This is a genomic window from Shinella sp. (assembly GCF_035998705.1).
Lineage (GTDB): Bacteria > Pseudomonadota > Alphaproteobacteria > Rhizobiales > Rhizobiaceae > Shinella.
On sequence record NZ_DASYHH010000027.1, the window covers coordinates 114,771 to 571,831 of the forward strand.

Sequence of the window (457,061 nt, forward strand, 5' to 3'; positions counted from 1 at the left end):
GGCAGTCTTTGCGTTCCACCATCACCGGGAAAGGACCCGATGTTGATTTCCGGGGTTGCGAATTTTGCCGTGTCGGCGGCGAAGATGATGTCGCAGAGCAGCGCCAGTTCGAGACCGCCGCCCAGCGCAAAACCATTCACGGCGGCGATGATGGGCTTCGGGAAATCCTGGATCTCCGCCCACCGCGCCAGACGCGCGGGATCGGCATAGGAGGCGACACCGCGCTCCAGCATGTCCGAAATGTCCGCCCCCGCGGAGAACGCGCGCCCGGCCCCCGTCAGGATGACGCAGCCCACGCTGGCATCATCCCGCGCATCGCGGAGCAGGCCGGTGAGTTCGCCGAGCAAATCCTTGGAAAGGGCGTTCAGCTTGTCCGGCCTGTTCAGCGTCAGGCGCAGCACGCCGGGTGCCAGCCGTTCGCCGAGCACGAGTGAAGTCATGGATCAGGCAACCTTCTTGTAGAGCGTTTCGGCGGTCAGGCCCGCGCTCACGATGCACTGCCGGATCTTTTCGACCTCGGCCTGTGTCGGCTTCATCAGCGGCGGGCGAACATGAGCCTCGTCCCAGCGGCCGAGAATGACAAGGGCTTCCTTCATGCGGTTGTGCATGTCGAGCAGCGGATGGTCGTAGAAGGCGCGCACCGTCGGATAGATCCGGTCGTTGATCGCCTTGGCGGCACGGAGATCGCCGGCCTGAACCGCGCGGAAGAGCGCCACCTGCAGGTTTGCGATCACCGAGCCGGCACCGGACAAGAGCCCATCGCAGCCAAGCGCCAAGGAGCCGAGTAGCCAGGAACTGTGCGTCGTCAGCGTGTTGACCGGACGGTCCAGCGCCTTGAGTTCCCGGATCTGCCGCTCGTGCAGATTGCCGTCGCCGCAATTGTCCTTGATCGCCTTGATCGAGGGGAACCGGTTGCACAGGTCCAAGAGCACCGGCAGGGCATAGGAAAGGTTGGAATTCAGCGGGAACTGGTAGTGGATGATCGGCAGGTCCGATGCATCGGTGATGCGCTTGAAATGTTCATGCGCCATTTCCGGCCGCAGATGGCCGCCGAGCACCATCACCTCCGGCGGGAAGACCAGCAGGCCGTTCGCGCCCTCGTCCTGCGCCTTGCGGGCGATGCGCGCCGCTTCCAGCGTGGAGTTCGTGGAGATGGCGACGATCGTCGGCACCCGCTCCTCCAGAACCTCTTTGGTGACGGCGATGGCGCGATACTGCTCCTCGATCGTCAGCGAGGCAACCTCGGCGGCGTGACCGTTGATGGTGATCGCGCTGATGCCCTCGACGCTGGCGACATCGGCGAGGTGCTTGCGGTATGCCTCCTCATCCACCGCAAGATCCGCGGTGAACGGCATGAGCACGGCGGGGATCACGCCCTTGGGATTATCGTAGTGACGAACGGATACCATCTGTCTTCCTTCCATTGGACGGCACGGGCCGCGCCTTGCGACGCGGCCCGGCGCTTGTTTCTTTAGATGCCCTTGCCGAGGAACTGGTCGACATTGGCGCTGGTGACTTCGACGGTCGGCAGGATGATCTCCTTGTCGACGGCCTCGCCCTTGGCGATCTTGTGCGCGGTCTGGATGCCTTCCGGCGCGCAGAACGGGTAGATGAAGCAGGCCGACATCTTGCCGTCCTTGATCGCCTGGAAGGCCGTGTTCTGGCCGTCCATGCCGATGACCTTGACGCCCTCGAGGCGGCCGGCCGCTTCCAGCACCTGCACCGCGCCGAGCGCCATCTCGTCATTGTGCGCATAGATTGCCTGGATCTCACCCGGCTTGAAGCGCTGGACCATGTCTTCCATGAACTTCACGGCCTTGTCGCGCGTGTAGTCGCAATTCTGCTCGGCGATCACCTTGAAGGCGGCATTGCCCTCGATGATGCTCTGGAAACCCTTGTGGCGGTCGTTCGTCGCCGAGGCGCCGGCCGTGCCCTGCAACTCGATGATGCCGCCGCCATTCGGCAGCGCGTTGACCAGGAATTTGCCGGCGCCCTCGCCGAGCGGCAGGTTGAGGCCGCCGAGATGGCAAGTGACATCCGTGTTGACCTTGCGGTCGAGCGTCAGCACCGGAATGCCGGCCGCCATCGCATCGCGCACCACGGGCGTCAGCGCCTGTTCGGTGAGCGGCGAGATGACGAGGACCTGGATGCCCTGCGCGATCAGGCTTTCGACGTCTGCCACCTGCTTTGCGGCATCGTTGTTGCCGTCGGTGACGATCAGTTCGAGATCGGCAAAATTCTCCTTGGCATATTGCCGGTTCACCTCGACCATGGCGATGCGCCACGGATGGTTCATCGTGCCCTGGCTGAAACCGACCTTGATCGTGCCCTCGGCAAAGGCGCTGCGGAACGGCAGCCCCACGGTGCCGGCGGCGGCGGCGAATGCGGCCGAAAGTGTCAAAAACTGTCTGCGATTGGCGTTCATTGTGTTTACTCCTCCCGTTGATGAACAGTGCTCATGTATCCCGGCGCGCCCGGCGCCCGCGGAATGTCAGGCCTTCTGGCGATGGCGATAGACCTCGAACATCACGGCGGCGATGATGATCGCGCCTTTGACGATCTGCTGGGTGAAGGGCGAAATTCCCAGAAGATTGAGGATATTGGCGATGACCGCGATGATCGCGGCACCGATGACCGTGCCGACCACGCCGCCCTCGCCGCCAAACAGGCTGGTGCCGCCGATGACGACGATGGCGATGGCTTCAAGTTCGAGATTGCTGCCGGCAGTGGGCTCGCCGACGGTGAGGCGCGACACGGTGATCAGCGCGGTGACGGCGGCCAGCATGCCGGAGATGACATAGACCGACATCAGCACCGCCCCGACGCGGATGCCGGCAAGGCGCGCGGCCTCCGCATTCGAACCGACCGCATAGACCTGGCGGCCGAAGGCGGTGGAGCGCAGCACGACGAAGGCGACGAGTGCCACGAAGGCGAAGATCCAGATCGGCACCGGAATGCCGAGCAGGAAGCCGCCGCCGAGGAAATAGAAGGCATCGGTCGCGTCACCCAGCATCTGCGGCTCGCCATTCGCAATGGTCATCGCGATGCCGCGACCCATGACGAGCGTGCCGAGCGTCATGATGAAGGGCGGCATGCCGCAAAGCACGATGCCCGCGCCATTGAAGGCACCGAACAGCATGCCGAGCACCAGCGCGATTGCCATGACGACCGGAATGGAAAAGCCGGCCGACAGCAGCATGGCCGTGGAGACCGCGACGACACCGACGATGGAGCCGACCGAAAGGTCGATGCCGCGCGTCAGGATGACGAAGGTCATGCCGATGCTGACGATGCCGAAGAGGGCGACCTGCCGCCCGACATTCATCATGTTGCCGAACTGGAAGAAGCTCGGCGAAAGATAGACGGCCACGGCGCAGAGCGCCACGAGCACCCAGAACAACCCGAGGCTTTGCAGCACCGTCACGATGCGCGAGAACCCGCCGGGCGCAAGGCCCGTTTCCTGCCGCGTTGCCATGTCAGCCATTCCTTCTTCCTCCCTGCGGGGTGCTTGTCGGCTCTTTGGGCATCCGCTCGCGCATCAGCCAGTCCACGGCGACGGCGAGCCCGCCCGCGTCACAGGACGGGGCGACGAAATCCGCGATGCGCTTCAGGTCTTCGATGCCGTTTTCGACCGTCAGTCGCGTGCCGGCCCAGTGCAGCATGTCGAGATCGTTTTCCGCGTCGCCGGCCGCAGCCGTGGACGCCTGATCGGCGCCGAGATACTGCGCGACCCATTCGACGGCGGCGCGTTTCGACACACCCTGCGGCCCGATTTCGAGCAGGCGCGGATGCGAACCGGCCACGGCGAGGCGCGCTGAAAAGCGCAGCCGCATCGCGGCGAACCCGGTGTCGTCGTCGGGGTCGGCACGAACACACATGATCTTGCCCGGCTCTCCGGGCAGGTCCGCCAGGGCATCGACAACGCGCAGGCTTTCGCCGGTAATCTTCGCCTCGCGCACTGCGAGGGGATGCTCGCCGATCGTGCTGACGCCGCCTGCGCCGTACCAGAGCGCGACCACGCCGATTTCCCGCGCAGCCGCCATCACGGCGAGCGCATCGTCACGCGGAACCGGCGTGCTGACATGCGCTTCGCCTGTGTCGAGGTCGCCGATCCATCCGCCGTTGAAGCAGATGGCAAGACCCGTCGCGCCGAGACGTTCGGCATAGGGCCTGACCGCCTCCGGCGACCGCGCGGTGGCAAGCACCACTTGCACGCCCGCCGCCCGCAGCCGCGCGAGCGCGCTGGCGACGTCGTCCCGCAGGACGTAGTCGTGCGTCAGCAGCGTTCGGTCGACATCGGAGACGAGGAGAGTGATCGGTGCCATGCTCAGCTCCCGAAAACCGGCTGGCGCGGGCCGGTGTGCAGGAAGAGCGTCTTGAGCTGCGTGAATTCCTCGAAGCCGGCCTGGCCCATCTCGTAGCCGAAGCCGGAGCCCTTGACGCCGGTCAGCGGCAGTTGCGGCGCGCCGTCGATGATGGTGTTGGCCTGCACCCAGCCGCTCTTCAACCGCCTGGAGACGGTCATGACGGTGTCGATGTTCTTCGACCAGACATAGTTCGACAGGCCGTACTGGCTGTCATTGGCAAGCCCGATCACCTCGTCCAGCGTATCGAAGCGGGTGACGCTCAGCACGGGGCCGAAGATCTCCTCCTGGAAGATCGTCATCGACGGCGTCACATGGTCGAACACGGTCGGCTGCACGTAGTGGCCGGCGCCAAGCTTGGCCGCCTCGCCGCCCGTCAGCAGTTTCGCGCCTTCGGCGACACCGGATTTCACGAAATCCAGCACCTTGCCAAAATGGTTCTCGTCGATCATCGCACCGATATCGGTCTTGTCGTCGAAGGGGTCGCCGACCTTGAGTTCCGCGGCCCGGCGGGCGACGCGGGCGATGAACGCATCCGCGATCGTGGACTGCACGAAGAGCCGCGAGCCCGAGACGCAGCATTCGCCATTGTTGAAGAACACGCCCATCAGCGCGCCGTCGACGGCGGCATCGAGGTCCGCATCGGCAAAGACGATGTTGGCCGACTTGCCGCCGAGCTCCATCGAGGTTTTCACGATGTTCTTCGCCGAACTCTCGATGACGTTGCGCCCGACCCGCGTGGAGCCGGTGAACGAGATGAAATCCACGCCGGGATGATCGGTCAGCCGCTGGCCGACGACGGACCCCTTGCCGCTCACCACGTTGAACACGCCGTCCGGCAGGCCCGCCTTCGAGGCGAGGGCCGCGATTTCCAGCGCGCTGCCGGAAGTGAATTCCGATGGCTTCACCACAACCGTGCAACCGGCGGCAAGCGCAAACGGCACCTTCTGCATGAGAATCAGCGCCGGGAAATTCCACGGCGTGACGAGGCCGACGACGCCGACCGGCTCGCGCATGATGAGGGCCGTGCGGTCGCGGCCGAGATTGGTATAGGTCGTGCCCGCCATCTGCATGCCGAGCGAGGCGGCGTAACGCGTGAGCCCGACCGCGCCATTGATATCGCCTCGCGCAAATCGGATCGGCTTGCCGGTCTCCTCGACCTCGATGCGCACCAGCCGCTCGAAATTCTCCTGGATCAGGTCGGCGAGCCGGTTCAGCACCTCGGCGCGTTCCATGCCGTTCAGCTCCGACCAGACGCCGCTCTCGAAAGCGTTGCGTGCCGCCTCGACGGCGCGGTCGATGTCGGCCGGCGTGCCGCTCGCATAGCGGGCGACAGGCTCGCCGCTCGCGGGCGAACGGCGTTCAACCGTTTCGCCGCTCCAGGCTTCGTATGCGCCGGCGATGTAGTGGCTGTACTCACGAACCGTCATGTCATTTTCCTCAATTCCAGACCGCATGGGCCATCAGCGTTTCCTCGCTGGCGCTTTTGCCGTCGACGATCGCCGAGACCTCGCCCTGCCGCATCACCATGATGCGATCGCAGAGCCCGAGGACTTCCGGCAGTTCGGACGACACCATCACCACGGCGGCGCCCATATCCTTGGTGAGCCGCACGAGCAGGTCATAGATTTCGCGCTTGGCGGCGACATCGACGCCACGGGTCGGCTCGTCGACGAGCAGGATCTGCGTGCCGGCGCTGAGTTGGCGGGCGATGCCGCATTTCTGCTGGTTGCCGCCGGAAAGGGTGCGTACGCGCGTCGCGCCCGACGGCGTCTTGATACGCATCTGCCGGATATATTCGGCGACCTTGGTGCGCTCCTCGCCGGCCTTCAGGAACCCGCCGGAGGCAAGCGCACCGAGCGACGAAATGGTGACGTTGAAGGCCACCGACTGGTCGAGGAACAGCCCCTCCGTCTTGCGGTCTTCCGGCAGCAGGCCGATGCCATTGGCAAGCGCCGTGCGCGGGCTGTTCACCGACAGCGCCTTGCCATCGACGCGGATTTCGCCGCTGTCGATGCGATCCGCGCCCGCGACAGCGCGCAGCACCTCGGTACGCCCCGAACCCGCCAGCCCGCAGATGCCGAAAATCTCGCCCTGTCGCACGTCAAAGCTGATGTCCTTCAACACGCCCTTGCGATTGAGGCCGGAGACAGCAAGCCGGATCACGGCGCGCGGGGCGCCGCGTTCGGGAAAAATGTCGTTCATCTCGCGACCGACCATCTGGCGGATCAGGCTTTCCGTCGTGGTGCCGGCGATGGGGGTGCTGGAGATCACCTGCCCGTCGCGCAGCACCGTCACGTCGTCGCAGATCTCGTAAAGCTCCTTCAGCCGGTGCGAGATGTAGATGAAGGAGACGCCCTGCTCGCGGCTGAGCCGCCGGATCATGGCGAAGAGATTGACCAGTTCGCTGTCGCCCAGCACCGCGGACGGCTCGTCCAGCACGACGATGCGGGCATGGCGCGAGATCGCCTTGGCGATCTCCACCATCTGGCGCTGCGCAACGCTGAGCCTGTCGATGCGCGCCGCCGGATTGACGTTGAAATTGAGGTCCTGCAGCACGGCCCGCGCATCCGCCCGCGCCTTGCGCCAATTGACGAGGCCGAGCGCGTTTTTCGGCAGCCGGCCGAGGAAGATGTTTTCCGCCACCGTCAGGTGCGGCGTCTGGGCGAGTTCCTGGTAGATCACGGCGACGCCGAGTGCCAGCATGCGCTCTGGCGTCGGATTGTCGATCTCGGCGCCGTCGATGGCGACCGAACCTTCGCTCGCCCGGTGCGCGCCGGAGAGGATGCGCATCAGCGTGGACTTGCCCGCACCATTCTCGCCGATCAGCCCGTGCACGCTGCCGCGGCGAACGGAAAAGCTGACATCCTTCAGGGCATAGACGCCGGGGAAGCGTTTGTGGATCCCCTTCATCTCCAGGACCGGAGCCGTCATGTCCTCTCTCCCATCATCCGTGAAATCGTTTTCTCAACCAGCCGAAAGCTAAAGCCGCGGGATCTGCATGCCGCCGCCTATATTGTAGACATCGCCCGTGCTGAACGGCATGCCGCCGGTCACCAGCGTCGCGATGCCGCGCGCAATATCCTCCGGCTGGCCCCAGCGGCGGATCGCCGAGAGCGTGCCGTTTTCGATGCCGTCGCTGTAGCGCTCCACCACGTCGGCGGTCATGTCGGTGCGGATCAGCCCGGGGCGGATCTCGTAGACGCCGATACCGTGTTCTGCGAGGCGCAGCGCGAACTGCTGCGAGGCCATCGACAGGCCGGCCTTCGAAATGCAGTACGGCCCCTTTTCCGGTGAGACGAGATGCGCATTCGCCGAGGTGATGAAGACGATCGACCGGTGTTCCGGCGGTTCGGCCCGCTCGACCATGCGCCGCGCGATCGCCTGGGTGAAAAAGAAGGTGCCGCGCAGATTGACGTTCAGCAGCCGGTCAAAACTTTCCTCCGACACATCCAAGAGATCGCCGCGCTCGGAAACCTGCACGCCGGCATTGTTCACCAGGCAATCGACCGGCCCGAGATCGGCCTCGATCGCCGCCATCACCTTGGTGAAATCCTGCGTGCGCGAGATATCCATCTCGTAGAACCCGGCCTTGCCGCCGAGCCCCGTCACGCCATCGACCGTTTCATCCGCACCGTCGCGGGAAACATCGATGACCGCGATGTCGTAACCGGCCTCCGCCAGCGCCGCGCAGATCGCCCGGCCGATGCCACGGCGCGCGCCGGTGACGACGGCGACGCCGCGTTTGGCCGTCGCGGGACGTTCCGGCAACGGCAACCCCGTCTTGTCGAGCCTCAAGCCAGCCATCACGCCGCTCCCTTCTTTGCCGCATCCGCAGCGACCACGGCGCGGTTTGCGATCAGCCCTTCGATCTCGGCCTTGCTGTAATCGTGCTCGGCGAGGATTTCCCGCGTGTGCTCGCCGATATCGAGCGCCAGCACGCGCAGCTCCGGCACCTTGCCGTCGTAACGGTTCGGGTGGTTGACCAGGTGGATTTTCCGCCCGCGCACATCGACCTCGCGGAAGACCTCGGCATGTTTCAACTGCGGATCGTCGAGCAACTGGTCGTAGTAATTGACCGGCGCCCACCAGACATTGAACCGGTCGAAACGCTCGCCGAGTTCTTCCATTGAAAAGTTCGGCGTGGCTTCCGCCAGAAGCCGCGCGAAGGCATCACGCTCTGCATAGCGGTCCTTGCCGGCCAGCGCACGCAGCCCGTCGCTGTCGACCGCATCCGCCAGGTTTTCGGTTTCGCAGAGCGACACGACGACATGGCCATCGGACGCCGGATAGACGCCGTAGGGCGCCTGATGGAACCAGGTCGCGAGATTGCTTTCCCGCTTCAAGGCCTTGCGCTCGATATCACCGGCCAGCCAGTTGACCAGCGGTTCACCCTGAAGATCGATACCGGCATTCAAGAGGCTGCCCTCGACACGTGTTCCCTTGCCGTCGCGCAGGCGCCGGACCAGCGCACCGAGAATACCCATGGCCAGCAGCGCCCCGCCATGCTGATCGACCACCGCCGCGCCGACCGGGGTCGGCCCGCCTTGCGGCGTGCCGGTAACGCCGATGAGGCCGGCGCGCGCCTGGACCAGGAGGTCCTGCCCCGGCTTCTGCGCTAAGGGCCCAGTGGAGCCGAAGCCGCTTGCAGAGGCGAAGATCAGCGCCGGATTGAGTTCCTTCAGCCGCGCATCATCGAAGCCGAGACGAGCGAAAACGCCGGGGCGGAAATTCTCCAGCACCACGTCGGCGCCGGCGATCAGCTTTGCGGCGACAGCCTTGCCCTCTTCGCTCTTCAGGTCGATGGCGATGGAGCGCTTGTTGCGGTTGGCGCAGAGATAGAAGCCGCTGACGCCTTCCACATAGACATCGGCGCCGGACCATTGCCGCTCATAGGCGCCGGTCAGCGGCTCGACCTTGATGACGTCGGCGCCCATGTCGGCGAGATATTGGTCTGCGGCCGGCCCCTGCAGGAAATGGCAGAAGCTGACGACCTTGATACCGTCAAGAAGCATGGTTCCTCCCAAACTTTCATGAAATCGATTTCACATTTTTCTATTTCTCTGTCAACTGGCTTTGCAAAATATTCTTAAAAGCTTGCATATTCAAGGAGGATACTTGATAAATCGATTTCACGAATTCGGAGACCCAATCGGTGAACACAGAAACAGATCGCGCGGATACAAAGCTGGTCGATGTGGCGAAACGGGCCGGCTGCTCTCCCGCGACGGTTTCGCGCGTCCTCAACAACAATCCGAAGGTGGGGCTTGGCGTGCGCGAGCGCGTGTTGAAGGCGGCCACCGACCTCGGCTACGTGCCGAACGGCTCGGCGCGCGCACTGCGCTCTACACGCACCCGTCTCGTCGGCGCGATCATCCCGACGCTCGACCACGCGATCTACGCCACCATGGTCAACAGCCTGCAGAAACGGCTGGCCGAACGCGACGTGTCGATCATCATCAGCACGTCCTTCTACGACATCGACATGGAGCTGGAGCAGGCGCGGCTGCTCGTCGAGCGCGGCGCCGAGGCGATCGTGCTGGTCGGCTCGACGCATCGGCCGGAAACGCTCGCCATGCTGGAGCAGCGCAACATTCCATATGTCTATACCTACACGTCCGATGCGACGGCGGTCGGCGCTGCCGTCGGTTTCGACAATGTGAAGGCGGGCCGCATGGCGGCGCGCTACCTGCTCGATCTCGGCCATACGCGCCTTGCGATGATCGCCGGCATCACCCATGACAATGACCGCGCCGCATCACGCCGCGACGGGTTCATCGAAGAACTCGTGCGCACGGGGCTAACGAAGACGGATATCCCAGTCGTCGAATCCGCCTACAAGATCGAGGGCGGCCGTGCCGGCATGCAGGCGCTCATGGCGGCGGAAAGAACACCGACCGCGATTTTCTGCGGCAGCGACATCATCGCCGCCGGCGCCATCAAATATTGTCACGAGAAGGGCTTGAGTGTGCCGCGCGACGTCTCGATCCTCGGTTTCGACAATCTCGAAATCGCCGAACTGACGACGCCGGACCTCACCACCGTCGAGGTGCCGGCGCGCGAGATGGGCACCATCGCCGGCGACTACCTTCTCGCCACCCCCGCCCAGCGCGTGCACATGCGCCAGCGCGACCTGCCGCTGCGGCTGGTGGTGCGGACCAGCACCGCGCCAGTCGCCCGCTGACATCAGGAATCGGACATGCAGTTTCTCGTGATCTCCCGCCGCCTGACAGACCAATTTTCCGATGCCGATTTCGCGCCCGTCGTGCCGCTCGAAGGGGCACGTGCCCGCGAACTCTATGCCGCCGGCTTCACCCGCCAGATCTGGCATCGCGGCGACCAGCCCGGCGCCTGCCAGATCGTCGAGGCGGAAACGCTGGAGGCCGTGCACGAAACGCTCGCCACCCTGCCACTCGCCGCCGCCGGCATGATCGCCTTCGACGTCATCCCCTTGAAACCCTATGCGGGCTTCACGCCGTAACGGGGTGCGGCCAGCGGCTATGCCCGTATTGGTTCCGCGCGGCCGGTAGCGGCTGAGCGGTAGGCGGCGTCGATCATCGCGAAGGCCCTGCGGCCGTCCTCGATGGTGACCGGCATCGGGCCACCGCGCTTCAGCGCATCGACGAAAGCCCAGGCGACATGCTCGTGGAAAATGCCCGTCTTGAAGGACGGCACGACCTCCGACGCGGACCAGCCCTCCCCCTTCCCGCGCCGGAACACGCGCAAAAAATCCGTCTCGCGTGTCGGGCGCGAGGCGATGTCGACGCCGGAAAGCAGGATAGAGCCCTCCGTTCCGTAGATTTCGATCGATGTGTCGGCGGCCGCAAAACACCAGCTTGTCGTGACCTCGGCAATCAGGCCCTGTGCATAGCGGAAGGTGGCGACGGCCGTGTCTTCGACGGGCAGGTCAAGTGCCGCCGACGACAGCGTGGCGAAGACCGATTCCGGCTCGTCGAACATCCAGCGCAGGAAATCGGCGGCGTGCACGCCCTCGTCGAGCAGCGTGCCGCCGCCGGAGCGCGCCGGATCGACGAACCAGGCGGAGCGAAAGGCCTCCGCCAGGCCGTGGCTGTGGCCGTGCCGGACCCGACAGAGCGTCAACTGGCCAAGCGCCTTCTCCTTCAAGAGCCGGGCGATCTCGTGATTGGCGGGGTCGAAACGTTTTGGAAAACTCTGCATGAAGCGAATGCCCGTGCGATCAACCACCTCCGCGATGGCGTCGCATTGGGTGCGGTCGATCCCGAGCGGCTTTTCACAAAGCACCGGACGGCCCAGCGCCGCAGCGGCTTCGACCAGCATCAGATGATCGTTCGTCGCCGAGCAGATCGCAACCGCGTGGCTTCTCCGAATGAGGCTGCGCAGATCCCCCTGCGCCTCGATATCATGCCGGGCCGCAAACTCGGCCGCCTTGTCCGCGACCGGGTCCCAGACGCCGACGATCTCGACCTCCGGCCTTTGCAGAAAGGCGCTGGCCCAGAAATTCGCGTGGTAATGTTCGACGCCGAGCATCGCGACCTTCAGGCGCATCCCACCGTCTCCTCTTTCCCAGCGACAGGCGTTCTCGTGCCGGACCGTGCCGCTGCATAAATGGCTTCGGCCACCCGCACCGAGCGCAGGCCAGCCGTGGGCGTATCGTCCGGTGGCGCCTCGCCCCTGATCATCGACAGCCAATGCCGGTGATGGGCCTCGCCAAGCGCTTCCTCCGGCAGGGCCGGTGTCGCCCAGCCCGGCTCTCCGGTCACCGCGGGGGCATGGATCGCCGCCGCGCCGCGCTCCGTGCGCAGCCAGACCGTGCCGCGCTCCGCGTAGAGCTCCAGCCGGAACCGATCGCAGCCGGCACGCTCGGTATAGCTCATCTCGTGGCTCACCCGCACGCCGCTCTCCAGCCGATAGGCGGCCAGCACGTTGTCCTCCAGTTCGGTTCGAACCATGCGGCCATCGGCAAGCCGCCGCTCCGGCCGCGCCGTCATCATGTCGGCGGCAACGTCTGTGACCGCGCCGAACAGGTGCTGCACGAGATCGATGCCATGCACGCCGAGTTGCATGACGACGCCGCCCGAGACATTGCCGGGCGTGAAGAACCAGTCGCTCCAATCCGCCCCCGGCGTGGCATTTCGAATGCGCACCGAATGGATGGCGCCGAGCGCGCCGGATCGGAGTTGCTCGCGAAGCCAGCGCACTTCCGGGAAATAACGGTGCATGAAACTGACGGTGAGACGCCGTCCAGCCCGTTCATCGGCCTGAAGAATGGTCCGGCACTGAGCGCTGTCCAGCGCCATGGGCTTTTGCAGCAGCACGTGTTTGCCGGCGTCCAGCGCATCGATTGCGATGCGTTCGTGGGTATCGTCCGGGGTCGCGACCACCACGGCGTCGATCGCATCGTCGTCCAGAACGCGGCGGTAATCGGTTTCCGCCCTGGCGATACCAAGCGCCTGCGCCCTTGCGAGCGTAACTTCCGGCCGCCGGCCGACAAGGGCCGCGACCTCCGCGCCGCCCGCCGCGCGAAGGCCATTGATATGGTAGTCGGCGATGAAGCCCGCGCCGATGACGGCGACGGCAATCCTATCGACAGCCGAACGAGACATGGTGATCAATCCGCTTGGGTGGCTTCTTGACCAAAGCGTATACGTGAAATTCAAATTGTAAAGTTCAATTTGTATCGCCTATAATACAATCCGATTTAGCCACCCCTTGCCGCACGGCATCGGGCGCGGGATTGCCGGGGCGGGATTCAAAATGTATCGGGATAGAAGCGATAAAAAACAGACACGATTCGAAGGTCGAGGCAGATCCTTGCGCGCTGCGTCCTCAAACACGGTTCTCGCCTCCCTGAGGGACCAGATCTCCAGGCTCGAGGATGGCGCGCGCCTGCCGACGGTGCGCGACCTGATGCGCAGCCACCAGGTCAGCCAGGCGACCGTGCAGGAGGCGCTGACCCGCCTGCGCGACGAAGGCGTGCTGACCTCGCAGGTCGGGCGCGGCACCTATGTCATCAAGGGCGGCGAGGCCTCGGCGCAGGACGCTGCCGGCGCGCATCTGGAGAGCCTGCTGATCCTGTCGAATGCCAGCCTGAACGAGCGCTGCGTGCTGGTGCAGAACCATATCGTCGAGCAATTGTCGCGCTCGGGCAGCAAGGTCGTCCAGATTTCCTATCACAATACGGGACATCTGCTGGAGATCCTGACCTCGGTGCCGGATTTCGATGCGGCCATCCTCCAGTCGCATTATGAAAACATCCCGATCCGCCTGCTCAACCTGCTGCAAAGCAAGACGCGCGCTCTGGTCGTCGACGGCCATTCCGTCGCCGGCGTCGATATCGACCGGGTCGGGACCGACTGGGAAGCCGCACTCGATCTGGCGCTGGAATATCTCTCGGAGCTCGGCCATCGCTCCGTTGCGCTTGTTTCGCTGGACTCCATGGCCCAGCCGATTCTCGCCGCACGGCGCGCCTTCGACCGCATAAGCCAGCGCCACGAGATCGTCTGGAAGCACACGCAAAGCATGGCGCTTCGCGGCGTGCTGCATCCGACGCAGCGGGTCGGCGATGCCCTGGGGCAAGCGCTGTCGGCCCTCATCGACGAGCACGGCAAGCTGCCGTTCACCGCGATGATCACGCTCGGCATTTCCGATTCGCTCGGCATCCGGCAGTGCCTGGAGGAAATGGGCATTGCCTGCCCGAAGGATCTGAGCCTCTTCGTGCTGGGGCATCACGACGTGCCGACCGAACATTTCGGCTTCATGACCATGGCCGGCAGCTCCTATCTCAATGCGGCGAAAAGCCTGATCGAGACGATCCGCAAGCGCATCGCGGCGCCGCAGGAGCCGCCCCAGATCGTCTACCTCGACTGCCTCTCGAACATTCGCGGCAGCACGGGCGTGCCGTCCGCCTGATCCCTTGCGGGCGCTCGTCGCCGCCGCGCAAATTTCCTCCCGCAATCGAAAACCCGCTTGCATCCGCCCATACATCTGCTAGCGTACAATACATATTGTATCGAACGGTGATTGAACCTTCACGGGTTTCGCATCGTTCAGGGAGGAGAGGTGCGGTATGTTGGGTGAGCGTCTGCCGGAGCGGCTGGCGCCGTTGGCTTCGCGTTTCGGCGTACGGGCTTTTTACGGCGACATCCACAATCACTGCGACATTTCCTATGGCCACGGCAGCCTCGAGCAGGCCCTTCGTCGCGCCCGCCGCCAGCTCGATTTCGTCTCCGTGACGGGGCACGCCTATTGGCCGGACATGCCGGTCGACGATCCGCGCGTCGCCCATATCGTCGATTTCCACGTCAAGGGCTTTGCCAAGCTGGACAGGCTTTGGGGCGCCCATTTCGATACGCTGGCCGCCGCGGACGAGCCAGGCGTCTTCACCGTTTTCCCGGGCTATGAAATCCACTCCTTCGCGCATGGCGACTACACGATCGTCTACCGCGATATCGCGGGCCAGGCGCTGATCAAGGCCGATACGCCGGCGGAACTGCATGCAAGGCTGCGCGCCGCCTATGGTGACGGGGTCTTCGCCTTCCCGCATCATATCGGCTACCGCCTCGGCGCGCGCGGCGTGAACTGGGACACGGTCATCCAGGACCTGTCGCCGGTTATGGAGATCATCTCCATGCACGGCTGTTCGGAAACCTCGGTGATGGACCGGCCCTTCCTGCATTCCATGGGGCCGAGCGACGGCCAGTCCACCGCCCGCCACGGCCTCAACCGCGGCATCCGCTTCGGCTTCCTCGGCAATACGGATCATCACAGCGGTTACCCCGGCTCCTACGGCCACGGACGCTCGGCGGTCTACGCGCCGGAAAATTCGCGCAGCGCGCTGTGGGACGGCATTCACCGGCGCCGCACCAATGCACTCACCGGAGACGCCAGCCACCTGTTCTTCTCGATCGGCGATGTCATGCAGGGCGGCAGCGTTTCGGCCGGCGGCCAGGCGCTGGACCTCGAAGCGGTCGGCGGTGGCGCCATCGACTATATCGACCTCATCCGGAACGGCGACGTCGTCGGCCGCGTCACGCCGGACCTGCAACGAAGCCCGATCGACACCGCGAACGCCGCGATGGAAACATTGCTCGTGCTGGAACTCGGCTGGGGTGCACGCGGAAAATTCCACGACTGGCAGGGCTCGCTCGAGCTCATCGGCGGCGACATCCTGTCCGTAGAGCCACGCCTGCGCGGGTCCGAAGTGGTCTCGCCGCTGGAGGGTGGCGGCGATGCGGCGGATGACAACGACGTCCGGCTTGACGGCAATCGCATCCACTTCACGATCCGCTCGATCGGCAATCCCAACAACACCACCGCGTCGATGCAGGCGATTGCCGCGCGCATCCGCATCCGGCCCGATGCCAGCGTCCGGCTGGTGGTCGATGGTCAGACCTTCGAGGTGAGCGCCGAACGCCTGCTGCAGGGCGCGCTTTCGGGCAATCTCGGGCCGATCGACAGCCCGGCCTTCCGGCTGCATCCGCTGCCGCGCCCGCATCAGTGGCAGTGGCGCGGGCAGATGGCGATCGAGCCGCTCAGCAAGGGCGACTGGATCTATGCCCGCATGCGCCAGGCCAATGGCCAGTGGAACTGGGCCAGCCCGATTTTCTGCGAATAGGAGGACGGGGCACCCGTTTTCTTGGAAGCCGGCAGCAAAGTGTTGAACATGGGTGAGACAATGGGAGATTCATCAATGACTTTCAGGACAAGCATTCAAAGACGAACGATCCTCAAGGGCGTGGGCATGGCGGCGGCGGCGAGCCTCGCGCCCGGCGCATTCCGCCCGCTCTACGCGGCAAGCGTCGCGCCGATCACCATCGTGATCAACCAGTCGCCCTGGTTCGAAAGCTTCAGCAAGACGGTGGAGGCCTATGAGGCCGAAACCGGCAACAAGGTGGAGCTCGACGTCAACCCCTTCGCCGGCTCGCTGGAAAAACAGCGCAACTCGGTGCGCGCCAGCGAAGGCCAGTACGACATCCTGATCATGAATTCGGGCTGGTTTGCGGAAATGTATGCCGGCGGCTTCGTCGAAGCGATTACCGATATCGACCCCGGCTTCAAGCTCGATCCGGACGTCTACACACTCGGCGACACGGTCTATTACAACGCCGAGAAGAAGACCATGACCAGCGACGGCAAGCTGATGTCGATGCCGGTCTCACCGCTGATCCCGATGCTCTATTATCGCGGCGATCTCTACAAGGAAGCAGGTCTCTCGGCGCCGAAAACCTTCGCCGAACTCGAAGCCAACGCGAAAAAATTCCACAACCCGCCGGACATGTACGGCATCGTCCAGCGCGGCGCGCGTGGGCCGCACACCGTCGCCTACGATTTCTATCCTTATCTCTATGGCTTCGGCGGCGGCATCTTCAAGGATCAGTCGGCGGGCGACTATTCCGTCACGCTGAACTCCGAGCAGGGCCGCGAGGCGCTCGACTACTATATCCGGCTCGCCAAGGAAGCCGGCCACCCGAAGACGGCGGCCTCGGACCAGGCCGAGGTCATCCAGTCCATGGTGACCGGCCATTCCGCGCATATCATGATGGTGATCGCGGCCTGGTCGCAGATGGACGATCCGAACAAGTCGGCAGTTGTCGACAAGATCGAGTGGGCGCCGCCGCCGTCGCTGGAAGGCTTCCCGACCTCGCCCGGCCTCGGCCATTGGCTCGCCGGCATTTCGAAGAACGTCCCCGATGATCGCAAGCGCGCGGCCGTCGAGTTCCTGCGCTGGTTCCAGACGAAGGCTGCCCAGCTCGAAACCGCCAAGGCCGGCGGCATCCCCATCCACGCCGCCGTCTACAAGGAGCCGATTGCCGACGAGCGACGCTATCGCTGGATGAAACCGCTCGCCGAGGCCCTGCCGCATGCGGTGAACATCTACCAGTTCCCCGAGGCGAGCGAAGTGATCGCGGTGCTGGAACTCGGCCTCAACCGGGCCGTCGCCGGCGAAATCACCTCGGTCGATGCGCTGAACGGCATGTCCGACGAGATCGAGAAGATCATGGCCGGCCACGCCTACAAGACCGACAAGCTGACCCCGCTGAAATAAGGGCCGCCCATGACCGTCGCAAACGCGCAAATCGAACGCCCGACGCGGCGGTCAACCAACCCAGCCGAGGATGGCGGCCAGCGTCTCTGGCGCTGGCTGACCTTCGGGCCGGCGCTGGTCATGATGGTGGCGCTCAGCGCGCTGCCCATCGCGAACCTGTTTCTCACGAGCTTCCAGACCGTCACCTGGGCGGATGGTCAGCAGACGCGCAGCTGGGTGGGGCTCACCCATTACCAGGCGTTGTTTTCCGACACGCTCTTCGGCGCCGGCATCTCCAACACGTTGATCTTCGCCTTCGGCGCCGTCGCCGGCCAGATGGTCATCGGCTTCGCCATGGCGCTGCTCTGCACCAAGATCACCCGCGGGCGCGTGCTCTACCGGGCGATCTTCATCCTGCCCATCCTGATCCCCGGCATCGTCATCGGCGCCATCTGGAAGCTGATGCTCAATTTTGATTTCGGCCTCGCCAACAAGGCGCTCGGCCTCTTCGGCATCCTGCCGCATGACTGGCTCGGCAGCCCCGAGACGGCGTTGCTCTCGGTGATCGCCGTCGACATCTGGCACTGGACGCCGTTCTGCTTCCTCCTGTTCCTGGCGGGGCTGGAATCCCTGCCGCAGGATGTCTTCGAGGCCGCGGAAATGGACGGCGCCGGCCCATGGCAGGAGCTGATCTATGTCACGCTGCCGCTGATGATCCCGACGATCATCGTCACCTTCGCTTTCCGCCTCGTGCTCGCCTTCAAGGTTTTCGACGAGGTCTATCTCTTGACCAGCGGCGGGCCCGGCACGGCGACCGAGGTGATCAGCTTCACGCTCTACCAGCGCTTCTTCACGGAGGATAAAGCCGGCTACGGCTCGGCCATGTCGGTGGCTGTCATCTTCCTCGTGTCGCTGCTCCTGGTGATCGCGCTTTCGGCACGCCGCCGCACGGGAGCAACGTCATGAGCCGTCGCACCCGTTCCGCCCTCCCCGTCCATATCACGCTTGCGTTTGCCGCCGCCCTGGTGCTGGCGCCGATCATCTGGACCATTGCTGCCGGTTTTCGCACGCAGATTTCGCTTCTGATGGGCGATGTGTTCTTCACGCCGATCTGGAACAATTTTTCCGAAGTCCTCTGGTCGAAGACCTCGGACTTCCTGCTCAACTACCGCAACTCGATCGTCGTCGGCCTTGCAAGCACGATCCTGTGCGTCGTCGTCGCGACGCTCGCCGCCTTCTCGCTGAACCGGATGCGCTGGCCCGGATGGGTCGTGCACCTGTTCCTCGCCTGGACGATGATCTTCCATATGATCCCGCCGGTGGCACTCGCCAGCGCCTGGTTCTCCATGGCGCGCGCGGTGGGGCTGGAAAACACTTTCACGGGGCTGATCCTCGCCCATGCGACGCTCAACCTGCCGATGGCAATCTGGCTGATGGCGGTCTTCGTTCGCGACGTACCGAAGGAGCTGGAGGAGGCCGCGATCATGGACGGCGCGGACACGCCGCACATCCTGTGGCATGTGATCCTGCCGCTGATCACGCCCGGCCTTGCCGCAACCTCGATCCTCACCTTCATCTTCTCCTGGAACGAATTCGCCGTCGCGCTGACGCTGACGATGAAGCAGACGGCGACGGTGCCCGTCGCCATCGCCAAGTTCGCCCAGGATTTCGAGATTCAATACACCCAGATGGCGGCAAGTGCTGCACTGGCGATGGTGCCAGCCATTCTCGTGCTGCTCGTCGCCCAGCGCTACATCGTCAAAGGCCTCACGCAAGGAGCGGTGAAATAGCATGAAGGCGGTTTTTGTTCTCTTCGATTCCCTGAACAGGCATCTTCTCGGCCCCTATGGCGGCACGCGCATCCCGACGCCGAATTTCGATCGCCTCGCCGCCCGCAGCGTGACCTTCGACAACCACTATGTCGGCAGCCTGCCCTGCATGCCGGCGCGCCGCGACATGCTGACCGGACGCCTCACCTTCCTGCATCGCAGCTGGGGTCCGCTGGAACCGTTCGACAACGCCTTCCCGGAAATCCTGCACCAGCAGCGCGGCACCTACAGCCATCTCGTGACAGACCATTTCCACTATTGGGAAGACGGTGGGGCGACCTATCACAACCGCTACGATTCCTACGAATTCGTGCGCGGCCAGGAAGGCGACCGCTGGAAGGCGATGGTGCAGCCGCACTGGGAGCGGCTGCGCGAAAAATACCACGCCCGGCAGTTCAGCGACCAGAAGCGCTCCTATTTCGGCCAGAACATCGTCAACCGCGAGTTCATCAAGGAAGAGAAGGATTTTCCCTCGGTCCGCTGCTTTGCCGAGGGCTTCGACTTCCTCGACCGCAACCGCGACGCCGACAACTGGCTCCTGCAGATCGAGACTTTCGACCCGCACGAACCCTTCACGGCGCCCGAACGTTTCAAGGCACCGTTCGACACCGGCTGGAAAGGCCCGATCCGCGACTGGCCGCGTTATGGCCGCGTCGACGAACTGCCCGAGGAATGCGAGGAACTGCGCGCCAACTACTATGCCGTGGTCGCCATGTGCGATCACCTGCTCGGTGAACTGCTCGATTATTTCGACCTTCACGACCTGTGGAAGGATACGGCCCTCGTCGTCACCACCGACCACGGCTTCCTGCTGGGCGAGCACGATTTCTGGGCGAAGAACCGCATGAACCTCTACGAGGAAGTGGCGCATATCCCGCTCTTCCTGCACGATCCGCGGCAGGTCCGAGCGGGCGGCCGGTCAGCGGCCCTCACCCAGTCGATCGATCTCGCGGCGACCTTCCTCGACCTGTTCGGCGCCACGCCGCCGGCCGAGAACGAAGGTTTTTCGCTGTGCGCCATGGCCGATGGCACGTCGCTCCGTGACGGCGCGCTGTTCGGCTATTTCGGCGGCGCGGTGAACGTTGCAGATGGACGTTATACCTATCACCGCTTCCCGGAGGACCTGTCGCAGCAGGAGCTCTATCAGTACACGCTGATGCCGACGCATATCTTCTCGCCGTTCTCGCCGGCGGAACTCGCCTCGGCCTCGCTGTCGCCGCCACTCGACTTCACCAAGGGTGCGGCACTGCTCAAGGTGCCGGTGACCGACCGCTCGCCGATGTACAACAATTACGGCCCTGGCGCGCTGCTGGAGTCCGAAACGCGCCTCTATGATCTCGTCACCGATCCGGGACAGGAAACGCCGCTTGCGAGCCCTGAAGAGGAACAGCGCCTCCTCGACCTGATGACCCGGCTGATGCAGGCAAACAGCGCGCCACCCGAAGCGTTTTCGCGTTTGGCGTTCGATACGGTCGCAGAAGGAGCGGAATAAGCATGGCACAGGTCCTGATCCGCGATGTCCGCAAATCCTACGGCCCCGTGGAGGTCCTGCGGGGCATCGACGTCGAGGTCGAAAACGGTGAATTCGTAGCACTCGTCGGGCCATCCGGCTGCGGCAAGTCCACGCTTTTGCGCATGATCGCCGGCCTTGAAGGCATTTCCGGCGGAGAGGTCCGCATCGGCGGGCGCGTCGTCAACGACATCCCGCCAAAACAGCGCGACGTCGCCATGGTCTTCCAGAATTACGCGCTCTACCCGCACATGACCGTGGCGAAGAACATGGGTTTCTCGCTGAAACTCGCCGGCAAGCCGCGCGACGAGATCGACCGGCGCGTGGCCGCCGCCGCCGAAATCCTCGACCTGTCTTCCCTGCTCGACCGCTTGCCGCGCCAGCTCTCGGGCGGCCAACGCCAGCGCGTCGCCATGGGCCGCGCCATCGTTCGCGATCCGGTCGTCTTCCTGTTCGACGAACCCCTGTCGAACCTCGATGCCAAGCTGCGCGTGCAGATGCGCGCCGAAATCAAGGCCCTGCACCAGCGCCTCGGCACCACCACGGTCTATGTCACCCACGACCAGGTCGAGGCCATGACCATGGCGGACAAGATCGTGGTGATGAAGGGCGGCGTGGTGGAGCAGGTGGGATCGCCGCTGGAACTCTACGACCGTCCGGACAACATGTTCGTGGCCGGCTTCATCGGCTCGCCGGCGATGAATTTCATCAAGGGTCGCGTTGCGAACGGGCAATTCACCGGGGAATGCGGTCTCACGGCGCCGGAAACGATGGAGAATAGGGCCGATGTCGTGCTCGGCATCCGGCCCGAACACCTGCATCTCGATCCGTCCGGCACCGAGGCAACCGTTGTGGTCGTCGAGCAGACCGGCGCGGAAACCCTGCTGCTGCTGGACATGAACGGCCAGAAACTCACCCATCTCGGCCGCGACCGCCTGCATATCCGCCCCGGCGAGATCGTTCGCGTGATGCCGGACACCGCGCGCCTGCATCTCTTCGACGAGCAGACCGGCCGCCGCATCGGCGGCGCGGCCAGCGCCTGACGCCAACCGCAGAACCGGACGCAACGGCCCGGTTCTGCCCCTTGCAGCGTCAGGCGGCGTTTTCTCCCCGCGCATAGCGCGCGATGTCCTCGCGGTCCGGCAGGCCGGAAGCATCGATGATCACCTGCCCGCCATCCTTCGGCGGTCGCCGCAGCGCGTCCTTTCGATCCGGGTCGAGCCGCAGCTTCCCAGCACCGTGAAGCGCGTGCAGGCGCGTGCGGGAAAGGCCCAGTTCCGACGCCAGCAACCTGTCGAGCCGAATGGAGGCTGCTGTCGGCACCGAAAAGCTGATCTCCAGCAGGCTCCAGGCCGGGCTCACCGATATTGTCGCCTTGTCGACATCGTTTTCGGCAAAGGTATCGATGCGTTTCGCCTTGTGGCGCAGGGCCGCGATATCGAAGGCGTGCCGGCGAATCCAGTGCCGGTCGTTGCTCTGCAACGCATCGAGCGTCACCGGGTCGATATCCCGGATAGTCTGCCGTTCGAACAGCGGCCTGTTCCAGGTCTTGTCGCAGGAAAGGCATTTGTAGATCAGCCAGGCATCGAGCCTTTTTCCGTTGGCGTTCAGCCGCAGCCTGTCGCTTGCCCGGAAGGGTTTTGGCCCGCCGCAATTGCCGCAAACGATCCAGGGCTGCGGGGGTATTTGGGGAACGATGGTCCATCGGACCTTGAGAAGATTGCACATACCGTCTTGGTCTTCCGAAAAGGAAGTTCACCAAGATGAGGTCGGGAGAAGCCCGTCAGGGCACGGCGTGGCGGTGTTTCGAGCGGCGGAAGAGCTGGAGCAGCCGGGGGCTGCGCATGGCACATTTTCGACAATGCCAAACCGGTCTCAGACCACCACCCGATGAACATGCCACAGGGCGGCACGGCGCAAACGCTCCGCGTGCCCTGTGAGGGTGAAACTGGATGAGACCGGTGTTTACGACGGCAAAACGGAACCTCTATGCGCCAACGCTCTTCGCCGTCAGCCATAACAAAGGCAAAAGCACTTTAAAAGCGTGCCCGGTTCAAAATCCGTCTGGCCGTCTCGCGATCTTCGATGGTCTGTCGCCATAGCGCTCGATTGCCGCGGTGCCCACCACATAGAGGAGAAGCGCCGGCCACACCACGCAGAGCATCAAGCCGAAAACCCGGTACGGGCTCCAAGGCAAGCCCTTTCGCTGCCCTTCAAGGAAGGTCATCACAAGGAACAGGACGGCTATGATGGCATAGACTGTGCTCAGCATCCTCAGCACTATAGCTGCGAGGACTGTCTTCCCGAAAACTTAACTGCCGAAACAGTTAACGCATGCCTCAGCGCTTGGGGTAGCCGGTCGATATTTTGGGCGAGCCTGTATAGACGATGCGCCGCCGGGGAACGGGCTGCACCGTCTCCGTGACCTGAACGGCTTCCACCGGCGCGGCTTCCACCACCACGGTTTCGACCGGCTCGACCTTGCTTTCGCTCAAAACAGATGCGGGCGAATAGCGGGCGCGAAGCTGGCGCCAGACTTCCAGCACCACCACCAGGAAGATACCAAGCGCCACGCCCACCACCCCAGCAAGCGCCACCAGCACCTTCTTGCGGGGCCAGGACGGGTCTTCCGGCGGCAGTGCCGGGCTGATGATACGGGCGACGGGCATGGTGATCTGTTCGAGGTTGGCCACTTCCTTGGCCCGGCCCAGCACGTTCTCATAGACCGCGCGGGTCGACTTCGCCTCGGTCTCCAGCTCGCGCAGCATGATCAAGTCCTCCTCGCCGACATTGGAAGACGACCGCACGGTCTCCATCTGGCGTTCCAGGTTCGCCACGCGCTGCTGGGCGACGTCGAGCTCGACCTTCTTGCCCTCGCCGATCGATTGGATTTCGGCCCTCACCAGCGAGGAAATGCGCGCAACCTCGGCCTTCGCCCGCAGAAGGGAGGGATGCTGCGGCAGGAGTCCGGCAGCAAGGGAAGCTTCGTTGCGCACGGCACGCGAATATTCCTGAAGCAATTGCGTAACACGGGGGGAATTGACGACTTCACCAAGGGCGGTGGGCTCGATCTCGCGCTTGAAATAACGCTGGATCTCCTCGCTCGCCGCCGTCGCGGTCGCCAGCGCGCTGCGCGCTTCCACGAGCTGCGCATTCAGGCCGCCCAGTTCCTGGCCGACAAGCAGGCTTCCGTCCACCCCGCTTTGCAGCCGCTTTTCGGCGCGAAACTTCTGTACCTTCTCCTCCGTCTCGCGGACGCGCTCGCGCAGGCCGACCAGGCGGGTGTCGATCTGTTCGGCGAGCTGCTGGGAGGAGTTGAGCTGGAACTGCTGCTGTTCGCGCAGGTAGGATTTTGCGATGGCCTGCGAAAGGTCGGCGGATTTCTGGGCGCTTTGCGACTTGACGCCGATCGAGATGATATAGGTGGCCCCCTCGCGGGAAACCGTGACGGCCTTTGCGAGCGCCGCCATCACCTTGGCGGCACGCCGCTCGGGCGCGTCGCCCGCCGCCCCCTTTACGAATTCCGGGTCTTCCGTCAGCTTGAGTTCGGCGACCACGGGTTCCAGCACGGCGGCGGACGAAACGATCAGGAGCTGGGTATCGAGGCCGAGCGCTTCGCTGCCGAGCAGTGACGGCGCGTTCTTGTCCTCGAAGGGTTTGCGGCTCGCCGGATCGACGACGATGCGCGTCCAGGCGGTGTAGACCGGCGCGGCGGTGAAGACATAGGCGGCGGTGAGACCCACGGCCACGATCGCGATGAGCGCGATGAGCGGCAAGCGTTGATACAGCTTGCGCGCAATCGCCCAGGGGTCGATCAACCCATCGCCATCTCTGTTTTCCATGGAGGCGTTCGTCATAGACCCGCTCGGCTGAAATGAAATCACATCATGCAAATACGGGGCGGCGCGCGCGAATCCCCTCCCATTGTGTAAATCGATATGGTTAACGGAGTTTCAATTTCTCTGCCGCGCGCCGCGGTTTCCCCTCGCCTGGCGCCGGCCCGCCTGGGCCCAGGCGCCCACCAGCAGAAAGAGCATCCACACCACGGAATAGCCGCGGAACCAGCTACTCTCCAGCATGTTATGGCAGAGCGTCACGATGACGACGGACATGAAGAGCCAGGCTTCCGCCATGCCGGTGCGTCCATCGTTCGGCGCGCGGCCGACACTCAGCAGAACACAGGCGAGGAACGCCAACAGCACGGCCAACCCCGCCAGACCGAGTTCCACCGTGACGTCGACATAACCACTGTGCCCCTGCAACAGGGTGGCGACGAAGCCCGGGGCTTCGGTGAGCACGATGGATCCGGGGCCTATATCCCAGAAAGAGCCGTATCCCTGACCGAGGATCGGCCTGCGGCTGATCACATCACCGAGAAAATCCCAGATGATCGTGCGCCCCGTAAAGGTCGTGTCGTCGAAGAGCAGCATGGAGAAGTCGGCGAAGCTGAAATCCACCAGATTGGCGACGAAGAGCCCGCCGAAAAGGCAGGCGAGCAGGCCGAAGAACAGCGGATACAGCGCATTGATGCGCAGAAACCGGCTGGCCGCCACCACTGCCAGCGCGATCAGCGGGATGAGCAGAGCAAGGCCGAGTGACGTCTTCGACTTGCTGACGACGAGTTCCAGCTGGGCCGCGGCGGCAAGGGCGAGCGCGATCAGTCGGCCGAGGCCGCTCAGCCGCCAGACGCCGTAGAGGCAGAAGACGAAGCCGTAGGCGACGACGAGGCCGAGTTCGTTCTTGTGGGTATAGATGCCCTGATGGCCAAGCCGGCCCGCCGGCAGCAGCAGCACCGCGACGAGATTGATGGCTATCGTCACGAAAAAGACCGCCATGACGCGGTCGATCTGGGCCCTGGGGTCGTCCACGAGGAAGGCCGGCAGCACGACCGTGGCGATCACGATGAATTGCAACGTCGCGCGGCGGAAGGCGATGGACGGCGCTGGCGACCAGACGATGCTGGCGAAGGCGAGCAGCATATAGAGCCCGACGAGCACGACGACCGGCTGCTTCAGCGCCTCCTCGAACCGCGCAAGCCGGTGGCGGAAGGCGAAGGCGGTCGAGACGAGCAGGAAGAGCCAGAAGACCTGGTTGAGGAGATTGGAGCCCGACGCAGCCGCGGCAATCGCCGGGTCCTCGACCGCGGGCGTCGTGCGAAACACGAGGAGCGGCGTGAGGATCGTCGCATAACCGATCGCGATCGCCGGAACCCAGCCGAGCAGGCCGTCAGAAGCACGGACCTGCCGCTGCTCCTGCCTGACGGCCAAACCGTTGTTCACCGTATCGCTCAACCTGATCCTCGCGCCGTGCGGGAGATGCTCTCCAGACGCAAAGCCGCTGGATTTGCCCTAGTCGCGCAGCGCGCTCCGGTCCAGACCGAGCGCCGCTATCGCGTCGGCGTCGATCTTGCGTGATTCATTGTCAAAAACCAACCCGAAACCGGGATAGCCGTCGCCGGCATTGTAATCCCACAGCGCCCAGCCGAAGCCGTTGTCTTCCGCCGCCTTGCGCACGTCGCTCAGCCAGCGATAGCGGCCCGGGATTTCGGGAAAGTCCTCCGGCTGGCGGGCAACGCCGAATTCGCCGATGATCAGCCGCGACGGCGCGATCTTTTCAGCCTCGACCCATTTCCGCATGGCGGCGAAATGGCCCGCGACATAGCCGTCGTCCACGATCGGCGGATCATCGTAGTAATTCGCCATCGTCGCCTTCGCCTGCTCGAGGGCGTCGTCGGGCACATTGTCCCCGGCGCGCCGGCGCTCCGCGATCAGCTGCATGGTACGGGCAAGCGTCAGGATCCTGTCGGCGCCGGGGCCGGGATAGGCGATGCCGGACATGTAGCGCAGCGGCTCGTTGGCAAAGGGAAGGCCCTGATGCGTGAAGGGATAGGGCCGGTAATAGTGCACGTCGACGAGCGTATTGGCGTCGAAGGGTGCCATGTCCAGCTGGGGCAGCGCTTCGGGGGAGGAATAACATCCCGTCGTCAGGACCAGGGCGAGGTCCGGCGCGGTCTCGCGAACGGCCGCATAGAGCCGTGGCTGCATGTTGATCCAGTCGTTCGCCGTCTTCAGCTGGCATTCCTGTTGCGGCTCGTTCATCAGGCCGAGTGCCGTCTTCTCCGCCGGCAGGTCGCGCAGAAAGCCGGCAAGCTGCTTCAGCCATTCGGCATAATCGCGGAACGGGGCACCCTTGGCGTCGGCCAGGATTCTGGGTGCCGACCAGTTCGGGTCGGAATGGTTGGTATGCGCATCGACGAGCACGCCGAAGCCCGCCTTCTGCAAGCGCCGCACCGTCTCAAGGAGCGCGTCGGTGAGCACGCGCCGCTTGGCTTGCGTCACCGAGAGGAAGGGCGCCGGGGCCACCGGAAGACGGACGAAATCGAAGCCCACGGCGCGCAGGCGCCGAAGCTCGGCATTCTTGATGCGGGCGAGCGGGCCTTGGAACGGCGGCCAGAGGAAGGCCCCGGCGGTCGTGGGATCTTCCGTCGGCAGGCTGTGCAGCCGGGCGAGATTGATACCGCGCCGGAAGCTCGGCAGGTCGGCCGCCAGCGTCGTGTTTGCCGCACCAAGAAGCATGATGACGAGCAGAACGAGCGGGCGAAAGGCTCTCACAGCAGCCTCAAATCCGTGTGCATGGTCATACCAGGCGCCGCCGATCCGCGGAACACCAGCTGGTCGGACGGCGTCTTCACGCCGAAGCAGGGCGAACGCCAGCCGAGCCGCTCCGCCTCCTGTCCGCTTACGACCGATCCCACCCAGCCTTCCGGCCCGGTGAGCCGCAGCAGCGCCGTGCCCTCGGCCACGAAATCGAAGGTGCTGGCCCGGTCCGTGGTGCGGATTTCGATGCCTTCACCGGACAGGAAGGCAATCGCGACGTCGCCGATCGGCGCGACCGCGCCCTCCAACCTGTCCTCGATGCGGAACGTATCCGACGAGACGCGGCGGAGCGCGCGGACGTGCTCCACGCCGAAGCGCGCCTTGTAACCGTCATGCGCGGCTTCGCAGGAGAAGGTGTCGAGGCGGTCGTTCACTGCAAGTCGGCTGGCCTCCGCCTTGGCCTTCCAGTTGAAGGCGCCGGAGACGAGGCTGGAGCTTTCGCCGCCGATCGACAGCGTGTTGTGCAGCGGCGTGCCTCGGAAGGCATCCCGCCAGGCACCGCCGGCATGGTAGAGATAGGTCCCGGCATCCGCCAGCAGCGCCCTTCCCCCATAGGTGAGCCAGACGGCGAGCGTGTCGGCATGGCCGTGCGCGGCGATCGACAGGAAGCCGAGCGGTCCGTGGTCCATCGCCAGGACGAGTTGGCGGTCGTGCACCCGGTCTCGCAGGACCGTGTAGCCGCCCTCGGTGAAGGTGCGCACGCCCTCCCCCTTGGTCGGTGCAAGGTGGCGGCCGAAGACGAGGTCGCGTAGGTGTGGGGGTGCTGCCGGCGGGGCGATGTCCTGCCGGCCGCAGACTGCTGCCGTCGCCGAGAGCACGGAGGCGACATAGAACCGGTCGGCCTCCGGATCGCTGACGATCACGCGGCCTTCGTCATCGTCGCCGATGCGCGGCACGGCGCCCGTTTCGTCCATGAACCAGCGAAGCGCCTCGCCGACGGTGGCAAGCTTGTCCACCACCGCCTGCGGCAACGGATCGCCCGCGGCCTGTGCCACGCACACCGCTGTCACGTAGAGCTCGAGCGTGAAGGCGGTGTAGGTCGGCGACTGCTCGGCACCGATGCCGTCAGCGTGGAACTGGCGGTCGACCTCTTCCGCCAGCACCCTGCGCGCATAGGCGCGCCAGCGCGACGCCGCCGGCAGCTCCGGGCAGGCCGTAGCGATCACGTAGAGGCCGACGGCTTCCGCGATCAGGTGGTTGTTGGCGGAAGAAAAGCGCGACGGATAGCGGCTGAGCCAATCGCCGGTCGCAGCCAGGAAGGCGCGGATGGCGCGGGTTTCAGCCGCCGAAAAGGCGTCGGCGCCGAGCAGCCGCGTCACGACCAGCACGCTGATGGCGCGCACCGAGAGTTCGATGCCGGACGGCCAGTTGATGCCGTGGAAGGGCGGGTTGTCGGCGATCCAGCTGGCGATCTCGGCCGTCACGAAGGCGCGCAGATCCGCCCGACCCGTCCGTGCAGCCAGTGCCGCAATCGGCTGAAGATATTGCAGCCGGTTGATTTCCCAGACATATTTCACATCGCCATAGACGTCGATATGCCGGTAGTTGATGTCGAAACAGTAGCGGTCCTTCGGCCATTCACGCTGCGAGACCGGGTCGAAATGCCAGAGCGAAGCATTCCCCGCCGCCGGCCAATCCACGCCGAGGAAACGATGCCGCCGGGCCATCGCGGCCTCCGCGACACGCTCCCAGCGCGCCACGAGATCGGCATCCGCAGAAGTGACATCGATGGCGGCCGGAAAGACCGGAAGCGGCCCGTCGCCCTGATCGAAACGCGCCCAGCCCGGCTGCGCAAGGCGGGCCGAACGCTTCTTCGCCAGTTCGCCGACCCGGTGCACGACCTCGGCCGTCGACATGGCGGAGAGGCGCCGGGCATACCATGCGAGCCTATTCGAAAGGCCGCCACCGCTCATCGGCCAGCCTTCGCGCCGACTTTCTCGAAGAGGCGTTCATAGGCAGCAAGCAGCACGGGCGCGGAGTGTTCCCACGAGAACGACGCGAGGATGCGCTTGCGTCCGAGCTCGCCCATCGTCTGCCGCCGTTCCGGATCGTCGATCAGGGCCACGATCTTTTCGCCGAAATCCTTCACGTCGTTGCGCTTGGCATAGAGCGAGGATTCGCCCGCCGACACCTTGCCCTCGCGCGTCTCGAATTGCACGATCGGCTTTTTCAGCGTCATGTATTCGAGGATCTTGTTCATGGTGGACAGGTCGTTCATCGGCGTGACGCGATCGGGATTGATGCAGACATCCGCCGTGTTCAGCATGTCGAGCATCACGTCGTCGGGCGCACGTCCCGTGAAGGTGAAGTAGCGCGAGAGGCCGCGCTTCTCCACGTCCTCGACGATAGCAGCAAGCTCCGGCCCGCCGCCGACGATGCCGAAATGGATGTCGGTGCGGTGAAGCGTGTTGACGATGTGGTCGACCGCCTCGACGAGCAGGTCCATGCCCTCCTGCTGGCCGATGACGCCGACATAGCCGACGAGATGGGCAAAGCCCTTCTTCAGCTCTTCTTTCGGCGGGCGGATCTGCAACTTCTCGATCTTCGGCCCCGAACGCACCACGAACACGTCGTCCGGCGCCATGCCGCCGCGCGTGATGGCGATGTCGCGGTAGGATTCGTTGGTCGCGATGGAGACGGTGGCCGAGCGGAAGGTCAGCCGCTCGAAGAAACGCGTCACATGATAGAGCATGCCGCGCTTGCCGAACTTCGCCTCGAACAGTTCCGGGCAGATGTCGTGATGATCGAACAGGAATTTTATGCCGAACGGCCGGAACAGCCAGGCGACGAGGAAGATCAGGTCCGGCGGGTTGCAGCCATGGATGACGTGGAACCCGTGCCGGCGGCGGATCTTGAAGGCGAGCCGCGCCTCGTGGAAGAGCGCGGCGGAATATTCCCTGACATAACCAAGCGCACCGCGCGCATCGATCGGCAGCGGGTGACGATAGATGTGGATGCCTTCGCGCTCCTCGTAGAGTGCCTCGAAACCCTTGCCCGTCGGGCAGATGACCGAGACCGTATAGCCGGCGGCGCGAAGCGTCGTCGCCTCCGACCACACGCGGCGGTCGAAGGGCACGGGCAGGTTTTCCACGATGATGAGCACACGCCGGTCGAACGGCCGGTCGACGGCCGCCTCGACCTCCTTACCAGTTAACACCTTCATAGCGTTCCTCCAGCTCATCCACATTCTTCAGGCGTACGAGATCGTAAAGCCTCTGGTCCTGCCGCATCTGCCCGGGAAGTCTTTCGAATTCCGGATCGGAATTGCCGACGATCAGCACATCGCCATGCGCCGCCACCCGGTCGAAATCGTCGACGAGGATCGACGAGATATGCGGGATGACGTTGAGGATGTGATCGCGGTTGGCACCGTAGAGCCGGGCGAAATTGACGAAACGGTCATAGATCAGGATATCCATGCCCTTGCCGAGCAGGCGCTCCACCAGCGTCACCAGCGGGCTTTCGCGCAGGTCGTCCGTGCCCGATTTGAAGCTGATGCCGAAGATGGAAATCTTGCGCTTGCCATAGGCCATGATCTCGTCGAAGGCGCGCGCGACCTGTTCCTCGTTCGAGCGCAGCAGGCTGTTGAGCAGCGGCAGCTCCAGGTCGAGCTCGCGGCCCTTGTAGGAGAGCGCGCGCACATCCTTCGGCAGGCACGAACCGCCGAAGGCGAAGCCCGGCATCAGATAGCGCGGCGAAATGTTGAGCTTCTCGTCCTTGCAGAAGATCTTCATGACCTCGTGGCTGTCGACGCCGACGGCCTTGCCGATATTGCCGATCTCGTTGCCGAAGGCGACCTTCACGGCATGCCAGGCATTGTCGGCATATTTGACGAGTTCGGCAACATCGACGGAGGTGAGGAACCGCGGCGCCTCGATGCCCTCGTAGATTGAGGCGATCTGCGCCGCCACGGCTTCGTTTTCGCCACCCGCGACGATCTTCGGCGGGTTGTCGTAGTCATAGACCGCGCTTGCCTCGCGCAGGAATTCCGGATTGTTGCCGATGGAGATCTGGGCTTCCGCACCGGCATGTTCGCGCAGCGTCGGGATGATGAGGTTGCGCATCGTGCCCGGCAGCACGGTGGAGCGGATGACGACCGTGTGCGGGCGCTTCTTGCGCGCGACGGCAGCACCGATTTCCTGGCAGACACGCAGCACGATGTCGGTGTCGAGCGAGCCGTTCTTGCGGCTCGGCGTGCCGACGCAGATCAGCGACATGTCCGTAGCGCCCACCGCCTCGTCGACATTGGTTGTCGCGCGCAGCCGGCCGTTCTCGATGCCGGCGCGGATCAGTTCGCCGACGCCCTCTTCGACGACGGGCGAGTTGCCGCTGTTGATGATATCGACCTTGAGCTGTTGATTGTCGACGCCGATCACCTCATGCCCGTCGCGCGACAGGCAGGCGGCGGTCACGGCTCCGACATAGCCCAGGCCAAAAAGCGAAATCTTCATGCGAACCTCTGCGATATTGCCGATCCCGGCGTGATGACGAAAGCCGCTGCCGAAAGCGCGTCAGTAGCGGCAAAACCTTTCGGATACCCTTATCCCGATGCACAAAGGCCGGATTCCCGCACGACGAGCGGCATTTTCCCGCTCTTTTCCCGCGCGATCGCCTCGCAGAAGCGGATCTCGACCCGCATCGTCTGCGGCAGGCGCTGCGCGACCTTCGCCGCGATCGCCGCCTTCAGCGTCTCGTCCGTGGGTCGCTCGGCGACGGCGAGGACCAGCACGCGGTCAGGGTCCGTCTGCCGAAGCTGCATCTGCAAAAGGCCATCGATGGAACGGGGGATGTGGTTCATGCCGATCAACCGGCTGCCGTCCGGCGCGATCAGGTAGTCGCTTTCGCGCCCCTCGATGCGGGCGAAGGGTTTTGTGCCAAGTGCCACTTCGGCTGCATCCTGTGCATCGAGCGCAATCGCGATGTCGCCCGTGTCGTAGCGCACGAGCGGCTGCGCGGCGTTGCGCAGGTTCGTCGAGATGATGCGGAAACGCCCGTCGCCATCAACGGAGTGCAACTCCACCTGCCCGTAAGCCGGCATGAAGCGGTAGGCCGCCGCCTTCAGCGCATAGGCGAAGGAGACCCGCTCGGCCTGGCCATAATAGTCCGCCACGCAGGCGCCAAAAAGCTGTTCGGCGCGCGCGCGCAACTCGTCCGTCAACACCTCGGAGGAGGTCAGCACGACCGGCACGTCGAGCCGCCAGCCCTGGCGCTCCATGCAGGCCGCGAGCATGTCGAGTGCGGAGGGATAGGCCCATATGACGCCCGGCGCAAAGTCCTTGAGTGCCTTGAAGAAGGTTTCCGCGGTCTCGGCATTCAGGTGCGCGACGGAGAAATTCATGATCCGCCCGCCGCGCTCGACGCGCCAGTAGGGCGGCGTGCGGTCGGACGGGGCCTTGATCGCCTCGCCGCGCAGCACGGCGATGCGATCATTCCGGAAGTCGCCGCCGGCAAGCGCTACGACATGGTCGATCGCCGCCTGCTCGAAAACGACCGAGGCGAAGCTGCGCTTGATGGCAAGCGGAATGCCGGACGAGCCGCTGGTCGCCGCTGCCGCCGTCAGCAGGCCGGAGGGCGAGCGATAGTCGTCGGGTGCCGCGCGCAGCATTTCCTTCGTCAGGATCGGATAGGCATCGAGCGGCTTGCCCTTGCAGGCGCTGTAGCCGGGCAGGCCGGAGGCGGCCGCAAGGACCCGGTCCACAAGCCGCTGCTGACGCACCTGGCGGCCGGCCGTATCGAGCGCATCGAAGGCGGCGAGGTCCCGCCGATAGGCGAGATAGAGCGGGGGGAAGCGGCGAACGAGCGCGTCCCCGAGCGAAGCCATGCGGAGGCGGGCGATCGCGTTCATCGGGCGTCCGCCTTGGCCACGACGCGGCTTATGAAATCGTCATAGGCCCTGACCATGTAGTCCATCCTCAAGGTCTCGCGCCGGTCGGTGGCATTGGCCGCGAGGCGCGCCTGTTCCTGGGGCGCTGCGAGAAAGGCCTTCAGCCCTTCGTGAAAATCCGCCTCGTCGCCGGGGATCAGCAGGCTGTCCTCGCCTTCCGTCAGGTATTCGATTTCGGGGCTGTGGAAGTCGTGCTTGCGGGTGACGATCGGCCGGCCATGCGCGAAGGCGTGGTTGATGGCAAGGCCCAGATAACCGGGAATGACCACCGCGCGGGAAAGCTTCATCGCCCTGGCAAGGCGCATGTCGGAAGGGTCGATCGCGCCGGCGAAACGGATGTTGGGTGCGTCACCGGCAAGCGCTTCGAGCTTCGCGCGCTCCTCGCCGTCGCCGATCACCAGCACGTCCACCGGCCGTCCGTCCACGTGCGGATTGGCGACGGCGAAACGCACCAGGCTGTCCACCTCCTTGCGCGGCACCAGGCGGCCGACATAGAGCAGCACGTCGGCATTTGGCCTGAGGCCGAACTCGGCGCGGGTATCGGCGTCGTCGCTGCCCGCAACGGCTTCGGCGAGCGCGATCTGCTCCTCGACGTCGATGGTGTTGCGCACCACCTGGATGCGGTCGGCCGGCACGCCGATCGACAGGAGATGGTCGCGGCCCTTTTCCGTATAGGCGAGATAACCGTCACCCCAGCGGGCGAGCTTGTCGGCGGCCCACAGCGCAACGCGATCCTTCAGCGGCGGCTTGCCGCCGTCATCCCAGGAGCCATAGGCCTTGCGATAGCCGAAACCCCACCAGAAGACCGGACGCCGGCGCAGCTTGGCGAGCGCAAGGATGGCGAAGCTCGACAGGAACTTGAATTCATGGCCGATCACGACGCCATCGAACCGGCCCGCGGCAAACCGCGACACCGCCCGCTGCCAGATCAGCAGCGCCTTCTTCAGCCGCAGCTCGACCGTGCCGACCTCGACATTGGCGAAGGGAAACGGCGGTTGCGCCACTTGCAACGATGTGTTGGACGGCGGCTTGCCGTGGAAGACGACATAGTCGTTCTTCGACGTCTCGGCGAGGCGCACGTAGAAACCACGGCGATAGACGGGGACGCAGCCCTGGTGGAAGATCGCGACCTTGTAGGGTTTTGCGGGCTTTTGCAGCATCACGTCTGCCCCCCGCTGCGGCCGTAGTAACCGGCGCGCTGCCAGAAGGTCAGCTTGCCGAGCGCCGACATGACCTGCATGGCGCAGCGCGCGTAGAACTGCCGGCTGAACGGATAGCTCACCGCCGCAAGCGGCGAGAAGATGACGAGCTGGGCAAGCGCCTTGGGCACGATCGCCAGGAACGCCGGCATCGGCCGCGGATCGCGCGTGATGCGCACATGGGTCGTGTTGCGCGCGGTGACGAGCTTGCGGCGCAGGAAGGCCGGCAGCGAGGCCTTCGCCTGCGGCCAGAATTCGTGCACGGCGGCATCCGCCACCCAGATGATCTTGCGCCCCTTGCGGTAGAGGCCGTGCGTGAAATCCGTATCCTCGCCGCCCGAGCGGCCGAGCCGCGGATCGAAAGGCGGCGTGCCGTCAAAGCAGGTGGCAACCCGGAACATGATGTTGCCGGTGCGCGCGGCCTGCAATTGCCCGCCGGTCGCCATCGCCTCGCGCTTGCCGAAGAAGAAGGGCGTCGGATCCCAGCCGAGCGCCGGCTTGTCCTCGAAGACCGGCAGGACGGGGCCGGTGCCCATGTCGGCACTATGGATCAGCAGCGCGCGGTGGAGGTTTTCCAGCCAGTCCGGCTCGGCAGTCTCGTCGTCGTCGATGAAGGCAAGGAACTCGCCGCTTGCGGCGGCAACGCCGGCGTTTCTGGCATGGGAAATGCCGGCGCGGGTTTCATGGACGTAGCGCGGGCGCGATTCGAGACCCGAAAGGCCTTCGATCCAGCCGCGTGCATTGCCGTCCGGCGTGTTGTCGACGACGATCAATTCCAGGGAAAGGCCTGCGGGCAGACGCTGGGCATAGACCGACGCGATCGTCCGCCTTGCCATCACCTCCCTGTCGAAGGTGCACATGACTACCGAAATCAAGGTCAAGCGCCCAGTCCTCTTCTCGGCCTACCGGTTGCGGCCGCCGTTCCCGGCTCCGTCGCAACCGATGATCGCGCTCGCCGTGTGCCCAACTTGTTGGCGCGTCGTGTCTAACATGGCGTTAATTTCCGCCCTCCGGTCCTGTTTCGGCGCAGGATTCGTCGCGGCCTGGTTAATGCCCGTGAAACGGAAAGGATCGAATGCGAAGGAAATGGACTACCAGCGATAGCGCAACCGGCGCGCGATGCGATAGGCAAGGCCGCGGGCCTTCTGATCGGCGCTCGCGAGCGGCAGAAGTCCGGTCGCGGGGTCGAAGGTGTCGGTGAGCGACCGGCGCGGGCAGAACCACGTGTCGCGATAGGTGAGGCCCGTAGAGCTGGTGAAGACGCGCTCGTAGCGCTCGGCCTTCAGTTGCCGCAGCACCGCCTGGTCGAAACCGCCGAAGGGGATGGAGGCATAGGCGACCGGCATGCCGAGCACGTCCTCGATCTTCTTGCGCGCATCCACCAGCTCAAGCCGGCGCCCCGCCGCGTCAATGCGCCGCCAGTCGACATGGTCGTGGCCGTGGCTGCCGATCGTCATGCCGGCGGCTGCGATCTCGCGGATCTGCGCGGTGGAGAGATAACCCTGCTGCCCGATGCGACCCGCGAGCACGAAGAAGATGCCGCGCCGGCCGTGTTCCACCAGCGTCGGCAGCGCGACGTCGTAGTCCGAAATATTGCCGTCGTCGAAGGTGACATGCGCCTCGACCCCGGTCTTCGCCTCCAGTTCGCCAAGGCCGGCGATCGTGCGGCGGAAGACGTCGGCGGTGACGAAATAGCGCAGTTCCCCCTCGGCCGGCGGCACGATGGGCGCGCCGATGCCGTGGAAGGTGAGGTACATTGTATTGGCGAGCATGGTGTCTCCGGCGGCGATGGGGCGACCGTCCCTCCTCTACGCCGCAAAGCTCAAGAAACGGTTTACCCCCTTCGCGCTGCCGCCATTGCGCGCGATCCGCCATTGTTCTAGACGTAGCGCCGTGATCGGGCGGCGCAGCCGTCTCGGGCACCGCGGGGGCTGAGCGCAGGGTGATTGCATGAAACGGATCGTGGCGCTTGCCGATAAAGTTCGCGGTTCGCTCTTAGCCCGGAATACCATCGTCTACACCTTCAATTTCGGCATGCAGCTGGTCATCCAGTTCGGCTATTTCATGCTGCTCTCCCGCTATCTCGGGCCGTCCGACTACGGGATCTTCGTCACGCTTTCGGCCATCAACGGCATCGGCGTGCTGCTGATCGGGCTCGGCAGCGACCATGTGATGATCCAGCGCGTCGCCGTCGATCCGGAAAATTTTCCGCGCTTTCTCGGCCACAGCGTCGCGATGTCGGCGCTGACGATGCCCGTCGTCGCGACCTTCGCCATCGCGATCAGCCATTATCTCGTGGGCGGGCACATAGCGCTTTCCTCGCTGCTTGCCTTCGTCGCAGCCCACCTCGTCTTCGGGCGCATCGTCGCCGTCTGCGCCAGCGCCTTCATGGCCTTCGACCGGGCAAAGCTGCAGATGCTCGTCAATGTGGGTATGGCGGTGCTGCGCGCGCTCTTCCTGGTCGCGGCGGTCGTGCTGCAAAAGGACCTGACGCTCGATCATTGGGCCTGGTGGTATCTCGCCGCTTCGGCGCTCGGCGCGGTGATCTCCGTCGTGCTGGTCGCGGTGGTCTGCGGCGTGCCCTCGCCTGCCGTGATCCGGGAAGACATCTCGCTCGGCCTGCAATATTGCCTGGAATTCGTGGCGATCGGCAGCGTCGCCGATGTCGACAAGCCGGCCGTCGCCCAGACGCTCGGCCCCGATATCGCCGGCCAATATGCCGCCGGCTTCAAGATCGTCGATGCAGCCTCCGCGCCGATCCGCGCCCTGCTCTACGCGACCTACACGCGCCACTTCCGCAACGCGTCCGCCAGCGCCGCCGAAAGCGTGCGCTTCGGCCTGAAGCTCGTGCCCTTCTCCCTGCTGATCTCGGTTCCGATCGCGATCTTCCTCTATTTCGTCGCCGACTATATTCCCTATCTCATCGGCCACGATTTCGACGGCACGCCGGAGATCATCCAGCTCCTGGCGCTCTATCCGCTGCTCATGGGCCTTTCGGGCATCGGCGCCGATATCCTGCGCGCGGTCGGCAAGCAGAAGCTGCGCATCACGCTGCTCATCATCACCGCGCTCGTCATGGTGCCGGCGATCTGGGCGGGCGCGGTGCTCGGCGGCCTGCTCGGTGCCGGCCTCGCCCGCCTCATCGTGCAGATCTCGCTCGTCGGCGCGACCTGGCTGTTCCTGGCGCGCGACAGGGCCGTCTAGGGCGCATTACACGCGATCTTAAACTTTGCCGGGCAGAACGGAACGGCTGCGCACCCGCAAAATATGACAGCGCCTTTTGCGCGGCACTGGGGCGGACTGGGGACGGAATACGACATGTCGGGAGACGCCAAGAACGGCGCGGTCATTGCTGCGGAAAGCGGGTCAGAAGCCCATGAGGCCGCCTATCCCGTGGCCTTTTCCGGTATCATGGGCCTCTTCAAGCCAGCTTCCGGCACCATGCCTGCACGCGACCTCGCGGTCCTCTTCCTCGCCCCCTGGGGCATCGACGAACTCTGCACCCGCAAGTTCTTCCGCATCATTGCGGAAACGCTTGCCGAGGACGGCATCGCCAGCCTTCGTTTCGACTATCCCGGCACCGCCAATGCGCTCGATGCGCCCGAAGCCGTCATCGACGTCGCGAGCTGGACGGATGCCGCGATCGCAGGCGCCGAGGCGCTGCGCAACCTTTCCGGCGCGGCCAACGTGGTGGTGCTCGGCTTCGGCCTCGGCGCGGCGATCGCGCTCAGGGCGAGCGAGCGTGCCGACCTGGCTGGTCTCGCCCTCCTCGCCCCGGTTGTCGCCGGACGGCGTTATCTGCGCGAACTCTCCGTCTGGTCGGCCGTCGTCGATGAAGGTGTGGGCGTGGCACCCCATATGCGCGACACCGCGCCCGGCACGATCGCGGGCCTGTCGATGCCGCAGAGCATCGTTGCGACGCTCTCGACGCTCACCGCGGACGCCTTTGCCGACAGCCGCGCCGAACACGTCTTCTTCGCCGCGCGGCCGGACAATACCTCGGACCGCCAGTTGCGCGACCGCCTGGCGGAAGGCGCGGCGACGATGCGCGATTTCGTCTTTCGCGGCTACGACAAGCTGGTTTCCAACCCGCTCGGCCAGGAAATCCCCGCCGACTTCCTCGACGCTTTCCCGGACTGGCTGAAGAGCCTTGCCGCCTATCAGGCGCCGATCAAAAATCCGCCCGCGCCCCCGTCCGGTCCGGCCGTCCTCACCGCCGGCACAATACGCGAAACCGCGCTGCGCTTCGGCCCCGGCGGCCGCCTCATCGGCACGCTTTCCGAACTCGCGACAGGCGGCGGCGATGCCACGGTCGTGCTGCTCACCACCGGTTACGACCACCAGGGCGGCTGGGCGCGCTCCGGCGTCGACCTCGCCCGCCGCCTCGCGGCAAACGGCATTACCGCGTTCCGTTTCGACAGCGCCGGCGTCGGCGACAGCCCGCCGGTGCCCGGCCGCCGCGAAGAGGTCCTCTACGACGAGACGCAGATCGACGACATGGCCGCGGTCGGAGAGTTCCTCGACGATAACGGCAGGACCGGACCGGCGCTGCTCTTCGGGCGGTGCAGCGGCGCCTATGTCGCCTTCCGCGCCGCCGCCGCGGACGCGCGCTGGGCGGGTTGCATCGTCGTCAATCCTTACGCCTTCCGCTGGCTGAAGCCGCCGAGCGCGGAGATCGTCAACAGCGCGCCGCGCGCGCTTGGCGACTATTCCCAGAAGGCGCTCAAGCTCGACACGATCCGCCGGCTCTTTTCCGGCGACATCGACATGCGCGCCGCCGCACGCAATATCGGCCAGCGCGTCGCCCAGCGTCTCTCGAAACGCCTCGCGCCGCTGCTCGGACCGCTGCTTGCGACGGAGCGTCTCGAACGGGCCGTGCATGCCGATTTCCGCGCGCTTTCGCAAAGGGCGGGCCGGACATGCCTCGTCTACAGCGTCGACGATCCGGGGCTCGACAACCTCTATGTGCACTTCGGCAACGCGGTCGAAGGGCTTGCCGCCTATCCGAACATCACGCTGCATATCCTGCCGGATACCGACCACAACGTGACACCGCGGGTGAGCCGCGAGCAGCTCTTCGACATCGTCGAGCAGGCCGCAACCTCGCTTTCGCGCACACGCTGAGCGGGCGCGGCTAAGGCATGCGAACTGTTTACCTTGTTTGGCATCAGACGCCCTCCATGCCCGGTGTGCAGGCCCCTGTTTAGGCTTTCTGAAGGAGTCCGGCCTAGAGACTTGGCCCAAAGAACGGGATTGCAACGCAGGATATGCTCAAGCTTCGCGCCATAGGCCAGGATGGACTGGACGCCGCCTCGGAACTCCTCACGAAGGGGTTTCCGTCGCGCTCGCTCGCCTTCTGGCAGCATGGGTTGAAGCGCCTTTTCGACCACGGCAGCGAGACCGGCGCGGGCTCGATCGGCAACCTGCTCATGGCGGACGAAACGCCCATCGGCATCCTCCTGACAATCGCCCGGCGCGACGGCGAGACCGGTCAGAAGATCGTCAACCTCTCGAGCTGGTATGTCGAGGAAAGCCACCGCTGGTTTGCGCCACGCATGCTGCTCGCCGCCATGGCGGATAACAGCGCCGTCTACACCGACCTCACCCCTTCCAAGGCCGCGGTGGAACTGAACAACCGTCTCGGTTTCCGCACCTTCGACTACGATCTCCTGCTGTTTCCGCTTCCCTGGCTGGCGATTGCCGGCCGCAGGCAAGGCAGGCTCATGGCGCTGGATGCGATGCCGCCGGGTGCCATCGCCGGAAGCCTGTTGCGGGACCTCCAGAACCACCAGGCGCTGGGCTGCATCGTGACGGTGATCGAGGCCGGCGGGCGTTACCATCCCGTCGTCTTCGACGTCATTCGCAAGAAGCACATTCCGATCGCGCGCGTTGTCTATGCGGAAAGCGCCGATCTCGTTGCCGATAACCTGGCGATCCTGGCGCGCCTGCTCATCCGGCACGGCGTACCCTTGCTCTGCCTGCAAATGCCGACAGGTCGGCGCGTTCCCTTTGCCTACCGCTGGCAGAGCGGGCTTCGCTACCAGGTGAAGGGCGAATGGGACGACGGGAGCATCAACGAACTCTACTCCGAACGCGTGCTCCTGAAAGTCTAGCCGCGACCGGTCTTCACGAAGAGGAAAAGCCATGCTGCACAATGCGACTGCCGCCTCCACCCCGGATATCGAGGCCGAAATCTACGGCTATCTCGATAAGCGGTTCCCGGCGCTCGCCCCGGTGGCGCCGGACACGGCGCTGCTCGACGGCGCGATCGACTCGCTCGGCTTCCTCGAACTGATCATGTTCCTGGGCGAGCGTTTCAACCTCTCCATGGAAGACGACAATTTCGATTTCCAGGAACTGGCGACGCCCGCCAGCCTCGTCAACTTCGTTTCGCGGGCCCGGATGTGAGCAAAACAGCCGTCCTTCTCCATCACCTGCTCGCACAGCATGCGGGAAGCGACAGGCCGGCGCTGGTCGACGGCGACCGGCAGCTCGACTACCGCGGCATGCATGACAGCGTCGAGCGCTTCGCCGCCGCACTCGCCAAAGCGGGCTTGGAGCGCGGCGACCGCGCCGCGATCTTCCTGCCGCGCGGCATCGAGGAATGCGTCGCGATTTTCGCCGTCAGCCGGGCGATGGGCGTCTTCGTGCCGATCAACGCGCTGCTACGCGGCCAGCAGATCAGCCATATCGTCGCCGACTGCGCCGCCCGGATCGTGATAACGAACCGCACGCTTGCGCCCATGGTCGCAGAATGCCTGCAAGGCGTCGCGGAAGCCCGCATCCTCCTCGTCGAGGACATGGCGGAGGCGGACGCCGCCGGCAGCCCGCGGGACATCAATATAGGCGAAGACCTCGCGGCGATCCTCTACACGTCCGGCTCCACCGGCCGCCCGAAGGGCGTGATGCTTTCGCACCGCAACCTTCTTGCCGGTGCCCGCATCGTGCGCACCTATCTCGGCATCACGCCGGACGAGCGTATCCTCTCCGTCCTGCCGCTCAGCTTCGACTACGGCCTGAACCAGCTCCTGACATCGGTCGAGCAGGGCGCGCTGACGGTCATCCTGAGCTTCCGTTTCGGCGACGACATCGTGCGCGCGCTGCGCGACCACCGCATCACAGCGCTTGCCGGCGTGCCGACGATCTGGGCGATCCTGACCAAGGCATCGCCGCTGCTCGCCAAGACCGAGCTGACGCAGCTGCGCTACATCACCAATTCCGGCGGCGCCGTGCCCTCGCAGACGGTGGCGAACCTGCGCCGGATGCTGCCGCACACCAACGTCTTCCTGATGTACGGCCTGACGGAGGCCTTCCGCTCCACCTACCTCCCCCCGGAGGAACTCGACCGGCGGCCGACTTCCATCGGCAAAGCCATTCCGGAATGCGAGATCTTCATCGTGAAGGAGGACGGAACGCGGGCCAAACCCGGCGAGCCCGGCATCCTCGTGCATCGCGGCCCGACCGTGTCGCTCGGCTACTGGAACCGCCCGGAAGACACCGCCCGCGTGCTCAAGCAGAACCCCTTCCGCACCAAGGACCAGGGCGGCGACATCGTCTGCTATTCCGGCGATCTCGCCGTCGAGGACGAGGACGGCTTCTTCTCGTTCATCGGCCGCAACGACGCGATGATCAAGTCCTCCGGCTACCGCATCAGCCCCTCGGAAGTCGAAGAGGTCATCATGGCCACCGGCCGGTTCCGCCAGGTCGCCGTCATCGGTCTGCCGGACGATTTCGCCGGGCAGAAGGTCCATGCCGTGGCCGTTGCGCTCGAGCCCGATACCGCGGTCGCGCCGGTGTTGCAGGCGGTCGCCGGCGCGCTGGCTGCCTATATGGTGCCGCGCGATCTCGAACTCGTCGAAAACCTGCCGATCACGCCGAACGGCAAGGTCGATTACCGACAGCTCGTCAGGGAGCGGACAGACAATGGCTGACAACGTCCAGAAGCCGGCAAACCACGGCTACGCGCTCGCGAAAAACCTCTTCGAAATCGAGGGCGACGACCTCGTTCTCGGCGGCCTGCCCGTCCGCACGATCATCGCGGAGGTCGGCTCGCCGGCCTATCTCTATGATGGGCAGTCGATGCGCCGCGCCTATCGCCGGCTTGCCGACGCGCTCAAGGGCTTCGCCTCCATCTATTATTCAGCGAAGGCAAACCCGGCCGTGGCCGTCATCCGGCTCTTCCTCGAAGAAGGCGCCGGCATCGAGATCGCCTCGCTCGGCGAATATCGCGCGGCGATTGCCGCCGGTGCAGCACCCGAGCATATCCTCTTCGCCGGCCCCGGAAAGCGCCGCGCGGAGCTGGAAGCGGTGATCGAAGGCGGTATCGGCGAGATTCATATCGAGGGCGTCGACGAAATCGAGCGGCTGCGCTCGATCGGCAAGCCGGTGCAGGCCTCCATTCGCATCAATCCCGTCCCCACCGTCCAGGCCGGCGCCATGCGCATGGGCGGCAAGGCGACGGCTTTCGGCTTTGACGAAGAAGATCTCGACGCGGCGATCGCCGCCGTCGCTTCCGCCGACAATATCGAGCTTGTCGGCATCCACGTCTATGGCGGCACGCAGATCCTCGATGCGGAAGCCCTGCTCGGCCAGTGGCGCCACGCGATTGCGCTCGCCACCCGGGTGGCGCGCACGACCGGCAAGCCGCTGAAGACGATCGATCTCGGCGGCGGCCTCGGCATTCCCTATTATGCCGGCGACAAGCCGCTCGACCTCGACGCCGTGGCCGCTGCCGTGCCGGAACTGACGGCGCTCCTCAAGTCGGAGCCGCTGATCGCGGGGGCACGCGCCATCGTCGAGCCGGGCCGTTTCCTGGTCGGCGAGGCCGGCCTCTATGTCAGCGAGATCAATGCGGTCAAGCAGTCCCGCGGCGTGCGTTTCCTCGTCATGGAGGGCGGCATGAACCACCATCTGGCCGCCTCCGGCAATCTCGGCCAGGTCATCAAGCGCAACTATCCGGTGGTCGCGCCAGCCCGCATGACGGCGCCGTCCGACGCGCCGGCAACGCTCGTCGGCCCGCTCTGCACGCCGCTCGACACGCTTGCCCGCGATGCGGGACTGCCCGACCTCAAGGCCGGCGACCTCGTGGCCGTGCTGCAATCGGGTGCCTACGGGCTGACGGCGAGCCCGATCAATTTCCTCTCCCATCCGCATCCGGCAGAAGCCCTTGTGGAAAATGGGCGCATCGAAGCAATCGGCCGGTAACACCCGCGAGGAGGGCGTCACGCGGAACCGTCAGGAGAAGCAACGTGATAGTGAAGAATTATCGGCGGTTCAAAAGGATGCTCACGGAAGATTTCCGGGTGTATCTGGGGGCTCGTGACAAGAAGCCCCTGCCGCGGCAGGTCTTTGAGATCTATCGCCTGCACAAGCTCTACGGCTACCTCCCGTACCAGTACCTGAAGCACAGCCTCTATCTGAAGAAATATGGCAAGGAGATTTACCGCTATCTTCCGACGGAACTTTTGCATGTCACGCGCGACCGCGTGAATTCGACGGCCGATCTCGCGCTTGTCGATGACAAACTACTGTTCGAGGAGCGGATCCGCGCGGCGGGCCTCAAAACCACCAACACCCTGTTCCAGCTGCAACGCCAAGCCATCAGCGACATGGCTGGCAAGCGGGTCGCCTACGCAGATTTCGTCGCAACGATCGAAGCGCTGGAGCTACCTGACGGCATCATCATCAAGCCGCTCTCGGGCGGCTCCGGCAGCGCCGTCTTCAAGCTCCGCGCGACGGATGGCGTGCTCTACTACAAGGGACAGGCGCTCGATGAGGCGGACTTCGACACGTTGATATTCACCACGAACAACGGCTTCTACTGGACGGATTTTATCGTTCAAGAGACCATCTCACAGCATCCGGACGTCGCGCGGTTCAACCCGACCTCTGTCAATACGGTCCGCATCGACACCTTCATCGATGAAGCAGGCGCAGTGCATTTCAACGCCGCCGCCCTAAAAGTTGGCTCCCCCGGTAGCATCACAGACAATTCCAGCACGGGCGGTTACATGATCGCCATCGACCTGGAGACCGGCTACTTCTTGACTGGCGCCAAGACCGAGGCGCGTTTCGGCGGCAAATACCATGATCTCCGCACGGTGTTTGGCATCGAGCCATCGACCTTCACAATGCCGTTCTGGCAGGCGCTACGCGAGACAGCAAGCCGCGCCGCCGAGACGGTCGCGCCCTTCCGCTCCCTCGGCTGGGACATCGCCATAACGCCAGCAGGTCCCCTCGTCGTTGAAGCCAATTCCGACTACGGCATCGATGTCCTGCAGGAACTTGCTGGGGGATATGTCGACAAGGCGCTCGGCCGGTCCTATCTCGACCGGCATCCGGCCAGGAAGGAACGCATTCTCGAAGCCTTGCAGTAATTCGCTTACGCACGGAAAATCTATAGCACGGGATTCAGATATTCTTTAAATGCTTGCGGGAGAATTTGGGGACGTTTGAACAGCATGCCGGGGGGCGAGACATGGTATTGAAATTGATATTGGCCACGATGGTCGGTTCGGCCGTGCGTTCGCGTTTTGCCGAACCGGCAGTCCCGAAGGCTATCGTCGCGACCGCGACCGACGATCTCGAAATGGAGCCCTGCCCGATCGAGCCCTCGTGGATCATCGCGGGCAAGCCGGAAGCGCGCCGCTCCCTGCATTCGCGCTCGGCCGACGACCAGGCGACGACGGCGATATGGGATTGCACGGCCGGCACGTTCCATTGGCATTTCGGCTGGGACGAAACGGTCGTCATCCTGGAAGGCGAGGTTCGGGTCACGGGCGAGGACGGCGCGGAGCGCCTCTTGAAGGTGGGCGACATCGCCTATTTCCCGGCGGGTTCGTCGGCGATCTGGCATATCGACGAGTATGTGCGCAAGATCGCCTTCGGCCGCCGCGAGTTCCCCGGCGCCGTCAACATGGCGTTGAAGCTGCGCGATAAATTCAGGCGATAGGGCGTTCACCGAACGCCCCCATCAGAGGTTTGCATGGTCAATATTACGGTCGCCGGCATCGGTTATGTCGGCCTTTCCAACGCCGTGCTTCTCGCGCAGCATAACGACGTCATCGCCTACGATATCAGCGAACAGCGGGTCGCCCGGGTGAATGCGCGCCAATCGCCGATCGTCGATACGGAAATCGAGCACTATCTCGGCAGCAAGCCGTTGCGGCTGAAGGCGACGGTGGACAAGGCCGAGGCTTTCACCGACGCCGAATTCGTCGTGGTGGCGACCCCCACCAACTATGATCCGGAAAGCAACTATTTCGACACGCGCAGCATCGAAGCCGTGATCGACGACGTGCGGCGCGTCAACCGGAATGCCACCATCATCATCAAGTCGACCGTGCCGGTCGGTTATACCCAGTCGCTGCGCGACGCGCGCGGCGACGACCGCATCGTCTTCTCCCCGGAATTCCTGCGCGAAGGCAAGGCGCTTTACGACAACCTGCATCCCTCGCGCATCATCATCGGGGCGGATACGCCGGAGGCCCATCGCTTCGCGGACCTGCTTCGGCAAGGGGCGGTGAAGACCGATATTGCGGTGCTCGCCACCGGCTCGGGCGAGGCGGAGGCCATCAAGCTCTTCGCCAATACCTATCTCGCCATGCGCGTCGCCTATTTCAACGAACTCGATTCCTACGCCATCACCCATGGCATCGATACGCGCCAGATCATCGAGGGCGTCGGGCTCGATCCGCGCATCGGCAAACATTACAACAATCCCTCCTTCGGCTATGGCGGCTATTGCCTGCCGAAGGATACCAAGCAGCTTCTCGCCAATTTCAGCGAAGTGCCGCAAAACCTCATTCGGGCGATCGTCGATGCCAACACGACGCGCAAGGATTTCCTGGCCAGCGATATCGCCGCGCGCAATCCGGATGTGGTGGGGGTCTACCGCCTCGCCATGAAGAAGGATTCGGACAATTTCCGGGAATCCTCCATCCAGGGCATCATGAAGCGCATAAAGGCGAAGGGCATTCCGGTCATCATCTATGAGCCGGATTACGAAGGAGAGACGTTCTTCCGCTCGGAAATCGTGCGCGATCTCGCGGAGTTCAAGCGCCGCGCCGATCTCATCATCGCCAATCGCGTCTCGGATGATCTCGACGACGTGCGCGGCAAGATCTACACGCGCGATATTTTCGGGGCTGACTGACCGGCAGCGTCTCCGCCGGCCAAGGTGTGCCGAAGGGCTTTATCGCTTGGTTGCGATGAAGATCGTCTCACCGGGCAACAGGCCATACTGGCCGACATAGGGCTCCTCGGCGACGAATTCCTCGAGGTCGAAGCCGGCCGCGATCACGCGGTCCCGGAAGTCGCGGCCGTAGTAGCGCACGTGATCCGACTGCCCGAAGTGGAGGAGCCGTTCCGCAGGCTCGGTGATCTCCGGGTTTTCATAGGTGGTCGGCCAGCCCTCGACGAGCGGGACCGTCAGCAGCGCCACGCCGCCCGTCACCAGGACCCGATGGAGTTCGGCGAGCGCCTTGACGTCGTCGACATGCTCCATGACATGGTTGCAGATCACGAGCTCGATGCTGTCAGCGGGCAGGTCGATGGCTTCGATATTCATTTCCCGGTCGCCGCGATTCGGGTCGAGGTCGGCACCGATATAGGACGCAGCCACCGCCTCGATACCCTTTCGGAGCGTCGGCTCGGGCGCGAAATGCAGGATCGCCTTGCCCTTCGTCAGATGAGGCCGATCGTTCAGGAGAAGCGTGAACTGACGGTGGCGCTCAAGCGAGCCGCAGGTCGGGCACATCGCATTGAGGCGCGGTGGATAACCCGCCAGGCGGAATTTCTGGCTGTTTCCGCAGCAGGCGCAGGTAAAAACGCGGGAATCACTTTGCAGAAGCAATTCCTTGACGGCCTTTGCATCCTGCAACCAGGGAAACGCAGCCCTTATCTTACGGCTGAAATAGGACACAACGATACACCTTTTAAATGCAAGTTAGAACATGTCCTTGGACATCTACACTATTCTCCGAATAATGAAAACTCTCCAAAGATTACACTTCCGTAATCCGAAAATAGAACCAATATGTATCTTTTCCGGATTCACCCTGTACCAGATCAGAAAAGAAAAGCATAGAATTTTCCGCTTTCTAATCGTTCGTTAATCTTTATCGGAAGCGCGGGAGCGATGCCATAGTTAACACCATCCGTTACAATCTATGGTTAAAATTCGTGGATGTCGCGTAATGGGCGGCAGAGAGCCGGACAGCTGGCGAGCCCGGTTGATGTGTGCGGCCCTAACCCAGGGCCACGCGGATTTCCCCGTCGACCACCTCGACGGGATAGATCTTCAGGTTTTCGCAGGCGGGGAGCCTGAGCGCCTCGCCGGTGCGGTAGTCGAAGGCGCCGGAATGCTTGGGACATTCCACCTGGAAATCCATCACCAGCCCGTCCGCCAGATGGATCGCCTCGTGGGTGCAGAGACCGGCGGTGCAGTAGACGCTGTCGTCCGGCCCGCGGTAGAGCGCGTAGGTGCGGCCGCCATGGTCGAAGCGAATGGCACCTTCCTGTTCGATATCGTCGAGCTTGCAGGCGGAAACCCAGGTCATTCGGCTGCTCCCTGAACGTCCGCGCGGGCCTTGCGGGCGGCGAGCTTTTCCTTGCGCCGGCGGTAGCGTTCCTGCATGCGCGCCTCACCGTCCGGAGAGCCGTCGTGCCAGGTGCCGAACCACTTATCGAGCGGGATCAGGGCGTCGCCGTAGTTCACCTCGAAATATTTGTGGTGCAGGTAATGCGCATAGGCGTGGCTATCGACCAGCTTGTGCTCGCCGACCTCCACCTTGTCGAAGCCGACATGGCCGGGGATCGCGCCGAAGCCGGCATAGTGCAGCTGGTAGAGCATGAGGATCGGGTTGGACGGCAGGATCAGATGGTAGAAGGCCGTGCCGAGATAGAGAAAATGCTCGACAGGATGCATCGACAACGAGGACCAGGGCGACGGGTTGACCGAATTGTGGTGGACCGAATGCACCCATTTGTAGAGGAACGGCGTGTGGATGAGCCGGTGGATGCAGAAGAAATGGAACTCGTGGATGATCGGTACCACGAGGGCGACGAGGGCAAGCGTCCACGGATTTTCGGTGAAGCTCAGCCAGGGCGCATAACCATTGGCATAGGTCCAGAGCATGGCGACCTCGATGGCGGTCCAGATGGTGACGCCGGACAGGAAGGTGCGCAGGATATTGTCGAGGTTCTGGCTTTCGAACCAGAAGGCCTTGTTCTTCTGGCCCGCGGGGAATTTGCCGTTGTACTTGAAGCGGTTCTCCTGCCGCTTCAGCACATAGAGGTGAACCTCGAAGGCGCCGTAGAAGAGTGCCACGCAGATTGCGTTGACGGCGTAGAGCCAGGCGATCCAGCCGGCGCCCAGCGTCGCCATCGTCTCCACCGGCGGGATGACCCAGGCCCGGTAGGCGACGGCGGAGGCCGCGAAGATCGCATTCCACGGGAAGAAATAGTGCGGCAGCCATTTCAGCACCGCCAGCAGCCGCGGCGGAGAGGCAAAGAGCGGCGCGGTCTCGACCGGCTCATGCGGCGCCCAGTCGCCCCGCTTGTTGCGCATGCCGTATTTTAAATCGTCCATAACGCCCTCCTCCGGCAGACCTTTCCGATGGAAGAAGCGTGGCATCTCCTCCCGACCGCAAAATAACAGGAGGCAGGTCAAACGCCGAAGACTTCGTTGATCAAAATAGATCAAAGGCTCTCGGCGGTGATGGTGATGAAGCGGATGGGGTTGCGGTCCGGCTCGACCCCGGTGAGGCCGATGCGACGCAGGATGAGGTCGAGCGCGCGCTGGGCCTGCGCCTCCGGCGCCTGGTCGAGCACCACATCCATGATGCCGTCGCGCAGGGCCGACCGGGTGTAGTCGGTCAGCTCATGGCCGACGAACAGGATGTCCCGGCCGCGGCCGTGGCGCCGCAGCACGTCGATCAAGGCCGCGTTGGCGCCACCGGCATTGTAGAGGCCGACGAGGTTGGGAAACATGCCGAGCGCGATCGACAAAGTCTCCGCGCTAAAATGTTCCTCGTCGCGGGTGAAGCCGAGCCAGTCGAAACTGATCGCGCCGGGATGGTCGCGGAAATAATCGGAAAAGCCGCGGATGCGGTCGTCGTGGACCTGGTAGATCGGATGGCACAGCGCGACGACCGGGCCTTCCGCCCGCGCCATGCGACAGATGAAATGCGCCGCCGTGCGCCCGGCCGCATAATTGTCGATGCCGACGAAGTCGACCTTGTCTTCGGAGGCGCGGGTCACGACATGGACGACCGGCACGCTCTGCCGGACCACCGTTTCCACCGCCGCCCGGATCAACGGGCTGTTTGGAACCGCAAGGATGAGGCCCGCGCGCGGCACGTCCGTGGACAGGATGTGCCGGGCGATCTCCTGCGGGTTCATCTCCTCCGCAAATCGCCGATGCACCACCACGAGCGGATCGAGCGTCGCCGCGATCCGCTCGAACGCCTTGGAAAGGCGGCGATAGAAGCTCGTCTCGGGACGCACCATCAGCACGTCGATGCGCAGGAGGCCGCGGTGCGCATCGGGAAGCGTGCGCGGATAGTTGAGGCTGCGCGCGGCGGCGACCACCTTCTCGACCAGTTCCGGCCGCACGCCCCCTCGCCCGTTGAGCACCCGCTCCACCGTCGCGGTCCCCACCCCGGCCTGGCGGGCGATATCCCGGTAGCGCGGTTTGCTCACGCTAAAACCTCCCGCTAGCTGCCGGCATGAACCGGCGCCCGCAGCGCGCGCCACCTCAAGGTCGCGGACGACGCGCACCAGATTTGCATCGTCGCGTCATGGCTGCAACATTCGGAGAGGTTCATGGAAAATCCTGACGGTCATGACGAGCAAGCGTCACACAAACCAGCAGCGCCGCTTTTGTCAACCGGCCCGCTGCCGTCAGAATTTTCCGGACAGGACGTAGTGCGTGCGCATCGTGCGGGCGTCGCGCTTCGCTATGGAGAGCCGGCCGCCGCGTTCGGCGAGCGCATTCAATTCCCGCAGCACCAGCGCATGGGCGAGGCCGAGATGGCGGGCGAAGGTGCGGCTGTCATGCGCGATGCCGAGCGAGGCGGCGGCGAGAAGTCCCGCCTGGATCGCGCTCAGTTGCGGGTCCTCCGCTTGCAGCCGGGCGACGAGCGCCAGGAAGCGCTCGACATCCGACACCGTGCCGGTCACGCCGCCTCGCGTTTGCGGAAGGTCACCATGATCGACTTGGAGGTCGGCGTGTCGCTTTCCTCACCGGCGCTGCCGAGCGGCACCAGCACGTTGAGCTCCGGATAATAGCCGGCGATGCTGCCGCGCGGAATATCGTAGGGCACGAAGCGGAAATCGGGCGCGATGCGCGCGATCCCGTCGTCATAGGCGCCGACGACGTCGATGCGGTCGCCCGCCTGCGCGCCCATGGCCTTCAGGTCTTCCGGGTGGATGAAGATGACCTGGCGTTCACCATAGACGCCGCGATAACGATCATCGAGGCCGTAGACCGTCGTGTTGTACTGGTCGTGCGAGCGAAAGGTCTGCAACGCAAAGCGCCCGCCGCCCTTGCGCGCCTTCTGGTGCACGGTCTCTTCCGGCAGCGGACCGGAGAAGAAGGTCGCCTTTGCCGCCGGCGTATCCCATTCGCGGTGGGCGGCCGTGTTGCGCAGGTGGAAGCCGCGCGGCTTGCGCAGGCGCTTGTTGAAATCCTCGAAGCCCGGAATGGTCGCCTCGATATCGTCGCGAATGCGGTCGTAGTCCTCGGCGCGGGCCGTCCAGTCGATCGTGCTCTCGCCCACCGTCGCGCGCGCAATGCCCGCGATGATGGCGACTTCGGACTTCAGATGCGGTGAGGCGGGGCGGTTGATGCCGGCCGAGCCATGCACCATGCTCATCGAATCCTCGACGCTGATGAGCTGCGAGTTGCCCGCCGCATTGAGGTCCATCTCGGTGCGGCCGAGGCAGGGCAGGATGAAGGAGACCTCGCCCGGCATCAGATGCGAATGGTTCGGCTTGGTCGCGACATGCACCGTCAGCTTGAGGCTTCCAAGCGCCTTTTCGACGAGCGCGCTATCCGGCGTCGCGCGGGCGAAATTGCCGCCGAGGCCGATGAAGGCCTCGGCCGAGCCGTCCAGCATGGCACCGATCGCGGAGAGCACGTTGTGCCCGTTTTTGCGCGGCATGGCGAAGCCGAAATGTTTTTCCAGCGCGTCGAGGAAGGCTTGCGAGGGCTTCTCGTTGATGCCCACGGTGCGGTCGCCCTGCACGTTGGAATGGCCGCGCACCGGGCAGAGGCCGGCGCCCGGCCTTCCGATATTGCCGCGCAGGAGCATGAAATTGGTGATCTCGCGGATCGTCGCGACGGAATGCAGGTGCTGCGTGACGCCCATCGCCCAGGTGCAGATGACGCGCTCGGCCTTGATATAGACCTCGGCCGCCCGCTCGATCTCGGCGCGCGTCAGGCCGGACTGGTCCTCGATCTCGGCCCAGCCCGTCGCCTCGACGGCGGCGCGATAGTCGGCGAGACCGGTGCAATGTTCGGCGAGGAAGGCGTGGTCGAGCACGCTCGGAAGGCCTGTGGCCACCGCCGCGTCTTCCGCCGCAAATACCGCCTTCGCCATGCCGCGCACGGCCGCCATGTCGCCGCCGAGCTGCGGCTGGAAATAGTGGCTGGCAATGTCCGTCGCGCCGCCGCGCAGCATCTCGATCTTGTCCTGCGGATCGGAGAAACGCTCCAGGCCGCGCTCGCGGACGGGATTGAAGACGACGATGCGGGCGCCGCGCATGGCCGCGCGACGCAGGTCGCCCAGCATGCGCGGATGGTTGGTGCCGGGGTTTTGGCCGATCACGAAGACCGCATCCGCCGCCTCGAAATCCTCCAGCAACACCGTGCCCTTGCCGACGCCGATCGCCTGGCGCAGCCCGACGCCGCTCGCCTCGTGGCACATGTTCGAGCAGTCCGGGAAATTGTTGGTGCCGTAGGCGCGCACGAAGAGCTGGTAGAGATAGGCCGCCTCGTTGCTGGCGCGGCCGGATGTGTAGAATTCCGCGCGGTCGGGATTGTCGAGGCCCTTCAGGATGCCACCGATTTCGGCAAAGGCATCTTCCCAGGCAATCGGCAGATAGCGATCGCTCGCTGCGTCATAGCGCATCGGATGCGTCAGGCGGCCGTTGAGCTCCAGTTCGTAATCCGTCAGCCGGCGCAGCTCCGAGACGGTATGGGTGGCGAAGAAGGCGGGCGTAACGCGCTTTTCCGTCGCCTCCCAGGCGACGGCCTTAACGCCGTTTTCGCAGAATTCGAAGGACGAGCCGTGTTCGGGATCGCCCCAGGCGCAGCCCGGGCAATCAAAACCGTCCGGCTGGTTGGCCTTCAGCAGGGTGCGCGCGCCGGAGATCGGCATGCCGCTCTCAAGCAGCCTTTTGCCGCAACTCTTCAACGCTCCCCAGCCGCCGGCTGCGGAGGATTTCTTGCCGATAAAAGTCGTTGTCATAGTCATGTTTTATCGGCCCCGTACCCGGGATCAAGACGACTGTCGCGATGGCTTGATAGCCAATTCCTATCAAAACAGCAGGCGTGCATTTTCCTTGACCTCCTTCATGACGAAGAAGGTGCGCGTCTGGCGCACGCCGGGCAGCGCGATCAGCTTCTGGCCGTGCAGCTTGTTGAAATCCGCCATGTCGCGCACGCGGATTTTCAGGAGATAATCGAAGTCGCCGGCAACCAGATTGCAGTCGAGCACTTCCTTCATCGCCATCACGGCGCCCTCGAAGGCGGCAAAACTCTCCGGCGTCGAGCGATCGAGCACCACGCCGACCATGACGAGCGCACCGAGGCCGACGGCGGCCGGCGCGACTTCGGCTCGAACACCGGTGATGTAACCCTCCTCGAACAGCCTCTGCGTGCGCCTGTGGCAGGTGGCGGGGCTCGCGTTCACGCGCTCGGCCAGATCGGCATTGGAAAGCCGGCCCTCGGATTGCAGGGCGCGCAGGATCTTCAGGTCGATCCTGTCAAATCCATCTGTGGAAGAATCTTTCATTTTTTGTCACAAAATCCGAAGAATTCAATCGCTAATCCGAGAATCTACCGGTTCCAAGAAAAAATTGCCACAAAAATAGAGAGCACCTTTCAAGCTGTTTCTGCCATCTTTCCTCTCGCAAAATCGGTCGAAGGAGACAATCGATGTCACTGCTCGAAAAATTCGAACGCTACCCGCTCACCTTCGGCCCGACGCCGATCGAGCATCTGCCGCGGCTGTCGGCGGCAATCGGCGGCAAGGTCGAGATCTATGCCAAGCGGGACGACTGCAATTCAGGCCTCGCCATGGGCGGCAACAAGCTGAGGAAGCTCGAATATATCGTGCCCGACGCCATCGCCTCGGGGGCCGATACGCTGGTCTCGATCGGCGGCGTGCAATCGAACCACACGCGCGTGGTGGCCGCCACCGCCGCGAAGATCGGCATGAAATGCGTGGTGATCCAGGAAAAATGGGTGCCGCATTACGATGCGGTCTACGACCGCGTCGGCAATATCCTGATGACGCGGCTGATGGGGGCGGATAGCCGGCTGGTCGACGACGGTTTCGACATCGGCATCCGCAAGAGCTGGGAGGACGCGATCCAGTCGGTGAAGGATGCCGGTGGCAAGCCCTACCCGATCCCCGCTGGCGCCTCCGTGCACAAATATGGCGCGCTCGGCTATGTCGGTTTCGCCGAAGAAGTCGCGGCGCAAGAGAAGGAACTCGGCTTCACCTTCGACTACATCGTCGTCTGCGTCGTCACCGGCTCGACCCAGGGCGGCATGATCGTCGGCTTCGCCGCGCAGGATCGCGCTGAGCGGGTGATCGGCATCGATGCCTCCGGCACGCTCGACCAGACCCGCGCGCAGGTGCGCGGCATCGTCGATGCCACGGCTGAACTGGTCGGCCTCGGCCGGGCGATCCGCGAGGACGAGATCGTCATCAATCCCGACTATGCCTACCCCGCCTATGGCGTGCCCTCGGAAGAAACCAATGCCGCGATCCGGCTTGCCGCCCGCACCGAGGCGATGATCACCGACCCGGTCTACGAGGGCAAATCCATGCAGGGCATGATCGACCTCGCGCAGAAAGGCTTCTTCCCCGAGGGCTCCCGCGTGCTCTACGCCCATCTCGGCGGCGCCCCGGCGCTGAACGGCTACAGCTACTACTACAAGGACGGCTGATCGCCGGCCGATCTACAAACCCCATTGAAGACGAACGCTTGACACTGCCGCCAACGATCCCATCAACCCAAGGAAAGGACTTTTTGAAATGCGCAAGACATCCATCTTGCTTGCCGCTCTGGCAAGCATTGCGCTCGGCCCTGTGGGGCAGGCGTTCGCGGAACCCGTCAGGAACGTCGTGATCGTGCATGGCGCGCTGGCCGATGGCTCGGGCTGGCGCAAGGTTTTCGACCAGCTGACGGCCAAGGGCTTCAAGGTCACCGTCGTGCAACCGCCGATGACCTCGCTGGAAGACGACGTCGCCGCGACGAAGCGTATCCTCGACCAGCAGGACGGCCCGTCTGTCCTCGTCGGCCACAGCTATGGCGGCATGATCGTCACCGAGGCGGGCACCGCCGACAATGTCGCGGGCCTCGTCTATGTCGCGGCGTTCCAGCCGGATGCGGGCGAAACCCTGCTCGACCTCGCCGCAAAAACACCGGCCGCGACCAAGGGCATCATGGCGACGAAGGACGACTATCTCTACCTCGACCCGGCCGCCTTCGCCGCCGATTTCGCGGCTGACATCCCTGCGGACGAGGCCCGCTTCATGGCCCATTCCCAGGTCTACCCCGCCAAGGCGGCATTCGAGACCAAGATCACCACCCCGGCCTGGAAGAGCCGCAAGAGCTGGGCGCTGATCGCCACCGATGACCGCGCCATCAACCCCGACCTGATGCGCGACATGGCAAAACGTGCCGGCAGCGTGCCGGTCGAGGTGAAGGCGAGCCATGCCGTCTTCATGTCCCAGCCGGCAGCGGTCGCCGACCTGATCGAGAAGGCTGCGACTACGCTTTCGGATTGATGCACCCAGACATTCGGTGCCATGCCATTGGCGACACGGGATTTTCCGCCGGAGGGCAATTGCCTTTCGGCGGAATGCGCTTTGTAATGAAGCCGACGGTAATAAAGCCGTTCGGGATAGAAGCGTATGGATCCAACACATTTGTTCGAACTGATCATCGGGATGTTCCTGGCGATCATCGTGCTGCACTATGCGGCCCACCGGCTCGGGCTGCCGCCCTCCGTGGCGCTGCTTGCCGGCGGCGCGCTGCTGGCCTTCGTGCCGGGGCTGCCGACCATCGAGGTCGATCCCGAGCTGGTCCTCATCATCTTCCTGCCGCCGCTGCTGATGGACGGCGCCTGGTTCATCGCGCTCGGCCGCCTGCGCCGTCACATGATCGGCATCGCCTCGCTTGCCGTCGGCACCGTGGTCTTCACCTGCGTCGTGGTGGCCGTGGTCACCCATTTGCTGTTTCCGTCACTGCCTTGGGCGGCCTGCGCCGCACTCGGCGCGATCGTCTCGCCGCCCGACGCTGTTTCCGCGCGTGCCGTGCTGCAACAGGTAAAACTGCCCCGGCGCCTGCAAATCCTGCTCGAAGGCGAAAGCCTGTTCAACGATGCGAGCGGCCTGGTGCTCTTCCGTTTCGCCATCGCCGCCGGCGTCACCGGCGCCTTCAGCGCGGCCGATGCGGTCGGAAGCTTTTTCGTGCTGGCGATCGGCGGCGCGCTCATCGGCGCCGCCATCGGCACGGTCTGGGTGCTGCTCGTGCGGCGCCTCGGCGACGACTACCTGATCATCGCCGCCACGGCGCTGCTCTCGTGGACATCCTACCTGCTCGGCGAATTCTTCCACGTCTCGGGCGTCATCGCGACGGTCACCACCGGCCTCATTGCGGGCTGGCACCAGCACACGGTTTTTTCCGCCGCGACCCGCATGCGCGGCACGTCCTTCTGGACCGTGCTCGTCTTCCTGATGGAGGCCTCGGTCTTCATCCTGATCGGCCTGTCGCTGCGCGGCGTCGTGGAACGCGGCGGCGGCTTCGGCGTGGTGGCCTCCACCATGGCATGGCCGATCCTTGTTCTGCTGGTGGCGCTCACGCTCGCGCGTTTCGCCTGGGTGTTCGGCTCCGACCTGGTGATCAGGCTTTTCAACACGCTTGGGGTCCGCCGCTACAAACCGCTCGGCGCCGCCGCCTCGATGGTTCTGAGTTGGGCGGGCGTTCGCGGCGTGGTCACGCTGGCGCTCGCACTCAGCGTGCCGGCCGGGTTTCCCGGGCGCGACTTCATCCTGGTGGCGTCCTTTGCCGTCATCCTGGGAACCGTGCTGATCCAGGGCACGACGCTCGGACGGCTGATCGCCTGGGCGAAGCTCCGCGAACCGGCATCGGAAAAGCCGCCGCTCACCATGAGCCAGGCCGAGGTCGCCATGGCGCAGGCGCAATTCGTCACCGTCGAGAGCCAGGCCTACGATGGCGAGGGCAAGCTCGTTCATCCGCAGCTGCTCGAGCAATATCAGCGCAGGGCGACCGCGATCGTCGACTATGCCGCGCGCACGGAACACTACACGCCGATGCTCCACGCGCATTTCGACCTGGTTCTCGAAGCGGTCGCGACCGGGCGCCGCGAACTCATCCGGCTTCACCGGGCCGGCGAGATCGACGACGAGACGCTGCATGAGCTGGAACGGGACCTCGACCTCGAGGAACTGAGCGCCATTTCCGCCAAGGCGTGATGCTCGCCACCCTTACCCTCCGCGACCGGCCTTCAGATGGCCGGTCGGCAGCGCGGTCGTATATTTGATCTGGCCGAGCGCAAAACTGGAGCGGATATTGGCGACGCCGGGAATGCGGGTGAGGAAATCGACCACCAGCGCCTGGAATTTCATCAGGTCCTCCACCACCACTCGCAGCATATAGTCCGATTCCCCGGTCATCAGATAACACTCGACGATCTCCGGCTTGGTGCGGATGGCGGCGTTGAACACGTCGAGCGATTCCCGGTCCTGTTGCTTCAGCGACACCTGCACGAAGACATTGACCGCGAGCCCCAGCGCCTGCGCGTCCACCAGCGCCACCGAGCCCTTGATAAGGCCGCTTTCCTTGAGGTCGTTGACGCGCCGCCAGCAGGGCGACGCCGAAAGCCCCGTCGCCTCCGCCAGCTCCGAAATGCTCATTTCGGCATTCTGCTGGAGCAGGTCGAGGATACGGATGGAGGCAGCGTCGAGCGTCGGCTTGGAAGCAGGCATGATTGACCGGAAATCGAGAAACTATCGGTACAACGTTTCGCAATTTCTCACAGTAGGGTCAACTGAGATCACTTTCTCCCCCATTTCAGGTGTAGCATTCCGTTTCATCATGACGATTTTGGGAGAGAGATGACGATGATTGCGCCGGCCCTGACGCCAGCTCGGCTGGCCTGCCTGAAGGATCTGGAACGACAGGTCCTGTGGCATGCCTGCTGGATGATCCACAATGCCAACCACCTGCGCGAAAAGGGCGAGGTGAAGGTCGGCGGGCACCAGGCTTCCTCGGCCTCACTCGCCGCGATCATGACGGCGCTCTACTTCCATGTGCTTCGGCCGGAAGACCGCGTGGCGGTCAAGCCGCATGCCTCGCCCGTCTTCCATGCCATCCAGTATCTGATGGGCAACCAGACCCGGGAAAAGCTCGAGAATTTCCGGGGTTTCGGCGGCGCGCAATCCTATCCGAGTCGCACCAAGGATATCGACGACGTGGATTTCTCCACGGGCTCCGTCGGCCTCGGCGTGGCGATCACCGCCTTCGCCTCGATCGTGCAGGACTATATCGCCGCTAAACAATGGTCGGAGCGCCCGGCGGGCCGCATGATCGCGCTGGTCGGCGATGCCGAACTCGACGAGGGCAATATCTACGAATGCCTGCAGGAAGGCTGGAAACACGACCTGCGCAACACCTGGTGGGTGATCGACTACAACCGCCAGAGCCTCGACGGCGTGGTTCGCGAAGGGCTTTGGCAGCGCATCGAGGGCATCTTCACCGCCTTCGGCTGGGACGTGAAGGTGCTGAAATACGGTGCCCTTCAGGAGGCGGCGTTCAAGGAACCGGGTGGCGCGGCGTTGCGCGGCTGGATCGATCAATGTCCGAACCAGCTCTATTCGGCGCTGACCTTCCAGGGTGGTGCCGCCTGGCGCAAGCGGCTGACGGACGAGATCGGCACGCAGCCGGGTATCGCCGACCTGCTGGGTGCACGCAGCGACGAACAGCTTTCCGACCTCATGAACAATCTCGGCGGCCATTGCCTGGAAACGCTGATCCGCACCTTCGAAAGCATCGATCACGACCGCCCGACGGTCTTCCTCGCCTATACGATCAAGGGCTGGGGCACGCCGCTCGCCGGCCACAAGGACAACCATGCCGGCCTGATGACGAAGGCGCAGATGGAAATGTTCCAGAATCGCATCGGCGTGAAGGCTGGGGCGGAATGGCAGCCGTTCGGCGCGATCCCCTCGCCCGAGCCGGTGCGCGACCTCCTGAAGACCGTGCCCTTCTTCGCGGAAGGTACACGGCGCTTCTCGTCGCCGGCACTGCCCTCCGCCGGCCCCGTCTTCCTCGACGACCGGGAACTGTCGACGCAGGCCGGCTTCGGCAAGATCCTCGACGCGCTCGCCCAGCGCAATGATGCCCTGTCGGCGCGCATCGTCACCACGGCGCCGGATGTCACCGTCTCGACCAATCTCGGCCCGTGGGTCAACCGCCGCGGCCTTTTCGCCCGCGAGAAGCTGGCGGATACGTTTCGCGACGAGCGCGTACCCTCGGCGCAGAAATGGGAATTCGGCCCCGCCGGCCAGCATATCGAACTCGGCATCGCCGAAATGAACCTGTTCCTGCTGCTGGGGGCCGCCGGCCTGTCGCATTCTTTGTTCGGTGAACGCCTGCTGCCGATCGGCACGGTCTACGATCCCTTCGTGGCGCGCGGCCTCGATGCGCTGAACTACGCCTGCTACCAGGATGCGCGCTTCATGATCATCGGCACGCCGTCGGGCGTGACGCTTGCGCCGGAGGGCGGTGCGCACCAGTCGATCGGCTCGCAGCTGATCGGCATCAGCCAGGATGGGCTGGCGAGTTTCGAACCCGCCTATCTCGACGAATTGTCGATCATCATGGACTGGTCCTTCGATTATATGCAGCGCGACGGTGATGGCGGGCACGACACGCGCACGTGGCTGCGCGACGAGACCGGCGGCTCGGTCTACCTGCGCCTGACGACGAGACCGCTGGAGCAGGTCGCGCTCCGGCGCGAGGACCCGGCCTTCCGCCAGGGCGTGATCGATGGAGCCTATTGGCTGCGAGCGCCCTCGCCCCGCACCCGCATCGTGCTTGCCTATCAGGGCTGCATCGCGCCGGAAGTGCTGATGGCCGCCGGGCGGCTTGCCGAGGCGCATGGCGACATCGCCGTGCTGGCGGTCACCTCCGCCGATCGGCTGAATGCCGGCTGGACCGCCGCGCAGCGCGCCCGGCGCCACGGCGATTTTGGCGCCCGCAGCCATATCGAGACGCTGCTTTCCGCCGTCCCTCGCCCCGCAAGCCTCATCACCGCCACGGACGGCCATCCGGCGACGCTCGGCTGGCTGGGCTCGGTGGAGGGCCACCGCACGATCTCGCTCGGCGTCGAACATTTCGGCCAGACCGGCACGATCGCCGATCTCTATGCCCATTTCGGCATCGATACGCAGGCCATCATCGAGGCAGCCGAATCCGTCGTGCGCACGGACGCCGTCCTGCCGCTACGGGCAGGCACGGCCTGAGACAAAAGAGAAAGGGCGGTGCGCTCGGCACCGCCCCTCAATCTAGAAATCCGCTCAGACTGCCCTTGCGGCCTTCACGAAGGCGGCGATCTTGTCGATGTCCTTGCGAAACCCGCCTTCCGGCAGCGGCTTGTTGGTGTGCGTCAGCGAATCCACTGCCCAGGGTTTGACGGCGGCGATGGCCGCCGCGACATTGTCCGGGCCGAGACCGCCCGCCAGGATGACCGGCAGCTTGCTGCGCTCGACGATCGCGCGGCTCAGCGACCAGTCATGCGTGACGCCGGCCGCACCGATGCCATCGATATGCGCGGCAACGGAATCGAGGATGAAGCTGTCCGCATAGGGTTCGAAGGCGGCGGCATGGTCGAGCGCTTCCGGGCCCGTCATCGGGATGGCTTGCAGAATGGCGAGGCCGGGATAGAGCGGCAGCAGCGTCTCGCGCAATTGTCGCACGTGATCCGGCGTCACCAGCTTGATGTTGCCGCACAGATGCAGCACGTCCGGGCGCACCGCGGCGACCATGTCGGCGATCGCGCCGAGATCGCTTTCCACCGACAGCGCCACGCGCTCCGCCTTGCCCTTCAGCGCATCGGCGATCTCGCGCGCCGTCGCGAAGCTGATTTCGCCCGGCAGGCCGCGATTGGACGGCGTCAGGCCGAGATAGTCGACGCCGGCCTCCGCCGCGGCGAGCGCTTCGGAAACGGTCTGCATGGTATAGATCTGAACTTTCACGGCGATACCTGTCTTGATGGCTGGGCTTAGAGTAAGTCTGGTTTCTTTTGTTTTCGTTTGTCTTTTCGGGAAAACCGGTTCCCACTTTTCCCTGACAAACTCTAGATCGATTTCGGAAGGATGGCGTTGACCATGCGTTCCTCGGTGAGCTGGGCTTTCTCGGCATTGCGCGCGACGAGGGCCGAATAGAGGGCGTCGATGAGGGTCATCTGGGCAATCTGCGCCGCCATCGGCTCGCTGCCCTGCTCGTGCGAGACGCTGACCAGCACGACATCGGCAAGCCGCGCCAAGGGCGAGGCGCTGTTGCCGGTGATGCAGAGCGTCGCCGCACCACGGGATTTCGCCTCTTGCAGCAAAAGCACGGGATCGCTGGTAATGCCGGAATAGGAGATGACCACGACGAGGTCCTCCGGCCCGGTCAGCGCCGAATGCATGATCTGCAACTGGGAATCGACCGGCGCGTCGCAGCGCAGACCAAGCCTTATGCAGCGCTGGTAAAAGGCCTGCGCGACGATGCCGGACCCGCCGACGCCGCCAACGAGGATATGCCGCGCGCCGGCAATCAGGTCGAGCGCGCGCACGAAGGTCGCCTCATGCAACACGCCCTGCGTATCGCTGATCGCCTGGGCCACCGCGCGAAACAGCCGGCCGGCGGCCTGGAGGTCGCTGGCATGCGGCTCGCTGGACGCCGCCTCGCGGCTGTGGCGCGGCTCCTGCGCCAGCGCCAGCTTCAGATCGGTGAACCCTTCGAACCCGGCGGTGCGGCACATGCGCAGCACGGTCGTATCGCTGACATCCGTTGCCTGGGCGATCGCCGACATGGAATTGCGGATGGCGGCATCGACGTTTTCCAGCACCCACAGCGCCACGCGGCGCTCCGAGTCCGACAATTTCGGCAGCACGCTTCGAAGCCGGCTGCTCGCTGGGCTGGTGGGACCACGCGGGTCGACGTTCATGGCGGCTCTCTCGCTGTCTGACGCTGATCGAAGGCTAACACGGCAATGTTGTGGTGTCACTGTAGACAGCAGAATTTTGTTGTGGCATCACTTCATAAGGCGGCGGAGGATGCCGCAGAACCATTTCCGGGAGGATATCGTGAAGCTGAAACGTCTTCTCATCGCTGGTGCCGCGCTCGCATTGGCGGCGCTGCCCGCCACGGCCGGCGAGCTTTCCTTCTGGCATGCCTATGCCGGCCAGCAGGACAAGGTCGACTTCATCACCTTCGCGCTCGGTGAATTCGCCAAGAAGCACCCCGATATCACGCTGGACGTGGTGGCCGCCGAACAGTCCGCCTACAAGACCAAGCTGAACACCGCGATGGCGTCGGGCAATCCCCCGGACGTGTTCTACACGCTGCCCGGCGGCTTCCTGAACGCCTTCGTCAAGGGCGGCCAGATGTATGCGCTGGACCAGGATCTCGCCAAGGACGGCTGGCGCGAAAGCTTCCTTGAAAGCGCCATCGCCCAGACCAGCAAGGACGGCAAAACCTATGCCGTGCCGGTCGACGTGGACTCTGTCGTCTTCTGGTACGACAAGGCGCTGTTTGCCGAAAAGGGCTGGACGGTTCCGAAAACCTATGACGAACTCCTGGCGCTCGCCGAAACGATCAAGGCGGACGGCATCGTGCCCTTCTCGCTCGGCAACAAGGATTCCTGGCCCGCGACCTTCTGGTTCCAGTACATGGAAATGCGCCTGAAGGGCTCCGGCGTCGTCGCTTCCCTCGTCAATGGCGATGCCGACGCCACCTTCGGCCCGGAAGGCGAAAAGGCGTTCGAAAACGTCGCCGACATCGCAAAGAAGGATTATTTCCCGATCGGCTTCAACGGCATGAGCGACCAGGAAGCCAACATGCTGTTCCTGAACGGCCAGGCCGCCATGCTTTTGAACGGCACGTGGCAGATCGGCGCGTCCTCTGACGCCCCTGAGGGTTTCGACCTCGGCTTCTTCGCCTTCCCGAGCGTTGCCGGTGGCGCCGGCGACCAGTCGGACGTGCTGGCCGGCGTCGCCGCCTCCTTCGGTATTTCGGAGAAGGCCGAGAACAAGGCGGATGCGGTGACGCTTTTGAAGTTCCTCTCCTCGTCCGAGGTAATGACCAAATATGTCGAGCTGCGCAAGACGATGGTGACCGTCAAGGGTGCCACCACGGAAGCGGCCGCCGGCCCCGTGCTCTACGGCATCAGCACCGACCTGATGAACGCCGCCGGCCATCTCGATTCCTTCTACGACACCGCCATGCCGCCGGCTGCGACCAACACCTATTACACCTCGCTGCAGGGCGTTCTCGATGGCTCCGTCGCACCCGCGGATGCCGCCAAGCGTCTCGAAGACGCGCTGAAGGCCAACAAGTAAGCCTGTCGCCGGGGTCGCCGTCCGATGCCGGCGGCTCCGGACAGACCCAGGAAGACCGGCGGGATCATGAGCGCTGATATCGGCTTTGCGAAGAGACACAACCGGGCGGCGCTCCTGTTCCTGGCGCCGGCCCTGGTCTTCGTCTTCGCCTTCGTCGCCTATCCGGTGGTCTATGCCGGCTGGTTGTCGATGTTCCAGTGGGACGGTGCCTCTGCGCCGGTCTTCGTCGGTGTCGGCAATGTGGTGCGGCTTGCCGGCGATCCGGTCTTCTGGGCGTCGCTCGGGCGGAACCTGCTGGTCGCCCTTTCGGCCATCGTCTTCCAGGTGTTCCTGGCGCTCGTCATCGCCTATTGCCTGGTGCGCATCGTGCCGGCCTTCAGCCGCATCTTCCTGTTCTTCTATCTCGTGCCGGTCATGGTCAGCGAGATCTGCATCGGCCTGCTCTGGCGCTTCATGTACAATCCCTATTTCGGGCTGGTGAACGCCGCCCTGAAGGCCGCGGGACTCGATAGCCTGAAGCGCGGCTGGCTCGGCGAATCCGACACCGCCTTCCTCGCCGTCGTCGTGGTGATGAGCTTTACCTATCTCGGCCTCTACGTGCTGCTCTTCACCTCGGCGGTGCGCAGCGTGCCGGAAAGCGTCTACGAGGCGGCCGAGATCGACGGTGCCGGCCACTGGCGAAAATTCTTCTCGATCACGATTCCCATGGTCTGGGATGCCGTGCGCGCGAATTCGCTGCTGGCGATCATCGGCTCGCTCAAAACCTTCTCGCTGGTCTTCGTGCTGACCAACGGCGGCCCCAGCCATTCCAGCGAAGTGGTCTCCACCTATCTCTACAAGATGGGCTTCGGCAGCTTCGAGATGGGGTACGCCGCGACCATCGGCTTCGTGCAGATGGTACTGACGGCACTCGCCGCCTGGATCATCTTCCGGTATCTTAAGCGGAAGGGTGACGCATGAGCACGTCCACCGTTCACCGCTGGAACCGTACGAGCAGCGTGGTGCTCGCCCTGCTGACGCTGCATGTGCTGATGGTGATCTTCCCGTTCATCTGGATGATCTACAGCACCTTCAAGACCAACAAGGCGTTCATGCGCTCCGTCTGGTCCTTCCCGACGAGCCTGAATTTCGATGCCTATATCGGCGCCTGGAGCGGCGGGGCGCTCGGCGGTTACGCGGTCAATTCGCTGATCGTCATGGCCGGCGCGACACTGATCACCGTCTTCGTCTCGACGCTCGCCGGCTACGCACTCGCCATCTACCGGCCGCGCTGGATGCCGGCTGTGGAACTCGGGCTGACGGCGGCGATGGCGATCCCCGCCTATGTGGCGCTGGTGCCGCTGGTCGTCATGCTGCGCGGCGCCGGGCTTCTCGATACCCATCTCGGCGTCATCCTGCCGACGGCGGCCTTCAACGTGCCGGTGTCGATCTTCATCATGCAGGCCTTCTTCAACACGCTGCCGCGCGAACTTTTCGATGCCGGCCGCGTCGACGGCGCTTCCGAATGGCGGATCTTCCTGAGCGTCGCGCTGCCGATCGCCCGGCCCGCCATGTTCACGGTCGGCATCGTCAACATGATCTGGGTGTGGAACGACTTCCTCTTCCCGGTCGTCTTCATCAACAACCCGGCGCGCAAGACGCTGCCGGTCGGGCTTACCGATTTCGTCGGCGAGCACATCACCAACTATCCGGTGATGCTGGCGGCGATCCTCATCGCGGCCATCGCGCCGCTCGTGCTTTTCATCGTCTTCGAACGCCAGATCACGGCCGCCCTCGTCGGCGGCGCCGTGAAGGAATGACCTTTTCCAGGAGTAGAACCATGTCCGCCAAAGACCTCGAATTCGCCAGCCGCGCCGTCTTCTACGAGCCGGAAGAACATTCCCAGTCGATCAGCTACCCGATCTACATGTCGGCCAATTTCCAGTATGCGGGCGATATCTACGACCAGATCGTCGGCGGAGCGCGCAAGGAAGTGAACATCTATTCGCGCTGCGGCAACCCGACGGAATACAAGCTGGAAGAACATATTGCCGGCCTCACCGGCGGCACCGGCTGCCTTGCCACCGCGTCCGGCATGGCGGCGATCTCGCATGCGCTCTTCGGCATCATGAAGGCCGGCGACCATATCGTGGCCGATCTCACCACCTATTCCTCGACGCACGAATTCTTCGACCACCGCGCGCAGGATTTCGGCCTGAAGGTCAGCCTCGTCGATTGCACGGATGTGCGCGCCGTCGAAAGCGCCTTTACCGACGAAACCAAAGTCCTCTACGTGGAGGCCATTGCCAATCCGACGATGAAGGTGCCGCCGCTGAAAAAGCTGGTCGAGATCGCGCATGCCCGCGGCATCGTCGTCATCTGCGACAACACCTTCGCCTCGCCGGCCGTCTGCCGGCCGCATGAATTCGGCGTCGACGTCGTCGTGGAAAGCGCTACCAAGTTCATCGGCGGCCACAACGATGCCGTCGGCGGCGTCATCACGCTGAAGTCGGACATCCTGCCGGCGGACTGGCTGGAGGACGTGCGCTGGAACACGCTGAACAAGCTCGGCGCCCCGCTCTCACCCTTCAATGCCTGGCTTTTGCTGCGCGGCGCGCAGACCCTGGCGCTGCGCCTCGAAAAGCAGTGCGCCAACGCGCTGGCGCTCGCCAAACATCTCGAACGCCATCCACGCGTCAAGCGCGTCTACTATCCGGGCCTGCCCTCGCACCCGAACTACGAAGCCGCAAGCGAGCAGCTGCGCGGCGGCGGCGCGATGCTGTCCTTCCAGGTTTCCGACGAAGCCTCCGGCGCGCGCCTGCTCAAGCGGCTGAAACTGTGCTGCTTCGCGGCCAGCCTCGGCGGCCTGCGCACCACCACGCAGGTTCCCGCCACCATGGCCTTCCTCGACATTCCGAGCCAGGAACGCGAGGCGATGGGCGTGGTCGACGGGCTGGTGCGCTTCTCGGTCGGCATCGAGCATATCGACGACATCATTGCCGACGTCGACCAGGCCATCGAACAGATGCACATCGACCTCTGAGGCGAACGCACATGGCCGTTGTCGTCCTGCTCGGCGATATCAATATCGATCTCGTGCTCGACATCCCCGCCTATCCGGACGAGGGCGGGGAAGCGATCGCCACCCGCCAGACGGTGGCGATCGGCGGCTCGGCGACCAACACGGCCATCGCGCTCGCCCGTTCAGGCCACGAGGCCCGGATGATCGGCCGTATCGGCGACGATGCCTGGGGCCGAGAGGCCTTTTCGGACCTCTCTGCCGCCGGCGTCGTCACCGACTGGATCGGAACGGACCCGTCCGAGCCGACGCAGGTCAACGTGGTCACGGTCGGCACGAGCGGCGAGCGCACCATGTTCGCCTATCGCGGCGCCAATGCGCGGCTTGCGCCGGAGACTGTCGCTGACGACGCCTTCGAAGCCGCGTCGCTGTTCCATCTTTCCGGCTATGCGCTGTTGCAGGCCCCGCAATCGGCGGCCGCGCGGCGCGCCATCGATCTCGCCGCGGCGCAAAACATCCCGGTCAGCCTCGATATTCCGGGCGGTGTCGTTGCGACGATCGCGACGGACGTTTTTACCCTGCTGCCGAAGCTCGATACGATCATGCTCGACAGCGCCGATCTTCCTCGCCTCCTGCATCGGCCGCAGGGGAGCGACCTCGAGCCGATGGTCGCGGCGCTGCTGGCGGGTGGCGTCCGGCGCATCGCGCTCAAGGGGAACGGCGCGCTCTCGCTGCTTAGCCATCAGGGCGGCACCGACAGCGCGCCATGGTTCACCGTCGACGTGACGGATACGACCGGCGCCGGCGACGCCTTTGCCGCCGGCCACATCCACGGCCGCCTCGCCGGCCTCGGCGGCCACGATTGCTGCCGGCTTGCGAATGCCTTCGGCGCCGTGGCCGTCACCCGGAAGGGCGCGGGGCTCGCCATGCCGAGCCTTGAGGAGGCATTGCGCCTGATGGATGCCCGAACACCGCGATAAGTTCAGCCTGCGGCCTCGTTTGCGGCGGTCTGCGCCTGCTGGCGTTGGCGGTAGTGGGCTTCGGCAGCAGCCGCATCGGCCTGGGCGTCGCCGCTGCCGCCGCCGACATGCACGGTCGGAGAGGCGAACTGGATGCCGTTCGCTTTGAAATCGAGCTTGATGCGGTTCATGATCTCGCGCCGGATCATGAACTGTTCGCCCGGCTTGGTGGTGAAGCCGACGCGCACGACGATGGCATATTCGCCGAAATCGGACACACCCTTCATCTTCAGCGGCTCAAGCAGGATGTCCTTGTATTCGGGCTTTTCCGCCGTCTCCGTCCCGATGCGCTTGATGACCTTGCGCAGCTTTTCGAGGTCCGTATCGTAGGTCACGGACAGGTTGAACTTGATGACCGACCAGTCGCGGCTCATGTTCTGCACCGCGCCGAGTTCGCCGAAGGGCACCGTTGTGAGCGGACCGCGGTGGTGGCGCAGCTTGACCGAGCGCAGCGAAAAGCTCTCGACCACCCCCTTGTATTTACCGGTCTCGATATATTCGCCGATGCGGAAGGCGTCATCCCACAGGTAGAAGATGCCGGATATCAGGTCCTTGACGATGGTCTGCGCGCCAAAGCCGATGGCGACGCCGGCAACGCCTGCGCCGGCGATCAGCGGGCCGATATCCACGCCGAGGCTCGTCAACACCATCATGACAGCGACGATGCCGAGCGTGATGGCGAGGATGTTGCGCAGGATCGGCAGCAGCGTGCGGATACGCGCATTGCGGCCACGCTCCTCGTCGGTGAGGCGGCGATCGGCCGGATTGTCGGCCATGCGCACGGCGATCTCGGCCTTCAGGAACTGCCAGGCGATGTCGGCGACCAGCAGCACGGCGAGCGCCTGGGTGGCGGCATGCACGACGCGGCTGATCAGCGTGTCGTCCGTGCCCATCATGCCGACGGCGTCGATGCCCGCGACGGCCGCGATCCACCAGGCGCACAGGATGATGACGAGGGCGCGCATGCCGCGTTCGCCGATGACGAAACGCATGCTGGTGGGCCGCATGATCTCGGTGCCGCCATGGAGCCGGGCGACGACCGCCGTCGTCAGCCGCAGGAGCGGCGGCAGGAGGAGTGCTACCACGCCGGCCGCAAAGAGCAGGCGCAGCCCCGCGAGCCATACGACCAGAAGCAGGATCACCGCCACGGTTGCCAGCCAGGACCATATCTTGCGGGCGGTATCGACGTGGTCAGGGCGGCGCGGACGCGACCAGATCGCTTCGATAGCGATGGCGAAGAGGCCGAAATTGAACGCGAACATGACGAGCAACATCGAGCCTCTGGAAAAGCCGAACACCCGCATCAGTTCCAGTACGATCCAGCCGATGACGAAGAAGCGCAGGGCACGCAAGAAACGCGAGAGCCAGTAGCGCACCCGCTCGGGCGTGATGCCTGGCGAGGGTACAGCCGCAGGCTCGGCGACCGGTTCGGACACGCCGTTGGACACGATGGTGGGCTCGGCCGGTTGCGTTTCGGCGACGGCCCCTTCGGATATGGACTCCGCCTCGGCAGGAGGCGTGCGGTCGGTCGGCTGCTCCATCAGCCAGACGACATAGGCGCCGAGGAGGCCGCCGAAGCGGACGATGATGGCGGCGATCGCCAGGATGAGGGCGGTGCGCTGCAACAGCGGCGGCCAGGCAACGATGGCGAGCGGCAGCAGCGCGCCGACGGCAAAGCTGATGGCCTGGCCGCAGGCATGCAGGCCGATCGGCACGACGCCCACGGGATCAGCCTGCGGCTCCGCCGCGTGGCGGCGCCAGTGCCGGGCGGACAGGCGGTTGAACAACCGCTCGAAGCCGATGGCGAGGATGGGGATGAGAAGCAGCTGGACGAGCAGGCGCAGCGGACCGCGGCTGGTGACCTCGGCCTGTAGCCGCGTCATGGCGGTGTGGGCGCCGGGACCAAGCTCCATGCTGCCCTGCATGGCCGTGTCGATCCGGTTCTGGATCATGCCGAGCTTTTCGGCGACGTAGCCCGTCTCCATCATCATGGGTGCGGTGCCGGCGGGGGAGGTGTCCTCGGCCTTGCCCGGGCCGCTCTCGGCGGTGTTGAGCCAGTTGGTAACGGCGGGATCGGCAAGCAGGCGCGAAATCTCGCGCAGTTTATCGACGGGTGGCGTCGCGGTCTCCTGCGCCAACGCAGGACCGGCAAACAGCAAAGCCATCGCGACAAGGATCGCCTTGCACCGCAGGAGCGGACGGAATGCGGCCACCATGCTTTTCAATCCCCCTCGCCCGCGCTTATTGAGCAATCTCTACTGTTCGATCATGCAAGCCCAAGGAAAGTCAAGCGATGCCGGCGGCGGGCCGGAGACTCAACAACCCGCCTCACCCTTCGACGGTCTGTAACTCGTCGATCTCGACCCGGTCGGCGTCGCACGGATCGGCTCGATGAAAATCGGGTGATCCGGACCCCGTATTTTGACAATTCCTTCCGTCATTTGCTTCACCTTTCCGACAAAATGGATCAGCCGCTGCGGCTGTCCTCGGCGTCTGCCTGCGTGATCAGGCGGGCGCTGCGCTGGCCGGTCGAATAGATCCACAGCCAGCTGAGCGCGACGGTCAGCCGGTTGCGCAGGCCGATCAGGAAGTAGACATGGGCGATGCCCCAGGTCCACCAGGCAAGCCGGCCCTTCAGTTTGATCCAGCCGAGATCGACAATGGCGGCCCGCTTGCCGATCGTCGCGAGATTGCCGTCATTGCGATAGGCGAAGGGTTTCGGCACGGGTTTTCCGTCCAGGCGGGCCTTGATGACGCCGGCCACATAGCGCCCCTCCTGCTTTGCCGCAGGCGCAATCCCGGGAACGATCTTGCCCTCGCCCATCGCAACATGGGCGGTGTCGCCGACCGCGAAAATATCCGGGAAGCCGGGCACGGTGAGATCGGGGGCGACGAGCACGCGCCCGGCCCGGTCGGCGGAGACCTTCAGCCATTCGGCGGCCGGCGACGCGGCGACACCCGCCGCCCAGAGGATGGTCGCAGCCGGCAGAACCTCTTCGCCGAGCGTGATGCCGGCGGCATCGCATTGCGACACGGCATGGCCCGTGCGCACCTCGACGCCGAGGCGGGTCAGCGCCCGTTCCGCATAGGCCGAAAGATCCTCGGTAAAGCCTGCGAGAATGCGCGGCCCCGCTTCGACCAGCACCACGCGGGCCTCGCGCGTATCGATATTGCGGAAATCGCGGCGTAGCGTCTCGTGCGCCAGTTCGGCGATGGTGCCGGCGAGTTCCACGCCGGTCGGGCCGGCACCGATGATGGCGAAGGTCAGCAGCCGGCGGCGCTCGGCCGCATCGTCCTGCCATTCCGCCCGCTCGAAGGCGGAGAGGATGCGGCGGCGGATCGTCGTCGCGTCCTCCAGCGTCTTCAGGCCGGGCGCATGCGGCTCCCATTCGTCATGGCCGAAATAGGCGTGGCGCGCGCCGGTGGCGAGGATCAGCGTGTCGTAGGGGATCGCGCGCCCGTCCTCCAGCAGTACCGCCTTGCCCGCCGCATCCACGCCGGTAACGCTGCCGAGCAGCGTCGTCACGTTGCCGTAGCCCCGCAGCAGCGAGCGGATCGGCCAGGCGATCTCCGACAGCGCGAGCGACGCCGTCGCCGCCTGGTAGAGCAAGGGCTGGAACAGGTGATGGTTGCGCCGGTCGATGACGGTGATGCGCACCGGCCCCTTGGCCAGACTGCGTGCCGCCTCCAGCCCGCCAAAACCCGCGCCGATGATGACGATGTGGTGGTCGCCGCTTGCCGCCATGCGATGTCCTCTCGTGATCCGGGTGCCGGTTACTCCGGCGAAAGCGCCACGGCCGCCTCGGTCGTCAGCGTGCGGAAGGTGAAACTTTCCTGCACGTAGAGATCGACGGTGGTGGCGGAATGGCTGAGATAGCCGATGGAAAAATCCTGCCCGACGGTCAGCTCGAAATCGCCGCCGCGCAGCGACAGCACGAGGCCGCCCTCGATCGCCGGCGCCCAGATGATGCCGCCGTCCACGATGCGCTCGAGATGGTGGAAGACCGGATAGCCGTCGTCGCTGCCACCGCTTGCCGCCATATAGGCATCCGCACCCAGCACCAGCGCATAAGGCCCTTCGACACCGGCAAGCCGAAGCTGGCCGACAGCCCGCGCCACCGCGTCGGAATAGCGCTTCGCGCCGGCCGGCAGCGGAATGGCGGGGTTGCTCGCGGCCTGGCGGATGCCTTCGATATCACCGGCGGCATAACCGTCGAACACGGCGCGATCCTCGGCGAAGGCTATTTTTCGCATGGCCTCCTTCACCGGCTCCCAGTCGGAATCGCGCGAACCACGCTCGACGTCGTCGATGGCGCTGCGCGACAGCGTGAACGGAACCCGAAGCTCGACCAGCGCCTTCACCTCGCGCCGCAGCGATTGCACGCCCTCGGCCGGCGGCGCGATCGGCACGACATGGCCGGTGCCGACGGCGGAGAGCCCGAGCCCCGACGGGCCGGCCAGCTCGACAACGCGGCGCGCGGCCAGATTCCGCTTCAGCGTGCGCTTGGCCTCCTCCTCGATCTCGGCCCAGGCGGCCTCGGAAATCGGGGCCAGGTCGCGGTGCAGGTTATTCATGGGAAGCCTCTTTCCTGAGAGAGCCTATGCCGAGCGAGCCGTCGTGGTGCTTCGGCTGCGGTTGCTCCGCCGGGGCGGTCGTATCGGGTGCATCGGGAGAAACCGCGTCGAGGAAGGATGCGGCGGGGACGAAGAACAGCGTGCCGGTAACGGCGCGGCTGAAATCGAGCAGCCGGTCGTAATTGCCGGGCGGGCGGCCGATGAACATGTTTTCCAGCATCATCTCGATGCGGCGCGGCGAGCGCGCATAGCCGATGAAATAAGTGCCGAACTCGCCCTTGCCGACATCGCCGAAGGGCATGTTGTCACGCAGGATTTCCAGCGGCTCGCCGTCCTCCTCGATGCTCGTCAGCGCATTGTGGGCGTAGCTCGGCTTGACGGCATCGTCGAGCTCGATATCGGAGAGTTTTTCGCGACCGATGATCTTCTCCTGGTCGGAGACGGGCAGGCGGTTCCAGGCGGGAAGGTCATGCAGGTATTTCTGCACGATGACATAGCTGCCGCCGGCAAAATCCGGATCCTCGTCGCCGATGATCGTTGCGTCGACCGCGGCCTGGTCGACCGGGTTTTCCGTGCCGTCGACGAAGCCGATCAGGTCACGGTCGTCGAAATAGCTGAAGCCGTGCACCTCGTCGGTCGTGGATACCAGACCCGCCAGCCGTGTCATGATCTGGGTCGCGAGTTCGAAGCAGAGATCCATGCGCGTGGCGCGGATATGGAACAGGAGGTCGCCGGGCGTGGAGACGGCGTGGTGGCGGCCGCGGATTTCGCGGAAGGGATGCAGGTCCTTCGGGCGGGGTGCGGCGAAGAGCCGGTCCCAGGCCGCCGAGCCGATGCCGAGCACGCAGGAAAGCCCACCCTCGAGATCGCGAAAGCCGACCGCCCGCAGCAGGCCGGAAAGATCGGCGCAGAGCGCGCGCACCGCCGTTTCCGCCGGGCGGCCGGGCGTCAGCGTCACGACAAGGAAGATGGCCGCGCGCGACAGCCGCGCCGCGACCGGCTGGGGAACCACGGAAGGCAAGACTGCATCCATACTAGATCCGTTCGGCAGAACCTGTCTGAAGACGAAGACGCGCTTTGGTGTCGTCACGATGCCGGAACGTAGCGGGTCTCGCTGCGCCGTGCCACCGAAATTCCAAGGCTTCTCGGCGCAATTGCGCAGGGCAGCAAAGGGCCGGCGAGCCGGCACTTATCGCCTAGAGATCGACCGGACGGCCGGATTCTTCCTCTTCCAGCGTCACCGCCACATCTGCATTGGCCGAAAGGCGCACCTTGTCGCCCTCGACATCGGCGACGAAGCCCAGTTCGATATAGTGGTGGTGGCCCTCGTGTTTTCCGAAACTGTCGGCCTTCTTCAGCTTGATGCGGTTGGTCTCGACGCGGTCGACCGTGCCCACATGCACGCCGTCGGCGCCGATGACTTCCATGTTTTCCGCGATGTTGCCGCTCATGCCGTGTTCTCCTCGAGGGGTTGAGATGACGGGTTGTGTCGCGTTCGCCTCGTCGGTGAACGGGCCTGCCGTTGAAGGTCGGATCGCCGCCGCTAGAACGCTTGCGCCAGCCTCTCCGTAGATAACGCCGGATGGGCGGTTTCCAAGATCGGGAACAGTTCCGGGGGTCCCCTCGTCTTTCCTCCATGCATTGAACACCACGGAGGAAGAAGATCATGGATACGCTCGTGCGCCACCGGCGCATAACAATCGAAAACGTCGATGCCTTCTATCGCGAGGCCGGACCGGAAAATGCGCCCGTGGTGCTGCTTCCGCATGGCTATCCCTGCTCCTCTTACGAGTTCCGCAATCTCATGCCGCGGCTGGCGGATCGCTGGCGGCTGATCGCACCGGATTATCCCGGCGCCGGCTATAGCTCCACGCCGGAGGATTTCGGTTATAGTTTCGGTGGATACGCCGCTTTCCTCGACCAGTTCGTGCAGGCGCTCCGCGTCGATCGCTTCGCCCTCTACCTTCACGATTTCGGGTCTCCGGTCGGCGCAAGGCTGGCGATCAGACAACCGGACCGCATCGTCGCCCTGATCATCCAGAACGGCGACATACCCTACGAGGATGCGCTCGGCCCGAAATACGCGGATATCGAGAAGACTTGGGCACTCTCCGACGCGGACATGCGGACGAAGCTCTCGGAGGCCATAAACGAGGAAACGTTCAAGGAAGAATTCCTGAACGCGCTGGGGCCGGAGCTTGCCGACAGCATTCCGCCCGATCTCTGGAGGCTGCACTGGTCGCTGATGACCCCGAAGCGCAAGGAGGTCGCCATCGACCTGATCGCCGGGCTGAAAGAGAACCGCGCCTGGTTTCCCCAGCACCGAAAATACCTCCGCGACCACCAGCCGCCGACGCTGATCGTCTGGGGGCCGAATGACCACTACATGCCGGAAAAATCGGCGCGCGCCTATCTGCGCGACCTGCCCGAAGCCGAGCTTCACCTGCTCGACGGCGGTCACTGGCTGCTCGAAACGCATCTCGACGAGGTCGTTCCGCTCCTGCGCGATTTCCTTGGCCGGGTTCACGCCGCCTGAGCGGTTACGGGAAGAACAACGGTCGAAGCGCCACATCCAGGCCGAGACCGAGCAGGCAGACGAGGAAGCCGCGCCGGAATGCCGGCGGGCTGATGCGCGTGCGCAAGGCCTGGCCGGCGAACATGCCGGCGAGCGCGGGCGCGATGGCAAGCATCGAGGCCTTCAGGTCCGCCACCGGCAGCGTTCCATGCAGGAAAAGTGCGAGGCCGAGCGCGATGGTCGAAACCGTGAACGACAGGCCGAGCGCCTGCACCAATTCGTCCCGCTCCAGCCCCAGCGCCTGTAGATAGGGAACAGCGGGAATGACGAAGACACCCGTTGCACCGGTGAAAAGGCCCGTCGCCAGGCCGACGACAGGCGACGCCCAGGTCTGCCAGCGGGGCGGCACCCGATGTTGGCGGGCCAGCAGCGTATAGGCCGAATAGACGGCAAGCGTCAGCCCGAGCGCGATCGTCGTACGGCCGGCCTCGCCGCTCGCCAGCAGGAAGGAGCCCGCCAGCGCGCCAAGGGAGACCGCGGCCAGCATGGGCCAGAGCCGCAGCAGCAGTGCCTTGAGATGCTGGCCCGCCAGAAGCTGCCACACATTGGTGACCAGCGAGGGGATGAGCAGCAGCGCAGCCGCCGTCAGCGGCGAGAGCAGCCCGCCCAGAATGCCCATCGCCACCGTCGGCAGGCCCATGCCCGTGACACCCTTGACGAGCCCGGCGACGAAGAAGGCGGCGGCGATGATCAGAAATGTGGTTTCGCTCTGTTCCATGCCGCGATTAAGAGCGCCCGGCGGGACCGACGGCAATCGGGAATATCCGCCACCAGCCTTCGGCTTTTCCGAAAGCTGGTGGGGTGTTATCCTCCAAAACATGCGCTTCGATCTTGCCGACCTCCGCCTGTTCCTCGCCGTCTTCAATGCCGGCAGCGTCACGCATGGCGCGCAATCGGCCAACCTCTCCATAGCCGCCGCAAGCGAGCGGCTGCGCGACATGGAGGCCTCGGGCGGCCTTTCGCTCTTCGTGCGCACGCGGCGCGGCGTGACGCCGACCCGTGCCGGGGAGGCACTCGCGCATCACGCCCGCCTGATCCTGCGCAATGTCGGCGCCATGCAGGCCGAGCTGTCCGACCATGCGCGCAGCATCCGGTCCACGGTGCGGCTGCTCGCCAATACGGCGGCAATCACCGAATTCCTGCCCGACCGCCTCGGATCCTGGCTGGCGGACCATCCCAAGGTGGACATCGAGCTTGCGGAGCGGCCGAGCAGCGAGATCGTCAAGGCCCTGGAGCACGGGCTGGTGGATATCGGCATCGTTTCCGATGCGGTCGAGACGGCCCCGCTCACCGCCCTGCCCTTTGCAACGGACCAGCTCGTCGCGGTGCTTCCGCGCAACCATCCTCTCTCAGGAGAAAAGCGGGTCGCCTTCAACCAGATCCTCGGCGAGGACTACATCGCCTTTGCAGGCGCGCTTCAGGACCATGTCGATGGGCACGCGGCGCAAGCCGGGCACCGGCTGCGCCCGCGCGTGCGCCTGCGTACCTTCGAAGGCGTCTGCCGCATGGTGGCGGAGGGCGCCGGCATCTCGATCCTGCCCGAAACCGCCGCGCGCCGCTGTCGCCGAACCCTGCCGATCACCTTCGTGCGGCTCTCCGACGCCTGGGCGAGACGCCGGCTGCTGCTTTGCTTTCGGGTGGAGGAGGAGCTTGACCCGACGGCGCGCGCGCTGATGGAGCATCTTCTAGCCCCGCCGGGTAAACAGTCTTCCTAAACCCGCGACACCAGCAGCCGCAGGCCGGCAAGGCCGAAGAACACAGCCAGGGTACCCTCGATCCCGCGCCGTGCCCGGCGATAGAGGCGCACCATGGGCGCCGTCGAGAAGACGATGGCATAGCCGCAGAAGATGGTGACGCTCAGCACCGCGCAGCCGCCGAGGATGGCTACCAACGTGTGCGTCGATGCGCCCGGGCCAAGGCCGAGCGTCATCAGCGCGATCCAGGCGAGGATCGATTTCGGATTGGTGAGATGCATCAGCAGCCCGCGCCGGTAGAGCGAGGCGCCGGAGAGAGCGGCATCCTTCGACATCGCCTCCTTCGCCCGATCGTCGGAGGTGAGCGCCGCGCGGCCGGCCTTGTAGGCGAGATAGAGAAGATAGAGGCCGCCAAAGATCTTGAGCACGAACAGGGCTTCGGCATAGCGGGTCAGGATGGCGGAAATGCCCGTCGCGGCCATCATGCCCCAGAAGATCGAGCCGCTGACGACACCGGCGGCGAGCACAAGGGCCGCCCGTCTGCCCCTGTGCATGGCCACGCCCATGATGCGCATATTGCTCGGGCCGGGACTGCCGGCGGCAATCACATAGGCGGTGTAGACGATCAGGAGATGATGAAGATCGGCAGGCATTCCCGGCGGCCCCAATTGCAGATGGCGTATCATAATCCATGCGGCGGCGCGAAGGCGACCGGCCAGATTGTACCCGCGACAAGTCCGTCCCGGCTCATCCGGCCGCCGCGTCGGCCGAAAGCCGGGCCAGACCGCCGAGGGCGAAACTTGCGAGCCGTTCCGCCAGCGTCTCGTCGCTGACCGCGGTTCGGGCAAGGTCGGGAATGACCTCCGAAAGGCGTTGCTCGGCCACCAGCAGCATCAGGCAGGGCGCCATCGTCGACAGCATGGCCTGCGCAACAAGCGGATCGTCCGGCGAACGGCCCATGATCTCGGAAATGAGGCCGAAGATCAGGGCCTTCTTCGGATCGAGCTCCTCCCGGCGCAGCTTTTCGATATGCGGCGTCGGCGAGATGATTTCGCGCACGATCGCCTTGGCGGGCCAGGACATGTTGCTCTCCGCGCGCACCACGCGCACGAGCAGCCCGATGACGCGCCGCAGCTTGTCCTTCGGATCGCCCTCGGCGCCAATCGTCTGGATGAGCAGTTCATAGCTCATGAGACGGCGGTGCGCCTCGGCCAGCACCGCTTCGTAGAGCGGCTCGATACCGCCGAAATGGTAGTTGACCGCGGCGGCATTCGTGCCCGCCCGCCGTGCGATCTCCTTGGCCGTCGCCCGGTCGAAGCCGACCTCGGCAAAAACCGCCCCGGCCGCCTCCAGAAGGCCCGCCCGCGTCGCGGCGCCGTCCTGCCGTGCGGCCGATCGTCTGGGACCTCTCGCCATCTGCGCTCCTTCGTCAACCTACTTCAAATCTTAATTTCAAATTTGGATTTGACAATCCCCTCTATTCGTCCTTAGCTGAGTCCTGCCTTGTTGGTAGCATTCGGAGTCCGGACAGAATGAAACGCATCGTCATCATCGTCCTTGTCCTGGCGTTCGCCGCAGGCGGCGGCTGGTGGTGGCATAAGCAGGCCGGAGAAGGTCCGGCCGCGCTCGCGCTCTACGGCAATGTCGATTTCCGGCAGGTCACCCTCGCCTTCAACGGCAATGGACCGGTCGCCGAAGTGTTTGTCGAAGAGGGCGCAGAGGTAAAGCAGGGTCAGGTCATCGGCCAGCTGGACACCAGCCGCATCGTCCCGCAGATCGACCAGGCAGAGGCGCAGGTGGCGGCCCGGCAGGCGACCCTGACGCGCCTGAAGAACGGCAACCGGCCCGAGGAAATCGCCCAGGCGCGCGCCAATCTTGCGGCCGCCGACGCCGAGGCCGCCAACGCCCGCCTGCAACTGGAACGGCAGATCGCGCTCGTCCCGCGCGCCGCCGTCAGCCAGCAGGCGCTCGACAATGCCCGGTCGAATTCCGCCGTCGCGGAGGCGAAGGTCATGGCGAGCCAGAAAGCGCTCGACCTCCTCGTCGCGGGCACGCGCATCGAGGAGGTCCAGGGCGCGGCCGCAGAGTTGCGCGCGGCGGAAGCGCAGGTCGCGCTGCTTCGGGCGCAGCTTGCCGATACCGAACTGAAGGCGCCGGTCGATGCGGTCGTGCGCTCCCGGCTGATCGAGCCCGGCGAAATGGCATCGCCGACACGCGCCGCCTTTTCGCTTGCGACGATCAGCCCGAAATGGGTGCGCGCCTATGTTTCGGAAGCCCAGCTCGGGCTTATCCGGATGGGGATGAAGGCTGACGTGCGTGTCGATTCTTTCCCGGGGCGGCCCTTTGCCGGCTGGATCGGCTTCGTCTCCTCGGTCGCCGAATTCACGCCAAAGACGGTGCAGACGGAAGATCTGCGCACCAGCCTCGTCTTCGAGGTCCGCGTCTTCGTCGAAGATCCCGACAACGGGCTTCGCCTCGGCATGCCGGCGACAGTGACGCCGCTCGTCGATGGCGGGCAGCAGGCGGGCGGGTGAGCACGCCATGCAGGACCGCCCGCTTTCCTTCCTCGCCCGGGACGTGTGCAAGACCTTCCGCCGGGATACGGGCGAGACTGTCGAAGCGCTCGCCGGCGTATCGCTCGATGTGCGCAAAGGTTCCCTGACGGCCATCGTCGGTCCCGATGGCGCCGGCAAGACGACGCTGCTGCGACTGGCGAGCGGGCTCATCGCGCCGGATGCCGGCAGCCTCGACGTGGTCGGCATCGATGTCGTGGCCTCGCCGCAGGCCGTGCAGGACCGGATCGGCTACATGCCGCAGCGCTTCGGCCTTTACGAGGACCTGAGCGTGCAGGAAAATCTCGACCTCTATGCCGACCTGCATGGCGTGGGCCACGCGGAGCGCGAAAAGGTCTATCCGCGGCTCTTCGAGATGACGCAGCTCGGGCGGTTCAAGGGACGGCCGGCGGGGAAACTTTCCGGCGGCATGAAGCAGAAGCTCGGCCTCGCCTGCACCTTGGTGCGCGCGCCGGAACTGCTGCTGCTCGACGAGCCGACGGTCGGCGTCGATCCGCTGTCGCGCCGCGAACTCTGGGAGATCGTGTTCAAGCTGATCCGCGAGGACGGGCTGTCCGTCATCGTCGCCACTTCCTATCTCGACGAGGCGGAGCGTTGCGAACATGCGGTCCTGATGCATGCCGGAAAAATCCTCGCCGAGGGGCCGCCGGCGGAGATCACGGCGAAGGCTGAAGGCTGCTGCTTCCTCGTCACGGGACCGCAGGACGTGCCGGCGCGTTCCCTGCAAGCCCGGCTCTTCGCGCTGCCCGGCATCGTCGATGCCGTGCCGGAGGCCGGCCGGGTCCGGGTGGTGCGGAAGCCCGATCATCTGGATGCGCCCCTGGACCTGGACGGCATCTCGCTCGAAACGGAGGCGGTGGCGCCGCGGTTCGAGGACGCCTTCATGATGCTGTTCGACGCCGTCGCCGGGGACAGGGAGCGGACCGGCCATGCCGGCAGCGTTTCCGATGGCCCGGACCGGCGCGACGAGACGATCGTCGAGGTGCGCGATCTCGTGCGCAGGTTCGGCGATTTCACCGCCGTCGACCGTGTCAGCTTCAGCGTGCGCCGCGGCGAGGTCTATGGGCTGCTCGGGCCGAACGGTGCCGGCAAGAGCACGACGTTCCGCATGCTCTGCGGCCTCCTGCCGGCGACCGGCGGCACCCTGCAGGTCGCCGGCGCCGACCTGTTGAAGGCAGGCGCCAAGGCCCGCGCGCGCCTCGGCTACGTCGCCCAGAAATTCTCGCTCTACGGCCAGCTCACGGTCGACGAGAACCTCGATTTCTTCGCCAGCGCCTATGGGCTGCGCGGCGGCCGGAAGCGGGACAGGATCGAGACGCTGAAGGACGAATTCGAACTCGACCGCTTTTCCGACCTGCCGAGCGGGCAGTTGCCCAGCGGCTTCAAGCAACGCCTGGCCCTCGCCGCCGCCCTGCTGCATGAGCCGGATATCCTCTTCCTCGACGAGGCGACGAGCGGCGCCGATCCGCTCGCGCGGCGCCAGTTCTGGGGGCGCATCACCGCGCTCTCCGAGCAGGGCGTCACGATCATCGTGACGACGCATTTCATGGAGGAGGCCGAATATTGCGACCGCATCATCATTCTCGATGCCGGCCGCAACCTCGCGGAAGGAACCCCCGTCGAAATCCGCCGGCAGGCCGCAGGCGCCGACGCGGCCGCGCCCTCCATGGAGGAGGCCTTCATCGCCATCGTCGAACAGGAACGGCAGAAGCGCACGGAGAAGGCCGCATGACGGAGCGTCCCCGGCCGGCCGGCGGTCTCCCGGCGAGCTTGCGCCGCACCCGCGCGCTGATCCGCAAGGAAACGCGCCAGCTCCTGCGCGATATCAGCAGCATCGCGATCGGCATCGTCATGCCCGTGGCGCTGCTCGTCCTCTTCGGCTACGGCATCAATCTCGACGTCAGGAACGTACCCGTCGCAATCGTCATGGAGGACGATTCCGCCGAGGCGCGCGGGGTGGCCGCGGCCTTCGAACTGTCGCGCTATTTCTCACCCACGCCCGCACGCACGATGCACGAGGCCGAACGCATGCTGATGGCGGCCGAGGTGCGCGCCATCGTCCGCATACCCTCCGATTTCGCCCGCAGCATCGACCTGGGATCGGCCGAGGTCCAGCTGATCATCAACGGCGCCGACGCCAATACCGCGCGCATCTCGCTCGGTTATGCCCAGGGCGCCGTCGGCATCTGGGCGGCGAAGGAGCTCGCGCGGAATGGCAGCGCTTCCGGCGGCGGCATCGCCATCGAGCCGCGGCTCTGGTTCAACGAGGCGAATGACAGCAGCTACTTCCTGGTGCCGGGCCTGATCGTGCTCGTCATGACCCTGATCGGCGCGCTCCTGACCGCCCTCGTGATGGCGCGGGAATGGGAGCGCGGCACGTTCGAGGCGCTGTTCGTGACGCCGGTGCGCCCGGCCGAAATCCTTCTCGGCAAGACCGTGCCATATTTCCTTCTCGGCCTGGCCGGTCTGGCGCTCTGCGTCGTCGGCAGCAAGCTGCTGTTCGGCGTGCCGCTCAGGGGCTCGCTCGTCATCCTCACCGTCGTGTCGATGCTCTACCTGCTCGTCGCCCTCGGCCTTGGGCTGGTCATATCGTCCGCGACCAAGAGCCAGTTCGTCGCAAGCCAGGTGACGGTGCTCGTCACCTTCCTGCCGGCGATGATGCTCTCCGGCTTCATGTACGATCCGCGCAGCATGACCTGGGCCGTCCAGCTGATCACCTATGTCTTTCCGGCCCGCTATTTCGTGACGCTGCTGCAAACCCTGTTTCTCTCCGGCAACAACTGGAGCGTCATCCTGCCCAATGCCGCGGTCCTCGCCGGCATGGCGGCAGCGCTTCTGACGCTCGCCGCCCGGCTGACCCGCAAGAGGATCACCTAGATGTTCTCCTCGCTGCTTCGCATCCTGACGCTCATCCGCAAGGAACTGCTGGTCATCCTGAAGGACCCGAAGAGCCGGGCGAGCATCATCGTGCCGCCGATCCTGCAATGCCTGATCTTCGGCTATGCCGCCACCTACGACCTGAACAACGTGCCCTATGCGCTGGTCGACCAGGACCGCAGCGCCGCATCGATCGCGCTCGTGGCGAAGCTGGAGGGGTCCGGCATCTTCCAGCGGCAGGGCGCGTTCCTGCAGACCGCCGAGGCGGTTCCGCTGCTCGATGCGCGGCGCGTGCTTTTGATCGTCGTCGTCGGCCCCGGCTTCGAGCGGGGGCTTGAAACGGGGGCGGCGGCGGCCGTCCAGGTGATCGCGGATGGCCGGAATTCCAATACGAGCGGCATCGCGCAAGGGTATGCGAACACGATCATCGGCGATTTCGCCGCGGCCTGGGCGGCGGAAAAAGGCATGGCCGCACCGGGTGTGCGGGTTTCGACGCGTGCCTGGTTCAACCCGCAGCTCGAAACCCGATGGAGCATGATCCCCTCGCTCATCGGCACGATCACGATGATGATGACCATGATGCTGACCGCCATGTCGGTGGCGCGCGAGCGGGAGGAAGGCACGTTCGACCAGCTGCTCGTCGCGCCCTTCACCCCGACCGAGATCATGATCGGCAAGGCGATCCCGTCGATGATCGTCGGTATCACCCAGGCCACGGCGATCCTGCTCGTGGCGCTGTTCTGGTTCCGGATCCCCTTTGCCGGCTCGTTCCTCACGCTCTATGCCGGGCTGGCCCTGTTTCTGGCCGCGGCCATCGGCTTCGGCCTGTTTCTCTCCTCGATCGCCGGAAACATGCAGCAGGCGATGATCCTGTGTTTCGTCTTCCTGATGCCCTTCATGCTGCTCTCCGGCCTGATGTCGCCGACGGACAACATGCCGGCCGCGCTGCAATATCTGACGATGATCAACCCGCTGACCTACGCGATCCGCATCACCCGCACGGTCTATCTCGAAGGCGGCCATTTCGCCGAACTGCTGCCCGACATGGCCGCCCTCGCCGTCATCGCAGCGGTCAGCATGCCGATTTCCGCCTGGATGTTCCGGCACAGGCTCTAGCGTGGGCCTCGGTCGAAGGTAGCCTCGCTGAGGCCACGTTGGCGCAGGACGCTGCGGGCGACCTTTTCGGTCGGCGTTCGCGGCAGCGGCGCATCGGTGATCTCGATGTAGCGCGGCACCATGTGGCGTGGCGCCTTCTGCCGGAAATGGTCCAGCAGGTCGGCGGGCGCGAGCGTCGAGCCGGCGCGGCGCAGCGCCACCACCATGATGTCCTCCTCGGTGAATTCCGAGGGGATGCCGAAGGCGGCGCTTTCGACGATGTCGGGGTGCTGCTCGGCCAGCGTCTCCACCTCATAGGCGGAAATGTTTTCGCCGCGCCGCCGGATCGCCTCGTTCAGACGGTGCTTGAAGTACAGCCAGCCGTCCTCGTCCATCACGCCGGCGTCACCCGAATGATACCAAAGGTTTCGAAGCGTCTGCACGGTCTTCGCTTCGGCGCGGTAATATCCGGAAAACATGCTCCAGCTCTTCTTCGGGCGCGAGACGATCTCGCCGATCGCGCCGGGCGGCAGCGGGCGGTCCTTGTCGTCGACGACGGCGACCTCCCAATCGGGATGCGGCTTGCCGCAGGAGCCGGGCCGGGTATCCTCAACGGTGTCGAGGGTCACGAAGCTGGTTTCCGTCTGGCCGTAGCCGGTGACGAGCCGCATGCCGAAGCGGCGCTCGAAGGCCTGCTGGTCCGGCACCATGGGAATGCACTGGCAGACCCGCACGGGGTTGTCGCTATCGCTGTCGGACAGTGGTGCGCGCATCAGGATGACGGCCATGGCGCCGAGCAGGTTGGTCGCCGTGGCACCGCTCTCGCGAACCTGGCCCCAGAAGCGCGAGGCGCTGAAACTGTCGGCGAGCGTCGCCTTCGTGCCGTAGATCAGCGGCAGGTAGACGCCGAACATCTGCGCATCCGTATGGAAGAGCGGCAAGGCGGAGAAATAGCTGTCGTTTGTGGTGTATCCGAGGTTCGCCGCCATGGCCGCCGCCCAGGAATAACAATGGTGGTGCGACATCAGCGCGCCCTTGGCCGGGCCCGTCGTGCCCGACGTGTAGAGGATCGCCATCGGATCGGAATAGTGGACAGGTGCGAAATCCAGGGTCGCCGGCGATGCCAGGCAGTCCTCGAAGCGCACGATGCGATCGATCTTCACCCCCGCCGCACGCGCCATCTCCGGATCGGCGCCGACCAGCACGAGCGTGCGCACGTCCGGCAGCCTGTCCTGGACGATCGCCAGTTCGGGCAGCACGTCGGCATCGATGACCAGCACCTCCGCACCGCAATTGTTGAGGTTATGGCAGAGGAAATCACCCTTCAGGCCCGGATTGTTCGGCACCTCGATTGCGCCGAGATGCGCGGCGGCAAACCAGGTCACGACGAGTTCGAGGCAACTGGGGAGCAGCATCGCCACCCGGTCGCCACGCCCGACGCCGAGCTTGCGCAACCCGTTTGCAAGCCGGCTGGAAAGATCCAGCATCTCTTCGAAACTGGCGGACCGGCCGCCGAGGTCGAGGAAGGGCCGGGAGCCGAAGCGTTCGGCCTGTTTCAGCAGGATCTTCGGCAGGACGCGATCTTCGATCTCGGCGTCATCGCGGCCCGGAACGGGCGAAAGGGAATGGGGCGTCATGGACACGGATCAGAACTCTTTTGCCTTTGCCTGCGCCTCCGGAGAGAGGAAGCCACGAACCGTGGCTGCCGTCTCCTGCGCCATTGCATCTTCGAGGGATGAGTGAAAACCGTCATTGATGGCGCGCTTGACGTCGGCAACGGCGGCGGCCGGGCGCGAGGCGATCGTCAGCGCCAGTTGCCGGGCCTCGTCGAGCAGCCGGTCCTCGGCGACGATCTTCCAGGCGATGCCCACCTCCAGCGCCTTCTTCGCATCGTGCCGCTCGCCGAGAATGAGAAGCTCCTTGGTGACCTGCGGGCCGATCTGCTTCGTCAGGAGCGCCGTCACGCCACCCGTCACGAACAGGCCATAGGTTACTTCGGGGAAGAACCAGCGAGTGTTTTCGGCAAACAGCCGGAAGTCGCAGTTGATGACCCATTCCAGCGCGCCGCCGACGCACCAGCCGTGCACCGCGGCGATGACGATCTTGCGCGACTGCATGATCTGGAGCGTGACGGCCTGGATGGCCTCCACCCAGTCCTGCGTTTCGGCTTCCGAAGCGGTCTGCGCGTCGAGGTCCTTGAGGTCGTCGCCGGAACAGAAGGCCCGGCCCTCGCCATGCAGGATGATGGCGCGCACGCCCTCGTCGGCTTCCGCGGCCGCAAGCGCCTCGGAAAGCCCATCGACGAGCTGCCGGTTCATGGCGTTCAGCCGCTCCGGCCGGTTCAGCCTGACCCAGGCGACCGGGCCTTCGATCGTCGAAATCACTGCTTCGTTCATCGTCCGCCTCCTCACACGATCATCGGTTCGTCATAGGAACCCCAGACCTCGCGCAGCGCGCTGCAGATTTCGCCCAGCGTCGCCTTGGCCTTCACCAGTTCGATGGTCGTTGGCAGCAGGTTGATGTCGTCCGAGCGGGCCTGCTCGACGAGTTCCGCCATCAGTGACTGTATGCGCGCATCGTCCCGGTTCGCCCGGATGATCTTCAGGCGGTCGATCTGCAACTGGGTGCAATGGTCGTCATAGGGGTGAATGTGCACATCCGCCGCGCTGCTCGCCTCGTCGGCGAACTTGTTGACGCCGACGGAAATCTTCTCGCCGGAATCGATCTTCTTGAAGGTCGCATAGGCGGAATCGGCGAGCTTCTGCTGGAACCACCCCTCCTCCACCAGTTGGATCGCGCCGCCGCGCTCCTGCACCTCGTCGAGCATCTTCCACATTTCGGTCTCCATGTCCTTCGTCAGGCGCTCGATGAAATAGGAGCCGCCGAGGGGATCGATGACGGACGTCACGTTGATCTCCTCGCGGATGATCTGCTGGGTGCGGATGGCGAGCTTCATCGCCTGCTCGGTCGGGATGGCGAAGGCTTCGTCGAGGCCGTTGGTGTGCATGCTCTGGCAGCCACCGAGCACGGCGCCCAGCGCCTGGATGGCCGTGCGCATGAGGTTGTTGTGGTGCTCGACCTTGGTGAGGCTCATGGCCGCCGTCTGCACATGCACGCGCAGGCGCATGGATTCCGGCTTCTTCGCGTTGAAGCGCTCGGCCATGATCTTGGCATAGACGCGGCGGGCCGCGCGGAACTTGCAGATCTGCTCGAAGAAATCCTGATGGCTGATGAAGAAGAACGAAAGGCGCGGCGCGAAATCGTCGATATCCATGCCGGCCTTCGTCACTTCCTCACAATAGGAGATGGTGAAGGCCATGGTGAAGGCGATTTCCTGCAGCGCATTGCCGCCGACATCGGAGAGATGATAGCCACTGAGGCTGACGGGATTGATCTTCGGCGTCGCCTTGGCGCTGTACATGATCAGGTCGCGCAGCAGGCGCACGGCCGGGCGGACCGGATAGATCCACTCCTTCTGCGCGACATATTCCTTCAGTGGATCGGCCTGCAAGGTGCCGGTCAGCTTGTGGAGATCCAGGCCGCGCTGCTCCGCCACCGCGACGAACATGGCGTAGACCACCCAGGCAGAAGGATTGATCGTCAGCGAGACCGAGATCTTCTCGAGGTCGATCCCGTCGAACAGCCGGTCGACATCCTCCATCGTGTCGATGGCGACGCCGACGCGCCCGACCTCGCCGAAGGCCATCGGATCGTCGGAATCGAGCCCCAGCAGGGTGGGCAGGTCGAAATCCGTCGAAAGGCCGGTCTGGCCGGTCTGGATCATGTATTTGTAGCGCTGGTTGGTCGCCTCCGGATTGCCGAAGCCGGCGACCTGGCGGATGGTCCATGGCCGGCCGCGATACATCGTCGGATAGACGCCGCGCGTGAACGGATAGGCGCCGGGAAAGCCGAGTTCGTCGGCCGGAATGTCGGCCACGTCGGCGGCGGTATAGATCCGCTTCAGTGGAATGCCGCTTTCCGTCTCGTAGACGGCTTTTTCCTCCGGCCGGGTTTTCAGGAAGGCGGCAAGCGCGCCCTCCTCCCATTCCGCCTGGCTTTCGCGGATATTTTCGATCGCCGTCGGCGAAAACAGGGTGGTGTCGGTCATCGGGCTTCCTCCCAACCCAGCAGGGCGCGCGCGGCGACCGACGGGTCCATCCGCCGTTCCGTCACGGCCCGGATATGCGTCTCGAGCGTTGAGGATTCCTGCTGGAATTTCTGCTGAAAAAGATGTCTTGCGGTGCCGAGGATGCGCGTCTTGCAGATGGCGCGCTGGCGCGCGGCGAGTTCGCCGCTGTCGTGCAGATGCGCCCAATGCGCGCCGATGGCGTGCTTCAGCTCGGCGATGCGTTCGCCGGAAACGGCGCTGACGGGCAGCACCGGCGACGTCCAGTGCGAGCCGGACCCGCCGCCGAGCGACAGCATGCCCTGAAGCGCCGAAACCGTCGCCGAGGCCTCCGGCTTGTCGCATTTGCTGACGGCGTGAATGTCGGCGATTTCCAGGATGCCGGCCTTGATCGCCTGGATATCGTCGCCGAGGCCGGGCGCAGAGAGAACCACGACGGTGTGGGCGGCGGTGACCACTTCCACCTCGTCCTGGCCCACCCCGACCGTCTCGATGATGATGGGCGAATAACCGGCCGCATCGAGCACGTCGACCGCCTGGAGCGTCGCGCGCGTCAACCCGCCGAGATGGCCGCGGGTCGCCATGCTGCGCACGAAGGCACCGCCGGCGGCGGCCGTCTCGCTCATGCGCACGCGGTCGCCGAGGATCGCGCCGCCGGAATAGGGGCTGCTCGGATCGACCGCGATGACGCCGACCTTGCGGCCTTCCGCGGCATAGGCCTTGATGAGCGCCGAGACGAGCGTCGACTTGCCGGCCCCCGGCACGCCGGTGATGCCGACGATATGGGCATTGCCGCCATGCCTGTAGAGTTCGGCGAGCGCTTCGGCGGCCTCGGGATAACCTTCTTCGGCGCGCGAAATCATCCGGGCGATGGCGATCGACCGCCCCGCAAGCACGTCCTTCACCAGCGCGGCGGAGGGCGTGTAGGTGCCGCGCTTTGCCGTTCGGGAATGCGTGACGATCGTCATATGCGACCACGGGCGGCGATGAGGCCTTCGATCGTCGTGACGATCAGGTCGGCGCGCGCCTCCTGCGGCACGATCGCATCGACACCGCTTTCCAGGAGCGCGGCGTAGTCCTGCTCCGGAATGACGCCGCCGGCGACGACGAGCACATGCTCGGCGCCCTCCTCGCGCAGGCAGCGACACAGTTCGCGAAACAGCGGCACATGGGAGCCGGAGAGAAGGCTGACGCCGATGACGTCGACGTCTTCCTGGATCGCGGCGTGGACGACGTCATTCGGTGTCTTGTAGAGGCCGGTATAGATGACCTCCATGCCCGCGTCGCGCAGGATGCGGGCCACCACCTTTGCGCCCCGGTCATGGCCGTCGAGCCCGAGCTTGGCGACAAGCACGCGGATGGTTTCGGGGGCTTCGGCCGTTGCGGCATCGCCAAGGTTCGTTTCGGTCATCGGTTGTCTTTCCTCACTCTGCCGCAATGCCGGCAGGGCTTGCGCCGGCCGCCGATGCCGCCTCGATGGACTGGGCGATGATGCGCAGGCCGAGGTCGATCTCGTCTTCGGAAATCGTCAGCGGCGGCGCGATGCGGAACACGCCGCCCATGCCGGGCAGCTTGACGATGTTCATGCTGAGCCCGCGGCGGAAGGCTTCCGCGGCGATCCGGCTGCCAAGCTCATGGTCGGAACCGCCGCTGCCATCAGGCTTGACGATCTCGACGCCGAGCATCAGGCCGCGGCCGCGCACGTCGCCGACGCATTCGAAGCGCGACTTCAGCTGCGACAGCCCTTCGAAAAGCCGGCCGCCGATATGGCGCGCGCGCTCGACGAGCCCCTCTTCCTCGACGACGTCGAGCACGGCCAGCCCGATTGCCGCCGGCAGCGGATCGGAGACATGCGTGGTGTAGAAGAGGTAGCCCCGCTCATGCGCCGTGTCCTCGATCTCCGCGGTCGTCATCACCGCCGAAAGCGGCAGGCCGGCGCCGATCGTCTTGGAGAGCGTCAGGATATCCGGCGTCACGCCGTCGCGCTGGAAGGCGAACATGGTGCCCGTCCGGCCGACACCGGTCTGCGCCTCGTCGAGGATGAGCAGCATGCCGCGCTCGCGGCATTTTTCCTTCAGCGCAGCGAGATAGCCGAGCGGCAGTTCGAGCAGGCCGCCGCTCGACAGGATCGGTTCGGCGATGAAGGCAGCGAGGCTGCCGACGGACTGGCTGTCGATCAGCCCGAACGCGTCGTCGAGCTCCGTTTTCCAGTCGAGGCTACCATCCGCATGGCGAAAGCGCGGGCGAAAGGTGTTCGGCGCGGGAATGGTCAGCGAACCGACCATGGCCGGGCCGTAGCCCTTGCGGCCGGCGCTGTAGGTCGCCGAACTCGCCGCGCCCGTCATGCCGTGCCAGCTCTTGGAGAAGGCGACGATCTCGTGCCGGCCGGTGACGAGCTTGGCCATGCGGATGGCGGCTTCGTTGGATTCTGCCCCGGTCGATAGCAGCATGACCCGGTCGAGACCCGGCGCCAGCGCCGCCAGGCGCTCGGCGAGTTCCACCACGGGACGCGACAGCATGCCGGAGAAGAGATGCGCGACCTTCGCCATCTGGCGCTGCACGGCGGTGACGATCTTCGGATGGGAATGGCCGAGCAGCGCGCTCATCTGGCCGGAGGTGAAGTCGAGGATCGGCCGGTTGTCCGCGTCATAGACGAAGGAGCCCTCGGCGCGCTCGATGATGGCGGGGTCGAAACTGCCGCCGTAGCGGATGAGATGCTTTCGAGCGGCTGCCCAGAAGGCGGGATCCTGATTGTTTGACATGTGAGCCTCCAATGTCTGTGAAAAAACGGTAGCCGCTGGCGTCATCTGTGTAAAATTGATAGTTCTTTAATTCGGATATAAGGAAAACTGATATGCATGGTCCGCTCGATCTCCGCCTGCTCATCACCTTCGTGCACGCCGCCCATTCCGGCTCGCTCAGCGCCACCGCAGTGCAGGTCGGGCGCACGCAATCGGCGGTGACGATGCAGATGCAGCGGCTGGAGGAGATGCTCGGCCAGAACCTGCTGCACCGCAGCGGCAGCGGGGTCCGGCTGACGGGCAGCGGCGAGCGTTTCCTCGCCTATGCCGAGCGCATCCTGAAAATGCACGACGAAGCGGTCTCCGCCTTTTCCGACAAGGGCCTGCACGGCTCCATCGTCTTCGGCAGCCCGGAAGACTACCTGCTGTCCTTCTTCCCGATGCTCCTCAAGAGTTTCGGCACCCGCTATCCGGATGTCGAGATCAAGGTCGTATCGGCACCGACGGTCGAACTGCGCGGGCTGCTGCAATCGCGCAAGGTCGATCTGGCTCTGGTTTCGACCCCCAACCTGAACGACGTCGACAATGTCGTGCGCACCGAACCCCTCGTCTGGGTCGGCAGCAAGCCGACGCTCGAACTGCACGATTTCGGCGATACGGTGCCGCTGGCACTGCCGGCATCGAACGCCATGGATCACCGCGCGGCCTGCGAAGCGATGGCGCGGGCGGGCCTGCGCTACAAGATCTCCTATGCCAGCAACAGTCTCGCCGGGCTGATCGGCCTTGCCCGCTCCGGCCTTGCCATCTGCGTCATGACGCAGGAGGCGGTGCCGCCGGATCTGCACATCCTCAATGCGCCACTGCCGCACCTGCCGCATCTCGGCATGCTGATCGTCTTTGCGGAAGGCGACCGCTCGCCCGCCGTCACCACCTTCGCCGATCACATCCGCGCGACGCTGCCCACGCTTTAGCCGGCTGCGACGAGACTTCTCCCGCCGCAGCCGTCGGAGCAGAACCTATTTCTCGAAATAGGTCGGCTTGCCGTCCTCGCCTTTTTTCCATTCGTAGATGACGTAGTCCGGGCGGGTGATGTCGCCCTTGGCGTCATAGCCGATCTCGCCCAGCGCCGTGGCCCAGGGTCCGCCCGCCTTGATGGTTTCGGCGACCTTCTGCGCGTCCTCGGCCGAGCCGGTCTTCTCGATGGCAGCGGCGACGATCTGCACGGCGATGTAGGAGTAGAGCGTATAGGCCTCCGGCTCGAAGCCCGCGGCACGGAAGGTGTCGACCACCTCTTTCGCCGTCGGGTTGCGGCGCGGATCGGGAGCGAAGGTGTTCAGCGTGCCGATGACCGCATCGCCGGCGATCTGCGCCAGTTCGCTCGACACCATGCCGTCACCGGAAAACAGCGTGGCCTTCAGCCCCTGGTCGGCGGATTGGCGCATGATCAGGCCGGCTTCGGTGTGCAGGCCGCCGAAATAGATCAGCGTCACGCCGGCATCCTTCATCTTGGCGATGAGCGCGGAAAAATCCTTCTCGCCGCTGGTAATGCCTTCATAGAGCACGTCGCCGATGCCGTGTTCCTTCAGCGTCTGGCGCGCCACGTCGACGAGTCCCTGACCATAGGGTGTCTTGTCGTGCACGATGGCGATCTTGGCATCCTTGAAGTTCGCGGCGATATATTCGCCCGCCACCTTGCCCTGCTGGTCGTCGCGCCCACAGGTGCGGAAGGTGTTCCACAACCCGCGCTCGGTGAATTGCGGGTTCGTCGAGGCGGGCGTGATCTGCAGCACGCCGTTTTCCGCATAGACCTCGGAAGCCGGGATCGAGACGCCGGAATTGAAGTGACCGACGACATAGTGGATGCCGTCGGCGACGAACTTGTTGGCGACGGAAATGCCCTGCTTGGGGTCGGACACGTCATCGCCGATGACGACCTTCAACTGTTCGCCAAGCACGCCGCCGGCGGCGTTGATATTGGCGACGGCCTGTTCCGCGCCCTTGACGAACTGCGCGCCGAAGGCCGCGTTCGGGCCGGTGATGGGACCGGCGACGCCGATCAGGATATCGGCTTTGGCATTGGCCGCAAAAATCGTAAGCGACGTAAGGACGACCGAGGACAAGAGTAGTTTCTTCATTTGATGCGCTCCCAGTATGGCTGCGGGCGTTGATGACACTTTGCTGCGGCGCCCACGGATTGACGCAGAAAGCCATCCGGCGCGCGCGAAGCGCGCCGGGTTTCCGTCCCGATGATGCTGGACGGTGTGTGGTCGCCGGGTGTGTTCCCTTGTTCTTATGCCGCCGACCGTTCTCTAGGTTTCGTCAGGTCAGGCGGGGATCTCCACCGCTATCGCCGTCGCCTCGCCGCCGCCGATGCAGACGGAGGCGATACCGCGTTTCAGCCCCCGCAGTCGCAGCGCATTGACCAGCGTGACGATCACCCGGGCGCCGGAAGCGCCGATCGGATGGCCGAGCGCGCAGGCGCCGCCGTTCACATTCACCCGGTCCGGCGCGAGCCCCAGTTCCCGGATCGCCGCCATCGGCACGACGGCGAAGGCCTCGTTGATCTCGAAGAGGTCGACATCGCCAATCTCCCAGCCGACGCGCCGGCAGAGCGCCCGGATCGCACCGATCGGCGCGGTCGGAAAGAGGTTCGGCGCGTCCGCATAGGTGGCGTGGCCGCGGATCACCGCCAGCGGCGGAGTGCCCTTTTCATCCGCCGCCGACCGGCGCATCAAGACGAGCGCCGCCGCGCCATCCGAAATCGACGAGGCATTGGCCGCCGTCACCGTGCCGCCCTCGCGAAAGGCCGGCTTCAGCAGGGGGATATTGTCGGGCCGCGCCTTCTGCGGCTGCTCGTCCTGGCTGACGGTCCGCTGCTTGGCGCCCGAGCCGATGGTCAACGGCGCGATCTCGTCGGCAAAGCCACCCTCGGCGTCCGCCTTCTGCGCCTTCTCCAGCGAGGCGATGGCGTAGTCGTCCTGTGCGGTGCGGCTGAACTGGTAGGCCTCGGCGCAATCCTCCGCAAAGGTGCCCATCAGCCGCCCCTTGTCATAGGCGTCCTCCAGGCCATCGAGGAACATATGATCGAGCGTCCGCTGGTGCCCCATGCGATAACCCTGCCGCGCCCGGTCGAGCAGATAGGGGGCGTTGCTCATGCTCTCCATGCCGCCCGCAACCACTATGGCAGCGGAACCCGCCTGGATCAGGTCATGCGCCAGCATGGCGGCCTTCATGCCCGAGCCGCACATCTTGTTGACGGTCGTCGCACCCACGCCAAACGGGATGCCGGCGCCGATGGCCGCCTGGCGGGCCGGCGCCTGGCCTAGGCCTGCCGTGAGCACGCAGCCGAACACGACCTCGTCGACATCAGCCGAGGCGATGCCGCCGCGCGCAAGGGCAGCACCGATGGCGGCGGCACCCAGCTCGGGCGCGGAAAGATCCTTCAAATCGCCCTGGAAACCGCCGAGCGGGGTTCGGGCCTGGCCGACGATGACCACCGGGTCCTGATTGTTCATGCGATCCTCCTTCCCATGGCCGGCCTCACCGCGGCGCCATGCGCAAAGCTCCATCGAGGCGGATGACCTCGCCGTTGAGCATCGTATTCTCACAGATATGTTTTACCAGCGCGGCATATTCCGACGGCCGGCCGAGGCGCGGCGGAAAGGGCACGCTTGCGGCCAGCGTGTCCTGCACATCCTGCGACATGCCGGCCATCATCGGCGTCTCGAAAATGCCGGGTGCGATGGTCACCACGCGAATGCCGAAGCGCGCCAGCTCGCGCGCCACCGGCAGCGTCATCGCGGCCACCCCGCCCTTCGACGCTGCATAGGCCGCCTGGCCGATCTGCCCGTCGAAAGCGGCAATCGAGGCCGTGTTGACGATCACCCCGCGCTCGCCAAAACCGTCCGGCTCCTCCTCGGCCATGACCGCTGCCGCAAGCCGCACCATGTTGAACGTGCCCACCAGGTTGATGGTGACGGCGCGGGCAAAACTGTCCAGCCCGTGCAGACCGTTCTTGCCGAGGATCTTTTCACCGGGCGCGATGCCGGCGCAATTGACCAGGCCGTGCACATGGCCAAAGACCTCCTTGGCATAGGCGAGAGCGGCGGTGGCATCAGCCGCGTTCGTCACGTCCGTCTGGCGGAACCGCACGTTTTCGCCGAGCTCGATAGCCAGCGTCTCGCCGGCCTCACCGTTGACATCGAGCCCCAGCACGCTTGCGCCTTCCTCGGCCAACATGCGCGCGACGGCGGCACCGAGCCCGGAACTCGCGCCCGTGACGACGAAGACGCGGCTCTTCAGTTCCATGCGTTCCTGCTCCCAACCGTTTCAGGCAGGATGATGCGGCGGCAAAATATGGTATGCAATGACCGAAGATCGCAGTTTTCGTGATCGCTTTTGCCATAGTTCTAGGACGGGACAGTCACCATGGAACGCCGCATGATCGCCCCGTGTTTCATGGACGACACGCTGGAATGCCTGCAACGCCATGGCGTGGCGGCCGCGCCGCTACTGGCCCAGGTCGGCCTGGCGCCCGTCATCACCGGCCCCATCCCGGCCGAACAATATGGCGCGCTCTGGCATGCCGTGGCCCGGACGATGGACGACGAGTTCTTCGGCGAGGGCGCGCGCCCGATGCGCGCCGGCAGCTTCGCCCTGCTGTGCCACGCCATCCTGTCGACCGTGACGCTCGAACATGCCCTTCGACGCGCCCTGCGTTTTCTCCGGGTGGTGCTCGACGATCCGCATGGCGAACTGGTGGTCGAAAAGGGGCTGGCGCAGATCGTGCTGAAGGATAGCGGCGCCATGCGCTCTGCCTTTGCCTACCGCACCTTCTGGATCATCGTGCATGGCGTCAATTGCTGGCTGGTCGGGCGGCGCGTGCCGATCCGCTGGGTCGATTTCCGTTGCAGCGCGCCGCCCGCCGGCACCGATTACCGCCTGTTCTTCGGCGCGCCCGTGCGGTTCGACCAGCCCGAGACGCGGCTCGTCTTCGATGCCGAATTCCTGAAGCTGCCGCCGATCCGCGACGAGCGGGCGCTGAAGGATTTTCTGCGCCATGCGCCGGCAAACATCCTCGTGCGCTATCGCCACGACCTGGGCCTCTCCGCCGCCATTCGCGCGCGGCTGCACGCCACGCCGCCGGCCGCCTGGCCGAGTTTCGAAGTGCTGGCCGGCCGCATGCGCATTGCCGCGCCGAGCCTTCGGCGGCGCCTGCGGCTGGAGGGCGAGACCTATCGCTCGATCAAGGACGACCTGCGCCGGGCGCTCGCCATGGAGGCGCTCGCCGATGGCCGCACGAATGTCGCCGAGCTTGCCGCCGACCTCGGTTTTTCCGAACCGAGCGCCTTTTATCGCGCCTTCCGCAAATGGACGGGCAAATCCCCGGCCCTCTTCCGGCGCGGCTTTCAGAGAAGTTCGGCCGGGTAAGCCATTTGGCGGGTTGACTTGCCAAAGCATTTACGTTGATATCAACGTCATCTTACATAGGCTATTTTCCATGTGAACAAAACATCGACAACGAGGAGCCGATCATGAAAATCGTGACCAGCCTGAGCTTCCAGGGACAGTGCCGCGAAGCCTTCGAATTCTACGCCAAGGTTCTCGGCGGCAAGATCACCGCGGCCATGGAATATGGCGACGCGCCGCCGGACATGCCGATCAGCGATCCCAAATACAAGACCTGGCTGATGCACTGTTGGCTTGAGGTCGGCGACCAGGCGCTGATGGGCGCCGACATGGACGTCGCCTGGGCGCCCAATGTCGACAAGCCCAAGAACGGCTTCGACGTCACCCTGCACACCACGGACAAGGCCGAGGCCAAGCGCTGGTTCGATGCGCTTGCCGAAGGGGGCAAGGCGATCATGCCGTTTTCCGAGACCTTCTGGTCGCCCGGCTTCGGCTCGCTCGTCGACAAGTTCGGCGTCCCGTGGATGATCAACAGCATCCCCTCGGGCGACTGGCGGCCGGGCCAGGCCTGACCCTTCCAAGCATGCGGCAACGGGGATTGCGGCGGTGGCCAAGCCACCGTCGCATGAAGCGCCGTCAGGGCGAGAGATACGGCATCACTTCGACAGCGCCGCGATAGATCATGTCGAGCGAGACGTAGAGGATGATCGCGAGACCGACATAGGCTATCCAGCGGTGCTTGTTGAGCAGGCGGGCGATGAAGTTCGCCGCGATGCCCATCAGCGCGATGGAGAGCGCGAGGCCGACGATCAGCACGCTCGGATGTTCGCGGGCAGCACCGGCGACGGCAAGCACGTTGTCGAGCGACATGGACACGTCGGCGACGACGATCTGCGTGGCAGCCTGGAAGAAGGTTTTTCGCGGGGCGCCTTCGACATGCACGCCTTCCTCGCCATTGTGGCCGGCATGCAGTTCGCGCCACATCTTCCAGCAGACCCAGAGCAGCAGCAGGCCGCCGGCGAGCAGAAGCCCGATGATCGCCAGCAGGTGCACGGCCACCGTGGCGAAGGCGATGCGCAGCAGCGTTGCCGCGATGATGCCGACGAGGATCGCCTTCTTGCGCTGCGCCGGCTCCAGTCCCGCCGCCGCAAGGCCGATGACCACGGCGTTGTCGCCAGCGAGAACCAGGTCGATTGCGATGACCTGCAAAAGCGCCGTCAGACCGGCCGATGTAAATATATCCATGCGTCCCCCCTCAGATATGCGTCGACTGCGGGGTGTGCCGTTCGGGGTGTCTTTCCGCCCGCGCGACTCCTCAGCTGTTTTCGATCAGTACAGCGTCAGCTTTGTGTTTTGCAAGGTCCAGCAGCGCGAGCGGCGCCGGGCTTCCGGCTGAACCGCCGAACGCGTCGAGCGACCGGTTTGCCGTCGCCTCAATAGGCGACGACGCGGTTGTCGTTCGGATCGGCCCATTTGGTGTTCGGGACGACGGAGAACCAGCCGGGACGGGAGGGATCGCGATCATAGGGATAGCCACCGAGCGTCTTGTGGAGGTCGGCATATTTCCCGAGCTTGTCGCGGTCGAGCTCGACGCCGAGCCCCGGCGCCGTCGGCACCTTGATGGCGCCGTTCTCGTAACGCATCGGCCCGCCGACGATGATGTCGTCGGTGAGCTGGTGATAATGGGCGTCCGCGTGGAAGACGAGGTTCGGCAACACCGCGCCGAGATGCAGCATGGTGGCGAGTTGGATGCCGAGTTCGCCGGACGAATGCACGGCGATGCCGAGCTGGAAGGTCTCACACACACCCGCCGCTTTCACACAGGGCCGGATGCCGCCCCAGAAGGTCGTGTCGAGCAGGATGACGTCGACCGCGGGGTTGAGGATGTTGGCGGCGAGCTGCTCGAAGTTGATCACCACCGTGTTGGTGGCAAGCGGCATGGACGTGTTCTCGCGCACCCGGCGCATGCCGTTCAGGCCCCAGGTCGGGTCCTCGTAATAGTCGTTGTTGAGATCCTCGATGCCCTTGGCGAAGCGGATCGCCTCCTCGACGCTGAAGCCCGCATTGGGATCGTAGCGCACGCTGTCGGACCCGAGCGCCTTCGCCCAGGCGCGAAAGACCTCCAGCTCGTAATCGGGCGGGAAGACGCCGCTCTTCAGCTTGTGCGTGGTGAAGCCGCATTTTTCCTTGAGTGTCAGGGTCTGCTCGATGAGCTGGTCGGCGGTGCGCGTCTCACCCTCGCCGGTATCCTTGTTGGGCAGGCGGAAGAACATGTAGCTGGCGAAGGGAACGACATCGCGCATCTTGCCGCCGAGAATGTCGCAGACCGGCACGCCGAGGAACTTGCCCATAATGTCCAGACACGCGAACTCGATCGCCGCATGCATCTGCGTGCGGTTGTTGTAGAGACTGGCGGTCGGGTTGCAGATCATGAAGCGGAGGTTTTCCAGCTCGAAGGGGTCATGCCCGACGAGATAGGGTTTCAGCGCCCGGAACGCCGCCTCGGCGCTTTCCCCGCCGCCGCCCATCTCGCCGAGGCCGATGATGCCGACATCCGTCTCCACCTCGACGATGGTGCGCACGAACCGCCCCCAATGCGCGCCGTTGGAATGGCGCAGCGGCGCCTCGAGCGGCACGGTGACGGTGGTGGCGCGGATATCGGTGATTTTCGGTCGCTTCATGGGAGGCTCCAATGCAGTCTTCTGTTGGGAACGGCCGGGCATGACGCCGGCTAGCTGATCATCCGGGTCATCTCGTCGACGCTGATCTCGCTGGCGGGCAGATCGGCGATCTTCTCGCCCCGCGCCATCGCGACGATGCGGTCGGAAATCGGGTGGATGTGGTGCAGGTTATGGCTGATGAAGATGGAGGTGACGCCGAGCCCCTTCAGCTCCACGACATGGTCCAGCACCTTGTTGGTCTCCTTGACCGAGAGGTGGTTGGTCGGCTCGTCGAGGATCAGCACCTTCGAGCGGAAATGCATGGCCCGCGCGATCGCCACACCCTGGCGCTGGCCGCCGGACAAGGCCTTCACCGGTGTATCGGCTCCGCGCAGATGCAGGCCGACGCCGCGCAGGCCCTCCATGGCCTCGCGCGCCATCTTCTCCCGGTCGACGATGCCGAAGCCGGGCCGGCCGAACTTCAGTGGCTCGCGGCCGATGAAGAAGTTCTGCGCGATCGACATTTCCGGCACCATGGCCGTGTACTGGTAGATCGTCTCGATGCCGAGCCCCATCGCCACCTCGGGGCCGGTGATGGAGACGCTTTCGCCCTCGATGAAGATCTCGCCCTTGTCCTGCGTGTGCACGCCCGACAGGATCTTGATCAGCGTCGACTTGCCGGCGCCGTTGTCGCCGACGAGGCCGATCACCTCGCCGCGCGCGGCATGGAAATCGACATTCTTGAGGGCATGCACGGCGCCGTACCATTTTTGCAGGCCGACGCATTTGATGATCGGCTCTTCGGCCGGATTGACGGCAGCGTTCATGGTCTTACCCCTTCATGCCTTCGGCTTTCAGCCGGGTCTGCGTGTTGAGGACGACCGCCACCACGATCATGGCGCCGACGGCGAACATGAACCAGTTGGCATTGACGCCGCTGAGGATGAGGATGTTCTCGATCATCGCGATCAGCAGCGTGCCGACGACCGCGCCGAGGATGGAGCCGACCCCGCCGGTGAGCGCCACGCCGCCGATGACGGCTGCGGCGATCGCCTGCATTTCCAGGCCCGTACCGAGGTTCGGCACGATCACCTTGACGCGAAAGCTCTGGATGATGCCGGCAAATCCGGCGAGCGTGGCGCACAGCATGAAGCAGGCCATCTTCACCCGCTCGGTCTTGATGCCCATGTCGCGCGCGGCCTGTGGATGGCCGCCGGTGGCAAAGATCCAGTGGCCGAAATCCATGCGGCGCAGCACGAAGCCGAGCGCGAGCGCAATCGCGATCATGTAGAGCAGCGAGACGCGCGGCGTGACGAGCCCGAGATCGAGCCGTCCGACCAGCCAGGACACGTCGAGTTCCCGCGGAAAGATCGGCGGGAAACCGCCGGCCAGCACGACCGCAAGGCTGCGCGCCATGAACAGCATGCCGAGTGTGGCGATGAAGGACGGGATCTTGAGCTTCAGCGTGATCAGGCCGTTGCCGAAGCCGATCAACGCGGCGATCAGGAGACCGACCAGGATCGCGGCCGCCGTCGGCCAGCCGTTCTGCATCAAGAGCACCGTGACCATCGGCGACAGGCCGAAGACGGAGCCGACGGAGAGGTCGAACTCGCCGGCGATGATCAGGATGGTGATGCCCATCGCGACGATCGCGATTTCCGGGATCGGTTGCAGATAGACGGTCATGTTGCCGGTCGTGAAGAACCGGTCGTTCAACACGCTGAACACGACGAGCAGCGCGAGGAAGATCAGCAGCGCTGCCATTTCCGGCCGTGCCATCAGGTTGCGGACACTGGGTTTCATACTCTCTGGCCTCGAAAAGAGCCTCCCGCCCAAAGGACGGGAGGGCATGAAAAGGACTGGCTCAGCGCACGCCCATCGACATGAATTTTTCCACTTGCTCCAGGTCCTTCGGCTCCACCACGGCCTTGCCGGTATTGACGTCGAAGGCGCTGAGGCCGAACTTCTTCATCATCGCGAGCTGGAGGATCGGCAGGTAACCCTGGTAATAGGGCTGCTGGTCGATGGTGATGTCGACGTAACCCTTCTTCATCTCGTCGAGCACGACGGGCACCAGGTCGAAGGTCGCCATGTGCAGCTGGCCGGGCTTGATGCCGAGGTCACGCAGGCATTCGCCGGCGCCCGCACCCCAGAAACCGGCATCGACATAGGCATTGGTCTCGGGCTTGCCCTGGACATATTGGCAGATGCGCGAAGCGGTGACGGAAATGTCGTTGGAACTGTCGATCACCTCGTAGCTGATCTGACGGTTCGGCTCGGCGGCCTTCACCTCGTCGAGGAATTTCCTGGCGCCGCCGATGCGCGCTTCCGCCCAGCTTTCGCCCGGCCGCGACAGGCCCAGCAGCGCATGCACCGGCTGCTCCGCCGGGATTTTTGCATAGAGCCCCTTCATCAGCACGTAGCCGGCCTCGAAAAGGTCCTGCCCGACGAAGGCGTTGCGCGCATTGCCGGCCGCACCCTGGCTGTCGTCGACATTGGCGGTGATGACCGGAATGCCCTTGTCGACCGCCTTCTTGATCGTCTCGTCATAGAGGTCGTCATTGACGATGACGGTGACGATGCCGTCCACGCCCTGCTCCACGACCGTATCGAGGTTCTGCAGGTGCTTTTGCAGGTCGCCGTTCGGCGTGGTGAAGATGAGCTGGCACTCTGCCTCGAACTGGGCGCAGGCATCGTCCATGCCCTTCTTGATCGACTGCCAGAAGCTGTTGTCGATGCCCGTCTGGGTGAGATACACGAATTTCGGATTCTCCTGCGCCACGGCCGCACTCGCCGCCAAACACGCCACGCCAAGGGCCAGTGCGGCCAGCGATCTCTTCATCATTTCAATTCCCTCCCAGGTTTTTTTCACAAGGCGCTCTCGGTGTGGTGCCTGCTGCGGAGCGCGTGGCGCGGCAGGCCGTTGCGCAGGCTGGTCGCGCGCTAGCGCGCCTCCCCCAGCACGCGGAGGATTTCGTAGCAGGCGCCGAAGGGGTGGTAGTCGGTCTTGCCCGGCGGGCTCTTGATGTCGCTCTGCTTGACGCCGTCAGGCGAGAGGATGCGGAACCAGCAGCCGTAATCATGATCGACCAGATGCCGCCAGCTGTAGCGCCAGAGCCGATCGTAATCCTGCCAGTAGCGCTCCTGCCCCGTCCGTTCGGCAAGGCCGGCCGCAGCCGCCACCGTCTCGCAATGGACCCAGTGATATTTGTCGAGATCGTACAGCTTGCCGTCCGGGCCATAACTGTAATGCATGCCGCCGAACTCGAGATCGGCACTTTTTGCCAGCGCGGTTTCATAGAGCAGGATCGCCTGCGGCAGGATCCAGTCGCGCGCGCGGTAGCGTTCCAGAATTAGCAGCAGCTTCGTCCATTCCGTCATGTGGCCCGGCAGGTAGCCGTAGGGGCGGAAGAGGTGTTTGGGATCGTCCTTGTTGTAGTCCCAGTCGACCGACCAGTCCTCGCCGTAATGTTCCCAGACGACGCCTTGCGCGGTGGCGGCAAGCTCGACGCAGATGCGCCGGCCCAGCGTTTCGGCGCGGTCGAGATAACGCGCCTCGCCGGTCGCCTCGTAAGCCGCCAGCATCGCCTCGGTCATGTGCATGTTGGCGTTCTGGCCGCGATAGCGCGAGACCGTCTGCCAGTCGCGGCTGATCTCGTCCTTGTAGAGTTCGCGCTCCGGCTCCCAGAAGCGGCTTTCGAGCAGGTCCCAGGTCTGCGCAACCCTTTCCGCCATGCCGGGAATGCCGGCCTTCATGGCGGAGGCATAGGCGAGCAGGACGAAGGCGTGGCCGTAACAATGCTTCGTGGTGTCCACCACCTCGTGGCCGTGCATCAGCCAGAAATAACCACCGTGATCCGGGTCGCGGTGAACCTCGTCGAGATATCTGACACCGTGCGCGGCGGCCTCCGCGAAGTCCTGTCGCTTGAAGAGGATTGCGGCGGTCGCATAGTTGAAGATGAAGCGCGTGGTGGAGACGAGGTGCTGCGTCTTGCGATCGGTGATGAAGCCGTCGTCGCGATATTCGTTGTAATAGCCGCCGTCTTCCGTGTTCAGGCAGGACGGATGGTAGAAATCCATGATCTCGCGCATATGGCCGAGCAGGAACGTCTTCGAGCGGAAATCGGGAAACGGTTTCATGACGGGCCTCCGGTCAATCTGGAATGATGATGCCGAGCTTGGAGAGAACGCCGCCGTCGATCTTGACGTCGGCGCCCGTGATGAAGCGGGCCTTGTCGCTGGCGAGGAAGGCGACCAGCTCGGCGACTTCGGAGGCCTTGCCGACGCGGCCGAGCGGATGGCCCCGGCCCCAGGCGTCGAGCGTCGCCTCGGCCGTGCCCTCGCCCTTCCAGACATCGGCGGCCCAGCGCAGCATCGGCGTGTCGATCGAGGCGGGGCAGACGGCGTTGACGGTGATGTTGTCGTCCGCGTGGTCGAGCGCCATGGCGCGCACCAGCGCGTTGATCGCGCCCTTGCTCGCCGTATAGGCGGCGACGCCGGTCTGCGAGGCATAGGCCTGCACGGAGGAGATCGCGACGATCGCCCCGCCGCCGCGCTTCTTCATTTCGGGGATGGCGAATTTGGCGGCGAGGAATATGCCCTTCAGGTTGATGTCGAGCACATCGTCCCAGACGTCCACCGGCGTATCGACCACGGTGCCGTAGCGCTGGATGCCGGCGCAGCAGGCGAGCACGTCCATGCCGCCATGCCGCGAGACAGCCGCAGCGACCGCCGCCTGCATGTCGGCCTCGTTGCGCACATCGCCGACGAAGCCCGCCGCATTGGCGCCGATCGCCGCGACGGCCTCGTCGACCGAGGCCTTGTCGTTCGCCACGATCATCACCTTGCCGCCGCCTGCCGCAAAACGCTCGGCACAGGCACGGCCCATGCCGAGGCTGCCGCCGGTCACGACGATGCTCTTGCCGTTGAAATCCGTCATCCTGTTGTCTCCCGAAATATATCTGCGACCGCGCCGAACCGCGGCTCGGCCACGCCCGGCCCCACGCCCTCGACTGCAAAGAGCCCACCCTCCAGCGGATGGGCCGCGAGATGCGCCTCCGTCATGGTGAAGCGGGCGGAGGTGACGTAGAGGGTGGAAAGGTTCTCGCCGCCGAAGGTGCAGCTCGTCGGCCAGCTTGCCGGGAGTTCGATCAGGTCGATGAGGCGGCCCCCGCCGTCGAAGCCTGCGACAGCCGCGCCACCGGCGACGCGGCAGTTCCAGAGGGTGTCGTTCGCATCGAGGCAGGAGCCGTCCGGCAGGCCGCGCGCGAACCCGGCGACGATGGTCCGACGGTTGCCGATCCGCTGCCTGGCCTGCTCATGGTCGAAGAGGTAGATTTCATTCGCCAGCGTATCGGCGAAGAAGAAGCGGTTGTCCCGCGTCCAGCCCATCGTGTTGGTGATGCCGTATTCGTTCGGCGTCAGCTGCGAGACCTGCCCGTCCGGAGCAATGCGGTAGACGGCGCCGGATTTGCGGTCCATGTCCTTCGGCGTGCCGTCCGCATGGAGATTGCTCTGCATGGTCGCGACCCAGAAAGAGCCGTCCGGCGCGACACGGCCCTCGTTCAGACGATTGTCCGGCAGGTCCGGCTCCGGCACGGCGAACTCTTCGAAGGCGCCGCCGGGGCTCCAGAGGCAGACGGTGCGGCGCAGGCCGACGATGAAACCGCCATTGGCGCGCAGGCCGATCGACGTCACGAAATCGGGTGTCGGCCAGGTGTCGTGGCGCCCGTTTGCCGGCTCCAGCCGATGGATGCGCTTTCCGACGATATCGACCCAGTAAAGCGCCTTCTCGCCTTTCGACCAGAGGATGCTCTCGCCGACAATGTCCTTCGCATCGAGAATGAGGGAAACCCTATAACTCATGGCAGCACCACGGATTTTATCGACGACATGTCGTCGCTGGCATTCGTCAGCGCCGCCGCCGTTTCGTCGAGGCTAAAGCGGTGCGTGATGACGGATTTCAGATCCACCAGGCCGCTTGCCGCCAGTTCGATCGCCCGCGGATAGACGCCGGCGTAGCGGAAGACGCCGTGGATCGACAGTTCCCGCTCCATGGCCGGCCAGAAATCGACCGAGGAGGCACCCGTCGGGTTGATGCCGACAAGCGCGAGACCGCCGCGGCGGCGGATGCGCGGCAAGGCGCGGGTGACCGCATTCGGCGCGCCGCTGCATTCGATGACATTGTCCACCTCGGCGATCGTTTCGTAGAGCGGATCGGCCGCGGCATCATGCGCCTCGAAACGCGGGAACCGACCGACGAGCCCGATCCGCGCCGGGTTGATGTCGGAGAGGATGATGCGCGTCGCGCCCCGTGCCGCCGCCGCCTGTCCGGCCAGCAGGCCGATGGGGCCGGCGCCGATGATCAGCACCGAACTGCCAGGCTTCATGGCGAGACGCTCCGTCGCCCAGAGGCCGACGGCGAGCGGCTCGATCAGCGCCGCCTCTTCGAAGGACAGGCTATCGGGGATGGCGAAGGTGAAATCGGCCGGGTTGACCACGCGGCGCGCGAAGGCGCCGTGATAGGGCGGCGTCGCCATGAAGACGACGTCGGGGCAGAGATTGTAGGCACCGGACCAGCATTGTGCGCAGTGGCCGCACGGCCGCTGCGGCTCGAGCGTCACGCGGTCGCCGGGCTTCAGGTGCCGCACCTCGGGCCCGGTCGCGACCACGGTGCCGGCCGCTTCGTGGCCGAGCACGATCGGCCGATCGCAGACGAGGTGGCCGATGCGGCCATGGCGGAAATAGTGCACGTCCGAACCACAGACGCCCACCGCGGCGATTTCCACCAGCACGTCATTCGGGCCTGCGACCGGCTCCGGCCAGTCCTGCATCTCGACGACGTTGGGCGCCATGAGCACGGCCGCCCGGTTGGGTTTTGAGAAGAGCGCGTTCACATCCGCCCCCGCATGCGCTTGATGCTGATGATGTTGACCATGACGGCAACGAGGATGACGACGCCGCGCACGATGCCCTGTGCAAAGGGATCGACGCCGAGCAGCACGAGGCCGTTGACGAGGGCCGCGATGAAGATCACGCCGAAGAGCGTGCCGAGCATCGTGCCGCGGCCGCCGAACAGGCTGGTGCCGCCGACGACGACGGCGGCGATGATGTCGAATTCCAGGCCCGAGGCAGCACCGCTGTTGCCCGAGCCGAGACGGCTTGCCATCAGGATGCCCGTGAGGGCCGCCAGCGCTCCGGTGATGGCGAAGACGAGGATGCGGATGCGCGCCACCGGGATGGCCGAGAGGCGCGCTGCCTCCGCATTGCCGCCGACGGCATAGACGCTGCGGCCGAATACGGTGCGCGTGGCGACGAAGCTGAAGACGGCGAACAGCACCAGCATGATGATCGCTGGCGTCGGAATGCCGAGCAGGGACCCCGCGCCAAAACGCTGGAAGCTGAAGTCCATGATGACGATCGGCACGGCATCCGACATGACCTGCGCGGTGCCGCGCAGGCCGAGCCACAGCGCCAGCGTGACGATGAAGCTCGGCACGTCGAAGAAGGCACGCAGGAAGCCGGTGAAGCAGCCGATCAGAGCGCCAAGGACGATGACCACCAATGCGGCAACGGGAAGCGGCACGCCGGATTGCGCCAGCGACGCCAACAGCACGCCGGCAAAGGCGACATGCGGGCCGACGGAAATGTCGATCTCGCCGCTGATCAAAACCAGCGTCATGCCCCAGGCGATGATGCCGACGAAGGCGGCGTCGCGCAGGATGTTGAGCTGGTTCGGCAGCGTCATGAAGTTGGACGCGAAGACCGCGAGGAAGGCATAGAGCAGAAGGATTGCGGCCAGCAGTCCGATTTCGTTGGCGCGGCCGCTCAGGAAGTGGCGCAGGTCGAACGTCTGGTAGAGTTCGGATCGGGTCTCGGCCATTCTCAATGCACTCCCTGTTCGCCGGTGGTCAGCTCGCTCAGCGTCTCCGTGCGGATCGCCTCGCCTTCGACCTCGGCCGTGATGCCGCCGCCGCGCAGGATGAGCACGCGGTCGCAGACCTCGCAGAATTCCTCGATCTCGCCGGAGACGAAGACCACGGCGAGCCCCTCCTCCGCGGCCTTGCGCATCAGTTGATAGATCTGCCGCTTGGCGCCGATATCGACGCCGCGCGTCGGCTCGTCGAGCAGCAGGATGCGCGGCGCGGCATTCAGCGCCTTGCCGATGACGACCTTCTGCTGATTGCCGCCCGAGAGATTGCCGAGCGGCTCGCTTGGATGGGCGAGCTTGATGCCGAGCGCGCGGATCGAGGCCGTCACCTTGTCGCGCATCGCAGCCCGGTCGATCACCCCGCCGCGCGACACCGAACCCCAGCTCGCCATGACGAGGTTTTCGTCGATGCCGAGCATCATCACGGCCCCTTCGCCGCGACGATCCTCCGGCGTCATGAAGATGCCGTTCGCCCGCGCCTCGCGCAGGCTCGCCGGCCTGAAATCGCTGCCGGAAAGCGTCATCGAACCGCTGTCGATGGTCCGAAGTCCTGCAATCGCCTGCAAAAGCTCCGTTCGCCCCGAGCCCAGCACGCCGGCAATGCCGAGCACTTCGCCCGCACGGATCTCGAAGCTCGCATCCTGGATGCGCGGCGCGACCTCAAGGCCGCGGATCGAGAGCAGCGGGCTGCGTTTGGCGGGCGCGGAACGCGGGGCATCGCCCTCGGCCTGCGTTGCACCCAGCAACATGTCGACGATCTGGCGGTTCGTCACATCGCCGACGGCTGTCGTCGTGATGTGACGGCCGTCGCGCATGATGGTGAGGGAATGGGCCACCCGCCGGATCTCGTCCATACGGTGCGAAATGTAGATGACGCTGGTGCCCTGCTCCGCGAGCCGGCGCACGACCCGGATCAACGTTTCCGCCTCCTGGGCGACCAGCGAACTCGTCGGCTCGTCGAGGATCAGCAGCCGTGCGCCCTGGCGCAGGGCCCGCGCGATCTCGACCAGCTGGCGCTGCGCCACGGAAATGCGCTGAACGGGCTGGCGCGGATCGAGATCGAGGCCGAGCACTTCGAGCGCCGCATGCGCCTCGCGCTCCATCGCCCGCCAATCGACACTGCCGCCGCGCTTCGGCCAACGCCCCAGAAAGACGTTTTCCGCAATCGAGAGTTCGGGAACGACGCTCAGCTCCTGGTGCACGGTGGCGATGCCAGCCTTGATGCCGTCCATCGGCGTGCGCAGCGCCACGGGCTTGCCGTCCATCAGGATGGAACCCTCGTCCGGCCGCTCGACGCCGGCGAGGATCTTCACCAGCGTCGACTTGCCGGCGCCGTTCTTGCCGAGCAGCGCGCGGACCTCGCCGCGACCGATGGCGAAATCCACGTCGCTGAGCGCGACGACGCCGGGATACGCCTTGGATATGCCGTGCATATGGACGAGCGGTTCAGTCATGGAAGCCATGCCGTTCAGATTGGAAAAGGAGGGCCGCAATCGGGCGGCGGCCCTCAGTCCATGGCGCCTGAGCGCCTCAGGGGATGCCGTCGGGCCGGGCTTCCAGCCAGGCCTTCACCTTGTCGAGATCGGATGACAGGAACATCTCGGTCGGCACGATGGTGAGATAGGTGTCGATCGCCTCGCCCTTGATGGCCTTCAGCGCCATCGCGACGGAATCCTTGCCCATCTGCTGCGGCTGCTGGCCGTTCGTGGCGATCAGCGTTTCCGGCGCATTGATCAGGTATTGCGCGAGTTGCACGCTGATATCGTTGCCGAAGACGACGGCCTGGCCCTGGCGGCCCGAGGCCATGATGCCCTGGATGGCGCCGATCGTGCCGTTGTCGGTGGTGGCGAACATGGCATTGATCGCCGTGTCGCCGGTCAGCATGGTCGTTGCGGTCTCCGTCGACTTGCCCGGCTCGAAGCCGGCCTGGTCGGCCGCCCATTCGACGCCCGGCACCGTCTCCTCGACCGCCTTCTTGAAGCCGGCCTTGCGCTCAACGCAGGCCTCGTAGACGTCGCAGTTCAGGATGCCGAAGCGCGGCTTGTCGATGCCCTTGCCCTTGAAATAGTCGCCGGCGACGAGACCGACCTCATAGCCAAGCTTGAACTGGTCGGTGGTGACCAGCGCCTTGACGTATTTCTTGGCGTCCTCGTCGTTGATGCAGGTGTTGTAGCAGATGACCGGAATGCCGGCCTCGGCCGCCTGCTTCACCACCGGCACCGAGGCCGTCGCGGAAACCGGCGACATGATGATCGCGCTGACCTTCGAGGCGATCAGCGTGGAGGCGAACTGCGCCTCCTTGGCGGCGTCGCCCTGGCTGTTCTGCCCGAGCAGGCGAACGCTCGAATCGCCCGCACCCGCCTCGATGCCCTTCTTGATGCCGCCATAAAAACCCTGCGCGTCGAGATAAAGCGCGCCGATCGTCAGTTCCTGCGCGCCGGCCGCGCCGACCACAAGAACCGCGAGTGCGGCAGAAGCGAAAATCCGCAAAGCGGCGGACCGTAGCCTGATGCGACTGGTCATCGATATCCTCCCAGATGTCTTTGCATTCTTGTATGCAAGATTTTTGAGGCGGTCAAGCATCGGCCCATGTATGAGTAGAAAATCGAGATTTTTCAGGCTATCCTGCGCTTCAGGAAGATTTGCATGCAAGAAAACAAAAGACGGGGACGGAATGGCGCGTGACACGAAAATCTCGGCGGCGGAGCATTGCTACCGCACGCTCTCGCGAAAGATCATCGGGCTGGAGCTGAAGCCGAACGAACCGATCGGCGAGCATGCGCTGGCCGATCTCCTGGGCGTCAGCCGCACACCGGTGCGCGAGGCGCTGTCGCGGCTGAGCGCGGAAGGGCTTGTCGACCTGCGCTCGCGGGCAGGCGTCGTCGTCGCGCCCATCCGCATGGACGCGGTGCGCACGGCGCAGTTCGTGCGCGAGCAGCTGGAGTTGGCGATCGTCGCGGAAGCCGCCCGGCAATCGAACCGGCGCATCCTGCTCGGCATCCGCCAGGCCATCGAGGAACAGGAACTGGCCATCGCCGAGGACAATCCCGACCTCTTCTTCGAATGCGACGAACGCATGCACGCGCTTTATTGCAGCCTCGCCGGGCGCGAAGGCGTCTGGAGCTTCATCTCCGACGCCAAGAAACACATGGACCGCGTCCGCCGCCTGTCCGTGCAGGCCGGCCAGCTCGACCAGCTGGTGCAGGACCATCAGGGCGTGCTGGAGGCGGTCATCGCCCGCGACCCGGAGAAGGCCCGGGAGATCATGCAGCTGCACCTGCGACGCGTCATGCTCGACCTGAGCGAGCTCGGCCGGCGGTTCGCGCCGTATTTCGAACTGAATGCGGCACGAACCGAGGAGTAGGCCGGCTTCTGTTTCTCGACCTAGGACAGTATTACCCGGCGCCGGCCTGCACCACGGTGACGGCGATCATGTGAAAGACGTCGTCGGCATTGCAGCCGCGTGACAGATCGTTGGCAGGCTTGGCGAGGCCTTGCAGGATGGGGCCGATGGCGGTGGCGCCGCCGATGCGCTGGGCGATCTTGTAGCCGATATTGGCGGCGTCGAGGTTCGGGAAGACGAAGACATTGGCCTCGCCATGCAGCGCCGAATGGGGGGCTTTGGCCGCGCTGACGGCCTCGACGAAGGCCGTGTCGAATTGAAGCTCGCCATCGATGACGAGGCCGGGGGCTGCGGCATGCGCCAGCCGTGTCGCCTCCACCACCTTGGAGACGCGCTCGTGGGCGGCGCTGCCGGCGGTCGAGAAGGACAACATCGCCACCTTCGCGGGCTTGCCGGCCAGCGCCTCGTAGGAGCGCGCCGACATGACGGCGATGTCGGCGAGACCCGCGGCATCGGGATCGACCACCAGGCCGCAATCGGCGAAGACGAAGGCGCCCTTCTTCACGTGATGCGCTTCGCACAGCATCATCAGGAAGAAGCTCGACACCAGGCCGACGTCGGGCGCGCGGCCGATCGTCTGGAGTGCTGCGCGCACCGTGTCGGCGGTGGTCGCGACCGCCCCGCCGACCGTGCCGTCAGCCTCGCCTTCGCGCACCATCATGGCGGCGAAGACGAGCGGGGAGCGCATCGCCTCGGCCGCCGCGGCCTCATCGACGCCCTTGTTCCTGCGAAGCGCGTGATAGGCGGCGGCGAGGCGCGGCGTGAGCGGAGACGTTGCCGGATCCTCGATGCGGATTTCAGCGGGGGTGGCACCGGCAGTGGCAAGGCGCCCTTCGACGGTTGTTCGACCGCCGACCAGCGTGATCGTCGCGATACCCGCACGCACGGCCCGCACCGCCGCCTCGACGACGCGCGCATCCTCCCCCTCGGCGAGCACGATATGCCGCGGTGCCGCCTTCGCGGCTTCGAGAATGCGATCGAGCGGTTTCATCAGGCGTGTCCCAGATAGTGAATGCCGACGAGGATGAAGAGGGCGATGAAGACGGTCTCGGCGACGATGAGGGCGACGGCATCGCCGCCGACATCCAGAACGCGGCGCAGCGAGGTGCGCATGCCGACGGCGACGATGCCGGCGAGCAGCGCCCAGCGCGAGGTCTCCATGCCGGCCGTCGCCACCAGTTGGGGCACGAGGCCGAAGGAGTTGAGCGCTGCGAAAATCAGGAAGGCGATGACGAAGCCCGGCATGAGCGGCGGGCGTTTTCCCGCCTCGCCTTCCGGCTGCGGCACGTTGCGCAGCGAGAGCGAATAGATCAGCACCACCGGCGCCAGCATGGTGACGCGGATCAGTTTGACGAGCGTCGCCGTCTCGCCCGCTTCCGGCGACACGGAAAAGCCGGCGCCGACGACCTGCGCCACATCATGGATGGTGCCGCCGAAGAAGATACCGGTCGCACGCGCGTCGAGCCCGATGGTCTGCGCGATGATCGGATAGCCGATCATGGCAAGCGTGGACAGCACGGTGACCGAGAGCACCGTGAAGATCAGGTTGCGCTCGGAAAATTCGTTCCTCGGCAGCACGGCGGCGATCGCCATCGCGGCCGACGCGCCGCAGATGGCGACAGCGCCGCTGGTGAGCAGCGCCATCCGCCAGCCGCGGCCGAGCAGTTTTGCCGCAAGCAGGCCGAAGCCGATCGTCGCGGCGATGGCCGAGACGAGCAGCAGGATGGTGCCGGCACCGAGCCCTATTAGCAGATCGACGCTGATGCGCATGCCGAGCAGCGCGACACCGATCCTCAGCACATGCTTGGCGCAGAATTCGATGCCGGCGACGCAGCGCCCCTCTTCCGACAGGAAGTGGAAGGCGATGCCGAGCAGCAGGGCCATCAGCATGGCCGGTGCGCCGTAATGGTCGGAAAGGAACTGGGCGGCCACGGCCACGGCGGCGGTGACGGCGAAGCCCGGCCAATAGGCGGCAAAACCGGCGGGCATGCCCCTGAAACGGTCTTGGACGGAGGCGGCGAAGGTCATGATGTCGTTCCGGTCGCTTGCGGAAAACTTCCCCGCCCGGGCTTGCCGGGCGGGACGTTCGGGCGGGATCAGGCTCGTGGCTGCGGACGCATGTCGGCGGCGGAGATGCCGGCGACGGGCACCGGCTTCTTCATGGCGTCGCGGCGGAAGGGTTCGCCGAGCTCCTGGTTGAGAATGACCTCCACGAAGGTCGTCACGCCGCGCTTCTGGTCGACGATGGCGGTCGCCAGTGCCTCGGTGAGGGCTGCCGGCGTATCGACGGCGACGCCCTTCAGCCCGCAACCCTCGGCGACCTTCGCATAGCTGAGATTTGGGTTCAGCTCCGTGCCGACGAAATTGTTGTCGTACCACAGCGTCGTGTTGCGCTTTTCCGCACCCCACTGGTAGTTGCGGAAGATCACCATGGTGATCGCCGGCCAGCCCTCGCGGCCGATCGAACCCATCTCGTTCATCGAGATGCCGAAGGCGCCATCGCCGGCAAAACCGACGACCGGCACGTCCGGGCAGCCGATCTTGGCGCCGACGATCGACGGGAAACCATAGCCGCAGGGGCCGAACATGCCGGGCGCCAGATATTTCCGGCCCTGTTCGAAGGTCGGGTAGGCATTGCCGATGGCGCAATTGTTGCCGATATCGGTGGAGACGATCGCCTCTTTCGGCAACGCGGCCTGGATCGCCCGCCAGGCCTGGCGCGGCGACATGCGGTTCGGCTCGCGGTTGCGGGCGCTCTCGTTCCACTCGGTGCCGACATCGTCGTCCTCGTGGTCCATCGAGGAGAGCTGCTGCTGCCAGGCCGAGCGGGTCTGGTGGATCGCCGCCTTGCGCTCCTCGCGGCCGGCATCACCAGCGGAGGACGACAACTGTTCGAGGATCTGGCCGGCCACCTGTTTTGCGTCGCCGCAGATGCCGACCGTCACCTTCTTGGTGAGGCCGATGCGGTCGGCATTGATATCGACCTGGATGATCGCGGCGCTCTTCGGCCAATAGTCGATGCCGTAGCCCGGCAGGGTCGAGAAGGGATTGAGCCTTGTGCCGAGCGCCAGCACGACGTCGGCCCTGGAGATCAGCTCCATCGCCGCCTTCGAGCCGTTATAGCCGAGCGGGCCGACGGCCAGGCGGTGGCTGCCGGGAAAGGCGTCATTGTGCTGGTAGCCGCAGCAGACCGGCGCATCGAGCCGCTCGGCGAGCTTCATGGAGGCGCCGATCGCCCCGCCGATGACGACGCCGGCACCGTTGAGGATGACCGGGAACTTTGCCTCCGACAGCAGCCGTGCCGCCTCGGATATCGCCTGCGGGCCGCCGGCCGGACGCTCGAAGCGCACGATGGAGGGCAGGTCGACGTCGATCACCTGGGTCCAGTAGTCGCGCGGGATGTTGATCTGCGCCGGGGCGCAGCCGCGGATCGCCTTCTCGATGACCCGGTTCAGCACCTCGGGAATGCGCGTGGGGTCGCGTACCTCTTCCTGGTAACAGACCATCTCCTCGAACATCGCCATCTGGTCGACTTCCTGGAAACCGCCCTGGCCGATGGTCTTGTTGGCTGCCTGGGGCGTCACCATCAGGAGCGGCGTGTGGTTCCAGTAGGCGGTCTTGATCGCGGTGATGAAGCCGGTGACGCCGGGGCCGTTCTGGCCGATGGCGACCGACATGGTGCCCGTCGCGCGGCTGAAGCCGTCGGCCATCATGCCGGCATTGGTTTCGTGCGCGCAGTCCCAGAAGCGGATGCCGGCCTTGGGAAACAGGTCCGACACCGGCATCATGGCCGAGCCGATGATGCCGAAGGCATGTTCGAGGCCGTGCATCTGGAGAACTTTGACGAAGGCTTCCTCGGTGGTCATTTTCATGGCTGGCTTCCTTTCTGATTTCAATGGATTAGAGGATTTCGTCGCGCAGGTAGTACCAGCGGTACATGCCCCACTGCCCGAGCCGGCGGAACGGCGTCAGCAGCCCGTGGCTCGGCAGCGGCGAGGTGAAGATCGGCAGGTCGAGGCCGGCACCCTTGCCGGCGACCATCTGGGCCATGCGACGGCCGGCCTGGGCGGAATACATGACGCCATTGCCGCCATAACCCATGGCGTAGAACAGGTTCTGCGTCGGATCGGGCTGGAAGATGCGCGGCATCATGTCGTGGCTGACATCCACCCAGCCCCACCAGGAATAGTCGATCTCGATGCCGCGCAGGATCGGGAACTTGCGATAAAGGCCCTCCAGCAGCAGGGCGAGATGCTTCGGGTTGCCGGCGTCGCGTCCGGTGATGGCGCTGCGGCTGCCGATCTGCACCCGGCCGTCCGGCAGCATCCGGTAGTAGTGACGCAGCGTGCGCGTATCGGTCAGCGGAATGCGCGCCTTGAAGTTCAGCGCCTCCTGCTCGCCCGATGTCAGCGGCCGCGTCACCACGGAATTCGACAGGATCGGCATCAGCCGGTGTTTCGTCAGCGCGTTCATGCCCGGCGAGGTGTAGCCCGCCGTCGCGATGCAGACGGCGCGGGCGCGCACCGTGCCGCCTGGCGTGCGGAGATAATGCACGCCGCCCTTGGCCGTGCAGTCGAGCACGGGGCTGGACGTGTGCACCGTCGCACCCAGCCGCCGCGCCAGCCGGAGATAACCGAAGGCGAGCTTGGCAGCGTGGATGCCCATGCCATCCGGCTCGAACAGGGCGCCGCGGGCCTCTGCGTCGCGGACGTAGTCGCTGTGGATTTCCTCGCGCGAGACCATGCGGGCGCGATAACCGAAGGTGTCGTTGAGGATGCGGGCCTCGCTTTCGAGCGCCGGCAGCATCTTGTCGCGGTGCGCGATGTAGAGATGGCCGCCGTCCTGCGGATCGCAGTCGATCTCCGGTTCGCGTACCAGCGAGCGGAACAGGTCGAAACCCTCGGTGATCTCGGCATGCATCTTGCGGGCGACATCGACGCCCCAGCGGGCGATCCATTGCGATCGCTTCAGGCGGCCGGCGGAAATCTGCGCCTGCCCGCCGTTGCGCGTGCTGCAGCCCCAGGCGACGCCATTGGCCTCCAGCACCGTCGCCTTGATGCCGTGTTCGCGCGCCAGGTGGATGGCGCAGGAAAGGCCGGTATAGCCGGAGCCGATGATGGCGACGTCGATATCGATGTCGCGTGTCAGCGGGCCGTCGTCCTCCGGCTCGGGGCCGGCGGTGCCGATCCAGTAGGTCGGCGCGTAGTCCTTGCCGGTGCCGGGGTTTTTGGCATGTTCGGGGTCGTAGGCCGGGTCGAACGGCGCCCTGCCGGCTCTTTGGGGAATGGTATGCTGCTGCATGGCCGTGCCTCAATAGCGGGGTTGCAGAACCGGCCGGTTCTTGCGAAAGGCCTGCTTGCGCACGATCTTGCCGTTGTCGAAGGTGAAGAGGTCGCAGCCTTCCGCCTCGATGCGGCTGCCATCGGCGGCCGTCCCGGAAAAGGTCCATTCGGAGACGCCCCGATCACCCGCAACGAAATGGCTGTGATTGCCCCATTCGGCATCCGGCATCGCCTTCCAGACGCCGCTGAAGGCCTCGGCGATCGCAGCGGCGCCTTCGATGCGGGTGCCGTAAACCTCCGGGCCGCCGACGGCGTTGAACACGCAATCCTCGGCGAAGAAGCGCATGACCCCATCGATGTCATGCCGGTTGAAGGCGTCGAACACGGTTTTGAGATCGGTTGCGGTGAGTGTCATCGTCCTGTCCTTTGTCGAAGGGCATGGCTTCGCCGGAGACGGAAAGCGCCGTCTTCAAGGGCCGCCAAGGCCGGATAGTTGAGTGTCGGGCTTGTCCGCCGGTTAGACGCGGCCCTTCCAGGGGATCAGCGTCTTTTCGAGGTAGCGGATCAAGAGATCGAAGGCGAAGGCGAAGAGGCCGATGATGAAGATGCCCATGATCACCGTGTCGCTTTCGAGGTTTTCGGCGGCATTCAGCACCATGAAGCCGAGGCCTCGGTTTGCCGCGACCATTTCGGCCGCCACCAGCGTCGTCCAGCCGACGCCGATGCCGATGCGCATGCCGGTGAAGATTTCCGGCAGGGCCGCCTTCATGATGACCTGGCCGATGACCTGGCCCCGGGTGGCGCCCATCGCATAGGCCGCATGGATCTGCTCCGTCGAGACCGAGCGCACGCCTGCTCTCGCGGCGATCGCCATCGGCGCGAAGATCGCCAGATAGATCAGGAACACCTTCGGGAATTCGCCGATGCCGAGCCAGATGATGACCAGCGGCAGGTAGGCGAGCGGCGGCAGCGGGCGGTAGAATTCGATGATCGGATCGAACAGGCCGCGCACGAAGCGGTTGACGCCCATCAGGATGCCGATCGGCACCGCCGTCACCAGCGCCAGCAGGAAGGCGCCGAAGACTCGGCCGATACTGGCAAGCGTATGCTGCGCCAGCGTCGAGTTCGAAACGCCCTCCGTCAGCGCCAGCCAGAACTTGTCCCAGACCGAGAGCGGCGAGGGCAGGAAGAGCGGCTTGACCCAGCCGGATTCGGTTACCAGGAACCACAGCGCGATCAGCATGGTCGCGGTCGTGAAGCTGATGAGGGCGCTGTTTCCATCCCCCGGCGCGCCAAAGATCTTGCCGGCCTTGACGGGCTTGGCGCGTGTCACTCGGTCAAGCATGGGCCACCTCCCCGGATGCGCGTTCGTCGCCATAGATGATGCCGAGCACTTCCTCGCGCATGCGGATGAATTCCGGGCTGGACTTGATCGCCCGGGCATTGCCCTCGGCGAGGAAACGGCGGTTGAAATCGAGTTCGTAGGTATGGGTGATGCGGCCGGGGCGCGGCGACATGACGATCAGCCGCGAGCCGAGGAACAGCGCCTCCTCGACGCTGTGCGTGATGAAGAAGAACATCTTGTTGGTGAGCTGCCAGACCTCCAGCAGCAGTTCCTGGATGGTTTCGCGCGTCAGCGCATCCAGCGCCGCCATCGGCTCGTCCATCAGGAGCATGGCGGGATCGCAGGTCAGCGCCCTGGCAATGCCGACGCGTTGCTGCATGCCGCCGGAGAGATGATAGATCATGTGGCGGTGAAAATCCTGCAAGCCGACGAGGGCGAGGTTTTTCGTGGCGATCTCGCGGCGCGTCGCCTTGTCGATGCCGCGCAGTTTCAGGCCGAATTCGGTGTTCTCGATGACGTTGAGCCAGGGCAGGAGCGCGTGTTTCTGGAAGACCACGCCGCGATCGGCGCCCGGTCCGTTGACCCGGTGGCTGCCCAGAGAGATGTCCCCCTCGGACGGAGCCATGAAGCCCGCCATCAGGTTGAGCAGCGTGGTCTTGCCGCAGCCCGAAGCGCCGAGTGCGACGACGAAATCGCCGCTGCGAATGGTAAGGTTGACGCCCTTCAGGGCAATCACTGCCTGATCCGAGTACAAGCCCGGATAGGTCAGGCTGATGTTCCTGACGCTGAGTGTTTCCATGAGAAATGCCTCTCTGCACCTCGGCCGCGGTTGTGTGTGGTGTTCGCACCGGCCGCTCCCGGCGGCCGGTGCGATCGACGATATGCTATTTCGCAGCCGCTGCGGCGAAGCTCGAATTCACGTAAGGCGCATAGTCGTCGAGCGACTTGCCGATCTGCTTCTGCTCGACGAGGAACTTGGCGCTTTCACTGAGCGCACGGGTCGCCCCGCCGCCGAGCCAAGTGTCCGATGCCTGTTCGTCCGCATTCGGGAAGGAGAGCAGGTCGAGCGCTTCCACCGTGCTCGGCCCGTCGCCGCCGATGAGCTTGACGATGCCCTGCACTTGCGGGGAATCCACCGTCCAGGCGGCCTTGTCGGCATTGTAGTCGGCATAGGATTGGGCGAGAACCTTGGTGAAGGCCTCCATCAGCTTGGGGTTCTCCTCCGCCCAGGCCTTGTCGACCACCAGCCCGTCGAAGGTCGGCACGCTGGCCGCGCCGATCACCTCGGAATCCGAAATGGTCTTGCCGGTCTTCAGGATTTCGGACAGTGCCGGCGGCCAGACATAGGCGGCATCGATATCACCGCGCTGCCAGGCGGCGACGATCTGCGGCGGCTTCAGATTGAGGATTTCCACCTCGCGCGGATCGACGTTCCACACCTTGCTCATGCCGACCAGAAGGTGGAAATGCGAGGTCGAGACGAAGGGCACGGCGACCTTCTTGCCCTTGAGGTTCGCAGGCGTTTCGATGCCGGAGCCGTCGCGGGCGACCAGCGCCTCGGACTTGCCGATATTGTCGAGGATCCAGAACAGCTGGAGTTCCACGCCGCGCGTCGCGGCCGAGGCCGTGCCGGTCGAGCCGAGCACGCCGATCGGCACGTCACCCGAGGCGAGCGCCGTCGTGATATCGCCGGCCGATGAGAACTGGCGCCAGTCGATCGTGTAACCGACCTCCTTCGCCGCCGCGTCGAAACTGCCATCGGCGATGGCCGCGACGAACGGGCCGACGATCTGCTGATAACCGACGACGAGCGTGGTTTCCGCATAGGCGGTACCCGACGCAACAAGGCCTGCGAGCAAGCTCGCCGTGGCCGCCAGGCGATTGAAATTTCTAAAAAGCATCATTGTCGTTCTCCTCTTTGATTATTGGTTTGGCCGGCTTGTCGCGGTCTTCTTGATATAAGAGATAAAGGCGGCGCCCGGCTTGCGTTATATCCAGTTTGGAAGTTGAATAGATCCAGATGAGCCTTCACGCAGGATCGGCGTCGTGCGCACCCATGTTTCCGAGACGATCTTCTTCGTCGACCACGAGAGCGGGCTGGGCTTGCAGGCCCAGTTGCGCGAGACGGTGGTGTCGGCCGTGCTCGGCGGCCGCGTCCAGCCGGGCGCGCACCTGCCCTCGACCCGCAAGCTCTCCGATTATCTCAACATTTCCCGCATCACCGTGACGCTCGCCTATCAGGAACTGGTCTCGCAGGGTTATGTCGAGGCGGCCAACCGCAGCGCCTATCGCATCGCCGGAAACCCGCCGGGCAGAGGCGTGGAGAACGACCGGCCGCTGTCCGGCTCCGACCCGGTCGACTGGACCAGCAAGGTGAAGATGGATTTCGCGGTCGTGCGCCAGGTGCAGAAGCCGCTGGACTGGCGGCGATACCCCTACCCGTTCCTCTACGGCCAGATGGACCCCACCCTGTTCGACCTCAATGCCTGGCGGGACTGCGCCCGCCGCGCGCTCGCCCGCGAGGATTTCATCCTGATGGCGAGCGATTTCGCGGCGGCAGACGATGTCCGGCTCGTCAACTACATCTGCTCGCGCACCCTGCCGCGCCGCGGCATCCACGCCACGCCGGACGAGATCCTCGTCACCGTGGGGGCGCAGAACGCACTATGGATCGTCACCAAGCTGATCCTCGAAAACGGGTCCAGCGCGGTGTGCGAAAACCCCTGCCATCCCGATATCAGCGCCTCGCTTCTCTTGAGCGGCGCAAACGTCACGACCCTCGACGTCGACGAGGAGGGCCTGCCGCCGGATGCGCTGCCGGGGAATGTCGATGCGGTGTTCGTGACGCCGAGCCACCACTCGCCGACAGGTGCCACCATGCCGATCGACCGTCGCGTCCGACTTCTGCAAGCCGCCGCGGAAAAGGATTTCGTCATCGTCGAGGACGACTACGAATTCGAGATCAGCTTTCTGGCGCCACCCTCCCCGGCACTCAAGGCCTTCGATACGACCGGGCGCGTGCTCTATATCGGCAGTTTCTCCAAGTCGCTCTTTCCGGGCCTGCGCCTGGGTTATCTCGTGGCGCCCGCCCCCTTCATCCGCCAGGCGCGCGCGCTGCGCTCCCTGATGCTGCGCCACCCGCCTGGGCATTTGCAACGGACGGCCGCCTATTTCCTGGCGCTCGGCCACTATGATGCCGTGCTGCACCGCATGCGCACGGAATATCACAAGCGGCACGTCGTCATGGCCGAGGCGCTTCGGCGCGAAGGGCTGACGATCGCCGGCGCTTCCGCCTTCGGCGGCACGTCGTTCTGGATGGAGGGGCCGGGGGGGCTCGATGCCGACCGGCTGGTGGAGGAATTGCGCGGCGACGGGGTGCTCGTCGAATCCGGCTCGCCCTTCTTCCCGAGGAGCGATGCGCCCTGCCGCTACTTCCGCATGGGATATTCCTCGATCGCACGCACCAACATCGCCGAGGGCGTCGCCCGCGTCAGGGCCTGTATCGATCGCCTCTCCTAAGGGGCAGGATCAAGGGATTTGAGATAGGCGATGACATCGGCCGCATCCCCGGCCTTCAGGCCGGTGAAGGCCATCCGCGTCTTGGGGATCATCTTCCTGGGGCCGGCGAGATAGGCGGCGAGCGTCGCCTCGTCCCACGTGAGGCCGCCTGCCGCCGCCGCCTTCATCGCATCGGAATAGTTGCCGTAATCGGCAAGCGAGGCGGCCGGGCGATCGACGATGCCGACGAGATGCGGGCCGACCTTGTTCATCGGCTTGTCGGCGCTGTGGCAGGCGGTGCATTTCCTGAAGACCACGGCGCCCGCTTCCGCTGATCCTTCCGCGGCATGTGCGGCGAAGGGCAACGCGAGGCTCGTGAGGACGGCGATAATTCTCATGCAGCGATTAGGCTCCGCGTGGAAGATGGCAAAAGGCGGCCGGCCGAAGCCGGCCAGAGGTGGCACGGCTCGGTGGAGCCGCACGCGATCACCGGTCGCCGGAGGCGACCGGGGAGGATCGCGGTAAACCTCAGATCGAGCCGGCGCCCATCTGCTCGGCGATGTAGTCGGCCTGGCGGATGGCGAGCGTGACGATGGTCAGCGTCGGGTTTTCCGCCGCCCCCGTGGTGAACTGGCTGCCGTCCGACACGAACAGGTTCTGGATGTCGTGCGTCTGGCCCCATTTGTTGACGACACCATCCTGCGCCTTCTCGCTCATGCGGTTGGTGCCGAGATTGTGCGTCGAGGGATAGGGCGGCGTCGGGAAGCTGCGCGTCGCGCCGACCGCCGCATAGAGCGCCTCGCCCTGCTTGTAGGCGTGGTTGCGCATGGCGACGTCGTTCGGATGGTCTGTAAACCAGACATCCGGGATCGGCATGCCGTATTTGTCCTTCAGCTCGCCATGCAGCTTCACGGCGTTCTGTTCCTGCGGCATGTCCTCGCCGACGATCCAGAGGCCGGCCATGTTGGCATAGCTGTCCATGGCGGAGGCGAAGGGACGACCCCAGCCGCCGGGATCGAGGAAGGCCGCCATGAAGGGCACGCCGAGCGCCAGCGTCTCCAGCTCGTAGCCGCCGACGAAGCCGCGCGACGGATCATGCTTGGCCTCGTCGCGGATGATGCCGGCCATGGTCGTGCCGCGGTAGAAATGCACCGGCTTTTCGAACACGGCATAGACCGAGCCCGTCGTGTGGCGCATGTAGTTCTTGCCGACCTGGCCGGACGAATTGGCAAGCCCGTCCGGATATTTGCTCGATGCGGAATTGAGCAGCAGGCGCGGGCTTTCGATGGAGTTGCCGGCGACGCAGATGATGCGGGCCTTCTGGCTTTGCAGCTTGCCGTCCTTGTCGGCATAGACCACGGCGGTCACCTTGCCGCTGTCGTCATGCTCGATCTTGACGACATGGGAATTCGGCCGAACTTCCAGCTTTCCGGTCGCCTCGCCCTTGGGGATTTCCGTATAGAGCGTCGACCACTTGGCGCCCCATTTGCACCCCTGGAAACAGAAGCCGGTCTGCTGACAGCTCATGCGGTCGTCGCGGTCGGCCGAGTTGATCGCCATGTTGCCGGTGTGGCATTCCTTGTAGCCGAGCTTGTCGGCGCCGGCCTTCAGGATCTTGAAGTTGTTGTTGCCGGGCAGGCCCTCGATGCCGTTGGTGCGGGTCACGCCCATCTTGTCTTCGGCCTTGGCGTAGTAGGGCTCCAGATCGGCGAGCGTCACCGGCCAATCGAGCAGGTTTGCGCCCTCGACCTTGCCGTAGTTGGTGAGCGTCTTGAACTCGTGCTCCTGGAAGCGCAGCGACGCGCCGGCCCAGTGCGTCGTGGTGCCGCCGACGGCCTTGACGATCCAGGCCGGAAGGTTCGGAAAATCCTTCGAGACGCGCCAGCCGCCGCCTGTCGTGCGGTTGTCGAGCCAGGCGAGCTGGGAAAAGCTGTCCCACTCGTCGTTGATGAAGTCGTCGTGTTCGATGCGCGCACCGGCTTCGAGCATGACGACGTCGATGCCCTTCTGCGCCAGTTCGTTGCCCAGCGTGCCGCCGCCGGCGCCTGAGCCGATGATGACGACCACGCTGTCGTCGTTGAGATCATAAGGAGCTGCCATGGTTTCCTCCCGAAACATGTGCGGTCGGCGTCAAAGCCGCGGTCGCGCCTCCTCCGGCGCGTGCCGTCAGACCGCCGTCAAAGCCATTCGATGTCGTCGAAGCCGCGGGCGATGTAACCGCCCTTGGAGTAGGATTCGCCCTCGTAGCCGAAATGCGGCCACAGCTCCTTCTGGTTATAGAAGGAGACGACGAGGTCGCCGCGCACCGCTTGGAAGAAGGGTGTGCTCTCGATGTCGTGCAGGATTTTCACGCGATCGTCTTCCCAGCCGAGGCCGCGATAGCCGCCCTCGCCCGCCCGCTTGTCGAGATCGGCAATGCCCGCCTCGATCAGTTCCTTGTGCGCGGCGTCCGTGCCGGCCTTGGTGTCATGGCCCTTGACCGCGATGGCGTAGAAGCGGTCGGCGACCGTGTCGTGCGGATAGATATCGCGGGCGAGCTTGATCAGCGTCGCCATCGTCTCCGGCTTCAGCGCCGTCGGCTCCATGCCCCAGGCCTTGTCGGGGCTGATCACCGCTTTGCCGGTGATGATGAGCGCCGCACCGATCGTGCCGCGCTTCAGAAGCTCGCGGCGGGAAAGTCCCGGGCGCTGCTCGTAGATCGTCGTCATGTCAGGTTCCTCCCATTGCGTTTGAGACCGGCGGCCCTCCTCCGGCCGCCAGCCCGTTCATTTGTAGCGGCCGTGTCGCTGCAAGACCTCGATCTTGTAGCCGTCCGGATCCGTCACGAAGAAGAAGCGGGCGAGCAGGCCGCCGTCGCGGTTGAACTCGACGATCTTGCCGGTGGTGAAACCCAGCCCGGAGATGCGCGCATGCTCGCCGTCGAGGTCGGAAACCGACTCGGCAAGATGGCCGTAGCCGTCGCCGAGATTGTAGGCTTCGGTGCGGCCCTTGTTGATCGTCAGTTCGAGTTCGAATTCGCTTTCGGCATTGCTCATATAGACGAGCGTGAAGGTCTCGAAGTCGAGCCTTTGGGCGACCGCGAGCCCGAAGGCCCGGCTATAGAAATCCACGGACCGGTCTTCGTCCAGAACGCGGATCATCGAATGAATGCACTTTGCCACGCTGCCCTTCCCCTGCTTGCAGTTCGACTTGTGAGAGGAAGAGTGCGCCCGGAATCACGCCCGCGGGTAGCAGCCCATTACCGCACGCCGATTTTCATTTCTGGAGTTTTAATCGAAGGATTTTTCTTGTTTCACGGCGACACAGGATGATTTGACCAAATTCAAGGGCCGCCGCATAATCAGGCCCATAAAAACAAGACCGGAGGATAAACCATGTGTGAGGTCTTTGCGGGCCAGGACCCGCAACGCTATCGGCCCGTCAACCGCTCGGTGCGGATCGGCGGCCATTCGACGAGCATTCAGATCGAAGCGGCCTTCTGGGACCTGATCGACGAGATGGCCACGAGCCAGGGCCAGTCGACATCCCGCTTCCTCTCGACGCTCTATGACGAGGCGCTGGAAATCAACGGCTCGGTGTCGAATTTCGCCTCGCTGCTGCGCACGAGCTGTCTCATCCACATCATGGGCGGCGCGAAGAAATGTGACAGCGCGCGGGAATTCCACATCGTCGCCGCCGAATAGAGGGGACGATCAGAACCGCAGGCTGATGCCGGCGCGGCGCAGCAGCCAGTAGAACAGCGCAGTGGCGCCGATGCCGAGCGCCATCGCCCAGCCGAATCCGGATTCACCCACGCTGAACGGCAATCCGGCCGTGTTCATGCCGAACACGCCGACGACCAGTGTGCCGGGCAAAAGCAACGCGCTCATTACCGCCATCGCCCGTAGGCTGCGGTTCGATTCGTCGGCCAGTTCCGCCGCCATTTCTTCTTGCAGCAGGCGGGCGCGGTCGTTGACCATGACGATTTCCCGGTCGAGCCGTTCCAGCCGCAGCGAAAGCCGGTGCAGCACGGCATGGGTCGCTTCGGAGAGCGCCCAGTCCTCGCGGTCCTCCTCCTCGAACAGCGCCACCATGCCCGCGACCGGGCGATGCAGCGACACCGCCAGCCGGCGGACCTCCTTGAGGCTGCGGCGCTCGTCACTCAGCCGCTCGGTGACGATGCGGTCTTCCACCGCGTCGAGCAGCCGGGTCGCCTCGTTTAGTCGGAGATTGGTGTTCTTGCAGAAGGCCGCGACGATGCCCTCGAAAAGCTCGCACGCCGTCGCCGGCGAAAAGCCTTCGGCAAAGGATCGCCGCACCCGGTCCACCGCCTCCAGCGGATGCCGGCGGCCCGTGACGAGAAGCCGGTCGGTCAGCGCGAAATGCATGCGGCCGATCGTGGTCGACATGCGGTCCATATCCATCTGCATATCGGCGACGACGCCATGCAGCGTGCCGGCCTCATGGCCGAGCACCAGGCTCTCGTCATGCCCGTCGAGGATGGCGCGCGCGGTGGCGGGCAACGGACAATGGCCGGCGAGCCAGCCCTGCATGCGCTGGTCGACGAGATCGACATGCAGCCAGACCCAGCCGTCGTCCGCGTCGAGCGCCGGGCCGATCTCCCGGGGCGCAAGCGGGACCACCCGTTCGCCGGGCCGCCCCCGCCAAGCGCCGATGAGGCCCGGCGGGTGCTCCCTGTCCATCTCGGCGAGGAGGTTCAAGAACGCTGTTCCATGAGAGCCCCGCCTATGTCAGTAGACCTCCGGCACATACATGTCGTCCGGCGGCGGGCGGCGGATGTAGTCGTCGTTCCGCACGCGCTCCGGCAGTTCGATCGGGGCCTTCGGCACGTCCTGGTAGGGAACCTGCGACAGGAGGTGGGCGATGCAGTTGAGCCGCGCCTTCTTCTTGTCGACCGCCTCGACGATCCACCAGGGCGCCTCGGGAATGTGGGTGCGCTCCAGCATCTCTTCCTTGGCCTTGGTGTAATCCTCCCAGTGGACGCGGCTTTCCAGGTCCATCGGCGAAAGCTTCCACTGCTTCAGCGGATCGTGGATGCGCATGCGGAAGCGGAATTCCTGCTCGTCGTCGGTGATCGAGAACCAGTATTTGATGAGGATGATGCCCGAACGCACCAGCATGCGTTCGAATTCCGGCACCGAGCGGAAGAACTCCTCAAGCTCTTCCGCGTTGCAGAAGCCCATGACGCGCTCGACGCCGGCGCGATTGTACCAGGAGCGGTCGAACAGCACCATTTCGCCGGCGCTCGGCAGATGGGCCGCGTAACGCTGAAAATACCACTGATTGCGCTCTCGCTCGGTGGGCGCCGGCAGGGCCACGACGCGGCAGACGCGCGGGTTGAGGCGCTGCGTCACGCGCTTGATGGCGCCGCCCTTGCCGGCGGAATCGCGGCCCTCGAACAGCACGACGACCTTCAATTTGCTGTGCTGCACCCAGTCCTGCAACTTGACCAGCTCGTGCTGGAGCCGGAACAGTTCGCGAAAATAGATGCGCCGCTCGATCGTCTGCGGCGCGGGTTCGGACATGCCCTCGGAGACGAGCGCGTCCAGCTGCTCCTCTTCCAACTGCATTTCCAGCTCCTCGTCGAAGCTGTCGGCGATTTCGGCTTTGATGCGGCTCAGATGATCGTTTTCGAACATGATCGGAATCCATTTGCCCGGACGCGCGGCAGGTCACCAAGCCAGTCGATCGACCGGTCTTATCCCGCCACCAGAACGTATTAGGAAGCCCGCATGATGTTTTTGTGACAGCGCGCCGCAAAACCCCCGCTCGGGGCGCAGCACAAGTCAGCCGGCCCCTTCCTCCCAATAGGGTGGATCGCCGAAGGCGGCCTTGAGATGGTTCGCCAGCGCGCGAAGCTTGATGGAGGAGCGGCGTCCTTCCGGATGCGCGAGGTAGATGAATTCCGGGCTGGGCCGCACGCCGACATCGATGAGCTTCAGGGTGCCGGCGCGAATATCGGGCCCGGCAATGAACAGCGGCAGCAGCGCGATGCCAAGGCCGGCGACTGCCGCGTCGCGCAGCATGTCGCCATTGTTGACCCGCAAGCCCACCCGCGCGCGGATAATCTCGACGCCGTCAGCCGTGGCGAAGCGCCAGTCCGCCACGCCGCGGTTCGTGTAAAAGACGCCCTTGTGCCCGTCGAGCTCGGCCGTCGTCGCCGGTGTGCCATGGCTGGCGAGATAATCGCCGGAGGCGACGAGTACGCGGCGGCTCGGCGCCAAGCGCCACACCATCAGGCGGGAATCGTCGATCGTCCCGTGGCGCAGCACGCCGTCATAGGCGCCCGAGGCGATATCGACCCGCCGGTCGTCGAGATCGAGCGACATTTCTATCTTCGGATTGGCCGCCAGAAACGGATAGAGCGCCGGCCCGAGATGCAGTCGGCCGAAGGTGACCGGCGCGGAAATCCGCATCGGCCCGGCAAGCGTGCCGCGCCGTTCCGCGAGATCGCTCGCCGCTTCCGAGACTTCCCCGAGGATGCGCGTGGCGCGTTCGAGGAAGGCGGCACCATCTTCCGTCACCGACATCCGCCGCGTGGTGCGGTGGATGAGCGTTGCCCCGAGGCTGCGCTCCAGCTCCGCCAGCCTCTCGCTCACCACCGATTTCGAAAGTCGCAGCGTGCGCGCCGCCTCGCTGATCGAGCCCGCTTCGGCGACCGCCACGAAACTTGTTATGCCGTCGAGCTTCATCGTTCGGTTTTCCCGGAAGATAGGTCCGCGTTCCACATCATAGTGCGAACGCACGGCCTGCGCCATATTCGCGTTCAGCAAACAGCAATTTAACCCGAAGGAACACGATCATGGACAGGCTCAACGGCAAACGCGCCCTCATCACCGGCGGCACCAGCGGCATCGGACTGGAAACGGCGCGGCAATTCCTGGCGGAAGGCGCGCGCGTCGCCGTCACCGGCACCAATCCGGAAACGCTGGAGGCCGCGCGCAAGGAACTTGGCGACGGCGCCCTCGTCATCAAGGCGGACGCCGCCGACGTCGCAGGCCAGCGCCAAGTGGCGGCGACCATCAAGGAGGCCTTCGGCGGCCTCGACATCCTCTTCGTCAATGCCGGCGTCGCGCTGCTGAAGCCCGTCGACGCCTGGGACGAGGCCGCCTTCGACCGCGTCTTCGACATCAATGTCAAAGGGCCGTATTTCCTGGTGCAGGCGCTGCTGCCGATCCTCGCCAACCCGGCCTCGATCGTGCTCAACACCTCGGTCAACGCCCATATCGGCATGCCCAATTCCAGCGTCTACGCCGCCTCGAAGGCCGCGCTGCAATCGCTGATCCGCACGCTGTCCGGTGAGTTGATTGGCCGCGGCATCCGCGTCAATGCCGTCAGCCCCGGCCCCATCTCGACGCCGCTCTACGGCAAGCTCGGCTTCAACGAGGCCGACCTCAAGAATGTCGCCGAGAGCATCAAGGGCCTGGTCCCCGCCGGCCGCTTCGGCACGCCCTCGGAGATCGCCAAGGCCGTGGTCTTCCTCGCCTCCGACGAAGCCGCCTACACCATCGGGAGCGAGATCATGATCGACGGCGGCATGGGAACGCTGTGAGTCACGATACCTTCGAGGAGCACTCGTAGACGACCCGGTCGGTCGCATCATCGACGCCGGCGAGGCTGACGTCATAGCCCCAAAGCCTGCGGATATGGGTCAGCGTCGCGTCGCGCCTGCCTTCGTCGAGCAGGATACCGTTCTTGATGCGGTGGCGCAGGCGAAGCTGCCGGTCGCCGAGCAGGTCGACATCGACGACCTGGATATCCGGGCGGTTCGCGCCCGGATCATAGTTGCGCGCAAGCCCGGCGCGCACGGCGGAATAACCCCGTTCGTCATGAATGGAGGCGACTTCGCAAAACGTATCGGCCGAACGGTCGGAGAGCTGGAACAGGCGGAATTTCCGGATCAGCGCCGGGCTCAGATATTGCAGGATGAAGGATTCGTCGCGATGGTTCTCCCACGCATCCTTCAGCGTGCCCATGCAGTCGCCATTGCCGGCAATGGTGGGAAACCAGTCGCGATCCTCCGCCGTCGGCTCCGTGCAGATGCGCTCGATATCCTGCATCATCGCAAAACCGAGCGCGTAAGGGTTGATGCCGGAAAAGCGGGGATCGTCGAATCCCGGCTGGAAGACGACATTGGCGTGGCTTGCGAGCAGTTCCAGCATGGCGCCCTCGCTCATCCGGCCCTGATCGAACAGCCGGTTGATGATCGTATAGTGCACATAGGTCGCGCACCCTTCGTTCATCACCTTGGTCTGGCCCTGCGGATAGAAATACTGGGCGATGACGCGAACGATCCGGAGGATTTCGCGTTGCCAGGGTTCCAGGATGATGCTGTGTTTCTCCAGGAAATAGAGCAGGTTTTCCTCGGGAAGGTTCAGCACCTTCTTGCGCTCCCCGGCTTCGCGCTCGGCTTCCTCCACGCCGACGCTGCCGGTCGCCGTCGGCAGGGTGCGCCACAGGTCGCTATAGGTCTGCTCCTCGTATTCCAGCCGTTCGCGCGCCCGCTCCCTGACCTTTTCCGATGAAAGCCGCGGGGGGCGGCGATAGTGGAAGACGCCCTGGTCCATCAGGGCATGCGCCGAATCGAGGATTTCCTCCACGGCGGCAAGACCGTGGCGCTCCTCGCATTTGGCGATGTATTTCTTGGCGAAGTCCATATAGCCGAGGATCGCGCCGGCATCCGTCCACTGACGGAACAGGTAGTTGTTCTTGAAGAAATGGTTGTGGCCGAAGGAGGCATGCGCCGTCACCAGCGCCTGCATCGGCATGGTGTTTTCATCCATCAGATAGGTGATGCAGGGATTGGAATTGATCACCAGTTCATAGGCGAGCCCGCGGCGACCCTTGCGGTAGAGCTCGTTTTCGAAGACGAAGCGCTTGCCGAACGACCAGTGCTGGTACATCAGCGGCATGCCGATGGACGAATAGGCATCGAGCATCTGCTCGGAGGAAATCACCTCGATCTGGTTCGGATAGACGTCCAGCCCCATCTCGCCGATGGCGATTTCCTTGATCGCTTCATAAGTGCTGGAAAGCGTGGCGAAGCTCCACTCGGAACCGTCGAACAGCAGGTCGGAAGCCGGCTCTTTTGCCATCGGTTCCTCCCCTCTATCGACGCAGCTGGTCGGGCTGGTGCCGGGCGAAGAGCTTGCGGAAGACCGGGTAGATATCCGAGGGCCGCGCGATGCGCGTCATCTGGAAATTCCGCACCGCGCCATCGACCGTCCGGTAGGCGCGCCACAGCGAGGTGCCGTTGTCCGTCGTGCCGAAAATCTCGCTTTCCCGCTCATCGATGATTTCGACATAGGCGTAATATTGGCAGAGCTTCATCAGCGTATCGCGCAGCAGCGTGGCGCAGCGCTCGGAATCACCGCTGGCATTGTCGCCGTCGGACGCCTGGGCCGCGTAGATGTTCCAGATATTCGAAGGATAGCGGTCCGTGATGACGCGCACCATCTCCTCCAGCGCGGTTGAAACGACCGTGCCGCCGCTCTGCTTGCTGAAGAAGAACGTGTCCTCGTCGACTTCACGCGCCTCATCGGTGTGGCGAATGAACACGATTTCAATACGTTCGTAGCGGCGCTTGAGAAACAGGTGCAGCAGGACGAAGAAACGTTTGGCAAGATCCTTCTCGCGCTCGCCCATCGAGGCCGACACGTCCATCAGGCAGAACATCACCGCGCTCGCATTCGGCAGCGGCTGGCGTTCGAAGCGGTTGAACCGCACGTCGACGGGATCGACATAGGCGATGCGCCTGCGCCGCCGTTCCAGCAGATCCAGATCCTCGCGCAATTGCTTAAGTCGCTGGCGCTGCTGGCGGGAAGGCTCCGCTTCCGCTTCGAGCGCAGCGATCTCCTCGCTGATCGCCGTGAAGTCCTTTTCGCCCGGCCGCCCCAGCGCAATGCGCCTGCCGTAGCTGTTGCGCATCGTGCGCGCGACATTGATGTTGCTCGGCGTGCCCGACGTCGTGAAACCGACGCGGCGGGATTTGTAGGTCACGGTCTCCTTGAGGTTCAGCTTCACCATGTCGGGAAGCTCCAGATCCTCGAAGAAGAGGTCGAGCACTTCCTCGCGCGACAGCACGAAGAGGAAGTCGTCGGCATCCCCGTCCCGGCCCCGGCCGCGTCCACCACCGCCTCCGGCACCCGCCTCCGGCTTGCGTATGCGGTCCCCCGGAGAAAAGACGTCGTTTCCCGGCAGCACATAGGTGCGCTCGCCGCTGGCACCGGATTGCTGGAAGCTCGGCTCGTCCGCGCCGCGTTTGGGAATGGGAACACCATGCGCGGCGTCGATATCGGCGATCTTCTCCGACTTCACCTTGTCGCGGATCGTTCGTTTCAGCTCGTCATGCACCCGTTTCAGGAAGCGCCGCCTGTTGCCGAGGCTCCGGTCCTTCGGGTTAAGCCGGCGATCGATGAAATTCGGCATGCGCCATCCCCTACTCCAGCCCCAAATCCGGTACTCTTAGCCGGCCTTGTTGACGCGCATGTACCAATCGACGAGCCGCCGGACCTGGCGCACGGTATAGCCCCGCTCGGTCATGCGCTGGACGAATTCGGCGTGCTGCTTTTCGGTCGCACCGTCCTTCTTCGAGCCGAAGCTGATGACCGGCAGGAGGTCTTCGACCTGGCCGAACATGCGCTTCTCGATCACCTCGCGAAGCTTCTCGTAGCTGGTCCAGGCGGGGTTGCGCCCGCCGTTGCGGGCGCGGGCGCGGAGCGTGAATTTCACGACCTCGTTGCGGAAATCCTTGGGGTTGGCGATGCCGGCGGGTTTTTCGATCTGCGAGAGCTCGCTGTCGAGGATCTCGCGGTTGAGGATCTGGCCCGTATCGGCATCCTTGAAATCCTGGTCCTCGAGCCAGGCATCCGCGTAGGAAATGTACCGGTCGAACAGGTTCTGGCCGTATTCGCTGTAGGATTCGAGATAGGCCTTCTGGATCTCGTGGCCGATGAACTCGGCGTAGCGGCTGGCGATTTCGGAGCGGATGAAATCGAGATAGTTCGCCTCGACCTCCTTGGGATATTGCTCGCGCCGGATCGCCTGTTCGAGGATGTACATCAGATGAACCGAATCCGCCGCGACCTCCTTGGTGTCATAGTTGAAGGTCTCCGAGAGTACCTTGAACGCGAACCGCGTGCTGACGCCCGTCATGCCCTCGTCGACGCCGGCGGCATCGCGATATTCCTGCAGGGATTTTGCCTTCGGGTCGGTGTCCTTCAGGTTTTCCCCGTCATAGACGCGCATCTTGGTATAGGTCGGGGAATTCTCGTGCGGCGTCAGGCGCGTGGCGACCGTGAAGCGGCTGAGGTTTTCCAGCACCTCGGGCGCGCAGGGGCTGGCGGAAAGTTCGCTCTCGCGCAGCAGCTTTTCATAGATCAGCCGCTCCTCGGTGACACGCAGGCAATAGGGCACCTTGACGACCAGGATGCGGTCTAGAAATGCCTCGTTGTTCTTGTTGTGCTTGAATTGCAGCCATTCGGACTCGTTGGAATGGGCGAGCACGATGCCCTGGAACGGGAAGGCGCCAAAGTTCTCGGTGCCGTTGTAGCTGCCTTCCTGGGTGGCGGTGAGCAACGGATGCAGCACCTTGATCGGCGCCTTGAACATTTCGACGAATTCGAGAAGCCCCTGCGTCGTGCGGTTGAGGCCGCCGCTATAGGAGTAGGCGTCGGGATCGGCCTGGCTGTAATTTTCCAGCTGCCGGATATCGACCTTGCCGACCAGCGTGGAAATATCCTGGTTGTTCTCGTCGCCGGGCTCCGTCTTGGCGATGCCGATCTGGCGCAGCCGCGACGGCATCAGCTTGACGACGCTGAATTTCGAGATGTCGCCGTTGATCTCGTCCAGCCGCTTCGTCGCCCAGGGCGAAATCAGCCCGGTGAGGCGGCGCTGGGCGATGCCGTATTTGTCTTCGAGCAGTCCGCCCATACGTTCGCGGCTGAAGAGCCCAAGCGGCGATTCGAAAACCGGGCTGATCTTGCCGTCGATGGCGAGCGTGTAGATCGGCTGCTCCTCCATCAGTTTCTTCAGCCGCTCGGCAAGCGAAGACTTGCCGCCGCCGACCGGGCCGAGGAGATAGAGGATCTGCTTTCGTTCCTCGAGCCCCTGCGCGGCATAGCGGAAATAGCCGACGATCCGCTCGATCGTATCCTCCATGCCGTAGAAGTCGGCGAAGGACGGATAGATCTTGATGGTGCGGTTGGCAAAGACCCGGCCGAGCCGCTCGTCGGCGCTCGTGTCGACCAACTTCGGCGTGCCGATCGCCGCGACCATGCGCTCCGGCGCCGTGGCATACATGCTCTTGTCGTCGCGGCAGGCGAGTAGGTATTCCTGCAGGCTTAGCGACTCTTGCGCTTCGCTTGCGTAAGTTTCTGAAAAAAGGTCGAAAATGTCGCTACCACTGGTTCGCATAGAACTCTCCTGCGGTCGCCAGGCGATATCGCCATCTGTGCTGGCCGCCTTATCAGTTAGTAAACGGATCAGGAGCGGGTTTTGTTCCCCGACTCCGGCTGCAACTCATGCCGAATCTTAAGCGCAAACAAAGGCGAAACGACGTTCGAACAGGCCACGTTCAATCAACTATAGGAGCGCGCCGCCCCCAAAAGATTCGGGAAGGGCGCCGACTCAGTATGATATAGTGTTACGGCCGGAACGACAGTCACAGTGATTTGAATTGAACACCTTTTTGGCACGACGGAGTGAGTCGCAGACCGGACCGTCGATGACGCCGCCGTGCGGCGGCTAAGGAACCGTTAAGACGGCAAACGCGACTTTAAATGTATATTAATGCAAATTTAATCGAACACCGTCGTTCACCAACTCTTTTCTTGGTTTCCCACCGCCGCGCAGGCAGGGTCCGGCCATTCGAATGTCGTGGCGCAAGGTGGTGTTGGAGTGATTTCGTTCGTCATCCGGCTCAAGAGCCGCGCCCATTTCGTCGTCAAACAGGGCCGTAATGCCGAGCGCGAGGCGTTCATCGGCACCAATGTGCGCCGCCGGAAGCAAGCGCGGCAGCGCGTGGCGATCGTGATTGCCATCTTCTGCGCGATCTACCTGGCGGTCGGTGCACGCCTCTTCCAATACGGCCTCTCCGAGTCGGTCGTGGCCGCCTCGGTCGGCGGCAATGTCCATGCCGTCGCCTCCCGCCCCAATATCGTCGACCGCAATGGGGAACTGCTGGCGACCGATCTCAACATGGTGTCGCTCTACGCCGATCCCCGCCGCATCGTCGATGCCGATGAGGCGGTGGAAAAACTCGCGCTGGTCGTTCCGAACATCGACTGGAGCGACACGCATCGCAAGCTGCGTTCTGCCACCGCGTTCCAGTGGCTGCGCCGGCAACTGACGCCCAAGCAGCAGGCGGATATCCTGGCACTCGGGCTTCCCGGCATCGGCTTCAGGCCGGAAAAGCGGCGGTTCTATCCGGGTGGCGCCACGGCGTCGCATATCGTCGGCCACGTCAATGTCGACAACCAGGGCCTTGCCGGCATGGAACGCTATCTGGACCAGCAGGGCCTTGCGGACCTGCGCGCATCCGGCCTCACCGATGATACGCGGCTCGCACCGGTGACCTTGTCGATCGACCTTCGCGTGCAGAACATCGTGCGCGACGTCGTCGCAAGGGCGATGACCGACTATGAGGCCGAGGCGGCCGGCGCGGTGATCCTCGACGTGGAGACCGGCGAAGTGCTGGCGATGACCTCCGTTCCCGATTACGACCCGAACGAGCCCTCGCGTGTGCTGCCGGACGGCAGCATCGACAAGGCCTATGAAAAGGGCTGGTTCAACCGCATCAGCAACGCGACCTTCGAGATGGGCTCGACCTTCAAGAGCTTCACGCTGGCGATGGGGCTGGACGAGGGCAAGATCTCGCTGAATTCCGTCGTCGATGCCTCCCGCCCGATCCGCATGGGCGGCTTCACCATCCGCGACTTCAAGGGCAAGAACCGCCCGCTCTCCATCCCCGAAGTGTTCCAGTATTCTTCCAACATCGGAACGGCCGCGGTCGCCGACATGGTCGGCATCGATGGGCACCGGGATTTCCTCACGCGGCTTGGCCTGCTCTCCAGGCTGGAGACGGAAATGCCCGGCGTCGCGACGCCGACGCAGCCGCAGACCTGGAAGAAGATCAACTCCGTCACGATCTCCTTCGGCCACGGCGTTGCCACCACGCCCTTGCAGACGGCGGTTGCGGCCGCAGCCCTGATGAACGGCGGCTACCTTCTCCAGCCGACCTTCCTGCCCCGCTCGAAGGAAGAAGCACGATCGCTCGCCCGCCGCGTCATCAAGGAGAAGACGAGCGCGGACATGCGCTTCCTCTATGACTGGAACGGGCAGAAAGGGTCCGGCCGGGGGGCGCAGGTCGAAGGGTTTCACGTCGGCGGCAAGACCGGCACGGCCGACAAGGTGATCAACGGCCGATATGCCAAGAACATCAATTTCAACGCCTTCGTCGCCGCCTTCCCGATGGACAAGCCGCGCTACATCGTGCTCTCCATCATCGATGCGCCACGCACGGGCGAGCGCGGCGGGCGAACGGCAGCCTCCACGGCCGCCCCGATGATCCAGGCCATCATCCGCCGTGTCGCGCCGCTGCTCGGCGTCAAGCCGCACTTCGGCGAGCCTGAAGCGGAAATGCTGCTGGTCGATTACTGAGTTGGCGCGGGGCGAAACATCATTCGACGGTGAAACCGAATTCTGATTTCAGATGCCGCCCAATTATAAGAGCGATCCGGAGGCTGTATCTGAATGTCGAAAGGAACCGGCCATGCAGATCGACCACGTCACCATCAGAACCCGCGACATCGCCGGCGCCCGGGAGTTCATGCGCACGGTCTTCGATCTGGAGGAAGGCGAGCGGCCGGGGGCGATCCGGCACATTCCGGGCTGCTGGCTCTATAGCGAAGGCAAGCCCATCGTTCACATCATCGGATCCTACAGGTCCGGCGAGGACCGTGCGGCGGAGGCGATCGATCATGTCGGCCTGCGCATGACCGATTATACCGGTTTTCGCGCCAGGCTCGATCGCCTGGGCATGCGCTATTCGCCGATGGATCTCGCCGATATCGGCGAGCGCCGCCTCTTCCTGCACATGCCGGGCGGCCCGCTGCTGGAAGCCGTCTTTTCCGAACCCGTGCCCGCCTAGCGCAAAAGGCCTTCCACCGTGGACGCGGCCGCGAGCACGCGCCCGTCGCTATTCCTCGGCCCCGACAGAAGCAGCCCGACGGGCATGCCGGCAGCACCGGTGCCGCAGGGCAGCGACACGCCGCACCAGTCGAGGAAATTGCCGATCAGCGTGTTGCGCAGCGTTTTTCCATTTACCTGGAAGAACAGGTCCTCGTCGTCCAGCAGCGGCTGGATTGCCGGCGCGACATGGGGCAGCGTCGGGCTGATGAGGATGCTGTCCGGTCCGAGCCGTTCCTCGAAGGAGGCGATCAGCCTGTCGCGTGTCGCCAGCGTTTCGAGATAATCGGCGAGCGTGATCTTCTCGCCGAGCAGCGTGCGCTTGACGACGCGGGGATCCATCTCGGCGGCGGCCGGTCCCTGGATGCGGGCACGGTGCAGCACGAAGGCCTCGGCCGTCACCAGCGCGCCATGCTTGGCCATCAGGTCGAAGATGGCGACGAATTCGGGAAAAGCCTCGCGGCGGATGCGGGCGCCTGCCTTCGTCAACCGTGCGACGGCCGCCTCGAAGGCCGCGACGACCTCGGGCTCGGCCCCGTCGAAGAACACGGTCTCGGGGATGACGAAGGACAGGTCTGCAACGCCGGGGCGTGGCAGCGCGTCGGTCGACGGCAGCCCGCGCATGGCCGCATCGACCCAGATCGCATCCTGCACGGTGCGGCAGAGCGGTCCCAGCGCATCGAGGCTCTGCGCCAGCGGGAACACGCCCTTCATGGAATAGCGCCCGCGCGTCGCCTTGTAGCCGACGATGCCGTTGAAGGCGGCGGGGATGCGCACCGAACCGCCGGTATCCGTACCGATGGAAACGGGAACGAGACCGGCGGCGACCGCGACGCCGGAGCCCGACGAGGAGCCGCCCGGGATGCGATGTTCGCCCGCCGGCGAGGCCGGGTTGCGCGGCGTGCCGTAATGCGGGTTGATACCGAGGCCGGAAAAGGCGAATTCGCTCATGTTCACGCGCCCGATGCTGACCATACCGGCGCCCGCCAGCGCCTGCACCACGGCCGCATCCTCGCCTGCCGGGTCGCGGCTCTTCAGCACGCGGGAGCCGGCGGTCGTCGGCAGGCCCTGAATGTCGAAAAGGTCCTTCCAGGCGATGGGCACGCCATCTAGCACGCCGAGCGAGCGCCCCTCACGAAGCCGGCGGCGCGAGGCTTCGGCTTCCGCCTTCGCCCGGTCTTTCAGCAGAACCGTGAAGAGTGCGGCATCCGGATAGGCCTCGATGGCGGCCAGCGTCTCTTCTGCGAGCGTGACGGGATCGAGCGCGCCCGCTTGCAGGAGTACGGAAAGCTGAGCGATCGACCGCGGCTCCATCGGCATGTCCTTTTCTGCTTTTGATGGACCGTTTCAACAGGTTCGCGGCAAGAGCGTCAACCATAAAGCACGCGGACCGCGCCCCTGAGAGGCGCGGCCCTGCATTATCAGCCGGCCACCAGGAACCAAGAGCGGCGTGCCTGCGTCAAGCCTGCGGCGTAGATGCCGAAGGCGATGACCGCGGTGGCTGGGGCCGAAAGCTCGGCGTAGCTGCCGCCCCAGACATGCAGGCAGATGCCGATGGCGGCGGCGATGAACCAGGCACCGATGCCGAGCGGATTGAAGGCCGGCACGTGGGTGGAGCGGTATTCGATCGCCTGCCCGACCAGCGCGCTGTAGCGGTCGATCAGAATATGCGCCATGGCGACCGCCACCCAGGCAACGACGAAGATGCCCTGATAGGCGAGCGCCTGAAGCAGATAGGAGAAGACGTCGGCGAGCATCAGGACATAGACGACGACGCCGACCGCGATGGCCCAGCCGACGCGACCGAAGGGCAGCCGTCCGAAGAGCTGGACGAGCGCCTCCATGTTGACGGCGGCCAGATAATAGTTCGCCGTGTTGATGCGGGTCTGCGTGACCCAGACGAACAGCAGGCCCCAGATGCCCATCAGCTTCAGCAATGCGAGCAGCACGCTGACTTCGGAAAGGGCGCCGAGATCCGGCACCGTGCCGATCATGAACATGCCGAAGAGACCGCTCACCAGGAACGCCATGGCATAGAACGGCATGCCGAAGTTGAACCAGGCGTGATAACCGGCGTCCTCCGCGCGCCCGAAGCGGGCGTAATCGAAGGTGAACATCATCAGCACCCAGACGCCCATGTAATAGACGAAGCAGGACCACCAGCCGCCGGCCGGCGCCCCCGTTTCGGGGCCGAGGTTCAGCCATTTGTCGCTGTAGCCGTATTCGCCGATGGCGAGCGCGACGGCGACGACGAGGCCGAGGATGTAGAACGGCAGCAGCACGCCGTTGAACTTGTCGAGCCAGCTCTGCATGCTGCCGAAGATCAGCGGCACGCTGTAGAGCACCACGATCAGCGCCGCGACCGGATAGGAGATCGACGGCAGGATGGTGTTGATGCCGACCGCGATGACCGAACCTTCGAACACGGCATAGTAGATCGCCGTGGCGCAGAAGATGAGGGTCGCAAGCCCCGATCCGACATTGCCGAACAGCACCCGCGAAAACAGCGCGACGGAAAGCCCGGTGCGGATGGCGAAGCGGCTGAGCACCGCGTTGATGACGCCATAGACGACGACGGACAGCACGATGCCGATGATCGCGTTGCGCGTGCCGAAGTTGAGCGCCATCGCCGCGCCCACCACGATGTAGAAGACGGCGCTGCACACCGCCCACCAGGCCATGGTCAGCCCGCCTTTCTGCATGCGGGCGTTCGGTGGCACCGCCACGCCGGAAAAGTCCGAATTGTCGGCTTCGGTCGCCGATACATTGCCTGCCATTGCAATCCCCTCTTTGGTTTCAGGTAGATCCGTCAATTTGCTCGTGTCAGCAGGTAGCTGCCGCTTTCGTGCAGCACGCTCGTCCAGCCGGGCTCGATGACGATGGTCGTCGTCACCTCCTCGATAATGGCGGGGCCGTGGATGCGGGCGCCCGCGCCAAGTTTTCCGCCCTCATAGATCGGCGTGGAGGTCGCCTTGCCGGACTGGTCGAAGATCGCGTCGCGAAAACCCTTCAGCGCCTGTTCCGCGCCGCCGCCTTCGGCGAGTTTTGGCGGACGGACCTTTTCGATGCGGCCGTAAATGGTGGATTCGAGGTTGACCACTTCGACCGCGCTGTGGCGTTCGGCATAGGTGTAGAGTTCCTCGTGCCGGGCGTGGAAAGCGTCCTTCACCTGGTCGATCGTGCTTTCGTCGATGGTGAAGGCGCCGATATCCACCGTGCATTCGTGCACCTGGCCGACATAGCGCATGTCGATCGAGCGCTTGATATCGATCGCCTCCGGCGCAAAGCCGTCCGCTTCGAGGTGGGCGACGCCCTTGGCCTCGATCTCGCGGAACAGGCTGTCGACGCGTTCATAGGCGGCGGCATTGTCGAGGCGCACCGGCGCGGGTGCCATGTAGTTGTACTTAACGTCGGAGATGATCTGGCCGAAGGCGCAGAGCCCGGACGCGAGCTTCGGCAGGATGATCGTGTCGATGCCCATCTCCCGCGCCAGCGCGGTGATATGCGCGGCCGTGGCACCGCCTGCCCCCACCAGCACGAAATCCCGCGGATCGTAGCCACGCTCGACCGAGACGCGGCGGATGCCGTTGACCATGCTGTTGTTGACGATCGCGAACATGCCATAGGCCGCCTGCTCGACGGAAATGCCGAGCGGCTCGGCCACCCTTGCCACCGCCGTGCGTGCATTCTCGATATCGAGCGGCAGCTTGCCGCCGAGCAAGCCATCGGGATTGAGGTAGCCGAGCACGAGGTTCGCATCCGACGTGGTGGGCTCCACGCCACCCTGGCCGTAGCAGGCGGGGCCGGGTTCGGAGCCCGCCGATTGCGGGCCGACCTGGAGCAGGCCGAGCGGATCGATCCAGCCGATCGAGCCACCGCCCGCCCCCAGCGTCTCGACCTGGATCATAGGCACGCCAATGCGATAGCGCAGGAAGTCGATGTTCTTGTTGAGGTTGGTCTGGCCGTTGCGGGTCAACGTGATGTCGAAGGAGGTGCCGCCCATGTCGACGGTGATGACATTCTTCTGGTCGAAGGGCGCACCGACATAGAGCCCCGCCTGCGGTGCCGAGGCCGGGCCGGAATTGATGGCGTAGACCGAGCGATCGGTCATCACCTGGCCGACCGCCAACCCGCCATTCGACTGGAAATAACGCACCGGCTGCTTGGCGCCGAGCTTGCGGAAATAGGCGTCCACGGCGGCGACGTAGCGGCGCATGACCGGCGCCAGATAGGCATTGGTCACGGCGGTCGAGGTGCGCGTATATTCGCGGACCTGCGGGTAGAGTTCGCTGCCGACGGTGAGGATCGCATCCGGCATCATCTCGCGCACGATCTCTGCCGCCCTCGCCTCATGCCGCGGGTCGAGCACCGACCAGACGAAGGAAATGGCGACGGTCTCGATGCCCTCCTTCAGGAAGACCCGGCAGGCGTCGCGCACGTCCTCTTCGTGCAGCGGCGTGCGCACCGAGCCATCGGAAAGGATGCGCTCGCGCACGCCGCGCCGGAGATACCGCGGCACGAGCATGGTCGCCGCCGGATATTCCGGATCGTAGCGAAAGCCGTCCTCCTTGTGCCCGTTGCGGATCTCGATGGAATCCTCGTGACCCGCCGTGCAGATCAGCCCGGTCTTGCCGCCACGGTGCGTGATGAGCGCGTTGAGGCCGACGGTGGTGCCGTTGATGCAGAGGTCGCAGTTGGCGATGATCTCCTCGATCGGCCGGGCGAGATCGGCGGCGATCAGGCCGAGGCCGTTCTCGATCGCCCGTGTGGGATCGGACGGCGTCGAGAGTGCCTTGAACAGCTTGACCTCTCCGCTGGCGCGGTCGGCGATGACGAAATCGGTGAAGGTGCCGCCGGCGTCGATGCCGAGGCGGTAGGAATGCAGGGTCATGTTTGGACTTCCTTACGCAGTGGCTCTGAGCCGTTCGGTTTCGGCCTTGTCGACCGCGAGGGTCTCCCGGTCCGCGATCGCCACGCCGTAGTCGGCGCGCGCACCGGCAATCGAGACGAGGCCGTTCAGCACGTCGGAGACCACCTTTTCCACGGGGCGCTCGAAGGGGTTGCCGTAGCCACCGCCGCCCGGATTGAGGTTGGTGATGGTCTGGCCGGGCTTGATGGTTTCGATGATGTTCTTGCGTTCCACCTGCACCGCGCCGTCGCGGCGCAGCTCGACGCGGCCGACCTTGGTGTCGACCACCGCGGATTTCGCACCGGCAGCCCCCATCGCCGGAATGCGGCGTCCCTCGCCAAAACCGATGCACAGCATGTCGCCGTTGAGCGGCTCCACTTCCCAGGCCGTGCCCGAGCCACCACGGAATTTGCCGGCACCCCCGGAATCGGTCATCAGCGAATAGCGGTGGATGATGATCGGATAGGAATATTCGAGGAGTTCCACATCACCCGACGTTAGCGCCCCGAAGCAGCATTCCGGCCCGACCGCATGCCAGCCGTCCTGCTTGGGCGTCGCACCGCCGCCGGAGATGATGGTGGCGAGCACCATGGTCACGAACTCTTCATTGGTGCGAGCGTCGCGGCCGGCAATGTTGAGGCCGTTGGCATGGCCCCAGGAGGCGGAGACCTTGGAGGGCATGGCCTTTTCGAAGGCGAGGCGCACGGCGTCCGTCAGCGTCTCCATCGGCGTCGTCGTGCAGTTCATGTGCGGCGCCGGTTCCTGCGCGTTGCACAGCGTGCCCTTCGGCCCGAAATCGACGCTGACACAGCGATAGAGCCCTTCATTGTAGGGCGGCGGCAGTGCGGCAAACATCATCAGGCCGAGATAGACGCCGGAGTGCGAATTGCCCTCGTAGGAGTTGATGAAATAGGGGATCTGCGGCGGGCTATCGATGGCGATATGGCAGCTGTCTCCCGTGATGGTGACCGTCGCCTTGATCTCGAAATCGCCAAAACCGTGGCCGGCGTCCTCCAGGATGGCAGCTCCCTCGTAGGTGCCGTCCGGCACGGTGGCGATCAGCGTGCGCATGTGCCGGTCGGCCATATCGAGCAGCGTGTCGACGCAGGTGTCCACCTGCTCCTTGCCGTATTTGTCGAGCATGGCGATGAGGTTGCGCTCGCCGACCTGGCAGGCACCGATGAGGGCGCGGAAATCGCCCTCCTGGTCGCGGCGCGCCCGCATGTTGGTGAAGATCATGTTGAGCACGTCGTTGCGCGGCTTGCCGCGGTCCCAGATCTTGACCGGCGGAATGCGCAGGCACTCGGCGTAGATCTCGGTCGCATTGGGGTTGTAGCCGGCCGGCACCGGGCCGCCGATATCGGTGAGATGCCCCTTGCAGACCGTCCAGTAGACCAGCTCGCCCTTGTAGAAGACCGGCTTGTACATGCAGGTATCGATGGCGTGGCTGCCGCCGAAGGCCGGATCGTTGTGGAGGATCAGGTCGCCCTCGTGGATATCGTCGCCGAAGAAGCCGGCAACCGCCTTCATGGCGGGAATGAGCGAGCCGAGGTGGATCGGGATGTCCTGGCCCTGCAGGATCATCTCGGGCCGCGCATTGAACAGCGCCGTCGAATAATCGTGCGCCAGGTTGAAGACCGACGAGCGCGCGGTCTTTTCGAGCGCGAGCGTCATTTCGCGCTGGGTCGTCTCGAGCATGCCGCGCACGACCGAGAGCGTGATCGGGTCTACTTTCGAAGTCTGGGTATGAAGCATCGTGTTCACGCTGGTTGAGGGCGAGAACCGACGGTCTGGAAACCGCGTGGATAGGTCGAAATGTCTGTTCCCGGAGCCGCCGGCATCTGTCGCACCGTTGAAGCTGGTGCAATCTAGGCAGAGTTTTCCGCAGCGGTCTTTGCAGCGCGGGAACAACAAATTGCGTCAGAACGCACAGTCTGCCATTTTCATTGCCGGGCAGCGGCCATGTGCATACCTTTGTTGCAAGAGGGAAAGCCGCATGAAGACGAGCATCACCACAAGCGCGACACGCGCACCGGACCGCAGCCGCCACTGGCACGAGGCCATCGCCTCTGCCTATTTTCCGCTCGACCTTCGCTTTCGCGATGCCGACGGGTTTTCCGGCGACCTGACGACCTGGGACTTCGGCGACGTGTCGATTTCGCGCCTGACCTGCGACGCGCTGCAATATCTGCGCCTGCCGCATCATTTCCGCGCCGCCCGCGAGGAGGAATTCCTCGTCACCGTGCCGGCGAAGGCGGAAGTGTTCTTTTCCCAGGGCGGCCGCGACGTCAAATGCCGGCCGGGCGGGTTCTTCCTGGAGCGCAGCAGCGAGCCCTACCAGTTCAGCCATGCGGAAGCCGCCGACATGTGGGTGCTGAAGGTCGAGGCCGATGCGCTTGGCGGGCGGATGCGCGCACCCGACCGCTTCTGCACCTTACAGTTCGAGGCGAACAACGGCGCCGGCGGCCTCTTCACCGACATGCTGCATCTCCTGCCCGCCCGTTTCGACGGCATGACCCAGGAGGCACGGGCGACGGTCGGCCGCCAGCTGGTGGACCTGCTGGTGCTGGCGATCAAGGCCGACGACCGGGTGCTCGCTTCGGGCAATTCGACCGTGCGCACCGCCCACCTCGCCCGCATCGAGGCCTATATCCGCGCCAATCTTCAGGATTTCCGCCTCGACCCCGACCGCATCGCGCGCGCCTGCGGCATCTCCACCCGCTACCTTCACGAACTGTTCCGCGACACCAACGAAACGGTGAGAAGCTGGATCCGCGACCAACGGCTCGCCGCCTGCCGTGAGGCGCTCGGAGATCCGGACAACGTCCAGACCGCCGCCGAGATCGCCTATCGCTGGGGTTTCGGCGACCAGACCCAGTTCTCCCGCGTCTTCAAGGCGCAGTTCGGCGTGCCGCCCGGAGAGTTCCGGGCCGAACACCAGAAACGACGCTGAAAAGAGCGGATCTCTCCGCCCCTCTCCTTATTTGCGGCGCTTGTTGCGCCAGGGTGTGTTCTGCTGCCAGTCGCCGGCCATGATGCTGCCGTAGGGGATGACCTCGTCGACCACTTCCCTGGGATTTTTCCGAGGTCTATACGAACCTGCGCGATTTCGCCCGCGGCTATGCCTTCGATCCGGATGTGGAAGATTACCTCGTCAACATCACCACGGGCACGCATGTGGCGCAGATCTGCTGGTTCCTGCTGACCGAGGCGCGCATCATCTCCGGCCGGCTGCTGCAGCTCTCGCCACCCCGCGACCGGGAGGCGGAGGTCGATTATGCCGGCACGCACCGCATCATCGACCTCGACCTCTCGCGCTACGACGAGATCGCCAAACGCTTCGCTTCCGAGCGCGAGGACGCGACATCCTTCCTCAAATCCGGCATCTCGACCCGCAATGCCGCGTTCAACCGGATGATCGAGGAGATCGAGCGGGTGGCGATCCGCTCGACGGCCCCCGTGCTGCTGACCGGCCCGACGGGAGCCGGCCCCGCGAGCGCTACCTCGCCTTCGCGACCGGCCCGCAGGCCATCTGGAGCGCCAATTTCCGCGACCTGTCGGCATCCGTCACGCGCATGGCCACGCTCGCCCCGCATGGCCGCATCACATCCGATGTCGTCGACAACGAAATCCGCCGGCTGAACGCCTTTTGGCGCCTGTCTTCCGGGGGAGACGCAAACGACACCCTCATCGAAGATGATATTGGGCAGCGAAGCCGCCCGGCGCCTTGACCTGTTCGATAGCGCCCAACTCGCCACCGTCATCCGCACCTGCCGGGACCAAACGACCGCAAGTGCGGCCGGCGGCGCCCTCTTTGCCCATTCCCGACTGGAAAAGAAAAGCAGCAACGACGCCGATCGCCTGAGCAAATATCTCGCCCGCTTCGACCTCAAATTCGAAGACGTGCGGAAACGGGACTAGGACCGGCAAAAGCGCCGCGCGGTTTTCACCACGCGGCGCTCAAGTTTTAGAGCAGGCCGGCGGCCGTCATCAATTCCACGACCTTCTTGCTGTCGAGCGTGGACGCTTCGACCTTCGGTGCGTCCAGGTCCTTCAGCGGCACGAGCTTGGGATTGGCGTCGCCAGCGATCGCATATTCGAAGGAATCGCCGTCCCGCAGGATCGACTGGCCGCCCTTGCCGGTGACCCATTTCAGGAAGACCTGCGCTTCCTTCTGGTGCTTGCTGGTCTTCAGGATGCCGCCGCCGGAAATGCTGACGAAGGCGCCCGGATCCCGGTTCTTGAAATAGTGCAGGGCGACGTTGTTGCTGTTTTCGCCGGTCTTCGCCTGGTCGCCGAACCAGTAGTAGTGGTAGATCACCGCGCCTTCGATTTCACCGGCATTGACAGCCTTCATGGCGGTGCTGTTGCCCTTGAAGGGGGTGGCGTTTTCCTTCATGGCCGTCAGCCAGGACGCCGTCGCCTCTTCGCCCTTCAATTGCAGCAGCGCGCCGACGACCGCCTGGAAATCCGCGCCGGCAGGGGAAGCGCCCCAGCGGCCCTTCCAGACCGGGTCGGCGAGATCGAGCATGGATTTCGGCAGCTTGTCCTCGGTGAGCTTCGTCTTGTCATAGGCGAAGACCGTCGAGCGGGCGGCAATGCCCGTCCACATGCCGTCAGCCGGGCGGTATTCCGCGGGAACCTGGTCGAGCGTCTCCTTGTCGACCGGCGCGAAACGCCCTTCCTGGTCGAGCAGCGCCATGGCCGGGGAGTTCTCCGTGAGAAACACATCGGCCGGCGTCAGGTCGCCCTCCTGGAGGATCAGGTTGGCGAACTCCATGTCGCTGCCCTTGCGCACGACGACCTTGATGCCCGTCTCCTTCGTGAAGGCCTCGATCCAGGCCTTTCCAAGCCCTTCATGCTGGGCATTGTAGACGACGAGTTCCTGAAACTCCTCGGCGCGGGCACCCGAACCCGGCGCGGTGGCCGCTAGAAGCGACAGTGCCGCGAATGTTATCCGGATCGACTTCGTCATGTTGTTCTCCTTCGATGTGAAATTTGTCGCCACGCCCGCCGAGACCGGGCTTGCTATGGCATGGCGCGCCGCATTGCTCGACCTTTCCTGAATGCGAGCACCCAATTGCAAACCATTGCCTTTTTCTCAAGAAATCCTTACGGCAGGGTCCGGTGGCCGTTCAAGCGGCCGCCCGACCTTTTTCATGGCATGAAGGCATGGGCCTTGTTGCAGGATAGTACAGCAGAAGCATTCAACGGGGCGTGGCCGGCACAAAAGCGGGCGATCGCCTTGCTTCCGCGTGTCCCGGTCGTCGTCCTCGCCACGCTCGTCGCGCTGTTCAGCCTGGTGCCGCTCGGCTTCATCGCCTGGGTGACCTACGATGTCGGCTGGGAAACGGTGAAGACGCTGGTTTTTCGCCCGCGCATCGGCGAACTCATTCTCAGCACCGTCTATCTCGAAATCATCACCATTCCGCTGTCGATCGCGCTGGCGGTCGGGCTTGCCTGGCTGACGGAGCGCACCGACATTCCCGGTGCGCGTCTCTGGGCCTGGCTGGCGATCACGCCGCTCGCCGTGCCCGCCTTCGTGCACAGCTATGCCTGGGTCAGCCTCGTGCCGAGCATGCGCGGGCTTTCGGGCGGCGTCTTCGTCGCCGTGCTCGCCTATTATCCCTTTCTCTACCTGCCGGTGGCGGCAGCGCTCAGGCGGCTTGATCCGGCGGTCGAGGATGCCGCAGCCTCGCTCGGCCTTGCGCCCGTCGCGGTGTTCTTCCGCGTGGTGCTGCCGCAGCTTCGCCTCGCCATCTGTGGCGGCTCGCTTTTGATCGGCCTGCACCTGCTGTCGGAATACGGCCTGTTCGCGATGATCCGCTTCGACACGCTCGCCACCGCCATCGTCGACCAGTTCCAGTCGTCCTACAACAGCCCCGCCGCCAACATGATCGGCGGCGTGCTGGTCACCTGCTGCCTGTTCCTGCTGGCGCTGGAAGTGCTGGTGCGCGGCAACGAGCGTTATGCGCGTGTCGGCGCGGGCGCAGCACGGCCGGGCGACCGGCGCAGGCTCGGGCGCCTCGCGCTGCCCGCTCTTCTTGTACCGGCGGGGCTTGCCCTTCTCACCCTCGGCGTGCCGCTCCTCACACTCGGCCGCTGGCTGTGGATCGGCGGCCTCGATATCTGGAACAACGAGGTGACCGGCTCGGTCGCACAGACCATCGTGCTGGCTCTTGCCGGCGGGATTCTGGCGACCATCGCCGCCGTGCCGATGGCCTGGCTGTCGGTGCGCGCACCCGGTCGGCTGCAACGGCTTCTGGAAGCCTGCCACTATTATGTCGGCTCGCTGCCGGGCGTGGTGGTGGCGCTGGCGCTGGTGTCGATCACCGTGCGCTTCCTGCTGCCGCTCTACCAGACTTTTGCCATGCTGCTCGCCGGCTACGTGCTGATGTTCCTGCCGCGCGCCATGGTGGGGCTTCGTGCCAGCATCGCGCAGGCGCCGGTGGAACTGGAGCGCGCGGCGATGGCGCTCGGACGCACGCCCGGCCAGGCGCTGCGCCAGATCACCCTGCGGCTGGCCGCCCCCGGTGCCGCCGCCGGCGTCGCGCTCGTGGCACTCGGCATCACCAACGAACTGACCGCCACCCTGATGCTCGCGCCAAATGGTGTCGAAACGCTCGCCACCCGCTTCTGGTCGCTGACGAGCGAGATCGACTATGTCGCCGCAGCACCCTATGCGGTGATGATGGTGGTCCTGTCGCTGCCGCTCACCCTTCTCCTCCATGCCCAATCGAAACGGACGGCCGGCCAATGACGCTGCTCGACCTCGAAACCGTCAGCAAGCGCTATGGTCCCGTGCGTGCGCTCGATGCGGTCAGCCTTTCCGTCGCACCCGGCAGCCGCACGGCGGTGGTCGGCCCGTCCGGTTCGGGCAAGACGACGCTCTTGCGCATCATCGCCGGCTTCGAGTTTCCCGATACGGGCCGGCTCGGCTTTGACGGCGCGCTGCTGGCCGACGGACCGGCGGGCGTGCCGGCGCACAAGCGCGGCATCGGCATCGTCTCCCAGGACGGCGCGCTGTTTCCGCATCTGAGCGTCGCCGACAACATCGCCTTCGGCTTCGAGCGCGGTGCCCCGGACCGGGCAAGCCGCATCGCCGAACTGATGGAGATGGTGGAACTTGACGGCGCCATGGCGACCCGCCGGCCGCACCAGCTTTCCGGCGGCCAGCAGCAGCGCGTGGCGCTGGCCCGCGCGCTCGGACGCCGGCCGCGGCTGATGCTGCTCGACGAACCCTTTTCCGCCCTCGATACGGGCCTGCGTGAAAACATGCGCAAGGCGGTCGCGCGCGTCCTCCAGGTGGCCGGCATCACCGCAATCCTCGTCACGCACGACCAGGCGGAGGCACTCTCCTTCGCCGATCAGGTGGCGGTGCTGCGCGAGGGGAGGCTGGTGCAGGCGGGCTCGCCGCAGGCGCTCTACCAGCATCCGCGCGACAGGGAGACGGCGCTGTTTCTCGGCGATGCCGTGCTGCTGCCGGCGATCGTGCGCAACGGTTTCGCGGACTGCGCGCTCGGGCGCGTGGCGGTCGAAAGCGCCCATGTGGGCAAGGCGGAAATCATGCTGCGGCCGGAGCAGATCCGCGTCGTCGTCGATGCCGCCGCACCGCAGAACGGCGGGCGTGTGGTGGATGTACAATTCGGCGGAGCGATCTGCACAGTGGCCGTGGCGCTGGCAGACGTCGCCTTGCCGCCGATCCTGATCAAGACCTCCAGCGTCGCGCTTCCCGCAGCCGGCAATCTCGTGCGCCTCGACGTCACCGGCAAGGCCCACGTCTTCGGCTAGGCGCCCTCGGCCAACCCTTCCAGCCAGTGCCAGGTGTCCCGCACGTCGGCGTCCCTGAGCCGCCCTTCGCTGGAAAGGGCATACCAGGCGCGTGGCGAACCGATGGCGGCCGCGAAGGGCTGAACCAGCGTGCCGGCCGCAATGCACGCTTCGGCCAGCAACGCGCTTGCAAGCGCCACGCCCTGCCCAAGCTCCGCCGCCGCCAAGGCGATATCGCTGTCGCTGAAATTGGCGCCTTTCCAGACCGTTGCCGTCTCGATGCCCATGTGCCCCAGCCAGTCGGCCCAGCCGACGGGGCCTTCGTCATGGATCAGCGGCGCCCGCAGCAGGTCGGCGGGCTGGTGCAACGTGGCCGCGAGCGCGGGCGCTGCGACCGGCGAAACACGATCGCGAGCGATCAGCAGGCTTTCGCAGCCGGCCGGCGGCTCGTGGGCATGGATGATGGCGATGTCCACTTCCATCGTCTCGAAATCGACCGGCACGCCGCTGGTGTCGAGCCAGGGCTCGCAGGCGGGTGCCGCGGCCTTCAGCGCCGGCAGGCGCGGCAGGAGCCAGCGTCGCGAAAAATCCCGCGGCGCATAGATCACCACGCTGCCGGGCTTGCGATAGGGCTCGAGGCGCCGATAGCCCTCCTCCATCAATTCCAGACAACGACGCACGGTGCGGTGATAGTCGCGCCCGGCATCCGTGAGGCGCACTTCCCGGCCGATGCGCAGGAACAGCGGCTGCCCGATCTGGCCTTCGAGGAGGCGCATCTGATGGCTGATGGCCGATTGCGTGAGGCCGACCTCTTCGGCCGCACGGCTGAAACTTTCCAGCCGCGCCGCCGCCTCGAAACCCTTCAGAAACTGGGTCGGAGGAATGTGCCGGAATTTCAGCATTCATGAATTCCATTCATCATCAGCAGGAATGCTTCTCGTTTGTATCAGGTCTCTGTCGCCACGATAATGAGCGCCATAGATGAATAGGAGTCAATCATGGATACGAAAGCATGGCCGGACACGGCGGTGAAACTGCGCCGGCCGGGTGAGTTCGAGCCCCATGCCAAGACCTGGATGGCCTGGCCGCACCGTCAGGATCTCTATGGCGACCGTCTGCCGGCAATGCAGCAGGCCTATGCCGATGTCGCACGCGCCATTGCAGGTTTCGAGCCCGTCAGCATGGTGGCGCATCCCGATCATGCCGACGGTGCCCGCACCCATCTCGGCAATGGCATCGAGGTCGTCGCCCTGCCGATCGACGATTGCTGGATCCGCGATTCCGGCCCGACCTTTCTCCAGCGCAGCGATGGCGGCCTCGCCGGCGTGTCCTGGCGTTTCAATGCCTGGGGTTGCAAACACGAGCCGTTCGACGCCGACGATGCGCTGGCCGGCCATGTGCTGGCGCATGAAGGTGCGGACATCCTGCGCTCCTTCCTGTTCTGCGAGGGCGGCTCGCTTGCCTGCGACGGCGAAGGCACGCTGATTGCGACCGAGACGAGCCTGCTCCACCCCAACCGCAATCCCGGCCTTTCGAAGGCCTGGGTGGAGCAGGAACTGCTGCGCATGCTCGGCCTGGAAAAGGTCGTCTGGTTGCCGGGCGATCCGCTCGATCTCGAGACCGATGGCCATGTCGACGGCATGTGCTGCTTCGTCAAACCCGGCGTCGTGATGTTCGAATACAATCCCGACCCGGCCGACCTGCACGGCCGCATCCTTGCCGACAACTTGGCAGCCCTCAACAGCCAGACGGACGCGCGCGGCCGCCGCTTCGAGGTGATCCCCATTCCGGAGGCCTATGACGTCGAGGCGACCAGCGAGGTCTTTGCCCGCTCCTACATCAACTTCGCGCTGACCAATGGCGGCGTCGTGATGCCGACCTTCGGCCGTCCCTCCGGTGAGGACGCCAAGGCGGCCGTCGCCCGCGCGTTTCCGGAGCGGCGTATCGTGACCGTCGACGTCGGGGCCGTCGTGCCTGCCGGCGGGGCGATCCATTGCATCACGCAGGAGCAGCCGTTGTGAGTCCTCACGTCATGTCATGCTCCACGTCGATCGCATCTACGAAAACGGCGGTGGCATCCACTGCGTCACGCAACAACAACCCGAATGAGGTGAGGCCATGCGTTCCATGATTGCGGCTGCGGTGCAGATTGCGTGCACCGACAATATCGAAGCCAACCTCGAAAAGCTCGAAACCCATGTGCGCGAGGCGGCCCGGCGCGGCGCCCAGCTCGTCGTGCTTCAGGAGCTGTTCGAGGGCGTCTATTTCTGCGTCGACGAGGATAAAATCCACAATGCGCGCGCCCGGCCGCTGCAAGGCCATCCGACCGTCGCCCGCATGGCAGCACTTGCCCGCGAGACGGGCGTCGTGCTGCCCGTGTCCGTCTTCGAGCGCGACGGCGCCCGCCTGTTCAACACGCTCGTGATGATCGATGCCGATGGCAAGGTGCTCGGCCACTACCGCAAGAGCCACATTCCCGACAGCCCCGGCTATTCGGAAAAATTCTACTTCGCCGATGGCGATACGGGTTTTCGCGTGTTCGAGACGGCGGCCGGCAAGGTGGGTGCCGGTGTGTGCTGGGACCAGTGGTTTCCGGAGGCGGCGCGCGCCATGGTGCTGATGGGCGCCGAAGTGCTGGTCTATCCGACGGCGATCGGCTCGGAACCCTCCTATCCGGGCTGGGATTCGCGCGACCACTGGCAGCGCGTCATGCAGGGCCATGCCGGCGCCAACCTCACGCCCGTCATCGCGGCCAACCGGATCGGCGTCGAAACGGGCAAGACATCGGCGGTCACCTTCTACGGCTCCTCCTTCATCGCCGACCACACCGGCGCAAAACTTGCCGAGGCCGACCGGGTCACGGAGGGCGTCATCACCGCCGCCCTCGACCTCGATGCCATCGCCGAGGCGCGCCGCAGCTGGGGCGTCTTCCGCGACCGGCGCACCGATCTCTACGGCCCCCTGCTCCAGCCGACGCCGGGGCGGCTGCTGGCGGACAAAGCGGCCTGACAGACCGGCACCAATCGAACCAACAGCACGGAGAAAGACGATGAAACGCTGGCTCACGCTTGCAGCGGCATGCCTCGCGGCAACCTCGGTTTCGGCCGAGGAGAAGGTTCTCTACCTCTATTCCTGGGAGTCCTATTTCAGCGCGGCCTCGATCGCGGCCTTCGAGAAGGAGACGGGCATAAAGGTCTCCTACGACCTGTTCGATTCCAACGACATGGTCGAGACGAAGATGCTGACGGGCAAGTCGGGTTACGACCTCGTCACCGTCAACCTCTCGCCGCACTTCCTGCGCCAGCTGCCGGTCGGCGTCTGGGGCGCGCTCGACCGCAGCAAGCTTGCCAACTTCGGCAATATCGACCCGGTCGTGCTGGAGCGCGCCACCGCCGTCGACCCCGGCAATGCCCACAACGTGCCCTGGATGTGGGGCACGACCGGCGTCGGCTACAATGTCGAAAAGGTGCAGGCGATCATGCCGGACGCACCGGTCGATTCGCTGCGTATGGTCTTCGATCCCGCGGTCGTCGAAAAATTCGCCTCGTGCGGCGTCGGCATGCTCGACGATGCGGAGCAGGTGCTCGGCCTCGCCTTGATTTATCTCGGCTTGAACCCCGATACGACCGACAAGGACGAGCTGGAAAAGGCGGTGGAGGTCGTCTCGAAGGTTCGCCCCTATGTGCGCAAGTTCCACAGCTCCAGCTATGTCAACGACCTCGCCGATGGCGGCCTGTGCCTGGCGATCGGCTTTTCCGGCGACATGCTGATCGCCAGCAGCCGGGCGAAGGAGGCGGGCAAACCCTTCACGATTACCTATAAACTGTCGAAGGAAGGCAATCTCGTCTGGGCCGACGTGCTCGCCATACCCGCCGACGCGTCCCATCCGGAAGCCGCCCACGCCTTCATCGACTTCGTGATGCGCCCCGAGATCGCCGCAACCGCAGCCACGGAAACCGGCTTCTCCACCGCCAACAAGGCGGCCCTCCCCCTGCTCGACGAAAAGCTGCGCTCGAACCCCGACCTCTACCCCTCCGAAGAGGCGCAAAAGCGTTTCCACCTGCCGAAGGCGTTGAGCCAGAAGGCACTCAAAATGTGGACGCAGGCCTGGGATCGCGCGAAGGGGGTGCGCTAGCCATCCCAGCCCTCGAAATGCGACGGACGACCGGCCAGCGCACCTGGCCGGTTTGTTCGTTTGATGCGTCGAAAAATTCTTTCCAACCGATACGCGCCTTCCAGAAGGCGGCATAAGGGCGCTATAGAACGGTCAGGACATGCTGTTTCGACGACAAGGATCTATTTCATGACCGAGAAATCCCCCGCCGACAATTTCCCCGCCGGCTATGAAGTTCCGAAGGTCTGGATCTGGGACAAGGGCAATGGCGGCGCCTTCGCCAGCATCAACCGGCCGATCGCCGGCCCGACCCAGGACAAGGACCTGCCGGTCGGCAAACACCCGCTGCAACTCTATTCGCTGGCGACGCCCAATGGCGTGAAGGTGACGATCCTGCTGGAGGAGCTTCTGGCCGCCGGCCATACCGAGGCCGAATACGACGCCTGGCCGATCCGCATCGGGGACGGCGACCAGTTCGGCTCCGGCTTCGTCGCTGTCAATCCGAATTCCAAGATCCCGGCGCTGATGGACCATGCGCCGAAGGGCGGCGGCGCGCCGGTGCGCGTCTTCGAATCCGCCTCCATCCTGCTTTATCTCGCCGAAAAATTCGGCGCCTTCCTGCCAACCGAGCTTCGCGCCCGCGCGGAAACCTTCAACTGGCTGTTCTGGCAGATGGGCTCCGCGCCCTTCCTCGGCGGCGGTTTCGGCCATTTTTATGCCTATGCGCCGATGCATATCAAATACGCCATCGACCGCTACGCCATGGAGGTGAAGCGCCAGCTCGACGTGCTCGACCGCCATCTCGCGGACAACCAGTTCATGGCCGGCGCCGACTACACGATCGCCGACATGGCCATCTGGCCCTGGTATGGCGGTCTCGCCCAGGGCAAACAATATGGCGATGCCGGCACCTTCCTCGACGTGCAGAGCTACGCGAACGTGCAGCGCTGGACGGCCGAAATCGCTGCCCGCCCGGCGGTCAAGCGCGGCCGCATGGTGAACCGGCTGACCGGCGATCCGTCCGAGCAGCTGCATGAGCGGCACGACGCCTCGGACTTCGACACGAAGACCCAGGACAAGATCGGCCAGGCGTAAGGAGGACCGGATGCCCACCCTTCCCGACATGACGAAACACCGCGGCTTTCCGTCCGGCATGCCGGGTACCGGCGTGCAGTTCACCATCCGGCGCGCCAATCCGAAGGGGGTGACGCCGATCAAGGCCTTGCCCCGTCGCGCCCGCCCCGGCACGGCCGAGCACCGCATCGACGCCGCCTTCCTGCACGCGCTCTGGCACCATTTCGGCGCAGAGCCCTTCGAGCGCGGCAATCTCGACGCCGCCCGCCTCAACCTGCTCTTCGGCCGGGAGGTGGTGGCGGCCGACAAGGATTTCGATCCGCTGTCCTACGAGGCCATGTTCATCATCGACGAACGGGTGGCGCGCCAAAGCTTTCCGGAAGCCTTCGAGGATGTCTTCGAGGTGTAAGCGAGCCGACGAAGGCTCGTTCACACGCTGCTGAGGAGCAGGCTCGTCTCGCTGTTGGAGACGCCGTCGACCATTCGCACCTCGCGCAGCACGCGGTCGAAATCCGAGAGGCTCGCGGCGCGGATATTGGCGACCAGGTCCCAGTTGCCGTTCGTCGTGTGCAGCGCCTGCATCTCCGGGAAACCGCGCAGCTTGCGGATGACCTGGGTGGTCGACTTGCCCGACACCTCGATCATCATGACGGCGTGCACGCTGTGCGCGTCGTAATCATCCCTGACACGAACCGTGAAGCCAAGCAGCGTGCCCGTCTCCATCAGTCGGTCCAGCCGGCTCTGCACCGTGCCGCGCGCGACGCCGAGCGCATCGGCGAGCTTGGCGAGCGATGCCCGGCCGTCGGCGCGCAGGTGGCCGATGATCCGGCGGTCGAGGTCGTCGGGCATGTATTTCGCGATCGTCATCTGTCTTTTTTCACACTTCCACTGAGCATATCGATCAATCAACTGCCAGAAATGACACAATATTGCTCTTTCGGTCAACGTTTCCGGTCGTTAGCCTTCCGGAATCCCGCCAGCAGAGGAAACCGCCATGTCCGCACCGCTCCCATCGGAGAAAGCCCTCGTTCCCTTCGTCAGCGTCGAGAACATGATGCGGCTTGTCCATCATATCGGCGTCGAGACCATGCTGGTCGAGCTCACGGATGTCATCGAAGCCGATTTCCGGCGCTGGGAGCTGTTCGACAAGACGCCGCGCGTCGCCTCGCATTCGCGCGAAGGCGTGATCGAGTTGATGCCGACCTCGGACGGCGAGATCTACAGCTTCAAATATGTCAACGGCCATCCGAAGAACATGGGACAGGGCCTGCAGACGGTGACCGCCTTCGGGCTGCTCGCGGAAGTCTCCACCGGCTATCCGGTGCTCTTGACCGAGATGACGCTGCTGACGGCGCTGCGCACTGCCGCGACCTCGGCCATGGCCGCCCGCCACCTCGCGCCGAAGGGTGCGCGCACTATGGCGATTATCGGCAACGGCGCCCAGGCGGAATTCCAGGCGCTGGCCATGAAGGCCGTGCTCGGCACGGATCACGTCCGCCTCTACGATATCGACCCGCTGGCGACCGAGAAGGCTGCCCGCAACCTCGCCGGTTTCGGTCTGACGGTGACCGTCTGCACCACGCCCGAGGCGGCCATCGAAGGCGCGCAGATCATCACCACCTGCACCGCCGACAAACAATATGCCACCATCCTCACCGACAACATGGTCGGCGGCGGTATCCACATCAACGCGATCGGCGGCGATTGCCCGGGCAAGACCGAGCTGCACCGCGACATCCTGCTGCGTGCCGATACCTTCGTGGAATATCCGCCGCAGACGCGCATCGAAGGCGAAATCCAGCAGATGGATGCTGATTATCCGGTGACGGAGCTCTGGAAGGTGATTTCCGGCGACGCCCAGGGACGGCGGGATGCGGGCCAGATCACGCTCTTCGACAGCGTCGGCTTCGCCACCGAAGACTTTTCCGCGCTGCGCTACGTCCGCGAGAAGCTGAAACACAACCGCTTCTACCAGGAACTCGACATCATCGCGGACCCCGACGATCCGCGCGACCTCTTCGGCATGCTGCAACGCGCACGATAGGAGTGACGCCGCGGGCTTAAAACCCCTCAGCCGCGTCGTGCCGCCTCGATTGCGGCGACGTCGATCTTCTTCATGTCCATCATGGCATCGAAGGCCCGCTTCGCTTCGGGGCCGCCGGTGGTGATCGCCTCCATCAGGACGCGCGGCGTGATCTGCCAGGAGACGCCCCATTTGTCCTTGCACCAGCCGCAGGCGCTTTCCTCGCCGCCATTGTCGACGATGGCGTTCCAGTAGCGGTCGGTCTCTTCCTGGTCTTCGGTCGAGATCTGGAACGAGAAGGCTTCGTTGTGCTTGATCTGCGGCCCGCCGTTGAGGCCGATGCAGGGTATGCCGGCGACGGTGAACTCGACGACCAGCACCGCACCTTGCTTGCCGTCAGGGTAGTCCCCCGGTGCACGGTGCACCCCGTGTACGGCACTGTTCGGGAAGGTCTCGGCGTAAAAACGGGCGGCGGCCTCGGCATCCGTGTCGTACCACACGCAAATCGTATTCTTGTCCATTGCATCCTCCTCTTGGTCGAAAACCTCGTTTCCCATTCGCTGTTTGCAAAATAGGTCGCCGGCCGGCTTTCTCCACCCCGCGGACGTCGGGTGTCACCAGTTTGCGGCGGGAACGGGCTTTCGCGTGGGCCAAGTCATGGCGATGACGCCGGCGAGCACGCAGACCAGACCCAGCCATGCCGTCGGCATCAGCGTCTCGCCCAGGAACAGCACCCCCAGCCCGACGCCGATCGGCACGCGGATATAGGCCTGCGCCGTGGTTCCGACGGAGCCGAGCGTCTGGATGAGCCGGAAATAGATGACGAAGGCCAGCGCCGTCGAGAAGACGGAGAGCCCCAGGAGGGCCATCACGGATTCGCTGCTTGGGGCGAGCGTCCACGGGCGGTCGACGATCAGGCTGGCGGGAATGAGGAGGATCGCGCCGCAGATCATCGATCCCGCGGCCGGGATCATCGGGTCGAGCCCACGGAAATTCTTGCCGAAGATCGCGGCCCCGGCATAGCTCACCGTCGCGACGACGATGGCGAGTTGCGCCCACGCCTCCTGCCCGAGGCCACCCAGCGCCTCGAAGCCGACGATGAGGCCGACGCCCACCAGGCCCGCCGAAACGCCGAACAGCTTGCGGCCCGTCACGACCTCATGGCGGGTGACCAGGACGGTGAGCAGGAAGGTGAAGATCGGCGAGGTCGAATTGAGGATCGTCGCGAGGCCGGCGTCGGTCGTCTGCTCCGCCCAGGCAATCAGGGTGAAGGGGATGACGCTGTTCAGGCAGGCCTGGAAGAGAAAGCGGCCCCAGCTTTTCCGGTCGCGGGGCAGCGACAGGCCGCGTGCCCAAACGATCGCAAGGAGAAGGCTGCCCGCGACAAGCGTTCTGGCGGCGATCAGGGTTATCGGCGGAATCGTCTCGACGCCGAGCTTGATGAAGGTATAGGACGCGCCCCAGAGGGTCGAAAGCAAAAGCAGCAATGCGAGGTCGGTGGTCAGGTTCTTGTTTTCGGCCGTCATTCCAATCCCTTTTTCGGCTTCGCGGTGATGCGACCCTATCCGACCGGCACCGAAAATGGTTCGATGGCGAGCGAAGCGTGGGCGTCAGCCCTTTACACGATCCAGCGCCGCTTCGACCCGCGCGACATCGGCCGGGCCTAAGGGCAGGATCGGTCGCGGCGGAGCGGCGGCGCTGAGGCCGAGAAGCCCCGCAATGGCATACATCACGCGAAAACTGCCGAATTCCTTGAACAGGTCCCACAGCGGCTGGAAGGCCTGGTCGAGCCGCTCGGCCTCGGCCCGGTTGCCGGCCATGGCGGCACGCGTCAGCGCCAGCGCTTCGGCCGGCAGCAGGCCGGCGACGACGCTGTACCAGGCATTTCCGCCCGAAAGCAGGGATTTCGCAGCACCCCAGTCGCCGCTATAGCCGATGGGGAAATGCGCAGGCGTGCGGGCGCGCAGACGGGCGATTTCGCGGCGAAAATCGCCATCGGCCGGCAGCGGCATCTTTATGGCGGCGATGTTCGGCAGGTCCGCCAGCCGGGCGATCAGGTCGTCGCTGAAGATGAAGCGCGTGGTGCCGGGATTGTTGTAGATGCAGAGCGGCAGGTCGCCGGCCTTGGCGACCGCGGCCATGTGCTGAAAAACCTCCTCCTCCGTCAGTGGCGTATAGGACATCGGCGCCAGCAGCAGCCCGTCGGCGCCGGCGGTCTTCGCGTCACGCGCCAGCGCCTCGGCCTCGTCCGTGCGCAGCGCCCCGACGCCGACGATGACGGGTATCCGCCCGTCGACACTGGCAATCGCGGTCTCGACGGCGTGCCGCCGCTCCTCGCGCGACAGGAAGGCATAACCACCGGTGCTGCCGAGCAGGCCGATCGAATCCGCGCCCGCGCTGCGGATGCGCTCGAGCAGGCCGGAGAGCGCCTCCCGGTCGACGCGGCCGGCCGCGTCCGTGGGCGTGATGGAAAAGGCCGAAAGGCCGGAAAATAGGGTCATGCGCTCCTCCTGTCGGCCGATCATAGACCGCCGTGCGGTTTGAAGGCGACAACCGACTTTGTCACCGCGACAATCGTTGATGGTATGCTGCGAAAACGGTGCCCTCCGGGGATGAAGTTCGCGGCGAGCGTACCTATCTCCAGGACTGCGACGATGAAAATCCGGGCTCGCAGCGGGCCGATGCAGGAGGTGGTGAATTCCTATGACGCCGAAGCGCAGATCGCCTCTTCCGCTGCTCGACGAATCCGGTGCGACAATCCAGTCCCGCCCCGTGCGCAAGCGGGATCCGCAACAACCCGGCCTGCCCTTCGATCCGATGCCCGATCGCATCGAACCCTGTCTTGCCTCGCGCAGGCCTGCCCCGCCGAAAGGTCCCGACTGGTTCTACGAGGTGAAATGGAATGGCTATCGGCTCGCCGTCCATATCGATTCGAAAGGTATCTGCCTCCTCACACGCGACGGCCAGGACTGGACCCATCGTTTTCCGGGGATCGCAGCGGCGGCCCGCAATCTTGGCGTCAACGCGGCCATCTTCGACGGCGAGGCGGTGATTCTCGATGATGAAGGCCGGTCGGATTTCGCGGCGCTGCAAAACGCGCTCGGCGGCTCCGGCGTTTCGCAGGAGGCCATCCTCTATGCCTTCGATCTGCTCTATCTCGATGGCCAGGACCTGACGGGCACGGAGCTTTCCGTGCGGCGCCATCTGCTGGAGGACCTCGTCCCGGCTGGTGGGAATGGCGCGATTCGGCTGTCGGAAGAACTCGACGTCGATGCCGATGAACTCCTCGCCGAAGCGCGCCGGCTCGGACTGGAGGGCATCGTGGCCAAACATCGCGACCGCCCCTATCGATCCGGCCGCAGCGATGACTGGCTCCAGATCGACTGCACAGAGAGCGCCAGTTTCATGATCGTCGGCTATGCACTGTCGGATTCGGCCCCAGGCGGCATTGGCGGCCTGCTTCTCGCCGCTCGCCGCGGACATGATTGGGTCCATATCGGTTCCGTCGAAACCGGGTTCAGTGCCAAGGATGCGGACTATCTGCGCAAGACGCTCGACATGCTGAAGACGCGCAAGCCCGTCGTGCCCTTGAAGGGCAAGGACTATGTCTTCGCGCTCCCCACCCTCATCGCGGAGATCGAATTCCGCGGCTGGACCGAGGACGGCAATCTCCGCCAAACGCTCTACAAGGGCTTGCGAAAAGTGCAGGACAACGCCGCCGTCTATGACATGAAACGGCACGATGCTCGATAAAGAAACAGGGCGCTCGACCCTTTCGGGGAGCGCCCTGTTTGACCCGGACAACGCGCGCAGCAGTATGGTGCTGTTGCGGCAGGCATCATCGATACGGGTGGTAAGCCCTAGATATGGACGGCCCCGACGCAATTCAAGGGGCCTCAATCCGGCCTCGAAGCCCACGAAGTATTAAAAAATGACAATGTATCGTGGAGATTAAGCCTTACCAACCAGCAAGCGCATTGCAGACTGCCTCCAACCGCGATAGGTTTTGCCGCGCGGCAATCCGCTGTTCGAGCTTCGAGGATTAGAAATGGCCACTGGCACTGTTAAGTTTTTCAATGGGGAAAAGGGTTTTGGCTTCATCACGCCCGAGAATGGGGGCAGTGATGTCTTCGTACACGTTTCCGCTCTGCAGGGCGGCTCGCTGAGCGAAGGCCAGCGCGTCAGCTATGACGTTGGCCAGGACCGCAAGACAGGCAAATCCAAGGCAGAAAACGTTCGCGTTCTCTGATCGGTTTCGTTCGAGGATCGGCTGAGAAGCCTCGCCGATCCTCGTTCGGCATATTCGAGCCAAGGCGTCGAGACACGCCGCATGCCGGGCTTGGCTTCCAAGCAAAACGGCAAGGGCTCAGGCGTAAGCCACCCATCCCCTGAAAGTCAGGCCTGCATAAATCAGGCTCACATCCGAAAATCCCGCTTCACGCAGCATCGCTTCGTCCTCTTCCGGCGAGAGAATCGATAGTTTCGTGGCGATGGCCTGCCGCGCGCTTTCCGCGTCCCCGGAGGCCTGCCCTCCGAACGCGACATGGCGGGCGATCCATATCGACCGCTCGGGTTCGCCCTGCGGAAAGCTGATATGGGCGACGACGAACGGCGCGCCCGGCACCAGCCGGCGACGCACCCGCTGCACCGTATCGAGGCGTTGATCGCGCGCCACGAAGTGCAGCGTGAGAAAACAAACGGCCGCATCGAACGGCCCCGCCTCCGCGGTGTCTATATATCCCTGGTGCAATTGCACGCGCGGGCGATGAGGCCCCACGGTCTCCTCCGCCAGCAGAAGCATGTCGGCCGAGGGATCGATTCCGTAAAAATCCCAGTCGGGATTCGCGTCGGCCAGAGCCTTGAGTTCCAGCCCGCCGCCCGCGCCGAGCACCAGAACCCGGCCAGAACCCGGCACGCGCTCCGCAATCAGCATCGAAGCCATGCGATGGAGCGCGGCGAGGCCCGGTACCCTTTTCAGCGTGCCTTCCACATAGGAACTGGCGTGCGCCGCGGTGAAAGCCGGCTTGCCGACACCGGGAGGACCAGATTTTTCATCGTTCAAAGTCATGTAACAATAATAGTTACAAACCCTAACTTTGGTCAAGCGGCCGCGGCGATAGGCGTCGTCAGAATTTCTCCGGGCTGGAAAAACGCCTGACGACATTCTCGGTCAACCTTGCCACGACGTTGTCATAGCCATTCCAGGCCATCGATGCCGCCCAGGCGATCGAGCCGGTCGAGAACACCGCGCCGCCGGACGCGGTTTCGAAGAAGGTCATGTCGGAACGGATGAGGTCGCTTTGCGTGCCCGTCCAGGTCGGCGTCGGGTCGAGCAGATCCTCCGGCGTCATCAGGTAGATATCCGTGTGAAGGCGCGACGATGCGACGACGAGGGCGTTCGGCGGTGTGCCCAGCGCAAAATCGGCCCTGTCGATCTCGTTGCCCGCAGCGCCGTTGCCGTTCAGGCCGAAATCGCCGATGACGTCCTCGTCAATGCCTTCGAAGATAAAGGCTGCCCGAGGGTCGCTGGCCGCCTCGGTTTTCACATAGGGCGAGGACAGGTCGAAACCCTGGGCCGTCATGCCGACGCCGAACAGTTGCTGCGGCGCGCGGCCGATCCGCCGCCACAATCCGCCGAGTTCGCCGGTGAACTGGTGATGGTAATTGCCGGTGCCGGGTTCCCATCCGCGGATCCCGCTCTCGGATCGCCGGCATTCGATCACGCCGGGCAGTTTATCACTATAGGCGATGCGCCAGTAGAAACCGTTGCCGCCGAGATACATGATCCGGCCGCCGCCCTCGGAATAATCCCGATAGGCATCGAGCATGCGCGTGCTGGTATATTCGGGATGACTGCCGGTGACGACGACCGGGTAGCCGGAGAGGGCCTCGGCTCCGTCCCTTTCAAGATCCTCATCCGTCACGACGTCATAGTCCAGGCCACGATTTTCGAAGAAGCCGAGGATGTGGGTGTCGGCGTTGAACTGCCAGACATTCGAGCCGAGGCCGCCGATAAAACCCTGCACCTTGGGCTGGAGATCGACGACCGGGCGCAGGCGGGAGGAATAGAACACCCCCGAACCATCGGAATGCACCTCATAAAGCGAGAGCCCGTATTGCGGATTCTCTTGGAGAAAGGCGTGGTGCCTGTCCACCTGGATGAGCTGGCCGGCGCCGATCTCCGTCTCGGAGACGTCGATGCCGAGGCGATGGTTGGCATAAGCCATGTAGCTTGCCGTCGGCATGACGAACAGGACGGGTGCCCTGCGGGCGTGCCTGGCGGCCCTGACGGCGAAGACGACGTAATATTCGCTGTCGCCATCGTCCGATGTCAGGTGCGCGGCATAGACGCCGCTCTTAAGATCGTCCGGCAAGCGGAAGGTGAAGTCGGTCTCCCACCCCGCGTCGTAGAGGTCGTCATCGTGGAAGTGCACGGCGGCGTAATGCGCGGGCTTCTCCTGCCATTTATAGGTGGATCCGTCCCAGGCAAGGCCGGAAACGGCCCGGTGCGGCAGATTGAAGAACCTGCCGTGGAGCCCATGCGGGCCGTTGTCGGCAAAGGCATCGTTGGCGATGTCGTGCCCGAAATCCCAATCGGCGATCAGGGGTTCGAGCTTCCGCCGGCCTTTCAAATGGACGATGACGCTTTCGGCTCCCGGCCGGCCGGCGCAGACGAAGGGTGCTTCGATCTTTCCATTGTAGAACGAGGAAATGGCGCCGCCGGGTATGCGTTCGGCGGCAAACAGGACCTCGCTCCAGTCGATATCGATCGACGTTTCGGCGGTCGCTTGTGCGGCACTGCTATCCGAAATCCCCGGAAAGTGCTGGATCGCGACCTGTTCGACATTGAGCCAGCAGGTTTCCGGATCGAATGTCCCGATGATCGCATACCATGCCTTCGCCCGGCACGGCACTGCGGTGGTGGCGCGGCCGATCCGGCGGCCACCACTGATGGCTTCGAAGGAGGCGCGGCCCTCTTCGTCCAGACCGAGGCGAAGCCCGGTTTCTGCGCCGATGGAGACGACCGCCTGCCTCGCGGCCCCGGGAAGGGTCGGCCAGATCAAGGCCGCGACCGTGATGCTGCCCGCAACCGCCAGTCCGGTCGACCGCGCGATGCCGTAGGAGCCGGTTCGGATTTTCTGTTCGCGCGCCCGAAAAGGGCCGCCGATGGCGGTGGGGACGAGGTCCTCGCGATAACCGGGGCCCACCGGGTTGATGTCGCCCTGGATGATGCGTTTCAGCGCGGCGTCGAAGGTTCTCATGCCCGCCGCACTGACCTTGACGTCCACCTCGTCGCCGGGGCGATAGCTGATCCTGCTCGAATAGGCCGTTATCCTAAGCATGGGTCGATCCCTCTCCGTTCAACGCACTGCCGATGTCCTCGCCGGTCAGATCCTTCCATCGGCGCGCGAACACGTCGCGCTCGGCTTGCAGCTGGCAGGAATATTCCACCCCATCCACCAGGGATATCGGCGCGCCCCGGCGGGCGGGAAGCCGCCCGAGCGCCCATTTCCGATAGGGCTCGATGATGACAAGCACATATTTTCCTTCGAGTTCGCCGCCGCGCATGACGTTCAGCACACGCTGCAATCCCGGGCTGTGATGGCCGATGGGGGTTTTCATGAATTCTTCGATGAACTGCCCGTCTTCCGGCTGAAGCGCATATCTCGACATGCCCGTCCCTTCCCTGATCAGCAGCGCTCGAAAAGCCGAAGCTTTTCCCAATCCGTGACGGCGCCCTCGAAAGCGCCGAGTTCCCAGCGGCCGCAATGCAGATAGTGTTCGACCACGTCCCTGCCGAAGGCGTTTTCAAACGCCGAAGAGGCTTCGAGCTGATCGAGTGCGCGATAGAGCGCGCCCGGTATGCGCGCCACGCCGTCGGCAGCGTAGGCATCCCCGGAGAAGGCCTCCTCGAGTTCAAGCCCGTCCTCGATGCCCTGCAACCCGCTGGCGATGAGGGCGGCGAAGGCGAGGTAGGGGTTTGCATCGGCGCCGGGAACGCGGCATTCGACACGCAGGGATTTGCCCTGGCCGAGCACGCGAAAGGCCGTCGTGCGGTTATCGACCGACCAGGCCAGCCGCGTCGGCGCGAAGGTGCCGGCGGTGAAGCGCTTGTAGGAATTGATGTTCGGCGCATAAAAATAGGTCGCGGCGGGCGCGTGTTTGATGGCGCCGGCCAGGAACCGCCTGAAGAGATCGGACATGCCGCCCCGGCGCGATGGATCGTAGAAGCCCGCCGCACCGGTCTCGATATCGCGCAGCGACAGATGGATGTGGCAAGAATTGCCGGAAAGATTTTCGCCAAGCTTCGCCATGAAGCTCACCGATTTGCCCATCTGGTGCGCGATTTCCTTGCAGCCGTTCTTGTAGAGCGCGAGCCGGTCGCAGGTCTCCAGGGCGTCGGAATATTGCAGGTTGATCTCCTGCTGACCCGGGCTGCACTCGGCCTTCGATCCCTCGACGGGAATATCCGCAAGCTCCATCAGGTTGCGGATCGCGCGAATATAGGGCTCGTCCTTGGACGTCTGGAAGATGTGGCCGTCCTCCGGATACCAGCTGGAAAATTTCAGGTTTTCATATTTCGCCGACCGCGCATCCTCGAATGTCTGGTTGAACAGGTAGAATTCCAGCTCCGCCGCCATGTCCGCCGAAAAGCCGAGCGCGGCCAGCCGGTCGAGCTGCCGGCGAAGCATCTGGCGCGGCGAATGATCGAGACAAACGCCGCCCGACGTCGTCACATCCGACAGCACGAGCGCGGTCTTCGGCAGCCACGGGATTGCCCGCAATGTCGAGATGTCCGGCACCAGCGCGAAGTCGCCATAGCCCTTTTCCCAGGAGGCCGAGGCGTAGCCGGGGACGAGCGTCATCTCCATGTCGGTGGCGAGAAAATAATCGCAGAAGAGCTGCGGCGAGACATTCGTCTCAAGAAAGAACCGTGCGGTGAGGCGCTTGCCGATCAAGCGGCCCTGCATGTCCGTCATCGCCACGATGACCGTATCGATCTCGCCGCGGGAAACCGCCTGCCTCAACGCGTCGAGCGTCAGCCGCCCCTGGACGGGGCTGCCCTGCGCCCCGAGGGGGCCATCGATTTCGACCGGATAGACCGCCTCGCGGCGCGCCAGAAACTCGTGGTTCACTCTCTTCTCCTCCGTAGCAAGCCAACCCGTCAAAACGCAAATAATTGCATATTTCACACTATAAACGCGATCAACACTCCATGCATTCAGAACCTCTCGCGGTCGGATCGCGCTGTACCGACCAGCCGCGAAAAGCAATCAATTCAGCGCAGATCAGCCTGATATCCAGCACAATCCAGCGGGGATAAGCTTGCAATTCGCGCCAACCTCACAAATGCACTTTGAACACGAATTGACAGATTGCGCAAGATGATGTTTCTTCGCATTTAGTGTTTTGAAAATGCAAAACGCAATTTACCTGGCGACACCATCGTCGCCCGGGTCGGAGGAGACAACATGACGATTGCAGCCCAATCCTGGGAACGCCGTGAAGCGACGAGCTTCTTCCACACATTCACCGATCTTCCGTCGCTGAAGGCGGACGGGCCGGTGATCATCGACCACGGCGACGGCCCCTACATCGTGGACACCGCCGGGCGCCGCTATTTCGAGGGCAATTCCGGGCTTTGGAACATGACGCTCGGCTTTTCCGAGCAACGCCTGAGCGACGCGGCTCTCCGGCAGTACCGGGAGTTTCCGGGCTACCACACGTTTTTCGGCCGCAACACCAAGCCGACGGTGGAGCTTGCCGAGCGCATGCTAGCGCTGGCGCCCGTCGCGATGAGCCGGGTGTTCTTCACCAATTCCGGTTCGGAAGCCAACGAATCGATCGTCAAGCTGCTCTGGATGATGTGGGCCGCGGAGGGCAAGCCGCAGCGCCGCAAGCTCCTTACCCGCAAGAACGCCTATCACGGCGCGACGGTCATGGCGTCGGCACTCACCGGCAAGGATTACGTCAAGGCCTTCGGCCTGCCGGGGCCGGAAGTCGTCACCGTCGATTGCCCGCACGCCTGGCGTTTTGGGCTGCCTGGAGAGAGCGACGAGGAATTCGCCGCGCGGCTCGCCGCCAACCTGGAGAGCCGCATCCTGCAGGAAGGTCCCGAAACGATCGCCGGCATGTTCGCCGAGCCGGTCATGGGGGCGGGCGGCGTCATCGTTCCGCCGGCCACCTATTTCGCCCGCATCCAGCCCATCCTGAAGAAATACGGCATTCCGCTGATCGCCGACGAGGTGATCTGCGGTTTCGGCCGCACCGGCAGCCTCTGGGGCGCTGAAGCCGTCGGGCAGGAGCCTGACATCATCGTCGCCTCGAAGAGCATGTCGGCCGGCTATTTTCCGATGGGCGCCGTCATGCTGTCCACCGATATCGACAGGCGGGCGACGGCGGCAAGCGAGGCCTTCGAAGAGTTCCCGCATGGCTTCACCACCGGCGGGCATCCTGTGGGGTGCGCGATCTCGCTCGAGGCGATCCGGATCATCACGCAGGAAGGCGTCTTCGAGAACGTGAAATCCGTGAGCGAGACCTTTCAAGCGGGCCTGCGGGCGCTGGCGGACCACCCGATGATCGGCGAAGCGCGGGGACTGGGCCTGATGGGCGCGCTCGAAACGGTCGCGGACAAGAAGACGAAGGAACCCTTCGCCGGCAGCCTGCGCATCGGCGAACGCATCGCCAAGGAAGCCCGCGATCGCGGCTTCATCATCCGGCCGCTGGGCTCCTCCGTCGTGCTCGCGCCGCCGTTCATCTCCACGCACAGCCAGATCGAAGCGCTTCTCGCCGTGCTCAAGGACGTGCTCGACGTGGTCCATGGGGCGGTGAACACGCGCTGAAAGGAGACCAACACATAAAATCAGTGACTTGAGCCCTCCAGACAGGCGTCCGGCGGGCCTCGACGAACCCCAGAGGAGAACAAGACAGTGTCAAATGAACACGTAAAACTCGACAGAAGGCTCAGCACGATATCGGCCGCGATGTTCGGGCTTTCCTATATGTCGCCGCTGGTCGTCATCGCCACATTCGGTGCGATCGCGGTCAGGACCGGCGGTGCCGTCGCCACGGCCTATGTCGTCGCGACGCTTGCCATGCTCGCAACGGCGGCGAGCTACGGCTTCATGGCGTCGCGCAACCCGGTCGCCGGCTCCGCCTATACCTATACGTCCAAAGTGTTCGGCCCCCTCTCCGGCTTTGTCGTCGGCTGGGTCCTGTTGCTCGATTATTTCTTCATTCCGATGGTCATCTGCCTGCTGACCGCCACGAGCCTCTCGACGCTTGCCCCGGAAATTCCCTTCCCCGTCTGGGTCGCCGCCGTGGCCCTTCTGTCGACGATCATCAACATCCTCGGCATCAAGCTGACGGACCGGGTGAACCTCGTCATCATGGCGATCCAGCTCGTCATGGTGGCGATGCTGGCCTATCTCTGCGTCGCGGCCATCCAGCACATCCCGGACGGCGCGCTGTTTTCCGCAAAGCCGTTTACGAACGATGAGACGAACTGGTCGATGATCATGGCCGGTGCTGCGATCGCCTGTTATTCGTTCCTCGGCTTCGACGCGATTTCGACCCTGTCGGAAGAGACGGTCGATCCGCGCCGGTCGATACCGCGGGCGATCATGATCGCAACGCTTCTCGGCGGCGGGATCTTCATGATCGCCACCTACCTCATGATGGTGGTCCATCCGTCGCTGACCTTCGACAGCATCGATACCGCCGCTTACGAGATCGTCGGCCAGGTGGGCGGAGAAACGTTCAAGACGGTCTTTACCGTCGTGGTGGCGATTGCCTTCTTTGCCGCCGGGCTCTGCGCCCATGCCAGCGCCTCGCGGCTTCTCCTGGTGATGGGCCGCGACAACGTGATCCCGGCGATGCCCTTCGCCTATATCAATCCCCGCTTCAAGACGCCCGTGGTGAACACCGCACTGGTCGGGGTGGTGATGCTGGGGGCGATGAAGTTCGATATTTCCACCTCCACCGCCTTCATCAACTTCGGCGCGTTCACCGCCTTCTTCGCCGTGAATCTGTGTGTCATCGCCTTCCTGATGAAGCGACCGGACGAGCGCAAGGGCCGCACAGCGCTGATGGCTGTCGCCGTGATCGGCGCCCTGTTCTGCGCCAGCCTGTTCATGAGCCTCGATCGGCTGGCGATCGAACTCGGCCTGTCCTGGCTGGCACTCGGAATAGTCTATCTCCTGGCGAAGACGCGCATCCTGACGCGCCCGCTACCGACGATGACGAGTGACGTTTAAGCCAAGCGCGAGGGGCGGCTGCCTGGCCGCCCTTCTGCGACCTGAAACACGATCAAGGTCGCGAGAGGTTGTCCTCGGGGGCAGGATAACGGAGACTGCTTCCTCCATTCCTGCACCGGATTTTCATGCCCTTCGTCCCTCTCTCCTTCGTCGTCGCCATCCTGTTGCTCGTTCTCTTCGCCGCCGCCCTGCGCCACGGCGATGAAAGGCCGGCAAACCGGCCGTTCCTGGCGCTCATCCTCATCAGCGCGTTCCTGTCGCTGCTCTCCGGCCTGCGCTGGGGCTATGGCGTGCATGGCACCATCATGATTCTGGCACCACTCTGCGCCGCCGCCGTGCCGCCGCTCGCCTATGCCGGCGTGACGGAACTGGTGCGCCGGAGCCGCGCGCCCTTGCTGCACCGCCTTGCTCTCCATGCCGTCCCCATGTTCATCGTCCTCGTGCTTCTCGTGACATGGCGCGATGCCATCGACATGGCGCTCGTGCTGAGCTTCGTCACCTATGCGGTCGCGATCCTGCTCCTGATGCGATCGGGGACGGACGCCTTGCGCCTCGCGCCCTTCGAGGAGGCAGCACCCGCCTACCGCGCCATCCTCTTTGCAGCCCTCGCCCTGCTCCTCTCCGCGGCGATCGACACGTTCGTCTTCTTCGATCTGACATGGATGGGCGGAGAATATGCGCCGCCGCTGATTGCGGGCGGCAATCTTGCCTCGCTGGTCATCCTGTCGATTGCGGCAGCGACCGCCAGCCGAAGCCACGCGGCGCGGGAGACAGGCGAAGCGACCGTACGGTCCGAGACCGGCAGCGACAAGGAAACGCTCTCCGCAATCGAGGCTTTGATGGCGACGAAGCGCGTCTATCGCGACGTCGATCTCAACCTCGACCGGCTGGCGCGCAAGCTCGGCATACCGGCCCGGCAGATTTCTATGGCGATCAACCGGGCGACGGGCAAGAATGTCTCGCAATATGTCAACGAGCACCGGATCGCCGAGGCCTGCGAGCTGCTGACCGACACGGACAAACCCGTGACCGAGATCATGTTCGAGGTGGGTTTCCAGACCAAGTCCAACTTCAACCGCGAATTTCGCCGCGTCACCGAAATGTCGCCGCTCGAATGGCGCGAGCGCAAGGCCGCAACGTCCCCGATCGCGATCGAGCACGACCCATAACGCGTTCCAGGTCGCGGTTCCGCCCTCGCCGGCCATGATGTCCGGCATGAACACACATTTCGACATCGCCACAGAACAGGGCCGAAAACTGGCCGAGACGCTCAAGTCGCTCTCGCTTGAGCCCGTCCCCCACGACATAGAGCCGCCGAAGCCGATGCTCCGGCGTCTCGTTCTTCCGATCTGCCTTTCCGCGCTGGTGGTCGGCACCGTCTTTTACCGGTCGGATGTGGTTCGCCAGATCGAGGTCGCCCTGTCGGAGCCGGAGCGCGCAGCGGCCGACCCCGTCGCCGTGACGCAGGCCGAGGGCGAACGGTCCACCGCCCGCAATCCCATCCCCGTCCGCCGCGAAATCACCGGCTCCGGCTTTGTCGTGGCACCGGGCATGACGGCGGTTTTTGCCAAATATGAAGGCAGGATCACGCAGATCGCCGTGGCGCTGGGCGACCCTGTCAAGGCGGGCCAGATTCTCGTGACGCTGGAGGATGCCGGCGCGCGGTTCGCGCTGGAACAGGCGCGCGCCGCGAAGGTGCAGGCCGGCCTGATCCTCGCCGCCCGGGACATCGATCTTGTGCAGGCCCGCACCCTGCTGGACCGCACCGAAATCCTCGCCGCCCGCAATGCGACCTCCAGGCAGGCGCTTGAAGACGCGCGCGCGGCGGCCGAGCGCGCATCGAACGCCGTGGCGCAGGCCCGGCAAGTCGCCGACAGCGCCGACCTCGCCATTCGCATCGCCGGGGAACGGGTGGCGGAACTGACCGTTCGCGCGCCCTTCTCCGGCACGGTCACCCGGCTCGACGCCCGCGTCGGCGATACGGTGCTGGCGCGCGTCGACAGCGTTCGCGAAAGCCAGAGCCTCCTGACGATCACCGATACAAACAACCTCGTGATCGACGCCGACGTGGCGGAAACCACCATCGGCGCGCTGAAGCCCGGCCTTGCCGGCCAGGCGGTGCTCGATGGTTTTCCCGACCAGCCCTTCGCCGTCAGCGTCCTGCGGCTGGCGCCCGTCGCCTCCGCGGAAAAGGGCACCGTCACGCTGCGACTGTCCCTCGAAGATCCGCCCCAGGGCATCCGGCCGAACATGGCCGCCCGCATCCGCATCGCCCTCGATGAAACAGGAGAAAACACGAAATGACCCGTGACCCCGTCCCCTATATCGCGCTCAGCGGCGTCCGGAAGGCGTACCGCATCGGCGGTGAGATGATCCCCATCTTCACCGGGCTCGACCTTGCCATCCCGCGCGGCGATTTCGTCGCCGTCATGGGCCCGTCCGGATCGGGCAAATCGACACTGCTCAACATGCTCGCCGGCATCGACCGTCCGGATGCCGGGACCTTGAGCATCGGCACCAGCCGTCTCGACCAGATGGGCGAGGCCGCGCGCTCCGCCTGGCGGGCGCACAACATGGGCATCGTCTTCCAGTTCTACAATCTGCTGCCCATGCTCAACGCCGCGGAAAACGTCGAGCTGCCGCTGCTGCTGAAACCGCTGTCGCGCAAGGAGCGGCGGCAGCGCGTCGACAAGGTCCTCGACCTCGTCGGGCTTTCCGGCCGCGGAAAACAATATCCCGCCATGATGTCCGGCGGCCAGCAGCAGCGCATCGGCATCGCGCGTGCCATCGTCTCCGATCCGGGCCTGCTGCTCTGCGACGAGCCGACCGGCGACCTCGACCGCAAGTCCGCCGACGAGGTTCTGGACATGCTGCGCTTCCTCAACCGCGAGCTGGAAAAGACTATTCTCATGGTGACGCACGACCCGCAGGCAGCGCTTTACGCGCGCCGCACGCTGCATCTCGACAAGGGCGATTTCGTCGAAGAGAAGAGGGCCGCCTGATGACCTTTTTCGATCTCGCACGAAAGAATGCCTGGCGAAAACCGCTGCGCACCATGCTCCTCATGGTCTCGATCGCGGTTGCCTTCCTGATCTACGGCCTCACCGCAAGCTTTCTCAACGGTGCACAGGGAACCGCTGCCGCCAGCGACGACCTTCTCGGCGTCATGAGCGCCGGCGGGCGCACGCAGCCGCTGCCGATGGCGGCACTGTCGCGGATCGCCGCCGATCCCGGCGTCGCGGCAGTCGGCTATGTCGCGCGGCTGCGCGGCTTCGTCGATGTCGAAAAGAACGTCGTCGCCATCAGCGCCGCCGATCCTGAGCTGCTAATGGCCGTCAACGGCAAGGGGCTCGGCCTGACGTCCGCCCTGATCGGCGCGATCGGCCAGGCCCGTGACAAGGTGCTGGTCGGCCGCGCCCTGGCAGAGGCGCAGGGCTGGACTGTCGGCCAGCGCGTGACGGTCACCGCCTTCGACACGCCGAGAGAGGACGGCGGTCGCGACTGGCGCTTCGAGATATCCGGCATCTTCGAGGGCGAAAATGCCGCCACCGACACCTATTTCATGATCGCCCGCTATGACTATGTGAACGCCGCGCGTGCGCGGGCCAAGGATACCGTGGACGCCTTCGTCGTCCGGCCCCGTGCGGGCGTCTCGCCAGGGGAACTCTCCACCGGGATCGATACGCTTTTCGCCAACTCGGCCACGCCGACGCGCACGCAATCGGAAAAGCAGTTCCTGGAAGCGTTTCTGCGCCAATATGCCGATATCGGGCTGATCGTGAACCTCGTCGTCGGCGCGGCCTTCGTCACCCTCCTGATGATCGTCGTCAACACCATGGTCTTTGCCGTGCGTGAACGCACCTTCGAGATCGGCGTGCTGAAGACGCTCGGCTTTTCCCGCCTCGGCATCGTGACGCTCATCCTCGGCGAAACCCTCTTCGTCTTCGTCTTGGGCGGCGGCATCGGCCTCGCTTTGGCAAAACTCGCAACCGTACTTGCCGGCCCGGCGCTCGGGCTGGTCTTCTCCGCGCCCGTCTTCGCCAAAGCGTTGGCGATCATCATCACCCTCGGCCTCGCGACCGGCGCGCTGCCGGCCTTCAACGCGATGCGGACCCCCATCATCAAAGCTTTCAGAACAAGGTAACCCACATGTCCACTCACGCAAGACAAGCGCTCGTGATGATCCGCACCAACCTGTCCAGCCTGCCGCGCCGCTTCGCGATTTCCGCCTCGATGGCGCTCTCGGTCGCTCTCGTCGTCTGTGTGCTCGCAGGCTTCCTCTCCATGGCGAAAGGGTTCGAGACGGCGCTGACCGGTGCAGGCTCCCCCGCCGTCGCCGTCATCCTCGGCGGCGGCACCAATCAGGAGACGGGCTCGGATATTCCCGCTTCCGTCATCCGCACGCTCGACGCCATGACCGGCGACCTGGGCGTCGCCCGCGATGCCGGCGGCAAGCTCGTCTCGTCGCGCGAGATCGTCGTGGCCGTCGATATGAAGCAGCGCACGCTGGCGCTGCGTGGCATGGATGCGGCCGGCCCGTCGATCCGTGACGGCATCACGCTTTCGGCCGGCCGCCTCTTCACGCCCGGTGCCCGCGAGATCGTCGTCGGGGATCGGCTTGCCGAGGAATTCGGCCTTGGCGTGGGGGACATCGTCCGGCTCGGCGCGGTCGACTGGACGGTCGCCGGCCACTTCTCCGCCCATGGCAGCGCCTTCGAATCCGAACTCTGGGCGGATCTCGATGCCGTGCGCGCCGCCTTCGACCGGCAGGGCCAGGTGCAAAGCCTAAAACTCCGCCTTACCGATCCCGTCGCGCTCGAACGCTTGCAGGACACGCTCGCCACGATCACCGGGACCCCGCTCGTCGCCCTTACCGAGGCCGATCTCTACGCCGCGCAATCCGGACGCACCGCGAGCCTCATCCGCCTGTTCGGCTGGCCGGTCGCGCTGCTGATGGCCGTGGGGGCGACGGCGGGCGCGCTCAACACAATGATGAGCTCCGTAGCCGATCGCACCGTCGAGATCGCCACCGTGCGCGCACTCGGCTTCAGCCGCCTCTCGGCCTTTCTCGGCACATGGGTGGAAGCCGTGGTGCTCGCGGGCGCCGGCGTCCTCCTCGGCCTCCTCGCCTCGTGGCTGATCTTCAACGGCTGGCAGGCCAGCACGATCGGCGCGAACAACGCCCGCATGGCCTTCCAGCTCGCCGTGACACCCGACGTCCTGTTGACGGCGGGCCTGCTCGGCCTTGCCATCGGCATCCTCGGCGGCGCCCTTCCTGCGCTTGCCGCGACACGATTGCCGCTGACCGCCGCCCTTCGGGCGCGCGGTTAAGCGGATGTTTGCATTGGCGGACTATGCTGCCGGCTTCTAACGTCAGGCAGTGGAGGATGACATGGCGACGGAAACCGGGAGTACCGATCGCTACGAATGCCTCCTCGATCCGCTGGATCACTACGTGGTCTGGGACAATGCGACCGACTTGCCCGGCATGATGGGCGACGAGATTCTCGCCTTTTCCACCCGGCGGGAGGCCCTCGCCGCGATCGACCTGCTCAACCAGGAATCGCGGTCGTCCCAGTCCGTCATCCGCGCTGCCGGGCGTCGGCAATAATCCATCCCGCCGCCTTTTCGGCGATCATCAGCGTCGGCGCGTTCGTGTTGCCGCTGGTGATCTTCGGCATGATGCCGGCGTCGACGACGCGCAGGCCGGCAATGCAGCGCACCCGCAGGCGACTGTCGACCACGGCCATCGGGTCGTCGGCGCGCCCCATCTTCGTCGTCCCGACGGGGTGGAAGATGGTGTTGGCGATGTCGCCGGCGAGCTTGGCGAGGTCCTCGTCGCTCTGGAACTGAAGGCCGGGCTTCCACTCCTCCGGCTGGTATTTTGCGAGCGCCGGCTGCGACACGATCCTGCGAACCTGCCGGATGCTGTCGGCGGCGATCCGGCGATCCTCCTCCGTGCTCAGGTAATTCGGCGCAATGGCCGGCGCATCGGCGGCCTTGCCGGAGCGAATGCGCACCGTTCCGGCGCTGGTCGGGTTCAGGTTGCAGACGCTCGCGGTGAAGGCGGGGATGCTGTGCAACGGTTCGCCGAAGGCATCGAGGCTCAGCGGCTGGACGTGATATTCCAGGTTGGCGTGGGCCTGCGTCTCGTCGGAGCGGGTGAAGGCGCCGAGCTGCGAGGGCGACATGCTCATCGGCCCGCTGCGTTTCAGCACATATTCCAGGCCGATCTTCGCCTTTCCGACGAGGCTATTGGCGAGCGTGTTCAGCGTCTTGGCATTGCCGACCTTGAAAACGGCGCGGATCTGCAAATGGTCCTGCAGGTTTTCGCCGACGCCCGGCAGGTCGTGCACGACGTCGATCCCGTGACTTTTCAGGAGACCCGCCGGCCCTATGCCCGACAGTTGCAGGATCTGCGGCGAACCGATCGCGCCGGCCGAAAGGATCACCTCCTTCCCGGAGCGAACCGTCATCCGGCGCCCCTGCCGCTGGAGCACGACGCCGGTGCAGCGCCGGCCTTCAAGCGTCAGCTTCTCGACATGGCATTCCGTCCAGACCGTGAGGTTGGACCGGCTCTTCGCGGGGCGCAGGAAGGCCTTGGAGGTATTCCACCGCCAGCCCGAACGCTGGTTGACCTCGAAATAGCCGACGCCCTCGTTGTCGCCGCTGTTGAAATCGGTTGACCGCGGGACGCCGGCCTCGACGGCGGCCTCGGCGAAGGATTCTAGGATATCCCATTTCAGCCGCTGCTTTTCGATCCGCCACTCGCCGCCATGCCCGTGCATGTCGGAGAAACGGCTGTTGCCGCCCGTCTCGGGATCCGCGCCATTGTCCAACCGGTAATGATCCTCGTGGGCCTTGAAATCGGCAAGCGAATTGTCCCAGGACCACGCCGCGTCCCCGGTCGCCGCCGCCCAGCCGTCATAGTCGCGGGCCTGGCCGCGCATATAGATCATGCCGTTGATGGAGGAGCAGCCGCCGAGCGTCTTGCCGCGCGGATAACGCAGCGATCGGCCGTTCAGCCCGGCATCCGGCTCGGTCTTGAACAGCCAGTCGGTGCGCGGGTTGCCGATGCAGTAGAGATAACCGACCGGGATATGGATCCACGGATAATTGTCCTTCCTGCCGGCCTCCAGCAGAAGCACGCGCCTGGAAGGGTCGCGGCTCAAGCGGTTGGCCATCAGGCAACCGGCGGAGCCTCCCCCGACGACGATATAGTCGAAGCGATCGTGGGAAGATCGAATGTCCGGGCGCGTCATTTTTTCATGTCCCTCCTCGTATTTTTGCAGGAATAGCCGGTGACGGGCCGGAAAATCCAATGACAAATGAAGCAGAGGATTATAAGCAGAATTAATATGACAAACCCGACCGACCTCAGGACATTGAAGGCCTTCGTGGCCGTTGCGCGCGAGGGCAATGTCACGCGCGCCGCCGAGCGACTGCATCTCACGCAGCCGGCCGTGACCCTGCAACTCAAGCGCCTTGCCGCCGATACCGGCATCACCCTGTTCCGCCGCACGTCGGCGGGCCTGGAACTGACGCTGGAAGGCGCCTTGCTGGCGGCGAAGGCGGAGCAGGTGTTGGCGGCGCTGGTGGATTTCGGCCAGACGGCCGGGCACCTCGCAACGCGCCTGCGCGGAAAATTGCGCATCGGCACGATCATCGATCCGGAATTCACGCGGCTGGGGGCATTTCTGAAGGCGCTCGTGGAGAGCGGTCCCGGCATCGAAACGGAACTGCGCCACGGCATGAGCGGCGACGTGCCGGAAGGTCTCCGGCGAAACGAGCTGGATGTCGGCTATTTTCTCGGCGACATCCGGGATTTCGACCCCGTGGCCGGGCTGTCGCCCGATGAAAACCTCTTCCACGCCAAGGAGCTCGCGCGACTGACCTATCTGGTCGTCGCGCCACCGTCGCTCGCCGGCTTCGTTCGCGGCCAGGACTGGCCGGATCTCGCGGCCCTCCCCTGGATCGGCACGCCGCCGGCCTCGGTGCACAATCGGCTGCTGGGACGCGTGTTCGGCGACCTCGGCGTGCGGCAGAACGTCGTCGCCTCGGTCGACCAGGAGCCTTCCATGCTGGCGATGGTGCGAACCGGGCTGGGGCTCAGTCTCTGCCGCGAGTCGCTGGCGCTGCATGAACATCAGTCGAACGGATTGGTGATCGCCGATCGCGTCCAGATCGAGACCGCGTTGAGCTTCGTCTGCCTGAACGCGCGGGCGAAAGACCCGACCATCCAGTTCGCCTACGATGCCATTACCCGCATTTGGGGGTGATCACTCCGATCGCCAGTCGAGCACGACGAAGGGCTCGGTGATCTCCCGGGCCAGCAAGGCGGTGTAGAGGGCGGCCGGGGCCGTTGGCGATGCCTTGCGCAGAAGGCCGTCGAGCGGGATCCGGCCTTCGGAGAGCCATTTCAGGGCCTTGGCGAAGCCGCCGAAAACGCTTTGGCTGGTGTTGTTGTAGCCATCCAGCAGCTCCACCCATTTGAAGCCTTTTGCCAGCAACGGGAACTCCCATTCCCAGCCGCTTCTGAGCAGCACGAAATTGTTGAACACGGCGTGCAGGATGTCGTGGGCGTAGAGTTCGGTATGGCGCTTCCACGGCACGCCGATCAGCACGACCTCGCCATGCTGGCGCACGATGCGGCAGCCACCGAGAACGGCGGCCTCGTGGCCGGAGCAATCGACGACGAGCGCGACCTTGCCGGCGAAGTCCGGGTCGGTCACCGGCATCTCGGCGAAGACCGAGGCGATGCCGGAGGCGGCGATCTGGCTGCGGCGAACGGGATCGGGCTCGACGACGGACACCTCATAGCCCGAGAGCTTGAAGATATGCGCGGCGAGATAGCCGACCGGGCCGGCACCGCCGATGACCACGCGGTCGCCGGGCCTCGCCTTGGTGGTCATGAGCGTCGTCATCGACACGCCGATCAACCGGGCGATGACGGCTTCTTCGGATGAAAGGCCCTCCGGCACCGGCAGCGTGAAGCGCTGCTCGACCTGCTGGAAGCTGCGATGCGGCCCCATGCAGAACAGCCGCGTGCCGACCGCAACGCCTGTGACGGCCTCGCCGCATTCCTCCACCTCGAACACCGCGGCATAACCGGGCCGGATGGGAAAATCCTCGCCCGTCGCCCAGGCGAGTTCGGTGCCAGGGCTGACGAGGGTCGCGAGCGTGCGGCCGCGCACCTCATTTGCTCCGAGCTGCGGCGTCTCGCATTCCGCCAGCACAAAACTGTTCTTCTGCGGGAAGATGATTTCCTTGCCGGACATGATGGTCTCCTTGCGGTTCAGAGCGCCTGGCCGCTTTCGCTGTCGAATAGATGCAGGCCGGCGGGGTTGAAGACGACCTTCACCGCCTGATCGAGCGCGGGCCGATCGCTTGCCGGGATCTGCGCGATGAATTCCTGGGTGCCTATCCTCAGATCGACGAGGGCTTCCACGCCGAGATATTCCACCACTTCGACGCGGGCCTCGATGGCATCCGCGTCGCCGGCCTGCGCCAGGCGCACGTCGCTCGGGCGGACACCCAGCGTTACCGCTTGCCCCGGCTTCAATTTCGCGCCCAGTTCTGCCGGCGGGCGGAGGGAGAAGGCTGGCGACGACAGCACCGTTCCGGTGTCGCCGCGCTCCGCGGTCATGCGGAAGAGGTTCATCGAAGGGCTGCCGATGAAGGTGGCGACGAAGAGGTTTTTCGGATGGGCAAAGACTTCTTCGGGCGCGCCGATCTGCTCGATATGGCCGTCCTTCATGATGACGATCTTGTCGGCGAGCGTCATCGCCTCGACCTGGTCGTGAGTGACGTAGATCACGGTGGTTCCGAGCTGCTTGTGCAGCTTGGCGATTTCCATGCGGACCTGCGTGCGCAGCTTGGCGTCGAGGTTCGACAGCGGCTCGTCGAACAGGAACACCTCCGGCGTTCGCACCATCGCGCGGCCCATCGCCACGCGCTGGCGCTGGCCGCCGGAAAGCTGGGCGGGCTTGCGCTGAAGCAGCACGTCGAGGCCCAGCATGGCGGCGACACCGGCGATCTTCGCATCGACCTCGGCCTTGGAGAGGCGCTGCGGCTTCAGCGCAAACTCCATGTTCTGGCGCACGGTCATATGCGGGTAGAGCGCATAGTTCTGGAACACCATCGCGATCTTGCGATCCTTCGGCGCCCGGTCGTTGATAACCTCGCCGGCGATGCGGATCTCGCCGCCGGTCACGTCCTCAAGGCCGGCGACCATGCGCAGCGTGGTGGTCTTGCCGCAGCCCGACGGCCCAAGCAGCACGACGAACTCGCCGTCGGCGATATCGAGATCGACGCCATGCACCACCTTGAAGGCGCCGAAGGCTTTCACGACGTTGGTAAGGGAAACAGATGCCAAGATTTTTCCTCCGCAGTGCTTATGCTGCCGGCCTATTTGACGGATCCGAGCGTCAGCCCCTTGACCAGCCATTTCTGGCAGGTGAGCACGAAGATGACGCCGGGGATGAGAATGATGAACGAGCCCGCCATGATGCGGCCCCACTGCACCGCGTCGCTGCTCCAGAACGACATGACGGCGACGGTGGCGGTCTGCGCGCTGGAGCCGGTCAGCATCAATGCGAACAGGAACTCGTTCCACGAGAAGATGAAGCAGAACACCGCGCAGACGGCGAGGCCGGGGGCCGCCAGCGGCAGCGTGATGCGGTAGAAGATCTCGACGATGCCGTAGCCATCGACCTGTGCGGCCTCTTCCAGCGCCTCCGGTACCTCGTCGAAGAAGCCCTTCATCAGCCAGACGGTGAGCGGAATGTTCGCCGTCGAATAGACGATGATCAGCGCCAAGGGCGTATCGAGCAGGCCGACCGACTTGAAGATGATGTAATAGGGCACGACGACGGCGATGGGCGGGAACATGCGCATCGACAGGATCCAGAACGCCGCGTCGTTGATGCGCGGGTGGCGGATGCGCGACAGGGCGAAGGCGCCGAGTGCGCCGATGGTGACGGAAAACACCGTCGAGCCGAGGGTGACGATCAGGCTGTTGATGATGTTCCAGTGGAACGGCCGCAGCGTGAAGAGATCGACATAGTGTTGCAGCGTCGGCGTGAAAAAGACCGTCGGCGGACGGGAGAACATATCCGCCGACGGTTTCAGGGAGGACGCCAGGATGAGGTAGATCGGGATCATGAAGATGATCAGGATGATGCCGGTCACAATGTAGACGAGGGTCGCCTGTCTGGTGCTGAGCCTGTTCATGGTGGTCTCCTCAACGCGCGGCGGCGCTCTTCTGCATGGATTTGAAGAACAGCGTGATCAGCACGGAAATGATGATCAGCGACACGAAGGAGGCGGCAGCACCGACCCCCATGCGCCAGAAGGTGAAACTCTGGCGGTAGATGTAGAGGGCGATCGTCTCGGTGGCATCGCCCGGCCCGCCCTTGGTGAGCACGAAGATGATGTCGTAGATCTTGAAGGCATCGATGGCGCGCAGGAACAAGAGGCTGATCAGCACCGGCTTCAGCTGCGGCAGCGTGACGTGCAGGAAAACGTCGATGTTGGAATTGCCGTCGATGCGCGCTGCCTCATAGGGTTCCGGGGACAGGCTTTGCAGGGCGGCGGCCGTGCCCATCATCACGAAGGGCGTCCATTGCCAGATGTCGGCAATGGCGATCGCCGTCAGCGCCCATTGCGTGCTGGTGATCCACGGGATCGGGTTGATGCCGATCAGGCCGATGAAATAGTTGAAATAGCCGAGTTCCGGAAAATAGATGAAGAGCCAGACGAGGCCGACGATGACCGGCGAGATCATCATGGGAATGAGCAGCAATGTGCGGATCGCCGCCATGCCGGGCAGGCGCTGCGTCACCAGCAGGGCGAGGCCGACGCCGATGACGAACTGGAAAAACAGCGTCACCCCCATCAGCTTGAAGGTGATCAGCATGCTGTGCAGGAACGGCCCGGAGGTCAGCACTTCCTGGAAGTTGGCAAGGCCGACGAAGATGCGCGGGATGAACGGTTTCGCCAGATCGTAGTTGCGAAAGCTCAGATAGAGCGCATAGAGCATCGGATAGATGGTCGTGAGGAAAAGCACGGTCGCCGTCGGCAGCAGGAATACGCCCGCGATCGTCCTGTTGCGTCTGTTGACATAGCCCATGGCACCCTCCCGCATGTCATTTCATTCCGCGCTCCGGCCAAGGCGGCCGGAGCGCGGGGTTGGCGCTTATTTCTGCAGCACGGTGACCGGTGCGTCGTTGATCCAGCGAAGCCGCTGTTCGACCGGGAACATCGACAGGCGCGAATTGACCGCGGTGCAGGCGTTGTTCAGCGCCTCCTGTGCGGTTGCCGTCTCGCCGGCCATGTACTTGGAGAGTTCGACGCCAAAATTTTCCTCCACGTCCGCGTAGAACGGATGGAAGATGCGGCGGCGCGCGTTCGTCTGGGTGTCGAGCAGCACCTTGTAGTAGGGGTACTTCTCCTGAAGGGCGGGATCGGCGAGGATCGACTTGCGGAACTGGCTGATGCCCCAGCCTTCATCGGCAAGGCGGCGCATGATCTTCTCGCCGGTGCCCCACTTGATGAAGGCCCAGGCGGCTTCCTTCTCCTGGTCGGAAACCTTGGCGTTGATGGCGAAGGACAGCGAGCCGGTATAGGTCGGCTGCGGCTTGCCGTCTTCTGTCGGGCTGCCGGAGAAGCCGGCCTTGCCGAGCGTCGGCAGCTTGGCTTCCTCCGGGTTCGTCAGGCGCACGGTGCGCACGCTCCAGTAACCGGAAAGCGCCGTCTCGCCGCGTTCCATGTAGCCGGACTGGATGTCCCACATCAGGCCGAGATAATCCGGCGGATTGAAGGGAACGAGCGACTTCATGAACTCCGCCGCCTTGACATGCGGCTCGCCGGTCATGGCGCAAAGGCCGGTCGCCGGATCCCAATAGTCGCCGCCGAAGCCGCGCATGATCGGGAAATAGTCATGCGTGATTGCACCCTGCACTCGGCTGTAGGACTCGGCATTGCCGTAAAAATCCTGTTCCAGCACCTTGCCGGCGAGCGTGTCGCCCTTCTTGCGGGTGAAGAATTCGGCAATGTCGTGGAACTGCTGCCAGGTGGCGGGCGGCGCGAGATCGTAGTTGTACTTGGCCTTGAAGGCCTCCTTCTCGCCGGCATCGTCGAACAGGTCCTGGCGATAGTTGACGTGCCAGATCATGCCGGAGGCCGGGAAGGCGAGCAGTTGGCCCTGCCAGCTATTTTCCTGCAACTGCACGGGAATGATGTCGTCGAGGCCGATTTCGGCGGCGTCGCGCTTGGCGTATTCGGTGAGATCCTGCAACGCGCCGGCCTCGCCGAGCATGCCGACCCAGGGGCTATCGACCCAAAGCAGCTGGTAGGTCGGGTTGTCGGAACTCGCTTCGATGATGATCTTGTCGATCAGCCCCGGATAGGGGAGCATGTCGATCTGCACCTTGGCGCCGGTCTGTTCCTCGAACTCGCCGGTGATTTTTGCCAGACGCGTCACCGACGTGTCGCCGATGCCGAGCATCTTCAGCTGCACGCCTTCGAACGGCTTGTCCTGCGACAGCGCGCTGCCGCACATCAGCGCCACGAAACCGGCGGCAAGAACGGATTTCTTCCAAATTCCCATCGAAATGCTCCTCCTCATTCAATGAAACGATTGCAGGACCGCGCCCGGTTTTCCGGACACGGTGGTTCAGTCCCGCTTGCCGGAACCGGCAGGCGGATTGCGCATCCCTCAAAGGGATGGAATGGGGTTTAGGCGTTCGTCACGGGTGACCAGAGTTTCGGCCCGCCATCGGCCTCGTAGCCGAGCGGTCCCGTCATGCTGACGATTTCGAGGAACTGGCCCCAGGGCGCGCGCAGATAGAGCCAGGTCAGCCCCTTCATCGCGCCGGCATCGACATAGGTCGGCCCCTCCAGCACGTCGACGCCCTTCTCCCGCAGCCGTTCGGCCGCGGCCACCGCATCATCGACCTGGAAGGCGACATGGAAACCGCCCGGCTGGCTGTTGCGCTTCAATGCCTCTTGCGTGGTCTCGCCGGAATACTGGAACAGTTCGAGATTGCTGCCATTGCCACAACGCAGCACCTTGATGTTCTCGATGCGGCAATGCTCCGGCACGCCGAGCCGGCGGCGCATGAAGTCGCCGTCCACGTCGACCTTGCCCGTGGTCATCACCGTCACCGCGCCAAAAACCGTCTCGAAGAACGAAACCGCCTCCTCCAGGTCCGGCACCGTGAAGCCGACATGCTCAACGCCGAAAACTTTCAAATTCCCCTCCTCCGCGATCCCATCCCTGAACCGCGAGCCCTCCGCTCGCCGGGGCGACCAGGTCGCCATCAAGTATGTATCTAGTTAGTTATTTATTTAATGCACTATCCGGTTACCATGTCAACTGGGTGATCACGCACGCCTTCGCATGCATGGATAATGCTACGCCCTGCACATGGCGCGCACGCTCTCTTAGGTGAGTATAGTGGGGTTTTCGTCCGGCTTTGGGGAAGCTGGCGGATGAAATCCGAAGGGCCTGCATCACGCAGCGTCGAGCGATGCTTCGGCTCGAATTTGAAACAGAGGCTGTGCTTGGCGGGCTGTCAGAAGATGCGTGACAGGAGCTTCAGCCAGAACCCGAGACGGTCAGACGGTCCTTCAAACTCGCTCCGCTCGCAGAACTGAGCGGGGCAGACCCAGGCTAGCGCAATCATCTGTCGAGACATGTGGTTCTCTCCGGTTTTTGAGCTAATCGCCAAACATCGATCCGTCCGAGCGCAGCGACAATTTCGCAAACAGCGAAAATCCGAAGCGCTCTGACGCAATATCAGGCCAAATCCCGGCGCTCCGTTCCCCTGGAGCGCCGAGCCGCATTTAACCACGAGCACCGGTGATGTACGAAATGATTTCGTCGGTCGTCGTCTGGGGGGTGTGCAGTTCCGCAGCGATCCGGCCGCGGCGGAAGACGTAGACGCGATTGCTCAGCTCCATCACCTGCTTCATATTGTGGCTGACCAGCAGCACCGCCACGCCGCGCGACTGGAGGCCGCGGATGATATCGTGCACATGCGCGGTTTCCTGCACGCCGAGCGCGGCCGTCGGCTCATCCATGATGATGAGCTGCGACCCCCAGCCGGCCGCCCGCGCGATCGCCACACCCTGGCGCTGGCCGCCGGAAAGCCCGCCGACGATATCGCGCACGCCCGGCACGTTGACTCCGATCTCGCTCAGGAGCTGTTCGGCCCGCGCCGTCATCTTGCGCCGGTTCAGGATGCTGAGGCCGCCGAACTTGAAATAGAACTCCTCCCGGCCGAGGAAGAGGTTGGTCAGCACGTCGAGGTGCTCGGCGAGCGACAGATCCTGGTAGACGGTCTCGATGCCGGCCTCGCGCGCATCGCTCGGCCGGTGGAAGGACATTTCCCGGCCGGAGACCATGATCTTGCCTTCGCTCGACGATTGCGCGCCCGACAGGATCTTCACGAAGGTGCTCTTGCCGGCGCCGTTGTCGCCGACGATTGCGACCACCTCTCCGGGCATCACCTTCAGGTTGGCGCCGGAAAGCGCGATGACGCCGCCATAGTGCTTGGCGATGCCGACGGCCTCGACGATCGGCACGGTTGCGTCCGGCTGGACGGGGGCATCTTTGTGCTGAAAGACAGACAGGTGCATGGCACTCTCCCATTCATGCGGTAAAAGGAAGGCCCGCGCCGCCTTCACGGCGCGGGCCGGGCCGGGCCGGATCAATAATCGGCCGGCATTTCTTCGACATTGTCCTTGGTGACGAGCGGCGTCTTGATGATGATCTTCTGATCGACCGTTTCGCCGCGCAGCGCCTTGTCGGCCGCATCCACCGCCAGTTCGGAAAGCAGTGCGGGGCTCTGCGAGACGGTCGCCGTCAGCGTGCCCTCCTGGATGGCGCGGCGCGCGTCCTCCGGATAATCGACCGCGAAGAAGAGGATTTCGTCCCGGCCCTGCGACTTCGCATATTCGGCCGCGGCGACGAGCTCCGGCCCATGCGCGAAGACGGCGTTCAGCTCGCCCTTCGGATATTTCGACAGCCAGTCCTGGATCAGCGCGACGGTCTTGTCGTGCGCCCAGTCGTTCGCCTGCTCTTCGACGATCTTGATGCCGGGCGCTTCCTTGAGGCCGTCATGCTGGCCCTTCGAGCGGCCGATCTGCGGCGATGTGCCGAGGATGCCGGTCATCAGCGCGACATTGCCCTTGCCGCCAAGCAGCTTGATCGCCAGTTCGGCCTGTTCGCGGCCGATCAGCTCCTCGTTGGAGCCGACGAATGCGGTGGCGTTGGCATCCGGCGCAAGGCCCATCGAATAGGAAATGACCGGGATCTTCGCCTCGATCGCCTTCGACACGCTGCCGACCAGGCTGTCCGGATCGGAGGGTGCGACGATGATCGCGTTGAAACCCTGGATGACGAACTGGTCGATCGCGGCATTCATCTGCGCCACGTCATTGCGGCCGTCCGTCACCGTAATTTCGTAGCCGAGCTTCTTGGCATCCGCTTCCAGCGACTTGGCGGCGACGTTCATCCAGGGGTCGACGCCGATATTGTAGATCAGCACGCCGATCTTCTTGGTTTCGGCCATGGCGGGTGCCGCAAGTGCCGCGCCGAGCACGATGCCGAGCGATGCGATGGTGAACAGTCGTCTCGTGATGGTCATTGTAGTCCTCCTGGTTTTACGGCGATTTTTCCGCCGGGTTGGTTCCACTCTTTTCGTGTCTGCTTAGTTCCTGCGGCCGCGGCGCAGGGCTTCGTAACCGACCGCCAGCAGGACGCCCGTCCCCATGAAGGCCGGTTGCCAGAAGGCGGAGATGCTGTAGAGGGTCATCGCGTTGTTGAGGATCGTCAGCGCGAAGATACCGATGACGGCGGATGCGATGCCGCCAACGCCGCCGGAGAGCGGCGTGCCGCCAATGACCACGGCCGCGATCGACAGCAGCGCCCAGGTCGTGCCGGCCTGCGGGCTGCCGATGCCGGCAATCGAGGTGAGCAGCAGCCCGGCGATCGCCGCGGTAACCCCGCCGATGGCGTAGGTGGCGATCAGCACCCGGTCGACGTTGACGCCGGCGCGGCTCGTGCCGACCTTGTTGCTGCCGACCGCGTAGACATGCTGCCCGTAGCGCGTGAAATGCAGCACCAGCGCCAGGACCACGACCACTACGATAAAAACCATGCTCGGGAAGGTGAGCCCGCCGATGTTGAAGAAGCCGAGCTCGCGCCATTCCCGCGGCAGGGGCGCGATCGGGCGCGCCTCGGTCAAGGCATACATGGTGCCGAGGATGATCGCCTGCGTGCCGAAGGTGGAGACGAAGGGGTTCATGCCGACCTTGGCGATGAGACACCCGTTGGCCATGCCGATGAACAGGCCGGTGACAAGGGCCGCGACGATGCCGGCGGGCACGCCGAATGTCAGCGAAACCGCCGCGGCGACACAGCCCGCGGCCGCGGCCGTCGCGCCCACCGACAGGTCGAAACCGCCGGAAATGATCATCAGTTGCATGCCGCAGGCGACAATGCCCACCATCGATGCCTGCTGGATGATGTTCAGGAGGTTTGCCGGGTTGCGGAAATTCGGATTGGCAACGGAGAGCGCGATGATGCTGACCACGAGGACCAGCAGCATCACACGCTGCACCATGCCAGCCGGATGCTGAGGCGCGAAATACCGGCGGAGCGGCCCTGGTTTGCCGGCTACCAGCCGGCCGGTGGCGATATCGGTCATCGCTTTTCCCCTTGAGAATTTTATCGGCGGCGTCACCGGGCGGGACGGCCTGCCGTGCTTGTTATAGAAGACTAGCGGGGTCGGCTGATGTGACAATTTCGCAAAGGGCCAGTTGATGACGCAAGTTGAAGCAGGCTTCGCTTCGTTCATCCGTGCGACAGACTGCTTCACATATTCGCGGCCTGCGCAGTTGCCTCCGCGCTGCCGGCGACGACACTCGACCCATCAAAACAACAGGGACGCCCCGAATGCCGAACTTGATCTCCGATATCCCCGCCAGAAAGCGTATCCGTGCCGGCATGATCGGCGGCGGGCGCGGATCCTTCTTCGCGGGCATCCATCGGGCCGCCATGCGGCTGACGGGCCGGTTCGATGTGGTGGCGGGGGTCTTTTCGTCCGATGCGGCGGTTTCCCGCGAAGCCGGGCAGGCGCTCCGGGTGGCGCCGGACCGCACCTACCGGACCTTTGCCGAGATGGCCGGCGCGGAGGCGGCACGCGAGGACGGCATCGACGTCGCCGTGATCGTCACGCCCAACCACCTGCATTTCGAGCCGTGCCGGCTTTTCCTCGAAGCGGGCATTCCGGTGATCTGCGACAAGCCGCTGGTCAACGCGTCCACTGAAGCGGAAGCGCTCATCCGATTGGCGGCCAGGAACGATACGTTCGCCGCGGTCACCTATACCTATACCGGCTACCCGATGGTGCGCGATGCGCGGGCGCGGGTGCTGAATGGCGAGATCGGCGAGGTCAAATTCCTCTATGTCGAATACCTGCTCGAATGGCTGGCGGGCGACCCGGCCAAGCTCGGCAAGGGCGGTGTGTGGCGGGGCGATCCCGGCAAGGCGGGGCCGACAGGCGCGCTCGGCGACGTCGGCACCCATGCTTTCAACATCCTGGAATTCGTCTCCGGCCGGCGTTGCATGGCGGTGAATGCAAAACTCTCGACCACGGTCGATGGTTTCGGCCTCGACGATACGGCCGTGGTACAGATGGAGTTCGAGGGCGGCGCGGATGGCCTGCTCTGGTGCAGCCTGGCGGCACCCGGCCATCGCAACGGCCTGCGCTTCAAGATCGTCGGCACCAAGGGCACGCTGGAATGGCGGCAGGAGCAGCCGGAGACGCTACAGCTTTCCCGCCTGGGCAAAGCCGACCTCACCTACCGGCGCGGCGCGGATGACATGACCGAGGAGGCGGCCGCCTGCGTCAGCCTGCCCGCCGGCAATCCGGAAGCCTATCTCGAGGCGCTCGCCGTGCTCTATTCGGACTATGCGGATGCTCTCGAAGCCGGTCCCGGCTGGCGCGCCGCGCAAAGGACGCCGCTTGCCGACCTGACGGAAGGTCTTCGCGGCGTGCGCCTGTCGGAAGTCTGCCTGCGCTCATCCGAAACGAAGACTTGGCAGGCGTTCCCGCAAAGCTGATGTGCGCCGCACCCGGGCGATATCTGGCGCAATGTGACGCAAACGGCCGGAATTCCGCTTCTCCGCTATTTTGGCCGATGGTAGAACCGTCAGGGTCGAAAGCGCGCGCCATGCCATACAGTTGCGGACGACCAAACACTCCATCATCATCGTGGGAACGACATGCAGGACTATGACGTCATCATCATCGGAAGCGGCGTCGGCGGCAGCGTCACGGCGCGCCGGCTTGCGGAAAACGGCGCGCGCGTCCTGATCCTGGAGCGCGGCGAGGTCGTGCCCCGCGAGCCGGAAAACTGGAGCGTCGACACGGTCTTCTTCCAAAAAAAATACAAGGCGAAGGACAGCTGGCTCGACCGCAACGACAAGCCGTTCGATCCCGGCATGTATTACAATGTGGGCGGTTCGACCAAGTTCTATGGAGCAGCGCTCTTCCGGCTCAGGGAACGGGATTTCGAGGCGCTCGAACATCACGGCGGCGTCTCCCCGGCCTGGCCGATGCGCTATGCCGACCTCGCACCCTATTACGACCAGGCAGAAGCGATGTTCCGCGTCCATGGCGACGACGCCGGCGACAGGACCGCGCCGCAGCGCAGCCGGCCGTTTCCGTTCAGTGCGGTACCCTCGGAGCCGGTCGTGGCACGGATGGCGGAGCGGTTTCGCAGCCAGGGCATCTCGCCTTCCGCCCTGCCGAACGGCGTCAATGCCGGAGCCGCCGGCACCTGCATCCTCTGTCGGACCTGCGACGGCTTTCCCTGCAAGATCGGGCAGAAGAACGATGCGGAGACCTGCGCGCTCGAACCCGCCCTGCTGACCGGCCGGGTCGACCTGAAGACGAAGACCTTGGCAAGGCGCCTGATCCTCTCCCCGGATGGCAAGCGGATTGAGGCGGTCGAGGTGGATGAAGGCGGCGAGATCAAACGTTACGCCGCGCCGCTCTTCATCGTCGCGTGCAATGCCGTCAACAGCGCGGCCCTGCTGCTGCGCTCGGCAGACAGCGCCGCGCCGAAGGGCGTCGCGAACAGTTCCGATGTCGTCGGCCGCCACTACATGGTTCACAACCAGACGGCGCTGATGGGACTGTCCCACCGGGTGAATTCCACGAGATTCCAGAAGACCTTGGCCATCAACGACTGGTATTTCGGCGACGACGCCTTTCCCTGGCCGATGGGCCATATGCAGATGCTCGGAAAGCTGCAAGGCGGCATGCTGACGGCCAACGTGCCCTGTCTGCCGAAATTCCTCGGCAACGAAATGGCGCGCCACGGCATGGACTGGATCGCACTGTCGGAGGACCTGCCCGACCCGAACAACCGCGTCACGCTCGCGGGCAAGTCCATCAAGCTTTCGGTCACGCTCAACAACATGCAGGGCCATCTCGAACTGGTGAAGCGCATGAAACGCGCGCTAAGGCGGGCCGGCTATCCGATCGTCGTCACCAAGTCCCTCGTGGCGCATGCCACGGCACACCAGTGCGGCACCGTGCGGATGGGAGACGACCCCGCCACATCCGCCCTCGATCCCTACTGTCGCACCTGGGACCACCACAACCTTTTCGTCATCGACGCCTCGTTCTTCCCGGCCTCGGCGGCGGTGAACCCGGCATTGACGATCGCCGCGCAGGCGCTTCGGGCGGCCGACCACATCCTCGCCAACGATCTTGCAGTGTCGCCTTAATCGACGCTGCTCAGATATTGCTGAACCTCGGTCGGGATCGACCGGTCGCCCTTTTCCAGGGTCGTAACGCGCTCCAGGTGTTCGCGATTCAAGAGGCCCGGCCCGCGAAAATGCATCGCCACCTTGGTCGAATAGGGTGGGCGCAGCATCGTCGCGGCGATGCCGCTGGTGATGCCCATCAGGAAACTCTTCGAGCTCCTCTGCACCGGCGCATAGATGCCGAACGTCATCTCGTTCTTCTGGACGGCCTCGAAATCGAGCGAAAAGATCCGGCCGTCCAGCGGAATGGTGAAGCCGTGATACTTGAAAACGAAATCGATCTTGTCCGGGCTTTCGAGGTTCGGAAAACGCTCGATGTAATAGTGCTGCAAAAAGTCCCGGTTGCGGTAGATGCAATAGGCCGAGCGCAGAACCTTGCCCTTGTAGATGCTCGAATACTGATAGCGGTCGTAGACGCCGATATATTCGTCGCCTGACGATTTTTCGTCGACCAGCAGCGTGTCGAGGAACGGCGCCATGCGCTTCGAATTGCGCAGGGTATCGATGGCGTGGAAGTAGTTCCCCTCCATCAGCGTGCGAAATTCTTCCGGATCGGCGAAAAGAACCGACCGGCTCAGCCCGAAGAAATTGGCGATGAGGCGCTGGTTCTGCACCGACGGCAGGTGCAGGCCCGACAGGTACTTGTTGAACTGCTGCCGGTTGATCTTGATCTTGCGACAGATGTTGGAGACCGTTCCCTGCCGCTCGCAGAGAAATCTCAGGTTGGCGCCCAAATTCCGGGCCTGGGCGGTCTCGTTGACGTCCGTGTTCACGCTTCGATCCTGACAGGTGATTGATCACCGAAAATGCGTCAGTTTGCGCCAAGTATCAAGGCCCTGCGAAATTGTCGCTTCAGGTCCGTTGTCACACTCTCCTGCCACGAGAACACGCGGTGCCGCCCTGCCCTCCGAGGCAGGCAACCGCGGACCAGAAGCAGGACAAGGCCATGATAAGACAGATCAAACGCCCGCTCGCAGAGGCGTCGCCCTTCCATGACGAGACCATGACCCGCACTGTCCAGGCCCTGATCGCCGAGGTCGAGACGGGTGGCGACGCGGCCGTGCGCCAGATGGCCATCCGTTTCGATGGCCTCGATCGTACGGATTATCGCCTGAGCAGGGTGGAGATCGACGCCTGCGTCAACGCCATCAGCCGCCAGGAGCGCGACGACATCGAATTCGCGCAGGAACAAGTGCGGAATTTCGCCCGGGCGCAGCGCGACACCATGTCCGCGCTCGAAATCGAGACCTTGCCGGGTGTCGTGCTCGGCCACAAGCATGTGCCCGTCGACAGCGTCGGCTGTTATGTGCCCGGCGGCAAATATCCGCTGCTCGCCTCCGCGCACATGACCGTCCTGACCGCGAAAGTGGCCGGTTGCGAGCGGGTGATCACCTGTGCGCCGCCGTTCAAAGGCGCGCCCTCCGCCCTCATCGTCGCGGCGCAGCATCTTGCAGGCGCAGACGAGATCTACGCGCTCGGCGGCGTGCAGGCGATCGCCGCCATGGCGATTGGCACCGAGACGATCAAGCCGGTCAGCGTTCTCGCCGGCCCCGGCAACGCCTATGTCGCCGAGGCAAAACGCCTGCTGTTCGGCCGGGTCGGCATCGATCTCTTCGCCGGACCCACCGAAGTCCTCATCATCGCCGACGACACGGTGGACGGCGAGATCGTCGCAACGGACTTGCTCGGCCAGGCCGAACACGGCACCAACTCGCCCGCGATCCTCATCACCACGTCGGAAACACTCGCCGCCGATACGCTCGCCGAGATCGACCGCCTTCTCGCCATCCTGCCGACCGGCAGGATCGCCGGCGAGGCCTGGCGCAACCATGGCGAGATCATCCTGTGTGACAGCCGGGAGGAGATGCTGGCGGAAGCCGACCGCATCGCTTCCGAGCACGTCCAGGTCATGACCCGCGACGACCAATGGTTCCTCGACAATCTCAGGAACTACGGCGCGCTGTTCCTCGGCGTGCGCACCACGGTCGCCTATGGCGACAAGGTCATCGGAACCAACCACACGCTGCCGACCATGCGGGCGGCCCGCTACACCGGCGGGCTCTGGGTCGGCAAATTCCTGAAGACCTGCACCTATCAGAAAATCCTGACGGACCAAGCTTCCGCCCTCGTGGGGGAATATGCTTCGCGCCTCTGCATCATGGAGGGCTTTGCAGGACATGCGGAACAGGCGAACGTGCGCGTTCGCCGCTACGGACAACGAAATGTCGACTATGCAACCGCGGTCGAACCGGGTGCAGCAAAGAAACTGGAGGTAACGAAATGAAAATCGACAAGACCGTCGAGGGGACCGAAGTTCCGCGCGAGATGACGGGTGGCCAGATCATCGTCGATCATCTCATTCGCGAAGGCGTCACGCATGTCTTCGGCATTCCCGGCCACGGCGACACGGCGCTGATGGACGCCTTCGTCGACCGCAAGGCGGAGATCAACCTGCTTCCCGCCATGCACGAGCAGAACGCTTCCCACATGGCGGACGGCTTTTACCGATCCTCGGGCAAGGTGGCAGCGGTCGTCACATCCATCGGCCCCGGCGCGACCAACACGCTGACCGGCATCGCGACGGCCTTCGCCGATTCCCTGCCGCAACTCGTCATCACCGGCGGCGTGCACACCTACATGATGGGCCGCGGCGTGCTTCAGGAAATCGACCGCCCCCATTCCGACAATTTCCCGCGCATGGCCGAACCCGTCGTCAAGCGCTGGTTCAACCCGAGCCATGTCGAACAGATCCCCAACATGATGGAGCAGGCCTTCAACGCCATGCTCGAGGGGCGCCGGGGACCCGTGCTGCTGAACGTTCCCCAGGATGTCCAGGCCGAAACCGGCAAGGTGATCACCAAGGACGGCAGGAAACGCCGCACGGCCGCCCGCACCTTTGGCGACCCGGCCTACATCGCCGAGGCCGTGGACCTTCTTCTTTCCGCCAACCGCCCGGTCCTTCTCGCCGGCGGCGGCGTGATCACGGCGGAGGCGACCGACGTGCTGCGCGAGATCGCCGAATTCCTGGGCGCTCCCGTCACGACGTCCTTCATGGGCAAGGGCGCGTTTCCGGAAGATCACGAGTTGTTCGCCTGCGCCTGCGGCGACCTCGGCTCCATTCCCGGCAATGCCATGACCCGCTCGGCGGACGTCCTGCTGGCGATTGGCTGCCGGTTCTCCGACCGCATCACCTCCTCCTACCAGCCGGGCGTGACCTTCGACATTCCTAAGACGAAATTGATCCAGATCGATCTCGACGGTTTCGAGATCGGCAAGAACTACCCGGTCGAAGTCGGCATCGTCGGCGATGCGAAGGCCGTCCTGACGGCGATCCTCGCCGGGCTGAAGGAGAAGGGCAAGCCGCGGGCCTACAAGGAGAGCGAACAGTTCCAGGAGCTGCTCCAGCGCAAGGTGGAGTGGGAGGATTTCCTGCGGCCGCTGCGCACCGCGAACGTGCAGCCGATGACCGCCTCCCAGGTGCTCGTCGAGGCCCGCAAGGCCCTGCCGCGCGACACGATCGTGGTAACGGACAGTTCCAACCCGCAGAACCAGGTCTTCAACGAATTCCCGGTCTATGGCCCGCGCCAGCACATCACGCCGGGCGGCATGTCGGGCATCGGCTTTGCGCTTCCCGCGGCCATCGGCGCCAAGCTCGGCAAGCCGGAAGTGCCGGTCTGCGCGATCTTCGGCGACGGCGCGTTCCTGCAGACGGGCACGGAACTCGCGACCGCCGCGATGCTCGGCACGCCGGCCATCTTCCTGGTGATCAACAATGGCGGCTGGGGCGCGATCCGCAACCTCCAGCTCAACATGTTCGGCGAGGACCGCGAGATCATCACGCAGTTCAAGACGCCGGATGGCGAGCCCTGGATGGCCGATGCGGCAGGTGTCGCGAAATCGCTCGGCTGCGAAGCCGAGCGGGTCACCGACCCGGCGGAGATCGGCCCGGCGATCAAGCGGGCGCTTGCATCCGGCAAGCCCTACCTCATCGATGCCATCTGCGCCATCGAACGTCCCTATTCCAACATGCATGTCACGGGATGGTGGGACATCACGGTGCCGGCCTATCTCGGCGATCTGCGCGCCAAATATGTCAAGGGCCGCGGTTTCTGATACCACGGGCCGGCCGGGAAGGCCGGCCCACCACCGGATCGAGGACATATGACCGAGAACAACCGCACACGCCCCCTCGCCTTCGACGGCACCTTCGTGAAGGCGCATATGGTGGAAGACGCCCGCGACTATCGCACGACGGGCGTCGTCACGAACCTTTCCGGCAAGCCGATGTATATTGCCGGCGACCCGATCGGCGTCATCCCCGCCTGGCGATCGACGATCCTGCGGGACGGCGTCATCATCAGCGGCGATCGCGCCTCGATCGTCGACGTTCCCGGCGACATCAATCTCGGCGGCATCGCGCTCGACGACTGGGAATGGCTCGGCGTGTCGAAGCCCGATTTCCCGCGCCGCACGCCGCTCTACATTTCGGCGAAGGATATTATCGGCCAGGTCGAGCTCAACCCGTGGGCGCTGTCGAACCATCCGGAGCCGAAGGACGAGCTCCAGCGGTTCGACATCCAGCTCAATCTCTGGTGGGCGCCAGCCCGCACCGATGCCGGCATCCACAACACGCACAGCTTCATCGAGCTGCACACGCAGATCTTCGGCCAGGGGCGCATCCAGCTGTTCCGGGACAAGGCAGGCACCGACCTCTATCGCGAGATCAGCGCAGCGCCCGGCGACACCCACGACCCGATCGTCTGGGTCGAGGACAAGCGAACCTTCACCTATCCCTGGCACCGCGGCTGGACCGATACGGACGCGATCTGGATGGCGATCGAGTTCCACCCGACCGACTAACGGCCGGGTGGTCGTCTCGAACGCCGGGCATCATCCCTTGCGCGTGACCAGGCGCGTGTCGAGATAGGCCTGAAGCGCCTCGGCGCCGCCTTCGGTGCCGTGGCCGGAATCCTTGATGCCGCCGAAATGCACCTCGGGCAGTGCCAGGCCCAGATGGTTGATCGAAAGCATGCCCGCTTCGACCTCGTTGCCGAGGCGGGTTGCCGTGGCGCTGCTTCGGGTAAAGGCGAAGGCTGCGAGGCCGTAGGGCAGACGGTTGGCTTCGGTGATCGCCTCGCCGAGATCGCCGAACCGGTTGATCACGGCCACGGGGCCGAAGGGCTCTTCGTTCATGATGCGGGCGGACAGCGGCACGTCGGCCAGCACGGTCGGTTCGAAGAACCAGCCTTCGTTGCCGATGCGGCGCCCGCCCGTCTTCAGCTGCGCGCCATGCTCGACGGCGTCGTTGATCAGGCTCTCCAGCATCGGGATGCGGCGCTCGTTTGCGAGCGGCCCCATCTCGACATCGGCATCGAGGCCGTTGCCGACGCGGATCGCCTTGGCGCCGGCCGCAAAACGCTCGGTGAAGGCGTCGGCGATCTTCTCCTGTACGAGGAACCGCGTGGGCGAAACGCAGACCTGTCCGGCATTGCGGAACTTGTTGGTGACCATCAGGTCGACGGCAAGGTCGAGATCCGCGTCCTCGGCGACGATGACCGGCGCGTGGCCGCCCAACTCCATGGTCGCACGCTTCATATGCGCGCCGGCCAATGCGGCGAGTTGCTTGCCGACCGGCGTCGAGCCGGTGAAGGAGATCTTGCGGATGACGGGATGCGGGATGAGATATTCCGAGATTTCGGCCGGAACGCCATAGACGAGGTTGATGACGCCGGCCGGAATGCCCGCGTCTGCGAAGGCGCGAATGAGGGCGGCTGGCGATGCCGGCGTTTCCTCCGGCGCCTTGACGATGATCGTGCAGCCCGCGGCAAGTGCCGCGGAGAGTTTGCGCACGACCTGGTTGATCGGGAAATTCCACGGCGTGAAGGCCGCGACCGGCCCGACGGGCTTCTTCAGGGTGATCTGGAGAATATCCGGTGCGCGGGAGGGAATGACCTGGCCGTAGGTGCGCTGCGCCTCGCCGGCGAACCACTCGATGATGTCGGCGCCGGCGAGCGTTTCAATGCGCGATTGCGCGACCGGCTTGCCCTGCTCCATCGTCATCATCACGGCGATCTCGTCCGCCCGCTCGCGCAGGATATCGGCCGCGCGGCGCATCAGCCGGGAACGTTCGTAGGCCGAGGTCGCGCTCCATTGCGGGAAGGTGCGCTCGGCCGCGGCCAGCGCCTCATCCAGATCCGCGCGATCCGCCCAGGCAACGCTGCCGATCGGCTGCGCCGTCGCCGGGTTGAGGACTGGGATGGTCTTGCCGCCGGCGGCCGGGCGCCAGACGCCGTCTATGAAAAGCACTGTATCGGGATAGGTCGTCATCGTATGGTCCTTACATCCAGTTCGTATCGGTTCGGCCGGCCTGGCACAGCGGCCCGCCACGTCGTCGCGGAAAGCCATAGCCGTGAACCTCCACTAGGTCGATATCGGCAGCGCCGGTTGCAATGCCTTCGGCGAGAATTGCATGGCCTTCACGCCACCGCCCCTTCGACGGAGCGCGAGACCGGCGGAGTGCCGATATCGCGGCAGGCGACGATGCCCGCAAGCGCCAGGTTTTCGATCCGCGTATCGTCGAAACCCAGAACGTCGCGCAGCACGTCTCTGGTGTCTTCGCCCAAGAGCGGCGGCGCCTTGGGATTGCTGTGTGCCTGGGCGGCAAGGCCGTGGGCGGGCCGGATGAGCGCGACGATGCCGAGCTCGGGATGTTCCAGATGCTGCACCACGCCGCGTGCCGTGACACTCTGGCTTCTGAGGGCCTCGGAGACGGATTTGACCTGACCGGCCGGCACGCTCGCTTCGAGGCAGGCCGTCAGCCAGTGTTCGCAACTCTCCCGACTTATGATGTCGGCGAGCATCGGAAGCAACTCGTCGCGATGCAGGGCACGCTGGTGGGAGGTGAGAAAGCGGGGATCGCGTCCGAGCTCCGGCCGGCCGATCACCTTCTCGCAGAAATCCACGAACATCCGGTCATTGCCGACCGCGAGTGCGAAGGTGCCGTCGGCCGCCTCGAAGATCTGGTAGGGCACGACGGTCGGATGCGCGTTGCCGTAGCGCGTCGGCTCGACGCCGGCGTTGAGATATCCCGTCCCGACATTGATGAGCAGGTTCAGCGTGGCATCGAGCAGCGCCACGTCGATATACTGTCCCCGCCCCGTATCCCGGCGCTGGTAGAGTGCGGCGAGGATGGACTGGGTGGCGATCATGCCGGCCACGACGTCGGTGAAGGCAACGCCTAGCCGGTTCGGCGGGCCGTCCACCTGGCCGGTGATCGACATGAGGCCGCTTTCCGCCTGCATGATGAAATCGTAACCCGGCCGGTCACGCTCGGGGCCGGTCTGGCCGTATCCGGAGATCGCGCAATAGACGATGCCCGGATTGATCGCCTTGATATGCTCGTAGCCGATGCCGAGCCGTTCGACCGTGCCGGCGCGAAAGTTTTCGACGACGACGTCGGCCTTGGCGGCGAGATCGAGCACGATCTGCCGGCCTTCCGGCGTCTTCAAATCGAGCGCGATGCTCTGCTTGCCGCGGTTGGCGCAGAGATAGTAGGTGCTGACCCCCTTGAAGTTCGGGACGGACCAGGCGCGCGTGTCGTCGCCGCCTTTGATGTTCTCGATCTTCCAGACCTCGGCGCCGAGGTCCCCGAGGCTCATGGTCGTCCATGGCCCGGCGAGGACGCGCGTCAAATCGAGGACACGAATGCCCTCAAGCGGCAGTCTCATTTCCGTCATTACGCTCCTCCAGGCCCGCCTTTTTCGCGGGCCGACAAACCTGTCTCCATGGCATTCGGAAAGTGGCAGGCGACCGAATGGCCTTCCTCTCGTTCGCTCAGCGGCGGCTCCACCTCGGCGCAAAGCGGTTGGGCAATGGGGCATCGCGTCCGGAAGCGGCAGCCGGACGGCGGGTTGAGCGGGCTCGGCAGGTCGCCTTTCAGCACGATGCGCGAGCGGCTGCGCTCCAGCGCCGGGTTGGCCAGCGGCACGGCGGACATCAGGGCCTGGGTATAGGGATGCATCGGCGCCCGATAGAGCCGGCGCTTTTCCGCGATCTCGACGATCTTGCCGAGATACATGACAGCCACGCGGTCGGAAATGTGCTGCACGACGGACAGGTCATGCGCGATGAAGAGATAGGCGGTGCCGAAATCCCGCTGGATATCCTTCAGGAGATTGAGCACGCCCGCCTGCACGGAGACGTCGAGCGCCGAGACCGGCTCGTCGAGAACGAGCAGTTCCGGCTTCAGCGCAAGCGCACGGGCAATCACTACGCGCTGGCGCTGGCCGCCGGAGAGTTCGTGCGGATAGCGCTGGCCATGCTCCGGATTGAGCCGGACGAGATCCAGCATCTCCCTGACCCGCTCCTTGCGCTGCATTGGCGAGAGATCACTGATGCGCAGCGGCTCCGCGATGTTTTCAGCCACCCGCATGCGCGGATGAAGCGACGCATAAGGATCCTGGAAGACGAGCTGGATCTTGCGGCGCAGCGCGCGCATTTCGGCCGGGTTCGCCTCGTTGATGTTCTGCCCGCGAAACAGGGTCTGCCCGCTGGAGGGCTCGATCAGCCGCAGGATGCAGCGGCCCAAAGTGGACTTGCCGCAGCCGGACTCGCCGACCAGCCCCAGCGTTTCGCCGGGTTTGACGTCGAAGGAGACGCTGGTCACGGCGTTGACCTGGGCAATCTCCCGCTCGAAGATCACGCCGCCGGTGACGGAAAAGCGCTTCGAGAGATCGCGCACGGAGAGAATGGGTTCCGGTCCGGTCATGCGGCGCTCCCGATCGGCAGGGTGGCGAAATGGCAGGCTGCCGTGTGAGCGCCGTCTGCGCGAACCGGCGGCGCTGTGTGCCGGCAAATCTCCTGCGCCTGCGGACAGCGCGGATGGAAGGCGCATCCGCCCGGCAACTTTCCGAGCGGCGGCGGCGCGCCGTCGATCGAGAAGAGGCGCTCCTTTTCCTCCGCCATGTTGGGGATCGAGGCGATGAGCCCACGCGTATAGGGATGGGCCGGCCGCGCGAAGAGATCGTCCACGCCGGCCTGTTCCACGATCTCGCCGGAATAGACCACCGCGACCCGGTCGGCATGGCCTGCGAGCACGCCAAGATCGTGGGTGATGAGGATCAGCCCGAGGTTCAGCCGCTTCCGGAGATCCGTCAGCACATCCATGATCTGCGCCTGGACGGTGACGTCGAGCGCCGTCGTCGGCTCGTCGGCAATCAGCAGGTCCGGATCGTTGGCGACCGCCATCGCGATCATCACCCGCTGGCGCATGCCGCCGGAGAACTCGTGCGGGAACTGGTGGATGCGCCGGTCGGGTTGGGGAATAGCTACGAGGGAAAGCAGCTCGGCGGCGCGGTCCATCGCCGCCTTCTTCGACACGCCGGCATTGTGCAGCCGGATCGTTTCGGCGATCTGGGCGCCGACCGTCATGACGGGATTGAGCGAGGAGAGAGGGTCCTGGAAGATCATCGCGATGCGCGACCCGCGCAGCGTGCGCAGCTGGCTCCTCGGCATGCCGACGAGCTCGCGCCCCTTGAACCGCGCCGATCCGGTGACGGTGGCGGTCTTCGGCTGGAGACCGAGGGCCGACAGCATGCCGACCGACTTGCCCGAGCCGGATTCGCCGACGATGCCGAGCACCTCGCCATGATCGACATGCAGGCTGATGCCGCGCACGGCCTCGAAGGACCGGCCGTCGCGGGTGAAGGAGACACGAAGATCCCGAACAGAAAAGAGGGGTTCCTGCTGCATCATGCCTCTCATTTCGACTTCGGATCGAAGTAGTCGTGCAGACCGTCTCCGATGAAATTGAAGCCCAGCACGATGGTGAGGATGGCAAGGCCCGGACCGAGCGCCACCCACCAGGAATAGAACTGCGCGGCACCGTCGGAGATCATCGAGCCCCATTCCGGCGTCGGCGGCGTGGCGCCGAGACCGATGAAGCTGAGCGATGCGGCGAGCAGGATGACCTGCCCCAGATCCATCGTCGCGCTGATCAGGACCGGCGTCCAACAGAGCGGCAGGATGTGCTTGAAGAGGATGCGCGTCTTTCCGGCCCCGGCGGCGATCGCCGCCTCGACATGTTCCCGCTCGCGGATTTCCAGAACCTGCGCCCGCATCAGCCGGGCATAGACGGGCCACCAGACGATCACCATGGCAACCGTCGCATTTTCAAGGCCCGGCCCGAGCGAGGCCGCCACCGCCATGGCAAGCAGCATGGGCGGAAACGACAGGGTAACATCGACAAGCCGCATGATCGAAGAGCCGAGCAGGCCGCCGGCGTAACCGGAAATCGCGCCCAGCATGGCGCCGATCGCCACGGACAGGGCAACGACGACGATGGCGATGGGGATCGAATGCTGCGCACCGTACAGGGTCCGGCTCAGGACATCGCGGCCGAGCGCATCGGTGCCGAGCCAATGGCTCCAGCTTGGCGCCTGCAGCCGGCGGCCGACCATGTCGAGCGGTGCATAGGGGCTCATCAGCGGTGCCAGCACCGTGACGGCGAGCCAGAAGACCACGATGGCGACGCCAATGGCGAGCGGGACGGATAGCCATGCCGGGCGGCGGAAGGTGCTGAGGGTCGCTGTGTTCATGGTCTCATCCCAGACGCACGCGCGGATTGGCGATGACATAGGCAATGTCGGTGAGGAGGTTCGTCAGGAGGAAAACGACGCCGCCGACGATGGTGACCCCGATGATGGCGGGAAAATCGAGGCCGCGCGCCGCCTCCACCGCATAGGAGCCCATGCCCGGCCAGGAGAAGATCGTTTCCGTCAGGACCGCGCCGGTGAGCAGGTAGGCGAAGGAATAGCCGATGACGGTCAGCGTCGGAACGAGCGTGTTGCGCAGCGCATGGCGGACCACCACGCGGAACTCGCCCGCACCCTTGGCACGTGCGGTCAGGATGAACTCGCGGTCGAGCACCTCCAGCATGTTGGCGCGCACCAGCCGGGAAATGGTGCCGGCGACCGCCCAACCGAGCACGAAGGCAGGCAGGATCAGGTGCCAGAGCGCATCGAGGAAGAGTTTTACGTTCCCGGCCAGCAGGGAATCCACGGTCATGAAGCCCGTGATGGAGGCCGGCGGCGCGGCACGCGGATCGAGCCGGCCGGGACCGGGCAACACGCCCCATTTGACCGAAAAGACATAGAGAAGCGCCAGACCCAGCCAGAAGACCGGTATGGATGAGCCGAAGAGCGCGAAGAACCGCGCGGCGTGGTCGATCACCGTGTTGCGGAAATAGGCGGCCAGCACGCCGAGTGAAATGCCGATCGTCGAGCCGATGACCATTGCTGCAAGCACGAGTTCCATCGTCGCCGGCAGGCGGTAGAACACGTCCTGCGCCACGGGCCGGCGGGTGATGAAGGATGTGCCCATGTCGCCTTTGAGCAGATTGCCGACATAGATCACATAGCGCTCCGGCAGGCTGCGATCGAGCCCCCAGCGCGCCTTTGCCGCCGCCACCGCAACCGGGTCGTTCATCTGCCGGTCCGAGACGATCGCCGTCAGCGGATCGCCCTTCGTCACAGTCGTGAGCAGGAAGGCGAGCGTGACGATGCCGAGCACCAGGAAGGGCATCGCGATCAGGCGTCGCAGAATGTATCGTGTCACAAAGGCCTTCCTCTACCCGGATCCATGCCTGGCATTATTGACAACAGGCGAAGCCGGCGTCAACATAAATGAAATTATATTCCATTTACGAGAGATCGACAGATCTCCGGAATCCGGTAATGGCTCCTGCACACGCTTGAACGGAAGGCAACAGATGCGAAAGAGGACCAAACCGACGGATGGCAGCGAGGGGGCGGAGGCCGGCAATTCGGCGGCATCGCTGACGCGCGGTCTCGAAATCCTGCGCGCCTTCACGGCCGATGATGCCACACTCGGCAACCAGGACCTGATCGAACGGACGGGGCTGCCCAAGGCAACGGTGTCCCGGCTCACCTCCACGCTGGTCGGGCTCGGCTACCTGCACTATGACGACATGCTCGGCCGCTACAGCATCGGCCCCGCCACCGTCTCCCTCGGCTATTCCGCGCTCAGTTCCAGCGCCGTCATCCACATGGTCCGGCCCCTGATGCAGGCGCTGGCGGACGAGACCGGCGCCGCCGTGGCGCTTGGTACGCGCGACGGGCTGGAAATGGTCTACCTCGCCAATTGCCGCTCGATGAGCCCGGTTTCGCTGCGGCTGAACGTCGGCTCGCGCCTGCCGATCTACCGCACCGCCATGGGTCTCGCCTATCTGGCGGAAATGAAGCTGGAAATCCGCCAGTCCGTGGTGGAGCAACTCGTCGCGGCCGAGCCGGACAAGGAGCAGGAACTCACGCGCCTGGTCGAAAACGCGATCGAGGACTACAGGCGCGACGGCTTCATCAGCGCGTTCGGCAGTTGGCACAGCTATATCAATGCCGTGGGCGTCGCCTTCCGGCCGACGGACGGTTCTCCCCTCGTTGCCCTTACCTGCGGCGGGATCGTCGATCTGCTCTCGCGCAACCATTGCCGCGAGGTGGTCGGTCCGGAACTGGTCCGGCTGACGCGGCGGCTGCGCGCGCGCCTCGCCGGCCAGCCCGATCCGCTCCCCGCGCCAAACTGGAAAACATCGGCCGAATAGGCTCAGCCACAAGGACCTGCCATGCCCATCCATGTCGTCTATCCAAAGGTCAGCCTCGAATTGTCGAGCGGCCGCATTGCCCGCTGGATGGTTGCCGAGGGCGAAACCGTGCGGCAGGGGCAGGTGCTTTTCGAGATCGACAACGACAAGGCCGCCGTCGAGGTCGAGGCACCGGCAAGCGGCGTCATCCGCGACCTGGTCGGCAGCGAAATCGAGGTGGAGGTCGGGGCGGACGTGGCCCGCATCTATGCGGAGGGGGAAGCCGCCGGCGATGCGAAGGCCCCTGCTGCCGCGCTGGACATGCCGGTCGTCGAAGCCAAAGCCACGACCCCTGCCGCGGTGAAACACAACGGGCATGGGCGGCACCCCAATCCGACGCCGCTTGCCCGCCGCATCGCCCGGGAAAACGGCATCTCGCTGGAAGGCATTCACGGCACGGGACCAGGGGGCCGCATCCAGAAGACGGATGTCGTCACGAGGATCGGCGATGCACGCCGCCCCGTGGCGGCCGAAAGCGCGGAGACCCTGAATGCGGTCTGGCTGCGAAAGGGCGAAGGCCTGCCCGTCGTCCTGCTCCACGGCTTCAGCGCGGACCTCAACAACTGGCGCGGCATGTTCGCCGGCGCCCGCGTCGACTGGCCCGCTTTGGCGATCGACCTTCCGGCGCATGGGCGCTCGTCCAGCGCCGTTCCCGAAAATCTGGATCGCATGGCGGAATGCGTCGAGGCGACCCTTGCGGCCGCGCAGGTCGGCCCGCTCGTGCTTGCGGGCCATTCCTTCGGCGGCGCGCTCGCCGCGCGCCTCGCAAGCCGCGGGCAGCTGGATATTCGCGGGCTCTGCCTCATCTCGCCCGCGGGCCTGGGCCCGGCGATCAATGGCGCCTTCGTCGAGGGCGTGCTGCGCGCGCGGCGAAGCGAAAGCCTGAAGCCGTGGCTCGAGTTGCTGGCCCATGATCCGTCCGTCATTTCGCCTGCCTTCGTTCAAGCCACCGTGTTGCAGCGGGAAGACGACGGCCTGACGGAGGCAATGCGGGCTTTTGCCGACCGGTTTTCCCCGGACGGCACGCAGGCGGTGTCGATCCGCAACGATCTCGCCCGCCTGCTATGTCCGGTGCGTGTCCTCTTCGGCCGACAGGATCGCATCCTGCCCTTTGCCGCCACGGCCGGCCTGCCCGGCAATGTCGGGCTGCATGCGCTCGACAATTGCGGGCACGTGCCGCATCTCGAATATCCGGAACTGGTGATGAAAATCCTCGGTGAGATCAGGCGCAGCGCCTGACGCTCAGTGCTTCGCCTGCTGGCCGTAGGTGCCGTACCGGGCGCGCACGTCTGCCAGTTCCGCCGGCGTCAGCAGCACCGGTTCGCCGATCGAGCGGGCGAGCAGGTACTGACGGGCCAGCGTTTCCAGTTTTTCCATCCGCGCCAGCGCCGTCGCGATATCGGGGCCGATCGCGATCGCGCCGTGATTGGCCATAAGGCAGGCGGTGTAGGTCGTGCCCATGGCCGCGATCACCGTGTCCGACAGCGGCGGACTGCCGAAGCAGGCATAGTCCGCGCAGGGTATCTCGCTGCCGCCGAAGCCGGCGACCATGTAGTGAAACAGCGGGATGGGCAGGCGCAGCGCCGCGAGCGCCACGCAATGATCGGGATGGGCGTGCACCACGGCGCCTGCATTCGTCGTCTCGTAGAGCCGTGCATGGATCGCCCATTCCGAGGATGGCCGCCAGTCGCCGGACCACGTGCCGTCCAGCGCCATCGCGACGATCTGCTCGGGTACGAGGTCATCGGGAACGATGCCCGTCGGCGTGATCAGCATGCCCTCCCCGTGCCGCACACTGAAATTGCCGACCGTTCCGCTGTTGAGCCCGGTCGCCACCGACCGCCGGCTTGCCTCGACCAGCGCCATTCTTGCCCGAGCGTCGTCCATCGTCATCGTCTCCTATAGATCCATTGCCTCGACGGCCCGCAGCAGGATGTCGTCGGCGCCGAGCTTGCCCGGCTTGAGGTAAAGCGAAAGCGGTATCGGCCCGGATGAAACACAGAAGCCCGTTCCAAGCGGCCCTTCCGGCAAGGCGCGAACGGCCGGGATATCCAGTGCATGGACGACCGCGCCGGAGGTTTCGCCGCCCGCGACGACGAACCGGCGCACGCCACGGTCACGCAGCCCCTTTGCGACGGCGCCGAGAATACGTTCCGCACGCCGCGCCGCGCCGATAGCGCCGAAGGCGGCTTGCGCGGCGGCGACCTCTCCCGGCCCGGCGGCCGTCGAAATGGCGAAGGGTTCGGCACCGATCCGGCCGGAGGCCCAGTCGAGCGCGCTGGACACCAGCCCTTCCTCCCCCGCCGGGTCGAGCAGATCCAGCGTCAGCACCGGATAGTGCGCCGAAAAGGCGGCAAGCTGCGCCAGGATGACCGGCCCGACGCTGCCGGCGAGCACGGCGGCGGGACCATCGATGTGTTGCGGCCAGGGGGCCGGCTCCATCGGTTCGGCGCGGCCGAGGCGCATTGCATAGGCGATGACCAGGGGATCGCTCGCGACCACGACGCGGGTCATCGCCGCCGCGACATCCGCGGCGACCTCGACGTCGCCGTCATCCGTCGTATCGAAGAAGACGTGCCCAGCCCCTTCGGCGGCAAAGGCCTCGATCGCGTTAATCGTGGCCTCCGCGCCGGTGCGCAGCGTCGCGTGGTTCAGCAGCGCGATCGCGTGCGGCGTCTGACGTCCCAGGAAGCGCACGAGATCGGGGTCGGACATGGGCGTCAGCGGATCGAAGCGCTTGATCGATTCGGAGACGAGGCGGCCGCGATAGAACATGTAGCCCTGGTGCACCGTCGTGCTGAAGCGCGGAAAACCGGCGCTCATCAGGACAGGGCGAATGCCCGCGCGGTCGGCGAGATAGTCGGCGGCGGGGCCGATATTGCCGTCTTCCGTCGAATCGAACGTGGCGCAGGCCTTGTAGGCTAGGCGCGTGCAGCCGGCGCGGCCAAAGGCTTCGGCAAACCGGCTGAGCTCGGCAAGCGCCTCCGCCACCGGCATCGTGCGGGCGCGCGTACCGGCGATCACCACCGCCGAGGGCGGTATTTCGGCGTCGGGACTGAAGAGCACGGGACATTGAATGCCCGCGCCCTCCAGATAGCCGGCGACCATGAGGGCGCCGGTAAAGTCATCCGCGACGATTCCAAGGGCTCGCTGCATGGGTCAGGCCTCGGCGTTCAGCATTTCGCGGGCGATGATGATCTGCTGGATCTGCGAGGTTCCCTCGTAGAGCCGGAACAGCCGGACGTCGCGGTAGAAATGCTCCACCGGATAATCCTGCATGTAGCCGGCGCCGCCGTGGATCTGCACCGCGCGATCGGCAACGCGCCCCACCATTTCCGAACAGAACAGTTTTGCGCTTGCCGCCTGCTGGATGACCCGTTCGCCCCTGTCGAACTGGCGGGCCGCCTCCAGCACCATGGCACGCCCGGCAAAGGCTTCCGTCGAACTGTCGGCCAGCATGGCCTGGATGAGCTGATGCTCCGCAATCGGCTTGCCGAACTGCACACGCTCGCGCGCAAAGCGCACGGACTCGTCGCAGAGCCGCTCCGCGGCACCCACGCAGACGGCCGAGATATGCAGGCGCCCGCGATTGAGCACCTTCATCGCCGTCTTGAAGCCCACGCTCTCGACGCCGCCGATGACGCTGTCGGCCGATATCCGGCAATTGTCGAAAATGACGTCGCAGGTGCGGGTGCCGCGCTGCCCCATCTTCCTGTCGACCGGGCCGAGGCTGAGGCCGGGACTGTCCTTCGGCACGAGAAAGGCGGTCACACCCGCCGGCCCCGGCCCGCCGGTGCGCGCCATGACGGTGAAAACGTCGGCCACCGGAGCATTGGTGATGTAGCGCTTCGTGCCGTTTAGGACGTAGTGGTCGCCGTCCCGTCTCGCCGTGGTTTTCACGGAGCCGGCGTCGGAGCCGACATCGGGTTCGGTGAGCGCAAAGGAGCCGATGACCTCGCCGGTCGCCATGCGCGGCAGCCAATAGTGCTTCTGCGCCTCGGTGCCGTCGACGATGATGCCCTGCGAGCCGATGCCGTTGTTGGTGCCGATGACCGAGCGGAAGGCGGGGGATGCGTAACCGAGCTCGAAGGCGACCAGCACCTCCTCCTCCATCGTCAGCCCAAGCCCGCCATGGTCTTCCGGAATGGACATGCCGAAGAGGCCGAGCGTGCGCATTTCCGCGACGATTTCCGGCGGAATGGCGTTTTCCTCCTCCACGCGCGCCTCCGCCGGCAACAGGCGTTCGCGCACGAACCGGCGCACCACCTCAACCAGCGCGTTCAGCACTTCGGCGTCCCGGACCATCGCTTTTCTTCCTCTTTGGCAGCTCACGAAAATTTCTGTTGCATCCAAAGGCTGGCACAGCTTAGTGTGCCATTCAACAGAAATCGGAATTTATTTCCATAAACGAAAAACGAAGCCGAGGACACGAATGGCACGCCAGATACCCCTCGCCCCGTCCGCGCCCTGGTTCCGGCTGGAACTGGATGAAGCGGACTGGAACGGGGAACGGGCTCAGGACCTGATCCACTGGTACGGCCAGATGCTCCTGATCCGCCGGTTCGAGGAAAAGCTGCTCGATCTGGAAAAGGCCGGCCTGATCCACGGCCCCGCGCATGCCAGCATCGGCCAGGAAGCGGGTGCGGTCGGCGCCATGTCCGCACTCGACACCGACGACAAGATCAACGGCACGCACCGCGCCCACCACCAGGTGTTGTTGAAACTGCTCAATCCCTCGGTACCAAACGGCTTCGACATCCGTACGGATGACTTCGCGCCCGGCATGGACGAGGCGATCTATCGCTTTATGGCGGAAATCATGGGTCTGACCCCCGGCTATTGCGGCGGTCGCGGCGGCTCCATGCATATGCGGTTTGCCGGTGCCGGCGTCGTCGGCACATCGGCCATCGTCGGCGGCAATCCGCCCCATGCGGCGGGTTATGCGCTCGCCGACAAGATGCTCGGCCGCGACCATATCTCAGTCGCCTTCTTCGGCGATGGCGCCGCCCAGAACGGCGCCAGCTACGAAGCGATGAACATCGCAGCCGCGCAGAACTTGCCGGTGATCTTCTTCATCGAGAACAACCTCTACGGCGTCGCCACGCATATTTCCGACGTGACGCGCGAGACGCGCCTGTCGTCGCGCGGCGCCATGCTCGGCATTGCCTCGATCGAATGCGACGGCATGGACGTCGTCGCCGTGCACCGGGCGATGGTCGAGGCGCGGCGCATCATCCGCGAGACGGGCGGCCCCGTCGTGGTGGAAGCCCTGTGTTATCGCCATTTCCACCAGTCCGGCTCCCGCAGCGGCAGCGACTTCGGCTACCGCACGAAGGAAGAGGAAGCCGCGTGGCGCGAGCGCGACCCGATCGCCCTCGCGGAAGCCCGTCTCACCGCCCTCGGCCTGCTCTCCCCCGACGAATTCGCGCGCATCGACGCGCTTGTGACCGACCGCGTCGCCGCCGCGGCCGCACGGCTGACGGAGCCGGTCCCCGGCGGAAACACGTTGCGAATCCCCGAAGGCCTCTGGCCGGACCCGGCGACACGCGACCACGGCATTCTCGGCGACCTCTCCGAACTCGCCGGCAAGCGCATGCTCGACCACGACGACATGCGGCCCGACGCCATCGAGAAGGTGAAATTCGTCACCGCCGCCTCCGAGACGCTGGCCGCCGCCATGGCACGCGACCCGCGCATCGTCGTCATGGGCGAGGATGCGCACCAGATGCGCGGCGGCGTCAGCGGCTTCACCAAGGGCGCGCTGGAGCGCTGGCCCGAGCGCGTGCTGCCCATGTCGATCGCCGAAAATGGCTTTACGGGCGTCGCACTTGGCGCGGCGCTCAACGGGCTGCGGCCGGTGGTCGAGATCATGTTCGGCGATTTCTGTTTCACTGCGGCCGACCAGATCGCCAATGGCGTCGGCAAGGTGCGCCACATGTTCGGCGACGGCTTTCCCGTGCCGATCGTCCTGCGCGTGCGCATCTCGCCGCACACCGGTTACGGCTCGCAGCATTCGGGCGATCCGTCCGCGCTGTTCGGCATGTTTCCCGGCTGGCGCATCGTCACGCCGTCGAATGCCTTCGACTATATCGGCCTGATGAATTCCGCCCTCGCCTGCGACGATCCCGTCGTCGTCTTCGAGCATACGGAACTCTACCAGAAGGAATTCGACGTGCCGGCCGGCGACCGGGAATTCTGCATTCCCTTCGGCTCGGCACGCATCGTTCGTCCCGGCAGCGCCTGCACGGTGCTCGCCACCTCGGTCATGGTTCAGAACGCGGTCAAGGCCGCGGAAGAGACGGGGATCGACGCCGAGGTCATCGACCTGCGCAACATCGACCATCATGGCATCGACTGGGCGCTGATCGGCCAATCCATCGACAAGACGGGACGCGTCGTCATCGCCGAGCAGACCGCCCGCAGCCTCTCGATGGGCGGCACCTGGGCAGCAGAAATCCAGGAACGCTTCTTCGACTGTCTCGATCACGAAATCCTGCGCGTCACCGGCGGGCTTGCCGCCCCCACGGTTTCGGCAGCCCTCAACCGCGCGGCGCTCGCAACGGTCGCCGACGTCAAAAACGCACTGCTTCGAATTGCGGAAAAATAGTGGAACAGGGCATCCGCGGCCCATCAAACTGGAGGTATCCAACCGATGAAACGACTTCTTCTGTCGAAATCCAGACTGGCCTTTCTCTCCCTTGCCCTCTCCGCCACCATGCTGGGCGGGCCGGTCCAGCAGGCGTCAGCGCAAGAGCGCGCGCTCGTCATCGCGCGTGACATGGACGTCAACTCGCTCGATCCGGCGCGCGCCTGGTGCGACACCTGCCAGATCTACAACACCTCCGTCTACGAGCAGCTCGTCACGCTCGACAAGGACAACAAGGTGCAGCCGCTGATCGCCTCGAGCTGGGAGGTCAACAAGGAGCAGACCGAGCTGACCTTCAAGCTCGATCCGGCGGCAAAGTTCTCCGATGGTTCGCCGGTCGAGGCGAAGGATGTGAAATGGTCGTTCGAGCGGCTGAAGAACATCAAGGGCAACGGCGCCTTCATTGCCGACCCGATCAGCTCGATCGAGATCCCCGATGCGCAGACGGTCATCGTCAAGCTTGCCGCGCCGAATTCGGAATTCCTGAACCAGGCGGCCGCCGGCTTCCTCGGCATCATCAACAGCGATGTCGCGAGCGCGAACGGCGCGCTTTCCGATGCGACGGCCGTCGACAAGGACACGTCGGAAAACTGGTTCCTCAGCAATTCCGCCGGCAGCGGTCCGTTCGTGCTCGCCTCCTACGAGCCGAATTCCGAGCTGCGCCTGAAGCGTAACGAGAATTACTGGCGCAAGGCCCCGGTCCTGCCGGAGGTCATCTTCCGTCAGGTCAAGGACGCCGTCGCGCAGGCACAGATGCTGCAATCGGGTTCCGCCGACATCGCCATGCAGATCGACCCAGAAACCGCCAAGACGCTCGAAGGCAGCGACGTGGTGGTGGAGAAGGTGCCGTCCTACAACTTCGTCTACATCGCCCTTTCGCCGGGCGCGAAGGCCAACACCGTCAAGATGACGCCGGAAGTGCGCGAGGCCATCTCGATCGCCATCGACCGCACCTCGCTGATCGACTTCACCGTCGGCGGCGCCGGCCGGGCGATTGCCTCGCCGATCCCGCTCGGTTTCCCCGGCGGCGACGGCCACGAGATCCCCGCCTACAATCCGGATCGCGCCAAGGAACTGCTTGCGGCAGCCGGCGCGGGCGACGGCTTCACGCTGAAGTCGATCTACCCGGACATGAACGTCTACGGCGTCGATTTCTCGCTGATGATGCAGAAGATCCAACAGGACCTCGCCAAGGTCGGCATCACGGTCGAGCTTTCGCCAGTTCCCTTCGCCAACTGGCGTGAGGCGGCGAACGGCGACCATATCCCGCTGACGGCCGTCTTCTTCGCGCCCGACTTCTTCGGCACCTCGCAATATGTCGACGTCTTCGGCCTGTCGGAAGGCTCCGTCTGGGCAAAGCGCGCCGGCGGCGAGGTCGATCCGTCGTTCATCAACCCGGAAACGGCCAAGCTGCGCGAACAGGCGCTTGCCGCCCCCTCCGTCGAGGAAGCGGAAAAGCTGTGGTTCGAGGCCGGCGAGCAGATGGCGAAGGCCCGGATCATCATCCCGATGGTCAGCCCGGATCTCATCCTGGCGCACAGCCCGAGCGTCAAGGGTGTTCGCTACAGCGCCTGCTGCAACCTGCCGCTCGCCGAAATCTCGAACTGATCGCCGAAATGGGAGAGGCGGAAACGCCTCTCCCGATCACTATTGGAGAGCAAGATGACAGCGAGACTGCTGAACAGCCGCGATACCGAACTCCTGGAACGCGCTCGCCGCGTCGTGCCGAACGGCGTGTGGGGTCATATGGCGACCCGGGCGATTGGGCCGGATTACCCGCAGTTCTTTTCGAAATCGGAAGGCTGCCGCGTCTGGGATGCCGACGGCAACGAATATATCGACTTCATGTGCGCCTGGGGACCGAACGTGCTCGGCTACCGCCATGCCGAGGTGGATGCCGCCGCCCTGGCACAGATGGACAAGGGCGACATCGGCAACGGCCCCACGGATACGATGGTGGAGCTTGCCGAACTGCTGGTCGATACGCTGGACCACGCCGACTGGACGCTCTTCCAGAAGAACGGCACCGACGCCACGACCGTCTGCGTCACCATCGCCCGCGCCGCCACCGGTCGGCGAAAAATCCTCGTCGCGCGTGGCGCCTATCATGGCGCGGTTCCGTGGTGCTCGCCGTCGCTGGTCGGCGTGACGTCGGAGGATCGTGCCCATCTCATCCTCTTCGACTACAACGACATTACGAGCCTCGATGCCGCAATCGCTGAGGCTGGTGAAGACCTCGCCGGTATCCTGCTCACCGCCTTCAAGCACGATGTCGGCAAGGACCAGCATCTGCCGGAGAAGGCGTTCCTGGCGCACGCCCGCGCCGCTTGCGACCGGACGGGCGCCGCCCTCATCCTCGACGACGTGCGCGCCGGTTTCCGGCTCGATGTACGCGGAAGCTGGGCGCGCTACGGCGTGAAGCCGGACCTTGCGGCCTATTCGAAGGCGATCGCCAACGGCTGGCCGCTCGCCGCCGTCGCCGGTTCGGAGCGTTTCCGGGAGGGTGCTGGAAAAATCTTCACCACGGGCTCCTTCTGGTACGGTTCCGCCGCCATGGCGGCCGCGGTCAAGACCGTGCAGATCCTGCGCGACAGCGATGCGCTGGCCCATACCGAAGCGATGGGCGAACGTTTTCGCGCCGGCCTTTCGAGCATCTCGGCCCGTCATGGCTTCACGCTACGGCAGACGGGACCAGCGCAGATGCCGATGGTGCTGTTCGACGGCGACCAGGATCTGAGGATCGCCAACGCGTTCTGCGCGGCGGCCCTGCGACACGGCATTTATCTCCATCCCAAGCACAACATGTTCCTGTGCGCCGCCCATACGCCCGACGATATCGACCGGGCGCTGGAAGCCGCGGACAGAGCCTTCGCCGATATCGTTTCCGCGGGCATCCTCGCGGCCTGAACCACGCAGCCTTCCAAGCCTCACGCGCCGTCCTTGCGGACAGCGCGTAAGAGCGTACGACCATTTCCGTTTTGAGGAGCGCTAGCATGTCCTACACGGACCACATCTTCACGGACTATCGCCAGCGGGTGGAAGTGCTCGCGGCGAGCGACAACCCATTCGCCAAGGGCATCGCCTATATTTCCGGCGAATACGTGCCTTTGAACGAGGCGCGCATTCCGATCCTCGACCAGGGCTTCCTTCACTCGGACCTGACCTATGACGTTCCCGCCGTCTGGAACGGGCGATTCTTCCGGCTCGACGATCATCTCGACCGCTTCGAGAAGAGCTGTGTCCAGCTGCGGCTGAAGAGCCCGCTCGGACGGCAGGAAATCCGCGACCGATTGGTCGAGATGACGGCGAAGAGCGGCATCCGCGACGCCTATGTCATGATGATCGTGACGCGCGGCCTGCGCTTCGTGCGCCAATATGCCCCCGAGGAATGCGACAATTTCTGCTACCTCATGGTCATGCCCTATCTCTGGGTGATGGACGAGGCGACGCAGAAGACCGGCGGCACCGCCGTCATCACCCGCACCGTGCGCCGCGTGCCGCCGGGCGCGATCGACCCCACCGTCAAGAACCTGCAATGGGGCGATTTCACACGCGGCCTTATGGAAGCGCGCGATCGTGGTGCGATGTACCCGATCCTGACGGATGGCGACGCGAACCTCACCGAAGGCTCCGGCTTCAATGTCATCCTCATCAAGGACGGCAAGCTCTACACGCCGAAGAAGGGCGTTCTGGAGGGCGTGACACGCAAGTCGGTGCTCGCCGTCGCCGAAAAGCTGGGCTACCCCTCCACGATCGACGACGTGCCTGTCGAACTCGCCTACCAGTGCGACGAAATCCTCTTCGTCACCACGGCCGGCGGCGTCATGCCGATCACCACGCTGGACGGCCGGCCGGTCGGCAGCGGCGAGGTCGGCCCGGTCAGCAAGGCGCTCTGGAAAGGCTATTGGGATGCCCATGCCGATCCGGACCTGAGCTTCGCAATCGACTACGCGTAACGCTTCACTCCCGGTCGAGCGGCAGGGCCCGGACGAGATCGATCAGGACGCGTAGCTTTGCCGGGACGTGGCTACGGCCGGCTTACCACACGGCGAGCCCTTGCTTTGTGCTGGCTTCACGCCGGCCTGATGTCGATCAGGGCGAAGTTGAGCTTGAGGCCAAGACCGTCCCAGGCGTAGAAGCTGACATCGTCGAGATGGCAGTCGAACTTGATGCGGCAGCCGATCAGGATGTCCATCGGCTTGCCTTCCACCGCCCAGGCGCCGATCTCTCCGCCGATATGGCGAACGGAGCCAATGGTGCTTGTGCCCGGAATCTCGGGCCAGTCCGCGCCCGCGCCGTCGCCATTTCCGTAATAATGGGTGAGCGACCGGCTCGCGTTGGAAATATCGACATAGTTGCGGCCGACCGGCGTATCGCCGTCAAAGGAGCCGACGACGAACTCGCGCACCTGCTCCAGCCGGCACCAGCTGTCGCCATATTCGTTGTCGAGGGCGCGGTATCGGCTGTCATAGAAGGTCGTGGCCTCGACCAGGAGGCTGAGCCGGCCGGTCCTCGTCGGCGTGTAGGTGAACCAGATGCCGCTTTCGACCGATGCGCGCAGATAGTCCGAATTGTCCGGGCTCCGGTTCTCCAGCCACACCAAACCGCCGGTGCGCGCCTCGCCGTCACGTGCAAATGCCTTGGCCTCGCGAATGCGTCCATCGCCATCGTCGCGCTGCCCACCCCAATAGGCAAAGGTCCCGAAGCCGCCTTCGTCGAAGAAGCGCACATCGTAACCCGATTGCCAGTCCCGCGTGTCGATCGTCCGCCCCGGGCCGGAGGACGGCGGTGTTTCGCCGAGCGATCCGGCAAGTTGTCCCGAATAACGGCCGAGGGGGACATCGAGCGCCTTGCTCGCGGTCAACCGCTTGATCCGCGTGGCAGCGCGCTTCTCATGGTCCTCGTTCCAATAGGATCCGGCCGCGGCCCGCAGATAGTTGAGTTTCAGCTTGCCGAGCGCGGTAGCATCGGCCTTGGCGCCGCGCGACGCGGCATCGGACAGCGCGTCTGCCGCTTTCGTCTCCGCCAGGAGCGCCGTTTCCAGCGCCTTGCCGAGTTTCGACGGTTTCTGGCCATCGGGTGCGGTGATCACAAGCTTGCTGTTGAAAGATGAGGTGGGTTTGCCGGCCATTGCGTAATCTCCTAATCGAACGAAACGTAAAAGGAATTGACGTAACGGGAGGATTGAACGCTGCAATGAGCGCGCGGGCAAGCGAAATGGGAGAGCAGGAGTAGTAAATTTCTCCCTGAAACTCAACTTAAAGACACATCACGAAGTATAGGACGGGTGTCGGTTGCTTCTTTTCGGCGGAATTATTTCGCCAGATACCCGCCATCGGCCTCGAAACAGGCACCGGTAACGAAGGATGCGGCATCCGACAACAGGAAGAGAATGACGTTGGTGATCTCGTCTGCCTGGCCCACCCGCTGCATCGGGTGCAGTGCGGCTGCGGCCCGCCGCTTCTCGTCGCTCAAATGCCCGAGCAGCGGCGTATCGATGAAACCCGGGGCGACGGCATTGATGCGGATACGCTCGGCCGCGTGGTCGAGCGCGGCGGCCTTGGTGAAGCCGATGACGCCATGTTTGGCCGCGGTATAGGCCGGCTGGCCGGCAAAGCCGCGAAATCCCATGATGGACGCGACATTGACGATGGAGCCGCCGCCCCGCGCCCGCATCGCCGGAATCTGATGCCGGACCGCGTTGAACACGCCGGTGAGGTTGACCGCGATGATCCTGTCCCATTGTTCCGCCGGATAAGACGCGGTCTCGCAGCGCGGCAGGTCGATGCCGGCCGAATTGACGGCGAGATCGAGGCCGCCGAACTGTTCGACGCCACGCGCGACCGCCCTCTCGACGCTGGCAATCGACGTGACATCGACCTCAAGCGCAAGCGCGTCGCCGGAGCCCAACGTCGCGGCAAAGGCGGCGAGCCGCTCACCGTCCCGATCGGCGAGGACGAGTTTTGCGCCGAGATCGGCAAGGCGTCTGGCCGTCGCCGCGCCGATGCCCGATGCGGCGCCCGAGACGAAGGCCACCTTGCCCGCAAAGGCGGCGGGGTCGAGGAGAGACGCTGTCATGGCTTCGATTACTTGTAGACGCCGACCCAGATGATGATGGCCGGCTCGGTTTTCGATGGGTTGCGCGAGCGGTAGGTCGAGGAACGGTTGAAGCGGTAGCTGTCGCCTTCGAAGAGTTCGAACTTCTCCTCGTCCACCCAGAGCTCCAGCCGTCCTTTCTGGATGTAGCCATATTCCGCGCCGGCCGTCGGTACGTTCTTGGGTTCCGTCTCCAGGCCGGGCTCGAAGGTCGACATCATGAATTCGACGTCGGAATCGAGCTGTGGCGTCAGGAGTTCGGTGCGCGCGCCCCGGTGCAGCATGAAGCGGCGCTGGCCGCCGCGCACGACGATTTCCTTTTCCCGCTCCGCCTCCGGCTGCTTTTCCTCCAGATCGACGAACCAGCTCATCGGCACGCCGAAGATCGTACAGGCGGCGTACAGATCCTTCAGGGTCGGCTGCGACAGGCCGCGTTCGAGCTGGCTGATATAGCCCGTCGAGCGGTTCAGCCCTTCGGCAAGCTGCTGGATGGTGATGCGCCGCGACCGCCGCAGTTCACGCAGCGTCTTGCCGACGTGATCGGGGGCCTGGGGCGCGGCAACGGGATTGCTCATTGAAAAACCCTGACAAGTTCACTGGAATGATGGAACTGGGCAAATACTTCATCGAAGTCAACATGGACCGGCGATTGCGGCCGCGCCAAAACAATTTGTCCCCATCTACAGGCGTTTCAGCCGAAGGTTCCAGCCGTGGTGCCGCCGTCCAGCACATAAACCATGCCGTTGGCATAACTCGCCTGAGGCGACAGGAGATGGCCGATGGCATCCGCCACTTCATCCGGCCGCGCGAAGCGGCCGAGCGGCACGCGGCGCTCGTAGAAGGCGCGGTCATAGACGCCGCCGCTCTCCTTCAAGAGCCCGTCGGCCATCGGGGTATCGACGAAGCTCGGGCAGACGACATTGCTGCGCAACCCCTCGGGACCATGGTCGAGCGCCATGCAGCGGATCAGGCCGACCACGCCATGTTTGGAAGCGCTGTAGGCGGCATAACCACGCGAGCCGCGCATGCCGGAATCCGAGCTGACCGCGACGAAGGCGGAGGCCGGGTTCTTCAAGAGATGCGGAACCGCATGCCGGGCCAGCAGGAAAGGACCGGTGAGGTTGACCGCAAGCGTGATTGCCCAGGTCTCGTCGGTCAGCGTCGTGACATCGCCTTTCCGCGCGACACCGGCGGCCGCAACCACGCCCGAGAGAGACCCGTGCGCCTCGACCGCCCGACCGACCGCGGTGGCGACGTCCGCATCCGAAGACGCGTCACCCGCCACCTCAAGCACCGCGGCGCCCTTGTTCCGGCATGCGCTGGCAACTTCCGCCAATGCCGATGCGTTGAGATCGAAGAGCGTCAACGCAGCACCGCTTTTCGCAAGACCGAGCGCCGTCGCCCGCCCGATCCCGGAGGCGGCGCCAGAGATCAGGATTGAGGTCTCGAATGTCGACATTAAATCTCCCCCTGCCCGGTCTCAGGCGCCGAGATAGGCGGCCTTGAGGTCGGGGTCGTTGAGCACGTTGTTCGCGCCGCCCTCCACCGAGCAACGACCGGCATCGATGACATAGGCATAGTCGGCGATTTCGAGCGCCACGGCGGCGTTCTGCTCGACGACGATGAGGCTGATGCCGGACTTCGAGAGCGTGATGATGATCTCGAAAATCTGGTTGATGATTTTGGGCGCAAGGCCGAGCGAGGGCTCGTCCAGCATCAACAGTTCCGGTGTTGCCATCAGCGAGCGGCCGATCGCCAGCATCTGCTGCTGGCCGCCGCTCATGCGGCTCGCCAGCGAATGACGCCGCTCCTTGAGCACCGGGAACATATCATAGACCTGGGTGCGGATTTCGTCGAAGCTGCGCCCGCGGTTTGCAATGTAACCGGCGAGCAGGTTCTCCTCGACTGTCAGGCGCTGGAGGATCTGCCTTCCCTCCGGGCAATGGGCGAGGCCGAGGCGGGTGATCTCCTCCGGCGGCAGGCCCTTGATCGGCAGGCCCTTGAATTCGATCTCGCCGGAATAAATCTGCGTCAGGCCCGAAATGGAGCGCAGGGTCGAGGTCTTGCCGGCACCGTTCGCGCCGATGATCGTGACGATCTCGCCGGCATTGACCTCCAGATCAATGCCGAACAATACCTGCGTTCGCCCGTAGCCCGCCTTGAGCCCGGCGACTTTGAGCAAGCTTGCGGATGTCGTCGAGTTCTTCCGTGGTTCCAAGATAGGCCTCCTGCACTTTTTCGTTCGTGCGCACCAGCTCCGGCGTGCCGGAGCAAAGCAGCTCGCCATAGTTCAAGACGTCGATGCGGTCCGAGATGGACATGACCAGGTCCATGTCGTGCTCGACGAGAATGATCGCCCGGTCTGCGCGTTTCAGGCTGGCGATCATCGTCGCCATGTCCTTCGTTTCGGTATGGTTGAGGCCTGCCGCCGGCTCGTCGAGCAGCACGATCGGCGCCTCTGTGACGAAGGCACGCGCCAGTTCGAGGATCTTCTGGCGGCCATAGGGCAGATCGCCGGCCAGCACGTCCGCCACGTCCGACAGATGGAACTGCGCGAGGCAGGCGTGGCAGATTTCGAGCCGCTCCGCCTTGCTCAGCCGTTTCGCGCCGGTGAGGAAGGTCAGCCAAGACTGCGGGAAGAAGCAGACTTCAAGGTTCTCCAGAACCGTCATGCCATCGAACAGGCGAAGGTTCTGGTAGGTGCGCGACACGCCGAGCTGGGCGATGCGGTGCTTCGGCAACGTGCTCAGAACCGAGGCCCCCAGCCGGATCGCGCCCGACGTCACGCTGTAGGAACCGGCCACCATGTTGACGACGGTCGATTTGCCGGCACCGTTCGGTCCGATGATCGAATAGATCGAGCCGACATCGAAGGACAGCGACAGGTTCTTGATCGCCACGAGCGATCCGAAATGCTTGCTTACGTTTTCGAGGGCGAGAGCCATAGCGTCCGGACCTTTCGAATGATGAAGCCGAGGTTGAAACGGGGCGAGACGAGGCCGCCCGGGCGAAGCACGATGACCGTCACGAGTACGACGCCGTAGATCAGCAGGCGGTATTGCGCGGCGAAATGCAGGACTTCCGGCAGCACGATGAGCACCACGGCGCCCGCAATGACACCGACGATATTGCCGACGCCGCCGATGATGATGATCAGCACGACGAGCAGCGATTCCTGGAAGGTGAAACTCTCCGGGCTGACGAAGCGCTGGAACGAGCCGAAGATCACCCCTCCGGCGCCGCCGATTGCCGCACTCAGCGCAAAGGCCAGCAGCTTCAGCGTCGTCGTGTTGATGCCGAGGCCGCGCACCACGTCCTGGTCTTCCCGCAGCGCCCGCCAGGCTTTGCCGAGGATCGAGCGCTCCATATAGTAGACGCCGGCGCAGACGAGAACGGCCAGCACGAGCAGCAGCCAGTAGAAATGCACCGGGCTCGTCAGCGGCAGGCCGAAGAGGCTCGCCCGGTCGAGGCCGGCAATGCCCTGTGGGCCGTTGGTGAAATCATCGGCATTGTTGATGGCGATGCGGATGATTTCGCCGAACGAGAGCGTGACGATCGCAAGATAGTCGCCGCGCAGCTTCAGCACCGGGAAGCCCAGCAGCACTCCCGCAATCGCGCCTGCCGCGGCGCCGATGAACAGCACCACGATGAACGGCAGGTGGATATCGAACTGCCCGCTCGCCAGCAGCGCATAGGCGTAGGCGCCCACGGCATAGAAGGCGATGAATCCGAGATCGAGCAGGCCGGCATAACCGACGACGAGGTTGAGGCCAACGGCGAGGATGATGTAGATCAGAATGCTGTCCACGACGCGGACGTAATAGGACGGAAGGTACGGCACCAGCGCCAGCAGGACCACGCAAAGCGCGAGGACTGCGAGAAGGCCGAGCCGCCGGACGATCACCGAGTTCCCCATGGGTCAGTAATCCTTCTTTGCGACGGTCGTTTCTTCCGAGACGGTCTCGCCGAGCAGGCCGGCGGGCTTGAACAGAAGAACGAGGATGAGGACGGCGAAGGCGAAGACGTCACGATATTCCGTGCCGATGTAGCCGAAGGAGAGGATGGGCAGGAAGGCCGTGCCGAACACTTCGATCGCGCCGAGCAGGAAGCCGCCGAGCATGGCGCCGGGAATGGAGCCGATGCCGCCGAGAATGGCCGCGGTAAAGGCTTTCAGGCCGATGACCGAGCCCATGGCGGGCTGCATGATGCCGTAATAGGAGGCGTACATGATGCCGGCCATGGCGCCGAGGCCGGGGCCGATGAAGAAGACGAGGCTGACGGCACGGTTGACGCGGATGCCGAGCAGGCTCGACGTCGTCCAGCTTTCCGACGCCGCGCGGATCCAGATGCCGAAGCGCGTGCCGTTGACGAAGAGCGTGAGGCCGACCATCAGCAGGATCGCGGCGGCGAGAATGCCCACCTGCACGGTCGTGACCATGCCGCCCAGGGATTCGATCGGCGCGCTCGGAACGATGGCCGGAAAATGCACGGGCTGCGGGCCGACGGTGACGCGCACCGCGCTCTGCAGCACGATCGACATGCCAAGCGCGCTCAGCATCGGTGCGAGACGGCCATAGGCACGCAGAGGACGATAGGCGAAGCGTTCGATCGCGACCCCAAGCAGACCGACGATGACGAAGCTCGCAACGATCGCAATGACGGAATCGAGCACCGGCGCCAGGCCGCCAAGGCCGATGAGCCCGCTGAAAATGAACGTGTAGATATACGGGCCGAGCATGAAGAACTCCCCGTGGGCGAAGTTGATCAGCCGCATCACGCCGTAGACCATCGTGTAGCCAAGCGCGATCAATCCGTAGATCGCACCGATGGCGAGCGCGAAGATCAGCTGTTGAAGAAAATAGTCGAACAAGGGGGTCGCCTTTATGACAACGGGCCGGCACGGGCTGCGCCGGCCCCATTGAACAAACGTCCGGCTGATTACTGCTTGATCAGCTCGAACTTGCCGTCCTTGACGACGTAGAGGTACATCGGCGCGGTGGTGTTTTCACCGTTCTCGTCGAAGGCGACCGGGCCGAGCAGCGTGTCGACCGTTACGCCGTGCAGCTTGGCAAGCACGCCTTCGCGATCCAGCGTATCGGCCTTCTCGACGGCGGCCGCCATCACCTGCGCATTGGCAAAGCCAAGCGAGGCATAGGGACCGGGTGCGCGGCCGAAGCGGGCCTGGTGACGATCGGAGAAGTCCTTCAGTTCCGGCGAGGAGTCATAGGGCGGAAGCTGGAAGGTCATCAGCGCGCCTTCGGCAGAAGCCGCACCCACCTGCGTGATGAAATCGACGGTGAAGCCGATATCGGGGCCGATGAACTGGGCGGTCATGCCCTGCTCGCGCATCTGCTTGAGGAACAAGGCAAGCTGCGGCATGCCGGCACCCATATAGACGACATCGGGGTTTTCCAGCTTGATCGAGGCGATCAGGGCGGAGAAGTCGACGTCTTCCGGGCTTGCACCATAGGTGTTGGCAACCTTGCCGCCACCCTTCTCGAAATTATCCTTGAAGACGCCGGCAATGCCCTGGCCGAACACGGTCTTGTCGTGCACCAGCACGGCATTCTTCAGGCCGAGCTTTTCGGTGGCGTATTTCGCCGGAAGCGCGCCCTGGATGAAATCGTTGGCGACGGGGCGCACGATGGTCTTGAAGCCCTTGCGCATCAGTTCCGGATTGGTCGCAGGCACGACCTGCGGCATGCCGCAGTCGGAATAGATGTCGAGTGCGGGCATGGTGACGCCGCTGTTCATGTGGCCGATGACGCCGATGACGGCGCTGTCGTCGCAGAACTGCTGGGCGACGAGCGTGCCCTGGCGCGGGTCGGCGCGGTCGTCGAGCGGGCGGAACACCACCTTGTTGCCCTTGATGCCGCCCTTCTCGTTGAGCTGGTCGAAATAGAGCTGGGCGCCGTCGATCTGCGACTGGCCGAACTCGGCCTGCGCGCCGGACATCGGCGCGCTGCCGCCGAGCACGATGTCGTCCGCCATCGCCGGCAGGACGCTGGAAGCAAACAGCAGCGCTGCGGCAGAAAGAAGTACACGGGTTCTGGTCATAAGGTTCCCCTTTTGCTTGTTGAGATTCGTTGCACGGAACTCCCATCCCGGCAACGCCTGCGTGAAATTATTTGTAATGTTCTTCACCAGAGTGACTGGGCATGCGACTGCCTGACGTTTCCCTCAACCTCCTCATTTCGCGAGATACCCGCCGTCCACCGCCAGCACGTGGCCGGTGGTCATTGCCGAGGCCGATCCGGCCAGGAAGATCATGGCGGACGCCACTTCGTCAGGCTCCGCAAGACGCTTCAGCGGCGTCAGGCTGCGGATCTTGTCCATCTGCTCCCGGTCGGCCATCAGATGATCGATCAGCGGTGTCCTGACCCAGGTCGGCGCCACCGCATTGACGCGAATGTCGTTGTCCGCCCATTCAACGGCGAGTGTGCGCGTGAGGTTCACCACGCCCGCCTTGGTCGACTGGTAGGAGACGTTCGGATGAAGGCCGCCGCCGGAAAAGCTCATGATCGACGCGGTGTTGATCACCACGCCCGGCACGCCGCGGCCGATCCAGGACCGCGCCGCCGTGCGCGAGCAGAGAAACATGCCCGTCAGGTTGACCGAGACAACGCTGTTCCACTCGTCCAGTGAGAGCTCGGTCGATGGGCGGCGAATGGAAATGCCCGCATTGTTGACGAGGATGTCGAGGCCGCCGACCTGCCGCTCCATGGCGGCGAAAACGGCAAGGATGTCGGTCTCGTGCGTGACGTCGAGGGCGGAGGCTGTCGCAACACCGCCAGCCTCCGCCACCTCCCGGCGCACGGCTTCCGCCGCCGAAAGGTCCCGGTCGAGAACCACGACATGTGCGCCGAAAGCGGCAAACATCAGCGCCGCCGCGCGGCCGATGCCCCCGCCGCCACCGGTGATGAAGACCCGCTTTTCATCGAGTCTGAACATCTTTTCGGGCGCTTTTGCACACATCATGTGTACGGTTCCCTATAATCCAAGTCTCAGCCGACGATCTTGCCGAAGGCGAGGACGAAGTTGGCGACGATCATTTCCGCACCGACGATCTCGCGGATCTGGAAGTCCGAGAACGGATCGCTGGCATTGCCGCCGATCTTGATCTCGGCGGTGCCGAGCGCGTGGCGGAGCGTTTCGGACTGGCCGAGCGAATTCTCGATGATCTGCGTTTCGACGGCCGCACTTTCCGGCGACGGAATGATGCGCGTCTGGAACCGCGGATGCAGCGCGGGCTTTTCGAAAGCCGGGCCATCGGCCTTGAAATCGATCTCGATCAGCGAGGTGCCGCGGCGGGACAGCTTCGCCGTGATCGCGATATCGCTCGCCTTCCACTCCACGTCGCCCATCTTCTTGGGATAGCCCCAGACCTCGCGGCCGACTGCCATGGAGTCGTCGTTGGTTACGATCTCGTAGAGCACATGGCCGCCGGGGCGGCCCTGGTAGCTCATCGGCACGACGATGCCGCCCTCGGCGTAAGAGCCGAGCGAACCACCGGCCGGCACGTCCATGATGAAGAATTCGATCACGTCGCCGCGCACGTCGAACTGCGCCGGAAGCGCCGCACGGATCGCCGCCTCGTCAACGCGGCAGAACACGCTGACCTTGCTGAAGGCTTTGTAATCAAACGGCGGCGCTTGATAGAGGGGCGAGCGTTGCGGGATGGAATAGGCCTGCTGAGACATGGGGATTGGAGTCTTTCCTGTATGTTCGCTTCAAGCCAAGTTTCACACTAATGAAAAAATGATGTCAAGATTTCATTTTGGTGATCGTCATAAATTCGTCTGCGAAACGAACTTGATCGTCTGGAAGGTCTCCAGGGCCTCTGGTCCGCCTTCGGAGCCGTAGCCGGAATCCTTGACGCCGTTGAACGGAACCTCTGCATAGGCGAGGCCGTAATCGTTGATCGACAGCATGCCCGTCTCGATATCCTCAGCGAAGCGCTGGGCATTTCGCTGGGAGCGTGTGAAGGCATAGGCGGCAAGGCCAAAGGGCAGCCGGTTGGCTTCGCCGATCGCCTCGTCGACCGTCTTGAAGCGATTGACGACCGCGACCGGGCCGAACGGCTCCTCGTTCATGATGGCCGCATCCAGCGGCACGTCGGCCAGCACTGTCGGCTCGAAGAAGAAGCCGGCATTGCCGATGCGGTTGCCGCCGGTCAGCAGGCGTCCGCCCTTGGCGACGGCATCGCCGATCAGGCGGTCCATCGCGTCGAGCCGGCGGGCGTTTGCCATCGGACCCATGGCGACGCCATCGGCCGAACCGTCGCCGACCTTCACCGCCTTTGCCGCGGTGAGGAAATCCGCGAGGAAATTGTCATAGGCCGGCTCTTCCACCAGCACGCGGGTCGGCGCGATGCAGACCTGGCCGGCATTGTGATACTTGTGCCCGGCCAGCATCGAAACGGCAGACGGCATGTCCGCGTCGGCGCAGACAATGTAGGGCGCGTGCCCGCCGAGCTCCATCGTCACCCGCTTCATATGCGCGCCGGCGAGCGCCGTCAGATGCTTGCCGACCGGTGTCGAGCCGGTGAAGGAAACCTTGCGGATGACCGGATGTGGAATGAGGTATTCCGAGATTTCCGACGGCACGCCGTAAAGGAGATTGATCGCCCCATCCGGGAAGCCGGCATCGGCAAAGGCCCGCACCATTGCGGCGCAGGAGGCCGGCGCTTCTTCGGCGGCCTTCAGGATGACGGTGCAGCCGGCGGCAAGGGCGGCGCAAATCTTGCGGATCGCCTGGGCGACCGGATAGTTCCACGGCGTGAAGGCCGCGACGACGCCGATCGGCTCCTTCACCACCATCTGCTGCACACCGGCCTTGCGGGCCGGGATGATGCGGCCATAGGAGCGGATCGCCTCTTCCGCAAACCAGCGGATGACGTCATCGGCATTGCGCAGTTCGGAGCGTGCTTCGGCAAGCGGCTTGCCCTGCTCCATGGTGAGGATCGGCGCGATGTCGTCGATGCGGGCGCGCAGGTTGTCGGCCGCCGCGTGCAGCAGTTTCGCGCGGTCGCGCGCCGTCGTCTTGCGCCACGTTTCAAAGGCTGCGGCAGCCGAAGCAAGCGCGCGATCCATGTCGGCTGTGGTTGCCTTCGCGACGCGACCGATTTCGCTGCCGGTCGCCGGGTTGAGGACGGGCAGCGTCTCGCCGCCCGTGCCATTGGTCCATTCGCCGGCGATGAAGAGTTGGGTATCAGGATACACTGTCTGTCTCGTTCAATATCGGATGGTCAACGGTCGAAGCATACGAGCGTGCGGGCAAGCACGCCTTGCTCGAGCCAGCGGAAGGCCTCATTGATCTGTTCGATCGGCACGCGCGCGCCGACCTGGCGGTCGAGATCGTAGCGGCCGGCGCGGTAGAGGCCGAGGATGCGCTCGAAATCACGTTCCGGAACGCCGCCGCCATAGTTGCTGCCGATGATGCGCTTCTGGGTGTTGGGCAGCGTCGAGGCCGGCAGGGAAACCATTTCGCCCTTCGCCGCGATGCCGACGGAAATGACCGAGCCGCCGAGCCGGACGCTGTCATAGGCGAGCGCGATTGCCGCCGGTCGCCCGGTGCAGTCGATGATGCTGTCCGGGCCGCGGCCGCGGCTCAGCGTTTTCAGTTCGGCGGTCACGTCCTGTATCGCGGAGTTCAGGAAGTGGGTGGCACCGAACGAACGCGCGACCCCTTCCTTTTCCGGGTTGATGTCGATCGCGACGACAGCCTCCGCGCCGGCCACCGACGCCGCGTGGATGGCATTGATGCCAACACCGCCGACGCCGATCACGCCGACCACATCGCCAGCCTCGACGCGCGCATCATTGACGACGGCGCCGAAGCCCGTCGTCACCGCACAGCCGACGAGGGCCGCGACCTCGAAGGGAATATCCTTCTCGATCTTCGAGCAGCCGGATTCCGGCACGACTGCGAGTTCGGCAAAGCTCGACACGCAGGTGAAGTGATTGACCGGTTTCTGCGCGCTGCCAAGCCGGCGTGCGCCATTCCACAACGTGCCGCCGCCAGCGGCCTCGCCATAGGTATCGCACATGGTGGGCAGGCGCTTGTAGCAATAGAAGCACTCGCCGCAATTCGGCGCCCAGGAGAGAATGACGTGATCACCCTTCTGCACCTTGGAAACGGCCGAGCCGGTGCGCTCGACGATGCCGGCAGCCTCATGGCCGAGAATGACCGGAAGCTTCGGCCGCGACTTGCCCTTCGCAGCGCTGAGATCGCTGTGGCAGACGCCGGTCGCGATGATGCGTACGAGCACCTCGCGGTCGCCCGGATCGGCGATCGGCACGTCTTCGATCACGAGGTCTTCGTTGAATGTATAGAGAACGGCGGCCTTCATTCTGACTGTCTCCCCTCGGGATCTGCAATTGTGTTGGTTTTACAGGACGTCATCGGCCCGTGCCGTGCAGCCTGTCCCAACTGCCTTCGACGGATATGGGCAGCCGGTGTTTCATGATGCGCTGGCTTGGCGTGCGTTCAAAATCCTCGACCACGGCGAGGTAGCGCGGGTTCTGGAACGGCGCCAGCCGTTGCGCGAGCCAATCGGAGAAGGCGGGATAGTCGATATCGGCACCTTCCTTCGGCTTGATGAAGAGCTTGATCTCCTGTTCGCCGATCTCCGCCTTGACGCCGATCAGTGCGCAGTCCTCCACCATCGGATGGCTGCCGGCGACATGTTCCACCTCAAAGGCGGAAACGTTCTCGCCCTTGACGCGAACGCTGTCCGTGAGGCGGCCGAGGAAATAGAGATTTCCGTCGGCATCGATCATACCGAGATCGCCGGTGTGGAACCCATCGGGCCGAAGCGCCTTGGCGGTCGCCTCCTCATTGCGGAAATAGCCGGCGAAGACCGCGCCCGCCTGACGCGGATGGACGACGATCTCGCCGTGTACGCCCGCCGCCACGGGCGAACCCTGTTCATCGAGGATTTCCACCGAAAGCCACGGCACGGGCGTGCCGACCGATCCGAGCACGCCGTTTGCATTGAAAGTGGTGATGCTGGAGGATTCCGTCATGCCGTAGCATTCGCGAAGCGGCATGCCGAAGCGTTCCTCGAAGGCGCGCCAGATATCGCGCGGGCACCCGCCGCCCCAGGCAACGCGTACCTTATGGTCCCGGTCGCGCTCGCTCTCCGGCTGTTTCAGGAGGATCTGCAAGACACCGCCGAGATAGTGGATCTGCGTCGCGCCGCAATCACGCACCTGATCCCAGAACCGGCTGGCGCTGAAGCGCTGCACCATGGACAGCGTGACATCGCGCAGAAGCGGGATCGGGATGAGCTGCGCGCCGCCGATATGGTAAAGCGGCTCCCAGACGAAGAAGACGTCGCCATCGCGCGCATCCGAGCAGAGCATGGCGCCTTCCGCCGCATAGCGCAGCATGCGATGCGTGACGCGAACACCCTTCGGGCGGCCGGTCGTGCCGGACGTATAGTTCAGCGCGAAGAGATCGTCCGCCGACGGTGGCGTCTCGGAAAAGACGTGTTCGCTGCCGGCGAGCCTGTCCAGCGCGCCCGGGTCCCCCGTCTCGGCGACAAGCCGGAACGCGTTCGTGTCCGCGCCGCAGTCCAGAATATTCGGGAGGAGATCGCGATTGGCGAAGACCACGCGCGGATCGCAATGTTCCAGGATGTACTTCAGCCCGTCGCCGCGCAATTGCACATTCACCGGCACCCAGACGGCGCCGCATTTGGCGATGGCGAACAGCACGGCGAGGCTGTCGGGGCTGTTGCGCAGCATGAGCGCGACGCGGTCGCCCTTCGCCACACCGAGATGGCGAAGCGCGACCGCCACACTGTCCGACTTGCGGTGCAGGTCGGCAAAGGTGATCGGCTCGCCATCGAAAGTGGCGTAGATGGCGTCGGGCGAAATGGCGGCCCGGGCCGGCAGGCGAGAAATGAAACCTTGGTCTTCCACGCTACGGTCCTGAAAATCATTGAATTTGAAAGCGGATCCAGCGTCCGGCTCAGCCGGACTCGGCCTTGCCTTTCGAGGCGAGGAACTGCTCCATCATGCGATTGGGCTCGCCGTCTTCATAGGCGATGCGCTGGTTGCGCACGCCAGCGGCAAGCGCATCGCGGAAGCGGGCTTCGGTGACTTCGCGAAAACGCTGCTTGTTGAGCTTCATGGCGAGCCGCGGCTTGGCGGCAAGCTCTTCGCCGAGCGCCAGCGACGCTTCGAGCACCTGTTCGCGCGGCACGATACGGTTGATGAGGCCGATCGCCACGCATTCGGCCGCTTCCATCATGCGACCGCTGAGCGTCAGGTCGGTTGTGCGGGCCAGGCCGATCATTTCCATCATGATCCAGGGACCGGTCGTGCTGGCGATGCCGGAATTGATTTCCGGCTGTCCCATCTTCACGCCATCATGGCCGATGCGGAAATCACCCAGCAGCGTCACCTGGAAGGCGGAGCCGGCGGCAAGGCCGTTCAGCGCCATGATCAGCGGCTTGGAAAGGCCGCGGATACGATCGTAGAGGCGCTCCCATTCGCCGATCCACAGTTCCGCGCGATCCGGATCGAAAGTCTTGGTCTCGTTCAGGTCCTGCCCGGCGCCGAAGGCGCGCTCGCCGGCCCCGGTGATGATGATCGCGCCGACGGACGCGTCGTGCTCGGCCGCCTCCAGCGCGTTCATCAGCGCCGATCGCATCGGCGAATGCCAGGCGTTCAGAACCTCGGGGCGGTTAAGCGTGATCACGCGGCAGGCGCCGCGCTGTTCCGTCAGGATGAAGTTTGTCATGGTTCCCATCGTATCGTAGTTTGATACTTTGTATCGTATTACAATACATGAAACTGTCAATAGAATTTTTCACGGCGCACGAAATCGGCCGCAGGTCGCCCGTCGGATTGTGGAAAACATGGGGACTGGAAATGCTCTAGAAGGTGGAGGACGCCTGCGAGATCGAGCGGGTGGCAGCGACCACCAGCGGGGCGAAAATCTCTTCCGCCTTTTCCGGCGTATAGCGCGCATTGGAGACGCCGATATTGACGGCGGCAACCGGACGTCCGGTCTGGTCGAGCACGGCGGCGGCGACCGAGAGATCGCCGGGGAAGAACTCGCCCCATGTGGTGGCGTAGCCGGCGTTGCGTGCAGTCTCCAGCCGTTCGGCGAGTGCTTCGACGGTATGAACCGTCTGCGGCGTGAAGGCCTGCAACGGCGAACGTTGAAGCAGCGACAGGGCTTCGTCCGTCGGCAACCGGGAGAGAATAGCCCGGCCGGGTGCCGTGCAGAAAGCGGGCATGCGGGTGCCGACCACCACGTCGGTGTTCAGCATGTGCCGGCTCATGAAGCGGGCGGCGAAGACGATCTCCGTGCCGTCGGGCAGGGTCAGGTTCACCGCCTCCTCCGTCTCGCGGCTGAGATGAAGCAGATAGGGCATGGCCTGGTTGACCAGCGGATTGGCGGTGATGAAATGGCGCGCCATTTCGAGGCTGCGCAGACTGAGCTCGAAACGCTTGGTCACCGGGTCCTTCTGGAGGTAGCCGAGCCTGTTCAGCGTATGGGTGAAACGTTGCGCCGCACTCTTGTCGAGGCCGACATTGGCGCCGATCTGCGCAAGGCTGAGGCTGCGATTCGTACCGTCGAAGGCTTCGAGAACCCGAAACGCCTTTTCCACCGACCGGACCATCAGCGGATCGGCGTCGACAGCACCCTTCGTGTCATCAGAGGACAAGCTCGTCACCTCGGCTATCGCATCGACGCGCCGAGGCGGGCGGCGTTGCGGTGTTTTCCCCGTGTAACCCGCCCTCCGATGATCGGCAAGATCACGCCGGGCGTTTGAACAGCCGGCCGGAATCCTGCCCCGCTCGCCAGCGGAAAGGGCCTATGTGGAAAACACGCCCTTCACGCTCGCCAGCGTCGCCATACCGGTGCGTTTAGGCCGGTTCATGCACGAAATGCCCGGCAGAAACCTCGCGGAACCGGCGTTTCGAGGGTATGTAGCCCACGGGCCGGATCGGGCTCTTGATTTCGCCGCCGGAAAGATCGAGCTTCGCCCTGCGCCGTGAGGGATCGGGCAACGGCACGGCCGCCATCAATTTGCGCGTATAGGGATGCTGCGGGCTTTCGAAGACGGCGCGACGCGAGCCGATCTCGACGATTTCGCCGAGATACATCACCGCGACCCGGTGGCTGACCCGCTCCACCACCGCCATGTCATGGCTGATGAAGAGATAGGCGAGGTTCAGGCTCTGCTGGAGGTCGAGGAGCAGGTTGCAGACCTGGGCCTTGATCGAAACGTCGAGCGCGGACACCGCCTCGTCGGCGACGATCACCTTAGGATCCAGCATCAGCGAGCGGGCAATCGCGATGCGCTGGCGCTGGCCGCCTGAAAATTCGTGCGGATAGCGTTTCATGATGTCGGCCTTGAGCCAGACACGCTCCAGGAGATCGACCGCCTTATCCCGAGCCTGCGGACCGGAGCCGAGCCGATGGGCGATGTAGGGCTCCATGACCGCAGCGCCGACGCTCATGCGCGGATCGAGGCTGGCGAACGGGTCCTGGAATACCATCTGGATGTTGCGCCGCATTTCCCTGAGCTTGGCCCGGCCGAGGCCCATGACGTCCTGGCCGTCGAGGGAGATGCGGCCCGACAGGGGCTCGACGAGGCGGATGATGGAGCGCCCGGTTGTCGACTTGCCGCAGCCGGATTCGCCGACGAGGGACAAAGTCTCGCCGGGCCTGAGATCGAAGGACACATCCTCGACGGCATGCACCGCGCCCGTCTTTCGCCCGAGAATTCCCGAGCGGATGGCAAAACGCGTCGTCAGGTTCCGCACCTCCAGCACGGGCCGCACGGACGCTTCGGGGACGCCGCCGTCGCTCGCTTCCCGGCTGGTCTCGCCGCTCTTGATGTCGATGACCGGGAACCGCATGGGCCGTTCCCGTCCCGCCATCGAGCCGAGACGCGGCACGGCCGAGAGGAGGGCCCGCGTATAGGGGTGCCGTCCTCCGGCAAAAAGCTCCCTGGTCGTGCCGGCATCGACGGCATCGCCGCGAAGCATGACGATCGTGCGGTCGGAAACCTCCGCCACCACGCCCATGTCGTGCGTGATGAACAGGACCGCCATGTCCTCCTCTTCCTGCAACGTCTTGATCAGGTTCAGGATCTGCCCCTGGATCGTCACGTCGAGCGCCGTCGTCGGTTCGTCGGCGATCAGCAGTTTCGGCTTCGAGGCCAGCGCCATGGCGATCATCACGCGCTGGCGCATGCCGCCGGAGAACTGGTGCGGATAGTCATCGAACCGGCCCTTGGCATTGGGTATCCGCACCTTGTCCAGCAACCGCAGCACCTCGGCCCGGGCGTCCGCGCCGGAAATGCTGCGATGGCAGGTGATGGCTTCGGCGATCTGCCTGCCGATCGGGAAGATCGGATTGAGCGAGGTCATCGGCTCCTGGAAGATCATCGCGATCTCGTTGCCGCGAACCTTGCGCATCTCCTCTTCGCCGTAGGCCGTAATCTCCCGGCCACCCAGGAAGACCTGTCCCTCGATGCGGCTGACATGTTTCGGCAGGAGCCGCATGATGGAGAGCGAGGTGACGCTCTTGCCCGAACCGGACTCCCCGACGATCGCCACGGTCTCCCTCGGCGCGACCGAAAAGCTCAGGTTCCGCACGACCGATTTCCACTGGTCGCCCGAGCGGAACGACGTGGTGAGATCGCGAACCGAGAGCACCGGTGGCGGGGTGGCAAGTGTGTCCATCTCGCTGTTTCCTCCTCAGGCCGCGGTCTGGAGGGGATCGACGGGATGCCTGGCGAGCGGCAGAACGTCGATGTCGTACATCCACGGATTGGCCGGCAGGCTGGTGATGATCTCGTGCAACTGCGTGGCATCGGCCGCGCGCCACAGGCCCCAGTTCTCGAAACGGCAGGGCACGCGCCACATGCGGATCAGATGCCCTTCCTTGATCAGTTCCGCGGCATGCGCCCGTTCGTCTCGGATGACCTTTTCCTTCAGGACGGGGTCCATGTCGTCGGCCCAACGAAGCTTGATATTGACCAGAAATTCCATTGGGTTTTCCCTCATTGCTTGGAGTTCAAATCGTTGATGATTGTGTTGGCGGCGTTGTAGCCAGGGATGCCGGTGACGTAGCCGCCCGGCCAGGTCCCGCCGCCCGACAGGTAGAGCCCTGAAAGCGGCGTGCGGTAATCGTGAGCCTTGCGATGCGGCCGCGCGCCGAAAAGCGCGTTCGGCAGCATGTCGCCATGCGTGATGTTCGACTGGACCAGGCCGAGTTCGCCCTCGATCTCGATCGGGTTGAGATATCGAAGCCCGACCAGACGCTGACGCAAATCGGGCATGTAATTCGAAAGCTCGTCGATGCAGATGTTGGCAAAGCGCTCGCCCGCCTCCGGCCAGCGTCCCTCGGTGAGCGTATAGGGCGCATGCCAGGCGTTGACGCTGAGAAGCTGGTGTCCGGCCGGCGCCAGGCCCGGCGACGTCGCCGAGAGCATCAGCCCCCACATGATCGGCCGCTCGGCGAGCCGGCCGGCCAGGCCATCCGCGATCGCCCGCTCGATATAGTCCAGCGAGGGCGCGATGCGGAACTGGACCTGCGCCGCCTGCGCCTGCTGCACGTCCGTCGGAAGGCCGGCATAGCGGGGGAAACCATCGAGCGCCAGAACCAGCTTGAAGGCGGAGCCGCGCATCGGCACGGCGGAAATCTCGCGCCGCACATCCGCACCGACCGCCGCGTCGTCGAGCATTTTGCCGAACAGCGTCTTGGGATTGATCGCCGAGAGCACGACCGGGGCGCGGAATTCGTCCCCTGCGAGAGTAACGACGCCGCAGGCGCGGCCCGAGGCATGCAGGATGCGCTCGCCAGGCGCGCCCTTGAGAATGGTGGCGCCATGCGCAAGGCAGCAGGCTTCGAGCGCGTCGATGATCGCCCCCATGCCGCCGACCGGCAGGCCGGTGGAGCCTCGGAGCGCGGCGCGGCGCGGGTCGTCCTCGTCCAGCGCCGCATAGGAGGCCAGCGAGATCGGGCGCATCATCAGCCCCACCGCCGATCCGGGCGCCGAGGGCGGGGTGAGCGTGGCATTGAGCGCCAGCATGCCGAGAAGCGCCTTGGCCTCCTCGGATCGCAGCCGCTCGTCGAGCAGCTGCCGCAGGCTTCCGCACATGACGCGATCGAAAAGCCCCGTCAGGTGGTCCGGCACGCCGCGCGCCGCATGGATCAGGTCGGGAGAGGGTTCGAACATCGAGGCACCCAGGTGCCGTCCCAATTCCTCCAGGTCGGACAGAAGGTCGAAATAGCGCTCCGCCTCACCGGGCGCATAGGCGTCGAACTGCGCGGCCAGCCGATCCCTGTCGCGCCAGCCGATGAAGGCGCCCCGCGGAAAGGGATGCACGACGGTCGGATCGACCCGGACGAATTTCAGGCCGAACTGCTCGAGCTGGAGCTCGGCGATGAAGCGCGGCTCGAAACTGCCGGGCGAATTGGTGAAGGCGCAGCGATAGCCCGGCAGGAACTCGAAGGTTCCGCATGGTCCACCGAGCGTGGGCCGCGCCTCGACCAGCAGCGGGCGCAGCCCCGCCTTGGCGAGATAGGCCGTGGCAACGAGGCCGTTGTGCCCTCCCCCCACGACGATGGCGTCATAGGCGCCCGTCGATATATCGGCGATGTTCGACATTCGGTTTTTCACTCGGCCAGAAAATCATTGGAGAAATAGGCCGACGCGTCCTTCTTGCCGAGCATCGAGCCGAACTGCGCGAGCGTTTCGTTCATCGATTCCCAATCGCTCTCGGCCATCCAGCCGAGCGGCTTGCCCGCGCTGGCCTTGGTGTGGAGCGAGGCTTCGTAGGCGTCGAGGACGCTGCGGTGGAATTCGGCCGGCTGGGTGTTGCCGGAAACCTTGAGGAAGATTTCGACCGCCTCGTCCTTGTGGGCGAAGGTGTATTCCATGCCCTTGCGGGTCGCCGCGAGGAAGCGCTTCACGATATCCGGGTTCTTCGCGAGGTAGTCGTCGTTGACGACGATGCCGAAGCCGAGATTGGTGACGCCCCAATCGGCATATTTCAGGATCTGGACGTCCTTGCCCTGCGCCTTCAACTGCGGGCCGTAGAAATAGTCGTCGCCGCTGATGCAATCGAGCCGGCCGGAAACGATGCCAGCGAATTTTGCGTCGCCCGGCATGTTGACGAGGCTGATATCCGCCGTTTCCAGGCCGTTGGCCTTCAGGAAGGCCGGCAGGATCTGACCGTCGGAACCGGTCGGCGTCGAGCCGATGCGCTTGCCCTTCACGTCGGCCGGCGACTTGATGGCGGGGTCGGCGCAGACCAGCGAGATCGGCCCCTGCTGCCACCAGCCGGCGACCGCCGTGATCGGCACGCCGGCCGAGACGGACTGGGCGACCGTCGACAGATTGGCGTGGCCGATCGGATCGGCATTCTCGCCGACCACCATGGTGGTGGTCTTCGATCCCTGGCCTTGGGCGATCTCCACGTCGAGATCGACCTCGTCGTAAAAACCCTTCTCCTTGGCGAGGATCATCGGCGTCTGTCCCGCCCACCAGCTCCAGTCCAGGCGAAGGCGGATGCTGTCGGCCGCATAGGCCGTGGAGCTCATCAGAGACAGGGCAAGAAGTGCTGCGCCTGCATGTTTGAAACGTGTCATGTCCGGGTCCTTTCCAGGGAGATCAGGCGGCGTCTTCGGCATCGTCGCGGATGACGCCCATGCGTTCGAAGTGGATGAGGATCTGGTCGACGATCCCGGTGAATTCCGGCGTGCTGCGGATCGAAAGCCGGCGACGGCGCGGCAGCGGCACATCGAGAACCGCCTCGACGCGGCCGGGGCGCGGCGCCATCACCACGATACGGTCCGACAGGAAGACCGCCTCCTGGATGCTGTGCGTGACGAAGACGACGGTCGGCCGCGAGCGAAGCCAGAGCGACTGCAGATCGACCATCATCTGGTCGCGCGTCAGCGCATCGAGGGCACCGAACGGTTCGTCCATGAGAAGCAGCGACGGGTCGTGGACCAAAGCCCGGCAGACGCTGACCCGCTGGCTCATGCCGCCGGAAAGCTGGTGCGGATAGGCATTCTCGAAGCCGGCGAGGCCGGCGGCGGCGAGCAGGTCGCGGGCCTTGGCACGATACTCCGCCTCCGGCAGGCCGCGCGCTTCGGCTTGCAGCATGACATTGCCGATGACGCTGCGCCAATCGAGCAGCACGGGCGACTGGAAGACGAAACCGAGATCGGTCTCCGCCCGGGTGACCGGCCTGCCGCCGACCGAAAGTTCACCGGACGTGGGAAAATCAAGCCCGGCGACAAGCCGCAGCAACGTGCTCTTGCCACAGCCGCTCGGTCCCACGATGGAGAGGAATTCACCCGGCTGGATATCGATGGAGGTCGGCACCAGGGCTTCCAGCCCGGCATAGGACTTGGAGACGCGGTCGATGGTGATGGACTTGCCCATGTCGTTCTCCTCAACGTCCGTCGCTGCGCAGCGAGCGATGCCAGGGCATCAGCCGGGCCTCGATCATCTGCACGATGGTGAAGCTGATGACGCCGATCAGCGCCAGAAGGATGAGTGCCGCAAACATCAGCGCGGTCTGCAACTGCCCGCTGGCAAGCAGGATCAGGTAGCCGAGGCCCCGGTCCGAGCCGACGAATTCGCCGACGACCGCACCCACCACGGCAAGCGTCACGCAGACCTTCAGGCCGCCGAACAGGCTTGGCAGGGCATGCGGCAGATGGATCTTGCGGAACATCTGCGCGGGCGAGAGGCCCATGGTCTTGCCGAGGAAAACCATGTCCTCCGGCACGCTCTTCAGGCCGACCACTCCGCTGATGACGACCGGGAAGAAGGCCATCAGCACGCCGACCACGATATTGGTATGCAGCCCGAAGCCGAGCCAGACGAGAATGAGCGGCGCCAGCGCCACCTTCGGCACCGCCTGGCTGGTGACGAGAAGCGGGTAGACCGCGTCCTCGAACCATTGGAACCGGGCGATCATCAGCGCCAGCGGCAGCGCGATGACGATGCTGAGCAGGAAGGCGATCAGCGTTTCGAATGCCGTGATGCCGGAGTGATACATCAGGACCGGGAACTGCGAGACGAGCGTCGTGGCGACGGCGCCCGGCGACGGCAGCAGATAGGGCGCCGGCTGGAAGGCCGACACGACGAACTGCCAGAGCGCGACGATCACCACCAGCGACAGGATCGGCGATACGACGCGGGAGAGCCGTATCGGCACCCCTCCGCCACCCGTCCATCGCATTTTCACATCGGCTTGATTCATCGTACTCTCCGGTTTTCTCTGGTGGCGGCGGACACTTTCCGCCGCGCCGCCACCGGTTTTCATGCGGCGTTGGCCGTCTTTGCCAGGGCTGCCGGCGCAAAACCGTCGCGGAACAGCTTCAGCCAGTTGCCGCCGGCGATCTTGGCGATTTCCTCGGCCGAGAAGCCGCGCTTTTCCAGCCCCTCGAGGATGTTAGGGAAATCGACCGGCGACTGGAACCAGGACGGCCATTTCGAGAAGCCCTTGATCGGAATGGCGCTTTCGCGGGCCCAGCGGCCGGCGCGCCACCACTTGATCTGGCTTTCCGGCCAGCCGTCATAAAAATCCGTGCCGAAGCCGACATAGTCGGCGCCAACGAGATCGACCGTCCAGGACACCATGTCAAGGAAGGTGTCGAGCGTGCAGTCCGATCCGTTCTTCATGATCTTGGGATAGTTGCTGAGACCGATGACGCCGCCGGTTTCGGCGAGCCGCTTGATCAACGCCGTCGACTTGTTGCGGCGGTTGAGTTCGATGTCGGTGCCGACGAATTCCTGCGGATTGGCATGGGTGACCGCAATCGGCCGCGACGAATATTCGATCGCGTCGAAGCAGGTGCGCTCGGTGCAATGGGAGACGTCCACGACCATGCCGACGCGGTTCATCTCGGCGATGACATTGCGGCCGAAGAACCGGGAGACGCCCGCCTCGTCGGGCTCCCAGCAACCGGAAGCGACGCGGTTCTGCACATTGTAGGTGAGCTGCGCGATGCGGACGCCGAGCTGGTAGAAGATCTCGACCAGTTCGATATCGTCCTCGAAGGGCGAGGTATCCTGAAAGCCGTAGACGACCGCGGTGCGGCCGGAGGCGGCGATGCGCTCGATGTCGTCGCCGGTCGTCGCCAGCGCGATCAGGTCGGCATTGGCCTCCAGAAGGCGATTCCATTCGCCGATCACGCTGAGGGTTTCGCGCGCATTTTCCCAGATCGACAGCGTCACATGCACACAATCCACACCGCCGCGCCTCCACTCCTCGAAGCGGGCCCGTTCCGGCCTGTTATATTGCAACGCATCGATCAACAGGGGCCTTTTAGCCGAAATTGTCATCGGATTTCCTTTCCATTCATGGTCAATGTGCGAAGGGGTCGGCCGCCGGCCCGTATTCGGTGACGATCGATTTGATCTGGGAGAATTCCTCCATGGCCTCGACGCCGTTCTCTCGGCCGATGCCGGATTGTTTGTAGCCGCCGAAGGGAACGCGCAGATTGATCGCCCGGTAGGTGTTCACCCACACGGTTCCGGCCTGCAACTGCCGCGAGACGCGCCGCACGCGCCCGACGTCCCGCGTCCAGAAACCGGCGGCGAGGCCGTATTCGACGCCATTGGCCATGGAGATCGCTTCCTCTTCGGTCGCAAACCGCTGGATCGTCACCACCGGTCCGAAAATCTCCTCGCGGCAGATCCGCATGTCGCTTGAAACGTCCAGCACGACGGTCGGTTCGACCCAGTAACCGTCGGCGAATTCCGGCCCGATGTCCGGTTTGCGGCCGCCCGAGACGACGCGCGCCCCCGCCTCGACGGCTTCGGCGACGAAACCGTTGATGCGGTCATATTGCCGCCGGTTTGCCACCGGCCCGATATGTGCCTTCGGCGACGACGGCGGGCCAAGGCGGATGCGGGCGACCGAGGCGACATAGCGCTCGACGAAGGTGTCGTAGATCCCGGATTGCACGAGGATGCGTGAGCCGGCGACGCAGGTCTGGCCGCTGCCGGAAAAGGCGCCTTGCGTGGCGGCGATCACGGCACCGTCGATGTCGCCATCGGCAAAGACGATGTGCGCCGACTTGCCGCCCGCCTCGCAAACGAACCGCTTCATGCCGGCGGCAACTTTTGCGCCGAGGACCTTCGCCGTGGCTGTGCTGCCCGTGAAACTCACCATCTGCACGTCGGGATGGGTGGCGAGCGCCTCGCTGGCAATCGCATCGCCGATCACGACATTGACGCTGCCGGGCGGAAAACCTGCCTCCATCGCCAGTTCGGCAAGCGCAATGCTGGAGCCCGGCGCTTCCGCCGGCGGCTTCAGGATCACCGTATTGCCCATGGCCAGCGCCGGCGCCAGCTTCCACGAGCCGAGCGACAGCGCGCCGTTGAAGGGCGTAATAGCGACGACGACGCCGAGCGGCTCGCGCACGATGCGGGCATCGGCACTGCGCGATACCGTGCGGAAAATGTCGTCATGGGTATCAAGGGCGCTGGCGTAATAGTCGTACCACGACGCCGTCGCCTTCATCTCGGCGGTCGTTGCAGCATGGCTCTTCCCATTGGCGAGGCTTTCGAGCGCACCGAGGCGCTCCGCATTGGCCACGATCAACGCGGCCAACTTGCGCAGCAGCGCCGCCCGGTCGTAACCCGTCATGGAGGCCCAGGGTTCGCTGCGGAAGGTTGCCGCCGCATGCGCGACCGCGCTTTCGACGGCCTCGTCGGACACGTAGCTCTTCGCCCAGACGGCGCCCGTCGCGGGGTCGTAGAGGGGAATTTCACGACCACCCGGTGCGACGGCGGAGCCCCCGACATAGGAAGTGAAAATGTCCTGGTTGGCGGATGTAGGCATGCTCAAGACCGGTTCCTCTTGTGGTATGCGCGCAGTCGACCTGCTCACAGTTTGATCTTCGGGTTGAAGTGCGCGTAAAGAACGTCGACGGCGAAGTTGATCAGCACGAAGGCCAGCGCCAGGATCAGGATGCCGCCCTGGATCAGCGGAATGTCGCGGGTCGAAATCGCCTGGTACATGGCAAGACCGATGCCCGGCCAGGAGAAGATGGTCTCCGTGAGCACGGCGCCGCTGAGCAGGAAGCCCATCTGCATGCCGATCACGGTGATGATCTGCGGCATGGCGTTTGGCAGCGCATGGCGCAGCACGACGCGGCCTTCGCGTATGCCCTTCGCGCGGGCGGTGCGGATGTAATCGCTGTTGATCACCTCGAGCAGCGACGAGCGGGTCATGCGGGCAATCGTCGCCAGCGACCATGCGGCAAGGGTGATCGACGGCAGGACCATATGGGCCGCCAGGCCGAGCACGCCGCCATCGCCGCCGACACTCTGCATCCCGCTGACCGGCAGGAGGCGCAGCTTGAGGCCGAAGATCATGATCAGCACGAGGCCGAGCCAGAACGACGGCATCGAGTTGAAGAACAGCACGACGACCGACAGCGACTGGTCCCGGGCCGAGCCGGGCTTCAGCGCCGCCCAGGTGCCGGCGGCAACACCGACGACAGCGGCCAGGATGATGGCGGCGACGGCCAGAAGGGCCGTATTGCCCAGCCGCTCGGCAATGACGGTGGCGACGGGCTGGGCAAAGGTGAAGGACTGGCCGAGATCGCCTTGCAGCAGATTGCCGACATAGATCAGGTATTGCACATAGAGCGGCTCATGCAGGCCCATGCTGAGCCGCAAGGCTTCCTTGGCCTCCTCGGAGGCGGTGCCGCCGAGCATCATGTCGGCCGGGTCGCCCGGGATGATCTTGGCGAGCAGGAAGGTCGCGACCGTGACGCCGATGATGACGGGAACGATCTGAACCATGCGCCGGATGGTAAAGACGAGCATCTCTCTAGGTCCGCTGCTTGTTGAAACGAGGGTCGAGGTAATCCCGGGCGCTATCGCCCACGAGATTGAACGCGACGGCGAGGAGCACGATGGCGAGGCCCGGAATGGTCGCCACATGGGCGGCGGTGGCGAGCGCCGCGCGGCCGCTCGACAGCATCAGCCCCCATTCGGGCGACGGCGCCTGCGGCCCGAGGCCGAGAAAGCTGAGGCTCGACGAGAGGATGACATTGCGGCCGGTCTGGAGCGTGCCGTAGACGATCGCCGGCCCGAGGATATTGGGCAGGATATGCCGGAGCGCGATCCGGCTGTCGCGGAAACCGAGCGCATGCGCCGCCTCGACGAACACCTCTTCCTTCACCCCGAGCACCGTGCCCCGGATGATGCGCCCGAAGGCGGGAACCGTCACCACCACCATGGCGATGATCATCGAGGAGAGGCCCGGCCCGAGCGCCGCGCTGATGCCGAGCGCCAGCAGGATGCCCGGAAAGGCGAACATGATGTCGAAGAACCGCATGATCACGGTATCGAGGAACCCGCCGACATAACCCGAGATCAGCCCCAGAAGCCCGCCGATGAAGAGCGCGATCACGGTCGGCACGATCGCCACCAGGAGCGCATAGCGCGTCCCATGGATCAGGCGGCTCAGGATGTCGCGGCCCAGCTCATCGGTGCCGAGAATGTTCCAGCCGGAAAACACGCCCCTGTAGCGCTCCAGCGGGTTCGCCCGCAACGGATCGAACGGCGACAGCCAATCGGCAAAAATCGCGGCGAAGACGATGACGGCCATGATGCCGAGACCGATGGCGAGCGAGGGATTGGCAAGCACGCCACGCAGCGCCCTTCTCCCTTTGCCCGCCGGGCCGGCTTGGTGTTCGATCAGGCTCGTCATCGTCTTACTCCGTCGCGGTTTCGGCGATCAGGCGGCGTGCCAAAGCTTGCCGAGGTTCGGGATCTGGTCCTTGAGACCGACGGCCCGGAGCGCCCGCCAGAGCGTCGCCTGGTTGCTCGATACGACCGACACGCCGGTATCCATTTCCAGGTAGGGAAGGATCGGGAACGTCCGGTAGGTGCCGCAGGAGATTAGGATCGCATCGCACTTTCCGGCCGCCTTGAAGGCCTGCTTGCCGAGCTTGTAGGCGCTGTCGGCATCGTGAACGCTTGCATCGAAGGGATCGGTGATCTGCAAGCCGAGCATCGAGGCGATCTTGAAGCCTTTCGCCTCCATGAAGGCGCCCATCTTCTCGTTGACCTCGTCGGAATAGATCGTCGCGACCGCAATCGACGTCGCGCCAAGGGCCTTCAGCGCATCCATCTGGGCCGCCATCATGGTGATGGCCGGAATGCCGGTCTCGGCCTCGATCTGCGCGCAGACCTCCTCGTCATGACCGACGCCGCGCAAAAAGGTTCCCGGCGCGCCGCACTGGACGATGAGGTCCACCTTGGCGGTCGCGAGCTGGCGCGAGGCCTCCAGCACCTGGGACATCATGACCTTCAGGCCGTCTTCATCGACCCGCGGCACGATGGTGCGCGCATCGGCGAAGGCGACGCCGACGGGGGCGACGGAACGCCATTCCTCGGCGCCCTCGATGGCCGTCGCCGGCCTCATCTGCCCGATACGGGCGCGCCAACCTAACATCATGGTGATCTCTCCTTTTTCATTTTTCGATTGGAAACAGCGGGTTACTTGACCTGGATACGGGGGTAGTCGATGAAGACGGACCTTGCCGGGACGATGCCGCCGATCCGGGCGCTCAAGACCCTGGGCAGGCGATCCTGGTAGAGGAATATCCACGGGCTATCGTCGGTGATGCGTTCGGCCGCCTGGCGGTAGAGGTCGAGACGCCTGGTCGCGTCGCTCTCGCCGCGCGCCTCGAGGAACAGCCGGTCGGCCTCGGCATTGGCGAACCATCCGCGGTTCACGCCGCGCGGCGGCTGCTGATCGCCGGCAAACATGCGCTCCAGCCAGTAGGCGCTGTCCGCGCCCGTGGTCCAGCCGTTGAACGAGCCGTGCACGTCGCCCCTGTAGCCAGGCCCCTCGGTCGAGACGAGCGTCGCGAATTCAAGGAACTGCGGCTCCAGCGTGATGCCGACCTCGCCAAGATCCTGTTGCAGGAGCGCGACGACGTCCGCTGCCTGGCCAAAGCCCGGCCCGCTGTTCGGCGCCAGGATTTTCAGCGTGACCGGCGTGGTGACACCGGCCTCGGCCAGCAGCTCCTTGGCCTTCGCCGGATCGTAGGTGTAGGTGATGCCGATATTGCTCGGCAGTTCGTTGCCGCTCGGGACGGCCCCGCCCAGCGGCGTGACCTGCCCGTTGAGCAGGGCGGCGAAGTTGTCCCGGTTGACGGCATAGTTCAGCGCCTGCCGGAACAGCTTGTTGTCGGTGTATTGCGCCTTGGTGTTCAGCCGGACGAAATACTGGTTCGCCGGCTCCGGATACTGGATCTGCAAACTCGGATCGACGGCAAGCTGGGCGATCTGCTGCGAGCTGGCACTCGGAATGATGTCGACCTGGCCCGTCTGCAAGGCGATCGCCATGGCCGTCGGATCCGTCACCGGCCGGAAAACCAGCTCTTCGACGCCGGCCGCCCCGCCCCAATAGGTGTCGTTTCTCTTCAAATCGAGCTGCTTGCCCTGCTGGAAGGAGGCGAGCGTGAACGGCCCCGTGCCCACCGGGGTGAGACCCATGGCATCGCCCTTGTGGGCCACGATCGCCGCCGGGCTGACGATGCTGGCGCGCCGGTCGCTCAGAAGGCGCAGCAGGCCGGAGAACGGCTCCTTCACCGTGATTTCGAAGGTCCGCGCATCGACCGCCGCGGTGCTGGCGATCCAGCGGGTCAGGAAGGTCATGTTGCCCGCGGCGCGATCGTCGTAATTCGCGGAGGCCTTGTCCATGATGCGGGCGAAATTCGCCTGAACGGCCTCCGCGTCGAATTCGGTGCCGTCATGGAACGTGACGCCGGTGCGAAGCGTGAAGCGGTAGGTGAGGCCGTCCTCGCTCGTCGTCCAGCTCTCCGCCAGGCCGCCCTTCAACGCCGGGGCGGTATCGGTCGCGGCCGACAGATCCTCGCGCACCAGCGGATCGAAGATCGCGTCGATCACCCGCAGGCCCGGCGTTCCGGTCATGCGATGCGGATCGAGCGGCGGCACGGCGCCTTCGGAGCCGATGACGACGGTCTGCGCCTGCGCCACCTGGGGCGCGATGAGGACAGAACTGGCAATAAGGTATGCGAATGCGGTCGCCGAACGGCGTTTCATCAACATATTCAACATCCTGCTCCCCTTTTTGATGGATTTCACTTGCGACGAGGATGAGTGGCCGCAATCCATGTGCGTCATTAAATGCGCCGGGGCTCGATAAATCAAATTGAAAAACTTTGGATATTAATCAGTATAGACTATGAATATTCAGCGGAGATTCCCATGACCACACCATCCGCCCAGGCATTGCCGGCGCCGTCCTACAGCGCGACCATCCGCCACTTGCGGGCCTTTCTGAGCGTCGCGAAACATCGCAGTTTTACGCGCGCGGCCACGGAATTGCGGCTGTCGCAACCATCGCTGACGATGACCATCCAGCAGCTCGAGGACATTGTCGGCGGCGTCTTGTTCGACAGGACGACCCGCAACGTCATCCTGACCCAGGAGGGAACCGACCTCTTCCCGGTCGCCGAACGCGTCGTCGACGACTTCGATCTGGCGATCCGCAACATCCGGCTGACCGCATGGAGCCGCAACAGCTGCGTGCGCGTCGCCGTCGTCAGCTCGATCGCGACCAAGATCCTGCCGCGCATTCTGGATGGCTTCCTCGCCTCGCGACCGGGCGTGCGCGTCCAGCTGCGGGAGGGCAATTCGAACGACGTGCGCCGCCTCGTCCGGCGCAACGAGGTGGACGTCGGCTTCGCCAGCATGGATGGCGACGATGCGGAGCTCGTGTTCAAGCCGCTGCTCCGCGACCAGCTCGGCCTTTTCCTGCGCAACGACCATGCCCTGCATGCGGTCGCGAAAGATGGCGTCCTGCGCTGGGCGGACCTCGCCAACCACAATTTCGTCGGCCTGACGCCGGACACGGCGACCGGCCCCATCCTCTCGCAGATGGAGCACCTGCCGGAATCCCTGCGCGTGCCGAAGCTCGAGGTCTCGACCTACCCGACCCTCTGGGCGCTGATCGAAAACGGCCTCGGCATCACCACCGCGCCGGCACTCGCCGCCGAGTTCCTCCCCGACAACGGCATCGCCTTCCTCGGCCTCGCCGAACCCGTCGCCTGGCGAAGCGTCTATATTGTCAGCCGGCTCGGACGCGCGCCCTCCCCGATCGTGACGGCATTGGTGGCGGCGATCGAGCAGGACCTTGCGACAATTGCAAAAGGACATTCACGGATCACGACGTCGTAAGGCCAGCTCCTATACGCGTCCGGGATCCTCAATCATCGCCTCGTCGCCAATAGGGGACGCAGAGGGAGGGGATGCCTCGGAGCGGTGGGCGGAAGGGCATGACGGCGGTGTGTTCGCCGGCGATCCAGATGAAGCGATCCTGCAAGGTCTTGAATGCGGCGACTTCCGTGGAGAGCTTGCGCAGGAACTCGGGGGCTTGTGGCGCAGCGTGGCGGTAGAACCAGTGCACGTCGACATCTTGCGGCGTGTCGAGGGAAATGCGGTCCTCGGGGGCCTGGATTTCGAGGAGAATGCGGCCGCGGGCGTGTCTTGGCATGATTTCCGCGATGCGGGCGATGGCTGGAAGGGCCGTTTCGTCTCCGGCGAGCAGGTAGTGGCGGGCCGGCTTGATGCCGAGGCCGCAAGGGCCGGAGACGCCGCAGACCGTGCCGGGTGCGGCCCGTCGCGCGAAGTTGGAGCCCGGGCCGTCCTCGTGGAGCACGAAATCGACGTCGAACCAGCCGGCCTCGGCGTCGATGCGGCGGATGGTGTAGTAGCGGGTCTGGACCTCGGGATCGGAATCCGTCGTGAGCGGCAGATGCAGGCGGACATGCAGGTTTTCGTCCGTTGCGAAGTGGTGCAGGTCCCGACCGGTAAAGCGCAGGCGCTGCATGGAGGGCGTCAGGCGATTTGAAGCCTGGACCGTGACGAGGCGGAACCCGCGCGGCTTTCGTTCCGTCATAGGCGTCTCCCGATCAGAAGCAGCAGGAAGGGCCCTCCGACCACGGTCGCCAGCAGGCCGGCCGGGATCTGGTAGGGGAAGATGACGTTGCGGCCGAGCCATTCTGCGCCGAGCAGGATGGCGCCACCGACCAGCGCCGAAGCGAGCAGATGAGGCGCCGGCCGCTGGAATCCGGCGAGGCGCGCGAGATGTGGCCCCATCAGTCCGGCGAAGCTCAGCGGCCCGACCAGGATGGTCGCCGCCGCGGTCAAAACCGCCGACAGGAGCAGAAGGATGGCGGTAGCGTTACGGAGCGACACGCCTTGGGAGAGTGCCACAGTTTCGCCGAGCGGCAGGATCTCCAGCCAGCGGCGCAGCAGCGCCCCGACGGCCAGTCCCGCGGCGAGGATGGCGACGGCGGCGATCGCCTCCTGCCCGCGCACCGCATAGGTCGAGCCCGACATCCAGGCGAGGAGCTGGTCGAGCCTCGGGTCCTGCGCGGCCATCAGGACGGCCATGACGAAGCCCGAGATGGAACTCAGCGTCACGCCGATCAAAAGCAGGCGGTCGCCCTGGAAATCGCCCTTGCGGGCGAGCGCCATGATGAAGGCGAGCGTGACGCCGGCGCCGACGGCACCCGCCGAGATCTGCAATCCGCGTGATACAGCCGTTGCCGACAGCGTTGCGGCGATGATGCCGAGCATGGCGCCGGAGGAGACGCCCAGCACCTCGGGCGAGCCGAGCGGGTTGCCGGTCATGCGTTGCAGGATCGCGCCGGCAAGAGCCAGCATCGCGCCGCCAGCGACCGCCGCGACGGAACGGATCGTGCGCATCGAATACAATCCCTCGGGCGCCGCCATGACATGCCAGCCGGACGGGCCGCGGCCGGAAAACACGGAGAGGAAAACGGCGATGGCGAGCGCCATGGCAGCCACGGCGATGACCGTCCAGGGCCGCACCAGCCGTCGAGCCTGCGTCATCCCGGTCATCGCGGGCGGGGAGAGCGATTTCAGCCGGCGCACCAGCACGAGCAGCAACGGCGCACCCATCAGGGCGGTGACGGCGCCGGTCGGGAAGATGCGGTAGGTCACCGGCAGGGCCTGGACACATTGATCGGTGGCCACCAGCACCAGCGCGCCGAAGACGGCCGACCAGACCATTTCGCGGCCGGGGCTGCGGGCTCCGGTGGCCCTTGCCAGGGCCGGCACGGCAAGGCCGATGAAGCTGATGACGCCGACAGCCGCCGTGACGACCGCGATGATCACCGCGGCGATGAGAAGCGAGAGGAGGCGGAAGGCCTCGATGTTCAGGCCGAGGCTTCTGGCATTGCTGTCGTCGAGGGCCAGAAGTGCAAGCGGTCGCTGGATCAGCGCGGCCACCGCGATTGCCGCGAGAAGGCGCGGCGCGAGGAACACAACGCCGGACCAATCCTGCTGGTCGAGATACCCCGCGCCCCAGAGATAGATGCCCGTCAGGAAATCGTGGTTGAACAGCATGAGCACCGCGCTGGCGGCGCCGCAATAGAGGCTGACGATCATGCCCGAAAGCGCGACCGTAGCGGGCGACAGGCCCTTTCGCCAGGAAAGCCCCAGGATGGCCGTAAGTGACAGCGCCGCACCGGCGAGCGCCACCCATTCCGCGGCGGCGCTGGCGGCGAACGGAAACCACAGGGTTGCGATCGTCAGCGTAAGATAGGAGCCCGCGGAGACGCCAAGCGTCGCGGGCTCGGCAAGCGGATTGCGCAACACCCTTTGCAGGATCGAGCCGGCGACGCCGAGCGCCGCCCCCGCCATCAGCGCCACCACGATGCGCGGCAGCAGGGTGTAGTGCAAAAGGATTTCCTCGGTCGCCCCGGCCTGTGGCGACAACACGGCCCAGATCGACACGTCCGCGGGAAGGACGGCGAGGATGTTGCCGCCGATCATCACAAGGCTGAACAGCGAGAGGCCGCATAACATGACCGGCAGCATGGGATTTCGCGTCGCGCCCATGCGTCAGCCTTCCGCAGCGAGCGCCATGGAGGCGAGGCGCGCGAAACGGGTGGCGGAGGGTAGCCCGCCGTAGAAGAGCACGTCGGGGACACGCGCGACGCGACCGCTCCGGATGAAGGGCAGGCTTGCGACGACCGGGGATGCCAGCAGTTTTGCGAGCGCAAGCGTGCTTGAATCGCCGACGCAGAGCAGGCGCGCGTCCTTCTGCTGCGCCAGCCGGTCGGCCGTCACCGTCGTGTGCCCGTAGGACGAAGTGAAGCCTGTCCATGCATTGACGATGCCGAACCGGTCGAGCACGCTCTGGAACAGGCTGTTCCTGCCGAAAAGCAGCAGGCGGCGGCCGTCGACGACGGTGGCGATGAACACCGGCCGGCCGTCATAGGAGCGCAGGCGTTTTCGCGCCTTATCCAGTTCCCGATCGAAGCCCTGCCGAAACGCGCGGTACGCCTCTTCGCGTCCGAGCCGCCGCGCCAGTCCCTGCAAGGCGGCGTCGCCCTTCAATATCGGGTCGCTCCCGTCGAAACCATCGGCGGAAAACATCGCGACGGGTGCCGCAGCCTCGATGCGCTCCCGCAGGCTCATGAGTTCGTCCCCCATCAGCACGAGATCGGGGGCGAGTTGCAACACGAGTTCCAGGTTCGGTTCGGAGCGCAGGCCGAGGTCGAGTGTCGTCGGCGACAGGGCCGGCTCGACGACGAGTTCGGCGTAGAGCGCCCGCTCCGGCAGGGCCATCGGGTCCACGCCGAGTGCCAGAAGGTTCTGCGCGCTCGGCCAGTCGAGCGCCACGATCCGCTCCGGCGAGGTCGCGCGGGACGGCGCACCGAGCCCAGCGAAAGCGAGCGCGCCGAGCAGCGCCCGGCGCGATAGCACCGCCACGATCAGAACTGCTTCTGGATGGAAAACGCCACCGTGCGCGGCGCACCGAGATAGTTGCTGGTCTGCCAGTACCCCTTGTTCGCCACATTCGTGACCGCGAGGCGCACGGTCAGCGGATCGCCGAATTCGGTGGTCGTGTAACGCAGGCCGAGATCGAAGGTCGTGAAGGCCGGCAGGCGGTCGGTATTGGCATCATCGGCCCATTGTTTGCCGGTATGTTGCAGGCCGCCCGTGAGGAACAGCCCTTCGACCGAGGGCAATTCGTATTCCGCATAGACCTTGGCAAGAACCGCCGCGACATTCGTCGGGTCATTGCCTGCAAACTCGCCGCCTTTCACCTCGGTGTCCAGCAGCGTGAGGCCTCCGAGCACCGTCAGGTTGTCCGTGATATTGCCGGTCGCGGTGAACTCGATGCCGCGATGGTTCTGGCGGCCGTCCTGCGTGTAGACATTGTCGCCGTTGGTGAATTCGTAGGCCTTCTCGATGTCGAACAGCGCCGCCGTCAGCAGCACGTCGCCGACCTCCGCCTTGATGCCGAATTCCTTCTGGGTGCTCACCATCGGCGCCATGATCGCGCCGGAATTCGTCGTGCCGTCCGGCGCCACCCCGCCCTGCTCCAGGCCCTCGATATAGCTGCCATAGATCGAGATGGAGGGCGTGGCCTTGAAGATCAGCGACACGGAGGGCGACAGGCGTCCCTCGTCATAGACAGGCGATGAAAGCGCGCCCTCGCTGTCATAGCCGGAGGCGTAGATCTTGCTGTAGCTCGCACCCACCAGCGCGCTCCAGCGCTCGTTGAAGTCGATCTGGTCGCCGAGCACGAAGCTCTCGTTCTTCACGCGGCCGGCATAGTAGAGGTCGGTGTCGTCCCTCGGGAAAAGCGGCCGCGGCAGGTGGGTCGGCGTCGTCAGCGGAAACGGCCCGATCCAGCCCGTATTGGGATTGTACGACGTGCTCCAGGACCTGTCGGAAAACATCTGGTAGCCGACCGTCACCTTGTGGCTGATCGATCCGGTATCGAACACGACGTCGCCGAAGAGCTGCGCGGCGTCGAACTCGTTTTTCGTGCGGCCGGAGTGGATGCCGATCTGGGTATATTCCCCCGGCACCTCGACCGAATTCATGATGTGGTCCTGCACGGGACGATCGACGAATTCCTTCGAATAGGCGCCGCGGATGGTGATCGCGTCGTTGACCTCATAGGTCGCCTTGAGCTGGACCTTCTTCTTCTCGAATTCGTCGCGGATCCATTTCTGCCCCCAGTTCTTCTCCGGATCGGGAACCACGTCGTGGGGGATGGCGAAGTACCAGAAGGTCGACGGGTTTTCGGTCTTGTACCTGCCGTAGGAGGCGTTCAGCTCCAGCTTGAGCTGGTCCGTCACCTGCCAGTCGAAGGCGCCGCTGATCAGGCCGCGGTTGATGTTCTGGTCGTCGATGGCGGTATCACCCGCCTGCTTGACCACGTTGATGCGGTAACCGAACAGGCCCTCCGCATCGATCGGGCCGCCGAAGTCGCCGTGCACATAGCCCTGCGCGCCGCCATAGCTGCCGAGCGTGACGCTGTTGTAGCGCTCGTCCGTCGGCCGTTTGCTGACATAGTTGATCATGCCGCCCGGTGCGGAGGCGCCATAGAGAAACCCGGACAGCCCGTTGAGGATCTCGATCCGCTCCACGTCCTCGAGCGAGGTCGCGTGGCTGTAGGAGCGCCGCAGCCCGTCCTGGGCGGAATCATAGGTCGTGAAGCCGCGGATATTGACCATGGGCGACCAGCCGCTGATCTGCGGCGTGGAGGTGCGCGTCGAGGGGTTGAGCCGGAAGACATCGTCCGGCGACTGCGCCTGGATATTCTGCAAGAGTTCGCGCGGCATGACGCTCACGGCAAAGGGCGTGTCCTTCAGGGAAAGCCCGTCGAGCAGGCCGAGGCCGGAGATCATCTCGGCCTTGTAGCCGGCGGAGGCCAGGCCGTCGTTCTGCAGGATCGCGGTGGCGTCGCCATCGACCACGACACGCTCCAGCGTCGTTGCCGTATTCGTCACGGCGCCGACCTCGGTCGTGTCCATCTGCGGATCGGAGATCGCGATCGTCGAGCCGTAGGGATAGGCGTAGACCAGTCCCGAGCCCTGGAGGATCTTGTCGAGGGCGACTTTGCGGGTCATCGCACCGGAGGCGCCCTGCGTTTGCTTGCGGGCGGCGACCGCGGGAATATAGGTCACCTGTACGCCCGCCTGCCGGCTGAACGTTGCGAGAGCGCTGCTGAGCGGGCCTGCCTCCACCGAGTAGGATTTCACGGGATCGTCCTCTGCGCGAAGCCCGGGAGCAAAGATGGCGAGGCACGCGCCTGCCAAAAGCGTTGCCAGAAGGCCCTTCCCCGTTGAATTTCCAATGCTCTTGCGAACGTCCCGTCTCATGCGTCTACCCCAGGCATATGTCCAACCACGCCGCGTCAAAACCCGGCCTCATCGTTGAAACGAAGTTGGTGCGCGGGTTTTCGGTGATTTTTCGAAAATTCTTCAGACCGAGGAAATGATCGTCAGATAGGGGGAAATCTGGCGGACCTTGCCGCCATAGGGATGCACCACGGCGCGCAGTGCCGCGATCGGATTGCTGAGGTCGAACGCCCCGCTGATGCTCGCCCGGCCGAGCGCCGGATTGGCGAGGATGGTGCGCCCCGGCTGCCAGCGGGCGATCTTGGCGACGACGGCGCCGATCGGTTCGTTGTCGGCAAACATCAGGCCCTGGCGCCAGGCGGCGATCTGCGCCTTGTCGCGCGCGCCCCGGACGATCGCGCGTCCCTCGCCGCCGAGCCTCGCCCATTCTCCATCGAGAAGCTGGACGACCTCGCCGTTCTCGACGACCGCGAAACGCACGTCCATGCGGCCCCGGTCCACGCCGACATTGACGAAATCGTCGTCGATGCTGACATCGAAGGACGGCCCCGCGCCTGCGGAAAGCACAGGCCCCGATCCGACCTCGAAGGACCGCGCCGCATCGTCGGCGATCTCGAAATACCCCATGCCGCGCAGCAGGTCCGCACGGCGCACCCTTTCGGAGACATGGAAGGCCATCGCACTTTCCGGGCCGAGCGTCACGGCGCTGCCATCCGAAAGCACGACGCGGCGGATTTCCGCCGTGCTCGTCAGGTAGTCGGCCCTCGCCTGGACGATAAGCTCCGGGCCGGCGGTCGCCGCCGCCGTCGCGACGACCAGCCCGCCGACGATGAGTTTTCGGCGCGACAGCCGTGCCGGCCCCTGTTCCGCCTTGCGCTGGCCATCGAGCACCTTGCCGGTCATGCCAAAGATCTCGCCGGCCTCCTGCCAGGCCCGCTCATGCTCGGCGCTGCGCAGCCGCCAGCCCTGGGCCAGTTCGATGGCCACGGGGTTGCCCGGTTCGTTCTGCAGCCGGATCATGTGATCGACGGCTTCGTCGAACAATCTGTCCCTGTCTGTCGCTGGTCCGGTCATGGTGATCCGATGGATATGGCGTCGCGGTAGCGCTACCCTGAATGGTGTAACGCAGCAACCGCTGTCAATTTCGCTGGAAACGCTCAGATTTCTTTCAGCCGGTCGCGCACATGCCGGTAGGCATTGCGGATCAGGGACCAGGTCTGCGTGGTGGAAAGGCCGATCAGCGGGCCGATTTCGGCAATCGACAGCCCATCGAGCCTGTGCAGCTCGAAAGCCTTTCGCGTGCGCTCCGGGAGTTCGGCGAGTGCGCTTGCGGAGGCCAGCAGCCGCTGCTTGTCGTAGAGCGCCCTTTCGGCAGACGGCCGCGGATCGGCCACCGCCTCGGCAATGTCCTCCCCGATCGACAGGAACGGCGCCGAACGCGCCCGCCGCTCGAAATCGGTGGCGAGATTGCGCGACACCTGGAACAGATAGGCCCGCGGATTGTCATCGACGCCGCGCGGAGAGGCCGTCATCGCCCGCAGGAACGTATCCTGCGTCAGGTCGGCCGCATTGTCTTCCGACAATCCCCGCCGGCGCAGCGACCGTTTCAATTCCTGCGCATGGCGCTTGAAAAGATTATGAATATCCCACGCCATTCAAGGCCGGCCCCCAGCGGCAAGCGTCTTAACTTGCATTCGATACTCATGTTTAAAGCGACAAGCGCCGTCTTTCAACCTCCATATCGCGCAGAGCCGTTGGAACGCCGGCCCCTCACGTCCATTCGTAGGATTTTTCCGCGTGCCACGGGCGCTCGATCACGAAAGCGGAGGGGTCGTCGGCCTGCGAGACATATTGCAACGCATCCGCTTCATCGTTGAACGCGACGAACACCATCAGCATGGCGCGGGTGACCGGTTGTCCCTTCTTGCGGTAGGAGAAATTGACGGCGCAGTGGGGGTATTGCGTATCCACTGGGGTGCCTGGCTCGCCGGTCAAGGCAACGAATTCGCCGAGCGCGAAAAACCGGTCGATCGCGGCAAAGGCCGTGGCCTGTGAAATCTGCTGGTTGGCGCCGGTTGCGCCGGAACGGCCATAGTAGAGGCTGTCCGTCTGGCCTTTGCGCCGTCTCGTCTCGTAGACGACAAGATTGCCCGCCGCGGCCAGCTCGAAACGGGCAGTATAGGTCTGGAATCGTTCAGGATATCGATCCAGCTCCGCAAAGAGGCTCTTCAGCTCGGCAATGTAGTCTGCGTATAATGCGACGTTCACGGCGTCTCACCCTGGTATCTCGGTCAAAAGTGCGGCCTGCCCTAGCATGCCATGGTCGAGGGCGACACTGCTTTCCATGCCGAAGCGGCCGACGATCGATGCCCCGCATAACCACAATCCTTCGATGAAGCGAAACATTCGAAGAACGAATGGTTGACGCGACGGCACAGGCAGGATAGAAGGGCGCATCGAATTTGCTTGCTGAGCTTTGGTTATCGCGCGCCTAACGCCGCGCCCTGAACGAACTTCCTTTCAAAATCGCTATCATCATCCGCAGCGCCTCGGCACGGCGGTCTCTCAATGTTGCTATGAAAGGGTTCATCATGACCACTGGCACAGTTAAATGGTTCAACTCCACCAAGGGCTTCGGCTTCATTCAGCCTGACAATGGCGATGCGGACGCATTCGTTCACATCTCCGCCGTCGAGCGTGCAGGCATGCGCGAACTCGTCGAAGGCCAGAAGGTCAGCTTCGACCTGGAGCGCGACAAGAAGTCGGGCAAGATGTCGGCCTGCAATCTCCAGGCTGCCTAAGCGGTTTTGTGCTTCCCTTTGACCACGGATGTACTGGCATTGCCGGAAGCACGTTAGCCATACGAGGCCAGGCGATTTGCCTGGCCTTTTTAATTTTCGCTCGTTTACGAGCCAAGGATCGGACACCTTATGACCGAAAAATTCAGCCCGTCGCGCCAGAAGGCGGAGGCTGCCTTCAGCAATCTCCAGACGCCGTTCTTCGCCAAAGCCGAGGCAGCGGAAGAGCTTGCCTCCATCACCCAATCGCGCGAGGCCAAGACCTTGCGGCTTCGCGAAGCCCGCCTTGCCAAGGAACTGAAGGACCGCGAGTCAGTGACATCCGCCCTTCTCGCCAAGCGCGCGGCCGCGAAATAACCACCGCCACCCCCTTACCGTCAGGACCAGAAATTTGAAAAACGCCAGAGACAACCAGCTTACCGACCGCCGCAGCGCGGCCGCAGAGGCGAAGGCCGCTCAACTGGAGGCTTTCCGGGCTGCCCGCGCTGCCGCCGAACCCGGCCAGGCCGCGCGCCAGGCGGAACGCGCCGCCATCTCCGCGGCACGCGAAGAGCGCCGCCTTGAGCGCGACCGCATCAAGCAGGAAGAACAGGCGCGTATCGCGAGCGAAGCCGCCGAGCGCGAAGCCACCGCCCAGGCCGAAGCACGCGCCGAGGCGGAAGCGCGCGAAATAGCCGAAAAGGCCCGGGTCGCACGCGTCATCGAAGACGAAGCGGCGCGCAAGGCCGAACGCGACCTGCGTTACGCCAACCGCAAAGCCAGACGCGGATAAAATCCTGGAGCAGGTTTCAACGCTCCAAGAAGGCCTCCATGGCCGCGCCAAATCGCCTTGCCGAACGAGGATAGACGAGCACCGCTCGACATCCTCCCGGCAAGAATGGCACAACCCAATCGGCCAGGAAAAGGAATCGATCATGGCAACGACGCCGCGCAGACACGTGAATCCGAAAGACGCCGCCGAGGCGTTGTTCAAGCCGATCAAGAAGGTCGCGGCACCGGCGGTCGAAAGACCTGCGGTCCCCAATACCAAGGAACTCGTTTCGTTGAAGATCGACGCCGATGTGCTGGCGCATTTTCAGACGGATGGGCCTGGCTGGCAGGATCGCATGAACGATACGCTGCGCGCCGCCATGAAGCAGGCGACCGGCAGCTAAATCCCGCCGCTCAATACCCGGCCTCTTTCTGGTGCCGGAAGGCCAGCACATAGACTGCGTCGTCGACCGGTTCGTAGCGATAGAGCGCGATATAGCCGGATTCCCCGAAGGCGATCACCAGTTCGCGCAGTTCCGGCAGATCGGGGAATGGGCGGCCGATATCCGGTTTTGCTTCCAACAGCAGGAATTGCCGTTCGATCGCCTGGCCGGCGCGCCTCGCCGCTTCCGGCGCCTTGGCGGCCAGGAACCGCCGGCAGCGCTCCAGGCCCTGCGCGGCCCCTTCCGTAACGATCAGTCGTGGCACTCGGGCACGGCCTTTTCGTCCTCAGTACCCCAGCTGTTCAGCCAGGTGCGGGCTTCCGCACCGGTCAGGTGCCGCCCGGTTTCCCGATAGGCCGCCCAAGAGGCCAAAGCCTCCTGCTTGAAGTCTTCGCGCGCTTCCTCACGCTCGACATATTGCTGGATCGCCTCCAGCATGATCCAGTGCGGCGAACGACGGCGCTGGCTGGCAAGCTGCTGCACGCGGCTTTTCAACCCATCGTCGATCTTGAGGGATGTCGCCATAGCTGCACCTCTTATCACGGAGTAATACCTCGTGATACTATAGCGCCGCTCTCCGCCGCTGTCCACTCGTTGTGGTCCTAGCGGGGCCGGAAGGCGGCTCTCACGCAGATGCCACAGGCTTCATGTGGCAAACCGCTCCAACAGGAAATCGGGACGAACGCCATATTCGGCGGAAATCGAAGCGAGGTCGTCTTCGGGGCGTTCGGCAAGGATTCCGGTTCTGACGAGGCAGGCGGCAAGGCCTGCGCCGGCAGCACCGGCAATGTCATGCTCGATGCTGTCGCCGACGCAGACGATGCGGTCGGCCGCGACATCCTTCAGCAGCGCTTGCGCATGTTGGTAGATGGCGGGATGCGGCTTGCCGAACCAGCGGACCGGGCCGCCGAGATCCTGATATTCGAGCGCGATGCTGCCGGCGCCCGGCGCCGTGCCGCCGCCCTTCGCCAGCTTGTGGCGATCGGGATTCGTACAGTAGCAGGGCACGCCGCGGCGCGCAGCCGGTTGCAGCCGCGCACGATAGGCAGAGAGCGGGATCGTTTCCGCCTCGCTGCCGGAAATGATCACGATATCCGCAAGGGCGGCGTCCACGACGCTTTCGAAGCCGAGCCGGTCGGAGAGATTGCGATCGCCGCCGCTGGAAATCGTCAGGCAACGTGTGCCGCCCGCCTTGCCGGCGGTCTCGCGCGCAAGGATGTCATGGGCGACATCGCCGGAGGTGAGGAAACGGTCGAAACCGGCACGATCGAAGCCGAGCCCGACGAGCCGTTCCGCGTTGTAATCGCCGCTGCGGCCGGAATTGGAGAGGATGACGATCGTCTTGCCGAGCGCCTTCAGATGGAGCAGCGCGGCGTTGGCGCCCGGATAGGCGCGCTCGTCATCGCGCAGCACGCCGAACTGGTCGACGAAAAAGGCGTCGTAACGGGCTGCGAGACCGGCAAGGGTCGTCAACGGTGCGATGCTCATGGCCAGCGGGCCTTTCCGGCAAGAACTAGGGATGCGGTGCCCACGGCGGCTTCTGCCGAGCGCGACGGGAGAAAGGCAACGCCGAGCGCGTTTTCCCGCATCCGCGTCCAGGCCGGATTGGCCGCGCCGCCGCCGACCGTGCGCACGGATCGCACCGGCGGGCCGCCGAGATCGGCCAGCCGATCGTAACCCGATTTCTCGATGGCGGTGATGCCTTCGAGCATGGCCTGGAAGAAGGCGACATCGTCTGCCGGGCGCGGCTCCAGCCGCGGCGGATAGGCGGGATCGTTGACAGGGAAACGCTCGCCCGGCTTGAGAAGTGGATAATAGGCAAGGCCGGTCGGCGCGTCCGGGCGCAGGCGCGGCGTCAGGGCCTTCAAGGCCTCGCCATCGAAGAAGCTGCGGATGACCGCGCCGCCGGAATTGGAGGCGCCGCCGGCAAGCCAGAAATCGAGGATACGGTGCGAATAGATGCCGTAGTCCGCCGCATCGATCGGCACGGCGCAGGCGAGTTTCAGGACCAGCGTCGAGCCGAGCGCGGTGACGCCGTCGCCGATCGCGGCGGCGCCCGTCGCGAGAAAGGACGCGCAGCCATCCGTCGTGCCCGCGTGGTAGCGGCAGGCGGCGGACAAGCCGAGCGTTCGGCCGGCGTCACGCACGGTCGCAAGCGGCGTGCCGGCCCGCCGCACCGCCGGCAGAAGGTCGATATCCATGCCGCAGGCTTCCAGCCAACCGGGCCAGCGTTCGGCAGCGAGATCATAGCCGGTCTTGAGGGCGTTGTTCTCGTCGCTCGTCGGCTCGGCAAGGCCGAGTTTCATCAAAATCCAGTCCGCCTGATGCACGACCCTGCGCACGCCGGGCCGGCGCGAAAGATGGATGGCCCGGGCGAGCGCCGACGTTGCACCGCGCGCCGGGCTGTTGGCCGGCGCTGCCTCGCCGATGCGCGTGACGATCGCCGGATCGGGACAGGCATCATTGTACATCAGCACGTCGCCGACCGGCGCGCCGTCGGCATCGATCGCGAGCACCGTGCCGGACGTGCCATCGACCGCCACGCCCTCGACGGTGGCCAGGGAGACGCGGGCGGCGAGTTCGGAAAGGCAGGATTGCACGCCGGCCCACCACAGGTCGGGCGATCGTCCGGCAGCCGCGTCGGGAAAGGGATAGGCGGTGATGTCCAGGAGCGTTCCGTCCTCGCCAAGCGCTGCGGCCCGCACCCCGGACGTGCCGAGGTCGACGCCAAGCGATACGGCGGGCTTTTTGGCCCCACTCATGCGCGCTCGCTCGCCTTGCGGTCGAGCGCCTGGCGGTATTGCTCGGCCTCCCAATGGGTCAGTTCGTATTCCTGGTCGGGACCGAGATAGGCGACGGACGCGCCCTCCGGAATGCGGGACACGACTTCCGCCAGGCAGCGCGCCATGACGCGGCCGCCGGCGGTGAGTTCATTGGCAAGCAGCACGCCATGCCCCGGCGCCAGCAGCATCTTCGCAACGGGAAGGCCGCGCGAACGGCGTTCGTCCGCATAGGCTCTCACCGTCTCTCCGTCGGCGAGAACGCCGATCTCCGTGCCGAGGAAGATGACGTGGTCCGGATAGAGCGAACCGCGCGTGGCGGCGGTCACGCTGGCCGGGCTCAGCGCCGTCTTGTGGCTCTGCGGGTCTTCCGCCGCATGGAAATCCGCGCCCTCGACAAAGGCTTCGAGCCTAATCGGATCGGCGGCGGCCGCCACGCGCTCTTCGACCGAAAGCGCTTCGGTGACGCGGGCGATGCGCTGGCGCACCGCCTCCACCGTCTCACCGGTGACGATGATGCCATGATTGTAGAGGATCAGCACGTCCGGCCGGGTACCGGCGACGCGGTCGATCTCGTGGGCCAGCGGCGTGCCTGGGCGACGATAGGGAATGGCCGCCCATGTCAGATCCGGAAGTTTCGCCATGCGCGCCGCGATCACGGCGTCCCGGTCGGCCAGCACCGACAGCGCGATGGCGTTGACGCAGTGATAGTGCGCGACGACCGCCTGCGGCAGCACGGCGTGGAAACTGGTCTCGATCGACGGGCGAAGGCCCGAGGCATTCAGCGCCGTGACGATGAAGTCGGTGGCCTTCTCGGCGCTCGGCTCCCCCGCCCGCAACGCCGCCACCAGCGGCGCCACGGTCACGGGCACCATGATATCGCGCTCGCCGGCATGGGAGAGCCAGGTGCCCGATGCCTTCACCCACATCACGCCGTCGCGCTTGAAGGAGGTGTTGCCGCCGGCCCCTTGCGTTTTCAGCACGTCGCTGCCGATCTCTCGCGAAAGGTCGAGAAATGCGTCGAAGGCCGGAATGCTTTCCGCCTGATTGCCCGAAGCCATGCTGGCCTCCTCCTCTAGACAGCCTTGTCGCCACCCGGTCCGATTTACGACAGCGGGTGAGCAAACTTTTTTCACGATGGTATTTATATGATTGCATATCGTCAACAGTGAAGAATTTTCATCATCATGCTTGATAGGCTGAAATTAATATGATTATCTTCATTCATCGGCGAGGGAGACGCCGGGAGGAAAATCCGTGAACGACACCGAGCGCCACAAGGCCATCATCGATCTTCTGCGCGAGACGCCCTTCGCCTCCGTGCGCGATCTCCAGGAGCGTCTCGGCGCGTCTCCCGCCACGATCCGCCGCGATATCGACAAGCTTCACGAGCTCGGCCGGGCGCGCAAAGTCTATGGCGGCATTTCCGCAAGTGAAGCCGTCGACAGCGCCCGCCTCTCCGCCAGGCCCTATGACGAGAACCGGGATATCGCCGTCGAGGCGAAGCGCGCGATCGCCGCCACAGCGGCGGGTCTCGTGCGCGACGGGGATTCCATCATCGTGCATGCGGGCTCCACCTGTTATCAGCTCGGCACCCTGCTTGCCCGGCGCAATCTGCGCATCTGGACCAATTCCATGCCGCTGGCCGCCCATCTCGGCGAACACGGCACCTGCCAGCTGTCGCTTGCCGGCGGCGAATTGTACCGCGAGCCCGGCATCATTCATGACCCGGCGGCAGGCTCGCCGGGTTTTTTCGCCTCGCGCTTCTTCGTCGGCACGCAGGGCGTCAGCAGCAAGGGGCTGCTCGAATCCCACCCTTTGCTCGTCAAGGTGATCGGCGAGCTTGCCGCCTGCGCCGACGAGATCGTGGTCCTGGCCGACAGCCGGAAATTCTCCATCCAGCCGCGCAATGTCGCACTGCCGCTGTCGCGCATCGGCACGATCATCACCGATGACGGCCTCACCGATGCCGCCGCCAGGATGCTGGAAGACGCGGGCGTCACCATCATGATCGCGACCACGGGAGGGGCAAGTTGAGCCAGTCTCCCATCGCCGTCTTCGATCTCGGCAAGACCAATTCGAAACTCTTCGTCGTCTCCCCGGATGGCCAGGTCATCGACGCGGCGCGCACCCGCCCGGTCTGGCGCGAGGAAGGTGATCTGCGCGTGCTGGACGATGCGGCCCTCTTCGGCTGGATGAAGGGTGAACTCGCCCGCGTCGTGGCCGTGCACGGCGTGGACCGCATCATGTTCTCCGGCCATGGCTGCACCTTCGCGCTCGCTGCCGGCGATGCGCTCGTTCATGCGATCCTTGACTATGAACAGGAGCCGCCCGCCGATATCGCGGCACGCATCGATGCGATGGCGCCGGATTTCCGCGAGACCTTTTCGCCGCCGCTGCCGCTCGGCTTCAACTATGGACGCCACCTGCTCTGGCTGGACGAGCGCGATCCCGACCTCATCGCCAAGGCCGACGCGATCCTCGCCTATCCGCAGTTCTGGAGCTGGAAATTCTCCGGCCGGAAAGTCAATGAAGTCTCCTATCTCGGCTGCCATTCCAATCTCTGGGCGCCGCTCGAGGATGATTTCAGCAGCCTCGTCGACCGCATGGGCTGGCGTGACAAGATGCCGGAATTTGCCAAGGCCGGCAGCGTGATCGGCACCCATGCGGTCACGCTTGATGACGGCCGGAGCGTCGAGGTCGCCGTCCATAACGGCGTGCACGACAGCAATGCGGCGCTCTATTTCTACCGCTCGCTCGGCTTTTCCGATTTCACGCTGATATCGACCGGGACGTGGGTGATCATCTTCAATCCGGCAAGCCCGCTGGAAAGGCTCGATTCCGCACGCGACATGCTGGCCAACGTGACTGTCGATCACCAGCCGGTCGCGACCATCCGCTTCATGGGTGGACGCGAATACGACGTCGCGAGCGGTGGCTGGACGAACCCGATTTCGCCGGATGCCGTCGCCTCGGTGATCGCCAGGCGGGCTTTCGCCCTGCCGTCCTTTGCGCCCGGCGGCCCGATGCCCGGCCATGAGGGCCGCTTCGTCGGCCCGGCGGTCGAAGGTGAGGAGCGGGCCGCGGTCGCCATGCTCTATGTCGCGCTGATGACCGATCTTTCGCTCGATCTCATCGGCTCGGAAAATGCGATCGTCATCGATGGCGGGCTGGTGAAGACGGGGCTTTATGCCGCCGTGCTGGCGGCGCTACGCACGGGCCAGACCGTGCATACCAGTGCCAATCCGGAAGGCAGCGCCTTCGGTGCCGCCGCCCTCGTCTTCGACGCCATCGGCCGCAATCCTTTCGTCAACGATTGCGCAGTGGCAAAGCCGGCGACCATTTCCGGCCTGGAGGATTACCGACAGGAGTGGCGGCAGCACGTCGATGCGATGACCGCGGGCAACCGACAGGAGAAGCGCGCATGACGGCCACGGCGGAAAAGCACGCGCTCCTCGAGATGCGCGACATAAGCAAGACGTTCGGCGCGTCGAAGGCACTGTCGAATGTGAGCTTCACGGTGCATGCAGGCGAAGTACATGCACTGATGGGCGAGAACGGTGCCGGCAAGTCGACACTGATGAAGATCCTCTCCGGCGCCTATACGGCCGATCCGGGCGGCTCGGTGCTGATCGACGGCGAACCCGTCGTGCTTGGCGATCCCTTGAAGGCGAAGGCCCGTGGCATCGCGGTCATTTACCAGGAACTGTCGCTCGCACCGAACCTCACGGTGGCGCAGAACATGTTCCTCGGCAACGAACCCTCGCGCTTCGGCCTGGCGGACCGCGCGGAAATGCGCCGGCGCGCCGAGCCCATTCTCAAGCAGCTCGGCATCGGCTTCGATTCGTCGCGCCGCGTGGCGGAACTGTCGCTCGGCGAGCGGCAGATGGTGGAGATCGCCCGCGCGCTGACCACCAATGCCCGCATCATCGTCATGGACGAACCGACGACCTCGCTGACCAGCCGCGAAACCGACAAGCTGTTCGACGTCATCGCCCGCCTCAAGGCCGACGGCATCGCCATCATCTATATCAGTCACCGCATGGAGGAGGTCTACCAGCTTTCCGACCGCGTCAGCGTGCTGCGCGACGGCGCCTATGTCGGCACGCTGGAGCGCGCAGAGCTTTCCGCCGCCAAGCTGGTGTCGATGATGGTCGGCCGCGACCTCTCGTCCTTCTACAAGAAGGAACACCGGCAGGGGACGGGCGAACGCGCGGCGGTGCTTTCGGTCAAGAATATCGGCGACGGCATCAAAGTGCACGGTTGTTCGTTCGAGGTGCGCGCCGGCGAAGTGCTGGGCATTGCGGGTCTCGTCGGCTCTGGGCGCACGGAACTGGCACGCCTCGTCTACGGCGCCGACCGCAAGACGACGGGCGAGGTCATACTGAACGGCAAGCCGCTTGCCATCACCACGCCACGCGACGCGCTGGACGCGGGCATCGCCTATCTCACCGAGGACCGCAAGGCGCTCGGCCTGTTCCTCGACATGTCGATCAGCGACAATATCAATATCGGCGTCATCGGCGACGATGCGAAGGCCGGCGGGGTTCGCGACTTCGCCAGGGCAAAGGAGCGGGCGGCGCATGCGGTGAAGTCGCTGTCGATCCGCACGGCCGGCACGCAGATCAATGTCGGCGCGCTGTCAGGCGGCAACCAGCAGAAGGCGCTGCTCGCCCGCCTGCTGGAGACCAAGCCCAAGGCCATCATCCTCGATGAGCCGACGCGCGGCGTCGACGTCGGTGCCAAGTCGGAAATCTACCGCATCATCGATGCGCTCGCCGAAAACGGCATCGCCATCGTCGTCATCTCGAGCGACCTGCCGGAAATCCTCGGCATCGCCGACCGCGTGCTGGTCATGCGCGAGGGACGGATTGCCGGCGAGGTCGCGGGCTCGGCGGAAACGCCGATTCAGCAGGAAGCGATCATGGCGCTTGCGACCGGCTCTGCCGGCCGTGCGGCCTGATCGCGAGCATAGAAACAAAGAAGACGGGACGGAACCATGAGCACAAGCGAAACCGAACAGGCCCGGATGGACAAGCTGAAACTGCGCTCGACGCTGACGGCGCTCGGCATGCTGCCGGTCCTCGTGCTTCTGGCGATCGGCTTCCACCTGTTGAGCGGCCGGTTCCTCTCCGTCAACAACCTGTCGATCGTCATGCAGCAGGCCTCTATCAACACGGTGCTGGCGGCCGGCATGACCTTCGTCATCCTGACGGGCGGCATCGACCTTTCCGTCGGCTCGATCCTCGCGGCTTCCGCCATGATCGCCGTCATCGTCTCACTGGTGCCGGACCTCGGCATGCTGGGCGTTCCGGCGGCGATCGCCGCAGGCCTCGCCTTCGGTTTCCTCAACGGCGCGATCATCGCCTGGCTGAAGCTGCCACCCTTCATCGTGACGCTCGGCTCGCTGACCGCCATTCGCGGCGTGGCGCGCCTGCTCGGCGGCGACACGACGGTCTTCAACGCGGACCTGCCCTTCGACTTCATCGGAAACGGGACGCTGTTCGGCATTCCGTGGCTCGCCGTCATCGCGATCGCGACGATCATCGTCTCGTGGTTCATCCTGAAGCGCACCGTGCTCGGCACCTGGATCTATGCGGTCGGCGGCAATTCCGAAGCCGCGCGGCTGACCGGCATCAAGGTGCCGCTGGTGCTGCTCTTCGTCTATTCGATGTCCGGCCTGCTCTCCGGCCTCGGCGGCGCCATGTCGGCTGCGCGCCTCTATGCGGCGAACGGCCTGCAACTCGGCCAGGCCTACGAACTCGACGCGATCGCCGCCGTCATCCTCGGCGGCACCAGCTTCGTCGGCGGCGTCGGCTCGATCTGGGGCACCCTCATCGGCGCGCTCATCATCGCCGTGCTCTCCAACGGCCTCATCCTCGTCGGGGTCTCGGACATCTGGCAGTACATCATCAAGGGCCTCGTCATCATCGTCGCCGTCGGCCTCGACCGCTACAGGCTCAAGGGAATGAGCCGGACATGACGTCCGGCTGAACGCACCGGTCGCAACCGGAAACGACGGCGCGCAAAGCGCCACCAAAGGAGGAAAACATGCGTCTTATATCCACATTGCTCGTCGGCACCGCCATGGCCGCCGCACTCGCCATGCCCGCAGCCGCCAAGGACCTCAACAAGATCGGCATTTCGGTCGGCCTGCTCGGCAACCCGTTCTTCGTCGCCACGATCAAGGGCATCGAGGACCGCGCCAAGGAGATCAACCCGAATGTCGAGGTGATCTCGGTTTCGGCCGACTATGACCTCAACAAGCAGGTCTCCCAGGTCGACAATTTCATTGCCGCCGGCGTCGACATCATCATGCTGAACGCCGTCGATGCGAAGGCCATCACGCCCGCCGTGAAGAAGGCGCAGGCCGCCGGCATCGTGGTCGCCGCCTTCGACGTCTCCGCCCCCGGCGCCGACGTCACCGTCATGACCAACAACGTCAAGGCCGGCGAGGAAGCCTGCAACTACATCGCCGAAAAGCTTGGCGGCAAGGGCGACGTCGTCATCATCAACGGCCCGGCCTCCTCCTCGATCCTGGAACGCGTCCAGGGCTGCAAGGATGCGCTCGGCAAACATGCCGACATCAAGATCCTCTCCGACGACCAGAACGGCCAGGGATCGCGCGACGGCGGCCTCGCCGTGATGCAGGGCCTGCTCACCCGCTTCGACAAGATCGATGCCGTCTTCGCGATCAACGACCCGACCGCGATCGGCGCCGAGCTTGCCGCCAAGCAGCTGAACCGCAGCGAGTTCTTCTTCACCGCCGTCGATGGCGCGCCGGATATCGAGACATCGCTCGCCAGCGGCAACTCCATGATCAAGGCATCGGCGTCGCAGGATCCCTATGTCATGGCCGGCCAGGCGCTGAAACTCGGCGTCGAGGTGCTGAACGGCACCAAGCCCGCCGAGCCGGTCGTGCTGCTCGATCCGCAGCTCATCACCGCCGACAACATCAAGGACTACAAGGGCTGGACCGCAGCCCGCTAAACGCTCCTCCCAGACGGCCGGGCATGTTCGCTTAGGCGGCGTGCCCGGCCGACCCTCACTCCATTTTTCTCAGAAAGCGGCCGGGATCATGTCGAAAATCGGTGTCCATTCCTTCGTCTGGAGCGCGGGCTCCTCGCGCGGCGAGCTCGAAAAGGCGCTCGAGAACACGCACAAGCTCGGCTACAAGCTCATCGAGTTCTCCTATCTGGACCCGAAGCAGGTCGACGTGGCGTGGCTCGCCGGCCGCATCCGCGAGCTCGGCCTCGATGTGGCGATCAGCATGGGCCTGCCGCCGGAAGGCGATATTTCCAGCGATGACGCCTCCGTCGTCGCCAACGGCGTGGACATTCTCGACCGGGCGGTGGCGCTGGTGCGCGATCTCGGCGGCACGAAGCTTGCCGGAATCCTGAGCTCCGCGCATGGCAAGCAGGAGCATGTGCTGACCCGCAGGAGCTGGGATGCCAGCGTTTCCACCCTCTCCAAGGTCGCCGACCGCGCCAAGGCCGCAGGCGTCACGCTCAACCTCGAAATCGTCAACCGCTTCGAGAGCAACATGCTGAACACCGCGGCACAGGGCATGGCCTATATCCGCGATACGGGCGCCTCGAACGTGCTGCTGCACCTCGATACGTTCCATATGAACATCGAGGAAGCCGATGTCGGCCTCGCGATCCGCCATGCCGCCGACAAGATCGGCTATCTCCATATCGGCGAGAGCCACCGCGGCTATCTGGGCACGGGCACGATCGACTTTGCCGCGATTTTCGATGCGCTGGTGGCGATCGGCTGGGACGACTACGTGACCTTCGAATCCTTCTCCACGACGATCGTCGACAAGGACCTGTCGCTGAAGACCGCCATCTGGCGCAATCTCTGGGACGACAATGTCGCGCTCGCCCACCACGCGCACCGCTTCATCGAGCTTGGCCTGGAAACGGCGCGGCTCAAGGCCGCGCTCGTCCAGACAGGCCACCTGCCCGCCTGAGCCGGCGGCCTATGGTGAAATAGGGGTTGTTGAGGATATCCGGAACGATGATGCCGATGACAAGCGTCGGCCCGAAGCGTCCATCGGCGTCTCCGCCATGCAACAGAAGCATGCCTACACTGCAAGCATATGCATTTTATCCGGGCACGAGATTGCCTATGTAATGGCCAACCACAGGAGTTGATCATGAACGTCTTCGCAAAGCTCAAGAAATACAATGCTGAACGCCGCGCCGTGCGCGAACTCGGCGCCCTCGACGACCGCGCCCTCCAGGACCTCGGCATCTCGCGTTCGAACATCCGTTCCGCCGTTGCCGGCCTTCTGGTCCTCGGCTGATACGACGCCCGGCAAGCCGGGCCGCCTCGGGCAAGATTTCGATGAAAGGGCGACTGTTTCCGACAGTCGCCCTTTTCGTATTTCAGGAACCCGCCGCGACCGCGAGGAAACCGGCCAGCGGCGGCGGTTCCGGCGAGAAGACGTCATAGGCGCAGGGCGCTGCGAAAATGACGTCCGCCAGCATCAAGACGAGGATGCACTTCATCGAAACCTCCACCGGCCAATCAGACGAGAGATCCTGTTTAAGCGGTTGATGTTTTCCACGTGGATACCGTCCGCTGGCAACGAGTTAATCGACATGCACCGAGATCTCGGTCACTCCGGAAGGCCGGCCTTGCGGTAACCATCGACGAAATGCGCAAGCGTCGCGGCGTCGCGGAACGGCTCGGTCGTCGCCCAGTGGCGGGTCGTGAAATCAGGGTTGCCGACGAGGAACAGTTCGGCCTCCGCGCGCGCTTCATCGAGCCGGCCGAGCTGGGCAAGGCTTGCCGCCAGGAAGCGGCGGGAGCTTGTGCGGTAGGTCTCGTCCCGGCGCAGTGTCTCGACGGCGGCTTCGTAATCGCGGGCGGCATATAGTGCCTGGCCGAGCGTCAGGTAGTACCAGCTTGCCGGAAACGGGTTCAATCTGAATGCCTTGCGGATGTGCTCGAGGCCTTCCTCGATGCGCCCTGCCAGGACCGCTATATCGGACAAAGCGGCAAAGGTGTCGGCCTCGTTCGGATCGAGCGCGATCGCCTTGGCGAATTCCGCCTCCGCCTCGGCAAAGCTGCGCTCATAGGCAAGCAGGTAGGCCAGGACCCAGCGGCAGCCGGCATCGTTGGGGTCCATCGCGACGGCCTTGCGCGCCAGTTCCAGGGCTACGTCCCGGTTCGGTGCCGTCGGCCCTCCGCTATGCACCAATCCCATCCAATGGTTCATGGCGAGCCACCGATAGGCCTCGGCATATCCGGGATCGAGGGAGACCGCTCGCGTGAGCATCAGATGCGCTTCGCGCGCCGATTGCGGCGTGTCGTCCATCAGCTTGCGCGCCCGCACGCAGAGATCGTAGGCCTCGATATTCCTGGGCCGATTGCGCGGCGGCAAGGCCTGCAGCCGGCCGAGCAGCGCCTCGACGATCTTGCCCGTCACCTCGTCCTGAACGGCAAAGATATCGTCCAGGCCACGATCGAAACGTTCCGCCCAGAGATGATCGCCGCTTGCCGCATCGACCAGCTGGGCGTTGATGCGCACGCGCCCCGCGGCGCGTCTTGCGCTGCCCTCCAGCAGATAGCGCACGCCAAGCTCCTCGGCGATGGCACGCACGTCCATCGCCTTGCCCTTGTAGGCGAAGGCCGAGTTGCGGGCGATGACGAACAGGCCGGCGGTTCTCGACAGGTCGGTGATCAGGTCCTCGGTCAACCCGTCCGCAAAGGATTCCTGCTCGGGATCGTTGCCGAGATTGACGAAAGGCAGCACGGCAATCGAGGGCTTGTCGGGCAGCGGCAGGGGTTTTCGCTTCGCGCCACCGAGGTGTTCGACGACCCCCGTGAAGCGATAGCCGATGCGTGGAACCGTGGCGATCCACTCGCCGCCACCGGCCGCCGGGCCAAGCAGCTTGCGCAGCTGCGAAATCTGGACGGTGAGATTGCCTTCCTCGACGGCCATGCCCGGCCACGCCGCATCCATCAGCGCGGCCTTGTCGAGGATTTCGCCCGGCCGGGCGACCAGCGCCGCAAGCAGCATTACCCCGCGATGGCCGATGGCAACGGGTTCATCGTCCCGAAGGAGCGTTCCCGCCGCCGGATCAAGTACGAACAGACCAAAGGCAAACCGCGATCCCTGCATGCGGCGCATCTATAGTCGGTTTGCATGTTTTTGAGAACTTTTTGGGAGGGCTTAATTACGGCGCGGGTCGCATCCGGCAGAATTCACCCTCTTTCGGACCAAAGGAGGTTGTTATGAGCCATAGTCTTCCTGCGGGATCGGCGGACGTGTCGAACCGGCCCTCCAGCCTCACGGTCTTGCGAAACACGATCACGATCTGGGACGAGCGGCAACGCTTTCGCTGGGACCTCGCGCAAAAATCGAAGGCCAATCCCCATTTGATCGACGATATCGGCCTGACGACGCGACAGGTCGAGGCGGAGATCGCCAAGCCCTTCTGGCAAGTATGAGGCGAATGCCGCAATGACATCGAACCGCCAAGCCTGTACGACGGCATCGCGCCATGATCGGATCCCCTGGGCCGCGATGGCCGGCATCATCGCGACCGTCACGGTGTTCGCGGTGGCGCAGGGGCTGACCTATCCGCTGCTCAGCTTCATCCTCGAGCGGCAGGGCACGACGTCCGGCCTCATAGGCCTGTCGGCGGCTATGACGCCGCTGGGTTTCATCGTTTCCGCGCCCTTCATTCCGATGCTGGTGCTGCGCGTGGGCGGCGCGGGGCTTGCGATCCTGTGTTCGGTGCTTGCCGCACTCACCCTGATCGCGATTGCCCTCACGCAGGACGTCTGGGCGTGGATGCCGCTGCGCTTCCTGCTCGGCTTCTTCGCCAATCCGCTTTCCGTGATCAGCGAGACCTGGCTGCTTTCGATCACGCCTGCGTCCCGCCGGGGCCGCATCATGGGTCTCTATTCATCGATCGTTTCGGCCGGCTTCGCCATCGGTCCGCTCTCGCTCGGCCTGGTCGGCGCCGAGGGGTGGCCACCCTTCCTGATCGGCATCGTGGCTTTCCTTGTCTGCGGCGCCATCATGCTCGCTGTCGTGCCGCGTCTGCCGGAAATGCCGCATGAAGGCGAGGCGACATCGGTCGGTGGCTTCTTCGCGCTGGCGCCGCTGCTCCTGTTCGCCGTTTTCACCGCAGCCGCCTTCGAGCAGGTCCTCTTGTCCCTGTTTGCGGTCTATGGTGCGGCATTCGCCAGCGCGGAGGAGCGCACCGCGTCGCTCATCACCTGTTTCGTCGCCGGCAATGCCGTGCTGCAGATCGTTCTCGGGCGTGTCGCCGAACGGGTCGGCTCGACGCGGACCATGCTCTTCTGTGTCCTGGCGTCGCTGGCCGGCTGCCTGTTGCTGCCGTTGCTCTTCAACGCGCCGCTCATCTGGCCGGTCTTCTTCGTCTGGGGCGGCGTCTCCTTCGGGATCTACACCATGGCGCTGATCCGGCTCGGCGAGCGTTTCACTGGCCAGGCCCTGATCGCCGGCAACGCGGCCTTCGCTTTCGCCTGGGGCATGGGGGGCATCATCGGCTCACCGGCCACGGGACTGGCGATGCAACTGGTCGGCCATCAGGGGCTGCCCTTGTCCCTCGGGCTGCTGTGCTGCGTCCTGGCGGTATTTTTGATGGCGCCGAGACGGCTGCTCTGACCGCGGTCCCAATGCGCCCGCAAATTTCGCGTCGGCCTACGATGATGGCTCGTTCTTCATGCGCCGTTCAAAGCCAGCCGTTCTTGCGGAACCGCCAGTAGAGGAACATACAGGTGGCGACGATTGCGCTGAGCACGATCGGATAGCCGTATTCCATCCGCAATTCGGGCATGTCGTTGAAATTCATGCCGTAGATGCCGGCAAGCGCGGTCGGCACGGCGAGGATCGCCGCCCAGGAGGCGAGTTTCTTGGAAATCGCCGTCTCCTGGCTCTGGCCGACCAGCAGGCTCGCCTCGAAGGCGAAGGCCAGCACCTCGCGCAGGCTGTCGATCTTTTCCTGCACCGTGCGGATGTGATCGGTCACATCGCGAAACAGCGGATGCATGGCCGCCTGGATTTGCGGCAGGTCGGCGCTCGTCAGCCGCCGGCAGACTTCGACCAGCGGAAGGGCGGCATTGCGCAGCCGCAGCAGGTCGCGGCGCATCATGTAGAGCCTCTCGATATCGGTGGCCGTCATCGGCCTGACCAGGACCTTGTCCTCGATCTCCTCGACCTCGTATTCGAGCTGCTCCAGCACGGGCATGTAGTTGTCGACGATGAAATCGAGAATGGCATAGAGAACGAAATCCTCGCCCTTGGCCAGCGAATGCGGGCAGCTTTCCCAGTGCTGGCGAACCGTCGCATATGAGGTCGAGGGGCCGTGCCGGACGCTGACGATATAGCCCTTGCCGACGAAAACATGCGTTTCGCCGAAGATGACGCGCCGGTCGATCAATTGCGCGGTGCGCGCGACGATGAACAGCGCATCGCCATATTGCTCCAGCTTGGGGCGCTGATGCGGGTGCTCGGCGTCCTCGATCGCCAGGTCATGCAGGTTGAACTGCGCCTGGACGCGCAGGAGAAGCTCGCGGCTCGGTTCCAGCAGCCCGATCCACACGACATGGCCTTCCTTGGCCGCCCATTCGCCGGCCTCCTCGATGGCTATATCGGCGACACGCCGGCCGGCCGCATAGGCGCTCGAGGCAACGATCCCCTCTTCCCCGGAGACTGGCGCGAACTTATCGGCGTAATCCATCACCACCTCCCGACCGCGATGTCTCCCCTGCGCAACGAATGCGCAGGACCGCTAATCTAACGCAGTTTTGCCGCGGATTCGAGGAGGGGGTTGGATCTAGAGATTGTCTAGACGATAAGCCCCGGGGACGCGGATCATTCTCCGTCCCCGGCCGGTTGCCCGGCCGATGCCGCGCGCTCTGCAAACAGATCCGACAACACCTGCGAGGCTGAGATGGCACGCGGAAAACCGGCCGGCACCGTTATCATGTAGACGACTTCCTTGAGTTCGTCCTCGGAGACGCCGATGTTGAGGGCGTATTGCGCATGGATCTTCATGAAGGCCGTCTCGCCCATGGCGGCGAACGCGGCGACGGCGGCGATCTGGCGTGTCCGGTTGTCGAGCCCCGGCCGGGACCAGACATCGCCGAGCGCATAGGCCTGCGTCGCTTCTGCCAGAAAGGGAAATTCCTGCCGCATGCGCTCCAGCGTGGGCTGCGGGGCACCGAGGTTCAGGTCCCGGATCACGGCCTCGCCGCGCTGCAGGCGGCGTTCCGTCGTTTCGGCGACGGCGACCGCCGCCGGCCCGCCAAGGGATAGCGCGATCGTCGCGCCGGCGAGTGAAATGCTGGAAAGAAATGTCATTGTCGTCTTTCTCCGATCGTTGGTTGCCATGGGCAGGAGGATAGACGCGCGCCATTGTTGTGATAAGTTTGCCATTCCTTTCTTCCGTGGAAAGAACTGCTAACCAATGGACGCCGACTTCAATGCGCTCGCCATCTTCGCCCTGGTCGCCGAAGAGAAGAATTTTCGCGCCGCGGCAGATCGTCTGGGCGTCTCCCGCTCCGCGGTCAGCCAGACGATCGCGCGCCTGGAGGGCACGCTCGGAATAGCACTCGTCCAGCGCACCACGCGCAGCGTCAACCTGACCGAAGCAGGCGAACGCCTTTACAATGAAGTGGCACCGGCCATCGCCGACATGCGCGCGGCGGTCGAGGTGACCGTGAACCTGCTCGGCCCGCCGCGGGGACAATTGCGGCTGGCCGTTTCGTCGATCGCCGACCGGTTTCTCTCGGGCGACATGCTGGCGGCCTTTGCCGAGGAAAACCCGGAAATCCAGATCGACATCACCGTGACGGACGAGGAATTCGATATTGTCGCGGCCGGATACGACGCGGGCGTGCGGCTCGGCGAGGTCATCGAGCAGGACATGATCGCCGTGCCCATCGCCGGCGAGGAGCGGCAGATCGCCGTCTGCGCGCCGGCGTTTCGCGAGCGGTTCGGCCTGCCCGCGCACCCGCGCGACCTTCCGGACTTTCGTTGCATCGGCTGGCGGCCAGGACCCAAGACCGCGCCCTATCGCTGGGAGTTCACGGAAGACGGCAAGGAGTTCAGCGTCGCCGTGTCACCCGAGATCACCACCAACGACATGGCCCTGATGATCAAACTCGCCATCGCCGGAGCCGGGATCACCTTCGGCATGCAGGAAACTTTTCGCCCCGCAATCGAGCGCGGCGAACTTGTTCCCATTCTGGAGGATTTCTGCGCCGGTTTCCCAGGTTTCTTTCTCTATTATCCAAGCCGCCGCAATGTCGCCCCGAAGCTGCGCGCCCTCATCACGCACGTCCAGAGCCTTCGTTAGCCTGCCGGCTGACACGTCGATTGTCCAAGAATGCTAACCACACTGCTCACGATCCGCCATCTACTGAAGCGGGGATCGCGTTCGTACATCCAGTCGCACTTAACAGGAGTAGCGACATGGACAAGCACAAGCACGCCCGCCTTCCCTACAGAAAGAGGACGTTCGAAGGCGATCCCCTGGTACACCTGGCCATAGGCCTCTTGCTCAGCGCCGGCATGCTGCTCATCATGGCAGCCTTCCTTTCGTGAATGCCAAGTTCGACGTAATTGGTTAGAAATTCTTCCCAACATGGAAACCAGTGGACGACTTATCGCGACAATGGATGATCGTTAAATTTCCCTCCAACGCTCGAGAGCCTTTCGAGCGTCACCGGAAAGGAAATCAAAATGTCCAAAGTCGTTCTCATCACCGGCGCTTCCAGCGGCATTGGCGCCGGCATAGCGCGTGAACTGGGCGCGGCCGGCATGAAGCTCATGCTGGGCGCGCGACGAACCGATCGCCTGTCGGAACTCGCCGACGAGATCAGGGCCAAGGGCGGGACCGTCGAAACCCGCCGGCTCGATGTGACGGACCGCGCAGATGTCGTCGCCTTCGTCGAGGCTGCAAGGGCTGCCTACGGCCACGTCGACGTGATCGTCAACAATGCCGGCGTCATGCCGCTGTCTCTGATGGCCTCCCTGAAAGTCGACGAGTGGGACCAGATGGTCGACGTCAACATCAAGGGCGTGCTTTACGGCATCGCGGCCGTGCTGCCCGAAATGACCGCGCGCGGTGCCGGCCATGTCATCAACATTGCCTCGATCGGCGCCTTGGCGGTTTCGCCCACCGCAGCGGTCTACTGCGCCACCAAATATGCCGTGCGCGCCATCTCGGACGGTCTGCGCCAGGAGCGGGACGACATCCGCGTCACCTGCATCCATCCCGGCGTCGTCGAGAGCGAGCTTGCCGGCACCATCACCGATCCGGTGGCGGCCGACGCCATGAAGACCTACCGCGCCATTGCGCTCCAGCCGGACGCCATCGGCCGCGCCGTGCGCTTCGCCATCGAGCAGCCGGAGGATGTCGACGTCAACGAGATCGTCGTCCGGCCGACGAAGGCGGCGCCATGATGCGCCGCCGCTCCCTCCTCCATCTCGCTGGAGCGGCGCTCGTTCCAGCGCTCTTCCATCGCACCCGCGCAGAGGCGAACATGAACAGTCAATCGCATCCCTATCTCGGCATGTGGGTCACCGAAGACGGCCACATCCGCCACGAACTGCTGCCGAACGGCCGGTATGACGAAGCGCGCGGCGCGCGCAAGAGCGCCTATCAGGGTCGTTACGCGGTCACCGGCAACCACATCGACTATTGGGACGATACGGGCTTTACCGCAGACGGCGACTTCATCGACGGCGTGCTGCACCACGGCGGCATGATCCTGTATCGGGCGCCGTGACCGCGTTTGCCGGCCAGCCGAAGGCGGCCGGCAAACACCAAATCGCCGTTGATCCGCGCGAAGCCTCTCATGTAACGAGCCCACTCACCATGGACCCGGACGACTACGATTTTATGGACCCGGCACTCATCCAGTTGCTGAAGGCAAAGGTTCCCGCAGCTTCTGCGCGGGCCGAATGCCATCCGCCAGCCTCCGACCTCGCCTGTCACCGGCTGCTGCATGAGGATGACGGCTCGCAATGGCGGCGCTGGCAGGCCGAAGCCGGCATTGCCTATACCGGCGAGGCGGATGTGTATTTCGACGATTTCGGCATCGTCCTGCAAGCTGCACGAGACGGTTTTGGCGTCGCGCTCAGCGATGAAGTCGTGTCCGCGCGCGATCTCGACGAAGGTCGCCTATTTCATCAACTGGCTGACCGAGGAAGCGGCGACGCCGTGACGCGCCTCGCTGGGCGTGAGGCCGAAGCGGGCGCGATAGTGGCGGCTGAACTGGGCCTGGTCGGAAAACCCCCACCGGTAGGCGATCGCGGTGATCGTGTCGCCGCCGCGGCGCAGGTCCTCGTCTGAGCGCACGAGCCGGCATTCCCGGATATAGCCGCTGGCGGTGAAGCCCGTGCCTTCGAAAAGCTGTTGCAGATAGCGCAGCGAAATACCGCACGCCTCCGCCACCATTCCCGCCGAAAGGCCGGGATTCTTGAGGCTCTTGCGGATGAAGGTTTCCGCGCGGTGGAGATGCGCCCGGCGGACGGCGGATTCCGAACTGTCGAGCGCCCGCTCGCCCGCAAGCAGCGCCAGACAGAGAACCTCGATCAGGTGTTCGCCCGCAACGGCACGCGCACTCTCGTCCATCGCGTCCGCATGGGTGACGGCCGAGGACAGGCTCGACAGGAAATAGGAGGCAATGCCCGAGCGGGCATCCATGCTCAGGCCGAGGAACTTTTCGAAGGAACCGATGCGCGCCCGCACGCTGTCGCGCGGGATTTTCGCCACCCACTGCACGTCGGGTGTCTCATGCCAATATTCGTAGGGTGCGTCGCTGCGCTCGATGACGAAACCGCCCGGCCGACACTGCGCCTGGCGCGCGCTCTGGTGGAACGTCACCTCGGCCGATCCCGGAATGGAGATCAGGAAGGCGCTTTCGCGCTCCTCGCGCAGGTGACGGGATGTCCGGCGATAGAGCACCGCGTCGCAATCGATGCGCGTGGCGCTGACGAGGCCAAGCTGCCAGATATCCATGCGCCCGCGGAAATTCTTCCCCCGGCGCCCCTCGGTGACGAGCGGAAAATAGGCCGCAGAAACCCTCTGCTGCCAATCGGCAAGACCGTCATCAGCCGATCGACCCGCGCCCGGTGCCATCTATCCGTCATCCTCCATTGGGAGCCAGGATCGAAGCCTAACAAAGGATGCCGGGGCACGCAAATATCCTCGCGGCAATGGCATCGCGCTTTCCTCCACGAAATCGTGCGCTTTCCTGCATGCGGCACACCATGACCCGGCTACCTTTTTCCGAACCGAAACGGGTGAGCCTGCCATGCTGACGCAACCATCACGACCACGGATGACCTTTCCCCGATCGGTCGACGAAGCGCTGAACGATCTCGCCACCGCCGGGCCCGGGACCATCCCCGTCGCCGGCGCCACCTGGGTGATGAGAAGCCCGCTGCGGCATGAAGCAACGCCGCCGACCTACGTCGCCCTCTCCGGCATCGAGGGTTTTCAGCGCGTCGACGTCACGGACGACACCATATCGATCGGCCCGCTCGCGACCCATGATGCACTGGCGCCGAAACTCCCCTCGACGTCGGATCTCCAGGTCCTCAAGCGGGCAAGTGCTCGCTCCGCCAATCCCGGTGTGCGGCGCATCGCGACGATCGGCGGCAATATCTGCACCACCGCCTTCGCCGCCTCCGACTTCGCGCCGGCACTGCTGAGCCTTGATGCCCGGATCGAGCTTCGCGACCCGGCAGGGCTGGAGACGCTGCCGGTGCAGGCGTTTCTGGAATGCCGGAAAAGCCGTGAACGGCCCTGGCTCGTGACCGGCATCATCGTGCCGCGAACCACTCGGTTGAGCGCGCACGCGCGTCTGCCGATGCGCAAGGCGGGCGACTATCCCTGCGCCCTCGTCAGCATCTCCGCAGGGATCGATGATAGGGGCAGGATTCGCGATGCGCGCATTGGCGTCGGCGCGGTGGAGGCGAACCCTCGCCGCTGGCAAAACCTGGAGCAGGCGCTGGAAGGCCAGCCGACGGACCCCGCGATCGCGGAAACGGCGGCGCGAGACCTCATTGCCGATTTCACCGGCCGCGATGCCGTCGATGCGCCCGGCTGGTATCGCACCAGCATCCTGCCCGTGCTCGTGCGCCGCGCCTTCGAAACCATCCGGACAGATTACGAAACGAGGGCATCATGAGCATCGAACTGACCATCAACGGAGACGTCCGCACCGTCGCGGCCGATCCCCGGACAGCGCTGCTGGATGTGCTGCGCGACAGCTGTCGCCTGACGGGCGCCAAGGCGGTCTGCCGCGAAGGTTTTTGCGGCGCCTGCACCGTCCTGGTCGACGGCGAGGCCGTTCCGTCCTGCCTCAGGCCCGTCGGCATGCTCGACGGCCGCAGCATCGTCACCATCGAGGGCCTTGCGCATTTCGAGGCGCCCAATCCGGTGCAGCAGGCTTTCATCGACCATGACGTGGTTCAATGCGGCATGTGTTTTCCCGGCATGGTGATGACGCTGACGGCGTTTCTGGAAACCAATCCCGCGCCCAGCCGGAGCGAGGTGAAGGCGGCGCTTTCGGGCAATATCTGTCGATGCACCGGCTATGAGCGCATCGTCGATGCCGTCCTGTCGATCCAGGACATGCGAAAGGTATCCGGCCGATGAACGCTGTGACCGATCTCGCCTCCGTGGTGATGGACCTGCCCCGGCGCGACGCGCAGGACAAACTCACCGGCCGCACCCGCTACACGATCGACAATATCGGGCAGGACATGCTGCATGCCGTGCAGGTGCGCTCGGATGTGGCATCCGCCCGCATTCTGGAAATCGACTGCTCGAAAGCGCTGGCGATGAAGGGCGTGCGGGCGATCGTCACCCATGCGGATGCGCCGGGCCTGCACGGCATCGGCGTGGCGGACCATCCGCTGTTTGCAAGCGACCTCATCCGCTATCACGGCGAGCCGATCGCGGCGATCGCGGCCGACACGCTGGAAATCGCACAGGCCGCCGCGAGAGCCGTCGTGGTGAGAACCGAGCCGCTTCCCGCAGTTTTGACCATGGCCGAAGCCGTGGGCGAGCATGCGCGCCTCATCCACCCGGATTGGCAGAACTATGAGCTCCTCAAGGAGGGCGCGTCCCGCGGTGGCAACGTCGCCTGGGAGGCCCATGTCATGCGCGGGGATACGGAAGCGGCCTTCGCCCGCCCGGACGTCACCATCGTCGACGACTGTTTCCGCGTCGGCCGCCAGAGCCATGTGCCCTTCGAGCCGCGCTGCGCCATCGCCAGTTACGAAGACGGCCGGTTTCACATTCAGTGTTCGACGCAGGTGCCCTGGACGGTGCGCAACGTGACCGCCAAGGTGCTGGGCGTCGCCGCATCGCGCGTCCGCGTCACGGTGCCCGCCGTCGGCGGCGGTTTCGGCTTGAAATTCGACTGCACCATCGAACCGGTCGCAGCCCTTCTCGCGCGGAAAACCGGGAAAACCGTCTCGCTCTGCAATTCGCGGGAGGAGGAATTCCTCTCCTGCCTCTGTCGGGAAAATGCCGAGGTCCGCATCCGCTCCGCCGTGACGCCCGATGGAGAAATCGTCGGCCGCGAGGCGACCGTGCTGATGGATTGCGGCGCCTACGGCGGCGAGCAGATCTTCCTCTCCACCATGACCGCCCATACGCTCGGCGGCAACTACCGGCTCGGGACGATAAAACTCAACAGCCGCGCGGTCTATACAAACACACCGCCGAACGGCGCCTTCCGCGCCTGCAACGGCGTCTACAACACCTTCTTCCTCGAGCGGCACACCGACAATATCTGCGCGGCGATCGGCATGGACCCCATGGATTTCCGCAAGCAAAACGTGCTCGGCGATGGCGATATCGGCGCCACGGGGCAGGTGTTTCAGGGCGACGTGCTGCGGCCCATGCTGGAGCGGATGGAGACGATCAGCGCCGGCGCGGACAGGCGCGATGCGGCCGATGGCCGGCTGTACGGACGCGCCACCACGGTCGGCACCTGGTTCGTCTTCGTCGGCCCGTCGGCAGCAACCATCAACCTCAACGCGGACGGCTCCGCGACGCTCGTCACCTCCGGCGTCGAGATCGGATCCGGTACGATGGTCCAGTCGCTGCCGCAGATCGTGGCGGGAATTCTCGGGCTTCATCCCGCCGACGTGATCGTCAAGACGGCCGATACGGACGCCTCCGGCCGCGATCTCGGCGTCGGAGGCGGCCGCGCCACGGTCTCCATCGGCTCCGCCAGCAAGATGGCCGCGGAGAAGATCCGCGAGCAGATCCTGGAGATCGCTTCCGAAATGCTGCAAACGCCGCCATCAGGCCTGGCGCTCAAGGGCGGACGCGTCGAGATCGCCGGCCGTCCCGGCAGCGGCATGACGATCGCCGCGGTCGTCCAGCGCGCGGAAGAACTCTTCGGCCCCATGTCCGGCACCGGCAACTTCACGGCGCCCGGCGTGCCAGCCCTGCCGGGCTGCGCCGCAGGCCACTTCATCGACGCCATCGATATCCCGATCTTCACCGTGCACGACTGCGAGGTCGCCGTCGATCCGGATACGGGCCATGTCGACGTCTTGAGCTACAGGGTGGTTCAGGATGTCGGCGTCGCCATCAATCCGCGCGCGATCAGGAGCCAGATTCAGGGCGGCGTCACCCAGGGCCTGGGCTATGCGCTGCACGAAAACATCACCATCGACGGCCACGGCTGCATGGAGCAATCCGGCTTCGAGCACTATCTCCTGCCGCTCGCGCAAGACGTGCTGCCGGTCGAGATCGTGCTGCACGAAGGCGCCCCGTCGATCGGCCCCCTGGGTGCGAAGGGTGCTGGCGAAATACCGATCTTGAATGTCGGCGCCACCATCGCCTGCGCCGTTGCGCGGGCGACGGGAAGGCCGGTGGCGGAGCTCCCCCTGACGCCGCCGCGGGTGCTGGAACTGATGCAAGGCGATGCAAAGGCGTTGGATTTCGACCATATCAGCCCGGTTTGGCAGGCCAATCTGTCGCGGCGGTGAAGGAGCCGGCGTCGCGGCCGCTCACATGCTTGAATAGTTCGTTACCCGACAAGCCTGTCTCCGCTCCCTTGATCAGGGCTTCGTAAATCCTGTTTATTTTGCCACTCACCAATTCAGGCTCCGTTAAATATTACAATTCTTGCAAATTCCCTGTCATAATCAACGAAGCGACGGCCTAACGTCTCAGGAACAAATATCCATTCCTGAGCGTTTGCCCGCGTCGGGTCGCGGCCTCCATGGATTTCGGCCCCTGCCCCCGCGTCACACGCATTTGATTTGATCGGCCGATACTATGCCGATTGACTGGTTTGATTGCCTCTTTCGTCAGTCCCTTTCCATCATCGACTGACGCCATACCTCTTTTAAATATGAGCCCCGCCCCGCGGCTCCTTGCTGAAAGGATGCATGGACATGGTGACCTTCACCCTCAATGGAAAACAACGCTCGTTCACCGGAGATCCCGACACGCCGCTGCTCTGGGTGATCCGCGATTTCGAGAAACTGACCGGCACGAAATATGGCTGCGGCGTCGCGCAGTGTGGCGCCTGCACGGTGCATCTGGACGGCATGACGCGCCGTTCCTGCATCACCCCGATCGCGACGATCGAAGGCTCCGACGTCGTGACGATCGAAGGCATTTCCGGCAAGGAGGCCGAGGCCATCCAGACCGCCTGGGCCGGGCTCGACGTACCGCAATGCGGCTACTGTCAATCCGGGCAGATCATGTCGGCGGTCGCGCTTCTCCAGATGGTGCCGAAGCCGAGCGACGACGAGATCGACGGCGCCATGACCGGAAACATCTGTCGATGTGCCACCTATCATCGCATTCGAGCGGCGATCCACAACGCTGCCGACGCGATGGAGGGTTGAGCCATGACCATCCATGACATCCCATCCACCCGCCGCGGTTTCCTCGCCGGCGTCGGCCTCGTCATCGGCGTGGCGATTGCGCCGAAGGTCCTGCGGGCATCGCCCACCGGCACACCCGCCGGCGGAAGCCCGGAGCTCCAGCCGCTCAACGCCTTCGTAAAGATCGGCACGGATGATACGGTGACCATCCTGTCGAAGCACATCGAGTTCGGACAGGGGCCGTTCACGGGGCTCGCCACGCTGGTGGCCGAGGAGCTCGACGCCGACTGGAGCCAGATGCGCGCGGTCCATTCGCCGACCGACAACAAGATCTATGCAAACCTCGCCTTCGGGCTGCAGGGCACCGGCGGGTCGAGTTCCATCGCCAATGCCTATGAGCAGATGCGCAAGGCCGGCGCCACGGCGCGGGCGATGCTGGTGGCCGCGGCCGCGCAGGAATGGAACGTGCCGGCGGCCGAGATCACGGTCGAGAAGGGCCGCATGCGGCATGTGGCATCCGGCAAGGAAAGCGGCTTTGGCGCCTTCGCGGAAAAGGCCAAGGAACAGGTCGTGCCACAGGAGCCGAAGCTCAAGGATCCCAAGGACTTCGCGCTGATCGGAACGGACCTGCCGAAGCTCGACACCCGCGAGAAGATCAATGGTACCGCGATCTTCACGCTGGACATCACGCCGGACAACCTGCTGGTCGCCGTTGTCGCTCACCCCAAGCATTTCGGTGCGACGGTGAAATCCTTCGATGACAGCGAGGCGCGCAAGATCAAGGGCGTGGTCGACGTCAAGCAGATCCCGCAGGGGATCGCGGTCTACGCCGACAACACGTTCACTGCCCTGAAGGGCCGCGACGCGCTCAGGATCGAATGGGATCTCGGCAAGGCGGAAACCCGTTCCTCGAGCGAACTCGCCGCCGAATATGCCCGCCATTTTGCACAACCCGGCATCGAGGCGACGAATACGGGCAATGTCGCGACGGCGTTCCAGCAGGAAGGGCTCCAGACGATCGAGGCGGACATCGTCTTTCCCTTCCTCGCGCATGCCCCCATGGAGCCGCTGGACGCGGTGTTCATCAAGGCGGCGGACGGCTCGGTCGACATCTATAACGGCGCGCAGTTTCCCGGCTTCGACCAGCAGGTGGCGGCCGAGATCCTCAAGCTCGACGAGACGAAGGTCCGCGTGAACACCCAGCTTGCTGGCGGCAGTTTCGGCCGCAAGGCGCAGTTCGGCTCGCCCTATATGCAGGAGGCGGCGATGGTCTATGCCGCGATCGGCGGCGACCGGCCGTTCAAGCATATGTGGACCCGCGAAGACGATATCCAGGGCGGCTTCTACCGCCCGATGTATGCCCACAGGATGCGCGGCGCGATCGACGCGGAGGGGCGGATCACCGCCTGGGAGCAGATCATCGTCGGCCAGTCGATCATGGCCAAGGCGGATCTCGACTCGACGTCGGTGGAAGGGGCGTCCAACCTCCCCTACCAGATCCCCAACCTCAAGGTCACCTCGCACAACATCACGCTGCCGATACCGCCGCTCTGGTGGCGCTCGGTCGGCCATACCCATACCGGCTTTGCGGTGGAAACCTTCGTCGACGAGTTGCTGACCCGCGTGGGCCGCGATCCGGTGGAAGGGCGGCTGGCGCTGCTCGACAAGGCTTCGCGCCATGCCGGCGTGCTGCGCAAGGCGGCGGAGATGGCGGATTGGGGGGCAGCGCCGCCGGAGGGACGGGCGCGCGGCGTCGCGGTCGTCGAAAGCTTCGGTTCGTTCGTCGCCCAGGTGGCGGAAGTGTCGGTCGGCTCCGATGGGGCGCCGCGCGTGCACAAGGTCTGGTGTGCGGTCGATTGCGGCGTCGCGGTAAATCCCAACATCATCAAGGCGCAGATGGAAGGCGGCATCGGCTACGGATTAGGCGCCGTGCTCTTCGATGCGGTCATGCTCGGCAAGGGCGGAAAGATCATGCAGTCGAATTTCCACGACTATCGGTCGATCCGCATCAACGAGATGCCCGATGTCGCGGTGGAGATCATCAAGTCGGCGGAAAGCCCGACCGGCGTCGGCGAACCCGGCGTGCCGCCCATAGGACCGGCGGTCGCCGATGCCTGGCGAAAGCTGACGAACGCCCCCGTTCGCCAGCTCCCCATCGTCAGCCTTATTTCCTCGTGAGGGATACCGTCAGATGAAAATCAAGCTCCTGTTTTCGGGCGTTCTTGCGCACTGTCTCATCGTGGGCGCGGGCCTGGCGCTCGCCCCCGCCTCCGTTGCCCAGAACCCCAACGCCTTGCAGCCGGCGGAGACGTTCCAGTCGATTTCGGACGAGCGCACCCGCTCGATCGCGCTCTTCGAAGAGGCCGGCAAGGTCATCCAGCATCCGCGATGCGTCAACTGTCATCCGGCAACGGACCGTCCCTTGCAGGATATGACGATGCATCCGCATCAGCCGCCGGTCTTCCGCGGCGACGGCGGCATGGGTCTGGTGGGCATGCAGTGCAACACCTGCCACAGTGCGGAGAACACGCCGGTCGTCGGCCAGGCGGATACGCTGAAATGCATCCCCGGCAATCCCGCCTGGCATCTCGCACCGATCGAAATGGCCTGGGAGGGCAAGACGCTCCGCCAGATCTGCGAACAGCTGAAGGACCCCAAACGCAACGGCGACAAGACCATGGCCGAGATGGTCGAACACATGGCCCATGACGACCTCGTCGGCTGGGGATGGGATCCGGGCGAAGGCCGCGAACCCGTGCCGGGCACGCAGGAAGAATTCGGCAAGATCATCCAGGCCTGGGTGGACACCGGCGCGGTCTGTCCGGCGTCCTGACGGGCCATCAACACTGCGCATCGCATGGATCGAAAGTTCCGTGCGATGCCCATTTCAGAGGAGAGCAATTCACGACCGCTCACGTTAATGTCACCGGCACAACGGATTCGCGAGGGCATGAGCGAGAATAGAGCCGGCATATCGGACGTCTTGATCTAGCAGGCTTGCCCTGCTTAGTCTTTGCATCGCAGGCCGAACAATCCACCTTTGCTTGGGGTCGTTATGTCCGTTGTTCAGTTTTCCACGCGCGATACGGCCGAGACCCTGCGCCGGGAGCTTGTCGAGGCGGTCTATAACGGGCATGTGCGCACCGGGATCGACTTCCTGGGCGAGGGGCCGGTCGAGATCGACGTGGCGTTGCGCGGCGTCGGCGATGTGCATATCGCCTTTGCCAACACGACGCCCGTAACGCTCGTCACCCCGTCCGACGAGGAAGACCTGCTCTATCTGAGCGTCGCCGGCGGCAATGGCGTGCATGATGCGCGGGGCGAGGACCTCTTCATCCGGCCGGGCGACGTCAACGTGATGCGGCGCGACCGCAAGACGGTGACCACCGTCGCCGAACGCAGCACCTGCCTCAGCATCGCCATTCCACGCCGCCTCGTCGTCGATCGCATCGCCTCCAGCGACAATCTTCTCAAGACCCGCTCGCTGCGCGATCCCGCCGCCCATCTTCTCAACAGCTACGCCGTTTCGCTGCTGCACAACCACGTCGATATTCCGGACGCGGACCAGGCGGTCTTTGCCGCCCATCTCGTCGATCTTGCGGTGCTGATGCTGGGCGCAAAGCGCGACAGCGGCCAGCAGGCGCGCAAGAACGGCGTGCGCGCCGCGCGCCGGCAGGCGATCAAGGCCGATATCGCCGCACATCTCTGCGATCCGCGCCTCTCCCTCGAATGGCTCTCCCGCCGCCATGGCATCAGCGTGCCCTATGTCCGGGCGCTATTCTACGAGGAAGGCACCAGCTTTACCGACCATGTCACAGCCGAGCGGCTCGACCATGTGCATGGGCTGCTGGGCGATCCAAGCTTCCGCCACCACACAATCGCCGCCATCGCCCTGATGGTCGGCTTCGGCGATATTTCCTGGTTCAACCAGGTCTTTCGCCGGCGCTTCCAGGCAACGCCGTCGGACATTCGCCAAAGCATCGTCTCGAACTGAGACAGCCGCGAGTATCCCAAAACCCTGAGACCCTCCCCAAGCCAGTGTGACGCAAGGGCATGTAAGTTCGTGCCCATCGCTCCTGGCGAGAAAAACGAGGGACATCATGGCACGCGATCCAAACGGCAATATCAACGGTACTGGCGGCAACGACATCCTGTGGGGCACCGCGCTGGTGCTCAGCGACGGCACCTATGACAATTACAGCGACAACGCGCTGCGCGGTCTTGGCGGTGACGACCTGATCTTCGGCGACATCTACAACAATGGCGACGACCATACCGAGGGCGACACCGCCTATGGCGGCGATGGCAACGATATCATCTACGGCGATTGCGGCGAGGACGAGCCGAACTGGGAGACGAGCCAGAACGGCGCCGCCGACGTGCTCTATGGTGACGCCGGCGACGACCGCATTTACGGCCAGGCCGGCGGCGACCGGCTGGAAGGCGGCACGGGCAACGACCTGCTGGTCGGCGGCAGCGGCACGGATGCCCTGCGCGGCGGGGATGGCAACGACGTGCTCTGGGCCGGCCTTCAGAACGACATGACCTTCGAAACCGTCCGCAACACGCTGTTCGGCGACGCCGGCAACGACCGACTCTATGGCAGCGCCGGCAGTGACGAGATGGAAGGCGGCGACGATAACGACCAGCTCAACGGCGCCGGCGGCAACGACGATCTCGCCGGCGGCAACGGCGCGGACATCATCTATGGCGGCGACGGCGACGACTATATCGAGGGCGGCGGCTACTACGCCACGGCGAGCGGCGACGGAGCGGACCAACTCTATGGCGGCAACGGCAACGACCAATTGTTCGGCTTCTCCGGCAACGACCGGCTCTACGGCGGCGCCGGCAATGACGTGCTGAACGGAGGTGCGGGCAACGACGTCTACGACGGCGGCGCGGGCGCCGACATCTATCGCTGCGCCAGCGGCGGCAACGACACCTACATATTCGGCGCGGGCGACACGTTCGAATGGGACTATTACGACGACGGCATCGATCTCGTCATGTCTTCCATCTCCCACACGCTCGGGCGCTACCACGAGAAGCTGACGCTGCTCGGCACGGCCGCCATCGGCGTCGGCAATGCCTCGGCCAATACGATCCTCGGGAACGCCGCCGCCAACACGCTGCGCGGCCTCGGCGGCAACGATGTCATTCACGGGCTCGGCGGCAACGACCTCCTCTTTGGCGGCGCGGGGGCGGACAGGCTGTCGGGCGGCGCCGGCAACGACAAGCTCTATGGCGGCGCCGGCAAGGACATCCTGACCGGCGGTATCGGAAACGACACCTTCATCTTCATGAACAAGCCGACGGCGGCCAACCGCGACACGATCACCGACTTCAACCGCGTGGCCGACACGATCGGCCTGGAGAAGGACTTTTTCGCCGGCCTCGGCTCGCTCGGAAAGCTGGGCTCGGCGCTGTTCAAGACGATCGGCGTCGGCAATGCCAAGGTCGATGCCAACGACCGGGTGATCTACGACAACAAGACCGGCGCCCTCTACTACGACGCCGACGGCTCCGGCGATGCCGCGCGCCAGCACATCGCGACCCTGGACGATGGCCTGCGCCTGACCTCGGCGGATATCCTGGTGCTTTAGCATCTCGGGCAGCATGGCGGCTGATGGAGCCGCCATGCTGCCGGCAAAGCGAGATGCTACCGCTTGACCGTCAGCCGTACGCTGCCGCGGTTGTTGTCGTAGGTCTGCCAGGCGTCATTGGCGAAGGCATAGAGATAGCCGCTCTTCTTCGGCGTGAAATCCTTGCCGGCGCCGATTTCGAACTCTTCGTGCGGCGCGAAGCTCAGCCGGTCCTCCGGCTTCTTTTCCGGCAGCACGCCATTGGCGACCATGCCGATCAGCGAGAACCAGGGCGCGTCCTCCGCGCGCTTGGTGTACCAGAAATCCACCTGGTGGTTGCCGGTCAGCTTGGTGAAGAGCTGCTCGCCCTTGCCGAAGATCGACGAGGCGATCTGGACGGCTTCGCCGAGATGGAATTTTCCGTCATTGGTGCCGGAGGGCGGGCAGGTGATCTCGCCGTCCATCCACTCGCCCTTGGCGGAAAAGCGGTAGGTGACGCCGGCCTCCAGAAAGAGCCCGGTAAAATTCCAGCGCTCGCGCGCGAAAACGTCGACCGTCGCCTCCTGTCCCTTGTCGAGGCGCCTGGTCTTCCAGTAGTCGCCCTGGGTGAGCGGCGGGTTGTCGTGACGATCGCGGGCGGAGCGGTGCAGCTCCGTGCTGCTTGCGGAGAAAAGCGGCACGCTGCGCGGCCGGGTCCGCAGGGTCTTGAACACGCCGGTCACCGAATCGTGCAGCAGGCCGAGCGGATCGGCGACGAGCTGCTGCTGGATGTTCTCGCGGAAATTCAGGCCCAGCCCCCGCACTTCCTCGATCATCCAGTCGAGCGCGCCGTCGGAGAGACCGCTGCGGCCATAACCGCCCCCGACATCGGCATGCACGCCCGGAAACCAGATCTGCTGGACCGTCGGACGATCCTCGACATTCGTCCAGAGCGTCGGCGTAAAGCTCTGGCGGCGCTCGTCGATGGCGATGGCGTGGCGGGCGTTCTTGACGACCGGGCTCAGCTCCGTGTCGTGAAAGCTTTGTTTGGCCGGATCGTCCAGCAGGTTGAGCAGCGCCAGGTCGTCCGGCACGCCGAGCGCGCCGACCGTATCCCACACGCCGATGCAATGGATCGGCATCGAATGTTTGCATTTCTGGCCGCTCGCGACGCCATGGAACGGCAGGCGCTTCGTCGCGGTCACCGGCTTTGCGGTCTTTTCCGGTGCGCGATAGGTCTCGAAAAGCGTCTCGATGGCGGCCCAGATCGCCTTTTCCTCCAGCCCCGCGGCCTTCAACAGGCCGCAGCGGGAGATCATGCCGCCGAGGCTGCGCACGGTATAGGCGCCGCGGCTGAAGCCGAAGAGCCAGATCTGCGCGCCCTCCTCGTAGTTGCGCGCCAGCCAGTTGTAGGCGCTCATGATGTTGCGATCGAGCCCCTCGCCCATGCCGCCGCCGGCAAGGCGATCCCACACACCGCCGTCGGTGCCGACGCCGGGATGGTAATAGGCCCGCTGCTCCCGTCCGGCCGCATCCAGAGGCGCCAGCGCGTGGTGCAGTTTCACGACATTGGTCGGCGCCGGCAGCCCGTCTTCCAGTTGATCGGGCGTGTTCCAGGTTCCGTCGCAGAATATGATGAGATGCATCTTCCCTTCTCCCGAGCGTTGCCGCCGGAAAGTATGCCGCCAAATCGGCGGAAAGAAAGAAGCTTTTACAATTTAAAGGCGATCCCTTTTTAGATCTTGATGCCGTAGATCACCCACGCCGTCTTGCTCGCCATCCGGTCGTAAACCCTGCGGCTGCCTGCGACTGGAAAGATTCCTATGAGGATTGAAATTGTCCTGCATTTGGAGGACAAGAATGCATGACAAAGTGGCAACCCGATGCCGGCCAGTTGCGGCGGCCGGTTTACATTTCCCTTGCAGACCAGTTCACGGCGGCCATCAAGAGCGGCCGGCTTGTGCATGAGGAAAAGCTGCCCGGGCACCGCGACCTTGCCTATGATCTAAAGGTCTCCATCCAGACGGTCAGCAAGGCCTATGACGTCCTGGCGCGACGTGGGTTGGTCTCGGGCGAGGTCGGCCGCGGCACCTATGTGACCTCGACCGGCCCTTCCCTGCAATCTCCCTACATCGCCGAGCGCCTGGCGAATGTCATCGATCTTTCCATCGTCACGCCCGTCTGCACATCCTTTCATCTGGACCGGATGAAGGATGCGCTGCACCGGCTGGCGGACACCCTGCCGCCTGCCGCCGTGCTGTCCTTTCGGCCGAACACGATTTTCCCACGGCACAACGAGGCGGCGGTCGCCTGGCTTTCCACGCTCGGCGTGAGCACGTCGCCGCAAAACCTTTTCGTCACGAACGGCGCCTCCTCCGCCTTCACCATCGCGCTGATGTCCGCCGCCGGCCCCGGAACGGTGCTGGCGGCCGAAGAAATCTGCTATCATGTGATCCGCCCCCTGTCGGATTATCTGGGCATGCGCGTGCGCGCGATTGCAGCCGATGGGGACGGCATGCTGCCCGAGGCGCTCGAAGAGGCCTGCCTGCGGGACAAGGTGCGTGTCCTGGTTCTCCAGCCGAACCTTGCCAATCCGACCGCCACGCTGATGCCGGACGCCCGGCGCCTGGCGCTTGCCGAGATGGCGCGCAAACACGACCTGACCATTATCGAGAACGATGTGTTCGGCCCGCTGATATCCAACCGCCCGAGGCCGATCGCGGCACTCGCTCCCGAACGCACGATCTATTTTACCGGCTTCACGAAGGTCGCCGTGCCGGGACTGAGGATCGGCTACATCGCAGCGCCGGATCATTTTGCGGCGACCATCGCCAACCGGCAATTGATGGCCAACTGGATGGCGACACCGATGATCGCCGAACTGGCCACGCTCTGGCTCGGCGACGGCACGATCGGCAAACTCGTCGATTGGCAGCGCGATGCCCTGCGGGCGCGGCACCGGATCGTCACGGACGCCTTGCACGGTGCCCACTATCGCGCGCATCCGGAAGCGCTGCATGTCTGGCTGACGCTGCCGCCGGATCACGACGAACTGGCCTTCGTGTCGCAGGCCCGGGTTCGCGGCGTCGCGGTCGCCCCCAGCACGCCCTTCTCCCTTTCGGGATCGCCGGTGGGGGCCGTCCGGGTGTCGGTCGGCGCGACGGAGGCGGACGAGCTCCGCACCGGGCTCGATATCCTCGCGTCGCTGCTGCGCGCCGCGCCCGACCGGAGCGTGCTGACGATCTAGAAATTGACACGTGTCTTTTTCACCGATTGACGCGCATCTCTTTCCATTGCTCAATGTCCGCAGAACCCATCGGAGCTGGCATGATCGAAGAGAGGCAGCATCAGTCGACTTTGGATGACCGCCCGGCAGGAAAGCGGATCGGCCTCATCGCGCTTGCCACGGACCACACGGTGGAGGCGGATTTCCGGCGGCTCGTGGCGCGCGACGACATCGCCGTCCATGTGACGCGCGTCAGCTACGCCAACCCGACGACGCCGGAAAACCTGCGGGCCATGCAGCCGCACCTGACGGCCGCGGCCTCGCTCATCCTGCCGGACGAGACGCTGGATGCGATCGTCTATGGCTGCACCTCGGCCTCGGTCATCATCGGCGAGCCGGAGATTGCCACAGCGATCGGAGCCGGCAAACCGGGCGTGCCCGTCATAACACCGGCGGGTGCCGCCGTTGCCGCGTTGCGCGCATTGCAGGCCGACCGCATCGCCATCCTCACGCCCTATGTGCGCAGAACGGCCGAGCCCATGCATGCCTTCTTCACGGCACAGGGATTTCAGGTCGATCGCCTCGCCTGCCTCGGCATGGAAGACGACCGCGACATGGCGCGCCTGCCGCATGCCGAAATCGTCAGGCTCGCCATCGAGACGGTGCAGCCGGAGACGCAGGCGCTCTTCATCGCCTGTACGGCCCTGCGCGCCGCGGAATGCGTGCCGGAGATCGAGAAACAGACCGGCCTGCCGGTCGTCACCAGCAATCTCGCCGCCGCCTGGGCGAGCCTCCGGCTGTGCGGCGTCGCCGCTGATCGGCATTCCACCGCACGCCTGCTGGCGCTTCCCGGCACCCTCGAAATACCCCTTCCCGCCTAAGAACAGGACGAATTCTTATGATCCAACTGCCCTTCGCGCTCAGCGAATACAGGACCAGGCTCCAGGCCATCCGCGCAGAAATGGCGCGGCGCAATCTCGATCTGCTGATCGTGAACGACGTCGCCAACCAGCATTACATCACCGGCTATGACGGCTGGTCGTTCTATACGCCGCAGGTGGTGCTGGTCCCGCTCGTCGACGAAGAGCCGGTCTGGATCGGCCGCGCCATGGACGCCGCGGGCGGCCTGCTCACCGCCTGGATGAAGCCCGAAAACGTCGTCGGCTTCCCTGAAGACCATGTCCAGCGCGCCGACCGGCACCCGATGGACTGGATTGCCGAATGGATCAGCCGGAAAGGCTGGGGCCGCGGCACGATCGGCATCGAGTTCGAAGCCTATTATTATTCGCCCAAGGCCCATGCCCGCCTCACCGCGGGCCTACCGAACGCGACATTCCAGGATGCGGACCTGCTGGTGAACTGGATCCGCAGCGTCAAGTCGGCGGCCGAGATCGATTACCTGCGCAAGGCATCGCGCCTGGCCGAAGCGGCCGTTACCGCCGCCTATGAGGTGATTGCGCCAGGCGTGCGCGAATGCGACGCGATTGCCAGAATCCAGGCGGCGCAGGTGGCGGGCTCTCCAGACTTCGCCGGCGACATCACCGCCCTGCCGCCGACCATCCTCGGCGGCGAGAACGCCTCGGCGCCGCATGTCATGTGGAGCGACCGCCGGTTCGGCGCGAACGAAACCGTCGCCCTCGAACTTGCGGGCGTCGTGCGCCGCTATACCGCCGGCCTCGCGCGCACCATGCAGCTCGGCACCATGCCGACCAAGGTCGGCGACACCAGCAAGGCCGTGCTCGAAGGCATGGAGGCCGTGCTCGCGACCATCCGGCCGGGCATCACCGCGGAAGCGGTCGAGGCAAGCTGGCGCCAGGTCATCCAGCGCTATGGCCTGAAGAAGGAATCGCGCATCGGCTATTCGATCGGCGTCGCCTATCCGCCGGACTGGGGCGAGCACACGATCAGCCTGCGCCCCGGCGACAAGACCGTCTTGCAGCCCGGCAACGTGCTGCACTCCATTCTCGGCATGTGGATGGACGGCTGGGGCATCGAGGTCAGCGAAACGATCCTCGTGACGGAAAGCGGCAATGAGACGCTGACCCGTTTCTCGCGAGACATCCATGTCAAATCCTGACATCGGCACGGGCGCAATAGAGGCGGCACTTGAGCGCCGGATGATCGACATCCGGCGCCACCTGCATCGCAATCCGGAACTCTCGAACGAAGAGCGCGAGACGCAGGCCTACCTGAAGCAGGTCCTGGAAGATGCCGGGCTCCGCAACGTCCGGCCCGTCGCCGGCTTCGGCCTCGCCGTCGATATCGTCGGCACCGCCGGTCCGTCCAACCGCAAGGTCGTCATCCGCGCCGATATCGACGCACTGCCGATCACCGAGACCTCCGGCGTGCCGTTCAGTTCCGAGCGTCCCGGCGTCATGCATGCCTGCGGGCATGACGCCCATGCCGCGATGGGTTATGCCGCCGCGGTGCTGCTCGACCAGCAGAAACAAGCGTTCAGCGGCACCGTGCGCATCATCTTCCAGCCGGCCGAAGAGGCAGAGCCGCTCGGCGGCCGGCGGGTGGTGGAGGAAGGGCTGCTCGACGATGTCGATGCGGCGATCGGCATTCATGTCGACCCCTATACCGCGACCGGCAGGATCGCGGTCGGCGCCGGACCCTACACGCTTGCCTGCGATATTTTCGACGTCGTCGTCATGGGCAATTCCGCCCATGCCGCAAAACCCTCCGAGGGGATCGATGCCATCGCCGTCGCCTGCTCGATGGTCACGGAATTGCAGAAGATCGTGGCGCGCGAGATCGATCCCTACGATCCGCTCGTCATCTCCGTCACGGGCATCGAAGGCGGCGGGGCCTATAATGTCATCGCCGCCGAGGCCCGGCTGAAGGGCACGATCCGCAGCGGACATGAGGAAACGCGCCAGAAAGCCTGGACTCGGCTGCGCCAGATCCTCGAAGGCGTGGCGGCGACCCATGGCGCCACGGTCGAAATCAACCTGCAACGCGGCGAACCGCCGGTCGTCAATGCGCCGGAAATGGTCGAGGTGGTCCGGCGTGCCGGGAGCGAGATCATCGGGCAGGAAAATGTGCTCGCCTTGCCCGGCTGGACCGCTGCCGACGACTTCGCCTTCTACAGTGAAAAATGCCCCTCGGTCTATTTCCGCCTCGGTATTCGCAACGAGGAGGTCGATGCGATCCATCCGCTGCATCACCCGAAATTCCGGGTGGATGAAGCCGCCCTACCACAGGGCGCGCTGGTGCTCTGCGCCGCCGCCCGCACCTTCCTCCAGCCGCCGGAATAAGGCCTATCCCTTGAGATAGGTGATAACCGCGTCGGCGATTAGGCCCTTGTGGCGCGTCATCGTTTCGGGCTCCGACAGGTCCCGGCGAAAAATCGTTCCGAACGTGTAGCGGTTGGAGACGCGGAAGAAGCAGAAGGCGCTGATCAGCATGTGCACGTCGATCGGGTCGGCCTGCCGCTTGAAGACCCCGTCCGCAAGACCGCGCTCCAAAATGCCGGCGATGGTTGCGATAACCGAGACATTGAGGTCGCGGATCGCTTCCGAGCGCAGCATGTGCGCGGCGTGGTGGATGTTCTCGATGCTGACCAGGCGCACGAAATCGGGATTGGCCTCGTCGTGTTCGAAGGTGCTGGAGATCAGCGTGCGCAGCGCCTCTTCCGGGGCAAGGCTCGCGAGCTTCAGATCCTCTTCCAGGGTTCTGATCTTGCGGTAGGCGCGTTCGAGCACGGAAAGATAGAGCCCCTCCTTGCCGCCGAAATAATAATAGATCATGCGCTTGGACGTGCGCGTGCGCTCGGCGATGGCATCGACTCGCCCGCCGGCGAGACCGTGAGTGGCGAACTCCTCGGTGGCGACGGCGAGGATGTCCTCCTTCGTCCGCTCCGGATCGTTCTTTCGGTTCGTTTCAGCCCGCGCCACCATTCCTCCGTCGCTCCTCCCGGCGATCACCCTGATTTTCATCAGGAAACCGAAACGAAGCGGATGCGCCAAAGGCCTCCGCTTCCTGCCCCTGCTCAAAGTCATATTGAGGTTGGAGAGGTCTTTCAAGAGATGCCACTTGACATACGTACTAGTTAGTACATTTTGTAGTGGACTTTGACGGCGAGGAGGAAGCTGTCAGGGCGCCGTGCCCCCAACGCGTCCCGCCGGACCTGCGCCAGGGAGGAACGGGGCCGCGCAAGCGGCAATTCGCTTTGGGAGGAGCACCATGGTCCGCATCATCGATTTCTGCTTCCTGGTCCTGAAGGCCGCGATCGCCGCCTTGCTTGCCGGCATGGTCGTTCTGGTCTTCGGCAATGTCGTGCTGCGCTATGCCTTCAACACCGGCATCACCTATTCGGAAGAACTGTCGCGCATCTTCTTCATCTGGCTGACCTTTCTGGGCGCCGTCGTGGCGATGCGCGAGCACGGGCATCTCGGCGTCGATTCTCTGCTGCGCCGCCTGTCACCTCGCACCGCCAAGAGCGCCGTTCTCTGCGGCCAGGCGCTGATGCTGTGGGCGACCTGGCTGATGATCAGCGGCAGCTGGACCCAGACGGTGATCAACCTCCACGTCTCCGCCCCGGCAACCGGCATTTCGATGGGGTTCTTCTACGGCGCCGGTCTCGCCTTCGGCGTCCCTGCCTTGCTGCTCATCCTCTCCGACATGATCGGCGTTCTCACCGGCCGCATCGACGTGACCACGGCCGAATTCGTCAAGGACAGCGAGGACGAGCTTTCGCTCGAGCACCAGCCCGCCCCGTCCCTCGTCACCCCTTCCGTCAAGCGATGAGGCCGCGCCGATGACCGTCACGATTTTCCTCGGTGCCCTTCTCGTTCCCATGGCGCTCGGCGTACCGATCGCCTTTGCCCTGATCCTCAGCGGCGTTGCCCTGATGATGTATCTCGGCCTGTTCGACGCGCAGATCGTTGCGCAGAATGTGCTCAACGGCGCCGACAGCTTTCCGCTGATGGCCGTGCCGTTCTTCCTGCTGGCCGGCGAAGTGATGAATACCGGCGGCCTGTCGCGCCGCATCGTCAACCTCGCCATGGCCCTGGTCGGCCACATTCGCGGCGGGCTCGGCTTCGTCGCGATCTTCGCGGCCTGCATCCTGTCGAGCCTTTCCGGCTCGGCGGTCGCCGATGCGGCGGCACTTGGCGCCCTGCTCTACCCGATGATGGTGAAATCCGGCCATGACCCGGCCCGCACCGGCGGCCTGCTGGCGTCGGCCTCGGTCATCGGACCGATCATCCCGCCCTCCATCGGCTTCATCCTTTATGGCGTCATCGGCGGCGTCTCGATCACCAAACTCTTCCTTGCCGGCATCGTGCCGGGGCTGATGATCGCCGTGGCCCTGTGCATCACCTGGCTGATCGTCGCGCGCAAGGAGCAGTTCGCGCTGCCGCCCCGCCAGAGCGGCGCCGTGCGCCTCAAGGCCTTCGTCGATAGCATCTGGGCGCTGATGCTGCCGGTGATCATCATCGTCGGCCTCAAGTTCGGCGTGTTCACGCCGACGGAAGCGGGCGTCGTCGCCGCGGTCTATTCGCTGTTCGTGTCGATGGTGATCTACCGCGAACTGCCGCCGGCAAAACTCTTCGGCGTCTTCGTCTCGGCGGCCAAGATCACCGCGGTCGTCATGTTCCTCGTCGCCTGCGCGGCCGTTTCCGCCTGGCTCGTCACCGTCGCCGACGTTCCCGGCGAACTCGTGTCGCTGCTCGAACCGCTGATGGACAACCAGACGCTGCTCCTGCTTGCCATCATGGCGATGGTGGTGCTGGTCGGCACCGCCATGGACATGACCCCGACCATCCTGATCATGACGCCGGTGCTGATACCGGTCATCAGGGAGGCCGGCATCGATCCGGTCTATTTCGGCGTGCTGTTCATCATCAACAACTCGATCGGCCTGATCACGCCGCCCGTCGGCACCGTGCTCAATGTCATCTGCGGCGTCTCCAAGCTTAGCATGGAGCAGTTGATGAAGGGCGTCATGCCGTTCCTCATCGCCGAGCTGATCGTGCTTCTTCTGCTCATCCTGTTTCCGCAGATCGTGACGGTTCCCGTCGCGCTGATGGGGCATTGAACCCGCATTCATTCAACCGGCCGATCACAAAAGCGGCCAAACCTGGGAGGGAAAACATGCTGAACCAATTGAAGACACTGGCTTTCGGAGTGGCGGTGCTGATGGCGCTGCCAGCTTCGGCGGAAATCCGCGAACATCAGCTCAAATTCGCGGCGGCCAACAACAAGGGTCACCCGCAGGTGACCGGCATGGAGAAATTCGCCGAGCTGGTGAAGGAGAAGAGCGGCGGCAAGATCGACGTCAAGCTGTTCCCGGGCGGCGTTCTCGGCGGCGACGTGCAGACCGTCTCGGCGCTGCAGGGCGGCGTCATCGAAATGACGGTGCTGAATGCCGGCATCCTCGCCGGCAACGTCAAGCAGTTCGGCGCGGTCGACCTGCCCTTCCTGTTCAACAGCGGCGAGGAAGCCGACAAGATCATGGACGGCGCCTTCGGCACCAGCCTGATGGAGCTTCTGCCGGCCACGGGCCTCGTCGGCCTTGGCTACTGGGAACTGGGCTTTCGCAACCTCACCAACAATCGTCATCCGGTGACCAAGCTGGAAGATATCAACGGGTTGAAGATCCGCACGATCCAGTCGCCGATCCCGATCGAGCTGTTCAACAGCCTCGGCGCCAACGCCGTGCCGCTGCCCTATACCGAACTCTACACCGCGCTCGAAACCGGCACGGTCGACGGCCAGGAAAACCCGGCCGCCAACATCCTCAACGCGAAATTCTTCGAGGTGCAGAAGTACATGACGGTGACCCGTCACCAGTACAATCCGCAGATCGTGCTGATGAGCAAGAAGACCTGGGACGGGCTGAACGACGAGGAGAAGGCCCTCTTCCAGTCGGCCGCCGACGAGGCCCGCGACTACCAGCGCAAGGTCTCGCGCGAGGTGGATGCCAAGGCGATCGAGGGCATCAAGGCGACCGGCATGGAAGTCAACGAGCTGAGCCCGGAGGAAACCCAGAAGCTGCGCGACGCCGTGAAGCCGCTGATCGAAAAGTTCAGCGCCGAGATCGGCCCGGAGACGGTGTCGGCCCTCTTCAAGGAACTCGAGACCATCCGCGGCAACTGAGCCGCCGAACCGGCCCATCGATCCCGGTGGGCCGGCCCTGACCTCTCAACGGACCGCTGCGAGATGATCGAAACGCTGCTCAAACCGATGAAAGCCGGCCTGATCGGCGCCGGCATCCAGGCATCGCTGACGCCCGCCATGCATATGCGCGAGGGCGAAGCGCAGGGTTTTTCCTACGCATACGAGCTGATCGACCTCAGCCAGATCGGCGCGACGCCGAAGGACCTGCCGCGCCTGCTCGAGGAGGCGGAGGCCCGCGGGCTCGCCGGGCTCAACATCACGCATCCCTGCAAGCAGAGCGTGATCCCCTTTCTCGACGACCTCTCGCCGCAGGCCCGCGACCTCGGCGCGGTCAACACGATCGTGATGCGTGACGGCAAGCGCCTTGGACACAACACCGACTGGTGGGGCTTTGCCGAAAGCTTCCGCAAAGGCCTGCCGCAGGCCGACCTCTCCTCGGCGCTGCAACTCGGCGCCGGTGGTGCCGGTGCGGCCACGGCCTATGCGCTGCTCTCGCTCGGCCTGAAAAAGCTCCTGGTCTTCGACCGCGAGACCGAGCGAGCGAAGGCGCTCGTGCACGCCCTGGCGCCGCTCTTTCCGAGCGCCGAGGTCGCCGTCGCCGATACGCTCGCCCATGCCATGCGGGAGGCCGCGGGTCTCGTGCATGCGACGCCGACCGGCATGGCGAAATATCCCGGCCTGCCCTTGCCGGCCGATCTCCTCGACCCCCGGCACTGGGTGGCCGAGGTGGTCTATTTTCCGCTCGAAACAGAACTGCTGCGCGAAGCGCGGCGACGTGGCTGCCGGACGCTGGATGGCGGCGGCATGGCGGTCTTCCAGGCTGTCGGCGCCTTCCGGCTGTTCACCGGCATAGAGCCCGATGCCGAGCGCATGCTTGCCCATTTCAACACCCTTGCACGCTGAAGGGCATCGCCATGAAGACCTCGATTGCAACCGTATCGCTCAGCGGTGACCTGCGTGAAAAGCTCTCGGCCATCGCCAAGGCCGGCTTCGACGGCGTCGAGATTTTCGAAAACGACTTTCTCGTCTTCGACGAAAGCCCGCGCCAGCTTGGCCGCATGGTGCGTGATTTCGGACTGGAGATCACGCTGTTCCAGCCCTTCCGCGATTTCGAAGGCATGCCGGAACCGCTGCGCAGCCGCACCTTCGACCGCGCCGAGCGCAAGTTCGACCTGATGCAGGAGATGGGCACCGACCTCGTGCTCGTCTGTTCGAACGTCTCCACCGCCGCCCTTGGCGGGCTCGATCGCGCCGCCGCCGATTTCCACGAACTGGGCGAGCGCGCCGCCAGACGCGGCCTCAGGGTCGGCTACGAGGCGCTCGCCTGGGGCCGGCACATCAACGACCACCGGGACGCCTGGGAAATCGTGCGGCGCGCCGACCATGCGAATATCGGCCTGATCCTCGACAGCTTCCACACGCTGGCGCGCAAGATCGACGTCAACTCGATCCGTTCGATCCCGAAGGAAAAGATTTTTATCATCCAGCTCGCCGATGCGCCGAAGATCGACATGGACCTGCTCTACTGGAGCCGCCATTTCCGCAACATGCCGGGCGAAGGCGAGCTGCCGGTGCAGGACTTCATGGCCGCCGTGGCAGAGACGGGCTACGACGGTTATCTCTCGCTGGAAATCTTCAACGACCAGTTTCGCGGCGGCTCACCGGCCGCAATCGCCGCGGACGGGCACCGGTCCCTGCTCTATCTCGGTGACCGGATTCGCCGCGCCAATGCCAATCTGTCGCTGAACGTGCCGGACATGCCGGCGCGCAGCCGGGTGGACGGCGTGGCCTTCGTGGAGTTCACGGTGGACGCGGCCGAAGCGCCCGAGCTTGAGACGGCGATCGCCATGCTCGGCTTTCGCCGGGATGCGCGCCACAGGACGAAGAACGTCACGGTGTTCCGGCAAGGGGACATCCGGCTTGTCGTCAATGCGGACGATCGAGGCTTTGCCGGCTCCTCCTACCTCGTGCACGGCACGTCTGCCTATGCGATGGGCCTTCTCGTCGAGGATGCAAGAGCGGCGCGGGAACGGGCGATCGCGCTCGGCGCGGAAGAGTTCGAGCAGCCGCTCGATCCCGGCGAGATCGAAATGCCCGCCGTGCGCGGCGTCGGCGGCGGCGTCCTCTATTTTCTCGACCGGACGAGCGACCTCTCGCGCATCTGGGACAGTGAATTCGTTCCCCTGGAAAATGCGCCGGAAACGCAGGACGCCGGGCTGAAAACCATCGACCATGTCGCCCAGACCATGCCCTATGACGAACTCCTGACCTGGCTGCTGTTCTACACCGCGATTTTCCAGGCCGAGAAGACGCCCATGGTCGACATCGTCGATCCGTCCGGCCTGGTGCGCAGCCAGGTGGTGGAGAACGAGCAAGGCTCGCTTCGCATCACCATGAACGGCGCGGAAAACCGCAACACCGTCGCCGGTCGCTTCATCAGCGAAACCTTCGGCTCCGGCATCCAGCACCTCGCCTTCACCACGCACGACATCTTCGCCACGGCGGACGCGCTGGCGGCAAACGGCTTCGTCGCGCTGGAAATTTCCCAGAACTACTACGACGATCTCGAAGCGCGCTTCGGCCTCGACCCCGCCCTCACCGAACGCCTTCAGGCGCACAACATCCTCTACGACCGCGACGAACACGGCGAATATTTCCAGCTCTACAGCCCCACCTACCACGAGGGTTTCTTCTTCGAGATCGTGGAACGCCGGGGCTATCGCGGCTATGGCGCGGCAAACGCCATCTTCCGCATCGCGGCGCTGCGCCGCCACCTGCGCCCGACCGGCATGCCGCGGACCTGATCATAGGGCGGACGCTTCACAGGAAATCGTCGCGCCGGGGGGTGAACGTGTCGATCAGCAGGCCGGGTTCCAGCGCGACCACGCCGTGCACGAGGTTCGGGGCGACGATGAAGCTGCTTCCCTGCGCAAGCCGGGTGGTGACGCCGTCCACCGTGACGTCGAAGGCGCCTTCGGCAACGTAGCTCACCTGCGTGTGCGGGTGAGAATGCAGCGCGCCGATGGCGCCTTCGTCGAAGCGGAAAGCGACGAGCATCAGTTCCGGGCGGTGGCTCAGCACCGCGCGGCGGTTGCCGGGCGCGACTTCGGTCCAGACGGTGTCTTCGGGCAGGGTATAATGTTGCATATGTCCTCTCAGCGGGCGAGCCATCCGCCGTCCACCGGCAGGATGGTGCCATGTATGTAGTCGGATGCCGGCGCCGCGAGGAAAACCGCGGCACCCGCCATGTCTTCGGGCCTTGCCCAGCGGCCGGCCGGAATACGCTTCAATATATCGGCGCTGCGCTCCGCATCCGCCCGCAAGGCCACCGTGTTGTTGGTCTCGACATAGCCCGGCGCGATGGCGTTGACGTTGATGCCGCGCGCCGCCCATTCGTTTGCCATCAGTTTCGTCAGCCCCGCAAGGCCGCTCTTTGCAGCGGTGTAGGAGGGCACGCGAATGCCGCCCTGGAAGGAGAGCAGCGAGGCGATGTTGATGATCTTCGCCTTGCGTTGGCCCGCGATCGCCGCTTTCGCAAAGGCCTGGCAAAGGAAGAAGACGGATTTCAGGTTGGTGTCCAGCACCGCGTCCCAGTCGTCTTCCGTGAACTCCAGCGCGTCGGCGCGGCGGATGATGCCGGCATTGTTGACGAGGATGTCCGGTGTTGCACCCGCCGCCAGCGCCTGTTCGATGACGCTGGCCCCGGCACCCGCTTGCGAAAGATCGGCGGTGATCGACAGGAAGGTTCGGCCGGCGGATGTGACCTCCGCCGCCGTCTCCGTCATGGCCGAGCGCCCGACGCCGATGATGTCGGCGCCCGCCTTCGCCAGCCCAACGGCGATGGCCTGCCCGATGCCGGTATTGGCGCCGGTGACGATTGCCGTGCGCCCGGTCAGGTCGAAGTGGGTCATCGCAGCGCGTCCATCGGCACCTTGTCCATGTCGGTGAAACTCATGTTGTCGCCGGCCATGGCCCAGATGAAGGCATAGCGCCCGGTGCCCGCACCCGAATGGATCGACCAGCCGGGCGACAACACCGCCTCATGGTTCTTCAGCACGACATGCCGCGTCTCGCCCGGTTCGCCGAGGAAGTGGAAGATGCGCGTCGCCTCCTGCATGCCGAAATAGAGATAGACCTCCATGCGCCGGTCGTGCACATGCGCCGGCATGGTGTTCCAGACGGAACCCGGCTCGAACATGGTCAGCCCGACGAGCAGTTGGCAACTCTCGCAGACATCCGGGTGCACATATTGGTTGATGGTGCGGGCGTTGGATTCTTCCGCCGAGCCGAGCACGACCTTTTTCGCCATCTCGCGCGTGATGTGCACCGTCGGGCATACGCGGTGCGCCGGTGCGCTCAACAGGTAGAACAAAGCCGGAGCGGCAGGGTCGCTGCTGGCAAAGCCGAGCGCGCCCTCGCCCATGCCAACATAGAGCGCTTCCTGAAAGCCGAGCGCATAGTCCTTGCCGCCGACGCTGACGGTGCCTGCGCCGCCGATATTGACGATCGCCACCTCGCGGCGCTCCAGGAACCGCTCCGTGCCGGTCTCTGGAACACAGTCGATCACCAGCGTTTCGGAAAGCGGCACCACGCCGCCGACGATCATGCGGTCGAGATGGCTGTAGGTGAGGCTCGCCTTGCCCGGCTGGAACAGCGCCTCGATCACGAAGCCATCGCGCAGGCCCTGGGTGTTGCGCCTTGCGGCATCTTCAGGCCCGACGACCTGGCGTACTGATACGGAAATAGTCACGGCATTGCCTCTTTCAGGATTGTGTCAGGTGAGAACGACATATTCGGTCAGCTGGCTGATCGTCGTGTCGGCCTTGGCGACGTCGAACACCTTCGTGCCGTGGCTCATGATCACGAAACGGTCGCAGACCTGGTAGGCGTGGTAGATATTGTGCGTCACCAGCACGCTGGAGACGTTCTCCGACTTCAGCTTCAGCACCTGGTTCAGCAGCGCTTCCGTCTCGCGCACGGAGAGTGCGGAGGTCGGCTCGTCGAGCAGCAGCACGCGCTTCTTGAAGTAGACCGCGCGCGCAATGGCGACGGCCTGTTTCTGGCCGCCGGAAAGATTGCCGACGAGTGTATCCGGGCTGTCGATGCCGGAGATGTGCACGGCGTTCTGCAGCACGTCCATGGCGATGTCGCGCATCTCGTTTTGCCGGAGGAAGCCGAAGCGGTCCGTCCGTTCCCGCCCCATGAAGATGTTGCGGGTGATCGAGAGGCTATCGACGAGGGCCGTGTGCTGGTAGATCGTCTCGATGCCGGCATCGGCGGAATCCGAGCGGCAGGTGAAGGCGGTTTTCTTGCCATCGACGCTGAGGTAACCGTCGGTCGGCTTGTGGATGCCGGAGATCAGGTTGACCGTTGTCGACTTGCCGGCGCCATTGTCGCCGAGCAGGCCGACCACCTCCCCCTCGCCGATGTGGAAGCTGAGGTTTCTGAGCGCCGTGAGGGCACCGAAGCTTTTCGAGATATTGTGCAGTTCGAGAAGGTTCGCCATCACGCAAGACCCCGCCGCTCGATGAGATGGTTGAAGATGGCGGCCACCACGATCAGCGTCGCGATGAACATGTCGAGATAGAAGCCCGGGGCGCGGAGCAGCAGCAGCACATCCGTCATGGTGTGGATGAGCAGCACGCCGAGGAAGACGCCGACGATCGAGCCACGACCGCCGCGCAGCGACAAGCCGCCGATAACGCAGGCGGCAATCGCCTGGAGTTCGAGGCCGGCGCCCTGTCCCGGCTGTACGCTGCCGACGCGCGCCGTGGCCAGAATGCCCGCTACCGCCGCCATGCCGCCGGCAATGCCGAAGGCGATGAGCTTGACGCGGTTCGTATTGATGCCGATGGCCGTGGCCGCCCCTGGATTGCCGCCCGTGGCGAAGACATGGTTGCCGAAGCGGTGGCGGTGCAGCAGGAAATGGAAGCCGACGACGAAGAGCACGATCCAGATGAAGGCGGCGTTGATGCCGAGAAGTGTGCCGGAGAACAGGCTGGAAAAGGCGGGCTCCGGATCGAAGCGCACCTGCACCGCACCGTTATAGAGCAGCACGGCGCCGCGCCAGAACAGGAGGCCGCCGAGCGTGACGATGAAGGACGGCAGGCCGAAGCGCAGCGTGATGTATCCATTCGATAGCCCGATCAGCACGCCGGCCAGAATGCCGAGCGGTGCGGCAAGGAAGGCGCTCAACCCCGCTTCGACGAGCGTTGCGATCAGGACCGCCGTAAACGTGTAGACGGAGCCGATGGAAAGGTCGAACTCGCCGGCGATCATCAGCACACCGGCGCCGAGCGCCAGGCACCCGAGCACCGGGATCGCCTTCATCAGGATCGTCAGGTTCTGCGGCGAGAGATAGCGGAACTCGTTTGGATAGAGCAGCGCACCGGCGATGCAGACGACCTGCAACGCCATGAAGACGAGGAAGATGCCGCCCGCGGGCATGGCCATGATCTGCTTGAGGATGGATTGTCTCTGGGTCCGCGACCGGGGCGCGGCACTGTCTGCTAGGATAGGGGTCACGGTCTGGCACTCGATCGTTTGGGAACGGGGAAACCCGCCGGGCACGCCGGCAGGCTCCCTCTTGATGCTGTTAGCGGTAGCTGCCGATCAGCGGCTTGACCGAACTGATGCGCGACTTGTCGAGGAAGGCGCCCTGCCCCGTGTCGATGTCGGTCGGGGTCAGCCCGTACTTCTTGGCAAGCGCGATCTGGGCGATCGGGTGGTAGCCCTGGAGATACGGCTGCTGGTCCATGGTCGCAAACATCGCGCCGGTTTCCACCGCGTTGACGATCTCGACCGCAAGGTCGAAGCCGCCGAACGGGATGTCGATACCCGCATCCTTGATGGCCCCAGCGCCCACCGTCGAGGTCACCGAGCCCGTGCCGAACAGCGCCTTCACCGTCGGATTGGCGATCAGGAACTGCGCCATGATGTTCTGCGCTTCCGCCGGATCGAGGCCGGCGCGAACCGTCTCGACCTTGATGCCGGCTTCCGTCATCGCCTTCTCGATGCCGCCGCCACGCGCGACCGCGAAGCTCGCTTCCGGAATTTCGCGCGGGTTGAAGACGACGTCGCCGGATTTCAGGCCGAATTCCTTGATCATCCGGTTGCCGAGTTCGTAACCGGAGGCGAATTCGTCCATGCCGACATAGGCCTGGCGGCAATTGCCCTTGGCCCCGTCGAGGTCGTCATTGTTGAAGCCGATGACGACGATACCGGCCTTGACCGCCGCGCAGATGCTCTCGTCGAAGGCATCCGACGAGGAGATCGCGACGGCGATGCCGTCGACGCCGCTGGCGGTTGCGCTCTCGATCAGGTCGTTCTGGCGCACCGGATCGTTGTTGGCATATTGCACGTCGAGATCGACGCCGAACGCCGCGGCCGCGTCTTGCGCGCCCTTCACCACGGGGTTAAAGAACTGGACACTCGGATCGAGGTAGATGATCATCGTGGCCTTGACGTCCGCGGCAAGCGCCGTGGATGCCAGCATGGTGGTAACGCCCGCGGCCAAAACCGCAGCTTTCAACCTGGTCAATTTCATTTGCGTATCCTCCCTATGGATGTGCAATGCGGGTCCAAAAGACCCAAGTCTCGGCTGGCGGGCTCCGACCAAAGATCACGCCAGCCGAGATTTTCCTCCCGAGCCTTTCCGCCTTTCTACGAAAAGCGAAAACGCTCTATCTCTTTGTTTTTTCGCAATTCCGGACGCAAAACCGCTTCACACTTTTGCTGGAATTGCTCCTGCCGCCTGAGCGGCCGGTTACCCGAACCAGGGCGCCGGGCGCCCGAACGTGACGTGCACGCCCTTGAACTGGGAATATTCGTCGAAACCGTAGCGGCCGAGTTCGCGGCCGAGACCGCTTTTCTTGTAGCCGCCGATCGGCAGTTCCGGCGTGCCGTCGATGACGCTGTTGATCCAGCAGCGGCCGGCGCGAATGCGGCGGATGCTCTGCAAAGCGTTTTCGAGATTGGTCGACCAGACCGAGGCCGACAGACCGAAATCGCTGGCGTTCGCCATCGCCACGGCCTCGTCCGCCGTCCTGAAGGTCAGCGTCGATAGCACCGGCCCGAAGATTTCTTCGCGGGCGATCGACATGTCCGGGGTCACGCCGGCGAAAACCGTCGGCGCGTAATAGAGCCCGGCCTCCCTGCCGACCCGTTCGCCGCCGAGCAGCAGTTCCGCGCCCGACGCGATGCCAGCTTCCACATAGGAATGCACCTTGTCCGCATGCGCCTCAGAGATCATCGCGCCGATCCTGGTGCGCTCGTTCAAGGGATCGCCGAAGGTCACCTTGCGCGAAATGTCGAGCAGGCGCTCCATCAGCGCATCGCGGATGCCCTCCTGCACCAGCAGCCGGCTGCCGGAAATGCAGCACTGGCCGGCATTGTGGTAGACGCCATAGGCGATGCCATCGGCGGCCGCGTCGATATCCGCATCGGCGAAGACGATCTGCGGCCCCTTGCCGCCGAGCTCCAGCCCGACGCGCTTGACGCTGCGGGCCGCGATCTCGCCGAGCTTGGTACCGACGCGCACGGAGCCGGTGAAGGCGACCATGTCGACGCCGGGGTCTTCGGCCAGCACCTGGCCGGCCGGATCGCCATAGCCGGTGACGACGTTGAAGACGCCATCCGGAATGCCGGCCTCACGCGCCAGTTCCGCCATGCGGATCGAGGTGCCGGAGGTGAATTCGGAGGGCTTCAGCACCACCGTGCAGCCGGCGCCGATCGCCCACGGCACGCGCTCGGAGGCGATGATGAAGGGGAAATTCCACGGCGTGATGATGCCGACGACGCCGACCGCTTCGCGCAGCACGAGGCCGAGGCGGTCGTCACCGATATTGTTGTGGCTCTGGCCTTCGAGCGCCCGGGCCTGTCCCGCCGCATAGGACCAGAGATCGGCACAGAAGCCGATCTCGCCGCGCGCCTGGTTGATCGGCTTGCCGACCTCCAGGCTCTCGGCGAGCGCCAGCTCTTCCTGATGCACAAGGATAAGGTCCGCCACCTTGAACATCAGGCGCGAGCGCTCGGCGCCCGACATGCGCGGCCAGGGGCCGGTATCGAAGGCACTGCGCGCGGCGGCGACAGCGAGCCGCACATCATCCGCCGAAGCCTCCGGCCAGGTGCCGACTACGACGCCCGCATGGCCGGGGCTCACCCGGTCGATCGTCCGGCCCGAAGCGGCATCCACCGACTTGCCATCGACAAGCATCCGGTAGCGGGATTTAATGTTCAGCCGCGCGTCACTGGAATCGGGTGCAATGAAATTGGACAGCAATATCTTCCCACGGCCGGACACATGGTGCCGGCCCCTCCCTGTTCACCCGGTTTTCAGGCTACCGGATTTATGTTGCGTTTAAGATGTATGGTACTGTATGGTGGTTTAAATTGGATGTCAACGCATGACGGCGGCGAAAGAGATGAACCTTGAATCCCTGAAGATCGACACCGGCGAAACCGCGGCGGCGCAGGTCGAGCGCGACCTGCGGGAGCAGATCATCCGCCTCGAACTGGCCCCCGGCATGCGGCTTTCCGAGCAGGAGATCGCCACGCGCATGGGCGTGTCGCGCCAGCCGGTGCGCGAGGCGCTGATCGCGCTCGGCAAGTCGAAGCTGGTCGATATCCGTCCGAACCGGGGCACCGTGGTCGTCAGGATTTCAGCGCGGCAGATGATGGAAGCGCGCTTCGTGCGCGAGGCGATCGAGACTGCCGTGGCCCGGCGGGCCAGCGAGACCTTCGATGCCTGGACCCGGCGCAAGATCGATACGATCCTTTCCCGCCAGAAAGCCGCGATGGAAGCACACGACCACAATGCCTTCCGCCGCGAGGACGAGCAGTTTCACATCGCGATTGCCGAGGGCGCCGGCTGTGGCCTCGCCTGGAACGCCATTTCGGACATCAAGGCGCATATGGACCGGGTCTGCAACCTGCAACTCCGCCATCCCGATTCCATGACGCGGCTGATTTCCGAACACGAGGCGATCATCGCCGCCATCGACACCAAGGATGCCGAGGCCGCCGCGGCCGCCATGCGCAGCCACCTCAACGGCATCCTTTCCGACCTGCCGCAGATCGAGGCCGATCATCCCGGCCTGTTCGAATGACGCAAGCGGGCGTCTCGCAGGGCATCCTCACCTAGCGGCGCGCCGGCTCAACACGGTGAGCGCGTCGGGGGCTTGAGAACGCCGTCGCCGATCAACTCTTCCTGTGGACCGTGCTTGCGGCAACCGCCCGATCGCGGCCTTCCGCCTTGGCTTGCAGCAGCGCGGCATCGGCCCGTGTGACAAGGGTTTCGACCGCGCCGTCGCCCGGCGACGCCGCCACCCCGACGGAGATGGTGACCGTGCCGAGAATCCGGCCGGCATGGGAGAGCGCGACGCTGCTGATCTTGTCGCGCAGCGTATTTGCGAGTTCGATGCCTTCCTGTTCACCGGGGAAAGGCAGCAGCGCCGTAAACTCCTCGCCACCGAACCGGAACGCATAGCCATCGGGGACACAGACTTCACGAATCGTCTGCCCGACGAATTGCATGACCAGATCGCCGGCATCGTGGCCGAACTGATCGTTGAAGCGCTTAAAATGGTCGATATCGATCATCAGGCAGACGAGCGGTTCGCCGGCATGGTCCCTGGTGTGCCGCTGCAAGGTTTCCTCCAGGAAGCGGCGGTTGAAGAGGCCGGTCAGCGGATCGCGCACGGCAAGCGTCGTCAGCTTCTCCCGCAATTGCAGGTTCGCGATCGCCAGGCCGACATTCTCGGCGATCAGTTCGAGATAGAGCCTTGCACCCATCGGCCCGAGTGCGTCCTCGTCCCGCTCTTCCAGGGACAGAAGCCCGATCATGTCGCCCTGGGCCGTCAGGGGAACGCAGAGCGCCGTCACATCGGGAGGATCGAGGTGCTGGCAGGGCACGTCCGATCCATTGGCGCTGCTCTGGTGCGCGCGACCGCGTCGCAGGCTCCAGCAAGCGGTGGCGGGAAAGACCGCAGCCGAATGTTTCGGCTCGAGCCATGCCCCGGCGCGCACCAGCGACGTATTGCCTTCATTGAGAACATAGAGGCCGCCGGCGAGACCGGGAAAGATCTGCGGTGCAAACCGGACGATGACATCGGTCAGTTCCGCCTGGTTCTCGCACGCCTGTACGCGGTGCATCATCTGGAGAATGAGGTCCTTGGTACGCTGATCGGCCCTTCGCTCGGAATCGAGCCGCTCGCGCTCGATCAGGTTTGTCCGGAAGACGTCGATGGCCTCGTTCATCTCGCCGATTTCGTCACCCCGCCGGTCGACCGGCAGCTCGACGGTATAATCCTGCTTCGCGAGCCTACTGACGATCCCGGTCATGCGCATCAGCGGCATCGCCACCCGCCGCCTCAGAACGAAATAAAGCACGCCGACGAACAGCGCGCCCGTCACCGCAAGCATGATTTCGGCGGCAAGGCTCCACCAGTCGCTGCGCGCGCGGGCGGCTTCAAGCTCAGACGTTGCGCGCGTCGCCGTCAGATCGCGGAAATGGGCGACCGTCTGGAGAAGGGCTTTCTGAACCCGTTCATGCTCCGCGCCGAAGAGAACATCCTGCGCCGCGACCTTGTCGCCACGCTGAAATGCCTCGACCGCGGCCACCTCGATCTTGTCCAGTTCCTCCGCGTCCCTCACGACATCCGCCAGCGCCGCCACCTCGGCCGGCGTCAATTTTTCGGCCGCGAGCTTGCCTGCGGCCGCTTCGCGGCGCCGCTCCGTCTGCTCTTCCGCGTGAAACGCCTGCAAGTGGCGCTCCTCGCCGCGCATCACGTAGAGCCTCGCTTCGTCGCTGCGGACCTCGGCGCCGAGTGCGAGTTCTTCGGCGAGCGTGTCGAGCGTCAGGTGCTGCTCGACCGCGACACGTTCCTGAAGGGCGCTGCGCGACGACATGATGAAGGACGCCCCGGACAGCGCCGTCAAAACGACGGTGATGCCGTAGGCCCAGTTGGTGATCGTGGTGATTCTCATCCGCGCACAGTGCCAGCGGCTGCTTGCAAGATGATTAAGGAAACACTGCTGATTGTGCCGGGGACAAGCCCAGCCGTCAGGCAGAATCCCCCTGATAACGGTCGAGTCCGATATCCATCCGGGTGGCGCGACGATGAATTTCCGCCATGACCGGTTCGAAAACTCTGTTGCGGCGCTCGAGTTCGGCATGTTCGGCGAGATAGGCCGGCACGAGTTCGGCAATCTCGTCGAAGACGGCCCGCTCGTCCACCGTGGTCAGACGCCCCTCCTGCATCACGATCCGGCCGGCGACCATCACCGTCTCGATCGATGAGCCGTTTTCCGAATAGACCAGATGTTTGGCGACACCATTGAGCGGCATGAACGGATAGGTGCGCAGATCGAGGATCAGAAGATCGGCCGCCTTGCCGATTTCGATCGAGCCGGTCACCTGCTCCAGCATCGCGGTCTTCGCGCCGCCGATCGTCGCCATGGTGAGGATCTCGTCCGCCGTCACCCATTTTTCATAGTCCGGCCCGGCAACGCCGTGCACGAGGCCGGCAACCCGGATGACGTCGAAGATCCGCGACGTGTCGTTCGAAGAGACGCCGTCCGTGCCGAGCCCGATCGTCACGCCGGCATCGAGCAGCCGGCGGATCGGTGCGATGCCGGCGCCGAGCTTGAGGTTCGACACGGCATTGTGGGCGACGGAGACGCCCGCCTCCCCCATCAGCCGCATGTCCTCGTCGCTGACCCAGACCGAATGGGCGATCGTCGTGTTGCGCTTCAGGAGGCCGAGATCGTGCATGTAGGCGATCAGGGACTTGCCGTGCAGCATGTGCCCGGTCACGGCCTGGGTCTTGGTTTCGAGAATATGCGTGTGGAACGGCACGTGTTTTTCGATCGCGAGATCCATGCAGGCGGCCATGAGATCCGGCGTGCAGCGCTGCGGCGCCGAGGGCGCGATCATGAAATTCAGACGGCCCGATTTGCCATGCAGGCTGGAGAAGGCCGATCTGCAATAGTCCATATAGGCGCCCGCCGTCATCGGCGGGCCGAAATCGAGAAGGGCCTGCAACGCGGCCGGCATGACCTCGCGCGCGAAGGGCAGCGCGTCGAGCGTATGGACGTTCATCACGGCGCTCGAAACATTGGCACGGATGCCCGCATCGTCATAGGCACGAAAGACCGTCGCGAGGCGGTCGAGATCATGGCGCGGCGGATCGAAGAAATCGTCGCAGAAGGTGGTGACGCCGTTGCGCAGCGATTCCATCGCCAGAAGCAGGCTGCGCAGGTAGAGCAGGCGCTCGCCGATCGGGTCGTTCATCAGCAGCGGATAAGCATAGAGCAGCCAGATTTCGAGCGGCATGCGCTCGTAGCGGCCCCGAAGGAAGGTCTCGCTGGAATGGGTATGGGCGTTGACGAGCCCGGGCATAACCAGCTTGCCGCGCCCGTCGATGATGCGCGCCTCCGGCCCGGCGGCGAGCGCCTCGCCGACGGCCTTGATGATCCCGTCTTCGATGAGGATATCGCCGGCAAAGGGCGTTGCGCCATGGACGCCGTCCATCGCCACGATGGTGGCGTTGCGGATCAGGATTTCACTCATGGCAGGTTCCCCAGGGACCGGATGAGAAGGTCGTAATAGAGGGCGGGATCGCCGTCCCTGACATAGAAGACGTTCTTCGGCCGGTCGGTGATCTGCCACCAGTCGGCAACCGTCATGCCGGCGGTCAGCGTCCCGTGGAGTTCGACGGAGACGTTGATCTGCCGGCCCGAAAACATGTCCGGCGCCAGCATGAAGGCGGGCACGCAGGGCCCATGCAGCGGCGCGCCCTCCCAACCGTATTTCCTGAGGTCGAAGGCCTCGGAAAATTCCAGCATTTCGGCGGTCGCCACGCCGCAGCGGTTCTTGAGCGCCCGCATGGCATTCAGCCGCTCCGGCGTCGAGCGCATCCGGTGGGTCACGTCGAGCGGCAGGAGCGTGGTCCTGATGCCGGCCTTCAGCACGATGTCGGCGGCTTCGGGGTCGACATAGCAGTTGAATTCCGCCGTCGGCGTGATGTTGCCGACCTCGAAATAGGCCCCGAGCATCGCGACGACCTCGTGGATTTTGCCGGCGATGTCGGGCGCCTTGCGCAACGCCATGGCAAGGTTGGTCACCGGCGACAGCGAGCAGATGGTCACCTCGCCGGGATGGGCGCGGACGGTGTCGATGATGAAATCGACGCCATGTTTGTCTTGCTGCCGGATCGACGGCGCCGGCAGGTCCGGCCCGTCGAGGCCCGTCGGGCCATGCACGTGCTCGGCCATCACCAGCGGGCGGAGGATCGGATGGGGGCAACCGGCGAAAACGGGTATGTCCGGCCGCCCGGCCAGTTCCATCAGCTTGAGGCAATTAGCGATCGTGTGGTCGAGGCTGATGTTGCCGGCCGTGGCGACCAGCCCCAGCACGTCGAACGCCTGTGGCCGGCCGAGGATCATCAGGATGGCGGCGGCCTGGTCCTGGCCGGGATCGGTGAGGATGACGAGCTTGCGCGTCATGCCGCCACCTTGCCCGGAGCGCCGCCGTCGAGCCAGGCGTAAAGCTCCCAGGTCTCGCCGTCAGGTCCGTAGAAATACAGGCAGCGCGCATTCCACGGATAATCGGCCGGCGGATTGACGAAGGCGACGCCATCCTTCCGGAGATCGGCATAGAGCGCGTCGATGTCGGCGCAACTGTCCAGCCTCACGGCCACAAGCACGGCGGATGCGGAACCCTGCGGCACGCGCACATTGGCGTGGGTCTCGATATGCGCGCGCTCCCACAGCGCGAGCGTCAGGCCGGCGCCGGTGAAATCGGCAAAGCCTGGCGCGCGGTGCTTGAGTTCGAAGCCCAGCTTCTCCGTATAGAAACGGATCGACGCTTCGAGGTCGGTGACCAGGATGCAGACGTCCTGAATGGGATGGCGTTGCGCGAATTTCATCGTGCCTCCTATTGGTCCTTGAGTTCGGCAAAGGAGCTCGCGGCCTTCGCGCCGCCGCGCAGCTTGCCGGAGAGCCAGACGCCGAAGACGGTGGCGAGATAGGGCAGCGCCTGCAGCAGGTCGTGCGGGATCCTGTCGCCGAACATCAGCTGGGCCCGGATGCCGATCGCCCCCACCACGGCGAAGAACAGTGCGGCGAAGGTGGCGCCCACCGGATGGGCCGCGCCGAAGATGACGGCGGCAAACGCCATGAAACCGCGGCCCGATGTCATGCCCTGGGCGAAGAACTGGAGGCTGCCGGCGGCGAGTTCCGCGCCGCCGATGGCGCACAGCGCCCCGCCGATCGCCAGCGCCACGAGCCGCATGCGGGAGGGATTGGCGCCGACGCTGCGGGCGGCGAAGGGATGCTCGCCGCAGGCGGCAAGCCGGAGCCCGAAGCGCGTGCGCCTGAGCAGCACCCACATGCCGAAGACGACGAACGGCATGGCGGCCACCGAGATCGACAGCACGCCATAGGCGCCGAAGGCCGGTCCGAGCTTCGGAAGGCCGAAGGGCGCGGTCACGCTTCCCTGGCTGCCGAAGATCGACTGCACGGCAAGCGCCGTGCCGCCGATGCCGAGGCCGGTCAACCCAAGGCCGGCGATGATGGGATTGGCCTTCAGCCTGTCGATGACGAACCAGAGGAGGATCGAGGCGAGTACACAGGCGAGAATGGCGATGAGGAGGGCCGCGACGATGGAATTGGTGACCATGATGCCGAGGATCGTGGCGCAGGCGCCGATGATCATCAGGCCCTCCAGGCCGAGGTTCCAGACCCCCGCTCGCTGCGCGATGACGCCGGCGAGCGTGACGTAGATCAGCGGCGTTCCGGAACGCAGGATGGCGATGATGATGTCGTTCATGACGGCCTCCCCCCGAGACGCAGCACCCTGTCGATGAGTTTCGACCGTGCGGTGATGAACAGCGCGATCGCCGCGTTGATGATGTCGATCGCGGCGGCCGGCAGCCCGGCCATGATCGGCAGGTAGAGCGCTGCCGAGGCAAGGCCGCCGAAGAACACGGCCGCCACCGCGGTTCCGACCACCGAGAGATTGGCAACAAGCGCGATCAGGATGGCGGTGAAGCCGTGCGCCGGCAGGAAGCCGGAGGCGATGCGGCCGTTCGGGCCCATGAATTCGATGGTGCCGGCGAGGCCCGCAAGCGCCCCCGAAATGAGGAAGCTCGACAGGCCGAGCTTCCAGAGCCGCGCGCCCTGCCACTCGACCATCGTGCCGTTGCGGCCGGCAAGGCTCGCCAGCACGCCGAAGGCCGTGCGGTTGACAAGCAGCCACATCAGGATGCCGACGGCCACCGCGATCGCAATGATCGTCGGGGACAGGCCGAGCGAATCCGAGATGCGGTAGGCGGCATCGAGCGGGCGGCTGGAGGCCTGCTGGCCGGAGCCCGAGGGGTCCTTGAGCGGCCCGGAGGTGACATAGACCAGCAGCAGGCCGGCCATGAAATTGCCCATCAGCGTGGTGATCACCTCGTCGGTGCCGGAGCGCAGCCGGAGAAGCCCCGGCCACAGCGCCCAGAGCGCGCCGCCGAGCATGCCGGATATCAGCAGGGCCGGAATGACGAGGAATGCAGGCCCGCCCTTGAACGCCTCGGCGGCAAAGGCGGCGCAGATCGCGCCGACATAGAACTGGCCCTGGGCGCCGATGTTGAAGAAGCCCGCCCGGAAGGAAATGCCGACGCCGACGGCGGTGATGAACAGCGGCAGCGCCCACCGGAGGCTCTGCTCGATCGCGCCGCTGCGCAGGAAGGCGCCATCGGCCACCGCCCAGAGCATGGTCGGCGCATTGTAGCCGGCGAGCTGGAACACCAGCGCGCAGAGGATGAGCGCCAAGGCGACGAAGACCAGGCTGCGGATGACCGTGAGAAGACTGTCTTTCATGCGCTTGCCCTCGCTCCCGCACCCGTCATTGCGGCACCCACCGAGCCGATATCGAAGGGCGCGCGGAATTCGCCGTTCACCCGCCCCGACAGCATCACCACGACGCGATCGGAAATGTCGAAGAGTTCGTCGAGGTCCGACGAGATGAGCAGCACGGCAGCGCCGCGATCACGCGCCTGCCGGAGCGCCTGCCACACGAAGGCGGTGGCACCGATATCGAGGCCGCGCGTCGGCTGGGCGGCGATGATCAGCTTCGCATCGCCGTCGACCTCGCGTGCGAGAATGACCTTCTGCGCGTTGCCGCCCGAGAGAGACCCCGCCTTCTGCCCGGAATTGTGATAGTGCACGCTCCATTCCCGGAGTGACTGGTCGCAGGCTTCGCGCACTGCGGAGGGCCTGATCATCCTGAGCAGGCTGCCCTGCAGCAGCTCCCGCGCGCTCCAGTTCTGCCAGAGCGAGCTGGTAAGGCTAAGCCCCTCGACATTCCGCTCGAAGGGAATGATCCGGAGACCGATCGCCCGGCGGGCGGCGAGCGGCTTGCCGGTCACGTCCTGGCCCGAGAGCGTGATCGATCCGCCGGCAAGATCCGCAAGCGCGGAAATCGCCCGCACAAGCGTCTTCTGCCCGTTGCCTTCCACGCCGGCGATGCCGACGATCTCGCCCGGACGAATGTCGAGGTGGATGTTATCGAGCGTGATGCCCTCGCTGTCGGGCCGCGTCGAGACGGCCTTCATGGAGAGCACGGTGGGGCCGTTCGCATGCCCCGATTTCCGGGTGTCTTCGCCCGTCTGTGGCTCCGTTCCCACCAACGCGTCGCGATCGTGCTGATCGAGTGTCTTGGCAACGGCATCGCCCACGATCAGGTTGGCGAGCCTCTCGGCCGACACTTCGGTGATGGGAAGCGGCCCCTCGACCTTCCGCCCGCCGCGCAGCACCGTCACCATATCGGCAATGCCGAGAACTTCGCGAATCTTGTGCAGGATGAGAATGACGGTGACGCCGCGCTCCTTGAGCCGCCGGACGCGGTTAAACAGCATGTCGATGCCGGACGGCGAGAGCGCCGCGGTAGGCTCATCGAGGATCAGCACCCGCGCATCGGTGACGAGCGCCCGTGCGATCTCGATACCCTGCTGGGTTTCGATCGGCAGGTCGCGGATCCGCTTGTTGAGATCGACCTGGACATCGAGCCCGGCAAGATGCGCCCGCCACTTTTCCGCAAGGCCCTTGCGGCTGTAGATGCCTCCCTTGCCGGGAGCACCGAATTCCATGGCCTCGGCGACGGTGAAGGAGGGCGGCAGGGCGAAACTCTGATGGACGAGTTCCACACCCGCAGCCCGGCTTTCACTCACCTGGCCGGTCCGGATTTCCTGACCCATCACGTCGACAGCACCCGAGGTCGGCTGAACGAGCCCCGCGGCGACGCGCGCGAAGGTCGTCTTGCCCGCACCGTTCTGGCCCAGCACTGCGTGGATCTGCCCGGCAGCGAACGAAACTGCGACGTCAGACAGCGCTGTCACGTCTCCGAATTTCACAGTGACGTTGCGACACTCCAGGGCAGGCTTCGAAAGATTCGACATGATGCGGTTCCTATCGAGAGCAAAGGTTCGCGGACATCAACAGGGCTGCAGACGATCCGCGAACCTCCGGCGACGCTCCCCGAGAAAAGGGAGGCCGATGCCAGTAATCCGTCAAGGCTCCACGCCGACCCTTGCGGGCCGGCGCCGGAGGCTTAGAGCGTGGTGTTGAACGGAACCTTGATGGAACCGTCCAGAATGCCGGCGCGCGCCTTGTCGACTTCGACCAGTGCTTCCTTCGCCTTGGCGTTCAGCTCCGCCGAACCCTGTTCAGCGAAGATCGGCGAGGGGATGAAGTCGATGACGCCGGTGCCGAGGCCTGTATGCTCGTGTGTGCCGCCCTTCCATTCGGTGCCGACCGCCTTGGTGGCCTCGTTGTAGAGCGAGACGCCGAAGTCGAGGCTGACGATGGAGATGAGCGACTTCGGGCCGAGCGCATATTGCCCTGGTGCCAGGCAGCTCACCATGCGGCCCTCCTTTTCATTGGCGGCAGCAATGATGCCGCCATCGGTGGCTGCCGCGTCCGTCTGGATGTAGTCGATGCCGTCATTGTACATCTGGGTGGCGATTTCCTGGCCCTTTGCGGGGTCCTGGAACGAGCCTGCAAAGGCGGCGATGACGCTGGCGTCCGGGTTGATCGAGTGCACGCCGGCCTTGAACGCATTGAAATCCGCGTTGAGCGGCGGGATCGAAACGCCGCCGATGAAGCCGGTCTTGCCGGTCGCCGTCATCTTGGCCGCAAAGACGCCCGAGAGGTAGCAGCCGAGGTAATAGTCGTAGGAAACGGTCACGACATTGGGGATCGCCGGCTCGAAGGCATCGCCGAATAGCTGGATCCACTTGGTGTCGGGATAGGACGGTGCCAGCGCCTTGAAAGGCTCGGCCACTTCGTTGAAGGTCGAGATGATGACCGCCGCGCCCGCGTCGGCGAGCGTGCGATAGATCGTCTCGTACGTCGCAGGGTCCTGCGCGTAGATCGCGCGATACTCGAAGCCCTTTTCTTCCGAAAGCTGCTTGAGCTTGGAGATCATCTGGTCCACGGGGCCGTTGTCACCGGCAGCCTGTGTGTGGACCAGCGCAACCAGTCCGCCGGCAGCCATGGCAAATTCCGGCACGATGCTTGCGGCAAAGCCGAGTGCGGCAGCACCCACAGTTGCCTGCAGGAATGTGCGGCGGTGCATCATGTATTGTGAAAGCTTGTCAGTCATGGTCGTTCCCTCTTTTGTTGGTTGTCGTCTCTCAGTGCGTATTCGAACACGCGCGGGCAACGCCGCGCGTGGCCCCATCACCTCAAAGCGGAGGCGAATAGGATGCCGGGTTCATGATCATCACCTCCTGCTTCTGGATCGCATCGAGCGCCCAGACTTCCGAGATGAATTTCTGCCAGTCCGGGTCGGCATACATGGCCGACCGGCGCGCCTCACGGTCCGCAAGGTTGTCGTAGGCCCACATCAGGACGGTGGTGTGCAGTGTGCCGAGCTCCGAGACATAAAGGCCGACGAATTTATTGAGGTGGCGCTTCTGCACCGGGAGACCATCGGCCTCGTATTTCTTCATCCACTTGTCGACCGTGCCGGGTTTGAAGGTATAGGTGCGGTGTTCCAGGATCATCGGATCACTCCCTTAGGCGTTCAGAATCAGGTCGGCGCATTTTTCGCCGATCATGATCGCGGGTGCGTTGGTGTTGCCGCTCGAGATGATCGGCATGATCGAGGCATCGGCGACGCGCAGCCCCTCGATGCCATGGACCTTCAGCTGGGCGTCAACAACGGCCATCGGATCGTTGCCCATCTTGGCCGTGCCGACCGGGTGGAACGTCGTCATGGCGGTGGCGCGCAGCCAGCGGGTCAACCCGGCATCGTCAAGCGCTTCCGGCCCGGGCGCCAGTTCCTTGCCGCGATAGCGTTCGAAAGCCTTCTGGCCAACGATGTCGCGGGTCAGCCGGATACCATCGATCATCGTGCGAATGTCGAAATCGGCCTGAAGATAGTTCGCCTGGATCTTCGGCTTGTCCGTCGGGTTTGACGACCGCAGCGTGATCTCGCCGCGGCTTGCCGGATTGACAGGCCCGACGCGGATCGTGAACCCGTGATTGGCCTCCACCGCCTGCTTCTTCCGGAACGGGTTGGGAAAGTGCAGGTTGGCGGTTTTTTCCAGCGCCGGCATGAAATGAAGCTGGATGTCAGGAGCAACGAGGCTGTCGTTCGAGCGCACGAATGCCCCCGCCTCGTAGGGGAAGGTCGTCGTGATGCCTTCGCCGAACAGCATGCCCTGGGCGACGGCCGGAATGAGCTTGTCGGCGCGCAGGTCATCGAACAGCGTGATCGGCTCTCGGCATTCCCAGCTCATGACGCAATCGACATGATCCTGGAGGTTCTTGCCGACGCCCGGAAGATCGAGCATCGGCTTGATGCCGAGCGCCCGCAACTCGTCCGCCGGCCCGATACCGGACAAAAGCAGCGCCTTCGGCGAATTGACCACGCCCGCCGAGAGGATGACCTCGCGTCCCGCACGGGCAACACCCGGCCTGCCATCCTTCAGATACTCGACGCCGCAGGTGCGACCGCCGTCGATGATGAGACGCGTCGTTTCCGCGCCGGTCAGCACGGTGAGGTTCTCGCGGTCGAGCGCCGGGCGCAGGAATGCCCAGGACGTGGACCAGCGCTTTCCCTTGCGGATGGTGAAATCGTAGCGGCCGAAGCCTTCCTGGCTGGCGCCGTTGAAGTCGTCGTTCAGCGGATAGCCGGCCTCAAGGCCCGCCTCGCAGAACACGTCCATCAGCGGATTGTTGCCGCGCGCCCGGCAGACGGTGAGTTCGCCGTCTGCACTGTGGAACTCGCCGTTGCGCTGGACATGCGTCTCCGAGCGGCGGAACGCCGGCAGGACCTCGTCATAGGACCAGCCGGACAGGCCGAGCTGCGACCAGCGGTCATAGTCGTGACGGTTGCCGCGCACATAGATCATGCCGTTGATCGTGGAGGTGCCACCCAGCACCTTGCCGCGCGGCCAGTAGAGCGAGCGGCCGTTGAGATAGGGCTCGGGCTCGGTGTGGTAGTGCCAGTTGTAGATGCCCGAATGGAAGAGCTTGCCCATCAGCATCGGCAGCCGGAACAGCGGATTGCGGTCCTTGCCGCCGGCCTCGACCAGCAGCACGCGGTTTGCGGGATTTTTCGACAGGCGGTTTGCGAGGACGCAGCCCGCAGAGCCGGCGCCGACGATGATGAAATCATATTCCGGGGTAGACGCCATGGTTCACCATGCGATGGGCCGGCCGCCCATCGCCTCCAGATAGGAATTGCAGAGAAGGAAGGGATTTTCTCGGCCGAGCACCTTGTCGGCGAAGGCAGGATGCTCGCGCTGGACATGGGCGACATGGCCGGCCTGTCCTTCGCGAATGCCGGCCTCGGCAAGAATATCGGCCGCGGCGGCACCGAAACCCAGAAAGACGATCGGCTCGCCGCGCGCCAAGAGCATTTCGACAACGCGCGACATCAGAGGCCGCCAGAAAGGCAGGTGCCCGCGCGACTGGTGCGGATCGATATCGACGCGAAAGCGCGAAAGCGTCAGCGACGCGTTGAGCAGCAGCACGCACTCGCCCACCCAGCGGTCAGCAATCGCGCCGGGGGCTTCGAAGGGGCCGGCGGGGTCGCATAAAAGGCGCCGCACGTCCGGCCAGCGGCCGAAATCCTGCGCGAGGCCCTCGTCGCCCAGGCGCGCGGCTGCGATAAGCTGCATATAGGCGCGGATGCTCTTCGAGAACATCTTGTCCAGCTCGGTCCACTCGGCGAGGTTGCCGGCCTCGAAGGCGCGGCCCGTCGCGAAGCCCGGCTCCGGATAGGGATCCTGGCCGAGGATCATGCAGCGCACACCGTCCGGCGCAATACCATCGAACGCCGCCAGAGCATGCGCGCCCTTCGGCTGGCCGGGAAAGGTTTTGCCGCGACGCGCCGGGAAGATCGGCTCCCAGGCCTCGAATTCGAGGTCGGCATCGACACGGTCGAAATGATCGCCGACGGGTCCGAGCGCATCCCGCCAGGCATGCGGAAGATCGCTCTCCCAGCCGGCCAGCGTTTGCGCCATCGCCTCTCTCAGTCGTGCCGGCATGACGCCGCTCCCCTTTCGTTCGTTGAGGAGAGACTAGACAAAAGCTGACCAAAGTGTCAACTTTCGAAAACATAAAAAATGACTATAACGTCAGTTTTTCTTGACCAGGTCGTCAGCTTTTTGCAAGAGGGCGACGTGCTTGCATTTCGCCGGAAAACGCGGCAATTGCACAGGCGGGACCGCCGCCACGCATGATTGCCTGGCAAGAAGCGACGGCGAGATGGAGACGAGATCGCATGGCAAGGGCAGCACGAGATCCGGAGGAGCGCATCCGCGAACGCAACATGCGCCTCATCATCAAGGCCGGTATCGAGATATTCGCGCGCAAGGGCTTTGACGGCACGCGCATTGCCGAGATCGCCGAGGCCTCCGGCCTGCCCAAGGCCAATGTCTACTACTACTTCTCCTCCAAGGAGGAGATCTACACGGCCATCGTCGCGCATCTCATCGCCAGCTGGGACGACGCGCTGAAATATATCTCGCCCGAGCGCGAGCCGGCGGAGGCGCTCCGTCTCTATATCAAGGCGAAGCTCGATTACACGCGCAAGAACATTGCCGAATCCCGGCTCTTCGCCAGCGAGATCATCCAGGGTGCGCGGTTCCTGAAGAAGAAGGATCGCGAACATATGCGCCAGGTCACGGACGCGCATGTCGTGGTCGTGGAGGGCTGGATCGCGGCGGGCAAGATGCTGCCGGTCGATCCGCGCCACCTGTTCATCATGCTCTGGGCATCGACGCAGTTCTACGCCGATTTCGAACCCGTCGCCGCCGACGGCCTCAGGAAATCGCGCCTGAAGGCCGAGGATTATGAAAAAGCGGCAACGACGATCACCGAGACGATCCTGAAGGGCGTGCTGCCGAATCAAGGGCGCGGCTAGCATCGGAACCGGCCCGCATCGTACCGCTAATATACTCTATTCGATGGACTTTGCGGCAGAGAAGGTGCTTTACCGGGATCCATGCACCAACACAGGCGGCCGACTCGCCAGAGCCGACGGGCCAAAATCCAGCTGTCGACATCGGAATTGCAGGAATGAATGAAGCACGTCACCCGGGCGGAACGGTAACGGCGGCACCCGCTTTGTCCGAGCCGGAAAAGAACGTCATCATTGCAGGCGTTCTCCTCTCCATGCTGCTCGCCGCCCTCGACCAGACGATCGTGGCGCCCGCCATGCCGACGATCGGCAGGGCGCTCGGGCACAGCGACTACCTGCCCTGGATCGTCACGGGCTACCTCTTGACCGCGACCGCGATGGCGCCGCTTTACGGCAAGATTGCCGATGTGCATGGCCGGCGTCCGACGATCTTCGCCGCCATCATCCTCTTCCTCGTCGGATCGCTGATCAGCGCGCTGGCGCCCAACATGCTGACCCTGATCATCGGCCGCGCCATGCAGGGGCTCGGCGGCGGCGGTCTGTTCGCGTTGTCGCAAACGGTGATCGGCGACCTCGTTCCGCCCCGCGAACGCGCGCGGTACGCCGCCTGGATATCCGGAACCTGGGCGGTCGCCTGCATCGCCGGACCGCTGCTGGGCGGCACCTTCGCCGAGCATCTCCACTGGTCCCTGATCTTCTGGATCAACATTCCGCTCGGGCTGGCGGCAATGATGATCATCAACAACCCGCTGAAGAAGCTGCCCGCCATCACGCGCAAACACCGCATCGACGGCGCCGGCGCCGTCCTGCTCATCGTCGCGACGACGCTCCTGCTGCTCGCCCTCAACTGGGGCGGCAGCCGCTATTCCTGGGTCTCGCCCGTCATCGTCGGGCTGCTGGGCACTTCGATGGTCGTCTGGGCCATTTTCGCCCTGCGGCTGCGGCAGGCGACCGAACCGCTGATCTCGCTCGAGGTTCTCGGCAATCCGATCGTGCGCTACGGAACCCTGGCGATGTTCCTGGTGCAGGCCGCCAATGTCGGCCTTTCGGTCTATATTCCGGTCTATGTGCAGTCGTTCCACGGGCTTTCCGCCAGCGGCTCGGGCATCGCCCTGCTGGGCCTGCTGCTCGGCACCGTGCTCGGCGCGACGACCAGCGGGCGGACGATACCCCGTTTCACCCATTACAAGAGGATCGCGCTCGTCGGCGGCGTGATCAGCTTCCTCTGCCTGATCGTGCTGGCGTTTCTCGCCGGGCGCACGTCGCTGCTCGTGCTGGAAATCCTGACGGCGGGCGTGGGCTTCGGCACCGGCATGACATTCCCGGTCGCCACCGTCTCCGTCCAGAACGCGGTCGACCAGGCGCATCTCGGCGTCGCGACGGGCGTGCTGACGTTCCTGCGCTCGCTCGGCAGTGCGCTCGGCGTCGCGATCCTCGGCGCGATCGCCCTCGGCAACGGCCTGCCGCTCGGCGGCGAAGGCATCCAGACGGTGAGCGCCGGCGTCACATCGGCGTTGCCCTTCACCTATATTTTCCTCGCCTGCGCCCTCACCATGGCGCTGTCGCTCGTCATCTTCCACCTCATGCCGGAAAAGCGCCTGCGCGGTCGCGCCGAAGGCGAGATGCCGCCTGCCATCGAGTAAGGCGCCAGAGGAAGCCGGCGTTCACCAGCAGCAGAAACCGCCATCGACGAGCAGGTCGATACCCGTCACGTAGCTCGCCGCGTCGGACAGCAGGAAGACGGCGGGTCCGACCATCTCGTCGACGCTGGCCATGCGCTGCATCGGCGTCTGCTCCTCGAACAGTTTCGTCTGGTGCACCATTTCCGGCCGCGTGTTCATCGGCGTCGCGGTGTAGCCGGGGCTGATCGTGTTGACGCGGATGCCGCGGCCGACCCATTCCATCGCCATCGACTTGGTCATGTGGATGACGCCGGCCTTGGAGGCATTGTAGTGGCACTGGCTGAGGCCGCGGTTGACGATGACGCCGGACATGGAGGCGATGTTGACGATCGAGCCGCGGCCGGTCTTCAACATGGCGCGCGCTTCCGCCTGGCAGGAGAGGAAAACGCCCTTCAGGTTGATGTCCATCATCGTCTGGAACTGGTCTTCCGCCATCTCCTCCGCCGGATTGGCGTTGGCGATGCCGGCCGCATTGACCGCGAGCGTGAGCGGACCGAGTTCCGCCTCCGTGCGCGCGACCGCGTCGTTCAGCGCCGCACCACTGGTAACGTCGGCCGCAATCTGGATGCTGCGGCGCCCGACCTTCGCGATGAAATCGGCCGTGGAGGCAAGCCCATCATCGGTACGGCGGTCAAGCAGCGCGACATTCGCGCCGCACTGGGCAAGGCCCATGGCAATGCGCTGGCCTATGCCGCTGCCGGCACCCGTCACGAAGGCGACGTTTCCGGAGAGATCGAACAATTTCGGCGCGTTGAGGGTGATGTCAGACATGATGCTTTTCCTGTTCAAATCGTCGCCAGTTCCATGACCGAGACGTCGTTGGCGTCCTCGCGGTCCAGAATGCCGGCCTGCTTGCCCTGCGCCATGACCATGATGCGGCTGGACACGCCGAGCACTTCTTCGAGGTCGGAACTGACCACGATGACCGCGACGCCCGCGCGGGCGAGGTCCATGATGAGATCGTAGATCGACGAACGGGCACCGACATCGATGCCGCGCGTCGGCTCGTCGAGCACCACCACCTGCGGCTTGCGCGCCAGCCATTTGGCGAGCACCACCTTCTGCTGGTTGCCACCGGAGAGTTCACCCGCATTCTGCCCGCCGCGGCCCTTCACGCCGAAGCGCTTGATATAATCCTCGGCGAACTCGCGGATGCGGCGCGACGAGAGCCAGCCGTTGCGGGAAATCTCGCCGAGATTGGCATAGCCGATATTTTCCGCAATCGAATGTTCGAGCACAACACCCTGGAGCTTGCGGTCCTCCGGCACCAGCACGATACCGTTGCGGATCGCGTCGATCGGCGAGCGCGGCGTGACGGCCTTGCCGCGCAGCAGAACTTCGCCGCCGGAAATCGGATCGGCGCCGGTAATGGCGCGCACGAGTTCGGTGCGGCCGGCGCCCATGAGGCCGGCAATACCGAAGACCTCGCCCTTGCGGACGGAAAAACTGATGTTGCGAAACGTATTGGATGGCGATGTCAGGTTGCGCACCTCCAGCGTCACCTCCTCCGTCGGAGCGGGCAGCGTCGGGAACATGCGCTCCAGCGAGCGCCCGACCATGGCCTCGACGATGGTGCGCACCGGCACGTCGCCGCTGTCGAATTCCTGCACCTTGGCGCCATCGCGCATGACGACGATGCGGTCGGCGATTTGGCGGATCTCTTCGAGGCGATGCGAAATGTAGACGATGCCGACACCCTCAGCCTTCAGCCGTTCGATCTGCTGGAAGAGGAGCTGCGTCTCTTCCCCGCCGAGTGCCGCGGTCGGCTCGTCGAGAATGAGCAGGCGCGCGTTGAGCGTCAGTGCCTTGGCGATCTCGATGAGCTGCTGTTTCCCCGTCGAAAGCCCCTCGACGAGACGATCGGGCGAAATGTCGAGGCCGAGCCGCTTGAGGCCGCTCCTCGCCCGCTCTTCCATCGCCTTGCGGTCGATGCGGCCGGCCTTCATGGGATAGCGGCCGACGAAGACGTTTTCCGCGATGGAAAGTTTCGGCAGCAGCTTCAGTTCCTGGTGGATCATGCCCACGCCCTCGTCCATCGCGGCGCGCGGATTGGCGGGGGCATAGGGCTTGTCGAGCCAGGTCATCTCGCCCGCAGAAGGCTGCACGGTGCCGGAAATGATGTTCGACAGGGTCGATTTTCCGGCACCGTTTTCACCGAGCAGCGCCACGACCTCTCCCGGATGGATGTCGAGATCGACACCATGGAGAACCTTGACCGGACCGTAGGATTTCTGGATCCCACGGAGCGACAGGATGGGAGAGCGGGTCGTCATGGCGCTGCTGCCTTTCGTGTCCGGATTACGGATGGCTCTTGACGAATTCCGGCGCGTTGTCGCAGGTCGTCAGGACGGCATTCGGCGTCTGGCGCTCTTCGACCTTCTGGCCGGCGGCAACGGCCAGCGCGGATTCGACAGCGAGGACACCCATCTTCTGCGTGCTCTGCGTCGCGGTGGCGATGAACGGGCCGTTGCACTTGGCGAGGTATTCCAGCGCCGAGACGTCGCCGTCATAACCGCCGATGATCACCTTGTCCGAGAGGTTTGCGACGTCGACCGCCTTGGCCGCCCCCATGGCGAGACCATCGGCCTGGCCGAAGATGATCGTGATGTCCGGGTTCGCCTGCAGCATGTTCTGCGCGATCGTGAAGCCCTCGTCGGCCGACCACATGTTGCTCCACTGCTGGTCGACCAGCTCGATGCCCTTGTTCTCGTCGATGGCGCGCTTGCAGCCGGTGAAGCGATCGACTTCCGGCGTCGTGCCCTTCTGGCCGTGGATGATCGCCATCTTGCCCGATCCGCCGGCCTTCTCGATGATGTGCTTGCAGACCGCATAGGCGGATTCGACGCTCTCGCCGGCGATGAACGTGTCGCCCGGCGCGCCATCCGGAACGCGGTCGACATTGATCACCGGAATGCCGGCTTCGCGGGCAAGGCGCGTCGGCACGGCGGCGGCGGCGGCACCGGCGGGGATGTAGATGAAGGCGTCGATGCCCTGGGTCATCAGGTCCTGCACCTGGCTGACCTGCGTGGCCGTGTCGTTCTTCGCGTCGACGACGATGACCGTGAGGCCCTTTTCCTTGGCGTATTTTTCGACGCCGAGCTTGATCTGGTTGAAGAAGTCGGCCTGGAGGTTCGGGACGGCGAGGCCGATCGTCTTGACCTCCGCGGCGGCCGCGGGAGAGGCGAGGACCGCAGCCGCGGTTGCCGCCATCAGCAGTTTGGACAGTTTCATGGTTTCTCCTCCGAGTTTTCCCGGTGGGTTCCGTTTGCCGGAAACCACCTTCCCTTTTGCCGGTCCGCACCATTGCCGACCGTTTTCCGCACCCCGCCGCGTCGCCGCGGGGTGAAAATCGTTATTTCCGTTTGCGATAGGTTTCCGCCGTGACGGCGAGCACGATGACGGCGCCGATGATGACCTGCTGCATGAAGGGCGAGACGCTGAGCAGGTTGAGGCCGCTGCGCAGCACGCCGATGATGAGAACGCCGATGATGGTGCCGCCGATGCCACCGGTGCCGCCCGAAAGCGACGTGCCGCCGATGACGACCGCCGCGATGGCGTCGAGTTCATAGGAGACGCCCGAAGACGGCTGGACCGAGTCGAGGCGCGCGGCGAGCACCATGCCGGCAAGACCGGCGAGGAAGCTGCACACGACATAGACGAGCACCGTCGCGCGCTGGACATTGATGCCGGCAAGCCGGGCCACTTCCGCATTGCCGCCGATGGCGTAGAGCACGCGCCCGCCGTGGCGGTAGCGCTGGTAGATGAGGCCGAGGATGAAGACCACGATCATCACGGCGACGGTCAGCGTCAGGAAGCCGCCGAAACGCACGATCGCCATCATGTTGAACCAGGCCGGAAAGCCGATGATCTGCTGGCCGTCGGTGATCATGTTCGCAAGTCCACGCGCAATCGACATCATGGCAAGCGTCGCGATGAAGGCTGGCACGTTGAAACGCGTGATCAACAGACCCGCGACGAGCCCGTTCAGCGAGGCAGCGAGCAAAGCGAGCGGAATGGCGATCCCCATCGGCACGCCGGCCACGACATGGAGATAGCCGAGCACCATCATCGCCAGCGCCATGACGGAGCCCACCGCAAGGTCGATGCCGCCGATCAGGATGACCAGCGTCATGCCGACCGCCATGACGCCCAGCACCGTGATCTGGTCTAGCACGTTGAGGAAGTTGCGGATCGACAGGAACTTGTCCGTCGCAAACGTGAGGAAGAGGCACAGCACGATCAGGCCGATCAGCGGCCCGGTGGCCCCGCGCAGGGATGGCAGCAGCCCGCTCACGATGCCCTGTTTTTCCTTCGCTGCAACCAGCATGAACGCTCCTCCCGGTCAGCCGGCCACCCTGGATTGGCGGCGCGCATAAATATTCACTACGGTGTGTAAATTCGTATATGATCGATCCGGGTCCTGTCAATACGATCCCGCCAGCTAATTTTTGCGCCACCATCCGCGATTTCCGCTTGACTTGGCCGGTCTCCGTGCAAGTATATAGGCAACTGTATATTTATTCACAATGAGGGTTTCATGCAGCCGAACGATCTCGACCGCATCGCTCGCCAGATCCGCCTGCGCGATCTGCAAGCGGTTTTCGAAGCCGGCGCCGGCCATATCGGCGGAGAGATGTCCGCCATCGACATCCTGACCGCGCTCTATTTCCGCGTGCTGCGTATCTGGCCGGACCAGCCGAAGCATCCGGACCGCGACCGTTTCGTGCTGTCGAAGGGCCATGTGGCGCTGGCGCTCTACGTGACGCTCGCCAAGCGCGGCTTCATTCCGGAGGAAGAGATCGCGACGTTCCTGAAGCCGCATTCGCGCCTGAACGGCCATCCGAACTGCACCAAGGTTCCGGGCGTCGAGACCAATACCGGCCCGCTCGGCCATGGCCTGCCGGTCGCCGTCGGCATGGCCAAGGCTGCCAAGCTGACCGGTGCGACCTACCATACCTATGTGCTGACCGGTGACGGCGAGATGCAGGAGGGCTCGAACTGGGAGGCCATTTCGTCCGCCGCGCAGTTCGGCCTCGACAACCTGACGCTGATCATCGACCACAATCGCTTCCAGCAGGGCGCCACGCTGAAGGACACCAACAACATGGCGCCCTTCCCGGCCAAGCTCGAGGCCTTCGGCTGGGATGTCACCGAGATCAACGGCAATATCATGGACGAGATCGTGCCGGCGCTGGAAAAGCGCGGCAGCCGCCCGCACTGCATCGTCGCCCATACCAACAAGGGCCACGGCATTTCCTTCATGCAGGACACCGTCGACTGGCACCATAAGGTGCCGAATGCCGAGCAATACAAGATTGCCGTGGCTGAGCTTTCGGAGGCCCTGTGATGAATGCCGTGACACCTTCTGCCAAGCTGCACGATTGCCGCGACGCCTTCGTTTCCACGCTGGAGCGCCTCGGCGCGGACAATTCCAGGATCGTCGCCGTCTGCAACGATTCCGTGGGCTCGTCGAAGCTCGGCGGGTTCAAGGCGAAATGGCCGGAACGGCTGGTCAATGTCGGCATTGCCGAACAGAACATGGTGGGCGTGGGCGCCGGCCTTGCCAATGGCGGGCTGCTGCCCTTCGTCTGCGGCGCCGCCTGCTTCCTCACCGGCCGCTCGCTGGAGCAGATCAAGGCCGACATCGCCTATTCCAACGCCAATGTGAAGCTGATCGGCATTTCCTCCGGCATGGCGTACGGCGAGCTCGGCCCGACGCATCATTCCATCGAGGATTTTGCCTGGACCCGCGTGCTGCCGAACCTGCCCATCGTCGCGCCCTGCGATTCGATCGAGACGGCCGCCGCCGTGGAATGGGCCGCGCATTATGACGGGCCGGTGTTCCTGCGCCTCTCACGCGTCGGCGTGCCGGACCTGCTGCCGGCGGGCCACAAGTTCGAACTGGGCAAGGCCAACCTGCTGCGCGATGGCGATGCCATCACCCTCATCGCCAACGGCACCGTGACCCACCGCATCCTGAAGGCGGCCGAACTTCTGGCCGGGCAAGGCATCGAGGCCCGCGTGCTGAACATGGCGACGGTCCGCCCGATCGACGTCGAGGCCGTAGTGGCCGCCGCGCTCGAAACCGGCGCCATCCTGACGGCGGAGGAACATTCCACCATCGGCGGCCTGGGTTCGGCGATCGCCGAATATGTGGTGGCCGAAGCACCCGTGCCGATGAAGATCCTCGGGGTGCCCGGCATCTTCGCTCCCACTGGTTCGGCCGAGTTCCTGCTCGACGAATTCGGCATGTCGCCCGCGGCAATCGCCGAGGCGGCCATCGCTTTGATTGCACGCAAGTCTTCCCGCGCGTGATCGCGCCGGATTAGATGACGTGCCGGGCGCGGCAAGGCCTCCCTTTCGCCGCGCCCCCCATTTCTGCCTGCCGGAGCCGCCATGACGACCGCCATCCTCGCCATCGACCAGGGCACCACGAATTCCAAGGCCGTGCTCGTCTCCACGGCCGGCGAAATTCTGTCGCGCGGCGCTTCACCGGTCGGTATCGAGCACCCGCAGCCCGGCTGGGTCGAACAGAGCCCGCTGCGCATCTGGCAATCGGTCCAGGAAGCGATCGCCGCCTGCCTGCAAGCCGGCCCCACGGTCGACATCCTCGGCATCGCGATCTCCAACCAGCGCGAATCCGTCACCGTCTGGGATGCCGCGACCGGCGAACCGCTCGGCCCGGTGGTGAGCTGGCAATGCCGCCGCAGCGCGCCGGCCTGCGCCGAGCTGATCGCGGCCGGCCATGCGCCGCGCGTGCAGGCGCTCACCGGCCTTCCCATCGACCCGATGTTCCCCGGCCCCAAGATGAGGTGGCTGCTGGATCGCGTTCCCGCCGGAAAAACGGTCCGGCTCGGCACCATCGACGCCTGGCTCATCCATTGTTTCACGGATGGCGCAGTGCATGCCTGCGACGCCGCCAATGCCGCCCGCAGCCAGCTTTACGACCTCAACCGGCGGGCCTGGAGCGACGAACTCTGCGCCCTCTTCGGCGTGTCGAAATCCACCCTGCCCGAGGTGCGCGACAGCGCCTCCCGCTTCGGGGTGACGAAGAACGTGCCCGGCCTGAAAGACGGCATCCCGATCGCCTCCGCCATCGGCGACAGCCATGCCGCACTCTTCGGCCACGGCGCCTTCAATCCCGGCGACGGCAAGGTGACCTTCGGCACCGGCTCGTCGATCATGACGACGCTGCCCCGCTTCATCGCGCCCGAGCAGGGCATCACCACGACCATCGCCTGGTCGATCGGCGGCAAGCCGACCTATGCCTTCGAGGGCAATATCCTCGTCTCCGCGGCCGCCCTGCCCTGGATGGCCGAGATGCTCGGCCTGCCGGACGTGCAGGCCCTCACCGATCTTGCCGCGACCGCCCAGCCCCACGGTCCCGGCTTCGTGCCAGCCTTCGTCGGCCTCGGCGCGCCCTATTGGCAGGCCGATGCGCGGGCGCTGTTTTCCGGCATCACCTTCACCACCACCCGCGCCCAGATGGCGCGCGCGGTGACGGATTCCATGGCGTTCCAGGTGCATGACGTGTTCAAGGCCATGTCCGCGCAATCGCCGATGCCGCTCGGCCGCCTCTATGCCGATGGCGGGCCGAGCCGGAACACGTTCTTGATGCAATGCGTCGCTGACACGCTGAACCACGTCATCACGCAATGCGATGCGCCGGAAGCTTCAGCCCTTGGCGCCGCCTATCTCGCCGGCCTTTCGCTGGGTGTGTGGCCCGATCTTGCCGCCATCGCCGCCCTGCCGCGCGCCGGCAATGCCATCGTGCCGCGCAACACCGACACCGCGGATCGCCTTGCGGTCTGGCAGGACGCAATCTACCGCTCGACCGTTCCGGGTCCTTCAACTATGAGTGAATAAAAATTCACCACTGGAGGCTCCCATGGGACGGCTCAACGAGCTGCGACTGATCGCCCGCATCGCCCAGATGTACCATATCGAGGGCAAGCGGCAGGCGGAGATCGCCGAGACCATGCACATGTCGCAGGCCACCGTTTCGCGCATGCTGAAGCGGGCCGAGCAGGAAGACATCGTGCGCACCACGGTCATCCCCCCCGCCGGCACGTTCGCGGACCTCGAAAACGCGCTGCGCGAGCGCTACGGCCTGACGGAAGCCATCGTCATCGACTGTTCGGAAGACCGCGACGGCGCGATCATGGCCCGCATCGGCGAAGCCGCCGCCCACTTCCTCGAAGTCACGCTCCAGCAGGACGAGATCATCGGTGTCTCCAGCTGGAGCCAGACGATCCTGCGCATGGTGGACAACATCCACCCGCTGAAGAACGCCAAGGCCAAATATATCGCGCAGATCCTCGGCGGCATGGGTGACGCCTCGGTGCAGACCCATGCCACGCAGCTCACGGCGCGCCTTGCAAGGCTCACCGGCGGCGAGCCGCGGCTGCTCCTCGTGCAGGGCATCACTTCGTCGCGCGAGGCAAAACTCGTCATGCTGGCCGACCCGGTCGTGCGCGAGACGATGGACCTGTTCGGCCGCCTCAGCCTCGCCATCATCGGCATCGGCGCCGTCGAGCCGTCCGAACTGCTCGCCCGTTCCGGCAACACCTTCTCCCGCCAGGAAATGGCGATGCTGCACGAGGCGGGCGCGGTCGGCGAAATTTCCTACCGGTTCTACGACAGCCAGGGCAAGCCGGTCGAAACGCCGCTCAACGAGCGCGTGATCGGCATCTCGCTGGAAGACCTGCGCCGGACGAACCGCGTCATGGCGCTCGCGGGCGGCGAATCGAAAACCCAGGCCATCGCCGGCGCCCTGAAACTGGGCGTCATCGATGTGCTTGTCACCGACAAGTTCACAGCAGCGCGGCTGACGGCCTGATTTCAGCCGAAGGCCTGCTGCGCATTATGGAGAAGAGACCATGAGACGTTTTGCAGGCCAGACGGTTTTCGTCACCGGGGGCAACAAGGGCATCGGGCGCGGCATCGCCAAGCGCTTTGCGGAAGAAGGCGCGAAGGTCGCCATCGCCGCAATCGAGAAGGATACGGTCGAGGCGGTCGCGACGCTGGCAGAGGAAACCGGCGCCGAGGTGCTGGGTCTCGCGCTGGACGTGACCGACGCCAAGGCCGTGCAGGAAGCTTACGGCGAGGCTGAGGCGAAGCTCGGCGCCCTGTCCGTCTCCGTGCAGAATGCCGGCGTCATCACCATCGCCAAGGTCGAGAACCTCACCGAGCGCGAATGGGACCTCAACCTCGACGTCAACACCAAGGGCGTCTTCCTGTGCTGCCAGGAGGCGATCCGCCGCTTCCGCGCCAGCGGCACCAGGGGCCGCCTCGTCAACACCGCCTCCGGCCAGGCCCGCCAGGGCTTCATCTACACCCCCCACTATGCCGCCTCGAAATTCGGCGTGGTCGGCCTGACGCAGAGCCTCGCCAAGGAACTCGCCCGCGAAGGCATCACCGCCAATGCCATCTGCCCCGGCATCATCCACACCGAGATGTGGGACTATAACGACCGCGTCTGGGGCCAGATGCTCGGCGAATACGGTCCGGGCGAACTCTTGGCCGAATGGGTGGAAGGCATCCCCATGGGCCGCGCCGGCACGCCCGCCGAAGTCGCCGCCCTCGTCGCCTTCCTCGCATCGCCCGACGCCGCCTACATCACCGGGCAGACGATCAATGTGGACGGCGGGCTGATCATGTCCTGAGGCGCGATCACGGCGCCGGAACAAGCCGGAATTCGACGGGTTTGCCGCGGCGCTGGCAGCGAACCGCGTTGCGGTCCCTGTTGCTCTCTTCCAGCGCATAATGCATCGCGGCGTCCTCGCTGGCGAAAATGCCGCCGACGCGGCCGAGGCTGTCGTCGACGACCCACCAGCCGTGGCAATCGCGGCCGACGGTGAAGCGGGGTGGTTCTGTCCGGCTCGTTTCGCGAGGAGGACGCGGCTGTCTGGCATGGGGATGCATGGTTCTTCCTTTCGTCGATAGGGAGAGGTGGCTCAGGGATGCGGCAGGAAATGCTGGGCGAGCGCGGCAGCGGCGAGGATCAGGACCACGCGTAACACGAGCGCCGGCATCGGGAGTTCAGGCCGTGGCGACGGCATAGTGGTCGCGACAGCCTTAGGGTTCTTCCTCTTGCGTTTCATGGTGGCCTCCGGATCAACTTGCCTTGGCGAGCTGCGCCGCGCATTCGGGCAGGCCCGCCAGCGCATGGCGCACAGCCGCACCGGCAAGCGCTGAGACTGATACCAGCGGCAGCCGCACCGCTTCGTCCACGCCCAGCAAGGGCGCGAGACCGTGCTTGAGCATGACGGGGTCGGGCATATCGCCAAGGGCGGCGAAGAGCGGGGCGAGCCGGTCCTTCAGGTCGAGCGCGAGATCGACATTGCGGGTGCGCAGCGCCTGGTGGAGCGCGCTCGTCATGCGCGGGGCAAGGTTTGCGGCAGACGACAGCGTTCCGCAGCCGCCGAGCACGTTGAAGGCGAAGGCGGTCGCATCATGAGCGGAATAGAGCGCCAGCCGCTCGCGCAACGGCCGGTCGATCACGGCGAGCCGCGCAATGTCGCCGGAGGCGTCGATGAAGCCATGGATGCCGGGGATCTCGCCGAGTTCGCGAAGCGTTTCCGCCGTGACATCCGACCGGGTCGCGGCAGGATCGGCAAGAACCAGAACCGGAAGCGTGGTGGCCTCCGCAACGGCGCGCAGATGGGCGATGATGCCTTTCTGCGTCGGCTTGCTGTAATAGGGCGTCGTGACGACCAATCCGTCCGCGCCTTCCGCTTCCGCATCCAGCGCGAGGCCGATGGTGGTCTCCGTCGCATAGGTGCCGACAGCGGCCAGAACCGGAACGGCGAGGCCCGTCGCCCGGATCACCGTGGCAAGCACGGCACGGCGCTCCGCGCGACTGAGCGCGCCGCCCTCGCCGACCCTGCCGCAGACGGAGAGCCCCGAGACGCCGCTGGCGATCTGCCAGTGCACGAGCGCGGCAAGGCCGCCATGGTCCACGGTGTCTCCGCGGAAGGGCGTGACGAGGTCGCAGACCAATCCCTGCACGGGAAGACGACGCCGATAATCTGGCATGATGCAAATCCTTTCAGTGTTTTGCGGGACCTTCAGCCCGCCGGTCCGCCGCAACCAGGGCCGCCATGATGGCGGCCACAGGGTCGACATGAACGGCGACGGAGCGGGACGGCGCGGCCTCGCGGGAGAGAATGCGGGCGATCCAGTTGCCGTCGATGGATTGCAGGCGATCCAGATGGCGCCTCGGGCGGGCCGCATCGACCAGCGCGCGGCTCGCACCCTCCAGGTCGTCGCGCTCCATCAACGCCCGGAACTGCTGCCGGAAGGCGACATCGTCGCGTGCCTCGGCAAGCGAGGGCAAGGAGCGCAGGATTTCCCACAGGTGATGTTCACGCAGGCGCCGCGCGGCGCTGATCCGTCCCGCGAGTTCATCCGCGGCCGTCGATTGCCCCTCACCGCCCTGGGAGCGATGCGTGTCGGATGTGGAGGCCCTAGGCATGGAAGACACCGATCAAAACCACGATGGCGACGGCAAGCGCCAGGAGCGAAAGACGCATAGCGAGCGACGGGCTCTGCGGTCCCGCGCTGCCGTGATGAAAACGATGATGCATCCGCACGCGATGATGGAGAAAGATCATCCGCGTCGACAGCGGTGGAAGCGGGTGTTTCGGAAAATCGTTCCGCATGGCGGCACCTCACAAGAGATCGCAGTCATCGATTTCAGACTGCGATCTCAAGCTAGGCGCGCCGGCATAACTTCTCGATTGGGAAACGGGGCGGAACGAATAGGGATTTCATAAAGACGGCCGTAGCGCATCACACCCGCATGGCGTCGATGACGGCTCTCAGGCCCGCGGACATGTGCCGGCGCGTCGGGTAGTACAGATAGAGCCAATCTTCCGGCGGACACCATGCCTGCAGGCATTCGACCAGCCTGCCGCTTTCGACATAGGGCTTGGCGCGCGCCTCCCAGATATAGGCGAGCCCGATGCCGGCAAGGGCCGCTTCCACCATCAATTCGTGGTCATGCAATGCCAGCGGGCCGCGCGGTTCGACATCGATCGCCTCGCCGTCCCGCGCGAAAGACCACGGATAAAAAGCGCCGCTCGGATACATGTTGCGGATGCAGACATGGGCCGTCAGGTCAGCCGGCGTCTGGGGGATGGCCCTCGTTTCAAAGTAGCCGGGAGATCCCACCACGGCAAAGCGCAGCCGCGGCCGGATCTTGACGGCCACCATGCCTTCCCGAAGGCTCTCGCCCAGCCGAATGCCCGCATCGAACCCGTCCTCGACAATATCGACGAGCCGGTCGGTCGCGACGATTTCCAGCTCAAGTTTGGGATTGTTCCGGATCAGCTCGCCCATGACAGGTCCCAGCACGAAGGGTGCGATCGAATTGGGCGCATTGATGCGGACCTTGCCGAAGGGCGTGTCGCGGAACTGGTTGAGCGCATCGAGCGCCGAACCGATATCGCGCAGGGCCGGCGACAATTGCGCAAGAAGCATCGCGCCCGCATCGGTGGCGGAGACATTTCGCGTCGTGCGGTTCAGCAGGCGGATGCCGACGCGGGCCTCCAGATTGCTCACCGCATGGCTGATCGCCGAGGCGGTCACGCCGCGCTCCTCGCTTGCCTTTCGGAAGCTGCGATGGCGGGCGACGGCCTCGAAGGCTGCAAGTTCGGAAAGGTCGGTCGCGCGCATTGCTGAGCCACATTCATGATAATCGACAATATTATCTCGCTAATCGACGGAATGGCAAAGGCCTAAATTCATCTTGCCGGCCAACGGTGGCCGCTCAAATTCAAACCTGAGGTCATTCCCATGAAAACCTGGTTCATCACTGGCGCCTCGCGCGGCTTCGGCGCCCTCATCACGGAACGCGCGCTTGCCAAGGGCGACAACGTCGTCGCCACGGCGCGCAACCCCAAAGCCATCCTCGACCGCTTCGGCGACCATGCCAACCTGCTCGCGGTGGCGCTCGACGTCACCAACGAGAACCAGGCGATCGCCGCCGCCCATTCGGCCATCCAGCGCTTCGGCCGCATCGACGTCCTCTTGAACAATGCCGGCTTCGGCCTGCTCGGCGCCATCGAGGAGGCAACCGCGGCCGAAGTCGAGGCGATCTACCGCACCAACGTGTTCGGCCTCCTCAATGTCACACGCGCCGTCCTGCCGCACATGCGCAAGGCCCGTTCGGGCCGCATCCTTAACATCTCGTCGATCGGCGGGTATCGGGCAGGCGCCGGCTTCGGCGTCTATTCGTCGGCAAAGTTCGCCGTCGAGGGCCTCAGCGAATCGCTGCATGCCGAGCTCACCCCGCTCGGCATCCACGTCACTGCCGTGGAACCCGGATATTTCCGCACGGACTTCCTGGACGCCTCCTCGCTCTCCGTCAGCTCGCCCGTCATCGAAGATTATGATGGCACCGCGGGCGCCGTCCGGCGGCTGGCCGCCGAAGTGAGCCACAACCAGCCGGGCGATCCAGCGAAACTGGCGGATGTGCTGATCGACTTCGTCGACGCTCCCAATCCGCCGGTCCGCCTGCCGCTCGGCAGCGACACCGTCGCGGCGATCGAGAACAAACACACGTCCGACGCCGAGATCCTGGCAGCCTGGCGAAGCGTCTCCGTTTCAACCGACTTCGCAAAATAACGCCTGCCTTGACGGCATCGAAAAACGATCCCGCCGACACGCTTTCCATGGTCGGCGGGGCTGTAAGAGGCATTCCGGAGTGAGGGGATGCGGGCTGGACCTACAGCCTACCCTACGAAAACCTCGAGGCATTGAAGTCCAACCCGGACCTCAACGTGGTGGTCAACCCGTCCTTCGAAACGCTGTTCGGCCTCTATAACGTCAAGCGCGCGCCGCTCGACAAGATCAAGGTGCGCCAGGCCCTTTCGCTCGCCTTCCCCTATGACGATGTGATTTCGGCCGGAACCAGCGGCTTCGGCACGCGCGCCAAGGGCGTGGTGCCCGCCGGCATCTGGGGCCATGACGCAGCAGCACCCATCCCGAAGACCGATCTCGAAGCGGCCAGGGTACTGCTTGCCGAGGAGGGCATCGAGCCGGGTCTCGAACTGGTGATGACCTATTCGACGTCGCAGGCGATCGAGGCCTTCGGCGATGCGGTCAAACACCTGATCCTGCCGGCGCTGACGCTCGCCTCCTATCCTGCCGGCGTCGCCATGCGGCTGACGCGCTCGGCGATGATCGAGATCCTCGATTGCCGCCATATCGTCGCCGCGCGCGCGCTCGGCCTTTCCGAGCCGCGCATCCTGTTCGGCCACGCGCTGCCGAACGCCATGGGCCCGGCGCGGTGCTGGTCGAGATCATCTTCGCCTGGCCCGGCCTCGGCCGCTATGTCTCCGAAGCCATCCTCGTCAAGGATTTTCCGGTCATCGCCGCCGTCGTCTGCTGCCGGCGGAAAGCGGCGCCGTGCGGCTCGACGGCCAGGAGTGGCTCGCGCTGAAGGGCGATGCCTTGCGGCGGACCCGGCAAAGAATCGGGGTCGTTTCACAAAACCCCTTCCTGTCGCTGAGCCCGCGCCTCACGATCGCCGAGATCCTCGCCGAGCCCATGCTGGCCGCAGGCGAGCGGCACGGGCCCGCAATGCGGGCGAAGATCACCAGCCTCCTCTCCGATTGCGGCCTTCCGGCCGATTTCCTCGACCGGCGCGCCCGGGAACTCTCCGGCGGCCAGGCACAACGCGTGGCGATCGCCCGGGCGCTGGCGCTGGAACCCGGGCTCCTCATCCTCGACGAACCGACCTCCGCACTGGACGTCTCCGTACAGGCCCAGATCCTCAACCTGCTCGCCGACCTGAAGCAGAGCCGCGGCCTCTCGATGCTCTTCGTCACCCACAACCTGAAGGTCGTCGCCCACATTTCCGACACGCTGCTCGTCATGCGCCGCGGCGACGTCATCGAATTCGGCCGCACGCGAGACATCGTGCGCGCGCCGGCCGAGGCCTACACGCGCGAACTGCTGTCCTTCGGCCGCAATGCCGCGATCACCTAGTTGAGGCGTCAGTGCCTGGAGGCAATGGCTTTATGGTCATGCGGCCATAGGCGACGAGGCCGAAGCCGACGGCGTACATCAGCAATCCGAACAGCGCGGGCGGCACGGCGATTTCCGGCGAATTCATCACGGTGATCGCGAGCAGCATGCCGATAGCGGCGTTTCGGATGTTGATCGACAGGGCGACCGTCACCGTCTCGGGGCCGGACAGGCCGAGAATGCGCGAGCCGATAAAGCCGATTGCTATCGCACAGAAAACCAGGGCGATGACGGCGGGTCCGGCGCTGGCGAGGATTTCCGCCCAGCGGCCATAGACCGAAACACCGATGCCCACGATCAAGACCACCAGCACCACCCCGCCAAATGCGCCGACCAGCCTTTCGGCGCGCGCGGCATAGGCCGGGGCCTTGTGCCGGATGAACATGCCGACGATGACCGGCAGCAGGATGAGGCCGACCATGATGCCGATCGTGCGCAGCACGGGCAGATAGATGCGGGCGTCGCCATCGCTGAAGCGCTCGATCGCGAAATTCGCAAACAGCGGCAGCGTTGCAATCGTCACCAGGCTGCCAACGGCGCTCAACGCGATCGACAGCGCGACGTTTCCCCGCGCAAAATAGGAAAACAGGCTGGATGTGGTGCCGATCGGGCAGGCGGCGACGATAACGAGGCCGACCGCGATCTTCGGCGGCAGGCCCATCGATATGGCAACCAGCATGCTCGCCATCGGCACGAGCACGAGTGCGGCCACGACGCCCCAGACCAGCGCTTTCGGCCGCGTCACCACCCGCTGGAAATCGGTGGGCACGAGCGTCATGCCGATGCCGGTCATGATGATGAACACGGCGATCGGCAAACCGATATCGATCAGAGCGGACTGCTCCATCTTTTTTCCTTTTCACTGAGGCCGTTGATTGCGTCGAGCAGGATCGTAGCATTGTTCCATCGTCCCGCCAGAGGCAATCGATCCGGTTGCGCTGCGCACGCTCGTGACGGGACACCACAGTTCACAAACGCGTTGGGAACATGAAAAACAGTATCTATCGCTTGCCCAGGAGACGTCGGCAGGATACGCCCGTCGGCGCCGAGCAGCATGCACCGCAGAACCGAAAGTCACCCCATACCTATGACTGCCATAAAAACGACCGCCCATGATGGCGGCGACCCGGGAAAAGCCTGGCTCAAGATCCTCGCCGCCTACCGCAAGCCGAGTACGGGCCGCAGCGTGTTCGAACTGGCGGTGACGCTCATCCCGTTCGCGCTCCTCTGGGCCGGCGCATGGGCTTCGATGCATTTCGGCTTCTGGTTCGGATTGATCCTCATCGTCCCGGCCGCCGGCTTTCTCCTGCGCCTCTTCATGCTGCAACATGATTGCGGACACGGCTCACTGTTCGGCCGGCGCGGCCTGGATGACTGGACGGGCCGGGCGATCGGCGTTCTCACCCTGACGCCCTACGACTACTGGCGCCGCGCCCATTCGCAGCACCATGCCTCGGCAGGCAATCTCGATGAACGGGGCGTCGGTGATATTACCACCCTCACCGTCGAGGAATACAGGGCTCTGACGCCCCGGGGGCGGCTCGGCTACCGCCTCTATCGGCATCCCCTCGTCATGTTCGGGATAGGCCCTGCCTGGCTCTTTCTCTTCCAGCAGAGATTGCCGTTCGGCATGATGCGATCGGGCACATTGCCGTGGATTTCGACGATGGCGACGAATGCCGCTATCCTCGCGCTCGCGGCCCTCATTATCTGGTGCGTCGGAATCGTTCCGTTTCTGCTGATCCATCTGCCGATCGTGCTCATTGCCGGATCGGCCGGTGTCTGGCTGTTCTATGTCCAGCACCAGTTCGAGGACACCCACTGGTCGAAGCCGCCGGAATGGACGTTCCAGCACGCGGCCCTGCACGGCGCCTCGCACTACGATCTGCCACGCCCCTTGCGCTGGATGACCGGCAATATCGGGCTGCACCATATCCATCACCTCTCCAGCCGCGTCCCGTTCTACCGGCTGCCGGAGGTCATGCGCGATCACCCGGAACTGGGTGATCTGGGGCGCATCACGCTCAAGGACAGCTTGAAGTGTGTGAAGCTCATCCTTTGGGACGAAGCGTCCAAGAGGCTGGTGACGCTGCGCGAGGTGGAACCCGGGCTTCGGGCAACGGCATAGGCCCAAGCGTGCCGCGGGACGGAGAAATCCTCCCAAGGAGTGACGGGGGCCATCCCCTTCCGGGTGGATGGCGAGCGCGGTTGTCTTGCTTTAGGCCTGTTGCACGCCGGCGAGCGGCAAGGAGAGCGCCCCCATGAAATATGTCCGCATGCCCATCGAACTCGAATCGCCCGAGCAGCTCGGCTACGGCACGATCCGCTACAACCTCTCGGAAAGTTCTGTCGCCGACCGGCGTCTCGGCGACCTCAAGCTCGATCTCGACGATATCCTGTTGTGCTATGGAGACCATCGCGGCGCGCCGGACCTGCGCGGCCTGATCGCCGGCACGGGTGAAGGGCTTGTCGCGGACGACGTGCTGGTGACCGCGGGGGCTGCGGGCGCGCTGTTCATCATCTCGACCTCGATGCTCGAGGCCGGCGAACATATCGTCGTGGTACGGCCGAACTATGCCACCAACCTCGAAACGCCGCGCGCCATCGGCTGTGAACTCAGCCTCATCGACCTGACCTTCGAAGAGGGCTACCGGCTGGATCTCGGAAAAATCGAAGCGGCGATCCGGCCGGAGACGAAATACCTGTCGGTCACCTATCCGCACAATCCGACGGGCGTGATGCTGTCGCCCGCCGAACTTCGGGCCCTCGTCGGCCTGGTGGAGCGCAAGGGCATCTACCTGCTGTTCGACGAGACCTATCGCGAGATGACCTTCGGCCCGATGCTGCCGGTTGCCGCAAGCCTGTCGGATCGTGTGATCAGCGTCTCCTCGCTGTCGAAGACCTACGGGATTCCCGGCATCCGCATCGGCTGGCTGATCACCCGCGACGCCACGTTGATGGACACCTTCCTCGCCGCGCGCGAGCAGATCGGCATTTCCGGCAGCATGGTGGACGAATACATCGCCTACGTCGCCCTCAGCCAGCGCGACGAATGGCTGCGCTTCAACAATGCCCGCATCGCCAGCGCGTTTTCCATCGTCAAGGACTGGATCGAAACCGAGCCGCTGGTCGAGTGGGTCGAGCCGTCCGGCGGCTGCGTCTGCTTCCCGCGCATCGTGCCTTCCGCGAATGTCGACCTCGCGGCCTTCCACGACCGGCTCTATCGCGCGCACCACGCCTATGTCGGCCGCGGCCGCTGGTTCGAGCAGGACGACCGGCATTTCCGCATCGGCTATGCTTGGCCGACCGAGGACGAACTGCGCCTGGGCCTCGCCGCGATCTCCGCCGCGATCCGGGAGAGCCTCACAGATTGAGGCTGCGCAGAAAAGTGGAAAACAGCTCCTGCTGGGTCGAGAGATTGAGCTTTGCATAGAGCTTCTGCCGGTGGGTCTTCACCGTCGCGATCGCAATGCCGAGATGATAGCCGATCGACTCGGAGGAATGGCCCTTGAGGATGAGCAGGGCCACCTCACGCTCGCGCGGGCTCAGCAGGCCGCGGCCGAAATCGGTGAACAGGTGGTCGATGGGCCGCGACTGCGGAGCGGCGTCGCCGCGCGACAGATGGGCCCAAAGACGGCGGAAGATCGCGGCGATCAGGGCATGCGCCTCACGGAGCCGCGCGACGGACGCTTCGTCGAAACCACCTTCGCTGCGAATGCGCGACAGGCTGATTTCCGCCATCTCGCCACCGGGCAGGTCGATGGCAATGAGCAGTTCCTCCATGCCCTCCGGCCATCCATGCGTGCGGTATCCAAGCTCCTCGTCCTCATGGCGGCGGATATCGAGGCCGCGGTAGAGATCGGAAGCGAGGTAATTGTCGGGCGCGAGGTCCCGCATCAGATAGACGCCCGATGACAGGCCGCCGAGAAAAGCATTGTGGAACGGGTTCAGCACATAGGTACCGGCGATGAACAACGCGACGGCCCGCTTGGCGCGCGGACCGGAGAACGTGTCGAAGACATAGCTCGGCCCGCCATTGCGCCGGTGGACCACCGATAGCGCCAGATGAAACCGCGCGACCGAGCCGATCGCCGCCAGAAGCGCCGCGGCGGCGTCCGGCTGGTCATACCGGTCGAGAGCGTGCGCGAAGGGCGCTATCCAGCTGGCGGCAAGGGGTTCCGACATGGGGCCATCTGTCAAATTCCTGAGGGAAACCGGCTATTTGCCCGCATGGTTAGGGCATGGCGGCTTACGAGACAAGCCGCTCGATCACCGCCAGGGTCCGCTCGATCTCGTCCTCGCGATTGTAGTGGGTGATGCCGATGCGCACGATGCCCTCCTCCTCGGAAAGGCCGAGATGGCGGGCGGGCTCCAGCGCGTAATTGTGGCCCGACCAGACATTGATGTCCTCCGCCGCCAGCGCCTCGGCGAAGCGATGGGTCGAGACACCCTCATGGGTGAAGGAGATGGTCGGCACGCGATGGGCAAAGAGGTTCGGGTTGGCAATCCCCATCAGCCTGACACCGGGCAGCGCCGTCAGGCCGCCGATCAGCCGGCGGGTCAGGCCGGCCTCGTAAGCGTCGAAGGCCAGGTAGGCGCCCGCCATCCGTTCGCGCCGCGTGCCGGCATGGCCCGTCGCCTCGCCGGCCCAGGCCAGATAGTCGATCGTCGCGGTAAGGCCGGCGAGAAGCTCGGTCTGCGGCGTGCCGGTGCAGAAGCGGTCGGGAATATCGTCGCTTGCGCAGCGCACGCGGTGCGGCGGCAGCGACGGATTGCCTCGATCGGATAGGCGGTCATGGGCTACACTCTCTGCAAAACAGGTCTGTTTGCCCGTTTATCCCGCGCCGGGAGACCCCCCGCAATCCTCCTGAAAGAGGATGGGGCGGTCCACCGATCAGGACGAGGAGCCCCGCACGATCAGCTGCGGGGGCGCGATGACGTGTTGCGTGGGCTCTTTTCCGTCCATGGCCGAAATCAGCATGTCGATCGCCGCATCCGCCACCTGATCCAGATGCAGGTCGACGGCGGTCAATTGCGGCGTCGCCAGCTTCGCCCGCATCCCGTCGTATCGCGTCGCGAGGCGCAGCATCTGTGGAACGGGACGGCCGAGCGACCGCGCCGCATCGAGCACACCGGTCGCGAACGCGTCGACCGGCACGCAGAGCGCGTCGATATCCGGATTGCGCCGCAGCAGGGTCTCGGCCGCTGCGGCAGAAGCCCCTTCCCCGCCGCGCTCGTCGAGGCGCAAGGCGGCCGGCGAAAATCCCCTCTCCGCCGCGAAAGCCGCATACGCTGCCTCGGTCTCGATATAGGAATTGCGCCGCTGCTCGCCGGTGATCAGCCCGACGCGGCGGCCCGTTTCACCGAGATGGTCCAGCAGCAAACGCGCCGTGGCCGTGCTCTGGATATCCACCCATGGAATATCCGTCCTTCCCGGCGCCCGGCCGATCGAGACGACGGGCACGTTGCGGGCTGAAAAGAAATCCAGCAGCCGGTCTTCCCCCGCCGGTTCGACGATGATCGCGCCGTCCACCTCCAGTGCATCCAGATTGGAATCAGGCTCCAGCGGCGGCACCAGGCAGAGGGCGAGGTTGCGCGAGAGTGCCGTGACGGCGGCAGCGGCGGCAATCTCCATCAGGAACCCAAGCCGCGCCGGGCCTGCCGCAACTGCAAAGGGCATGGACGATGCGAGCGCGATGGAGCCCGCCCCGCCTGTGCGCAGCCTGCGCGCCCGGGGATTTGCCCGATAGCCGATCTCGTCGGCGAGAGCGAGGATCTTCGCCCGCGTCTCGGGATCGACATAGCGCCGTCCGCTGAAGGCATGGGACACCGTGGTCGGCGACACGCCGGCCGCCCGCGCCAGTTCCACGATCGTCGATTTTGCCATCCCTACACCCAGCCTTTGAACCGAGCGGGATGGTGGCACGCGGTGGACACGTTTGCAAATCGATTTGCAAAACGCAAAAAACCTGCTATTCCTCCTCATGCAAAACGATTTGCACGCCAGCACGGAGGCTGGCGGGGAGGAGATCAAATGACCGGGACCAAAAGTGATTCCATCGACCCGACCGACCAGATGCTGCCGCCGCGCAGCCTCGTCCTGTTCGGACTTCAACATGTGCTGGTGATGGCCGCCTCGCCCATTACCGCCGTGTTTCTCGTCAGCAAGGCGCTCGGTTTTTCCGAGCCCGTCACGGTATCGCTGATCAGCGCGACGTTCTTGATCTGCGGACTGGGCACCATCCTGCAAAGCTTCGGCCCGTGGGGTTTTGGCGCGCGGTTGCCGTTTATAATGGTGCCGGGTGGCGCGCCGATCGCGATCTTTCTCGCCATCGCGCAGCAGACCGACGTGCAGACCGCCGTCGGATCGGTCATCCTGACCGCGGCCTTCTATTTCGTCGCGCTGCCGGTCTTCCGGCGCCTTTTGCGCTATTTCCCGCCCATCGTCGTCGGCACGATGCTGCTGCTCGTGTCCGTGAACCTCGTGCGCATCTACGGCAGCACCATCACCGGCAAACCGGGAAGCGAAGGGTTTGCCGATCCCTTGAATGTCGGGCTGGCGCTCGCGACCATCGCCCTGACCGTGATCTTTGCGCGCGTCTTCACCGGCACGCTTCAGCGCATTTCCGTCATGCTCGGCCTCATCGCCGGTTCGCTCCTGGCACTTGCGGCCGGGCACATGGACCTCTCGGGCGTGCTCAGCGGGCCGGCCATCGCCGTGCCGCAGCTGTTTCCCTTCGGCATGCCGAAGTTCGACCTTTTCGCCGCCCTGCCGCTCATCGTGTTCTCGATCATCTCGATGGCCGAAGCGACGGGCCAGACCATCGCGACCGCCGAAATCGTCGGACGCCGCGGCGATGCGCACGCCATCGTGCCCGCAACGATCCGCGGCGATGCCGTCGCCTCGCTCATCGGCGGCCTGTTCGGCACCTCGCTGATCATCACCAGCGGCGAGAATGTCGGCATCGTGCGGGCGACCAACGTCAAGTCGCGTTACGTCACCGCAACGGCCGGCGTCATCCTCGTCCTGATCGCCCTGTTCGCCCCGGTCGGCCGTCTGGCAAACGCCCTGCCCGGCTCGGTCATCGGCGGAACCGCGGTGATCGTGTTCTCGATCATCGGCGTCATCGGCATCGACCTCTTGCGCCGCGTCGATCTGCGCGAGCATGGCCCGATGTTTACGCTGGCGGCAGCCCTTTCCATGGGCCTGCTGCCGATCCTGGTGCCGGGCGTCTACAGCCAGTTCCCGCAATGGAGCCAGATGATCCTCGGCAACGGGCTTGCGGCCGGCACGATCACCGCCGTGCTTGTGAACGCCCTTTTCCAACACCTCCCGCTCGGCACGGCAAAGAAGCCCGCAGCCGGCGTCGAAGCTGAAATATAAGGAAATCGAGACGTGACCGAATTGCGCGACACGCTTGCGAGGAGCGGCGAGCTCCTTCTTCACCCCGGCAAGGTTCTCTTGCCGGAAGGGCCTCGCTCCGGCATGGCAATTGTCGTCCGCGACGGGCGCTTCGCCGAGGTCGATACCGCAGAGCGTGTCGGCGAGCGGAACCCCCACCTGACGCCGATCGCTTTGCCGCAATACCTCCTGATGCCCGGCTTCATCGATGCCCATACGCATCTGACACAATCGCTCGGCAAATCGCTCGTCTTCGGCGAGCCGTCCGAGATCTTTCGTCGGATATGGGTGCCGCTGGAGGGCAGCCTTGATGAGCGCATGGTCTACCTTTCCGCAAAACTCGCCGCGCTGGAGTGCCTGCGCGGCGGCTTCACCACGGCGGTCGATGCCGGCACGCGCTCGGCGGGCCATATCGGCGCACTGGTGCGGGCGGCGCGAGAGACCGGTTTGCGTAGCGTCGTCGGCCTGATCTGCAACGACCTCGGCGGCGCGGCGGTCGTGCCCGATCGCGAAACGATCCTGAAGAACGCAGCCGACCATCTGGCCGCCTTCCGGGACGACGGCCTCGTTCACCCCTCGCTCGCCATCTCCATACCGGAGGTCGCAAGCGACCGCATGCTGGCCGATATCTCCGCGATGGCGGGGGACGCCGGCGCGATCTTCCAGACCCATGTCAACGAACATCTCGTGGCCGTCGAACGCTCGCTTGTCGCAAACGGCCGTCGTCCGCTGGAACACCTCGCGCATGTCGGCGCGCTCGGCCGGCATGTGCTGATCGCCCATTCCACGCTCGTGACGCCGCATGAGTTGAACCTGTTGCGCGACACCGGCACCGCCGTCGCCTACAACCCGGTCGCAAGCCTGTGGAAGGGCAACGCCATCGCGCCCGCGCTCCAGATGGCCGCGCTCGGCATCCGCTTCGGGCTGGGAACCGACGGCACGCGCGCCGACGGCTTTCGCCTCATGGACGCCGCCGAAGGTTTGCAGCGTGCCGGCTTCGGCCTTGCAACCGGCGACTCGTCCTGCGGCGGCGGCTGGCTCTGGCTCGACCACGCAACGACACAGGCGGCCGATAGCGTCGGTCTCGCCGACATCACCGGCGCCATCCGCGCGGGACTGGCCGCCGACTTCCTGCTGATCGATCTCGACCGCCCGGAATTCACCCCGTCCCATGACCTGCCCTGGGAGTTGGTGCGCTATGGCAACCGCGACCAGATCGACGCGGTCTTCACGGCCGGAAAGCTTCGCCTCTGGCAGGGCTGGCCGGTGGACTGGGATGCACGCGCCCTCCTCGCCGAGGTTCGCGACGCGACCGCCGACGCCATCGCAAGAGCGCCCATCCAGCGCGTGCACAAGCCATCGATCGAACACCGGGCGCTGGGGCACTTTGCATGACCCTCGGCCTTTTTGCTATTCTGAGCGCCGTCACCCTCGTCTCGGCCTTCATCCAGGGCGCGCTCGGCATCGGCTTCGCGCTTATCGTGGCCCCCGTGGTCGGCATCCTGAAGCCCGAGCTTCTGCCGGTGACGCTGCTTCTGCTGATGCTGCCGCTCAATTTCCACGTCGCATGGCGTGAACGGGCTGCCGTCGACTGGTCCGGCGCCAAATGGATCACGCTCGGTCGCTTCGCCGGCACCTTCGCCGGCGTCTGGCTGCTGGCGGCACTCTCGGCCCAGCAGCTGGACCTCGCCGTCGGCTGGTTCACGGTCATCGCCGCCGCCGCCGCCCTTCTCGCGCCGCCGTTCCAGCCGGGGCGCCCGAGTTCGCTCGGCGTCGGCCTGTTCACCGGCATCACCGAGACGGCGACCGGGATCGGCGGCCCGCCGCTCGCTCTGCTCTACCAGCACGCCAAGGGCCCGGTGCTGCGGGCAACCGTGGCCGTGTGTTTCTTCGTCGGCGAAGTCATGTCGCTGGCGCTGCTCGCCGTCACGGGCCGTCTGGGAACAGACCAGATGCTTGCCGCGCTCTACCTTGCGCCGGCCGTTCTCCTCGGAAGCGCCCTTTCCCGCCTGACGCACAATCATATCCGCGGCCGAGGGCTCCGCCTGGGCGTACTTTTCTTCGCGTTGGCCAGCGGTGCGTTTCTGATCATGCGATAGGGCAAGACGCCCTTTCCCGGCTAGGCCCGGATTTCGATCGCCTTGCGCCGGCTATAGGACGCGATGCCCGCCATGCCGCTTTCGACGCCGAAGCCCGATTGCTTCCACGGCGCGGAGCCGAGCGCGAAGCCGGAGCCCTCGCCGGCCGCGTCGTCGCCCATCACGACCACCTTGCCGGCCTGGATCGTGCGGGCCGCGTCCATGGCGATAGTCAGGTCGCGGGTGTAGACGGTGGCGGCAAGCCCGTAGACCGTATCGTTCGCCAGGGCGAAGGCCTCGTCGGCGGTGGCGAACGACTGGATCGTCAGCACCGGCCCGAAGACTTCTTCCTGGACGATCCGCATGCCCTGCGAAACACCATCGAAGACCGTGGGGGCCATATAGCTGCCTTCCAATGAAGGCGGTGCCTGCCCGGCCGTCACCCGGCGCGCGCCATCCTCAAGCGCGGACTGGATATATGCATCGACGCGCCGTTTCTGCGATGCGCTGGCAAGCGGCCCGAGCCCGGCCGCGCCGGAAAACGGCGCGACCAGACGCATCGCATCGACCTTCGCGGCGAGCGCCTCGGTGAACGGCTTGACGATCGCATCCGCGACGAGGATGCGGGTGCGGGCGACGCAGAGCTGGCCGGCGTTCAAGAGGCCCGCTTGTGCGACGGTTGCGGCGATCCGTTCGATATCGCCGGCCATGTCCTCGAACACCAGCGCCGGCGACTTGCCGCCGCATTCGAGCAGCAGCGGCTTGCCGTTCGATTGGGCGGCAAGCGTCATCAGCGCCCTTCCCGTCGCCGTCGAGCCGGTAAAGCTCATCAGGTCGACATCCGCATGCCCGCCGAGCGCCGCGCCGGCTTCAGTGCCGAACCCGGTCACCACGTTCAGCACGCCCTCCGGCACGCCGGCCTCCATGGCGATCTCCGCGAGCTTCAGCGTCGAATAGGATGCGATCTCTGACGGTTTCAGCACGATCGAATTGCCCGCCGCCAGTGCCGGCGCGATCTTCAGGGCGGCGTTGACCACCGGGAAATTCCAGGGGGTGATCGCGCCGACGACGCCATGCGGCTCGTCGCGCCAGAAGGCGAGCGTGCGCGGATCGGCGCTCATGACCGCGCCCTCCGTCTTGTCCACCGCGCCGGCGAAGAAGCGGATCAGGCCTTCGGCGATCGACACGTCGAACCGGGCGTCGGCGAGCGGCTTGCCCATTTCCAGCGTATCGAAAAGCGCCAGCGTCTCCGCATTTTCCCGCACGAGATCGGCAAACCGGCCGAGGATCGCCTGGCGCCGCAACGGGCCGAGCGACCGCCAGCGGCCATCCGCAAAGGCCCGTCGCGCGGCCTGGACCGCGCTGTCCACATCCTGCGCGCCGCAGGTCGCCACGGCCGGCAACCGACGGCCGTCAGCGGGGTGGACGGGCTCGAAGGTCTTACGCGCGCTTGACGGACGATAGGCGCCGTCGATGAATGGCTGGACGGGGAACGCGAGCGCGTTCAAAGCAGCGTCGAAATCAGGAGAAAGGGAAGGCAGCATGAGGTCGGTGTCCTTGAAAAATCCCGTGCCGTTTAAGCACGCGTGTCCATCCACAGGGAGACGACCTGTGGTGATCACTCGATGCATTTGGATGTCTTATGCGCAGGGTGCCGTTGGCCTAGCGTCGCTGCCAGCATATCCGAGCCGGGCACCATCGATGAACGCAGACCTGCATTTTTCGCATCCCCAGTCCGATGAGGGGTCGATCGAGGAAATCGGTGGCCGCCGTTCGGGCCTCGTGCTGATCTGCGAACATGCCGGATGCGAGGTGCCGGAAGCATGGAACCGGCTCGGCCTCGGCGAGGCCTATTTCAACACGCATTTCTCGCACGATATCGGCGCCGCCGAGCTTACCCGCGCGCTCAGCGCCCAGCTCTCTGCACCTGCGATCCTCGCCCGCTATTCGCGGCTGTTCTACGACATCAACCGCGGTTCGCGCTCGTGGGATTGCATTCGCCCGGACATGGGCGGCATTCCAGTGCCAGGCAATCAGAACCTGACGGACGCGGAACGGGATCGTCGCGATGCGCTGGTGCGCGAGCCCTTCGACCGCGCCGTCATCCGCCGCCTGCGGCCGGGCGACGTGCTGGTCGGCATCCACAGCTTTTCCGGCATCTATGACGGCAAGGCACGCCGGACGGAGATCGGCGTGCTGCGCGCCGACGGCTGCCGGACCGGCCAGGCGATGCTCGACTGGCTGAAGCAGGACGGCCGCTTCGTCATCGGCGACAACGATCCCTACGACCTGCGCAAGGTCGCGCCGGGCACGACGACCCGCATCCAGGCCGCGGTCGACGTCGAGGCCATCATCATCGAGGTGCGCAACGACATCATCGATACGGCCGAGGGCGTCGAGCAGGTGGCGGCCTGCCTTGCCGACGCGCTTGCGGCCCTCGCCTCCTCGAAAGAGGAGGTGCAACCATGAAATTCCACCAGATCAGCGCCTTCGAGGCCGTGACGCGCGCCGGCGGCATCCGGGCAGCCGCGCGCACGCTCGGCCTCACGCAAAGTGCCATCACCAAGGCGATCCGCGAGCTGGAGGCCGAAGCCGGCGTGTCGCTGCTGTTGCGCAGCGCCCGCGGCGTCGTGCTCACCGAGAGCGGTCGGCAGCTTGCCGCGCGCGCCCATCTCCTCGTCGAGCAGATGCGCGCCGCGCAGGACGATATCCGCCAGCTCAATGCCGGCACCGGCGGCAGGCTGGTCGTCGGCCTGACACCGACCATCATCGAGACGGTGCTGTCCGAGATCATCCGGCATTTTCGCACCCGCATGCCGGGCGTGCGGCTGGTCATTCACGAGGCGTCGCTGCCGGGCTCCCTGCCCGACATCCGCGACGGCACCTTCGACCTTGCCGTCGTGGGCGCCGGCCGGGAGCCGGCAACCGCCAGCGACCTTGCCTGCGAATTCCTGCTCAGCGTCAACAAGCGGATCGCGCTGCGCCTCGGCCATCCACTGGCCGGGATCCGCAACCCGGCGGAGCTTGCCGATGCGGTCTGGGTGCTGCCGCAGGAGCCGAGCGATCCGTCGGACCCGATGCACGCCTTCATGCAGGAAGCGGGCCTTGCCATGCCGCCGAAGCTGGTCGAATGCGTGAGCCTGCCGGCCACCGTTTCGATCATCGCCAACAGCGACATGGTATCCGCCCTGCCGGAGCCCCTGATCGACCAGCCGCATGTGGCAAGCCGCATCGTCAGCCTCGCCTTCGAGCAAAAGCTCCAGCCGAGCCGCTACTGGCTGCTCAGGCGCTCCGCCGTGCCGCTGTCGCCGGCCGCGCTCTTCATGTGCGACCTGCTGCGCACCTATTCGAAAGACATCAAGGACAAACGATGACGACCAGGACCACGGACATTGTCGTCATCGGCGCGGGCTCGGCCGGATCGGTCGTCGCCAACCGCCTTTCGGCGGACGGCACGCGGCGCGTGCTGCTGCTGGAGGCCGGCGGCTGGGACTGGTCGCCGGTGTTCAGCGTGCCGGCCGGTGAGGAGAAGGCGATCGGCAATCCCGATTATGCCTGGGCCTACCGGACGGAATCGGACCCTACCCGCGATGGACGACAGGAGAACTGGCCGGCCGGGCGTGTGCTCGGCGGCAGTTCCTCGATCAACGGCATGATTTTTCTGCGGGGCAACCGTGGCGATTTCGACGCCTGGGCTGAGGCGGGTGCAGCGGGCTGGGACTATGAAAGCGTGCTGCCCTATTTCAAGCGGCTGGAGCACAATTCCCGCGGCGGCGATGCCTTTCGCGGCGCCAACGGTCCTTTAAGCGTCTCGGACGTGCGCACGCCGCACGCGCTGGTCGAGACCTTCATCGCGGCCGCGCAACAGGCGGGCCACGCCTACAATCCCAACGTCAACGGCGAGACGCAGCTCGGCGTCGGCCCCTTGCAGGCCTCCCAGAAACGCGGCTGGCGGCACAGCGCGGCGCGCGCTTACCTCTGGCCGGCCCTCTTCCGGCGTAACCTGACGATCCGCACACGGGCGCAGGTCACCCGCATCCTGACCGAGCGCGGCCGGGTAACCGGCCTCGACTATGTGCAGGGCGGCAAGACGCATCGTGTCCATGCCGGCGCCGTCGTGCTCAGCGCCGGCGCGCTCGCCTCCCCGCGTCTCCTCATGCTGTCGGGCATCGGCCCCGCCGAACATCTCCGCGCCCACGGCATCGACGTTGTTGCGGACCTGCCGGGTGTCGGCGAGAACCTGCAGGAGCATCCGGGCGTGCTCATCACCGCGGCCGTTCGCACGCGCACCTACAATGTCGAGACGGACCCGCTCAGCGTCGTCAAACACGGGCTGAACTGGATGCTGCGCGGCCGCGGGCCGGGCGCGACGCCGATCGGCCATGCCGTCGCCTTTGCCCGCACGCGCGAAGGGCTTGCCGAGGGCGATGTCCAGATCACCTTCACGCCGATCGGCTACAACACCGATGGCGACGGGCCGATGCTGCTACCTTTTCCGGCGATCGTGCTGGCTGTGAATGTCTGCCGCCCGCTGTCGCGCGGCACGCTTCGCCTGCGCTCTGCCGATCCGCGCGCGCTTCCCGTCATCGACCACCCGATGTTCGGCGACCCGCAAGACCTCGACACGCTGCGGCGCGGCGCGCTGATGGCCCGCGACATCCTTGCGGCACCCGCGTTTGCCGCGACCTATGAGCGGGAGGTCAAGCCAGGGCCTGAGACACGCACCGACGAGGACTGGAACGTCTTCCTGCGCCAGAAATCCATGCGCTTCAGCCATCCCGCCGGCACATGCCGCATGGGGCGCGACGGCGGCGCCGTCGTCGACGCGACGCTGCGCGTGCACGGCCTGTCCGGCCTCTTCGTCGCCGATGCCTCGATCATGCCGACGCTGCCCAGCGCCAACACCAATGCAGCCTCGATCATGATCGGAGAAAAGGCCTCCGATCACATCAAGGCACATCTATAAGCCAAAAGGGGAACCCGCGTGTCCAACGATTACGAAACCGCCCGCGCCGAAAGGGCGCCCGCCCTCGACGACTTCCAGGCGTCGCTTGCGAAAAACGGCGCCCAGTTCATCCAGGTCCACCTGCCCGATATCAACGGCAACTTCCGCACCAAGATCGCGCCCTTCAAGATCTCCTCGCAGGGCGAGGCGGTGAACTGCAACTTCTTCTGCACCGCGCCCGGCGAAGGCGCGCCGCTGCTGGAGCCGCTCTTTCCGGCTGAGGTCTCCAGCGAGACGAACGGTTTTCCCAACATGCGCGGCCTTATCGACCCCGCGACGGTGCGCCAGCACGAATGGGCGCCGGAATGGGCCTCGGCGATCGTCGATTCCTTCGAGATCGGCGGCCGGCGCAATCCGCTCGACCTGCGCGGCGTCATCGCGCGCCATGAAAAGCGGGCGGTCGATCTCGGCTACGAGGTGAAGTTCGCGCTCGAATACGAGTTCGGCATCTTCGAGATCGACGAGGAGAAGATGCGGGCCGGGCGCTACCGCGACCTGAAACCCTGGGGCCATGGCGACATCAACTATTCGCTGATGCGCTCCAAGGGCTTCCAGGCCTTCTTCGCCGAACTCATCCGCCGGCTGAAGGGCGTCGGCATCACACTGGCCGCCGTGACGACGGAATACGGCTACGGCATGTACGAGTATGCGCTCGGCCCGAAATCGCCGCTGGAAGCGGCCGACGATGCCGTGCGCGCAAAAATCGTCCTTCAGGAACTCTGCCTGGAGCACGGCCTCACCGCCACCTTCATGGCCCGTTTCCAGCCGCTCGGCACGCACAGCGCCTCCGGCGCGCACCACCACCAGAGCCTCTGGAAGGACGGCCGCAATGTCACCGCGACCGGCGAAAACCAGCTGAGCGCGGTCGGCCGGCACTATCTCGGTGGCCTGCTGCAACACCTGCCGGCCTCGCATCTCGCCTTCCGGCCGAACATCAACTCCTACCGCCGCTTCGACCGCGGCGCCTGGTCGCCGACGACGATCGGCTGGGGTCATGAAGACCGCACGAAATCGATCCGCGCCATCACCATCCCGTCGGAGCCCGCTGCGCGCTTCGAGCACCGCGTTCCGGGTTCGGACATCAACCCGTATCTCAGCGTCGCGATGATGCTGGCCGCCGGCCTCGACGGCATCGAGAAACGCCTCGATCCGGATGCCGTCGCCGACCGGGAACTGCCCGATACGCTGGAAGGCTCGATCGCGCTCTTCGAAAAGGACGCCTTCGTGACCGAGGCGCTCGGCGCTGGGTTCCAGGCGCACTATGCGGCGAGCCGCCATTTCGAGGTCGCAGCCTTCAAGGGCTGGCTCGACCGGCACATCACCGATTTCGAATTCCAGCGTTATTTCGCCGGCCTCTAGGCCGGTCTTTTGCTTGACGACAAAAAAGGGGAACCAGATGTCAAAGCAAGCCTCCGCAGATACACAAGCCAACCGGCTAAGGCCGGATTCTCTCGGCGTCGGCGCCATTACCTTTCTCGTAGTGTCGGCGGCGGCGCCGCTCACCGCCACCGCGGGCGGCGTGCCCATGTCGATGCTGCTCGGCAACGGCGCCGGCATTCCGGCCGCCTTCCTCGTCGTGGTCGCGGTACTGCTGCTCTTCTCCGTCGGCTACGTGACCATGACGCGCTACGTGCGCAATGCCGGCGCCTTCTATGCCTATGCCTCGCAGGGCATCGGCGGCATTGCCGGCGGGGCGGCCTCGCTCGTCGCCATCCTCGCCTATAACTCCATGCAGATCGGCGTCTATGGGCTGTTCGGCGCGGCGACAGCCGGCTTCCTCGCCACACTCGGCATCACCCTGCCCTGGTGGGCCTGCGCTTTCGCGGGCATCGCGATCGTCGCCGTCTGCGGCTACCGCCATGTCGACCTCTCGGCCAAGATCCTGGCGGTGCTCGTGCTGTTTGAATTCCTCGTCGTCATCATCGTCGATGTCGCGATTCTCGTGAGCGGCGGCGATTCCGGCTTCACCTTCACCCCATTCACGCCCGCTGCCTTCTTCTCCGGCTCGCCGGCCATCGGCCTGCTCTTCTGCTTCGCATCCTTCGTCGGCTTCGAGGCGACGGCGATCTACAGCGAGGAGGCGCGCGATCCGCTGAAGACCGTGCCGCGGGCGACCTACGTCTCCGTGCTCACCATCGGCATCTTCTACATGCTCACCTCATGGCTGATGGTCATCGGCGTCGGCGAGGCGAAGCTGTTGCCGGAACTGCAGAGCCTCGCCGATCCGACCACCTTTCTCTTTGCGCTCGCCGAACGTTATGTCGGCAGCTGGATCGTGCCGATCATGAGCCTGCTCTTCATCAGCAGCCTCTTCGCCGCCGTGCTGGCGCTGCACAACGCCGTTGCCCGCTATGTCTATGTCGGCGGCCGCGAGGGCTTGTTTCCGAAAATCTGCGGCACCACGCACGGTCTCTTCCAGAGCCCGCATGTCGGCTCCGTGGTCCAGACGGTCATCGCCATCGTGATCATCGCCTATTTCGCGATCGCCGGGCTTGATCCGGTGCTGGCGCTCTTCGCCTGGCTCACCATGCTGGCGACGCTCGCCGTCATGGTGCTGATGGCGCTGACCGCCGTGGCGATCTTCTGCTACTTCCGCAAGAATCCGCAACTGGAGCACGGCGTCTTCGTCACGACGATCGCACCGCTCGCGGTGGCGGTCACGCTTGCGGCGATGATCTATTTCGTGACGGTGAATTTCGGCGTGCTGACCGGAGCGAGTTCGGTGCTTGCCGTGGCGCTTCCCGCCCTGATCCCGGCGGCGGCGATCATCGGCATCCTGCTCGCCACCCGCCTCAGGGGCGCAAGCCCCGATCGCTTCGCGCAGCTCGGCTTCGGCATCTGAGTGAGAACCGGCACGCCCCGGCGTGCCGGTTCGGCCTACCAGGCGATCGTCTCGTTGCGATAATCGACGAAATGTACCCCGCCGCTGCCGGCGCGGGCGATCAGCGTGCCGACGATGCCGGCAGCGCTCGTCTCGACATCCAGCGGTGCGCCATCGCCGCCCATGTCGGTGCGCACCCAGCCGGGTGAAACGGCAAGGTAGGTTTTGCCGTCCGCATGCCGGGCGGCAAAACTCTTCATCAACTGGTTGAGCGCAGCCTTGCTGGCGCGGTAGACGTCCCATCCGCCACCGGCATTGCCGCTGATGCTGCCCATGTTCGAGGACATGGCGGCAACGACGCCGTCACGCGCCATCAGACCGTGCAGCGCGCCGATGACGCGCAAGGGCGCCAGCGCATTGGTCGCCATGACATCCAGGAAATCCTGCTCCGGCACGCGCTCGATGGGCGCGGCCGGATCATTGGCAATGCCGGCATTGACGAACAACACGTCCAGCCTGCGCCCGGACAGGGTTTTCCGCACACGCTCGATATCCTCGGCGATCGTGATGTCCATCGTCACGATCGAGAGCGTGCCCTTCTCCGCCAACGCTTCGAGGGCTGCGCGGCCACGCTCGTTGCGGACGGTCGCGATTACCTCCCATCCGCGCGCCAGAAAGACTTCGGCGAGGCCCAGGCCAAGGCCTCGCGATGCTCCAACGATCAACGCCACCTTTTGCGACATGCTGCCCCTTACGCTCTCTTCAGCCCGCCGAAGCAGGCATATTTCAACTCGACATATTCCTCGATACCATATTTGGAGCCCTCGCGACCGAAACCGCTTTCCTTGATGCCGCCGAAGGGCGCAAGTTCGGTGGAGATCAGGCCTTCATTGATGCCGACCATGCCGAATTGCAGCTCTTCGAGCACGTGCCAGATGCGATTGACATCGCGCGCGTAGAAATAGGCCATCAGGCCGTAGCGCGTATCGTTGGCAAGGCGGATGACCTCGGCTTCGTCCTTGAAGCGGAAGACCGGGGCGACCGGGCCGAACGCCTCTTCCTGCGCCAGCCGCATTGACGCCCGCATGCCGCTCAGCACCGTCGGCTCAAACCAGGTGCCGCCGAGCGCATGCGGCTTGCCGCCGGTCTCGACGCGAGCGCCATGGCCCACGGCGTCGCCGATCAGCTCCGCCACTTTCGCGACGGCCTTGGCGTTGATGAGCGGTCCCTGCACCACCTCCGGCGCAGCACCGTCTCCGACCTTCAGCTTCGCAACCTCTTCCGTCAGCTTCGCCACGAAGGCATCGTGGATGCCGTCCTGCACATAGATGCGGTTGGTGCAGACGCAGGTCTGGCCGGAATTGCGGAATTTCGAGGCGATGGCGCCGGCGACGGCGAGATCGAGGTTCGCGTCGTCGAAGACGATGAACGGCGCGTTGCCGCCGAGTTCCAGCGACAGTTTTTTCAGTGTGTCCGCGCATTGCCGCATCAACAGCTTGCCGACGGCCGTCGAGCCGGTGAAGGAAAGTTTTCGGATGACCGGATGCTCGCAGAGCAGGCGGCCGATGTCGGCGGAATCCTTCGACGGCACGATGTTGAGCACGCCGGCCGGGATGCCGGCCTGCCGGGCAAGCTCTGCCATGGCGAGCGCCGTCAGCGGTGTTTCCTCGGAGGGTTTGACGACCATGGTGCAGCCGGCCGCAAGCGCTGCCGCCGCCTTGCGGGTGATCATCGCCAAGGGAAAATTCCAGGGCGTGATGGCGGCGCAGACGCCGATCGGCTGTTTCAGCACGATAAAGCGCCGGTCACGGCCAGCTGACGGGATGACGTCGCCATAGACGCGCTTGGCCTCTTCCGAAAACCAGTCGACGAAAGAGGCGCCGAACGCCACCTCGCCGCGCGCCTCGTACAGCGGCTTGCCCTGCTCGGCAGTGATCAGCCGCGCAAGATCTTCCGTGTGGGCGGTGATCAGGTCGAACCAGGCGCGCAGCAGCTTTGCCCGTTCCTTGGCCGGGCGCTCCCGCCAGTCCACCTGCGCGCGCTCGGCGGCAAGGATGGCGCGTTCGACATCGGCGGCGGCAAGATCGGCGACGCGGGCAAGAACCTCGGCCGTCGCCGGATTGCGCACCTCGAAGGTCGCGCCCGTCTCCGCCCCGGCCCAGGTGCCGTCGATGAAGGCCTGGTCATGAAGCAGCGCGAGCGTCATTGCCCGGCCTCCACCTTTTCCAGCGCCGCCCGCAGGCTGTCCTTCAGAATGGCGACGCCTTCGTCGAGATGGTCGAAGGGAATGGTCAGCGGCGTCAGCACACGCACGACATTGCCGTGCACGCCGCAGGACAGCAGCAGCAGGCCCTTTTCGGCGGCGGTGTGGGTGATAGCCTTCACCAGTTCCGGCCAGGGCTCGCGCGTCTCGCGGTCGCGCACGAATTCGATCGCCACCATGGCGCCAAGACCGCGCACCTCGCCGATGCAGGCGAATTCGTTGCCCTCCTGCCAGTCCTCGAAGACCGCCTTCAACCGGCTGCCGACCTCGTTGGCGCGGTCGATCAGCTTTTCCTCCTCGATGATCTCCATCACGGCGAGCGATGCCGCGCAGGACAGCGGATTGCCGGCGAAGGTCGAGCCGACGCCGCCCATCGGGATCTTGTCCATGATATCGGCACGGCCCGTGACGGCAGCGATCGGGAAGCCACCACCGAGGCCCTTGGCCATGGTGACGATGTCTGCAGCGACGCCGGCATGTTCCATCGCAAACATTTTTCCCGTGCGGGCAAAACCCGTCTGGATCTCGTCGGCGATCAGCAGGATGCCGTGTTTGTCGCAGATCTCGCGCAAGGTGCGCAGGAAGGTGACAGGTGCGGGATAGAAACCGCCCTCGCCCTGCACCGGCTCGACGAAGATGCCGGCGACGCGCGTCGGGTCGACCTCGGAGCGGAAGAAGCGGTCGAGCGCGGTCAGCGATTCCTGTTCGGAAATGCCGTGATAGGGGATCGGGAACGGCAGGTGGAAGACATCGGGCACCAGCGGGCCGAAGCCGGCCTTGTAGGGCGTGGTCTTGCCGGTCAGCGTCATCGCCATCAGCGTGCGGCCGTGGAAGGCGCCGGAAAAGGCGACGAAAGCCGAGCGGCCGGTCGCGGCGCGGGCGATCTTGGCGGCGTTCTCGATGGCTTCCGCGCCGGTGGAGACGAGGAAGGTCTTCTTCGGGAAATCGCCCGGCACCAGGTCGTTCAGCTTTTCGCAAACTGAGACGTAGTCGATGTAGGGCGTGGTCTGGAACGAGGTGTGCGTGACCTTGTCGAGCTGGCTGCGCACGCGCTCGACCACCTTCGGATGGCGGTGGCCCGTATTGTTGACGGCGATGCCGGCGGCAAAATCGATATAGCGCTTGCCTTCGACGTCCCACAGTTCGGCGTTCTCCGCCTTCTCGATATAGACGTCGAGATGTTTCGACAGGCCGGCCGGAATGGCGGCAGCGCGCCGCGCCGTGAAGGCAGCGTTCGTGGACATGGGTGTCTCCCTTGGTATGTTGTTTTGGCGCGGCAAAATGCTGCGTGTCAGTGGCCGGCCCCACCCTCTCGGACGGGGCCGGCGCATCAGTACTCAGACGGCCGCCTTGGCGCGGCGAGCGTCGCGGGCGAGCTTCCAGTCAACGCATTCCTGCGAGCAATAGATGCTGCCGTCATGGGTCTTCTTGCGGCTGGAATCCTCGGCCGAGGCGTCGTAGATCAGCACGCCGCAATTGGCGCATTTCGTGTAGCTTTCGATGTAAAGCCCGTTCAGCGAAAACTTCATGGTCTCAGGCCTCCTGGTAGCCGTAATGTTTCTGGGCGGCCGCCTTCGAGACGTAGCCCTCGCGGACATCCTCTGCGACCGCTGCCGGATCGCGCTTCGCCGGTTCGCCGTAACCGCCGCCGCCGGGGGTGACGAGCCGCACGCGGTCGCCGCGGCGGATCGAGACGTTGGAGTAGCGGCTGGTCGAAGCCTTGCCGTAGGCCTCGCGCATCGTCTGCCAGTCCTCGCGGCCGTTCTTCATGACCAGCGTCGCGCCGACGCCGCCTTCCGTACCGCCGTTGAGACCCCAGGGGGCGAGCAGGTGGCGGTCGGTCATCTGCGAGCAGATGATCTCGTCGTTGAGGCACAGCATCTGCTTGGAATAGCCGACCCCGCCGCGGTATTCGCCGGCACCGCCGGCATCGACGTTGAAGGCAAGGCTTTCGATGCGCCAGGGGAAGCGCGTCTCGTAGACTTCGACCGGCGTGATGCGGCAATTGCCGTTGATCGAGTCGACGCCGTCATTGCCATCGGCAAAGGCGCGGCCGCCCCAGCCGACCGCTTCGAGGTCGTAGCAGGCGAAATATTCGCCCGTATCGGCATCGACGCCGCCGAAGACGAAGTTGCAGTGCGTCGCCCCTTCCGCCGCCATGACGCGGTTGGGAATGGCCGGTGCCATGGCGCCAAGGATGGTGCCGACGATGCGCGGATGGGTTTCGGTATTGCCGCCGACCTCCGGTGCCGGGAAATCCACATTGACGATGGTGCCGGGGGGCGCCATCACGCGGATCGGCCGGAAGCAGCCGGAATTGCGCGGGATCGTCGGGTCGGTCATGTGCAGCACGGCATTGTAGGCCGCCGAGGTGGCCACACCGAGCGTCGCGTTGATCGGGCCGGAGGCCTGCGGCGAGGAGCCGTGATAGTCGACGATGATCTCGCCGCCGCGCTTGTGCACTTCTACGGCGACCGTATAGGTGCGCTCGGCATCGATGCCGTCGCTCTCGATCGTGTCGGAGAAGGCGTAGATACCATCGGGGATCGCTTCCAGTTCGGCGCGCATGCGGCGTTCCGAATAGAGCAGCAGGTCGTTGACGGTCTCCTTGATCTTCTCCTTGCCGTATTTCTTGTAGATCTGCGTCATCTGCTTTTCGCCGAGATCCACGGCGGCGATGAGGGCGCGTAGGTCGCCATAGTTGACGCGCGGCGTGCGCACATTGGCCAGAAGCAGCTTCCAGACCTCGATATTGTCCTTTCCACGCTTCTTGATCTTCACCGGCGGGATGCGAAGGCCTTCCTGGAAGATTTCCGTCGCCTCGCCGCAGAAGCCACCCGGCGCCATGCCGCCGACTTCGGCGATATGGCCGATCGCCACCGCAAAGCCCATGATCTCGCCATCGACGAAGATCGGCTTGAAGAAGGTGTGCTCCGGCGTGTGCAGGCCACCACGATAGGGGTCGTTGTGGAGGATCACGTCGCCCTCCTCGATCTCGTCGATCGGGATTTCCTTTAGGCACGACTTGACGAGCAGCGGCATGCCGCCGATCTGCGCCGGGCAATAGTCGGCAACCGCGATCATGTCGCCATTCATGTCCGCGAGGCCGCAGGTGAAGTCGAGCGCCTCGTTGAAGATCGTCGAATAGGACGTCTTCATCAGCACGATCCCCATCTCCTTGCAGAGAGAAACCATGCTGGATTCCAGGATGTTCATCGTAACGAAGTCCATGACGGTACTCCTCAGGCCGAAATGATCAGATTGCCGAGACGGTCGACGCGGAGCGTCTGTTTCGGCTGTAGGATGGTGACGGAGGCGTTTTCCTCGACAATGGCGGGACCGGTGACGGTCTGGCCTTGTTTGAAGGTGCCGCGGTCGTAGGTCTTCACCTCGTGCCAACCGTCCTCGAAGCGCACCTTGCGGCTGCCCGAAGAGGCAGGCGTGCCCTCGCCCTTTTCGAGCTCGCGCATCTGCGGCTTTTCGGAAACGGCAACGGCCACGACCTTGAGATTGACGGTCTCGATGGTCTCGCCGGGAATGGAGAAGCCGAAGCGGTTCTGGTGCTCCTCGTGGAAGCGCTCCCAAAGGTTTGCGATCGTCTCCTCGGTGAACTGGTTGGCTGGGAAGCTCAGTTCCAGCTCGTGGTTCTGGCCGAAGTAACGCGCCTCGATGGAGCGGTAGATCTCCACCTTCTGCTGATAGCCCTGCGAGACCAGCTCGGCGATGGCGCCATCCACCAGCTCCGTCATCGCCGCGGTGGCGCGGGCACCGTCGAAATATTTCGAGATCTGCTGCACCGTGCGGTGCCGGTCGACGCGGGCGTCGGTCATGATGAAACCGAAGGCCGAGAACTGGCCGGGATAGTTCGGCACGATGCCCTGCGGGATGCCGGAAATATCCATCAGGTCGCAGATATGCACCGGGCCCGCCCCCCCCGAGGCGACGAGCGAGAAGTCACGCGGATCGAGACCGCGCTGGAGGAGAACCGCACGCAACGCGCCCAGCATGTTGTTGTTGGCGATCTGCACCATGGCGAAGGCCGCCGCATCGACCTCGAGGCCGAGCTGGTCGGCAATCTTCTTCACCGCGCGATGCGCCGCCTCCGCGTCGAGCTTCATCTTGCCGCCGAGGAAATAGTCGGGGTTGATGCGGCCGAGGACGACATTGGCGTCGGTGACCGTGGCATTCTCCCCTCCGCGGCCGTAGCTGGCCGGTCCGGGTGCGGCACCGGCCGATTGCGGGCCCATGCGCAGCATGCCGCCCTTGTCGATCCAGGCGATGGAACCGCCACCGGCGCCGATCGTGTGGATGTCGATCATCGGGATCTGGATCGGCAGGCCCCATTCGATCTCGAAATTGGTCGTCACATGCTCCATGCCATCGACGACGGTCGAGCAATCGGTCGAGGTGCCACCCATGTCGAAGGTGACGAGGTTCTTGATGCCGGTCAGTTCCGAGAGGACGCGGGTCGCGACAACGGCGCCGGTCGGGCCGGACAGCGTCATCTGAACGGGGGCTTCGGCGGCACCCTTCAGCGTCGATTCACCGCCGTTCGACTTGATCACGCCAATGCGGTCGCCGATGCCGATGGCGTCGAGGCGCTTCTGCATGCGGTGGAAATTGTCGGAGACGATGGGCTTCAGATAGGCGTCGGCAATCGTCGTCGAGGCGCGGTCGTATTCCTTCCACTTCGGCAGAACGTCATAGGAAATCGAGATCGGCATGCCGGGCAGCTCTTCGGCAAGAATGTCGCGGATGCGCTGCTCGTGGCTCGGGTCGATATAGGAGAACAGCGTGCACACCGCGATCGCCTCGATCGTGCCGTCGGCCTTGATCGTTGCGGCGAGCTCGCGCACGGCCGCCTCGTCGAGCGCCGTGACAAGCTCGCCCTTGGCGCTGAAACGCCCGCCGATCTCATAGGTATCGGCGCGCTTCATCAGCGGCTTGGTCTTGATCCAGGTAATGTCATAGTGGCTGCGGCGGTCGCCGCGCTGGATGAAGGGAACATCGCGAAAACCGGTGGTCGTGACATAGGCGACCTTGGCGCCGCGGCGCGTCAGCAGCGCGTTGGTGGCAATCGTCGTGCCGAGGCGGATCTTGTCGACGCCGGCGACATCCTCCACCTGGCCAAGCCCCTGGAGCACGCCTTCGATCGGTTCGGAGGGCGTCGTCAGGTTCTTCCAGTTCTCGATGGTGCCGGTCGCCGCATCGTAGGATACGAAATCGGTGAACGTTCCCCCGATATCGATGCCGATGATTTTGTTGTCAGGCATTGTTCCCTCTTTTCTCATGGATAGGGTCAGGACGAGCGGGGTTTGTCCCGTTCGTAAGCTACAAGCAGGTGGCGCCAGGAATCGCGGATATGATCGCGGATGGCGTCCATCGCCTTTTCGGAATTGCGGGTGCGCAGCGCCTCGACGACCGGCCAGTGATCGACGGCAGCCGCCATCTGGCTTTCGAACTGGCGCTCGGCCATGGTGATCAGCATCTGCACTTCCGCCTGGATGTTGGTGAAGGCGTGCAGCGTCTGGCGGTTCTTCGAAAGCCGGCAGATTTCGAGGTGGAAGGCGAGGTCGTTTTCGACCAGCGCGATCTCGTCATTGGCATTGGCGGCCGTCACCATCGCATCGACGAAGCCGGCAATGCGCTCGATGTCGGCGTCGGTCATCTGCGGCAGCGCCTGCTCGACGGCAAAGCGCTCGACGACGACGCGGAAGGAGAAGATCTCGTCGATATCGCTGTGCAGGAAGGTGCGCACGAAGGTGCCCTTGCGGGGAACCGCGACGAGCAGGCCGCGCTCCTCCAGCCGGCGGATGGCCTCGCGGATGGGATTGCGGCTGATGCCGAGCTGGCGGGCGAGCTCCGCCTCGTTGATGCGCTGGCCGGGCTGGAGCCTGCCGAAGATCAGTTCGCGCACGAGAAAGGTCGAAACCTGATCGGACAGCATCCGGTGGTCGATGATGCCGACCGGTTCGTCTGTATTGAAAAGTAGATTGTTAGCCATTGATGAGCCCCTCCTCGCGCTGTGCCTGCTGCGGCAGGCCTATTTCTCGCCCTGCCATGATTCCGTCTTTGCGGAAGACCAGTATCAACAGCATAAAGGCCGCGATGATAAGCTCCTGCGTGCCCGCAAGCAGCGACCATTGCTCGCCGCCGATCGAAATCCCGCCCTCGAGGCGACGGAAGATATCGACCATCGCCGTGATGACGACGACGCCGACAACCGCGCCGGCAAGGCTGCCCATGCCGCCGACGATGAGCATGGCGAGCGCCAGGAAGGTGAAGCTCAGGAAGAAACTGTTGATCGACACCGTGCCGAGGTAGTGCGCCTGCAGCACCCCGCCGAGGCCGACCATGAAGCCCGAAAGCGTGAAGGCGATCAGCCGCGACCAGTAGAGCGAGATGCCCGACGCTGCGGCCGCGACCTCGTCTTCGCGCGTCGCCCGGATCGCCAGGCCGAAAGCGGACGTCTGATAGAGATAGGCGATGACGATGGCGAACACCGCGCAGCCGAGCGCCAGCCAGGCCGTAACATAGGTCGGCAGGCCGACGATCGAGGCCGAGCCCATCGTGACGCTGTCCCAGTTGGAATAGACGACGTTCAGGATGAAGAGCACGGCAAGCGTGGAGATCGACGCCGCCAGACCGGTGAGCCGCATGATGACGAGGCCGGTGAGGAAGGCGGCACCGCCGGCGAGCAGCACCGAGACCACGGCCGACGGCAGCAGCGGAATGCTCTGGTCGCGCAGGAAGGGCGGCAGGCCCGACATGGTAATCGGCTTCAGCATCTCGCAGCAGGTCTGCCAGGCGGACGCATAGGCGGCGATCGCCATGAAGGTGGCATGGCCGAAGGAGATGATGCCGGAATTGCCGACAAAGACATAGAGCCCGACGACGATGACGATGCTGATCAGCATCTCGATGACGGTGCGCTGGATGGACAGGCCACCGAACTGGCCCGTCAAGACAACGATCAGCGCAAGCGGCACGACGAGGGCCAGCACCGGAAACCAGAACCGGCCGATCGTTGCGAAGGACATGGTATCGCTCTTCATTATACGCGCTCCTTGGCGGCGCTGGTGACGATCAGGCCCTGCGGACGGACGAGGAGGATCAGGATGACGAGGCCGAACACGCCGGCATCGCGGAAGGGGCGCAGATCCGCCGGCAGATAGGTCTGCAAGAGCACGCTGGCGACACCGACCACGAAGCCGCCGAGCGCTGCACCCGGCAGCGAACCCATGCCGCCGATGACGGTGGCGAAGAAGGCGTAGACGACGGGCATAAGCCCCATGCGCAGGTCGAGCGTGCCCGTCTGGATCGTCAAGAGCAGCGAGACCGCGCCGCCGAGCAGGCCGGAGATGGCGAAGGCAAGCGCGATCACCCGGTTTGCCGGCATGCCGAGCAGGCGGGCCATCTGGAAATTCTCCGCCGCAGCCCGCATCTGGATGCCGAGCGGCGTCTTCTTGAGGAAGAGCACCAGCGCGACGAGCAGGCCGGCCGTGACGGCCATGGTCAGGAGCTGGATGCCCGGAACGCGCACGCCGCAGATCTCCACCGCATTGGCAAGGCCCTGCCCGATGCCGACCGATTTCGGCCGGCCGGTATGGATGAGCATGAGGAGGTTCTGCAGGAAATAGCTGACGGCGAAGGAGGAGATGAGCAGCGTCGACGGATTGGAATTGCGCAGCGGCCGGAAGGCGACGCGTTCCGTCAGGAGGGCCAGCACGACCACGACGACCAGCACGCCGCCGATCATGAGCGCGGAGGGCAATGCGCCCAGAAGCAACGGCGGTGCGACGCTCGCCGTCGGCACCACCAGCGCATAGGCGCCGATGGTTATGTAGTCGGCCTGCGCGAAGTTAATAAGCCGCATGACGCCGAAGACGAGGCCGATCGCCAGTGCGACGAGAGCATAGAGGCTGCCCAGCGCGATGGCATCGACGAGAACTTGAACGATGTTGGCCATGCGTGCGGTCCTAGATCGCGAGGGTGCTGTCGGTCGCCTTTTCGCCCAGATAGGCGCGGCGGACGGCGGGGTTTTTCTGGATGTCCTGCGGCGTGCCCTCGGCGAGGCTCTGGCCGCCATCGAGCACATGGATGCGCTGGCAGACGCCCATGATCACCTTCATATTGTGTTCGATCAGCAGCACGCCGCAGCCGAAACGCGCCGGCAGTTCGGCGATGACCTCCATCAGCGCCTCGCATTCCGCGTCGTTCATGCCGGAAGCCGGCTCGTCGAGCAGCGCGAAGGACGGCTGCAAGGCGAGTGCCCGGGCAATGCTGACACGCCGCTCGTCACCATAGGAAAGGCTGTCGCAGCGATGATCGGCCTTTTTGGCGAGACCCATCCAGTCGAGGATTTCCAGCGCCTGCTCCCGGGCCGCCTTGCGTGAAAGACCGCTGCCGATCGCGGCGACCGAAAGGTTCTGCTCCACCGTCATCGCCCGGAAAAGCCGAGCCGCCTGGAAGCTGCGGCCGACACCGGCCTGGGCGATCTTGCGGGCCGTGAGCTTCGAAACATCGATGCCGTCAAGCTGGATGCTGCCGCTGGTCGGCCGCTGGAAGCCGCTCAGCACATTGACCATGGTCGTCTTGCCGGCGCCGTTCGGGCCGATGAGGCCGAGCACTTCGCCGCGCCGGAGTTCGAGGTCGACCCCGCTCAAGGCCCGGATGCCGCCAAAGGCAACGGCAACGCCGCGGGCTTCCAGCCTTTCTTTCAATGGACGTGACATATCGGGCGAGACCTATCCGTAAGCTCGGCTACAAATTTTTCAGGAGATTTGGTTCCGCCAGCCGCACCGCCATGCGGCCGGCGGATCGCTGTCGGTTACTGACCGACGCGGAACAGGAGCTTCATGTCGGGCTTGAACGAATTCCGGTACACCTCGACGGCGCGGAAGGAGTCGTTCTCGACCTTCATGATCAGCCAGGGCCGGTCGACCTGGATATGCAGCTGGTCGGTGAAAGAGGTGGGGCCTGCCGTGAACGGCTGGTCCTTGAAGGTGTTCATGACACCGACCACGGCTTCGGATTCGGTCGTCTTCGCCTGCTCGACCGCATAGGCCCACTGCTCGATGAGGCTATAGCCGAGAACCGAATAGGAGGAGACCGGCGGCTCGCCGTAACGCGCCTTGTGGCTTTCGAGGAATTTGTTCATTTCCGGGCGCGGATCATCGCCGTAAAGCGACATGAAGGCGGGCAGGTAGAAATCCTTGAGGCCCGGCACGGCGTTCAGCCAGTAATTGTCGACCATGGCCGTGTTGGCGAGGATCGGCAGATCGATGCCGGCGGCGCGCAGCTGGCGCACGGCCGAAGCGCCGCCCGGCGTGAAGGAGCAGACGAAGACGGCATCCGGCTGCGTCGCCAGACCCTTGAGGCGGGTGATCTGCGAGGCGATCGACGGGTCGTCATTCTTGAACGTGTCGTTGCCGAGGATCGTCTCCGCGCCGGCGCTTGCAGTCCAGGCCGCGCGGAAACCGGCGCAGGCCGACTTGTTGTATTCGATCGTCAGGTCTTCCAGCACATAGACCGACTTCAGGTTCATTTTCTTGTTGCCGTATTCGGCAATGGCGATGCCTTCCGACTGGGCCGCGCTGTTGGCGGTGAAGGCGAGCGGGCCGACGCCCTGCACGCCCATCTTCGGATCGGCCGCGCAGAGGCTGAAGGCGATCTTGCCGGCCTGCTTGGCGGCGAGCGCCGAGGGTGCGCCGAAATCGTAGTCGCAGGAGACGACCAGCATGTCGACGCCGCCGTCAACGAGCTGTGCGCCGACAGTCGCGGCGCGGGCCTGCTCCGTCTTGGTGTCCATGACGGAATATTCGATCTGGCGACCCAGGAGGCCGCCGGCCTTGTTGATCTCCTCGATCTTCATGACGGCCGCCTTGAAGGGCGCGCTGTCGTAGTTGGAAAGCCAGCCGGATTCCGCGATGGCGAAGCCGATCTTGATCGGCTCTTCCGCTCGCACGCTGGTCAAAGGCAACAGAAAGGCGATTGCGGCCGAGGCGGCCACAGCAACAGGTTTCATCGTCGTTCCCCTTGGCGATGAACGATGCACCGCCATAATTTTTGCACATAGTCCTCTGTGGACAGAAGACAGAATGCGGGTTAGATTTTTTTTGTCAACGGCAAAAAACGGCGAGCCCTTCCGATTTCGATCCACGGCCTCGACCGCGCTAAAGGGGAACGACATGCTTGAAATCCGCGGCCTCTCCGCCGGCTACGGCCGGCTTACGGCCCTGAAATCGATCGATCTCGAGGTCAAGAAAGGCGAGATCGTCTTCGTCGTCGGCCCCAACGGCGCCGGCAAATCCACGCTTTTGAAGACGATCTCCGGGCTCATGGCGCCCACGGGAGGCACGCTCACCTTCAATGGCGAGGCCATCGCCGGCCAGGTTCCGGAAAAATTGTGCCGCAAGGGCCTGGCACTGGTGCCGGAAGGCCGCAGCATTTTTCGCACGCTGACGGTTCAGGAAAACCTGCTGCTCGGCGGCATGATCCGCAAGGACAAGGCGGAGGCCGCCGCCGATCTGGAGCGTGTGTTGGCTATCTTCCCGATCCTGAAGGCCCGCTATCGCGGCGTTGCCGGCCACCTCTCCGGCGGCGAACAACAGCAACTCGCCATCGCCCGCGCCATCCTGCAACGCCCGTCGCTAATGATGATCGACGAACCCTCGCTCGGCCTTGCACCGCTCGTCATCGACCAGGTCTATGCCAGCCTCCGCCAGCTCAATGCCGACGGGTTGACGCTGCTCGTCGTCGAACAATCCACCGCCCGCATTCTCGACCTTGCCTCCCGCATCTACGTGCTGCGCAACGGCCATGTGGCGCTGGAGGGTCCGGCAAACGAGCTTGCCGACGGCCACGCGCTGGAAGAGGCCTATTTCGGCTATGGCGAACGCCAGGCTGCGGGCGCATAATCGGGCAGGCAGGGGCAGGACAGATGATTTTCGATTATTGCGTTATCGGCGGCGGCATCGTCGGGCTGGCGACGGCCATGCGGCTTCTGGAAGGTCGGCCCGGCAGCAGCCTGATCCTCATCGAAAAGGAGGACGCGCTCGGCAAGCACCAGACCGGCCACAACAGCGGCGTCATCCATGCCGGCATCTACTATCCGCCGGGCAGCCTGAAGGCCGAGCTCTGCCGCAAGGGCGCCGAAGCCACCAAGGCCTTCTGCCTGGAGAACGACATCCGCTTCGAGGTCTGCGGCAAGCTGCTCGTCGCCACCTCCGCGCTCGAAGTGGAGCGCATGGAAGCGCTCTACGAACGCTCGAAACAGAACACGATCGAGGTCCAGCGCATCAGCGAGGGCGAGTTGAAGGAGCGGGAGCCGAACATCCGCGGCCGCGGCGCGCTGTTCGTGCCCTCGACCGGCATCGTGAGCTATGCCGAAGTCTGCCAGGCCATGGGACAGCGCATCAAGGCGCTCGGCGGCGACATTCGCCTTTCGACGCGCATCACCGGAATCCGCGAATCCATCGATTCCGTCGATATCGCATCGGCCCGAGAAAGCTGGCAGGCGAAAAAGCTGGTGGTCTGCGGCGGTCTCCAGTCGGACCGGCTGGCCGTGCTCGCCGGGCTTTCGATCGAGCATCGCATCGTCCCCTTCCGCGGCGAATATTATCGCCTGCCGGCGTTGAAGAACGACATCGTCCGCCATCTGATCTATCCCGTCCCGGATCCTGCCCTGCCCTTCCTCGGCGTACACCTGACCCGGATGATCGACGGTAGCGTGACGGTCGGGCCGAATGCCGTGATCGGCTTTGCCCGCGAGGGCTACCCACGCCTTTCCGTCAATGTCGCCGACATGGCCGACTACGCACTGTTTCCCGGTTTCTGGAAAACCGTGTTCGCCAACCGAAAATCGGCAGTCACCGAGCTGCGCAACTCGCTCTGGAAACCAGGCTACCTGGAAGAATGCCGGAAATATTGCCCGAGCCTCGAGCTTGCCGACCTGCTGCCACACGAAGCCGGCATCCGCGCCCAGGCCGTGCGCAAGGACGGCGCCCTGATCCACGATTTCCTCTTCGCGCAGACCGATCGCATGCTGCACGTCTGCAACGCCCCCTCGCCCGCCGCCACCTCGGCGATCCCGATCGCAGACATGATCGTCGAACGCATGGCAAACAAGGGACCGTAGGTCAGCCTGCACCCGGTAGGAGCTTTTCGATCTTGCCGATCAGCCTCGGCAGGTCGATCGGCTTGGTGTCGAAATCGTTGCAGCCGGCTTCGCGGGCGCGGGCTTCGTCAACATTCATGGCGTGGGCCGTGAGGGCAATGATGGGGAGGCCCGTGCCGGCGGGGCCGCTGCGGATGCGGCGCGTCGCCTCGCAGCCGTCGATGCCGGGCAGGCCGATGTCCATCAGGACGAGATCGGGCGCGTCGGCTTCCACCCGCGCGACGGCCTCTTCGCCGTCATGGGCGAAGATGACCTCGTAGCCCCGGCGTTCCAGCCGCCGCGAGAGCATGTCGCGGTTCATTTCATTGTCTTCGACAAGCAGGATCTTCACCATCTCTATGGATTCCCGGTCCCTTTCGGCGCGCCCGAGATGATGACGTCGCGAAGCGCCTGCGTGAGTTCGATATGCGCGCCCTTGCCCTTGCCGATGATCTGCGTCGTACGGGCGCTGAGCAGATCGCGTTCCGCATTGGAGAGATGTTTCGCGGTAACGACGAGCACCGGCACTGCGTTCCATTCCTCCCGGTCGCGCAGGGCCGCGAGGAACTCGAAGCCGTTCATTTCCGGCATCTGCAGGTCGAGCAGAATGGCGATCGGCGGCTCGTTGGCGGCAAGCCAGGCCATGCCCTGGCGGCCGTTCTCCGCGAGCGCGACGGCGCGCCCGAGCCGCTCGACGGTGCGCTGGATGAGGAGCCGCGTCGCCTGGTCGTCCTCGACGACGAGCACCGTTCCGCCCTGGCTGCCGCCGGTGATGCGGGCGATGAAATCGCTGAGTTCGCCGCGATCGACCGGCTTGGTGAGCATGGCGGCGGCGCCGAGCGTGAAGCCGAGCGCCTTCTCGTTGCTGATGCTGACGATTACGACGGGGATAGCGGCGAGATCCGGATCGGACTTCAGCGCGACGAGCACCGACCAGCCGTCCATCTGCGGCATCAGGATATCGAGCGTGATGGCGGCCGGGCGGTGTTTGCGCGCCATCTCCAGCGCCTGTTCCCCGGCACCGGCATACAGCACGCGATACCCCTCGCGCTTCAGGTGCGAGCCGATGATGTTGAGCGACGCCTCGTCGTCATCGACGACAAGCACGGCGCGCCGCTCGCTCTGCTCCGGCTTTGACGCCGACAGGTCGTCGCCCTCGGCCATCTCCGCGCCTGCTGCCGCCTCCTCCGGATCGGGCAGGACGAAGATGAAGCGGGAGCCCTCGCCCGGCTGGCTTTCGACTGTCAGGTCGCCGCCGAGCATCTGCGCGAAGCTGCGGCTGATCGCGAGACCCAGCCCGGTGCCGCCGAATTTGCGGGACGTCGAGCTGTCCGCCTGGGAAAACGCCTGGAAGAGCCGGCCGAGCTGTTCCTCGTTCATGCCGATGCCGGTATCCGTGACGGTCATCACCAGCAGGCGGTCCGCGCCGTTGCCCTGCCGCGTGACGGCGAGCGAAACCGTGCCCTTTTCGGTGAACTTGCAGGCATTGCTCAAAAGGTTGAGCAGCGCCTGCTTGACCTTGGTGACGTCGGTCTCGATCGTGCCGATATCGTCCGGGCAATCGACCACGAAATTGTTGTCGTTCTTGGCCGCAAGCGGGCGGATCAGCGAGGCCACGTCGTTCATCAGCGCGCCGACATCGAAGCGCTCGCGGTAGACCTCCATGCGACCCGCCTCGATCTTCGACAGGTCGAGAATGCCGTTGATGAGGCCGAGCAGGTGGTTGCCGGCGCTCTCGATCTTCTTGAGGTCGGGCAGCGATTCGGTCTGGCCGGTATCCTCGGCATCCTCCTGGAGGATCTGCGCATAGCCGATGATGGCATTGAGCGGCGTGCGCAGCTCATGGCTCATATTGGCGAGGAATTCGGATTTCACCTGCGTCGCCCGCTGCGCCTCGTCGCGCGCGAGTTCCAGCTCGTGCTGGCGCTGGCGCAGCTCGGTGATGTCGACATAGACGACGGTGAAGCCGCCTTCATGGGTGCGCCGCTCGCTGACCTGCATCCAGCGGCCGTCCTTGAAGGGCGTAACGCGGGTGGCGCTGTGATCGTGCAGGGAGAGCCGGGAGGCGAGCCATTCGTCGAAGGGCCGGTCGAGTTCGACGACGTGGCGCCCGGCGGCTTCGATGACGTCGCGGAACGTCGACGTGCCCGCCACCATTTCGGTGTGCACGGGGTGCATGTCGCGAAAGCGCTGGTTCATGATCAGCAGGCGTCCTTCGGGGCCGTAGAGCGTGAACCCTTCGTCGATACTCTCTATGGCGTCGACAAGGGTTTTACGCTGGTGCTCGGCCGCGCGGGTCAGGCGGTCGCGCTCGCCCTGGTTCTCCTTGAGGAGTTGCAGGGCCTCGCTGACCTTGCCGAGTTCGTCGCCGCCGGCCTGCGGCACGACGACCTCGGCATCGCCGGCGGTCAGCCCCCGCACGGCCGAAACGATCTCGCCGAGCGGCTTCAGGATCGATCCGAGGATGACGACGGTGAGCGCGGTGCCGATGATGGCGGCGATGGCGGAAAGCAGCGAGGCCACATTGGAGGCCCGCTCGAACTGCCGCAGGATGTTGGCGCGCGCGGTGCCGGACTGGCGGGCGAGATCGGCCTGCAGGGCGGCGAGGTTTTCTTCGACGCTGATGCCGTAGCGCCGCGCCTCGGCGAAGCGGGTGTTGCCGATCACCCGCTGGTCGTCCGTATAGGCCTCAACCGCCTGGTTGGCGAGCGCGTCGAACCGGTCGACCCCCTCACGTATCGCCGCCGCCTCGGTCGGCCGGTGCTCGGCCAGCTTGTCGAGCCGCTCGCGAAGGCGGGTGCGGGCTTCCTCGGCGCGGGTTTCGGCCAGCGTGAGGAGGCTGACGGCAAGGTCGGTCTGCCAGTAGCGCAGGCTGTTGAACGCTTCGCGCACGTCATCGGACAGCGTGCTGATCTGCGCGATGCGATTGGCCTCGTCGCCGGATTCCAGCGCGCGGAACAGTTCGCCGCGGGTGAACAGGCTGCTGCCGAGCATGGCGAGAAGCAGCACCGCCGCGAGGATGATCAGCCGCAGCCGGATCGACAGTCGCCGCGGCGAGAAGAAGGCGGCGCTGCTCATTGCGGGATGAGCCCGATGCTGATCACGCCACCCAGATCGCCCTCATGCGCGCCTTCCTTCGGGTAGCCGGTGATGTCGAGTTCGCCGGCCGGGTCGCCGTGACAGGTGAGACAGGACGGCACGTAATATTCGGGCACCATGATGCGCGCCCGCTCGCCGCCGCTCTCGGAAACCAGCGCCGAATAGATCTGGCCCTTCGGCCAGTCGGCGGCGTCCAGATAATCGCGGATCGCCGCCGCCTCGAAGGTGTCCGGCCGGGCCTTGCGGTTGCGGATCAGCACGGGCGGCGCGGTGAACTTGATGCTCGCCTCCTCGCCGACGCGGGCCTGGAAGGCTTCGGTGACCAGCCGCGTGAAGGTGGCGGGGATGAAGCCTTTGAAGCCTTCGCCCTTTGCGTTGATCGTCGCCTGGTTGGCGTCCATCACCTCGACCACCGCGTCCATCTGCGCCCGGATGAGCCGTCCCTCATAGGAGGCCGGATCGATGGTGTTCGGGTCACGGCCGGTGGCCTGCGTGTAGTTGGCGATGGCCTTTTCCAAGACGGCCGCGCCCGTCAGCCCCTTGTCGCCGAGTGCCGGATCGTTGATCCGCTCCTGGTTGACGGAAATCACCGCGCGGGCGGATTGCAGCATGGTCGCGAGGCTGCGCGCGATCGCGAGGTCAGCCGGCGCCGCTTCGGCCGCCGCAGCGCTACCGGACAGCAGCTGGAGAACCAAGAGCGCGGCCAGGCCGCATTTCATGAACGAGACCATGAGCAATCCTCCTCCAGCATGCTGCAAAGATAGCGGAATTCAGCTCTCCGGCAACCGGCAATTGATCCGATCAGAACCGGATTTCGAGCAGCGAGAAGTCGTCCGGCAGCGGGCCCTCCGCGTTGAACGAGCGCACCCAGGCAAGAACGTCCCTGGGGCCACAGCCTTCCTTCTCCGCATGGTCGGCCAGCGCCTCGACGCTCAGCATCTCGTCGCCGGGACCATTCACCTCAAATGTTCCATCACTAATAACGAGCAGTCGATCACCCGGGAAAACATGCGTGACGTCGCTGTCGTAGTCCATCTCCGAAAGCGCGCCGATCGCGACGCCGCCGACGGTGATCAGCAGTTCGCGCGACGGCGTACCTTCCGGCCGGTTCGCGCCGCGCAGCAGGATCGACGGCGGATGTCCGCCCGTCGCATAGCGCAACTCCCCGGTGCTCGCCTTGTAGACGCCGTACCAGATGGTGAAGAACATGTTGTTCTGCTTTTCCATCGGGAACGTGTCGTTGAGCGCCTTCAGGACCGTGGAGGGATCACGGAAATCCGCATTCGAAAGAGCGGACGCCCTCAACACATTGATAACGGTAACGGAAAGCAGGGCTGCGCCAACGCCGTGGCCGCAGACATCCAGCAGGTAGATGGCGAAATGGTCGTTGTCGATCTGGTGGTAGCCGAAGGAATCGCCGCCGAGTTCGGTGGAGGGCACCAGCAGCCAGTCGGTCGCGGGCGCTGCAACGCGCTTGTCGGGCAGGATGGAGAACACGTACCGGCCGGCGTCGTTCAACTCCTCGTCGAGCCGCGCCCGCGTGCGTTCCAGCAGCAGATTCTGTTCGGCCAGCTGGTCTTCCACAGCCTCGCCATGTTCGATCATCGCCTCGTAGAGCAGCTTCAGGTCGTCATATTCCTCCTGGAGCTGTGCGAAATCGTGGCGTACCCGGGCAAGTTCCGCGGCGTCATCGCCCGCAGGGGTTGCTGAAGAAGCAACGGTTGAGTTTGACAAATCGTTCATGATTCTATGGAAAGCTTCCTTCTTGAGTTCGGAGGGGACGGCGCAACCCGCGATATCATATCGCTTACGTCGACCTCCGCTGGCGGCCATGCGTATCGCCCGCACTTCGGACATTACATAGTTTAGGTTTTTCCGGAAAGATATGTAAGCGCGCGGCCGCAATCCCGCTTACGAAATCATAAGGCAGGGGCGAATGGATCTGGGGGCAGGGCAGAAAGAGGCAGGCGATCACGCGCTGCTTCTGGAATTCGACATGGACATGGGAGGATTCACCTCCAATTGGGCCTATTGCGACCGGCTGTCGACCTATTTCGCGCGCATGATCAGCCATAACCGCAGCGATTCGCTACTCTATTCCAACCTGTTTTCTTCGGCGCTGAACGAGCTTCTGGAAACCGTCTACCGCCTGCATGCGCCGACCGGCAGCTTCGTCTGCTCGGTGTCGCGTAGCGGCGCCAGCGACCGGATCGCCCTCACCATCCCGGTCGATGCGGAAACGGAACAGTTTTACCGGGACGCGGTCGTCATCCTCAACGGAGGCGACGTCTCGCCGCGTTATCACAAGGCGCTGTTTTCCGAAGGGCCGTTGCAGCCGAATATCGGCCTGCTCGAGCTTGCCGTCGACTATGCCGCCCGTTTCTCCATCGAACCAGCGGACGGAAACGCCATCCGTCTCATCGCCGAACTCACGCTCGAGGCCAGTGCTCCATGATCTCCGAACAGCTTGTCCGGACCTACAAGGTCTCCTTCGACCAGAACAACCAGGAACTCGCGCTTGCCGGCTCGATGCGCCCGCAGCGCGCCGCCGAGATGGCGGATTGCGTCAAGCTCCTGGAAACGTCCATCGCCTCGATCCGGGGCACGTTCTACGTCAATGTGAAGCGTCTCGTGCGCCTCAACAACGTGGCGTTCCACACGCTCGCCGGCGCGCTTCTGAAGGCGGCGGATGAGCGGCCGGACATCAAGATCACCATCGTGACGTCGAGCGTGATCGGCTGGTCGACGAAGAAATTCGGCACGCTGGCCGCGATGCACCCGAAAATCGTCGTCGAGGAATATGACAGCGAGTTCTATCCCGGCCAGGCCTTCCTCGAAGAAGGCGGTTTCGTGCCGGTGCTGCGCACCCAGACGAAGCTCACCTGGAAACACGAACGCGCCATCCTGCCGCGCCATGGGCTGGAACCCGGCATGACCATGGCCGACATTTGCTGCGGCATCGGCGATTTCGCTATGCTGGTCGCCAAGGAATTCGCGCCGTCGCGCATCGTGGCGCTCGACCATTCCAAGTCGAGCCTCGCCTATGCCCGCCAGGTGGCCAGCGACTTCGACATCGGCGGCATCGAATATATCTATGGCGACGCCGCCGAAATGCTGCTCGAAGACGGCCAGTTCGATTTCGTCTCCTGCCGCCATGCGCTGCAGATCTTCAACAAGCCGGAAATGATCGTCAGCGAACTCGTGCGCATCTGCAAGCCGGGTGGACGCATCTACGTCACCAACGAGAAGATCTCCCAGTGCCTCGGCGAGCCGCGCGGGCCGTCCATCCAGTGGACCTACGAGCAGCTCTCGAAGCTCTTCGCGGATTTCGACATGGACCTGGAATTCGGCCCGAAGAGCTACCAGGCCCTGCAACGCGCCGGCCTTGAAGATCTTCGAATCGAGAGCTTCATGGTGACCAATCGCGACGGCGACGCACAGGCCTTCGCCGACATGATCATGGCTTGGGAGGAAATGTTCGCAGGCGGCATGTCGGAAAAACGTGGTGATGACGCCGCCTTCGTCGAAAAGTTTCGCCGCGGCTTCGAAGATCACATTGCCGCCGCCCTCCATCCCGGTGGTTATGCCGGCTGGCCGGTCTGGGTGGCGTCGGGGCGCAAGCCCCGATGAGCGACGTTACAGCAACCTCCCGGTCGCTCCGAGGCTTTTCGCTGACCTCGTTCCGGGCGAAATTCGTGCTCGTCGTGGGCGGCGCCGTGCTGGTGGACCTGCTGCTTGCCGGCGGCATCGCTCTATGGAACGTCAACCGTCTTTCCACCAATGCGATGCAGGAAGTCGGCCTCGGCCTCGAAAAGGCGAACATAGAATATCTGCAGAACTATATCGGGACGACGGTCGAGCGCACCGACCTGCTGCTCGACCGCTACCACGCCGAAGTCAGCGGCCTTGCCGGTTCCATGCAGACCGTCATGGACAATCCCGCACTCGCCGAAAAGCTCGGCCAGGAGCTGCAAGCCGACGGCAAGGTGACCACCGCGCTCGCCTATAACCAAGCCGGCAACTGGTGGCAGAACCTGCCCGGCGAAGCCTCCGCCGTCACCGTCTGGGGCTACCTGCTCGACGAGAACAAGCAGCCGACACCCGAGGCGCTGAAGACCGTGCGCGAAAGCGCCGTCTTCGACCTCTTCGGCCCGAGCTTCCTTTCGGCCGGCCCGCCGAAATTGCAGATGTATTACATCGGTCCGCGCCAGAACCCGATCCTGCGATCGGCACCCTATAACGACCAGGGCTCGGTGTTCGACAAGGTCTATCCCGGCCACAACGAGACGAACTGGTGGGACTTCTATTTCCCCGGCCTCTACGAGACCTGGCAATCTTGGCTCGCGACGCCGGCGGAGCGTCCGGTCGACAGCAAGATCACCATGCTCTCGCCCTATCTCGACGGCATCACAGGCAAGATCATCGTCAGCTTCTTCCAGCCGCTGATGACGCCGGACCGAAAAGACTTGAACGGCATCGTCGGCGTCGACCTGACGCTCGACCAGCTTGCCGACATCGTCAAGAGCGTCAAGATCGCCGAAACGGGCTTCGCCTTCCTCACCATGTCGAACGGCAACGTGCTCGCCGTGACCGAACAGGGCGAGAAGACGCTCGGCGTCAAGATCAACAATGAAAGCGGCTTCGACCGACGGCTCGCACACAGCGATCAGGCGGCCATCGCCTCGCTCGCCATGCCGTCAAGCGCGGAGACCGTCATCACCAGGCTGTCGCTGAAGGAGAACGGCGTCGACGTGCCCTATGTCGTGCTGCTCAAGCAGCTCGAGGCGGAAAACCTCTATACCGGACAGGTGCCCGTCACCCGCGAGGTCATGTCGCTCGGCTTCATGGTTCCCGAGCACGAGATCTACGCCTCGCTGATTGCAGCCAAGCAGGGCATTTCCGACGAGACGCGCCAGGTCGTGACCTGGCAGATCGGCACGGTCATCCTGTCGCTGCTGGTCGTGCTCAGCGCCGTCTTCGCGATTTCCGGCCGCATCACCGCCGGGCTTCGGGCGCTGGCGGACGCTGCCCAGCGCCTCCAGAACAAGGACTATTCCGTGCGCGTGGCCATTCCCGCCCGCGACGAGGTGGCCGCGGTGGGCGTTGCGTTCAACCGCATGGCGGAAGAGATCAGCTACCACACGGAAAACCTCGAAAACCTGGTGAACGAGCGCACAAAGGCGCTCGAAACCGCCAATGGCGAAATCAGCGCGCTGAACCGCAAGCTGAAGAGCGAGAACCTGCGGCTCGGCGCCGAACTCGACGTGGCGCGGCAAATCCAGATGATGGTGCTGCCGCGGCGCGACGAACTCGACGAGATCAAGGGCATCGACGTTTCCGGCTACATGGAGCCGGCCGACGAAGTGGGTGGCGACTATTTCGACGTGCTGCACGACGAGCGGCGCATGAAGGTCGGCATCGGCGACGTGACGGGACACGGGCTTGAAAGCGGCGTGCTGATGCTGATGGTGCAATCGGTAGCGCGCGCGCTTCAGGAACAGGGCGACGAGAACCCGCGCGAATTCCTGGAAGTGCTCAACCGCGCCGTCTTCAAAAATATCCAGCGCACCAAGACCGACAAACATCTCTCGCTCGCCTTCCTCGACTACTCGGATCGCAAGATGACGCTGTCGGGCCAGCACGAGGAAGTGCTCGTGCTGCGCGACAATGACGAGGTCGAGCGCATCGACACCGTCGACCTCGGCTTCCCGATCGGCCTTGAAAGCGACATCGGCCCGTTCATCGCAACGCATGAATTCCCGTTCGACACCGGCGATGTCATCGTGCTGCATACGGACGGTGTTACCGAGGCGGAAAGCCCCGGGGGCGAACTCTTCGGGTTCGATCGGCTGTGCGAGAGCGCCAAGAAACGCCGCCGGGAGACAGCCGACGAGATCAAGGACGGCATCATCGCCGATCTCATGGCGCATATCGGCACGCAGAAGATCCACGACGACATCACGCTCGTCGTCATGAAACACAGGTAGGTCATGGAAGCCACATTCGGACAGGTGGAATTCACCAACGGCGCCGGCGCGCTGAAGAACCGCATCCGTCTTGCCGACGGTCCGCTCGACCTCGCCTGGCAGCATTGCGGCGTCACCTCCGAGTTTCTGGGCGATTTCTTCGCCCTGCAAAGGGTGGTGAAGGGCGGCGACTATAACGAGGCACGCCACTCAATCGGCTATCTGACGAACGAGCTTCTGGAAAACGCGCTGAAATTCCGCCACGGCAACGGCATCACGCTGGAAGCCTCGCTCGACGGCGCCTCCTTCGAGATCCGCATCAGCAACCTGATCACCCAGGAGACGGCCGGAAAGTTCCAGGCACTGCTCGCCGAACTGACGACGCGCGATCCGGGCGAGCTTCTCATCGAACGCATCGAAGAAAATGCGGAGAACATACATTCGAGCGGCTCGGGCCTTGGCCTGCTCACCTTAATGAGCGACTATGGCGCGCGTCTCGGCTGGCGTTTTCAACCGGCGGCAGAGCCGGACGCCATGCGCCTCGACACCTATGCCGCCCTCGACATCGTTTGAGCAGACAATACCGGGAGTTTATTGCAAAAAATGGAAATCAAAACGAACGAATATAGGGTCTGGAGCGAGGGGTCCGCGATCCATTACGAAGGCACCATGCGCCTTTCCGGCACGGAGGCCTATGCGCCCATCCTCGAACTCATGCAGCAGGTGCTGAACGAGAAGCCGGAGACGATCACGCTCGACCTTTCCGGGCTCGAATTCCTGAACTCCTCGGGTATCAACCTGCTCGCAAAATTCACCATCGACGTGCGCAAGCAGCCGGGCACCGGCCTGATGGTCAAGGGCAGCACGCAGATTCCGTGGCAGTCGAAATCCCTGCCCAACCTCAAGAAGCTGCACCCCGCCGTCAACCTGGTGATCGCCTGATCGCCAGCAGCCGCACGAAATCGGCGGCGGACGGACGTTTCGTCGCTTCTCCCAACCCGGCCCGCAGCAGACGCAGCAGGTCGGGTTCGTCCTGTTCCAACGCCTCAGGAACCGCGAATGCCGGCTGCTCTCCGGCGATGCGCCGGCGCAGCACCGTCTCCGCATCGCCGGAATAGGGTTTTCCCCCTGTCAGCAGGAACAGGCCGAGGACAGCGAGCGACCATAGGTCGGCTTCCGGCCCGACAGGACCGCCCGCAAGCTGCTCCGGCGCCATCCAGGCCGGCGTGCCGGAAAGTTCTTCATGCTGGAGATCGTCGCCGGGCGTTCCGGCAATACCGAAATCGATAAGCACCGGCGTTTCGCCGCGAAACAGCACATGGGCGGGCTTCACGTCGCGGTGCACCACGCCGCGCGCGTGGATGTAGGCGAGTGCGTCGGCGAGGCGGCAAAGCAGCGCGCCGACCGCGCTGGCCGCGATCGGCGGCGTGGGAAGCGCATCTTCCAGGGCTTCGAAGGCGATCCAGTCGTCGCCCTCGGCAAGAAGCCGCGGCAGCGCGGGATGCGGCAGGAGAGGCGCGAACCGGCGTTCCCGCTCGAACCGGCGGCGGGCCACAGCGTCCTGCGCCTCCACCATCCGCTTGACGATGACGGGCGTGCCCTCGCCGATCCGGGAACGATAGACGAGGACGGGGCCGCGTCCGCGCAGCACCTCGCCGACCGGTGGCGCGCCCTCGCCCATGACGCTAGATCGCGCCGACCCGTCGCCACATCGGCAGGGCGATGGCGAGGACCAGTTCGACATTCTCCCGGATGACGCGCAGCGCCTGTGCCTCGTCCTCGATCGGCACGCCGCCATCGCGCAGCCGGTCGCCGCGCTCTTGCAGCAGGGCGTGGATCGCCGCCGTCACCGCGCCGACCTCCGGCTCGGCACCATCGACCAGCACCTCGTAGGCCAGCATCTCGAACAGGCGCACCGTGATGCCCGATCCAAGGCCGGCGGCGGCCAACGCGCAGACGGCGCGGCCCTCGTCGGCGCAGATGCGCAGGTGCGCGCGGTTGTAGCGCCGCACCGAGGCGACGCCCTCCTCGCTCACCGCGTTCGGTAGCGCCATCGCCTGGCGCGCGCCGATCAGCATGCCCAGAACCTCGCGTTCCGTCGCACTCGACCCGTCCGCCTCCGGCAGGCTCCTGAGCTCGCCGATCGTCATCGGGCGTTCGACGAGGGCGTCGAGGGCGGGACGGTAGAAACTCTCGTTGAGCGTCGCCTCGCCGACCGGCACCTTCACCGCAAGCTTGATCTCCGAAGGCGGCACGACGAGGCAGAGCCTGCGGGCCGCAAGCCGCCGTTCCAGCCGCCGCGGCGCAATCGGCCGGGCGCCGCGCATATAAACGTCGCGACGGAAACTGCGGACGAGGAAAAAGTCCCTGGCAGTTTCCGCATAGGCCGCGGGAAAACCCTCGACGAGGCTGCGCTGTTCGGCCGTCATGGAAAGGTCCGGATAGTTCTCGAAGAGATTGGCCGTCGCCACGAAGGACAGTTTCGCCTCGGCGAGATCCCCCGCCACGTCGATCTGGTAGCAGGGCGACCAATGGGCGTTCAGATATTCGTGGCTGAGATAGGCGGTGCTTTCCGCCCGCTCCTTGTCGAGCCGGTCGAGCATGTCGATCGAGATCATATCGGCGCCGGCGGCGGAAAAGGCACGCGCCATATCCAGCCCGCGCAGCACGCGCCGATCGCTGCGATCGTTGTCGAGCGAGGCGGCAAGGCTGACCAGCCGCTGCATCGGCGTCGATGGCGTCCAGCGCGGCAGGGCGTTGTAGGTGACGTAGAGCAGCCCGCCGGGCTTCAGATACCGCGCGGCGAAGCGGACGATATGGCCGCGGTTTTCCGGGCTGACCCAGCTCCAGACGCCATGCAGCGCGATATAATCGAACATCGGCAGGCCGGCATAGCCGCCATCGGCGAGGTCTTCGAAGGAGGCCTCCTCCAGGCGGATATTGCCCACGCCGCCCGCCTCGGCAAGCGCGCGGCCTCTCGCGATGTGGGCCGGGTTGAAATCAAAACCCCAGACGCTGCTTTGCGGATTGGCCGCCGCGATCGTCAGCGCCGTCTCGCCCACCCCGCAGCCGAGTTCGCAATAGGCGAAGGGCGCGCCCTCCTCGACCGGCGGCTCCACACCGCGCAGCAGGCAGGCCACATCCAGATGCGCCGGCGTCTGCTCGGCATAGAACCCGGGCAGATATTCGATGTCGGAGACGTAACCGTGGGTCCAGTCGTTCATGAAAAATCCTAGCGCAAATGCGGCGGTGGGCGGAATTGGATGGAAGCGGGCTTCTGGCGCGGGCGGGCAGGCTGGAGCCAGGTGTTCCAGCCGAGCCGGCTCGCCTTCGGCTCCTCGCGATGCCCGCCGAGTTGAAGCGCGGGCACCTGGTCGGGCTTCAGCTCCAGGCGGATGTTGAACATCTTGTCGGCGCCGAGCGCCCCTGCCGCAAGGTCCGTCAGCAGGCGCGCGCGTTTTCCATCCGGCAGCAGCGAGCGGAAGGCGGGATAATCCAGCGCCTCCAGGCAGATCGTCACGGCGGACTGAATGTCGAAGGTCTTCGTGCCGATCACCGCGTCGTCGCCCAGGCGCGCAAAGGCACCCTTCGGCTGGGCGCGATCGGGCAGGCGCGTGCGATCGGAAGGCGCGATCGGATACCACTCGCCGGAGAACTGCTCGACGCGCAGCCGATGACCGAGCGCCCCGGAAAGCGCCCGCTCGATCGCCGTCGCGGACCGGCCCTGCCGGGCGAGCAGGCCGCCGAAGAAGACGAAGGCGTTGTCGCCGATATGCGTCCGGTTGGCCGTCGCCGGAAGCCCGAGCCCGACAAGAGATTTCAGCGCATGGTCGATGGTGGCGGGGGTTCCGAGTTGCGCCGCCCGCTCGCGCTCGATGATGGGGCGGTATTTTGTCCAGGCGTTGTAAAGCAGCCCGGAAAGCCGATTGTTGAAGACGTCGAAGAATTCACGCAGCGCAAAATTACGCTCGCGCACGCTCACCTGCACGAGTTCGCTCATCGCATGCGGCAGCACGCCCGAAGGGCCGGTGAGGCCCACCAGCGTCTGCGTCATCTCGACCGGCCCGCCACCGCGCGGCCGGCGCACGGAAAGCACTTCGGCCGAAGCGAAGCCGAGCGGCACCGACGAGCGGATTTTCAGCGCCGCGTGCTCAGGATCGACGCCCTGCCCGACCGGATCGACCGGCCGGTGCGAAACCTCGCGCCCCTCCTCGGCGCCAAGCGCCTCCAGCAGGCGGACCATCTGGAAGAACTCGAAAGCCTGCGGCGCCTCGAAGACGCTCGCGACCAGAGAATTTCCGCCTTTCCTGGAAATGCGCAAATCCCCTATCCTTTTGTTTTCCGCAATTCCGGACGCAAAACCGCTGCGTACTTTTGCTGGAATTGCTCTAGAGAAGAATTCGATCGCCTGCCCGTGCCGGCCATGTCTTCAGCTTTCCGCTTCGCCCCCTCACCAGGGCGGTGAGCCGTGAGAATGAATTGACGCTTGCATAGAGACCCAGGAAGCGCTCGATGATACTGGCCATCAGGAAGACGCCGTTGCCGGAGAAGTTGCTTTCCTCAAAGGTCATCGTCACATCGACGCCCCGGCAGAAGGCGCTCTGGCCGAAACTCCTCACCCGCGCCGTACCGCTTTGCGATGACAGCGCCGTGATGCCGTCGATCAGCGCGCGGGTTTCGGCGGAATTGCGGAAATCGTAGAGCAGCAGGATTTCCTTCAACGCCTCCACGCCGCCATCCGAGACCAGCGAGAGATGGTTGAGCGCCAGATGCGAGATCAGCCGCCAGCGCCCGCCCTGGCCGTAATGCGGCCGGATCGTCGGGGTCGGCACGGTGAGGAGACGCATGGTCTTCACCATCGGCACCGGCTCGACCATGCGCAGCTGCGGCTGGCCGCCGCCGAAGGGCAGCCGCTCCGGCCGGTTGCGGTTGAGGCAGAGCGTCTCCACCGAAAGCACATCGTCGGCAATGGCCTTTGGGTTGAAATCCGGGTCGGACAGCGACAGGAACACCTCGCTGCCGGGGTTCTCCTCCTCCGCCGGCCGGCGATGGGAGAGCCACCAGGCGGCCGACCGCTCCTCGCCGCGCAGCGCCTCGCCATCGGCGCCATGGCGGATGCCGTAGAACGGCAGCAGTGCGCGCGCCTCACCCTCCGCGGTCACCGTGGAGACGGCTTCGATGCTGTAGACTTCAAGCGCATGCAGCCGCCGGCTATCGGGCACGACGCGATATTCTGTGACGGTCCGGTCGAGCTTGATCGGTTCCGCCGCTTGCGGAAACAGGTTAACGATCGGCGTGCAGCCGAGCGCGAAGGCGGCGGCCGTCAGCGAGCGTTCGAGGCTCGGCACGGAGCGGTTGAGATAGATGAAGACGTCGAGCGTGCGGCCCTTGCCGGCAAGGCGGGCCGCGTCCGGGAAGGCAAGGTCGACGAACAGGAACTTTTCCGGGAACGCGAAATATTCCGTGAGCAGCCGGTAGGCCGGATGCGAGGCCTGCGGATAGGGCAGCATGCTCTCGTCCTGGCCGAAGCCGCCGGGCGACAGGGCCGACGCATCGAGCATCGCCGGATTGCGGTCGTTGGCGCCCTCGGCAAAGGCGACGGCCACCGCGTCGTTCAGGAGAAGCTCGTAGAGAGGATAGACCAGCTGTGGCTGGCCGCGCAGGAAGAAGCGAAGGCGGCCGGGATTGTAGCTCGAAAAATCGAGGCCCTCGCCGGCCATTTCCAGCGTGAGGCGCAGGCAGCCCGCCGCATTGTGCGCCTGCGGCGTCTCCGGCGCCGTGATGGGGCGGCCGGTCAGCGTCGCCGAACGCACCACGACCGGGTGCAGCGTGACGTCGAAACAGGTGGAGAAGCGGCAGCGCTCGCCATCGACCGGCTCGGTATCCAGCAGGGTGCCGACGGGTACGTGATGGGGCTCCTGAAGCTCGATCTTCGGATCGAGCTGGAGGATGGACATGGAGGGGATCGGCCGGTCGAAATGCGGATAGAGGATGCCGAGCATGGCATTGGTCAGCTCGGGAAAATCGTCGTCCATCTTCTGTCGCACGCGGGCGGTGAGATAGGCGAAGGCCTCGATCAGGCGGCCGACATGCGGATCCTCGATGGCATCTTCCGACAGCCGCAACCGGCCGGCGATGCGCGGATTTTCCGCGGCAAAGGCGGCAGCGGCCCTGCGGATGCTCAGAAGTTCGCGGTTATAATGGACGAGCAGATCATCCGACATGGGCTGGCCGAACCTCTCTCCAACGCCTTGTCGATTCGAAACTGTGTACCGGCGGTTGCACGGACATTGGCGTACTCCTTCTCACCCTGTCAAGGAACCGTCGGGGCCTCGTCATAGGGTTGGGCACGTGAAATCGGACAGCGTGTCCCGGGCGAACGGATTGCGGGTCGCGGGCGCGGTCAGCCGCATGAGAACGGCCCGGTTGCCGACGCGGAACTGGTAGGTCACGACGTCCGTCGGGTTCTTGTCGACCTTGCGGCCCTGGTCGAAAAGCCGGAAGAGCGCCCAGGCGCCCTGCTCCGTCAGGATGTTGCGCTGGCCGGCGACCTCGGGCGTCATCGACATGGAGGCGCCTGCCACGAGGTTTTCCGGCGGCCAGAGATATTGCGTGCCCGCCGGCGGGCCGTGGCTGTAGCTCGCCACCTTGCCGCCGACATCCAGCAGGAAGGCCCGCGCGGTCGCGTCGAGCTTGCCGACCTCGACGGTGAAATCGACATTCGGCTTCTCCTGCCCGGCGAAGAAGACCGTCTCGATATCGTCCGCCTTCTCGAAGGCCGCAAGCACAGCATCGGGAAAACCGAGGCCGAATTGCTGGCCGGCCTTCCAGCGCCAGGGTTTCGTCGTCCGGTCGATATAGGGCTTCAGATAGTCGTTGCGGAAACCTGCAATGGCGCCCTGCGGCCCGAAGAGCCGGGCGAAATCGTCGAGCGAGGCATCGTTGATGCTCTCCGTGTCGAAGGGATAGCGGCCGATCGTCGTCGCGGTGCAGAGCGGCAGCACCGTGGAGGTCCAGATTTCCGCCAGCCGCTCGCGCGAACTTCCCCCCGTCACCGCTCCGACCTGGCTGAGGATGCGGGCGAAGAAGGGCTGGACGCTCGGCGGCAGCTTGCCGTTGCGGTCGGTCAGCTGGCTGAGCAACGTCTGCGGCTCGGTTCCGAGTTCCAGCACGTCGCCTCCAGCTGCGACATGATTGAGCTGGCGGTAGAGCGGCTCCAGCGCCGCCAGCATGTCGTCGACGGGCGTCTGTTGTCCTTCGGCTTTCGCGACGACCGCATCGCGAAAGACCTTGAAATGATCGGTCACCGACTGCGGCACGTTGACGACGCGGCGGGGTGCCCGGACGGTCTTCGTCACCTGCGTCAGTTGCTCGGCGACCATGGCTTCGATCGCGCCCGCCGCACTCGACGTGAGGTCCGTTAGGTCCACCTCGGCGGCGATAGCGACGAAGAGTTCCTTGGCAGGCGACGGGTTGCCGGCGACGATCGCCACTGCATCTGCGAGGCGCCGCGGATCGGTCTCGCCGGCAATGCCGAGATCGGCGAGCAGGCTGTCCCAGCGGCTCATGTAATTGACGCGGTAGAGATCGGCGAGGCCATCGCGGATGCGGCCGGCCTCACGCTCGCGGTCGAGCGCGGTATCGGGCTTGCCCATCACCCAGAGATCGGCGGCGAGCGCGAGCGCCGCATCGCCCGAGGCGCGCATCATCACGCCGAAACCGTTCTTCGTGTAAATCCCCTCGATGCCGTCGAAGAAGCTCGCGCCGCTTACACGCGCCAGCGCCTCGGGGCCGGCCAGCCCCATATGGTCGACCGGCCGCCACATCGCCATCCCCTTCACCGCCGGGTAGGTCTCGGCCATGTCGTAGGCGAGCCGCGCGACGCTGTAGTCGGTGATGCGCGCGCGCGCGTTTTCGATAAGCGCGCCGTCTGCCGAGGGCGTTGGGATGGCGACCGACGCGAGTTCGGAGAAATGATCCGCGATGCGCTGGTCCACCGCGTCGCTGCGGTCGTAGAGCATCCAGTTCGCCGCGAAGTCGGGGCCGAGAAGTGCGGCCGTCTCGCGGCCGGGCGGTCGCTCGCCGGTCAACATCAGGTAGAATTTTAGCTGGGTGAAGCGGAGCGCCGCAGGTGTCTGCTGGTTCGCCAGGCCCTGGCGCAGATATTGCCAGACGAAGGGGAAGAACAGGTTGGCGAGCGCCTTGTCATAGGCCTTACGCGCCTCGCCCTGCACGGAGGACGGACTATAGAGGCCGAAGGTCGCGCCGCGCGGCTCCTCCTTGGCGAGGGTCGCCAGCCGGTCGAGCACCGCAAGCACCGGCTCGAAGCGTGTCGAGAGGTTGCCGGCCGGCACCGCCTCGGCGATGCGCCCGCGCGCCGCCGTCGTCTGGTCGGTGACACTGGCCACATAGGCGCGCCCGTCGCTGAAGCCGAGCCACCAGAAGGCGAGCACGGTGAAGGCGGCGATGCAGAGCAATGCGTTGATCGCCAGATCCTTGAACCGGGCGGCCACCAGCGCCGGCCGCGTCAGGCCGCCGAGATCGGCCTCCGGCAGGATGACCTTGCGCAGCAGGCCGAAGAGGAAGAACGGCCGGACACGCCGCGCGCCCGGATCCGGCGCGAGTGCGAGCGTGGCGGGGCTGCGGCCGAACAGAGGGGCGAGCGAGCCGGCCAGCGCATCGACATTGTCGCCGGTCTGGCGGCAGGAGATGAAGAAGACACCGCGCATGTTCGTCGCCGCGCCAAAACGGTGCAGCGTGGCGAGCTGCTGCACGAAGGGCTGGATGCGCTCGCGCAGCAGGGCGAATTGCGCGGGGAATTCGAAGGTGCGGCGGCGGCGCAGCTCGTCCGGCTCCTCCTGCAGGCAGACGAACTGGCGCTGCGCGATGCGTTCGACGAGACCGGCAAAACCCCGGTCGAGCGCTTCGGCGGGGCCGCGCGCATCGCCGCCGAGATCCGGCGCGATCGGGATGCCGAAGGCGGCCGCACGCTCCTCCGTCGTCAGGTCCTCGAAAATCTCCTCGAAGCCGACGACCCGGTCGAGCTTGGTGACGACGATATAGACCGGCGCATTGGCGCGCAGATGCTGGACCGCCTCGTCAAGCCGCTGGCGGATGGCCGTGGCATAGGCGACTGCCTGTTCCGGCAGCATGGCCAGCAATTCATCGACGCTGACCGCCACGACGATGCCGTTGACGGGCTGGCGCGAGCGCAGGTGTCGGATGTGTTGCAGCGCCTGCTGCCAGAGCTGACGCGCCTCGGGCGCCTCGCTGCCGGTGAGCCGGCCGGAAAACTCCACCAGCACGGCCTGGTCGCTGATGTGGAAACGGGCGGAGGGGGCCTCCACCGCGCCGTCGCTCTCAAAGGGCAGCGTCAGGCCGCTGGCGCGCACCAGCGACGTCTTGCCGGCACCGTCCGCGCCGAGCAGCATGTACCAGGGCAGCGCATACCGCGCGCTGACGAAGAGATCGCCGTGGCCGCGCCGGAGAAGGCTCATCGCCCGGCCTGCGGCGTCGCGGAAGGCGGAAATCTCGGCGTCGACCGCCGCCCGGTTGCGGTCCGTCCGGTCCGCGGCCTCTTCCTCCTGCTTGCGCAAAGCCGCGATCAGCGCCGCCTCCTCGCTGCTGCGCCTAGTGCGCATCAGGAAGCCGAGGCCGCCCCAGGCGAGCGCCAGCAGCAGGAGCAGCGTGAGACGGGCGGCAGCAGATCCGAGCGGGCGCACCTCGCCGAAGGCGATCAGCGGGCCGATGAACCAGATGAGAAGCGCCAGAAGCAGGACGACGACCGTCAGGATGACGCTGGGGCGGCGCAAGGTGCGCCCGAATTTCCGCAATCTCGCCCGCACGCTCACGTCAGGCTTTCCCGATAGGCGATGCGCCTGCGCGCCGCATCGACATAGGCACGATCAAGGACCAGCCCGCCGGCCTCGTCGATCGCCTCCAGCGCGCGGGCGACGAATTCGCCGTCACGGTCGCCGGCAATCGTCGGCGCACGCTTTTCGAGCCAGGTCTTGAGCTGCGGCGATGCCGGGTTTTCGGCAACGGCGATCAGATCGTTGAGGGCGGCCGTGTCGTTGCCATCGTCGACGAGATCGGCCTGAAGCCAGGCGGCGATCTCCGGCAGCAGCGCATTGGCCCGCACGGCGCGTTTCGCGTCCGCAATGCCGTCGCTGAGCATCGCCCGCTTGTCGAGCCAGACGGCATAGGCGGGAACCGGGCGCTGGCCGTCGAGCATCACGCCGACGGCATCGAGCCGTTGCAGGGCGGAAAGCAGCACCGGCACGTCGGCCCGGCGCAGCGGCCCCTTCAGCGGTGCGGCGTCGCCGATCGCCTCCTGCACCTGCCGGCGCAGGCGGATCTCGTTGTCGAAGGTCGAGAACAGCACATAGCCGCCGGCCGCGCAGGCGATGACGGTCGCGGCGATCGGCAGCCAGTAGAGGGCCGAACGTGAGGCGCCCTGCCGGTCCTTCAGCACCAGGCCTGCTTCCGGCAGGATCGCCTTCTTCACCGCGCCACTGATGAAATAGCTGTGGTTCAGTTCGTCGTCGACGCCAAGATCGGGCGGCAGCATGCCGCTGCGCGGCATGGCGAAACGGCGCGACAGTTCCGGCAGCAGGGCGTCGATCGACAGCGTTTCCTGGCGCGCGCTCGTCATGAAGACGCCGCGCAGCAGCACGCCCCGCCAGGTGCCGTTGCCCATCGGCGTCATCGCGTCGATGAGCGGCATGACGATGCGCTGGATGGCGGCGATCTGCGCGGAAAAGCCGTGGATATGGCTGCTGCGGATCGCGTCGGACTCCTTCGACAACAGTTCGATATGGCGCTTGCGCATGGTCTCGACCATGTCGCCGAAACCGGCGTCGATTTCCGCATGCAGCGCGTCGACGGTCTTCGGCTCCCTGGCGTCGTGCGGCAGGGCGAAACCCCAGGGCTGTGCCCGGTCGGCCGGCTCGATGCGCTCGAAGATTTCCTGGAAGCCGGGCACGAGATCGGTGCGCGACAGGAGCACATAGGCGGGCAGCGTCTGGTCGAGCATCTCGTCGGCCTGGCGGAACCAGGCGGCGATCGTCTCGGCGGTCATGCGCTGTTCGAGCTGGTCGGCCAGCACGAGATCGGCCGGGCTGACGACCAGCATGATGCCGTTGACGGGGAGTTTCGGCCGCACGGCGCGCAAGAGCCGGAAGAGTTCGCCGGCGTCGTCCGACACCTGCGCCTCGACGAAGACGGCATCCGGCCCGACCCACCAGTTGGCCGGACCGATGGTCTTCGGCATGCCGAGGCGCATTTCGGCACTTTCGAGTAGGCAGGTCTTGCCGCTGCCCGCCGGGCCGACGATCAGGAAGAACGGCACCGAATAACGCCCGCGCCGGCCTTTCAGGCCGCGATCGGCGAGAAAGGCCCCGACCTGGCGGCGCAGATCGCGCAATGCCGGCGTTTCCGGCGTCGAGCGCCGGAAGAACAGGCGCGAAAAGAGGACCGGCAGCAGCGCCCAGACGACCACCGGCAGAAGCGACAGCAGCAGCCCGAGATCGGGATCGGCGACGAGAGGCTGCTTCGCCAGGAACCAGCTCGCGGCCGCCGCGGCCGCAAGTCCGAGAAGCCAGAGGAAGAGCAGCCACGGCCTCATGGGGTCTTTTCCGCGGGGATCTGGAATTCGACGCGGCGGTTGCGCGCCCGGTTCTCACGGCTGTTGTTGGCGATCAGCGGGTCGTTCGCGCCACGGCCCTCGAAGCTCACCCGCGCGGGGTCGTCGACATGGCGTTGCAGCATCTGCGCGGCGGAGCGGGCACGGGCGAGCGAGATCGCCATGTTGTCGCCGAGCGGGCTTCCGGCACCGACAGGTGTGTTGTCCGTATGGCCGACAACGGCGATCTTGCCGCTTTCAGGGTTCAGCGCATCGCCGATGCGGGTGATCAACGGCTCCTCGCCGAGCGACAGGTCGGTGCCGCCCGAGGGGAAGGACGCCTTCAGCATGCGGATGACGACCAGCTCGCCGACGCTTGCGACCTCGACGCGGCCGTCGGCGATTTCCGGCGCCAGCGCTTCCGAAAGCCGCTCGACCTGCGTCTTGCGCACCGGCGGCACGGGGTCCGGAATGGTCGGGATGCCGGCCTGTTCCACCAGAAGCGGGATGGCCGGGACGAGCGCGGCGATCTCGGCGGCGGTCTGCTCCATGCTGGAGCGCAGGCTGATCGAGGAGAACGCCCAAACGACGGCAAGCAGCGCCAGCAGCACCAGCGCCGCGAGCCACGGGGCCGCCATGCTGCGCGGCGCGCGGTGGGGTGCCGCAGCACTCTGCCAGACCTGTGAAAGGTTGCGCTCATAGGGGCCGCGCACCCGGCGGATCACGCGGTAGAGATCCTGCCGCAGCCGGGCGAACTGCCCCTGCCCGCCGTCCATCACGCGATATTTTCCGCTGAAGCCGATCGACAGGCAGATCGCCATCAGTTCCAGCACGTCGATATTCTGTTCCGGCTGCTGCAAGAGCTGCTGGAGCAGATCATAGAAGCGCTCGCCGCCCCAGGTCTCGTTATAGAGAATGGAAACGAGGCTCTGGCTCGCCCATCCGGTCGTCGCACCCCAGCGGGTGTTGAGGATGATGTCGTCGATGACGGCGCAGAGCGCATAACGCGACACGCGCACCAGCCGGTCCGGCGTGTCCCGCGCCATCGCCGCGGTCTCGAAATTGCGGATCTCTTCGAGCACCCGGCGGCGGAATTCGGCGATATCGTCGGGTGCCGCGCTCTCGTTCAGCCGGCCGGCAAGCCACAGCAACGGCGAGGCCGCGCCGACCAGCGGGTTGACCGCCGCAAGCTCGAAGGCCTTTTCGATTGCCGGATCGCCGCGATGGCGCGCGCGCTCGACGGGCAAGGCATCCAGGCCGAAATCGAGATCGTCCTTCTCGCCGGCGGCGGGACGGCCGCCGAAAAACCCGCCATCGCCGCCGAAGCCGCCGCGCGGCAGGCTTTCCTGTCCGAAGGTCGTCGACTGGCGCGACGGCTGCCCGCCCAGCGGCCTGCGGATCGTATCGTCGGCACTCGGAAAATCGGCAAATGGATCGTTCACGCCCGCCTCCTCAGTCCTTCACGGCCCAAAGGTCGAGCTCAAGCGCCGGGAAGTCGCCTGCGACATGGATGGCGAGGCCGTTGCCGGCCGCGACCTGCTTCCAGATCGGGCTGGAACGGTCGAGTTCGAAATAGGCCTTGCCCGTATGATAGGGGATCTGGCGCGGCGCCACCGGCAGCGCGCGCAGCATGATGCCCGGCAGCGCGGCATTGACCAGCTCGGTGATCTGCTCGGCCGCGCCGATCTTGAACTGCCCGACCAGCCGTCGCACCAGCGCTTCGGCCGGCATATCGGCCTTGGCGGCGAGGATGAAGGAATATTTCGAATAGATCGAGCGGTCGGAAACGTCGGCGACGCGGATGCCGTAGCGATGCTCGACGAGCGGAATGGTGATGGCGCTGCGCTCCAGCACCGCGCTCAGTGCCTGGCGCACAGCCGCGGCGACGGGGGCGAAGGACAGTTGCAGGCGCTCGTGGTCGTAGACCGGGAAAGGGCGCGGCCGGTGGCCGGCGGCGGTGAAGGTGGCAAGCTCGCCGGCAAGCCCGATCATCGACGTGAAGAGCCGTTCGGGATGGACGAAGGTGGCCGACGCCATATGGGTGAAGAGCGGCTGCCAGCGGTTGATGGTCTGGAGCATCATCATGTCGGTGATTTCGGCGGCCGTGCCGACATTGGTGCCGGCAAGGCGCGCGGCGATCGCCTCGCCGCGATGGTTGAGCAGGCCGACGATCTCGGTGAGCAGGCCGGACAGGATCGGCGAGACGGCGCAATCCATCGCCGGCGGCACGTAGCTTTCGTCGAGCACGACCGAATTGTCGCTGCGCACCTCGACGATGCGCGCGAGCCCGATGCCGACGAGGCCGCTGCGGTCGCTGGTATCGAGCGCATAGCGCAGGCGCAGCTTGCCGACATTGATGGGGGCTGCCGACACGTCGCCGCTGTTGGCGTCCGACACGTCGATCTCGGCGAGCGTATAGCGGGTCGTCAGTTCGGCCTCCGAGTCGGCCGCCTCGCGCCCGCCCGGCTCCGTCAGCGGCAGGGTGAGGTAGAGCACGGCATTGCGGACGTTTTCGCCGAGCAACAGCGGCGGCAGGCGCACGCTGTCGTCGGGCAACGAAAACGGTGTGCCATCGGCAAAGACGCCGGCTGCGCGCTCGACGGCGAACTGCCCGATCGACAGGAGCTCGCGGTTCAGACGCAGCTCCGTCAGGCCCCAGCCATGCGGCACGAGCGCTTTCGTCCGGGCCCTCAGCTGACGCTCGAAATGGCGAGCCTCCTGCTGGAAATGCTGGGCACGGATAAACATCCCCTCCGACCAGATCACCTTGTCATCGAACGACATGCATACCCTTCCCTCTGCCGGCGGCGCAGGTCCATCCCCGCGTCGCGACCGACCTTGCCCCTCTCTGCGAACAGTCTCAGTCCTGCGGCCCCATCTCCACGGACAGCGTCTTCAGGTCCACCTTGAGCTTGAATTTCTTGTCGCCCGGAAGCCCGACCATGGCCCGCCACTTTGCCTCTTCGAAATTGCGGAACCCGACGACCACCGCGATGATCGTCGTGCCCTCGATCATATTGGCCTTTATCCGCTGCACCTCCGCCGGCGCCAGATAGAGTTCCGTCTTGCCCAGCATGGTCGGCCCGAGCGTCTCCGCGTCCGCCTCCCAGAGCTGGCGAAAGCTCGCATTGACGAAGGCCGTCTCGGCGTTCAACTGGTAGAGCCGCATGACGACGGGCTGCGGCAGGCCGTCCGGCCCCGGATTGACCAGCGGCGAAGCGACCGCGATGACGTCGATGCTGGCTTCCGCCGGCGCCGGCTTGATCTCGATCTCCTTCGGCGGCGGCTTCTTCGGCATGAGGCCGCAGCCGGGCAGCGCGAACGCAAACAGGCACAGGCACAACAGGACGAAGAGACGCGAGACAACCGCGCGCATCCCGATCGACCACCGCCCCGCCGGAGAGTGTTCGATCGTCAACCTGACTTCTCCTTGCGAAGAAGTTCAACCAAACGCCCCTCGAACCTACGCTTTTCCTCTACGGACAAAACCAACATCGCCGTTTCAACAGCCTTAGCAAACACCGCCGCATCCAGCCCCAAGGCCTCCGCAGCGAAATTCGTCCCAGTATCGGCTGTCGAGGCTACCGCCTCGCCCGCCGCATTGGTACGCGCAATCGAGGCATTCCCCATGCCCCCGGAGATATCCACAGGTTTCGGCTCGCCATGCCGGCCGTCAGCCGTGGGTATCCACCAGTCCTGTAGGACCGCAACCTTGTCCCGGGCATTCTCTGCCGCCGTATCCGGCAGGATCGCTGCCTTCACGGCCTCGGCGGCCTGCTCGTCGAAGCCGAACGGGCCCTCGGCGAAGGGATCGTCCGCGACGGGCAGCGGTGCGACATCCGGCGCTGCCGTCTCAATCGCGATCGCGATGATCGCATCGCCGAGCGTCAGCACATCCTTGTCGACGAGCGTGCGGGAGGCTTCACGGCCGAGCGGCACGCCGTTGACCAGAACGCCATTGGTGGACATGTCGGTGAGCAGGAAGCCGCCGGCCTGCCGCTCGATCCGGCAATGCCGCTTGGAAACGATGCGCTCAGGGTCGGCCAGCACCCAGTCGGCATCGTCCGACCGGCCGATGACGAGGGCTCCCGTCTCGACGGTTTTTTCCCGCAGGCCGGCCGTCAGGCGCTCCGGGCCTTTGAGTACGAGTCGCAATAACATGGCCTACCCCCGCTGGCGATCCGCTTTCCCGCCTCGCAGGGAATCACGGAATCGCTGGCTCGGCCGGATGTTACCCCACCGTCTTGCGAGCGACTACCAGATATGCGGAATAATACATGCAGGATCGGTCGTGCAACCGGACATGCCAGGGTGCTTCTCCGACCGAACCGGTGCGGCGCAAGCTGCCGGCGGCGAGCGGCCCTTCGGAGAGCAGGAGGTCGAGGATGGCCTCCGGGCTGCCGGCATGGCCGGAGCGCTGCGAATGGCCGCCAAGCCAGGCCTCCACCGGCGTCACCTGCCCCGCCCAGTCGAAGGGCACGGAAAGCACCGCGCTGCCCTCGTCGGCTAGCACCCGGCTGATCTCGACGAGGCCTGCGCGCGGATCGCGCATGCAATCGACGACATTCATGCCGATGGCGAGCGCGAAGGTGCCGGCGGAAAACGGCAGCGCCAGCGCATCGCAGAGCCAGACGTCGCCGCGCCCCTCGGCCCGATGGCTGAGCGGATAGGTGCGCCGGTCATAGACGAGGCCGATCCGGCGCAGGCCGTAATTGACTTCGCCACCCACCACGGCCTGCCGGCCGGTGCGCGCCAGCGGCACGGAAAGGTCGATGCCGAGCACGTCGCGGCCGAGCCGTTCGGCGGCATCCACGACGGTACGCCCAGCAGCACAGCCGATATCGAGCACCGGACCGTCCGGCAATCCGTCGCCCAGCATGTCGAGCGCCTGCGCGAGGTTGCGCGACACCGCCCCCGGCTCCCCGCCACCCGGCACCGGAGGAAAAGCCACGGGATCCTGGTCGCCCCAATGGTCCCACGCATAGGAGGAGACGTGCTGGCGGATCGATTCGAGGCCGCTGCCCGGCCCCGCCGCATCCCCCAGCAGGCTCTCGACCGCGGGTGTGAGATCGTTGCGTGCCAGAAGGTAGAAGATGTTGTCCTGCACGAAGCGGCGCACTTCCGGTACGATGATCGGCATGCCGTCGACGATCGGGAATTCGGAGCCGCAGGCCTGGCAGCCGAGGATGCCGCTGGCGACATCGCCCTGCGCCTCCGCCTCGACGACGCTGAGCGCCAACGGCGCATCCCGGCCGTTCAGGCGGCAGACGGGGCAGACCGGCCGCAGTTTCTCGAAATGGGACAGGCGCATGTCAGCCGCCGATCATCACGGTCGGGCATCCGGGCGGCAGGATTTTCCCCACAGGGCTCGGGATGGGCGCGACGCAGGCCGCGTGCAGCGTCAGGTCGTTGATGCGCGCCGCCGGCAGGTTGCCGATCAGGACCGTCGCGGACCCCTTGCTGATCATGCCCGGCCCGCCCGGAACGCAGCCCGGCAGGGAGCACAGAATGGTCATGTCCGTGACCCTTGCGGCGGGCATGTTGCCGATCATCACGGTCGGCAGGCCGCCGATGATCGCCAACGGCAAAGCCGGATGCGGCGCGGGCGTCGGCACGAGGGCGGCCGGATGGATCGGCGCATGGCAATGCGGCGCGTCCTGCTTGACCAAATCCCCCATGCGCGCGGCGTTCATGATGCCCTATCCGTCCTGCCGGCCAACTGTTTTTCCAGGCTCAGCACGTTCCAGCCATTACGACGGCTGTAGGATACCCTGTCAAGCAGCGTGCGGACGAAATGCATGCCGAGCCCGCCGATCTGCCGGCTTTCGAGGTCCGCGTCGAGATCGGGCTCGGGGATGCCGAGCGGATCGAAGGGGCGCCCGTCGTCCTGCACCTCGATCGCCAGGCGATCCGCGGCGATCGACAGCGACAGCAGGATCTCGTGCGCCTCGCCGTCCTCGAAACCGTAGTTGACGGCGTTTGTGAGGATTTCGTCGAGCGCGACATCGATGCGCGTGACGTCCTCCTCGACGACGCCGTGCATTTCCAGGAAGCGCCGCACCTTTTCGGCCGCGACCTGGATGTCGCCATGGCTGTTGCCGATGGAAAAAATCGTCTCCTGCGCGAGGCGCCCCGGCGTCTTGAACAGCAGCGCGCAGGCAGCGCCCGAGCGGCTGCGGTCGATGCCGTCGCGGATGAGCCCGGCGATGCCTTCCGATGACGCGGCGGCTTTTCCGGGCGAATCGATATCGCCGGCGGCAAGCCAGGCGATGTCGCCGGACACCATTGCGCGCTCATTCGTCCGGCCCGAGATCGTCACCGCCGCCTTGCCGCGCGCCGCATAGGACACCTTGCCGGACACAACGTCGAGAACGAGCAGGCCGATATCGAGGCCGGCGGTATCGACGCGCGCCGCCAGCGCCTCCAGCGCTTGCCCGGCGCTCAGCGTCGTCGCCACGACCGCGCGCAACAATTGGCGCAGGCCGGTCGCGCGAAGCGCCGCATCGACATCGCCTCCCGCGACGCGGGCGGTGCTGATGGCGAGCACCGAGCGGGCCGGCCAATAGTGATCGTAAAAGGAGATCGCGTCGCGCCCATCACCGGCGCCGCCCTCCACCTCGGCCTCGCGCCGGACGGGGAAACGCTGCGGCGAGAGCGCCGCACGCAAATGCGCGACAAGACCGTCATCCGACACCGCCATCACGTCGCCACCCCAAAGCGTTTCAAAAAACCTTCTGGCAAGTCGTATAACTTTCTGAAATCATCACACCACAAAGTGATCAACAGGAAGCCCGAGGTCAATATCATCATGAACATCGCCGAGACGCGGCAGGCAAACAGCCTCGTCGTCGCGCCCACCGGGCGGATAGACAGCCAGACCTCCCCGGTTTTCGACAGGCACCTCTCCGCCATCATCGAACGGGGAGACGTCAACCTGATCATCGACTTGGCCGGACTGGAATATATCAGCAGCACCGGGCTTTCCGCCTTTCTTTCCGCCGCAAAGAAAGTGCGCGCCGCGGGGGGGCGCATGGCGCTGACAGGACTGAACAGCCGTATCCGTCTGGTCTTCGAAATGAGTGGTTTCTTAAGGTTGTTCCCAATCTATGCCAACGTGGATGCCGCACTCTCCGGCTGAAGCACGACAGAGTGGTAGACTTTTACGGGAACTCCGAATTAGAGTTGTCCGTCATCTTGCCTATATGAATTGATTCTAGTCATCTTTTTGCGTTGGTGCGGATCGTCGCGTCGGCGCGGCAAAAGCTGGGGGGCCGCTTTGCTGAACGTGGATCTGCAATCACTTGTGGGGCGTCTGAACGCGCTCTGCCGTTCGACGCTCGAAGGCGCGGTCGGGCTGACGCTTTCCCGGACGCATTACAATGTCGAGATCGAACATTGGCTGACGAAGCTGGTGGAGACGCCCGACAGCGACGTCGCCGCCATCCTGCGGCATTTCGAGATCGATTCGAGCCGGCTCCTGGCGGACCTGACGAAGGTGCTGGACCGGTTGAAGACCGGCAACAGCCGCTCGCCGGCGCTGACGCCGAACGTCGTCAAATGGATCCGCGAGGCCTGGATCTACGGGTCGCTGCAATCCGGCGACACGTCCATTCGCAGCGGCTATCTGCTCGTCAGCCTGCTCGGCGACGATGCACTGTCCGCTCTGGCGCGCGATGCATCCTCTCAATTTGCCCGAATCAATGCCGAAGTGCTGAAGACCGGCCTGATGAAGATCGTGTCGGGCAGCAGCGAGGCCGGCCAGTCCGCCTCGGGCGGCAAGACGGCCTCCGCTTCCGGTGACGCGCCCGCATCGTCCGGCTCCGGTGTCGTGAGCGGTTCCGCGCTTGACCAATACACGATCAACCTGACGGCGCGTGCGCGTGAAGGCAAGATCGACCCGGTGCTCGGCCGCGATTCCGAAACGCGCCAGATCGTCGACATTCTTACCCGCCGCCGGCAGAACAACCCGATCCTCACCGGCGAGGCCGGCGTGGGCAAGACGGCGGTCGTCGAGGGCTTTGCACTGAAGATCGCAGCCGGCGAAGTGCCTCCGGCGCTGGCCGACGTCGAACTGCTCTCGCTCGACCTCGGCCTGCTCCAGGCCGGCGCCGGCATGAAGGGCGAATTCGAGAACCGGCTGAAGAAGGTGATCGAGGAGGTCAAGGCCTCCGCAAAGCCGATCATCATGTTCATCGACGAAGCGCATACGCTGATCGGCGCCGGTGGTGCAGCCGGCCAGAACGACGCAGCAAACCTCCTGAAGCCGGCCCTTGCCCGCGGCGAGATGCGCACGATCGCCGCCACGACCTGGGCGGAATACAAGAAATATTTCGAGCGCGACCCGGCGCTGACGCGGCGCTTCCAGGTGGTCAAGGTGGAGGAGCCCGGCGACGAGGCCGCCATCGCCATGATGCGTGGCCTTATCCCGACGCTCGAACGGCATCACGGCGTGCGCGTGCTGGCCGAGGCCGTGGAGGACGCGGTCCGGCTGTCCCGCCGCTACATTCCGAGCCGCCAGCTGCCCGACAAGGCTGTGAGCCTGCTCGACACGGCCTGCGGGCGCGTCGCCATCGCGAGCAACGCGGTTCCGGCCGCCGTCGAGGATCGCCGCCGCCGGGTGGATATGATCGACACTGATCTCGGCGTGCTGACGCGCGAAACCAAGATCGGCACCGACCATGCCAGGCGCATTGCGGACCTCAACGACGAGCGGGTGCGCGTCTCCGAGGAGCTCGAAAAGCTCGAAGAGCAGTGGAACCGTGAAAAGGACCTTGTCGGACAAATTCGCGCGCTGCACGACGCGCTGACCGGCCCGGACGACGCGCCGGCCGGCGAAAAGACCCCGGAGGAGATGAAGGCGGAACTGGCGGCGCTGACGGCCGAGCTGGAAGCGTTGCAGGGCGAGACGCCGCTGATGCGCGTGACGGTCGATGGACAGGCGATCGCCGAGGTCGTCGGCAACTGGACCGGCATTCCGGTCGGCCGCATGGTTTCCAACGAGATCAAAACGATCCTCGCCCTCAACGACAAGCTGCGCGAGCGCGTCATCGGCCAGTCGCACGCCCTGGAAGCGATCGCCGAGACGATCCGCACCTCGCGCGCCAAACTGCTCGATCCGCGCAAGCCCATCGGCGTCTTCCTGATGGTCGGCACGTCCGGCGTCGGCAAGACCGAGACGGCGCTGGCGCTCGCCGACCTGCTCTATGGCGGCGAACAGAACCTCACCGTCATCAACATGTCGGAGTTCAAGGAAGAGCATAAGGTCTCGATGCTGGTCGGCTCGCCGCCCGGTTACGTCGGCTACGGCGAAGGCGGCGTGCTGACGGAAGCCGTGCGCCGGCGGCCCTATTCGGTGATCCTGTTCGACGAGATGGAAAAGGCCCATCCGGGCGTGCAGGACGTGTTCTACCAAGTGTTCGACAAGGGCATGCTGCGCGACGGCGAAGGCCGCGACATCGACTTCAAGAACACGGTCATCATCATGACCTCGAATGCCGGCACCGACCTCATCCACCGCCTCTACGCCGATCCGGCCAAGCGGCCGGATGTCACGGAACTGACGGAGGCGATCCGGCCGGAATTGCTCAAGAGCTTCAAGCCGGCCTTCCTCGGACGCTGCTCGGTGGTGCCCTATTTCCCGCTCGCAGACGACGTGATCCGCAAGATCGTCACGCTGCAGCTCAACCGCATCCGCAAGCGGTTCGCGGAGAATTACAATGCGACGCTGACCTGGGACGAGACGCTCGTCGAAGCGATCGCCAGCCGCTGCACCGAGGTGGAAAGCGGCGCACGAAACATCGAGTACATTCTGTCGCGTGGGCTTCTGCCGCGGCTTTCGTCGCATGTTCTCGCCGTCATGGCGGAAGGCGGCCAGATCGGCGGACTGAAAGCCGTGCTCGATGAAAACGGCCAGTTCGAATTCCACGCGCAGCCGGATGAGCCGGTAGAGCGCGCGGCGGCACAATGAACGGGATGCCGGGCGGTCTTTGACGGTCCCGGCACATCGGTTATACCTCACAACCAGGACACGAAGGGAGCTGACTATGGCAATTTACCTGAAATATGAAGGCATCGACGGGGAAGCGACACACGACAGCCACAAGAAGTGGATCGAAGTGGGTTCGCTGCAGTTCGGCACCGGCCGCGGCATTTCCACGCCCGCTGGCGCGACTGCCAACCGCGAGGCGAGCGAGCCGAACATCAGCGAAGTCGTCGTCACGAAGACGCTCGATGGTGCCTCGCCCAAGTTGTTCACCGAATCGGTGACCGGTACGGCCGGCAAGAAGGTGGAAATCCACCTCGTCTCCACCGGCAATCCCGGCAACACCTACGTCGAATACGTGCTCACGAACTCCCTCATCTCCGGCTACAGCGTAAGCTCCGGCGGTGATCGTCCGTCCGAATCGATCTCGATCAACTTCACGAAGGTCGAGTTCAAGTTCATCCCGTACGACGACAAGAACAAGGGCGGCACGCCGGTGACCGTCAACTACGACCTCAGCACGGCAAAGAGCGGCTGATCGGCCGGCGCCGCAAGGCGCATCGGGGGCCGGTCGTCGCGACATGCGGCGGCCGGCATCCCTCTTCGACGCGCATCGACCAGACAAGTGAAACGCAATGGCGACGACCCTAGTTCAAGAGGACCGCTGGATCACCCTCGAGACCCCTCTCGGGCAAGACGTCTTCGTTGCAACGGAAGCGCGCGGGACGGAAGGCATATCCCGTCTCTTTACATTCACGGTCAGCGCACTCTCCACCCGCAAGTCCATCGATCCGAAGGACCTGCTCGGCAAGAGCGTGACGCTTTCGCTCGCTAGGCCCGGCGGCAGCCGGCGCTATGTCAACGGCATCGTGACGTCGTTTTCGGCCGGCGCTTTCACGCGCAATGACTACCGCCTCTATACGCTGGTCATCTCGCCCAGCCTCTGGCTGTTGCAGCGCACCTCCGACCACAAGGTCTTCCAGGAAAAGACCGCCGTGGCGATCGCCGAACAATTGCTGGGCGATAGCGAGGTCGCCTTCGAGAAGAAGCTCAACGGCACCTACGAGACCTCCGAATACCGCGTGCAGTTCGGGGAGACGGATTTCGATTTCCTGCAACGCATCCTCGCCGAAGAGGGCATCTTCTACTTTTTCAAGCACCAGGACGGCGATCACAAGCTGGTCCTCGCCGATAATGCCTCGGCCTATGCCGATTGCGCGCAGGACGACGTGCAATATCGCCAGGCCCAGGAAGAGGCCGTGGACAGCGTCCATAGCTTCGATACGGGCGCGAGCCTCACCGACGCGAGCTGGCATATCGAGGATTATGATTTCGAAAAACCCTCGACCAATATCGAGGGCGAGCGCAAGACGAACCAGCAGCCGGCTTCGGGCAAAAGCTGGGAGCATTTCCGCTTTCCGGGCAAGTCCCTCAAGGCAGATAACCTGAAACAGTTCGCAACGGCGGCGATCGACGCCGCGGAGGCCGGTTTCGAAACCGCGACCGGCGGGGGAACCTGTGCAAGCTTTACCGGCGGCCACGCCTTCACGCTGAAGGAGCACCCGGTCGACGCGGAAAACCGCCGGCTGGTGCTGACCGAAGTGCAGCATGAGGCGATCGACCGTGCGCATTTCACCACGCGGCCGGGTACCGACGGACGACCCTATTACCGCAACACATTCACCTGCATGCCGGCGACCCGGATCGCCCGCAATCCGTTGCCGGCGCCAAAGCCGGTCGTGCAGGGGCCGCAGACCGCCCTCGTCGTCGGCCCTTCCGGCGAGGAGATCCACACGGACAAATACGGGCGCATCCGCATCCAGTTCTACTGGGACCGCTACGGCAAGAAGAACGAGACGAGTTCCTGCTTCGTGCGCGTGGCGCAGTCGCTAGCCGGCAGCAACTGGGGCTCCGTCTTCGTGCCGCGCATCGGCATGGAGGTCGTCGTGCAGTTCCTCGACGGCGATCCGGACCGGCCGCTGGTGACGGGCGCCGTCTACAATGCGGACAACATGCCGCCCTGGGCGCTGCCGACAAACATGACGAAGAGCGGCCTGCTGACGCGCAGCAGCAAATCCGGCCAGACGGCGAATGCCAACGAGCTCTCCTTCGAGGACAAGAAGGGCGAGGAGAAGATCACCTTCCACGCCGAGAAGGACTTTTTGCGCGAGGTCGAGAATGACGACACGCTCACCGTCGACCACGACCAGAAACGCACGATCAAGAACGACCGCACCACCGAGATCACCGAGGGCAACGAGACCTTCACGATCAAGAAGGGCAACCGGACGGAGAAGATCGAGACCGGCAACGAGACGCTCGACATCGACAAGGGCAACCGCACGGTGACGCTTTCCACCGGCGGCGACACGCTGACGCTCAAGCAGGGCGACCGGGCGGTGACGCTGACGGCCGGCAGCGACAGCCTGACCCTCAACCAGGGCAACCAGACGACGAAGGCCAGCGCCGGCAAGATCACGCTCGAAGCGATGCAGGGCATCACGCTGAAATGCGGCAGCAGCACCGTGGAGATCACCCAGACCGGCATCACCATAAAGGGTGTCACGGTGTCGATCGAGGGGGCCGCCAAGAGCGAGATCAAGGGTCCGATCGTCAATGTCGCAGGCGATGGCATGGCCATCGTCAAGGGCGGCATGGTCAAGATCAATTAGGGGTAGATGGTGAAAATCCAGACGGAAGCCTTCCGCAAGGTGACGGCCCAGACGGCACAGGAAATCTGCAGCCGGGCGGAGCTTTCTGCCGAGGCGCTGCCCTTCCTGGTGCCCGGCCTGTCGCCGCAGGGTTTCCTGTCCCTCCTCGTCGAGGCGGAAAACATTGGGGACGCTATCCGCTTCCTCGCCTTCGCACTGCCGATCCGCGAGGCGATCTGGTGGTGCCATGTGGTCGCGAAAACCAGCATTCCGGCACCGACGGAGCTGGAATTGCTCTGCCTGGAGCGCACGGCCGCCTGGGTCTACGAGCCGGACGATTCCCGCCGGCGCTCTTGCATGGAGTGCGCCGAATCGGCCAAGTTCACGGGGGCCGCAGCCTATGCGGCGCTCGCGGTCTTCTGGTCGGGCGGCAGCCTGGCGCCGGAAGGCATGCCGGATGCCGACGCCGACCCCCGGCTGGGGCCGATCGGTGCCGGGGCTTCGGTCCTGCTGTCGATCACCGCAGGCGACGCGAAGAACCTCGTCGAGCGTTTCGAGACGGCAGTGATACGAGCGGTGAGTATCGCCAATGGCGGCAACGGCTGGTTGCCGGGCGAACGGCCGACGGGAGGAAATTGATCCCGGGTGAATCGAGAGATTCGCTTCAAGATCGATTAAGTATTTGGGGCTAAGCATTCTTCTGCCAGCTCCGCGTGTAGCGGTATCCGAGTAAGAATTTCCATGCGACCAGGCCCGCAAGGGCAGGAGGATATCTATCCATGGCTCTGCCGCAGGTTATCGATATCGACGCTCTGCTCCAGGCGATCTCCGAAGAGGCGCCTGCCGGGACAGATCCGCGCGCAGATAGCTCGCCGGCCTCGCTCTATTACCGCACGAAGGACGCCCGCAACGCCGCCCGCTCCGCCGAACGGGCCGCCGTCGAGACCGGCGGTGCATCGCCCGAGGAATGGGACACCGTCGCCGATACCGCGATGACGATCCTCACCTCGCACGGCAAGGATCTCGAAATCGCCGCCTGGCTGGTCGAGGCGCTGTTGCGCACCGAAGGCTTTGCCGGCCTGCGCGACGGCATGAAGGTGCTCGCCGGCATCGTCAACGGTTTTTGGGAAACCTGCTTCCCCGAGCTCGACGAAGACGGCGTGGAAGGCAAGGTTTCCGCGGTCGCCGGCCTCAACGGCTCGGGCGCGGTCGGAACGCTCATCCAGCCGATCCGGCTGGTGCCGATCACCCACGGCTCGCAATGGAGCTTTTCGCTCTGGAACTACGAGCAGGCGACGGACCTCGCCAAGGTCACCGATTCCAGCCGCCGCCAGGAGCGCATCGACAACGGCGCCGTGACCATGGAGCAATTCCTGGAAAGCGTGGCGGATACGTCCCCCGCCTTCTTCGCCGACACCCAGGCCGTTATCGTGGAGGCGCTCGCAGCCCTTGCCGAGATGTCCGCGGCTTTCGATGCCGTGGCGGGTGTCGATGCACCACCCATCTCGGCGCTTCGCGAATTGCTCGAGGAAATCTCCCGCTCGATTGCCCATTTCGCCGCTGACAAGCTGGCAGTCGCGAACTATTCTGCCGCAGGCGACGAAGTAGTCGCCGATGATGCCGGCCAACCGGGCGAAGCCGGCCAGCAGGCGGCAGGCACCGTGGTCGTCCGCAAGATCGAAGGTTACCAGTCCCGTGAAGAGGCTTTGGCGGAGCTGACGCGCATTTCCGCCTATTTTCGCAAGACCGAACCGCATTCGCCCATGTCGTATACGCTCGAAGACGCCGTCCGGCGTGCGCGCATGAGCCTGCCCGATCTGCTGGTGGAACTGGTCGAAGACCCGGCCCATTTGCAGCGCATCCTGTTGGCGGCGGGCATCAAGCCGCCGTCGGCAGAACAAGGTTATTGATCCCTATTCCATATCCGCAACAATTCACCGCTTGAAGAGGGGGCCGTCATGGCAGAAAGCGTTCAACAGAAGCTCAAGAGGGTGCGCGCACCGCGCGTCCACATCACTTACGACGTGGAGACGGAAGGCGCACAGGTCCGCAAGGAACTGCCCTTCGTCGTGGGCGTCATCGGCGATTTCTCTGGCAAGCCTTACGAGCCGCTGAAGCCGTTGCGCGACCGCAAGTTCATCCAGATCGACCGCGACAATTTCGACGACGTCATGCAGCGCATGACGCCCGGCGCGGAATTCAAGGTCGAGAACACGCTGGCCGGCGACGAGACGCTGATGCCGGTCTCGCTGAAGTTCAAGTCGATCGACGATTTCGAACCCGGCGCCGTCGTGGAACAGGTCGAGCCGCTGCGCAAGCTTCTGGCCGTACGCAACAAGCTGCGCGACCTGATGTCGAAGGTTGACCGGTCGGAAGAACTCGAAAGCCTCCTGGAGGAGGTCCTGCAGAACACCGACAAGCTTGCATCCCTTGCCAACGAGCTTGGCGCCGAGAAAGCGAAGGAGTAGTCGAATGAGCGCCGAGACGCAAACAGCCGGCAGCGCAGCCGCCACTGAGGAAACCGGCTCCCTGAGCCTTCTCGATCAGGCCATCCAGGTCACCAAGACCGCCGAGCCCGACGAGATCCAGGACCTCTTGCGCACGCTGACGTCGGAAGCCCTTTCCGGCACCGTCACGTTCAGCAAGAACCTGACCCAGACCTTCAACAAGGCGATTGCCGCGATCGACGAGAAGATGTCGAAGCAGCTGACCGCCATCATGCACAACGAAGAGTTCCAGAAACTGGAAGGCAGCTGGCGGGGCCTCAACTACCTCGTCAAGAATTCGGAAACCAGCTCGACGCTGAAGATCCGCGTTCTCAACCTGTCGAAGAAGGAACTGCACAAGGACCTGACCAAGGCGGTCGAGTTCGACCAGAGCCAGACCTTCAAGAAGCTCTACGAAACCGAGTTCGGCACCCCCGGCGGCGAGCCCTACGGCGCGCTCATCGGCGACTTCGAGTTCGGCTCCGGCACGGAAGACCTCGAAGTGCTGCAGGGCATGTCCAATGTCGCTGCGGCTTCCTTCGCGCCCTTCATCTCGGCCGCAAGCCCGAAGATGTTCGGCCTGGAAAGCTTCACCGAACTCTCGAAGCCCCGCGACCTCGAAAAGATCTTCGACAGCTCGGAATACATCAAGTGGCGCGGTTTCCGTGACAGCGAAGACAGCCGCTTCGTCACGCTGACCATGCCGCGCGTGCTCGCCCGCGTTCCCTACGGCTCGCAGGGCAAGCAGATCGAGGAGTTCTCCTTCGAGGAAGCCCCGATCGGCGCCAATGGCGTCGTCACCAAGATGAAGTCGGACGAGTTCACCTGGATGAACGCCTCCTATGCGCTCGGCGAGCGCCTCACGTCGGCCTTCTCGAAATACGGCTGGTGCGTGGCGATCCGCGGTGCGGAAGGCGGCGGCAAGGTCGAAAACCTGCCGACCTTCACCTTCACCAGCGACGACGGCGACGCCGACCAGCAGTGCCCGACGGAAATCGGCATCACCGATCGCCGCGAGGCGGAGCTTTCCAAGCTCGGCTTCCTGCCGCTCTGCCACTACAAGAGCACGGACTACGCGGTGTTCTTCGGCGCGCAGACCACGCAGCGCGCAAAGAAGTACGACAAGCCCGATGCCACGGCCAACGCGGCGATCTCCGCCCGCCTGCCCTACATCATGGCGACCTCGCGCTTCTCGCACTACCTCAAGGTCATGGGCCGCGACAAGATCGGCTCCTTCCTCGAAGTCCGCGATTGCGAGACCTGGCTCAACAACTGGATCCGCAATTTCGTCAACGGCAATCCGGATGCGAGCGCCGAGATGAAGGCACAGTATCCGCTGGCCGACGCCTCGATCACCGTGAAGGAAATCCCCGGTTCGCCGGGCGCCTACAACGCGGTCGCCTATCTCCGCCCGTGGTTGCAGATGGAAGAACTCACCGCATCCATGCGCCTCGTCGCGCGCATCCCGCAGATGGGCTGACGCAGGCATGGAACAAGACGCAGCCATCGCCACGGAAGACGCTTTCAGCAGCGATGGCGCAAAGAGCGAAGCCGGCATCCGGCTTCGCATCATCGATGCGGTTCTCGAGCGTGGCGGAGAGGAAATCTCCGCCACGCTCGACCGTTTCATCGAGAGCGACGACCCGGCGGAATGCCTCCGCCTGTGGTTCGGCACGCGCGGCGGCGGCGATGGCTGGCGGGCGATCCTGACCCGTGACATCGCGGCGATCGACCCGCTGCTTGGCGACCAGGTCGACGCGATCATCCACACGGCGGAGTTCAAGGCGCTCGAAGCCTCCTGGCGCGGCGTCGATCTGCTGCTGTCGGAAACCGGCAACGACGACAAGGTCCGCGTCAAACTGTTCAACGCCACCTGGGCGGAGCTGTCGCGCGATTTCGACCGCGCCATCGAGTTCGACCAGAGCACGTTGTTCGCCAAGGTCTACAGCGAGGAATACGGCATGCCCGGCGGCGTGCCCTACGGGCTACTGCTCTGCGATCATGCGGTGCGCCATCGCGCGCCCTCGGGTGCTGCGGGCGTGCAGGACGATGTCGGCACGCTTTCCGGACTCGCCCAGGTCGCGGCGGCGGCGTTTTCCCCCTGCATTCTCGGCGCGGCACCGGAACTTTTCGGGGTCACCACCTTCGCCGACCTTTCTTACGCGCAACGGCTCGATGCCGGCTTCCAGCTCGGCGAATACCACCGCTGGCGCCGGCTGCGCGACCTGGAGGACAGCCGCTTCCTCGGTATCGCCATGCCGCGCGTCCTGTTGCGCGACCGATATCGCGACAGCGCCTCGCGGCAGGACGGCTTCCGCTACAGCGAAGGCGGCGAGGGTGTCGATTCCTGGCTCTGGGGCAATGCCGCCTTCGCCTTCGGCCTCATCGCCATCCGGGCGTTTCGCGACTGGGGCTGGTTTGCCGACATGTGCGGCACGCGCGGGCCCCAGGGCGATCTCGGCGGCATCGTCGGGCACCTGCCTGTGGCGCAATTCTCGACGGGCGAGAAGGTCGCCTACCGGCGGCCGCTCGAGGTCGAACTGACCGACAAGAAGCAGAAAATCCTCGAGGCGCTCGGCTTCATCGCGCTCACGCCGTGCAATTTCGATCGCTCCGTGATCTTCCTCGGCGCGCAGTCCCTCTATGCGGCGCCGAGCGACAACGACCTTCCGGCCCAGGTGAACGGCCGGCTGTCCTCCATGCTGCACTACGTCATGTGCATGAGCCGGTTTGCCCATTACGTGAAGATCATGGCCCGCGACCGGGTCGGCGCCTATACGACGCCGCAGGATCTCGAACGTTACCTCGAAGACTGGCTGCGCAACTATACGATCGGCAACACCGATGCCGGCCCGGAGCTGAAGGCGCGTTATCCGCTCGCCGGCGCCCGGTTGGAGATGAGCGAAGTCAGTGGCCGCCCCGGCGTAATGAACTGCGTGCTCCACCTCCAGCCGCATTTCCAGTTCGACCAGGTCGTCTCGGGGTTCCGGATGCGGACAGAAGTGCAGGCCGTGCGGTCGCGGTGAAAAACGAAGGATAGAGCATGGCCCGGCTTCCCAACAAGGCGCCCCCGCGGCTTCCCCTCTTCGATCGGCTGTTGCAGGGCGACAGCATCGAGACGGACCGCAATGTCGACCGCGCCATGCAGGAAATGCACGAATCCGTGCGGCGCGACCTCGAAATCCTCTTCAACACCCGCCCCGGCCGCCTGCCGGAGGACGCAAAACTCCAGGAACTGCGCCAGTCGATCCTGACCTACGGCCTGCCGGAGGTGCAGAGCCAGCACCTCGCCTCGCCTACCCAGCAGGAGCATTTCCGCAAGCGCCTGGAAGATATCATCCGCCGCTTCGAACCGCGCTTCCGCGAGCTTTCCGTGGTGCTGGTCGCGCCGGAAAACCAGGTGGAGCGGGTGCTGCGCTTCCAGATCAATGCGCTTCTGGAAACGGATTCCTCCAGCGAGGCCGTCATCTTCAACACGGCCGTCGACCCGGTCACCGGCATGCTCTCGATCAACGGGCGCTGACCCCTCACAGCGCCTTTGAAACCATCGGCGATTGGCGTAACGTAGGGCGGCGGCGGTCCGCGGGTTTTCCCGCACAGCATTCATGAGGTCTCTTTGGATTTCTCCCAGGCGCGTATCCTCATCGTCGATGATATCGAGGACAACCGGGATGTGCTGGCACGCCGTCTCCGCCGGCTCGGCCTCGTCAATACGGTGCAAGCCGGTGACGGGCTCGAAGCCTTGGAGAAGGTGCGTGCCGAGCCTTTCGACCTGGTCCTGCTCGACGTGATGATGCCGCGCATGAACGGCATCGACGCCCTCCAGGCGCTGAACGACGAGGGCTGGCTCAAGACGCTGTCGGTCGTCATGATCTCCGCGGCGTCCGAAATCGAGACGGTGGTGCGCTGCATCGAACTCGGCGCCGAGGATTACCTGCCGAAACCCTTCAACCCGGCGCTGCTTGCCGCACGCGTCGGCGCGGTGCTCGAGAAGAAATTCCTGCGCGATATCAACCAGCGCCAGCTCGAACGGCTCGAACGGGAGCTGGCGGAAGCCTGGCTCTGCCAGCAATCCATGCTGCCGACCACGTTCCCCGTCGATCCCGCGCAGCTCGATATCTTCGCCAGCATCGACCCCGCGCTGGAAATCGGCGGCGATCTCTACGACGTCTTCGAGGTGACGCCCGGCCTGATCGCGCTGGCGATCGGCGATGTCGCGGGCAAGGGTGCCTCGGCAGCACTCTTCATGGCGCGGACGCGCAGCCTGCTCCGGGCCGGCACCCTGCAATTCCACGCCATTTCGGGACGCGTGCCGCGCCCCTCGGAAATCGTCGCCCTCATCAACGACGAACTCGGCAAGAACAATCCGAACTCGCGGTTCGTCACCCTGTTCTATGCCCTGCTGGAGGTCGCGACCGGCCGCCTCACCTATTGCAATGCCGGCCACGTCTACCCGATCTGGACGAGCGGAACCACCGTCGCCGAAGTGGCCACCACGCCCGATCCCGCACTCGGCGTGATCGACGCGCTCGACTTCCACGACCATGAGCTCGTGCTCGCCGTGGGCGACCGCCTTTTCCTCACCTCGGACGGCCTCTCCGACATGCAGAATGCCGAACAGGAGCAGTTCGGCACGGAAAACATCCTTGCTGAAATCGCCGCCCGTCCGGACGCGCCTGCAACTGATCTCGCCCGCAGCGTGCTGGCAACGGCCTACGCCTTTGCAGGCGGCGCGCCGCAGTTCGACGACATCACGGTGCTCGTCGTCAAAAGGCTTAGTTAAAGTGCCGCAAAGGCCTGAGAAAGCAACAATCGCACTGTCAATCAAGCAGGCTTTGAAGTAGCTTTGCGCGCGAAGATCCAGATCCAGGGGGACATCGTGCCGGGCAGTTTCAATTTTAGTGCAATCGACAAGAACGACGCGGAAGACGTGTGCTGGTGCGTCGTCGAATCTGTCGCGAGTATCGACGACACGGCCTCGAATCTCATTTCCGTCATCCATTTCCTGCGGGAAGCCTACGGCGCCGAGGAGGCCGACGAAAAGGTCATCCCGAACCCGGCCTTCCTGGCCAACGGCCATGACGGATTGTCGCCGAAGACCCGGAAATATTTCACCGGGCGCACGTTCAAGGGACTGGGCGGGAGTGCTGTCAGCCTTGCGGGCGGCCTGGCATCCGGCGTGACGGCCGTCGACGTCGGCAGCATCCTGCGCGAGGGCAGCGCGGTCGGCACGACTGCCGCGCATCTGGTCGGCATCAAGGCGGCCGGCAAGGGGTTCAAGAAGAGCGAAACGGTCACGCGCTGGGTCGACGCGATGCTCAAGGCGAAAGTCGCCAAGATCGGCATTCGCGGCGTGGGCCTGGCGGGTGCCGCCATTCCGATCCCCGCGGTCGGACTTGCGGCCAACATCGCGACCACCGTCGCCAAGCTCGGCATCAAGGTGACGCTGAGCAAGCTCGTCGCCCGCACCGCGATGGAAGTGCACTGGCGCGCCTACCAGGAAACCGTGATTGCCGGCGCCTTCGGCGCCCGCGGCGGCCCGGTCGGCCCTGCCTCGGCGATGTTCTATGAGATCTTCACCAAGCGCAGCTTCACGCGCATCTTCGGCAAACACGACACCGCCGCCCTGATCAAGGAGCCCGGCGGCTGGATGGCGCTGAACGACAAGCTCATGCTGATGTGATGCATCACGACCCTGCCCGTTTTCGGGCAGGGTCGGATTTCCGCATTGTTCGAAACGGCGCCGCGCGGGCCGTGGTGCGTCAGGCCAGCGGGCTGATCATCGTCAGCCGCCGGATGGCTATCGGTTTGGCGAGGAGCCGGTCGATCTGGCTGAGCAGCGGCTTCAGATGCGGCATTTGCATGTGCGCGTCGAGATCCGCCTGGCTCTTCCAGTTCTCGTAGAAGACGAAGACGCAAGGATCGGCGGCATCGACGTGAAAGTCGTAATTGATGCAGCCGGGCTCCGCGCGTGCCGGTGCCACCTGATCGGCCAGCAGGCGACGCAGGTCTTCCCGGGTTTGCGGGCGGGCCGTGACGGTGCCTATGACGGTAACGATCATCGATCAGCTCCTCTTCTGGCTGAGCGCGACGGCGAGGATGATGATTCCGCCGCGGGCGATCAGCTGTTGGCTGAATTCGAGGCCCATCAGGATGAGGCCGTTGTTGATGAGGCCGATCATCAGCGCGCCGACGATGGTGCCGATGACGGTTCCCTTGCCGCCGAAGAGGCTGGTGCCGCCGAGCACCGCGGCTGCGATAACCGAGAGTTCATCGCCCTCGCCGAGCTGGAAACGGCCGGATTGCAGGCGCCCGGCATAAAGCATGCCGGCAAGTGCTGCCGCCAGGGACGAGATGACCAGCACCTTGAACTTGATGGCCTTGGTATCGATGCCGGAATAGCGCGCCGCCGTCTCGCCGCCGCCGGTCGCCAGCACGCGACGGCCGAAGCTGGAACGGCGCAGCACGATATGGCCGATGCCGCCGATGACGGCCATCCACAGAAGCAGCACCGGCACCGGTCCCAGATTGCCGCCGCCGAACAGCCAGGCATAACCGGGCGACAGGATCGGCACGGCCGAGGTCGCCGATATCCACATGGCGACCCCCTTGGCGATGCCCATCATGGCGAGCGTGGTGAGGAAGGACGGGATGCCGATGCGGGTGGTCAGCCAACCGTTGAACATGCCGACCGCAAGCCCCGTGGCGATGCCGGCGCCGACGCCGACGACCGGTCCGCCCGCGGCGATCGCCATCGCCACGGTGACGGTTGAAAGGCCCGCCACCGCGCCGACCGAAAGGTCGATCTCGCCGGCCGAGAGCACGAAGGTCATGGCAATCGCCATGACGGCGATCATCGCCGTCTGCCGCACGATGTTGAGCAGGTTGTTGGGATTGAGGAACCCCTTGTCGGCCAGCGTCACCGCGAAGACGAGGAAGATGACGACGAAGCCGATGTAGATGATGTTCTGGCGCCAGTTGGCGAAGAAGGCGTTAGCCATGGGATACCTCTTGAACCGCGAGGGCCTTCTGGATTTCGATCTGCAGCCGCTGTTCGGCGGCCTGGAGACGGTGGGCGAGGTCGTCGGCGGGCACCGATGGATCTTCCAGCGCCTCGCGCGGCAGGTCCTGGTGCAGGCGTCCTTCGGACATGACGAGAATGCGGTCGCAGGCGGTCAGCAATTCGGAAAGCTCCGACGAGATCATGACGATGCCCTTGCCGGCGGCGGCGAGTTCACGCACCAGGCGGATGATCTCGGATTTCGAGCCGATGTCGATGCCCGCCGTCGGCTCGTCGAGGATGAGGATGTCCGGATTGGTGGCGAGCCACTTGCCGATGACCACCTTCTGCTGGTTGCCGCCCGAAAGCGTCGAGACGGCATGGTCGCGGCTCGCCGTCTTCACGCGCAGGCGCTCGATTTGTTTGTCGCTCAGCTCGTTTGCCGCCTTCGTATCGACAAGGCCGCCCTTGGACAGCTGGCCGATGACGGCGAGGATCATGTTGGCGGCGACCGAATGGGCGGGAATGATGCCCTGCGTCGCGCGCGCTTCCGGCACCAGCGCGACACCCGCGGCAATCGCATCGCCGGGCTTGCGGATCGCGACGGCGCGGCCCTTGATGCGGATCTCGCCCTTGACCGCAGGCTCGATGCCGGCGATCACCCGCGCCAGAGACGAGCGGCCCGAGCCGAGCAGGCCGGCAAGTCCCACCACTTCGCCACGATGCAGCGTCAGGGAAATATCTTCCGGCTTGTGAGCACCGCTGACATGGTCGAGCTCCAGCAGCACCTCGCCCTTAATGGCTTGCCCGCGCTCGACATCGGAGAGCCCTTTCGAGCGCCGGCCGACGATGTGCTCGATCATCGTATCGATCGGCAGGTCGCCAAGAGGCGCGGTAATGACGTGCCGGCCGTCGCGCAGGATCGTCGCGCGGTCGGCGATGCGGGCGATCTCGTCCATGCGGTGGCTGACATAGATGATCGCCACGCCCCTGGCCTTCAGCTTGCGCAGGAAGACGAAGAGCCGCTCGACATCGGAAACGGCCAGCGCCGTGGATGGTTCGTCCAGAACCAGAACCCTGGCATCCTGCGAGATCGCCTTGGCGATTTCGGTGAGCTGCTTCTGGCCGGCCCCCAGATCCCCGACCACGGCCTTCGGATCGACGAAAACTTCAAGCAGCGCGAAAATGTCCGCCGTGCGTCGCTCGGCCTCCCGGTCGTCGATAAGCCCCATGCCGTCACGGCATTCCCGCGTCAGGAAGATGTTCTGGGCGACCGTCAGGGTCGGAACCAGGCTCATTTCCTGGTAGTTCATCGCGATGCCGGCCGCGCGCGACGCCTCCGGCGTATGCACCGTCAGGGGCACGCCGCCGACCTCGATTGCGCCCTGGTCGGGGCGATGCACCCCGTTCAGGACCTTGAGGATCGTCGATTTGCCGGCGCCGTTGCCGCCGAGCAGCGCGTGAACCTCGCCCGGCAAGACCTCGAAGGAGACGTCGTCCAGCGCGCGCACCCCGCCGAAGGCCTTGCTTATGCCGGTCATGCGGACGGCAGCGGCGCTCGCAGTCATCCCACCTTCTCCCATTGTCCGGTTTCACCGGAGCGGATAAGGGCGTCCGCGACGAGTTCCGTCAACAGGCCGTCCTCGAAGTTCGGGCTCGGGAGCCGGTTCTTGGCGATTGCCGAGAAGAAATCGTAGCATTCGACGATCTTCGTTTCCGAATAGCCGATGCCGAGACCGGGGATCGGCCAGAGGCCGTTGCCATAGGGATGGGCCGGCCCCGTATAGACGGTGCGGAAGCCGCGGGCATCGGCCGGGTCGTCGGCGAACATCACCTGCAACTCGTCGCGGCGCTCGTAGTTGAAGTGGATCGAGCCCTTGGTGCCGTGGATTTCCAGCGTGATGAAGTTGTTGCGGCCATAGGCGTTGCGGGTGGCTTCGAGGCTGCCGATGGCGCCGCCCTCGAACTTCAGCATCGAGACGACCTCGTCGTCGACATCCACCTCGCCGCGCTCCGCATCCTTGGCTTTTTCCGCCGCGCCCAGCTTGTCGACGCCGCCCTGCTGGAGGGGGCGCGTCTTGTTGTAGGTTGTGGTAAGCGCGCTCACCTCGGCGATCGGGCCGACGAGATAGTGGGCGAGATCGACCACATGGGTGGCAATGTCTCCGACCGAGCCGGAGCCGGCGATCTTCTTCTGGAAGCGCCAGGAGAGCGGTGAATCCGGGTCGGCCGACCAGTCCTGCAGATAGGTGCCGCGGAAATTCAGGATCCGGCCGATGCGGCCCTCCTCGATATATTTCTTCGCGAGCGCCACGGCCGGCGTACGGCGATAATTGAAGGCGACCATGTGGATGACGCCGGCGGCCTTCACCGCCTCGTACATCGCCCTCGCCTCCTCGACGGTGCGGGCAAGCGGCTTCTCGCAGATGATGTGCTTGCCGGCCTTCGCCGCCGCGATGGCGATTTCGGCATGCACGTTGTTCGGCGTGCAGATATCCACGACGTCGATATCCGGCCGGTTGACAACGGCGCGCCAGTCCGAGGATGCCTCTTCGAAACCATAGCGGCGGCGCGCTTCCTCCGCCATGCCGTCGGTCACGTCGACGACGACCTTGCGGTGGGGAATGGCCGGCGCGGGCCAGAAGAACATCGGCATGGAGGCATAGGCCATGGCATGCGCCTTGCCCATGAAGCCGCCGCCGATCATGGCGACGTTCATCACTTTGGTCATCGGGTTTCTCCTGAAAGAAGTCGGCTAGGCCGGGTCAATCCTTGCGGCACGGGGCACCGCGGCGCCCCGTGCCGGACACATCACTGGCCAAGGCTGGCCTTGATGTTGTCGGTCGCTTCGCTGGAATAGACAGCTTTCCAGCCGTCGAGCAGCGTCTCCCGCGTCACCGGAAGGGCGGGCAGTGCCACGAAGGCGGGGGCTTCCTTGCCGAGCAGTGCATAGCCGGCAAGCTTGGCTTCCACGACACCGGCATCATAGGGCCGCTGCGCGCCAAGTCCCTTGATGAAACCGCCCTGGGCCATCGAGATCGCCACGTTCTCGCCGAGGTCGATCGTCGTGATGACGAGATCGTCGCGACCGGCAACGCGCGCGGCAGAGATCACACCTTCGGCCGGCACGTCCCAGACCGCCCAGATGCCCTTGATATTCGGGTTGGAGGTGAGGATCGCAGACGCAGCCTTGTCGGCATCGCCTGAGAAATCCGGTCCGCCGATGCCCTGCTCGGCGACGATCTTGATGTTGGGGTAATCGGCGGCGATCGTCGCCTTGAAGGCTTCGTACCGCTGCTTGGTGACGAAGAAGTCGGCGGCGTGGAACACCAGACCGATATCGCCCTCGCCATTCAGCGCCTTCGCCATCAGATGCGCCGAAGCAACGCCATTGCCGTAATTGTCTGCCGAGACGATCGACACGTAGTCCTTTCCGGCCACGAAGCCGGTCGGCACATTGTCCATGAAGACGAGCTTGGTGCCGACCTCCGCCGCCGCCTTGTAGGCTGCGGCCGTTGCCGTCGGGTCGGTCGGGATCGACACGATGACGCTCGGCTTCTGCGCCATGATCGTCTCGATGTCGGCGACCTGCTTTTCCGGCTTGAAGCCGGCATCGGTCACCGCAAGGACCTTGATGCCCATGGCGGCGAACTGGGTTTGCAGTCCGTTGACCTGGGCGCGCGACCAGTCGTTGCCGCCATAATGCATGACGATCGCCGCGGTGGCGTTCATGCCCTTGATCTTGGCGAGTTCCTCGTCGCTCAGCGTGACATCGGATGCCGGGGCCGGATCTTCACCGGAAGGCCCCTTGGAGAGAACCGTCTTCTGAAGTTCCGCCAGCGCCGTGTCCGGATCGGCCGCGGCCGGTGCAGAATAGGCAAGAGCAAGCGCCATCGCGGCGGCGGTGCCCAACAGGAATCGTCTTGTCATCATCACTTTCTCCTCCCGAAAGTGGGGCTTGCGCCCCGGTCGCGGCCGTCAGGCCGATTTAAGATAGGCCATGCTCGCTTTCGCTCCCTCCAGCGGATCAGGCCAGGAATCGAGTTCCGTGCAAACCCAGCCGGCAAAGCCGGTCTCCCGAAGGGCCGCGATGATCCCGTCCGTCGGGATGTCGCCACGGTCGATCGGCGTGAAGGCGAAGGGCTCCTTCTGGAAACCCTTGAGATGCACATAGGAAATGCGCGCCGCATGTTCGCGAATGAGGGCGGCGGGATCGCCGCCGGCAGCCGCAAGATGGGCGGTGTCCGGGCAGAAATGGATGCCGGTGAGCCCGAAGATCTTGCGCACCTGCGCCGGCCCCTCGACGATCGTCGAAAGATGCGGGTGGTAATGGGCGGTGAGGCCGCGCGCCTCGGCGATCTCCTTCACCCGGTCGAGCGCGGCTGCGAGCTTGTGATAGTCCGCCTCGCGGATGCCGTCGAAGCGCTTGGCACCGCCACCGACCACCAGATGCGGCGCGCCGAGTTCGGCGGCACGATCCGCAGCGCGCACCACGCGGGCGAGTTCCTCTGGCAGGATATCGTCGAAGATGAAATTGCCGCCGGCATAGGTCGCCACGAGCGCGAGCCCGTTGTCGGCCAGCAGGGCGCGCATGTCCCCGGTGCTGAAATCGAGAAGGTTGCCGTCGAAGAGTTCGACGCCCTCGTAGCCTGCCGCAGCGATATCGGCGAAGGCGCGGCGCATGTCGCCGAAGGTTCGGTAGGCGAGATTGGTGATCGACGTGACGCCGACCGCATCCCCGCCGAGATTGCCCCAGCAGTTCGCATGATAGGCGAGCTTGAAGTTCGACATCGGCGCCTCCTCCCAGTGACTGTCGTGACTTGCAGACCGTCTTACGGCGTGAAAAATCTGATGTCAATTATTTATGCGCATATCTTAGGTATCTTTTGCTGATTTAATGCAAAAGTCCGATATTGCCAGTCGAAACAAGCGGCCTTATCAAGGGAAAGAAGGCGAAGTCGCCAGAGAGGAAGACCCATGCCGACGACGGCGAGCGCGCAAACTGATGGCCATCCCCGCCGCAAAGGCCGTCCGCGCGTCTCCGAAACCGCGGCACCCAGTCTGGTCGACATCCTCAACCTCGTGCGCACCGAGCAGGCCACCACCCGCCAGGAAATCGAGCGGCACAGCGAGCTTGGGCGCGCGGTCGTCGCCGATCGGCTCGGAACGCTCGGCGAACTGGGCCTCATCGATGAAAGCGAACTCGGCACCGCCACCGGCGGCCGCGCGCCGCGCCTCGTGCGGTTTGCGGCCGATCGCGGCCGTATTCTCGTCGCGACGCTCGACCAGACCGCCATCGGCGTCGGTGTTGCCGATCTCGCCGGTTCCCTGCTCATGGAACATCACGAGGCAGCAGAGCTGACCCAGCCGGTTTCTGCCCTGGCAGAGCGACTGATCACGCTCTTCCGCTGGATCCTCGAGCGGCAGGCAGATCCGCAGCTCTATGGCATTTCCATTTCTGTTCCCGGTGCGGTGCCGGATGGCGGCGAAGCGCTTTTCCAGCGCAGCACCCCCGGCGTCCTTCCCGGCTGGGAAAGCTTCCCGCTCGTCGAGACGCTCATCGCCGCCTTCGATGCCCCGGTCTGGCTGCGCTCCAGTGTCGAAACGATGACGATGGGCGAACTCCATGCCGGCGCCGGCGACGGCCGCAACACCATGCTGTTCGTCAAGGTCGGCAAACGCATCGGCGCCGGTCTTGCCAGCGACGGCGTGCTGTTTCGCGGCGCGCAGGGCGCCGTCGGCCTTATCGGCTCCGTTCCGGTGACGCTGGGCGACAGGACAGGCACGCTGGAAGCCATGGCAGGCTCCGACCATATCGCCCAGGACGGTAAGGTCGCAGCCGAAAACGGCGCAAGCCCCGTCCTCGCCGAACATGTGCGGCGCGGCGGCGACATCACGGCCCTCGAAGTCGCGCAGGCCGCGCAAATGGGCGATGCCGCGGCGATCGACATCCTCGCCCAGAGCGGCCGGCTGATCGGCCAGGTGGTCGCGACGCTGGCCAACATGCTCAACCCGGCGCTCATCGTGCTGTCGGGCTCGATTGCCCAGACGAACGACATCCTTCTCGCAGCGGCGCGTGAAGCGATCTACGGCGCCTGCCACCCGCTGGTGAGCCGGGACCTGCAGATCATCCGCTCGCAGATGGGCAGCTCGTCCGGGCTTGTCGGGGCCGCCATCGTCGCGACGGAGGGCCTGTTCGCCCCTGCCATGCTGAGGGACTGGATCATGGCGGGCCGGCCGCAGGCCCATCCGCTCTTCCAGCAGGTGAAGCACGAGATTGCCCAGAGGAAGTCCATAGAGGGAAACACCGTCCGGCCGCCGGATGTTTGAGGAGGATTGAATGGCGATTACGGGTCTCGGCCCTCACGGAGAGCGCGCATCGGCGCCCGAACGGGTGCTGCTGCTGCCGGAAGACATGGCGCGCGCACGGGCAAGCGGCTTCCGCGTCGCGATCGTGCTGCACACGCTTGCCAGCGACTGGGCCAAGCAGCAGCTCTCCGGCATCGTCGGCATGCTTGGCAATTGCGGGGTCGCGGTCATCGATGTGGTCGACTGCGCCTTCACGCCGGAGGTGCAGATCGAGGCGCTGGAGCGGCTGATCGGCGAGGCGCCGGACGCCATCATATCCCTGCCCGTCGCCAATTCCAAAGTGGCGGCGGCGCATGCGCGCGTCTCTGCGGCCGGCATAAAACTCATCCTGCTCGACAACGCGCCGACCGGGCTTCTCCCGGGCAAGGACTATATCTCGCTCGTCTCGGCGGACAATTTCGGGCTCGGCAAGATCGCCGCGGAAGGCTTGTCGCCGCATCTGCCTGATGGCGCGGAGGTCGGCGTGCTGGGTTACGACGCCGATTTCTTTGCAACGAACGAACGCGAAATCGCCTTCGTGAAGTGGATGCAGATCAACCGCCCGGATGTGACGCTCCGCGTGCAGCGCTTCCCTTCCCTGTCGGAGGTCGCGAAAACCACGCGAAATCTTGCCGAAGCCCATCCCGGGCTTGCCGGCCTGTTCGTCGTCTGGGACACGCCGGCCACGACCGCCGCCCAGGTTCTCGAAACGATGGGCCGCAGGATTTCGATGGCGACGGTGGACCTTGGCCAGGAGGCTGCCATCGGCCTTGCTGCCAGCGAACCGCTCGTTGCCATCGCCGCCCAGCAACCCTTCCGCCAGGGCGAGACCGCCGCCTCCATCGTCGTGACCGCCCTGCTTGGCCGGCTGGCCCCCGCCTGGGTGGCGCTCCCCGGCCTTGCCGTCACGGCACGCAACGTCGTGGAATGTTTCCAGACCGTCTGGCGCATGCCGGCGCCGCGCGAAGTGCTGCGCAAGCTCAGCCTTGTGGGCCCGGCAAAATAGCGGCTCGCTTGTCGCGGTCGAAGACGCTGGACAGGAAGGAGACCTCGACGAAGGTCGAGGCGCTTCTGCGGCGTCGTCTCGGCCTATGACGCAGGGCTCTGTCAGCTCGCCAGATGCTCGAAGAGCCGTGCGACGGCTTCGGCGCCCGGGTCGACATGGCCTTCGAGCTGCTTGGCATTGATATAGGCGGCGCGGCCGGCTTTGGCGCGGGTGAGCGTCGCGGTGAAGTTCGCGCCCTTCCTTGCGGCAGCCGCGGCGGCGACGATGTTTTCCCCAAGCGCGTCGAGGGCGGGGGAAAGGGCGTCCACCATCGTCCGGTCGCCGATGCTCGCGCCGCCGATCTCCTGCATGCGGGCAAGGCCTGCGCGCAGCGCCTCGCGCATCGGCAGACCGCTCGATGCACCGTCGCCGGCGGCGGCGAAGAAAATGGCGAGCAGCACGCCGGAGGAGCCGCCCATGGTCTGGCTGAGCTCCTGGCCGATGGCGCGCAGCAGCTGGGTGTGATCGGACAACGGCAAGCGGTCGATCGCGTTGATCAGCGCGCGGGCGGCACCCGCCAGCGTCGAGCCCGTGTCGCCGTCGCCGGACTTCGCGTCCAGCGCATTGAGGTCCTGTTCGGCGGCGATCAGCACGTTGCAGCAATTGATCAGGAATTCGCGCGTCGCCCGATGTTCCGAACGCATGGGCGTGATCGGCGTCAGGCCGTCCGGCAGCGCCGCGACGGCAATCGGGCGCACCTCGGAAACCCCCGGCCAGGCGGCAATCGAGACCGGCGCTTTCAGGAGCTCCAGTTCGGCCGCATCGGCGGCGAAGACGGAGATCGAAAAACCCTGCATGTCGAGCGAGGTCATCAGCGGCGCCGGGCCGATCGCATGGGCGATCTTTCCTCCGATGGAGGAGCCGAGCAGGTCATGGGCGAGCACGGACATTTCCAGCTCGGAGGTGCCGCCGAGATTGTTGATCAGCGCGACATGCGGCCCCTCGCCCATCACGGCGGCGAGCCGCTCCGCCATGGTCGCGACGGAAGGACGCGCGCCGGCGAAATCGATCTGTTCGACGCCGGCTTCGCCATGGATGCCGAGGCCGAGTTCGGCCTTGCCTTCCGGAATGCGGTCTTCCTTCGGCGAGCCTGGAACGCGGCAGGTATCGAGCGACATGCCGATGGAGTGCGTGCCGGCGATGACGCGCTTTGCCGCCGCCGTGACCGTTTCGAGGTCGGCGCCCTGTTCGGCGAGCGCGCCGGCGATCTTGTGCACGAACAGCGTTCCGGCAACGCCGCGCGCCTGCGGCAGGTCGGGAAGGGCGATGTCGTCGCCGACGATCACCATCGAGACATTGAGCCCGAAGGCGCGGGCGCGCTCGGCGGCGAGGCCGAAATTCAGCCGGTCGCCGGTATAGTTCTTGACGACGAGCAGGCAGCCGGCCGGCCCCGTCACCGCCAGGATGCCCGCAAGCACGGCGTCCACACTCGGCGAGGCGAAGACATCGCCGCACACCGCGGCCGTCAGCATGCCCTTGCCGACGAAGCCGACATGGGCGGGCTCATGGCCGGAGCCGCCGCCGGAAACGATCGCCACGCGCGACTTGTCCCAATCGCTGCGCTTGACGACACGGATATGCGGATAACCGTCGAGACGGGTGAGCGCGCCGCCGGACAAGGCCAGCAGGCCATCGATCGCCTCGGTGACGACGTCTTCGCGCTTGTTGATGAATTGCGCCATGATTTTTGTTCTCCTTAAGCTAAACGCATGCCTGCCGCGTCGAAGTAGAGCGGCCGCGACGGCTGGATTTTTATGGTTTCGCCGCCCTTGAGCGGCGTGTGCGCATCCGTGACGGTGATGAGGTCGTGTTTGCGGAAGGTGAGATGCAGGCGCGTCTGGTCGCCGAGATGTTCGACGCGCTTGACCAGCGCCTCCTCGCCTTCACCCTGTGCGATATGCTCCGGCCTCAGCCCGATGCTTTTCGCACCGGACGGCGCGCCTGCGAAAATATCGGCCGGCAGCACGTTGATGCGCGGCTGGCCGAGGCGGGTCGCGGCGTAGACGCTGACCGGCTGTTCATAGACCTCGCGCGGCGAGCCGAACTGCACGAGCCGGCCCTCGTTCAGCACGCCGACATGGGTCGCCATGGTCATCGCCTCGATCTGGTCATGCGTGACATAGAGCAGGGTCGCGCCGGTTTTCGCCTGGATACGTTTCAACTCGATGCGCAGGTCCGCCCGCAGTTTCGCGTCGAGCGAGCTCAAGGGCTCGTCCATCAGGAAGATCTGCGGGTTGCGGACAAGGGCGCGGCCGATGGAGACGCGCTGCATCTCGCCGCCGGAGAGCGCCGTCGCCTTGTTGTCCAGCTTGTGGGCGATCTGGAGCGTTTCGGCGACCTCGCGCACCTTGCGTTCGATCGCCTCTTTCGGTGTCTTGAGGAGCGGGGATTTCAGCGGGAACTCCAGGTTCTGGCGAACGGTCAGGTGCGGATAGAGCGAATATTGCTGAAAAACCATGGCGACGTTGCGTTCGGCCGGCGACAGGCCCTTCATCGGCCTTCCGCCGATATAGACCTCGCCGCTGTCCGGCGTGTCGAGGCCGGAGACCATTCTGAGCGTCGTCGTCTTGCCCACGCCCGTCGGGCCGAGCAGCACGACGAAGGCGCCGTCAGGCACCGTCAGCGAGACATTGTCGAGCGCCAGCGTGTTGCCGAAGGCCTTGCTCACGTTTTCAAGGATGACTTCAGCCATGTGCCAGCACTCCTTCATTGGCCTCGGAAATGAGCGCCTTGCCGGTCTCCGCATCGAAGACCGACAGCGTGCGCGCATCGAAATCGAGGCCGATCAACTCGTCCTCGTGCACGACATGGCCGGAGGGGATGCGTGCCTTCAGGTCGCCGTGGCCGGTGGACAGCGTCACGATCTGGGTGGTGCCGAGATATTCGACCGCGATCACGCGCCCCCGGTAGGCAGCATCGCTGGCGAACCGCACATGTTCCGGGCGCACGCCGAGCGTCAGCCGCCCGGCTCGGCCTTCCCGTGTGGCCGGCACTTTCACCTTCACGCCGCCGAGATCGATACTGTCGCCGCCGATGCCGATCATGCCGTCGAACTCCAGAAAGTTCATCGGCGGCGAGCCGATGAACTGCGCCACGAACTTCGTCGCCGGCCAGTCGTAGATCTGCTGCGGCCGGCCGAACTGCTCGACGACGCCATGGTTCATGACGACGATCTTGTCGCCCATCTGCATGGCTTCGAGCTGGTCGTGCGTGACATAGACGGTGGTGGCGCCCATGCGGTCGTGCAGGGCGCGCAGCTCCTCGGCCATGTGCTCGCGGAACTCGGCATCGAGCGCGCCGAGCGGCTCGTCCATGAAGAAGGCCTTCGGCCGCCGCACGATGGCGCGGCCGAGCGCCACGCGCTGGCGGTCGCCGCCGGAAAGGCCGCCGACGGGTTTTTCGAGGATATGCTCGATCCGCAGGATGCGGGCGACCTCGGCGACGCGCGTCCTCAACTCCTCGCCGCGTAGGCCCTGGCTCACCAGCGGATAGGAGATGTTCTTGCGCACGTTCATATGCGGATAGAGCGCGAACATCTGGAAGACGAAGGCGATGTCGCGCTGGCTCGCCGGCTTCATGCCGACCTCCTCGCCGTCGATGAAGATCTCGCCGGACGTCGGCAGTTCGAGGCCCGCCATCATGCGCAGCGTCGTCGTCTTGCCGCAGCCGGAGGGGCCGAGCAGCATGAAGAACTCGCCGTCCTCGATGGTGAAACTGGAGGAGCGGACCGCGGTGAAGGCACCGAATTCCTTGCGCACGTTCTGGATTCTGATTTGCGCCATCAGCCTACTCCGGGAAATGGCTGACGATGATGAACATCACCGTACCCAGCAAGGTTATGACGAAGGACCAGGAATAGAGCGCAAGCGCAAAGGGCTGCATGAGCATGACGACGCCCGTGGCGATCAGCACCGATGCCAGCATTTCCCAGGCGCCGCGCCGCAGATGCAGCAACCCCTTGAAGAATCTTGTCATTTGCGGACTGCTCCGAATGTGATGCCGCGCAGCAGATGTTTGCGCAGAAGGATGGTGAACACCATGACCGGCACGAGGAAGAGGGTCGCGCCCGCCGCAACGGCCGGCCAGTCCTGGCCGCTGACGCCGATGATGGTGGGAATGAAGGGCGGCGCCGTCTGGGCGTTGCCGGATGTCAACAGCACCGCGAAGGCATATTCATTCCAGGCGAAGATCAGGCAGAAGATCGCGGTGGAGGCGATGCCCGTCGCCGCCTGCGGCAGCACGACCTTGTAGAAGGCCTGGAACCGCGTGTAGCCGTCGATCAGCGCCGCCTCCTCGTATTCGATCGGGATCTCGTCGATGAAGCCCTTGAGCAGCCAGACGGAGAGCGACAGGTTCACCGCCGTATAAAGCAGGATCATGCCGGCATGGGTATCGCTGAGGCCGAGCGAGCGGAACATCAGGAAGATCGGTATGGCGACGGCGATCGGCGGCATCATGCGCGTGGAGAGGATGAAGAACAGCAGATCATCCTTCAACGGCACCTTGAAGCGCGAGAAGGCATAGGCGGCGGCCGTGCCGAGCACGATGCACAGCACCGTCGAACCGAAGCCGATGATCACCGAATTGGTGAAGCGTTCGGAAAAGCGCGAGGGGCCGGAAATGACGAGCCCGTCCTTGCGCACCAGCTTGTCGTACCAGGTCGTGGGCTCGCCGACCGCCTCCAGCTGCTCCGCGGTAAGACGGGTGCGCGTGGTGAAGACGTTGACGTAGCCTTCCACCGTCGGCGTGAAGAAGGTTTTCGGGGGATAGGCGATCGCATCCGCCGGGGTCTTGAAGCTCGTCGCGATGATCCAGACGAGCGGAAGCAGCGTGATCAGCGCATAGAGAACGACCAGGCTGCCGGCGAACCATTTCTGCCGCAGGGACGGTTCGGTAACGGAATAGCTCATCGCTGTTTCACCTTGTTCAGGGCTTTGACGTAGATCGACGCAAGGCCGAAGACGGTGACGAAGAGGATGACGGCGTAGGCGGACGCATAGCCCGTGCGCCACTTCTCGAAGGCCTCGCGCTTCAGGTTGATCGAGGTAAGCTCGGTGATCGAGCCCGGCCCGCCGCCGGTGAGCTGAACCACGAGGTCGAACATCTTGAAGTTCTCGATGCCGCGGAAAAGCACGGCGAGCATCAGGAAGGGCAGCACGAGCGGGATGGTGATCGTCCAGAACTGCCGCCATTTGCTGGCGCGGTCGCATTCGGCGGCTTCATAGATACTGGGTGGAATGGAGCGCAGGCCCGCAAGGCAGATCAGCATGACGAAGGGCGTCCACATCCAGGTGTCGACGATGACGATGGCCCAGCGTGCCAGCGACACGTCGCCGATCATGGAGAAACTCGACGGGTCGGCCCCCGTCAGGAAGCCGACGGCATAGTTGAACAGGCCGATCTGCGGCTGGTAGAGGAAGGTCCAGAAATTGCCGACCACCGCCGGGCTCAGCATCATCGGCAGCACGATGATCGTCGTCCAGAGATCGTTGCCGCGGAACTTCTTGTTGATCAGGTAGGCGAGCGAAAAGCCGATCAGCACCTGAAGGACGATGGTCCAGATCAGGAAATGGGCGGTCGCCTGCATGGTCAGCCAGATGTCACGGTCGGACAGGATGTTCAGGTAGTTCTTCAGGCCGACGAACTCGACCTCGGCATTGGGGCGATTGACCCGGAAATTGGTGAAGCTCAGCCGGATCGTCCAGATGAGCGGAAAGATGTTGACCGCCAGAAGCAGCACGATCGACGGGGCGACGAAGAGCCAGGCGAGCGCACGATCCGACAGGCCGTGCATGCGTTTGGCATTGGCGTGCGGCGTCGCTTCGGCGACCCGCTCCACGGATGATTTCAGCATTGAAGGTCCCTTGGTTTTTCAACTGAGCGGCGACAGAGCCGGGGCAGATCCCCGGCTCCGGCCGCGCCTTGGTCCGCTGGGAGGCGGCGGGCACAAAGCTCGTGGCGGTCAGTACTTGCCTTCGTCGTCGAAGACCTGCGTCCAGTCCTTTGCCAGACCGTCCATCGCTTCCTGCGCCGTACCCTGGCCGGCGACCACATAGTCATGGAAGCGCTTCTGCGCCGCCTGTAGCAGCGAGGCGTAGGACGGCTCGGCCCAGAAGTCCTTCACGATGGCCATGGAGTCGAGGAAGGTCTGCGCATAGGGCTGGCTGGTTGCAAAACCGGGGTCTTCGACCACCTTGCGCAGCGCCGAATAGCCGCCCATCTGCCACCATTTCTGCTGGATCTCCGGCTGGGCGAACCACTTGATATAGGCAAGCGCCTCCTCCTGCTTCCCGGAAGCCGCGACCACCGAAATGCCCTGCCCGCCGAGCTGCGCGAAGGCGACGCCATCGGGGCCCGCCGGGTTCGGGAAGTAACCGGACTTGTCGCCACCGACGTTCGGGTCGGCGTTGATGCCCGGCCAGGTGAAGGCGAAGTTCATGTGCAGCGCGACCTGGCCCGACTTGTAGGCATCGATGTCCTCCGACATGTAGGCGTCGGAATGGCCGGGCGGCGTGCAGCAATTGTAGAGTTCCTTGTAGAACTCCAGGCCCGCCACCGCCTTGGCGGAATTCACGTAACCTTCCAGCTCATAGGGCTTGTCGGGGTTTTCATACTGGAAGCCGAAGCTGTAGAGCACGTCCATGACACCCATGGTTATGCCCTCGGAACCGCGCTCCGTGTAGATCGCCGCGCCATAGACGGTCTTGCCGTCGATCTCGCGCTTCTGGAAGAATTCGGCGATGTCCTTCAACTCGGCGAAGGTTTTCGGCACCGCGAGATCGCGGCCGTATTTCTGCTTGAACTCCGCCTGGAGTTCGGGGCGTGCGAACCAGTCCTTGCGGTAGCTCCAGCCGACGACGTCGCCGAAGGCCGGCAGCGCCCAGTAGTTCGGCGAGTTCTTCGGCCATTCGGCATAACCGACGACGGTGGCCGGGATGAAGTCGTCCATCTTGATTCCTTCCTTGTCGAAGAAATCGTTGAGCTTGACGTATTGCCCGTTCTCCGCGGCACCGCCGATCCACTGGCTGTCGCCGATCAGAAGATCGCAGAGCTTGCCGCCGGAATTGAGCTCGTTGAGCATGCGGTCGGCGAAGTTCGGCCACGGCACGAACTCGAACTTCATGGTGTTGCCGCTCTTGGTCTCGAAATCCTTGCTGAGCTCGACGAGCGCGTTTGCCGGGTCCCAGGCGGCCCAGCACAGCGTCAAGTCGGCGGCGCCGGCCTGGCTCGTGCTTGCAACGCCGGCGGCCAAAAGGGCGCCGAGAGCGATCAATGATCTGACTTTGTGAAAATTCATGACTGGGGCCTCCTCCCCCTCCCTTCCGACCTCCATCGAAAGGCGAAAACGCCCGTGGCGGGCAACAGGCGCGGAAGGATGGCTGTTGAGCCGGCCCTCTTCCACGCCGCCTGTATGGCCGCGGTGTTCCTCCTCGTGGCCATGAAGAGAGTCATATTGAGGTGCGCACCTCAATGCAAGCAATTTTTGAGGTGCGCACTTCAATTCTTGCTTTTCGCCTGCTTTTGCTAGAGAAATCCGATTCAGACTCTTGGGAGGAGAAAGCGGGCGCATGCGGCCTACCGCAAAAGACCTGGCAGAAGCCGCGGGCGTCAGCCTGGCGACCGTCGACCGCGTGCTGAACGAGCGCCCGAATGTCAGCGGGAAGGCCGCGCGCAAAGTCGCCGAGGCGATCGAGCGCATCGGCTTCATCCGGAATCCGGCCGCGGTCGCGTTGGCGCGCAACAAGACCTACCGCTTCCGCTTCGTGCTGCCGACCTCCGGCGACCAGTATCTCAAGGAACTCATCGGCCGCGTCACCGAGGCGAAGGAAGCGCTGCGCGCCGATTCCATCGCGGTGGAGGCCGTGCAGATCCCGATGGCGGACCCGCATCATGTCGCCAAATACCTGACCGCCGTCGACCCCGAAGCCATCGACGGGGTCGCCGTCATGGCGCCGGAATCGCCGCAGGTGCGCGACGCGCTGATGCGGCTCGTCGAACGCGGCGTCAAGGTCGTGCAATTTCTCTCAGGCCAGGAACGGCTGGAGAGCGCCGACTATGTCGGCGTCGACAATTTCGCGGCGGGTGCCACCGCCGGCAAGATCGCCGGCCGCTTCATCAGCGAGAGGCCCGGCAAGATCATGGTGGTGGCGGAAACCATGATGGCGCTCGACAGTATCCAGCGCCGCCTTGGCTTCGACAGCATCATCAACGCCCAGTTCCCCCATCTCCAGAGTCTGCCCTCCCTCGAAACCTATGCCGACGAAAAGCGCACCGAGCTGATCATCCAGCGCACGCTGCAACACAACCCGGATACCGTGGCCGTCTATGTGCTGAGTTCGGAAGCGAGGGTGCCGCTGTCGGCCGTCTGGAACGCGCAGGGTTCCCGTCCCCTCACCGTCGTCGCGCACGAGCGTACACCCTTCAGCGAAAAGGCGCTGATGGACGAGCGCATCGACGCCGTGATCGCCCAGGACCCCGGCCACGCGGTCAGAAGCGCACTGCGCATCATGCGCGCCCGCGCCGACCACCGCGAACTGCTCGCTTCCCAGGAGCGGATCCGTATCGAGGTCCTGCTCAAGGAAAACCTCCAGCTCGAATGATCTAGGCGACGCGGGCGTCGGCCACCGGCCCGCCGGCGAGCGCCACGGTGTTCCTGCCCATGCGCTTCGCTTCGTAGAGCGCGCTGTCGGCGTCGCACAGAAGCCGTTCGAGCGTCGTCTCGGCAGGGGCCGCCAGGGCCACACCGAGGCTGACCGTCACGCAGCCGTCGTCCAGTCCGCGATGGCGCATGGCGAGGTCCTCTATTGCGGCCCGGATGCGCTCCGCCATCGCCAGCGCCGTCAGGGGTTCCCGGTCGGCGACAAGCACCAGCATCTCCTCGCCCCCGAAGCGGAACACGAAGGATGCCTCGTCCACCGTGTCGCGGATGCATTGCGAGACGGCGCGAAGGCAAGAATCACCTTCGATATGGCCGTGAACGTCGTTGAACCGCTTGAAATGATCGATGTCGAGCAGGATGGCCGCGACTGCGGTATGTCGCCCGCCGCTCCACAGCCCCTCGCAGATCCGCACGAGCGAGCGCCGGTTGAGCAGTCCCGTCAGTTCGTCCCGCTCGGCATTGCGCTCCAGCTGCGCGTAGAGCAGGCCGGCTCGCAGCTGATTGAGAAAATTCTGCCGGTCCTTCTGCTCCAGGAAATAGGCGCTCACCGCCAGGAAGATCGAGAGCGTCACATAGAAGGTGACAATGCCGGAATAGGTCACGGCGTCGAAGGCGCCGGTCATCTGCGTTGTGGTGAAATGCGAGGCGCACATCAGCACGAGCCCCACAAGGACCGCCGGAAAACGCGGCCGCAATGCGATGACGAAGAAGAGGAAGGCGGCGGAGTTGCCGTTCTGGTAGACGAAGAGGTAGGGACTTGCGCTTTGCGTGGCGGCAAGCATCGGCAGGGTGACGCCCAGCACGGCGATCGCGACCGAAAGACTGTCGTAGAGCAGTGCATTCCGCCAGCGGCGGACGGTCAGGACGCAGGCGATCACGAAGGGCGTGAACACCAGGAAGCGCGCGAAGACCAGCTCGGTGAAGACGTCCGCCATCATGGTGCGATCGCCGAAATAGACGAGATCGTAGATCAGCGTGCCGATCACGCCCCAGACCACGGCGAGCCGCACCCGCTCCGCCACATAGTCCTTGCGGAAAGCGGCCTCGATATCCGGGGTAAAACGCAGAAACCGAAAGCCCCGCCCGATCTGGCGCTCCACCTGGTCCAGCGTCACGACGCCCATCCCGAAAATCCCCGCATGCAGCAAGATCACCCGACGTTATGGCAGAAAGCTGAACAACGACCTAAAGCGGGACTGCAAGCCCGTCGTTTCAGGCAGGTTCGCCACCAACCTTGAGTTTGACGACGGCAAAGGCTATTGCGTATCGCAGCAACGGACTGCGGCCGCTCGATCCTTCGAACCAGTCGATAGCCGGCACGCAGGACACCTTCCGTTGAACGCCACCATCTATCGCGCCGTCGTCAATATCGCAGCAATCTGCGGTCTCTACCTTGCCGCGGCCATGCTCGTGCCGGCGCTCGTCGACATCTATTATGGCCACCGGGACTGGAAGGTCTTCATGCTGTCGGCCGCGCTGGTCGGCGGCCTCTCGACCCTTACAGCGGCCGCGACACATGCCGGCCCGCCGCCGTTCAACAAGAAGATGGGCTTTCTGCTGGTCAACGTCCTGTGGCTGGTCTTTTCGCTCGTCGGTGCCTTGCCCTTCATGTTGTCGTCACTCGAGATGGACTTCGCCAAGGCGCTGTTCGAATCCGTTTCCGCCATCACGACGACGGGCTCGACGGTCATTTCGGGGCTGGACAATGCGCCGCCGGGCATCCTGATGTGGCGCTCGCTCCTCCATTGGCTCGGCGGCATCGGCATCGTCGCCCTCGGCCTCTTCGTCATGCCCTACCTGCGCGTCGGCGGCATCTCCTTCTTCAAGATGGAATCGTCCGATACGAACGACAAGCCGTTCGCCCGGATTGCCAGTTTCACCCGGGCGTTCGTCCTCATCTACGTGCTGATCACGCTCGCCTGCACGCTGGTTTTTGCCGCCCTCGGCATGAGCCGCTTCGATGCCGTCAACCACGCCATGGCAACGGTCGCCACCGGCGGTTTTTCGACGCATGACGCGTCCTTCGGCTATTTCAACAGCTTGCCGCTGCTGTGGGCGGGCACGTTCTTCATGACGCTTTGCAGCCTGCCGTTCTCGATCCTGATCGTCTTCATGGTCCGCGGCCGTCTCGATGCGCTGCGCGATCCGCAGATCGGCGTGTTTCTCGGCTATCTCGTGCTGTTCTCGCTGGCGATCGCAGTCTACCACCGCATCCAGAACGGCGTGCCGTTCCATGAGGCGCTTGCGCACTCGTTCTTCACCGTTTCGACGATCCTCTCCACCACCGGCTATGCCAGCCAGGACTATACGCTCTGGGGACCGTTCGTCGTCACGATGGCGTTTTTCATGACCTTCATGGGCGGGTGCTCGGGCTCGACGGCCGGCGGGATAAAGGCCTACCGGTTCATCATCCTCTTCAATTCGATGCGCACCGGTCTATACAAGCTGATCTATCCGAACGGCATCCATATCGTGCGCTACGGCAAGATGGCGGTCGATTCCGATCTGCAACGCAACGTCTTCCTCTTCTTCGTGACCTACCTCCTGCTATGGGCCACGGGCAGCGTCGCGATGACGGCGATGGGCTACGATCTCATGACCTCCGCATCCTCCGTCATCACCGCGCTCTCCAATGTCGGCCCGGGCGTCGGCCCCATCGTCGGTCCGGCCGGAAACTTCTCGACGATTTCCGATCCGGCGCTCTATCTTCTGACCATCATGATGCTGCTCGGCCGTCTCGAGGTTCTGACCGTGCTCGTGGTCCTGACGCCGCTCTTCTGGAAGAGCTGATCTCTCGTCGGGCAGCCTGGGACGTCAGGGCAATACTTTCATGAAATCGATGAAAGCGCGCAGCGGGGCCGGCACCAGCCGGCGGCCGGGATAGTAGAGGAAAGGGCCGGAAAAGCTCTGCCACCAGGGCTCCAGCACGGGAACCAGCGCGCCGCTCAGGAAGTGGGGCTTCAGCCAATCCTCGAAGAGCGACACGATGCCGGCTCCGTCGATCGCGGCCATGACGCCCAGGTCCGAACCGCCGCCCGCCTGCACGATCAGCGAACTGGGCGGATCGACCCGAACGACCTCGCCGTCGCGCTCGAACTCCCAGGAGACGAGCGACCGGCCGGCGAAGCGGCTGCGAATGCAGCTGTGCGACAGCAGGTCCCGCGGATGCTCGGGCTGGCCGCGCGCTGCAAGATAGGACGGCGATGCGGCGCTGGCGAAGCGTTGAATGCGCGGGCCGATGGGCACCGCTATCATGTCCAGCTCCAGCCGCTCGTCATAGCGGATCCCGGCGTCGCATCCGGCCGCGATGATATCCACGAAATTCTCATCGGTGAGGATTTCCAGCTGGATATCGGGATAGGCCGCCAGGAACTTCGGCACGATCTTCGGCAGCACCAGCCGCGCCGCGCTGACCGGGACATTGAGCTTCAATGTGCCCGCCGGTCGGCCGCGAAGGCTCCTGGCGTGCGCCAGCGCGCCACCGATTTCACTGAAGGCCGGGCTGATGCGCTCCATGAGGCCCCGCCCCGCCTCGGTGGGCACGACGCTGCGCGTGGTGCGGTTGAAGAGCCGAACGCCAAGATCGGTCTCAAGGCGCCGGACGGCATCGCTCAAGGCCGACGAACTGCTGTCGGTCGCGCGTGCCGCCTCGCGAAAACCGCCGGCGCGCGCAACCGCCAGGAAGGCGCCCAGATCCGCCATGTTCGAGCTGCCCAGCGCCATGTTGTCCTCCACCACTGTCCGCCATTACGGACAAGCTGTGCGGATTATATCCCATTTTCGCTGCGAACAAGCCGCCCTATTTTCAGGATCGACCAGACAATGGAGGCACGACATGTCCAATCTCGACAAATCCGGCACATACAAACTCGGCGACTTCACGGTAAAACGGCTCGGCTATGGCGCCATGCAGCTTGCAGGAAAAGGCGTCTTCGGCCCGCCGAAGGATCGGGCGGAAGCGATCGCCGTGCTGCGCGAAGCGGTGGAGAGCGGGGTCGACCACATCGACACCAGCGACTTCTACGGACCGCATGTCACCAACCAGATCATCAAGGAGGCGTTGCATCCCTACAAGGACCGCCTTGTCATCGTCACCAAGGTCGGCGCGACGCGCGGCTCGGACGCCTCGTGGAACCCGGCCTTCTCGAAGGAAGCGCTGACGCAGGCCGTGCACGACAACCTGAAGAACCTCGGCCTCGACGTCATCGACGTCGTCAACCTGCGCGCCATGTTCGACGTGCATGGGCCTGCCGAGGGCTCGCTGGAGGAACCGCTCACGGTTCTCGCGGAGTTGCAGCGCCAAGGCCTGATCAAGCATATCGGGCTGTCGAACGTCACCGCCCGGCAGATCGCAGATGGCCGGAAGATTACGGATATCGTCTGCGTCCAGAACCAGTACAATCTCGCCCATCGGGGAGACGACGGGCTGATCGACCAGTTGGCGGCCGAAGGCACCGCCTATGTGCCCTTCTTCCCGCTTGGCGGTTTCTCGCCGCTGCAATCCGCAACCCTGTCCGAGGTCGCGGCGGATTTGAACGCGACCCCGCTTCAGGTCGCCCTCGCCTGGCTCCTCGCCCGCAAGCCGAACATCCTGCTGATCCCCGGCACCTCGTCCCGCGGCCATCTGCGCGAAAACCTGGCCGCCGCGGATATCGAGTTGTCGGCGGAAGCGAGGGCGCGCCTTGACGACATCGCCGCGGCGAAGGCCGATTGATGCTTGGACGGGTCGGCAATCGCCGGCCCTTCAGTGTTTCAGGATCTGGCTGAGGAAGAGCTTCGTGCGCTCGTGCTGCGGGTTCTTGAAGAACTCGTCCGGCTTGCCCTGTTCGACGATCTGGCCCGCATTCATGAAGATGACCCGGTCGGCGACCGCGCGGGCGAAGGCCATTTCGTGGGTGACGCAGACCATGGTCATGCCGTCGCGCGCCAGGCTGGTCATGGTGTCCAGCACTTCGGACACCATTTCCGGATCGAGCGCGGATGTCGGCTCGTCGAACAGCATGACGGCCGGCTGCATGCAGAGCGAACGGGCGATCGCCACGCGCTGCTGCTGGCCGCCGGAGAGCTGGACGGGATATTTGTCCGCCTGTTCGGGAATGCGCACGCGCTCCAGGAATTGCAGCGCGGTCTTGCGGGCTTCGGCCTGCGAGACGCCCTTGATCCACATCGGCCCGACCATGCAGTTCATCAGCACGGTCATGTGCGGGAAAAGGTTGAAGTGCTGGAAGACCATGCCGACATTCTTGCGCACCTCGCCGACATTGCGCATCTTGTCGTGCAGGGGGATGCCGTTGACGACGATGTCACCTTCCTGATGCGCCTCCAGCCGGTTGAAGCAGCGGATCAGCGTCGACTTTCCCGAACCGGACGGGCCGCAGATGACGATGCGCTCGCCTTTCTCGACGGTCAGGTTGACATCGGTCAGCACCCGGAACGCGCCGTACCATTTGGAGACGTTGCGGACGTCGATGATCTTTTCGCTCATCGGACTTTGCTCCTCGCATAATGACGCTCGATGCGTGACTGGATGAGTTCGAGGCAGATCGAGATGCCCCAGTAGAGCATCGCGGCGGAGATCAGCATTTCCATGTGCTGGAACGACTTCTGGCCGAGCGTGCGCGCCAGGAACATCAGTTCCCACACGCCGATGACCGAGACGAGCGAACTGTCCTTCAGCATCGAGATGAACTGGTTGCCGGTCGGCGGGATGATGACGGGCAGCGCCTGCGGCAGGATGATCTTGCGCATGGTGATGCCGAAGCCGAAGCCGATCGAGCGCGAGGCCTCCCATTGGCCGCGGTCGATGCTCTGGATGCCGGAACGAAAGATCTCCGTCATATAGGCGCCGTAGCAGAGCGACAGCGCAAGGATGCCGGCCGGCACCGCATCGATGATGAAGCCGAGCTGCGGCAGGCCGAGATAGATGAGGTAGACCTGCATCAGGAGCGGCAGGCCGCGGAAGAACGAGGTGTAGAAACTCGCGATCGCATAGGCGAACCCGTTCGTCGAAAGCTTCGCCACAGCACCGAGAATGGCGATGGCGGACGCGATGACGATGGAGATCGCCGAAACGTAGATCGTCGTGAAAAGCCCCTGCGTGACGAGGAAGGGCAATTTCTCGGCCATGAAAGGCAGGCTGAGATTGAACGTCTTGAAGAAGGCGAGGAACAGCAGCAGGAGTTCAAGCCAGACGATCGTGATCTGCACCCTAAGCGAGGCGAAGCCGATCAGGACGACGTTCAGGCAGAACAGCACCGCAATGACGAAGGCGATGGCGAAGCGACCGTAGAGGCCGCTTTCCAGCGGCTCGCCGATCACCGGGCGCATCAGCTCGCCCATCGACGTCCCCGAGAGATCGAAGGTGAGGAACAGGGCGAGGATCGCCGCAAACATCACCGCGACGAACCACGGCTTGTGGACGAGCACTTCGGACTCGACGGTATCCGGATACAGCATCTCCGCTCCCTGAAAACAAAGCGCGGCCCGGCATTGCGGGCGCGCGCGAACGGATGGGTCTTTTTACTGCGTGACCGTGTAGTCGACACCGTACCACTTGACCGACAGCTTGCTCAGCGTGCCATCGGCCCGGATCGCGTCCACGGCCTCGGCGATCTTCTCGCTCAGCTCCTTGTCGCCATGCTCGACGGCAACGGCAAGGGGCTCGAAGAAGACCGGCTTGCCGAGCTGCTTGATCGGATAGCCGGCCTTTTCCGCATCGAGAATGCTCGGCAACGTGGAAACGACGGCATCGAGGCGCGTTCCGTCGCCGAGACGCAGGTCGTCGAAGGCGGTGGTGGAGTTGGCGTAGGATTTCACCTCGCCCGCCTTGAACTCATAGGTGAACGGCGGCGCGCCGGCAGCATCCAGCGTCAGGTCCTGGTTGGCATAGGCTTCGAAGGTCGAGGTTGCCGTCACGCCGACGACCTTGCCTTCGAGATCGGAGAGCATTTCCGCCTTGCTGTCCTTGTGCACGGCGACGGCGGCGGGCGTGTAATAATAGACCGCCGGGAAATCGAAGATTTCGGCGCGCGCCTTCGTCGGCGTCATCGAGCCGACATGCATGTCCCAGCGGCCCTGCCACTTGCCGGCCGTGATGATGTCCCAGCCGGGCGTCACGAATTCGACGGAGACGCCGAGATGTTTGCCGATCTCCTTGGCGACGTCGATGTCGAAGCCGTCCATCTCGTTCTTGTCGTTGACGAAGGATTGCGGTGCCCAGTTGGCGTCGGTCGCGACCTTCAGGGTCTTGGCGGCGAGGACCCGGTCCAGAACGGCACCGGCCTGGGCCGGCACGGCGGCGAGCGAAAGCGAGAGAGAGGCGACGAGCGCCGCAAGTGTCGATGTCTTCATCATGTGTTTGTTCCCTCTGTCCATTGTCGTTTCTGTCGACGGCGCGGGTTCCTCTCCCTGCCGATGGTAACAATCTTGGGGCTTATCGCCCCTCCCCGTCTTCCGGCGTTCCCAAGCAGCGCGTGGCCCCTGGCTTCATCGAAATGACGGAAATCAAACCGTGCCTTCCCCGCCCATTTCCGCGCGGATGGCGCGGGCCACCCGGAACGCCTCCACGCCTGCCGGGACGCCGCAGTAGATCGCGATCTGGAGAAGGGCCGCCTGCAACTCCCTGTCCGACAGGCCGTTGCGGATGGCGCCGCGAAAATGGATGCCGAATTCATGCATGCGGTTGCTGGCGGCAAGCATGCCGAGGTTCAGCAGGCTGCGCTGCTTGAGGTCGAGGCCGCCGTCCGTCCAGGCCATGCCCCAGCAATATTCGTTGAGCAGGTCCTGCAAGGGTGCGGAAAAGGCATCTGTGCCTGCCCTTGCGCGATCGACATAGTCGTCGCCGAGCACGCGCCGCCGGACGGCTTCCCCGTCTTTGCGCAAAGTCTCATCCATGGGCGGCCTCCGTCTTCAGGACAAAATTATCGATGGTTTCGGCCACGATGCCCGGCGCCTCGATGAGGATGGAATGGCGCAAGCCCGGAAAAAGGGCGAGCTGCGATCCCGGGATGCGGTCGTGCATATAGCGGGCCATGCGCGGGTTGGAGCCGACATCCTCCTCGCCGGTGGCGATCAGGGTCGGGCAGCGGATCTGGTCGAGGAACCCGCCGAAATCCGTCTCGGCCAGCACCCGATAGGCGGCCGCATAGCAGTCCGGATCGTTTTCCGCATCCCGCGCCCGCAGCCAGGCGATCACGTCGGGATGTTTTTCCTGAAACGCCTCCGTCAGCCAGCGCGAGAGCGACGCGGTGTGGTGATCCGCCGGCGTTCCGGCCTGAAGCGCCGCGAGGCGGGCGAGGACGCGTTCCCGCTCCTCGGGCGTGCGGCCCGCAACCGTGGACAGCAGCACGAGCCGGCGCAGGCGCGGCAGATGCGTCAGCGCAAGACGTTGCGCGATCAGCCCGCCCAGCGAAAATCCCGCGAGATTGAAGGTCGGAAAGCCCGCTCTGTCGGCAAGCGCCAGCGTTTCGGCCACGAAGTCGTCGATCTCGTAGCGGCCCTTGACGCGGCTTGATCGGCCGTGACCGCGAAGGTCGAAGGTCAGGATCGTGAAGCGGTCCTTCAACCGCTCGACCACGCCGGACCAGGCCTCCAGATAGGAGCCGACGCCGTGGATGCAGACGAGCGGCTCGCCGCCATCGCCATCGATGCGATAGTTGAGCGTGACCTCGCCGACCGTGTGCTCTCGTGCCTCGCCCATGATCAGCCCCCCGCAGCCGCCCGCTTCCGGTCGTTCTCGCGCGCGGCGAAGACCGGCATGACCTCTTTTACGAAAAGCTCGATCGTGCGCTTCTGCAATTCGAAGGGCAGGTTGAAGGTGAGGCCGAGGCAATATTGGTCGACGCCTGCCGCTTCGAAGACCAGCAGCTTCTCGATCACCTCGTCCGGTGTGCCGAACATCAGGTTCTTGCGGATATTCTCCGGATTATAGTTCTCCTTGCCCTTGACCGCCTCGTAGGGCACCGCCTCGGGAAAGCCGTTCTGCACGGTGCCGGCATTCTGCATGAGGTTCTCGAAAGCGCGGCCATAATCCATGCTGTGCTGCACGGCCTTTTCCCAGCCGTCCGGCCGATCATAAACGCAGGTGCGCCGCTGCATCATGAAGCGCGGGCGCGGCACCTCCGGATGGTCGGCCACGGCCTTGTGGAACTTGTCGGAGAGCACCTGGATTTCGGCGGCAGGTGCCGAAAGCGGCGTCGACAGGATGCTGGCACCGTTCGCAATCGCCCAGTCGAAGGTGCCGGGATCGCGCGCGGCGACCCAGATGCGCGGATGCGGCTGCTGCAGGGGCTTCGGCACGGAGGTGGCGAGCGGGAACTTCCAGTAGTGCCCGTCATGGGCATAGTCGCCGGCCCAGAGCTTCTTTACCGCCGGCACGATCTCCTTCATGTAGGCGACGCCTTCCTGCTGCGGCATGCCGCCCGCCATCCGGTCGAACTCGTACTGATAGGAGCCGCGGGCGATGCCGAATTCCAGCCGGCCGTTCGTCAGGTGGTCGCAAAGTGCCGATTCGCCCGCCAGCCGGATCGGGTCCCAGTAGGGTGCCACCAGCGTCGAGGTGCCGAGCCGCAGCTGCTCGGTGTGCTGTGCCAGCCAGACGAGCGTCTGGAACGGATTGGGCGAGATCGTGCATTCGATCGTGTGATGCTCGGCGGTCCAGAGCATCTCGAAACCGCCCTCGTCCGCCATGCGGGCCAGCGTCAGCAGGTTGTTCTTCGCGGTCGCCATCGGCACATCCGGCGAGAAGCGTTCCATCGTGAGCGAGACTGCGAACTTCATGGTTCTGCCTTTCGATGCTTGTTACTTGAGGCGGATGACGAAGGGGTCCTGCATCGCGCCGGAATAGTCGATGATCACGTTCTTCAGCCGCGAGAATTCGTGCATCACCTCGAAACCGCCGCGCCGGCCGTAGCCGCTTTCCTTGAAGCCGCCATTGGCGGACATGAAGGAGGCGGAGCGATAGGTGTTGACCCAGACGGTGCCGGCCTCGATCTCGCTGGCGAAACGCAGCGCCCGGTCGATGTCCTTCGTCCAGATGCCGGAGGCGAGGCCGTAGCGCGTATCGTTGGCGAGCCGGATCATCTCCGCCTCGTCGCGGAACGGCATGACGCCGACCACCGGGCCGAACAATTCGTCGCGCATGAAGGTCATGTCGTTTTCGGCATCGACCATCACGGTCGGCTCGAAATACCAACCGCCGGGCGCAAGCCCATCCTTCTGCGGCCGCCGGCCGCCGGCTGCGACTTTCGCGCCCTCCTTCACGCCGGAGGCGACATAGGATTCGACCTTGGAAAGCTGGTCGGCGAGCGCCAGCGGGCCGATATCGGTGTCATCGCCGGTCGGAAGACCGACGCGGATACGCTGCGTGCGGGCGACGAGCGCGTCGATGAACCTGTCGTAGACGCTCGCCTCGACGAAGCAGCGCGAACCGGCAACACAGGTCTGCCCCGCCGCCGCGAAGACACCGGAGACGACGCCGTTCACCGCATGCTCGATATCGACGTCGCCGAAGACGACATGGGGCGACTTGCCGCCGAGTTCCATCGAGCACGGCACGAGGTTCTGCGCGGCGTTGCCGGCGATGCGGCGGCCGGTGGCGGTGCTGCCGGTGAAGACGTATTTCGCGACGCCCGGATGGCGCGTCAGCGCCTCGCCGGCGCTCTTGCCGGTACCCGTCACCACATTGACGACGCCGGCCGGGAAGCCTGCCTCGTGGATGAGTTTGGCCAGCGCCAGCGTGGAGGCCGTCGCATGTTCGGAAGGCTTGATGACGATGGTGTTGCCGATCGCAAGGCAGGGCGCCAGCGTGCCGGTCAGCAGCATCAGCGGCGAATTCCACGGCGTGATCATGCCGACGACGCCGAGCGGTTCGCGCAGGTTGATGTTCAGCGTGTCGAGCCGGTTGATCGGGATCGTGTCGCCCTGCAACTTGTCGGCCATGCCGGCGAAGTAGTGGTAGCTGTCCGACATGGCGCGCATCTGCGCCCGCGTCTCCTTGAGCAGCTTGCCGTTGTCGCGCGTCTCGATCTCGGCGAGCGCATCGGCATTGGCCCGCACGAGTTCGGCGAGACGCCGCACCAGCGCGCCGCGATCGGTCTGCGTCATGCGCCGCCAGTCGGGATTGCGGAAGGCGGCATTGGCAGCGGCGACGGCAGCCTCGACATCGTCCGCATCGGCCTCGGCAAATTCATACCAGGGCGCGCCCGTCGTCGGGTCGAAACTCTGGATGTAGTTGCCGTTCTTCGGGGCCAAGAACCGGCCGTCGATGAACAGCAGTTGGCGGGAGCCCTCGATGGAGCTGACTGTCGTCTTCATGTCATTGTCCTTGGTCTTGGGAGGCCTGGAGCCAGGCACGGGCTTCGCCGTCGATCATCGCGACACGGCCGCCGTCGTCGGAATCCATGTAGATGCCGAAGCGGCCCGCCAGCCGCTCGCGCCCGTAGCGCCGCAGCATGGAGCGCAGCTCATGGGTCGCGATCGTGTCATAGGGCAGGTCGTCGACGGGGAAGAAGCGAAGGCCGGCGGGAAGATTGCCCGCGGCGCCCTCGCCCGCCAGACGGGCGCGGTAGACGAGATAACCGGGATCGCTGTCGGCGACGTCGAAGACGGAATAGAGGAAGGTTTCCTCCGGCACGAGGCGCAGCGCATCGCCGCCGTCGAGCACCAGCTGGCTATCCGCCTTGCGCCGGCGCGCCGACGGCAACACCCAGCCACCCTTGCCGTCCGAGCGCAGCAGCAGACTGTCGCCCGCCTCGATGAGATAGCCGATGATCATGCCGTGCGAGGCGAGCCAGCCGGTGGGCAACGGGTCCTTCACGCTGGCGTAACGGCCACGGCAGAAACCGAGCGGCGCGGTGGGGCTTGTGCCGAAGGCGCGCACCTGGCCGATCAGGATGGCATGGTCGCCGGCATCCACCGCGCTGTGAAGGCTGCAATCGAACCAGGTCAGGCTATCGGTGAGAACCGGCGCACCCGTATGCACCCGGTCGTGGTTGACCGACTGGAACTTGTCCTGCGCCTTCGAGGCGAAGGTCGCCGATACGTCGACCTGTCCCTCATGCAGGATGTTGACCGCAAAACAGTCCGCCGCCTTGAACACCGCATAGCTGGATGCCGATTTGGCGACGCAGACGAGCAGCAGCGGCGGATCGAGCGACACGGAGGTGAAGGAATTCGCCGTCATGCCGCGCGGCGTGCCGTCGGCTTCGAGCGTGGTTATGACCGTCACGCCGGTGACGAAGGTGCCGAAGGCACGGCGCAGCGCGATCGGGTCGATCGGTGCATCCTGTGCTGCCGCTTGCTCCACCATCCCGACCTCCTCTCCGGTTCATTGAGAGGAAGCTACCGCCGCCGGCCGGCTGCTTCTTCCTCTGAGGTGAAGGAGAGTGGCAGAGAGTTCTCCTGCGCTTCGAAGGAGAGCCCGAAGGCGTCAGCGTTCGCTGAAGGCGTGGTTCTCGATGACGCCGTAGAGACGCAGGGCGAGCTCGACGGAAAAGCGTCTTTCCGCCGTTTCGACATCGATGCCGAAGAGCTCCTGGATGCGCGAAAGCCGGTAGCGCAGCGTCGTCACATGCAGGCCGAGGCGGTCGGCGCAGGCCTGGCTGCGGCAGCCCTCCTCGAGATAGGCCGACAGCGTTTCGAGATAGGGCGTGCCGTTCTCCCGGTCGTGTTCGGCAATGGCGCCGATGCTTTCGCGGACGAAACTGCGCACGTCGCCCACATCGGCGGCGGAAACGAGCATGGGCAGCGGACCGAAATCCTGCGTGGAGAGCGCCCCCGTCAGCCCGAACGACCGGCCGATGCGGATCATCCGGCTGCACCGTTCCCAGGCGGCGGGGTAATCTTCCAGCCCGGCACAGCGGTTTCCGGCGACGATGACCGGCGCCTCGTCGAAATAGCGGCCCAGTTCATCGGCCATGCGGCGCATGAGTTTCGTCGTGCGCTCCTGCTTTCGCCCCGCCTCGTGCGGCACGAGGCAGACGACACCGCCATCGATGGCGACGAGGCTCGCTTCCAGCGAAGCCTGCCGCAGGATGCGCGACAGGGTGTGCTCGACATCGACGGACCCGCCGCCGAAAGCCTTCGCCTTTTCCGGAAAATCGACGACGATCATCTGCTGGGGCGCGGAAAAATCCAGCCCGAGGCGCGTGGCGCGCTGGGTGACATCCGCGGCATCGCGCCAGCGCCGTTCGACGACTTCGAAAAACAGCTCGCTTTGCGTGCGCGTCTCGAAACGAAAGCGCAGGAAGGAACGCATCATCTGCACGCTGAGCGCAAACTTGGCGCTGTCGAGCATGAGCTGGTCCAGTTCGCCCTCGGCGACGGCGCCCGGAAAGATGACGAGCGCGCCGACCAGCTGCCGGTCGACCGTCAGGGCTTCGATCCGCGCGGAGACACGCAGCCGCCGCGTGCCGTCATCCAGCAGGATCGCCGCCGTTTCCAGGGTGCCGCGTTCGACGGCATCGCGTGCCGCCTTGATGAGTGTGCGGGAAAAGACCGTCGGGGCCGCTGCCTGCCATGCCGCATCGTCGAAGTCCGCCGTAAGCGGCGAGCGCCCGGCGATCACCTGGTTGACGGTGAAATCGACGACAACCAGCGGATTGGGCAGCAGCCTGCCGACCATCGCGGCAAGCGAGGAGACGGAGCCGTCGCTGAGCACGTGTTCCAGCAGCGACGTATGCGCGGTGAGCGCCCGGTCCAGCCGATCGGACGCCCGTTTTTCCGCCGCGAGGCGATGCTGCTTTTCCACTGCGATCGCGCCGAGATGGATGATCGTTCCGAGAAAGGCGAGATCGTCTTCCGTGACCTCCGTCACCGTGCGGGCGATGACGCTCAGCACCATCGGCCGGCCCTCGGCGTCGGCGCAGTTCATCGGCATGACCAGCACGGTGCGGTAATCCCGCTCGAAGGCCTCCTTGCGGTAGCCGGGAAACTCCGCGCTTTCGCGCGCATCGCGCAGATAGACCGGCTCGTTGCGCTGGAGCGCGATCAGCGACGGGCTGGTCGCCAGTTCCCAGCGGTCGGGCAGCTCGCGCTGGATGAGTGTCGGATCATGCCGCACGATGACATGGGCATAACCATGCGCGGCATCGATGCCCATGATGGAGCCAAGCGCCCAGTTCGCATGCCGGCAGGCAGCCGCAATCAGGTGCTGCAGCACGGTCGTCAGGTCGCCGCCGCTGTTGATCTGGCTGGCAACGTCGCGAAGCGACAGTATCCGTGATTTCTGGTCCAACCCGCAGCGCACTCCCATCTGAGCCCGCGATAATGCGGCGCAAAACTAGCGAATGCTACTTGTTTTCGGAGGAGGAAGGCTGCTCCGTTTCCTCTGAATGATAGGAGGATCGCTAGCCCCTGCACGCTAGGTTGAGGAAACGGTCAACACACGGCGGAAAAGACATGGCGCTCGGCATCAGAAAGATCTGCACCTTCCTCGAGGAAACCCACATCGAGGGCGGCAAGGCCGCGCCGCGTCCCCTGAATATCGTCGTGGTGGCCGCCATTATTCAAAATCCATGGGCGGGCAAGGGTTTCGTCGAGAACCTGCGGCCCGAGATCATCGACATTGCGGGGCCGTTGAGCGAGGAGATGACCCGCCGGCTGCTGGCGCAGATGCCGGCAGACAAAATCGAGGCGTGCGGCAAGGCGGCCGCGGTCGGCGTCAACGGCGAAATCGAGCATGCCTCGGCGATGATCCATACGCTGCGTTTCGGCAATCCCTTCCGCCATGCGATCGGTGGCACGAACTATCTGGAATTCGCCAATACGCGCAACGCGCCCGGCGCCTTGCTCTCCTTGCCGATGATGCACAAGAGCGAAAACGGCAAGCGCTCCCACTTCCTCACCGCCAATTTCCAGATTGCCGATGCGCCGCATCCCGACGAGATCGTCATTGCCATCGCCGCCGCCGACGGCGGCCGCCCGCACGCCCGCATCGCCGACCGGTTCCAGGATATTGCGGAAATGGAGGCAGAGCTCGCACAGGGCTAAGGCTTGCGGCTTGAAACATGTAGTGTCGGAATCTCGTTTGGCTGATCGTCTTCAAGACGGACAGACCAGGGAGAACGACAATGACGATCACCATCACCGCCTTTGAAAGCTCGCCCGATCGCGGCAGGGGCCTGGCGCGCGACATGCGCGTTCGCTGGGCGCTCGAAGAAGTGGGGCAGCCTTACGACGTACGGCTTGTTTCGTTCAAGGCGATGAAGCAACCGGCGCATCTGGCACTTCAGCCTTTCGGGCAGATCCCGACCTATGAGGAAGGCGACCTGGCTCTGTTCGAGTCCGGCGGCATCGTGCTCCATATCGCGGAGCACCATCCGGGCCTGCTGCCGGAGGATGCGAATGCCCGGGCGCGCGCCATCACCTGGATGTTTGCCGCGCTCAGCACGGTGGAGCCGCCGATCGTCGAGCGCGAAGCCGCCCACTATGCGGAGCGCGACAAGGCCTGGCACGAGGCGCGCCAGCCCATCCTCAAGGGTCGTATCCGTGACCGGCTGGACCCGCTTTCCAGCCGGCTCGGCGATGCCGACTGGCTCGACGGCGCGTTCAGTGCCGCCGACCTCCTGATGGTGACGGTGCTGCGCCGCTTGGAAGGCCCGGATATCCTGGGCGATTATCCAGCCCTCGCGGCCTATATCGCCCGCGGCCAGGCGCGACCTGCCTACAAACGTGCTTTCGCCGCTCAGCTGGCGGTGTTCACCGCCACGAGCCCCGCTTTCGAATAACCGACGGCTTCTGTGCGGCGACGTTTGTCTGTCGCTTTTCCTCGCAGTGCCGGGCGCAAGCCTCTTCACGCACAGATTTGGAAGAGCCTAGCCGGCGCGCTCGGTGGCCTCTCCCGCCGTCACCGGGGTTTCTTCCGGAGAGCGCGTGTTCCGGAAGAACTCCCACATGCGGCCGGTCGCGTCCCGTTCGGAGGTCACTTTCCCGTTTGCGTCGAAGGTACGGAACAGCACGCTGCGGGCCGGCCAGTCGTGGGTGTTTTCCTTGAGCAGATAGGATGTGATGCGCGCACCGCTCGCGCAGGTATCGAAGGACAGCGCCGTCATCGCTGCATCGGTGAGGACGTCGCCCTTGGCCTCGCACTTGTCCAGCTCCGCCCAGCGCCGCAGCGCAGCTTCGCCACCATATTGCCAATAGGGCCTGCCGCCGCCGACAAAGGGATTGGTGACGTCCTTCATGCCGGAGAAGGCGATGATGGAGATCGGATTGCCGGGATTGCACGATGCGACATCCGGCTGCCAGACGCCATCGCGCTCCACCGGGTAGCCGGCGCGCAGGCCCATGACGAAGCCGGCGGCGGCGAAGTCCGGATGCCCATTGCAGATATATTGCGACAGCATGCGACCGCCACCGGAATAACCGGAGGCGTAAATGCGTGTCGGGTCGACGCAGAAAGTGTCCTTCACCGTCTTGATGGCATCCTTGATGTAGCGCTCGTCGTCGTGCGTGCCGCCCTTCGTCACGCCCGGCACGTTCCAGGCATGCGTGCCCTTGTACTGCCCGTCGAGGCTGCCCTGCAGCGCGATCGCCACGAAGCCTTCATGTTCGGCGACGGCATCCCAGCCGCTGCGGCGAAACTGCCCGGCCGGACCGGAATTGCTGCCGTGAAAATCGAAGACGACGGCGAGCCTGGTCTTGCCGTCATAGGCAGCCGGAACATGGGCCAGCGCCGGCCGCTCGATGCCGCCGGTTTTTACCGTGAATTCCATCTGGCCGGGTGCAATGGGCTGGCCGCAGCCTGCTGCAAAAGCGGGGCCTGCAAGGCCGAGAGCGAGAAGCAGTCCCATCGCTGTCACGCGGATAGAACCTTCAGGCCGCACGCGGCCAAGCAGACGAACTATATCCATCAAAACGCCCTGTGAGTGCTGGTCTGTATCGGCTGGCACTGCCGTTCCTAATACAGGAACAGTTTACGCAAGGTATTGATGGTGCTGCCGTTGCACGTTGGATGCCGTGTCGTCTCCGGCATGTCAAGGCGCTGACCTAGAATTCACTAGTCAGGCCCCTTCCTCCTCTACGCATCCTTGCGCTTCAGCCTGATGGAGACAAGCAAACCGAGCACAAGACCGAAGACGACGAGGTTGATCAGTGTCGAGAGCGCATAGAGTTCCGGCTTGACGCCGTAGCGCAAAGCGCCCCAGGCGACCGACGGCATCGTTGGCGTTGCGCCCAGCAGATAGAAGGAGATGTCGAGACCGTTGAGCGACAGCACGAAGGCCGTGATGAGGCTGCCCATGATGGCCGGCCAGGTGATCGGCAGCATGATCTCCAGGAAGGAGCGCACGGGTGACGCACCACAGACGATGGCCGCCTCGTTCATCCGCCAATCGTATTTGTAGAGCATGGCCGCCATGATGAGGAAACAGAAGCTGAAACAATGCACGGCATTGGCGATGATCGCCGTCACCATGTTTCCCTGCAATTCGAACAGCAGATAGTAGAGCGCCATGCTGGAAATGCCGAGCATGATCTCCGACACGAAGAGCGGCGCGGCAAACAGGATGGCGTAGAACAGCGCCCTGCGGCCGCCGAACCGGAGCACCCCGATCGTCGCGAGGAACCCCAGCACCGTCGACAGCACCGCCGTGCACGAGGCGAGCAGCAGGCTGTTGAGGAAGGCACTTTGATAGACGGTGTTGTTGGACAGCCGCACATAGCTCGCGACATTGAACTCCGGCGGATAGGGGAAGTTCGGCCGGCTCGACAGCGAGGCGAAGAGGATGTGGACGATCGGCATATACAGGAAGGCGAAGACCAGGATCACGAAGGCTGCGAGCAGCCATTTGGCGATGGCATCGGAAACATGCGGGTTCATCTTACTGCCTCCCCATTCCGGTAAATCCGGTCCTGCGCAGATCGACGCCGAAGCTGAGGATCGCAAGCGCCAGCGCCGAAAACAAGAACAACACGACGCCCATGGCCGCACCCAGCGCCCAGGTGCCGGACTCGCCGAATTGCTGCGACATCGACATGCCGTAGAGCGTGCCGTTCGGTCCGCCGAGAAAACGCGGCACCAGCGAGGCCGACAGCGTCGGGATGAAGGCCAGCATGAAGCCGACGAGCGTGCCGGACAGGTTGAGCGGCCAGACGACCTCGGTGAACACCCGCAAGCGGTTGGCGCCGCAGGCATTGGCGGCGTGAGCGAGGCGGAAATCGAAGTTGATCAGAGAAAGATAGACCGTGGTGACCACCAGCGGCAGGTAGAGATAGATGAAGGCGATGAACGAGGCGACGTTCGAATACATGATCAGCCGCAGCGGTGCCGCCCCCATCCGCACCAGCATGCCGTTGACGAGGCCGGCCGGCCCCAGCATGCCCTGAAGCGCGATCAGCCGCAGCACTTCGCCGGACAGGAACGGGATGACGAGCAGCAGCGACAGGATGATCCGGTAGCGGCCGCCATAACGCACAATGAAATAGGCGATCGGCCAGGCCATGACGACAAGGGTGACCGAGACGCCGACCGCCATCGTCAGCGACCGCAGGAAGAAGGTGATATAGGCCCCCTCCGTCGCCAGCGTGACATAGTTGTTGAGCGTCAGTTCACGCACGATCTTGTAGTTCTCCGTCTGCCAGAAGCTGAGCACGACGAGCGCGATGAGCGGGAAGACGAAGAAGAACAGCAGGAAGCCGCTCGGAACGTAGAGCAGCAGGCGCTGGCGCAGCGAAACGTTTGGCATCGTCAGCTCCCCCCCTTGAAGATGTGGCAATCGGACGGCGCCCAGGAAAGCAGGACACGCTCCTGAATGGGCAGCGGGTCGTTGCGCTTCGGCTTGACGACGATCACCGTATCGCCGCGATCGGTCTCCAGGATATATTCGAGAAAAGGCCCGCGCAGCACGATATCGGACACCGTGCAGACGATGCCGCTGCCGCCAGCGGATTTCGGGCTCAGGTCGAAGCGCTCGTTCTTGACGAACACGTCGAGCGCATCGCCGGGCCGAAACTTTTCCTGCGGGGGCAGCGGGAATTCATGGTCGTAGCGGGCGACCCGCACCGTCTTGCCGTCCGGCGTCACCGTGCCCTGGAATTTCGTCGACTTGCCGACGAATCGGGCGACGAAGGGCGTCGGAGGATTGTCGTAGATCGCCTGGCGTACATCCAGTGCCTCCAGCCGGCCATTGTGGATCACGGCGATCCGGTCGCTCATGCTGAGCGCTTCTTCCTGGTTGTGCGTGACATAGATGAAGGGGATGCCGAGCTGCTTCTGGTAGCGGCGGATCTCGACCTCCATTTCCTGGCGCAGTTCACGATCGAGATTGGCCAGCGGCTCATCGAGCAGCAGCAATGTCGGCCGGGCGATGAGACCGCGGCCAAGCGCGACGCGCTGCTGCTGGCCGCCGGAAAGCTGGCTCGGATACCGATCGAGCAGCGCCGTCAGCGACAGGATGCCGGCCGCCCATTCGAGCCGCTCGTCGATCAAAGCCTGCGGCTCCCGGCGCATGCGCAGCGGAAAGGCGAGGTTCTCGCGCACCGTCCGGTGCGGGAAGAGCAGGAACTCCTGAAACACCATGCCGATGCCGCGCTTGTGGGGCGGCAGCCCGGTGACGTCCTTGCCTTCGAAACTGATATGGCCCTCGGTCGGCCGGTCGAGGCCGGCGATCAGCCGGAGCAGCGTGCTCTTGCCCGATCCGCTCGGCCCGAGGATGGCGATGAACTCCTCCTTGGCGATGTCGAGGGTGACGCTGTCCAGCGCCTTTACCGCGCCGTAGCGGCGCGAAACATTGTCAATCCGGATATAGGAATCGCTTTGTCGCATGACATGGACCTGTGCTCATGAGATGGGGGCCAGGGCGTGAAAGCCGCCCCGGCCGCCGTATCTGGGAGGGTGGAATACGGGCAGGTCACGCCGCCTGTACGTTCGACCATACACGTTCCCACTTTTCAGGAGAGGACGGCTGGTCGAACATGAAGAGGTCGGCGATCTCGCTCGAACGGTCCATGAGGAAGAGCTTGCGCTCGTCCTCCGTCGATATGGCGCGCAGGTCGACCGTGGTCGAGCAACCCGCCACTTCGCCGATCTTCTTCATCACCGGCGCCGAGATCATGATGTCGATGAAGTTGTAGCAGAGGTCGAGCTTCGGCCCGTCCTCGACGCCGGACGTGACCAGCCAGGTATCGACCCAGCCGAGCCCGCCTTCCTTCATCTTGAGCGCATGGCGGAAGTCGACGGCCGGAGCGCCTTGGCTTTCAGCCGTCAGCAACTGGCGGAAGACCTGCGCGAACTCGGTGGCGGCCACCACGGCGCCGCTTTGCAGCAGCTGGAAGAGCGTCGGATTGTCCTGGTAGCGGGTGAGCAGCAATGCCTTCTGCTGGACGAGCAGTTTCTCGATCTCGGCAAGCTCCTCGTCGGTCAGCACATAGGGGTTGAACGGCTTGCCGTCCGGCCGGGGCTTGGTGCGGCTGCCCAGGCGATCGGTGACCAGAAGAGCCGCGAGCGCGATGTTCTCCTCGAAGCGGGAGCTGGTCGAAAGCATGCCGGAGTAATCGGCATTGAACATGCATTCGAGCGTCTCGGTCTTTTCCGGCGCCACCTTGCCGGCGTCATAGGTGATGCCATAGGCGCCCCAGCAGAAGGGAAAGCCGATCTTCCCGCCCGATTCCGGCTCGGAAAGCACGTCGAAGGCCGCGGCCTGGAACTCCGGCAGGTAGCCGCCGGCATTGGGCACCTTGGCGTAATCGACCGTGCGCAGCAGTTTTTCGCGATAGTAGAGCTGCGGCCAGAAGCCGTCGGCCTGGACCAGGTCGAATTCCTTGGAGCCGCCGACGCGCAGCTTGTTATAGGCCTCGGAATTGCCGTCGAAGAAGGTCGGGACGAACTTGACCTTGTTGGTCTCCTCGAAGGCGGTGATCTGGTCGGGCAGAAGATAGGCCTCCCACATCAGCGCGCGGACCTGGTCCGGTGCCGCCCAGGACGGCCGTATGAAAGGCATGGCAAGCGCCGCCGTGGTGCCGGCGGCGAGAACGGATCGGCGTGTGAACTTCCTGTCGAACATTGTCGTGATCCCCTTTGTTGGTCTTGCTGAACAGCGTCGCGTGCTTCGGCACGTCTTGTCATTCCCAATGCTTCCGGCAGACTTACCGCCGGAAGCTTATTTTCGGATAAAAAGGTCAGGCGATGCCATCCGCTTCGATCGAGCCCAGCACCTCGTCGAGCACGTCGAGCGCGTGGGCCATGTCCTCCATGGAGCAATCCAGCGGAGGCTTGACCTTGATCAGGTTGCCGAGGCCGGCATAGCGGCTTTCGCCGAACAGCACACCACGGTCGACACCCCGGCGATAGACCTCTGCGGCGGCCGCACGCGCCGGCTCCTTGCTGTCGCGATCCTTGACCAGCTCGATCGACACGAAGAGGCCCGGCCCCCGGACATCGCCGATCAGCTTGCGGCGCCCCGCCATCTCATGAAGGCGGCCGGTGGCATAGTCCCCGAGCGCATGCGCCTTCTCGCAAAGCCCGTCGCCGATGATCGCATCCACCGTGGCGACCGCGGCGGCCATCGCAACCGGGAAGGAACCGAAGGTGAGCGCATCCTCGCCGGAATCGAACTTTTGCAGCTTGTCGCTGGCGAAGATGCCGGCCAGCGGGAAGCCGCCGCCGATGCCCTTGCCGAAGGTCATGATATCGGGAACGATGCCGTAGAAATCGGCTGCGAACATCTTGCCGGTGCGGCCGAAGCAGCTCTGGATTTCATCCCAGATCAGCAGGATGCCGCGACGGTCGCAGATCTCGCGAACGCCTTGCAGGTAGGAATGCGGCAGCACGATATGGCCGCCATTGCCCATGATCGGCTCCATCATGATCGCGGCGACACCGCCATCGACGCCCCTGTCGATCGCATCTTCGAGCAGCGACAGGCAGAGCTGCACGTCGGTCTCGGGATCGAGCCCGAGGCGCGGCCGGTACGGATCGGGATGCGGCACGCGGGTGAAGCGCGGCGAGATTGGCAGGAAGGGATTGTTCGGGTGCGGCCAGCTTGCCGCCATCGTGGTGATCGAGCGGCCGTGATAGGCGTCCTGCAGGACGATCAGGTTCTGCGCGCCGGGGCGGTTCTTGAAGGCGAGCTTGATTGCCATTTCGACCGCGAGGCTGCCATGCAGCGCATAACCGATGCGATTGAGATCGTCGGGCGAGATCTCGCGCAGCTTGGACGTCAGCGTCAAGAGCGGCTTGGTGTTGAAGTTCGGCCGCGCATGGGTGATTTCCCGGAGCTGGGCGATCGCCGCTTCGACGACACGGGGATCGTTGGCACCGAGATTGTTCGACCAGGCCTGCGAGGTACAATCGAGGTAACGATTGCCCTTGTCGTCCCAGACATGGGAGCCGCGCGCCCGAACGAGCATGATCTTGGTGTTGTCCCCTTCGACCGGATCGTGGATCAGCGAGCGCTTCCCCTCCTCGATCCGATATTCGTCCGATTTTACAGCCGTTTGTGCGACATTCATGGTTTTTTCCTCTCACCTTTTATGAGCGCGATTACCCCATGAAAGCGCGTTGACAACAAGGACGATTAGCGAAAGGATTAATTCATGGCGCTTATGAATATCCAGCTACGGCACGTCCGCTGCCTGCTTGCCGTCGCGGGCGAGAGGAGCTTTGCGCGCGCCGCCGAAAAGCTCGCGGTCTCGCAGCCGGCGCTGTCGCAAACCATCAGCCAGCTCGAGGAGACGCTGGGCTTCGAAATCTTCCAGCGCACGACGCGTAGCGTCACCCTGACGAAAGATGGCGAGGCACTTTGCGAATATGCCCAGAAGCTCAACCGGGCGATGGAGAGTTTTTACAGGGACGTAAAGTCGCTCCAGCTCTCCGTGCACAATTCCCTGCGGGTCGGCTATCTCATCGGCACGGCGGTGGAATTCATCCCGAAGATCACCCAGGAATTCGAGCGCCGGTTTCCCAATGCCACGCTGGAATTCATCGAATACGACTTCAACAACCCGGATGCGGGCCTTGCCAGCGGAAAGGTCGACTGCGGCATCTTCCGCCCGCCGGTCGATACGACCAATATCAACATCGTCGAGATCGCGCGGGAACGGTGCGTCGCCTGCCTGCCGGACGGCCATCCGCTCAGCCTGCAAGAGACCGTCGAGGTGGAACAACTGCTCGACGAGCCCTTCATCGCGGCGCCAGGCTCAGGCATCTGGCGCGACTATTGGCTGGCCGGCCAGTACCGCAACGGCCGCGAGGCCCGCGTCGTCTTCGAAGCGGCGACGGTGGATTCCGAATTGCAGGCGGTCGCCATGCGCAAGGGCATCAGCATCACGGCGGAAAGCACCGCCCGCTTCTACGCCCGTCCCGGCGTCGCCTTCCGCACGATCACCAACATGGACGAATGCGTCATCGCCATCGGTTACAAACATCCGGCAAACCCGCTCGTCAGGGAGCTTATCGACGTCGCGCGATCCGTCGCCCGCTAGAACAACAGCTCCCCCATGGACAGCCTCCGAAGTGCCACGGCGATATTGGCGACCAGCGCTTCTTTTTCGGACCATGAAGAGCGCCGTCGCTGCGGTCTGTCCGGCATGCGTAAGGCCGGCAGCCCGCTATTTCGCGCCTTCGGCCGTCCGCCTCGAATTCTCCACAGCCAGCGCGCCGACATCGCTGAGCCTGTAGACGCCCTTGTCGACCTTCTCGAACCAGCCATAGTAGTTTTTGAGCAGGATCTGGCCGGCGGTGGGCACGATCGGCTTGAGGTCGCGCGGCCGTTGCGGGCCATCGGCCATGGCGGCGGCGCAGGCGAGCGCCTGCTGGCGGTAGGCCGTCATGATCGGCACCTTCGTCGAACCGCCGAGCGCCGGATCGCCGGCGCGCTTGCGGTGCTCCTTGACCAGCCGTGTGCGGCGCTTCGGGTTGCTGCGGGGCATGGGGGATACCGAGCTCACGATGACGCTCACCTCGCCGGCATCCGAAACCCCAAGCATGCCAAACCCGAGCCGGCGGCAGAGGTCGCGATACCGCCGATCGCTCTCCCGCCCTCTGCCCTTGGCGGAAATGCGGGCCGCAATCCACACCTCGTCGGCCACCGCGGCGCGATCGACGGCTTGCAGGATCAGTTCGAGATTGAAGACGAGCTTCAATTCGCCGATGACCACCAAGGTCGGATCGCCCTCGCTCAATCCGACGAGATCACAGCCGCCGATTTCGCCCTTGACGGTATAACCGGCGCTCTCGAGAAAGTTTTTGATCGGGAGGTAAAGCGAAGTTTCCATGTCGGCCTGAAATCCATGTCGGAAACGCCAATAGCACCGTCAGGACTGCGGCGCATCCCTCGCCGGACGGATCGAATAGGGGATCGTGCGGCGCATGTTGTGCTCGATCACCAGGCGCCCCTTGAGAGGCGGCACGGCGCGGCTGGCGCATTGGGTGCGCTCGCAGATGCGGCAGGAAATGCCGATCGGGTCGTAGGCGCCAGCGTTGGTGAGGTCCATATCATCGGCGTAGACGAAGTTTTCCGCGTAGGAGACCTCGCAGCCGAGCGCCAGCGCATAGTGCTGCTGCGGCCGGCGGAATCCGCGCCCGCCGCGCGAGACCTGCATGGAGAGACAGAGATAGCGCGCACCATCCGGCGTTTCGGCGAGTTGGCGGGTGATGCGGCCGGGGCTTTCGAAGGCCTGGTGCGCATTCCACAGCGGACAGGCCGCGCCGAAGCGGGCGAATTGCAGGCGGGTCGCGCTGTGGCGCTTGGTGATGTTGCCTGCCCGGTCGATGCGGGCGAAAAAGATCGGAACGCCTTTCTGGCCGGGCCGCTGAAGCGTCGACAGGCGATGGCAGACCTGCTCGAGGCTCGCCCCGAAACGCGCGGCGAGCAGGTCGAGATCGTGCCGCACCTCGCGCGCCGCCGCCATGAACCTGCGATAGGGCAAAAGCAACGCACCGGCAAAATAATTGTGCAGGCCGATGCGACAGATCTCGTAGGCTTCCGTCGTGCGGAAACCGGCGCCGGCCGCGACGCTATCGACGACCGCCTCCGCATGAAGCTGCGCGATCTGGAGGGCAATCTGGAAATGGCGGGTCGGCGCGGGCAGATAGGGATTGAGCGTGAGCAGACGCGCCTCGGGATCATAGGCGCGCACGAGGTCGTCGTTCTGCGTCGCGCGCGCGACCCTCACCCCATAGTGCCGTTCGAGATAGCCGGAGAGGACCGGCCCCGGATCCGCATCGCCGATGCCGATCTCGGCCGCCAGCGCTTCTGCAAGCATATCCAGATCGCCGATATAGTTGTCGACGAAGTGGAAGAAGTCGCGCACCTCCTCGTAAGGCGTCGCCTCTGCGGCGGTGAGGCTGCGGCCCAGTGTGTCGTTGATGCTGGCGAGCTGTTCGGAATTGTGGCGGTAGGCCCGGTGCGCGGCAATGAGAGCATGCGCGAATCCCGGCGCATTCTGGGTGACGAGCTTCAACTCCTGAAGGCTCGGCGTGTAGCCGTCGAAAAGCGTGTCCGTCAGCGTCTCCGACAGGGCCGAAACCAGCCGGTCGCCCTCCCCGCCGGAGAGTTCGGCAAGGTCGATGCGGAACTTTTCCGCGAGCGCCACCAGCACGCCGGCCGAAACCGGACGCTGGTTGTTCTCGATCTGGTTGAGATAGGAGACGGAAATGCCGAGGCGCTCGGCGAATTGCGCCTGCGTGGCGCGGTTCGCCTGGCGCAGGTCCCGCACCTTGCGGCCGATATAGAGTTTGTTCGCAGCCATGTTTGCAACTTTGCAAATTTACTTTGCAAAATGTGTAACGCCTACATGTGCACCCGATCAAGCGTTCATTTCTGCCGGCATCGGCCGTAAGCAGGATCAAGTTGACCCTTTCCATGGACGGACCGGATGCACGCAATTCTCGACCAACTCGAAGCCCGCCGGCAGGCGGCGCGGCTTGGCGGCGGCCAGCGCCGTATCGATGCCCAGCACGCCAAGGCCAAGCTGACGGCGCGCGAGCGCCTGGACGTGCTGCTCGATGAGGGCTCCTTCGAGGAATACGACATGTACGTCACCCACCGGGCGGTGGAATTCGGCATGGCCGAGCAGAAGGTGGCCGGGGACGGCGTCGTCACCGGCTGGGGCACGATCAACGGCCGGCAGGTCTATGTGTTCAGCCAGGACTTCACCGTGCTCGGCGGCTCGCTGTCGGAAACCCATGCGCAGAAAATCTGCAAGATCATGGACATGGCGGTAAGGAACGGTGCCCCGGTCATCGGCCTCAACGACAGCGGCGGTGCGCGCATCCAGGAGGGCGTGGATTCGCTTGCCGGTTATGCCGATGTCTTCAAGCGCAATGTCGAGGCATCCGGCGTCATCCCGCAGATCTCCGTCATCATGGGGCCGTGCGCGGGCGGCGCGGTCTATTCGCCGGCCATGACCGATTTCATCTTCATGGTGCGCGATTCGTCCTACATGTTCGTCACCGGCCCGGATGTGGTGAAGACGGTCACCAACGAGATCGTCACCGCCGAGGAACTGGGCGGTGCCCGCACCCACACGCAAAAATCCTCCGTCGCCGACGGCGCTTATGAAAACGACATCGAGGTGCTGGAGCAGGTCCGCGCCCTGTTCGATTTCCTGCCGCTCAACAACCGCCAAAAGCCGCCGCTGCGCCCCTTCCACGACGACCCGGCGCGACTGGAGGCGCGGCTCGACACGCTGGTCCCCGACAGTTCCAACAAGCCCTACGACATGAAGGAACTGATCACGGCGGTCGCCGACGAGGGCGATTTCTTCGAAATCCAGGAGGCTTTCGCCCGGAACATCATCACCGGCTTCGTGCGTATCGAGGGCGAGACGGTGGGCGTCGTCGCCAACCAGCCAATGGTGCTGGCCGGCTGCCTCGACATCGATTCTTCACGCAAGGCCGCGCGTTTCGTGCGCTTCTGCGATGCCTTCAACATCCCGATCCTGACGCTGGTCGACGTGCCGGGCTTCCTGCCGGGCACCGCCCAGGAATATGGCGGCGTCATCAAGCATGGCGCGAAACTCCTCTTCGCCTATAGCCAGGCCACCGTGCCGATGGTGACGCTGATCACGCGAAAAGCCTATGGCGGGGCCTATGACGTGATGGCCTCCAAGCATATCGGCGCGGACGTGAACTATGCCTGGCCGACCGCCGAGATCGCGGTGATGGGCGCCAAGGGTGCGGCGGAAATCCTCTACCGTTCCGAACTCGGCGACCCGGAAAAGATCGCCGCCCGCACGAAGGAATATGAGGAACGCTTCGCCAACCCCTTCGTCGCCGCCGAGCGCGGCTTCATCGACGAAGTGATCATGCCGCATTCCTCGCGCCGCCGCATCGCCCGCGCCTTCGCTTCCCTGCGCGGCAAGCAGGTGGAAACGCGCTGGAAGAAGCACGACACGATTCCGTTGTAACCTCCCCTCCGTCATGCCCGGGCTCGACCCGGGCATCCACATTCTGATGCCCGCGGCCGTGTTGGGTCCTCGGGTCAAGCCCGAGGATGACGGGCGGATAGGTAAGAGACTGCATGTTCAAGAAAATCCTCATCGCAAACCGCGGCGAAATCGCCTGCCGCGTCATCAAGACCGCGCGGAAACTCGGTATCGCCACCGTCGCCGTCTATTCCGATGCCGACCGGGGCGCACTGCATGTCACCATGGCCGACGAGGCGGTGCATATCGGCCCCGCGCCGTCATCCCAGTCCTATATCGTCATCGACAAGATACTTGAGGCCATCCGCAAGACCGGCGCGGACGCGGTGCATCCGGGCTACGGCTTCCTGTCGGAAAACGCTGCTTTTGCCGAGGCGCTGGAAAAGGAAGGCGTCGCCTTCATCGGCCCGCCGGTGGGCGCGATCCAGGCGATGGGCGACAAGATCACGTCGAAGAAGCTCGCCGCCGAGGCCGGCGTCAGCACGGTGCCCGGCCATATGGGGCTGATCGAGGATGCCGACGAGGCGGTAACGATCGCCTCTCGCATCGGCTATCCCGTGATGATCAAGGCGTCTGCCGGTGGCGGCGGCAAGGGCATGCGCATCGCCTGGAACGATGCCGAGGCACGCGAGGGCTTCCAGTCCTCCAGGAACGAGGCGAAGAGCGCGTTCGGCGACGACCGCATCTTCATCGAGAAATTCGTGACGCAGCCGCGCCATATCGAGATCCAGGTGCTGGGCGATAAACACGGCACCACGCTCTATCTCGGCGAGCGCGAATGCTCCATCCAGCGGCGCAACCAGAAGGTCGTGGAGGAAGCCCCCTCGCCCTTTCTCGACGCGGCGACGCGCAAGGCGATGGGCGAGCAGGCCGTGGCGCTCGCCAAGGCCGTCGGCTATCATTCCGCCGGAACGGTGGAATTCATCGTCGACGGAGAGCGCAACTTCTACTTCCTCGAAATGAACACGCGCCTGCAGGTGGAGCATCCGGTGACGGAGCTGATCACCGGCATCGACCTCGTCGAGCAGATGATCCGCGTGGCGGCCGGCGAGAGGCTTGCCTTCGGGCAGGAGGACGTGCGCCTCGATGGCTGGGCCATCGAAAGCCGCCTCTATGCCGAAGACCCCTACCGCAATTTTCTACCGTCGATCGGCCGCCTCACCCGCTATCGCCCGCCGGTGGAAGGCGAGCAGGCGGACGGCACCGTGGTGCGCAACGATACCGGTGTCTTCGAGGGCGGCGAGATCTCGATGTATTACGACCCGATGGTCGCAAAACTCTGCACCTGGGCGCCGGACCGGCTCTCCGCCATCGACGCCATGGCGCGCGCGCTCGACGATTTCGAGGTGGAAGGCATCGGCCACAACCTGCCCTTCCTCTCCGCCGTGATGGGCAACCCGCGTTTTCGCGACGGACAGCTCACCACCGCCTTCATCGCGGAAGAATTTCCGGATGGTTTCCACGGCGTCGCGCCGGATGCAGCCGCCGCCCGGCAGCTTGCCGCCGTCGCCGCCTTCGTCCAGCAGGCCTTGCAGGAACGCGCCGCGAAGATCTCCGGCACGATCGGTAACCACCGCCGCATCGTCGGTCGCGAATGGGTCGCAAGCCTTGCCGGCGGCGACCACGCGCTGACGCTGGAAACCGGCCAGGACGGTCTTGCCGTGCATTTCGACGATGGCGAGACGCTGACTGTCGTGGGCAAATGGACGCCCGGCTGCCGCCACGCGATCTTTACTGTGGCGGGCATGCGCATGGGCATAAAGGTGGATCTCGTCGGATCGGCGATCCGCCTGCGCTGGCGCGGCACGGACGTGACGGCGCATGTGCGTGAGCCCCGCGTGGCGGCGCTCGCCCGGCTGATGCCACAAAAGCTGCCGCCCGATACGTCGAAGCTGCTACTCTGCCCTATGCCCGGCGTCATCACCACGCTTCTCGTCACGGAAGGCGAAACGGTCGAGGCGGGACAGACGCTCGCCACCGTCGAGGCGATGAAGATGGAAAACGCGATGAAGGCCGAGCGCCGCGGCACGGTCAGGCGCATCGCCGTCACGATCGGGCAAAGCCTGGCCGTGGACGAAACGATCCTGGAGTTCGAATGATGGCCGGCAAGACTTTTGCGGACTGGGAAGCGCTGGCGGAAAAGGAACTGCGCGCCTCGCCCGACACGCTGACCTGGCAGACGCCCGAAGGCATCGCGGTCAAACCACTCTATACGCAGGACGACCTCGCCGGCACCGGCCATCTCGGTTCCGTGCCGGGCTTTGCGCCCTTCGTGCGCGGCCCGCGCGCCACCATGTATGCCGGCCGACCCTGGACGATCCGGCAATATGCCGGCTTCTCGACGGCCGAGGCCTCGAACGCCTTCTACCGCAAGGCGCTCGCCGCCGGCCAGCAGGGCGTCTCCGTCGCCTTCGACCTGGCCACCCACCGCGGCTACGACAGCGACCACCCACGCGTCGTCGGCGATGTCGGCAAGGCGGGTGTCGCCATCGACAGCGTGGAGGACATGAAGATCCTCTTCTCCAACATTCCGCTGGAGAAAATCTCCGTCTCCATGACGATGAACGGTGCGGTGATCCCGATCCTCGCAAGTTTCATCGTCGCCGGCGAAGAACAGGGCGTCGCGCGCGAAAACCTGTCCGGGACCATCCAGAACGACATCCTCAAGGAGTTCATGGTCCGCAACACCTACATCTACCCGCCGCAGCCCTCGATGCGGATCATCGCCGACATCATCGACTACACGGCGCGCGAAATGCCGAAGTTCAACTCGATCTCGATCTCCGGCTACCACATGCAGGAGGCGGGCGCGACGCTGGTGCAGGAACTCGCCTTCACCATCGCCGACGGGCGTGAATATGTGCGCGCCGCCATCGCCAAGGGGCTCTCCGTCGACGAGTTCGCCGGCCGCCTCTCCTTCTTCTTCGCGATCGGCATGAATTTCTTCATGGAGGCGGCCAAGCTGCGCGCTGCCCGCCTGCTCTGGAACCGTGTGATGGACGAGTTCCAGCCGAAGAAGGCGTCCTCGCGCATGCTGCGCACCCATTGCCAGACGTCCGGCGTCTCTTTGCAGGAGCAGGACCCCTACAACAACATCGTACGCACCGCCTTCGAGGCGATGTCGGCGGTGCTCGGCGGCACGCAGTCGCTGCACACCAATTCCTTCGACGAGGCGATTGCGCTTCCGACGGAATTTTCCGCCCGCATCGCCCGCAATACCCAACTCATCCTCCAGCACGAGACGGGTGTCACCAAGGTGGTCGATCCGCTGGCCGGCTCCTACTATGTCGAAAGCCTTACCCATGAGCTTGCCGAAAAGGCCTGGGCGCTGATCGAAGAGGTGGAGGCGATGGGCGGCATGACGAAGGCCGTGATCGAGGGACTGCCGAAACGCCTGATCGAGGAGGCCGCGACCCGCCGGCAGGCCGCCGTGGACCGCGGCGACGAGGTGATCGTCGGCGTCAACAAATACCGGCTGGAGGACGAACAGCCGATCGACATTCTGGAGATCGACAACAGCGCGGTACGCGCCTCGCAGGTCAAACGGCTCGCAGACATCCGCCGCCGGCGCGACGGCGCGGCGGTGGCCGCAGCGCTCGCAGCACTGGAAACGGTCGCGAAGACCGGCGAAGGCAACCTTCTGGAAGCGGCCGTCGCCGCGGCGCGGGCGCGTGCAACGGTGGGGGAGATTTCCGATGCCATGCGCCGCGCCTTCGGCGACCACGCCGCCGTGCCCGACGTGGTCGGCGATATCTACGGCCCCGCCTATGGCGACGACCCGGAATACAGGACGCTTGCCGGCCGCATTGCCGAGCACGGCGCCAGGCCGAAGATCATGGTGGCGAAACTCGGCCAGGACGGCCACGACCGTGGGGCGAAGGTGATCGCCTCGGCCTTCGGCGACCTCGGCTTCGATGTGCTGATGGGGCCGCTCTTTCAGACGCCGGAGGAGGCGGCCGACCTTGCCGTCGGCGCGAAGGTGCAGGTCGTCGGCATGTCCTCGCTTGCCGCCGGACACAAGACGCTTGCGCCGGCGCTGGTCGCGGCACTGCGCGAGCGCGGGGCGCAGAACGTCGTCGTGGTCGTCGGCGGCGTCATTCCGCGCCAGGATTACGACTTCCTGCTCGAACACGGCGTATCGGCCGTGTTCGGCCCCGGCACCAACGTGCTCGATGCCGCCAATGCCGTGCTCGACCTCGTCGAGGGCCGCATCCGCAACCAATAGGAGAAGCCATGCTCGGAGCGCTCAACCACGTCGCCATCGCCGTTCCCGACCTTGCTGCGGCCGCGGACCGCTACGCCGCGCTCGGCGCAAAGATCTCCGCCCCGCAGGACCTGCCCGAACATGGCGTCACCATCATCTTCGTGGAGCTGCCCAACACCAAGATCGAACTGCTCCATCCTCTCGGCGAGACCTCCCCCATCGCCGGTTTCCTGGAGAAGAACCCGGCCGGCGCTATCCACCATCTCTGCTTCGAGGTCGCGGATATAGGCGCGGCAGCCGAGGCCATTCGCGCCACCGGCGCCCGCATCCTCGGCGACGGCACACCGAAGATCGGCGCCCACGGCAAACCCGTGCTCTTCGCTCACCCGAAGGATTTTCACGGCGCGCTCGTCGAATTCGAAGAAATCTAGGTTCGAGCAGCAAAGGCTCTATCTTTACAATCGGCGCTTCAGGCGATTGCCTGCGGCGCTACGCACCTTTATCGATCTTGCTTGACGGGTGCGTCGCGCCTGGTTCTCACCTTCGGAGTGTGTCCTTGGATCAGCAAGAGATCGGCAACATCGTGGACTGGCTCGTGCGGCAGGGGCTGGACGGGACGGACCCGGCCGAGCTGCTCGCGGGCTTCTGCCGCCGGCTCCGCCTGCTGGGCATCGAGCTCGAACAGGCGGTGATCTTCATCGATACGCTGCATCCCGTGCTCGAATCGCAGGGTTATTTCTGGGACGTCAAGGAAGAGGCCAATGCCGGGCGGCGGGATTTTCTGCGGCTGGAGGCCGTACGCTATGAACAGCAATGGCTCGACAGCCCGTTCCATCATCTCCTGGAAAACGGGCTCGATGAAGTGCGCGTGCTGCTTTCCAACTACGGGAACTATACATTCCCGGTGCTCGACGACATGCGGGAGGCAGGCCACACCGACTATTTCGTCCAGTTGCACAGGCTGGGAAGCACGGCCTCGATCGGCGAGATCGACGGGCTGTTTTCGCGGTGGTCGACAAAACGGCCAGGCGGCTTCAGCGAGGAGGATCTCGTTTGCCTGCGGCGCATCGTGCCCGCTTTCGCGCTGGCCGTGAAATCCACGGCACTGCGCCAGATCACCAGCTCGCTCGCCGAGGTTTACCTGGGGCGCGATGCGGCGCGGCGCGTGCTCAAGGGACGCATCGAGCGGGGCAAGGTCGACAGCATCCACGCCGTGCTGTGGTTCTCGGACATGCGCAATTATACCTCGCTCTCGGAAAGCGTGCCCGGCAACGAACTGATCGCCATGCTGGGCGACTATGCCGAGGCGGTCATCTCCGCCGTGCATGGGGCGGGCGGCGACGTCCTCAAATTGATCGGCGACGGCACGCTCGCCATCTTCAACCATGCCGACCCACAGGAAGCCGCCGCTGCAAGCCTCAAGGCCTGGCATGACCTCGCAGAACGCATAGACGCGCTCAACACGACGCGGCAGGCCGCCGGGCTCGCCACCACGACCGTCCATGTCGGGCTCCATGTCGGCGAGGTGTTCTACGGCAATATCGGCAGCGACGAGCGGCTGGATTTCACCGTCATCGGGCCGGCCGTCAACGAAGCCTCGCGCATCGTCGCCGCCACCCGAAAGGTCGATCGCCCGCTGCTGATCTCGGACGACCTGTTTGCCCTGCTCTCCACCTCGGAGAGCGACACGTTCGAGGATCTCGGCCAGTTCCGCCTGAAAGGCGTGACGCGCAAGCGGCGGCTGCACGCCCCACGGCGCCTGCAAGCCTGACTAGCCGGCACTCGCGCCCTGGAATTCCAGCAGGCGGCGCCGCAGCCGCGGCAAGGCGAAATCCAGGAAGCTGCGCATTTTCAGCGGCATCTGGCCGCGCGCCGCATGCACGACGTTCACCGGCGCCGGCTCCGGTTCGAACGGCTCGAGAACGATCCGCAGGCTGCCCGCCTTGACGGCATCCGCGACCTGATACTGGAACAGCCGTATAACACCGACATGGAGGAGGGCCGCGCGAATGGCCGCCTCGACGGTCGTGACCGAAAGGCGCGGCGCCATCGGGACCAGCGTGGATGCCTTCGTCTGCGGATCGGTAAGCCGCCAGTTGGCGGAGGAACCGGGGCCGTCGAAAACGATGCAGGGCATCTCCTGCAACGCGGCCACCGCCTGCGGCACGCCGTGGACCGCCAGCAGCCTGGGGCTCGCGCAGATGACCGTGCGCATCGAGCCGACGGTCGTCGCGATCATCGCACTGTCGGGAAGCCTGCCGATGCGCACCGCCATGTCGACGTGATCTTCCACGAGCTGGACGTTTCGATCGAGCAGCAGCAGCCGGATGTTGATGTCCGGAAACTGGTCGAGGAAGTCGGCGACGATCGGCAGGACATGAAGCTGGCCGAACTGCACCGGTGCTGTGATGACGAGCTCGCCTTTGGGCGCGGTAAATTCGCCAGAAACCTCGCGCTCGGCCTCATCCACCTGATCGATGATCCGCCGGGCGGCGGTCAGGTAGGTAACCCCGGCATCGGTCAGGCTGAGCTTGCGCGTGGTGCGGACAAGGAGCTTTGCCCCGAGCGCCGCCTCAAGGTCGGAAATTTTCCTGGCAACGGTCGTCAGCGGCACGCCCAGCCGTCTTGCCGCCGCTGAAAAGCTGCCGCTATCGACGACGTCGATCAGCAGGGACATGGCGCCGAGACGATCCATCCATATTCCCATTTTTCGGTTAGTTCATAACCAGAAATAGCTGATTATCCCGTAAATCGAAATGACTAAATTCATTTCCATCGAAGTCAATCGTTGGAGCGCGGCCATGGGCTACGGATTTATGGACATTGCAGTGACGCCGAGCGTGCGGGCGGTGCAGGCCGAAATGGGAGCCGACGGCATCTGGTCGGACTTTCGCGGGCATCGGGAGTTCGACCGGTTCGGCGAGAACGAAAAAGCCTTCATCGCCGAGCGCGACAGCGTCTACATCGCCTCCGTGTCGGAGACCGGCTGGCCCTATGTCCAGCATCGTGGCGGCCCGCGCGGCTTCCTCAAGGTGATCGATGACCGGACCCTGGCCTTCGCGGACTATCGCGGCAACCGGCAATACATAAGCACCGGAAATTTCGCGGCGAACGACCGCGCCTGCCTCTTCCTGATGGATTATCCGAGACGGGCGCGGCTGAAGATCTATGCCCATGTCGAAAGACTGGAGCTGGACGAGGACCCAGCGTTGACCGCGCTGGTCACGGATGGCCCGTACAGGGCGAAGCTTGAGCGCATCTTCCGCCTGCGGCTCGAAGCCTTCGACTGGAACTGCCCGCAGCACATCGTTCCGCGGTTTACCGAAGACGAGATCGCCAATGCTGTCCAGCCGTTGC

Annotated in this window: 416 protein-coding genes and 2 pseudogenes (2 of these 418 cut by a window edge); 165 read left to right on the forward strand and 253 right to left on the reverse strand. The window is 64.7% G+C overall.

Going from position 1 to position 457,061, the window contains the following annotated elements; genetic code table 11:
* The 9 genes from VGN93_RS23745 to VGN93_RS23785 form a co-directional block, all read right to left on the reverse strand.
* Positions 1-440, reverse strand: partial view of an enoyl-CoA hydratase-related protein gene (locus VGN93_RS23745; protein WP_327509464.1) — the 5' portion only. 334 nt of this gene lie to the left of the window's left edge; 440 of the gene's 774 nt are visible here — the first part of the coding sequence; the start codon lies at positions 438-440; its stop codon lies off the left edge, out of view.
* 3 nt (positions 441-443) lie between these two features.
* Positions 444-1,409 carry a dihydrodipicolinate synthase family protein gene (locus VGN93_RS23750; RefSeq protein WP_327509465.1) on the reverse strand — a complete coding sequence of 322 codons (966 nt, stop codon included), beginning with the start codon at positions 1,407-1,409 and terminating at the stop codon, positions 444-446.
* A 62-nt stretch (positions 1,410-1,471) separates the two neighbouring features.
* Complete coding sequence (locus VGN93_RS23755; RefSeq protein WP_319313271.1) at positions 1,472-2,425, reverse strand: substrate-binding domain-containing protein; 954 nt, start codon at positions 2,423-2,425, stop codon at positions 1,472-1,474.
* Positions 2,426-2,491: 66 nt separating this feature from the next.
* A complete protein-coding gene (locus tag VGN93_RS23760; protein WP_327509466.1) occupies positions 2,492-3,484 on the reverse strand; it encodes an ABC transporter permease in 993 nt (330 codons plus the stop codon).
* Positions 3,477-4,325: an HAD family hydrolase gene (locus VGN93_RS23765; RefSeq protein WP_327509467.1), complete on the reverse strand. Its 849-nt coding sequence runs from the start codon at positions 4,323-4,325 to the stop codon at positions 3,477-3,479. The genes VGN93_RS23760 and VGN93_RS23765 overlap by 8 nt, the downstream gene beginning before the upstream one ends.
* Before the next feature lie 2 nt (positions 4,326-4,327).
* On the reverse strand, positions 4,328-5,794 hold the full coding sequence (locus tag VGN93_RS23770; RefSeq protein ID WP_327509468.1) for an aldehyde dehydrogenase family protein: 1,467 nt from the start codon (positions 5,792-5,794) through the stop codon (positions 4,328-4,330).
* A gap of 10 nt (positions 5,795-5,804) precedes the next feature.
* Positions 5,805-7,298, reverse strand: a complete 1,494-nt coding sequence (locus VGN93_RS23775; protein ID WP_327509469.1) for a sugar ABC transporter ATP-binding protein — start codon at positions 7,296-7,298, stop codon at positions 5,805-5,807.
* A 48-nt stretch (positions 7,299-7,346) separates the two neighbouring features.
* Positions 7,347-8,171: a 3-ketoacyl-ACP reductase gene (locus tag VGN93_RS23780; protein ID WP_327509470.1), complete on the reverse strand. Its 825-nt coding sequence runs from the start codon at positions 8,169-8,171 to the stop codon at positions 7,347-7,349.
* A complete protein-coding gene (locus VGN93_RS23785) occupies positions 8,171-9,379 on the reverse strand; it encodes a CaiB/BaiF CoA-transferase family protein (RefSeq protein WP_327509471.1) in 1,209 nt (402 codons plus the stop codon). Before VGN93_RS23785 ends, VGN93_RS23780 begins: the two co-directional genes overlap by 1 nt.
* Before the next feature lie 140 nt (positions 9,380-9,519).
* Between VGN93_RS23785 and VGN93_RS23790 the strand changes: the two genes are divergently transcribed.
* Both VGN93_RS23790 and VGN93_RS23795 read left to right on the forward strand, forming a co-directional pair.
* The gene (locus VGN93_RS23790) at positions 9,520-10,548 is read left to right on the forward strand and encodes a LacI family DNA-binding transcriptional regulator (protein ID WP_327509472.1); all 1,029 of its coding nucleotides are present in this window, start codon (positions 9,520-9,522) and stop codon (positions 10,546-10,548) included.
* A 15-nt stretch (positions 10,549-10,563) separates the two neighbouring features.
* A complete protein-coding gene (locus VGN93_RS23795) occupies positions 10,564-10,845 on the forward strand; it encodes a muconolactone Delta-isomerase family protein (RefSeq protein WP_319313255.1) in 282 nt (93 codons plus the stop codon).
* 17 nt (positions 10,846-10,862) lie between these two features.
* On the opposite strand, the gene VGN93_RS23800 is transcribed toward VGN93_RS23795, so the two are convergent.
* Both VGN93_RS23800 and VGN93_RS23805 read right to left on the reverse strand, forming a co-directional pair.
* A complete protein-coding gene (locus VGN93_RS23800; RefSeq protein WP_327509473.1) occupies positions 10,863-11,891 on the reverse strand; it encodes a Gfo/Idh/MocA family oxidoreductase in 1,029 nt (342 codons plus the stop codon).
* On the reverse strand, positions 11,882-12,949 hold the full coding sequence (locus VGN93_RS23805) for a Gfo/Idh/MocA family oxidoreductase (RefSeq protein WP_327509474.1): 1,068 nt from the start codon (positions 12,947-12,949) through the stop codon (positions 11,882-11,884). The genes VGN93_RS23800 and VGN93_RS23805 overlap by 10 nt, the downstream gene beginning before the upstream one ends.
* Positions 12,950-13,157: 208 nt before the next feature.
* On the opposite strand from VGN93_RS23805, the gene VGN93_RS23810 reads away from it, so the two are divergent.
* From VGN93_RS23810 to VGN93_RS23840, 7 genes are all read left to right on the forward strand, one after another.
* On the forward strand, positions 13,158-14,255 hold the full coding sequence (locus tag VGN93_RS23810; RefSeq protein ID WP_327509475.1) for a GntR family transcriptional regulator: 1,098 nt from the start codon (positions 13,158-13,160) through the stop codon (positions 14,253-14,255).
* A gap of 157 nt (positions 14,256-14,412) precedes the next feature.
* Positions 14,413-15,960, forward strand: a complete 1,548-nt coding sequence (locus VGN93_RS23815) for a hypothetical protein (RefSeq protein ID WP_327509476.1) — start codon at positions 14,413-14,415, stop codon at positions 15,958-15,960.
* A gap of 75 nt (positions 15,961-16,035) precedes the next feature.
* Complete coding sequence (locus VGN93_RS23820) at positions 16,036-17,391, forward strand: extracellular solute-binding protein (protein ID WP_319313245.1); 1,356 nt, start codon at positions 16,036-16,038, stop codon at positions 17,389-17,391.
* A 9-nt stretch (positions 17,392-17,400) separates the two neighbouring features.
* Positions 17,401-18,336 carry a sugar ABC transporter permease gene (locus VGN93_RS23825; protein WP_327509477.1) on the forward strand — a complete coding sequence of 312 codons (936 nt, stop codon included), beginning with the start codon at positions 17,401-17,403 and terminating at the stop codon, positions 18,334-18,336.
* On the forward strand, positions 18,333-19,160 hold the full coding sequence (locus tag VGN93_RS23830) for a carbohydrate ABC transporter permease (protein WP_327509478.1): 828 nt from the start codon (positions 18,333-18,335) through the stop codon (positions 19,158-19,160). The genes VGN93_RS23825 and VGN93_RS23830 overlap by 4 nt, the downstream gene beginning before the upstream one ends.
* 1 nt (position 19,161) lies before the next feature.
* Positions 19,162-20,691, forward strand: coding sequence for a sulfatase (locus tag VGN93_RS23835; protein ID WP_327509479.1), 1,530 nt, complete (start codon positions 19,162-19,164; stop codon positions 20,689-20,691).
* Positions 20,692-20,693: 2 nt separating this feature from the next.
* The gene (locus VGN93_RS23840; RefSeq protein ID WP_327509480.1) at positions 20,694-21,752 is read left to right on the forward strand and encodes a sn-glycerol-3-phosphate ABC transporter ATP-binding protein UgpC; all 1,059 of its coding nucleotides are present in this window, start codon (positions 20,694-20,696) and stop codon (positions 21,750-21,752) included.
* A 49-nt stretch (positions 21,753-21,801) separates the two neighbouring features.
* Here the strand turns inward: VGN93_RS23840 and VGN93_RS23845 are convergent, their stop codons facing one another.
* The 11 genes from VGN93_RS23845 to VGN93_RS23895 form a co-directional block, all read right to left on the reverse strand.
* A complete protein-coding gene (locus VGN93_RS23845; protein ID WP_327509481.1) occupies positions 21,802-22,437 on the reverse strand; it encodes a DUF1062 domain-containing protein in 636 nt (211 codons plus the stop codon).
* 611 nt (positions 22,438-23,048) lie between these two features.
* A complete protein-coding gene (locus VGN93_RS23850) occupies positions 23,049-24,551 on the reverse strand; it encodes a GumC family protein (RefSeq protein ID WP_327509482.1) in 1,503 nt (500 codons plus the stop codon).
* A gap of 111 nt (positions 24,552-24,662) precedes the next feature.
* A complete protein-coding gene (locus VGN93_RS23855) occupies positions 24,663-26,000 on the reverse strand; it encodes an O-antigen ligase family protein (RefSeq protein ID WP_327509483.1) in 1,338 nt (445 codons plus the stop codon).
* Between the two features lie 57 nt (positions 26,001-26,057).
* A complete protein-coding gene (locus VGN93_RS23860; RefSeq protein ID WP_327509484.1) occupies positions 26,058-27,320 on the reverse strand; it encodes a glycoside hydrolase family 5 protein in 1,263 nt (420 codons plus the stop codon).
* Positions 27,317-29,221, reverse strand: a complete 1,905-nt coding sequence (locus VGN93_RS23865; RefSeq protein WP_327509485.1) for an alginate lyase family protein — start codon at positions 29,219-29,221, stop codon at positions 27,317-27,319. The genes VGN93_RS23860 and VGN93_RS23865 overlap by 4 nt, the downstream gene beginning before the upstream one ends.
* A gap of 53 nt (positions 29,222-29,274) precedes the next feature.
* A complete protein-coding gene (locus VGN93_RS23870; protein WP_327509486.1) occupies positions 29,275-30,528 on the reverse strand; it encodes a glycosyltransferase family 4 protein in 1,254 nt (417 codons plus the stop codon).
* Complete coding sequence (locus VGN93_RS23875; protein ID WP_327509487.1) at positions 30,509-31,816, reverse strand: nucleotide sugar dehydrogenase; 1,308 nt, start codon at positions 31,814-31,816, stop codon at positions 30,509-30,511. The genes VGN93_RS23870 and VGN93_RS23875 overlap by 20 nt, the downstream gene beginning before the upstream one ends.
* Positions 31,817-31,905: 89 nt before the next feature.
* The gene (locus tag VGN93_RS23880) at positions 31,906-33,210 is read right to left on the reverse strand and encodes a hypothetical protein (RefSeq protein ID WP_327509488.1); all 1,305 of its coding nucleotides are present in this window, start codon (positions 33,208-33,210) and stop codon (positions 31,906-31,908) included.
* Positions 33,207-34,409 (reverse strand): glycosyltransferase family 4 protein, encoded by a 1,203-nt coding sequence (locus VGN93_RS23885; RefSeq protein ID WP_327510017.1) that lies wholly within the window; start codon positions 34,407-34,409, stop codon positions 33,207-33,209. The genes VGN93_RS23880 and VGN93_RS23885 overlap by 4 nt, the downstream gene beginning before the upstream one ends.
* The gene (locus VGN93_RS23890) at positions 34,409-35,329 is read right to left on the reverse strand and encodes a glycosyltransferase (RefSeq protein ID WP_327509489.1); all 921 of its coding nucleotides are present in this window, start codon (positions 35,327-35,329) and stop codon (positions 34,409-34,411) included. Before VGN93_RS23890 ends, VGN93_RS23885 begins: the two co-directional genes overlap by 1 nt.
* A 210-nt stretch (positions 35,330-35,539) precedes the next feature.
* Positions 35,540-36,220, reverse strand: coding sequence for a polysaccharide deacetylase family protein (locus tag VGN93_RS23895; protein ID WP_327509490.1), 681 nt, complete (start codon positions 36,218-36,220; stop codon positions 35,540-35,542).
* 178 nt (positions 36,221-36,398) lie between these two features.
* Here VGN93_RS23895 and VGN93_RS23900 point away from each other — a divergent pair, with 178 nt between their 5' ends.
* From VGN93_RS23900 to VGN93_RS23940, 9 genes are all read left to right on the forward strand, one after another.
* The gene (locus VGN93_RS23900; protein WP_327509491.1) at positions 36,399-37,652 is read left to right on the forward strand and encodes an oligosaccharide flippase family protein; all 1,254 of its coding nucleotides are present in this window, start codon (positions 36,399-36,401) and stop codon (positions 37,650-37,652) included.
* A gap of 114 nt (positions 37,653-37,766) precedes the next feature.
* Positions 37,767-39,572, forward strand: coding sequence for an alpha/beta fold hydrolase (locus VGN93_RS23905; RefSeq protein ID WP_327509492.1), 1,806 nt, complete (start codon positions 37,767-37,769; stop codon positions 39,570-39,572).
* A gap of 143 nt (positions 39,573-39,715) precedes the next feature.
* A complete protein-coding gene (locus VGN93_RS23910; RefSeq protein ID WP_327509493.1) occupies positions 39,716-40,561 on the forward strand; it encodes a hypothetical protein in 846 nt (281 codons plus the stop codon).
* A gap of 31 nt (positions 40,562-40,592) precedes the next feature.
* The gene (locus tag VGN93_RS23915) at positions 40,593-40,856 is read left to right on the forward strand and encodes an acyl carrier protein (RefSeq protein ID WP_319313211.1); all 264 of its coding nucleotides are present in this window, start codon (positions 40,593-40,595) and stop codon (positions 40,854-40,856) included.
* A complete protein-coding gene (locus tag VGN93_RS23920; RefSeq protein ID WP_327509494.1) occupies positions 40,853-42,379 on the forward strand; it encodes an AMP-binding protein in 1,527 nt (508 codons plus the stop codon). The genes VGN93_RS23915 and VGN93_RS23920 overlap by 4 nt, the downstream gene beginning before the upstream one ends.
* The gene (locus tag VGN93_RS23925) at positions 42,372-43,652 is read left to right on the forward strand and encodes a type III PLP-dependent enzyme (protein WP_327509495.1); all 1,281 of its coding nucleotides are present in this window, start codon (positions 42,372-42,374) and stop codon (positions 43,650-43,652) included. The genes VGN93_RS23920 and VGN93_RS23925 overlap by 8 nt, the downstream gene beginning before the upstream one ends.
* A gap of 44 nt (positions 43,653-43,696) precedes the next feature.
* On the forward strand, positions 43,697-44,824 hold the full coding sequence (locus VGN93_RS23930) for a sugar-transfer associated ATP-grasp domain-containing protein (RefSeq protein WP_327509496.1): 1,128 nt from the start codon (positions 43,697-43,699) through the stop codon (positions 44,822-44,824).
* Positions 44,825-44,925: 101 nt separating this feature from the next.
* On the forward strand, positions 44,926-45,399 hold the full coding sequence (locus VGN93_RS23935) for a cupin domain-containing protein (RefSeq protein WP_327509497.1): 474 nt from the start codon (positions 44,926-44,928) through the stop codon (positions 45,397-45,399).
* A gap of 33 nt (positions 45,400-45,432) precedes the next feature.
* Positions 45,433-46,602, forward strand: a complete 1,170-nt coding sequence (locus VGN93_RS23940) for a nucleotide sugar dehydrogenase (protein ID WP_327509498.1) — start codon at positions 45,433-45,435, stop codon at positions 46,600-46,602.
* A 39-nt stretch (positions 46,603-46,641) separates the two neighbouring features.
* Here the strand turns inward: VGN93_RS23940 and VGN93_RS23945 are convergent, their stop codons facing one another.
* From VGN93_RS23945 to VGN93_RS23975, 7 genes are all read right to left on the reverse strand, one after another.
* Positions 46,642-47,328 carry a methyltransferase domain-containing protein gene (locus tag VGN93_RS23945; RefSeq protein ID WP_327509499.1) on the reverse strand — a complete coding sequence of 229 codons (687 nt, stop codon included), beginning with the start codon at positions 47,326-47,328 and terminating at the stop codon, positions 46,642-46,644.
* A gap of 367 nt (positions 47,329-47,695) precedes the next feature.
* On the reverse strand, positions 47,696-48,007 hold the full coding sequence (locus VGN93_RS23950; protein WP_327509500.1) for a MocE family 2Fe-2S type ferredoxin: 312 nt from the start codon (positions 48,005-48,007) through the stop codon (positions 47,696-47,698).
* Positions 48,004-49,038, reverse strand: a complete 1,035-nt coding sequence (locus tag VGN93_RS23955; RefSeq protein WP_327509501.1) for a sterol desaturase family protein — start codon at positions 49,036-49,038, stop codon at positions 48,004-48,006. Before VGN93_RS23955 ends, VGN93_RS23950 begins: the two co-directional genes overlap by 4 nt.
* 110 nt (positions 49,039-49,148) lie before the next feature.
* Positions 49,149-50,150: a LacI family DNA-binding transcriptional regulator gene (locus VGN93_RS23960; protein ID WP_327509502.1), complete on the reverse strand. Its 1,002-nt coding sequence runs from the start codon at positions 50,148-50,150 to the stop codon at positions 49,149-49,151.
* A gap of 201 nt (positions 50,151-50,351) precedes the next feature.
* Positions 50,352-50,630, reverse strand: coding sequence for a hypothetical protein (locus VGN93_RS23965; protein ID WP_327509503.1), 279 nt, complete (start codon positions 50,628-50,630; stop codon positions 50,352-50,354).
* Positions 50,627-52,921, reverse strand: a complete 2,295-nt coding sequence (locus VGN93_RS23970) for an FdhF/YdeP family oxidoreductase (RefSeq protein WP_327509504.1) — start codon at positions 52,919-52,921, stop codon at positions 50,627-50,629. The genes VGN93_RS23965 and VGN93_RS23970 overlap by 4 nt, the downstream gene beginning before the upstream one ends.
* A 69-nt stretch (positions 52,922-52,990) precedes the next feature.
* Positions 52,991-53,467 (reverse strand): Lrp/AsnC family transcriptional regulator, encoded by a 477-nt coding sequence (locus VGN93_RS23975; protein ID WP_327509505.1) that lies wholly within the window; start codon positions 53,465-53,467, stop codon positions 52,991-52,993.
* Positions 53,468-53,610: 143 nt separating this feature from the next.
* Here VGN93_RS23975 and VGN93_RS23980 point away from each other — a divergent pair, with 143 nt between their 5' ends.
* The 3 genes from VGN93_RS23980 (at position 53,611) to VGN93_RS23990 (ending at position 57,184) form a co-directional block, all read left to right on the forward strand.
* Positions 53,611-54,630, forward strand: a complete 1,020-nt coding sequence (locus VGN93_RS23980; RefSeq protein WP_327509506.1) for a 1-aminocyclopropane-1-carboxylate deaminase — start codon at positions 53,611-53,613, stop codon at positions 54,628-54,630.
* A gap of 88 nt (positions 54,631-54,718) precedes the next feature.
* The gene (locus tag VGN93_RS23985; RefSeq protein ID WP_327509507.1) at positions 54,719-55,474 is read left to right on the forward strand and encodes an alpha/beta hydrolase; all 756 of its coding nucleotides are present in this window, start codon (positions 54,719-54,721) and stop codon (positions 55,472-55,474) included.
* 126 nt (positions 55,475-55,600) lie between these two features.
* Positions 55,601-57,184, forward strand: coding sequence for a Na+/H+ antiporter (locus VGN93_RS23990; protein ID WP_327509508.1), 1,584 nt, complete (start codon positions 55,601-55,603; stop codon positions 57,182-57,184).
* A 12-nt stretch (positions 57,185-57,196) separates the two neighbouring features.
* Here VGN93_RS23990 and VGN93_RS23995 read toward each other — a convergent pair whose 3' ends face one another.
* Entirely contained in the window at positions 57,197-57,697 is a 501-nt protein-coding gene (locus VGN93_RS23995; protein ID WP_327509509.1) for an Lrp/AsnC family transcriptional regulator, read from the reverse strand.
* 129 nt (positions 57,698-57,826) lie between these two features.
* Between VGN93_RS23995 and VGN93_RS24000 the strand changes: the two genes are divergently transcribed.
* On the forward strand, positions 57,827-60,235 hold the full coding sequence (locus tag VGN93_RS24000; RefSeq protein ID WP_327509510.1) for a transketolase: 2,409 nt from the start codon (positions 57,827-57,829) through the stop codon (positions 60,233-60,235).
* 54 nt (positions 60,236-60,289) lie between these two features.
* Here the strand turns inward: VGN93_RS24000 and VGN93_RS24005 are convergent, their stop codons facing one another.
* Both VGN93_RS24005 and VGN93_RS24010 read right to left on the reverse strand, forming a co-directional pair.
* The gene (locus VGN93_RS24005) at positions 60,290-60,967 is read right to left on the reverse strand and encodes a phosphoribosylanthranilate isomerase (RefSeq protein WP_327509511.1); all 678 of its coding nucleotides are present in this window, start codon (positions 60,965-60,967) and stop codon (positions 60,290-60,292) included.
* 101 nt (positions 60,968-61,068) lie between these two features.
* Positions 61,069-61,923: a MurR/RpiR family transcriptional regulator gene (locus VGN93_RS24010; protein ID WP_327509512.1), complete on the reverse strand. Its 855-nt coding sequence runs from the start codon at positions 61,921-61,923 to the stop codon at positions 61,069-61,071.
* Positions 61,924-62,062: 139 nt separating this feature from the next.
* Here VGN93_RS24010 and VGN93_RS24015 point away from each other — a divergent pair, with 139 nt between their 5' ends.
* The 5 genes from VGN93_RS24015 (at position 62,063) to VGN93_RS24035 (ending at position 67,294) form a co-directional block, all read left to right on the forward strand.
* A complete protein-coding gene (locus VGN93_RS24015) occupies positions 62,063-63,316 on the forward strand; it encodes an ABC transporter substrate-binding protein (RefSeq protein ID WP_327509513.1) in 1,254 nt (417 codons plus the stop codon).
* A 66-nt stretch (positions 63,317-63,382) separates the two neighbouring features.
* Positions 63,383-64,276: a sugar ABC transporter permease gene (locus VGN93_RS24020; protein WP_319313181.1), complete on the forward strand. Its 894-nt coding sequence runs from the start codon at positions 63,383-63,385 to the stop codon at positions 64,274-64,276.
* Positions 64,273-65,115 carry a carbohydrate ABC transporter permease gene (locus VGN93_RS24025; RefSeq protein WP_327509514.1) on the forward strand — a complete coding sequence of 281 codons (843 nt, stop codon included), beginning with the start codon at positions 64,273-64,275 and terminating at the stop codon, positions 65,113-65,115. Before VGN93_RS24020 ends, VGN93_RS24025 begins: the two co-directional genes overlap by 4 nt.
* A 20-nt stretch (positions 65,116-65,135) precedes the next feature.
* Positions 65,136-66,338 (forward strand): aminotransferase class I/II-fold pyridoxal phosphate-dependent enzyme, encoded by a 1,203-nt coding sequence (locus VGN93_RS24030; RefSeq protein ID WP_327509515.1) that lies wholly within the window; start codon positions 65,136-65,138, stop codon positions 66,336-66,338.
* An 11-nt stretch (positions 66,339-66,349) separates the two neighbouring features.
* A complete protein-coding gene (locus VGN93_RS24035; protein WP_327509516.1) occupies positions 66,350-67,294 on the forward strand; it encodes a carbohydrate kinase family protein in 945 nt (314 codons plus the stop codon).
* Between the two features lie 2 nt (positions 67,295-67,296).
* Here the strand turns inward: VGN93_RS24035 and VGN93_RS24040 are convergent, their stop codons facing one another.
* The 5 genes from VGN93_RS24040 to VGN93_RS24060 all read right to left on the reverse strand — a co-directional run bounded on the left by VGN93_RS24040 (position 67,297) and on the right by VGN93_RS24060 (position 73,359).
* Positions 67,297-69,549, reverse strand: coding sequence for a mechanosensitive ion channel family protein (locus tag VGN93_RS24040; protein ID WP_327509517.1), 2,253 nt, complete (start codon positions 69,547-69,549; stop codon positions 67,297-67,299).
* A gap of 251 nt (positions 69,550-69,800) precedes the next feature.
* The gene (locus VGN93_RS24045) at positions 69,801-71,078 is read right to left on the reverse strand and encodes an NAD(P)/FAD-dependent oxidoreductase (protein WP_327509518.1); all 1,278 of its coding nucleotides are present in this window, start codon (positions 71,076-71,078) and stop codon (positions 69,801-69,803) included.
* Between the two features lie 29 nt (positions 71,079-71,107).
* On the reverse strand, positions 71,108-71,908 hold the full coding sequence (locus VGN93_RS24050; RefSeq protein WP_327509519.1) for a family 1 encapsulin nanocompartment shell protein: 801 nt from the start codon (positions 71,906-71,908) through the stop codon (positions 71,108-71,110).
* Positions 71,901-72,941, reverse strand: a complete 1,041-nt coding sequence (locus VGN93_RS24055) for a Dyp-type peroxidase (protein WP_327509520.1) — start codon at positions 72,939-72,941, stop codon at positions 71,901-71,903. The genes VGN93_RS24050 and VGN93_RS24055 overlap by 8 nt, the downstream gene beginning before the upstream one ends.
* Before the next feature lie 163 nt (positions 72,942-73,104).
* Complete coding sequence (locus tag VGN93_RS24060) at positions 73,105-73,359, reverse strand: DUF2171 domain-containing protein (protein ID WP_327509521.1); 255 nt, start codon at positions 73,357-73,359, stop codon at positions 73,105-73,107.
* Between the two features lie 215 nt (positions 73,360-73,574).
* Between VGN93_RS24060 and VGN93_RS24065 the strand changes: the two genes are divergently transcribed.
* On the forward strand, positions 73,575-74,444 hold the full coding sequence (locus VGN93_RS24065; protein ID WP_327509522.1) for an alpha/beta hydrolase: 870 nt from the start codon (positions 73,575-73,577) through the stop codon (positions 74,442-74,444).
* Between the two features lie 4 nt (positions 74,445-74,448).
* Here the strand turns inward: VGN93_RS24065 and VGN93_RS24070 are convergent, their stop codons facing one another.
* A complete protein-coding gene (locus VGN93_RS24070; protein ID WP_327509523.1) occupies positions 74,449-75,201 on the reverse strand; it encodes a sulfite exporter TauE/SafE family protein in 753 nt (250 codons plus the stop codon).
* A 100-nt stretch (positions 75,202-75,301) separates the two neighbouring features.
* Between VGN93_RS24070 and VGN93_RS24075 the strand changes: the two genes are divergently transcribed.
* Positions 75,302-76,198: a LysR substrate-binding domain-containing protein gene (locus tag VGN93_RS24075; protein WP_327509524.1), complete on the forward strand. Its 897-nt coding sequence runs from the start codon at positions 75,302-75,304 to the stop codon at positions 76,196-76,198.
* On the opposite strand, the gene VGN93_RS24080 is transcribed toward VGN93_RS24075, so the two are convergent.
* On the reverse strand, positions 76,195-76,830 hold the full coding sequence (locus VGN93_RS24080; protein ID WP_327509525.1) for a LysE family translocator: 636 nt from the start codon (positions 76,828-76,830) through the stop codon (positions 76,195-76,197). The genes VGN93_RS24075 and VGN93_RS24080 overlap by 4 nt on opposite strands.
* Before the next feature lie 94 nt (positions 76,831-76,924).
* Complete coding sequence (locus tag VGN93_RS24085; RefSeq protein ID WP_327509526.1) at positions 76,925-77,593, reverse strand: TetR/AcrR family transcriptional regulator; 669 nt, start codon at positions 77,591-77,593, stop codon at positions 76,925-76,927.
* Between the two features lie 116 nt (positions 77,594-77,709).
* Here VGN93_RS24085 and VGN93_RS24090 point away from each other — a divergent pair, with 116 nt between their 5' ends.
* Genes VGN93_RS24090 through VGN93_RS24105 form a run of 4 tightly spaced genes read left to right on the forward strand, consistent with a single transcriptional unit; the run spans position 77,710 to position 82,743 of the window.
* Complete coding sequence (locus tag VGN93_RS24090; RefSeq protein WP_327509527.1) at positions 77,710-78,711, forward strand: efflux RND transporter periplasmic adaptor subunit; 1,002 nt, start codon at positions 77,710-77,712, stop codon at positions 78,709-78,711.
* 7 nt (positions 78,712-78,718) lie between these two features.
* A complete protein-coding gene (locus tag VGN93_RS24095; protein WP_327509528.1) occupies positions 78,719-80,482 on the forward strand; it encodes an ATP-binding cassette domain-containing protein in 1,764 nt (587 codons plus the stop codon).
* The gene (locus VGN93_RS24100; RefSeq protein WP_327509529.1) at positions 80,479-81,627 is read left to right on the forward strand and encodes an ABC transporter permease; all 1,149 of its coding nucleotides are present in this window, start codon (positions 80,479-80,481) and stop codon (positions 81,625-81,627) included. Before VGN93_RS24095 ends, VGN93_RS24100 begins: the two co-directional genes overlap by 4 nt.
* Positions 81,628-82,743: an ABC transporter permease gene (locus VGN93_RS24105; RefSeq protein ID WP_327509530.1), complete on the forward strand. Its 1,116-nt coding sequence runs from the start codon at positions 81,628-81,630 to the stop codon at positions 82,741-82,743.
* On the opposite strand, the gene VGN93_RS24110 is transcribed toward VGN93_RS24105, so the two are convergent.
* From VGN93_RS24110 to VGN93_RS24135, 6 genes are read right to left on the reverse strand one after another with little or no spacing between them, the layout of a single operon-like run.
* Complete coding sequence (locus VGN93_RS24110; protein ID WP_327509531.1) at positions 82,740-84,359, reverse strand: AMP-binding protein; 1,620 nt, start codon at positions 84,357-84,359, stop codon at positions 82,740-82,742. The two genes, VGN93_RS24105 and VGN93_RS24110, sit on opposite strands and share 4 nt — an antisense overlap.
* A gap of 9 nt (positions 84,360-84,368) precedes the next feature.
* Positions 84,369-85,118 carry an enoyl-CoA hydratase/isomerase family protein gene (locus VGN93_RS24115; RefSeq protein WP_327509532.1) on the reverse strand — a complete coding sequence of 250 codons (750 nt, stop codon included), beginning with the start codon at positions 85,116-85,118 and terminating at the stop codon, positions 84,369-84,371.
* Positions 85,119-85,129: 11 nt separating this feature from the next.
* The gene (locus tag VGN93_RS24120; protein ID WP_327509533.1) at positions 85,130-86,830 is read right to left on the reverse strand and encodes a methylmalonyl-CoA mutase family protein; all 1,701 of its coding nucleotides are present in this window, start codon (positions 86,828-86,830) and stop codon (positions 85,130-85,132) included.
* Positions 86,827-87,816, reverse strand: coding sequence for a methylmalonyl Co-A mutase-associated GTPase MeaB (gene meaB, locus VGN93_RS24125; RefSeq protein WP_327509534.1), 990 nt, complete (start codon positions 87,814-87,816; stop codon positions 86,827-86,829). Before meaB ends, VGN93_RS24120 begins: the two co-directional genes overlap by 4 nt.
* A complete protein-coding gene (locus VGN93_RS24130) occupies positions 87,813-88,259 on the reverse strand; it encodes a cobalamin B12-binding domain-containing protein (RefSeq protein ID WP_327509535.1) in 447 nt (148 codons plus the stop codon). The genes meaB and VGN93_RS24130 overlap by 4 nt, the downstream gene beginning before the upstream one ends.
* Before the next feature lie 13 nt (positions 88,260-88,272).
* Positions 88,273-89,610 (reverse strand): aspartate aminotransferase family protein, encoded by a 1,338-nt coding sequence (locus VGN93_RS24135; RefSeq protein ID WP_327509536.1) that lies wholly within the window; start codon positions 89,608-89,610, stop codon positions 88,273-88,275.
* Between the two features lie 92 nt (positions 89,611-89,702).
* Here VGN93_RS24135 and VGN93_RS24140 point away from each other — a divergent pair, with 92 nt between their 5' ends.
* The gene (locus VGN93_RS24140; protein ID WP_327509537.1) at positions 89,703-90,560 is read left to right on the forward strand and encodes a LysR family transcriptional regulator; all 858 of its coding nucleotides are present in this window, start codon (positions 89,703-89,705) and stop codon (positions 90,558-90,560) included.
* 45 nt (positions 90,561-90,605) lie between these two features.
* Here the strand turns inward: VGN93_RS24140 and VGN93_RS24145 are convergent, their stop codons facing one another.
* The 3 genes from VGN93_RS24145 to VGN93_RS24155 all read right to left on the reverse strand — a co-directional run bounded on the left by VGN93_RS24145 (position 90,606) and on the right by VGN93_RS24155 (position 93,897).
* Positions 90,606-91,724 (reverse strand): branched-chain amino acid ABC transporter substrate-binding protein, encoded by a 1,119-nt coding sequence (locus tag VGN93_RS24145; RefSeq protein WP_319313136.1) that lies wholly within the window; start codon positions 91,722-91,724, stop codon positions 90,606-90,608.
* A gap of 189 nt (positions 91,725-91,913) precedes the next feature.
* Positions 91,914-93,104, reverse strand: a complete 1,191-nt coding sequence (locus tag VGN93_RS24150) for an acetyl-CoA C-acyltransferase (protein WP_327509538.1) — start codon at positions 93,102-93,104, stop codon at positions 91,914-91,916.
* Between the two features lie 25 nt (positions 93,105-93,129).
* Positions 93,130-93,897: a 3-hydroxyacyl-CoA dehydrogenase gene (locus tag VGN93_RS24155; RefSeq protein ID WP_327509539.1), complete on the reverse strand. Its 768-nt coding sequence runs from the start codon at positions 93,895-93,897 to the stop codon at positions 93,130-93,132.
* Positions 93,898-94,017: 120 nt separating this feature from the next.
* On the opposite strand from VGN93_RS24155, the gene VGN93_RS24160 reads away from it, so the two are divergent.
* Together VGN93_RS24160 and VGN93_RS24165 are read left to right on the forward strand one after the other, a co-directional pair.
* On the forward strand, positions 94,018-95,019 hold the full coding sequence (locus VGN93_RS24160) for an AraC family transcriptional regulator (RefSeq protein WP_327509540.1): 1,002 nt from the start codon (positions 94,018-94,020) through the stop codon (positions 95,017-95,019).
* 104 nt (positions 95,020-95,123) lie between these two features.
* Positions 95,124-95,570: a VOC family protein gene (locus VGN93_RS24165; protein ID WP_327509541.1), complete on the forward strand. Its 447-nt coding sequence runs from the start codon at positions 95,124-95,126 to the stop codon at positions 95,568-95,570.
* Between the two features lie 64 nt (positions 95,571-95,634).
* Here VGN93_RS24165 and VGN93_RS24170 read toward each other — a convergent pair whose 3' ends face one another.
* The 12 genes from VGN93_RS24170 to VGN93_RS24225 form a co-directional block, all read right to left on the reverse strand.
* Complete coding sequence (locus tag VGN93_RS24170) at positions 95,635-96,243, reverse strand: TerC family protein (protein WP_327509542.1); 609 nt, start codon at positions 96,241-96,243, stop codon at positions 95,635-95,637.
* A gap of 188 nt (positions 96,244-96,431) precedes the next feature.
* On the reverse strand, positions 96,432-97,679 hold the full coding sequence (locus VGN93_RS24175) for an enolase C-terminal domain-like protein (RefSeq protein WP_327509543.1): 1,248 nt from the start codon (positions 97,677-97,679) through the stop codon (positions 96,432-96,434).
* A gap of 50 nt (positions 97,680-97,729) precedes the next feature.
* Positions 97,730-98,485 carry an ATP-binding cassette domain-containing protein gene (locus tag VGN93_RS24180; RefSeq protein ID WP_327509544.1) on the reverse strand — a complete coding sequence of 252 codons (756 nt, stop codon included), beginning with the start codon at positions 98,483-98,485 and terminating at the stop codon, positions 97,730-97,732.
* Between the two features lie 4 nt (positions 98,486-98,489).
* The gene (locus VGN93_RS24185) at positions 98,490-99,461 is read right to left on the reverse strand and encodes an ABC transporter permease (protein ID WP_327509545.1); all 972 of its coding nucleotides are present in this window, start codon (positions 99,459-99,461) and stop codon (positions 98,490-98,492) included.
* A gap of 61 nt (positions 99,462-99,522) precedes the next feature.
* Positions 99,523-100,503: a sugar ABC transporter substrate-binding protein gene (locus tag VGN93_RS24190; RefSeq protein WP_327509546.1), complete on the reverse strand. Its 981-nt coding sequence runs from the start codon at positions 100,501-100,503 to the stop codon at positions 99,523-99,525.
* A gap of 98 nt (positions 100,504-100,601) precedes the next feature.
* Positions 100,602-101,798, reverse strand: coding sequence for an AGE family epimerase/isomerase (locus tag VGN93_RS24195; RefSeq protein ID WP_327509547.1), 1,197 nt, complete (start codon positions 101,796-101,798; stop codon positions 100,602-100,604).
* A 13-nt stretch (positions 101,799-101,811) separates the two neighbouring features.
* The gene (locus tag VGN93_RS24200; protein WP_327509548.1) at positions 101,812-102,597 is read right to left on the reverse strand and encodes a glucose 1-dehydrogenase; all 786 of its coding nucleotides are present in this window, start codon (positions 102,595-102,597) and stop codon (positions 101,812-101,814) included.
* Positions 102,594-103,523, reverse strand: a complete 930-nt coding sequence (locus tag VGN93_RS24205; RefSeq protein WP_327509549.1) for an SMP-30/gluconolactonase/LRE family protein — start codon at positions 103,521-103,523, stop codon at positions 102,594-102,596. Before VGN93_RS24205 ends, VGN93_RS24200 begins: the two co-directional genes overlap by 4 nt.
* A complete protein-coding gene (locus tag VGN93_RS24210; RefSeq protein WP_327509550.1) occupies positions 103,520-104,554 on the reverse strand; it encodes an NAD(P)-dependent alcohol dehydrogenase in 1,035 nt (344 codons plus the stop codon). The genes VGN93_RS24205 and VGN93_RS24210 overlap by 4 nt, the downstream gene beginning before the upstream one ends.
* Positions 104,551-105,540, reverse strand: coding sequence for an ABC transporter permease (locus tag VGN93_RS24215; protein ID WP_327509551.1), 990 nt, complete (start codon positions 105,538-105,540; stop codon positions 104,551-104,553). The genes VGN93_RS24210 and VGN93_RS24215 overlap by 4 nt, the downstream gene beginning before the upstream one ends.
* A gap of 2 nt (positions 105,541-105,542) precedes the next feature.
* The gene (locus VGN93_RS24220; RefSeq protein ID WP_327509552.1) at positions 105,543-107,042 is read right to left on the reverse strand and encodes a sugar ABC transporter ATP-binding protein; all 1,500 of its coding nucleotides are present in this window, start codon (positions 107,040-107,042) and stop codon (positions 105,543-105,545) included.
* 76 nt (positions 107,043-107,118) lie between these two features.
* A complete protein-coding gene (locus VGN93_RS24225) occupies positions 107,119-108,111 on the reverse strand; it encodes a substrate-binding domain-containing protein (RefSeq protein ID WP_327509553.1) in 993 nt (330 codons plus the stop codon).
* 151 nt (positions 108,112-108,262) lie between these two features.
* On the opposite strand from VGN93_RS24225, the gene VGN93_RS24230 reads away from it, so the two are divergent.
* Positions 108,263-108,952, forward strand: coding sequence for a GntR family transcriptional regulator (locus VGN93_RS24230; protein WP_327509554.1), 690 nt, complete (start codon positions 108,263-108,265; stop codon positions 108,950-108,952).
* Between the two features lie 31 nt (positions 108,953-108,983).
* Here the strand turns inward: VGN93_RS24230 and pta are convergent, their stop codons facing one another.
* The 8 genes from pta to tauA all read right to left on the reverse strand — a co-directional run bounded on the left by pta (position 108,984) and on the right by tauA (position 117,522).
* Positions 108,984-109,982, reverse strand: a complete 999-nt coding sequence (gene pta, locus VGN93_RS24235) for a phosphate acetyltransferase (protein WP_327509555.1) — start codon at positions 109,980-109,982, stop codon at positions 108,984-108,986.
* Entirely contained in the window at positions 109,982-111,019 is a 1,038-nt protein-coding gene (locus VGN93_RS24240) for a YeiH family protein (protein ID WP_414714159.1), read from the reverse strand. Before VGN93_RS24240 ends, pta begins: the two co-directional genes overlap by 1 nt.
* Before the next feature lie 68 nt (positions 111,020-111,087).
* Entirely contained in the window at positions 111,088-112,863 is a 1,776-nt protein-coding gene (xsc, locus tag VGN93_RS24245; protein ID WP_327509556.1) for a sulfoacetaldehyde acetyltransferase, read from the reverse strand.
* A 28-nt stretch (positions 112,864-112,891) separates the two neighbouring features.
* Positions 112,892-114,292, reverse strand: a complete 1,401-nt coding sequence (locus tag VGN93_RS24250) for an FAD-binding oxidoreductase (RefSeq protein WP_327509557.1) — start codon at positions 114,290-114,292, stop codon at positions 112,892-112,894.
* 9 nt (positions 114,293-114,301) lie between these two features.
* A complete protein-coding gene (locus VGN93_RS24255; RefSeq protein WP_327509558.1) occupies positions 114,302-114,688 on the reverse strand; it encodes a nuclear transport factor 2 family protein in 387 nt (128 codons plus the stop codon).
* Positions 114,689-114,790: 102 nt separating this feature from the next.
* Positions 114,791-115,618 (reverse strand): ABC transporter permease subunit, encoded by an 828-nt coding sequence (locus tag VGN93_RS24260; RefSeq protein WP_327509559.1) that lies wholly within the window; start codon positions 115,616-115,618, stop codon positions 114,791-114,793.
* Positions 115,611-116,417 carry a taurine ABC transporter ATP-binding protein gene (locus VGN93_RS24265; RefSeq protein WP_319313091.1) on the reverse strand — a complete coding sequence of 269 codons (807 nt, stop codon included), beginning with the start codon at positions 116,415-116,417 and terminating at the stop codon, positions 115,611-115,613. The genes VGN93_RS24260 and VGN93_RS24265 overlap by 8 nt, the downstream gene beginning before the upstream one ends.
* An 85-nt stretch (positions 116,418-116,502) precedes the next feature.
* Positions 116,503-117,522, reverse strand: coding sequence for a taurine ABC transporter substrate-binding protein (gene tauA / locus VGN93_RS24270; RefSeq protein ID WP_327509560.1), 1,020 nt, complete (start codon positions 117,520-117,522; stop codon positions 116,503-116,505).
* Positions 117,523-117,664: 142 nt separating this feature from the next.
* Between tauA and VGN93_RS24275 the strand changes: the two genes are divergently transcribed.
* Entirely contained in the window at positions 117,665-119,137 is a 1,473-nt protein-coding gene (locus VGN93_RS24275) for a PLP-dependent aminotransferase family protein (protein WP_414714160.1), read from the forward strand.
* Here the strand turns inward: VGN93_RS24275 and VGN93_RS24280 are convergent.
* From VGN93_RS24280 to VGN93_RS24295, 4 genes are all read right to left on the reverse strand, one after another.
* On the reverse strand, positions 119,134-119,514 hold the full coding sequence (locus VGN93_RS24280; RefSeq protein WP_327509561.1) for a c-type cytochrome: 381 nt from the start codon (positions 119,512-119,514) through the stop codon (positions 119,134-119,136). The genes VGN93_RS24275 and VGN93_RS24280 overlap by 4 nt on opposite strands.
* A 130-nt stretch (positions 119,515-119,644) precedes the next feature.
* Positions 119,645-121,216, reverse strand: a complete 1,572-nt coding sequence (locus VGN93_RS24285; protein WP_327509562.1) for a GMC family oxidoreductase — start codon at positions 121,214-121,216, stop codon at positions 119,645-119,647.
* A 77-nt stretch (positions 121,217-121,293) separates the two neighbouring features.
* Positions 121,294-121,824: a gluconate 2-dehydrogenase subunit 3 family protein gene (locus tag VGN93_RS24290; protein WP_327509563.1), complete on the reverse strand. Its 531-nt coding sequence runs from the start codon at positions 121,822-121,824 to the stop codon at positions 121,294-121,296.
* A 57-nt stretch (positions 121,825-121,881) separates the two neighbouring features.
* Positions 121,882-122,277, reverse strand: coding sequence for a VOC family protein (locus VGN93_RS24295; RefSeq protein WP_327509564.1), 396 nt, complete (start codon positions 122,275-122,277; stop codon positions 121,882-121,884).
* 213 nt (positions 122,278-122,490) lie between these two features.
* Here VGN93_RS24295 and VGN93_RS24300 point away from each other — a divergent pair, with 213 nt between their 5' ends.
* Positions 122,491-122,799 carry a ribbon-helix-helix domain-containing protein gene (locus tag VGN93_RS24300; protein ID WP_319313079.1) on the forward strand — a complete coding sequence of 103 codons (309 nt, stop codon included), beginning with the start codon at positions 122,491-122,493 and terminating at the stop codon, positions 122,797-122,799.
* 9 nt (positions 122,800-122,808) lie between these two features.
* Here the strand turns inward: VGN93_RS24300 and VGN93_RS24305 are convergent, their stop codons facing one another.
* The 3 genes from VGN93_RS24305 to VGN93_RS24315 all read right to left on the reverse strand — a co-directional run bounded on the left by VGN93_RS24305 (position 122,809) and on the right by VGN93_RS24315 (position 125,808).
* The gene (locus tag VGN93_RS24305) at positions 122,809-123,816 is read right to left on the reverse strand and encodes a CorA family divalent cation transporter (RefSeq protein WP_327509565.1); all 1,008 of its coding nucleotides are present in this window, start codon (positions 123,814-123,816) and stop codon (positions 122,809-122,811) included.
* Positions 123,817-123,846: 30 nt separating this feature from the next.
* Entirely contained in the window at positions 123,847-124,755 is a 909-nt protein-coding gene (gene ppk2, locus VGN93_RS24310) for a polyphosphate kinase 2 (RefSeq protein ID WP_319313075.1), read from the reverse strand.
* 147 nt (positions 124,756-124,902) lie between these two features.
* Positions 124,903-125,808 carry a LysR family transcriptional regulator gene (locus VGN93_RS24315; protein WP_327509566.1) on the reverse strand — a complete coding sequence of 302 codons (906 nt, stop codon included), beginning with the start codon at positions 125,806-125,808 and terminating at the stop codon, positions 124,903-124,905.
* Positions 125,809-125,918: 110 nt separating this feature from the next.
* Between VGN93_RS24315 and VGN93_RS24320 the strand changes: the two genes are divergently transcribed.
* A complete protein-coding gene (locus VGN93_RS24320; RefSeq protein ID WP_327509567.1) occupies positions 125,919-126,668 on the forward strand; it encodes an SDR family oxidoreductase in 750 nt (249 codons plus the stop codon).
* 1 nt (position 126,669) lies between these two features.
* On the opposite strand, the gene VGN93_RS24325 is transcribed toward VGN93_RS24320, so the two are convergent.
* From VGN93_RS24325 to VGN93_RS24335, 3 genes are read right to left on the reverse strand one after another with little or no spacing between them, the layout of a single operon-like run.
* The gene (locus tag VGN93_RS24325) at positions 126,670-128,211 is read right to left on the reverse strand and encodes a SpoVR family protein (protein ID WP_327509568.1); all 1,542 of its coding nucleotides are present in this window, start codon (positions 128,209-128,211) and stop codon (positions 126,670-126,672) included.
* 13 nt (positions 128,212-128,224) lie between these two features.
* Positions 128,225-129,544, reverse strand: coding sequence for a YeaH/YhbH family protein (locus VGN93_RS24330; protein ID WP_327509569.1), 1,320 nt, complete (start codon positions 129,542-129,544; stop codon positions 128,225-128,227).
* Positions 129,545-129,580: 36 nt separating this feature from the next.
* A complete protein-coding gene (locus tag VGN93_RS24335) occupies positions 129,581-131,530 on the reverse strand; it encodes a PrkA family serine protein kinase (protein WP_319313065.1) in 1,950 nt (649 codons plus the stop codon).
* 483 nt (positions 131,531-132,013) lie between these two features.
* On the opposite strand from VGN93_RS24335, the gene VGN93_RS24340 reads away from it, so the two are divergent.
* Both VGN93_RS24340 and VGN93_RS24345 read left to right on the forward strand, forming a co-directional pair.
* The gene (locus tag VGN93_RS24340; RefSeq protein WP_327509570.1) at positions 132,014-133,774 is read left to right on the forward strand and encodes a penicillin-binding protein 2; all 1,761 of its coding nucleotides are present in this window, start codon (positions 132,014-132,016) and stop codon (positions 133,772-133,774) included.
* Positions 133,775-133,886: 112 nt separating this feature from the next.
* Positions 133,887-134,264, forward strand: a complete 378-nt coding sequence (locus VGN93_RS24345) for a glyoxalase (RefSeq protein WP_327509571.1) — start codon at positions 133,887-133,889, stop codon at positions 134,262-134,264.
* On the opposite strand, the gene VGN93_RS24350 is transcribed toward VGN93_RS24345, so the two are convergent.
* The 4 genes from VGN93_RS24350 to VGN93_RS24365 form a co-directional block, all read right to left on the reverse strand.
* Positions 134,261-135,622, reverse strand: coding sequence for an amidase (locus VGN93_RS24350; RefSeq protein ID WP_327509572.1), 1,362 nt, complete (start codon positions 135,620-135,622; stop codon positions 134,261-134,263). The two genes, VGN93_RS24345 and VGN93_RS24350, sit on opposite strands and share 4 nt — an antisense overlap.
* Before the next feature lie 101 nt (positions 135,623-135,723).
* On the reverse strand, positions 135,724-137,079 hold the full coding sequence (locus VGN93_RS24355; RefSeq protein ID WP_327509574.1) for an allantoin permease: 1,356 nt from the start codon (positions 137,077-137,079) through the stop codon (positions 135,724-135,726).
* 32 nt (positions 137,080-137,111) lie between these two features.
* Complete coding sequence (locus VGN93_RS24360) at positions 137,112-139,193, reverse strand: hydantoinase/oxoprolinase family protein (protein WP_327509575.1); 2,082 nt, start codon at positions 139,191-139,193, stop codon at positions 137,112-137,114.
* A 12-nt stretch (positions 139,194-139,205) separates the two neighbouring features.
* Positions 139,206-140,966, reverse strand: coding sequence for a hydantoinase B/oxoprolinase family protein (locus VGN93_RS24365; protein WP_327509576.1), 1,761 nt, complete (start codon positions 140,964-140,966; stop codon positions 139,206-139,208).
* Between the two features lie 241 nt (positions 140,967-141,207).
* Here VGN93_RS24365 and VGN93_RS24370 point away from each other — a divergent pair, with 241 nt between their 5' ends.
* Positions 141,208-142,164, forward strand: a complete 957-nt coding sequence (locus VGN93_RS24370) for an AraC family transcriptional regulator (RefSeq protein WP_327509577.1) — start codon at positions 141,208-141,210, stop codon at positions 142,162-142,164.
* Between the two features lie 116 nt (positions 142,165-142,280).
* A pseudogene (locus VGN93_RS24375) lies at positions 142,281-143,132 on the forward strand (RNA repair transcriptional activator RtcR family protein); the annotation flags it as partial.
* 46 nt (positions 143,133-143,178) lie between these two features.
* On the opposite strand, the gene VGN93_RS24380 reads toward VGN93_RS24375, so the two are convergent.
* Complete coding sequence (locus tag VGN93_RS24380; protein ID WP_327509578.1) at positions 143,179-144,186, reverse strand: iron ABC transporter substrate-binding protein; 1,008 nt, start codon at positions 144,184-144,186, stop codon at positions 143,179-143,181.
* Between the two features lie 189 nt (positions 144,187-144,375).
* Between VGN93_RS24380 and VGN93_RS24385 the strand changes: the two genes are divergently transcribed.
* The gene (locus tag VGN93_RS24385) at positions 144,376-145,971 is read left to right on the forward strand and encodes an iron ABC transporter permease (protein ID WP_327509579.1); all 1,596 of its coding nucleotides are present in this window, start codon (positions 144,376-144,378) and stop codon (positions 145,969-145,971) included.
* Positions 145,968-147,002 (forward strand): ABC transporter ATP-binding protein, encoded by a 1,035-nt coding sequence (locus VGN93_RS24390; protein WP_327509580.1) that lies wholly within the window; start codon positions 145,968-145,970, stop codon positions 147,000-147,002. The genes VGN93_RS24385 and VGN93_RS24390 overlap by 4 nt, the downstream gene beginning before the upstream one ends.
* Here VGN93_RS24390 and VGN93_RS24395 read toward each other — a convergent pair.
* On the reverse strand, positions 146,999-147,883 hold the full coding sequence (locus VGN93_RS24395) for a LysR substrate-binding domain-containing protein (RefSeq protein ID WP_327509581.1): 885 nt from the start codon (positions 147,881-147,883) through the stop codon (positions 146,999-147,001). The genes VGN93_RS24390 and VGN93_RS24395 overlap by 4 nt on opposite strands.
* 96 nt (positions 147,884-147,979) lie before the next feature.
* Between VGN93_RS24395 and VGN93_RS24400 the strand changes: the two genes are divergently transcribed.
* The 5 genes from VGN93_RS24400 (at position 147,980) to VGN93_RS24420 (ending at position 152,578) form a co-directional block, all read left to right on the forward strand.
* Complete coding sequence (locus VGN93_RS24400) at positions 147,980-149,002, forward strand: agmatine deiminase family protein (protein WP_327509582.1); 1,023 nt, start codon at positions 147,980-147,982, stop codon at positions 149,000-149,002.
* A gap of 97 nt (positions 149,003-149,099) precedes the next feature.
* Positions 149,100-149,990, forward strand: a complete 891-nt coding sequence (aguB, locus tag VGN93_RS24405) for an N-carbamoylputrescine amidase (RefSeq protein WP_327509583.1) — start codon at positions 149,100-149,102, stop codon at positions 149,988-149,990.
* 40 nt (positions 149,991-150,030) lie between these two features.
* Complete coding sequence (locus tag VGN93_RS24410) at positions 150,031-151,116, forward strand: extracellular solute-binding protein (protein ID WP_327509584.1); 1,086 nt, start codon at positions 150,031-150,033, stop codon at positions 151,114-151,116.
* Positions 151,117-151,284: 168 nt separating this feature from the next.
* Positions 151,285-152,190, forward strand: a complete 906-nt coding sequence (gene yghU, locus VGN93_RS24415; protein WP_327509585.1) for a glutathione-dependent disulfide-bond oxidoreductase — start codon at positions 151,285-151,287, stop codon at positions 152,188-152,190.
* Positions 152,191-152,200: 10 nt separating this feature from the next.
* Positions 152,201-152,578, forward strand: a complete 378-nt coding sequence (locus tag VGN93_RS24420; RefSeq protein WP_327509586.1) for a hypothetical protein — start codon at positions 152,201-152,203, stop codon at positions 152,576-152,578.
* A 20-nt stretch (positions 152,579-152,598) separates the two neighbouring features.
* Here the strand turns inward: VGN93_RS24420 and VGN93_RS24425 are convergent, their stop codons facing one another.
* On the reverse strand, positions 152,599-153,036 hold the full coding sequence (locus VGN93_RS24425; RefSeq protein WP_319313030.1) for an Lrp/AsnC family transcriptional regulator: 438 nt from the start codon (positions 153,034-153,036) through the stop codon (positions 152,599-152,601).
* A 127-nt stretch (positions 153,037-153,163) separates the two neighbouring features.
* Between VGN93_RS24425 and VGN93_RS24430 the strand changes: the two genes are divergently transcribed.
* Positions 153,164-154,213 carry an ornithine cyclodeaminase gene (locus tag VGN93_RS24430; protein WP_327509587.1) on the forward strand — a complete coding sequence of 350 codons (1,050 nt, stop codon included), beginning with the start codon at positions 153,164-153,166 and terminating at the stop codon, positions 154,211-154,213.
* Between the two features lie 26 nt (positions 154,214-154,239).
* Here VGN93_RS24430 and VGN93_RS24435 read toward each other — a convergent pair whose 3' ends face one another.
* From VGN93_RS24435 to VGN93_RS24445, 3 genes are all read right to left on the reverse strand, one after another.
* Positions 154,240-154,713: a VOC family protein gene (locus tag VGN93_RS24435; protein WP_327509588.1), complete on the reverse strand. Its 474-nt coding sequence runs from the start codon at positions 154,711-154,713 to the stop codon at positions 154,240-154,242.
* A 93-nt stretch (positions 154,714-154,806) separates the two neighbouring features.
* Positions 154,807-155,718, reverse strand: a complete 912-nt coding sequence (locus VGN93_RS24440; protein WP_327509589.1) for a DMT family transporter — start codon at positions 155,716-155,718, stop codon at positions 154,807-154,809.
* A gap of 84 nt (positions 155,719-155,802) precedes the next feature.
* Positions 155,803-156,693 carry a dihydrodipicolinate synthase family protein gene (locus tag VGN93_RS24445; protein ID WP_327509590.1) on the reverse strand — a complete coding sequence of 297 codons (891 nt, stop codon included), beginning with the start codon at positions 156,691-156,693 and terminating at the stop codon, positions 155,803-155,805.
* 202 nt (positions 156,694-156,895) lie between these two features.
* Between VGN93_RS24445 and ligD the strand changes: the two genes are divergently transcribed.
* Together ligD and VGN93_RS24455 are read left to right on the forward strand one after the other, a co-directional pair.
* Positions 156,896-157,945: a non-homologous end-joining DNA ligase gene (gene ligD / locus VGN93_RS24450; RefSeq protein ID WP_327509591.1), complete on the forward strand. Its 1,050-nt coding sequence runs from the start codon at positions 156,896-156,898 to the stop codon at positions 157,943-157,945.
* A gap of 295 nt (positions 157,946-158,240) precedes the next feature.
* Positions 158,241-158,441, forward strand: coding sequence for a cold-shock protein (locus VGN93_RS24455; protein WP_256114733.1), 201 nt, complete (start codon positions 158,241-158,243; stop codon positions 158,439-158,441).
* A 117-nt stretch (positions 158,442-158,558) separates the two neighbouring features.
* On the opposite strand, the gene VGN93_RS24460 is transcribed toward VGN93_RS24455, so the two are convergent.
* The 4 genes from VGN93_RS24460 to VGN93_RS24475 are packed head-to-tail and all read right to left on the reverse strand — an operon-like array spanning position 158,559 to position 163,236.
* Positions 158,559-159,260: a class I SAM-dependent methyltransferase gene (locus tag VGN93_RS24460; RefSeq protein WP_327509592.1), complete on the reverse strand. Its 702-nt coding sequence runs from the start codon at positions 159,258-159,260 to the stop codon at positions 158,559-158,561.
* Between the two features lie 58 nt (positions 159,261-159,318).
* Positions 159,319-161,535 carry a N,N-dimethylformamidase beta subunit family domain-containing protein gene (locus VGN93_RS24465; protein WP_327509593.1) on the reverse strand — a complete coding sequence of 739 codons (2,217 nt, stop codon included), beginning with the start codon at positions 161,533-161,535 and terminating at the stop codon, positions 159,319-159,321.
* Entirely contained in the window at positions 161,528-161,866 is a 339-nt protein-coding gene (locus tag VGN93_RS24470; RefSeq protein WP_327509594.1) for a hypothetical protein, read from the reverse strand. The genes VGN93_RS24465 and VGN93_RS24470 overlap by 8 nt, the downstream gene beginning before the upstream one ends.
* Before the next feature lie 17 nt (positions 161,867-161,883).
* Positions 161,884-163,236: a glutamine synthetase family protein gene (locus tag VGN93_RS24475; protein WP_327510022.1), complete on the reverse strand. Its 1,353-nt coding sequence runs from the start codon at positions 163,234-163,236 to the stop codon at positions 161,884-161,886.
* Between the two features lie 429 nt (positions 163,237-163,665).
* On the opposite strand from VGN93_RS24475, the gene VGN93_RS24480 reads away from it, so the two are divergent.
* From VGN93_RS24480 to VGN93_RS24515, 8 genes are all read left to right on the forward strand, one after another.
* Positions 163,666-165,036 carry an aminotransferase gene (locus tag VGN93_RS24480; RefSeq protein WP_327509595.1) on the forward strand — a complete coding sequence of 457 codons (1,371 nt, stop codon included), beginning with the start codon at positions 163,666-163,668 and terminating at the stop codon, positions 165,034-165,036.
* Between the two features lie 87 nt (positions 165,037-165,123).
* Complete coding sequence (locus tag VGN93_RS24485; RefSeq protein ID WP_327509596.1) at positions 165,124-166,449, forward strand: APC family permease; 1,326 nt, start codon at positions 165,124-165,126, stop codon at positions 166,447-166,449.
* A gap of 125 nt (positions 166,450-166,574) precedes the next feature.
* The gene (locus VGN93_RS24490) at positions 166,575-167,618 is read left to right on the forward strand and encodes a helix-turn-helix domain-containing protein (RefSeq protein ID WP_327509597.1); all 1,044 of its coding nucleotides are present in this window, start codon (positions 166,575-166,577) and stop codon (positions 167,616-167,618) included.
* 46 nt (positions 167,619-167,664) lie between these two features.
* A complete protein-coding gene (locus tag VGN93_RS24495) occupies positions 167,665-168,753 on the forward strand; it encodes an efflux RND transporter periplasmic adaptor subunit (protein ID WP_327509598.1) in 1,089 nt (362 codons plus the stop codon).
* On the forward strand, positions 168,750-169,451 hold the full coding sequence (locus tag VGN93_RS24500; RefSeq protein ID WP_327509599.1) for an ABC transporter ATP-binding protein: 702 nt from the start codon (positions 168,750-168,752) through the stop codon (positions 169,449-169,451). The genes VGN93_RS24495 and VGN93_RS24500 overlap by 4 nt, the downstream gene beginning before the upstream one ends.
* The gene (locus tag VGN93_RS24505; protein ID WP_327509600.1) at positions 169,451-170,593 is read left to right on the forward strand and encodes an ABC transporter permease; all 1,143 of its coding nucleotides are present in this window, start codon (positions 169,451-169,453) and stop codon (positions 170,591-170,593) included. The genes VGN93_RS24500 and VGN93_RS24505 overlap by 1 nt, the downstream gene beginning before the upstream one ends.
* A 5-nt stretch (positions 170,594-170,598) precedes the next feature.
* Entirely contained in the window at positions 170,599-171,780 is a 1,182-nt protein-coding gene (locus VGN93_RS24510) for an ABC transporter permease (RefSeq protein WP_327509601.1), read from the forward strand.
* Between the two features lie 61 nt (positions 171,781-171,841).
* The gene (locus tag VGN93_RS24515) at positions 171,842-172,060 is read left to right on the forward strand and encodes a hypothetical protein (protein ID WP_327509602.1); all 219 of its coding nucleotides are present in this window, start codon (positions 171,842-171,844) and stop codon (positions 172,058-172,060) included.
* Here the strand turns inward: VGN93_RS24515 and VGN93_RS24520 are convergent.
* Entirely contained in the window at positions 172,032-173,711 is a 1,680-nt protein-coding gene (locus VGN93_RS24520) for a GMC family oxidoreductase (protein WP_327509603.1), read from the reverse strand. The two genes, VGN93_RS24515 and VGN93_RS24520, sit on opposite strands and share 29 nt — an antisense overlap.
* Positions 173,712-173,807: 96 nt before the next feature.
* On the opposite strand from VGN93_RS24520, the gene VGN93_RS24525 reads away from it, so the two are divergent.
* Positions 173,808-174,728 (forward strand): LysR family transcriptional regulator, encoded by a 921-nt coding sequence (locus tag VGN93_RS24525; protein ID WP_327509604.1) that lies wholly within the window; start codon positions 173,808-173,810, stop codon positions 174,726-174,728.
* Here VGN93_RS24525 and VGN93_RS24530 read toward each other — a convergent pair whose 3' ends face one another.
* The 9 genes from VGN93_RS24530 to VGN93_RS24570 form a co-directional block, all read right to left on the reverse strand.
* On the reverse strand, positions 174,729-175,727 hold the full coding sequence (locus VGN93_RS24530; protein WP_327509605.1) for a zinc-binding dehydrogenase: 999 nt from the start codon (positions 175,725-175,727) through the stop codon (positions 174,729-174,731).
* A 17-nt stretch (positions 175,728-175,744) separates the two neighbouring features.
* Positions 175,745-176,824 (reverse strand): sn-glycerol-3-phosphate ABC transporter ATP-binding protein UgpC, encoded by a 1,080-nt coding sequence (locus VGN93_RS24535; RefSeq protein ID WP_327509606.1) that lies wholly within the window; start codon positions 176,822-176,824, stop codon positions 175,745-175,747.
* 32 nt (positions 176,825-176,856) lie between these two features.
* Positions 176,857-177,681, reverse strand: a complete 825-nt coding sequence (locus VGN93_RS24540; protein ID WP_319312987.1) for a carbohydrate ABC transporter permease — start codon at positions 177,679-177,681, stop codon at positions 176,857-176,859.
* A 10-nt stretch (positions 177,682-177,691) separates the two neighbouring features.
* A complete protein-coding gene (locus VGN93_RS24545; RefSeq protein WP_327509607.1) occupies positions 177,692-178,579 on the reverse strand; it encodes a sugar ABC transporter permease in 888 nt (295 codons plus the stop codon).
* 66 nt (positions 178,580-178,645) lie between these two features.
* Positions 178,646-180,058: an extracellular solute-binding protein gene (locus tag VGN93_RS24550; protein WP_327509608.1), complete on the reverse strand. Its 1,413-nt coding sequence runs from the start codon at positions 180,056-180,058 to the stop codon at positions 178,646-178,648.
* Positions 180,059-180,186: 128 nt separating this feature from the next.
* Positions 180,187-180,702: a VOC family protein gene (locus VGN93_RS24555; protein ID WP_327509609.1), complete on the reverse strand. Its 516-nt coding sequence runs from the start codon at positions 180,700-180,702 to the stop codon at positions 180,187-180,189.
* 594 nt (positions 180,703-181,296) lie between these two features.
* Positions 181,297-182,091, reverse strand: a complete 795-nt coding sequence (locus VGN93_RS24560) for an ATP-binding cassette domain-containing protein (RefSeq protein ID WP_327509610.1) — start codon at positions 182,089-182,091, stop codon at positions 181,297-181,299.
* A gap of 71 nt (positions 182,092-182,162) precedes the next feature.
* A complete protein-coding gene (locus tag VGN93_RS24565) occupies positions 182,163-183,101 on the reverse strand; it encodes a sugar ABC transporter substrate-binding protein (RefSeq protein WP_327509611.1) in 939 nt (312 codons plus the stop codon).
* 63 nt (positions 183,102-183,164) lie between these two features.
* Positions 183,165-184,163: an ABC transporter permease gene (locus VGN93_RS24570; protein WP_319312975.1), complete on the reverse strand. Its 999-nt coding sequence runs from the start codon at positions 184,161-184,163 to the stop codon at positions 183,165-183,167.
* Between the two features lie 248 nt (positions 184,164-184,411).
* Here VGN93_RS24570 and VGN93_RS24575 point away from each other — a divergent pair, with 248 nt between their 5' ends.
* Positions 184,412-185,581 (forward strand): Gfo/Idh/MocA family oxidoreductase, encoded by a 1,170-nt coding sequence (locus VGN93_RS24575; RefSeq protein WP_327509612.1) that lies wholly within the window; start codon positions 184,412-184,414, stop codon positions 185,579-185,581.
* Positions 185,582-185,743: 162 nt separating this feature from the next.
* Complete coding sequence (locus VGN93_RS24580) at positions 185,744-187,255, forward strand: GMC family oxidoreductase (protein ID WP_327509613.1); 1,512 nt, start codon at positions 185,744-185,746, stop codon at positions 187,253-187,255.
* Here the strand turns inward: VGN93_RS24580 and VGN93_RS24585 are convergent.
* Positions 187,252-188,067 carry a helix-turn-helix domain-containing protein gene (locus tag VGN93_RS24585; protein ID WP_327509614.1) on the reverse strand — a complete coding sequence of 272 codons (816 nt, stop codon included), beginning with the start codon at positions 188,065-188,067 and terminating at the stop codon, positions 187,252-187,254. The two genes, VGN93_RS24580 and VGN93_RS24585, sit on opposite strands and share 4 nt — an antisense overlap.
* Positions 188,068-188,240: 173 nt before the next feature.
* Here VGN93_RS24585 and hisD point away from each other — a divergent pair, with 173 nt between their 5' ends.
* The 3 genes from hisD to VGN93_RS24600 are packed head-to-tail and all read left to right on the forward strand — an operon-like array spanning position 188,241 to position 192,154.
* Positions 188,241-189,578, forward strand: coding sequence for a histidinol dehydrogenase (gene hisD, locus VGN93_RS24590; RefSeq protein WP_327509615.1), 1,338 nt, complete (start codon positions 188,241-188,243; stop codon positions 189,576-189,578).
* Complete coding sequence (locus VGN93_RS24595) at positions 189,575-191,407, forward strand: thiamine pyrophosphate-binding protein (RefSeq protein WP_327509617.1); 1,833 nt, start codon at positions 189,575-189,577, stop codon at positions 191,405-191,407. Before hisD ends, VGN93_RS24595 begins: the two co-directional genes overlap by 4 nt.
* Positions 191,408-191,455: 48 nt before the next feature.
* Complete coding sequence (locus VGN93_RS24600; protein ID WP_327509618.1) at positions 191,456-192,154, forward strand: hypothetical protein; 699 nt, start codon at positions 191,456-191,458, stop codon at positions 192,152-192,154.
* 30 nt (positions 192,155-192,184) lie between these two features.
* Here the strand turns inward: VGN93_RS24600 and VGN93_RS24605 are convergent, their stop codons facing one another.
* The 6 genes from VGN93_RS24605 to VGN93_RS24630 all read right to left on the reverse strand — a co-directional run bounded on the left by VGN93_RS24605 (position 192,185) and on the right by VGN93_RS24630 (position 198,907).
* Positions 192,185-193,621: an NAD-dependent succinate-semialdehyde dehydrogenase gene (locus VGN93_RS24605; RefSeq protein WP_327509619.1), complete on the reverse strand. Its 1,437-nt coding sequence runs from the start codon at positions 193,619-193,621 to the stop codon at positions 192,185-192,187.
* Positions 193,622-193,770: 149 nt separating this feature from the next.
* Entirely contained in the window at positions 193,771-195,030 is a 1,260-nt protein-coding gene (locus VGN93_RS24610) for a CaiB/BaiF CoA-transferase family protein (protein WP_327509620.1), read from the reverse strand.
* Entirely contained in the window at positions 195,030-196,061 is a 1,032-nt protein-coding gene (locus VGN93_RS24615; RefSeq protein WP_327509621.1) for a dipeptide ABC transporter ATP-binding protein, read from the reverse strand. The genes VGN93_RS24610 and VGN93_RS24615 overlap by 1 nt, the downstream gene beginning before the upstream one ends.
* Positions 196,058-197,056, reverse strand: coding sequence for an ABC transporter ATP-binding protein (locus tag VGN93_RS24620; RefSeq protein WP_414714164.1), 999 nt, complete (start codon positions 197,054-197,056; stop codon positions 196,058-196,060). Before VGN93_RS24620 ends, VGN93_RS24615 begins: the two co-directional genes overlap by 4 nt.
* Positions 197,053-197,889 (reverse strand): ABC transporter permease, encoded by an 837-nt coding sequence (locus tag VGN93_RS24625; protein WP_327509623.1) that lies wholly within the window; start codon positions 197,887-197,889, stop codon positions 197,053-197,055. The genes VGN93_RS24620 and VGN93_RS24625 overlap by 4 nt, the downstream gene beginning before the upstream one ends.
* 4 nt (positions 197,890-197,893) lie before the next feature.
* The gene (locus VGN93_RS24630; RefSeq protein WP_327509624.1) at positions 197,894-198,907 is read right to left on the reverse strand and encodes an ABC transporter permease; all 1,014 of its coding nucleotides are present in this window, start codon (positions 198,905-198,907) and stop codon (positions 197,894-197,896) included.
* 154 nt (positions 198,908-199,061) lie between these two features.
* Between VGN93_RS24630 and VGN93_RS24635 the strand changes: the two genes are divergently transcribed.
* Together VGN93_RS24635 and VGN93_RS24640 are read left to right on the forward strand one after the other, a co-directional pair.
* Positions 199,062-199,907 carry an IclR family transcriptional regulator gene (locus VGN93_RS24635; RefSeq protein ID WP_327509625.1) on the forward strand — a complete coding sequence of 282 codons (846 nt, stop codon included), beginning with the start codon at positions 199,062-199,064 and terminating at the stop codon, positions 199,905-199,907.
* Positions 199,908-199,928: 21 nt separating this feature from the next.
* The gene (locus VGN93_RS24640; protein ID WP_327509626.1) at positions 199,929-201,185 is read left to right on the forward strand and encodes an acetoin dehydrogenase dihydrolipoyllysine-residue acetyltransferase subunit; all 1,257 of its coding nucleotides are present in this window, start codon (positions 199,929-199,931) and stop codon (positions 201,183-201,185) included.
* Positions 201,186-201,188: 3 nt separating this feature from the next.
* Here VGN93_RS24640 and VGN93_RS24645 read toward each other — a convergent pair whose 3' ends face one another.
* The 3 genes from VGN93_RS24645 to VGN93_RS24655 are packed head-to-tail and all read right to left on the reverse strand — an operon-like array spanning position 201,189 to position 204,251.
* Entirely contained in the window at positions 201,189-201,833 is a 645-nt protein-coding gene (locus VGN93_RS24645; RefSeq protein WP_327509627.1) for a class II aldolase/adducin family protein, read from the reverse strand.
* Positions 201,834-201,845: 12 nt separating this feature from the next.
* A complete protein-coding gene (locus VGN93_RS24650) occupies positions 201,846-203,102 on the reverse strand; it encodes a four-carbon acid sugar kinase family protein (RefSeq protein ID WP_327509628.1) in 1,257 nt (418 codons plus the stop codon).
* 3 nt (positions 203,103-203,105) lie between these two features.
* Positions 203,106-204,251, reverse strand: coding sequence for an acyl-CoA dehydrogenase family protein (locus VGN93_RS24655; protein ID WP_327509629.1), 1,146 nt, complete (start codon positions 204,249-204,251; stop codon positions 203,106-203,108).
* A gap of 127 nt (positions 204,252-204,378) precedes the next feature.
* Here VGN93_RS24655 and VGN93_RS24660 point away from each other — a divergent pair, with 127 nt between their 5' ends.
* The 4 genes from VGN93_RS24660 to VGN93_RS24675 all read left to right on the forward strand — a co-directional run bounded on the left by VGN93_RS24660 (position 204,379) and on the right by VGN93_RS24675 (position 210,548).
* Positions 204,379-206,553, forward strand: coding sequence for an alpha-ketoacid dehydrogenase subunit alpha/beta (locus tag VGN93_RS24660; protein WP_327509630.1), 2,175 nt, complete (start codon positions 204,379-204,381; stop codon positions 206,551-206,553).
* Positions 206,554-206,598: 45 nt separating this feature from the next.
* Positions 206,599-208,200: an ABC transporter substrate-binding protein gene (locus VGN93_RS24665; RefSeq protein WP_327509631.1), complete on the forward strand. Its 1,602-nt coding sequence runs from the start codon at positions 206,599-206,601 to the stop codon at positions 208,198-208,200.
* Between the two features lie 54 nt (positions 208,201-208,254).
* The gene (locus VGN93_RS24670) at positions 208,255-209,499 is read left to right on the forward strand and encodes an aminotransferase class III-fold pyridoxal phosphate-dependent enzyme (RefSeq protein WP_327509632.1); all 1,245 of its coding nucleotides are present in this window, start codon (positions 208,255-208,257) and stop codon (positions 209,497-209,499) included.
* 86 nt (positions 209,500-209,585) lie between these two features.
* Complete coding sequence (locus tag VGN93_RS24675) at positions 209,586-210,548, forward strand: aminotransferase class IV (RefSeq protein WP_327509633.1); 963 nt, start codon at positions 209,586-209,588, stop codon at positions 210,546-210,548.
* A 116-nt stretch (positions 210,549-210,664) separates the two neighbouring features.
* Here VGN93_RS24675 and VGN93_RS24680 read toward each other — a convergent pair whose 3' ends face one another.
* The 28 genes from VGN93_RS24680 to VGN93_RS24815 all read right to left on the reverse strand — a co-directional run bounded on the left by VGN93_RS24680 (position 210,665) and on the right by VGN93_RS24815 (position 239,785).
* Positions 210,665-211,723 carry a hypothetical protein gene (locus VGN93_RS24680; protein WP_327509634.1) on the reverse strand — a complete coding sequence of 353 codons (1,059 nt, stop codon included), beginning with the start codon at positions 211,721-211,723 and terminating at the stop codon, positions 210,665-210,667.
* 182 nt (positions 211,724-211,905) lie between these two features.
* Complete coding sequence (locus VGN93_RS24685) at positions 211,906-212,670, reverse strand: SDR family NAD(P)-dependent oxidoreductase (RefSeq protein ID WP_327509635.1); 765 nt, start codon at positions 212,668-212,670, stop codon at positions 211,906-211,908.
* An 8-nt stretch (positions 212,671-212,678) separates the two neighbouring features.
* On the reverse strand, positions 212,679-213,263 hold the full coding sequence (locus VGN93_RS24690) for an XRE family transcriptional regulator (protein ID WP_319312925.1): 585 nt from the start codon (positions 213,261-213,263) through the stop codon (positions 212,679-212,681).
* Between the two features lie 116 nt (positions 213,264-213,379).
* On the reverse strand, positions 213,380-214,147 hold the full coding sequence (locus tag VGN93_RS24695) for an SDR family oxidoreductase (protein WP_327509636.1): 768 nt from the start codon (positions 214,145-214,147) through the stop codon (positions 213,380-213,382).
* A 21-nt stretch (positions 214,148-214,168) separates the two neighbouring features.
* On the reverse strand, positions 214,169-214,870 hold the full coding sequence (locus tag VGN93_RS24700) for an ABC transporter ATP-binding protein (RefSeq protein WP_319312921.1): 702 nt from the start codon (positions 214,868-214,870) through the stop codon (positions 214,169-214,171).
* Positions 214,809-215,633, reverse strand: a complete 825-nt coding sequence (locus tag VGN93_RS24705) for an ABC transporter ATP-binding protein (RefSeq protein WP_319312919.1) — start codon at positions 215,631-215,633, stop codon at positions 214,809-214,811. Before VGN93_RS24705 ends, VGN93_RS24700 begins: the two co-directional genes overlap by 62 nt.
* Positions 215,609-216,604, reverse strand: a complete 996-nt coding sequence (locus VGN93_RS24710) for a branched-chain amino acid ABC transporter permease (RefSeq protein ID WP_319312916.1) — start codon at positions 216,602-216,604, stop codon at positions 215,609-215,611. The genes VGN93_RS24705 and VGN93_RS24710 overlap by 25 nt, the downstream gene beginning before the upstream one ends.
* 3 nt (positions 216,605-216,607) lie before the next feature.
* A complete protein-coding gene (locus VGN93_RS24715) occupies positions 216,608-217,558 on the reverse strand; it encodes a branched-chain amino acid ABC transporter permease (RefSeq protein WP_327509637.1) in 951 nt (316 codons plus the stop codon).
* A gap of 68 nt (positions 217,559-217,626) precedes the next feature.
* On the reverse strand, positions 217,627-218,745 hold the full coding sequence (locus VGN93_RS24720) for a branched-chain amino acid ABC transporter substrate-binding protein (protein ID WP_327509638.1): 1,119 nt from the start codon (positions 218,743-218,745) through the stop codon (positions 217,627-217,629).
* Between the two features lie 132 nt (positions 218,746-218,877).
* Positions 218,878-219,639 (reverse strand): SDR family NAD(P)-dependent oxidoreductase, encoded by a 762-nt coding sequence (locus VGN93_RS24725; protein ID WP_327509639.1) that lies wholly within the window; start codon positions 219,637-219,639, stop codon positions 218,878-218,880.
* A gap of 53 nt (positions 219,640-219,692) precedes the next feature.
* Complete coding sequence (locus tag VGN93_RS24730) at positions 219,693-220,388, reverse strand: acetoacetate decarboxylase family protein (RefSeq protein ID WP_327509640.1); 696 nt, start codon at positions 220,386-220,388, stop codon at positions 219,693-219,695.
* Positions 220,389-220,475: 87 nt separating this feature from the next.
* Positions 220,476-221,909, reverse strand: coding sequence for an NAD-dependent succinate-semialdehyde dehydrogenase (locus VGN93_RS24735; protein ID WP_327509641.1), 1,434 nt, complete (start codon positions 221,907-221,909; stop codon positions 220,476-220,478).
* Between the two features lie 26 nt (positions 221,910-221,935).
* Positions 221,936-223,039: a zinc-binding dehydrogenase gene (locus VGN93_RS24740; protein ID WP_327509642.1), complete on the reverse strand. Its 1,104-nt coding sequence runs from the start codon at positions 223,037-223,039 to the stop codon at positions 221,936-221,938.
* Between the two features lie 49 nt (positions 223,040-223,088).
* A complete protein-coding gene (locus VGN93_RS24745) occupies positions 223,089-224,615 on the reverse strand; it encodes an AMP-binding protein (RefSeq protein ID WP_327509643.1) in 1,527 nt (508 codons plus the stop codon).
* Positions 224,616-224,664: 49 nt separating this feature from the next.
* Positions 224,665-225,438: an enoyl-CoA hydratase/isomerase family protein gene (locus VGN93_RS24750; protein WP_327509644.1), complete on the reverse strand. Its 774-nt coding sequence runs from the start codon at positions 225,436-225,438 to the stop codon at positions 224,665-224,667.
* Positions 225,439-225,574: 136 nt separating this feature from the next.
* On the reverse strand, positions 225,575-226,381 hold the full coding sequence (locus tag VGN93_RS24755) for an IclR family transcriptional regulator (RefSeq protein WP_327509645.1): 807 nt from the start codon (positions 226,379-226,381) through the stop codon (positions 225,575-225,577).
* A 193-nt stretch (positions 226,382-226,574) separates the two neighbouring features.
* Positions 226,575-228,401: an ABC transporter ATP-binding protein gene (locus VGN93_RS24760; RefSeq protein ID WP_327509646.1), complete on the reverse strand. Its 1,827-nt coding sequence runs from the start codon at positions 228,399-228,401 to the stop codon at positions 226,575-226,577.
* A gap of 15 nt (positions 228,402-228,416) precedes the next feature.
* On the reverse strand, positions 228,417-228,710 hold the full coding sequence (locus VGN93_RS24765; protein ID WP_319312893.1) for a muconolactone Delta-isomerase family protein: 294 nt from the start codon (positions 228,708-228,710) through the stop codon (positions 228,417-228,419).
* Positions 228,711-228,721: 11 nt separating this feature from the next.
* A complete protein-coding gene (locus VGN93_RS24770; RefSeq protein WP_327509647.1) occupies positions 228,722-230,332 on the reverse strand; it encodes an NAD(P)/FAD-dependent oxidoreductase in 1,611 nt (536 codons plus the stop codon).
* A gap of 8 nt (positions 230,333-230,340) precedes the next feature.
* On the reverse strand, positions 230,341-231,315 hold the full coding sequence (locus VGN93_RS24775) for an ABC transporter substrate-binding protein (RefSeq protein WP_327509648.1): 975 nt from the start codon (positions 231,313-231,315) through the stop codon (positions 230,341-230,343).
* A gap of 22 nt (positions 231,316-231,337) precedes the next feature.
* On the reverse strand, positions 231,338-232,117 hold the full coding sequence (locus VGN93_RS24780) for an ABC transporter ATP-binding protein (RefSeq protein ID WP_327509650.1): 780 nt from the start codon (positions 232,115-232,117) through the stop codon (positions 231,338-231,340).
* Between the two features lie 10 nt (positions 232,118-232,127).
* Positions 232,128-232,943 (reverse strand): ABC transporter permease, encoded by an 816-nt coding sequence (locus VGN93_RS24785; protein ID WP_327509651.1) that lies wholly within the window; start codon positions 232,941-232,943, stop codon positions 232,128-232,130.
* 59 nt (positions 232,944-233,002) lie between these two features.
* Positions 233,003-234,028 (reverse strand): dipeptidase, encoded by a 1,026-nt coding sequence (locus VGN93_RS24790; protein ID WP_319312884.1) that lies wholly within the window; start codon positions 234,026-234,028, stop codon positions 233,003-233,005.
* A 22-nt stretch (positions 234,029-234,050) separates the two neighbouring features.
* A complete protein-coding gene (locus VGN93_RS24795; RefSeq protein WP_327510023.1) occupies positions 234,051-235,532 on the reverse strand; it encodes an aldehyde dehydrogenase family protein in 1,482 nt (493 codons plus the stop codon).
* Between the two features lie 44 nt (positions 235,533-235,576).
* On the reverse strand, positions 235,577-236,524 hold the full coding sequence (locus VGN93_RS24800) for an ABC transporter permease (protein WP_327509652.1): 948 nt from the start codon (positions 236,522-236,524) through the stop codon (positions 235,577-235,579).
* Positions 236,525-236,528: 4 nt separating this feature from the next.
* A complete protein-coding gene (locus VGN93_RS24805; RefSeq protein ID WP_327509653.1) occupies positions 236,529-237,413 on the reverse strand; it encodes an ABC transporter permease in 885 nt (294 codons plus the stop codon).
* A 27-nt stretch (positions 237,414-237,440) separates the two neighbouring features.
* A complete protein-coding gene (locus VGN93_RS24810; RefSeq protein WP_327509654.1) occupies positions 237,441-238,163 on the reverse strand; it encodes a maleate cis-trans isomerase family protein in 723 nt (240 codons plus the stop codon).
* 41 nt (positions 238,164-238,204) lie between these two features.
* Complete coding sequence (locus VGN93_RS24815; RefSeq protein WP_327509655.1) at positions 238,205-239,785, reverse strand: ABC transporter substrate-binding protein; 1,581 nt, start codon at positions 239,783-239,785, stop codon at positions 238,205-238,207.
* Between the two features lie 159 nt (positions 239,786-239,944).
* On the opposite strand from VGN93_RS24815, the gene VGN93_RS24820 reads away from it, so the two are divergent.
* Entirely contained in the window at positions 239,945-240,916 is a 972-nt protein-coding gene (locus tag VGN93_RS24820; protein WP_327509656.1) for a LysR family transcriptional regulator, read from the forward strand.
* A gap of 28 nt (positions 240,917-240,944) precedes the next feature.
* Here the strand turns inward: VGN93_RS24820 and VGN93_RS24825 are convergent, their stop codons facing one another.
* The 7 genes from VGN93_RS24825 to VGN93_RS24855 all read right to left on the reverse strand — a co-directional run bounded on the left by VGN93_RS24825 (position 240,945) and on the right by VGN93_RS24855 (position 249,138).
* Positions 240,945-241,637, reverse strand: coding sequence for a siderophore-interacting protein (locus VGN93_RS24825; protein WP_327509657.1), 693 nt, complete (start codon positions 241,635-241,637; stop codon positions 240,945-240,947).
* Positions 241,634-243,607, reverse strand: a complete 1,974-nt coding sequence (gene fhuB / locus VGN93_RS24830) for a Fe(3+)-hydroxamate ABC transporter permease FhuB (protein WP_327509658.1) — start codon at positions 243,605-243,607, stop codon at positions 241,634-241,636. Before fhuB ends, VGN93_RS24825 begins: the two co-directional genes overlap by 4 nt.
* A 3-nt stretch (positions 243,608-243,610) precedes the next feature.
* Positions 243,611-244,483, reverse strand: a complete 873-nt coding sequence (locus tag VGN93_RS24835) for an ABC transporter substrate-binding protein (RefSeq protein WP_327509659.1) — start codon at positions 244,481-244,483, stop codon at positions 243,611-243,613.
* A gap of 2 nt (positions 244,484-244,485) precedes the next feature.
* Positions 244,486-246,771: a TonB-dependent siderophore receptor gene (locus tag VGN93_RS24840; RefSeq protein WP_327509660.1), complete on the reverse strand. Its 2,286-nt coding sequence runs from the start codon at positions 246,769-246,771 to the stop codon at positions 244,486-244,488.
* 222 nt (positions 246,772-246,993) lie between these two features.
* Positions 246,994-247,914 carry a FecR family protein gene (locus tag VGN93_RS24845; RefSeq protein WP_327509661.1) on the reverse strand — a complete coding sequence of 307 codons (921 nt, stop codon included), beginning with the start codon at positions 247,912-247,914 and terminating at the stop codon, positions 246,994-246,996.
* Between the two features lie 113 nt (positions 247,915-248,027).
* The gene (locus tag VGN93_RS24850) at positions 248,028-248,525 is read right to left on the reverse strand and encodes an RNA polymerase sigma factor (protein ID WP_319312859.1); all 498 of its coding nucleotides are present in this window, start codon (positions 248,523-248,525) and stop codon (positions 248,028-248,030) included.
* A 115-nt stretch (positions 248,526-248,640) separates the two neighbouring features.
* A complete protein-coding gene (locus VGN93_RS24855) occupies positions 248,641-249,138 on the reverse strand; it encodes a hypothetical protein (protein WP_327509662.1) in 498 nt (165 codons plus the stop codon).
* 323 nt (positions 249,139-249,461) lie between these two features.
* Between VGN93_RS24855 and VGN93_RS24860 the strand changes: the two genes are divergently transcribed.
* From VGN93_RS24860 to VGN93_RS24875, 4 genes are all read left to right on the forward strand, one after another.
* Positions 249,462-249,671 (forward strand): cold-shock protein, encoded by a 210-nt coding sequence (locus VGN93_RS24860; RefSeq protein WP_319312855.1) that lies wholly within the window; start codon positions 249,462-249,464, stop codon positions 249,669-249,671.
* Between the two features lie 129 nt (positions 249,672-249,800).
* Positions 249,801-250,025 (forward strand): hypothetical protein, encoded by a 225-nt coding sequence (locus VGN93_RS24865; protein ID WP_319312853.1) that lies wholly within the window; start codon positions 249,801-249,803, stop codon positions 250,023-250,025.
* Between the two features lie 34 nt (positions 250,026-250,059).
* A complete protein-coding gene (locus VGN93_RS24870; RefSeq protein WP_327509663.1) occupies positions 250,060-250,440 on the forward strand; it encodes a DUF6481 family protein in 381 nt (126 codons plus the stop codon).
* Between the two features lie 142 nt (positions 250,441-250,582).
* On the forward strand, positions 250,583-250,822 hold the full coding sequence (locus tag VGN93_RS24875; protein ID WP_327509664.1) for a BrnA antitoxin family protein: 240 nt from the start codon (positions 250,583-250,585) through the stop codon (positions 250,820-250,822).
* Between the two features lie 10 nt (positions 250,823-250,832).
* Here the strand turns inward: VGN93_RS24875 and VGN93_RS24880 are convergent, their stop codons facing one another.
* The 5 genes from VGN93_RS24880 to VGN93_RS24900 form a co-directional block, all read right to left on the reverse strand.
* A complete protein-coding gene (locus VGN93_RS24880) occupies positions 250,833-251,126 on the reverse strand; it encodes a type II toxin-antitoxin system RelE/ParE family toxin (RefSeq protein WP_327509665.1) in 294 nt (97 codons plus the stop codon).
* Entirely contained in the window at positions 251,114-251,386 is a 273-nt protein-coding gene (locus tag VGN93_RS24885; protein WP_327509666.1) for a CopG family ribbon-helix-helix protein, read from the reverse strand. Before VGN93_RS24885 ends, VGN93_RS24880 begins: the two co-directional genes overlap by 13 nt.
* Positions 251,387-251,506: 120 nt before the next feature.
* Positions 251,507-252,349 carry a TIGR01459 family HAD-type hydrolase gene (locus VGN93_RS24890; RefSeq protein ID WP_327509667.1) on the reverse strand — a complete coding sequence of 281 codons (843 nt, stop codon included), beginning with the start codon at positions 252,347-252,349 and terminating at the stop codon, positions 251,507-251,509.
* On the reverse strand, positions 252,346-253,623 hold the full coding sequence (locus tag VGN93_RS24895; RefSeq protein WP_327509668.1) for an FGGY-family carbohydrate kinase: 1,278 nt from the start codon (positions 253,621-253,623) through the stop codon (positions 252,346-252,348). The genes VGN93_RS24890 and VGN93_RS24895 overlap by 4 nt, the downstream gene beginning before the upstream one ends.
* Positions 253,620-254,702: a class II aldolase/adducin family protein gene (locus VGN93_RS24900; protein ID WP_327509669.1), complete on the reverse strand. Its 1,083-nt coding sequence runs from the start codon at positions 254,700-254,702 to the stop codon at positions 253,620-253,622. The genes VGN93_RS24895 and VGN93_RS24900 overlap by 4 nt, the downstream gene beginning before the upstream one ends.
* Before the next feature lie 196 nt (positions 254,703-254,898).
* Between VGN93_RS24900 and VGN93_RS24905 the strand changes: the two genes are divergently transcribed.
* The 7 genes from VGN93_RS24905 (at position 254,899) to VGN93_RS24935 (ending at position 261,952) form a co-directional block, all read left to right on the forward strand.
* Positions 254,899-255,678 (forward strand): DeoR/GlpR family DNA-binding transcription regulator, encoded by a 780-nt coding sequence (locus VGN93_RS24905; RefSeq protein ID WP_319312840.1) that lies wholly within the window; start codon positions 254,899-254,901, stop codon positions 255,676-255,678.
* Positions 255,675-257,069, forward strand: a complete 1,395-nt coding sequence (locus tag VGN93_RS24910) for a carbohydrate kinase (RefSeq protein ID WP_327509670.1) — start codon at positions 255,675-255,677, stop codon at positions 257,067-257,069. The genes VGN93_RS24905 and VGN93_RS24910 overlap by 4 nt, the downstream gene beginning before the upstream one ends.
* Entirely contained in the window at positions 257,066-258,604 is a 1,539-nt protein-coding gene (locus tag VGN93_RS24915; protein ID WP_327509671.1) for a sugar ABC transporter ATP-binding protein, read from the forward strand. Before VGN93_RS24910 ends, VGN93_RS24915 begins: the two co-directional genes overlap by 4 nt.
* Positions 258,605-258,640: 36 nt before the next feature.
* Positions 258,641-259,624, forward strand: a complete 984-nt coding sequence (locus VGN93_RS24920; protein ID WP_327509672.1) for an ABC transporter permease subunit — start codon at positions 258,641-258,643, stop codon at positions 259,622-259,624.
* 68 nt (positions 259,625-259,692) lie between these two features.
* Positions 259,693-260,631: an ABC transporter substrate-binding protein gene (locus VGN93_RS24925; RefSeq protein ID WP_319312832.1), complete on the forward strand. Its 939-nt coding sequence runs from the start codon at positions 259,693-259,695 to the stop codon at positions 260,629-260,631.
* 88 nt (positions 260,632-260,719) lie between these two features.
* Entirely contained in the window at positions 260,720-261,616 is an 897-nt protein-coding gene (locus VGN93_RS24930; protein WP_327509673.1) for a sugar phosphate isomerase/epimerase, read from the forward strand.
* A 186-nt stretch (positions 261,617-261,802) separates the two neighbouring features.
* Positions 261,803-261,952, forward strand: a complete 150-nt coding sequence (locus tag VGN93_RS24935) for a DUF1127 domain-containing protein (RefSeq protein ID WP_256114806.1) — start codon at positions 261,803-261,805, stop codon at positions 261,950-261,952.
* A gap of 82 nt (positions 261,953-262,034) precedes the next feature.
* On the opposite strand, the gene VGN93_RS24940 is transcribed toward VGN93_RS24935, so the two are convergent.
* On the reverse strand, positions 262,035-262,157 hold the full coding sequence (locus VGN93_RS24940; protein WP_327509674.1) for a hypothetical protein: 123 nt from the start codon (positions 262,155-262,157) through the stop codon (positions 262,035-262,037).
* A 110-nt stretch (positions 262,158-262,267) separates the two neighbouring features.
* The gene (locus VGN93_RS24945; protein WP_327509675.1) at positions 262,268-263,776 is read right to left on the reverse strand and encodes a winged helix-turn-helix domain-containing tetratricopeptide repeat protein; all 1,509 of its coding nucleotides are present in this window, start codon (positions 263,774-263,776) and stop codon (positions 262,268-262,270) included.
* A gap of 113 nt (positions 263,777-263,889) precedes the next feature.
* Between VGN93_RS24945 and VGN93_RS24950 the strand changes: the two genes are divergently transcribed.
* On the forward strand, positions 263,890-264,105 hold the full coding sequence (locus VGN93_RS24950; protein ID WP_327509676.1) for a DUF1127 domain-containing protein: 216 nt from the start codon (positions 263,890-263,892) through the stop codon (positions 264,103-264,105).
* A 13-nt stretch (positions 264,106-264,118) separates the two neighbouring features.
* Positions 264,119-265,294 carry an MFS transporter gene (locus VGN93_RS24955; protein WP_327509677.1) on the forward strand — a complete coding sequence of 392 codons (1,176 nt, stop codon included), beginning with the start codon at positions 264,119-264,121 and terminating at the stop codon, positions 265,292-265,294.
* Positions 265,295-265,361: 67 nt separating this feature from the next.
* Here VGN93_RS24955 and VGN93_RS24960 read toward each other — a convergent pair whose 3' ends face one another.
* Complete coding sequence (locus VGN93_RS24960; RefSeq protein WP_327509678.1) at positions 265,362-266,369, reverse strand: magnesium and cobalt transport protein CorA; 1,008 nt, start codon at positions 266,367-266,369, stop codon at positions 265,362-265,364.
* Positions 266,370-266,503: 134 nt separating this feature from the next.
* Positions 266,504-266,992, reverse strand: a complete 489-nt coding sequence (locus VGN93_RS24965) for a carboxymuconolactone decarboxylase family protein (protein WP_327509679.1) — start codon at positions 266,990-266,992, stop codon at positions 266,504-266,506.
* A 106-nt stretch (positions 266,993-267,098) separates the two neighbouring features.
* Between VGN93_RS24965 and VGN93_RS24970 the strand changes: the two genes are divergently transcribed.
* The 4 genes from VGN93_RS24970 to VGN93_RS24985 all read left to right on the forward strand — a co-directional run bounded on the left by VGN93_RS24970 (position 267,099) and on the right by VGN93_RS24985 (position 269,424).
* Complete coding sequence (locus tag VGN93_RS24970) at positions 267,099-267,989, forward strand: LysR family transcriptional regulator (protein WP_327509680.1); 891 nt, start codon at positions 267,099-267,101, stop codon at positions 267,987-267,989.
* A gap of 116 nt (positions 267,990-268,105) precedes the next feature.
* Complete coding sequence (locus VGN93_RS24975) at positions 268,106-268,237, forward strand: hypothetical protein (protein WP_319312806.1); 132 nt, start codon at positions 268,106-268,108, stop codon at positions 268,235-268,237.
* 132 nt (positions 268,238-268,369) lie between these two features.
* Positions 268,370-269,098, forward strand: coding sequence for an SDR family oxidoreductase (locus VGN93_RS24980; protein ID WP_327510025.1), 729 nt, complete (start codon positions 268,370-268,372; stop codon positions 269,096-269,098).
* The gene (locus tag VGN93_RS24985) at positions 269,098-269,424 is read left to right on the forward strand and encodes an Atu4866 domain-containing protein (protein WP_327510026.1); all 327 of its coding nucleotides are present in this window, start codon (positions 269,098-269,100) and stop codon (positions 269,422-269,424) included. Before VGN93_RS24980 ends, VGN93_RS24985 begins: the two co-directional genes overlap by 1 nt.
* 395 nt (positions 269,425-269,819) lie before the next feature.
* Here VGN93_RS24985 and VGN93_RS24990 read toward each other — a convergent pair whose 3' ends face one another.
* Positions 269,820-270,779 (reverse strand): helix-turn-helix domain-containing protein, encoded by a 960-nt coding sequence (locus tag VGN93_RS24990; RefSeq protein WP_327509681.1) that lies wholly within the window; start codon positions 270,777-270,779, stop codon positions 269,820-269,822.
* Between the two features lie 202 nt (positions 270,780-270,981).
* On the opposite strand from VGN93_RS24990, the gene VGN93_RS24995 reads away from it, so the two are divergent.
* The 8 genes from VGN93_RS24995 (at position 270,982) to VGN93_RS25030 (ending at position 281,112) form a co-directional block, all read left to right on the forward strand.
* The gene (locus tag VGN93_RS24995; protein ID WP_327509682.1) at positions 270,982-271,833 is read left to right on the forward strand and encodes an FAD binding domain-containing protein; all 852 of its coding nucleotides are present in this window, start codon (positions 270,982-270,984) and stop codon (positions 271,831-271,833) included.
* Positions 271,830-272,303: a (2Fe-2S)-binding protein gene (locus tag VGN93_RS25000; RefSeq protein WP_327509683.1), complete on the forward strand. Its 474-nt coding sequence runs from the start codon at positions 271,830-271,832 to the stop codon at positions 272,301-272,303. The genes VGN93_RS24995 and VGN93_RS25000 overlap by 4 nt, the downstream gene beginning before the upstream one ends.
* Positions 272,300-274,657, forward strand: a complete 2,358-nt coding sequence (locus VGN93_RS25005) for a xanthine dehydrogenase family protein molybdopterin-binding subunit (RefSeq protein WP_414714168.1) — start codon at positions 272,300-272,302, stop codon at positions 274,655-274,657. The genes VGN93_RS25000 and VGN93_RS25005 overlap by 4 nt, the downstream gene beginning before the upstream one ends.
* A gap of 411 nt (positions 274,658-275,068) precedes the next feature.
* Positions 275,069-275,527, forward strand: a complete 459-nt coding sequence (locus tag VGN93_RS25010) for a (2Fe-2S)-binding protein (protein ID WP_256114845.1) — start codon at positions 275,069-275,071, stop codon at positions 275,525-275,527.
* 3 nt (positions 275,528-275,530) lie between these two features.
* The gene (locus VGN93_RS25015) at positions 275,531-277,684 is read left to right on the forward strand and encodes a xanthine dehydrogenase family protein molybdopterin-binding subunit (protein ID WP_327509684.1); all 2,154 of its coding nucleotides are present in this window, start codon (positions 275,531-275,533) and stop codon (positions 277,682-277,684) included.
* A gap of 13 nt (positions 277,685-277,697) precedes the next feature.
* Entirely contained in the window at positions 277,698-278,339 is a 642-nt protein-coding gene (locus VGN93_RS25020) for an Isoquinoline 1-oxidoreductase subunit (protein WP_327509686.1), read from the forward strand.
* 222 nt (positions 278,340-278,561) lie between these two features.
* Complete coding sequence (locus VGN93_RS25025) at positions 278,562-279,500, forward strand: AraC family transcriptional regulator (protein ID WP_327509687.1); 939 nt, start codon at positions 278,562-278,564, stop codon at positions 279,498-279,500.
* 106 nt (positions 279,501-279,606) lie between these two features.
* Positions 279,607-281,112 (forward strand): calcium-binding protein, encoded by a 1,506-nt coding sequence (locus tag VGN93_RS25030; RefSeq protein WP_327509688.1) that lies wholly within the window; start codon positions 279,607-279,609, stop codon positions 281,110-281,112.
* Positions 281,113-281,168: 56 nt separating this feature from the next.
* On the opposite strand, the gene VGN93_RS25035 is transcribed toward VGN93_RS25030, so the two are convergent.
* The gene (locus VGN93_RS25035) at positions 281,169-282,716 is read right to left on the reverse strand and encodes a DUF2235 domain-containing protein (protein WP_327509689.1); all 1,548 of its coding nucleotides are present in this window, start codon (positions 282,714-282,716) and stop codon (positions 281,169-281,171) included.
* A 218-nt stretch (positions 282,717-282,934) separates the two neighbouring features.
* Here VGN93_RS25035 and VGN93_RS25040 point away from each other — a divergent pair, with 218 nt between their 5' ends.
* The 4 genes from VGN93_RS25040 to VGN93_RS25055 all read left to right on the forward strand — a co-directional run bounded on the left by VGN93_RS25040 (position 282,935) and on the right by VGN93_RS25055 (position 287,556).
* A complete protein-coding gene (locus VGN93_RS25040) occupies positions 282,935-284,317 on the forward strand; it encodes a PLP-dependent aminotransferase family protein (protein WP_327509690.1) in 1,383 nt (460 codons plus the stop codon).
* Between the two features lie 80 nt (positions 284,318-284,397).
* Entirely contained in the window at positions 284,398-285,177 is a 780-nt protein-coding gene (gene eutA / locus VGN93_RS25045; protein WP_327509691.1) for an ectoine utilization protein EutA, read from the forward strand.
* Positions 285,178-285,194: 17 nt separating this feature from the next.
* Positions 285,195-286,373 (forward strand): M24 family metallopeptidase, encoded by a 1,179-nt coding sequence (locus VGN93_RS25050; RefSeq protein ID WP_327509692.1) that lies wholly within the window; start codon positions 285,195-285,197, stop codon positions 286,371-286,373.
* Entirely contained in the window at positions 286,360-287,556 is a 1,197-nt protein-coding gene (locus VGN93_RS25055; RefSeq protein WP_327509693.1) for an amidohydrolase, read from the forward strand. Before VGN93_RS25050 ends, VGN93_RS25055 begins: the two co-directional genes overlap by 14 nt.
* 3 nt (positions 287,557-287,559) lie before the next feature.
* On the opposite strand, the gene VGN93_RS25060 is transcribed toward VGN93_RS25055, so the two are convergent.
* Entirely contained in the window at positions 287,560-288,198 is a 639-nt protein-coding gene (locus tag VGN93_RS25060; protein ID WP_327509694.1) for a TetR/AcrR family transcriptional regulator, read from the reverse strand.
* A gap of 286 nt (positions 288,199-288,484) precedes the next feature.
* Between VGN93_RS25060 and VGN93_RS25065 the strand changes: the two genes are divergently transcribed.
* The 5 genes from VGN93_RS25065 (at position 288,485) to VGN93_RS25085 (ending at position 294,225) form a co-directional block, all read left to right on the forward strand.
* The gene (locus VGN93_RS25065; RefSeq protein WP_327509695.1) at positions 288,485-289,048 is read left to right on the forward strand and encodes a TRAP transporter small permease; all 564 of its coding nucleotides are present in this window, start codon (positions 288,485-288,487) and stop codon (positions 289,046-289,048) included.
* 10 nt (positions 289,049-289,058) lie between these two features.
* Entirely contained in the window at positions 289,059-290,339 is a 1,281-nt protein-coding gene (locus tag VGN93_RS25070) for a TRAP transporter large permease subunit (protein ID WP_327509696.1), read from the forward strand.
* 56 nt (positions 290,340-290,395) lie between these two features.
* Positions 290,396-291,400, forward strand: coding sequence for a TRAP transporter substrate-binding protein (locus VGN93_RS25075; protein ID WP_327509697.1), 1,005 nt, complete (start codon positions 290,396-290,398; stop codon positions 291,398-291,400).
* Between the two features lie 63 nt (positions 291,401-291,463).
* The gene (locus VGN93_RS25080) at positions 291,464-292,324 is read left to right on the forward strand and encodes a shikimate dehydrogenase (protein WP_327509698.1); all 861 of its coding nucleotides are present in this window, start codon (positions 291,464-291,466) and stop codon (positions 292,322-292,324) included.
* Positions 292,325-292,335: 11 nt separating this feature from the next.
* Positions 292,336-294,225, forward strand: a complete 1,890-nt coding sequence (locus VGN93_RS25085) for a bifunctional sugar phosphate isomerase/epimerase/4-hydroxyphenylpyruvate dioxygenase family protein (RefSeq protein ID WP_327509699.1) — start codon at positions 292,336-292,338, stop codon at positions 294,223-294,225.
* A gap of 16 nt (positions 294,226-294,241) precedes the next feature.
* On the opposite strand, the gene VGN93_RS25090 is transcribed toward VGN93_RS25085, so the two are convergent.
* From VGN93_RS25090 to VGN93_RS25120, 7 genes are all read right to left on the reverse strand, one after another.
* Positions 294,242-294,568 carry a cupin domain-containing protein gene (locus VGN93_RS25090; protein WP_327509700.1) on the reverse strand — a complete coding sequence of 109 codons (327 nt, stop codon included), beginning with the start codon at positions 294,566-294,568 and terminating at the stop codon, positions 294,242-294,244.
* An 8-nt stretch (positions 294,569-294,576) separates the two neighbouring features.
* Positions 294,577-295,332: a 2-dehydro-3-deoxy-D-gluconate 5-dehydrogenase KduD gene (gene kduD, locus VGN93_RS25095; RefSeq protein ID WP_327509701.1), complete on the reverse strand. Its 756-nt coding sequence runs from the start codon at positions 295,330-295,332 to the stop codon at positions 294,577-294,579.
* On the reverse strand, positions 295,329-296,171 hold the full coding sequence (kduI, locus tag VGN93_RS25100) for a 5-dehydro-4-deoxy-D-glucuronate isomerase (protein ID WP_327509703.1): 843 nt from the start codon (positions 296,169-296,171) through the stop codon (positions 295,329-295,331). The genes kduD and kduI overlap by 4 nt, the downstream gene beginning before the upstream one ends.
* Before the next feature lie 24 nt (positions 296,172-296,195).
* Complete coding sequence (locus VGN93_RS25105; RefSeq protein WP_327509704.1) at positions 296,196-296,927, reverse strand: ATP-binding cassette domain-containing protein; 732 nt, start codon at positions 296,925-296,927, stop codon at positions 296,196-296,198.
* Positions 296,927-297,946 carry an ABC transporter permease gene (locus VGN93_RS25110; RefSeq protein ID WP_327509706.1) on the reverse strand — a complete coding sequence of 340 codons (1,020 nt, stop codon included), beginning with the start codon at positions 297,944-297,946 and terminating at the stop codon, positions 296,927-296,929. The genes VGN93_RS25105 and VGN93_RS25110 overlap by 1 nt, the downstream gene beginning before the upstream one ends.
* Positions 297,947-298,016: 70 nt before the next feature.
* Positions 298,017-298,967: a substrate-binding domain-containing protein gene (locus VGN93_RS25115; RefSeq protein WP_319312749.1), complete on the reverse strand. Its 951-nt coding sequence runs from the start codon at positions 298,965-298,967 to the stop codon at positions 298,017-298,019.
* A gap of 219 nt (positions 298,968-299,186) precedes the next feature.
* Positions 299,187-300,701, reverse strand: a complete 1,515-nt coding sequence (locus VGN93_RS25120; RefSeq protein ID WP_327509707.1) for an aldehyde dehydrogenase family protein — start codon at positions 300,699-300,701, stop codon at positions 299,187-299,189.
* Positions 300,702-300,825: 124 nt separating this feature from the next.
* Between VGN93_RS25120 and VGN93_RS25125 the strand changes: the two genes are divergently transcribed.
* Positions 300,826-301,527, forward strand: coding sequence for a GntR family transcriptional regulator (locus tag VGN93_RS25125; RefSeq protein ID WP_327509708.1), 702 nt, complete (start codon positions 300,826-300,828; stop codon positions 301,525-301,527).
* A gap of 91 nt (positions 301,528-301,618) precedes the next feature.
* Here the strand turns inward: VGN93_RS25125 and VGN93_RS25130 are convergent, their stop codons facing one another.
* From VGN93_RS25130 to VGN93_RS25180, 11 genes are all read right to left on the reverse strand, one after another.
* Entirely contained in the window at positions 301,619-303,406 is a 1,788-nt protein-coding gene (locus VGN93_RS25130; RefSeq protein ID WP_327509709.1) for a diguanylate cyclase, read from the reverse strand.
* A gap of 76 nt (positions 303,407-303,482) precedes the next feature.
* Positions 303,483-304,991 (reverse strand): amidohydrolase, encoded by a 1,509-nt coding sequence (locus VGN93_RS25135; protein ID WP_327509710.1) that lies wholly within the window; start codon positions 304,989-304,991, stop codon positions 303,483-303,485.
* A complete protein-coding gene (locus VGN93_RS25140) occupies positions 304,988-305,926 on the reverse strand; it encodes a nucleoside hydrolase (protein WP_327509711.1) in 939 nt (312 codons plus the stop codon). The genes VGN93_RS25135 and VGN93_RS25140 overlap by 4 nt, the downstream gene beginning before the upstream one ends.
* The gene (locus VGN93_RS25145; protein WP_327509712.1) at positions 305,923-306,348 is read right to left on the reverse strand and encodes a VOC family protein; all 426 of its coding nucleotides are present in this window, start codon (positions 306,346-306,348) and stop codon (positions 305,923-305,925) included. The genes VGN93_RS25140 and VGN93_RS25145 overlap by 4 nt, the downstream gene beginning before the upstream one ends.
* 8 nt (positions 306,349-306,356) lie before the next feature.
* Complete coding sequence (locus tag VGN93_RS25150; RefSeq protein WP_327509713.1) at positions 306,357-307,250, reverse strand: ABC transporter permease; 894 nt, start codon at positions 307,248-307,250, stop codon at positions 306,357-306,359.
* On the reverse strand, positions 307,247-308,284 hold the full coding sequence (locus tag VGN93_RS25155) for an ABC transporter permease (RefSeq protein ID WP_327509714.1): 1,038 nt from the start codon (positions 308,282-308,284) through the stop codon (positions 307,247-307,249). Before VGN93_RS25155 ends, VGN93_RS25150 begins: the two co-directional genes overlap by 4 nt.
* Positions 308,281-309,861 carry an ABC transporter ATP-binding protein gene (locus VGN93_RS25160; protein ID WP_327509715.1) on the reverse strand — a complete coding sequence of 527 codons (1,581 nt, stop codon included), beginning with the start codon at positions 309,859-309,861 and terminating at the stop codon, positions 308,281-308,283. The genes VGN93_RS25155 and VGN93_RS25160 overlap by 4 nt, the downstream gene beginning before the upstream one ends.
* Before the next feature lie 152 nt (positions 309,862-310,013).
* Complete coding sequence (locus VGN93_RS25165; protein ID WP_327510028.1) at positions 310,014-311,039, reverse strand: BMP family ABC transporter substrate-binding protein; 1,026 nt, start codon at positions 311,037-311,039, stop codon at positions 310,014-310,016.
* Between the two features lie 109 nt (positions 311,040-311,148).
* The gene (locus VGN93_RS25170; RefSeq protein WP_327509716.1) at positions 311,149-311,469 is read right to left on the reverse strand and encodes an NIPSNAP family protein; all 321 of its coding nucleotides are present in this window, start codon (positions 311,467-311,469) and stop codon (positions 311,149-311,151) included.
* Between the two features lie 12 nt (positions 311,470-311,481).
* Positions 311,482-313,107: a choline dehydrogenase gene (locus VGN93_RS25175; RefSeq protein WP_327509717.1), complete on the reverse strand. Its 1,626-nt coding sequence runs from the start codon at positions 313,105-313,107 to the stop codon at positions 311,482-311,484.
* Between the two features lie 3 nt (positions 313,108-313,110).
* A complete protein-coding gene (locus tag VGN93_RS25180; protein ID WP_327510029.1) occupies positions 313,111-313,938 on the reverse strand; it encodes a uracil-DNA glycosylase in 828 nt (275 codons plus the stop codon).
* Between the two features lie 260 nt (positions 313,939-314,198).
* On the opposite strand from VGN93_RS25180, the gene VGN93_RS25185 reads away from it, so the two are divergent.
* Both VGN93_RS25185 and VGN93_RS25190 read left to right on the forward strand, forming a co-directional pair.
* A complete protein-coding gene (locus VGN93_RS25185; protein ID WP_327509718.1) occupies positions 314,199-314,840 on the forward strand; it encodes a TetR family transcriptional regulator C-terminal domain-containing protein in 642 nt (213 codons plus the stop codon).
* A 155-nt stretch (positions 314,841-314,995) separates the two neighbouring features.
* Positions 314,996-316,480, forward strand: a complete 1,485-nt coding sequence (locus tag VGN93_RS25190) for an MDR family MFS transporter (RefSeq protein WP_327509719.1) — start codon at positions 314,996-314,998, stop codon at positions 316,478-316,480.
* Positions 316,481-316,501: 21 nt separating this feature from the next.
* On the opposite strand, the gene VGN93_RS25195 is transcribed toward VGN93_RS25190, so the two are convergent.
* The 4 genes from VGN93_RS25195 to VGN93_RS25210 all read right to left on the reverse strand — a co-directional run bounded on the left by VGN93_RS25195 (position 316,502) and on the right by VGN93_RS25210 (position 320,846).
* On the reverse strand, positions 316,502-317,290 hold the full coding sequence (locus VGN93_RS25195; protein WP_327509721.1) for an SDR family oxidoreductase: 789 nt from the start codon (positions 317,288-317,290) through the stop codon (positions 316,502-316,504).
* A 14-nt stretch (positions 317,291-317,304) separates the two neighbouring features.
* Entirely contained in the window at positions 317,305-318,792 is a 1,488-nt protein-coding gene (locus tag VGN93_RS25200) for a sugar ABC transporter ATP-binding protein (RefSeq protein ID WP_327509722.1), read from the reverse strand.
* Positions 318,793-318,817: 25 nt separating this feature from the next.
* Positions 318,818-319,750, reverse strand: a complete 933-nt coding sequence (locus tag VGN93_RS25205) for a substrate-binding domain-containing protein (RefSeq protein ID WP_319312716.1) — start codon at positions 319,748-319,750, stop codon at positions 318,818-318,820.
* A 121-nt stretch (positions 319,751-319,871) separates the two neighbouring features.
* Entirely contained in the window at positions 319,872-320,846 is a 975-nt protein-coding gene (locus VGN93_RS25210; RefSeq protein ID WP_327509723.1) for an ABC transporter permease, read from the reverse strand.
* Between the two features lie 210 nt (positions 320,847-321,056).
* Between VGN93_RS25210 and VGN93_RS25215 the strand changes: the two genes are divergently transcribed.
* From VGN93_RS25215 to VGN93_RS25235, 5 genes are all read left to right on the forward strand, one after another.
* A complete protein-coding gene (locus tag VGN93_RS25215) occupies positions 321,057-321,866 on the forward strand; it encodes a transketolase (protein ID WP_327509724.1) in 810 nt (269 codons plus the stop codon).
* Positions 321,866-322,834, forward strand: coding sequence for a transketolase family protein (locus VGN93_RS25220; protein ID WP_327509725.1), 969 nt, complete (start codon positions 321,866-321,868; stop codon positions 322,832-322,834). The genes VGN93_RS25215 and VGN93_RS25220 overlap by 1 nt, the downstream gene beginning before the upstream one ends.
* Positions 322,835-322,915: 81 nt before the next feature.
* A complete protein-coding gene (locus VGN93_RS25225) occupies positions 322,916-324,385 on the forward strand; it encodes an FGGY-family carbohydrate kinase (RefSeq protein WP_327509726.1) in 1,470 nt (489 codons plus the stop codon).
* Positions 324,386-324,407: 22 nt separating this feature from the next.
* A complete protein-coding gene (locus tag VGN93_RS25230; RefSeq protein WP_256114877.1) occupies positions 324,408-325,358 on the forward strand; it encodes a sugar-binding transcriptional regulator in 951 nt (316 codons plus the stop codon).
* 40 nt (positions 325,359-325,398) lie between these two features.
* Positions 325,399-326,184, forward strand: a complete 786-nt coding sequence (locus VGN93_RS25235; RefSeq protein WP_327509727.1) for an SDR family oxidoreductase — start codon at positions 325,399-325,401, stop codon at positions 326,182-326,184.
* A 7-nt stretch (positions 326,185-326,191) separates the two neighbouring features.
* Here VGN93_RS25235 and VGN93_RS25240 read toward each other — a convergent pair whose 3' ends face one another.
* From VGN93_RS25240 to VGN93_RS25255, 4 genes are read right to left on the reverse strand one after another with little or no spacing between them, the layout of a single operon-like run.
* On the reverse strand, positions 326,192-326,443 hold the full coding sequence (locus VGN93_RS25240; RefSeq protein WP_327509728.1) for a hypothetical protein: 252 nt from the start codon (positions 326,441-326,443) through the stop codon (positions 326,192-326,194).
* 32 nt (positions 326,444-326,475) lie between these two features.
* Positions 326,476-326,622 carry a hypothetical protein gene (locus VGN93_RS25245; RefSeq protein ID WP_327509729.1) on the reverse strand — a complete coding sequence of 49 codons (147 nt, stop codon included), beginning with the start codon at positions 326,620-326,622 and terminating at the stop codon, positions 326,476-326,478.
* 13 nt (positions 326,623-326,635) lie between these two features.
* Positions 326,636-327,556, reverse strand: coding sequence for a dihydrodipicolinate synthase family protein (locus VGN93_RS25250; RefSeq protein WP_327509730.1), 921 nt, complete (start codon positions 327,554-327,556; stop codon positions 326,636-326,638).
* Between the two features lie 13 nt (positions 327,557-327,569).
* On the reverse strand, positions 327,570-327,995 hold the full coding sequence (locus VGN93_RS25255; RefSeq protein ID WP_327509731.1) for a hypothetical protein: 426 nt from the start codon (positions 327,993-327,995) through the stop codon (positions 327,570-327,572).
* Here VGN93_RS25255 and VGN93_RS25260 point away from each other — a divergent pair.
* Positions 327,994-328,296, forward strand: coding sequence for a hypothetical protein (locus tag VGN93_RS25260; RefSeq protein ID WP_327509733.1), 303 nt, complete (start codon positions 327,994-327,996; stop codon positions 328,294-328,296). The genes VGN93_RS25255 and VGN93_RS25260 overlap by 2 nt on opposite strands.
* Positions 328,297-328,312: 16 nt before the next feature.
* Here VGN93_RS25260 and VGN93_RS25265 read toward each other — a convergent pair whose 3' ends face one another.
* Positions 328,313-329,197 carry a LysR family transcriptional regulator gene (locus VGN93_RS25265; RefSeq protein ID WP_327509734.1) on the reverse strand — a complete coding sequence of 295 codons (885 nt, stop codon included), beginning with the start codon at positions 329,195-329,197 and terminating at the stop codon, positions 328,313-328,315.
* A 120-nt stretch (positions 329,198-329,317) separates the two neighbouring features.
* On the opposite strand from VGN93_RS25265, the gene VGN93_RS25270 reads away from it, so the two are divergent.
* The 4 genes and pseudogenes from VGN93_RS25270 to VGN93_RS25285 all read left to right on the forward strand — a co-directional run bounded on the left by VGN93_RS25270 (position 329,318) and on the right by VGN93_RS25285 (position 331,513).
* Positions 329,318-330,148: an oxidoreductase gene (locus VGN93_RS25270; RefSeq protein WP_327509736.1), complete on the forward strand. Its 831-nt coding sequence runs from the start codon at positions 329,318-329,320 to the stop codon at positions 330,146-330,148.
* A gap of 131 nt (positions 330,149-330,279) precedes the next feature.
* Positions 330,280-330,750, forward strand: a pseudogene (locus tag VGN93_RS31350) (ABC transporter substrate-binding protein); the annotation flags it as partial.
* 62 nt (positions 330,751-330,812) lie between these two features.
* Entirely contained in the window at positions 330,813-330,965 is a 153-nt protein-coding gene (locus tag VGN93_RS25280; RefSeq protein ID WP_327509738.1) for a hypothetical protein, read from the forward strand.
* Positions 330,932-331,513, forward strand: a complete 582-nt coding sequence (locus VGN93_RS25285; RefSeq protein WP_327509739.1) for a dipeptide/oligopeptide/nickel ABC transporter ATP-binding protein — start codon at positions 330,932-330,934, stop codon at positions 331,511-331,513. Before VGN93_RS25280 ends, VGN93_RS25285 begins: the two co-directional genes overlap by 34 nt.
* Here the strand turns inward: VGN93_RS25285 and VGN93_RS25290 are convergent.
* Positions 331,506-332,399, reverse strand: coding sequence for a bile acid:sodium symporter family protein (locus VGN93_RS25290; RefSeq protein ID WP_327509740.1), 894 nt, complete (start codon positions 332,397-332,399; stop codon positions 331,506-331,508). The genes VGN93_RS25285 and VGN93_RS25290 overlap by 8 nt on opposite strands.
* A gap of 240 nt (positions 332,400-332,639) precedes the next feature.
* Here VGN93_RS25290 and VGN93_RS25295 point away from each other — a divergent pair, with 240 nt between their 5' ends.
* Together VGN93_RS25295 and VGN93_RS25300 are read left to right on the forward strand one after the other, a co-directional pair.
* The gene (locus VGN93_RS25295; protein WP_327510030.1) at positions 332,640-333,680 is read left to right on the forward strand and encodes a fatty acid desaturase; all 1,041 of its coding nucleotides are present in this window, start codon (positions 332,640-332,642) and stop codon (positions 333,678-333,680) included.
* A 133-nt stretch (positions 333,681-333,813) separates the two neighbouring features.
* Entirely contained in the window at positions 333,814-334,926 is a 1,113-nt protein-coding gene (locus VGN93_RS25300) for a pyridoxal phosphate-dependent aminotransferase (protein ID WP_327509741.1), read from the forward strand.
* On the opposite strand, the gene VGN93_RS25305 is transcribed toward VGN93_RS25300, so the two are convergent.
* The 3 genes from VGN93_RS25305 to VGN93_RS25315 form a co-directional block, all read right to left on the reverse strand.
* Positions 334,916-335,737 carry a helix-turn-helix transcriptional regulator gene (locus VGN93_RS25305; RefSeq protein WP_327509742.1) on the reverse strand — a complete coding sequence of 274 codons (822 nt, stop codon included), beginning with the start codon at positions 335,735-335,737 and terminating at the stop codon, positions 334,916-334,918. The genes VGN93_RS25300 and VGN93_RS25305 overlap by 11 nt on opposite strands.
* A 64-nt stretch (positions 335,738-335,801) precedes the next feature.
* The gene (locus tag VGN93_RS25310) at positions 335,802-336,302 is read right to left on the reverse strand and encodes an aminotransferase class V-fold PLP-dependent enzyme (RefSeq protein WP_327509743.1); all 501 of its coding nucleotides are present in this window, start codon (positions 336,300-336,302) and stop codon (positions 335,802-335,804) included.
* 144 nt (positions 336,303-336,446) lie between these two features.
* Positions 336,447-337,439 (reverse strand): LacI family DNA-binding transcriptional regulator, encoded by a 993-nt coding sequence (locus VGN93_RS25315; RefSeq protein ID WP_327509744.1) that lies wholly within the window; start codon positions 337,437-337,439, stop codon positions 336,447-336,449.
* A gap of 147 nt (positions 337,440-337,586) precedes the next feature.
* Here VGN93_RS25315 and VGN93_RS25320 point away from each other — a divergent pair, with 147 nt between their 5' ends.
* Genes VGN93_RS25320 through VGN93_RS25330 form a run of 3 tightly spaced genes read left to right on the forward strand, consistent with a single transcriptional unit; the run spans position 337,587 to position 341,053 of the window.
* The gene (locus tag VGN93_RS25320; RefSeq protein WP_327509745.1) at positions 337,587-338,936 is read left to right on the forward strand and encodes a uracil-xanthine permease family protein; all 1,350 of its coding nucleotides are present in this window, start codon (positions 337,587-337,589) and stop codon (positions 338,934-338,936) included.
* Positions 338,937-338,948: 12 nt separating this feature from the next.
* Positions 338,949-340,349 (forward strand): amidohydrolase, encoded by a 1,401-nt coding sequence (locus tag VGN93_RS25325; protein ID WP_327509746.1) that lies wholly within the window; start codon positions 338,949-338,951, stop codon positions 340,347-340,349.
* Positions 340,346-341,053 carry a sulfite exporter TauE/SafE family protein gene (locus VGN93_RS25330; RefSeq protein ID WP_327509747.1) on the forward strand — a complete coding sequence of 236 codons (708 nt, stop codon included), beginning with the start codon at positions 340,346-340,348 and terminating at the stop codon, positions 341,051-341,053. Before VGN93_RS25325 ends, VGN93_RS25330 begins: the two co-directional genes overlap by 4 nt.
* 20 nt (positions 341,054-341,073) lie before the next feature.
* Here VGN93_RS25330 and VGN93_RS25335 read toward each other — a convergent pair whose 3' ends face one another.
* Complete coding sequence (locus VGN93_RS25335) at positions 341,074-342,576, reverse strand: aldehyde dehydrogenase family protein (RefSeq protein ID WP_327509748.1); 1,503 nt, start codon at positions 342,574-342,576, stop codon at positions 341,074-341,076.
* A gap of 157 nt (positions 342,577-342,733) precedes the next feature.
* Between VGN93_RS25335 and VGN93_RS25340 the strand changes: the two genes are divergently transcribed.
* Genes VGN93_RS25340 through VGN93_RS25360 form a run of 5 tightly spaced genes read left to right on the forward strand, consistent with a single transcriptional unit; the run spans position 342,734 to position 348,879 of the window.
* Positions 342,734-343,501 carry an N-formylglutamate amidohydrolase gene (locus VGN93_RS25340; protein WP_327509749.1) on the forward strand — a complete coding sequence of 256 codons (768 nt, stop codon included), beginning with the start codon at positions 342,734-342,736 and terminating at the stop codon, positions 343,499-343,501.
* A complete protein-coding gene (locus VGN93_RS25345; RefSeq protein ID WP_327509750.1) occupies positions 343,498-344,406 on the forward strand; it encodes a LysR substrate-binding domain-containing protein in 909 nt (302 codons plus the stop codon). Before VGN93_RS25340 ends, VGN93_RS25345 begins: the two co-directional genes overlap by 4 nt.
* A complete protein-coding gene (locus VGN93_RS25350) occupies positions 344,403-345,998 on the forward strand; it encodes a GMC family oxidoreductase (RefSeq protein ID WP_327509751.1) in 1,596 nt (531 codons plus the stop codon). The genes VGN93_RS25345 and VGN93_RS25350 overlap by 4 nt, the downstream gene beginning before the upstream one ends.
* A gap of 18 nt (positions 345,999-346,016) precedes the next feature.
* Positions 346,017-347,396, forward strand: a complete 1,380-nt coding sequence (locus VGN93_RS25355; protein WP_327509752.1) for a glutamine synthetase family protein — start codon at positions 346,017-346,019, stop codon at positions 347,394-347,396.
* Positions 347,397-347,433: 37 nt separating this feature from the next.
* On the forward strand, positions 347,434-348,879 hold the full coding sequence (locus tag VGN93_RS25360; RefSeq protein WP_327509753.1) for an APC family permease: 1,446 nt from the start codon (positions 347,434-347,436) through the stop codon (positions 348,877-348,879).
* 35 nt (positions 348,880-348,914) lie between these two features.
* Here VGN93_RS25360 and VGN93_RS25365 read toward each other — a convergent pair whose 3' ends face one another.
* The 11 genes from VGN93_RS25365 to VGN93_RS25415 all read right to left on the reverse strand — a co-directional run bounded on the left by VGN93_RS25365 (position 348,915) and on the right by VGN93_RS25415 (position 361,148).
* Positions 348,915-349,601, reverse strand: a complete 687-nt coding sequence (locus VGN93_RS25365; protein WP_327509754.1) for an SDR family NAD(P)-dependent oxidoreductase — start codon at positions 349,599-349,601, stop codon at positions 348,915-348,917.
* Positions 349,602-349,609: 8 nt separating this feature from the next.
* On the reverse strand, positions 349,610-351,064 hold the full coding sequence (locus VGN93_RS25370; RefSeq protein ID WP_327509755.1) for an NAD-dependent succinate-semialdehyde dehydrogenase: 1,455 nt from the start codon (positions 351,062-351,064) through the stop codon (positions 349,610-349,612).
* The gene (gabT, locus tag VGN93_RS25375; RefSeq protein ID WP_327509756.1) at positions 351,061-352,365 is read right to left on the reverse strand and encodes a 4-aminobutyrate--2-oxoglutarate transaminase; all 1,305 of its coding nucleotides are present in this window, start codon (positions 352,363-352,365) and stop codon (positions 351,061-351,063) included. The genes VGN93_RS25370 and gabT overlap by 4 nt, the downstream gene beginning before the upstream one ends.
* A 93-nt stretch (positions 352,366-352,458) precedes the next feature.
* Complete coding sequence (locus tag VGN93_RS25380) at positions 352,459-352,650, reverse strand: hypothetical protein (RefSeq protein ID WP_319312653.1); 192 nt, start codon at positions 352,648-352,650, stop codon at positions 352,459-352,461.
* Positions 352,651-352,654: 4 nt separating this feature from the next.
* Entirely contained in the window at positions 352,655-354,352 is a 1,698-nt protein-coding gene (locus tag VGN93_RS25385; RefSeq protein WP_261002852.1) for a hydantoinase B/oxoprolinase family protein, read from the reverse strand.
* 11 nt (positions 354,353-354,363) lie between these two features.
* Positions 354,364-356,394 (reverse strand): hydantoinase/oxoprolinase family protein, encoded by a 2,031-nt coding sequence (locus VGN93_RS25390; protein ID WP_327509757.1) that lies wholly within the window; start codon positions 356,392-356,394, stop codon positions 354,364-354,366.
* A gap of 26 nt (positions 356,395-356,420) precedes the next feature.
* Positions 356,421-357,125, reverse strand: coding sequence for a GntR family transcriptional regulator (locus VGN93_RS25395; RefSeq protein ID WP_327509758.1), 705 nt, complete (start codon positions 357,123-357,125; stop codon positions 356,421-356,423).
* Complete coding sequence (locus tag VGN93_RS25400; protein WP_327509759.1) at positions 357,118-358,176, reverse strand: branched-chain amino acid ABC transporter permease; 1,059 nt, start codon at positions 358,174-358,176, stop codon at positions 357,118-357,120. The genes VGN93_RS25395 and VGN93_RS25400 overlap by 8 nt, the downstream gene beginning before the upstream one ends.
* The gene (locus tag VGN93_RS25405) at positions 358,176-359,090 is read right to left on the reverse strand and encodes a branched-chain amino acid ABC transporter permease (protein ID WP_327509760.1); all 915 of its coding nucleotides are present in this window, start codon (positions 359,088-359,090) and stop codon (positions 358,176-358,178) included. Before VGN93_RS25405 ends, VGN93_RS25400 begins: the two co-directional genes overlap by 1 nt.
* A 10-nt stretch (positions 359,091-359,100) precedes the next feature.
* Positions 359,101-359,856 carry an ABC transporter ATP-binding protein gene (locus VGN93_RS25410; protein WP_327509761.1) on the reverse strand — a complete coding sequence of 252 codons (756 nt, stop codon included), beginning with the start codon at positions 359,854-359,856 and terminating at the stop codon, positions 359,101-359,103.
* A 95-nt stretch (positions 359,857-359,951) separates the two neighbouring features.
* Positions 359,952-361,148: an ABC transporter substrate-binding protein gene (locus tag VGN93_RS25415; protein ID WP_327509762.1), complete on the reverse strand. Its 1,197-nt coding sequence runs from the start codon at positions 361,146-361,148 to the stop codon at positions 359,952-359,954.
* Positions 361,149-361,311: 163 nt separating this feature from the next.
* Between VGN93_RS25415 and VGN93_RS25420 the strand changes: the two genes are divergently transcribed.
* Complete coding sequence (locus VGN93_RS25420) at positions 361,312-362,040, forward strand: ABC transporter ATP-binding protein (protein WP_327509763.1); 729 nt, start codon at positions 361,312-361,314, stop codon at positions 362,038-362,040.
* Between the two features lie 23 nt (positions 362,041-362,063).
* Positions 362,064-363,260 carry an L-2-hydroxyglutarate oxidase gene (gene lhgO / locus VGN93_RS25425; protein ID WP_414714171.1) on the forward strand — a complete coding sequence of 399 codons (1,197 nt, stop codon included), beginning with the start codon at positions 362,064-362,066 and terminating at the stop codon, positions 363,258-363,260.
* A gap of 1 nt (position 363,261) precedes the next feature.
* Here lhgO and VGN93_RS25430 read toward each other — a convergent pair whose 3' ends face one another.
* The 4 genes from VGN93_RS25430 to VGN93_RS25445 all read right to left on the reverse strand — a co-directional run bounded on the left by VGN93_RS25430 (position 363,262) and on the right by VGN93_RS25445 (position 368,120).
* Entirely contained in the window at positions 363,262-363,633 is a 372-nt protein-coding gene (locus tag VGN93_RS25430) for a response regulator (protein WP_327509764.1), read from the reverse strand.
* Positions 363,634-363,635: 2 nt separating this feature from the next.
* A complete protein-coding gene (locus VGN93_RS25435) occupies positions 363,636-366,356 on the reverse strand; it encodes a response regulator (protein ID WP_327509765.1) in 2,721 nt (906 codons plus the stop codon).
* Positions 366,353-367,108: a DUF3365 domain-containing protein gene (locus VGN93_RS25440; protein ID WP_319312630.1), complete on the reverse strand. Its 756-nt coding sequence runs from the start codon at positions 367,106-367,108 to the stop codon at positions 366,353-366,355. The genes VGN93_RS25435 and VGN93_RS25440 overlap by 4 nt, the downstream gene beginning before the upstream one ends.
* A 70-nt stretch (positions 367,109-367,178) precedes the next feature.
* A complete protein-coding gene (locus VGN93_RS25445; protein ID WP_327509766.1) occupies positions 367,179-368,120 on the reverse strand; it encodes a PP2C family protein-serine/threonine phosphatase in 942 nt (313 codons plus the stop codon).
* A 193-nt stretch (positions 368,121-368,313) separates the two neighbouring features.
* Here VGN93_RS25445 and VGN93_RS25450 point away from each other — a divergent pair, with 193 nt between their 5' ends.
* The 5 genes from VGN93_RS25450 to VGN93_RS25470 are packed head-to-tail and all read left to right on the forward strand — an operon-like array spanning position 368,314 to position 373,285.
* Positions 368,314-368,832 carry a ubiquinone biosynthesis methyltransferase UbiE gene (locus tag VGN93_RS25450; RefSeq protein ID WP_327509767.1) on the forward strand — a complete coding sequence of 173 codons (519 nt, stop codon included), beginning with the start codon at positions 368,314-368,316 and terminating at the stop codon, positions 368,830-368,832.
* A complete protein-coding gene (locus VGN93_RS25455; RefSeq protein ID WP_319312624.1) occupies positions 368,829-370,007 on the forward strand; it encodes a methyltransferase domain-containing protein in 1,179 nt (392 codons plus the stop codon). Before VGN93_RS25450 ends, VGN93_RS25455 begins: the two co-directional genes overlap by 4 nt.
* Entirely contained in the window at positions 370,004-372,364 is a 2,361-nt protein-coding gene (locus tag VGN93_RS25460; protein WP_327509768.1) for a SpoIIE family protein phosphatase, read from the forward strand. Before VGN93_RS25455 ends, VGN93_RS25460 begins: the two co-directional genes overlap by 4 nt.
* Before the next feature lie 3 nt (positions 372,365-372,367).
* The gene (locus VGN93_RS25465) at positions 372,368-372,916 is read left to right on the forward strand and encodes a slr1658 superfamily regulator (RefSeq protein ID WP_319312620.1); all 549 of its coding nucleotides are present in this window, start codon (positions 372,368-372,370) and stop codon (positions 372,914-372,916) included.
* Between the two features lie 30 nt (positions 372,917-372,946).
* Positions 372,947-373,285, forward strand: a complete 339-nt coding sequence (locus VGN93_RS25470; protein WP_319312618.1) for a slr1659 superfamily regulator — start codon at positions 372,947-372,949, stop codon at positions 373,283-373,285.
* On the opposite strand, the gene VGN93_RS25475 is transcribed toward VGN93_RS25470, so the two are convergent.
* From VGN93_RS25475 to VGN93_RS25535, 13 genes are all read right to left on the reverse strand, one after another.
* Positions 373,266-374,024, reverse strand: coding sequence for a protein kinase domain-containing protein (locus VGN93_RS25475; protein WP_327509769.1), 759 nt, complete (start codon positions 374,022-374,024; stop codon positions 373,266-373,268). The genes VGN93_RS25470 and VGN93_RS25475 overlap by 20 nt on opposite strands.
* 4 nt (positions 374,025-374,028) lie before the next feature.
* The gene (locus tag VGN93_RS25480) at positions 374,029-375,567 is read right to left on the reverse strand and encodes a class I SAM-dependent methyltransferase (RefSeq protein WP_327509770.1); all 1,539 of its coding nucleotides are present in this window, start codon (positions 375,565-375,567) and stop codon (positions 374,029-374,031) included.
* Between the two features lie 8 nt (positions 375,568-375,575).
* Positions 375,576-376,664: a type VI secretion system baseplate subunit TssG gene (gene tssG, locus VGN93_RS25485; RefSeq protein WP_327509771.1), complete on the reverse strand. Its 1,089-nt coding sequence runs from the start codon at positions 376,662-376,664 to the stop codon at positions 375,576-375,578.
* Between the two features lie 67 nt (positions 376,665-376,731).
* Positions 376,732-378,567 carry a type VI secretion system baseplate subunit TssF gene (tssF, locus tag VGN93_RS25490; RefSeq protein WP_327509772.1) on the reverse strand — a complete coding sequence of 612 codons (1,836 nt, stop codon included), beginning with the start codon at positions 378,565-378,567 and terminating at the stop codon, positions 376,732-376,734.
* A 111-nt stretch (positions 378,568-378,678) separates the two neighbouring features.
* Positions 378,679-382,194: a type VI secretion system membrane subunit TssM gene (gene tssM / locus VGN93_RS25495; protein ID WP_327509773.1), complete on the reverse strand. Its 3,516-nt coding sequence runs from the start codon at positions 382,192-382,194 to the stop codon at positions 378,679-378,681.
* Entirely contained in the window at positions 382,191-383,969 is a 1,779-nt protein-coding gene (locus VGN93_RS25500) for a type VI secretion protein IcmF/TssM N-terminal domain-containing protein (protein WP_327509774.1), read from the reverse strand. The genes tssM and VGN93_RS25500 overlap by 4 nt, the downstream gene beginning before the upstream one ends.
* Entirely contained in the window at positions 383,966-385,408 is a 1,443-nt protein-coding gene (gene icmH, locus VGN93_RS25505) for a type IVB secretion system protein IcmH/DotU (RefSeq protein ID WP_327509775.1), read from the reverse strand. The genes VGN93_RS25500 and icmH overlap by 4 nt, the downstream gene beginning before the upstream one ends.
* Before the next feature lie 10 nt (positions 385,409-385,418).
* The gene (tssK, locus tag VGN93_RS25510) at positions 385,419-386,750 is read right to left on the reverse strand and encodes a type VI secretion system baseplate subunit TssK (protein WP_327509776.1); all 1,332 of its coding nucleotides are present in this window, start codon (positions 386,748-386,750) and stop codon (positions 385,419-385,421) included.
* A gap of 76 nt (positions 386,751-386,826) precedes the next feature.
* A complete protein-coding gene (gene tssJ / locus VGN93_RS25515; RefSeq protein WP_327509777.1) occupies positions 386,827-387,384 on the reverse strand; it encodes a type VI secretion system lipoprotein TssJ in 558 nt (185 codons plus the stop codon).
* Positions 387,381-388,127: an FHA domain-containing protein gene (locus VGN93_RS25520; protein WP_327509778.1), complete on the reverse strand. Its 747-nt coding sequence runs from the start codon at positions 388,125-388,127 to the stop codon at positions 387,381-387,383. The genes tssJ and VGN93_RS25520 overlap by 4 nt, the downstream gene beginning before the upstream one ends.
* Positions 388,128-388,197: 70 nt before the next feature.
* A complete protein-coding gene (locus VGN93_RS25525) occupies positions 388,198-389,277 on the reverse strand; it encodes a methyltransferase domain-containing protein (protein WP_327509779.1) in 1,080 nt (359 codons plus the stop codon).
* 1 nt (position 389,278) lies between these two features.
* The gene (locus VGN93_RS25530) at positions 389,279-389,659 is read right to left on the reverse strand and encodes a PAAR domain-containing protein (protein WP_327509780.1); all 381 of its coding nucleotides are present in this window, start codon (positions 389,657-389,659) and stop codon (positions 389,279-389,281) included.
* Positions 389,656-390,666 (reverse strand): ATP-binding protein, encoded by a 1,011-nt coding sequence (locus tag VGN93_RS25535; protein ID WP_327509781.1) that lies wholly within the window; start codon positions 390,664-390,666, stop codon positions 389,656-389,658. Before VGN93_RS25535 ends, VGN93_RS25530 begins: the two co-directional genes overlap by 4 nt.
* Here VGN93_RS25535 and VGN93_RS25540 point away from each other — a divergent pair.
* The 12 genes from VGN93_RS25540 (at position 390,634) to VGN93_RS25595 (ending at position 404,768) form a co-directional block, all read left to right on the forward strand.
* Positions 390,634-391,104, forward strand: coding sequence for an STAS domain-containing protein (locus VGN93_RS25540; protein WP_327509782.1), 471 nt, complete (start codon positions 390,634-390,636; stop codon positions 391,102-391,104). The two genes, VGN93_RS25535 and VGN93_RS25540, sit on opposite strands and share 33 nt — an antisense overlap.
* Before the next feature lie 138 nt (positions 391,105-391,242).
* Complete coding sequence (gene tssH / locus VGN93_RS25545) at positions 391,243-393,933, forward strand: type VI secretion system ATPase TssH (RefSeq protein ID WP_414714172.1); 2,691 nt, start codon at positions 391,243-391,245, stop codon at positions 393,931-393,933.
* A gap of 76 nt (positions 393,934-394,009) precedes the next feature.
* Entirely contained in the window at positions 394,010-394,486 is a 477-nt protein-coding gene (locus VGN93_RS25550; protein WP_327509783.1) for a type VI secretion system tube protein Hcp, read from the forward strand.
* 97 nt (positions 394,487-394,583) lie between these two features.
* Positions 394,584-396,620, forward strand: coding sequence for a type VI secretion system Vgr family protein (locus tag VGN93_RS25555; RefSeq protein ID WP_327509784.1), 2,037 nt, complete (start codon positions 394,584-394,586; stop codon positions 396,618-396,620).
* A gap of 9 nt (positions 396,621-396,629) precedes the next feature.
* A complete protein-coding gene (locus VGN93_RS25560; RefSeq protein ID WP_327509785.1) occupies positions 396,630-397,238 on the forward strand; it encodes a DUF6931 family protein in 609 nt (202 codons plus the stop codon).
* A gap of 140 nt (positions 397,239-397,378) precedes the next feature.
* Positions 397,379-398,509: a type VI secretion system protein TssA gene (gene tssA / locus VGN93_RS25565; protein WP_319312580.1), complete on the forward strand. Its 1,131-nt coding sequence runs from the start codon at positions 397,379-397,381 to the stop codon at positions 398,507-398,509.
* Between the two features lie 48 nt (positions 398,510-398,557).
* Entirely contained in the window at positions 398,558-399,067 is a 510-nt protein-coding gene (gene tssB, locus VGN93_RS25570; RefSeq protein WP_327509786.1) for a type VI secretion system contractile sheath small subunit, read from the forward strand.
* 4 nt (positions 399,068-399,071) lie between these two features.
* Positions 399,072-400,565: a type VI secretion system contractile sheath large subunit gene (tssC, locus tag VGN93_RS25575; protein ID WP_327509787.1), complete on the forward strand. Its 1,494-nt coding sequence runs from the start codon at positions 399,072-399,074 to the stop codon at positions 400,563-400,565.
* A gap of 7 nt (positions 400,566-400,572) precedes the next feature.
* Positions 400,573-402,111: a type VI secretion system contractile sheath large subunit gene (gene tssC / locus VGN93_RS25580; RefSeq protein WP_327509788.1), complete on the forward strand. Its 1,539-nt coding sequence runs from the start codon at positions 400,573-400,575 to the stop codon at positions 402,109-402,111.
* Positions 402,112-402,128: 17 nt separating this feature from the next.
* Complete coding sequence (gene tssE / locus VGN93_RS25585; RefSeq protein WP_319312572.1) at positions 402,129-402,608, forward strand: type VI secretion system baseplate subunit TssE; 480 nt, start codon at positions 402,129-402,131, stop codon at positions 402,606-402,608.
* A 93-nt stretch (positions 402,609-402,701) separates the two neighbouring features.
* The gene (locus VGN93_RS25590; protein WP_327509789.1) at positions 402,702-403,868 is read left to right on the forward strand and encodes a PP2C family protein-serine/threonine phosphatase; all 1,167 of its coding nucleotides are present in this window, start codon (positions 402,702-402,704) and stop codon (positions 403,866-403,868) included.
* Between the two features lie 63 nt (positions 403,869-403,931).
* Positions 403,932-404,768 (forward strand): hypothetical protein, encoded by an 837-nt coding sequence (locus VGN93_RS25595; RefSeq protein ID WP_327509790.1) that lies wholly within the window; start codon positions 403,932-403,934, stop codon positions 404,766-404,768.
* Between the two features lie 79 nt (positions 404,769-404,847).
* On the opposite strand, the gene VGN93_RS25600 is transcribed toward VGN93_RS25595, so the two are convergent.
* From VGN93_RS25600 to VGN93_RS25625, 6 genes are all read right to left on the reverse strand, one after another.
* A complete protein-coding gene (locus VGN93_RS25600; RefSeq protein ID WP_327509791.1) occupies positions 404,848-405,147 on the reverse strand; it encodes a putative quinol monooxygenase in 300 nt (99 codons plus the stop codon).
* A 3-nt stretch (positions 405,148-405,150) separates the two neighbouring features.
* On the reverse strand, positions 405,151-406,086 hold the full coding sequence (locus VGN93_RS25605; RefSeq protein ID WP_327509792.1) for an ABC transporter permease: 936 nt from the start codon (positions 406,084-406,086) through the stop codon (positions 405,151-405,153).
* A complete protein-coding gene (locus VGN93_RS25610; protein ID WP_327509793.1) occupies positions 406,079-407,653 on the reverse strand; it encodes a sugar ABC transporter ATP-binding protein in 1,575 nt (524 codons plus the stop codon). The genes VGN93_RS25605 and VGN93_RS25610 overlap by 8 nt, the downstream gene beginning before the upstream one ends.
* Positions 407,650-408,816 (reverse strand): Gfo/Idh/MocA family oxidoreductase, encoded by a 1,167-nt coding sequence (locus VGN93_RS25615; protein WP_327509795.1) that lies wholly within the window; start codon positions 408,814-408,816, stop codon positions 407,650-407,652. The genes VGN93_RS25610 and VGN93_RS25615 overlap by 4 nt, the downstream gene beginning before the upstream one ends.
* An 80-nt stretch (positions 408,817-408,896) precedes the next feature.
* Positions 408,897-410,015 (reverse strand): substrate-binding domain-containing protein, encoded by a 1,119-nt coding sequence (locus VGN93_RS25620; protein ID WP_414714180.1) that lies wholly within the window; start codon positions 410,013-410,015, stop codon positions 408,897-408,899.
* A 48-nt stretch (positions 410,016-410,063) separates the two neighbouring features.
* Positions 410,064-410,876, reverse strand: a complete 813-nt coding sequence (locus tag VGN93_RS25625) for a sugar phosphate isomerase/epimerase family protein (RefSeq protein ID WP_327509797.1) — start codon at positions 410,874-410,876, stop codon at positions 410,064-410,066.
* Positions 410,877-411,062: 186 nt separating this feature from the next.
* Between VGN93_RS25625 and VGN93_RS25630 the strand changes: the two genes are divergently transcribed.
* Together VGN93_RS25630 and VGN93_RS25635 are read left to right on the forward strand one after the other, a co-directional pair.
* Positions 411,063-412,415, forward strand: coding sequence for an ROK family protein (locus VGN93_RS25630; RefSeq protein ID WP_327509798.1), 1,353 nt, complete (start codon positions 411,063-411,065; stop codon positions 412,413-412,415).
* A 10-nt stretch (positions 412,416-412,425) separates the two neighbouring features.
* The gene (locus VGN93_RS25635) at positions 412,426-413,439 is read left to right on the forward strand and encodes a substrate-binding domain-containing protein (RefSeq protein ID WP_319312552.1); all 1,014 of its coding nucleotides are present in this window, start codon (positions 412,426-412,428) and stop codon (positions 413,437-413,439) included.
* Between the two features lie 101 nt (positions 413,440-413,540).
* Here the strand turns inward: VGN93_RS25635 and VGN93_RS25640 are convergent, their stop codons facing one another.
* The 7 genes from VGN93_RS25640 to VGN93_RS25670 form a co-directional block, all read right to left on the reverse strand.
* A complete protein-coding gene (locus tag VGN93_RS25640; RefSeq protein WP_327509799.1) occupies positions 413,541-415,160 on the reverse strand; it encodes a dihydroxyacetone kinase subunit DhaK in 1,620 nt (539 codons plus the stop codon).
* A gap of 14 nt (positions 415,161-415,174) precedes the next feature.
* The gene (locus VGN93_RS25645) at positions 415,175-416,170 is read right to left on the reverse strand and encodes an ABC transporter ATP-binding protein (RefSeq protein ID WP_327509800.1); all 996 of its coding nucleotides are present in this window, start codon (positions 416,168-416,170) and stop codon (positions 415,175-415,177) included.
* Positions 416,163-417,260, reverse strand: coding sequence for an ABC transporter ATP-binding protein (locus VGN93_RS25650; RefSeq protein WP_327509801.1), 1,098 nt, complete (start codon positions 417,258-417,260; stop codon positions 416,163-416,165). The genes VGN93_RS25645 and VGN93_RS25650 overlap by 8 nt, the downstream gene beginning before the upstream one ends.
* Positions 417,261-417,264: 4 nt before the next feature.
* A complete protein-coding gene (locus VGN93_RS25655) occupies positions 417,265-417,453 on the reverse strand; it encodes a hypothetical protein (protein WP_327509802.1) in 189 nt (62 codons plus the stop codon).
* Positions 417,450-418,388: a carbohydrate ABC transporter permease gene (locus VGN93_RS25660; RefSeq protein ID WP_319312543.1), complete on the reverse strand. Its 939-nt coding sequence runs from the start codon at positions 418,386-418,388 to the stop codon at positions 417,450-417,452. Before VGN93_RS25660 ends, VGN93_RS25655 begins: the two co-directional genes overlap by 4 nt.
* Complete coding sequence (locus VGN93_RS25665) at positions 418,385-419,332, reverse strand: sugar ABC transporter permease (RefSeq protein ID WP_327509803.1); 948 nt, start codon at positions 419,330-419,332, stop codon at positions 418,385-418,387. The genes VGN93_RS25660 and VGN93_RS25665 overlap by 4 nt, the downstream gene beginning before the upstream one ends.
* Before the next feature lie 108 nt (positions 419,333-419,440).
* Positions 419,441-420,775: an ABC transporter substrate-binding protein gene (locus tag VGN93_RS25670; protein ID WP_327509804.1), complete on the reverse strand. Its 1,335-nt coding sequence runs from the start codon at positions 420,773-420,775 to the stop codon at positions 419,441-419,443.
* A gap of 271 nt (positions 420,776-421,046) precedes the next feature.
* Here VGN93_RS25670 and VGN93_RS25675 point away from each other — a divergent pair, with 271 nt between their 5' ends.
* Positions 421,047-422,078, forward strand: coding sequence for a LacI family DNA-binding transcriptional regulator (locus tag VGN93_RS25675; protein ID WP_327509805.1), 1,032 nt, complete (start codon positions 421,047-421,049; stop codon positions 422,076-422,078).
* Between the two features lies 1 nt (position 422,079).
* Here the strand turns inward: VGN93_RS25675 and VGN93_RS25680 are convergent, their stop codons facing one another.
* Complete coding sequence (locus tag VGN93_RS25680; protein WP_327509806.1) at positions 422,080-423,261, reverse strand: GGDEF domain-containing protein; 1,182 nt, start codon at positions 423,259-423,261, stop codon at positions 422,080-422,082.
* 211 nt (positions 423,262-423,472) lie between these two features.
* On the opposite strand from VGN93_RS25680, the gene VGN93_RS25685 reads away from it, so the two are divergent.
* On the forward strand, positions 423,473-424,927 hold the full coding sequence (locus VGN93_RS25685) for a TrkH family potassium uptake protein (protein ID WP_319312533.1): 1,455 nt from the start codon (positions 423,473-423,475) through the stop codon (positions 424,925-424,927).
* A 24-nt stretch (positions 424,928-424,951) separates the two neighbouring features.
* Here the strand turns inward: VGN93_RS25685 and VGN93_RS25690 are convergent, their stop codons facing one another.
* Complete coding sequence (locus VGN93_RS25690) at positions 424,952-425,860, reverse strand: LysR family transcriptional regulator (RefSeq protein ID WP_327509807.1); 909 nt, start codon at positions 425,858-425,860, stop codon at positions 424,952-424,954.
* Positions 425,861-425,972: 112 nt separating this feature from the next.
* Here VGN93_RS25690 and VGN93_RS25695 point away from each other — a divergent pair, with 112 nt between their 5' ends.
* Positions 425,973-426,851, forward strand: a complete 879-nt coding sequence (locus VGN93_RS25695) for an aldo/keto reductase family oxidoreductase (RefSeq protein WP_327509808.1) — start codon at positions 425,973-425,975, stop codon at positions 426,849-426,851.
* A gap of 30 nt (positions 426,852-426,881) precedes the next feature.
* On the opposite strand, the gene VGN93_RS25700 is transcribed toward VGN93_RS25695, so the two are convergent.
* The 9 genes from VGN93_RS25700 to VGN93_RS25740 form a co-directional block, all read right to left on the reverse strand.
* Positions 426,882-427,622, reverse strand: coding sequence for an amino acid ABC transporter ATP-binding protein (locus tag VGN93_RS25700; RefSeq protein ID WP_327509809.1), 741 nt, complete (start codon positions 427,620-427,622; stop codon positions 426,882-426,884).
* Positions 427,619-428,593, reverse strand: a complete 975-nt coding sequence (locus tag VGN93_RS25705) for an amino acid ABC transporter permease (RefSeq protein ID WP_327509810.1) — start codon at positions 428,591-428,593, stop codon at positions 427,619-427,621. Before VGN93_RS25705 ends, VGN93_RS25700 begins: the two co-directional genes overlap by 4 nt.
* 63 nt (positions 428,594-428,656) lie before the next feature.
* The gene (locus VGN93_RS25710; protein ID WP_327509811.1) at positions 428,657-429,490 is read right to left on the reverse strand and encodes a transporter substrate-binding domain-containing protein; all 834 of its coding nucleotides are present in this window, start codon (positions 429,488-429,490) and stop codon (positions 428,657-428,659) included.
* A gap of 150 nt (positions 429,491-429,640) precedes the next feature.
* A complete protein-coding gene (locus tag VGN93_RS25715; protein WP_327509812.1) occupies positions 429,641-430,030 on the reverse strand; it encodes a carboxymuconolactone decarboxylase family protein in 390 nt (129 codons plus the stop codon).
* Complete coding sequence (locus tag VGN93_RS25720) at positions 430,023-430,835, reverse strand: alpha/beta fold hydrolase (protein WP_327509813.1); 813 nt, start codon at positions 430,833-430,835, stop codon at positions 430,023-430,025. Before VGN93_RS25720 ends, VGN93_RS25715 begins: the two co-directional genes overlap by 8 nt.
* Positions 430,836-430,837: 2 nt before the next feature.
* The gene (locus tag VGN93_RS25725) at positions 430,838-431,914 is read right to left on the reverse strand and encodes an LLM class flavin-dependent oxidoreductase (protein WP_256114965.1); all 1,077 of its coding nucleotides are present in this window, start codon (positions 431,912-431,914) and stop codon (positions 430,838-430,840) included.
* A 21-nt stretch (positions 431,915-431,935) separates the two neighbouring features.
* A complete protein-coding gene (locus VGN93_RS25730) occupies positions 431,936-433,450 on the reverse strand; it encodes an aldehyde dehydrogenase (RefSeq protein ID WP_327509814.1) in 1,515 nt (504 codons plus the stop codon).
* A 1-nt stretch (position 433,451) separates the two neighbouring features.
* Positions 433,452-434,444 (reverse strand): flavin reductase, encoded by a 993-nt coding sequence (locus VGN93_RS25735; RefSeq protein ID WP_327509815.1) that lies wholly within the window; start codon positions 434,442-434,444, stop codon positions 433,452-433,454.
* 120 nt (positions 434,445-434,564) lie between these two features.
* The gene (locus tag VGN93_RS25740) at positions 434,565-436,370 is read right to left on the reverse strand and encodes a helix-turn-helix domain-containing protein (protein ID WP_327509816.1); all 1,806 of its coding nucleotides are present in this window, start codon (positions 436,368-436,370) and stop codon (positions 434,565-434,567) included.
* A gap of 164 nt (positions 436,371-436,534) precedes the next feature.
* On the opposite strand from VGN93_RS25740, the gene VGN93_RS25745 reads away from it, so the two are divergent.
* Entirely contained in the window at positions 436,535-437,125 is a 591-nt protein-coding gene (locus tag VGN93_RS25745) for an amino acid synthesis family protein (protein WP_327509817.1), read from the forward strand.
* Positions 437,126-437,205: 80 nt separating this feature from the next.
* Positions 437,206-437,862, forward strand: a complete 657-nt coding sequence (locus VGN93_RS25750) for a glutathione S-transferase family protein (RefSeq protein ID WP_327509818.1) — start codon at positions 437,206-437,208, stop codon at positions 437,860-437,862.
* A gap of 87 nt (positions 437,863-437,949) precedes the next feature.
* Here VGN93_RS25750 and VGN93_RS25755 read toward each other — a convergent pair whose 3' ends face one another.
* From VGN93_RS25755 to VGN93_RS25780, 6 genes are all read right to left on the reverse strand, one after another.
* Complete coding sequence (locus tag VGN93_RS25755; protein ID WP_327509819.1) at positions 437,950-438,987, reverse strand: polyhydroxybutyrate depolymerase; 1,038 nt, start codon at positions 438,985-438,987, stop codon at positions 437,950-437,952.
* Between the two features lie 167 nt (positions 438,988-439,154).
* On the reverse strand, positions 439,155-439,955 hold the full coding sequence (locus VGN93_RS25760; RefSeq protein WP_327509820.1) for an ABC transporter permease: 801 nt from the start codon (positions 439,953-439,955) through the stop codon (positions 439,155-439,157).
* A gap of 1 nt (position 439,956) precedes the next feature.
* On the reverse strand, positions 439,957-440,820 hold the full coding sequence (locus VGN93_RS25765) for an ABC transporter permease (RefSeq protein ID WP_327509821.1): 864 nt from the start codon (positions 440,818-440,820) through the stop codon (positions 439,957-439,959).
* Between the two features lie 2 nt (positions 440,821-440,822).
* A complete protein-coding gene (locus tag VGN93_RS25770) occupies positions 440,823-441,899 on the reverse strand; it encodes an ABC transporter ATP-binding protein (RefSeq protein ID WP_327509822.1) in 1,077 nt (358 codons plus the stop codon).
* Positions 441,900-441,984: 85 nt separating this feature from the next.
* Positions 441,985-443,136: a hypothetical protein gene (locus tag VGN93_RS25775; protein WP_327509823.1), complete on the reverse strand. Its 1,152-nt coding sequence runs from the start codon at positions 443,134-443,136 to the stop codon at positions 441,985-441,987.
* A 115-nt stretch (positions 443,137-443,251) separates the two neighbouring features.
* Entirely contained in the window at positions 443,252-444,583 is a 1,332-nt protein-coding gene (locus VGN93_RS25780) for an aspartate aminotransferase family protein (RefSeq protein WP_327509824.1), read from the reverse strand.
* An 84-nt stretch (positions 444,584-444,667) separates the two neighbouring features.
* Here VGN93_RS25780 and VGN93_RS25785 point away from each other — a divergent pair, with 84 nt between their 5' ends.
* On the forward strand, positions 444,668-445,555 hold the full coding sequence (locus VGN93_RS25785; RefSeq protein WP_319312491.1) for a LysR family transcriptional regulator: 888 nt from the start codon (positions 444,668-444,670) through the stop codon (positions 445,553-445,555).
* 126 nt (positions 445,556-445,681) lie between these two features.
* Here VGN93_RS25785 and VGN93_RS25790 read toward each other — a convergent pair whose 3' ends face one another.
* Together VGN93_RS25790 and VGN93_RS25795 are read right to left on the reverse strand one after the other, a co-directional pair.
* Entirely contained in the window at positions 445,682-446,347 is a 666-nt protein-coding gene (locus tag VGN93_RS25790) for a DUF2161 domain-containing phosphodiesterase (protein ID WP_327509825.1), read from the reverse strand.
* Positions 446,348-446,386: 39 nt separating this feature from the next.
* Complete coding sequence (locus VGN93_RS25795; protein WP_327509826.1) at positions 446,387-447,823, reverse strand: helix-turn-helix domain-containing protein; 1,437 nt, start codon at positions 447,821-447,823, stop codon at positions 446,387-446,389.
* 126 nt (positions 447,824-447,949) lie between these two features.
* Here VGN93_RS25795 and VGN93_RS25800 point away from each other — a divergent pair, with 126 nt between their 5' ends.
* The 5 genes from VGN93_RS25800 (at position 447,950) to VGN93_RS25820 (ending at position 455,475) form a co-directional block, all read left to right on the forward strand.
* Entirely contained in the window at positions 447,950-449,482 is a 1,533-nt protein-coding gene (locus VGN93_RS25800; RefSeq protein WP_327509827.1) for an acyl-CoA carboxylase subunit beta, read from the forward strand.
* A 113-nt stretch (positions 449,483-449,595) separates the two neighbouring features.
* Positions 449,596-451,599 carry an acetyl/propionyl/methylcrotonyl-CoA carboxylase subunit alpha gene (locus VGN93_RS25805; protein ID WP_327509828.1) on the forward strand — a complete coding sequence of 668 codons (2,004 nt, stop codon included), beginning with the start codon at positions 449,596-449,598 and terminating at the stop codon, positions 451,597-451,599.
* Complete coding sequence (gene scpA, locus VGN93_RS25810; RefSeq protein WP_327509829.1) at positions 451,599-453,725, forward strand: methylmalonyl-CoA mutase; 2,127 nt, start codon at positions 451,599-451,601, stop codon at positions 453,723-453,725. Before VGN93_RS25805 ends, scpA begins: the two co-directional genes overlap by 1 nt.
* Positions 453,726-453,733: 8 nt before the next feature.
* Complete coding sequence (gene mce, locus VGN93_RS25815; protein ID WP_327509830.1) at positions 453,734-454,135, forward strand: methylmalonyl-CoA epimerase; 402 nt, start codon at positions 453,734-453,736, stop codon at positions 454,133-454,135.
* Positions 454,136-454,260: 125 nt separating this feature from the next.
* Positions 454,261-455,475, forward strand: a complete 1,215-nt coding sequence (locus tag VGN93_RS25820) for an adenylate/guanylate cyclase domain-containing protein (RefSeq protein ID WP_327509831.1) — start codon at positions 454,261-454,263, stop codon at positions 455,473-455,475.
* On the opposite strand, the gene VGN93_RS25825 is transcribed toward VGN93_RS25820, so the two are convergent.
* Positions 455,476-456,399 (reverse strand): LysR substrate-binding domain-containing protein, encoded by a 924-nt coding sequence (locus VGN93_RS25825; protein ID WP_327509832.1) that lies wholly within the window; start codon positions 456,397-456,399, stop codon positions 455,476-455,478.
* A gap of 106 nt (positions 456,400-456,505) precedes the next feature.
* Between VGN93_RS25825 and VGN93_RS25830 the strand changes: the two genes are divergently transcribed.
* On the forward strand, positions 456,506-457,061 hold the 5' portion of the coding sequence (locus tag VGN93_RS25830; RefSeq protein WP_327509833.1) for a pyridoxamine 5'-phosphate oxidase family protein. The gene runs 59 nt beyond the window's last position; 556 of the gene's 615 nt are visible here — the first part of the coding sequence; its start codon is at positions 456,506-456,508; its stop codon lies beyond the right edge, outside the window.

Bases quoted from the DNA above. Each gene is read 5' to 3' on its own strand.
- VGN93_RS23750 (WP_327509465.1), bottom strand. From the start codon at position 1,409: ATGGTATCCGTTCGTCACTACGATAATCCCAAGGGCGTGATCCCCGCC.
- VGN93_RS23755 (WP_319313271.1), bottom strand. From the start codon at position 2,425: ATGAACGCCAATCGCAGACAGTTTTTGACACTTTCGGCCGCATTCGCC.
- VGN93_RS23760 (WP_327509466.1), bottom strand. From the start codon at position 3,484: ATGGCTGACATGGCAACGCGGCAGGAAACGGGCCTTGCGCCCGGCGGG.
- VGN93_RS23765 (WP_327509467.1), bottom strand. From the start codon at position 4,325: ATGGCACCGATCACTCTCCTCGTCTCCGATGTCGACCGAACGCTGCTG.
- VGN93_RS23770 (WP_327509468.1), bottom strand. From the start codon at position 5,794: ATGACGGTTCGTGAGTACAGCCACTACATCGCCGGCGCATACGAAGCC.
- VGN93_RS23775 (WP_327509469.1), bottom strand. From the start codon at position 7,298: ATGACGGCTCCGGTCCTGGAGATGAAGGGGATCCACAAACGCTTCCCC.
- VGN93_RS23780 (WP_327509470.1), bottom strand. From the start codon at position 8,171: ATGGCTGGCTTGAGGCTCGACAAGACGGGGTTGCCGTTGCCGGAACGT.
- VGN93_RS23785 (WP_327509471.1), bottom strand. From the start codon at position 9,379: ATGCTTCTTGACGGTATCAAGGTCGTCAGCTTCTGCCATTTCCTGCAG.
- VGN93_RS23795 (WP_319313255.1), top strand. From the start codon at position 10,564: ATGCAGTTTCTCGTGATCTCCCGCCGCCTGACAGACCAATTTTCCGAT.
- VGN93_RS23800 (WP_327509473.1), bottom strand. From the start codon at position 11,891: ATGCGCCTGAAGGTCGCGATGCTCGGCGTCGAACATTACCACGCGAAT.
- VGN93_RS23805 (WP_327509474.1), bottom strand. From the start codon at position 12,949: ATGTCTCGTTCGGCTGTCGATAGGATTGCCGTCGCCGTCATCGGCGCG.
- VGN93_RS23815 (WP_327509476.1), top strand. From the start codon at position 14,413: ATGTTGGGTGAGCGTCTGCCGGAGCGGCTGGCGCCGTTGGCTTCGCGT.
- VGN93_RS23820 (WP_319313245.1), top strand. From the start codon at position 16,036: ATGACTTTCAGGACAAGCATTCAAAGACGAACGATCCTCAAGGGCGTG.
- VGN93_RS23825 (WP_327509477.1), top strand. From the start codon at position 17,401: ATGACCGTCGCAAACGCGCAAATCGAACGCCCGACGCGGCGGTCAACC.
- VGN93_RS23830 (WP_327509478.1), top strand. From the start codon at position 18,333: ATGAGCCGTCGCACCCGTTCCGCCCTCCCCGTCCATATCACGCTTGCG.
- VGN93_RS23835 (WP_327509479.1), top strand. From the start codon at position 19,162: ATGAAGGCGGTTTTTGTTCTCTTCGATTCCCTGAACAGGCATCTTCTC.
- VGN93_RS23840 (WP_327509480.1), top strand. From the start codon at position 20,694: ATGGCACAGGTCCTGATCCGCGATGTCCGCAAATCCTACGGCCCCGTG.
- VGN93_RS23845 (WP_327509481.1), bottom strand. From the start codon at position 22,437: ATGTGCAATCTTCTCAAGGTCCGATGGACCATCGTTCCCCAAATACCC.
- VGN93_RS23850 (WP_327509482.1), bottom strand. From the start codon at position 24,551: ATGGAAAACAGAGATGGCGATGGGTTGATCGACCCCTGGGCGATTGCG.
- VGN93_RS23865 (WP_327509485.1), bottom strand. From the start codon at position 29,221: ATGTCGACGGCCGAGGTCGTGCACCGGGTCGGCGAACTGGCGAAGAAG.
- VGN93_RS23870 (WP_327509486.1), bottom strand. From the start codon at position 30,528: ATGAAGGTGTTAACTGGTAAGGAGGTCGAGGCGGCCGTCGACCGGCCG.
- VGN93_RS23875 (WP_327509487.1), bottom strand. From the start codon at position 31,816: ATGAAGATTTCGCTTTTTGGCCTGGGCTATGTCGGAGCCGTGACCGCC.
- VGN93_RS23880 (WP_327509488.1), bottom strand. From the start codon at position 33,210: ATGAACGCGATCGCCCGCCTCCGCATGGCTTCGCTCGGGGACGCGCTC.
- VGN93_RS23885 (WP_327510017.1), bottom strand. From the start codon at position 34,409: ATGCTGCAAAAGCCCGCAAAACCCTACAAGGTCGCGATCTTCCACCAG.
- VGN93_RS23895 (WP_327509490.1), bottom strand. From the start codon at position 36,220: ATGCTCGCCAATACAATGTACCTCACCTTCCACGGCATCGGCGCGCCC.
- VGN93_RS23900 (WP_327509491.1), top strand. From the start codon at position 36,399: ATGAAACGGATCGTGGCGCTTGCCGATAAAGTTCGCGGTTCGCTCTTA.
- VGN93_RS23905 (WP_327509492.1), top strand. From the start codon at position 37,767: ATGTCGGGAGACGCCAAGAACGGCGCGGTCATTGCTGCGGAAAGCGGG.
- VGN93_RS23910 (WP_327509493.1), top strand. From the start codon at position 39,716: ATGCTCAAGCTTCGCGCCATAGGCCAGGATGGACTGGACGCCGCCTCG.
- VGN93_RS23915 (WP_319313211.1), top strand. From the start codon at position 40,593: ATGCTGCACAATGCGACTGCCGCCTCCACCCCGGATATCGAGGCCGAA.
- VGN93_RS23925 (WP_327509495.1), top strand. From the start codon at position 42,372: ATGGCTGACAACGTCCAGAAGCCGGCAAACCACGGCTACGCGCTCGCG.
- VGN93_RS23935 (WP_327509497.1), top strand. From the start codon at position 44,926: ATGGTATTGAAATTGATATTGGCCACGATGGTCGGTTCGGCCGTGCGT.
- VGN93_RS23940 (WP_327509498.1), top strand. From the start codon at position 45,433: ATGGTCAATATTACGGTCGCCGGCATCGGTTATGTCGGCCTTTCCAAC.
- VGN93_RS23950 (WP_327509500.1), bottom strand. From the start codon at position 48,007: ATGACCTGGGTTTCCGCCTGCAAGCTCGACGATATCGAACAGGAAGGT.
- VGN93_RS23955 (WP_327509501.1), bottom strand. From the start codon at position 49,038: ATGGACGATTTAAAATACGGCATGCGCAACAAGCGGGGCGACTGGGCG.
- VGN93_RS23970 (WP_327509504.1), bottom strand. From the start codon at position 52,921: ATGACAACGACTTTTATCGGCAAGAAATCCTCCGCAGCCGGCGGCTGG.
- VGN93_RS23975 (WP_327509505.1), bottom strand. From the start codon at position 53,467: ATGAAAGATTCTTCCACAGATGGATTTGACAGGATCGACCTGAAGATC.
- VGN93_RS23980 (WP_327509506.1), top strand. From the start codon at position 53,611: ATGTCACTGCTCGAAAAATTCGAACGCTACCCGCTCACCTTCGGCCCG.
- VGN93_RS23985 (WP_327509507.1), top strand. From the start codon at position 54,719: ATGCGCAAGACATCCATCTTGCTTGCCGCTCTGGCAAGCATTGCGCTC.
- VGN93_RS23990 (WP_327509508.1), top strand. From the start codon at position 55,601: ATGGATCCAACACATTTGTTCGAACTGATCATCGGGATGTTCCTGGCG.
- VGN93_RS23995 (WP_327509509.1), bottom strand. From the start codon at position 57,697: ATGCCTGCTTCCAAGCCGACGCTCGACGCTGCCTCCATCCGTATCCTC.
- VGN93_RS24000 (WP_327509510.1), top strand. From the start codon at position 57,827: ATGACGATGATTGCGCCGGCCCTGACGCCAGCTCGGCTGGCCTGCCTG.
- VGN93_RS24010 (WP_327509512.1), bottom strand. From the start codon at position 61,923: ATGAACGTCGACCCGCGTGGTCCCACCAGCCCAGCGAGCAGCCGGCTT.
- VGN93_RS24020 (WP_319313181.1), top strand. From the start codon at position 63,383: ATGAGCGCTGATATCGGCTTTGCGAAGAGACACAACCGGGCGGCGCTC.
- VGN93_RS24025 (WP_327509514.1), top strand. From the start codon at position 64,273: ATGAGCACGTCCACCGTTCACCGCTGGAACCGTACGAGCAGCGTGGTG.
- VGN93_RS24030 (WP_327509515.1), top strand. From the start codon at position 65,136: ATGTCCGCCAAAGACCTCGAATTCGCCAGCCGCGCCGTCTTCTACGAG.
- VGN93_RS24035 (WP_327509516.1), top strand. From the start codon at position 66,350: ATGGCCGTTGTCGTCCTGCTCGGCGATATCAATATCGATCTCGTGCTC.
- VGN93_RS24040 (WP_327509517.1), bottom strand. From the start codon at position 69,549: ATGGTGGCCGCATTCCGTCCGCTCCTGCGGTGCAAGGCGATCCTTGTC.
- VGN93_RS24045 (WP_327509518.1), bottom strand. From the start codon at position 71,078: ATGGCGGCAAGCGGCGACCACCACATCGTCATCATCGGCGCGGGTTTT.
- VGN93_RS24050 (WP_327509519.1), bottom strand. From the start codon at position 71,908: ATGAATAACCTGCACCGCGACCTGGCCCCGATTTCCGAGGCCGCCTGG.
- VGN93_RS24055 (WP_327509520.1), bottom strand. From the start codon at position 72,941: ATGGATGCAGTCTTGCCTTCCGTGGTTCCCCAGCCGGTCGCGGCGCGG.
- VGN93_RS24060 (WP_327509521.1), bottom strand. From the start codon at position 73,359: ATGAGCGGCAACATCGCGGAAAACATGGAAGTCATCGGCGCCGACGGC.
- VGN93_RS24065 (WP_327509522.1), top strand. From the start codon at position 73,575: ATGGATACGCTCGTGCGCCACCGGCGCATAACAATCGAAAACGTCGAT.
- VGN93_RS24070 (WP_327509523.1), bottom strand. From the start codon at position 75,201: ATGGAACAGAGCGAAACCACATTTCTGATCATCGCCGCCGCCTTCTTC.
- VGN93_RS24075 (WP_327509524.1), top strand. From the start codon at position 75,302: ATGCGCTTCGATCTTGCCGACCTCCGCCTGTTCCTCGCCGTCTTCAAT.
- VGN93_RS24080 (WP_327509525.1), bottom strand. From the start codon at position 76,830: ATGCCTGCCGATCTTCATCATCTCCTGATCGTCTACACCGCCTATGTG.
- VGN93_RS24085 (WP_327509526.1), bottom strand. From the start codon at position 77,593: ATGGCGAGAGGTCCCAGACGATCGGCCGCACGGCAGGACGGCGCCGCG.
- VGN93_RS24090 (WP_327509527.1), top strand. From the start codon at position 77,710: ATGAAACGCATCGTCATCATCGTCCTTGTCCTGGCGTTCGCCGCAGGC.
- VGN93_RS24095 (WP_327509528.1), top strand. From the start codon at position 78,719: ATGCAGGACCGCCCGCTTTCCTTCCTCGCCCGGGACGTGTGCAAGACC.
- VGN93_RS24100 (WP_327509529.1), top strand. From the start codon at position 80,479: ATGACGGAGCGTCCCCGGCCGGCCGGCGGTCTCCCGGCGAGCTTGCGC.
- VGN93_RS24105 (WP_327509530.1), top strand. From the start codon at position 81,628: ATGTTCTCCTCGCTGCTTCGCATCCTGACGCTCATCCGCAAGGAACTG.
- VGN93_RS24110 (WP_327509531.1), bottom strand. From the start codon at position 84,359: ATGACGCCCCATTCCCTTTCGCCCGTTCCGGGCCGCGATGACGCCGAG.
- VGN93_RS24115 (WP_327509532.1), bottom strand. From the start codon at position 85,118: ATGAACGAAGCAGTGATTTCGACGATCGAAGGCCCGGTCGCCTGGGTC.
- VGN93_RS24120 (WP_327509533.1), bottom strand. From the start codon at position 86,830: ATGACCGACACCACCCTGTTTTCGCCGACGGCGATCGAAAATATCCGC.
- meaB (WP_327509534.1), bottom strand. From the start codon at position 87,816: ATGACGATCGTCACGCATTCCCGAACGGCAAAGCGCGGCACCTACACG.
- VGN93_RS24130 (WP_327509535.1), bottom strand. From the start codon at position 88,259: ATGACCGAAACGAACCTTGGCGATGCCGCAACGGCCGAAGCCCCCGAA.
- VGN93_RS24135 (WP_327509536.1), bottom strand. From the start codon at position 89,610: ATGTCAAACAATCAGGATCCCGCCTTCTGGGCAGCCGCTCGAAAGCAT.
- VGN93_RS24140 (WP_327509537.1), top strand. From the start codon at position 89,703: ATGCATGGTCCGCTCGATCTCCGCCTGCTCATCACCTTCGTGCACGCC.
- VGN93_RS24145 (WP_319313136.1), bottom strand. From the start codon at position 91,724: ATGAAGAAACTACTCTTGTCCTCGGTCGTCCTTACGTCGCTTACGATT.
- VGN93_RS24150 (WP_327509538.1), bottom strand. From the start codon at position 93,104: ATGAACAATCAGGACCCGGTGGTCATCGTCGGCCAGGCCCGAACCCCG.
- VGN93_RS24155 (WP_327509539.1), bottom strand. From the start codon at position 93,897: ATGGAACTGAAGAGCCGCGTCTTCGTCGTCACGGGCGCGAGTTCCGGG.
- VGN93_RS24160 (WP_327509540.1), top strand. From the start codon at position 94,018: ATGGAACGCCGCATGATCGCCCCGTGTTTCATGGACGACACGCTGGAA.
- VGN93_RS24165 (WP_327509541.1), top strand. From the start codon at position 95,124: ATGAAAATCGTGACCAGCCTGAGCTTCCAGGGACAGTGCCGCGAAGCC.
- VGN93_RS24170 (WP_327509542.1), bottom strand. From the start codon at position 96,243: ATGGATATATTTACATCGGCCGGTCTGACGGCGCTTTTGCAGGTCATC.
- VGN93_RS24175 (WP_327509543.1), bottom strand. From the start codon at position 97,679: ATGAAGCGACCGAAAATCACCGATATCCGCGCCACCACCGTCACCGTG.
- VGN93_RS24180 (WP_327509544.1), bottom strand. From the start codon at position 98,485: ATGAACGCTGCCGTCAATCCGGCCGAAGAGCCGATCATCAAATGCGTC.
- VGN93_RS24185 (WP_327509545.1), bottom strand. From the start codon at position 99,461: ATGAAACCCAGTGTCCGCAACCTGATGGCACGGCCGGAAATGGCAGCG.
- VGN93_RS24190 (WP_327509546.1), bottom strand. From the start codon at position 100,503: ATGATGAAGAGATCGCTGGCCGCACTGGCCCTTGGCGTGGCGTGTTTG.
- VGN93_RS24195 (WP_327509547.1), bottom strand. From the start codon at position 101,798: ATGAAACCGTTTCCCGATTTCCGCTCGAAGACGTTCCTGCTCGGCCAT.
- VGN93_RS24200 (WP_327509548.1), bottom strand. From the start codon at position 102,597: ATGACGGATTTCAACGGCAAGAGCATCGTCGTGACCGGCGGCAGCCTC.
- VGN93_RS24205 (WP_327509549.1), bottom strand. From the start codon at position 103,523: ATGAGTTATAGGGTTTCCCTCATTCTCGATGCGAAGGACATTGTCGGC.
- VGN93_RS24215 (WP_327509551.1), bottom strand. From the start codon at position 105,540: ATGGCCGAGACCCGATCCGAACTCTACCAGACGTTCGACCTGCGCCAC.
- VGN93_RS24220 (WP_327509552.1), bottom strand. From the start codon at position 107,042: ATGACTGAACCGCTCGTCCATATGCACGGCATATCCAAGGCGTATCCC.
- VGN93_RS24225 (WP_327509553.1), bottom strand. From the start codon at position 108,111: ATGACCAGTCGCATCAGGCTACGGTCCGCCGCTTTGCGGATTTTCGCT.
- VGN93_RS24230 (WP_327509554.1), top strand. From the start codon at position 108,263: ATGGCGCGTGACACGAAAATCTCGGCGGCGGAGCATTGCTACCGCACG.
- pta (WP_327509555.1), bottom strand. From the start codon at position 109,982: ATGAAACCGCTCGATCGCATTCTCGAAGCCGCGAAGGCGGCACCGCGG.
- VGN93_RS24240 (WP_414714159.1), bottom strand. From the start codon at position 111,019: ATGACCTTCGCCGCCTCCGTCCAAGACCGTTTCAGGGGCATGCCCGCC.
- xsc (WP_327509556.1), bottom strand. From the start codon at position 112,863: ATGAAAATGACCACCGAGGAAGCCTTCGTCAAAGTTCTCCAGATGCAC.
- VGN93_RS24250 (WP_327509557.1), bottom strand. From the start codon at position 114,292: ATGCAGCAGCATACCATTCCCCAAAGAGCCGGCAGGGCGCCGTTCGAC.
- VGN93_RS24255 (WP_327509558.1), bottom strand. From the start codon at position 114,688: ATGACACTCACCGCAACCGATCTCAAAACCGTGTTCGACGCCTTCAAC.
- VGN93_RS24260 (WP_327509559.1), bottom strand. From the start codon at position 115,618: ATGCTTGACCGAGTGACACGCGCCAAGCCCGTCAAGGCCGGCAAGATC.
- VGN93_RS24265 (WP_319313091.1), bottom strand. From the start codon at position 116,417: ATGGAAACACTCAGCGTCAGGAACATCAGCCTGACCTATCCGGGCTTG.
- tauA (WP_327509560.1), bottom strand. From the start codon at position 117,522: ATGATGCTTTTTAGAAATTTCAATCGCCTGGCGGCCACGGCGAGCTTG.
- VGN93_RS24280 (WP_327509561.1), bottom strand. From the start codon at position 119,514: ATGAGAATTATCGCCGTCCTCACGAGCCTCGCGTTGCCCTTCGCCGCA.
- VGN93_RS24285 (WP_327509562.1), bottom strand. From the start codon at position 121,216: ATGGCAGCTCCTTATGATCTCAACGACGACAGCGTGGTCGTCATCATC.
- VGN93_RS24290 (WP_327509563.1), bottom strand. From the start codon at position 121,824: ATGACGACGATCTACGAGCAGCGCCCGGGACTTTCCCGCCGCGAGCTT.
- VGN93_RS24300 (WP_319313079.1), top strand. From the start codon at position 122,491: ATGTGTGAGGTCTTTGCGGGCCAGGACCCGCAACGCTATCGGCCCGTC.
- ppk2 (WP_319313075.1), bottom strand. From the start codon at position 124,755: ATGTTCGAAAACGATCATCTGAGCCGCATCAAAGCCGAAATCGCCGAC.
- VGN93_RS24315 (WP_327509566.1), bottom strand. From the start codon at position 125,808: ATGAAGCTCGACGGCATAACAAGTTTCGTGGCGGTCGCCGAAGCGGGC.
- VGN93_RS24320 (WP_327509567.1), top strand. From the start codon at position 125,919: ATGGACAGGCTCAACGGCAAACGCGCCCTCATCACCGGCGGCACCAGC.
- VGN93_RS24325 (WP_327509568.1), bottom strand. From the start codon at position 128,211: ATGGCAAAAGAGCCGGCTTCCGACCTGCTGTTCGACGGTTCCGAGTGG.
- VGN93_RS24330 (WP_327509569.1), bottom strand. From the start codon at position 129,544: ATGCCGAATTTCATCGATCGCCGGCTTAACCCGAAGGACCGGAGCCTC.
- VGN93_RS24335 (WP_319313065.1), bottom strand. From the start codon at position 131,530: ATGCGAACCAGTGGTAGCGACATTTTCGACCTTTTTTCAGAAACTTAC.
- VGN93_RS24345 (WP_327509571.1), top strand. From the start codon at position 133,887: ATGCAGATCGACCACGTCACCATCAGAACCCGCGACATCGCCGGCGCC.
- VGN93_RS24350 (WP_327509572.1), bottom strand. From the start codon at position 135,622: ATGCCGATGGAGCCGCGGTCGATCGCTCAGCTTTCCGTACTCCTGCAA.
- VGN93_RS24355 (WP_327509574.1), bottom strand. From the start codon at position 137,079: ATGGCAGGCAATGTATCGGCGACCGAAGCCGACAATTCGGACTTTTCC.
- VGN93_RS24360 (WP_327509575.1), bottom strand. From the start codon at position 139,193: ATGACCCTGCATTCCTACCGCCTCGGCATCGACGCCGGCGGCACCTTC.
- VGN93_RS24365 (WP_327509576.1), bottom strand. From the start codon at position 140,966: ATGCTTCATACCCAGACTTCGAAAGTAGACCCGATCACGCTCTCGGTC.
- VGN93_RS24370 (WP_327509577.1), top strand. From the start codon at position 141,208: ATGAAGACGAGCATCACCACAAGCGCGACACGCGCACCGGACCGCAGC.
- VGN93_RS24380 (WP_327509578.1), bottom strand. From the start codon at position 144,186: ATGACGAAGTCGATCCGGATAACATTCGCGGCACTGTCGCTTCTAGCG.
- VGN93_RS24385 (WP_327509579.1), top strand. From the start codon at position 144,376: ATGAAGGCATGGGCCTTGTTGCAGGATAGTACAGCAGAAGCATTCAAC.
- VGN93_RS24390 (WP_327509580.1), top strand. From the start codon at position 145,968: ATGACGCTGCTCGACCTCGAAACCGTCAGCAAGCGCTATGGTCCCGTG.
- VGN93_RS24395 (WP_327509581.1), bottom strand. From the start codon at position 147,883: ATGCTGAAATTCCGGCACATTCCTCCGACCCAGTTTCTGAAGGGTTTC.
- VGN93_RS24400 (WP_327509582.1), top strand. From the start codon at position 147,980: ATGGATACGAAAGCATGGCCGGACACGGCGGTGAAACTGCGCCGGCCG.
- aguB (WP_327509583.1), top strand. From the start codon at position 149,100: ATGCGTTCCATGATTGCGGCTGCGGTGCAGATTGCGTGCACCGACAAT.
- VGN93_RS24410 (WP_327509584.1), top strand. From the start codon at position 150,031: ATGAAACGCTGGCTCACGCTTGCAGCGGCATGCCTCGCGGCAACCTCG.
- yghU (WP_327509585.1), top strand. From the start codon at position 151,285: ATGACCGAGAAATCCCCCGCCGACAATTTCCCCGCCGGCTATGAAGTT.
- VGN93_RS24420 (WP_327509586.1), top strand. From the start codon at position 152,201: ATGCCCACCCTTCCCGACATGACGAAACACCGCGGCTTTCCGTCCGGC.
- VGN93_RS24425 (WP_319313030.1), bottom strand. From the start codon at position 153,036: ATGACGATCGCGAAATACATGCCCGACGACCTCGACCGCCGGATCATC.
- VGN93_RS24430 (WP_327509587.1), top strand. From the start codon at position 153,164: ATGTCCGCACCGCTCCCATCGGAGAAAGCCCTCGTTCCCTTCGTCAGC.
- VGN93_RS24435 (WP_327509588.1), bottom strand. From the start codon at position 154,713: ATGGACAAGAATACGATTTGCGTGTGGTACGACACGGATGCCGAGGCC.
- VGN93_RS24440 (WP_327509589.1), bottom strand. From the start codon at position 155,718: ATGACGGCCGAAAACAAGAACCTGACCACCGACCTCGCATTGCTGCTT.
- VGN93_RS24445 (WP_327509590.1), bottom strand. From the start codon at position 156,693: ATGACCCTATTTTCCGGCCTTTCGGCCTTTTCCATCACGCCCACGGAC.
- ligD (WP_327509591.1), top strand. From the start codon at position 156,896: ATGACGCCGAAGCGCAGATCGCCTCTTCCGCTGCTCGACGAATCCGGT.
- VGN93_RS24455 (WP_256114733.1), top strand. From the start codon at position 158,241: ATGGCCACTGGCACTGTTAAGTTTTTCAATGGGGAAAAGGGTTTTGGC.
- VGN93_RS24460 (WP_327509592.1), bottom strand. From the start codon at position 159,260: ATGACTTTGAACGATGAAAAATCTGGTCCTCCCGGTGTCGGCAAGCCG.
- VGN93_RS24465 (WP_327509593.1), bottom strand. From the start codon at position 161,535: ATGCTTAGGATAACGGCCTATTCGAGCAGGATCAGCTATCGCCCCGGC.
- VGN93_RS24470 (WP_327509594.1), bottom strand. From the start codon at position 161,866: ATGTCGAGATATGCGCTTCAGCCGGAAGACGGGCAGTTCATCGAAGAA.
- VGN93_RS24480 (WP_327509595.1), top strand. From the start codon at position 163,666: ATGACGATTGCAGCCCAATCCTGGGAACGCCGTGAAGCGACGAGCTTC.
- VGN93_RS24490 (WP_327509597.1), top strand. From the start codon at position 166,575: ATGCCCTTCGTCCCTCTCTCCTTCGTCGTCGCCATCCTGTTGCTCGTT.
- VGN93_RS24495 (WP_327509598.1), top strand. From the start codon at position 167,665: ATGAACACACATTTCGACATCGCCACAGAACAGGGCCGAAAACTGGCC.
- VGN93_RS24500 (WP_327509599.1), top strand. From the start codon at position 168,750: ATGACCCGTGACCCCGTCCCCTATATCGCGCTCAGCGGCGTCCGGAAG.
- VGN93_RS24505 (WP_327509600.1), top strand. From the start codon at position 169,451: ATGACCTTTTTCGATCTCGCACGAAAGAATGCCTGGCGAAAACCGCTG.
- VGN93_RS24510 (WP_327509601.1), top strand. From the start codon at position 170,599: ATGTCCACTCACGCAAGACAAGCGCTCGTGATGATCCGCACCAACCTG.
- VGN93_RS24515 (WP_327509602.1), top strand. From the start codon at position 171,842: ATGGCGACGGAAACCGGGAGTACCGATCGCTACGAATGCCTCCTCGAT.
- VGN93_RS24520 (WP_327509603.1), bottom strand. From the start codon at position 173,711: ATGACGCGCCCGGACATTCGATCTTCCCACGATCGCTTCGACTATATC.
- VGN93_RS24525 (WP_327509604.1), top strand. From the start codon at position 173,808: ATGACAAACCCGACCGACCTCAGGACATTGAAGGCCTTCGTGGCCGTT.
- VGN93_RS24530 (WP_327509605.1), bottom strand. From the start codon at position 175,727: ATGTCCGGCAAGGAAATCATCTTCCCGCAGAAGAACAGTTTTGTGCTG.
- VGN93_RS24540 (WP_319312987.1), bottom strand. From the start codon at position 177,681: ATGAACAGGCTCAGCACCAGACAGGCGACCCTCGTCTACATTGTGACC.
- VGN93_RS24545 (WP_327509607.1), bottom strand. From the start codon at position 178,579: ATGGGCTATGTCAACAGACGCAACAGGACGATCGCGGGCGTATTCCTG.
- VGN93_RS24550 (WP_327509608.1), bottom strand. From the start codon at position 180,058: ATGGGAATTTGGAAGAAATCCGTTCTTGCCGCCGGTTTCGTGGCGCTG.
- VGN93_RS24560 (WP_327509610.1), bottom strand. From the start codon at position 182,091: ATGCACCTGTCTGTCTTTCAGCACAAAGATGCCCCCGTCCAGCCGGAC.
- VGN93_RS24565 (WP_327509611.1), bottom strand. From the start codon at position 183,101: ATGACCATCACGAGACGACTGTTCACCATCGCATCGCTCGGCATCGTG.
- VGN93_RS24570 (WP_319312975.1), bottom strand. From the start codon at position 184,163: ATGACCGATATCGCCACCGGCCGGCTGGTAGCCGGCAAACCAGGGCCG.
- VGN93_RS24575 (WP_327509612.1), top strand. From the start codon at position 184,412: ATGCCGAACTTGATCTCCGATATCCCCGCCAGAAAGCGTATCCGTGCC.
- VGN93_RS24580 (WP_327509613.1), top strand. From the start codon at position 185,744: ATGCAGGACTATGACGTCATCATCATCGGAAGCGGCGTCGGCGGCAGC.
- hisD (WP_327509615.1), top strand. From the start codon at position 188,241: ATGATAAGACAGATCAAACGCCCGCTCGCAGAGGCGTCGCCCTTCCAT.
- VGN93_RS24595 (WP_327509617.1), top strand. From the start codon at position 189,575: ATGAAAATCGACAAGACCGTCGAGGGGACCGAAGTTCCGCGCGAGATG.
- VGN93_RS24600 (WP_327509618.1), top strand. From the start codon at position 191,456: ATGACCGAGAACAACCGCACACGCCCCCTCGCCTTCGACGGCACCTTC.
- VGN93_RS24605 (WP_327509619.1), bottom strand. From the start codon at position 193,621: ATGACGACCTATCCCGATACAGTGCTTTTCATAGACGGCGTCTGGCGC.
- VGN93_RS24610 (WP_327509620.1), bottom strand. From the start codon at position 195,030: ATGACGGAAATGAGACTGCCGCTTGAGGGCATTCGTGTCCTCGATTTG.
- VGN93_RS24615 (WP_327509621.1), bottom strand. From the start codon at position 196,061: ATGACCGGACCGGAACCCATTCTCTCCGTGCGCGATCTCTCGAAGCGC.
- VGN93_RS24620 (WP_414714164.1), bottom strand. From the start codon at position 197,056: ATGAGAGGCATGATGCAGCAGGAACCCCTCTTTTCTGTTCGGGATCTT.
- VGN93_RS24625 (WP_327509623.1), bottom strand. From the start codon at position 197,889: ATGAACACAGCGACCCTCAGCACCTTCCGCCGCCCGGCATGGCTATCC.
- VGN93_RS24635 (WP_327509625.1), top strand. From the start codon at position 199,062: ATGCGAAAGAGGACCAAACCGACGGATGGCAGCGAGGGGGCGGAGGCC.
- VGN93_RS24640 (WP_327509626.1), top strand. From the start codon at position 199,929: ATGCCCATCCATGTCGTCTATCCAAAGGTCAGCCTCGAATTGTCGAGC.
- VGN93_RS24645 (WP_327509627.1), bottom strand. From the start codon at position 201,833: ATGGACGACGCTCGGGCAAGAATGGCGCTGGTCGAGGCAAGCCGGCGG.
- VGN93_RS24650 (WP_327509628.1), bottom strand. From the start codon at position 203,102: ATGCAGCGAGCCCTTGGAATCGTCGCGGATGACTTTACCGGCGCCCTC.
- VGN93_RS24655 (WP_327509629.1), bottom strand. From the start codon at position 204,251: ATGGTCCGGGACGCCGAAGTGCTGAACGCGCTGGTTGAGGTGGTGCGC.
- VGN93_RS24660 (WP_327509630.1), top strand. From the start codon at position 204,379: ATGGCACGCCAGATACCCCTCGCCCCGTCCGCGCCCTGGTTCCGGCTG.
- VGN93_RS24665 (WP_327509631.1), top strand. From the start codon at position 206,599: ATGAAACGACTTCTTCTGTCGAAATCCAGACTGGCCTTTCTCTCCCTT.
- VGN93_RS24670 (WP_327509632.1), top strand. From the start codon at position 208,255: ATGACAGCGAGACTGCTGAACAGCCGCGATACCGAACTCCTGGAACGC.
- VGN93_RS24675 (WP_327509633.1), top strand. From the start codon at position 209,586: ATGTCCTACACGGACCACATCTTCACGGACTATCGCCAGCGGGTGGAA.
- VGN93_RS24680 (WP_327509634.1), bottom strand. From the start codon at position 211,723: ATGGCCGGCAAACCCACCTCATCTTTCAACAGCAAGCTTGTGATCACC.
- VGN93_RS24685 (WP_327509635.1), bottom strand. From the start codon at position 212,670: ATGACAGCGTCTCTCCTCGACCCCGCCGCCTTTGCGGGCAAGGTGGCC.
- VGN93_RS24690 (WP_319312925.1), bottom strand. From the start codon at position 213,263: ATGAGCAATCCCGTTGCCGCGCCCCAGGCCCCCGATCACGTCGGCAAG.
- VGN93_RS24695 (WP_327509636.1), bottom strand. From the start codon at position 214,147: ATGTCGACATTCGAGACCTCAATCCTGATCTCTGGCGCCGCCTCCGGG.
- VGN93_RS24705 (WP_319312919.1), bottom strand. From the start codon at position 215,633: ATGGCTCTCGCCCTCGAAAACGTAAGCAAGCATTTCGGATCGCTCGTG.
- VGN93_RS24710 (WP_319312916.1), bottom strand. From the start codon at position 216,604: ATGGGGAACTCGGTGATCGTCCGGCGGCTCGGCCTTCTCGCAGTCCTC.
- VGN93_RS24720 (WP_327509638.1), bottom strand. From the start codon at position 218,745: ATGACCAGAACCCGTGTACTTCTTTCTGCCGCAGCGCTGCTGTTTGCT.
- VGN93_RS24725 (WP_327509639.1), bottom strand. From the start codon at position 219,639: ATGTTCAGACTCGATGAAAAGCGGGTCTTCATCACCGGTGGCGGCGGG.
- VGN93_RS24730 (WP_327509640.1), bottom strand. From the start codon at position 220,388: ATGTCTCAGCAGGCCTATTCCATCCCGCAACGCTCGCCCCTCTATCAA.
- VGN93_RS24740 (WP_327509642.1), bottom strand. From the start codon at position 223,039: ATGAAGGCCGCCGTTCTCTATACATTCAACGAAGACCTCGTGATCGAA.
- VGN93_RS24750 (WP_327509644.1), bottom strand. From the start codon at position 225,438: ATGACAAACTTCATCCTGACGGAACAGCGCGGCGCCTGCCGCGTGATC.
- VGN93_RS24760 (WP_327509646.1), bottom strand. From the start codon at position 228,401: ATGGACACACTTGCCACCCCGCCACCGGTGCTCTCGGTTCGCGATCTC.
- VGN93_RS24765 (WP_319312893.1), bottom strand. From the start codon at position 228,710: ATGGAATTTCTGGTCAATATCAAGCTTCGTTGGGCCGACGACATGGAC.
- VGN93_RS24770 (WP_327509647.1), bottom strand. From the start codon at position 230,332: ATGTCGAACATCGCCGATATATCGACGGGCGCCTATGACGCCATCGTC.
- VGN93_RS24775 (WP_327509648.1), bottom strand. From the start codon at position 231,315: ATGACACGTTTCAAACATGCAGGCGCAGCACTTCTTGCCCTGTCTCTG.
- VGN93_RS24780 (WP_327509650.1), bottom strand. From the start codon at position 232,117: ATGGGCAAGTCCATCACCATCGACCGCGTCTCCAAGTCCTATGCCGGG.
- VGN93_RS24785 (WP_327509651.1), bottom strand. From the start codon at position 232,943: ATGAATCAAGCCGATGTGAAAATGCGATGGACGGGTGGCGGAGGGGTG.
- VGN93_RS24790 (WP_319312884.1), bottom strand. From the start codon at position 234,028: ATGACAATTTCGGCTAAAAGGCCCCTGTTGATCGATGCGTTGCAATAT.
- VGN93_RS24795 (WP_327510023.1), bottom strand. From the start codon at position 235,532: ATGCCTACATCCGCCAACCAGGACATTTTCACTTCCTATGTCGGGGGC.
- VGN93_RS24800 (WP_327509652.1), bottom strand. From the start codon at position 236,524: ATGCTCGTCTTTACCATCCGGCGCATGGTTCAGATCGTTCCCGTCATC.
- VGN93_RS24805 (WP_327509653.1), bottom strand. From the start codon at position 237,413: ATGACGAGCCTGATCGAACACCAAGCCGGCCCGGCGGGCAAAGGGAGA.
- VGN93_RS24810 (WP_327509654.1), bottom strand. From the start codon at position 238,163: ATGATGTTAGGTTGGCGCGCCCGTATCGGGCAGATGAGGCCGGCGACG.
- VGN93_RS24815 (WP_327509655.1), bottom strand. From the start codon at position 239,785: ATGTTGATGAAACGCCGTTCGGCGACCGCATTCGCATACCTTATTGCC.
- VGN93_RS24820 (WP_327509656.1), top strand. From the start codon at position 239,945: ATGACCACACCATCCGCCCAGGCATTGCCGGCGCCGTCCTACAGCGCG.
- VGN93_RS24825 (WP_327509657.1), bottom strand. From the start codon at position 241,637: ATGACGGAACGAAAGCCGCGCGGGTTCCGCCTCGTCACGGTCCAGGCT.
- fhuB (WP_327509658.1), bottom strand. From the start codon at position 243,607: ATGGGCGCGACGCGAAATCCCATGCTGCCGGTCATGTTATGCGGCCTC.
- VGN93_RS24850 (WP_319312859.1), bottom strand. From the start codon at position 248,525: ATGGCGTGGGATATTCATAATCTTTTCAAGCGCCATGCGCAGGAATTG.
- VGN93_RS24860 (WP_319312855.1), top strand. From the start codon at position 249,462: ATGACCACTGGCACAGTTAAATGGTTCAACTCCACCAAGGGCTTCGGC.
- VGN93_RS24865 (WP_319312853.1), top strand. From the start codon at position 249,801: ATGACCGAAAAATTCAGCCCGTCGCGCCAGAAGGCGGAGGCTGCCTTC.
- VGN93_RS24875 (WP_327509664.1), top strand. From the start codon at position 250,583: ATGGCAACGACGCCGCGCAGACACGTGAATCCGAAAGACGCCGCCGAG.
- VGN93_RS24885 (WP_327509666.1), bottom strand. From the start codon at position 251,386: ATGGCGACATCCCTCAAGATCGACGATGGGTTGAAAAGCCGCGTGCAG.
- VGN93_RS24890 (WP_327509667.1), bottom strand. From the start codon at position 252,349: ATGAGCATCGCACCGTTGACGACCCTTGCCGGTCTCGCAGCCCGTTAC.
- VGN93_RS24895 (WP_327509668.1), bottom strand. From the start codon at position 253,623: ATGAGTGGGGCCAAAAAGCCCGCCGTATCGCTTGGCGTCGACCTCGGC.
- VGN93_RS24900 (WP_327509669.1), bottom strand. From the start codon at position 254,702: ATGGCTTCGGGCAATCAGGCGGAAAGCATTCCGGCCTTCGACGCATTT.
- VGN93_RS24915 (WP_327509671.1), top strand. From the start codon at position 257,066: ATGACGGCCACGGCGGAAAAGCACGCGCTCCTCGAGATGCGCGACATA.
- VGN93_RS24920 (WP_327509672.1), top strand. From the start codon at position 258,641: ATGAGCACAAGCGAAACCGAACAGGCCCGGATGGACAAGCTGAAACTG.
- VGN93_RS24925 (WP_319312832.1), top strand. From the start codon at position 259,693: ATGCGTCTTATATCCACATTGCTCGTCGGCACCGCCATGGCCGCCGCA.
- VGN93_RS24930 (WP_327509673.1), top strand. From the start codon at position 260,720: ATGTCGAAAATCGGTGTCCATTCCTTCGTCTGGAGCGCGGGCTCCTCG.
- VGN93_RS24935 (WP_256114806.1), top strand. From the start codon at position 261,803: ATGAACGTCTTCGCAAAGCTCAAGAAATACAATGCTGAACGCCGCGCC.
- VGN93_RS24940 (WP_327509674.1), bottom strand. From the start codon at position 262,157: ATGAAGTGCATCCTCGTCTTGATGCTGGCGGACGTCATTTTCGCAGCG.
- VGN93_RS24945 (WP_327509675.1), bottom strand. From the start codon at position 263,776: ATGCAGGGATCGCGGTTTGCCTTTGGTCTGTTCGTACTTGATCCGGCG.
- VGN93_RS24950 (WP_327509676.1), top strand. From the start codon at position 263,890: ATGAGCCATAGTCTTCCTGCGGGATCGGCGGACGTGTCGAACCGGCCC.
- VGN93_RS24955 (WP_327509677.1), top strand. From the start codon at position 264,119: ATGACATCGAACCGCCAAGCCTGTACGACGGCATCGCGCCATGATCGG.
- VGN93_RS24960 (WP_327509678.1), bottom strand. From the start codon at position 266,369: ATGGATTACGCCGATAAGTTCGCGCCAGTCTCCGGGGAAGAGGGGATC.
- VGN93_RS24965 (WP_327509679.1), bottom strand. From the start codon at position 266,992: ATGACATTTCTTTCCAGCATTTCACTCGCCGGCGCGACGATCGCGCTA.
- VGN93_RS24970 (WP_327509680.1), top strand. From the start codon at position 267,099: ATGGACGCCGACTTCAATGCGCTCGCCATCTTCGCCCTGGTCGCCGAA.
- VGN93_RS24975 (WP_319312806.1), top strand. From the start codon at position 268,106: ATGGACAAGCACAAGCACGCCCGCCTTCCCTACAGAAAGAGGACGTTC.
- VGN93_RS24985 (WP_327510026.1), top strand. From the start codon at position 269,098: ATGCGCCGCCGCTCCCTCCTCCATCTCGCTGGAGCGGCGCTCGTTCCA.
- VGN93_RS24990 (WP_327509681.1), bottom strand. From the start codon at position 270,779: ATGGCACCGGGCGCGGGTCGATCGGCTGATGACGGTCTTGCCGATTGG.
- VGN93_RS24995 (WP_327509682.1), top strand. From the start codon at position 270,982: ATGACCTTTCCCCGATCGGTCGACGAAGCGCTGAACGATCTCGCCACC.
- VGN93_RS25000 (WP_327509683.1), top strand. From the start codon at position 271,830: ATGAGCATCGAACTGACCATCAACGGAGACGTCCGCACCGTCGCGGCC.
- VGN93_RS25005 (WP_414714168.1), top strand. From the start codon at position 272,300: ATGAACGCTGTGACCGATCTCGCCTCCGTGGTGATGGACCTGCCCCGG.
- VGN93_RS25010 (WP_256114845.1), top strand. From the start codon at position 275,069: ATGGTGACCTTCACCCTCAATGGAAAACAACGCTCGTTCACCGGAGAT.
- VGN93_RS25015 (WP_327509684.1), top strand. From the start codon at position 275,531: ATGACCATCCATGACATCCCATCCACCCGCCGCGGTTTCCTCGCCGGC.
- VGN93_RS25020 (WP_327509686.1), top strand. From the start codon at position 277,698: ATGAAAATCAAGCTCCTGTTTTCGGGCGTTCTTGCGCACTGTCTCATC.
- VGN93_RS25025 (WP_327509687.1), top strand. From the start codon at position 278,562: ATGTCCGTTGTTCAGTTTTCCACGCGCGATACGGCCGAGACCCTGCGC.
- VGN93_RS25030 (WP_327509688.1), top strand. From the start codon at position 279,607: ATGGCACGCGATCCAAACGGCAATATCAACGGTACTGGCGGCAACGAC.
- VGN93_RS25035 (WP_327509689.1), bottom strand. From the start codon at position 282,716: ATGCATCTCATCATATTCTGCGACGGAACCTGGAACACGCCCGATCAA.
- VGN93_RS25040 (WP_327509690.1), top strand. From the start codon at position 282,935: ATGACAAAGTGGCAACCCGATGCCGGCCAGTTGCGGCGGCCGGTTTAC.
- eutA (WP_327509691.1), top strand. From the start codon at position 284,398: ATGATCGAAGAGAGGCAGCATCAGTCGACTTTGGATGACCGCCCGGCA.
- VGN93_RS25050 (WP_327509692.1), top strand. From the start codon at position 285,195: ATGATCCAACTGCCCTTCGCGCTCAGCGAATACAGGACCAGGCTCCAG.
- VGN93_RS25055 (WP_327509693.1), top strand. From the start codon at position 286,360: ATGTCAAATCCTGACATCGGCACGGGCGCAATAGAGGCGGCACTTGAG.
- VGN93_RS25060 (WP_327509694.1), bottom strand. From the start codon at position 288,198: ATGGTGGCGCGGGCTGAAACGAACCGAAAGAACGATCCGGAGCGGACG.
- VGN93_RS25065 (WP_327509695.1), top strand. From the start codon at position 288,485: ATGGTCCGCATCATCGATTTCTGCTTCCTGGTCCTGAAGGCCGCGATC.
- VGN93_RS25070 (WP_327509696.1), top strand. From the start codon at position 289,059: ATGACCGTCACGATTTTCCTCGGTGCCCTTCTCGTTCCCATGGCGCTC.
- VGN93_RS25075 (WP_327509697.1), top strand. From the start codon at position 290,396: ATGCTGAACCAATTGAAGACACTGGCTTTCGGAGTGGCGGTGCTGATG.
- VGN93_RS25080 (WP_327509698.1), top strand. From the start codon at position 291,464: ATGATCGAAACGCTGCTCAAACCGATGAAAGCCGGCCTGATCGGCGCC.
- VGN93_RS25085 (WP_327509699.1), top strand. From the start codon at position 292,336: ATGAAGACCTCGATTGCAACCGTATCGCTCAGCGGTGACCTGCGTGAA.
- VGN93_RS25090 (WP_327509700.1), bottom strand. From the start codon at position 294,568: ATGCAACATTATACCCTGCCCGAAGACACCGTCTGGACCGAAGTCGCG.
- kduD (WP_327509701.1), bottom strand. From the start codon at position 295,332: ATGACCCACTTCGACCTGACCGGGCGCACGGCAATCGTCACCGGCGCC.
- VGN93_RS25105 (WP_327509704.1), bottom strand. From the start codon at position 296,927: ATGGCGAACCTTCTCGAACTGCACAATATCTCGAAAAGCTTCGGTGCC.
- VGN93_RS25115 (WP_319312749.1), bottom strand. From the start codon at position 298,967: ATGAAATTGACCAGGTTGAAAGCTGCGGTTTTGGCCGCGGGCGTTACC.
- VGN93_RS25125 (WP_327509708.1), top strand. From the start codon at position 300,826: ATGACGGCGGCGAAAGAGATGAACCTTGAATCCCTGAAGATCGACACC.
- VGN93_RS25130 (WP_327509709.1), bottom strand. From the start codon at position 303,406: ATGAGAATCACCACGATCACCAACTGGGCCTACGGCATCACCGTCGTT.
- VGN93_RS25135 (WP_327509710.1), bottom strand. From the start codon at position 304,991: ATGAGTGAAATCCTGATCCGCAACGCCACCATCGTGGCGATGGACGGC.
- VGN93_RS25140 (WP_327509711.1), bottom strand. From the start codon at position 305,926: ATGACGCGCAAGCTCGTCATCCTCACCGATCCCGGCCAGGACCAGGCC.
- VGN93_RS25145 (WP_327509712.1), bottom strand. From the start codon at position 306,348: ATGAAATTCGCGCAACGCCATCCCATTCAGGACGTCTGCATCCTGGTC.
- VGN93_RS25150 (WP_327509713.1), bottom strand. From the start codon at position 307,250: ATGAACGACATCATCATCGCCATCCTGCGTTCCGGAACGCCGCTGATC.
- VGN93_RS25155 (WP_327509714.1), bottom strand. From the start codon at position 308,284: ATGAAAGACAGTCTTCTCACGGTCATCCGCAGCCTGGTCTTCGTCGCC.
- VGN93_RS25160 (WP_327509715.1), bottom strand. From the start codon at position 309,861: ATGTCGAATCTTTCGAAGCCTGCCCTGGAGTGTCGCAACGTCACTGTG.
- VGN93_RS25165 (WP_327510028.1), bottom strand. From the start codon at position 311,039: ATGCACCGCCGCACATTCCTGCAGGCAACTGTGGGTGCTGCCGCACTC.
- VGN93_RS25170 (WP_327509716.1), bottom strand. From the start codon at position 311,469: ATGATCCTGGAACACCGCACCTATACCTTCAAACCCGGCACGGTCGAC.
- VGN93_RS25175 (WP_327509717.1), bottom strand. From the start codon at position 313,107: ATGGCGTCTACCCCGGAATATGATTTCATCATCGTCGGCGCCGGCTCT.
- VGN93_RS25180 (WP_327510029.1), bottom strand. From the start codon at position 313,938: ATGGCGCAAACGCTGGCCGGCTGGGAGAGCGATCTTCCGCATGCCTGG.
- VGN93_RS25185 (WP_327509718.1), top strand. From the start codon at position 314,199: ATGGCAAGGGCAGCACGAGATCCGGAGGAGCGCATCCGCGAACGCAAC.
- VGN93_RS25190 (WP_327509719.1), top strand. From the start codon at position 314,996: ATGAATGAAGCACGTCACCCGGGCGGAACGGTAACGGCGGCACCCGCT.
- VGN93_RS25195 (WP_327509721.1), bottom strand. From the start codon at position 317,290: ATGTCTGACATCACCCTCAACGCGCCGAAATTGTTCGATCTCTCCGGA.
- VGN93_RS25200 (WP_327509722.1), bottom strand. From the start codon at position 318,792: ATGACGACCCGCTCTCCCATCCTGTCGCTCCGTGGGATCCAGAAATCC.
- VGN93_RS25205 (WP_319312716.1), bottom strand. From the start codon at position 319,750: ATGAAACTGTCCAAACTGCTGATGGCGGCAACCGCGGCTGCGGTCCTC.
- VGN93_RS25210 (WP_327509723.1), bottom strand. From the start codon at position 320,846: ATGCTGGTTGCAGCGAAGGAAAAACAGGGCATCGTGAGCGGGCTGCTG.
- VGN93_RS25215 (WP_327509724.1), top strand. From the start codon at position 321,057: ATGCAGCCGAACGATCTCGACCGCATCGCTCGCCAGATCCGCCTGCGC.
- VGN93_RS25220 (WP_327509725.1), top strand. From the start codon at position 321,866: ATGAATGCCGTGACACCTTCTGCCAAGCTGCACGATTGCCGCGACGCC.
- VGN93_RS25225 (WP_327509726.1), top strand. From the start codon at position 322,916: ATGACGACCGCCATCCTCGCCATCGACCAGGGCACCACGAATTCCAAG.
- VGN93_RS25230 (WP_256114877.1), top strand. From the start codon at position 324,408: ATGGGACGGCTCAACGAGCTGCGACTGATCGCCCGCATCGCCCAGATG.
- VGN93_RS25235 (WP_327509727.1), top strand. From the start codon at position 325,399: ATGAGACGTTTTGCAGGCCAGACGGTTTTCGTCACCGGGGGCAACAAG.
- VGN93_RS25240 (WP_327509728.1), bottom strand. From the start codon at position 326,443: ATGCATCCCCATGCCAGACAGCCGCGTCCTCCTCGCGAAACGAGCCGG.
- VGN93_RS25245 (WP_327509729.1), bottom strand. From the start codon at position 326,622: ATGAAACGCAAGAGGAAGAACCCTAAGGCTGTCGCGACCACTATGCCG.
- VGN93_RS25250 (WP_327509730.1), bottom strand. From the start codon at position 327,556: ATGCCAGATTATCGGCGTCGTCTTCCCGTGCAGGGATTGGTCTGCGAC.
- VGN93_RS25260 (WP_327509733.1), top strand. From the start codon at position 327,994: ATGGAAGACACCGATCAAAACCACGATGGCGACGGCAAGCGCCAGGAG.
- VGN93_RS25255 (WP_327509731.1), bottom strand. From the start codon at position 327,995: ATGCCTAGGGCCTCCACATCCGACACGCATCGCTCCCAGGGCGGTGAG.
- VGN93_RS25265 (WP_327509734.1), bottom strand. From the start codon at position 329,197: ATGCGCGCGACCGACCTTTCCGAACTTGCAGCCTTCGAGGCCGTCGCC.
- VGN93_RS25270 (WP_327509736.1), top strand. From the start codon at position 329,318: ATGAAAACCTGGTTCATCACTGGCGCCTCGCGCGGCTTCGGCGCCCTC.
- VGN93_RS25290 (WP_327509740.1), bottom strand. From the start codon at position 332,399: ATGGAGCAGTCCGCTCTGATCGATATCGGTTTGCCGATCGCCGTGTTC.
- VGN93_RS25295 (WP_327510030.1), top strand. From the start codon at position 332,640: ATGACTGCCATAAAAACGACCGCCCATGATGGCGGCGACCCGGGAAAA.
- VGN93_RS25300 (WP_327509741.1), top strand. From the start codon at position 333,814: ATGAAATATGTCCGCATGCCCATCGAACTCGAATCGCCCGAGCAGCTC.
- VGN93_RS25305 (WP_327509742.1), bottom strand. From the start codon at position 335,737: ATGTCGGAACCCCTTGCCGCCAGCTGGATAGCGCCCTTCGCGCACGCT.
- VGN93_RS25315 (WP_327509744.1), bottom strand. From the start codon at position 337,439: ATGGCAAAATCGACGATCGTGGAACTGGCGCGGGCGGCCGGCGTGTCG.
- VGN93_RS25320 (WP_327509745.1), top strand. From the start codon at position 337,587: ATGACCGGGACCAAAAGTGATTCCATCGACCCGACCGACCAGATGCTG.
- VGN93_RS25330 (WP_327509747.1), top strand. From the start codon at position 340,346: ATGACCCTCGGCCTTTTTGCTATTCTGAGCGCCGTCACCCTCGTCTCG.
- VGN93_RS25335 (WP_327509748.1), bottom strand. From the start codon at position 342,576: ATGCTGCCTTCCCTTTCTCCTGATTTCGACGCTGCTTTGAACGCGCTC.
- VGN93_RS25340 (WP_327509749.1), top strand. From the start codon at position 342,734: ATGAACGCAGACCTGCATTTTTCGCATCCCCAGTCCGATGAGGGGTCG.
- VGN93_RS25345 (WP_327509750.1), top strand. From the start codon at position 343,498: ATGAAATTCCACCAGATCAGCGCCTTCGAGGCCGTGACGCGCGCCGGC.
- VGN93_RS25350 (WP_327509751.1), top strand. From the start codon at position 344,403: ATGACGACCAGGACCACGGACATTGTCGTCATCGGCGCGGGCTCGGCC.
- VGN93_RS25360 (WP_327509753.1), top strand. From the start codon at position 347,434: ATGTCAAAGCAAGCCTCCGCAGATACACAAGCCAACCGGCTAAGGCCG.
- VGN93_RS25365 (WP_327509754.1), bottom strand. From the start codon at position 349,601: ATGTCGCAAAAGGTGGCGTTGATCGTTGGAGCATCGCGAGGCCTTGGC.
- VGN93_RS25370 (WP_327509755.1), bottom strand. From the start codon at position 351,064: ATGACGCTCGCGCTGCTTCATGACCAGGCCTTCATCGACGGCACCTGG.
- gabT (WP_327509756.1), bottom strand. From the start codon at position 352,365: ATGTCCACGAACGCTGCCTTCACGGCGCGGCGCGCTGCCGCCATTCCG.
- VGN93_RS25380 (WP_319312653.1), bottom strand. From the start codon at position 352,650: ATGAAGTTTTCGCTGAACGGGCTTTACATCGAAAGCTACACGAAATGC.
- VGN93_RS25385 (WP_261002852.1), bottom strand. From the start codon at position 354,352: ATGGACTTCGTTACGATGAACATCCTGGAATCCAGCATGGTTTCTCTC.
- VGN93_RS25390 (WP_327509757.1), bottom strand. From the start codon at position 356,394: ATGCCTGACAACAAAATCATCGGCATCGATATCGGGGGAACGTTCACC.
- VGN93_RS25395 (WP_327509758.1), bottom strand. From the start codon at position 357,125: ATGGCTAACAATCTACTTTTCAATACAGACGAACCGGTCGGCATCATC.
- VGN93_RS25400 (WP_327509759.1), bottom strand. From the start codon at position 358,176: ATGAAGAGCGATACCATGTCCTTCGCAACGATCGGCCGGTTCTGGTTT.
- VGN93_RS25405 (WP_327509760.1), bottom strand. From the start codon at position 359,090: ATGGCCAACATCGTTCAAGTTCTCGTCGATGCCATCGCGCTGGGCAGC.
- VGN93_RS25410 (WP_327509761.1), bottom strand. From the start codon at position 359,856: ATGTCACGTCCATTGAAAGAAAGGCTGGAAGCCCGCGGCGTTGCCGTT.
- VGN93_RS25415 (WP_327509762.1), bottom strand. From the start codon at position 361,148: ATGAAACCTGTTGCTGTGGCCGCCTCGGCCGCAATCGCCTTTCTGTTG.
- VGN93_RS25420 (WP_327509763.1), top strand. From the start codon at position 361,312: ATGCTTGAAATCCGCGGCCTCTCCGCCGGCTACGGCCGGCTTACGGCC.
- lhgO (WP_414714171.1), top strand. From the start codon at position 362,064: ATGATTTTCGATTATTGCGTTATCGGCGGCGGCATCGTCGGGCTGGCG.
- VGN93_RS25430 (WP_327509764.1), bottom strand. From the start codon at position 363,633: ATGGTGAAGATCCTGCTTGTCGAAGACAATGAAATGAACCGCGACATG.
- VGN93_RS25435 (WP_327509765.1), bottom strand. From the start codon at position 366,356: ATGAGCAGCGCCGCCTTCTTCTCGCCGCGGCGACTGTCGATCCGGCTG.
- VGN93_RS25440 (WP_319312630.1), bottom strand. From the start codon at position 367,108: ATGGTCTCGTTCATGAAATGCGGCCTGGCCGCGCTCTTGGTTCTCCAG.
- VGN93_RS25445 (WP_327509766.1), bottom strand. From the start codon at position 368,120: ATGAACGATTTGTCAAACTCAACCGTTGCTTCTTCAGCAACCCCTGCG.
- VGN93_RS25450 (WP_327509767.1), top strand. From the start codon at position 368,314: ATGGATCTGGGGGCAGGGCAGAAAGAGGCAGGCGATCACGCGCTGCTT.
- VGN93_RS25455 (WP_319312624.1), top strand. From the start codon at position 368,829: ATGATCTCCGAACAGCTTGTCCGGACCTACAAGGTCTCCTTCGACCAG.
- VGN93_RS25460 (WP_327509768.1), top strand. From the start codon at position 370,004: ATGAGCGACGTTACAGCAACCTCCCGGTCGCTCCGAGGCTTTTCGCTG.
- VGN93_RS25465 (WP_319312620.1), top strand. From the start codon at position 372,368: ATGGAAGCCACATTCGGACAGGTGGAATTCACCAACGGCGCCGGCGCG.
- VGN93_RS25470 (WP_319312618.1), top strand. From the start codon at position 372,947: ATGGAAATCAAAACGAACGAATATAGGGTCTGGAGCGAGGGGTCCGCG.
- VGN93_RS25475 (WP_327509769.1), bottom strand. From the start codon at position 374,024: ATGGGCGAGGGCGCGCCACCGGTCGGCGAGGTGCTGCGCGGACGCGGC.
- VGN93_RS25480 (WP_327509770.1), bottom strand. From the start codon at position 375,567: ATGAACGACTGGACCCACGGTTACGTCTCCGACATCGAATATCTGCCC.
- tssF (WP_327509772.1), bottom strand. From the start codon at position 378,567: ATGTCGGATGATCTGCTCGTCCATTATAACCGCGAACTTCTGAGCATC.
- VGN93_RS25500 (WP_327509774.1), bottom strand. From the start codon at position 383,969: ATGAGGCCGTGGCTGCTCTTCCTCTGGCTTCTCGGACTTGCGGCCGCG.
- tssK (WP_327509776.1), bottom strand. From the start codon at position 386,750: ATGTCGTTCGATGACAAGGTGATCTGGTCGGAGGGGATGTTTATCCGT.
- VGN93_RS25520 (WP_327509778.1), bottom strand. From the start codon at position 388,127: ATGTTATTGCGACTCGTACTCAAAGGCCCGGAGCGCCTGACGGCCGGC.
- VGN93_RS25525 (WP_327509779.1), bottom strand. From the start codon at position 389,277: ATGCGCCTGTCCCATTTCGAGAAACTGCGGCCGGTCTGCCCCGTCTGC.
- VGN93_RS25530 (WP_327509780.1), bottom strand. From the start codon at position 389,659: ATGAACGCCGCGCGCATGGGGGATTTGGTCAAGCAGGACGCGCCGCAT.
- VGN93_RS25540 (WP_327509782.1), top strand. From the start codon at position 390,634: ATGCGCGACAAGACCGTCATCCGACACCGCCATCACGTCGCCACCCCA.
- VGN93_RS25535 (WP_327509781.1), bottom strand. From the start codon at position 390,666: ATGGCGGTGTCGGATGACGGTCTTGTCGCGCATTTGCGTGCGGCGCTC.
- VGN93_RS25550 (WP_327509783.1), top strand. From the start codon at position 394,010: ATGGCAATTTACCTGAAATATGAAGGCATCGACGGGGAAGCGACACAC.
- VGN93_RS25555 (WP_327509784.1), top strand. From the start codon at position 394,584: ATGGCGACGACCCTAGTTCAAGAGGACCGCTGGATCACCCTCGAGACC.
- tssA (WP_319312580.1), top strand. From the start codon at position 397,379: ATGGCTCTGCCGCAGGTTATCGATATCGACGCTCTGCTCCAGGCGATC.
- tssB (WP_327509786.1), top strand. From the start codon at position 398,558: ATGGCAGAAAGCGTTCAACAGAAGCTCAAGAGGGTGCGCGCACCGCGC.
- tssC (WP_327509787.1), top strand. From the start codon at position 399,072: ATGAGCGCCGAGACGCAAACAGCCGGCAGCGCAGCCGCCACTGAGGAA.
- tssC (WP_327509788.1), top strand. From the start codon at position 400,573: ATGGAACAAGACGCAGCCATCGCCACGGAAGACGCTTTCAGCAGCGAT.
- tssE (WP_319312572.1), top strand. From the start codon at position 402,129: ATGGCCCGGCTTCCCAACAAGGCGCCCCCGCGGCTTCCCCTCTTCGAT.
- VGN93_RS25600 (WP_327509791.1), bottom strand. From the start codon at position 405,147: ATGATCGTTACCGTCATAGGCACCGTCACGGCCCGCCCGCAAACCCGG.
- VGN93_RS25605 (WP_327509792.1), bottom strand. From the start codon at position 406,086: ATGGCTAACGCCTTCTTCGCCAACTGGCGCCAGAACATCATCTACATC.
- VGN93_RS25610 (WP_327509793.1), bottom strand. From the start codon at position 407,653: ATGACTGCGAGCGCCGCTGCCGTCCGCATGACCGGCATAAGCAAGGCC.
- VGN93_RS25615 (WP_327509795.1), bottom strand. From the start codon at position 408,816: ATGACCAAAGTGATGAACGTCGCCATGATCGGCGGCGGCTTCATGGGC.
- VGN93_RS25620 (WP_414714180.1), bottom strand. From the start codon at position 410,015: ATGACAAGACGATTCCTGTTGGGCACCGCCGCCGCGATGGCGCTTGCT.
- VGN93_RS25625 (WP_327509797.1), bottom strand. From the start codon at position 410,876: ATGTCGAACTTCAAGCTCGCCTATCATGCGAACTGCTGGGGCAATCTC.
- VGN93_RS25630 (WP_327509798.1), top strand. From the start codon at position 411,063: ATGCCGACGACGGCGAGCGCGCAAACTGATGGCCATCCCCGCCGCAAA.
- VGN93_RS25635 (WP_319312552.1), top strand. From the start codon at position 412,426: ATGGCGATTACGGGTCTCGGCCCTCACGGAGAGCGCGCATCGGCGCCC.
- VGN93_RS25640 (WP_327509799.1), bottom strand. From the start codon at position 415,160: ATGGCGCAATTCATCAACAAGCGCGAAGACGTCGTCACCGAGGCGATC.
- VGN93_RS25645 (WP_327509800.1), bottom strand. From the start codon at position 416,170: ATGGCTGAAGTCATCCTTGAAAACGTGAGCAAGGCCTTCGGCAACACG.
- VGN93_RS25650 (WP_327509801.1), bottom strand. From the start codon at position 417,260: ATGGCGCAAATCAGAATCCAGAACGTGCGCAAGGAATTCGGTGCCTTC.
- VGN93_RS25655 (WP_327509802.1), bottom strand. From the start codon at position 417,453: ATGACAAGATTCTTCAAGGGGTTGCTGCATCTGCGGCGCGGCGCCTGG.
- VGN93_RS25660 (WP_319312543.1), bottom strand. From the start codon at position 418,388: ATGAGCTATTCCGTTACCGAACCGTCCCTGCGGCAGAAATGGTTCGCC.
- VGN93_RS25665 (WP_327509803.1), bottom strand. From the start codon at position 419,332: ATGCTGAAATCATCCGTGGAGCGGGTCGCCGAAGCGACGCCGCACGCC.
- VGN93_RS25670 (WP_327509804.1), bottom strand. From the start codon at position 420,775: ATGAATTTTCACAAAGTCAGATCATTGATCGCTCTCGGCGCCCTTTTG.
- VGN93_RS25675 (WP_327509805.1), top strand. From the start codon at position 421,047: ATGCGGCCTACCGCAAAAGACCTGGCAGAAGCCGCGGGCGTCAGCCTG.
- VGN93_RS25680 (WP_327509806.1), bottom strand. From the start codon at position 423,261: ATGGGCGTCGTGACGCTGGACCAGGTGGAGCGCCAGATCGGGCGGGGC.
- VGN93_RS25690 (WP_327509807.1), bottom strand. From the start codon at position 425,860: ATGGCGCTGGGCAGCTCGAACATGGCGGATCTGGGCGCCTTCCTGGCG.
- VGN93_RS25695 (WP_327509808.1), top strand. From the start codon at position 425,973: ATGTCCAATCTCGACAAATCCGGCACATACAAACTCGGCGACTTCACG.
- VGN93_RS25700 (WP_327509809.1), bottom strand. From the start codon at position 427,622: ATGAGCGAAAAGATCATCGACGTCCGCAACGTCTCCAAATGGTACGGC.
- VGN93_RS25705 (WP_327509810.1), bottom strand. From the start codon at position 428,593: ATGCTGTATCCGGATACCGTCGAGTCCGAAGTGCTCGTCCACAAGCCG.
- VGN93_RS25710 (WP_327509811.1), bottom strand. From the start codon at position 429,490: ATGATGAAGACATCGACACTTGCGGCGCTCGTCGCCTCTCTCTCGCTT.
- VGN93_RS25715 (WP_327509812.1), bottom strand. From the start codon at position 430,030: ATGGATGAGACTTTGCGCAAAGACGGGGAAGCCGTCCGGCGGCGCGTG.
- VGN93_RS25720 (WP_327509813.1), bottom strand. From the start codon at position 430,835: ATGGGCGAGGCACGAGAGCACACGGTCGGCGAGGTCACGCTCAACTAT.
- VGN93_RS25725 (WP_256114965.1), bottom strand. From the start codon at position 431,914: ATGAAGTTCGCAGTCTCGCTCACGATGGAACGCTTCTCGCCGGATGTG.
- VGN93_RS25730 (WP_327509814.1), bottom strand. From the start codon at position 433,450: ATGAAGACGACAGTCAGCTCCATCGAGGGCTCCCGCCAACTGCTGTTC.
- VGN93_RS25735 (WP_327509815.1), bottom strand. From the start codon at position 434,444: ATGGTGGAGCAAGCGGCAGCACAGGATGCACCGATCGACCCGATCGCG.
- VGN93_RS25745 (WP_327509817.1), top strand. From the start codon at position 436,535: ATGGCGCTCGGCATCAGAAAGATCTGCACCTTCCTCGAGGAAACCCAC.
- VGN93_RS25750 (WP_327509818.1), top strand. From the start codon at position 437,206: ATGACGATCACCATCACCGCCTTTGAAAGCTCGCCCGATCGCGGCAGG.
- VGN93_RS25755 (WP_327509819.1), bottom strand. From the start codon at position 438,987: ATGGATATAGTTCGTCTGCTTGGCCGCGTGCGGCCTGAAGGTTCTATC.
- VGN93_RS25760 (WP_327509820.1), bottom strand. From the start codon at position 439,955: ATGAACCCGCATGTTTCCGATGCCATCGCCAAATGGCTGCTCGCAGCC.
- VGN93_RS25765 (WP_327509821.1), bottom strand. From the start codon at position 440,820: ATGCCAAACGTTTCGCTGCGCCAGCGCCTGCTGCTCTACGTTCCGAGC.
- VGN93_RS25770 (WP_327509822.1), bottom strand. From the start codon at position 441,899: ATGCGACAAAGCGATTCCTATATCCGGATTGACAATGTTTCGCGCCGC.
- VGN93_RS25775 (WP_327509823.1), bottom strand. From the start codon at position 443,136: ATGTTCGACAGGAAGTTCACACGCCGATCCGTTCTCGCCGCCGGCACC.
- VGN93_RS25780 (WP_327509824.1), bottom strand. From the start codon at position 444,583: ATGAATGTCGCACAAACGGCTGTAAAATCGGACGAATATCGGATCGAG.
- VGN93_RS25785 (WP_319312491.1), top strand. From the start codon at position 444,668: ATGGCGCTTATGAATATCCAGCTACGGCACGTCCGCTGCCTGCTTGCC.
- VGN93_RS25790 (WP_327509825.1), bottom strand. From the start codon at position 446,347: ATGGAAACTTCGCTTTACCTCCCGATCAAAAACTTTCTCGAGAGCGCC.
- VGN93_RS25795 (WP_327509826.1), bottom strand. From the start codon at position 447,823: ATGGCTGCGAACAAACTCTATATCGGCCGCAAGGTGCGGGACCTGCGC.
- VGN93_RS25800 (WP_327509827.1), top strand. From the start codon at position 447,950: ATGCACGCAATTCTCGACCAACTCGAAGCCCGCCGGCAGGCGGCGCGG.
- VGN93_RS25805 (WP_327509828.1), top strand. From the start codon at position 449,596: ATGTTCAAGAAAATCCTCATCGCAAACCGCGGCGAAATCGCCTGCCGC.
- scpA (WP_327509829.1), top strand. From the start codon at position 451,599: ATGGCCGGCAAGACTTTTGCGGACTGGGAAGCGCTGGCGGAAAAGGAA.
- mce (WP_327509830.1), top strand. From the start codon at position 453,734: ATGCTCGGAGCGCTCAACCACGTCGCCATCGCCGTTCCCGACCTTGCT.
- VGN93_RS25825 (WP_327509832.1), bottom strand. From the start codon at position 456,399: ATGGATCGTCTCGGCGCCATGTCCCTGCTGATCGACGTCGTCGATAGC.